Here is a 456,294-nt window from a genome sequence, read left to right as displayed (position 1 = left end):
GGCGGGAATCCAATTTGCGCGATCTGCCGACAAACTTGGATTCCCGCCTTCGCGGGAATGACGGTTTTTATGTCAACGACCGGTTTATGCCTTTTTGAGCTGCTCCCCGATCGGCAGCTTGCGCACCCGCTTCCCGGTAGCCGCAAACACCGCATTCGCCAGCGCCGGCGCAACCCCCGCCGTCCCCGGCTCGCCGATCCCGCCCGGCTCGTCGCGGCTGTTCACGATGTACACCTCCACCGCCGGCGCCTCGTTCATGCGCATCACCCGGTAATCGCCGAAGTTGGTCTGCTGCACCTTGCCGCCGTCCAGCGTGACCTGCCCCCACAGCGCCGCACTGGCGCCGAACACGATGCCGCCCTCCATTTGCGCCACGATGGTGTCCGGGTTGATGTTCTGGCCGCAATCCACGGCGCACACCACCCGGTGCACGCGCACGTCGCCATCGGCGCCGACCGAGACTTCCGCCACCTGCGCCATGTAGCTGCCGAAGGCGAACTGGGTCGACACCCCGCGTCCCATCTTGCGGCCGGCGATCGGGCGCAGCGGCTTGCCCCAGCCGGCCTTGTCCACCGCCAGGTTCAGCACCGCCAGCGTGCGCGGCGACTTTTGTAATAACGAACGCCGGAACGCGACCGGGTCGGTCTTGCTCGCATACGCCAGCTCGTCGATGAAGCTCTCGACCACGAACACGTTGTGGGTCGGCCCCACGCCGCGCCAGAACGCGGTGGCCAGGCCCGGCGGTTCATGGCGCACGTATTCCACGCGCATCGCGGGAATGCTGTACTGCAGGTCGGCCGCGCCTTCCACCGCATCCGGATCGACCCCGTTCTTGACCGCCGGCGGCGCGAAGCGCGCCATGATCGAAGACCCGGTCACGCGGTGGAACCACGCGACCGGCATGCCCTTGTCGTCGATCCGGGCCGACAGCCGGTCATAATAATAGGGGCGGTACATGTCGTGCTGCATGTCCTCCTCGCGCGTCCAGATGACTTTCAGCGGGCCCTTGGCCAGCTTGGCCAGCGCCACCGCCTGGATCACGTTGTCGACTTCGAGCCGGCGCCCGAAGCCGCCGCCGATATAAAAATTGTGCACCTGGACTTTCTCGACCGGCAGCCCGGCCACCTTGGCCGCCGCGCCCTGGGCCAGCGCCGGCACCTGGGTGCCGACCCACAGGTGGCACTCGCCGTTGCGCAGGTCGACCGTGCAATTCATCGGTTCCATGGTCGCGTGCGCCAGGAATGGCAGTTCGTAGACGGCGTCGATGCGGCGTCCATCCTGCTGCCCCAGCACCTTCAGCGCATCGCCATCGTTCCTGGCGACGGCGCCGGTGCCTTCCGACACCTTTGCCATGTCGGCCACGATGGATGCCGTGCTGACCTTGGCGTTGGCGCCGTCGTCGAAGCGCGGCGCGGCGGCGGCCAGGCCCTGTTTCGCGGCCCAGAAGTTGTCGGCGACGACCGCCACCGCACCTTCCAGGCGCAGCACCTGGCGCACGCCCTTGACGGCCATCGCCTTCTGCTCGTCCACCGCCGCCACCTTCCCGCCCAGCACCGGGGACGCGGCCACCGCCGCGATGCCCATGCCCGGCAGGCGCGCGTCGATGCCGAACTGCGCCGAACCGTCGGTCTTGGCGGCCGAGTCGAGGCGCTTCTGCGAGGTGCCGATCAGGGTGAAGTCGGCCGGGTTCTTGAGTGTCACGGTGGCCGGGAAGCTCAGCTTGGAGGCCGCCTCGGCCACTTCGCCGAAATGCACCGAGCGGTTCGACGCCTCGTGGCGGATGGTGCCGCCCACGACTTTCAGCTCGCCCGGGTCGACGTTCCAGTTCTTGGCGGCCGCCTGCACCAGCACCGTGCGCACCTTGGCGCCGACTTCGCGCAGCGGCTTCCAGGCGGCGCGTACCGAGGTCGAGCCGCCGGTCACCTGGCCGCCCAGCAGGGCGTCGGCGTACAGGCTGTTGTTGGCCGGCGCCTGTTCCAGCTTGACCTTGGTGAGGTCGGCGCCGAGTTCCTCGGCCAGCAACTGGGGCATCGAGGTGAAGGTGCCCTGCCCCATCTCCACCTTGTGGACGATCAGGGTGACGATGCCTGCGCGGTCGATGCGGATGAAGGCGTCGTGCGCCAGGCCCGGCGCATCGCCGCTGGCGGCGGTGGCGGCCTGGCCGACGGCTTTCTCGGGCGGGGCTTCCTTGCGGTCGCCTTCGGGTTTCTTTTCGCAGCCGAACAGCGAGAAGCCGAATACCAGGCCGCCGCCGGCGACGGCGCCGGCTTTCAACAGGCCACGGCGCGACGTCGACACCGGCGCTTTGTTCTGGGGTTCCTTGATCATGTGAGTTCCCCTTTATCAGGCAGCAGCGATCTTGATGGCCTTGCGGATCCGGCCATAGGTGCCGCAGCGGCAGATATTGCCCGCCATTGCATTGTCGATGTCGGCATCGTTCGGCTTCGGCGTCGCGTGCAGCAGCGCCGTGGCCGACATGATCTGGCCCGACTGGCAATACCCGCACTGCACCACGTCGATCTGGCGCCACGCCTGCTGCACCTTGGCGCCGACCGGATCGTTGCCGATCGCCTCGATGGTCGTGATCTTCTTGCCGGCCGCTGCCGACACCGGTGTCACGCAGGAACGGATCGCCTGGCCGTCCAGGTGCACGGTGCAGGCGCCGCACAGCGCGACGCCGCAGCCGAACTTGGTGCCGGTCAGGCCGAGCACGTCCCGCAAGGCCCACAGGATGGGCATGTCGTCGGGGACGTCGAGATTGGTGGTGGTGCCATTGACGTTCAGGGCAGGCATGGGGCGAGTCTCCTTGTCTATTAGATGACGCACGAATAATGAACAACGTGACAAGCATAACGCGCTTGCCGGAAGGCCGCTCGGCACTGTGGTTTTACTCACACGGACTGCATAAAAAACAGGCATTCTGACTTTTGGTGTATCCTAACGCCCATCGCAACAACGGCTTTACGCCAACTATGCCCGAGCACCCTTCTGACGTCCGCACGGACGGCAAAACCCACCGGTCGCTGTTTGAACGGCTGACCGCACTGATCTCCCCTGAGCCCGAAAATCGCGCCGAGCTGCTCGAAGTCCTGCACGACGCCCATGAACGCAACCTGATCGACGCCGACGCCCTCTCCATGATCGAGGGCGTGTTCCAGGTATCCGATTTGTCGGTACGCGACATCATGGTGCCGCGCTCGCAGATGGACGTCATCGACATCACCAAGCCGATCGAGGAATGGCTGCCCATCGTGCTGGAAACCGCGCACTCGCGCTTTCCGGCCATCGAGGGCGAGCGCGACAAGGTGGTCGGCATCCTGCTGGCCAAGGACCTGCTGCGCTACTACGCGGAAGAATCCTTCGACGTGCGCGACATGCTGCGCCCGGCGATCTTCATCCCGGAGTCGAAGCGCCTGAACGTGCTGCTGCGCGACTTTCGCGCCAATCACAACCACATGGCCATCGTCGTCGACGAATACAGCGGCGTGGCCGGCCTGATCACGATCGAGGACGTGCTGGAACAGATCGTCGGCGACATCGAGGACGAATACGACTTCGACGAGGAAGAAGACAACGTCCTCTCCATCAAGGAAGGCCAGTTCGGCCCGCGCTGGCGCGTCAAGGCGCTGACCGAGATCGACCAGTTCAACGAAGAGATCGGCGTCGACCTGCCGGAAGACGACGTCGACACCATCGGCGGCCTGGTCGCCAGCCACCTGGGCCGCATGCCGCACAAGGGCGAGGTGTTCGACCTCGAGAACCTGCGCTTCGAGGTGCTGCGTGCCGATGCGCGGCAGATTCACGTGCTGCTGGTCGAGAAGATTCCGGTATCGGAAGATGAGCACGACTAGACACCGGACACCGTTGCACACCACCCCGTCGCCCCTGCGGAGGCAGGGGCCCAAGTTGCAGGCATATCGCATCACTTGGGCCCCTGCCTCCGCAGGGGCGACGAGCTAACGACATTGGACCCACGCTTGATCCTGCGCCGCCCAACCAAGACTGCCACCGCCCCCGACCCTGCGCTGCGCGGCACCCGCCCCTCCCTCAAGGCCCTCGTTCTTGCCGCCATCGCCGGCGGCCTGAGCCTGTTCTCCTTCGAACCCTTCGGCTGGTGGCCATTGCAGTTCCTGGTGCTGGCCTGGCTGTTCTACCAGGTCGGCATGGGCAGCTCGGTCAGGCGCGCCACCTTCCTCGGCTGGGCCTTCGGCTTCGGCTGGTCGGTGGCCGGCATGCACTGGCTGTATATCGCGATCACCCGTTTCGGCGGCCTGCCGGCGGTGCTGGGCGCGATCGCGATCGCCCTCCTCGGCCTGTACATGGGCCTGTTCGGCGCCCTGGCGACGGGCCTGTCCACCTGGCTGCGCAAGCGCTGGTCGCTGCCGGTCCCCGCCTTCTTGCTGCTGGTGCTGCCCGTCCTGTGGGGCGTGTCGGAATGGATGCGCGGCTGGGTGTTCACCGGTTTTCCCTGGGCCGCATCCGGCTATGCGCACAACCTGGCGCCGCTGGCCGGCTTCGCGCCGCTGGTCGGCGTGTACGGCATCGGCGTGCTGGTGGCGCTGTGCGCGTCCTGCCTGGTGATGCTGACCCAGCGCCACAAGATGCCGGCGCTGGCGCTGTTCGGCGCGCTGCTGGTGGCCGGCGGCCTGCTGCGCCAGGTCGAATGGACGCACCCGAGCGGCCAGCCGATCACGGTGCGCCTGCTGCAGGGGAACATCCGCCAGGACGAGAAATTCGCCGCCGAATACCTGGGCGAGATCCTGGTGCGCTACCGCGACATGCTGACCGCCGCGCCGGCCGACCTGATCGCCGCGCCGGAAACCGCGATCCCGGTGTTCCCGCACCAGCTGCCGCCGGGCTACCTGGGCACCTTCAACGATTTCGCCGCGCGCACCGGCAGCTATTATTTGTTCGGCATTCCGCTGGCGAACAACGCCGCCGATTACGCCAACAGCGTGGCCGGCATCGGTCCGCAGGGCCAGGCCTACCGCTACGACAAGCACCACCTGGTGCCCTTCGGCGAATTCATCCCGACCGGCTTCCGCTGGTTCACCAACCTGATGCAGATCCCGCTGGGCGACTTCACGCGTGGGGCCGCGGTCCAGGCGCCGTTCCCAGTGAAGGACCAGCTGGTGCTGCCGAACGTCTGCTACGAAGACGTGTTCGGCGAAGAGATCGCCAAGCAGCTGCGCGATGCGCCGCGCCCGGCCACGCTGCTGCTGAACGTGTCGAACCTGGCCTGGTACGGCGAATCGGTGGCGATTCCGCAGCACCTGCAGATTTCGCGCATGCGTTCGCTGGAAACCGGCCGTCCGATGCTGCGCGCGACCAACAACGGCGCCACCGCCATCATCGACGGCCGCGGCAACGTGCAGCAGCAGATTCCGTACTACCGCCAGGACGTGCTGGCCGCGCGCGTGCAGGGCATGGCCGGCATGACGCCCTACATCCGCTTCGGCAACCTGCTGTTCCTGGGCCTGGGCGCGCTGGCCCTGGCCGGCGCCTGGCTGGCCGGACGGCGCCGGCGCCGGGCCGACGCATGAAACCGGACCGGCCCTGCCGAATAAAATCGTGGTTCGCGCCGCCGATTCACGATTCCATGTCGATCCCGCCTATAAAAACCGCTAAAATTGGTGTTTTAGCAAACTCACCGTGTTCGCGACCTGTGCGCGCGAAGCCTACAAGATGCTCACATTCCAACAAATCATCCTGACTCTGCAAACCTACTGGGACAAGCAGGGTTGCGCCCTGCTCCAGCCGTACGACATGGAAGTCGGCGCGGGCACCTTCCACACCGGCACCTTCCTGCGCGCGATCGGCCCGGAGCCGTGGCGCGCAGCCTACGTGCAGCCGTCGCGCCGCCCGAAGGACGGCCGCTACGGCGAAAACCCGAACCGCCTGCAGCACTATTACCAGTACCAGGTGGTCCTGAAGCCGGCCCCGGAAAACATCCTCGACCTCTACCTCGGATCGCTGGAAGCGCTGGGCCTTGACCTGAAGAAGAACGACGTGCGCTTCGTCGAGGACGACTGGGAAAGCCCGACCCTGGGCGCCTGGGGCCTGGGCTGGGAAGTCTGGCTGAACGGCATGGAAGTCACCCAGTTCACCTACTTCCAGCAGGTCGGCGGCCTCGATTGCAAGCCGGTGCTGGGCGAGATCACCTACGGCATCGAACGCCTGGCGATGTACCTGCAGGGCGTCGAAAACGTGTACGACCTGGTGTGGACCGAGTGGGAAGAAAACGGCGAGAAGAAGTCGCTGTCCTACGGCGACGTGTTCCACCAGAACGAGGTCGAACAATCGACCTACAACTTCGAGCACTCGAACACCGAACTGCTGTTCCAGGCCTTCGGCAACCACGAGAGCGAAGCCAAGCGCCTGATCGAACTGGCGCTGACGCTGCCGGCCTACGAGCAGATCATGAAGGCCTCGCACAGCTTCAACCTGCTGGACGCGCGCGGCGCGATCTCCGTCACCGAGCGCGCCGCCTACATCGGCCGCGTGCGCACGCTGTCGCGCCTGGTCGCCCAGGCTTATTACGACTCGCGCGAGAAGCTGGGCTTCCCGATGCTGCCCAAAACCGCCGCAGACGAAGCCAAAGCCGCCTAAGAACAGAATAGAACAACCATGAACCAGACCTTACTCGTCGAACTCCAGACTGAAGAACTGCCGCCGAAGGCGCTCGTGAAACTGGGCGCCGCCTTTGCGAACGGCATCGCCAACGGATTGAAAGCGCGCGGCTTCCTCGAAGACGACAGCGTCGTCAGCGCCTGGTCCACCCCGCGCCGCCTGGCGGTGTCGATCACCAGGGTGCGCGCCACCTCGCCGGACAAGACCATCCGCGAAAAAGTGCTGCCGGTGAGCGTCGCCCTGGACAAGGACGGCAACCCGACCGCTCCGCTGGCCAAGAAGCTGGCAGCGCTCGGTTTCCCCGACCTGCAGGTGGCCGACCTCGAACGCGCCCAGGACGGCAAGGCCGAGAGCTTCTTCTACACCCACACCGCTCCCGGCAGCGCCCTGGCGTCCGGCCTGCAGCCGGTGCTGGAAGAATCGGTGGCCAAGCTGCCGATCCCGAAGGTAATGAGCTATCAGCGGCCAAGCGGCGACACCGTGCAGTTCGTGCGCCCGGTGCACTCGCTGCTGGCGCTGCATGGCGCCGATGTGGTCCCGCTGTCGCTGCTCGGCCTGGCGGCCGGCCGCAGCACGCTCGGCCACCGCTTCCTGTCAGACGGCCAGTCCTTCGACGTGGCGGATGCCGATACCTATAACGATCTGCTGAAGACCCGCGGCAAGGTGGTCGCCTCCACCGAAGAACGCAAGGAAGCGATCCGCACCCAGCTGCTGGCGAAGGCCGGCGGCGACCAGGTCCTGATGCCGGAAGCGCTGCTCGACGAAGTGGCGGCGCTGGTCGAATGGCCGGTGGTCTACGAGTGCAAGTTCGAGGACGTGTTCCTGTCGGTACCGCAGGAATGCCTGATCCTGACCATGCAGACCAACCAGAAGTACTTTGCGCTGACCGACAGCGCCGGCAAGCTGCGTTCGCGCTTCCTGATCGTATCCAACCTGGAGACCGACGATCCGAGCGCCATCGTCGGCGGCAACGAGCGCGTGGTGCGTCCGCGCCTGTCGGACGCCAAGTTCTTCTTCGAGCAGGACAAGAAGAAGACCCTGGCTTCGCGCCTGCCGCAGCTGGCCAACGTGGTCTACCACAACAAGCTGGGCACCCAGCTTGAACGCACCCAGCGCGTCACCCGCCTGGCCGGCGCCATCGCGGCACGCCTCGGCTACGACGTGCAGCTGGCCGAACGCGGCGCCCAGCTGGCCAAGACCGACCTGCTGACCGACATGGTCGGCGAGTTCCCCGAGCTGCAGGGCATCATGGGCACCTACTATGCCCGCAACGACAACGAGCCGGAAGAAGTCGCGCTGGCCGCGTCCGAGCACTACCAGCCGCGCTTCTCGGGCGACGCCCTGCCCTCGACCAACACCGGCCTGGTGGTGGCGCTGGCCGATAAACTGGAAACCCTGGTCGGGATCTGGTCGATCGGCCTGCAGCCGACCGGCGAGAAGGATCCGTTCGCGCTGCGCCGCCATGCGCTCGGCGTGATGCGCATGCTGGTCGAGAAGCGCCTGCCGCTGGGCATCGCCGACCTGCTGCAGCAAGCCGCCGCCGTGTTCGAAGGCCAGGCCGGCTTCAAGGACCCTGCTAGGGAAGTGACCGCCTTCATGCTGGACCGCCTGCGCGGCCTGCTGCGCGACCGCGGCTTCTCGCCGAACGAGGTGGAAGCGGTGCTGGCGCAGAACCCGGACCGCGTCGACGACGTGGTGCAGCGCCTGGAAGCGGTGCAGGCCTTTGCCGCGCTGCCGGAAAGCGCATCGCTGGCCGCCGCCAACAAGCGCATCACCAACATCCTGAAAAAGAACGAGGAAGCGCTGGCACAGGCAAGCAGCGTCGATCCGGCCCTGCTGCAGGACGAAGCGGAAAAGACCCTGTTCGCCGCCGTCACGCGGGTGCAGCCGGAAGTCGATGCCGCCTTCGCAAGCGGCGACTTCGGCGGCACGCTCAAGACCCTGGCCCAGCTGCGCGATGCGGTCGACGCCTTCTTCAACGATGTGATGGTGATGGCCGAGGACGTGGCGCTGCGTAACAACCGCCTGGCCCTGCTGCAGCGCCTGCACGCGCTGATGAACCGCGTGGCCGACATTTCCAAGCTGGCGGCATAAGCCGGGACGCGCCATGAAGCTGATCATCCTCGACCGGGATGGGGTCATCAACCAGGACTCCCCCGATTTCATCAAGTCGCCGGCCGAGTGGATCCCGATCCCGGGATCGCTCGAGGCGATCGCGCGCCTGAACCAGGCCGGCTACCGCGTCGTCATCGCCTCGAACCAGTCGGGCATCGCGCGCGAACTGTTCGACATGACGACGCTGAACGCGATCCACCAGAAGATGCACGGGGCGGCGCAGCTGGTCGGCGCCGACATCGACGCCATCTTCTTCTGCCCGCACGCGGCGATCGACAACTGCGACTGCCGCAAGCCCAAGGCCGGGATGTTCGAGGAGATCAGCAAGCGCTTCAAGCTCAGCCTGAAAGGCGTGCCGACCGTCGGCGACTCGCTGCGCGACCTGCAGGCCGGCTTCATCAGCGGCTGCCTGCCCTACCTGGTATTGACGGGCAAGGGCGAAAAGACGCTGGAGACCGGCGGCCTGCCACCCGGGACGCAGGTCTTCCCCGACCTCGCCGCGATGGTTGCCGCGTTCCTGAAATCCCCCACGGCCAGCCAGGCCGGCTGAATCACCCTCTGTCGGAGACCGTTCTTGCGTACCGCCACCCTGTTTTTGCGCTCTTTGCTATTCACGATCATCATGGTGGCCGCCACCGTCGTCTGGGCCTGCGTGTGCTTCCTGGCCGCGCCCTTCCCATACAACACGCGCTTCTGGGTGACCTCGCGCTGGAACGTCTTCATCATCTGGTGCGCGCGCGTCATCTGCGGCATCCGCTACCAGTTCAAGGGCTACGACAACCTGCCGTCGGGCCCGACCGTCCTGCTGTCGAAGCACCAGTCGGCGTGGGAAACCATCTTCCTGCTGCCGAACATGACGCACCCGCTGGTGTTTGTCTTCAAGAAGGAAATCCTCTACATCCCGTTCTTTGGCTGGGCCATGGCGCTGCTGCGCATGATCCCGATCGACCGCAAGCGCGGCAAGCGCGCCTTCGCCGACGTGGTCCGCCACGGCAAGCGGCGCCTGGCCGACGGCCAGTGGATCATCATGTTCCCGGAAGGGACCCGCATCCCGGTCGGCGAGAAAGGCACCTACAAGAGCGGCGGCACGCGCCTGGCAATCGCGACAGGTGCAACTGTCGTGCCGATCGCGCATAATTCAGGTGAGTGCTGGCCGAAGGGCTCGTTCATCAAACGTCCGGGCCTGGTCACCGTCTCGATTGGCAAACCGATATCGCCTGAAAACCACACTCCCGACAGCCTGATGCAAGAGGTCGAAAATTGGATAGAATCGGAAATGCGCGTCATTTCGCCCCACGCCTACAAAGGTACCTGAACGAATTGGGCGCGCGGACCAAAGCACCATCTACATCGCAGCCCACCATGACCTCCCTGCAGCACGACCTCTTCGAGGCCCTCAAGCCGCCGGCCCCGCCGGCGGCGGCAACACCCGCTCCACAAAGCTATTCGCCGCCGGCCCCGCTGTTCAAGGCGCCACCCACGCCGACCCGCAGCCTGCCGGCGCCGCCGGTCGGCCCGAACGACCCGCCGCTGCAGAAGATCCAGCTCGGCTCCCACACCGTCCACTACGCGCTGCGCCGCTCGGCGCGCCGCTCGCACGGCTTCATGATCGACGACGACGGCCTGCGCGTGACCTCGCCGCGGCGTTCCAGCCATGCCGACATCGAGAGCGCGATCCGCGCCAAGCAGGGCTGGATCCTGACCAAGCTGTTCGAGCGTGGCGAACGGCGCGTCATGCGCGCCCAGCGCGCGCCGGTGGAATGGGTCGACGGCGCCTGCCTGCCCTACCTGGGCGGCGACATCACCCTGCGCCTGCAGGAAGCGGCGCGCAGCCACTGCGTGTTCGATGCCGAGGCACGCACCCTGAACGTCGGCGTGACGCCCGGCCTGTCCGAATGGCAGTTGCGCGAACGCGTCAAGCGCTGGTTCCAGGACGAGGCGCGGCGCCTGTTCGGCGAACGCCTCGACCTGTATGCGCCGCGCGTGGGCGTCACCTACAACGCGTATGCGATTTCCTCGGCCGGCACGCGCTGGGGCTCGTGCACGGTGGCCGGCAACATCCGTCTGAACTGGAAGCTGGTGCACTACCCGCTGGCGCTGCTCGACTACGTGGTGGTGCACGAACTGGCGCACCTGCGCGAAATGAACCACAGCCCGCGTTTCTGGGCCGTGGTCGGCGAGGTGTTCCCGGATTACGACGGCGCCAAGGCGGCGCTCAAGAAGCGGTCGATCGAGATGCCGGTGTTGTTTCCGGAGGAGTGAGCGCCTGATCCGCGCGCAGTGCGCGGATCAGGCGGCGCCGCGGAACTGCAGTTCGCCGGCGGCGCGCGCCGCGGCGATGACTTTCATGGCCTCGACCTCGGCTCCGCTCAGGCAGCGGAACGGGATCGGCAGCGTGCCGCGCTTGAGCACCATCATGAAGCCCTTCGAGTAGGTGCGGATGCGGCTCACGTCGTTCCAGTCGATCAGCGACACGCCTGTGTCGCTGGTGCGCACGATGCCGTGCTGGTCGATCGCGAATTCGTAGGTGCGGCGCCCGCGGCGCAGCAGGATGAAATGCAGCGCCGCCGACAGCGTGCTCTTGCTGCGCAGGTAGAAGCCGAGCGGCCAGCGGATGTGGCGGCGCCGGATCAGGTAACCGCCGTGCTCCCACATGAAACCCAGGTATTCGAACAGGGTATAACGGACCCAGAAATGCAGTTCCTGGGAGGCCGCCGGGGGATGCACGATCGGGATCGCCGCCGCCGGCATCGCATCGGCGCCGAGATCGGCGGCGTGCGGGTGTTCCATGAGCGCAGCGTCGGCTTCGGCGCCGCCGCCCCCTCGCGTGCGATGAGACCACAACATGTCCATCCCCTTTCGTTCTTTATACTAAAGGGTATGGTAGCAAAAGCTAGTCAATAAATCGTTGCAAGAGTTCAACAGTGCGCGCCGTTGCGCCACGATGTTTGCCTGCGAAAGACAGTGCCCGGGCACCCATGGCGGCACGGCGCGCATCGTCCTGCAGCAGTTCGGCGGCTTCGCGCAGCAAGGCATCGGCATCTGCCACGCGCAGGGCGCCGCCGGCGGCCACCGCTTCCTCGGTCGCCTGCAGGAAGTTGAAGGTGTGCTGGCCGACCAGCACCGGCTTGCCGAGGGCGCAGGCTTCGATCAGGTTCTGGCCGCCCAGCGGCAGCAGGCTGCCGCCGATGTAGGCGCAGTCGCAGGCCGCGTAATAGGCGAACATCTCGCCCATCGAGTCGCCCAGCAGTACATCAAACTGCGCTGCCTCGACCCGGTCCGGCAGGCTGGAGCGGCGCGCCAGGCGCAATCCCCGTTCTTCCACCAGGCGCGCCACGTCGTCGAAGCGCTGCGGATGGCGCGGCACCAGCAGGAGCAGCATGCCCTGGGGGCGCGCCGTGCGCAGGAAGGCGTCCAGGATCAGCGCTTCCTCGCCTTCGCGGGTGGAAGCGCACAGCAGCACCGGACGGCCGGCGAAGCGCGCGCGCAGCATGGCGCCGGTCTGCAGCGCGGCTTGCGGCGGCACCACGTCGAACTTGATGCTGCCGGTGACGGCGACGTCGGGAGTGCCAAGGGAGCGGATGCGCGCGGCGTCGGCCTCGGTCTGGGCCGCCGCCAGCGTGATCCCGCGCGCCGCTTCCATCATCAGGCCGCCAAAACGCCGGCCGCGCTCGAGCGAACGCTCGGACAGGCGCGCATTCACCAGCGCCACCGGAATGCCGTAGGCGCCGCAGGCCGCGATCAGGTTCGGCCACACCTCGGTCTCCATCAGGATGCAGATCCTGGGCGTGTAGTGATGCAGGAAACGGCCGACCATGAAGCCGGTGTCGTAGGGCAGATAGGACTGGATGACGCGCCCATGCTTCTTGAACAGGGCTTCGCCGGTAGCACGCCCGGTCGGCGTCATGTGGGTCAACAGGATGCGGCAGTCGGGCCAGCGCGCCAGCAGCATCTCGATCAGGGGCTCGGCGGCGCGGGTCTCGCCGACCGACACCGCGTGCACCATGATCGTCAGGCGCGCGCCTGCGTCATGCCTGGGCCTGCGTCCGTAGAAGCCGAGGCGTTCGCCCAGGTGCCGGCGGTAGCCCGGCTCCTTGCGCCCGCGCCACCACAGGCGGCCCAGTACCAGAGGCAGCGCCAGCCACCAGAGAATCGAATACAAAAGAGCGTAGAAAAAGTGCATGTCAAACCTGTTGCAATAATCCGCGCGCCGCGGCCACGACCTGCTCGACCGTCGGCGGCGCGCCGGTATCGCCGAGGTTGACGATGCGCGGCGACCAGTTGCCCTCGGTCTTCCAGCGCGGCGAATCGCAATAGATCTCGACCGTGGGACGGACAAAAGCGGCGGCGATGTGGGTCAGGCCGGTATCGACGCCGACCGCCAGCGCGGCGTGGCGTGCCAGTTCGACCGCATCCATCATCGACAGCTTCGGCAGCACGCGCGCGTTCGGCAGCGCCGCGGCCAGTGCCTCGGCTTCCTGCTGTTCACGCGGCGAACCCCAGGGCAGCAGAATGGGCAGCGGCGCCAATGCCCGGCCCAGCGCGATCCAGTGAGCGGACGCCCACTTCTTGGCATCGCGCGCGGTGCCGTGAAAGAAAACCGCGTAGTCGCCGGCCGGCATCCAGTCCGGACGCGTGCTGGTGGGAGGCGGGAGGCCGAAGTCGGGGGGCGAATCGACCGTGTAGCCGAGCGCGGCGGCCACCACCTGGCGCCCGCGCGCCACCGCGTGGGTACGCGGCTCGACCGCGATGCTGCGGGTGTGGAACACGCGCGAGATGCCTTCGTAGCCGGAATCCTCGGTGCCGTTGGCCAGGCCGATCTTCTGCCCGCCGGGCCGCACGCGCGCCGCGGCCATGATGATGCCGGTCTTGATCAGGCCCTGGGTATCGAACACGTAGTCGTACTGTTCGGCACGCAGGTCGCGGAAAAAGCCGCGCAGCTCGGCGCGCACGGCTGCGTCGCCGAGTCCCTTTTTCCAGCGCCGCAGGGCGAACGGAATGACCTTGCGCACCATCGGGTTCAGGCGCACCAGGCTGACGTAGCCCTCTTCCACCACCCAGTCGACCTGGGCGCCCGGGTGGTGGCGCAGGATGTCGGCCACCAGCGGCAGGTTATGCAGCACGTCGCCGAGCGACGACACCCGGACCAGCAGAATCTTCATTTTTAATGCGTCATCGTTGACAGGCCGGCGCGCGGCTTCAGAACGGCAGGTGGGCATCCGGCTTGGCGGCCAGGATCACGCGCGCGAATTCCTTCTGGATGCGGTCCAGCGCTTCCGGATTCTCGCCTTCGAAACGCAGCACCACCACCGGGGTGGTGTTGGAACCGCGCGCCAGCCCGAAGCCATCCGCATACTCGACGCGCAGGCCGTCGATGTCGACCACGCGCTCGGCGCCCGGGAATTCGGCGTTGGCGCGCAGCTTGTCGATCAGCGCGAAGTTCTCGCCTTCCTGCAGGTGCAGGTGCAGTTCGGGGGTGCTGGACGCCTGCGGCAGGCCGTTCAGCAGGCTCGAGGGATCGGCTTCGCGGGTCAGGATCTCGAGCAGGCGCGCGCCGGTGTACAGGCCGTCGTCGAAGCCGAACCAGCGGTCCTTCCAGAAAATATGCCCGCTCATCTCGCCGCCCAGCGGGGCACCTGTTTCCTTCAGCTTGGCCTTGACCAGCGAGTGCCCGGTCTTCCACATCAGCGGACGGCCGCCGTGCTCGGCGATCCACGGGCCGAGGTGGCGCGTGCATTTGACGTCGTACAGGATCTCGGCGCCCGGGTTGCGCGACAGGACATCGGCTGCGAACAGCATCATCTGGCGATCCGGGAAGATGATCTGGCCATCCTTGGTGACCACGCCCAGGCGGTCGCCGTCGCCGTCGAAGGCGAGGCCGATCTCGGCGTCGGACGTCTTGAGCTTCTCGATCAGGTCCTGCAGGTTTTCCGGGTGCGCCGGATCCGGATGGTGGTTCGGGAAGTGGCCGTCGACTTCGCAGAACATCTCGATCACCTCGCAGCCCATCGCGCGGAACAGGTCGCCCGCGAAGGCGCCGGCCACGCCGTTGCCGGCATCGACCGCGATCTTGATCGGACGCGCGATCTTGACGTCGCCGGCGATGCGCTGGATGTAGGCGTCGCGGATGTCGTGGGTCGAATATGCGCCTGCGCTGGCGGCTGGCGTGAAATCGTCGCGCTCGATTGCCCCGTACAGGTCCTGGATCGCGTCTCCATAGATCGCCTCGCCGGCCAGCACCATCTTGAAGCCGTTGTAGTCCGGCGGGTTGTGGCTGCCGGTGACCATGATGCCCGAACGCGCATCCAGCACGTTGGTGCCGAAGTAGACCATCGGGGTGGCGACCATGCCCAGGTCGATCACGTCGACGCCGGCGGCCTGCAGGCCCTCGGCCAGCGCCTTGGCCAGGCCCGGTCCGGACAGGCGGCCATCGCGGCCGATGACGACCTTGCGTTCTCCCTTTGCCAGCGCGGCGGCGCCGAATGCCTGGCCGATCTTGCGGGCGATCCCCTCGTCCAGCGTGCTGCCGATGACACCACGAATATCATAAGCCTTGAAAATCGTTTTCGAGAGAGGGACCATGGTTTACCTTGTGTTGAACAAGAGACAAAAACCGATATTGTAGCGGCAAGCCGGAACGATGGGAATTCCAGCAGTGTGCAGGGGGAAAGATGCGCGAATGCGCGGCGGGGAGAAATAATGGACTGCAGAATGGAAAGAAACCGCGGCGTAGGAATTTCCGCAAATACGCGGGAGTATTCCCACGATTGGAAACACTCCCGTTAAACAACGAATCAGATTCAGACGCGCAGTTTATCCAGCGATTTACCGCCTTCGACCCATTCCTTGACCCACTTCGGCTGGCGGCCACGGCCGGTCCACTGTTGCGAAGCATCGTCCGGATTACGGAAACGAACTGCGACCGAACCCGGGTTCGCCGTCGCTTTTGCGCCGCGGCCGGCGGTGCTGATCAGGTCTTTCGGCGACATGCCGACGCTTTGTGCGATCGCCAGGATCTGTTCGCGTGCCTTTTGCACTTCCTGCTGCTCGCGGGTTTTCATTTCCTTCTTGATCTGCTCCTGCAGGTTACGCAAATCGCCCAAGGACATATTAGACAGATCCATCGTCGTTCCTTATAAGTAGAGTTGAACCGAATTCATCGAATTATCACCAATTGTCGCAATATACTACAACTTCGATGTTTAATCAGTTTTTTTGTTCCAAATGAGCCAGCGTGGCGACTTGAATCGAACGATACGCGCATACAACCAGACGTAACTGATAATGAACAACAAACTGAAGAATATCAAAACTTCCGTATTCCGCCAGAACACGGTTGCCGGTATTACCGCGGTGAGCGAAAACAACCACAGGTAAGGCGAAGTGCGGGAATTCCGTTTCAGCAGTGCGCGCGCCTCCTTTGGACCAACAGTCCATTGCACAATCCGCCGAAAAATCAGGCTATGCAGATGTATTCCATCGGGTACTGCCGGGGATTTTCCTCTTACAAACATTCGGCGATAAGCGGAAAATATTGTTTCAAAAGCGGGATATATCAGCAGCAATGCCGCATACCAGGTGGACACCTGCGGATTGCGCATCACCAGCAGCAGCGCCAGTTCGCCCAGCATGAAGCCGATGAAGTAGGCGCCGCCGTCCCCCAGGAAGATCAGGCCGACCGGATAATTCCAGACCAGGAAACCGGCGGTCGCCCCTGCCACCGTCAATGCCGACACCAGAATGAACATGTCGCCCACTTGCCAGCCGACATAAGCGAGCGACACCAGCATGAAGATCGTCACCACGCTGGCCAGTCCGTTGAAGCCGTCGATGATATTCACTGCATTCGCGATCCCGGCCACTGCCAGTACCGTCAGCGGCAATACGATCCACAGCGAATCGAGCGGCCAGCTCGAGAACGGCATGTCGAGGCGGGCGATTTTCGCATCCAGTACCAGATATCCGAGCAGGGCCGCCAGCATGGTTAATACCAGGCGCCGCGATGCCCTCACTTTTCCCGTATAGTCTTCGACGATGCCGCCCATAAATGCAATCGACGCGCATACCAGCAGTGCCAGCAGCCAATAGCCGAGATCTGGAACGCGCCAGGCCGAAATCGCCGCACTGAGGGTCACTGCGAGGAATATCGGGAGTCCGCCGATACGCGCGACCGCATGCGCGTGCACTTTCTGCACGCCGCTGAAATTGCTGTCGAGTGCCGGACCGTGCAATGTCGAATGCCGGATGACCAGCAAGGTCAACAATGCGGACACGACAAAGCTGACGAGAAATGAAAACATTTATTATTTAATTACCCGCAAGGCAATGCACCGCGCCGAATCGGCGTCAAGGCCGTAACCGAGGAGTTTACGCGTGCCCTGCCCTGCCCCGATTGAGCAAGATCGGGTAATCCATGGCTGCACGCACGGGCCGAATCATTTAGTATCCAGCCATGAGAACCTATGTCATTGGCGACCTGCAGGGTTGCGCCCACGAAGCCGGCCTCTTGCTGGACCGGATTGCCGGCGATGCCACATCGCCGGAACAAGCACGTATCCTTTTTGTCGGGGATCTGATCAACCGCGGTCCGCAGTCACTGGCTGCGCTACGCCGCATGAAAGCCTTGTCGGAAGCGAGCGAGGGCCGCATCGACGCCCTGCTCGGCAATCACGACCTGCACCTGCTGGCTGTGGCTGCCGGCGTGCGCAAGGCGAGCCGCTCGGACACCCTGGACGAGATCCTGGCCGCGCCCGAACTCGACGAACTGGTCGGCTGGCTGCGCCGGCGGCCGATGGCGATGTTCGTCGATGCGCACCTGCTGGTGCACGCCGGCGTGCCGCCGCAATGGAGCGCGGCCCAGACGATGGCGCTGGCGGGCGAGGTCGAGGCCGTGCTGCGCAGCGACGGCTGGGTCGACTTCCTGCGCCAGATGTACGGCAACCAGCCCGACCGCTGGGACGATGGCCTGGAAGGCATCGAGCGCCTGCGCTGCATCGTCAACGCGCTGACGCGCATGCGCCTGTGCTGGCCGGACGGGCGCATGGACTTCGAGCACAAGGAAAGCGACAAAGGGCCGGAAGGCTCGGACCTGCAGCCCTGGTTCGACCTGCCCGAGCGTAAAACGGCCGACGTCACCGTGGTGTTCGGCCACTGGTCGGCAATGGGCGTGGTGCTGCGGCCGAACCTGGTCGGCCTGGACAGCGGCTGCGTATGGGGCGGAAAGCTGACGGCGGTGTGCCTGGACGACCGCTCGCTGCTGCAGGTGGATTGTCCGGAGTATCGGCCGCATAGCGGCAAGCACTAAAGCGGGTCGCAATACCCGCCTACTGCACCTCCACCGCCCCCAGCGCCTGCGCAATCGCCTCGCGCGCCTGCGCCGCCAGCTCGCGCCGGTGCGCGCCCTCCGATGCAATCGGCGCCAGGCAGCCCAGCCGCGCCACTACCGGCTCGCCCTGCAGGATGCGCAGGATGCTGTCGACGAAGGTCGTCTCGCCGGTGTAGTCGACCGCCGCATGCCAGCCGCCGCGCGCGTCGACGTAGGCCAGTGCGTATGGCTGCACCGGCACCCGGGCGTCGATCGCCGCTTCCAGCAGGTTGGCATGGAAGGGCAGCAGCTGCCCCTGGCTGGCGGTGGTCCCTTCGGGAAAGAAGGCGACGCGCTGGCCCTGGCCGAGCGCATCGACCAGGCCCTTGAAGATGTGGCGCAGATCTCTCCGGTTGCCGCGCGCGATGAAGACGGTGCCGGCCTGCGCCACCAGCCAGCCGAGCACCGGCCAGGCGCGGATCTCGGCCTTGGCCACGAAGCGGCAGGGATGCAGGGCATTGATGACGAAGATGTCGAGCCAGGAAATGTGGTTCGGCACGATCAGCGCGTGGGCCAGAGGCGCAGCGCCCGCCATGTGCTCGACGCGCACGCGGCAGATCGCCAGCAGGCGCGCCGACCAGCGCCGCACCAGGTGCTCGCGCAGGCGCGCGCCGGCCCACGGGAACACCAGGGCGCAGGTGGCTAGGCCCCGCAGCAGGTGAAAGACGAGGCGCGCCAGGCGCCATCCAAGCTGGATAGTCAAGGTAGTGAACGATGCGGGACACGCCGCGCAGGCCGCGGCGTGTCCGATTTTACCGCCGAATGTTTCAGGCAGGCCGGCGTTCGTACGCCACCTGGCCGGCCACCACGGTCGCCCGTACCTGCCCCGCCAGTTCGTAGCCGAGGAAAGGCGTGTGCTTGCCCTGGCTGGCCAGGCTCGATGCGGCCACGGTCCAGCGCGTGTCCGGATCGAACAGCACCACGTCGGCCGGCGCACCGACCGACAGGGTGCCGGCACCCAGGCCTGCGGTACGCGCCGCGTCGATCGTGATGCGCGAGATCGCGCGCGCCAGTGCAGCATCGTCGCCGCCCTGCTCGTGCGCCCACTTCAGCATCAGCGCCAGCAGCAGTTCGAGACCGGTGGCACCGGGCGAGGCTTCGGCGAACGGCAGCAGCTTTTCGTCGTCGTCGACCGGGGTGTGGTCCGAGCACACGGCATCCACGGTACCGTCCAGCACCGCGGCGCGGATCGCTTCGCGGTCGCGCTGGCTGCGCAGCGGCGGCGTCAGGCGCGCGTTGGCGTCGAAGAAACCGATGTCGGCGTCGGTCATGTGCAGGTGGTGCACGCCGACGTCGCAGGTGACCGGCAGGCCTTCCTTCTTGGCGGCGCGGATCAGCTCCAGCGCGGCGGCGGACGAGATGCGGCACAAGTGCACGCGCGCGCCGCTGGCGCGCATCAGTTCGAAGATCGTGTGCAGGGCGATGGTCTCGGACATCACCGGCACGCCGGACAGGCCCAGGCGCGAGGCCAGCGGACCGCTGTGGGCCACGCCGCCGCGGCCGATGTGCGGGTCCTGCGGGCGCAGCCAGACCGTGTAGCCGAAGGTTTTTGCGTACTGCATGGCGCGCAGCAGCACGGTGGTGTCCTCGATCGGATGCTCGGCCTGGGCGAAGCCGATGCAGCCGGCCTCGGTCAGCTCGGCCATTTCGGTCAGCGCGGTGCCCTTCAGGCCCATGGTCAGGGCGCCCAGCGGGTGCACGTTGGCCTGGTTCAGGTTGCGCGCGCGGTGCTTCAGCATCTCGACCAGGCCCGGCTCGTCCAGCACCGGGTCGGTGTCGGGCGGGCACACCAGCGTGGTCACGCCGCCCTGCATCGCGGCGCGCATTTCCGATTCCAGCGTGGCCTTGTATTCGTAGCCCGGTTCGCGCAGGCGCGCCGACAGGTCGACCAGGCCGGGCGCGACCACCAGGCCGGCGGCGTCGATGGTGCGCGCGGCCGTGAAGCCGTCCGGCGCGCTGCCGACAGCCACCACTTTACCGTCGCCGATGTACAGGTCCTGCACCGCGTCGATGCCGTTGGCCGGGTCGATCACGCGGCCGTTCTTGATGTGTAGATTCATGCTCATGCCCATGCTTATGCGTGCCCGCCTGCCAGAATGCTCATCACCGCCATCCTTGTGGCGATACCGAAGGTCACCTGCGGCAGGATCACCGCCTGCGATCCGTCCGCCACCTGCGAGTCGATCTCGACGCCGCGGTTCATCGGCCCCGGGTGCATCACGATCGCATCCGGCCTGGCCAGCGCCAGGCGCTCCGGCGTCAGGCCGTAGCTCTTGAAGTATTCCTGCGCCGACGGCAGCAGTGCGCCCGTCATGCGCTCGTTCTGCAGGCGCAGCATGATGATCACGTCGACGTCCTTCAGGCCTTCGTCGATGTCGGTGAACACGCGCACGCCCATCTGTTCCAGGCCGCCCGGCAGCAGCGTGTGCGGGCCGATCGCGCGCACTTCCGGCACGCCCAGCGTGGTCAGCGCGTGGATGTCCGAGCGCGCCACGCGGCTGTGCAGGATGTCGCCGACGATGGCCACGCGCAGGTTGGTGAAGTCCTTTTTATAGTGGCGGATGGTGTACATGTCGAGCAGGCCCTGGGTCGGGTGCGCATGGCGCCCGTCGCCGGCGTTCACCACGTGCACGTGGTTCTGCTTCGTGTCGTTCAGGTGCTTGGCGATCAGGTAGGGTGCGCCCGACTGCGCGTGGCGCACCACGAACATGTCGGCGTGCATGGCCGCCAGGTTGTCGATGGTGTCCAGCAGCGACTCGCCCTTCGAGGTCGACGAGGCCTGGATGTTCAGGTTGATGACGTCGGCCGACAGGCGCTTGGAGGCGATCTCGAAGGTGGTGCGGGTGCGGGTCGAGTTCTCGAAGAACAGGTTGAACACGCTCTTCCCGCGCATCAGCGGCACCTTCTTGACCTCGCGGTCGGAAATGCTCACGAAGCTCGATGCGGTGTCGAGGATGTGGTTGATGATGGCCTTGGGCAGGCCTTCGATGGTGAGCAGGTGCTGCAGCTCGCCGTTCTTGTTCAGTTGCGGGTTATGCATTGTCGTCTTCGATCGTGAGCGAGAGTTGACCCTGGGTGTCGCGTGTCAGCGACAGCGACTGGCCGGCGGCCAGCTGCGCGTGGGCGCCGACGAAATCGGCGGCGACCGGGAGTTCGCGGCCGCCGCGGTCGGCCAATGCACCGAGCATGATGCGCTGCGGGCGGCCGTAGTCGAACAGCACGTTGATCGCCGCGCGCACGGTGCGGCCGGTGTACAGGACGTCGTCGACCAGCAGGATGGTGGCGCCGTCGACGTTGAAGTCGATGCGGGTCGGCTTCACGTCCGGGTGCAGGCCTTTCCTGGCATAGTCGTCGCGGTAGAACGAGACGTCGATGAAGCCGAGGCGCTTTTCCAGGCCGAGGTCGGCAGCCAGGCGCTCGGCCAGCCAGGCACCGCCGGAGTGGATGCCGACGATGGCGGCGTCGGACACGCCGGCCAGGCCGGCGCGGACCGCGTCGAGCAGGGCGCGGTACAGCGCCTCGGCGTCGAACGCGTCAGCGTTAGAAGTTGGATTGGACATGGTCGTCAAAGTACTGTTGCAAAATGATGGCGGCGGCCTTGGCGTCGATGATCTCGCCACGTTTGGCCTGGATCACGGCCGACGAATAGCGTTCGTCGACCAGCTCGACAGGCAGGTTGAAACGGCCGTGCAGTTGGTTGGCGAAGCGGCGCGCACGCAGGGTCATGTCGTGCTCGGCGCCATCCGGATGGCGCGGCTCGCCGACCACCAGGCGCGCCGGGCGCCATTGTTCGATGAGCTCACCGATGACCTTGAAGCGGGTCGCATTGTCGATGGCCTTGATCACGGACAGGGGCTGCGCCTGTCCGGTGAGGGTATTGCCCATGGCAATACCGATGCGCTTGATGCCGAAGTCGAAGCCTAAAACGATATCAACCATTACCGGGACACGACTCCCTCAAGCATGGCCCGCCTCCGACGCGAGCATCAGCGGATCGATGCCCAGCAGCTTGATGGCGGCGTTGTAGCGTTCCTCGATCGGCAGGTCGAACAGCACATGGGCGTCGGCGCCCACGGTCAGCCAGCCGTTGCGCGCGATCTCCTCTTCCAGCTGCCCCGGACTCCAGCCGGCGTAGCCGATCGAGACCAGCATGCGCTGCGGACCGCTGCCGTTGGCGACGGCTTCGAGCACGTCGATCGAGGTGGTGAAGGCAACGTCGGGCGTGACGTTCAGCGACGACGAGTAGCGGCCGGACGGCGAATGCAGCACGAAGCCGCGGTCGTCCTGCACCGGGCCGCCGAACATGATCGGCTCGTCGACCACGCTCTCGCGCAGCCCGTCGGCGACCTTCAGGTCGATGCGGTCGAACAGGACCTCCATCGTCATGTCGGTGGGCTTGTTGATGACGACGCCGAGCACGCCCTTGTCGTTGTGTTCGCAAATATAGACGACGGTGCCGCCGAAGATCGGATCGCTCATCGACGGCATGGCGATCAGGAAATGATTAGCCAGGTTCAACTCGGGCTGCTTGACCTCCGGCTGAAGCGTACCTGTGCTTTCCTGGGACAAGCCAGGCATGATAAGAGGGTTGCCGACCTTACTTTTTTTCATGCTCATACTCTCTGTTGGCTCACTCTCTGTATTCGGAATTGCTGAAAACCCGCGATGCATGCATTGTCATGGGCGGTGATTCCAGAACCTCCTTTTACCGCAGTATGCACACTTCGAGCTTGGGCTTTTCGCTAGTTTACACTGATTTCCAGACGCAGCCTTTGGAAGCTGCATTTCCAGTCATTACTATTGAGTAATGGTAGACAGTAAAATGCCCTGCACATAAATCCGAACACAGAAGATGACTATGAGAAATTCATTGGTGTGGTTCCGGCGCGACCTGCGCCTGGACGACCATGCCGCACTGCATCACGCCCTGCTCTCCAGGCGCCGGGTGGTGGGCGTGTTCGTCTTCGATACCGACCTCCTGGACGGCTTGCCGGCCGACGACCGGCGCGTGCAATTTATCTACGACAGCGTGCGTGAACTCGACGACCGCCTGCGCACATCCGGAGGTTACCTCATCGTGCGGCGCGGGCGCGCCGCGCAGGAGATCGCCGCGCTTGCTGCCGAGCTCGATGTGGAATCGGTCTATGCCAACCACGATTACGAACCGCAGGCGATCGCGCGCGACCGCGCCGTGGCCGACGCGCTGCGCCAGGCCGGCCGCAGCCTGCAGACCTTCAAGGACCAGGTGATCTTCGAAAAGGACGAGGTGCTGACGCTGGCGGGCGGCCCCTACGCCGTGTTCACACCCTATAAAAATGCCTGGCTCAAGCGCCTGGCCGCCCAGCCCGAGGCGCTGGCGCCGTTCGCGACCCTGCCGCACCTGGCCGCGCTGGCGCCGCGCCCTCTGGGGCATGCGCTGCCTTCGCTGGAAGACCTCGGCTTCCGGCCCGGCGCCACGCCGATCGATGCACCCGGCATGGGCGGCGCCGAACGCACGCTGGCCGCGTTTTCCAATCGCCTGGCGCGCTACGACACCGAGCGCGACTTCCCGGCACGCGACGCCACCTCGCGCCTGTCGGTGCACCTGCGTTTCGGCACGCTGTCGATCCGCGCCCTGGTACGCATGCTGCGCGCGCGCATCGAGGACGGCAGCGGCGGCCCCGGGGCGCCGGTGTGGCTGTCGGAACTCATCTGGCGCGAGTTCTACATGATGATCCTGGCGCGCAATCCGCGCGTAACGACGCAGTCGTTCAAGCTGGCCTTCGATGCCGTGCGCTGGGATGAGGGCCCGCAGGCCGACGCCCTGTTCGCGGCCTGGTGCGAAGGCCGCACCGGCTATCCACTGGTGGACGCCGCCATGCTGCAGCTCAACCGCACCGGCTTCATGCACAACCGCCTGCGCATGGTGACGGCCAGCTTCCTGACGAAGGACCTCGGCATCGACTGGCGCCGCGGCGAGCGTTATTTCGCGCGCCAGCTGAACGACTACGAACTGTCCTCGAACAACGGCGGCTGGCAGTGGGCGGCCTCGACCGGCTGCGATGCGCAGCCGTGGTTCCGCATCTTCAACCCGGTGACGCAGTCGCGTCGCTTCGATGCGGACGGGGCGTTCATCAGGCAGTACCTGCCGCAGCTGGGCGGGCTGGAGGGGGCGGCAATTCACGCGCCGTGGCTGGCCAGGGCGGCGCTGCTGGAAAAGGCGGGGGTGGTGCTGGGACGGGATTATCCGCTGCCGGTCGTGGACCATGAGCAGGCGCGGGCGAAGACACTGGCGCGCTTCAAATTGTTGAAGCAAGAGTAACCGTCGCCCCTGCGCAGGCAGGGGTCCAAGTTGCCTGCATATGGATAACGCGCAAAACTTGGACCCCTGCCTTCGCAGGGGCGACGTTCAACTGCTACGGGCCGCCGCTTTATACCGCCGGCGCCGCCCGCCCCAGCAACCCCGCCATCGCCGCCAGCAGCACATCTTCCTGGAACGGCTTGCCGAAATACGCATCCACACCCAAATCGATCGCGTAGTTGCGGTGCTTGTCCGCGCTGCGCGAGGTGATCATGATGATCGGGATCGCATGGGTGGCCTCGTTGCCGCGCACGTGGCGGGTCAGGTCGAAGCCGTCCATGCGCGGCATTTCGATGTCGACCAGCATCAGGTCGGGACGCGTCTCCTGCATCTGTTCGAGCGCATCGACGCCGTCCTTGGCCAGCAGCACGCGGTAGCCCTCGCGCTCCAGCAGGCGCTGGGTCACGCGGCGCACGGTCAGCGAGTCGTCCACCACCATCACGGTCGGTAGATAAGGACCGTCCGAGGCGCTTGCCGCGGCCAGCGCTTCGGCCTGCGGCAGGCGCGTGCCCTGCCCGGCCAGCAGCACCGGATCGAGGATCAGCACGATCTCGCCGGAACCGAGCACGGTGGCGCCGGCGATGCCGGGCATGCGCGCCAGCTGCGGGCCGATGTTCTTGACCACCACTTCGCGGTTGCCCAGCACCTCGTCGACCTGCAGCGCCAGGCGCGCATTGCCGTTCTTGAGGATCAGCACCGGATACGAACGCTGGCCGCCGGCGCCGCCGGGTTCGCGCAGCAGTTCGGGCAGGTAGTGGAGCGGCACGTCCTCGCCGTGCACCTTGAGCGACCCCAGTTCGCGCGCTGCAGCGAGCTCGCTCTCGCGCACCTGCTGCAGCTGCTCGACCAGCACCGCCGGCAGCGCATGGGTGCGCGACCCGCTGGCGACCAGCACCACCTGGGTCGCGGCCAGCGTCAGCGGCAGGTGGATGGTGAAGGCGGCGCCGCGGCCGGCCGTGGTCTCGATCTCGACCCGGCCGCCCAGCGCGCGCGCTTCCGAGCGCACCACGTCCATGCCGACGCCGCGGCCGGCCAGTTCGGTCAGCGCATCGGCGGTCGAGAAGCCGGGTTCGAACACCAGTTCGGCGGCGTCCTGGTCGGAGATGACTTCGCCGGCCGCCAGCAGGCCGTTGGCCGCGGCCTTGGCGCGGATGCGCGCCAGGTCGAGGCCGGCGCCGTCGTCGGCCACGCGGATCACGACTTCGTTGCCCTGCTGGCTGGCCTGCACCAGCAATTCGCCGGTTTCTTCCTTGCCGGCCGCGACCCGCTCGGCGCGCGCCTCGATGCCGTGCACGATGGCGTTGCGCAGCAAGTGCTCGAAGGGCGCGGCCATGCGCTCCAGCACGCTGCGGTCGATCTCGACGGCGCCGCCGCGGATGTCCAGGTTGACCCGTTTATCCGTTTCCTTGGCGGTCTGGCGCGCCAGGCGGAACAGGCGTTCCGACAGGCTGGCGAAGGGCACCATGCGCGCCCGCATCAGGTCGCGCTGCAGCTCGCGCGTCAGGCGCGACTGCGCGGCCAGGTCCTCGACGGCGGCATCGACGGTGCGCGCCATGCTGTCGTGGAAGGACGAGACGTCGTTCACGCTCTCGGCCATCATGCGCGTGAGTTCCTGCAGGCGCGTGAAACGGTCGAATTCGAGCGGATCGAATTCGCGCTCGCCGGCGATCGACAGGCGCGACGCGATCTGCGACTCGGCCTGCATCTCGACTTCGCGCAGCTGCTGGCGCAGGCGCGCCAGGTTGTCGGTGAAGTCGGACAGCGCGGTCTTCAGCGTACCGACCTGGGTTTCCAGCTTGGAGCGCGTGATCGACACTTCGCCGGCCTGGTTCACCAGGCGGTCGAGGATGTCGGCGCGGACACGGACCAGCGGCGTGCGTGCAGGCTCGGCCTGATTTGCAGCCTGGTCCGCAGCCTGCTCCACGGCGGCGCCGGCGTCCGTGACCTCGGGCGCCGCTGCCGGCACCGGCTCGGGCGCGGCAGCGGGCTGCTGCAGCTGCTCGAACAGCAACTGCGCCTGGTCGTAGTTGGCCAGCAGTTCGTCGAAGGCGGCGGCGCTGGTGGTGCCGGCGTGCAGCATGTTCTCGATCTGGGTTTCCAGCGCATGCGTGTGCTGGCCCAGGCGCATCGCGCCGGCCATGCGGGCGCTGCCCTTGACCGTATGCAGCGCGCGCAGCAGGCCGTGCGCGGCGGCGGTGTCGAGCGGGTTCTGCTGCCAGCGGCGCAGGCCGTCGCCGATCTGCGGCAGCAGGTCGGTGGCTTCTTCCATGAACACCGGCAGCAGGTCCGGATCGAGTTCGTCGGCGAATACCGGCTCGGTGGCCAGCTCGCTGTCCAGCGCTGCCGTCCCGGGCGCTACCGGCTGCGCTTCGGATTCGGCTGCCGGTACAGGCGCGGGTTCCGCTGCCGCTGCAGGTTCCGGTTCCGGTTCTGCTTCTGGTTCCGGCTCCGGTTCCGCTTCCGGCTCCACCTGCGAAGGCACCTCGGCCGTTTCCTCCTCGGGAGGCAGCTCGGATACGGGCGCCGGTTCCGGCTGCGCCTGTTCCAGCGACGGCGCCGCGAACGGGTCGTCGAAATAGCTGTCGAACAGGTCGTCGACGGCGCTGACCGCCGGATCGGCCGGCTGGGCTTCCGGCTGGCGCGGCGCGCTCACGCTGGTCTCGGCCAGCGGCAGCGGTCCGCCGGGCAGCGGCGGGTCGGCCAGGATGCTTTCGTAGGTGGCGGCAAACAGCGCGTCCAGGCGCCCGGCCAGTTCGGCATCGGCATCGCCGAACACGGCGTCGGCCTTGCGCCGTCCCAGCTCGTCGCACAGGGCGTCCAGGCGCGCCAGCAGCTCCGGCTGCGGCGGCGCCAGTTCGCCCAGCGCGAACACCTGCAGCATGACGCGGATGCGCTCGACGCTTTCGCCCAGCAGCGCGTGCTGCTCGTCGCTCAGCGGCGGCGTCGCCATCTGCAGCACCGCTTCCAGCGCCAGCGCGATGTTTTGCAGGGCCGTGAAGCCGACGGTGGACGAGATGCCGCCCAGCGTGTGCGCGGCTGCCAGGGCCTGGCCCGACACCGCGCGCAGCGGCTCCGCGCGCCAGGCGGCAAAGTCGGCGTCGAGCGTCTCGACGATGCCGGCGGTCTCGTTCAGGTAGATGTTATACAGCGGCAGCGGGATCTCGAGCTCGCCGACGCGCTTGACGGTGTCCTCTTCCGGCACGGATGCCGGCTCGATGACCTCGGCTTCGGTTTCAACGCCGGCCTCGGCTTGCGCCGCCGCAGGCACTTCGGCAAACGCCCCACCCTCCTGCACGCGCACCGCGGCAGCCGCCAGCGTCTCGCCGCTGCGTGCCGAGCGGCCGCCGGCGGCCAGCTCGGCCACCCAGTCCGTCAGTTCGGACCGCGCATGTTCGAGCAGCGCCAGCAGGTCCGGCGTGGCGGCGCGCGCTTCGGCCAGCCACAGATTCATGGTCTTTTCGACGGCCGCCGCGCCGGTCGCGAACGCCTCCAGGCCGACCATGCGGCTGCTCCCCTTGAGCGTGTGGAAGGCGCGGCGCAGGCGCGTCAGCGTCTCCTGGTCGCCGGGTTGCGCGTGCGCGGCCGGCAAGGTCTCGCCGACCAGCGCCAGCACGTCCCCGGCCTCGGCGATGAAGATCTCGAGCAGCTCGGCTTCGATCGCATCTTCGGCCGATACCTCGGCAGGCACGGCGGCCGGCGCGACGGCCGGTTCGGCAAGCGCATCCTGCACCGGTTCCTGCACCGGTTCCTGCACCGGTTCCTGCACCGGCTCTGGCACCCGCTCTTGCACCGCCTCCTGCGCCTGCTCATCGAACGCCAGCTCGCGGAACAAACCCGCCGCCTCGTCGAAGCGGAAGCGCTTGCGCGCGGCATCGACGTTCTGCGCCAGCGCATCGGTAAAGAAGCCGAGCGCGCCGATGTTCTGGGCCAGGTTGTCGAGCGCGGCTGCGCGGGCTTCCGCACGCGGCGCGCCGGCAGCCAGCGCGCGCACGGCGTCGCGCACGTGCGCGAGCGCACGCATGGCCCCGTCCTGGTCGAGGATCGCCAGCGCGCCCTGCAACTGGTGCAGCAGCGGGTCGGCCTGCTCCAGCGCGGCCGTGCGCGCCGGGTTTTCATAGTATTCGTCGACCAGCTTTTCGACCTGGCGCAGGCCGGTGCGCATCTCGCCGGCCAGCACCGCCACCGTCTCGCCGTCGTGGTCGCGCGCCATGCCGCCCTGCCATTGCGGCAAATCGGGCGGCGTCTGGCCATTGGCCAGGGCCAGCAGGCGCTGGCCGACCGCTTCGGCATGCTGGCCGAAATCCTCGGGCAACTGGCGCACCTGGTCCAGGCCGTGTTCGACGAACAGCATCGCCTGCGCCATCTCCATCTGCAGCTGTTCGCTCGGTGCGCCGGCCACCGATTCGCTGGCGGCCTGGCCCAGTTCGCGCAGCAGCTGGGCCAGCGCGGGGGCGCCCAGCTTCTCGCTGGCGCCGGCCAGCTTGGACAGGGCGGCATCGAAGCCGTCTTCCTGCAGGTCGGCGCCGCCCTCGGCACTGACAATGCGGTCCAGGCCCTGCTTGGTCTCCGCCAGCGCCTCCTTGGCATCCTTCAGCGCAGCCGGGTCGATGCGGGCATAGCGCCGCTCCAGGTAATCCTGCGGCACCTGGCCCTCCAGGCGCCAGGCATCGCGCAGCAGGCGCGCATCCGGCGTCGGCTGCGGCGCCTGGGCCACGAAGAACAGGGCGTCGCGCAGCAACGCATCGGGCAGGCTGCTGTGCCCCTGCGTCATGCGGCGCAACTGCAGGTTGGCCTGGCCGAACAGCTGCTTGACGTAGAGGTCGCCCGCCACCTGCCCCTGCGCCACCAGGTCGGCGGCGGTCTGCAGTGCCAGCCAGAACGCGTGGGCGTGCGGGTCGGCCTGCACCCGCGTGACCGGCGCTAGGGCGTCGCGCATGGCGCCGGCCTGGCTGCGCTGGGTTTCCGGGTCGGTACTGCGCAGGAAGAACAGCAGTGCCTTTTCGAACTGGGCGCGGCTGGCCGCGTAGTCCGGCGCCGGTCCCGCCGTGCCGCCTGGCAGCAGCGCCGGCGCCAGGTCGAGCGCCAGCATCGCGCCCGGATGCACGCGTTCGGCGCCGAGCAGTTCCTGCAGCGCGCGGTAGTACGGGAACAGGCGCACCGGCTGCTGCCGGGCGCCTTGGAGCAGCTCTTCCAGGTATTCGACCAGCGCCCGGTAAGCCTCGCCCACCACCGCGGCGCGCTCCGCATCCAGCGCCAGCGAGCCGTCCTTGAAGCGGTCGAGCGCCTGTTCGGCGATGCCGGTCAGGTGCTCGACCCCATGCACGTCGACCATCTGCAGCGCGCCGTGCGCCTGGTGCAGGTGCGATTTCGCATGCAGCAGCAGGGTGGGCTGGGCTTCCGGGCTGCGTCCGGCCGCATCCTGCAGGGCCTTGGACGAACGCTCGAGGGCATCGCGGATTTCTCCCAATACCCAGGACAGGGGGCCGGTGTCGAAGTGCGGGGCGTGGACGGGCATCGGTTCGGTCATAAATCAGGTCGGGGTGGTCCTCAAGCGGCGACGCGGAAGCGCGACACCGAATTCTTCAGCTCCTGCGCAAGCTCGGCCAGTTGGCGGATCGACTGTGCGGTCTGCTGCGTGCCGCCCTGGGTGTGTTCGTTGACGGCCAGGATGTGCTGCATATTATGCGCCACTCCGTTGGCCGAGGTGGCCTGCTGGCCGGTCGCGACCGAAATTCCCTCGATCAGTTCGGCCAGGCGGTTGGACACGCGCGAGATGTCGGCCAGCGCGGCGCCGGCGGCGTCCGACAGGCGCGCACCCTCGACCACGCCCTGGGTCGACTTTTCCATAGCCGCCACGGCGTCGTGGGTGTCGGTCTGGATGGTGCGCACCAGGGCGCCGATCTGCTTGGCGGCGTCGCCCGAACGTTCGGCCAGGCGCTGCACCTCTTCCGCCACCACCGAGAAGCCGCGTCCGGCCTCGCCGGCCGATGCCGCCTGGATCGCCGCGTTCAGCGCCAGCACGTTGGTCTGTTCGGTGATGTCCGAGATCAGTTCGGTGATCTCGCCGATCTCCTGCGAGGATTCGCCCAGGCGCTTGATGCGCTTGGAGGTTTCCTGGATCTGCTCGCGGATCTCGCCCATGCCCTTGATCGCGTTCTGCACCGCCGTCGCGCCCTGCTCCGCCGCGGCCACCGACTGGCGCGCCACCTCGGCCGACTGCTGGGCCGAGCTCGACACCTCGGTGATCTGGCCGGCCATGCGCAGCACCGTCGACGAGGCTTCCTGGATCTCGCGCGACTGCTGGCCGGCCGCCACCAGCAGCTCGCCCGACACTTTATAGGCGTCGTCGGAAGCGGTATTCACCTTGCCGGCGGTGTCGATCACGCGCACCACCAGGCCGCGCAACTCCTCGACCGTGTAGTTGACCGAGTCGGCGATCGCGCCGGTGATGTCCTCGGACACGGTGGCGTGCACGGTCAGGTCGCCGTCCGCGACTTCCTGCAGTTCGTTCATCAGGCGCAGAATGGCGGCCTGGTTCTGGTCGTTGGTGGCCTTGGCTTCTTCTTCCTTGGCCTGGGCCAGCAGGCGCGAGGCTTCCGCTTCCTGGCGGCGGGCATCCGACGCGCGGGTGCGGTTGCGCGAGTCCTGCAGCATCACACGCGAGATGCTGCCGGCCATCGCCAGCGTGAAGATCGAGGAGGCGACCAGCAGCCAGAACCAGCCGCCGGTGCCCTTCTCGCCGCTGCGCAGCGCGGTCTGCAGCTCGGTGAGCTGGGCGCGCAGCGCTTCGTTGTCGCCGAAGATGGTCTGCTCGGCCGCCTTGGCCGCGGTCAGGTCTGCCAGGTGGTCGAGGAAGGACGCGACCACGCGCTGGCAGATGTCGAACTTCGCCTGCACCTCGGTCAGCTTGTCGCGCAGCTCGGCGTCGCGCAGCGCGACCAGGCCGAGCGACTCGTTGCCGTTCAGGAGGCCGTCGACGGTGACGCGGAAGGTGGTGGTGTCGCGGCCCATCTGGAACGCGGTCTCGGGGCTGATGCCGCCCGAGGTCAGGAATTCGCTGGCGCTGCGCGACAGGCGCTGGGTCAGCATCATCAGGCGCCCGAGGGCGGCCAGTTCGCGCGCGCTGCCGCCGCGGGCGGTGCGTTCGGTCAGGATCTGCTCGGTGAGCGCCAGCATTTCCGGCGTCAGGACGTCGAGCTGCTTCAGGTTCTTGTCGAAGTCGACCAGTTCCGGCTTCATCTTGAGGATGCTGGCGGCGGCCGTGGACGACACCGCCCACTTGGCACGCACCTTGGCCAGCTGGCGATTCAGGTCGCCGTCGGCGGCCGGGATCGTGTTGCCGTTGAACTCGCCGCCCTTGCCGAGCAGGTCGAGGTCGCGGCCCAGCGCCGCCCAGCTGTCCTGCAGCTGGACGAAGGCGTCGGGCACACCCTGCATCGCGGTCGGCGCCGCCTTGCCGAGGCGCTGCGAATGCATCAGCGCTTCGCCGGCGATCTGGGTCTGGCTGGCGGCCACCGCGCCGCTGCCCGCATTGCGCCACAGCGACAGCAGCGTGACCAGCACGCCGATGGTGAACGCCACCAGCAGGATGCGCAGCTGGCGCGGCAGCGACAGGTGGCCGATGAGCGGCAGGCGCAGCGCCTCGTCGGCACCGGCACCGTTCGCGCGGGCAGCCGCGGCGGCGCGCTGCTTGCGCCGGGTCAGGTTACCGAGCCGCAGGGCCGCATCGTCGGCGGAGCCGCCGGCCGGCACCGCCGTCTCGGGCGCCGCAGCCACGGCCGAAGCAGCCAGCGGCGTGCCGATGCCGAACTGGGTGTCGGGCGACGCCAGCACGGTGCTGCCGTCGCCCTTGTCCTTGGGCAGAAAATTCATCGAGAGTTTTGATGCGAATCCCATACCAGCTCCAGTCCAGAACCTGTCGTGTTGAGTGTTGTATGCCGGCTTACAGGCCGACTTGCAGGAAGCGCTCTTCGCGCACCAGTTCCGCCAGCGCCAGCGGCATCCAGTCGAGGCCATCGGCGTCGATCAGCCTGTCGCCTTCCGGATGCCGCACTTGTTCCATGTCGGCGGCATCGCGCAGCCCGACCACGCGCGTGGCCAGCAGGCCGCAGGGCACGCCCAGCGCCGGCGCCAGCGTGACGATACGGGCGGCGCCCGCCGGCGCGCTGGCCGGCGCCGCCGGCTGCCCCAGATAGGCCGCCAGGTCGACCACGCCGACCAGGTTGCCGCGGATGTTGGCCAGGCCCAGGTACCAGGGCTGGGTCAGCGGCACCCGGGTGAGCGCCGGCACCGGCACGATCTCTCCGGCTTCGAGCAGGTCCAGCAGGTAGCGCACGCCGCCGATCTCGACGCCCAGCTGGTTGGCGCGGGCGCCGCTGCTGGTGCGCGCGGCCTGCACGCGCTCGAGCAGCTGCTGCTGGTACTGGCGCAGGCGGGTACGGCGCGCCGCGGGGTCGGCGCTGCGGCTGGCGACGTCGATGCCGGCCATGGTCAGGCGCCGAGCGTGGCGATCCTGGCCAGCAGCTGGTCCGGATCGACCGGCTTGACGAAATAATCCTTGGCGCCCTGGCGCATGCCCCAGATGCGGTCGGTTTCCTGGTTCTTGCTGCTGCAGATGATGACCGGCACCGACGACAGTTCCGGATCGCGCGCGATCGAGCGCGTGACCTGGAAGCCGTTCGCGCCCGGCATGACGACGTCCATCAGGATCAGCTCCGGCCGTTCGGCCCGGATTTTATTCAGCGCGTCCTCGCCGTTGTCGGCGGTGGTCACGGCAAAGCCGTTGCGCACCAGGATGTCGGTGAGGTAGTAGCGTTCGGTCGGGGAATCGTCGACGATCAGGATCTTTTTAATGGCCACGATGGCTCCGGCATCAATGTTGGAGTGCTGTCTGCCGCTCAGGCGCCCGCGTGGTCGCGCACGGTGGCAAGCAGGCTGTCTTTGGAAAACGGTTTGGTGAGATAAGCCGACGAGCCGACCATGGCGCCGCGCGCGCGGTCGAACAGGCCATCCTTGGACGACAGCATCACCACCGGCGTCATCCGGAACCGGGCGCTCTTCTTGATCAGGGCGCAGGTCTGGTAACCGTCCAGGCGCGGCATCAGGATGTCGCAGAACACCAGCGCCGGGTGATGGTCGTTGATCTTGGCGAGGGCGTCGAAACCATCCTCGGCCAGCACCACCCGGTAGCCGGCCTGGGTCAGGAAAATCTCGGCGGAGCGACGGATCGTGTTGCTGTCGTCGATCACCATGATCGTCGGGCCTGTCGATTGGGTCGTCATATTTATTTCACTTCAGCATGAAACCGCACGATAGCATAGGGAATTGCCCTTGTGCGCGAAGTGTTGCTACGCGTCAACTCGACAGGAAACAAATCTTGCCGGCATGATGTCTAACCGGCCAGACTCGTTGATGAAATACTCAGATAAGTTGTAGATCGAAGAAGATCCGATCAGATCTCGGTCATTTCGAAATCGTCCTTGCGCGCCCCGCACTCCGGGCACGTCCAGTTCATGGGGACGTCGGCCCAGCGGGTGCCTGGGGCAATGCCATCTTCCGGGCTGCCTGCGGCTTCGTCGTAGACCCAGCCGCAGATCAGGCACATCCAGGTCTGGTAAGCCTGCGTTTCATTGCTCACGTTTGCTTCCTTCTATCTAGTAAAATGAGAGGTCAGGTATCTTAATCTACGCGCTGTGCAAAACCAACTGTCTCCTCTCATCCTCACGTTCGGGCCGGCAGACCCGGTCGGCGCGCTCGGCATCCAGTCGGATGTGGCCGCCTTCTCGATGCATGGTTGCCACGGACTGTCGGTGGTGACGGGCCTGCTGGTGGCCGATTCGGCACGCGTCGACGACATCCACCCGGTGGACTCGCCGACGGTCGCCGCGCAGGCGCGCATGCTGCTCGAAGACATGCCGATCGCCGCCATCAAGGTCGGCACCATGGCCACCCTGGAACAGATCGCCGCCATCGCCGAGATCGTCTCCGACTACGCCAACCTGCCGCTGATCCTCGATCCGTTCGCCTCGTCCCTGCCCGACTGCGGCATGCGCGACGACGACATCCTGACCCTGATCCACCAGTTGCTGGCACCGCAGGCGACGGTGATGATGCTGTCGCAGGCCGAACTGGCGCGCTTTGCCGACTGCTGGCGCGATCCGGCGTCCGAAGCGCCGCTGGAAGACGACGTGACCGAACTCACCGCCCTCGGCTGCCGCCACGTGCTGGTGACGGGCACCGGCGGCGGCGACGGCACCCGCATCAACAACCTGTACGACGGCGAAGGCCTGGTCGCCAGCCTGCCCTGGGGCCAGCACCTGCCCGGCCCCTTCGTCGGCGCCGGCAGCACCCTGTCGGCCGCGCTGGCGGCGCAGATGGCGCACGGCGTAGCCGCCGCCGACGCCGTGCGCGCCGCCCAGGACTACACCACCGGGGCCCTGGTCCATGCCTGCCGCTTCGGCATGGGCCGCCTGGTACCGAACAAGATCTATCGCATTGCCGGCGGCAACTGCTGAACCTTACCCACGACTTCCATGACCGACACGACTGCAACCACTTCCAAGAACGACACCCTGTTTGCCCGCGCCCAGCAAAGCACCCCGGGCGGCGTGAATTCCCCGGTCCGCGCCTTCCGCTCGGTCGGCGGCACCCCGCGCTTCATCACCCGCGCCGAAGGCCCGTACTTCTGGGACGCCGACGGCAAGCGCTACATCGACTACATCGGTTCCTGGGGTCCGGCCATCGTCGGCCACGCGCACCCGCAAGTGGTAAAGGCGGTGCAGGATGCGGCCGCCAACGGCCTGTCGTTCGGCGCCCCGACCGAGGGCGAGATCGAGATCGCCGAGGAAATCTGCCGCCTGGTGCCGTCGATCGAGCAGGTGCGCCTGGTCTCGTCGGGCACCGAAGCGACCATGAGCGCACTGCGCCTGGCGCGCGGCGCCACCGGCCGCGACAAGATCGTCAAGTTCGAAGGCTGCTACCACGGCCATGCCGACTCGCTGCTGGTGAAAGCGGGTTCCGGCCTGCTCACCTTCGGCAACCCGACCTCGGCCGGCGTGCCGGAAGACTTCGTCAAGCACACCCTGGTCCTCGACTACAACAACATCCCGCAGCTGGAAGACGCCTTCGAGTCGATGGGCGACACCATCGCCTGCGTGATCGTGGAAGCCGTGGCCGGCAACATGAACCTGATCCGCGCCACGCCGGAGTTCCTGCGCCGCATGCGCGAGCTGTGCACCGAATACGGCACCGTGCTGATCTTCGACGAAGTGATGTCGGGCTTCCGCGTCGGCCTCGGCGGCGCCCAGGAACTGTACGGCATCACCCCGGACCTGACCGCACTCGGCAAGGTCATCGGCGGCGGCCTGCCGGTGGCGGCCTTCGGCGGCCGTGCCGACCTGATGGAAAAGATGGCGCCGATCGGCCCGGTCTACCAGGCCGGCACCCTGTCCGGCAATCCGGTGGCGGTGGCGGCCGGCATGACCACCCTGAAGCTGGTGCAGCAGCCGGGCTTCTACGAGAAGCTGTCCGGCCAGGCCGTGAAGCTGGTCGAGGGCCTGACGGCCGCCGCGAAGGAAGCCGGCATCGACTTCTGCGCGGATGCCGTGGGCGGCATGTTCGGCATGTACTTCTCGACCCACGTCCCGGCCAGCTACGGCCAGATGATGGCCGGCGACAAGGACCGCTTCAACCGCTTCTTCCACGGCATGCTGGAAGAAGGCGTGTACTTCGCGCCGGCGATGTTCGAGGCGGGCTTCGTCTCGGCGGCGCATGACGATGCGATCATTGCCGAGACGGTGGAAGCGGCGCGCCGGGTGTTTGCGCGACTCGCTTAAGCCCGCGCCACGTAAACGTCACCCCTGCGAAGGCAGGGGCGACGTGTTCAAGGTACGGATCTCTCTTACGCCTCCCGCATCACCGCCTGCCGCTGGATCGCCGCCACCGCGCGCGACGCCCGCTTGCGCCACCAGATGATCACCCCGGTCACGCTCAGCATCGCCACCACCAGGCCCATCGCCGAAATCAGGATCCGCCCCGGCAGCCCGAGGATGCGGCCCGAATGCAGCGGGAACTGGGCCTGCACGAAGATGTCGGCGGCGGTGCCCTTCCACGGCTGGCGCTCGCCCAGCAGCTTGCCATTCACACCGTCGTAGTACAGCAGCGCCGGGCCGACGCCGCCCGTGCCGTGGTCGCCGCCCGGCTTGAAGAAGCTGATCATGTAGATGCCGAACTCCTGCGAATAATAGACTGCCCCGACCGGGTCGTCCCAACGGCGGCGCTGTCCTTCTGCGCCGGCGCGCGCGATGACCTCGGCCAGCGGGATGCGCGGCTCGATCAGGTGCTGCTTGTCCATCATCGGACGGGTGTCGAAAGGCGTCGGCGTGACTTTCGACACCTTGCTGATCACCGGATAGAAGACTTCGTTGTACAGGTTCAGCGAGAAGGCCGTAAAGGCGAGGATGAACAGCAGGATCCAGGTCCACAGGCTGAAGGCGCGGTGCAGGTCGAAATTCAGCTTGGCCGAACCGCCCTGCCAGCGCACTTTCCAGGCCGGCTGCCAGCGCTGCCACCACGATTTACCGCCGGCGCCTGGCTGCACGGCCAGCGCCGCCTTCTTGCGCCGCACCGGCAGCGTCAGGTAGAAGCCGACGAAGCTGTCGACCATCCAGATCATCGCGATGCCGCCCATCAGCCACCAGCCCCAGCGGTCGGTGCCCCACATCTCGGGGAGGTGCAGCGTGTAGTGCAGCTTGTAGAGGAAGGAGACGAAGGTTTCCTGGGTGATCGGCCAGACCGCGCCCCATTCGCGCTTGCCGAGTTCCGCGCCGCTGACCGGGTCGACGAAGACCTGGTTGAAGCCGGGCGTGGCCAGCTCTTTCGTGGCCGGATCGAAGCGCGGCGATACGCCCAGCGCCAGCGACTTGCCCGCTTCCGGTTGCAGCACGAGGTAGGACACGCGCACCTGCGGATGGCGCGCCTCGACCTGCTGCGCCAGGGCCAGCGCGGATTGCGGCGTGCCCGCGCTCTTCGCTTCCATCAGATGCGGGTTGAGCAGGTCGTCCAGCTCGTGGTCCCAGGAGATCACGGCGCCCGTGAGACCGCTGACGAACAGGAAGCCCGCGGTCAGGAGACCGAGGTAACGGTGGATCAGGGTCCAGAAGGCGCGCATGGGATCAGTCTCGGTTAGTCGTCAGAAACGGTAGCGCAGCGTCAGCGATGCACCGCGCGGCGCCTGGTAGTTCACGCCTTCATACGCGGCCGACAAGCCGAAGTGCTTCTTGTCGAGCAGGTTGTTGACGTTCAGCTGCGCCGACAGCTGCCGGCTGAACTCGTAGCGCGCCATCAGGTTGACCAGGGCGAAGGCTTCCTGCTCGACGCGGCCGCCGTTCGTGTTCGCCGGGGCGCCCGGCACGATGGTGTAGGTCTCGCCTTCCCAGTTCACGCCGCCGCCCACGCTCAGCTTGTCCCATGCGCCCGGCAGGCGGTAGGTGGTGAACACGCGCAGCAGGCGGCGCGGGTAGATGCTGTTGATGTCGGCGCCCGCGGCATCCTTGATGCGGTACTGGGTATAGCCGGCGCTGGCGCTCCAGCCCCTGGCCAGTTCGCCCGAGAGTTCGAACTCGAAGCCTTCGCTCTTGGCGCCTTCGGAGGCGACATAATAGGTTTCCGGGCCGAGCGGGCCGCCGCGGTCGATCTTGTCGACCGCCTGGGCCAGGTTGTTCTGCTTGACCTGGAACACCGCCAGCGAGCCGTTCACGCGGCCGTCGAGGAACTCGCCCTTGACGCCGGCTTCGTAGTTCTTGCCTTCGATCGGATCGAGCATGCGTCCCGCCAGGTCGAGGGCGTTCTGCGGCTGGAAGATGTCGGTGTAGCTGGCGTAGGCCGACCAGGTTTTATTGATGTCGTAGACCAGGCCGGCGTACGGCGTCACTTCATGGTCGTGCTTGATCCGGTAGTCCGGGGCGAAACCGCCGCTGCCGGAGCGCTCGTAGTCGGTGACGCGGGCGCCGACGATCAGCTTGAGCGGATCGGCCAGCGCGAAGCGGGCCACGCCGTACAGGGCTTCCTGCTCCGTGTGACGGTCCTGGTAGAACTGGCGCTCGCCCCAATTCGGTTCCGGGAAGGCTGCCGGGTTCCAGTTGTTGAAGTCGCCCGGGACCGGGAAGATGTCCGACGGCCGGTTGTCGGCAGTGAAGTCCTGCTTCATGCGCATGTAGCCGAAGGCAGCTTCGTGCCTGCGGCCACCCAGTTCGAAGGCGCCACCGGCGTGCAGGCCGATGTCTTCCTGGTCGGTATGGTTGATGTAGTTGGCCGGATAAGCACTCATGCCCAGGCCGGTCACGCGGTCGGGACGGCCCGACAGGTAGAGCAGGTAGGCATCGCCGTCGCGCTTGGCCTTGTTGTAGACGGCGTGGACCTTCCAGCCGTTGTCGAAGGTGTGCTGCAGGTCGACGAAGGCATTGCCGTAGGTGGTCGGCCAGCGGCTCCAGGCGGCGCTGGTGGTCTTCGAGACCTCCCAGTTGGTCGGGGTGCCGTCGCTGTACCAGTACGGCAGGCTGCCCCACATCGGACTCTGTGCGCGGCTCTCCTGGCGGCTGTAGCCGGCCTGCAGCAGCGTGCGCGGGGTCAGGTCGGCCGCCACCGTGGCGTACAGGGTGTTGCTGCGCAAGCCGCCGTAGTCGACCCAGCTGTCGCTGTCCGTGTACTCACCCACCACGCGTGCGCGCACGCTGCCCGATGCGTTCAGCGGCGTGGACACGTCGCCCATCACGCGGCGCTCGTTCCAGCTGCCGACGCCGGCTTCGATCCAGCCAGTCACCTGCTTGCTGTCGGCATGCTTGCGCACCAGGTTGATTGCCGCCGACGGGTTGCCGGCGCCGGTCATCAGGCCGGTGGCGCCGCGCACGACTTCGACGCGGTCGTAGATCGCCAGGCTGGACGCGACTTCGCCGCCGCTCCATTGCTGTTCGTAGGTGGTCGGCAGGCCGTCGATCTGCAGGTTGTCGATCTCGAAGCCGCGCGCCGTGAACTGGCCGCGGTTGGTTTCATACTGGTTGACCGAGACGCCGGTGGTGTTGTTGACGACGTCGGTCACGGTCTGCATGCGCTGGTCTTCGATGCGCTGCAGCGTCACCACCGATACCGATTGCGGGGTCTCGCGCAGCGACAGGTCCAGCGGCGTGGCGGTGCGGGCCGAACCGGCGGTGTACGAATTCGCGCTGCGCTGGGCGGTCACCTGGACCTGCTGGATGGGGGTATCTGCGTCCTGGGCAGCCTGGGCCTGCGCAAGCAGCGGCATGGTGGCGCCCATCAGTACGGCGAGTCGGTTGAGCTTCAGACGCCGGGCGGCGGACGCTTGCATTTTCATCGGTATCCCATCAGTTGAGCAGAAAGAAATGATCCGCTGACGCTGTGGGCAACGGAATCTAAGTGCGAATGATAATGATTCTCATTTTAAAGTCAACTAAAAGATAGTGAACATGCTATTTGAAGAAGATTTTGCTGAAACAGTAACGGCTGAAGTTACTTCAGCCAGCCGCGATGCCGGAAATACAGGAAAGGCGCAATCGCACTCACGATCATCAGGCTGAGCGACCAGCCATAGCCCATCTTCCAGTGCAGCTCCGGCAGGAACTCGAAGTTCATGCCGTAGATACTGGCAATCAGGGTCGGCGGCAGGAAGGCGACCGAGGCCACCGAGAAGATCTTGATGATCTTGTTCTGGTTGATGTTGATGAAGCCGACGGTGGCGTCCATCAGGAAGTTGATCTTGTCGAACAGGAAGGAGGTGTGGCCGTCCAGCGATTCGATGTCGCGCAGGATCTGGCGCGCTTCCTCGAACTGGTCGCCGTTCAGCAACCGGCCGCGCATCAGGAAGCTGACCGCGCGCCGCGTATCCATCATGTTGCGGCGGATGCGGCCGTTCAAGTCTTCCTCGTGCGCGATCGCATTCAGCGCGGCGGCCGCGTCCTGGTCGGTGAATTCCTTCTGCAGCACGCGCTGGCTGACCTCTTCCAGGCTCTCGTAGATACCCTCGAGCGCATCGGCCGAGTACTCGGCGTCGGTCGCGTACAGGTCGAGCAGCACGTCCATGTAATCCTCGATCGAGCCGGGCCGCGAACGCGCGCGCAGGCGCACCAGGCGGAACACCGGGAGTTCGTCGTTATGGACCGAAAACAGGATTTTCTTGGCCAGGATGAAAGCGACGGTGACGATACGCGACGGGCCGTCTTCTTCCTCGCGCAGGAAGTCGGTGCGCAGGTGCAGGTCGCCGTTTTCGCCTTCGTAGTAGCGCGCCGACGCCTCGATGTCGGACACTTCGTCCTCGCCCGGCAAGACCACGTCATAGGTCGCCTTGACCCAGGCGCGCTCGGCATCCGTGGGATCGGTGAGATCGACCCACACGGGCGCCGCATTCTCCAGATCGGCGCGGGAAGCGATGGGTACCTGGTTCAGTCGGCCATTTTGTAGGACGAATACGTTGATCATGCGCTGCTTTCTCGGCCGGGATTCGGAAACAGCGCAAGTGTACCCGTAAGCCCTGAGCCCGGCCACCCCGCCGGCAAGAATTTTGCCCATGAGCGCCTGCAAACCTTCAGGGCAAGGGATGCGGCCCGCCGACGCAGCGTCGAAGACAGTACGCTAGTACCGCGAGACGGTGCAACGCCGCCCTGGAGGCTTACAGGCGGTCATGGCAGGTCGGCGGCGTTCATGCGGCGCTGAATGATGGCGCTGCGGCGGGCCAGGTAATTGGTCTGGCGGTGGGCGTCGTAGTAGCGCGGGTTGGGCAGCATCACGGCCAGGCGGGCGGCCTGGGCCGGGCTCAGGCCAGCGGCCGGCGCGCGGTAATAGTGGCGTGCGGCGGCTTCGGCGCCGAACACGCCGCGCCCGAACTCGACCACGTTCAGGTAGATCTCGAGGATGCGCTGCTTGCTCATCACCGCTTCCAGCATGTAGGCGATCACCAGTTCCTGGCCCTTGCGCAGGTAGTTGCGCGAGCCGGACAGAAACAGGTTCTTCGCCAGCTGCTGCGTGATGGTCGAGCCGCCGCCGACCACTTTATGGCGCTTGTTGTTGCGTTCGTAGGCCTTTTCCAGCGCGTCCCAGTCGACCCCGTCGTGCTCGGCGAAATTCGCGTCTTCGGAGGCGATCACGGCGCGTTTGAGGTTGTTCGAGATGCGCGCGTACGGCACCCACACCTGTTCCAGCCTGGCGTTCGGATTGGTTTCGCGCAGCGCCGACAGCTGGGTGCGCATCATGCTGGTCGACGACGGATTGAACTGGGTCCACCAGCAGATCATCAGGAAGAAGTACAACTGCACCAGTACCACCGCCAGCACCGGCCCGATGACCAGCCATTTCAGCCAGCGCCGGCCGCCGGAGTGGCGGCCTCCGGTTTTCGAACGCGCGCCGGCGGCGCCCATCTTCAGCGCGGTGCTCATAAGGCGGCGCGCAGTTGCACCAGCACCGGCATGGTTTCCGGCCGCACGCCGCGCCACAGCGTGAACGCCTCCGCGGCCTGCTCGACCAGCATCCCGAGGCCGTCGCGCACCGCAGCGCCATGCAGGGCCGCGAATTCCATGAACTGGCTCGGTTCCTTGCCGTACATGATGTCGACCGCCAGCGTGTCCGGTCCGAAGCTGGCTGCCGGTACCGGCGGCATGTCCGCCGCCAGGCTGGCCGAGGTCGCGTTGACGACCACGTCGAACACGCCGTCGATGGCGTCCATGCCGACCGCGCTCACCTGCCCCGGGTGGGACGCGTGCGCGGCAAACTGCGCCACCAGCGCATCGGCCGTGGCGCGGGTGCGGTTGGCGATCACGATCGCGGCCGGGCCCTGCTCCAGGAACGGCAGCACGATGCCGCGCGCCGCGCCGCCGGCCCCCAGCAGCAGCACGCGCTTGCCGGCCAGCGCCACATCGGCATTGCGCACGATGTCGGCCACCAGGCCCGGGCCGTCGGTGTTGTCGCCGACGATCTCGCCGTCCTCGAAGCGCAGCGTATTGACGGCGCCGGCCAGGCGCGCGCGCTCGGACAGGCGGGTGGCGATGGCCGCCGCCTCCAGCTTGAAAGGCACGGTGACGTTGGCGCCGCGATAGCCTTCGGCGACCAGGCGCCGCACCGTGCCGGCGAAACCGTCGAGCGGCGCCAGGCAGCGTTCGTACACCAGGTCCTGGCCGGTCGTGGCCGCGAACGCGGCGTGAATCTCGGGCGATTTGCTGTGGGCGATCGGGTTACCGATCACACAATAGCGATCGGCTGAATACTGGTCTGTCATCTCATCACTCTCCGCGCAGTTCGGCCTGCAGCTTTTCTTCCCGGGTAAATTTGAAACGGGTGATCACGATCCACAGGTCGTCCTTGTCGGACGAGCGCATGTTGGCCGGGAACTTCCCGAACGGCGCCGCGCGCCGCACGATGGCCAGCGCGGCCTTGTCCAGCGCCGGGTTGCCGGAACTGCGCTCGATGCGCGGCCCACCCTCTTTTTCGTAGACGCTGCCGTCCTGGAACACCGGAATGTAGACCACCAGCTCGCCATACAGCTTGCTGCCGTTCTGCTGCGGGAAATTCAGGGTACCGACCTCCTCCACGCGCTTTTGCATCGCCTTGTAGTACATGGCGTAGCCGACTTCCTGGGTGCTGGGGCTGATGAAGGTCTTTTTCGGACGCTTGTTCTCGTCCGAGATGCGCTGCGTGATCTCGGCCGACATGCGCGCGATGGCCTTGCTGGTGTCGACGTTGTCGGCGCCGTTGCGGTTCGGGTCGGGCCGGACCTGCTCCGCGACCGGGGCGCTGGCGTAGTTCGAGGGCCGTACCTGGCTCATGACGTTCTTCTGCTGCTGCTCGAGTTCGGCGATGCGGCGCTGCAGGGCCTTGATGCTGTCGCCGTTCTCGATGCGCTTCAGGTCGGGCAGCGGCGACTGCGCGCGCCCGGCGTCGGCATTGCCGCCGCCATCCAGGTTGGCCTGGGCCAGCGCCTCGGCCTTGAGCGGCGCGCGCTGGTGCTTGGCGTTGACCAGGATGACTTCGAGCCCCGGATCGGCCGGCTGCAGCCGGAACGCATCCGGCGCGGCGAAACGGACCGCCAGCAGGGCCGCATGCGCCAGCACCGAAACGGCGACGGCGATCATCAGGGGACGTTGTTGTCGGGAGTACTTCACGCGCTGCGGGGAGGGACGGTTGGAGTCAGGGAATGATCCATTCTACCGTGCGCGAGCGGGAGTTTGCGAGTGTTGCGGGAAAGTATCGGTGCGCGGGGTTGCAAGGTGGGCACATCGTGCCCACCCCACGACGATCAGGCAGCCGCCTGCGGCGCCTGCGGCTCGGCCGTCACGTCGGTCTGCGTCTCCGGATCGACCACGGTCACCGCGCCTTCGGCCTCGGCACCTTCCACCGCCGCCGCCTCGCCGCTGTCGGCGCCCTCTTCCTCATCCTCGAGTGCCAGTTCTTCCGACGGCGCCACGGCCGCCACTTCCAGCAGGCGCGCTTCCAGCGACAGGTCGACCTCGTCCCAGCGCACGATGTCCAGCCGCACCTGGGCGCCGCGTGCCACCTGCTGCATGCCCGGCAGGCGGATCACCAGCGGGATGTCGACCAGGCGCAGCACCTCGTCCTTCAGCACCACAGCGTCGACCTGCTTCGCCTGTTCCTGGCCCAGCCAGCGCAGGCACCAGTAACGCTCCATGTTCTGCTGGAAGTCGTTGTAGGCGCCGTAGGCGGCGTCGAAGCTCGAGACGATCGCGAACAGGGTCGCGTCGCGGTGCTTGAACGGGGCCACCAGCGGCGCGGTCACGCCGTTGGCCGCGCAGGCCAGGATCTGCCACTGGTTGACCAGGTCGGTGTAGCGGCGCAGCGGCGAAGTGCTCCAGGCGTACTGGTCGACGCCCAGGCCCTGGTGCGGCGCCGCGTGGGTCACCATGCGCACCTGGATCTTGGCGTTCCAGCCGCCGGCGCCCGGACCCTGCGAACGGTAGATGCCGGGCACGCCCGAGTCGTGCAGCAGCTTGCCCCAGGTGCTGTTGGCGAAGATCATCAGCTCGGCCACGATCTTGTCCAGCGGCGCCCCGCGCTTGCGGCGCACGATGGTGACCACGTCGTCCTCGACGTAGAAATTGAAGTCGACGCGATTCGCCTGTTCCGGCTTGAGGCCGAAGGCTTCGCGTTTCTTCATGCGGCCGGCTTCCAGCTGCAGCGCCCACTGCCACAGCAGGCCGAGTTCGCTCTTGTGCGGATATTCGCCCTCGCCGCTGGCGAGCGTCTCTTCGTTGACCAGTTCGTCGAGGTCGTTGTGGCGCAGGTTGCTCTTCATCGGCACCCGCTCGGCGCGCGTGGTGGTCGAGAGAACGGTCCAGGTGGTCGGATCCAGCACGGCGTACAGCGACAGCGCCGGGCAATCCTTGCCCTCGGCCAGCGTGAATGCGTTCACCACCTCATCCGGCAGCATGGTGATCTTATCGCCCGGCATGTAAACGGTCGACATGCGCGCGCGCGCGATCTTGTCGATGGCGTCGTCCGGACGGATGCCCAGGCCCGGCGCCGCGATGTGGATGCCGACGCGCACGGTGCCGTCGTCCAGCGTCTCGACCGAGAAGGCATCGTCGATCTCGGTGGTGGTCACATCGTCGATCGAGAATGCGGCGACGTTCGCCAGCGGCAGATCCGCAGGTGCCGAAGGCACCTCGACCGGCGGGAAACCGGCGCCGCGCGGGAAGTGCTCGAACAGGAAGCGCCCCATGTGCAGCTCCTTGGCCGAGGCGATGCCCTTGGTCGCCAGCATCAAGCGCGGCTGGGTGGTCTGCAGTTCGGTGGCGGCGGTGTCCAGTGCCTTGTATTCGATGCTGTTCTTGTCCGGCTTGAACAGCAGTTGCTGGACCAGCGGCTGCATCGCTTCCGGCAGGCGGCCGGCCTTGAGTTCCTCGACATAGGACGCCTGCACGATGGCCTGCTGCTTCTTCTTTTCGATGCCGGCCAGCGCGGCGCGCAGCGATTGCTCGGGCGCGCCCTTGTAGCGGCCGCGGCCCTTTTTATAGAAATAGATGGGCGAACCATGCAGGGCCAGCACCAAGCCGGCCGCTTCGGCGGGCAGCGGCGCATGGCCGAAGTACTCGGCGCCCAGCTCGGCAAAGCCGAATTCCTCGTCGCCGGCAACTTCCCACAGGAATTCGAGGTCGACGTCCGCCGCGATTGCCTTGGCCTGTTCCAGCAGCGTGGCCGGGTCCGGCTTCTCGAACTGCAGCAGCACGTCGCGCGCCTTGACCTTGGTGCGTTTCCCGCTCGGCATCTCGACCTGGTAAGCCTCGCCGGCCTGCGACAGCACGGTGCCGACCTTGAAATCGCCGGACTCTTCGAAAAATACGTTCATAATCTATTTCAGGTTCATGTTGGTTGCGGCCGGCGCCAGGTCCAGTACCGCGGGCAAGAATACCTCGGTGACCAGCAGCAGGCCTTGACGGCGGCGGTAGACGCAGCGCCGGGCATAATAAGTCGCATCCGGATCCGCCTGCGCATTGTCCGCCTCCGGGCCAAGCGCCGCGCGCACGCGCGCCAGCAGCGGGTGGCCCGGCCGGATCCGGGCAAATTCGAGCCGGCCACGCCGGACCAGCGGATCGTAAAACAGCGTGGTGCCGAGCGAGCGCTCGCCCAGCGCCGAAAACAGCGGCCAGTCGTGCGCCGTGGCGTCCAGCGGCACCACCGTGTGGCCGTACACCGCCGGGCGGCCGTCGCAGCGCAGCAGCACCTCGCGCTCCCATACGCGCTGCCGGCGCGCCAGGCCGAGTGCGCCGGCCTCGTCCGCCAGGCAGAGCGCACCCGCCTGGCGCACTTTCTGCACGCGAAAAGCGCGGCTGTGCGCCACCAGGCGTGCGGTCAGCGAACCGGGCGTGGTCAGCCAGGCGCGCATCGCCATCGGTGCGCGCACGCCCCCGGGATGCGCCAGCCAGCGGGCCTGGCGCAGCGATGGTGTTCTCAAGTCACCCTCACGCCGGCGCTGCCGTCATGCAGAATGCCAGCACCTCGTCGACATATTGCTCGAATTCCGATACGGCGTGATCGCTGCCCTGGATCACATGCTGGTGCGCCCCGGCGTAATGGGCGACCATGTCGCGATAATCCAGCACTTCGTCGCCGGTCGCCGCCAGCAGGAAGTAACGCTCCGGACGCGTGATCCGGTCCACTTTCAGCGCGGCCAGCTCGTCGATGTAGGCGCGCTTGAACTCGAACGGTTCATCCGAATGCCAGGCGGTGGTCACGCCGACGTGCTTGTCCAGGTCTTTCAGCGGATCGACCGCCGGGTTCACCAGCGCCGCGCGGCAGCCGAAGCGCTCGGCCAGCCAGGTCGCATAAAAGCCGCCGAGCGAGGAACCGATGACGGCGATCCCGTCAGGTCCCTTGTCGGCATGGCGTTCGGCCAGCGTCAGCACCAGGTCCATCGCCGCTTTCGGCGAAGCCGGCAGTTGCGGGCAGATCAGTTCATGCGCGCGCCCCAGCTCGGCCATGCGCCCATGCACCACGCGCGCCTTGTACGAGCGCGGCGACGAGCGGAAGCCGTGCAGATACAGGATATGCGGCCGCCCGCTCATGCCGCCAGGCTTTCCAGCAGTTTCTGGTGCACGCCGCCGAAGCCGCCGTTGCTCATTACCAGGATATGGTCGCCCGGCTGGGCCGCCTGGACGATCGCCTGCACCATATAGTCGATCTGGTCGAAGCTGTGGGCGATGTTGCCCAGCGGTTTCAGGGCGTCGGCCAGCGACCAGCCCAGCGCCTGCTGGCTGCCGAAGCCGAACACCAGGTCGGCATCCTTCAGGCTGCCCGGCAGCGCATCCTTCATGGCGCCCAGTTTCATGGTGTTCGAGCGCGGTTCGAGCACGGCCAGGATGCGGCCATTGGTACCAATCTTCTGGCGCAGGCCGCCCACCGTCGTCGCGATCGCGGTCGGATGGTGGGCGAAGTCGTCGTACACCGTCACGCCGTTCACCACGCCACGCACTTCCATGCGCCGCTTGACGTTCTGGAAACGCGACAGCGATTCGATCGCCTGCGCGGGCGGCACGCCGACGTGGCGCGCGGCGGCGATCGCGGCCAGCGCATTGGTGCGGTTGTGGTGGCCGCTCAGGTCCCAGTGCACGGTGCCCTGCACTTCTTTATTGAAGATGACATCGAAGCTGGCGCCGCCCGGATGCTCGACCAGGCTCCAGTCCACGCCCTCGGCCACGCCGAAGGCTTCCTTCTCGCTCCAGCAGCCGCGCTTGAGCACGCGGCCGATCGAGGCTTCGTCGCCGTTCACGACCAGGCGGCCCACGCCGGGCACGGTGCGTACCAGGTGGTGGAACTGGGTCTCGATGGCGCCGATGTCCGGGAAGATGTCGGCGTGGTCGTATTCCAGGTTGTTCAAGACCGCGGTCTTGGCGTGGTAATGCACGAACTTGGAGCGCTTGTCGAAGAAGGCGGTGTCGTATTCGTCGGCTTCGATCACGAAGAAGTCCGAGTCCTTGTCACCCTGCAGGCGCGCCGAGACGCCGAAGTTCATCGGCACGCCGCCGATCAGGAAACCCGGCGCATAGCCGGCATCTTCCAGGATCCAGGCCAGCATCGAGGTGGTCGTGGTCTTGCCGTGGGTACCGGCCACCGCCAGCACCCATTTATTACGCAGGATATGCTCACCGATCCACTGCGGGCCAGATACATAAGGCAGGCCGCGGTTCAGGATTTCCTCGATCAGCGGATTGCCGCGCGTCATCACGTTTCCGACCACATACAGATCCGGTTCCAGCGCGACCTGTTCCGGGCCATATCCCTGGATCAGCTCGATGCCCTGGGCTTCGAGCTGGGTACTCATCGGGGGATAGACGTTGGCGTCGCAGCCGGTGACACGGTGGCCGGCTTCCTTGGCCAGGACAGCCAGCCCACCCATGAAGGTGCCGCAGATGCCGAGAATATGGATGTGCATGGTGGTCGAAAAAGATGCAGGGAAATAAAGGAATACGCGATTTTACCCGACGCGATGCCATTTTCCGTTCAAGAGTATGATCTGAGACATGATGCCGAATTCAAATGATGACCTCCAACAGTTGCGAACCCGCATCGCTGCGACGGCCGCACGCATGATCGCCCAGGATGGCGCCGACTACGCCACCGCCAAGGCCAAGGCCGCGCGCCAGGTGCTGGGGGTCGACCGCCCCGCCCCGAATTATTTGCCCGACAATCTACAAGTCGAAGACGAGGTGCGCCGCTACCAGTCCCTGTTCCAGGGGCCGGCGCAGGCGGCACGCCTGAAGCATCTGCGCGGCGCCGCGCTCGAAGTGATGGAAGCGCTGGCCGAGTTCCGGCCCTACCTCACCGGCGCGGTCCTGAACGGCACCGCCGGCGAACATGACGACATCCACCTGCAATTGTTCGCAGACAGCGCCAAGGAAGTCGAGATCTGGCTGCTGAACCGGAACGTCGATATCGACATCTCGGAAACCCCGCACTTCAAGGGCGGCCGCCACGATCCGGTTGAAACGGTGAGTTTCATGTGGCATAAGGAACCGGTCCACGCCGAACTGTATGACATGAACGATTTGCGCGGCGCCCTGAAACCGCGTGCCGACGGCCGCCTGCAGCGCGTCGACCTGGCGGGCCTGCGCGCCCTGATGATGACTGACGAAACCCTGGAGCAAGATGAATAAGAAGGTCAACAAGCCGCGCCTGGCCGCCTACCTGATCGTGGCCGCCGCATTTACCACCCTCGGCGCGATCGCCGCCGTCAAGCAGGATACCAAGGCCGCGGCCGGCGCCGCCGCAGGCAATTCCGGTGCCGCCCTGTATGCGCAGTCGCTGAACGACCTGTCCGGCAAGCCGCAATCGCTGGCGCAATGGAAAGGCAAGCCGCTGCTGGTGAATTTCTGGGCATCCTGGTGCGCGCCCTGTGTGCAGGAGATGCCGGAACTGTCGGCGCTGGCGGCCAAGGACGGCGGCAAGCGCTTCCATGTGATCGGCATCGGCATCGATTCGCCCAGCAACCTCGTCCAGTTCACGCAAAAGACCAAGGTGGCCTATCCGCTGTACGTGGGCGGGATGGGGGCGACCGACCTGGCGCGCGGCCTCGGGAATACGGCCGGCGGCCTGCCCTATACGGTGCTGATCGGCGCCGACGGCAAGGTGATCAAGACCTACCTGGGCAAGCTGAAGTTCGACCAGTTGCGTGCCGATCTGGCCAGGCTGTAGGCGGCCCGACGCATTCGCGAACGGTCGTTCACTTCCCTTCGCACTTCCTTATATCGCTTGCCAACACGTAATGTTGGCGGCAAAATGCCTGTCTTTCGGGCAAATAGACGGTTCATCATGGCGAAAAAGCTCCTGCTGCTCAATGGCCCCAACCTGAATTTGCTGGGGACGCGTGAGCCTGCGGTGTACGGTGCCACTACCCTGGCCGACATCGAACAGGCCGCGACGAGCCAGGCAGCGGCGGCGGGCGCAAGCATTGCCTGCTTCCAGAGCAACCATGAAGGCGCGCTGATCGACCGCATCCATGCCGCCAGGCAGGAAGCGGTCGACGCCATCGTCATCAACCCGGGCGGGCTGACGCATACCAGCGTGGCCTTGCGCGATGCGCTGGCCGCGGTGGAGATTCCGTTCGTGGAAGTGCACCTGTCTAATATTTATAAGCGTGAGGAGTTTCGGCACCATTCGTTTTTGTCCGCGATTGCGCAAGGCACGATTTGCGGACTGGGCGCTGATGGATATCGCTTTGCCATCGACTTTGCACTCAAAGAGCGTTAATCTACGTCAACTTCACGCATTCCGTGCGGATTTGCGAGCAGTTCCGCACCGCATCCTCATAAACATATAATTCCAGGGGTTTCACATGGATCTAAGAAAACTCAAGACATTGATCGACCTCGTCGCCGAATCGGATATCGCTGAACTCGAAGTGACCGAAGGCGAAAGCAAGGTTCGCATCGTCAAGTCCTCGGCAATCCCGCAGAATCAGATGGTCATGGTGCCGCCGCAAGGCGTCCAGCAATTCCAGGCGCCGGCAGTCCAGGGCGCCGCAGCCCCGGCACCTGCAGCAGCCGAGCCGGCCGCAGCCCCGGCAGAAACCGGCCATGTCGTGAAGTCGCCGATGGTCGGCACCTTCTACCGCTCGTCGTCCCCGGGCGCGCCGGCCTTCGTCGAAGTCGGCGCCAATGTGAAGGAAGGCGATACCCTGTGCATCATCGAAGCGATGAAGCTCCTCAACGAAATCGATGCCGACCTCTCCGGCACCATCACCAAGATCCTGGTGGAAAACGGCCAGCCCGTCGAATTCGGCCAGCCGCTGTTCGTGATCGGCTAAGACCCATTATCGTCAACGGACCGAAGTCCGGAGCCTTTCGCAAGGAAGCCTCCGGACTTCTGCCCTCCGCCCTTCCGATTCAGTTGTCTCCGGCCATCTACCGGCACTCACAGAAACATCGAACTTACCATGTTTGAAAAAATCCTCATCGCCAATCGTGGTGAAATCGCTCTGCGTATCCAGCGCGCCTGCCGTGAAATGGGCATCAAGACCGTCGTCGTGCACTCGGAAGCCGACAAGGATGCCAAGTACGTCAAACTGGCCGACGAGTCGGTCTGCATCGGCCCGGCGCAATCTGCGAAAAGCTACCTGAGCATGCCGGCGATCATCAGCGCGGCCGAAGTCACCGACGCCGAAGCGATCCACCCGGGTTATGGCTTCCTGTCGGAAAACGCCGACTTCGCCGAGCGCGTCGAGAAATCGGGCTTCGTGTTCATCGGCCCGCGTCCGGAATCGATCCGCCTGATGGGCGACAAGGTCTCGGCCAAGCAGGCCATGATCAAGGCCGGCGTGCCGTGCGTGCCGGGTTCGGATGGCGCCCTGCCCGACGATCCGAAGGAAATCATCCAGACCGCGCGCAAGATCGGCTATCCGGTCATCATCAAGGCGGCCGGCGGCGGCGGCGGACGCGGCATGCGCGTCGTGCACACCGAAGCGGCCCTGCTGAACGCCGTGGCAATGACCAAGACCGAAGCCGGCACCGCCTTCGGCAATCCGGAAGTCTATATGGAGAAGTACCTGGAAAATCCGCGCCACGTGGAAATCCAGGTGCTGGCCGACGAGCACAAGCAGGCCGTCTGGCTGGGCGAGCGCGACTGCTCGATGCAGCGCCGCCACCAGAAGGTGATCGAGGAAGCGCCGGCACCGGGCATCCCGCGCAAGCTGATCGAGAAGATCGGCGACCGCTGCGCCGAAGCCTGCCGCAAGATCGGCTACCGCGGCGCCGGCACCTTCGAATTCCTGTACGAGAACGGCGAGTTCTACTTCATCGAGATGAACACGCGCGTGCAGGTCGAACACCCGGTCACCGAAATGATCACCGGCATCGACATCGTGCAGGAACAGATCCGCATCGCCTGCGGCGAGCGCCTGCGCTTCCGCCAGCGCGACATCATGCTGTCGGGCCACGCGATCGAGTGCCGCATCAACGCCGAAGATCCGTTCAAGTTCACCCCGTCGCCGGGCCGCATCACCGGCTGGCATCCGCCGGGCGGTCCCGGCATCCGCGTCGATTCGCATGCCTACGCAGGCTATTATGTGCCGCCGCACTACGATTCGATGGTCGGCAAGGTCATCGCCTACGGCGCCACCCGCGAGCAGGCGATCCGCCGCATGCAGATCGCGTTGTCGGAGATGGTGGTCGAGGGTATCCTGACGAATATCCCGCTGCACCGCGAACTGATGGTCGACGCCCGCTTCATGGAAGGCGGCACCAACATCCATTATCTGGAACAGAAACTGGCCCACAAGCCGGACCTGCCGAAGGACGTGGCGATCGGTGCCAAATCGGAAAGCAAGGTTGAACAATGAGCTGGACTGAAGTCGTCATCGAAATCGCCCGCGAGCACGCCGAGGCCCTGTCGGACGCCCTGATGGAAGCGGGCGCGCTGTCGGTCTCGGTGGAAGACGCCGACGAAGGTACCGAAGACGAGAAGCCGCTGTTCGGCGAACCCGGCATGGTGCCGGAACAGGCGGCATGGGACCACAGCCGCGTGGTGGCCCTGACCGACGAGGTCGACGACCAGGCCACCATCGTGGCCGAGGCGGCGCGCGCCATCGGCCTCGAGCAGTTGCCGGACTTTTCGGTGCGCTCGGTGGCGGACGCCGACTGGGTGCGCCTGACCCAATCGCAGTTCGCGCCTATCCACATCGGCAAGAACATCTGGGTCGTGCCGAGCTGGCACGAAGCCCCGGACCCGAACGGCCTGATCCTGGAAGTCGACCCGGGCCTGGCCTTCGGCACCGGCAGCCACCCGACCACCCGCCTGTGCATGGAGTGGCTGGAAGCGCATCCGGCACCGGGCAAGTCGGTGCTGGACTACGGCTGCGGTTCCGGCATCCTGGCGATGGTCGCCAAGAAGCTCGGCGCGGCCGACGTGGCCGGCGTCGACATCGACCCGCAGGCGATCGAATCGGCCAAGCTAAATGCCGAACGCAACGGCTGCGCCATCGACTTTTACGTGCCGGACGATTTCGGCGCTTCCGAGCGCAAGGACAGCCGCTTCGACATCGTGGTGGCCAACATCCTGTCGAGCCCATTGAAACTGATGGCGCCGATGCTGTCCGGCCGCGTGGCCGAAGGCGGTTCGCTGATCCTGTCGGGCGTGCTGGCGCGCCAGGCCGAGGAAGTGGCCGCCGCCTACGCACCTTTCATCAAGCTGGGCGTCTGGGCCGAGCACGACGGCTGGGTCGCCCTGCACGGGCAGCTCGGCTTGGAGTCCGCACCGCCGTCGCGCGCCGCCGATCACGGCGAGTGACCGCATGGCGCTCGCGACCCAGTGCCCGTTTTGCCAGACCAGGTTCCGGGTCGCCTCGGACCAGCTCAAGCTCCGCGGCGGCATCGTCCGCTGCGGCGCCTGCCAGCGCATCTTTGACGGCAGCGCGCACCTGATCGACCTGGATGCGCCGAAGCCGGCCGCCGGTCCCGAGATGCCGCCGCCGGCGCCTGCCGCCGAGGTGGCGGCGCCCTCCCCCGCAGCTTCCCCGCAAGCAGAACGAGACAGCAGCGCCGACGTCACGGCGCAGCCGGTCCATACCCTCGATTTCACCAGTACCTTCGATCCGCCCGGCATCCTGCCCGAGACAGCGCCGGATGCAGCGGCTGCGCCCGCCGTGCAGGATCCCGAGCCGCCGCATGGCGATATGCTGGCGCATGCCGTCGAGGCGAGCGCCGGCGGGCAGGTGGATGCCGATCTGCCCCCGGGCCAGGCGATGGCAGGAACGCCAGAGGCCGAAGCGCAGCCGCAAGACCCGGAACCGCCGCACGGCGACGTGCTGGCCCACGCGGTCGAAGAAGCCGGGGCCGGCCCGGTGGTGGATGTCGACCTGCCCCCGCCGGATGACGAAGTGCCCGGGCCGGAAGCCGTTGAACCGCAGCCGCAGCCCCAGCCCCAGCCCCAGCCGCAGGACCCCGAGCCGCCACATGGCGATGTGCTGGCGCATGCGGTGGAAGAAGCCGGCGCCGTCGAGGCGGAGGCTGACGTACGGCCAGCCGCAACCGAACCGGCACCGTCCCAACCGCAGGATCCCGAACCACCGCACGGCGACGTGCTCGCGCATGCCGTCGATACGCTGACGTTCGCGCCGCAAGGCAGGATCGAGCCGCGCATCGAACCGTGGGCCGAACCACGGCGCGAACCGCGCCTGGCGCCCGAGAACAATGCGCCGGCGGCCACCCCGCCCGAACCCGTGGCGCCCGCAGCGATCGACACGCCGGCCGCGCCCGCCGCGTCCGTACCGCCACCGTCGTTCGCGCCGCCGGGCCGCATCGAACCCAGCTTCGACCTGCCGGTGGACGAGGAACTGGTAGCCCAGCCGCTGCCCGGCGACGAGACGGCGTTCCCGCCCGATGTTGCGCGGCATGGCGCGCCGCAGCATGCCGCCGCCCTCCCGGACGAGAGCGCGCCGCCGCCTCCGCTGCCGCTGCGCGCCTCGGCCGGCACCGATCCGCAGGAACCATCGCCGGCCGCCGTGGCGGCACCGCGCTCGGCGCGCGCCAAGGCGCTCGATGCCCGCGCGCGGCGCACCAAGCTGACCCCGACCCGGATCGAAGCGCCGCGCCTGCGCGTGCCGGAAAGCGACGAGCCGGAATTCGTCAAGCGCAGCCGCAAGCAGGAGCAGTCGGGGCGCACCCGCCGCATCGCGATGGCCATCGGCGCCGTCGTGCTGCTGCTGGTGCTGGCGGCCCAGCTCGTGCTGAATTTCCGCAACGTGCTGGCGGCGCGCTATCCGGGCGCGCGGCCCGCATTGGGCGCCGCCTGTGCCCTGCTCGGCTGCCGCGTCGAATTGCCGACCCAGATCGACAATCTCGCCATCGAGAACGGCGAATTGACGACGCTCGGCCCGGACACGTATTCGCTCAACACACTGTTACGCAACCAGGGTAATCTCGTGCAGGCCTGGCCGAGCATCGAACTCGAGCTGACCGACGCCAACGACAAGGCCGTGCTGCGCCGCGTGTTCGCCCCCGGCGAGTATCTGCCGCAAAACGGCGCTGCCGCGGCCAGCGGCTTCGGCCCGCGCTCGGAACAGCCAATCAAGCTGCATTTCGCGCTGGCCGACCTGAAGCCCTCCAGCTACCACATTTTCATCTTCTATCCTTAAGGTTTCACATGACTAAGACTTCGCTGATCTGCGGCTCGATCGCCTTCGACAAGATCATGCAATACCATGGCCGCTTCGGCGAAACCCTGCTGGCCGACCAGCTGCACCGCGTGAACGTCTCCTTCCTGGTGCCGACCCTGCGCACCGAATACGGCGGCTGCGCAGTCAACATCGCCTACAACCTCAACATGCTGGGCGGCGAGCCGCTGATCATGGGCACCATCGGCCAGGATGGCGGCGACTACCTCGACCGCATGGAAAAGCAGGGCCTGGCGACCAACGCCATCCGCACCATCGGCGACGCCTACACCGCCCAGTGCTTCGTCACCGCCGACCTGGACAACAACCAGATCAACGCCTTCCACCCGGGCGCGATGCAGTTCTCGCACGAGAACAGCCTGGCCGATTACCTGCCGCTGCGCGTGGCGATCATCGCCCCGGACGGCCGCGACGGCATGATCAAGCATGCGCGCGACTGTGCCGAGCGCGGCGTGCCCTTCATCTTCGATCCGGGCCAGCAGCTGCCGATGTTCAACGGCGAAGAACTGCTGACCTTCATCGGGCAAGCCGCCTACCTGGCCTGCAACGACTACGAATTCGAGATGGTGACGGACCGCACCGGCCTGACCCTGCACGACATCGCGTCGCGCCTGGATGCGCTGATCGTCACCCGCGGCGAAAAGGGCTCAAGCATCTACGCCGGCGGCGAGCACCACGTCATCCCGGCGGTCACGGCCAGCGCCGTGGTCGACCCGACCGGCTGCGGCGACGCCTATCGTGCCGGCCTGCTGTACGGCATCGCCAACGACCTCGACTGGCCAACCACCGGCCGCATCGCCAGCCTGCTCGGCTCGATCAAGATCGCGCACCAGGGCGGCCAGAACCACAGCTTCACGGCCCAGGAGATCGCCGACAAGTTCGAGGCGGCGTTCGGCTACCGTTACTGATCGCGGCGCACGCCATCCGTCAATAAATAAGGGCCCAGGTCCGGCTTGCATGCCGGGCCTGGGCCCTTGGTGTTTCTACTGCCGGTGCCGACGTCGCCTTACATCATGACGAAAGCCTGGCCGAAGCCCTGGCGCAGCAGGTACTGGATGATCTGCAGCAGGACCACCGCCACCAGCACGGTGATGTCGAGGCCGCCGAGCGGCGGAATCACGCGGCGCAGGGGCCGCAGCAGCGGATCGGTGAGCGCGCGCACGAAGGGTGCCAGCGGCGCGTGCGGATTGATCCAGCTGAAGATGACTTCGATGATCAACAGGCCCATGAAACCGTAGATGATCCAGTTCAGGATCCGGTACAAGGCATACAGGAACACCTGCTGCCCGGTCCAGCCGGCCAGCAGCATGACGGCACTCGCGACCAGCACCACCAGGAAGGCGCCGATCAGGCTGGCCCAGTCGTAACCGCCCATGCCCGGCACGACGCGGCGCAGCGGGCGTACCAGCCAGTCGCTCAGGGTGAAGATGAACTGCCCGATCGAGGCAGGTGGGCGGACCCGGATGACCTGCATCCAGAAACGCAGCAGCAGGACGCCGCCGAGGACACCGGCCACGGTATCGACGATCAACTGAAGAATGGGCAGCACAAAGACTCCTTAAAAAAAAACCGCTGTGTGAACTTCACACAGCGGTATTTTGCCTGATCCAGACGTGGAACGGCAGCTGTTACGGACGGCTGCTGGTCGGGAAAGGCCATGCGGCTGCCGGCGTGAGGACCGATTTGGCGGCCGGCTGGGCGCCGTCCTTGGTCTCCTGCTTTGCGTCCTGCTTGGTGTCCGACTTGGTTTCCGTTGCCGCTTCGGCTTTGGTTTCCGCTTTGCTGTCAGCCGAGGTGTCCGCTTTCGCTTCAGGCTTGGCTTCGGCCTTCGGCGCGGCGGCTTTTTTTGCTGCCGGCTTTTTCGCGGCCGGAGCCGATGCTTTCTTTGCTGCGGCTGGCGCTACCGGTGCCGTCGACGCGGTCGATGCCGCGGCTTCCGGCTTGGCGGCAGCCTGCTTCACTGCCGGCTTGGTGTCGGCGGTTTTGGTGGCTGCGGTCTTGGCCGGGGTCTTGGCTGCGGCGGTCTTGGTTGCTGCGGTCTTGGTTGCGGCAGCTTTCACCGGTGCGTTGGTGGCAGCGGTCTTGGTTGCGGCAGTCTTGGTTGCAGCAGTCTTGGCCGGGGCAGCAGTGGCCTTGGTTGCGGCAGTTTTAGTTGCAGCAGTCTTGGCCGGTGCTTTGGACGCAGCAGTCTTGGTTGCAGCAGTCTTGGCCGGTGCAGCAGTAGTCTTGGTTGCGGCAGTCTTACTTGCAGCAGTCTTGGCCGGTGCTTTAGCAGCGGTGGACTTGGTTGCAGCAGCTTTAGCCGGTGCTTTGGCAGCAGTGGACTTGGTTGCAGCAGCTTTGGTCGCGGTCTTGGCGGCGGTCTTGGTTGCAGCAGTCTTGGCCGGCGCTTTCGAAGCAGTGGTCTTGGTTGCAGCAGCTTTGGTCGCAGTCTTGGCGGCGGTCTTGGTTGCAGCAGTCTTGGCCGGTGCTTTTGCAGCAGTGGTCTTGGTTGCAGCAGCTTTGGTCGCGGTCTTGGCAGCGGTCTTGGTTGCAGCAGCTTTAGCCGGAGCTTTGGAAGCAGTGGTCTTGGTCGCAGCAGCTTTGGTCGCGGTCTTGGCAGCGGTCTTGGTTGCAGCAGCTTTAGCCGGAGCTTTGGAAGCAGTGGTCTTGGTTGCAGCAGCTTTGGTCGCGGTCTTGGTGGCGGTCTTGGTTGCAGCAGTCTTGGCGCCCGTCTTCGCCACTGGCGAAGCCGAGCCCTTGGAAGCGGCGGTCTTCGTTGCAGCAGCTTTGGTCGCGGTCTTGGCGGCGGTCTTGGTTGCAGCAGCTTTAGCCGGTGCTTTGGAAGCAGCGGTCTTGGTTGCAGCAGCCTTGGCCGGTGCTTTGGAAGCAGCGGTCTTGGTTGCAGCAGTCTTGGCCGGTGCTTTGGCAGCAGCGGTCTTGGTTGCAGCAGCTTTGGCCGGTGCTTTGGCAGCGGTGGTCTTGGTTGCAGCAGCTTTTGCCGGTGCTTTGGCAGCGGTGGTCTTGGTTGCAGCAGTTTTGGCCGGTGCTTTGGCAGCAGCGGTTTTGGTTGCGGCAGTTTTGGTGGCCGGCGCCTTGGTTGCAGCGGCTTTCTTTGCTGCAGGTTTTGCGGCGGCTTTTACTGCCGGCTTGGCTTCCGGCTTGGTTGCCGATTTAGCCGCTGCTTTTTTAGCGGCCGGTTTTTCTGCAGCGGCAGCTTTTGCTGCCGGCTTTGCTGCGGCTTTCTTGGTGGCTGTTGCCATTTTAAGTTCTCCTTCTCTGCGATGAGAAAATACGCTACAAGGTTTGAACCCGTCCAACCCGGTCTGCTTGGTCGGGCGAATTATTCATCGGCGCACACAGGGTGTCTGCGTCAATGAATCCGGCACCAGCTGAACTGCTGCAACTCCTCAAGTCTGCAGCGCTTCAGCTATCGTCGTCGCCGACGACCGAAACGACTGAAGTCCGACGGTTCACTACGCCATTCACATCGCTGCCATGAAGCGCGCGAAAAGAAAAAGCCGCCATGCCCGAAACTTATTCAGGCAATGCGGCTTGTTCTTTTCGCTAAGCTCACGCGCATACTGAATGAATCAGCGTCCCATTTTCGATCGGTCTGTTTCCCGCTTAACGCCCTTAAAACAGGCGTGTTCACGTTTTGACAAATTCAATCACGTAAGGTACATGAAAACCTTGTCAGTGCGCAACCCGCGCACAGTATTTTTCATGCCTTTGCATATGGGGGATCCCGTAATATCAATCCTTTTAGATCGATCAACGCGATAACGTTTGATTCCTTCTTCGTTCTGCTCCGTTCGAAAAAAACAAGCGCGCCAACTGCGTCGCTGTTACTGCCATCGTTTCTAGTGCTGTGACTCCCCTATTACTGCAATTGCATAAGGCCTTTATATACAGGCTTCATTTATCGCCGCCGCCGACCTGCAGCAAATCCATCTTGCTCAACCAGACGAGTCCGCGCAGCAGCGTCGGGCGGTCGCACGGTCCCAATGTGTCGAGCAGTTCATCGACCTGCATCGGCTGCGATTCGATCGATCCGAAGATCAGGCCGAACTCTTCCAGCGTCGGCAGCGACGCCGCCGCGAAGCGGTTGATCGCCAGTTCGCGGTACTGGCGCAGCAGCGCCAGCGATGCATCCGGCGCGAGCGTCACCAGCGAGGCCGGCGTGATCTGCGCGCTCGGATACGACGCGAACAGCGCGAACGGATCCTGCCGGTCCGGCACCACTTGCGGCAGCGGCGGCACCAGGGCCGCATCGGCACGGCGCCGCTCATCGAGCTCGCTCCACAAGGCGCGGTAGCGCGCGAACACCACCGCCCAATCGAATTCCTGCAGCGCGCGCAGGCGCCCGCTTTCGCCCAGCCGGCGGCGCAGGTCCGCATCGCCAATCAGCCGGGCATAGGCCTGCGCGAGCTGCGCGCCGTCCACCGCCACCGCCTGGCTGGTATGACCGCAATACATGTCGTAGCTGTCGACGCCATCGTCGTAACGCTGCGCGAGATCAAGCCCGGCGCCCGCTCCAGGCATCAAGGTCGGGATGCGATAGCCATCGACGCCGTCCCGCACCGTGTCGCGATAGCCGTTCCAGTCGCTGACCACGCACGGCAAGCGGGCCGCCATCGCTTCCAGCGCGGCCAGGCCGAAGCTGTCCTGGACGCTGTCGGCGAGCGAGGTGAAGACGTCGGCGGCGGCCCAGGCATCCTGCCGCTTGTCCGCCTCGCGCTCGTCCAACAGCACCAGCCGGATCGAAGGACAGAGCGCGGCGGCCGCTTCGTGAAAGGCCTGCGGCACCGCATCGCCGGCAAACGCGCCGCACAGGATCAGGTGTACGCGCCGGTCCGGCTGCCCGCCCTGCCGCACCTGCTGCTGCGCGCGTTCGAGCGCACTGAACATCTGCTGCGGATGCGCGCCGGCCTGGAACGACAGGCGGCCGGCGCACAGGAAGGCGACGTCGCCGTCGCCGATCTCGAGCATGCGGCGGGCGGCGCTGCGCCGACCGCCATCGATGTCCAGGTCGGCGCAATGCACGCCGAGCGGAATCAGCGGCAGCTGCGGCAACTCGAAACGCTGGGCGCCGAGGCGCGCACGGAGATAGTCGGCCTGGCGTTCCAGGATCTGGCGCGCGCTGTCGCGCACCACGCGCGAGGGGCAGATCACCGCGTCCCAGCTGCGCACCGGCGCTGCCAGCAGGCCGGCGAGCGCACTCATCCCCGCATGGCTGGCGGTGCTGTGGGCAAGCCCGCACAGGCTGTAGCGGCGCTCGCCGATGCCGAGGCGGCGCCAGGCCAGGCGCTCGATGCCGGGCGCGGGGTGGTACAGGGTGCCGTAGTGGCCGATGTCCTGCGGCCGGCCATGCGCGATGCGCTCGACCTGGCCCTGGTAGCCATGTGCGCGCAGCAGGCTCTCGCATGCCTTGGCGTGCGCTTCGCCATCGCTGAAGCAGCCGACCCGTTCGAGCGCCGCGCTTTGCGCCACCGCACGCAGCAGGCCGGCGCCGGCAGCTTGCCGCTCCATCGGCTTGTGCCCGCCGGACGCGTAAGCGTCGGGGACGTAGTGCAGGGCAAAGCGGTCCGTCATGTGTTCTCCAGCGCCGTATCTGAACTTGAGCGCATCATAGCCGCACTATCGGGCTTATGGCGCGAGGCACGCATCCATCGTGCGCATGCGTCGCGGCGGTGCTTGCGGCGACCCTCGCGGACCATGACCCCTCACCGTTTTCTGAAGCGCCTCCACGCAGCCGCCCTGGTCGGCATCGCACTCGCCCTGCCCGTCCAGGCGCAGACCACGCGCGGACCGGCCACACCGGAAGAAGCCGCGCACGTCGCGCAGATTGCAAGCGCGTCCGACAAGGACCCGGTCGCCCTCGCCGGCCTCGAAGGCGTGCTGCGCGCCTACGAGAACATGCTGCCCACCCATCGCGGGATCCGATCCGCGGAGCTGGACGCGGCGCTCGCCGCGCGCGACAGGGGCACGCTGGCACAGTTCGTCGCCGCCCTGCCGCCGATGCCGCGCCGCTGATCGGACCCGGCCATGATGCGAACCTTACTGGCGCTTCTGTTGGCCTGCATGCTGTACGCCGCGGCCGCGCCGCAAAGGCCGCCCACACCCGCACCCATGTCGACGGCGACACCCGAATCGCGCCTGATCGACGACATCGGCAGCCACGCCGAACTGATGCCCAACCTCGAGCGGCTGTGCGACGACATTGGCGCCCGCCTCACCGGCTCGCCGGGCGAGGAGCAGGGCCTGCTGGGCAGCCGCGCCTACAAGGCGGCGCACCGCGGCGAGCTGGATCGGATCCAGGCCGTGCTGGTGCAGGACACCGGCAGCGGGCGCGTGACCGGCTTTCCCGACATGCGCAACGACGCCTGGTAGGCGGCGCTGGCGAAGCCCGTGGCCCTGGCCACCGCCGTGGTGGCGTGGGGGCTGGCGAATGGGGAGCGCCTGCCGCATGGGGAGGCAGCGACGGCGAAGTAAACGCCCGGACCGGCTTATCCAAATAAAAAAGGCCGGATCCTTGTTCAGGATCCAGCCTTTCCTTATCCGGCTGACGCTACGCGAACCGGAATCAGTCCCAGTTCAGCGCACCGCCGGTCTGGTACTCGGTCACGCGCGTCTCGAAGAAGTTACGCTCCTTCTTCAGGTCGATCATCTCGCTCATCCACGGGAACGGGTTCTCTTCGTTCGGGAACAGCGGATCGAGGCCGATCTGGACCGCACGGCGGTTGGCGATGAAGCGCAGGTAGCCCTTGAACATCGCTGCGTTCAGGCCCAGCACGCCGCGCGGCATGGTGTCTTCGGCGTAGCGGTATTCCAGCTCGACGGCCTGCAGGAACAGCTGCTTCATGTCTTCGCGGAACTCGGCGGTCCACAACTGCGGGTTTTCCATCTTGATCGTGTTGATCAGGTCGATACCGAAGTTGCAGTGCATCGACTCGTCGCGCAGGATGTACTGGTACTGCTCGGCGGCGCCGGTCATTTTATTTTGACGACCGAGCGCCAGGATCTGGGTGAAGCCGACGTAGAAGAACAGGCCTTCCATCAGGCAGGCGAACACGATGATCGACTTCAGCAGCTTCTGGTCGTTTTCCAGGGTGCCGGTCTTGAATTCCGGATCGTTGATGACTTCGATGAACGGGATCAGGAACTGGTCCTTGTCGCGGATCGACGGGATCTCGTTGTAGGCGTTGAAGATTTCCTTCTCGTCCAGGCCCAGCGATTCCACGATGTACTGGTAGGCGTGGGTGTGGATCGCTTCCTCGAACGCCTGGCGCAGCAGGTACTGGCGGCATTCCGGCGCCGTGATGTGGCGGTAGGTGCCCAGCACGATGTTGTTGGCGGCCAGCGAGTCGGCGGTCACGAAGAAGCCGAGGTTGCGCTTGACGATGCGGCGCTCGTCTTCGGTCAGGCCGTTCGGGTTCTTCCACAGCTCGATGTCGCGCTGCATGTTGACTTCCTGCGGCATCCAGTGGTTGGCGCAGCCGGCCAGGTACTTGTCCCAGGCCCATTTGTACTTGAACGGGACCAGCTGGTTGACGTCGGTCTTGCCGTTGATGATGCGCTTGTCGTCGGCGTTCACGCGCTTGGCGACGTCGGCGGAGCTTACTTCGGCGGTGGCTGCGGGGGCCGGCGCGGCGGCCGGTTCATCGTCCCAGGAGAGAGCCATGATGAGTTCCTTCTATTGTTTGCTTAAAAACGTCGCTCCCGCGGAGGCGGGAGCCCAAGTTTGGTGGTTTGCCACGAACTTGGATCCCCGCCTTCGCGGGGATGACGGATCATAATTTACTGGCAGGCTTCGCACTCGTCGAAACCGGCATCGCCCGGACGCAGGTAGCACGCGGCGCCTTCGACGATATCCGCCGATGCTGCCGGCGCCGCGACTGGAGCCGCTGCCGCTGCTGCCGGGGCCGCCGACAGGCCGCCATCCACCGGCACCGCATTCAGCGCGCCGGTACGGGTGGTCGACTTCTCCATGTGCGTCGCCGCAATGGTACGCAGGTAGTAGGTCGTCTTCAGGCCGCGCAGCCAGGCCAGTTTATAGGTTTCGTCCAGCTTCTTGCCCGAGGCGCCGGCCATGTAGATGTTCAGCGACTGGGCCTGGTCGATCCACTTCTGGCGGCGCGAGGCGGCTTCCACCAGCCACTTCGGCTCGACTTCGAAGGCGGTCGCGTAGATGTCGCGCAGGTCTTGCGGGACGCGGTCGATGCGCGACAGCGAGCCGTCGAAGTATTTCAGGTCGTTGATCATGACCTCGTCCCACAGGCCGCGCGCCTTCAGGTCGCGCACCAGGTAGGAATTGATCTCGGTGAATTCGCCCGACAGGTTCGACTTCACGTACAGGTTCTGGAAGGTCGGCTCGATGCAGGCCGACACGCCGATGATGTTCGAGATCGTCGCGGTCGGGGCGATCGCCACGCAGTTCGAGTTACGCATGCCGAATTGCTTCACGCGGCTGCGGATCAGGCTCCAGTCCATGGTCTCGGAGGTGTCCTGCTCGAGGTAGCCGCCGCGCTCTTCCGCCAGCAGCTTGATCGAATCCTGCGGCAGGATGCCACGGCTCCACAGCGAACCTTCGTACGACTCGTAACGGCCGCGTTCCTCGGCCAGCTCGGTCGACGCCAGGTAGGCGTAGTAGCAGACGGCTTCCATCGAGCGGTCGGCGAACTCCACGGCCTTGTCCGAGGCGAACGGCACGCGCATCATGTGCAGGCAGTCCTGGAAGCCCATGATGCCCATGCCGACCGGACGGTGGCGCAGGTTCGAGTTGCGGGCCTTGTCGACGGCGTAGTAGTTGATGTCGATCACGTTGTCCAGCATGCGCATCGCGGTGCGGATGGTCTTCTGCAGCTTGACCGCATCCAGGCCGTCGCCCTTCATGTGTGCCGGCAGGTTGACCGAACCCAGGTTGCAGACGGCGATCTCGTCGGCGTTGGTGTTCAGCGTGATCTCGGTGCACAGGTTGGACGAGTGCACCACGCCCACGTGCTGCTGCGGCGAGCGGATGTTGCACGGGTCCTTGAAGGTGATCCACGGGTGGCCGGTCTCGAACAGCATCGACAGCATCTTGCGCCACAGGTCGAGCGCTTCGACTTTCTTGTACACGGTCATTTCGCCGCGCGCCGCCTTGGCTTCATAGCCCAGGTAGGCTTCCTCGAAGGCCTTGCCGACCTTGTCGTGCAGGTCCGGCACTTCCGACGGCGAGAACAGGCTCCACGCGCCCTTTTCCATCACGCGCTTCATGAACAGGTCCGGAATCCAGTTCGCGGTGTTCATGTCGTGGGTGCGGCGGCGGTCGTCGCCGGTGTTCTTGCGCAGGTCGAGGAATTCCTCGATGTCCAGGTGCCAGGTTTCCAGGTAGCCGCAGACCGCGCCCTTGCGCTTGCCGCCCTGGTTGACTGCCACGGCGGTGTCGTTCGCCACTTTCAGGAACGGGACCACGCCTTGCGACTTGCCGTTGGTGCCCTTGATGCGCGAACCCATCGCACGGACCGGGGTCCAGTCGTTGCCCAGGCCGCCTGCGAACTTCGACAGCAGCGCGTTTTCCTTGATGCCGTCGTAGATGCCTTCCAGGTCGTCGCTGATGGTGGTCAGGTAGCACGACGACAGCTGCGAGCGGCGGGTGCCCGAGTTGAACAGGGTCGGGGTCGAGCTCATGAAGTCGAAGCTCGACAGCAGGTTGTAGAACTCGATCGCGCGCGCTTCGCGGTTTTCCTCGCGCAGGGCCAGGCCCATGGCGACGCGCATGTAGAAGGCCTGCGGCATCTCGATGCGGGTTTCGCGGATGTGCAGGAAGTAGCGGTCGTACAGGGTCTGCAGGCCGATGTAGCCGAACTGCAGGTCACGGTCGGCGACGATCGCCTTGGCCAGCTTCTGCAGGTCGAACTTGCCCAGCTCTTCGTCGAGCAGCTCGGCGTCGATGCCCTTGGCGATGTATTGCGGGAAGTAGGTGACGTATTCCGCGGCAGCGCCGGCTTGCGGCACTTCGTGGCCGAACACTTCCTTGCGGATGGTGTGCAGCAGGATGCGTGCGGTGACCTGGCTGTAGGCCGGGTCTTTTTCCATCAGTGCGCGGGCCGCCAGGATGGCCGACTTGTGCAGCTCTTCGACCGGCACGCCGTCGTACAGGTTCTTGACGGTTTCGGCCAGGATGGCGTCGGCGTCGACGTGCTTTTCGAGGCCGGCGCAGGCGGCGTTGATCAGACTCGCCACTTCGTTCATGTCCAGCGCGCGGCGCACGCCGCCGTCGACCACGGTAAATTGCTGCACAGCGACCTGGGCACCGCCCGACGCTTCCTTGGCGGCGCGGCGCTCGTCCATGCGCTTGGCACGGTACAGCACGTATTCGCGCGCGACGTCATGCTCGCCCGAGCGCATCAGCGACAATTCCACCTGGTCCTGCACGTCTTCGATATGGAAGGTGCCGCCGTTCGGCTGGCGGCGCACCAGCGCCCCGACCGCGTTGGTGGTCAGCTCGCCGACCAGCGCGCGGATGCGTGCCGATTCACGGCCGCTCTCGCCGTTCACGGCGAGGAACGCCTTGGTCAGCGCAACCTCGATCTTGTTCGGCTCGAACGGCACCACGGCGCCGTTGCGGCGGATGATGCGGTAATCGCCCTTGGCGACCAGCTCGGCGGCACTGCTGCCGGCCGTCGTTGCGACGTTGGGATTGATGGAAATGGCCGAAGATGTTTGCATTGGGGCTCCCGATGCCAACCCATTAATGTTGGCAACCTAGTAACTTTTTGAGAATGGTGAACGGGGACGCATGATTGGAAAACGCTCGTTGCGCCCCTGCTCCTACTGTTCTGCTTGCTGGCGCCGACCACTAGATATAGTGATGGACCGGCGTTAGAACCTAATTGTAGTCGATATTAAGCGAGCTCATGAGATTTGCTCGGCGGATTTTTTTCTAGTGCCGAGCTTGACATTTGCTAAAGCCCGATCAATGAAGCCTCCGCCTGATAGCAAGCACTAACATCCCGTTTTAAGGGCGCAACCGTGGTGCGCTTCATGCACCAGCCATGCCCGGGACCGCTCGCATGCTGCGATGGCGAAAAGGCAACAGCATCTGCCTAACGCATGAGCACGATCAAGGTTCCGGCGCGTTGATGTTCAGTTTCTGCATCTGGTAACGCAGCTGGCGCACGCTGATGCCGAGCAGGCTGGCGGCCTGGGTGCGGTTGAACTGGGTCTGGGTCAGCGCGCGCAGGATGATGTCGCGCTCGACCTGGTTCAGGTAATCCGGCAGGTTGCTGGGCAGCTCGCCGGCGCCGAGCGTGGCTGCCGGTTCCGGTGCCGCGATGCCGGCCGTACTGCCCGCAGGTGCCGCCTGGACGGCATCGGCCGCCGGCACAGGATTCACCGCAGCTGCTGCGGCCGGACTCCCCGCAAGCGGCGCACCGGGCGCGGCCGGTGTGGCCGCCTCCCCCACGCGCGCACCCTTCAGCAGCAGATCGCCGGCCTCGATCACGCCATCGTCGGCAAACGCCAGCGCCCGTTCCAGCACGTTTTCCAGCTCGCGCACATTGCCGGGGAAGGCATAGCCCTGCAGCGCCGCCAGCACGCCCTCCCCCAGGCGCGCGCCGCCGGGACCGGCCAGCCGCGCCAGCACGGCGTCGACCAGCAGGGGCAGGTCGTCGAGGCGCTCGCGCAGCGGCGGCAGCGTCAGTTCGATCACGTTCAGGCGGTAGAACAGGTCCTGGCGGAACTGGCCGTTCTCGACCAGCTTCGCCAGATCCTTGTGGGTGGCGCTGATGATGCGCACGTCGACCGCTTCCTCCGCGGTGGCGCCGATCTTGCGTACGCGCCGCTCCTGGATCGCGCGCAGCAGTTTCACCTGCATCGCCAGCGGCAGGTCGGCCACTTCGTCCAGCATCAGGGTGCCGCCGTTGGCGGCCTGGAAGAAGCCGTCGCGCTCGTCGCTGGCGCCGGTGAAGGCGCCCTTGCGGTAGCCGAAGAACTCGGCCTCCATCAGCGCTTCCGGGATCGCGCCGCAGTTCACCGCCACGAAAGGTTTATTTGCACGCGCGCTCTGCGCGTGGATCTCGCGCGCGGCCAGTTCCTTGCCGCTGCCCGACTCGCCGTTGATGGCGATCGGTGCCTGCGAGCGCGCCAGGCGCCCGATCTGGGCGCGCAGCGCCTGCATCGCCTGCGACTGGCCGATCAGGCGCGACGTTCCCTGTTCCGTGCCTTGTGCCAGGCCCTGCCCCGCCGGCTTCGCGCTGCCGCCGTCGGACAGCTTCAGGGCCGAGCGCACCATCGTGCGCAGGTCGTCCAGCACCACCGGCTTGGACACGTAGTCGAAGGCACCCGCCTTCAGCGCCACCACCGCGTTCTCGGCGCTGCCGTAGGCGGTGATCACGGCGATCGGCGTGCTGCGGTAACTGGCCGCCACTTCGCGCACCAGTTCCAGTCCGAGTCCGTCCGGCAGGCGCATGTCGGTCAGCACCAGCGCATAGGTGGCCGCGGCCAGCAGCGAACGCGCTTCGCGCACGGTGGCGGCGCTGTCCACGTCCAGGCCCATCTTGAGCAGGGTGATCTCGAGCAGTTCGCGGAGATCCGCCTCGTCGTCGACCACCAAAATCCGCGGTGCACTCATGCTTTGTTCCCAGACTCTCTAATATATATACGGCGGTCTACGCGGACGCCCCGAAGGTGATCACGAAGCGGCCGCCCGGCGCGCCGCCGGCACTGTCGTCGGCCCGGTATTCGTAGTCGAGCATGGCGCCGTTGTTCAGGCACAGCTCGCGCGCCAGGTACAGGCCCAGGCCGGTCCCCTTGCTGGACGTAGTATAGAAGGGCTCGAACAGGTGGGCACGCACTTCCGGCGTGATGCCGGGGCCGTCGTCCTGCACGTGCAGCTCGACCCGGCCGGTGGCGTCCAGCACCGGGAACACCCGGATGCTGGCCGCGGCGCCGCTGGCATAGCGGATGGCGTTGCCGAGCAGGTTGACCAGCACTTCGCGCAGGTGCAGGCTGTCGAAGCGCACGCTCCTGCCGCCGCTGTCGCCTGTGCCGGCCGCGCCAATCCACACCATGTCGGCGGCCAGCTTTTGCGTTTCCGTGAATTCGGCGCGCAGCTCGGCCAGAAAGGCATCCAGGGCCACCGGCGTGCCGTTCGGCTGCACCTTGCGCGACAGTTTCAGGATGTCCTCGACCATGCGGTTCACGCGCACCACGTTGTCGTTGACGATGCGCAGCAGGCGCTTCTCGGCCGGCCCGTGCAGGTCTTCGGCCAGCAGCGAGGTCGCGTGGCCGATCGCCGACAGCGGATTCCTGACCTCGTGGGCGATGCTGGCCGTAAGCCGGCCCATCGACGCCAGCTTCAGCTGCTGCGCCTGGTTTTCGATGGCACTGACGTCCCGCATGAAGATCACGCTGCGCTCGACCGCGCCGTCGGCGGCGCCGTCCGCCGTGCCGACGCTGGCGAAGCGCAGCTTCAGGTGCACCGGCTGGTCGAGGCGGCCGCGTACCGCGCCGTCCAGTTCGTGCCAGCGCTTGATGGTCACGAAATCGGGCGGCGCCATGCCGTCGCCGCCGCCCTGGGCGAGCCAGGTCTCGAAGCTGTGCGCCACCGGTTCCAGCGCCGCCACCTCGGCCAGGCGGAAACCTGTCAAGCCCTCTCCTTCACCGGTATCGAGCTCGAGCCCGAGCATGCGGCGCGCCGCCGGATTGCCGGCAAAGACGAAGCCGTCGCGCCCCAGCACCAGGATGCCGTCGTCGACGTCGTCGACCACGATGCGGTAGATCGCCTGCTGGATGCGCAGGTCGGCGCCGCGCTGCGCGGCCAGCTCTTCCTGGCGGATCAGCTTGGCGGCCAGCCGGTTCACCACCAGCACCAGCGCGAAGAAGGCGGCGCCGCTCATCCCGGCCTGCATCAGCGGCGGATCGTTGAAATGCAGGATCTGCCAGACGCTGTCGCCGAGCACGAACAGGGTCGCCAGCGCCGCCGAGAACAGCGCCATCAGCAGCGGCGCCAGGATCGCGGCGCCGGCCAGCGGGAACAGGTACAGCAGACCGAAGCCGCTGGCCATGCCGCCGGCGGCCAGGTAGAGCAGCGAAATGAAGCCGATGTCGGCCAGCACCTGTGCGCTCAGCTGCAGCAGGAAGCGGCGCCGGCGGAAGCGCGCCAGCCAGGCGAACAGCAGCGCGCCGGCGACGTAGATGACGCAGGTCTCGCCATAGCCGCTGCCGGCCAGGCGCGCGCGCCCGACGTCGAAGCTGAGGTACAGCAGCAGCACCACCGTGATCACGATGCGGGTCACGGTGAAGGTCTGCAGCGAGCGCCAGAAGGTCGCCCGCGATCCGGCGGAGATGGTCGGCCAGCGCGCCATGCAGCCGCTTAGCCGGCCTTGTGCAGGGACGTCTGGTGCGCGTGCGCCGGACTGCAATAGTCGCGCCCGTCCACCCGCACCGCTTCCGACGACGGGAAATACACGCCGCAGGCGGCGCAGCAGGACATGCGCTCGGCGTTGTCGGGGACGCGGCGGGCGTCCTGCGGCCGCCCCTGGTTACGGTTGGGAGCGGCTCCAGGAGCAAAACCTTCCCGGTACGGCGCCATCATCGCGCGCACCTTGCTGCGCACGGCCCAGATCACCAGGATGGCGACTGCGATCCAGACGATCAGTCGCATCATATGAACCCCCTGTGTAAAACGACTTCAAAGACAAAACGGCTGCCGACGTAGGCCAGCGCCAGCGTGGCGAAGCCGGCCAGCGTGAAGCGCAGCGCGGTCTTGCCGCGCCAGCCGCGCCAGCGGCGTCCGGCCAGCAGCGACGCGAACAGCAGCCAGGACAGCAGCGCGAACACGTTCTTGTGGTCCCAGCGCAGCGCCTTGCCGAACAGCTGTTCGGAGAACACGATCCCCGACAGCACGGTCAGGCTGAGCAGGATGAAACCGATCGAGATCATCCGGAACAGCAGCTTTTCCATGGTCAGCAGGGCCGGCAGCTGGTCGATGGCGACGCCCAGGAAGCCGGGCTTGGCGCTGCGGGTGTGCAGGCGCGCCTCCTGCAGCGCCATCAGCACCGCGTGGAAGGCGGCGATGGTGAGCGTGCTGTAGGCCATCACGGCGACCACGACGTGCCAGACGGCGGGCGACTCGGCCTGCACCGGCATCAGCGTGCCCGGGAACAGCGGCGGCAGCACCGCGGCGACGGCCGCGAACGGCATCACCATGCGGCGCAGGCCGTCCAGCGCGAAATTGCGGTTCTCGAGCCAGTAGGCGGCGACCGAGACCCACAGCGCCGCCGACAGCATGAAAGCGAAGCCGACGCGCAGCGTGCCGTTCGACACCGTGTCCGGCAGCAGCGCCGCGCCATGCAGCGCCCAGGCCACGGCCGTCACGCCCGAAATGGCGGCGCCCCGCTTCGACGGCAGCAGGGCGCATACCGCGTACAGGATGGCAGCGGCAATGAATAAGGTGGTTTGCATAGGGGCGAGTCTACACCATCCCGGCAGCGGGGGGATGGGTTGCCAGAAGGGAAAGCTAGTCGACGGCGGCGCTTCTGATCTCCGCCTCATGATGCCGCTGCTGCTCCTCCATCACCAGTTGCCCCAGCTCGCGCTTGAGCGCATTGAATTCCGGCGCGCTCGGGTCGCGCATGCGCGGCAGTTCGACCAGCAGGTCGCGCTTGACCGTGCCCGGCCGGTAGGTCATCACCACGATGCGGTCGGCCAGGTAGATCGCTTCCTCGATGCTGTGGGTGACGAAGATCACGGTCTTCTTCAACTCGGCCCACAGGCGCAGCAGCTCGTCCTGCAGGTTGCGCCGGGTCAGCGCATCCAGCGCGCCGAAGGGTTCGTCCATCAGCATGATCGGCGAATCCAGCGCCAGCACGCGCGCGATGGCGACGCGCTGGCGCATGCCGCCCGACAGGTCCTTCGGATAGCGCTTGGCAAAGTCTTCCAGCGACAGCAGGCGCAGCAAGCCGGCCACGCGGTCGCTGATGCGGGGCCGTTTCATGCCCTTGATCTCGAGTCCGAAGCCGACGTTCTGCTCCACCGTCATCCACGGGAACAGCGCATATTCCTGGAACACCATGCCGCGCTCGGGGCCCGGTCCGGCCACCGGCACGCCGTCGGCCAGGATGCTGCCGCTGGTCGGCGGCGCGAAGCCGGCGATCGCGTTCAGCAGCGTCGACTTGCCGCAGCCGGAGGGGCCGAGCAGGCACACGAACTGGCCGCGCGGGACGGCGAGGCTGATGTCCTGCAGCGCCACCATCCGGCGGCCCTCGCTGTCGAACACCTTGCCGACCCGGTCGACGACGATATGAGGTTTCACATCGGATGCGTTCACGTCAGTGCTCCAGGCCGCGGTGCCAGCGCAGCAGGTAGTTGTTCAGTTTATTCATCCCGGCGTCGATCGCCAGGCCCAGGATGCCGATCGTGATCATCCCGGCGATGATCTTGTCGGACCAGAAGTACTCGCGCGCCTCGAGGATGCGAAAACCGAGGCCGTTGTTCACCGCGATCATCTCGGACACGATCACCACGATGAAGGCGGTGCCGATGCCGATCCGCATGCCGGTCAGGATGTAGGGCACGGCCGCCGGCAGGATCACGCGCAGGAACAGGGTCGGACCGCCGGCCCCGAGGTTGCGCGCGGCGCGCAGGTAGATGCCGTCGACCTGGCGCACCCCGGCGATGGTGTTCATCAGCACCGGGAAGAAGGCGCCGAGCGCGATCAGGAAGATCGCCGGCGGGTTGCCGAGCCCGAACCACAGGATCGACAGCGGGATGTAGGCGATCGGCGGGATCGGCCGCAGCAGCTGTACCAGGGGATTCATCCAGGCGTAGACGATGCGGCTGGCGCCCATGGCGAGGCCGAGCGGCAGCGCCAGCCCGGCGCCGACCGCGAAGCCGACCACTACCCGGTACAGGCTGCCCAGCGAATCGTGAATTAACTCACCGGAAAACAGCCACCCCAGCCGCCCGCTGCCGGCATTGCCGGCGCTGTAGGCGGCGAAGTCCTGCAGCGGCAGCAGATAGGCCACCCACTTGCGCCACACCTGCAGCGGCGACGGCAGGATGTTCTCGTTGACCCATCCCTGCACCGCCACCCACTGCCAGATCGCGATCGCGGCAATCGGCACCACCAGGCCGACCGCGATGTCCTGTCCTTTGCGTTTCATGATTATTTGACGTTCAGGCTTTTCTTGGCGGCGTCCAGCAGGTCGGTCTTGACCCACTCCCTGGCCTGCGGCGGACTGGCCATGCGCCCGACCCCGGTGGCGGCCATGATGTCGGTGGTGACCTGGATGTGCTGCGGCGTGATGTCGTAGGTGAACATCGAGTTGCCGATCGCGTCCTGGTAGTCGTCCTGCGTGATCTGGCCCTTGAACACGGTCTCGCGCACGTATTTCTCGGCCAGCGCCGGGTCGCGCAGGAAGGTACTGGTGGCCTGCACGAAGCAGCGCATGAACTTCTCGGCCACCGGGCGGTGCGTGGTGTAGAACTTCTCGGTCATCACCATGGTGCGCACCGGCTCCCCGATCGGCGTGTCGTAGGGCTTGATCACCTCGACGCCGAAGCCCTTGTTGATCGCCTGCGAGGACTGGGGTTCGGACTGCATCATGGCGTCGATGTTCTTGCCCAGCAGCGCCTGGTTCAGGTCGGCGTAGGCCAGGAATACCAGCTGCACGTCCTTGCCCGGCGCCGGCGCGGCGCTCAGCCCGGCCTTCAGCAGTTCGGCCATCAGCAGCACTTCCTGGATGCCGCCGCGCGTGACGCCGACCTTCTTGCCCTTCAGGTCGCGCACGCTCCTGATATTGGTGCCCTGGCCGGCGACCAGGCGCGCGCCGCCCTTGGCGAAGCCGGCCACCACGTAGATCGGGGCGCCGCCGGCGCGGCCGGAAATCGCCGCCTCGGAGGCGGTGGTCCCGACGTCCAGTTCGCCGGCGATGATCGCCTGCATCACGTCCAGGCCCTTGGCAAACACGCGCTCCTCGACCTTGATGCCGCACTTCGGTGCGATCTCCTTGATGTACGACACCGCGCCATAGTGCGCGAACTTCAGGTTGCCGAGGCGGACCACCTCCTGCGCCTGCACGCTGCCGGCGGCCAGCGCGAGCGCCGCGGCAGCGAGGATGGTCTTGCCGAACACGTTTGCCTTCATTGCCTGTCTCTCCGTAATGGTTTTACTTCGATACCTGCCGATTGACTTCGATACGTGCCGCGGTGTTGCGATGACGCTGGTGTATGTACGTACAGTACAGGCTATACCGCCGAGCAATATTTTGTCAAACCGTGAAATCAATGTTTAGCAAGTATCAAACAAGGCACTTGACTCGACCGCTTGAAAAGCGCCGGACCGCAGCCTTGTCCTGCAAAAAGATGGCCCGACATGCGGTAAAATGGGCGTTTGCCCGTACGCGCTCACACATCCATATTAGGTAAGAAGGTAGAACATGCTGGATAACTTAACCCAACGCCTTGCCAAGGTCGTCAAGACGATGCGCGGCGAGGCGCGCCTGACCGAAGCCAACACCGCCGAGATGCTGCGCGAAGTGCGCCTGGCCCTGCTCGAGGCCGACGTGGCGCTGCCGGCAGTCCGCGAATTCATCGCCAAGGTCAAGGAAAAGGCGCTGGGCGAAGAGGTCATCGGTTCGCTGTCGCCGGGCCAGGCCCTGGTCGGCGTGGTGCAGAAGGAACTGGCGGCCCTGATGGGCGCCGACCTCGGCCCCGAGGCGTCGCAGCTCTCGTTCGCGCAGCAGCCGCCGGCGATCATCCTGATGGCCGGCCTGCAGGGTGTGGGTAAAACCACCACCACCGGCAAACTGGCCAAGTACCTCAAGGAGCAGAAGAAGAAGGTGCTGACGGTGTCGGCCGACGTCTATCGTCCGGCCGCAATCGCGCAGCTGGAGTCGGTCACCAAGCAGGTCGGTGCCGACTTCTTCCCGTCCACCGCCAGCGACAAGCCGGTCGACATCGCCCTGAATGCGCTGGACTGGGCGAAAAAGCACTACCACGACGTTCTGATCATCGACACCGCCGGCCGCCTGGCGATCGACGAAGCGATGATGCAGGAGATCGCCGCGGTGCACGCGGCCGTCAAGCCGATCGAGACCCTGTTCGTGGTCGACGCCATGGTCGGCCAGGATGCGATCAACACCGCGAAAGCCTTCAACGACGCCCTGCCCCTGACCGGCGTGATCCTGACCAAGCTCGATGGCGACTCGCGCGGCGGTGCGGCGCTGTCGGTGCGCCACGTGACCGGCAAGCCGATCAAGTTCGCCGGCGTCTCGGAAAAGCTGGACGGCCTGGAAGCCTTCGATCCGGCCCGTATGGCGAACCGCGTGCTGGGCATGGGCGACATCCTGGCGCTGGTCGAAGAAGCGCGCAAGGGCGTGGACATGCAGGCCGCGGCCGACATGGCCAACAAGATCAAGTCGGGCGGTAAGTTCGACATGAACGACTTCAAGGCCCAGCTGACCCAGATGAAGAAGATGGGCGGCATGGCCGGCCTGCTGGATAAACTCCCGGCCCAGTTCCAGCAGGCCGCCAGCGGCGCCAACATGGACCAGGCCGAGAAGCAGGTGCGCCGCATGTGCGGCATCATCGATTCGATGACGCCGCTGGAGCGCGCCAAGCCGGACCTGATCAAGGCCAACCGCAAGCGCCGCATCGCCGCCGGCGCCGGCGTGCAGGTGCAGGAAGTGAACCGCATGCTGAACCAGTACGAGCAGATGAACACGATGATGAAGAAGCTCAAGGGTGGCGGCCTGATGAAGATGATGCGCGGGATGAAGGGCATGATGCCCGGTATGCGCTGATCCTCCTTCGGCGCCCCGAAGCGGGGTAGTAAGCGGGGTCCGTAAAAAAGCCGTGCAAAGTCAGCTTTGCACGGCTTTTTTATACCCGAAAAGGCGCGTTTTTCACTCTAAGGCGAGGTCGGTAACACATCCTGCCATTTTCATGCTTGTTAGAGTGAAAAAATTTCGAAAAAGACTTGCACGAACACTAAAACCCTACCAATATAAGCCGTGCGATCAATAGCGCAATTATCCATGTGTTCCGATTAGGAGGCTCGAAGATGGCAACAGCCAAAAAAACCACCGCAGCGCCTGCAAAGAAGGCGGCCGCGAAGCCGGCTGCAGCGGCGAAGCCGGCAGCTAAAAAGGCAGCAGCCCCTGCCAAAGCAGCAGCACCAAAAACGACTGCCGCGGCAGCCAAGAAGCCGGCCGCTGCGCGCAAGCCGAACGCCGCCTTCATGAAGGAAATGACCCCGTCGGCAACGCTGGCCGAAGTCGTCGGCACCAAACCGCTGCCGCGCACCGAAGTGACCAAGAAAGTCTGGGAATACATCAAGAAGCAAGACCTGCAGGATGCCGCAAACCGTCGCATGATCAATGCCGACGACAAGCTGAAAGCCGTCTTCGGCGGCAAGGCCCAGGTCTCGATGTTCGAAATGACCAAGCTGATCTCGGATCACCTCAAATAAAAAGATGCAGGCTGTGCCCCAGCCAAGATACGAAAAAGCCCCGGTTTGCCGGGGCTTTTTGCTTTTGGACCGTTTGGGACCGCCGCGCCGGTCAGCGCGACGCGACCGCGCGCGAGATGCTCTCTTCCGGCTTGAGCTCCCAGTTCTTCCACGCCGCCAGCACCGCATTCGGATACTCCGGCCGTCCGCGGCTGCCGTTGTAGCGGCCCAGCGCCAGGTACAGGTTGCCGCCTTCCATGTCGATGTACATGCGCAGGATCGAGCAGCCGTAGCGCAGGTTGGTCTGCATGTCGAACAGCGCGCGCCGGTTGGCATCGCCGATCACCTTGGTCCAGAACGGCATCACCTGCATGTAGCCGCGCGCGCCGGCGATCGACACCGCGTACTTGCGGTAGGCCGATTCGACCTGGATCAGGCCCATCACCATGGCCGGATCGAGGCCGGCACGGGTCGACTCGTACCAGGCGGCTTCGAGGAACTCGCGGCGCACCTGCTCGTCCGGCAGGCGGCGCTTGAGGCGCGCCGAGGTGGCGTCGAACCACTGCTGGTAGCGCAGGCGCGCCGCCTCGTCACGGAACACCGGTTTCGGCGGACGGCTGTCGCTGATGGCACGCTCGAGCGCCAGCCGGACCGAATCGGCCATCGCTTCTTCCTTCTGGTTGCCGGCCATGGCCTGCCCGCCGCTCAGCAGCGAAGCGGCAAACAATGCGGCACCCAACCCGGCCGCGAGGTGGCGAGAAAAAACCGGACGCATCACTTGGCCAGCTTGTCCTTGATGAAGCCGACCATGCCGGCGGCGGCGACGGCGGTCGCCTCGGCATCGCGGCGGCCCTGGTATTCCAGGTTGCCTTCCTTGAGGCCGCGCTCGCCGATCACCACGCGGTGCGGCACGCCCAGCAGCTCCCAGTCGGCGAACATGGCGCCCGGACGCAGGCCGCGGTCGTCGACGATGACGTCGACGCCGGCTGCCTGCAGTTCGGCGTACAGGCGGTCGGTTTCCGCCTTGACCAGTTCGCTGCGGTCATAGCCCATCGGGCACAGCACCAGCTCGAACGGCGCGATCGCGTCCGGCCAGACGATGCCCTTGTCGTCGAAGTTCTGCTCGATCGCGGCGCCCAGGATGCGCGTCACGCCGATGCCGTAGCAGCCCATCTGCATCGGTGCCGGCTGGCCCTTCTCGTCCAGGTAGACGGCGTTCATCGCGGCCGAATACGCGGTACCGAGCTGGAATACGTGGCCCACTTCGATGCCGCGCTCGATCGCCAGCACGCCCTTGCCGTCCGGCGAGGCGTCGCCCTCGACCACGTTGCGCAGGTCGGCGACGACCGGCTCGGCGACGTCGCGGCCCCAGTTGGCGCCCGTCAGGTGGTATTCGGCTTCGTTGGCGCCGCACACGAAATCGGCCATGTTGGCGACGGTACGGTCGGCCAAGATGTTGACCGGCTGCTTGGTGTTGATCGGACCGAGGTAGCCCGGCACGCTGCCGTAGGCTTCCAGGATCTCGGCTTCGCTGGCGAAGCGGAAGTCCTTCAGGCCCGGGACTTTCGAGACCTTGACTTCGTTCAGCTCATGGTCGCCGCGCAGCAGCAGCAGCCAGTTTTCCTTGGCCTGCTTGCCGTCGACGTCTTTTTCGACGGTCAGCGCGATCGACTTCACGGTCTTGTCCAGGCCGATGCCGAGCAGCTTGGCGACCTGTTCGCACTTGGTGGTGTTCGGGGTCGAGACCTTGGCGAGTTCCTGGGTGGCGGCGGCGCGCTCGCCGGTGAGGGCCAGGGCTTCGGCCGCTTCCATGTTGGCCGCGTAATCCGAGGTCGGGCAGTAAACCAGCGCGTCTTCGCCTGTGCTGGCGATCACGTGGAATTCGTGCGAACCGGTGCCGCCGATGGCGCCGTTGTCGGCCGCCACCGCGCGGAACTTCAGGCCGAAGCGGGTGAAGATGCGGACGTAGGCGTCGAACATGGTCTGGTAGGACAGCTGCATGCCGGCGACGTCGCGGTCGAAGGAATAGGCATCCTTCATCGTGAACTCGCGGCCGCGCATCAGGCCGAAGCGCGGACGGCGCTCGTCGCGGAACTTGGTCTGGATGTGATAGAAGTTCAGGGGCAGCTGGCGATAGCTCTTGATCTCGCTGCGCACGACATCGGTGACGACTTCTTCCGAGGTCGGCTGGATCGCGAAGTCGCGGCCATGGCGATCCTTGACGCGCATCAGCTCAGGCCCCATCTTGTCCCAGCGGCCAGTCTCTTGCCACAGTTCGGCAGGCTGTACCACAGGCATCAGCAACTCGATTGCGCCGGCTTTATTCATCTCTTCGCGGATGATGGCCTCGACTTTGCGAATGATGCGCAGGCCCACCGGCATGTAGGTATAGATGCCGGAGCCCAGGCGCTTGATCATCCCGGCACGCATCATCAGCTTGTGGCTGACGATCTCGGCGTCGGAAGGCGCTTCTTTGAGAGTTGAAATAAAAAATCGTGAGGCACGCATATCGATGAATTCTTTTTAAAAAGAGAGGGTTATAATCGACCTTAATTTTAAAGGATTAGCTGGCCGATGCATCCAATCTTTATACAAATGGGTCCGAAACAAGTGGTGCTTGGCGTTCTTCCTGTGCTTGAGAACGACACAGATGCCTGAAGGTTCACGGATTTGTAAGTAAAAATTTAAGAGCGAGGCTGGCAGAAAGTTTCGAGGTGAATCATGCTCGATCGTGAAGGGTTTCGCCCCAACGTCGGCATCATCCTGCTGAACGCCAACAACGAGGTGTGGTGGGGCAAGCGGGTGCGCGAGCACTCATGGCAATTTCCACAAGGGGGTATCAAATACGGCGAGACGCCGGAACAGGCGATGTACCGCGAGCTCGAGGAAGAAATCGGCCTGCGCCAGGAGCACGTCAAGATCGTGGGCCGCACCCGCGACTGGCTGCGCTACGAAGTGCCGGACCATTTCATCAAGCGCGAGGTGCGCGGCCATTACCGCGGCCAGAAGCAGATCTGGTTCCTGCTGCGCATGGTGGCCCGCGACAATGACGTCAACCTGCGCCTGACGGATCATCCGGAGTTCGACGCCTGGCGCTGGCACAACTACTGGGTGCCGCTGGACGTGGTCATCGAGTTCAAGCGCGACGTCTACCAGCGCGCATTGCAGGAACTGTCGCGCTTCCTGACCTGGCCTTCGGGTGGACAGGGCGAGCGGCGCCACAGTTCGCGTTACCTGCGCCAGCCGCATGCGTCGCGTTCGCAGGGCCAGCCCGGCAATCAGCAGAGCAAGCCGGCCGCGAACCCCAGCAGCAAGGCAGTGGTGGCGGCCAGCAAGGCGATCGCCGATGCCTCCAGCAGCGCCAAACTGGTGCTGGCGCGTGACAAAGAGTGAGAATCCGCTACCGAAAGTAGCGTAGACGCAACACTAAAAAAGGCAAGTCCCGCCGATCGCCGGCGGACTTGCTTTTTTTTATATATTGATTGATTTGTCTATAAGGTTGCGCAGTAGAATCATCGGCACCGTGATTCGACGTGTCGACCGATGAGACCGCTTTACCATCTGCGCGCGCTGGCGTCTGCCTGCGCCCTGCTGCCGCTCGCCGGCCATGCCATGGCGGATAGTGCGGCCTGCGTACCCGCCGAGGTGGCATCGGTACCGATCCGCTACGCCGGCGCCGACCTGGCGCCCGCCATCGGCGGCGCCATCAACGGCAAGCCGGCGACCATGCTGGTCGATACCGGCGCATCCATGATCCACCTGACGCTGAACGGCGCCAACCGCCACGGGCTGGCGCTGCAGCCCACGCCGCGCCGCGTGCATGGCGTCGGCGGCACCTCCGCAATCTACATGGCGGAAGTGCGCGACTTCGCGGCGGGCCCGGCGCGCGCCGCACGGCGCCAGGCGCTCGACGTCATCGCCGAGTCGGACACGACCCCGGCCTTCGATGCCATCGTCGGCGCGCCTTTCCTGCTGCAGATGGACCTGGAATTCGACCTCGGCGCCAAGCGCATGCGCTTCCTGCAGGCGCGCGACTGCGGCCAGGCGCCGCTCGCCTTCTGGCAGGAATACACCGTCGCCGTCCCGTTCGAGGGCGGCACGGAACGCAATCCGAAGCCGCATTTCACGGTCATGGTCAACGGCCACGCGCTGGATGCGATCGTCGACACCGGCGCCTTCCGCACCGTGATGTCGCGCGCGGCCGCCCGGCGTGCCGGCATCGACGTCGAGGCGCCCGGCGCCGCTACAGGCGTCAAACGCCTGGGCGATGCCGGCGGCATCGGGCCGGACCGTGCACCGCACTGGAGCGCCGTGTTCAAGACGGTGGCGATCGGCAGCGAAACCATCCGCGACGCGGAACTCGGCATCATCGATGCGCGCAGCAGCATGGACGCCGACCTGCTGCTGGGCCGCGATTTCCTGCGCACCCACCGCGTGCTGTTCGCAATGAGCCAGCGCAAGCTCTACTTCGCCCGGACCGGCGGCGGCAGCTTCGGTCCGGCCACCGGACTGGCGCCCTGGATCCTCGCCGAAGCCGAACAGGGCAACCCCGACGTCCAGTACGCGCTGGCGCTGATGTACCGCGACGGCCGCGGCGTGGCGCGCGATCCGGCCCTGGCCCGGGCCTGGCTCGACAAGGCCGCCGCCGGCGGCGAACCGCATGCCGGGCTGCAGGCCGGACGCCGGCTGGTGCGGGCCGGCCAGCTCGACGACGGCATCCGCGCCATGCGCGCCGCGCTCGACCGGCTGCCGGCCGACCGCTTCGGGCCGCTGTGGCTGTACCTGGCCCGGGTGCGCAACGGCGTGCCGGGCCTGGGCAAGCGCGAACTCGAGGACAGCCTGGCGCTGCAGGGCAAGGAAGACTGGCCGCGCCCGATCGCCGACTTCTACCTCGGCAGACTGGACGAAGCCGGCCTGCTCGCCGCCGCCGGCAGCGACACGCCCGCCGCGCGCAGCCGCAGCTGCCAGGCCACGACGTATATGGCGGAATGGCACGACGCGCGCGGCGACAAGGCGCGCGCCGATGCGCTCGAGGCCGCCGCCCGCACCCATTGCACCACCCCGGCATCTGCCGCAACGAACAAGGACACATCGACCCGATGAAGACGCTTCACCTCATGCGCGGCCTCGGCGCAGCCGCCCTGCCCCTCCTGCTGCTGCCGCAACCGGCCCAGGCCCAGGACCCGTCAGCCTCCAGGTGCAACTACGCCGAAATCGCACAACTACCGCTGCGCTACGCCGGCACCGCGCTGCAGCCGGCCGTGGCCGGCGTGATCGACGGCGTCCCCGCCGTGATGTTGGTCGATACCGGCGCCGATGCGAATTACCTGACCATGACCGCCACCCTGAAGCGCGACCTGCCGCTGCGCGTGACGCTGAACAGTGTCCACGGCATCAGCGGCAAATCGCGCCTGTACACGGCGCGCCTGAAGGATTTCTCGGTCGGCACGATCAGCAGTTCAGGCAGGAAGGAACTGTCCGTCATCAAGTCGATGGCGTCCACCCCGGGCTTCGACGCGATCGTCGGCGCGCCCTTCCTGCTGCAGGCCGACTTCGAAATCGACCTGCGCGCCAAGCAGATCAAATTCTTCCGCGGGCAGGATTGCGACCACACGCCGCTCAACTACTGGGAAGAGCCGGCGACCGACGTGCCGTTCGCACAGACGCGCGAGCACGATGCGAATCCGCATTTCAAGGTGCTCATCAACGGCAAGGAAGTCGATGCCATGATCGACACCGGTGCCTCGACCAGTTCCCTGTCGCTGGCGGCGGCCACGCGTATCGGCATCGACGTCAAGGCGCCCGATGCGCGCCTGCTCGGCAATACCGGCGGCGTCGGCGTGAAGCGCGTTCCGCACTGGAGCGTCCCGGTCCAGTCGCTGGAGATCGGCACGGAAAAGGTCGGCAACGTGCGGCTCGGCGTCATCGATTCGCAGTCGGAATACACCGTCGACCTGTTGCTGGGCCAGGACTTTTTGCGCGCCCACCACGTGCTGTTCGCCATGAGCCAGAAGAAGCTGTACGTGGCCTACATCGGCGGCGATATCTTCGGCCATCCGGCCGGCATCGAGCCGTGGGTGCGCGCCGAAGCCGAAGGCGGCAATGCCGACGCGCAGTTCGTGCTGGCGCAGGCCTACCTGCACGGCCGAGGGGTGGCGCAGGACGCGCGCCAGTACCGGACCTGGCTGGACAAGGCGGTGGCGCAGGATCATCCCCAGGCCAAGCTGATCCTGGGACGCCAGTCCTACACCGAAGGCAAGTATGCGCAGGCGATCCCGCTGCTGCGCGCGGCGCTCGCCAAGATGCCCGACGAGCGCATCGCCCCGCTGTGGCTGTACAACGCGCGGGTGGCCAACGGCGAGGCCGAGCTGGCTGCGCGCGAACTCGAGACCGCCTTCAAGACCCAAGACTATGACGACTGGCCGGCGCCGGTGGTGCGTTTCTACCTCGGCAAGGAAAGCGCCGCACAGGCGCTGGCGGAAACCGCCCAGGGGTCGCCGTCGGCCTACCGCGACAGTTGCACCAGCACCGCCCTGCTGGCCGACTGGTACGAGGCGCGCGGCGACAAGGCGCAGGCCGCACCGCTGAACGCGGACCTGCGCGCGCGTTGCGGCGCCGGTCCGGACGCGCCGCAGAAAGCCGCCAAATTGTAAGACCGGCGCCGCGGCAGCGGCGCGGGAGCGGGCGCGCTACAATGGCGCCCTTCCCGTCCGTTTTCCAACGTCCCCATCATGTTCACCCCCTCCTCCAATGACGTGCGCCGCTTTTTCTGCGAGGCGTACCGCAAGCGCCGTGCCGGCGAGATCCTGACCCCGATGGATGCGATCGCCGCCGACTGGATCGACCACCACCCGGAATACCACGACGCGCTCGGCGACGCCGACGAAGCCGTGGCGCGCGACTATTCGGTCGAAGGCGGCCAGCCGAATCCCTTCCTGCACCTGTCGATGCACCTGTCGATCACCGAGCAGGTCTCGATCGACCAGCCGCGCGGCATCCGCGCCGCCTTCGAGGGCCTGGCCGCGCGCATCGGCGAGCACGACGCCCACCACCAGATCATGGAGTGCCTGGGCGAGATGATCTGGTCGGCGCAGCGCCACAACACCCAGCCGGATACCGAGGCCTACGTGGAGTGCGTGCGCAAGCGCATCCGCTGAAAAAAATCCCCCGGCCGGCATGCGGCGGGGGATGTTTCGTTGCCGGCGTACTTATTTGCGTACCTACTTGCGAACTACAAGCGGCCCCGGCAGGCTTTGCAGGTAGACCGAGATGTCGGCCATGTCCTGGTCCGACAGCGGCTGCGCCATGCCGGCCATGATCGGGTTGTTGCGCCCGCTGATGCTCTTGTTGCCGCGTTTGTACGAGCGCAGCGCATGCGCCAGGTAGTCGGCGTGCTGGCCGGCCAGCTTCGGATAGCTGGGGTCGATCGGGGTCTTGTAGTCGGCGCCGTGGCAGGACGCGCAATTGTATTTCTTGGCCAGTTCGGCGCCGCGCGAGATGTCGGCGGCAGCGAGGACGGACGTGGAAACGGCGCAGCACACCAGCGCCAGCAAGAGTTTGTTCATGGCGTCCCCGTTTATTTGTTCGGCGTGGCCGCGCTCTGCTGCGAGTAATAGGCAGCGATGTCGGCGATGTCCTGGTCCGACAGCACCTTCGCGGTCGGCGTCATTTGCGGATGCTGGCGGTCGCCCTTTTTATAGGCTTGCAGCGCGGCTTCGATGTACCTGGCGGACTGGCCGCCGATCATGGGTACCTGGTAGACCTCGGGGAAGGCGGTCTTGTAGTCGGGGATGCCGTGGCAGCCGATGCATTGTTCGATCTTGTTGGGGGCCGCTTTCGGATTGCCGACGATATCGGCGGCGCCCGCTGCGCTGCCGAGGGAACCGAGCGCGCCGAGCACAAGTACAGCTGACAATTTTTTCATGGTTGGGCAATCGTAAGGTTGGATCGAATACCGCACTGCACAAAAACATAGCATTTGTACTACGACTTGCCGATTCTATATGAGAACCATGGCTCAGTCTACAAAGCAACACGGCCGCTCCCGGCCGGGATCTGGCATATACTCGATGGCATTCCCACATCATTGCCAACCGCGCCGACCACGCCCATGCCAGCCTCCCCACGCTTCGAAGGCAGCGACAACTACGTCGCCACCGATGACCTGAAACTGGCGGTGAACGCCGCCCTCACCCTGGCCCGCCCGCTGCTGATCAAGGGCGAACCCGGCACCGGCAAGACCATGCTGGCCGAGGAAGTCGCCGCCGCGCTGGGCATGCCGCTGCTGCAATGGCATATCAAGTCGACCACCAAGGCGCAGCAGGGCCTGTACGAGTACGACGCGGTCTCGCGCCTGCGCGACTCGCAGCTGGGCGACGAGCGCGTGCGCGACATCCACAACTACATCGTCAAGGGCGTGCTATGGCAAGCCTTTACGGCGCCCGCACCGGTGGTGCTGCTGATCGACGAGATCGACAAGGCCGACATCGAATTCCCGAACGACCTGCTGCGCGAACTCGACCGCATGGAATTCTTCGTCTACGAAACGCGCGAGATGGTGGTGGCGAAGCATCGGCCGCTGGTGATCATCACGTCCAACAACGAGAAGGAATTGCCGGACGCCTTTTTGCGCCGCTGCTTCTTCCATTACATCAAATTCCCCGACCGCGACACGATGGCCGAGATCGTGAAGGTGCACTACCCGCACCTGAAGCAGGAACTGCTGGCCGCCGCCCTGCACAGCTTCTACGAGCTGCGCGAGGTCGCGGGCCTCAAGAAAAAGCCGTCGACCTCGGAATTCCTCGACTGGCTCAAGCTGCTGCTGGCCGAAGACATCCCGGCGGAAGCGCTGCGCAGCCAGGATGCGCGCACGGTGGTGCCGCCGCTGCACGGGGCACTGCTGAAGAACGAGCAGGACGTGCACCTGTTCGAGCGCCTGGTGGCGATGGCGAGGCACAACCGATGATCCGCGTCGATCCGGTGACCCTCGAATTCCGCGGCATCCGCCTGGAACCGCTGGCCCTGCACCACGTGGACGGCCTGCGCACCGCGGCCTCCGACGGTGAACTGTGGAAGCTGCGCATCACCTCGGTACCGGAACCGCACACCACCGAAGACTACATCCGCGCCGCCCTGGCCATGCCCGACCGCCTCGCCTTCGCGGTGGTCGATGCCGCCACGGATGCGGTCATCGGCTCCACCAGCTACCACGACATCCTGCCGGCCGTCGACCGCGTCGAGATCGGCTATACCTGGTACGCGCGCAGCCGCCAGCGCACCCACGTGAACACCAGCTGCAAGCTGCTGCTGTTGTCGCATGCCTTCGATACGCTGGGCTGCGCCGTGGTCGGCCTGCGCACCGACAATTTCAACTACGCCTCGCAGGCCGCGATCGAGCGCCTGGGCGCCAAGAAGGATGGCGTGATCCGCCACCACGGCCTGCGCCGCGACGGCACCGTGCGCGACACCGTCATGTACAGCATCCTGCGCGGCGAATGGCCGGAGGTGAAGACCCACCTGCACTACCTGCTGGAGCAGTACGCCGGAGGCCATTGAGATGCTGATCGACTTCTTCTTCACCCTGCGCGACGCCAAGGTGCCGGTCACGATCAAGGAATTCCTGACCCTGCTCGAGGCGCTGGACAAGAACGTGATCGCGCCCTCGCTCGACGCGTTCTACTATCTTGCGCGCCTGACGCTGGTGAAGGACGAAGCCCATTTCGACAAGTTCGACAAGGCGTTCGGCGCCTACTTCAAGGGCATCGACACGGTGTTCGACACCAAAGCGGATATCCCCCTGGACTGGCTGATCAAGCGCCTGGAACGCGAGCTGACGCCGGAACAGAAGGCGGAGCTGCAAAAACTCGGCTACGACAAGCTGATGGCGCGCCTGCAGGAACTGCTGAAGGAACAGAAGGAACGCCACGAGGGCGGCAGCAAATGGATCGGCACCGGCGGCACTTCGCCCTTCGGCAACGGCGGCACCAATCCGGAAGGCATCCGCATTGGCGGGCAAGGCGGCAAGCGCAGCGCGGTAAAAGTGTGGGACCAGCGTTCCTACCGCGACTACGATGGCGAACGCGAACTCGGCACGCGCAACATCAAGGTGGCCCTGCGCCGCCTGCGCCGCTTCGCACGCCAGGGCGCGGCCGAGGAGCTGGCGCTGGACGACACCATCCGCTCGACCGCCAACAACGCCGGCTGGCTCGACATCAAGATGCAGCCCGAGCGCCGCAACCGCATCAAGGTGCTGATGCTGCTCGACGTCGGCGGCACCATGGACGACCACATCGAGCGCACCGAAGAACTGTTCTCGGCGGCCCAGTCCGAGTTCAAGCACATGGAATTCTTCTACTTCCACAACTGCGTCTACGACCACCTGTGGAAGCACAACCGGCGCCGCCACGCGGAGCGCTTCCCGACCTGGGACGTGCTGCGCACCTACCCGCCGGACACGCGCCTGATCTTCGTGGGCGACGCCACCATGAGTCCGTACGAGATCCTGGCCCCGGGCGGCTCGGTCGAGTACAACAACGAGGAAGCGGGCGCCGAGTGGCTGGCGCGCTTCGTCAACGCCTTCCCGAAATTCGCCTGGCTCAATCCCGAGCCGGAAAACCTGTGGCCGTACCGCCAGTCGATCGCGATCATCCGCCAAATCATGGGCAACCGCATGTTCCCGGTGACGATCGACGGCCTCGAGCGCGCGATGCGGCTGTTGAGCAAGTGAACTTCACATGGTGCGCGAGCGGATCGCCGAGCGCACCACCAGCAGGCCGACGATATCGATCCACAGGTGCACCAGGATCGCCGCGATCAGGCCGACGTACTGGAAGATCAGGCCCAGCACCACGCTGCTGCCGAACACCCCGGCCGCCTGCACCAGCGACGCCCGGTCCAGCTTGCGGAAGCGGTACACCGGCACGTGCGTCACCAGGAACAGCAGCGATACGATCCACACCCCGAGCAGCGGCTGCAGCGCCGCGCGGAACAGCATTTCCTCGCCGATGGCGGCAGCCAGCGCCATCCACAACGGGTTGAAGCCGGCCAGGTCGAGACGCGCATAGGTCGCGATGGTCCTGGCCGTCGACTCGGACGAGGCGCCCAGCCGGTACAGGCCATACGAGACGGCCGCCGCCAGCAGCGCCAGGCCCTGGCCGATCACCAGCTGCCACATCGGCGCCGCGGGACGCGTGAAGACGGCCAGCGGCGCGTCCTGCGTGAACCAGATGATGGCTGCGGCGATCAGGCACATCACCAGGCAGGTCAGCACCTGCGCGCTCAGGCGGATCGGCGGGCGTGCCGCTGCGGGTGGCTTGGGGAGATCGGACGATGGGGGTGGAGTCATGGCAGGGGTGCGCGTGGCGCTGTTTGGTATCGGCCAGCATTCTATCGTGCGCGCGAGGCCGTCTTGTAGAATCGGTGTACATACAGGAGCTTTCATGCCTGACCTGCTGGCCATCCTGACCCCGCTTGCCTGGCCTGTCGCGATCACCCTCGCCTGGCTGGCCGGCGAATTCGGGCAGCGCTGGACCGGCCTGCCGCGCATCAGCTTCTATGGCTTGGTCGGCTTCCTGCTCGCCGCGCCCCAGCTGGGCGCGCTGCCGCCGCCGGATGCGGGCGCCGTGCTGCTGCTGGCCGACCTCGCCTTCGGCCTCATCCTGTTCGAGCTCGGCTACCGCATCAACCTGCGCTGGCTGCGCACCAACCCGTGGATCGGCGTGGCCGGCCTGGCCGAGGCCGGGCTGACCTTCATTGCCGTCTGGCTGATCGCCATCGCGTTCGCCACGCCGGCGATCGATGCGCTGATGCTGGCCTCGCTGGCAATGGCGACCTCGCCGGCCACCGTGGTCCGCGTGATCAATGAGCAGCGCAGTTCCGGCCAGGTGACCGAACGCGCGCTGCACCTGTGCGCGCTGAACTGCGTGCTGGCCGTGTTCGCCTTCAATGCCAGCGTCGGCCTGTGGATCTTCCGCACCTCGGAAGACATCGGCGACGCACTGTGGAACAGCCTGGTGCTGCTCGGCGTCTCGGCCTTTACGGGTGCGGTATTCGGCATCGTGGTGCCGGGTGTGCTGCACCTGCTCGGCAAGCTCACCCAGGATGCGACCGTAGCATATGCGCTGGCCGTGATCCTGCTGGTGGCGATCGCCCATGCGCTCGGCCTGTCGCCGGTGGTGGCGGCGCTGGCCTTCGGCTTGAGCGCGCGCCACCGCCGCGTCGCCTTCAGCCAGGCGCAGCGCAACTTCGGCGCGCTGGGCGCGCTGTTGACCGTGGTGCTGTTCGTGTTCGCCGCCTCCACCCTCGACTGGCGCAAAGTCTGGGCCGGCGGCGCGCTGGCACTGGCGCTGGTGCTGGCGCGCCTGCTGACCAAGACCGCCGGGGTGACGGCCTTCGCCCGCCTGTCCGGCACCTCGTGGCGCAAGGGCGCGCTGACCGGCCTTGCGCTGGCGCCGCTGTCGGTGTTCGCGATCCTGATGATCGAGCATGCGCGCCATGCCGGCGTGCAGGTGGTCGAAGACCTGCGCGCGGTGGCCGCGGTGACCATGCTGCTCGAAGTGTTCGGCCCCCTCATCCTGCAGCGCGCGCTGGTGTGGGCGCACGAAGCGCCGGAGCTGCGCCATGCCCCTTGAATCGTTCACGGCTTCCAGGCCGCTGACCTTCGGCGTCGAGCTGGAACTGCAGCTGGTCAGCCTGTCCGACTTCGACCTGACCCCGGCCAGCGTCGACTTGCTGCACCTGCTGAAGAGAAAACCCTTCCCCGGCAACGTCGTGCCCGAGATCACCGAGAGCATGATCGAGATTAACTCCAGCGTCCACGCCGGCTATCCGGCGCTGCTGGCCGAACTGAAAGCGATCCGCGATACCCTGGTCGCCGCCAGCGACGTGCTGAACATCGGCATCGCCGGCGGCGGCACCCACCCGTTCCAGCAGTGGGCCGAGCAGCGCATCTCGGCGAAACCGCGCTACCAGGAACTGTCGGCCCTGTACGGCTACCTGGCCAAGCAGTTCACGGTGTTCGGCCAGCACGTGCACATCGGCTGCGCCGACGGCGACGACGCGCTCTACCTGCTGCATGCGCTCGGCCGCTACATCCCGCATTTCGTCGCGCTCTCGAGTTCATCGCCCTTCGTGCAGGGCTTCGATTCCGGCTTCGACTCGGCGCGCCTGAATGCCGTCATGGCTTTTCCGCTGAGCGGCCGCGCGCCCTTCGTGCTGCGCTGGGACGCGTTCGCGAACGTCTATTTCGCCAAGATGGAACGCACCGGCATCATCAAGAGCATGAAGGATTTTTATTGGGACCTGCGGCCGAAACCGGAATACGGCACGATCGAACTGCGCGTGTGCGACACGCCGCTCACGGTGGAGCGGGCCGCGGCGCTGGCGGGCTACCTGCAGGCGCTGTGCCGCCACCTCTTGCTGCGGCGCGACGGCGCCGCCGCGGACGACGCGCCGGCCGAGGACGACTACCTGGTCTACAACTATAACCGCTTCCAGGCCAGCCGCTTCGGCTTCGAGGGCGTGATCACGCATCCGAAAACCTACGAACAGCTGCCGCTGCGCGACGACATCCTGGCAACGCTCGCGCTGCTGGCGCCGCAGGCCGAGGTGCTGGACAGCCGCGAAGCGCTGGCCCACCTGGCGGCGGCCGTGGCGGACGGCAGCGACGCGTCCTGGCTGCGCGGGCAGTACGGGCGCGAGGGCAGTGCGGAAGGCATGGTGAATGCCGCGATCGGCCGCTTTCGCGAAGAGTGGCACATGCGCTGAGCGGGCCTGCATGCCGCAACCTCGCGCTCGCCTTCAGGCTACGGCCGCCAGCGCTTCCGCCTTGCGCGCACCCGGGCGCAGGATGCGTTCCAGCAGCGGCCGTTTGACGGACACTGGCGCCGGCAGCGCGCGGTCGACCAGGCCGGCCCACTGGGCGCTGAGCTGCTCGCAGGTCGCGCGCAGCACCGGGTCGGCGTCCGGCAGGCGCGCCAGCGCGACCAGGTGGCGCTCGATCACCGAGGCGAGCTTGATACAGGGCTCGTTGCGGTCGCGCGTCGTGTAATGCGACATCAGGTGCAGCACCGCCGCCACCAGCACCGCGTGCTGTGCAGAGCGCGAACCAGGGGCCGCGCCCGGCAGCTTCAGTTCGTCCGGCAAATCTCGATCCATTCCACCCTCCTCGATTGAACATCATCTCTTTATGAGAATGATTCTCATTCAAATTATGATGTGGGCCAGTGGGCAATGCAAGCGAAATTCGATTGCCGCCTGATCTCAGGAAGGCGGTATGTCCGCCAGCGTGTAGTACACCGGCTTGCCCAGCCGGCGCGCAGTCTCGACCATCAGCTCGGCTCCGCTCGACACCCCGGGAATGCGCAGCACCGCATCGCAGCGTGCCAGCAGGCGCTGCGCATGCGGGTGGAACACGGCGTCGAAGACGGCGTCGCCGGCACGCAGCGAACCGGCCAGGCGCGCCGTCGGCAGTGCCAGCCATTCGCCCAGCAGCGGCAGATGGCCGGCGCGGTGCAAGGGTTCGACACAGGCTTCCATCGCCGCGACGTTGCGTGCGATGCGGGCCGGATCGTCGCCGCTGCCGGAACGGTAGGGACCCGCGATCAGGATCATCAGGCCGGGCGGCACGAACAGGTGCTGTCGCGCGTACTGCAGCAGCATGATGGTCTTGCCGTCGACGATGCCGCTGCCGATCATGGCCAGCGCCACGTCGATGTCCAGTTCCAGCACTTCCAGGTTTTCGCCCTCCTCCGCCAGGCCGCCGCCGGCGCCGACGCGGTCGCGCGCCTCGTATTCGGCGACGAAGAAATGCAGGCGCTCGGTCACGCTGCCCGGACTCATGAAGGCGTCCCACAGGCGGCGCACCCCCTTCACCCGGTAGCCGGTCTCCTCTTCGACTTCGGCGCGGATGCGTTCCTCGGGCCGGGCACCGTCGAGCAGGCCGGCCGCCGCTTCGACCAGGAAGCCGTCGTGGCCGTTCACATAGGCCGGCAGGCGGAACTGGCGCGTCAGCACCACGGTCCGGCGCGCCAGGTTGTACAGCAGCAGGGTTGCGCCATTGCCGCGGTCGTAGGTTTCGCGCGTCTGTTCGACCCAGGCACCGTCGCCGCGGCGCAGGGCGAAGGTCGTTTTCTTGAGCATGCCCCAGTCGTCGGACAGCACCTGCACGTTCCGGATAGTTACCTGATCTTGCACGATCGACCTCCCGTTGTGAGTTTCGTGTAAACTATCGTGCAATATCGTGCAAGGTCAAGCACATCTTGGAAAGCACAGCATGCTGACGAGCCAGCGCAAACACTATCTGATGGAAGTCCTGCGGCGCGATGGCCAGATCGTCGCCACCCGCATCAGCAGCGAACTCGGCGTGTCGGAAGACACCATCCGCCGCGACCTGCGCGAGATGGCCAAGGAAGGCCTGCTGCAGCGGGTGCACGGCGGCGCCCTGCCGGCCAGCGCGGCGCTGGCCGATTTCGCGGCGCGCCAGCACATCGCGCCCGGCGACAAGGCCGCGATCGGCCGCGCCGCCGCCGCCATGGTGCAGCCAGGCCAGGTCGTGTGCGTGGACGGCGGCACTACCTGCACCCAGCTGGTCCGGGCCCTGCCGCGCACGCTGCGCGCCACGGTGGTCACCCACAGCCCGTCGATCGCGATGGAGTTGATGGAACGCCCCGAGATCGAAGTCATCCTGCTGGGCGGACGCCTGTTCCGCCACTCGGCGGTGGCGGTGGGGGCGGCGACCGTGGAAGCCATTGCCCAGATCCGGGCCGACACCTATTTCATGGGCGTGACCAGCGTACATCCGGACGAAGGCCTGTCGACCGGGGATTACGAAGAGGCCTGCGTCAAGCGCGCGCTGTGCCGGGCGGCGGCCGAGACCATCGTGCTGGCGTCGCCGGAAAAGCTGGCGACGGCATCGCCGTACCGGGTGGTGGGGATGTCCGAGATCAGCGGGATGGTGGTGGCGGGGGATACGGCGGAAGAGATGGTGCGTCCGTATCGGGAACGGGGGGTGGCGTTGACGTTTGCGACACCTTAAAGCCGCGTCTCCCGCGCCGCCCTCAAGAACTCATCCAGCACCGGTGTGCAATCCAGCAGGTCCCCGCCCCCGGCCCGGTGGAATTCCGGATGCCACTGCAAGCCCATCACGAAGGGCGCGCGCTGGTAGCGGATCGCCTCGACCACGCCGTCCGGGTCCGACATCGCCTCGATGTGGATATCGCGCCCCAGGTCCTTGACCGCCTGGTGGTGGATCGAGTTCACCACCGCACGCCCCTGCTTGGGAAAGATTTTCTTGAGCGAGGAGCCGTTCGGGAACACGATCGCATGGCGGTGCGCGTCGTAGAGTTCGTGTACGTGGGGATGGGCGTCCGGTAGGTCGGTGGCCACGTCCTGGTGCAGGGTGCCGCCGAAGGCGACATTGATCAACTGGCAGCCGCGGCAGATGCCGAGCACCGGTTTGCCGGCCTCGACGAATTCGTGCAGCAGTTCGAGTTCGTAGACGTCGCGCGCGCGGTCGCCGCTCCATTCGGGCCGGGTCGGGCTTTCCGAATAGGTCATCGGCGAGACGTCGGCGCCGCCCTGCAGCACCAGGCCGTCCAGGTGGCGCGCGTAGTGGCGCAGCGTGATGTTGCTGGGATGGAGCAGGCCAGTCGTGTTCACGGTCGGCACCATGAACACCAGCACGTCGCGCGACATCACCCATTGCGCGATCGACTCTTCCAGGTATTGCAGGTTCTTGCTGCGCAGGCCGGTGGCGCCGGGTTCCGGATGGTAGATGCGCGCCGAGACGCCGATGCGCAGCGTGCGCCGCATGAAGTCGCGATGGAAACGGTCGGTCAGCGCCCGCCAGCGCGAACGCAGCACGCGTCCGGCCAGGTTCAGCGGCGTATCGCCAGTGCGGAGGTAGCGCGATGATCCCCCCGTGGCGCGCCGATCCGGCACACGCGGCGGTCCGGAAGGTCCGTCCTGCGGCGGGCCGGCAGTATCGCGCTTCTCGATGTCTTCTGCCATGTTTCAACTATAGACCCGCCGCGGCTGCGTGGTACGTTTGTGCTGAAAAAAATGTCGAAATGTCATGATGATGCTGACTTAGCGTTGTCAATTGACACTTTGACCTTGCAAACTTGGCCTTGAAACGCAAGAATACTGTATCTATATACAGTACAAGTCGACATACCCCTTTCCAAATCGCGCGTTCCGATTGAAACTGCTGCCTTCGCGGTTTTTTGAAGCTCTATTTCCGCGCGACAAGATAGAATGCGCAAGCATTTGACTTAATCAAGATCCAGCATGGCCACCAAGAAAAACGCACCCGACTACAGCGAATCATCCATCCGCGTCCTGAAGGGACTCGAGCCCGTCAAGCAGCGCCCGGGCATGTACACCCGCACCGAGAATCCGCTGCACATCATCCAGGAAGTGATCGACAACGCCTCGGACGAAGCGCTCGGCGGCCACTGCAAGAACATCGCGGTGACGATGAACGGCGACGGCTCGATCACGGTCGAGGACGACGGCCGCGGCATCCCGGTCGGCATCCACCCGGAAGAAGGCGTGTCCACGGTCGAGATCGTGTTCACGCGCCTGCACGCGGGCGGCAAGTTCGACAAGGGAGCGGGCGGCGCCTACGCGTTCTCGGGCGGTCTGCACGGCGTCGGCGTGTCGGTCACCAATGCGCTGTCGAAGCGCCTGGAGATCACCGTCTGGCGCAAGGACGAGCAGGGTAACGGCATGCACCACCTGGCCTTCGAGGCCGGCGACGTGGTCGAGCCGCTCAGTTCCGGCCCTGCCGAGCGCGGCGGCAAGAAGAACGGTACCCGCGTCACCGCCTGGCCGGACGGCAAGTACTTCGATTCCCCGAACATCCCGATGGCCGAGCTGCAGCGCCTGCTGCGTTCGAAGGCCGTGCTGCTGCCGGGCGTCACCGTCACCCTCACCAACGGCAAGACCGGCGACGTCCAGACCTGGCGCTACGACGAAGGCCTGCGCGGCTACCTCACCGAAGCGCTGGCGCAGAATTCCGACGGCGAAACCCTGATCCCGCTGTTCGAAGGCGCGCAATTCGCTGGCGCCGGCGACGAAGGTTTTGCCGAAGGCGAAGGCGCGGCCTGGGTCGTGGCCTGGACCGAAGCCGGCGCCGTGGTGCGCGAATCCTACGTCAACCTGATCCCGACCCCGAGCGGCGGCACCCATGAATCCGGCCTGCGCGACGGTTTGTTCGGCGCCGTGAAGAGCTTCGTCGAGATGCACTCGCTGCTGCCGAAAGGCGTCAAATTGCTGCCCGAAGACGTGTTCGCGCGCGTCTCGTTCGTGCTCTCGGCCAAGGTGCTGGACCCGCAGTTCCAGGGCCAGACCAAGGAGCGCCTGAACTCGCGCGACGCCGTGAAACTGGTGTCGACCTTCACCCGTCCGCCGCTCGAACTGTGGCTGAACCAGCACGTCGAATACGGGCGCAAGCTGGCGGAACTGGTCATCAAGCAGGCCCAATCGCGCCTGCGTTCGCTGCAAAAGGTCGAAAAGAAAAAATCCTCGGGCGTGGCCGTCCTGCCGGGCAAGCTTACCGATTGCGAATCCAGCGACATCACCCGCAACGAACTGTTCCTGGTCGAGGGCGACTCGGCCGGCGGTTCCGCCAAGATGGGCCGCGACAAGGAATTCCAGGCCATCCTGCCGCTGCGCGGCAAGGTGCTGAACACCTGGGAAACCGACCGCGACCGCCTGTTCGCCAACAACGAGATCCACGACATCGCGGTGGCGATCGGCGTCGACCCGCACGGCCCGGACGACAATCCGGACATCTCCGGCCTGCGCTACGGCAAGATCTGCATCCTGTCCGATGCGGACGTCGACGGCTCGCACATCCAGGTCCTGTTGCTGACGCTGTTCTTCAAGCACTTCCCTGCCCTGTTCCGGAATGGCCACGTGTGCGTCGCCCGGCCGCCGCTGTACCGCGTCGACGTCCCGGCACGCGGCAAGAAGCCGATCCAGAAGCTGTACGCGCTGGACGACGGCGAACTGCTGGCGATCGAGGACAAGCTGAAGAAGGAAGGCCTGAAGGAAGGCGTATGGAGCATCTCGCGCTTCAAGGGCCTGGGCGAGATGAACGCCGAACAGCTGTGGGAAACCACGATGAATCCGGATACGCGGCGTCTGCTGCCGGTGGCCTTCGGCGACTACGGCCTGGCCGAATCGTCGGCGCGCTTCAACATGCTGATGGGTAAGGGCGAAGCGGCTGCGCGGCGGGCCTGGCTTGAAGAGCACGGTAACGAGACGGAAGCGGATATCTAATTTAGAGGAGAACTTGGGTCCCTGCCTTCGCAGGGACGACGTGCTCAAGGCATCAGCCGTAAAACCGTCGCCCCTGCGCAGGCAGGGGCCCAAGTCAGCGTGAGCAGCTAACAGCGCCTCCAGGAACGAACAAGCAAAAATGACCCAAGCAAACCTCTTCGAACAACAAAACCCACCCGCCGGCGGCGGTGACGGTGGCGACACCGAAACCCTGACCCTCTCCACCTTCGCCGAGCGCGCCTACCTGGACTACGCGGTCTCGGTCGTGAAAGGCCGCGCCCTGCCCGACGTGGCCGACGGCCAGAAGCCGGTGCAGCGCCGCATCCTGTACTCGATGAACGAACTGGGCCTGGGCCCGACCGCCAAGCCGCGCAAGTCCGCGACCGTGGTCGGCGACGTGCTCGGCAAGCTGCACCCGCACGGCGACCAGTCGGTCTACGACGCGCTGGTGCGCATGGCCCAGGACTTTTCGCTGCGCTACCCGCTGATCGACGGCCAAGGCAACTTCGGCTCGCGCGACGGCGACGGCGCGGCGGCGATGCGTTACACCGAAGCGCGCCTGACGCCGGTGTCGCGCCTGCTGCTCGACGAAATCGACATGGGCACCGTCGACTTCCAGCCGAACTACGACGGTTCGACCGACGAGCCGCGCACCCTGCCCGCGCGCCTGCCGATGCTGCTGCTGAACGGCGCGTCCGGCATCGCGGTCGGCATGGCCACCGAGATCCCGTCGCACAACCTGCGCGAAGTGGCGCAGGCGGCGGTGGCGATGATCCGCAACCCGAAGATCACCCACGCCGAGTTGATGACCGTGATCACCGGTCCGGACTACCCGGGCGGCGCCCAGATCATCACCCCGGCTTCCAACATCGCCGACATGTACGCCTCGGGCCGCGGCTCGATGAAGGTGCGCGCGCGCTGGAAGATCGAAGAGCTGGCGCGCGGTCAGTGGCAGGCGGTCGTCAACGAACTACCGCCGGGCGTATCAAGCCAGCGCGTGCTGGAAGAAATCGAAGAACTGACCAACCCGAAGATCAAGGTCGGCAAGAAGACCCTGCTGCCCGAGCAGCTGGCGCTGAAGCAGACCATCCTCGGCGCGCTGGACACGGTGCGCGACGAATCCGGCCGCGAGGCGCCGGTGCGCCTGGTGTTCGAGCCGAAGTCGAAGAACCTCGACCAGGGCGAGTTCATGCTGATGCTGCTGGCGCACACCTCGCTGGAAAGCTCGGCCCCGATCAACCTGGTGATGATCGGCGGCGACGGCCGCCCGCGCCAGAAGGGCCTGTCCGAGATCCTGCAGGAGTGGATCGACTACCGCTTCGTCACCGTCCGCCGCCGCACCGAATTCAGGCTGGGCAAGGTCAACGACCGCATCCATATCCTGGAAGGCCGCGAGACCGTCCTGCTGAACATCGACGAGGTCATCGCCATCATCCGCAATGCGGACGATCCGAAGGCGGCGCTGATCGAGCGTTTCCGCCTGTCCGAGCGCCAGGCCGAAGACATCCTCGAGATCCGCCTGCGCCAGCTGGCGCGCCTGGAAGCGATCAAGATCCAGCAGGAGCTGGCCGAGCTGCGCGGCGAAAAGGAAAAGCTCGAGGACATCCTGAACAACCCGTCCTCGATGAAGCGCCTGATCATCCGCGAGATCGAATCCGACGCCAAGCAGTACGGCGACGACCGGCGCACCCTGATCGAAGAGGCGCAGAAGGCCGTGGCCGAGCAGAAGATCGTCGACGAACCGGTGACCGTGATCGTTTCCGAAAAGGGCTGGGTGCGCGCGCGCACCGGCATCGGCCACGATCCTGCACAGTTCACCTTCAAGGCCGGCGACTCGCTCGGCTATGCCTTCGAATGCCGCACCGTCGACACCCTGCTGTGCATCGGCGACAACGGCAAGGCGTATTCGGTGCCGGTGGCGGCGCTGCCGGGGGCGCGCGGCGACGGCGTCCCGATCACCACGCTGGTCGATTTGTCGGGCGGCGGGCGCATCCTGTACTACTTCGCCGGCAATGCCGACACCCGCCTGCTGCTGGCCACCAGCGCCGGTTTCGGCTTCATCGCCAAGGCCGGCGACATGGTCACGCGCCTGAAAGGCGGCAAGTCCTTCATCACGCTGGACGACGGCGCCGTGCCGCTGGCCCCACGCGTGGTGAGCGACAATGCCGGCGCCATCGCCTGCCTGTCCGAGAAGGGCCGTGTGCTGGTGTTCGGCATCGACGAGATGAAGACGCTGACCAACGGCGGCCGCGGCGTCACGCTGATGGAGCTGGAGCCGAAGGAAACCCTGATCGCAGCCCAGCCGATCAGCCAGCGCGGCGTGAACGTGGTCGGCACCTGGGCCGGCGACAAGCCGCGTACGGTGGAACTGTTCGGCGTCGGCCTGGAGCCGCACTTCGGCAAGCGCGCCAAGAAGGGCAAGCCTTTGAGCGCCAAGCTGAAGGCCAAGGACCTGGCGATGCGGCAGACCGACGGCAGCTGATAAATGCGCAGGGTGGGCACGGGTGCCCACCCTGCGTAATTCGAAGCGCAAAAAAAACGGACCCGAAGGTCCGTTTTTTATTTCTGCACGTCGAATTACTTGGCAGCGTCCTTGTGCGCCTCAGCCATCGCTTCCGAGCGCTTCTCGGTTGCCTTGGCTTGTGCCTTGGCCTTGTCGGCGTTCGCGTCCACGATCTTCTTCTGGGCTTTTTCGTCGGCCTTGATCATGGTCTTCTGGGCGTCGTACTGGGCGTCGGCGATCTTTTTCTCGGCCTTGGCCGATGCCTTGGCCTTGTCTTCCGGATCGGCCTTCGCTACTTTTTCCTGAGCGTCAGCGATTTTCTTGTCGGCCTTGGACTGGGCCTTGGCTTTCTTTTCGCTGGCCTGGGTGCTGGCCTTGTGGATCTTTTCGTCCTGCTTGGCGACTTCCTTGGCTTCCTTCTGGTCGGCCTTGGCGATGTCCTTGTCGGCATCGGCGTTGCCGGTCGCGGTGACGCCGGCAGCGCCGCTCATGCCCGACTGCACCGCAGGGGCGGTTTGTGCGTAGACCGAAGTGGCGAACAGGCCGGCGATCAGGGTGGCGAGCAGTTTGTTCATGGTGTTTCTCCTTGTCGTTTATATATGGCAGGGCGACTTGCGCCTCGTTGTTTTTGTCTTGCTGTGTATCCAGAATAGGCTGCCGGCACCCCAGCTTCTGTTCGCCAGCACACACTGCCTTTTGGAAAAATGTTAAAGTTGTGACAAAAGTTTTCAGCGTGCGCCTGGCGCTGTCTTAACGGTTTTCTCCGGTGCCGCCGGCAGCACGTTCGGCCGATTTACGGACCGATTTTTCCTTGGCCTCGGCACGCTTCTCGAGACCCGCTTCGGCCGAGGTCTCGGTCTTCATGCGCGAACCGACCGGCTCCTTGACCTTGGTCGTGTTCGACTTGCGCACTTCCTTCTCGGCCTTGGTGCCGGCCTTGCCGCGGCCGCCGGTGGCCGGGGCATCGGCTGCAGTGCTGTTCGGTGCGGTGGTGTTGGTGGCCTGGGCATTCACGTTATCCGACTTGCCCGCGGCGACGCCGACCACCGACGTGCTTTTGCCGGTGACCTGGCCGGCCGCGTTGACGCCGGCCGCCTGCAAGCCGGTGGCGGCGTGCGCGGAACCGGTATTGGCGGTGCCGTCGGTGCGCAGGCCGGTGCCCGACACGCCCGAGGCGGTCGAGTTGTTGCCGCTCACGGCCTGGCCGATCGGCGCCGAGTTGGCGCTGCTGTGGCGCTGCGATTCGTGCTGCGGCTTGGCTTGCGGCTGGGTTTGGGTCTGGGCTTGGGCGGAGGCGGCCAGCAGGCCGGCGATCAGGGTAGCGACGATTTTATGCATGATAAATCCCGTTTCATATGGAGGAGATGGCTATATCCCGGCCGGTTTGTAGCCGGAATACTCTTGATCTGATTATGAAACTAGGATAGAAGGCAGCGCGCCGCCTATCTGTTCGGCAGCGCACCCCTGCGCGGTGTTGCCTGCAAGCCAGTTATTTAGCCGGACGCGCGTACAGGTCGATGATCTCGCTGATGCCGTCGCGGCACACCGGGCAGAATTGCTCGCTGCGGTCGAACATGATGCACTGCATGGCCGGGCGGTAGTAGCCGCTGGCCTCGTAGTTGGCGCCCTCGAAGGCGCCGATCGCGGTGCGGTAGCGCGCCGGCGCAAACAGTTCACGCGTGCGCGCCAGGTCTTCCCGGAACAGCGCGCTCATCTCGGACTCGGGACGGTTGGTGGCGCGCAGTGCGGCGCGGCGCTTCTGGTAGGCGCGCGAGGCGCTCTCGTAGTCGGCCTTGGGCCAGGGCGTCGGCAGCGGCGTGCCGGCCTGGACGTGCTGCTTCCACTTGAGCCGGGCCGGATCGCGCAGCGCGGTCACGTTCGGCTCCCACGGCTCCATGCGCGCCCCGCTCGACTGGTAAGCCACCGGCGAGGTGTAGTACTCGTCGGCCAGGCCGGCGAAATGATGGCCGAACTCGTGCACGAACAGGTACTCGGCCCACTCGTTGCCGGCCGCGGCCGTGCTGAACTGGCCGAAGATGCCGCCGCCGCCATAGGTGTCGTTGTTGACCAGGATCTCGATGAATTCGTAGGGCGCATATTGCGCGATGTCGCGCAGCGCCCGGTTATCCAGCGTCAGCACGTAGCGCTCGCTGCCGAAGATGTCGTAGCGCGTACCGAGCGCGGAGGCGTGGTGCACGCCGGTCGACGGCCGCGAAATGCCCGATTCCCGGGTCGGCACGGCCATCGCCCAGACGTTGAAATCGCGGGCGCGCTCCTTGAACGGCGACACCGCGAACAGATGGGCCGACAGGCGGCGCGCATCCGCTTCGAACTTCTGCATGTCGGCCTGCGTGTAGCCGTCGCCCAGGATCAGCAGATCGACCTTCTGCGGCGACGGGCCGTTGACCACGATCGGGATCGGCTGCGCCAGCGCGGGCGCCTGCTTGCGCACGACGTCCTGGCCATCGGCATCGACCTCGATGCTCCAGGCCACCGAGAACCCGTTGCGCTCGTCGCGCTTCAGGATGCGCACGCGCACCGGCTTGTCGAACTTGGGAAAGCGTACCGACTCGTGGAAGCCACGGCTGACCTTGTTCGCTTCCTCGGTGGTCTTCCACTCGCCGAAGACCGTCGAAAAGTCGCGCGAATACAGCAGGTCGCCGGTCTTCGCGTCCGCCACCTCGACCCGGTTGTTGCCGCGGTTGGTGTCGTCGAAGCGCTGCGACAGGTCGCCCGGCCAGGGCAGCGGCTCGATCAGCACCCGCTCGACGGCGTAGTGCTCGTCCAGCGCATTGCCGCTGTGGGTATAGTCGAGGCGGACGGTGGCGGGCTGCCGGGCGGCCTGGGCGGCCTGAGCGGCTTGGGCGCCGGGGCTGAGGCACAGCGCCAGCAGCGCGGCGGAGACGGTCGATCGGAGCGACATGGGCAGGGTCTTTCTGGCGGCTGAGGATGCCGGCATTGTACTGCCCAGCGCGCACGGCATTGGCCCCAGCGCAGCCTGACTATTTATATTGATACAGCGGGCGCCGGATCAGGATCGGCCGGATGTCGAGGCGCAGGTTGTAGATCGAATAGGCCTCGGTGGACGCCGACTGGTAGCCGACGCTGTCGCCGGCGCGCGTGAAGCGGAACTCGAAGCCGAGGTCGGGCTGCACGCCGCTCGGGCTGCCGAGGGTGATGCCGATGGCTTCCGGCTGGTCGCTGTCGATCAGCTTGCTCATCAGGTCGACCACCGTGCTGTTGCCGAGGATGTCGGCGCTGAACAGCGGCTCGCGGTAGTAGGGCCGCGACGCATCCAGCTTGCCGTCGGCCTTGTCTTCGGAGGGCGTGAAGGCGTGGGTATCGATGTTGAAGCGGTCTCCGTTGTCGAGGTAGCTGACGCGCACGTTGCTGACGTTGAAGGCGCCCTCGTGCACGGTGGCGTCGGCCAGGTCGAGCACCAGCGCGCCCTTGTAGCCGATCACTTCGACGTCGCGGTTGGGCAGCACCACCATGGCGCTGTCCTCGTCGATGCCGAGGCCGAGCTTGTAGCCCTTGGCCAGCATGGCCGGCAGCATGCGCGCGAAGCGGCCGCGCACCAGCAGGTGCTGGTCGATGAACACGTCCTTGCCGATGAAGCCGAGCCCGTCGGCGAGCTCCTGCCCTTCAGCCACGCCCAGCTTGAGGGTGGCCAGCACCGCGCGCGGGCGGCCGAACATGGTGCTGCTCATGATGGCGGCGCCGGCGCTGGAACCGGCGACCACGCCGCCGTTGCGGTACAGGTCCCACACGGCATCGAGGACGCGGGTGTGGCTGCCGTCCGCATGCAGCAGCGCGCGCGTAATGCGGCTCTGGTCGCCGCCGGCGAAGAACACACCGTTGGCGTTGCGCACCGCCTGCGCCAGCTCGGGATCGTCGGCCGCGGCCTGGTAATCGCTGCCGGCCAGCTTGACCGCCACCGGCACGAAGAAGGCGCGTGCGCCGTAGCGGTTGAAGACCTCGACCAGGCTGCGGCCCGAGCGCTCGGGATAGCCGGATGCGGAGGCGAACACGGCAATGCGCGCCCCCTTGCCGCCGGCCTGCTGGACGATGCGCTCCCATACCGCGCCGTTGGTGGGCCGCAGGTTGCCGCCGATGATGATCAGGGACCCCTTGGGCGGTGGCGCCTCGGCTGCCGGGGCGGGCCGGGCGCCGGCCGGCTGGGCGATGGCGCAGAGGGGAACGGCAAGGACGACGGACAGGACGGACAATACACGGACAACATGGCAAACGGCAGAGCGGAACATGAGATTCCTTCCCAACAAAGAGCGCAGACCGATGGATCGGGGCGGCGATCGCGGCCGGAGGGTGGTCCGGACCGGGATCAGCGCTTAGCGTAATTGTAGGGCAATGCAGCCGTGTTGACCGACATTCGACAAATATGTCTTGCGTTGCCGTATCAGGACAAATACAGCTTGGGCAGGAAGCGCTCCATGATGGTGTCGGGGCGCTTGGGGATGCAGAAGCCGAAGCGCTCGAACAGGCTGTGCGCATCGGTGGTATTGACCGTGAAGCGGCGCAAGCCCTGCAGGCTCGGGTGCTCGATGACCATGCGGATCAATTGCTTGGCATAGCCGTGGCCACGGAATTCCGGGATGACGAACACGTCTTCCAGATGGGCGATGGTGGCGTAGTCGGTCACGACGCGCGCGAACGCGATCTGGCGCCCATCGATGTAGCCGCCGAAGCACAGCGAATTCTCGATCGAGCTCTCGACCACACTCAGCGAAATGCCGATGGCCCAGGTCGAATGCTCGCTCAGGAAGCGATAGATCATCGGCACGTCGAGCCGCGTGCGGTCGGTGCTGACCTGGAAACTCGAGTCGTTAGTCGTTGAAATCATGGAACGCCACTTACCAACTCTGGTAAAAAAGCCAATTCTAGCGCCGATCCCCGAAAGGCCGGCCGAAACGCCCAATCGTGCGCGCCTGCCGGCCCCTGCCCAGCGTGCCGTCAAGGTTTCGGCAGGTAGCGCTCCGGCAGCGGCAGCTCCTTGTCCTCGGCCCGCCATACCAGGTTCACGATCCACCAGCGCTTGCCGTCGTGGGCCAGCTGGATGCTGTTGATGCCGCGCTGGAAAGGCTTGGCATCGCCGGCCGCGTGACGCGATTCGTAGGTGCTGAACACATGCGCGATCTGGCCGAAGGTCTCGGTGGTGCGCGCGGCCTCGCGCTCGAAGAAGCCCATCGTCGCAAAGGCTTTCGTGTTACGCCCGATATAGTCCTCGACCGTCATCGTGCGCATCACCACCTCGCCGTCGGGCCGGCGCGCGACCGCCATCAGCCGCCCTTCCGGCGCGAACAGCGAGCGCATGCGGTTCCAGTCGCGCGGCTTGCCGGCCTCGCCCGAGATCACGTCGTACAGGGCCGCGACGATGGCGTCGATGCTGGCGACGTCGGCGGCGCGGGCCTGGACCGCTGCCTGCATCTGCGTCTGCGTCTGCGTCTGCGGCTGGGCCTGCGCTGCAGCGGCCGGCGGCGCCACTGCTGCCGGGGTGGCCGGCGTGGCCGTCGCCTGTGCCTGCGCGACCGTGACCGCGCCCATCGTCCCCATCGCCACCATGGCTGCCACCGCAATCGTCCGCTTCATTCGAGTCTCCAAGTTGTCAATTAGATCAGGAGACCACATCATCCGGGATTTTGGCGCGGAAGTCATCGAACAATATGCGTGGGCAATATGCGCAGCCAATGCGGCAGCCGGCGCGGTGGCCATTGGCCGCCGTGCGGCGTGCACAGTTTATAATCAGGAAATCCAATCCGAGCAATCCAGTCAATACCCCCTCATTGCCTCACTTATTGCCTCATTCATCGCCTCCATCATGACTTCACAATTCGACAAAAAAGCGGAAGCCTGGTCGGCCCGCTTCTCCGAACCGGTCTCGGACCTGGTCAAGCGCTACACCGCCTCGGTCTTCTTCGACAAGCGCCTGGCCCTGTTCGACATCCAGGGTTCGCTCGCCCACGCCGAGATGCTGGCGGCACAAGGCATCATCAGCGCCGAGGACCGCGCCGAGATCGAGCGCGGCATGGCCCAGATCAAGGGCGAGATCGAAGCCGGCCAGTTCGAATGGCTGCTCGACCTCGAGGACGTGCACCTGAACATCGAAAAACGCCTGACCGAACTGGTCGGCGATGCCGGCAAGCGTCTGCACACCGGCCGCTCGCGCAATGACCAGGTGGCCACCGACATCCGCCTGTACATGCGCGCCGCCATCGACGACATCCTCGCCCTGCTGAAAGGCCTGCGCGGCGCCCTGACCGACCTGGCCGAGCAGCACGCCGGCACCATCATGCCGGGCTTTACGCACCTGCAGGTGGCGCAGCCGGTGACCTTCGGCCACCACCTGCTGGCCTATGTCGAGATGTTCGGCCGTGACGCCGAGCGCATGGCGGACACGCGCCGCCGCGTGAACCGCCTGCCGCTGGGTGCCGCCGCCCTGGCGGGCACCACCTTCCCGATCGACCGCCTGCGCGTGGCCAAGACGCTCGGCTTCGAAGACGTCAGCCACAACTCGCTCGATGCCGTGTCTGATCGCGATTTCGCGATCGAGTTCACGGCGGCCGCATCGGTCTTGATGATGCACATCTCGCGCATGTCGGAAGAGCTGGTGACGTGGATGAGCCCGCGTGTCGGCTTCATCGACATCGCCGACCGCTTCTGCACCGGCTCGTCGATCATGCCGCAAAAGAAGAACCCGGACGTGCCGGAACTGGCGCGCGGCAAGACCGGCCGCGTCTACGGCCACCTGATGGGCCTCCTGACCCTGATGAAGGGCCAGCCGCTGGCCTACAACAAGGACAACCAGGAAGACAAGGAACCGCTGTTCGACACCGTCGACACCGTGCTGGATACGCTGCGCATCTTCACCGACATGGCTGCCGGCATCACCGTCAAGGCGGACAACATGCGCGCCGCCGCCCTGCAAGGCTACGCCACCGCGACCGACCTGGCCGACTACCTGGTCAAGAAGGGCCTGCCCTTCCGCGACGCCCACGAAGCCGTTGCGCACGCGGTGCGTGCCTGCGACGACGCCGGCTGCGACCTGTCCGAGATGGCGCTGGAGCGCCTGCGCGAATTCTCGCCGCTGATCGAGCAGGACGTGTTCGCGGTGCTGACGCTGGAAGGTTCGGTGGCGGCGCGCGACCACGTCGGCGGCACCGCGCCGAACCAGGTAAGGCTGGCGATCGCGCGCGTGCGCAGCCAGCTCGGCGAATAAACGGCGCCGCACAAGCAGCCTGCTAATAAAAGGCCTGATAATAAATGACCTGGCTGCCCCCGCACAGTACCGGCCGAGGCCGGTACTGTGCGGGGGCGGCTTTTTTATACCTTCTTCATACCGTCAGAAGCGGTACACCGCGCCGACGTTGACGAAGCGGCCCACCGCGCCCGCCGAGTGCAGCGACAGGTTGTACGGATAGCCGCTGCCGTAGGTGCTGACGTCGGCCGGCGGCTGGCGGTTGAACATGTTGCGCACCGAGGCGTGCAGCGTCCACTGGCCGGTCATCTTGTAATTCACCGTCAGGTCGGTCTGCATGAAGGAACCGACCCGGCAGAAGTTCTGCGGCACGTTCCCGCTCGGGAACACGCCGTTCATCGCCGCGCCTTCCTCGCAGGTGGACTGGCCCTGGGTCGGGTCGGTCAGGTCGTAGCCTTTCACCCAGTGCAGCGTGGTGGTCGCTTCCCACGGGCCGCGCTCCAGGCCGAGCTCGAACTGGGCGCGGTCCTTCGGGTTGGCGGTGTCGGCGCCGATGCCGGCCGGGCCGTGGCCGCCGGCCAGTTCGTATTCCTGGCCGCCGATCGTCATCGTGTAGCTGAACGCGTGCGCATACTGGAAGTCGGCGCGCAGGCGGCCGTAGCTGCCCAGGTTCCAGCGGTAGCGGGTATCGAATTCGACGCCGCGGGTGCGCGTGCTGTTGGCGTTGATCGGCGTCGCCGGGTAGTAGGCGATGCGGCCGATGCTCGGGGTGCAGGTGACCGTGCCGCCGTTGCCGTCGGCGCAGTCGCTCGGCACCGGCGCGATGCGCACCGGGGTGCCGGCCAGCGGGCCGCCGACGATCTGGTCGCTGACGCGGATCTGGTACAGGTCCACCGTCGTGCTCCAGCCGCGCACCGGTTCCAGGATCAGGCCCAGCGTGGCCGACACCGAGTGCTCGGGCTTGAGGTCGGGATTGGTGGTGGTCAGGCCGATCAGCGACTCGTTGCAGGACGCGATCACGGTGCCCGCCGGATAGCGTCCGTCCGGCCGGTAGCCGCCCGCGCACAGCACCGGGTCGGCATTGCTGCCGACGCCGCCGGCGCTGGCCGAGTTGCCGTTTTCGGCCGGGCCCGGCGCGCGGAAGCCCTTGGCCAGCGTGCCGCGCAGCGCGAACACGGCGTTTGGCGTGAACTTGAAGGCCAGCTTCGGCGTGGTCGAATTGCCGGCCAGGCTGTAGCGGTCGTAGCGCACCGCGCCGTCGATTTCCAGGTTCTTGAGCACCGGCGCGGTGAATTCCGCATAGGCCGAGTTGACCGTCTCCGAGCCGAAGGCATAGGCGCCGTTGACGATGCCGTCCGCGTTCGGCGCGGCCGGCGCCGACAGCTTGGTGTGGAAGGCACTCAGGCCGGCGCTGACCTGCAGGTCGCCGCCGGCCAGCTTCATCAGCGAACGGCCGGCACGGGCTTCGGCGAAGTCGAGTTCCGAGGTGTCGAACGAACGCGGGGTGCGGAAGATCGTTTGCAGGTCGGCAGCGCTGTTGGCGCCGTAGATCAGGTAGGGATTGGCCGCTCGGTTCAGCGCCGCGTTCAGCGCCGGCGTGTTCAGGGCGCCGTGGTTCTTGCGTTCCAGGTTGTTGCGGGTGTAGCCGAGCGAGAAGGCCAGGTCCCAGTCGTGCCAGCTGCCGGTGAAGTCGGCCGCCAGGCGGTAGGCGCGCGAATCGGTGGTGATGTAGTGCTCGGGCGCGTCCGGGATCGGTCCGCGCACGATGGCCGGCACGCCGAACGGATTGCCCGGGTAGCCGGCCGGGATGCGGATCGCCGGGATCGCCGAATTCGGAATGTAGTGCGGCGCCACGCCCGACATCAGTTCGAGCTGGCTGCCGTACGAGGACGGGAAATTCGTGATGCCCTGGTTGAGGCGGACGCGGCTCTCGAACATCGACGCCTTGAGGTCGGCGCGCCAGTCGCCGCCCAGCTTCTGCGTGTAGCTGGCGAGGATGTTGACGTTCTCGGTCATGGGCTGGATCTGCTTGGTCGGATCGTCGTAGGCGCAGCCACCCGAGGCCACCTGGGCATAGCTGGCGCAGGCGGTCCCCGGGAAGAACGAGAAGGCGGCGCTGTTGTCGGCGCCGGCCACGCGCGGCACGTTCGGATTCAGCAGGTAGGGCGACAGGGTCAGCGGCGCCGTGTTCTGCGGCGTGAACACGCCGAGCGCCTTGTTGGCGCCGCCGAAGCGGCTCATGTCCAGCTCCTGCCAGATGCCCTTGCCCTTGCGCTGGGTGTAGTAGATCGGATCCTGGTGCCGGTATTCGAGGCTGATGTAGGCGTTGTGGCCGTCGGCGTCGAGGTCGCCGCGGCCGAAGGTCGCCGTGAAGTGCTCGGTCTTGCCGCCGCCCTCGGTGGCGATACCCTTCTCGGCCGACAGCGTGGTGCCGTTGAAGTTCTTCCTCAGGATCACGTTGACCACGCCGGCCATCGCATCCGAACCGTACACGGCCGAGGCGCCGTCCTTCAGGATCTCGATGCGCTCGACCGCTTCGAACGGAATGTTGGAGATGTCGACGAACGAGCGCGAACCGTCGTCGGCCAGCGGATACGAGGCCATGCGGTGGCCGTCGATCAGCACCAGGGTCGCGTTGTTGTTCAGGCCGCGCAAGGAGATGCCGCTGCCGCCCGCCGCGAAGCCGCCCGTGAAGTTCTGGCTCAGCGTGCCGGCGCCGTTCGCGGTCAGGTTCTGCAGCACTTCGCCGACCGAGGTATAGCCGGAATTGCGCAAGTCCTTGGCATTCAGCACCTGGACCGGGCTCGGCGTTTCGCCGTCGGCGCGGCGGATGTAGGAACCGGTGATCTCGACGCGCTGGACGCCACCCGCCGGCAGGCCGTCGGCTTGCGGCGCGGTCGGCCCCGGCTGCTGCTGGGCCATCGCGCCCGACACGAAGGCGGCGGAAAACGCGCCGGCCGCCACCAGGTGGCGGATTGCGCGCGGCAAGACTTTCATGTTGCTGGACATGTTCTCTCCTTGGGTGCCTGCTGTTGTGGTTGTGTTTGCAGTGGTCTTTTTTAATGTAGTAACGCGGAAAATCTTGTGTCAAACGAAATCTGGAAATTCGCTTCTGTTCACTTTCATGTAACGAAACAATGTTATTTGGCAAAAAATGAATTGACACGTGCTCATGCGGACGCCTAAGTTGGGATGAGTCCAAGGAGATCCGTCCATGTCCCGCATTCCATTCGCCCGCGCCGCGCTGTGGGCGTCGCTCGTCCTGACCTTCGATGCCGCTGCCGCGCCCGCTGCCGTTCCGGCCACCCCGCAAGCCCCGTTTTCCTTCGCCGCCGCGCCCGGCCACCTGCCCAAGAACGTGGTCCCGCTGGACTACCGGATCGCGATCGTGCCGGACGTGGCCAAGCGCACGCTGCGCGGCACCGGATCGATCGACCTGCGCTTCGACGAAGCGACCGACACCATCCAGTTCAACGCCATCGGGATGCAGTTCGCCAACGTGCGCCTGGACGGCAAGCCGGTGAAGGCGGTCAGCATCGACCCCAAGCGCGAGATCGTCACCGTGACGCTGGCGGCCAAGGCCGGGCCCGGGCGCCACGTGCTGAACCTGGCCTACGATGCCAGGATCGAGAGCGGCCCGCGCGGCCTGTTCGCCCAGCCCTTCCAGAAGCCGGACGGCAGCCGCGACATCCTGCTGTCGACCCAGTTCGAAGCCACCGATGCGCGCCGCATGTTTCCCTGCTGGGACGAGCCGGCCTTCCGCGCCCGTTTCGAGCTGACCGCGACCGTCCCGGCCGCATGGGCGGCGATCTCGAACATGCCGGTCAAGCGCCGCGTGGTCCACGGCGACCTGGCCACCACCACCTTCGAACGCTCGCCGTCGATGTCGTCCTACCTGGTCGAATTCACCGGCGGCGACATGGCCAGCATCGGCACCCGCGCCGGCGCCACCGCGATCAACGTCTGGGCCGTGCGCGGCCAGGAACAGAACGGCAAGCAGGCGCTCGAAGACGCGCGCACCATCCTGCTCGACTACAACGATTACTTCGGCGTGGCCTTCCCGCTGCCCAAGCTCGATGCGATCGCCGTGCCGGGCGGCTTCCAGGGGGCGATGGAAAACTGGGGCGCGATCACCTACAACGACCAGACCCTGCTGCTCACGCCCGCTTCCACCCTCGACAACCGCCAGCTGGTCTTCAGCATCTCGGCGCACGAGATGGCGCACCAGTGGTTTGGCGACCTGGTGACGATGGGCTGGTGGGACGACATCTGGCTCAACGAGAGCTTCGCTTCCTGGGCCGCCGCCAAGGAGACCGACAAGCGCAACCCGGCGTGGCGCGTGCGCGAAGCGGAAGACGCCGGCAAGGAAGCGGCGATGCGGGTCGACGCGCGCCTGGCTTCGCGCGCCGTGCACTACCCGGTCGAGAACGAACTCGAGCCGCAGAACAATGCCGATCCGCTGATCATCTACAACAAGGGCCAGGCCGTGCTGCGCATGCTCGAAGCCTATCTCGGCCCGGACCGCTTCCGCGATGGCATCCGCGCCTACATGAAGGCGCGCCAGTACGGGAATGCGACCAGCACCGACCTGTGGAATGCGCTGGGCGCGGCCAGCGGCCGCGACGTCGCCGGCCTGGCGCGCGACTGGATCGAACAGCCCGGCTTCCCGCTGGTCGCCGCCCGCGCCGAATGCGACGCCGCCGGCGCGCGCACGCTGACGCTGGCGCAGTCGCGCTTCCTGCTGCAGGGCGAGGCCCCGGCACAGCCGCGCTGGGCCGTGCCGCTGCGCATGCGCGTCGGCACCGCGGCGCCGCAATCGGTGCTGCTGGAAAAGGATGGCCAGCGTGTCGCCGCCGGCCGCTGCGACCAGCCGCTGTCGCTGAACGCGGACGCCGACGGTTTCTTCCGCGTCGCCTACGACGATGCCCTGCTGGCCCTGAACACGCGCCAGTTCGCGGCCCTGCCGGACGGCGACCGCATCGCCCTGCTGGACGACCAGTGGGCGCTGGTGGAAAGCGGCCGCCGGCCGCTGGACAGCTACCTGGCGCTGGCGCAGGCGATGGGCGACCGTCCCAACGAACGGGCCTGGAACCAGATCCTGGGCGCCCTCGACACCATCGAACGCGCCGAACGCGGCACATCCGGCCACGCCGCCTTCGTCGCCTGGGCACGCGGGCTGGTGAAGCCGGTCGCCGCCGGCATGGGCGCGGCCGGCGGAGCCCAGACCGCCGGTTTGCAGCGCCTGCAGCGCAACCTGGTGGCCCACCTGGGCGCCTGGGACGACCCGGACACGCTGGCCGATGCACGCCGCCGCTTCGACGCTTTCGTGCAAGACCGCGCCAGCCTGGCCCCGGACGAGCAGGCGGCGGTGCTGACCGTCGTCGCCCAGCACGCCGACGCCGCCACCTTCGACCAGCTGCACGCGATCGCGCGCGCGGCCAAGAACGAGACCGAGGTGCGCCGCTTCTACCCGATCCTGATGCGCGTGCGCGACCCGCAGCTGGCGGCCCGGGCGGCCGCGATCGCGCTCTCGCCCGAAATCCCGCCGCAGGCCGACGTGCTGCGCCTGAACCTGGTGCTGGCGCTGGCCGGCGAGCATCCGCAGCTGGCGTGGACCACCTTCACCGGCCAGCTCGACCGGCTGACCGCGGCCAACCCGGGCAACCGCCCGAACGTGCTGGCCAAGACCGTGCCCGAGGTGTTCTGGGCCGGCATCCCGGCGGCCACGCTGCAGGCCTGGGTCAAGGACCAGATCGACGCCGGCATGGCCGACACCCTGGCCGACAGCATGCAGACCGTGCGCTTCCGCCAGGACGAAAAAGCCCGCCTGGTCGAGGCGGCGGACCGGATCGCCGCGCGCCGCTCCTGATCCGCCCACGGGCGCCATCCGCTGCCGTCCGCCGCCGTCCGCGGCGAGCCGTTACAATCGGCTCGCCAGGACGCAAAGGACACCCCATGCAGCGCTACAGGAACAGCGGCGGCGACTCCGGCGTCGTCGCCTACGACATCGATGCCGGACAGATCATCGTCCAGTTCAGGAATGGCGAGCGCTACCTCTACACCGAGGACAGCGCCGGCGCCGCCAACATCGCCCGCATGCAGGCACTGGCCCAGGCCGGCCACGGCCTCGGCAGCTTCATCAGCCAGCACGTGCACGACCGCTACGTCCGCAAGATCAATTCCAGGAAACTCGACTGACCAGCATGCCCCACACCACCCAGACGCAACTCCCCGACCGCCATTTCTCCGCCTTCCTGTTCGACATGGACGGCACCATCCTCACCTCGATCAAGGCCGCCGAGCGCGTCTGGGGCGACTGGGCCGCCGGCCACGGCCTCGACGTCGCCGCCTTCCTGCCGACCATCCACGGCAAGCGCACCGAGGAAACCATCCGCGCGCTGGCGCTGCCCGGCGTCGACCCGGTGGCGGAAGCCGCGCGCATCACCCTGGCCGAGATCGAGGACGTGGCCGGCATCGAAGCGATCCGCGGCGCCGCCGACTTCCTCGCCAGCCTGCCGCCGCAGCGCTGGGCGATCGTCACCTCGGCGCCGCGCAAGCTGGCCGAGGCACGCATCGCCGCCGCCGGCCTGCCGACGCCGCAAGTACTGGTGGCCGCCGAAGACGTCGAACGCGGCAAGCCGGCACCCGATCCCTTCCTGCTGGGCGCGCGCAAGCTCGGCGTGGCAGCCGGCGATTGCCTGGTGTTCGAAGATACGCTGGCCGGGCTGCAATCGGCAGCGGCGGCCGGGATGGCGAGCGTGGTAGTCACCACGACGCATGCGCATCCGCTGGAGACGGACGTGGTGGCGGTGCTCGACTACGAGCAGCTGCGCGCCGTCACACTGCCGGAAGGCGGCCTGCGCCTGCAAGCCGCGGGCTGACGCGGCCTGCTCCGCCGTCCCGCAGCCGCGGGGCGGCGCCGGGCCGCAGCGGCATCGGAAGCAGATTCGGAAGCGTGATCAGTCGTGGCGGTACACGCGCGGCTTCAGGATTTCAGGATCGATGGCCAGCGGCTGCGCCGGAAAGCCCGACGCGGCTGCTGCCGCCTTTGGATACGGGGTGCCGTCGCGGTGCGTATATTGATCGGCGCTGTTGTCCCAGATCAGGTCGATGTCTGCATAGGTGACGCGGTCCTGGGGAATGCGCGACCCCACCACCAGGAACAGCGCCGTGCCCCAGCCCTTGTTGATCAGGTGATGGCCGTTCGGCCGCCCGGCCGGGAAGGCCGCGCAATCGCCGGCGCGCATCAGGGTCTCGCCCTCGTCCGTCACCAGGGTCAATTCGCCCGACACCACCGTGACGAATTCATCTTCGTGGGAATGCCAGTGGCGCTGCGACGACGCGGCGCCCGGCTGCAGTTCGACCAGGTTGACGCCGAACTGGCTCAGGCCGCCGGCCTCGCCCAGCGCCTGGCGGCTGCGTCCGTTGACGGCCTCGGCGAAGGGTTCGGGGTAATCGGTGCCGGTCAGCACGGGAATACTGCTCAAGTCTAGCCTGGACATGGGACGCTGCTCCTTGTTGATTGGACACGTGTTTCGACCCGACTAGGATAGCGCAACTGGCGGCCGGATCGCTGTTCCGGTGAGAATGTGCGCGCCCGATCGGGCGCCGAAGCTGCGCTTCCGGTGCAGGCGTTGAGCGCGCTCATCCTTTGTGGGTAGCGCGCGCAACGATTTTGCTCAGGCGCGCTTCTGCACCAGGGTCAGGATGTCGTAGCTGGCCACCAGTTCCTCGTTCTGGTTGGTCACCTGCACGTCCCACGCCACCACGCCCTGGCCGCGCCCCTGCTCGTCCGTGCGGTTGCGGTCGACCTTGCGCTTGCAGGTGAGACGGGCGCGGATGGTGTCGCCGATCGCCACCGGGGCCACGAAGCGCAGGTTGTCGAGGCCGTAATTGGCCAGCACCGGTCCCGGTGCCGGCGACACGAACAGCCCGGCGGCGGCCGACAGCACGAAGTAGCCGTGCGCGATGCGCTTGCCGAACTGCGTGTCCTTCGCCGCGATCTCGTCGAAGTGCATATAGAAATAGTCGCCCGAGACACCGCCGAAATTCACGATGTCGGCCTCGCTGACGGTGCGCCGGTGCGTCAGCAGCGAGTGGCCGATCTCGAGGTCCTCGAAATAACGGCGGAACGGATGCACCTCGGTTTCCTTGACCGCGCCGCCGCGCACGTATTCGCTGGTCACCGCGGTGAGCATGGTCGGCGAGCCCTGCACCGCGGCCCGCTGCAGGAAGTGCTTGACGGCACGGATGCCGCCCAGCTCTTCGCCGCCGCCGGCGCGGCCCGGGCCGCCGTGCTTCAGCTGCGGCAACGGCGAACCGTGGCCGGTGGAGTCGACCGCCGCCTCGCGCTCCAGGATATGCACGCGGCCGTGCGTGCTTGCCGCGATCGGCACCGCATGCGCCGCCAGTGCCGGGTCGCGCGTGACCAGCGTGGTCACCAGGCTGCCGCGGCCGCGCGCTGCCAGGTCGAGGGCTCCGTCGATGTCGCGGTAGCTCATCATGGTGCTGACCGGGCCGAAGGCTTCGATGTCGTGCACGGCATCGTTGACCATGGCGTTGCGGCACAGGATCAGCGTCGGCGCGAAGAAGGCGCCATTGGCGGCGCCCTCGCCCACCGGCTTGGCACCGTCGCGGCCGCTGAACAGGACTTCGTTGCCGCGCGCTAGCATTTCGACGCGCTCGCTGACGTCGCGGTGCTGCTCTTTCGACGCCAGCGCGCCCATGCGCACGCCCTCGACCTTCGGATTGCCGACCACGATCTTTGCCAGGCGCGCGCGCAGGCGTTCGCCGACGGCGTCGACGTGCCGCTCGGGCACGATCACGCGCCGGATCGCCGTGCACTTCTGGCCGGCCTTGCCGGTCATCTCGCGCGCGACTTCCTTCACGAACAAATCGAATTCCGGATCGTCGGGCGTGATGTCCGGCGCCAGGATGGCGGCGTTCAGCGAATCCGCCTCGGCCGTGAACGGCACGCCCTGGCGCAGCAGGTTGGTGTTGCTGCGCAATTTGACGGCGGTGTCGGCCGAGCCGGTGAAGGTGACGGCATCGAAGCCGCTCAAGCGGTCCAGCAGGTCGCCGGTGCCGCCGATGACCAGCTGCAGCGCGCCTTCCGGCACCAGGCCGGATTCCATCATCATCTTGACGACGGCGTGCGTGAGGTAGCTGGTGGCGGTGGCCGGCTTGGCGATGCAGGGCATGGCCGCGAGAAAAGTGGGCGCGAATTTTTCGAGCAGGCCCCAGATCGGAAAGTTGAAGGCGTTGATGTGCACCGCGACGCCGCCGCGCGGCACCAGGATGTGGGTGCCGGCAAAGCCGCCGCGCTTGCCGAGCGCCATGGCCGGGCCTTCGTGCAGCACGTTCGACGAGGGCAGCTCGCGTGAGCCCATGCTGGCATAGGCAAACAGGGTGCCGATGCCGCCTTCGACGTCGACCCAGCTGTCGGGACGGGTGGCGCCGGTCAGATGCGAGATCTCGTACAGCGCTTCCTTGCGCTCCATCAGGTACAGAGCCAGGGCTTTCAGGCGCTGGGCACGCTTCTGGAAGTCCAGCTGCATTAGGCTGCGGATGCCGGTCTGGCGGGCGTAGCTCAGGGCTTCGTCGAAATCGATTTGCTCAAGATGGGTGTGGAAGATCAGCTTGTCGTCGAGGGCGCTGTGCAGCGGGGTCTGGGCCTCGACGCCGTGCCAGCGGCCGGCGATGTGGCTTTGCAGGGTGGTGGGCATGTTTTGTCTCCTCCAGTTATTTTTTAGGCCGATGCGGCTCGTCGAACACCAGGCGCCGCCGGCCTTCTTCCACCTCGGTGAAGGCCTCCACCTCGCGCATCGTCTGCATCGAGCGCAGGTTCAGGTCGTGGTATTGCCGCGTCCCGTAACTCTTCCACGCCAGCTCCTCGTCCGTCACCGCGCGCATCACGCGCGCCGGGGCACCCAGCACCAGGCTGCGCGGCGGGATCAGCATGCCGGCCTTGACGAAGGCCGCCGCGCCGACGATGGATTCGGCACCGACCACGGCCTTGTCCATCACCACCGCATTCATGCCGACCATCGCATTGCGCCCGACGCGGCAGCCGTGCAGCACGGCGCCATGGCCGATGTGGCCATCCACCTCGACCACGGTGTCGTCTTCGGGAAAACCGTGCATCACGCAGGTGTCCTGCACGTTGGCGCCCTCTTCCAGGACCAGGCGGCCGAAGTCGCCGCGCAGCGAAGCCAGCGGGCCAACGTAGCAGCGCGCACCGACGATCACGTCGCCGATCAGCACCGCGGTGGGATGCACGTAGGCGCTCGGGTGGATCACCGGACGCAGGCCGTCGATTTCGTAGACTTTTACCATCGTCTCTCGGTCCCTCATTGTTTCGGGCGCTTGTCGAGCACGCGCCGCGCCTTGCCGGTCAGGGAACGTTCGATGCCCTGCGCCGGCAGCAGCTTGACGTTCGTGGTCACGCCGATATGGGTCTTGATGCGGTGCTGCAGGTCGCGTCCGACGGCGTCGGCCAGGTCCATCGGCACCTCGCCTTCGCGCAGTTCGCAGTGGACTTCGAGGGCGTCGAGATGGCCGTCGCGCGTGACCACCAGCTGGTAGTGCGGCGCCAGCGCCGGCATGCCGAGGATCAGTTCCTCGACCTGGCTCGGGAACACGTTGACGCCGCGGATGATCAGCATGTCGTCCGAGCGGCCGTTGATGCGGCCCATGCGCCGCATCGCACGCGCCGTCGGCGGCAGCAGGCGCGTCAGGTCGCGCGTGCGGTAGCGGATGATGGGCAGCGCTTCCTTGGTCAGCGAGGTGAACACCAGCTCCCCCTCGGCGCCGTCCGGCAGCACTTCGCCGGTGTCGGGGTCGATGATCTCCGGATAAAAATGGTCTTCCCAGATGACCGGGCCATCCTTGCTCTCGATGCACTCGCTGGCCACGCCCGGCCCCATCACTTCGGACAGGCCGTAGATGTCGACCGCATCGATGCCGGCACGCGCTTCGATCTCCCTGCGCAGCGCATCGGTCCAGGGTTCGGCGCCGAAGATGCCGACCTGCAGCGAAGACTTGGCCGGATCGATTCCCTGGCGCTGGAATTCCTCGACGATGTTCAGCATGTAGGAGGGCGTGACCATGATGATCGCGGGCTTGAAATCCTGGATCAGCTGCACCTGCTTCTCGGTCTGGCCGCCCGACATCGGGATCACGGTACAGCCCAGGCGCTCGGCGCCGTAGTGGGCGCCGAGGCCGCCGGTGAACAGGCCGTAGCCGTAGGCGACGTGGACCATGTCGCCGCGGCGCCCGCCGGCGGCGCGGATCGAGCGCGCCACCACGTTCGCCCAGGTATCGATGTCGTTCTGGGTATAGCCGACCACGGTCGGCTTGCCGGTGGTGCCGCTCGACGCGTGCACGCGCACCACCTGTTCACGCGGCACCGCAAACAGGCCGAACGGGTAGTTGTCGCGCAGCGTCTTCTTGTCGGTGAACGGGAATTTCGCCAGGTCGCCCAGCGACCTCAAGTCGTCGGGATGCACGCCGGCCTCGTCGAAGGCGCGGCGGTAGTGCGGCACGTTATCGTAGGCGTGCTTCAGGCTCCACTTCAGGCGTTCCAGTTGCAGGGCCTGCAATTCGTCGCGGCTGGCGCGCTCGATCGGTTCCAGTTCGCCGGTGTGCGGTGTACGTTGCACCATCTTTCAGTCTCCTTTTATTCCGTGCCGCCATGCGTGCCGAGGTCGGCCACCATGCCGCCCACGCGGTGCGATTTGCCGCGGAACAGCGCCAGCTTGCGCCCTTCCTGGTTGCTGACCACGATGTCGTAGACGCCGGTCTTGCCGGACAGCGCCTGCTCGACCGCTTCGGCCACCAGCACGTCGCCTTCGCGGCCGGGAGAGAGGTAGTCGATCGTGCAGCCGGCGCCGACCGTGTTGAAATTATGCGAATTGCAGGCAAAGGCGAACGCGCTGTCGGCCAGCATGAAGATGTAGCCGCCGTGGCAGGTGCCGTGGCCGTTCAGCATGTCGGCGCGCACCGGCATCGACATGCGCGCGTAGCCGGGCCGGATCGCGTCCAGCCTCATGCCCAGTGCCTGGCTGGCCGGATCGCGCTCGTACATGGTCTTGCCGGCCAGTTCGGCCAGTGCCTGCAGGTCGTTCATCGAGTCAAGCTGCATAGAATCGAGCAACTGAGAGTGCCCCCTCCGGATGGGCATACAGCTTGCGGCGCAGCAGCGGCGACACGCGGTAGCGGTCCTCGCCATAGATCGCCGCCAGGTTGGCCAGCACCGCCACGACGTGCTGCAGGCCGATCTGGCCGGCCCAGGCCAGCGGACCGCACGGATAATTGACGCCCTTCTGCATCGCGAGGTCCACCGCCTGGGCGCTGCACACGCCCTGGTTGACGGCATCAGCGGCCTCGTTGGTCAGCATCGCGACCGTGCGCATCACCGCCATGCCGGGCACGTCGTCCAGGCGCGTGACCGCAAAACCGGCCGCCTGGAACAGGCCGACTGCCGCCTGCCACGCGGCCTCGCTGCACTGGTCGGCGCGGGCCAGCGCGATGCGCGTGGCCTTGGTCGGGTCGAGCATCAGGTCGAACAGGATGGTGTCCGGGACGCCGTCGTCGAAGGCGCGCTGGGTGGCGCTGCGGCCGTCGGTCAGGAAGATGCTGGCGCCATGGACGTGGAAGGCCGGTGCCTCGCGGCCCTCGACACCATCGAGCAGGCCGGGATGGCTGACCGCGACGCCGGCCGCCGCCAGGCGCGCGTTGACCACATCGTGCAGCGCGTCGAACACCGGTTCGTGGAACTGGCGCACGCGGGTGACGCGCACCGTTTGCGGCCGCTGCGCCAGCGGTTCGGTTTTCGCTTCGATACGCGGTGCCTCGTCGCCGTAACGATAGAAGCCGCGTCCGGATTTGCGGCCGAGGAAGCCCGCATTCACCAGCTCCTGCTGCAGCACCGAAGGCGTGAAGCGCGGGTCGTTGAAATAGGCATTGAACACCGACTGGGTGACAGAAAAATTCACGTCGTGCCCGATCAGGTCCATCAGTTCGAACGGTCCCATGCGAAAGCCGCCGGCATCGCGCATCACGGCGTCCAGCGTGGCCGGGTCACCGGCCTGTTCGCCCAGCAGGCGCAGCGCCTCGGCATAGAACGGCCGCGCCACGCGGTTGACGATGAAGCCGGGCGTGGACGTCGCGTGCACCGGCTGCTTGCCCCAGCCGGCGGCGGTGGCGGCCACGGTGGCGGCGACGTCCTTGGCGGTGGCGACGCCGCTGATGACTTCGACCAGCGCCATCAACGGCACCGGATTGAAGAAATGCATGCCGACCAGGCGTTCGGGGCGCGCCAGCGGGGCGGCGATCGCCGTTACCGAGATCGACGAGGTGTTGGTGGCGAGAATGCAGTTGTCGCCGACGATGCCTTCCAGCTGCCGGAACAGCGTGCGCTTGACTTCCAGGTCTTCGACCACCGCTTCGACCACCAGCGCGGCATCCTTGAAATCCTGCAGCGAAGCGGCCGGCTGCAGGCGCTCGCGCGCAAGATCGGCCTCCGTGGCGCCCATGCGGCCTTTCTCGACCAGCTTCGCGAATACTGTGCCGATGTCGGCGATCGCCTTGGCGACCGCGTCCGGGCGGGCGTCGAACAGGCGCACCGTGTGCCCGGCGACGGCCGCCACCTGGGCGATGCCGGCGCCCATGGCGCCGCTGCCGGCCACGCCGACGATGCCGCTTTTATCCAGTGCCTGGGCCATGATCACTCTCCCCTGAATTGCGGCTGGCGCTTGTCGATGAAGGCGGCCACGCCTTCGCGGTAGTCGTGGCTGTAGCCCAGCTCGCGCATCATCGACGCTTCCAGCGCCAGCTGCTGCTCGAGCGTGTTGGTCGAGCTGACCAGCATGGCCTTCTTGGTATAGGCCAGGCCTTTCGTGGGCGCGGCGGCGAAGTGCTCGGCCATGGCCATCGCTTCCAGCATCAGCGCATCGTCGGGGACGCAGCGCCAGATCAGGCCCCATTCCTCGGCCTTTTCCGCCGGCAGGCGCTCGCCCAGCATGGCCAGGCCCATCGAGCGCGCCGGCCCGATCAGGCGTGGCAAGGCCCAGGTGCCGCCGGTGTCGGGGATCAGGCCCAGCTTGCTGAAGGCTTCGATGAAGCTGGCGGACTTCGCCGCCAGCACGATGTCGCAGGCCAGCGCCAGGTTGGCACCGGCGCCGGCAGCCACGCCGTTGACGGCGCAGATCACCGGCATCGGCAGCGTGCGCAGGGTCATGACCAGCGGGGCGTAGTATTTTTCGACGGATTCGCCGAGGTCGACGCCCGGCGCCCCCGGCTCGACCGCGCGGTCGTTCAGGTCCTGGCCGGCGCAAAAGCCGCGCCCGGCCCCGGTCAGCAGCAGCACGCGGACGGTCTTGTCGGCCTGCACCTGGTCGAGTGCGGCGCGCACTTCGCGGTGCATGGCCTGGGTAAAACTGTTCAGGCGGTCGGGGCGGTTGAGGGTGAGGACGGCGATGCCCTTGTCGATGTTGAACTGGATGGTTTCGTAGGTCATGAGAGTGTCTCCTCTGGTGACGTCTTTTTTCGGTTAGACGCTGCGATTATTTTTTTGTTTGCTCGTCGCCCCCGCGAAGGCGGGGGCCCAAGTTGCTCGAGCTGTCGCAACGCGTGCAACTTGGAGGGATAGCGCAGCTATCCCGCCTGCGCGGGGATGACGTGCTACAGCTAACGGTATTAGTAGTGATATGTTCGCTCACTCCGCCACATCGAAATCGACCACCACCTTGTCCGTCACCGGGAAACTCTGGCAGCTGAGCACGAACCCGCGCGCCACTTCGTAATCCTCGAGCGCGTAGTTGACGTCCATGTCCACCGTCCCCTCCACCACCTTGCAGCGGCAGGTCGAGCACACGCCGCCCTTGCAGGAATAGCGCATGTCGATCCCGGCGCGCAGGCCGGCGTCGAGCAGGGATTCCTTGTCCTTGTCCATCGTGAAGCTGGCGTGGCTGCCGTCCATGATCACGGTGACTTCGGTCAGGTGGGCCGTGCCGGCGCCGTAATGGGTGCGCGGCTCGCGCACCGCGCCGGCGGCAGCGGCGGCGAACAGTTCGATGCGGATGCGCTCCTTCGGCATGCCGGCTTCCTGCAGTGCGTTGGAGACGCCGTGCATCATGTCTTCCGGGCCGCAGACGAAGGCGTAGTCGACGTCTTCGACGCGCAGCCAGCGCTGGAACAGCTGGCGGCACTTGTCCTGGGTGATGCGGCCGTTGAACAGCTCGATGTCCTGCTGCTCGCGGCTCATCACGTAGACCAGGTTGAGCCGCTCCATATAACTATCCTTCAGCTCGGCCAGCTCGTCGCGGAAAATCACCGAGGACGAGGCGCGGTTGCCGTACAGGATGGTAAAGCGGCTGTGCGGCTCGGCCAGCAGCGTGGTCTTGACGATCGACAGGATCGGCGTGATGCCGCTGCCGGCGGCAAACGCGAGGTAGTGGCGGCGGCTCTCCGGTTCCAGCGGCAGGTTGAAGCGGCCTTCGGGCGGCATCACGTCCAGCGTCATGCCCGGCTTCAGGGCCTGGTTGGCCCAGGTCGAGAACAGGCCGCCGGCCACGCGCTTGATCGCCACCCGCAGCTGGTCGTCCTGCACCGCGGCGCAGATCGAATACGAACGGCGCACTTCCTCGCTGCCGATCATCGTGCGCAGGGTCAGGTGCTGGCCCTGGCGGTATTGGAAGGTCTCTTTCAGCTGCGGCGGCACGGCGAAGGTGACGGCGATCGCGTCGCGCGTTTCATGCTTGACCTGGGCCACGGTCAGGGGATGGAATGTGCTCATGTCAGTGACACTTGAAATAGTCGAAAGGCTCGCGGCAGTCGAGGCACTGGTACAGCGCCTTGCACGGGGTCGAGCCGAACTGGCTGGTGAGGCGGGTGTGGCTGGAGCCGCAGTGCGGGCAATCGACCTGCGGCTGCTGGATCGCATGGCGCTTGACACCCTTTGACAGCGCGCTGATGTCGATCACCTGCTGCCTGGGGGGCGCGATGCCGTAGCCGCTCAGCGCAGCCTTGCCGGCGGCGCTCATCCAGTCGGTGGTCCAGGCCGGCGACAACTGGGTGGCGATGCGCACGCGGGCCAGGCCGCGTGCGCGCAAGGCGGCTTCGACGTCTTCGGCAATCACCTGCATCGCCGGGCAGCCGGAATAGGTCGGGGTGATCGTCACCACGCAGGCACCGCTGTCGTCGATGCCGACGTCGCGCACGATGCCGAGATCCACCACCGAGATCACCGGGATCTCGGGATCGGGAACATCGGCGAGCCAGGCCCAGACCTGCTCGATGGCGACCGGCGGTGTGTCCACGCTCATCACCTCTACCATTCCGCGCCCGGATAGGCACGCTGCAGGAACTGCATCTCGGCCAGGATGTAGCCGAGCCGCTCGCCGTGCCGGCCCTGCTTGCCGCCGCGCTGCATGTAGGCATCCGGCGCCGGCATGCGCAAGGTCGCTTCGTCGAACACCTCGGCCACATGCTGCAGGAAGGCCGCGCGCAGCGCTTCCGGCGCCGGTGCGACACCTTGGGCCACCATCGCCCGGTCGACCTCGTCGTAGAGGAACATCTCGCCGGTATACGTCCACAGTTCGTCGACGGCGGCTTGCATCTTGGCATGGCTGAGCTCGGTGCCGTCGCCCAGGCGCACCACCAGGTCGCCGCTGCGGCGCAGGTGGTAAGTCACTTCCTTGATCGACTTTTCGGCGATCCCGGCGATGCGCGGGTCGCTCGATGCGAGCAGGCCGCGCATCAGGAAGTAGTGCCAGGTGTCGAAGAAGAACTGGCGCACCATGACCATCGCATAGTCGCCGTTCGGCTGCTCAAGCAGCAGGCAGTTGCGGAAGGCGCGCACGTCGCGCAGGTAGGCCAGGCGATCCTCGTCGCGGCCCTGCCCTTCGATCTCGGCGGCATAGCCGAGCCACATGCGCGTTTGCCCGAGCAGGTCGAGGGCGACGTTGGTCAGCGCCATGTCTTCTTCCAGCGCCGGTCCCTTGCCGCACAGTTGGGACAGTTGCTGGGACAGGATCAGGGCGTTGTCGCCCTGGCGCAGCAGATATTCAAACTTCGCTTGATGAGCGTCCATGGTCGATCCCACTGCAGACCTCACAGGTTTTTGACTTCTTCCGGCATCGGGAAGAAGGTCGGGTGGCGGTAGACCTTGCTGTTGGACGGCTCGAACAGCGCATCCTTGTCGGCCGGGCTGGAGGCGACGATGTCGGCCGCCTTGACGACCCAGATCGAGACGCCTTCGTTGCGGCGGGTGTAGACGTCGCGCGCGTTGTTGACCGCCATGGCGGCATCGGGGGCGTGCAGGCTGCCCACGTGTTTATGGGCGAGACCGTGCTGGCTGCGGATGAATACTTCCCACAGGGGCCATTCTTTGCTCATTGTTGTCTCCGTGTTTTGTGTGCGTTATCGGTAACGCATACCAACGTCGCCCCTGCGAAGGCAGGGGCCCAAGTTGCATAAGTGACCTGCGAAGAAATTGGGCCCCTGCCTTCGCAGGGGCGACGGGTCGGCTATTCTTATGCGGCGGCTTCCTTGGCCGCCTGCTTGTCCGCATGCGCCACCAGCGCCTCGCGGAACCACGCCCCGTCGTCCCACGCCTTGACGCGCGTGCGCAGGCGCTCGCGGTTGCACGGGCCGTTGCCCTTCAGGACGTCGTTGAACTCGGCCCAGTCGATCGCACCGAAGTCGTAGCTGCCGCGTGCCTCGTTCCATGTCAGATCCGGATCGGGGATCGTCAGGCCGAGGAATTCGGCTTGCGGCACGGTCTGGTCGACCATGCGCTGGCGCAGCTCGTCGTTGGAGAACAGCTTGATGCGCCACTTGCTCGACTGCGCGCTGTTGACCGATTCGGCGTCGGACGGGCCGAACATCATCAGCGAAGGCCACCACCAGCGGTTGAGGGCATCCTGGGCCATCGCCTTCTGCTCGGGCGTGCCTTGCGCCAGCTTCATCATGATGTCGTAGCCCTGGCGCGCGTGGAAGGATTCTTCCTTGCAGACGCGGATCATGGCGCGTGCATACGGGCCGTACGAGCAGCGGCACAGCGGGATCTGGTTGATGATGGCGGAGCCGTCGACCAGCCAGCCGATGGCGCCGATGTCGGCCCAGGTGAGGGTCGGGTAATTGAAGATGCTCGAATACTTGGCCTTGCCGGCGTGGAGGGCGTCGAGCAGTTCGTCGCGCGAGACGCCCAGCGTTTCGGCAGCGCTATATAAATAGAGGCCGTGGCCGGCTTCGTCCTGGATCTTGGCCAGCAGGATCGCCTTGCGCTCCAGCGTGGGCGCGCGCGTGACCCAGTTCCCTTCCGGGAGCTGGCCGACGATTTCCGAGTGCGCGTGCTGCGAAATCTGGCGCACCAGGGTCTTGCGATAGGCTTCCGGCATCCAGTCCTTGGGCTCGATGCGGATGCCGGCGTCGATACGGGCCTGGAATGCTTGTTCTTCGGCGCTCATGTCAGCGTCCGTCTGCACTTTCTTGAGGCCGGTTTCCACCATTTGGGCGTACATGCTGTCTCCCCTTGTCTCGTGTCTGAATCCATAATACGATACAAAAAATGCGATGTACACCAGAATTTTGAATCATATCGAAGTACAATAAACATGACCCAGCTCACCGGCAACCAGTGGATCGACCACTTCCTCAGCACCGATCCGCCGCGCTCGAAATCGCTGGTGATGACCATCTTCGGCGACGCCATCGCCCCGCACGGCACGCGCCTGTGGCTGGGCAGCCTGATCGAACTGGTGGCGCCGATGGGGGCGACCGAGCGCCTGGTGCGCACCAGCGTGTTCCGCCTGGTGCAGGAAGGCTGGCTGGTCGCCAGCCGCGAGGGACGGCGCAGTGCCTACGCCCTGCTGGAAGAGGCGCGGCCGCGCTTCGAGCGCGCCAACCGCCGCATCTACGCGCCACCCGGGCTCGACTGGGACGGCAGCTGGACCCTGCTGCTCGCCCCCAACGGCAGCATCACGGCCGAGCTGCGCGCGGCGGTGCGCAAGGAGCTGGAGTGGGAAGGTTTCGCCATGCTGGCGCCGGGGCTGCTGGTGCATCCGGCCTTCGATGCCGGCAGCCTGGCCGAGATCCTGAAACGCGTCGATGGCGAGGGCAGGATCTTCGTCTGCAACGCCACCGAACTGCCCGGCGTCGGGGCGCGCCCGCTCGGCGAACTGGTGCGCGAAGGCTGGGATTTGTCGGGCGTGGCGGCCAGCTACCGCCGCTTCATCGACGACTTCACGCCGCTGCTGGCGCTGTTGCAGTCTGGAGAAACCCCGGCACCGCAGGCCGCCTTCGTGATGCGCAGCCTGCTGATCCACGCCTATCGCCGGGTGCAGTTGCACGACCCGATGCTGCCGCTGGACCTGCTGCCGCAACCGTGGCCGGGCTCGGAAGCCTATGCGCTGGCACAGGCGATCTACCGCCAGGTGTGGGCGCCGGCGGAAGACCATCTGATGCAGGTGCTGCGGCGCGAGGATGCGGGCGCGCCGGACGCGGATGCGGTCTTCTATGCGCGCTTCGGCGGATTGCGCTAGCAGTCCACCCCGCCCGCATACTGCGCCGCCACCATCTGGCTGCGCAGCCGGTTCAGCCCCAGTTCGACGTCGAGTTCCGGCCAGTACAGGCAGGACTCGCCGATGCACTGCACGAGGCACAGCTGCGCCACCGTGGCGTGCTCGAACCAGGGGAACAGCGCAAACGGCACGTACAGTTCCTCATCGCGGCAGCGCAGCCAGAAACCGCGGCTGTCGATGCTGAGGATGGCCGTTTGCCTCGGACAAATCTCCAACATGTCGTCTCCTTCTTATTGACCCAGCATAGGCGCTGCGGCCGAGCAAGAAAGGTAGCAAAAGCATCACATCCGGACTTTGCGCCGCCGCAGACCCGCCGATAGCGCCGGAGAAAGGCGGTATCATGCAGCCCTCACCAGCCAACAACAACAGGACAGACCATGTCTATCAAGATCAGCAGCCAGTTCGACGCTGGCGCCATCGAGATCGTGAACGCCACCAGCGCCAGCGCCATCGACCTGAACATCCGCAAGGACTCGCACGCCGACATCATCCAGTGGTTCTACTTCCGCCTGCAGGGCGCGCAGGCCGAACCCTGCACGATCCGCCTGCTCAACGCCGGCCAGTCGGCCTACCCGAAGGGCTGGGAAGACTACAACGCCATGGCCAGCTATGACCGCATCAACTGGTTCCGCGTGCCGACCAGCTTCGACGGCCAGGTACTCACCATCGAGCACACCCCGGCCATGGACAGCGTTTACTACGCCTACTTCGAGCCGTACTCGTGGGAACGCCACCTGGAGCTGCTCGACCGCGCCCAGCTCTCGGAAAACGTGCGCATGGTCGACCTCGGCTCGACCGTCGACGGCCGCGACCTGAACATGCTGGTCATCGGCGAACCCGACGCCGGCAAGAAGAAGGTCTGGGTAATCGCACGCCAGCACCCGGGCGAGACGATGGCCGAGTGGTTCGTCGAAGGCATGCTCGACGCCCTGCTCGATCCGGCGCACCCGTTCGGACGGCAGCTGTTAAAAGAAAGCGTGTTCTACGTGGTGCCGAACATGAACCCGGACGGCTCGGTACGCGGCAACCTGCGCACCAACGCCGCCGGCGCCAACCTGAACCGCGAGTGGTATAACCCGACCATGGAGCGCAGTCCGGAAGTCTTCCTGGTGCGCCAGAAGATGCATGAAACCGGTGTCGACGTCTGCCTCGACGTCCACGGCGACGAGGGCCTGCCCTACGTGTTCGTGGCCGGCAGCGACGCCCTGCCCAACTTCACGCCGGAGCAGGCCGCGGCCGAAAAGGCCTTCGCCGAGAACTTCATGATCGCCAGCCCGGACTTCCAGACCGACTACGGCTACGAAAAAGTGCCGTTCACCGACGAAGTGCTGACCATGGGTTCGCCCTACATCACGCACGCCTTCGGCTGCCTGTCGCTGACGCTGGAACTGCCGTTCAAGGACAACGCCAACGACCCCGACCCGCAGGTCGGCTGGGATGGCGCGCGCAGCGCGCGCCTGGGCGCCGCCGTGCTGCAACCGGTGCTGCAGGCTCTGCGCGCACTCAAGTAACGCAAGGAACCGGCCCGCGCCCTGCCCTGTCAAACGGGGGAATCGACGGGGAGCGGGCATGGCACACACGGGCGGCAGGGTCTATCGGCCGGGCGACAGCCTGGAAGCGGGCGACCTGCCGCCCGCCGGGCTGGCGCTCGGCGACTCCTGGTTCTGGCACGGCGACCAGACCCTCCTGCACGCGCTGGCCACGCATCCGTCGGTGGCGCCCGAGCATGCGGTCATCCGCCTGCTCGGCTTCAACGGCGCGCGCCTGAACCAGTACATCGGCGACGGCATCTATGCCGACCTGCTGCGCACCCGCCTGAAACCGGATTTCCGCTTCAGCGAGTTCTATCTCGGCGGCGCCGCCAACGATGCCCTCGAATACGGCCTGGCCCTGCACGACGACTGCTCGACCGCCCTGGCGCCCGCCGATTGCCTCTCGCCCGAGCGGCTCGACCTGCTGCTGTACCACATCGATGAAGGCTTGAACGGCATCATCCGCACGATCCGCTGGGCCTACCGCAAGACCACCTGGCTGCAGCCGATCTTCCTCAACGGTTACGATTATCCGGTCCCCGACGGCCGCAGCTTTACCCATGCGCATGGCGGCTGGATCACGACGATGATGGACGAGGCCGGGGTCAACCCGGATCTGGCCTACCGCAAGGAAGTCATCCGGCGGCTGATGGATGCGATCAACGAACAGGTGCTGGCGGAATTCCACTCGCCGATCGAGCGCGTGTTCCACGTCGACAGCCGTGGGGTGCTGTCGAACGACGACGGCACCTACGCACAGGATTGGGACAATGAGCTGTACCCGAGCAGTGCAGGTTTCGGGAAGATCCTCGAACGGGCCTGGTTTCCGTTGCTCAGGCCGTTCGGGATCGTCCGGTGAACGCTGTTACAGGAAGGTAAACAGGTCTTCCTGGGACAGGCGCGACTTCGGCAGCTTGGCATTGAAGTCGCTGTCGGCGTGGTAGCCGAGGCTCAGCATCACCAGGCTCGACAGGCCCTGCTCGTGCAGGCCCAGTTCCGCGTCCAGCGCGCCCACGTCGATGCCTTCCATCGGCGTGCTGTCGACGCCCAGTGCCGCGGCAGCCAGCATGGCGTTGCCCAGCGCAATATACACCTGCTTCTCGTACCACTGCGGCAGGTCTTTGTAGGTGTAGCGGTGCAGGTTGGTGAAGTGCTTGCGGCTGTTGGCCGAATAGCCGCGGACGGTGTCGTCGGCGAAGCGGCCGTCGGCTTCTTCCTTGTCGAGGATGCGCTCCAGCTGAGCCGGCTCGGCCTCGACGCGGGTGCAGAACAGGATCACGTGCGAGGCGTCACGCACCTTGGCTTCGTTGAAGGCGTAGCCGCCCTGGACGCCCTTGGCCAGGCGTGCCTTGCCTTCCGGGGTACTGGCGACGATGAAGTGCCACGGTTGCGAGTTGACCGACGACGGGCTGTTGCGCACCACCTCGTAGATCTGCTGCATGATCTCTTCCGGCACCTGGCGGGCCGGATCGTAGGCTTTGGCGCTGTAGCGCTGCTGGGAGACTTTGACGATATCCATGGGGTTCCTTGTTATGTGGAATGCTTAGCCGCACATTATTGCAGGAACCTAAAATTCGCGTGCGAGCCGGTCCATTTTCGACCGGCTGCACGCCTGCCTGCCCTGGCTCAGGCAAAGCCGCCGTTGACGCGCACGACTTGCGAATTCACCCAGGCGCCGTCCGGACCGGCCAGGAAGGACACGGCCGCCGCGATCTCGTCCGGCTCGCCGATGCGTTCCAGCGGCGCCATTTTCCCGATCTGGGCGATCTGCTCATCCGACTTGCCGTTCAAGAACAGCTCGGTGCCGACCGGCCCCGGCGCGACGGCGTTCACCGTGATGCCGCGGCCGCGCAGCTCGTTGGCCAGCACGTGCACCAGGCCCTCGGTGCCGGCCTTGCTGGCAATGTAGGGACCATAGCCCGGGAAGGACTTGGCGATCACGCTGGTGGACAGGGCGATGATGCGCCCGCCTTCCTTCAGGTGCTGCGCGGCCTGGCCCAGCACCAGGAAGCTGCCGCGCAGGTTGGTGGCGATCACGCGGTCGAAGTCCTCGAGCTTGTCCGGACTGATTTGGGCCATCGGCATCACGCCGGCACTGTTGACCACGACGTCGATGCGCCCGAACGCCTGCTGCGCGGCCTCGAACAGGCGTGCCACGGCGTCGGCGTCGGCGACGTCGGCCTGCACGGCGAGCGCCTTGCGGCCCAGCGCTTCGACGGCCTGCGCCGTCTCCTGCGCCTTGGCGGCATTGCCCGCATAGTTGACGACGATGTCGAAACCGTCGCGCGCCAGGCGCAGTGCGATGGCGCGTCCGATGCCGCGCGAGGCGCCGGTCACCAGGGCCACGCCCTTGTATTCGATGGTCATGCTGTTCTCCTTGAATGGGTTGAAATGGATGCCGGTATTCTCATCGTTTCGAAACAGGAGATAAACTGGGCACACAGAACAACACTATTCAATATCCATCAATAATATGGACCGTCTCGATACCCTGCAACTGTTTACCCGCATCGTCGAGCAGAACAGGTTCAGCCGCGCCGCCGACCTGCTCGGCATTCCGCGCGCGACCGCCACCCACGCGATCAAGGCCCTCGAGACGCGGCTGGGCACGCGCCTGCTGGAACGCACCACGCGCCACGTCCGGCCGACCCTCGACGGACAGGCGTACTACGAGCGCTGCGTGCAGGTGCTGAGCGACCTGGACGATGCCGAGGCCGTGTTCCGCCAGGGCGCCTCCAGTCCGCGCGGGGTGCTGCGGGTCGACATGTCGGGCACCCATGCCACGCGGGTCGTGCTGCCGCGCATCGGTGAATTCCACACGCTGTATCCGGAGGTCGAATTGGTACTCAGCAGCGGCGACCGGCTGGTCGACCTGGTGCGTGAAGGGGTCGATTGCGTGATCCGGGCCGGTGCCCCGCGCGACCAGAGCCTGGTGGCACGGCGGCTGGCGCTGATGCCGCAGGCGATCGTGGCCAGCCCGGACTACCTGGCCGCCCACGGGACGCCGCGCCATCCCGACGAGTTGGCGGCGCACCAGGTGGTGGGGTTCTTTGCCAGTAGCGGCGGTCTGGATTACCCGCTCGAACTGGACGTCGATGGCGAGGCGCGCCGCTTCGACCTGCCGGGCTGGCTGTCGGTCAACGATGCGGAAAACTACGTGCTGGGCGCCTTGCGCGGCTGCGGCCTGATCCAGGTGCCGCGCTTCCATATCGAGCAGGAACTGGCCGACGGCCGCCTGGTCGAGGTGTTGAAGCAGTGGCGCAGCCCGGATTTCCCGCTGTCGGCGCTGTACCCGTACCGGCGCCAGCTGTCGCCGCGCCTGCGCGTGTTCGTCGACTGGATCGCGGGCCTGTACCGCGAACGCTTCGGCGCGCCGGCATGAAAAAAGGCAGCCGCGGCTGCCTTCATGGTGTCACTGAGCGTGGCTGGAATCAGTTGCCGGCCACTACCATCTTTTCGATCAGGATCGAACCGGTCGACTTATTGCCGCGCGTCAGCACGTCATTGCCGATACCCACGATCTGCTGGAACATTTCCTTCATGTTGCCGGCGATGGTGATCTCTTCCACCGGATACTGGATCACGCCATTCTCGACCCAGTAGCCCGAGGCGCCGCGCGAATAATCGCCGGTGACGTAGTTGGTGCCCTGCCCCATCAGTTCGGTGACCAGCAGGCCGGTGCCCATCTTGCGCAGCATGCCCTCGAAGTCGTCGGCGATTTTCGTTTCCTTCGACTTCATTTCGAGGTTGTGCGAGCCGCCGGCGTTGCCGGTGGTCTGCATGCCCAGCTTGCGCGCCGTGTATGAGGACAGGAAATAGCCCTGCAGTACGCCGTCGCTGACGACCTTGCGGGTCTGGGTGCGCACGCCTTCCTCGTCGAAGGGCGAGGAGCCGACGCCGCCGACCACGTGCGGGTCTTCGACGATGTTGATGTGCGAGGGGAAAATCGACTGACCCAGCGAATCGAGCAGGAAGCTCGACTTGCGGTACAGCGCGCCGCCCGAGGTGGCCTGGACGAAGGCGCCGAGCAGGCCCGCCGCCAGCGGCGCTTCGAACAGTACCGGGCAGGTGCGGGTATCGAGCTTACGCGCGTTCAGGCGTGCCAGTGCGCGCTCGGCGGCGTAGCGGCCGACTTTTTCCGGGTCGGCCAGCTTTTTCGGGTCGCGCGCGGAGGTGTACCAGTCGTCGCGCTGCATGGCGTTGCCGCGGCCGGCGATCGGCGCCACCGACAGCGTGTGGCGCGAGAACGGGTAGCCGGCGCAGAAACCGAGGCTGTTGGCGGCCACGAAGTGCGATTGCTGGACGTAAACGCTGGCACCTTCGCTGTTGGTGATGCGCTTGTCCACCGCAAAGGCGGCGTCTTCGCAGCTCTTGGCGATCTGCGCGGCTTCCTCGGCGCTGATGTCCCACGGGTAGCACAGGCGCAGGTCGCGCGGGTTGGTTTCCAGCAGCGCTTCGTCGGGCAGGCCGGCGGCCGGGTCTTCGGCGGTGAAGCGGGCGATGTTGTAGGCCGCTTCCACGGTCGCGCGCAGCGACTCGGTGGAGAAATCGGAGGTGTTGGCGTGGCCGCGGCGCTGGCCGCAGTACACCGAGACACCGATGCCCTTGTCCTTGTTCTGCTCGATGGTCTCGACCTGGCCTTTGCGCACCGTCACCGCCAGTCCGCTTCCCTCGCTGATCTCGACCGATGCGGCGCTGGCGCCCTGTTCCTTGGCGAATGCCAGCACGTCGCGTGCGAGCTGCTTTAGCTGATCCTGGGTGTGGGTGAAGACGGCGTCATTCATGTGCGTTTTTCGTAGCGAGCCCTAAAACAGTTATCATAGCAGCCGTTTACTGTTTTTACCGGCCGGCCGTGCGCCAGCTCATCTGAATATCATGCCAAATGCAAATCGCGGCGCCGTCGGCTTCCGCTCCGACGAGTTCGAACCGGAATACGAGCGCCCCTCCAAGTCGGAGCTCAAGCGTCAGAGCAACGAGTTGCAGAAACTCGGCGAACAACTGATCGATGCACCGCGCGACCGCGTCAAGCGCGTGGAGATGCCTGAGGACGTCAAGGAAGCCATCCTGGCATGCCAGACCATCACCAACCACGAAGGCCGCCGCCGCCAGCTGCAATTCGTGGGCAAGAAGATGCGTACCCTCGACGAGGAAGAAGTCGCCGTCATCCAGCGCGCCATCGAAAGCTGGAAAGGCGCCTCGAAAGCCGAAACCGCTGCCTTGCACGCGCTCGAGCGCCGCCGCGACAAGCTGCTGGCCGACGACAACGCCCTCACCCAGCTGCTCGCAGAGTACCCGGAACTGGACGTGCAGCAGCTGCGCACCCTGATCCGCAATGCGCGCAAGGAGCAGGCCGAAAACAAGCCGCCGAAAGCCTACCGCGAGATCTTCCAGATCCTGAAGGACGTCTCCAAGAAGAAGGCTGCGCCCGCGGCCGACGGCGACGACGAACACGAAGGCGACGACGATGAGTCTGACGAATAAAGTGGACGAGCTGCCGGCCGACCTCGTGATCGGCCTGGTCTCGGTGTCGGACCGCGCCAGCGGCGGCGTCTACGAAGACAAGGGCATCCCGGCGCTGCAGGTATGGCTGCAATCGGCCATCACAACGCCCTTCCGCGTCGAGACCCGCCTGATCCCCGACGACCGCGCCAGCATCGAACGGACGCTGGTCGAGCTGGTCGATACGGCGCGCTGCCACCTGGTCCTGACCACCGGCGGCACCGGCCCGGCGCGGCGCGACGTCACGCCGGAAGCGACGCTGGCCATCGGCACGAAAGAGATGCCGGGCTTCGGCGAGCAGATGCGCCAGATCAGCCTGCAGTTCGTGCCGACCGCGATCCTGTCGCGCCAGACCGCCGTCATCCGCGAAACCGAAGACCATGCTGCGCTGGTGATGAACCTGCCGGGCCAGCCGAAGTCGATCAAGGAAACGCTGGAAGGCTTGAAGGACGCCGACGGCAAGAGCATCGTCGGCGGCATCTTTGCCGCGGTCCCGTACTGCATCGACCTGATTGGCGGGCCGTACATGGAAACCAATCCGGACGTGTGCAAGGCCTTCCGGCCGAAATCGGCACTGCGTCCCGCTAATAAAGAATAAGGAAGCGCATGAGCGAGCTGCTGGAACACGTCACGATCGACACCGCCGACAATCCGGAAATCTCCGTCATCTGGCTGCACGGCCTGGGCGCCGACGGCAACGACTTCGTGCCGATCGTGCGCGAGCTGGACCTTTCCGGCCTGCCCGGCATCCGTTTCATCTTCCCGCATGCGCGCCGCATCCCGGTCACCGTCAACGGCGGCTACGTGATGCGCGCCTGGTACGACATCACCGGCGCGGAACTGGTGCGGCGCGAGGACGAGAACGGCCTGCGCGCCTCGCAGCTCGAAGTCGAAGCCTTCATCGCGCGCGAAAAGGCGCGCGGCGTGCCGGCCTCGCGCATCGTGCTGGCCGGCTTCTCGCAAGGCTGCGCGATGACCATCCAGGCCGGACTGCGCCACCCGGAAAAGCTGGCCGGCCTGCTGTGCCTGTCGGGCTACGTACCGCTGTCCGCCAAGCTGCCGACCGAGCGTAGCGACGTGGCCCTGACTACGCCGATTTTCATGGCGCACGGCCGCCACGACAACGTGGTGCCGTTCAACCGCGCCGAGATGTCGCGCGACCTGCTGGTCTCGATGGGTTGCCAGGTCGAGTGGCATGAATATGCGATGCAGCATACCGTCTGCCTCGAGGAAGTCCAGGCGATGTCGGCCTGGTTGAAGAAAGTGTTGGGGTAAGCAAAATGGCAAAGAAGGAAGAACTCGACGAAGAAACGATGGCACTGATTAACTGGTGCATCGAAGTCGAAAAGCATCTGGTCGCCGGCGGCGCTACCCAGGCCCAGGCGCAGGAACACATCGAGGAACACGTCGAGTGGTTCACCGACATGTTCTACGACGATCTCACCCCGGAACAAGCTGCAAAAGAGGCATTGGCGTAAAACCGGAGACCCGCCAGCGCCGCCTGGCGGGTTCAGCTACCATGCTCGGACATTCTCAACCATTGTCCAAGGAGCATGTGTGACCGCATCCGCAATCGACGTCCTGTTTCAACCGGCCCGCATCAAGGGGCTCGCGCTCAAGAACCGCATCGTGATGGCCCCGATGACGCGCAACTTCGCGCCGAACGGCGTGCCGAATGCCGCCATCGCCGAATACTACCGCCGCCGTGCCGCCGCGGATGTCGGCCTGATCCTGTCGGAAGGCACCACCATCGCCCGTCCGGCTTCGAAGAACCTGCCGCAGATCCCCGACTTCCATGACGCCGCGCTGGACGGCTGGAAGCAGGTCATCGACGCCGTCCACGGCGCCGGCGGCAAGATGGGTCCGCAGATCTGGCACGTCGGTGCCGTCCCCGGTCCGGGCACCGACTGGACGCCCGCCGGCGAGCCGGAAGGCCCGTCCGGCCTGGGTTCGCCCGGCAAGCCCTTCGGCGCCACCATGAGCGACGAAGACATCGCCGACACCATCGCTGCCTTCGCCGCGGCCGCGGCGGACGCGAAAGCCCTCGGCTTCGACACCTTCGAGATCCACGGCGCCCACGGCTACCTGATCGACCAGTTCTTCTGGGACGGCACCAACGAGCGCGGCGACCGCTGGGGCGGCGCCACCCTGCGCGAACGCAGCCGCTTCGCCGCCGAGGTGCTGAAGGCGATGCGCGCGGCCGTCGGCCCCGACTTCCCGATCATCCTGCGCGTCAGCCAGTGGAAGCAGCAGGACTACAAGGCGCGCCTGGCCACCACGCCGGACCAGATGACCGACTGGCTGCTGCCGCTGGTCGAAGCCGGCGCCGACGTCCTGCACTGCTCGCAGCGCCGCTTCTGGGAACCGGAATTCCCGGAACTCGACGGTGCCGACGGCCTGAACTTCGCCGGCTGGGCCAAGAAGCTGACCGGGGCCGCCACCATCAGCGTCGGCTCGGTCGGCCTGGACGGCGAATTCCTCGCCGCCTTCACCGGCAAGGGCGCGCAGACCGCCAGCCTGGATAAACTGGTGGCACGCATGGAACGCGATGAGTTCGACCTGATCGCGATCGGCCGTGCGCTGCTGTCGGACGCGCAATGGGCCAGCAAGGTCAAGGCGGGCGACCAGGCCGGGCTGAAGCCCTTCGAGGCGTCGGCGCTGGCGACGCTGGATTAAATCCCGCCGGGCGCAGGTCCGCACTTGGGCGAATGAGCCGCGGCCCATTCCGCGGCAGTTCTGACCGTTGCCTCGACCGGCTCGCCCTTCCCCGACGGATGCATGGCCGGGATACCGCCACGGTAGAGCGGCCCGTCGCCCAGCGCGAAGCGCAGTTCCGTCAACACCAGTAAAGATCCGTCGGCCAGCGGGTAGGTGTTGTTCAATGTCGACCGCCCGTCGGAAGTCTGGCCGAAGGTGTGCACCCGCTGTTCGCCGAGCAGCGCCACCAGCAGCATTTCGCCGGCGCTGGAGGTATCGCTGCCGACCACCACCGCCAGCGGCCCGTCGGTATACGGTGCCAGCGGATTGGCGCGGCCGCCCGCGTTGGCGCGCGCCATGCGTTCGAGTCCGGCGCGATCGACCACGGGAATGCGCTTGCCGTCGCGGTCCACCGCGTTCGCCTTATTGGCAGTGCCGAACAAGGGATACATCGCGATCAGGGGCGGCCAGGCGTTGCCGCCGTTTTGTTCGCTGAGGTCGACGACCAGGGCGCAGGCCTGCCTGATGTCGGGATGCGCATCGGCCTCGTCATAGAAACGCTTCACGTTCGCATCGATCATCTGCTGGCCGCCGCCCACGTTCGGCGGCGGCGTCCAGCGCAATACCTGCCGCGACTGGTTTGGACCAGCCGGAATGCAGACGGTCGCGTCATGTTGCGAGCCACGGTTGCGGACTGCATCTGCTGGTACTGCACCGGAGCGAATAGCAGCGAGTGCCCGTCCGCATCGAGGGTCGCGAGCAGCCTCCGGATACCGTCATGGACCGCCTCGCGGTCGGCCTGCGCAGCATCGCCATCGACCAGTGCCAGCAGCGCCGTCCTGGCCTGGGCGTATTCGGCCCGTCTGCGTGGATAAACGCCCTTGCTTTCGACCAGTTCGATCGTCTTGCCGGCGACCTCGCGCGCCAGCGGCAGCGGCATCGCCTCCGCGGCACTGGACGGCGAGATCGGGGTCAGCAGGATGGCGGCAAGCGATGCGGCCGACAGGGTACGGATCATCTGCGTCTCCATGGGGAGCAGACAGTGTGGCAAAAACCGCGGCGCGAAAATGCGCGCTTTGTCACGCGTCCGGCAGGGGCGCCGCTTCCGACGGCGGCGCCGCGGTCTGGGCGGTATTCATCACCATCGCCAAAAAAGTGTAATAACCGTTTACGCCCATCAGGTCGACCACGCCCTGCTCCCCGAACAGCGCCAGCGCATCGGCGTACACGCGGTCCGACACGCGCCTGGTGTACTGCAGTTCGGTGCAGAAGTCATACACGACGCTCTCGTCCACCAGCATCGCCTGCGGGCGTTGGCGCCGGGCGATGGCGTCGATGACGTCGGACGGCACGCCGACCTGGCGCGCGATCGGCGCGTGGATCGCCCATTCCACCTGCTGGTCCCATGCGCGGGCGGTGACCAGGATCGCCAGTTCGGAGAGTCTGACGCCAATCGCGCTGCGGTAGCGCAAATATTCGCCCAGGCGCTGCGCGTAGCCCATCAGTTCCGGACTGCGCAGCAGCGGCACGAAGGGCCCGTACAGGGCGCCGCGCGGGCCGTTGATGATGTCCTCGGCCGCGGCGCGCTGGGCGTCGGTCCAGTCCTGCGGCGGAATCGGTTTCAGGCGCTCGGTGGATGGAGGTGTCATGCGGAAATATTCGCATGCATTCCGGCAAAAATCAAAAGAATCCGCGGGCTTCGCGTTTATTGTCAATCGTCAACTTTTGGAGATGGAGACATGAGCCACATCCTGCACCGCAGCCTGCGCCAGACGCCGCCCCTGGCCGTCGGCGGCGACGGCATCTATCTGCGCGACAGCCAGGGCAATACCTATATCGATGCCAGCGGCGGCGCGGCCGTGTCCTCGCTCGGCCATGGCCACCCGGACATCATCGCCGCCATGCACCGCCAGATCGACCGTTGTGCCTACGCGCACACGGCCTTCTTCAGCACCGAAGTGGCAGAGCGCCTGGCCGACCGCCTGGTGGCGCGCGCGCCGGCCGGCATCGGCAGCGTGTACCTGGTGTCGGGCGGTTCGGAGGCGATGGAGACGGCGTTGAAACTGGCGCGCCAGTACTTCGTCGAAGCCGGCGAACTGAAACGTTCGCTGTTCATCGCGCGCCGCCAGAGCTATCACGGCAACACGCTGGGCGCGCTGGCGGTGGGCGGCAACGAGTGGCGCCGCAAGCCGTTCGCGCCGCTGCTGATGGACGTGCCGCGCGTCTCGCCCTGCTACGAATACCGTGGCCGTGCCGAGGGCCAGGGCGTCGACCAGTACACCGAGACGCTGCTGGACGAACTCGAAGCCGCGATCCTGCATGCCGGGCCGGAAAACGTGATCGGCTTCTGCGCCGAGACCGTGGTCGGCGCCACCGGCGGTGCGATTCCGCCGACGCCGGGCTACTTCCGCGGCGTGCGCAGGCTGTGCGACAAGTACGGCATCCTGTTCATCGCCGACGAGGTGATGTGCGGGATGGGACGCACCGGCACCATGTTCGCGATCGAGCAGGATGGCGTGGCACCCGACCTGATCGCGGTGGCCAAGGGTCTGGGCGCCGGCTACGCGCCGATCGGCGCGGTGCTGGCCAACGGCGCCATCGTCGAGCGCCTGCGCAGCGGCAGCGGCACCTTTTTGCACGGCCACACCTACATCGGCCACCCGGTGGCGGCGGCCGCGGCGCTGGCGGTGCAGGAAGTGATCGAACGCGACGATTTATTGGTGCAGGTGCAGAAGCGCGGCGCCACGCTGCGGCGCATGCTGGGCGCCGTGTTCGGCGACCACGAGCACGTCGGCGACATCCGCGGGCGCGGCCTGTTCGTCGGGCTGGAACTGGTACGCAACCGTTCGAGCAAGGAACCGTTCGCGCCGGCGCTGAAACTGCATGCGGCGGTCAAGCAGCAGGCGATGCAGCGCGGGTTGATGGTGTATCCGATGGGCGGCACCATCGATGGGCGGCAGGGCGACCACATCCTGCTGGCGCCGCCGTTCATCGTCAGCGCGCAGGAATTGACGGAGATCGTGACGCGGCTGAAGGAGGCAGTGGATGCGGCGGTGATGGAAGTATTGAAATCGTGATGCATGCATTGTCGCCACAGGCACCAACGTCGTCCCCGCGAAGGCGGGGACGACGGATTTGTTTCCCCTGATTAGGCCTTCGGAAACGCCACCACTTCCTGCTGCTGCTCGCCCAACCCGGCAATCCCCAGGCGCAGCTTGTCGCCCTTCTTCAGGAAACGCTGCGGCGACCGTCCGAATCCCACGCCCGGCGGCGTGCCGGTGCAGATGATGTCGCCAGGTTCCAGCGTCATGAAGCGCGACAGGTAGCTGACGATCTGGGCCACCGTGAAGATCATGTTCGCGGTGTTCCCGGTCTGCATGCGCTTGCCGTTCAGTTCCAGGTAGAGATCCAGGTCCTGCACGTCGAAGATCTCGTCCTTGGTCACCAGGAACGGGCCGACCGGGCCGAAGGTGTCGCATCCTTTACCCTTGTCCCACTGCGAACCCAGCTCGAACTGGAAGGCGCGCTCGGAGACGTCGTTGACCACGCAGTAGCCGGCCACGAACTTGAGCGCATCTTCTTCGCTGACGTATTGCGCGCGGGTGCCGATGACGACGCCCAGCTCGACTTCCCAGTCGGTCTTCTTCGACCCTTTCGGCAGCTGGATCGGGTCGTCCGGGCCGGACAGGCAGCTGGTCGCCTTCATGAACATGATCGGCTCTTTCGGGATCGGCGCGCCGACTTCGGCGGCGTGGTCCGAGTAATTCATGCCGATGCCGATGAATTTGCCGGTGCCCTTGACCGGCACGCCGAGGCGCGGGTTGCCGCGCACCAGCGGCAGGGTCTTCCAGTCGACCTTGGACAGTTTGCGCAGCGCCTTTTCGGACAGCACCGCGGCGTCGATGTCCCCGATCACGCCGGACAGGTCGCGCAGCCGGCCTTCCTCGTCGAACAGGCCGGGCTTTTCCTTACCGGGGCGACCGTAACGAACCAATCTCATAATCTTCCTTCTCGTTGAGCAAAGCGATTCCGCATTCTACCGGACGCCGCTCGAGGAAGGTTCGATGGCAATGCCGCAGCAGCCCGGGCAACTGCAGCGCCAGCAGCACGCCGAAGGCGATGCGGTAGGCGATGGCCGGTGCATGGCCTGCGCCATCTACCTGCCATAACCCGACTATCTGTCCGAAGCCGGCCTGCACCAGGAAGGCGCCGACGAAGATCAACAGGTTCAGGCAGGTGGCCGCGCGCCCGGTCAGCTCGCGCGGCAGGCTCTGGGCCACGATCGCGTATTCGATGCCGGTGATCGTGCCGACCAGCGTGAACAGCACGGACAGGGTCTGCAGGCTGGGCCGGTAGTTGCAAACGATCGCCAGCTGCACCAGCAGGAACAGCGCGACCCCGACCGCGGCTACGTCGATGGCGGCGATGCCGCGCCGTCCGGCCCATTCGGTAATCATGCCCACAGCGATCGCGCCGAAGATCACCGAGGCCATGCCGAGGTACAGCAGGTAGGCCACGGCGCTGTCGGGAAAGCGCGCCACGTCGGACAGCCAGCGCCCGATCCACAGGCCCTGGATGCCGAAGAACACCGCATGCGGAATCAGGACCAGCGAAATCGTGGTGCGGAAGGCCGGTGCGCGGTAGACGTCGAGCACCGAGCGCACGGTAGGCGCCCTGGCGCTGGCTGCAATCCGGTTGCGCGGCGTGACCAGCCAGATCAGCAGCCCGGAAAAGACGGTGAGGAATGCCAGCAGCATGAACAGTCCGCGCCAGTCGGTGTACTGCAGCAGCGAACGCACCGGCATCGTGCTGGATGCGGCGCCCAGGCCGCCCACCGCGATCAGGTAGCCCTGTACCGACGGCAGGCGCTTGGGCGCGATCCAGGTCGAAATCGCCTTCACCGCCGACATGAAGCAGCCGCCCAGGCCACAGCCGATGATGGCGCGTGCCAGCACCAGCTGGGTAAAACTGTGGCCGGTGGCGAACATCCAGGCACCGCCGGCCGCCAGCAGCATCAGCACCAGCTGCACCTTGCGCGGCCCGTAGCGGTCGAGCGCGATCCCGACCGGCAGCTGGACCAGCGCGAAGGCGAAGAAGAATGCACTGGTGAGCAGGCCGAGCTGCCCCGGCGTCAGCGCCAGCGCGCCGACCAGCTGCGGCGCCAGCACCGCGTTCACGTTGCGCAGCAGGGAGGACAGGTAGTGGCCCAGCGCGAACGGCAGGAACACGTAGAAAAAAACCGCCACGCCGGAGAGGCGTGGCGTGTTCTGGTCGGCATCCATGGGATGGCGTCGTCGGCGGTCGATCAGGCGTGCTCAGGCCGCATCGGGCTGGCTGTCGCTGGCGCGGCGGTCGCGCATGGACTCGTGCGGCTGGATCGGGATCACGCGCCCGGCCGGCCCGTGCAGCGCGGCCTCGCCCGATTCGTCGCCCTCGAAGAAGAACTTCTTGCGGCCGAAGGCGGGTTTCAGGTGATCCAGCCAGGTCGCATCCGGATCGTACTTGGCGAAGAAAGGCTTGCGCACCCATTCCGGATTGCGCGCCTGCAGGAACTGCAGCGCGAACAGCTTTTCGCCGTTGATGGTGACCACGCCGTCGATCACGACCTTGCCCGGGAAGGCGCTCATCGACGGTCCGCGCACGGTGCGCGACAGGCCCGACACCATGCTGTATGCCGACTGGAAGATCTCGTGCGCGCGCGCCAGCGGCAGCGCGAAATAGTCGCTCGGGCCGGTGTCGCGCTCGACGAACATGTAGTACGGGATCGCGCCCAGGCGCACGCCGGTGGTCCACAGCTCGGCCCAGCTGGCCGGATCTTCGTTGATGTGGCGGATCAGCGGACCCTGCATGCGCAGCGTGGCGCCGGTGCCGACGATGCGCTTCACCGCCTGCTGGGCGATGTTGTTGCGCAGTTCGACCGCGTGGTTGTAATGGCCCATGATCGCCAGGTTCTTGCCCGACTTGACCACCTTCTCGAACAGGCGCAGCAGGTCGTCGCTGTCCTTGTCCGAGACGTAGCGCTGCGGCCAGTAGGCGACCGACTTGGTGCCGATGCGGATGTTCTGGATATGGGCCAGCTCCGGGGCCAGCAGCGGTTCGATGAATTCGGCCAGCGAGCGGGTGTTCATGATCATCGGGTCGCCGCCGGTGATCAGGACGTCGGTCACGTCCGGATGCGTGGCCAGGTAGGAGACCAGCTCGGTGCATTCGCGCGCATCGAACTTCATGTCGTCCATGCCGACGAACTGCGGCCAGCGGAAGCAGAAGGTGCAGTAGGCGTGGCAGGTCTGGCCGGCGCTGGGGAAGAACAGCACGGTTTCCTTGTACAGGTGCTGATACAATGCGTCTCTTATGAAAGCTTATTCTTATTCTCGCTACAGTTCGGATGCCCAGAAGCATGGCACATCCATCGACCGTCAACAGACGCTTGCTCGCAAGTGGTGTAAGGACAATGGTATCGATCTGTCAGACCGTGTGTTTGCAGACGAAGCAGTTTCTGGATTCCATGGGGACAACGTACGGACTGGTGCGCTTGGTGAGTTCATCGCTGCTCGGGAATCAGGGGAGATTGAACCGGGGAGCATCCTGATTCTGGAGCATTTGGACCGCTTAACCCGGCTAAAGCCCATGCAAGCAGTTTCACTACTGTCGAGCATCACGGAACTGGATATAACCGTCGTAACGTTGCGCCCCGAAATGAAGTTTACGAAGGAGTGGGACACGATGCAACTCTTGCAGGCTGTACTGCATCTGGACAATGCTCACAAGGAGAGCGCCCGTAAGAGTGACCTTGGGAAGATCGAATGGGGTAAGCGGTTTGCTCGTGCAAGGCAATCAGGGCATCACATTGGCAAGCGTGTTAGCAACTGGCTTGATCTGGGCGAGGATGGCAAGTACCACTTGAACGGGCATGCCGATGCTGTACGCGAAATCTTCCGGCTGTGCCTTGAAGGGCTGGGCAGTACGGCAATCTCGCAGGCGCTTAATGCGAAGGGTTATAAAACTTTCAACAAAGGTGGGCGCTGGGGCACTACGGCTGTCCTTACGATTCTTCAGAACCGAGCGGCCATCGGGGAACTTGCACCTAAGGACGGTGGGGAGCCGATACCAAACTACTTTCCTGCTGTGGTAGATCAGGATACGTTCGATTCCGCCAAAAGCATCATCAAGGCCCGGCAAACTGGGAAGATACCTAAACAGTCGGCAGAGTTCAATGTATGGGGCAAGTTGGTGTTCTGCGGAGCGTGTGGAAGCGCCATGCATATCATCCAGCGTACGAAGTTCCGTTACCTGATGTGTGCGAATCGTCGCTACGGTAGCTGCGAAGGCTCTAAGAATGTTCGGCTCGATGAGAGCGAAGATGTATTGATGGCTCTCCTTATGCAACTGGACGCGATTAGTCTGGTCATGCCGGACCCGGACAAGCTTCATCGGGAGCTGACAGCGGCGGAAGGACGCCTGATAACCGAACGGGAGAAACTAGCGGTTTGGGCTGGAAAGCTGGCGTTTCATCCCGAGTCTGAAACTTTCGCCAATTTCGTACTCCAGAGCGAAGCACGCATTAAAACACTGAAGGCCGAGGTAGAACGCCTGACGGCAGACCTGACGGGCGGTCAGAAGCTGAACTGGTCGGAGATTCGAGCCAGGATCGACTTGACCGACAAGAACACACGGAGACGAATCAATGCCTTCTTACATCGGCTTCATGTGCAGGTTCGCATTGCTGAAGGCTATCTGGTGATCCAGGGCGACGAAGGCCGAGCGATATTCGCTGTCTCAAAGGGGAAGATCGGGCATACCACGCTGCATGCCGACAAGGGCATATTCCCGAACCTGATGCAGACGAATGCGATGGCTCTGGGCGTCAAGAATCGACTCGTCAAGCATGGGATGGGTTATAGCGGCAAGCTGACCGTGCCGAATGGCAGGGGAACACGTAGGACGACGAAAGGCGAGACTAGAGCCGTACAGCCAGCGAAGCCAGTAGACACCGGGCCAGCAACGCCGTATGACACGATGCTACCGGATGAAGCGTACGATTTACTTGATGAGCACGGAAAGCCGATCTTCTCGCCAGACACGTACCGGGACGAATATAGCATCCCCGGCGAGAACGGCAAGTTCTCGCAGTACACTGACGAAGATCAAGTACTTCATGCACCGGATGACTGATTTAGCAGAGAGCAGTGAGAGCACCGAGGAAGCCGTAAATACGAAATAGTGTTGCTAATGTGCCAATGGCACTTTAACTATATAGTGCCGTAGGCACAGAACATAGTATTACTAATATTAATACTTCCTATTGACTTCCCCTTACAGGGAAGTCTTTCTTTAATATAATATTGCTTTTATATAATATTATATACCCTCACTCGCCTGCGGCTCGTTCGGGCTATAGCTTACACCACGAATTTCCGTTTGTCAATGGTTTGTGCTTTCCGCACATTCAATGGTATGTCGCCAATGGCGAAATTTTCGAAAAGGAATTTTTCGGAAGTGCCTTCCTGCTTCGCACCGTCGCCCAGGTTTGGGAATATCAGCGGGAGCGGGCTGGTTGCTTAACCTGTCCCGGTGGCGTTTCGGATGGGTCGCCAGAGCGCCAGAAATATCGGTAGACGGCTCGTAGAGAGCCGGGAGGGGTAGGAGTCATCTACACTGGAAAAAGGCTCAGAACGGCTCTAATCGCGTCTGGAGCGCGTGTCTCGCTGGAATTGGTGTAAGGCTGGAGCTAGCCAGAGAGCAGGAGGGCTTGGGAAGGCGGTTTATAGGCCGCTGGAGCGCTTTAGTGGTGTTGAGCAGCACAATGTAGCCTGATTAGGCTCGGAGGCCGTAGAAGCCTCCTATTCGCGTCCAAGCCCATGTACAACGCTTAACTGCTTTCATTGTAAATTACGCGGCAGTGAACGGGGAGTCCGTAAATACTAGGTCAAAATTCTTCGAAATTTCGAAGGCTGTGCCCGGCCCAGGGACTCTCAGAAAGCCAGTTTCGTAATCATACTCAAGCACGTGAAACAAGTTGCCGTATTGTTCGCCTGCGATTTGGTGGAGTCGGAGATTTGGTTGCGCTTCTGCTTCAGCACGCGACATATTTTCGGAGAATGCAAAACGGTTGGGATCGATCAGCTCAATGAAACCGAACTGGAAAAGCTCGATCACCCAATAGGCAACTGACACCATCAAGGCCCGCCGAAGGTCAACCGATTCACCGGAGAGCAACTTTAGCCAAAGCAGCTTTTGCGTACCATGGTACTCGCCTGAAGAATCCCTGTAGATGCAGTAAGCGGCACGGGGCTGCGCTTTCTCCAAGCGGTCAATCTTGCGCCCAGGTCGTGAGACAGTTTCGTGTTTGTAGGCAATCGCAAAATCGCATACGTATTCGTAAGCAGGACACTCACGCCATGTACTCTCACGGTAGTGATAGTCTCTGCGGAATAATAACGTCTTCAATGGCTGTGGGATTTCCAGCATCACCCTCTCAGGCAGGCTGTTGAGAATCCCTGCCAGACGAGCAGCTATAGCGACATCGGTTCCGTGATCAATGTCACGGTTCGAAGAGTTGGCACGAAAATCGTCCAAAGCGGGTAGCAATTGAGTAACGAAAAATCGTCGGATGCTCATACATTCTCCGTAACGTTGTCAGAGAATCATAACGCGACTGTACGGCGGCAGTCGAAGATATTCGTGGTTATGCTGCCGGTACTACTTTCGCGCTCATGCTCTCTTCCTTGGAACGCCATCTGGACCGAATTCCCAGACCGTACAGCTTCGCCGTAGGTCGCCCACTTTCAGCAGCATGTCCCTATGGTTTGTCACGATACGGGGTTCGATATGACCGTCTGTAACAAGCCGCATGGTAGTGTTCTGGAACGCCAGAGCATTGTTGACACCAAACGCAATCCGGTACTCCTTCTGCTTTTCGTAGTCCCTTGTTTTGGACATTGCAATCCTGTCAGGGAAGGCCCATTCGATCCCTACGTTGTCGCCAGCGTTGTAATACGTAACTGGCCTGTGCAGCAGAGTTTCATTCTTGATCGAGGGTCGGCGCTTCAAGGCGGAGCGTATGCCAGCGAGTAACCTGATGGGATCATGGATTTCGATACAGGTCGTAGTCCCGAAGTCATGCGCAAGGTCTGCTGATAACTCGGTGCTAAGGCATAGCACGAAGATGTCTTCGGTTCGGGCGTTTGATTCAAGCGAGCCGTTGAAAATGTGCGTCTGGCCGCTCTCCACCATCGTAAGGGGAAGTCCTCCCGCCTTTTGATGCAATCGCGTCCCTTCGTACCTGTCGCCCCTTACCTGTTGCTCTTCGTAGTCTTTGTAGTATGCAAGCGTACGAAACAGTATTTCGCCACGCCGTATAAAACCGTCAACGTACTTTTCGGGTGTGTACTTGTAGATGGGCGACATGCAAGCTCCAAATGAGCAACAAGGATTGTTGCCCAGCTATTGTATTCCTTGGAGTGTTGCTGCGGCTGAAGCCGTCGAGACACTTTGAACGGCAGGCCAGGATCGCTGTAGCGGCCTTCCTGTCGTGTCTGGTGCTTACTTGACGATGGAGAGCACCGTAGCACGGCTTACGCCGTAGTCGCGTGCCAGACTGCTAACCGATGCGTTGTTAGCGTATTCGTTCTTCATCTTCTCTTGCTGCTCTGGCGTGGTCTTTGACTTACGGCCCAGGGTCTTACCCTCTGCCTTTGCCCGTTCCAGTCCGGCATGGGTACGCTCTACCAACAGATCACGCTCCATTTCAGCAACAGCGGCCAGCATCTTCAGCATAAGCTTACCGGCTGGGCTAGTAAGGTCCAACTTACCGAGCTGGAGAACGACCACTTCAATCTTGCGACCTGCCAGCATCTTGATAGTCGCTCCTATGTCCTGAGCATCGCGGCCCAAGCGGTCCAGCTTCGTTACAACCAGCTTCTCACCGTCACGCATCTGGCCGAGCATCTTAGCGAACTGCGGACGTTGCATAGCAGACATCTTGCCCGACACGCCTTCGTCAGCGTACCAGTACTCGACGGTGTAGCCGGATGCTTCAATCTCAATCCGTTGGTTCTCAGTCGTTTGTTCCTTGGTGCTGACACGACCGTAAGCGAATGTTGCCATGTCTGTGATACTCCCCTGTTGGTAATGGGTGTTAGAATATAGTGACATGTTGGAAATTGCAACCCCTATTTTTCTGACAGTGCTAACGGCTGTGTTTCCTATGTGTTGGAAAACGGTCGATTGCTAACACTTTGCGCTGCTTGCCGCTTCCACTGTTAGTGTCATACTGCTGTATGTTCATACAGCATCAATTTCCATAGTACAATCCAGTTCATATAGTTGTGTAAGTATCCGTTACGCACTGTGGTACTATCCGTAGTGTCGTAATCGATATGGGCTACTATATCTAGTAATAGCGTTTCCCCGGATGGTGCTTGCCTTCCGGTAACTGCTGCGTCACGCAACGCGGCCTGTTATTAAGGAGCTAACAATGCATTTCGAAATCTACGAACAGAAACAAAACGGCTTGCTCGCTGCTGCTGGCGGCAGTGGAGATTACCGCTGGCGTCTGCGTGCTGACAATGACCGGATCATTGCGGACAGTGGTGAGGGTTATCGGAACAAGAGTGACTGCCTGCACGGAATCAACTTGGTCAAAGGGACCACGGCTGCAACTTCGGTTGTCGATTCCACGTTACGCAATGCCTTGGCGGGCCTTCTCGGAACGCTCAATCAGAGGTAGTTGGCATTACGGCCCTGAGCATGTTGCAGCGGGGCCGTTTTCATTCGTAATCGTTAGTGAGGAACCGTATGGCAATCAACGCAAATCAAATTTTTGAACAGGTCAAGGGAGCAATTGCGGCGCTAGAAAAGCTGCCAGCGAAAGAGCGTGAAGTGAAGCCGTCTTCCACTTTCGCCCGCAACTACAACAACCTGCTTGCTCTGGCAAAGGAGGCAATGCCCGAAGTAGACGAGCGACGCTGGCCCCCTACCGTCGAAGAGATGGTGTGCGATGCTCGCTATACTGAGATTCATGCGTTCTTGGAGCAGCTCAGAGTCATCTTGCAAGAAGGGTACGACTACGGGTTGTAGGATCGTATCCGAATAAGTCCGTTGGCTGACTGTTGCGGCGGTGTGGGGTAGTTAATTGGACAATCCAAAGAACTTAGTTACCCGGCCCATCATCAATGGGGAAGCCGGGATTGCTTCTTACCGATGCGGGACAACTCGGCTACCACTGTAGCTGGGTTGCCCTTCGTTGATGCTGTCGGCTGTGGTTTCGTTGCTGCGGCTGGCTTGGGAGCGGCTACAGGCGTCACAGACGCTTTCATATCCGGCTTGCCCCACGCCCAGCTATCCTGAACCTTCGTGGCTGGCTGGGTTGCTGCTGTCGAATGGCTAAGTTCCCGTTCAGGAAAATTGCTCTGTGCCTTCGGCGTGCGTTTTAGTGAATCCTTCATGTTGCGTGTGTCCTTTCGGTTTGTTTGCGACGGGCCAGAGATGGGCATAAATGCAGGGCATACTGTCTGCTAATTTCTTTATCGACTTCAGCCAGATTGATTGGCGGTGGCATTGGGTGACTGTCGGCATAGCCGTAGAAGCAGAATGTGCTATCAAGGTCATTCCGAACCTGCCAGATTGATTTCATGATGCCATTGGCTTTCAGGTACTCTTGAATCTGGCCCAGGTGCATACGAGCACCAATGGCTTTCTCGTACAGTCCTGCTACGAAATTGAATCCTGCTGGCGTAAGCTGGTGCATAGCGTCTCCTTCGTTTGTTTTTTCCTGCCCGGTAATCAACCGGGGCATGGGGAGGGTTTTATCCTGTTTAGGATAATTGGTACTTTCCAAATTACTCTGTCCGTCTGCTGCTGGGTTTTTCATAACTTTATGAGAAACTACTTTTACACTTTCCAGTGGAATAATCTCTTCTGTCGCTGCTGGGAGAGCAGCGGGAAGGGAATCAAGGGTGGGCTTTGTCTCTCTGTTGGTGCTGGCTGTATAAACCTGCCCTTCCACTCCATTCTTACTCCGTACTTTCGTAAGGTAGGAAATCCAGAGCAAGCAATCATCCAGCACTGGTCCTGCTTTCTTCGGTACGTAGGCGTAATTGACTTGTTTTCCTGCTACGTGGTGCATTGAGTCTTGCGGTGGAGCGATCTTGAAGGCCAGACCAAGCTTTCCCGTCATTTCAGTGAACCAGTGATTTTTCCTGTAATGGATAATGGTATCGGGGTGAGCATCCTTTGCTTCGATCAATAGGAATACATGCTTATGAAACCTTTTGAGCTTGTCCCGTTCATAGCATGCCTTGTATCGGCATGGCATTCCATTGGTTCGAAGTTGCTTACACAGTAGCTCTACAGCCTTGCGGTACACTCTACGATCTTCCGATCCGGTTAGGACGATATGGTACAGTCTGCCATTGGTGTATGGGTGATTCAGTAGCATGTCCTTATGCTTACGGAAATTCACAGGGCTATGGTTTCCACCATTTGCAAGGTGAATGATTGTCTCTGTCTTCTTTGTCATTAATACTCCTTACTTCCTACTGCTACATATACTTGTCTTTAATCAAATCTGTTTTCGATGCGATGAATCGAGTATTTCCCCTATGGCGGATGGATGGAGATTAACAATTCCATCCATTTTCTACATTCATCGTAAGTTCTTGATTTTAAACATTATTTCTGTTTCTATCTTGCTCGCGTTGTTTCTGTAACTCGGCGAGTGTTTCCCTGTCTGGAGTTGCTTTCTGGTGGATCAGATTTTCAATTACGCGTGATCCACTTACGCCTTGCGTTATCGAAAGCTTACGTAGCTTGTTCCATGTATGCGGGTGCAAATAAACAAACTGCCTGTCGAGTACGCTCCCATCATCGAAGGTAAGACGCTTACGGGTTGTACCGGCTACCGGAGTTAATTTCTGTTTCATTTGGATTCCTTGTCATTAACGCAAAGCGCAGGACGAACTAATCCCGCACCCTGATTTGCGGGTGTAGATTGATCGAACTGCGTTTATGCGGATTTTTTGTTACGGTGCCAGAATTGGCAAGAAGCGCTCCACCAGGGAGGCTGGATGGATTTACTTCAGTTCAGCTTTGCCAGCTCTGCGGCTGCTGCTTGCTTCAATGCTGCGATTTGCTTTTCAAGCGCTTTGGTAGCGTCGGCTACTTCCTTTTCCAGCCTCGCTCGTTTTTCGTCTTCCAGCATGCGCTTAGCGGCTGCTTCGATATCGCGTTTGCGCTGTGCAGCTTCTTCGCGTTGGCTACGTTCGATAGATTCTGTAGCAGTCTTGATAATGTGCGCTTTTGGATTTCCAAGGTGCATCGTGAAGAATGCAAAGCCGTTCATAATCTCGATTAGCCCTTCCGAGAACACGTACCCTTCGCGTGCATGTACTACAGCCTCATCCAGCGCTACATTTACTGGAGCCGAGATTGTTAGAGCGAATGGTTTTGGTGTTACGGCTTGCATCACTGGTGCTGCTGGTGTTTCTACTGGTGCTTCTGTTGTTTTCGTTGCCATGATTTAATTCCTTTAGTTTGTTGAATGAATGTCGTTGCTGCGTAAGTACGACGATACCCGGTGCTTTGTCCAGGGAAGTCCTGAAGGCGTTGTCAGGTGCTGCGAGTTCAGATGCTCGGAAATTGTCTGTAGGGTGCTGTACGGAAGAAGTACAGCAATCACGGCATTTACTGCCCGAAAATACTCATCTGATTTGGACTTACCGCCAAACGTGCGCTTGATTGGTGTCGAAATGGACATACGTGTTTAATCCTCCTATTTACGGATCGAATTTGTTTTATGGGATTGGTAAAACAGACAGGGAAATTGGAGCGGTGCACATTTCCCTACATATGTTCACATTATACTATAGGTGTCGCCAAATTGCAACTTTACGATCACAGAATTCTCTATAACGCAATATGTATTTGTAGAGTGTTTAATCTAAAATGCCATTTCGCTATTACTGCAAAAATTTTAAGCAGTTCATAGGGAGTCTGGCTGAATTTCGGGCCGGATTTCTGCATTTTTCCTGCGTAAAAAGAAGGAACGAACGATTGCCAGCTTAGCAATCTGACAGTGCTGGGAAGGGAGGATTTCGGAGAGGGAAGCTAAGGCTGTCTGTATGCATATGTTGGTAACTCATCATCCGAACGTCCTATAAGCTCTTGGATCACTTCGTCGTCGATACCGTATTCCTTTAGGAAACAAGCAACATAGTCAACACTGTGAGCTTGTCGCAAGACAATTGCTGCCGCAAGTACAGCAGTCATCGATACAGCAGGTTTGAGGTAGGTAGCCATGCGTTGAGTATGCTGACCTCACACGAACGTAGCTTTGCGAAAGATCAAACTTCATTGAAAATTTAAGAGACGTTTTACACCAGCACAAGTACTTGTGCTGCAGGCCCTTGAGCGGCGCATCGTTGACGCGCGGGACGTTGTGCGTCATCTGGCCGGCCGGGTGCGGGTTCATGCGCATGCGGATGTCGCGCACCAGCTTGGCAATGGCCGCATCGTCCTTTTTATACAGCACCAGGTCGCGCAGCTGTTCGTATTCGCGCGCCGGCAGCATGTCGCGGTGCGGAAAGGTCAGGCGATAGATCGGATCGTCGGGAACGTTGTTCCAGTCGATCAACTGCTCCATTACATATTCATTGGTGCGGAAAGGCAGTACATGGGACACGACCTGGACCGCTTCCTGCAAGTCCGGGCTCATCCATTGCCATTGGCGGGCATTTGCGATCGACTGACGGGTATACGGCTTGAACTTGGCGGGCGTCGCTTCAGTGCTCACGGGCATTCTCCAAAGAGAGATGGAAAGGAATAATGGTTGACTTAAGGAATTTAAATTGCCAACAGGAACCGATACTAGGGTTCCAGCGCCAGCCAAGAGTTGCAACCAATCAACTTGTAACCGACCTTTCTCGCCAACCTCCACGTGCAATGCGAAAGATCAGCGTTGTATTTGGAACGTCGCGCCGGGACGGTGTTGCGCCAGCACAAGCCTGCGGCAGGACCTGCAGCGTAGAGTAGTCATGCCAATAGGAAACATTCAGTCCGAGCACATTCTTGAAAGGAAGCACTCATGACCTTCTCGCTGAAGCTGACCGCAACCGCAATCGCCCTGTGCCTGGCCAGTGGTGCCGCCCTCGCCAACGAACCATCCGAAAAGGACGCCATCGCCATGGCCGAACGTGGCGCCGCCCTGATCAAGTCCAAAGGCAAGGACGAGATGATGAAACGGATCAACGCCAAGGATCCGGATTTCGTCCAGGGCTCGCTGTACGTCGACCTGCGCGACGTCAAGACCGGCATCGTGCTGGCCCACCCCTACAACCCGTCGATCGTGGGCAAGGACCTGACCGACGTGCCCGATGCCAACGGCAAGAAATACCGCCGCGAGATCATCGAACTGGCCGCCGCCAAGGGCAAGGGCTGGGTCGACTACCAGTACAAGAATCCGACCACCGGCAAGATCGAGCCGAAGACGACCTACATCCTGCTGGTCGACGGCGTCGTGCTCGAGGCCGGCCTGTACAAGAAGTGATGCATGGGACCGCGGCATCGACGCCGCGGCAACACGACGATGGGCGGCGTGCACGCCGCCCTTTTCATTAGGGCGCCAGACGACCGCCCTTTTTTAGCTGGAGCGAACATGCTGAACAAATTACGGATCGGTCCGAAGCTGCTGCTGGCGCCGGGCCTGGTGCTGTTGCTGCTGCTGCTGCTGGCGGGCGCCGCCTGGTATGGCATGGTGCGCCAGAATGGATCGCTGGAAAACATGGTGCAGGTGCGCGCGGCGCGCCTGAAGAGCGTGGCCGACGTGGCGGGCGACGCCAAGTACGTGCACGCGAATGCCTATCAGCTGCTGGCCTGGGTCAACGGCAGCTTTGCCAAGGCCAGGCTGGACGCCCTGATCGCCGACATCGGCAGCCGCCACGCGGCGCTGAAAGCCCAGCTCGACGCATTGGCACAGGTCGGCAGCGCGGCCGAGCGCAAGCCGATCGATACCTCGCTGGCGGCGCTGGCGGCCTACCGCAAGGCGGTGCAGGAGACCATCGAAATGGCCCAGGTCGACCAGTCGATCGCCACCAATTCGATGCAGAAGGCGGAAAAGGATTTCGTGATCCTGAACCAGCAGCTGGCCCAGCTGGCGGCCCTGGAAAAGACGCTGAGCGAGGAAGCCTACGCCGCCGCGCGCGAGGAATTCCACAACCTCGAGACCAGCATGATCGTGCTGGTGGTGCTGTCGATCGCGGTGTCGCTGGCGGTGACGATGCGCCTGCGCAGCGTCATGCTGCGCGATATCGGCGCGATCTCGAGCGTGGTGCGCGAAATGGCCGACGGCAAGCTGACCGGCAGCGCCGCCAGCGACGGACGCGACGAGATCGCCGACACCTCGCGCGCGCTCGACCAGACCATCTCGAACCTGAACCGCACGCTGCGCAGCGTGCTCGGCTCGGTGCGCTCGATCGACACCGCGTCCAAGGAAATCGCCAGCGGCAACCTCGACCTCTCGACCCGCACCGAGATGCAGGCCGGCTCGCTGCAGCAAACCGCCAGCGCGATGGAAACGCTGACCACGGCGGTCAAGGACAACGCCAGCAACGCGCGCCTGGCCACCGAACTGGCGGCGGAAGCGGCACGCCTGGCGTCCAGCGGCGGCGAGTCGGTCGGGCGCGCGGTGGCGACCATGGAATCGATCCGCGCCAGCTCGCGCAAGATCGTCGACATCATCGGCGTCATCGACGGCATTTCGTTCCAGACCAATATCCTGGCCCTGAACGCGGCGGTGGAAGCGGCGCGTGCCGGCGAACAGGGACGCGGCTTCGCCGTGGTGGCGTCGGAGGTGCGCACCCTGGCCCAGCGCTCGGCCTCGGCGGCCAAGGAGATCAAGGCCCTGATCGCGGATTCGGTGGCGATCATCGACAACGGCAGCACCTCGGTCAACGAAGCCGGATCGAGCATGGATAGCGTGGTGGCCTCGGTGCAGCAGGTGAACGACATCATCAACCGCATCAGCGTGGCCAGCAACGAGCAGGCCGAGGGCATCGCCGAAGTGAATCTCGCCGTCGGCCAGATGGACGACATGACCCAGCAGAACGCGGCGCTGGTAGAACAGGCCGCGGCGGCGGCGGCCAGCCTGCACGAGCAGACCGTCAACCTGGCGCGCGCGGTGTCGGTGTTCGAGATCGAAGGCAAGGCGCAGCCGCAAGCCGGCAACGACGACGCCGATGAGATCCAGCCGGTGCAGGGCGAGCGCCGTGCGCCGCACAGCGCCATGCGCGGCGCCCGTCCCGCTCTCGAGCACCGTGTCGCCGAGAGCCGCCCGCAACAGGCGCGCCGGCGAGCCTAGTCGCAAACGGCCTGACCATGTAAACACCGTCGCCCCTGCGCAGGCAGGGGTCCAAGTTTTCGGCACAGCATCGAACTTGGGCCCCTGCCTTCGCAGGGGCGACGGCTTTTAAGCTAACGTTCCAGCCTCAGCGGAACGGCTTGCTGACGTAACGCGACCCGGCCAATCCAAACCGCCACGGCACGTCGACCGCCTTCGAAATGCCGATGCGCGGACCGCTCACCACCTCGATTCCTTCCGGCGCCGCCTGCAGTTCGAATGGCGGTGCGGCGATCGACTGGCCGTTCAGCGCGCGCGTCACGCCCAGCGCCTGGCACAGCTTGCCCGGTCCGGAACACAGCAGCCATGCATCCGTCGTGCCGCGGCGCTCGCGCATCGCCTCCAGGCCGGCCACCGGCTCGAGCGCGCGGATCAGCACCCCGGCGCCATGCCCTTCTTCGCGGCAGACGAAATTCAGGCACCAGTGGATGCCGTAGGAACGGTAGACGTAGGCATGGGCGGGCGGGCCGAACATCGCGGCATTGCGCTCGGTCGGACCGGAATAACTGTGCGAGGCCGGATCTTCGCCGTCGTAGGCTTCGGTCTCGACGATGCGTCCGCCGACGCCGTTGACCAGCACCGTGACGCCGATCAGCTGGCGCGCCACGCGGTGAGACGGTGCTAGAAAATCGATACCGGCGAGAATATGGGGCGACATGTATGCATCTTACAACGGTCCCGTTTGCCGGGTCGCACCGTCTGCACATCGCTCTCGACAGAGGACATTTTTGACGATTTCACATCAAATAAGTAAATGCATTGCTGCAACTTTTACGGCACTGGTGTACAGTGATGCGCTTCGCACTTATTTCCGTGCAGCACTATATTCCCCTGATCATGAGTACAGCAACCGCCCTGGCACGTCCCAGCGCCGCCGAGGATCCGGTCGACGCGCTGATCAAGTCGATCCGCATCCCGCCGCGTCCCAGCCTGCTGGCCGAGCTGCAGCGCGAACTGGCGTCGCCCGATCCCAGCCCGGAAACGGTCGGCCGCATCGTGGCCAGCGACGTCGGCATGTCGGGCGCCCTCCTCAAATTGGCCAATTCGGCCGTGTACGGCGGCCGCAAGGCCAAGTCGATCGAGCAGGCCATCCTGTTCCTCGGCATTAACCAGGTCGCTGCCCTGATGACCGGCCTGCTGGCGCGCCGCGCGATCCCCGCCAACAGCGCCGCCCTGGCCAGTTTCTGGGACGTCTCGACCCGGCGCGCGCAGGCGATGGTGTTCCTGTCGCGCCGCCTGCGCATCGGCGAACAGGACGTGGCCCACACCTTCGGCCTGTTCTGCGACACCGGGGTGCCGCTGCTGATGGAACGCTTTGCCGACTACGGCGCCACCTACGCCGAAGCGGCGCTGGATGCCGAGCGCCCCTTCACCGCGCTCGAGGACGAGCGCCACGCCACCTCGCACGCGGCGGTCGGCTGCCTGCTGGCGCGTACCTGGGGCCTGTCCGGCGACATCGGCTGGGCCATCCTGCACCACCACGACTACACGGTGCTGGACGACGCCGACAGCCCGGCCACGGTGCGCTCGATGGTCGCGCTGTCGCTGCTGGCCGAAGGCGCGATCAGCTCATACCAGGGCCACGGCGAATCGCTCGAATGGAACAAGGGCGGCGCGCGCGCGATGGCCTATCTCGGCATGTCGGAGGACGAAAAGGAAGAGCTGCTGGACGAGCTGGTCGAAGCCTTCCACGACGAGTAAACGCCCACGCGGCATATTTACATCCTTCGTGCGGCGGCGGATACTTCGACCAGACAGATCGAAGATCGCCGCGCGGAGGAGACATGAAGCGCCTGTTCCAGCCTTTGCGGCTGTTGCCGCTGTGGGTGGCCATGCTGACCGGCTGCGCCAGCCCGCCTCCGCCCGCCCCGCCGCCGTCGCTGTTCCTGGACGCGGCCTTTGCCCCGCCCTCCGAAACCATCGGCGCCGCCGACCTGTTCACCCTCAGCCCGGCCATGCAGGCCTACGTGCGCAGTCCAGCGTTCACGGCCCTGCTGCGCACGCGCGGCCGCGAGCGCGGCCTGCTGGACGCCCTGTACCGCCAGCAGGACCTGAAGCTCGACTACGACGCCAACGCGACCCGCCCCGCCGCCGGCACCTATGCCGCGCGTGCCGGCAACTGCCTGTCGCTGGTGATCATGACGGCCGCCTTCGCGCGCGAACTCGGACTGACGGTGCGCTATCAGGCAGTCGACGTGGAAGATGCCTGGCGCCGCGAAGGGACGCTGTACCTGGTGGCGGCCCACGTCAACATCGCCCTCGGCCACCGCAAGCCGCGCAACCTGCTGTACGACGACAAGGCCGCCCAGGAACTGGTGGTCGACTTCCTGCCGCCGCCCGACGCCGCGCGCCTGCGTACGCGTCCGCTCGACGAAGGCGAACTGGTCGCCCTGTTCCTCAACAACCGCGCCGCCGAGACCCTGGTGCAAGGCCGCATCGACGACGCCTACTGGTGGGCACGCGCCGCGGTGCACGCCAATCCGGCCAGCGCCACCGCCTACAACACCCTGGGCGTGATCTACCAGCATCATGGCCAGTTGCCGCTGGCCGAACGCGCCTACCGCGCCGCGCTCGGACGCGATCCAGACAACCTGGTGGCGATGCAGAACCTGTGGCCGCTGCTGGCCCGGCTCGGGCGTCCGGACGAAGCGCAGGCGCTGGCGCAGCGCGTGGCCGGGATCCGGCCGCCGCCCCTATAAACGTAAAAAGGGCCGGGTCCCTTGCGGAACCCGGCCCTCTTCGATCTCGGATCAGGGCGCTGCGTGATGCCGGATCAACGGCGGCGCTGCTGTGGACGTGAGCCGGTCGGTGCCGGGCCGCGCGTCTCGATGTGGCGGAAGGTGATACGGCCCTTGTTCAGGTCGTACGGCGACATTTCCAGCGTGACGCGGTCGCCCGCAATGATACGGATATGGTTCTTCTTCATGCGGCCCGAGGTGTACGCCACCAGTTGATGGCCGTTCTCCAGGTCGACACGGAAACGCATCTCCGGCAGCACTTCAGTCACCTTGCCACTCATTTCGATCAGTTCTTCTTTACTCATGTCATGTCCTTTATATATGAACGACTCTTTCCGTGACTGATGATGCGAAATCAACGATCGGCAATGCATCGACCGGCGAAGCGCGAACACCGCACCGCCGTCGGACAGGCTGCCAGTCTGCCTGGTCAAGAATGGGAAAAGTCGGGAAACGCAGCGCGTATGCAGCTGGCGCGTTGCGAACTGGGGGATGCATCCAATATGGGGGCGTTGCGCCAGATTAAAAGAGGGAGCCTCACTCTTTGGTCCGGCAGCAAGCCAACACCATCATTCTACACGACAACGGACATCTCCACAGGGAAGGCCCAAATTCTGCCCAAAGTAATGGAACCGACAATACGCGAAAAAAAAGCGCGGCGAGTGCTTGTCTATACAAAAACAGCTCTTGTATAGTGATGCCCAAATTTTTACCCGGAATACATATATGTCCATCAAAACACTTGGTGCCGCACTCGCTGCAACCCTCCTGCTCGCCGGCTGTGCGACCCACGTGCCGCTGACCAGCGAACAGATCGGACGCATTTCTGCCAACACCCCGGCCACCGACCTGAACGCGATCCTGGGCAAGGCCACCGTGGCTGCCAGATACGACGTCGACGCCGACGGCCAGAACTACCACGTGCGCCGGCTGGCGCTGAAAACCGGCACGCGCATGAAGAAAGTCACGGTTTGTACCAAGACCTGCAACCTGGTCGACAGGCCGGTCGCCGTCACCACCCACTACCTGCTGATCCAGGAAATGCCGTCGCAGAAACTGCTGGGCTGGGGCACAGCCGATGAGCTGAGCAAGAACCCGGACAGCCGCATTGCGTCGATCATGCCGAAGCTCCGCCTGGCGGACACCGCAGGCGTGCCGGCGGCGCCGTCGCGCTAAACGGCGTCCGCCTCCGCCTCCACCAGGCGCCGCCACACGGCCATTTTCTGTTCGAAGCTCAAGGCCATGTGCGCCGGCGACGACGACGGCAGCACCACGGTGCGGTAGCCGGCCTCCTCGAACTGGCCGGCAAACTTGCCCGACGCCTGCCCATTGAACCCGACCGTCTGCAGCTCCGGGCACAGCCGGTGCAGGCGCTCGAAATCGTTGGCGGCCGGGTTGCGGATCGCGGCATCCAGGCTGCCTTCGCGTTCGCAGGCGGCCAGCACGTCCCACAGCCCGATGCGGTGCGCCAGCAGGCGCGGCAGGCGCGCGGCGTAGGGCAAGCCATACAGATCTTCACCGACCAGGGCGCCGACCAGTTTCCAGAACTGGTTACGCGGATGGGCGTAATACTGCTGGGCGGCGAGCGAGGCGGCGCCGGGGAAGCTGCCCAGGATCAGGATGCGGGTATCGGGCGCGATGACGGGCGCCAGGCCGGTGAGCAGAGGAGCGGACATGGCCGCATCATAGTCCAGAAACGAAAAACGGGGCATCTGCTCCGTTCGTCGCCCGATGCCGGGGGCGTGGCCCCGGCCCTGTTTTTCATTGCTTCTTGTTGCGGCGGCGGCGGAGGAAGCCCAGGCCGGCCAGGCCCAGGCCCAGCAGCGCGAGCGAACCCGGTTCCGGCACCTTGGCCGATGCGCCCGAGCCGGCGTCGGCGCTGGTGCTTGTGCTGGTGCTTGTGCTGGTGCTTGTGCTGGTGCCGGTGCTGACCGTGGACGGCGCCACCGGGCTGCTGCTGACCGTCGCGGTGGTCACCGGCGCGGTCGAGATCGGCGTCGTCGACGGCATCAGCGTGCCGGCCACGGTAAAGCTCACATAGTCCAGACCGCCTACCGTCGGGTAGGCGTCGACGTCGGCGCCATTCTGCCAGGAGATCGTCAGCAGCTTGTCGGCGGACAGCGAGGCCCATTGCTGGTCGCTGAGCGTGAAGGAACCGCTCAGCGTGTAGTCGTAATCCCTATAGTTTTCCGTGACCGCGTAGCCGCTGCCGCCGGCACTGCTCCATCGCGCGCCCTGATAGCCATCCACGTAGAAATTGAAATATTCGTCATCGCAGATATTGTAGTTGCCACCGAAATCGCCCTTGGCGGTGACCGATATCGTTACGCCGGTGTACTTGTTGCCGTCGAGGGCGAAGGTCTTGCTGAAGCCTTGGGCGGTGCCGGTGATCGAAGTCGTATTCGAAGCAATGACCGTGGCCTGCGCGGCGTTGGCGAAGAAGGCGGCGGCGACAGCAAAAGCGGCGAGGAGTTGTTTGCGCATCTTGAATCCTTAAGTCGTTAAGGTTGTTATACATCATTCTTAATTTACTTAAAGCAATTTAGATGCCAGAAGGAAAAATCAGCGATTTTTCAATGCCTTACGCATTTGGTCTTTCGATTTTACCGTTTAACTGTAAAATTTCTCGACAATAAAAAAATAGTTTTACGCTAAGAAAAATTGATCGTCAAATTTACGATCATAGGTGAAACTTCGCATATTGATATCAAACTGATCAATATGACTAATTTGACGCCTGTAAGATTTTTCGACAAAACGAAAAAAACGGCAGTCCACGCTCAGCGCGAACTGCCGCAAAGGGCAGAACAAACCTGTCTTCAGAACGCGATCAGCGACGCGCCTGGGCCATCCCATCTACCTGCCCGCCCGCAGGCGTGCCGTCCCAGCCGCCGCCCAGCGCCCGGATCAGCGCCACCGTCGTCACGGCACGGTCGCCGCGCAGCTGCACGGCGCTGCGCTCCACCGCCGCCTGGTTGCGCTGGGCGTCCAGCAGTTCCAGGTAGCTGCCGCGGCCGGCGTCGTAGAGCTTCTGCGCCAGGTCGGAGGAACGGCGCGCGGACACCAGCGCCTGCTCGGTCTCGTAGCTCTGCCCTGCCAGGATGCGCAGGCCGGCCAGGTTGTCCTCGACTTCGGCAAAGGCGGTCAGCACGCTCTGGCGGTAGGCGCCGACCGCCTCGTCCAGCGCGGCTTCGCTGCGTGCCACGTTGTTGCGGTTGCGGCCGCCGTCGATCAAGGGCATCGACAGCGCCGCGCCCAGCAGCCAGGAGCGGCTGCTCCACTTGAACACGTCGCCGACGGTACCGGCCACGCCGCCGCCGTTGGCGCCGATGCTCAGCGCCGGGAACATGGCCGAACGCGCCACGCCGATGCGGGCATTGGCCGCCTCCATCGTGCGCTGGGCGCTGGCGATGTCGGGCCGCCGTTCCAGCAGGCTCGAGGGCAGCCCGGCCGGGATCAGCGGCAGCCCGGCCGCGTCTTCCAGCGGACTGGCCGGCGCCGTGAACACCGAGGCCGGCTTGCCCAGCAGGACCGCCAGCGCGTGTTCGGCCGTGGTGCGCTGGCGCTGCAGCCCAATCGCTTCGGCGCGCGACGTCGCCAGTTCGGTACGGGCGCGCGCCAGGTCGAATTCGCCGATGTCGCCGAGCTCGAAGCGGCGCCCCGTCACACGCACGCTTTCCTCGCGCAGCCGCACCGTGCGCTCCACCGTCGCCAGTTCGGCGTCGAGAGCACGCAGGCGGAAGTAAGTCTGGGCCACGTCGGCCTGCAGCGACAGCAGCACCGAGCGGTAGGTCGCTTCCACCGCGCCGGCATCGCCGCGCGCCGCCGCCACGTTGGCCGACACCCGCCCGAACAGGTCGATTTCGTAGCTGGCCGACAGCCGCGCCGAATAGCTGTTGAACGGGGCCACCGGCGTGCCCGGCGCCTGCAGGGCTTCCTGCGGCGACAGGCGGGTGCGCTGGGCACCGGCGTCCACGCCGATCTGCGGGATGCGGTCGGCCTCGGCGATGCCGGCAATCGCACGCGCCTGGCGCACGCGCGCCGCGGCCACCGTCAGGCTCTGGTTGTTGGCCGCCGCTTCGGCGACCAGCGCATCCAGCGACGGATCGTGGAACACGCGCCACCATTCGCCGCGCGGCTGGGCTTCGGCCGGCTGGCCGATCTTCCAGGTGGTGCCGTCGGGCGCGGTGCGGGTTGCCGGCGCCTGCGCTTCCTTGAAGGTGGGCACCGCGGCGATCTCCGGCTGCTTGAATGCCGGCGTCGAGCAGGCGGCCAGCAGCAGCGCCGCGAACAAGGGAGGCAAACCCTTTGCAATCATGGTTTTCATATCAGTGGTTTCCTTCCAGTGCAGGGCCGTGCTCGGTGCCGGGAACGGCAGCCGTCTTGTGCGAAGGCCGCTCGAAACGCTTGGCCAGGGTACGCAGCAGCACGTAGAACACCGGCGTCAGGAACAGGCCGAAGAAGGTCACGCCCAGCATGCCGGCGAACACGGCGACACCCATTGCGTGGCGCATCTCGGCGCCGGCGCCGTGCGAGAACACCAGCGGCACCACGCCCATGATGAAGGCGATCGAGGTCATCAGGATCGGACGCAAACGCAGGCGGCAGGCTTCCAGCGCGGCGGCGACGATGCTGCGGCCGTGGTGTTCCAGCTCGACCGCGAATTCCACGATCAGGATCGCGTTCTTCGAGGCCAGGCCGACCAGCACGAACAGCGCGATCTGGGTGAACACGTTGTTGTCGCCGCCGGTCAGCTTCACGCCGACGAGGGCGCACAGGATCGACATCGGCACGATCAGGATCACGGCCAGCGGCAGCGTCCAGCTTTCGTACTGGGCAGCCAGCACCAGGAACACCAGCAGCACGCACAGCGGGAACACGAAGATCATGGTGTTACCCGACAGGATGTCCTGGTAGGTCAGGTCGGTCCATTCGTAGGCGATCCCCTTCGGCAGCACGTCGCGCGCGATTTCCTCCATCGCCGCCTGGGCCTGGCCCGACGAGACACCTGGGGCCGGGCCGCCGTTCATCTCGGCGGCGACGTAGTTGTTGTAGCGCTGCACGCGGTCCGGGCCGTAGGTATCCTTGACCGTCATGAGCGAGGACAGCGGGATCATCTCGCCCTTGTCGTTGCGGACCTTCAGCTGGGCGATCTGCTCGCGCTGCGAACGGAACGGCGCATCGGCCTGCACCCGCACCTGGTAGGTACGGCCGAACTGGTTGAAGTCGTTCACGTACAGCGAACCGAGGTTGATCTGCAAGGTCTGGTTGATCTCGGCCAGCGGTACGCCCAGCTGCTTGGCTTTTACGCGGTCGACGTCGGCGAACAGCTGCGGCACGTTGATCTGGTAGCCCGAGAACACGCCGGCCAGGCGTTTATCGGTCGCGGCCTTGGCCATGAAGGCCTGCACCGCCTTGTTCAGTTCATCGTAGCCGAGGTTGCCGCGGTCTTCGATCATCATCTTGAAGCCGCCGGTGGTGCCGAGGCCGTTGACCGGCGGCGGCGGCAGCACCATCACGAACGCATCCTCGATGGCGCCCATGCGCTTGTTGATCTCCGCCGCGATGGCTTCGGCGCTCTGGTCCTTGCCGCGCTGGTCGAAGGGTTTCAGGGTGACGAAGGCGATACCGGCATTCGGCGCATTGGTGAAGCCGTTGATCGACAGGCCGGGGAAGGCGACCGACGATTCCACGCCCGGGATGCCGCGGGCGGCATCCGACATCCTGCGAATCACGTCATCGGTGCGCTCCAGCGAGGCGGCGTCCGGCAACTGGGCGAAGCCGATCAGGTAAGCCTTGTCCTGGGCCGGCACGAAGCCCGGCGGCACCGCCTTGAACATGAAGATGCCGGCGATCGTCAGCAGCGCATACACGCCCAGCGACGCGCTCTTGCGCTTCAGGACGCCCTGCACGCCCGCTTCGTAGCGGTGGGCCGAGCTGTTGAAGAAGCGGTTGAAGCCCTTGAAGAAGCGGCCGAACACGGCGTCCATACCGCGCGTCAGCCAGTCCTTTTTCGCACCGTGCGGTTTCAGGAGCACGGCCGACAGCGCCGGCGCCAGGGTCAGGGACAGGAAGGCCGAGATCACGGTCGAGATGGCGATGGTCAGCGCGAACTGGCGGTAGAACTGGCCGGTCAGGCCCGACACGAAGGCGATCGGCACGAACACGGCGCACAGCACCAGCGCGATCGCGATGATCGGACCGGACACTTCCTTCATCGCCTGCACGGTGGCGTCGTGCGGGTTCAGGCCGTTCTCGATGTTGCGCTCGACGTTTTCCACCACCACGATGGCGTCGTCGACCACGATACCGATCGCCAGCACCAGGCCGAACAGCGACAGGGTATTGATCGAGAAGCCGAAGGCCAGCATCACGGCGAAAGTACCGACCACCGACACCGGCACCGCCAGCAGCGGAATCACGGACGCGCGCCAGGTCTGCAGGAACACGATCACGACGATCGCCACCAGCACGATCGCTTCGATCAGCGTATGCAGCACCGAGTTGATCGACTCGCGCACGAACTGGGTCGGGTCGTACACGATGCTGTAGGTCATCCCCTGCGGGAAGTCCTTCGACAGTTCTTCCATCTTGGCACGCACGTCGGTCGACAGTTGCAGTGCATTCGCGGTCGGCGACTGGAACAGCGGGATCGCCACCGCCGACTTGTTGTCGAGCAGCGAGCGCAGCGCGTAGGAGTTCGAGCCCATTTCCAGGCGCGCGACGTCCTTCAGCAGGGTGGTGGCGCCATCCGTGTTGGTCTTGACCACGATGTTGCCGAATTCCTCGACGCTGGCCAGGCGGCCCTGGGTGTTCACGGTCAGCTGGAACTCGGCGCCCTTGGACGGACCCTGGCCGACCACGCCGGCCGCGACCTGCACGTTCTGTTCGCGGATGGCGTTGACGACGTCGCTCGCGGTCAGGTTGCGTCCGGCCACCTTCTGCGGATCGAGCCAGACCCGCATCGCGTAGTCGCCCGAGCCGAACAGCTGGACGTCGCCCATGCCCGGGATGCGGGCCAGCTGGTCCTTGACGTTCAGCGTGGCGTAGTTGCGCAGGTACAGGTCGTCATAGCGGCCGTCCGGCGAATTCAGGTGCACCACCATCGTGATGTTGGGCGAGCTCTTGACGGTGGTGACGCCGATCTGGCGCACCTCTTCCGGCAGGCGCGGCAGCGCGCGCTGGACGCGGTTCTGCACCGCCGTCTCGGCCTGCTCGACGTTGGTGCCGATCTTGAAGGTCACGGTCAGCTGCAGCGCGCCGTCCGAGGTGTTCTGCGAGGTCATGTAGAGCATGCCCTCGACGCCGATGATCTCCTGCTCGATCGGGGTGGCGACCGTCTCGGCGATGACCTTCGGGTTGGCGCCCGGGTACTGGGCGCGCACCACGATCGACGGCGGCACGACCTCGGGGTATTCCGAGATCGGCAGCTGGAAGATCGAGATCAGGCCGGCCACGAACACGATGACGGACAAGACCGCCGCAAAGATCGGCTTGTCGACGAAAAAGCGTGAAATATTCATTTTATTGTTCCTTACTTGGTCTCTGCCATGGCGATCCTGGCGCCGTCCTTCGCCGCTGGCGCACCGGTACTGGCCACCATCGGCACGGTCTGCGCCGTGATCGGGGCGCCCGGACGCACCCGCTGCAGGCCGTTGACGACGATCTTCTCGCCCGGCTTCAGGCCGCTGCGTACCACGCGCAGGCCATCGATGACCGGGCCCAGGGTGACTGCGCGGTACTCGGCTTTGCCGTCCTTGTCGACCACGAACACGAACTTGCGGCTCTGGTCGGTGCCGACGGCGCGGTCGGTGATCAGCAGTGCGTTTTTCGGGCTGCCGCCGCCGATCTGCACGCGCGCGAACAGGCCCGGCGCCATGCCGCGGTCCTTGTTGTCGAAGGTGGCGCGCATGCGCACGCTGCCGGTGCGGCTGTCGAGCTGGTTGTCGACGAATTCGAGCTTGCCCTCGTGCGGGAAGCCTTCTTCGCCGGCCAGCCCGACGTTCACCGCCACGGCGCGGCCGGCATGCGCATCCTTGCTGACGCGCAGATAGGTTTCCTCGTCGCCGTCGAAGCTGGCGTAGATGCGATCCAGCGACACCACCGAGGTCAGCACGTTCGAGGCATCGACCAGGTTGCCGAGGGTGATCTCGGCCTTCGAGACGCGGCCGTCGATCGGCGAGACGACGCGGGTATAGGACAGGTTCAGGCGCGCGGTCTGGGCCTGGGCATCGAAGGCGCGCGCGGTGGCGTCGAGTTCCTTCAGGCCGGATGCGCGCTCGTCGTATTCGCGCTGGGCGATGGCTTTATCGCCCAGCAGGCGCTCGGCGCGGGCCAGTTCGACGCGCGCCAGTTCGGTCTTGGCGCGTGCGGACTTGGCGGCGGCGTCGGCGCGGTCGGCTTCGGCCTGGTAGGGACGCGCGTCGATCACGAACAGCACATCGCCTTTTTTGACTTCGGCGCCCGGCTTGAAGTTGACGGCGGTGATGAAGCCGGACACGCGCGGACGGATCTCGACGCGCTCGACCGCTTCCAGCCGGCCCGAGAATTCCTGGGTTTCGGCGACCTGCTTTTCGATCACGGCGGCGGCCGACACCGGCGGACCGCCGGCAGCAGCCTGGGCCGGCGGCGCATCGGCCTTGCCGGTGGCATCGGAGCAGCCGGCGATCAGGATGGCCACGCCGGCCGCCCCGAGCGCCAGCACCAGCGGTCGTGCCGCTGTCTTCAATTGATGCATCGTTTTCATGTTGCCCTCTCGTTTTTGGAAAATTATTAATAACTTGTTAATGCTTGGACGAAAGCAGTCCTTTCCGGGCTTTTGCAGGAAAAGACAGGTCTCCGCTGCCCCGTTTGCCGGGGCAGCTTGTTATGGTTTATTTATTGAAAAACGCTGATCTGTGGGATCAACAGCCGGCAGGAAGCTTGTCCTGGTCGAGTCCGGCAATGAAGTTGGCGATTTCGCTCAAGGCATGTGCCTGGCAGGCACATTCGTTACGCGCATTCGGTTCCTGCAGGCGCGCTGCAGACATGCGCCGGACCGTGGCCGGCACCCCTGCATCGATCAGTTTCTTGCCATAGGCTTCGGCCTCGTCGCGCAAGGGGTCGTCCTCGGCCGACAGGATCAGGGCCGGCGGCAGGTTCTTCATGCGGCTCGACTGCAGCGGCGAGGCATACGGGTGGCTGCGGTCAGCCGGATGCGGCAGGTAGCCGCGGTAGGCGGCGGCGCACTCGTTGACGACCTTGGCGGCGCCGACGCCGGTCGGCATCTCGCGCATCGAGCAGGTGGACAGGCCGGGATCGAGCATCGGCATGACCAGGATCTGGCCCGCTACCTGCGGGGCGCCGCGGTCGCGCGCCATCAGGCTGCTGACGGCGGCCAGGTTGGCGCCGGCTTCGATGCCGGCCACCAGCAGGCGCTTGCCGTTCCAGCCCAGCTTGGCCTTGTTCTTCCGGGCCCACATCAGTACCGCATGCGCATCCTCGACCGCCGCCGGGAAGGGTTTCACGGGTGCCAGCGTATAGGTGGAAGCCAGCACGATCGGGGCGTTGCCGGCTTCGGCCAGATGGCGCAGGAAGTTGTCGGAATGATCGAGGTCGCCGTCGACGAAGCCGCCGCCGTGGAAGAACACCACCAGCACCTCGCGCTTGCCCTCGCGCGCCGCCTTGTACAGGCGCGCGGCCAGCGGCCCTTCGAAGCCGTCCACTTCCAGCTCGCGCACGACCAGGGTATCGTCGCGCAGGCGTTCGATCGCCGGGTGCAGCGCGATCATCGCGCCCCCCCGACGGCGAACAGGGCCTGGTAGCCGCGCGCCTCGGCGCCGGCGCCATGGACATACGCGTCGCTGAGGACCAGCACGGCCATGAGCACCACGCCCAGGATCAGCGCCACGGCGGGGCCGATACTCTCGAGATGAATTTTCATGACCTGCTCCTTTTTTATGGTGACCGTAACGAGACTATAGACTTCAACTAGAATCTGATAAATAGAGCAATCGCGAATCCATTATTCAGATTCCTGAACAATCGCTACAGATGAGGTCGGTCGATGAACAAATTGCAGGCAATGGAAGTCTTCGTGCAGGTGGTCGATGCCGGCAGCTTCACGCGCGCGGCCGAGATGCTGCAACTACCCAAGGCCACGGTATCGACGCTGGTGCAGTCGCTCGAGACGGCGCTGTCGGCCAAGCTGCTGCACCGGACCACGCGCATGGTGACGGTGACCACCGACGGCGCCGCCTACTATGAACGCTGCATCCGCATCCTGTCCGACGTGCGCGACGCCGAGGAATCGCTGTCGCGCACCCGCCTGTCGCCCAGCGGCCGGCTGCGCGTGGACATGGCCACCGGGCTGGCCAGCGAAATCCTGATCCCGGCCCTGCCCGCCTTCTTCGAGCGCTATCCCGACATCCTGATGGAGCTGGGCAGCACCGACCGCCCAGTCGACCTGATCGAGGAAGGCGTCGATTGCGCGATCCGCGGCGGCGACCTGTTCGACGACAACCTGATCGCGCGCCGCGTCGGCGTGATCAACTTCGTCACCGCGGCCTCGCCCGACTACATCGCGCGCCACGGCATGCCGCGCCATCCGCGCGACCTCGACCGCCACCGCTGCGTCAACTATTTCTCGGCCAAGACCGGCAAGACCTACGACTGGGACTTCCACCGCGGCGACGAAACCATCGAGATTCCGATGCCGGGCGTGATCGCGCTCAACGATTCGAATGGCTACGTGCGCGCCGGCCTTGCCGGCCTCGGCATCATCCAGATGGCTGATTACCTGCTGGAGAAGCACGTGGCCAGCGGCGGCCTGGTGCGGGTGCTGGGCGACTGGGCCAGCAAGCCGCTGCCGGTGCACATCGTGTATCCGCAGAACCGCCACATGTCGGCCAAGGTGCGCGTGTTCGTCGAGTGGGTGGCGGAGCTGTTTGCGCGCCATCCGCACATGCAGATCGGGGCCGTGCCGCGGCTGGAGCCGGTAAGCGACGCGGAGGCGGTGACGGCGTGATCTGCGGGTGTAGAATCTTTCTCACTAATAAGAGAACACTCAGCAGGAGACAGCCATGGCCCAGCCGCGCCCGATCGACGTGCTGCTCGCGCAGTACGCCGACAGCCACCGCAACCCGACCAACGAACTGATCCACTTCGTGTGCGTGCCCCTGATCGTGTTCACGCTGCTGGGGATCCTGTGGAGCATCCACCCGCTGCTGGCCTGGATGGCCGGGCTGGCCGCGCTCGCCTACTACGGCCGGCTGTCGATGCCGTTTGCGGTCGGCATGCTGGCGCTGTTCCTGCTCATGATGAGCCTGTTGTCGCTGATGCCGCCGCTGACGGTGCTGCCGCTGTCGATCGCCATTTTCGTGGTGGCATGGATCGGCCAGTTCATCGGCCACAAGATCGAAGGCAAGAAACCCTCGTTCCTGGACGATGTGCGTTTCCTGCTGATCGGGCCGCTGTTCGTGCTGGGTTTTCTCTACCGGCGGCTTAATCTGGCATATTGAGCCTGACCGATTGATCCAGCTCGCATAAGCGAGCACTGCATTGCGCGCCGGCTCTTGTGAAAAGCGTAATCTGACATCATCTGCTGAACACAATGAATTGATCGGAGCACATCATGAACCGCCGCGCGCTTACTCTCCCCTTCGCCCTCGCTTTTGCCGGCATCCTGGCCGGCTGCGCCACCCCGCCCGAATCGGGCAGCGTGTACAGCGCCTACCAGACCCAGAACGAACAGACGGTCCGCCTGGGCACCGTCGAATCGGTCCGCAACGTCACCATCGCCAATCCGGACAGCGGTACCGGCACCGTCGCCGGCGCCGCCCTCGGCGGCCTGGGCGGCTCGCAGATCGGCAGCGGCAACGGCTCGGCCGCGGTCGGCATCCTCGGTGCCGTGGCCGGCGGCATCATCGGCAACCGCCTCGAAAACAAGGCCAACAACCGCCCCGGCTTCGAGATCACCGTGCGCCTCGAGAATGGCGAACTGCGTTCGGTGACGCAGCTGGCCGACGAGATGTTCCGCCCAGGCGAACGGGTGCGCCTGCTGAGCAACGGCTATACGACGCGCGTGACGCACTGAGTGTAGCGCCCGGCGCCGTCCTGTCGCGTGCGCAGGACGGCGCCGTAATCGATGCCCCATGGATATCACGAAAGCACGTATACTTTCGCGATGCCATCCTACGTCCTCTTCACCATTGCGTCCCTGATCTGGGGCTCCACCTTCTGGGCCATCACACTGCAACTGGGGGAGGTCCCGCCCGCGGTCTCGGTCGTCTACCGGTTTGCCCTGGCATCAGGCACGCTGTTCGCCTGGTGCCTGCTGCGCGGCGACAGGCTGCGCCTGCCCTGGCGCGTCCAGCGCTGGACCCTGCTGCAAGGCTTCTTCACGTTCGGCCTGTCTTATGTGTGTACCTACAACGCCGAGCAGTTCGTGGTGTCGGCGCTGGTGGCGGTGCTGTTTGCGCTGATGGTGTTCTGGACGCCGATCTGCGCCCGCCTCGCCTTCGGCACCCCGATCGCGCACCGTACCTGGGGCGCCGGCGTGGCCGCGATCGCCGGCGTGTCCCTGCTGTTCTGGCATTCGATCGAGAGCGCGCTGCATGACATCAGCCAGGGCGGCCAGGGGCACTTCATCCTCGGGCTGGTACTGGGCATCGGCGCCTCGATCGCCAGCTCGGCCGGCAGCATCGTGGTCGGCAAGGTGCGCGAACAATCGAACAACCTGATGCTGACCACCGGCTGGTCGATGTTCTGGGGCACCTGCATGGTGGCCATCTGGTGCCTGGCGACCGGCCAGGAATTCATCATCCCGCGCGCGCCGAGCTACGTGCTGGGCTTGCTGCACCTGTCGATCTTCGGCTCGGTGGTCGCCTTCATCTGCTACTTCACGCTGATCAACCGCATCGGCTCGAACAAGGCCGTCTACATCGGCGTGATCACGCCGGTGATCTCGGTGCTGCTGTCGATCAAGCTCGAACACTACCGCCCTGGCCCGGTCGAATGGCTGGGCATGGCGGTCTGCCTGGGCAGCGTCGCCTGGGCCCTGCGCGCACCCGCAGCCAAACCCGTGCTCCACAGTGAAACCGAAGTCCAACTGAACAATCCAATCGAAACGCCATGACTGCATCCACCATCACCGCCAGCTTCGCCATCCGCCCCGCCACCCCGGCCGACGTCGTCCCCATCCATTCGATGATCATGGAACTGGCCGTGTTCGAGAAACTCGAGCACATGGTGGTCAGCAGCGAAGCCCTGCTGCACGACGGCCTGTTCGGTGCGCGTCCGGGCGCCGAGGCGATCGTTGCCGAAGCCGATGGCGAGGTGGTCGGCTTTGCCCTGTTCTTCCACAATTTCTCGACCTTCCTGACGCGCCGCGGCCTGTACCTGGAAGACCTGTACGTGCGCCAGGCCCACCGCGGCAAGGGCTACGGCAGCCGCCTGCTGAAGCACTTGGCGCGCATCGCGGTCGAGCGCGAATGCGGCCGCTTCGAGTGGTCGGTGCTGGACTGGAACACGCCCGCCATCGATTTCTACAAGAGCATGGGCGCCGAGCTGCTGCCCGACTGGCGCATCTGCCGCGTGACCGGCGCACCGCTGACGGCGCTGGCGCAGGACTGAGCGCTTCTCCAAAGAAAAAACCCACGGGCTGCTCGCAGCGCCGTGGGTAACCCATTCGTCAGGATGGGGAGGGGAGACTTGAATCCAACGGCCCCCAATATAAGCCCCGGCCTACCCGCTCAGGGCGTTCCTTACAAATGCTTACCTCGGTAACAGAACACTAAGATTAGTCAAGCGTCTTCTGCTTGCGCACGCTTGAGTGATCACAAATACAACAACGCGCCGTGCATGAGAATGGGTCTTCCAAACGAGGGATCACCATGAAAACGAGCGCCAGACTCAGCTTTAAACCCGGCTTCAAACCCCACGCCCCTGCACGGCCGCATCATGGGGCCGCCGAATGGATCTACCGGTCGTGCCTGCGGATCTGGTTGCGTTATCGGCTCGACGCCTGCACGCGCTGCCTGCACACGATCGCGGCGCAACGCGCCAACGACTTCCAGGCCGAGCGTCTGCTGCACCGGGACATCTCCGCGATGCGTTCGCGGCTGCAATCGCTGTAGCGTGCCTCCGTTCCGTGCCGGGTTTCAGCGGCTTCTGCGCCGTGCCAGCAGGCGTTCGATTGTCTCGAAGCCGGCCTGGGTCAGCAGCGCCAGCAAGGCCGCCGGAATGGCGCCGGCCAGCAGCATGTCGTTGTCGTTCAGCGCCAGCCCGGTCGTGATGCGTTCGCCGAAGCCGCCGGCGCCAATGAAGGCGGCGATCGTGGCCGTGCCCACGCTCATCACTGCCGCCGTCTTGACGCCCGCCAGGATCACCGGCGCCGCCAGCGGCAGTTCGACGGCGAGCAGGGCCTGCGTCCGCGTCAGGCCCAGCGCCAGCGCCGCCGTGCGCAAGCCGGCCGGCACTTGCAGCAGGCCGGTGCAGGTATTGCGCACGATCGGCAGCAGCGCATAGGCGCACAGCGCCACCAGCGCCGGCACCGTGCCGATGCGGCCGAGCAGCGGAATCAATATCGCCAGCAGGGCCAGCGAAGGCACGGTCTGCAGCATGCCGGCCAGCGCCAGCACCACCTGGCGCAAACGCGGCACCAGCGCCGCCAGGATGCCGAGCGGGACGCCGGCCAGGCTGCCGAGCAGCACGGCGGCGCCCACCAGCAGCAGGTGCTGGCGCGCCAGCGTGGCGAAGCCGTTGCCGAAGGTTTTGGCGAGCAGGCCGTCGCGTCGAACGCCGGCGCCTGCCGGAGCGCTTGTGTCATGGGTAGCGTGGACGGGTTTCCCGTCCACGCGTTCAATGCCCGCGTGCTTCGCGATCCAGTCCTTGGCGATCGCCGCAAAGCTTGCGCCGTCCAGTTCCGCCGCCGCATTCATCCCGATCATGGCATCTGCTGAAATGCGCCCTTCCAGCGCACCGATGGCACGCCAGGCTGCCGGAAAACGCCGCGGCAGGTCGAGGCGGTACAGCAGCACCGCGTCGTAGCGCGGAAAGTAGTGCAGGTCGTCGTCCAGCACGCGCAGGCCGTACTGGCGGATCTTGGCGTCGGTCGAGTAGATGTCGGTGATGTCGATCTGGCGCTGCGCCAGCGCTTCGTAGGCGATGCCGTGGTCGAGGCCGCGCGGCGTCTGCGGCAGGCCGTAGCGCCGCGCCAAGCCCGGCCAGCCATCGGCGCGGCCCAGGAATTCATGCGACAGGCCGATGTGCAGGTCCGGCCGGCGCGCCAGGTCGGACAGGCGCGCGATGCCGGGACCGCCCGCATCGCGGCCGCGCATGGCCAGTGCATAGCCATTCGAAAAACCGAGCGGCACGGCGACGCCCAGGCCGAGCGGCTGCAGCGCCGCGCGCATCTGGTCGATCGTGGTCGGCTGCGGATTCTTGAGGATCTCGAGGTCGATGGTGCCGAGGTATTCCGGGTACACATCGATGTCGCCCGAACGCAGCGCCGCCAGCACGATGGCGGTGTTGCCGAGGCCCTGGCGGTGCTCGGCGGGACCGGCCGTGGCGGCGGTTCGGGTGAGGATCTCGCCCAGGATATAGGACTCGGTGAAACGCTTGGAGCCGACCCGCAGCACGTCCGCGGCGCCTGCCGGGGTCAGGAAAAGCAGGCCGGTCCAGGCCAGCACCAGCAGGGCAACGCGACGCATACGAGCTCCATCGATCGAGCGCTCAAGCATACCCGATCATGGTGTCCGGCGCCCGCGGCACGCCGCCGTGGACCACCAGCCGGCATGGCCGCGCGCCCAGCGCATACGCCAGGTCCGACGGCCGCGCCACGTCCCACAGCGCCAGGTCGGCGCGCATGCCCGGCGCCAGCGTGCCGATGTCGCTGCGGCCCAGGGCGCGCGCCGCGTGCACGGTGCAGCCGCGCAGCGCTTCCAGGGGCGTCATGCGCCACAGCGTGCAGGCCAGGTTCATCGCCAGCAGCAGGGAGGTCAGCGGCGAGGTGCCGGGATTGCAGTCGGTGGCCAGCGCCAGCGGCACACCGGCGGCGCGCAGCGCGTCCAGCGGCGGCATGCGCGCTTCGTTCGCAAATTCGCGCAGGAAGTAATAAGCGCCCGGCAGCAGCACCGCCACCGTACCCGCACGCGCCATCGCCGCCACGCCCGCGGGCGACAGGTATTCCAGATGGTCGGCCGACAGCCCGCCGTAATCCGCTACCAGCGCCGCCCCATCCTGGTCCGACAGCTGCTCGGCATGCAGCTTGACCGGCAGGCCGAGCCGGCGCGCGGCGGCGAACACGCGCGCCGTCTGCGCGTGCGTAAAACCGATGCGCTCGCAAAAGGCGTCGACCGCATCGACCAGGCCTTCGGCCGCCAGCGCCGGCAGCATGCGCTCGCAGACTTCGTCGATGTAGGCGTCGGCACGGCCGGCAAATTCGGGCGGCAGCGCGTGCGCGCCGAGGAAAGTGGTGTGCACGCTCACCGGCAGCACCGTGCCGATGCGACGCGCCACGCGCAGCATCTTCGCTTCATCAAGCAGGCTCAAGCCGTAGCCGGACTTGATCTCGAGCGTGGTCACGCCCTCGGCCAGCAGGGTGCGGATGCGCGGCAGGCTCTGGTGCAATAACGCGTCTTCGGAAACGGCGCGGGTGGCGCGCACGGTAGACAGGATGCCACCGCCCGCGCGCGCGATGTCTTCGTAGCTGGCGCCGTTCAGGCGCGCTTCCCACTCGCCGCCGCGCTCGCCGGCGTGGACGATGTGGGTGTGGCAGTCGACCAGCCCCGGCGTCATCCAGGCGCCGCCGCAGTCGTGGATGGCGGCCGCCGGCGGCGCGTCGCGGCGCGCGCCGAGCCAGGCGATGCGGTCGCCGCATACCGCCAGCGCGGCATCCTGCACGTCGCCAACCCCGTCCACCATCGTGGCCAGGCGCACGTTGGTGAACAGCAGGTCGGCGGCTTCCGTCACCATGGCTCAGTCGTCATAGTGGCCGTCTTCGTTGTCGAGGTCGTCCTCGTCGTCGTAGTAATGGATGTCGACGATGAAGATCGTGCCCTGCCCTGCGTCCAGCTTCCAGACCGTTCCCTGGTCGAGCAGCATGGCGTCATAGCGCACCATGGCGATGCGCTCGTCCTCGCTGCTCAATTCCAGGCTCTCGCCCTCGGCCAGGAACAGCACGGTCACCGGGGCGCGCGCGACGAAGGTCGAGGGGCCGTCCAGGCGGCGCCGGCCGAAGCTGTGGTAGCAGCGGTCGGTGCGCGTCATCGCGTTGAAGTCGGTGGTGGTGCCGCGATTCAGCTTGGCGCTGACGCGCGCATCGCCTTCGAAGCTGACCACCGGTTCGGCCGCCGACACCAGGGCCGGCTCGCCGTCGATGTCGAGCGTCACGCCATGGCCTTCGACCAGGGCCAGCGTACGGTCGACGCCGGGAAAGACCGAGAACGGGCCGTCGGCACCGATGGTGGCCAGGCTCACGCGCCAGTCGAAGTCGGTGAAGCCGGCGTCCTGCGGGAACACGGCAATCTCGGTCGTGCTGCCGGCGCCGTTTTTCCACGGGACCGGCGACAAGCCTGCAAACGGAATCAGCATCGTCATTGCATTACCTCAGCAAAATTATCTCGACGTCTTTAGTCCAACGTCAGCGCGGGATCGAACTGCAGTGATTAAACCCCAGGCCTTACGATTCGCGCAACTGGCGCAATGCAGTCTTGTAATGGGCGGCAATGGCGTCCTGGGCTGGATGGCGGCCGTTGCGCACGGTCCAGCGGCCGCCGGCCAGCACGTCGCGCACCAGGTTGTCGTTGCCGCAGAACAAGAAGCGGCCGAGCACATCCCCGGGCGCGGCGCCGTCGAGATTCGGATGCGCGCCGTCCAGCACCAGCAAATCGGCGCGGCGGCCGGGTGCCAGCAGGCCCAGGCGGCGTCCGCTGGCCTGGGCGCCGCCGAGCAAGGCGCCCTGCCACAGGCCGGCCGCGACGTCGCGCCGGCCGGGGCCGGCCACGATGTTGCGCCGCCCGTGCTGCAGGCGCTGGCCATATTCGAGCCAGCGCAATTCCTCGACCGGACTCTGGGACACATGGCTGTCGCTGCCGATGCCGAAGCGTCCGCCGGCTGCGAGGTAGGGCGCCAGCGGGAACAGGCCGTCGCCCAGGTTGGCCTCGGTGGTCGGACACAGGCCGGCCACGGCGCCACTCAGGGCCAGCGCCGCCACCTCCCCTTCCGACAAATGGGTCGCATGCACCAGGCACCAGCGCGCGTCGATCTCGGCCTGATCGAGCAGCCATTCGACCGGACGGCGCCCGCTGGCGTCCAGGCACTGCTGCACTTCGAGTGCCTGTTCGGCGATGTGGATGTGCAGCGGCCGGCCGGCGGGCAGTGCCCGCGCCAGTTCGTTCAGCTGGCCGGGCGCGACCGCGCGCAGCGAATGCGGCGCGGCGCCGACTTCCAGCTGCGGGCTGCGCAGGCCGTCGAGCGCCTCGGCGATGCGCAGCACCAGCGCCGGGTCGCTGCGGAAGCGCCGCTGTTCGGGTTGCAAGGGCGCTTCCCCGAAGCCGGCGTAGGCATACATCACCGGCAGCAGCGTCAGGCCGATGCCGGCAGCGCCTGCCGCGGCGGCGATGCGGCGCGCCGTCTCGGCCGGATCGGCGTAGGCGGCGCCGTTTGTGTCGCGGTGCAGGTAATGGAATTCGCAGACGGTGGTATAGCCGTGGCGCAGGCATTCCACGTACAGCTGCGCCGCCACCGCCTCCACCTGTTCGGGCGTGATGCGGTTGGCGAAGCGGTACATCAGGTCGCGCCAGGTCCAGAAGCTGTCGGGGTCGCCGTTTCCAGACCCGCCCGCCCGCTCGGTCAGGCCGCCGAGTGCGCGCTGGAAGGCGTGCGAGTGCAGGTTGATCATGCCGGGCAGGACGTAATCCGCCTGCGCGCTACCCGCCGCGGCGACGGCATCCGGCTCGACCCGCACCAGGTCGCCGGCGCCATCCCACGCGATCAGCACGTCGCGCCGCCAGCCATCGGCCAGCAGCGCATGGCGGGCAAACAGCGCGGCACCTGGCCGGTTCACATGCGGACCCATTCCAGCGCCGTTCCCATCAGTTCGCGCAGCAGCGGCTGGACCCGGGCCGCCGCTTCGGGACGGTAATCGAAAGGCGGCGCTTCATCCATGTACAGGCACTGGCACATCTCGAGCTGGATCGCGTGTACGCCGCGCGCCGGGTCGCCGTAGCGGCGCGTGATGTGGCCGCCCTTGAAGCGGCCGTTGAAGACGAAGGAGAAGCGGTCCTGGACCGCGGCGACCTGCATGATCGCGCCCTGCAGCTGCAGCGAGCAGGACGTGCCGTCGGCGCTGCCGAAGTTCAGGTCCGGCAGGCGGCCCTCGAAGAAGCGCGGCACCCTCGATGCGATCGAATGCGCATCCCACAGCACCACGCGCCCGTGCAGCGCCAGCAGGCGCTCGAGTTCCGCCTGCAGCTGGCGATGATAGGGCTGCCAGTAGCGCGCCAGGCGGCGCGCAACTTCGATGGCGTCCGGCTCGTGGCCGGGCAGGTACAGGCGCTCGCGCGCAAAGGTGTCGACCGGGCACAGGCCGGTGGTGTCCTGGCCCGGATACAGGTTGCTGTCTTCCGGCGGGCGGTTCAGGTCGATCAGGTAGCGCGACCAGCGTGCCGCCAGCACCGATATCCCCAACTCTCCGGCAAAGTCGTACAGCTTGCCGAGGTGCCAGTCGGTATCGGCGCGCGCCGCGGCGCTGGGCGCGTAGTGGCCGGCCAGCTCGTCCGGGAGGTCGGTACCGCCGTGGGGAATCGACAGCAGCATCGGCGTCGACCCCGGTGTGAACCTGAAATCCATCGCAGCCCCTCCCTCTCAGTCGGTATGCAGTGCGGCGAACAGGTCCTTGCATGCGGCCGACAGTTCGCCTTCCATCACCATCCTGCGCGCCGCCTCGATGTCGGGCGCAAAGAAGCGGTCTTCGTCGAATGGTGCTACGCGCCGGCGCAGCGCGGCGTGCACGTGCTCGAGATGATCCGAGCTGGCCAGCGGCCGGTGGAACTCGATGCCCTGCGCCGCCGCCAGCAGCTCGATGCCGACGATGACGCCGGTATTCTGCGCCATCTGGCCGAGGCGGCGCGCGGCGAAGGTCGCCATGCTGACATGGTCTTCCTGGTTGGCCGAGGTCGGCAAGCTGTCGACACTGGCAGGATGGGCCAGCGACTTGTTTTCCGAGGCCAGCGCGGCAGCGGTGACGTGGGCGATCATGAAGCCGGAATTCACGCCCGGCTCGCGCACCAGGAAGGGCGGCAGGCCGGACAGGGTGGCGTCGATCAGCAGCGCGATGCGGCGTTCGGCTAGCGCGCCGATTTCGGCGATGGCGAGGGCCAGCGTGTCGGCGGCAAAGGCGACCGGCTCGGCGTGGAAGTTGCCGCCCGAGATGATGGCGGGGATGCCGTCCTCCAGGAACACCAGGGGGTTGTCGGTAACGGCATTCGATTCGATGAGCAGGGTGCGCCCGGCCTGGGCAATCAGGTCCATCACGGCGCCCATTACCTGCGGCTGGCAGCGCAGGCTGTACGGGTCCTGCACGCGCTCGTCGCCGACCAGGTGAGAGGCGCGGATCGCGCTGCCGGCCACCAGTGCGCGGTAGATCCTGGCCGCCGCGATCTGGCCCGGCTGGCCGCGCACGGCGTGCACGCGCGGATCGAACGGGGCGTCGCTGCCGCGTGCGGCGTCGAGCGACAGGCTGCCCGTCACCATGCCCGCCTCGAGCAGGCGCTCGGCCAGGAACAGGCCGTGCAGGGCCAGGGCCGTGGAAACCTGGGTGCCGTTGATCAGTGCCAGGCCCTCCTTGGCCGCCAGCACCACCGGTTCGATGCCGGCGGCGGCCAACGCCTCGCGCGCCTCGATCAATGCCCCATGCATGCGCACCTGGCCCACGCCCAGCATGGCCAGCGTCATGTGGGCCAGCGGCGCCAGGTCGCCCGATGCGCCGACCGAACCCTGCGCCGGAATCGCGGGCATGATGCCGGCGTTGTACAGGGCGATGAGCGTGTCGACGATCAGCGGGCGCACCCCCGAAAAGCCGCGCGCCAGGCTGCCGATCTTGGTCAGCAGGATCAGCCGCACCACCTCGTCCTGCAGCAGTTCGCCGGTGCCGACCGCGTGCGACAGGATCAGGTTGCGCTGCAGCTGTTCGAGCTGTTCGTGCGGAATGTGGCGCTTGGCCAGGATGCCGAAGCCGGTGTTGATGCCGTAGGCCGGGTCGCCCTTGGCGACGATCGCCTGCACGGCGGCGGCCGAGGCTTCGATGGCGGCGTAGGCTTGCGCTGCCAGCGTGAGCGGGCCGTGCGCCTGCCAGGCTGCGCGCAGCTCGGACAGCCTCAGGGCGCCGGGTTGGAGGGTCAGGTGCTGGGGTGTTTCGTGATTCATGACTTATTTAATCATCGGTAATGTCAGGCCGTACTTTTTGGCGGTCTCGATGGCGAGTTCGTAGCCGGCATCGGCGTGGCGCATCACGCCCGAGGCGCAATCGTTCACCAGCACCCGCGCCAGGCGCTTGTCGGCGGCAGCGCTGCCGTCGGCCACGATGACGACGCCGGCATGCTGCGAATAGCCCATGCCGACGCCGCCGCCGTGGTGCAGCGACACCCAGGTGGCGCCGCCGGCGGTGTTCAGCATTGCGTTCAGCAGCGGCCAGTCGGACACGGCATCGCTGCCGTCAAGCATGGCTTCGGTCTCGCGGTTCGGGCTGGCGACGGAACCGGTATCGAGGTGGTCGCGCCCGATCACGACCGGTGCTTTCAGCTCCCCGGTGCGCACCATCTCGTTGAAGGCCAGGCCGGCCAGGTGGCGCTCGCCCAGGCCGAGCCAGCAGATGCGCGCCGGCAGGCCCTGGAAGGCGATGCGCTCGCGCGCCATGTCGAGCCAGCGGTGCACGCGCGCGTGCTGCGGGAACAGCGCCTTGATCCTGGCGTCGGTCTTATGGATGTCCTCGGGGTCGCCGGACAGCGCCACCCAGCGGAACGGCCCCCTGCCCTCGCAGAACTGCGGGCGGATATAGGCTGGCACGAAGCCGGGAAAATCGAAGGCTTCGCGCACGCCCTGGTCGAGCGCGACCTGGCGGATGTTGTTGCCGTAGTCGACCGCCTGCGCACCCAGCGCCTTGAAGTCGAGGATGGCGCGCACGTGCGTCGCGCAGGCTTGTGCAGCAGCCTGCTTCAAGGCTGCGTGCTGGCTTGGGTCCTGCTGGGTGGCCTGCCACTGCGCGAGCGTCCAGCCGAGCGGCAGGTAGCCGTGGACCAGGTCGTGGGCCGAGGTCTGGTCGGTGACCAGGTCCGGCACCAGGCCGCCGCCCTGCGCGCGCCGCACCAGTTCCGGCAGCACCTCGGCGGCGTTGCCGAGCAGGCCGATTGAGACGGCTTCCCTTCTCGCCTTGTGCACGGCGACCATGGCCAGCGCCTCGTCGATGTCGCGCGCCTGCTTGTCGAGGTAGCGCGTGCGCAGGCGAAAATCGATGCTGCTCTGGCGGCACTCGACGGTCAGCGAGACCGCGCCGGCGAAGCTGGCCGCCAGCGGCTGGGCGCCGCCCATGCCGCCCAGTCCGGCCGTCAGGATCCACCTGCCTGCCATGTCGCCGCCGAAGTGCTGGCGCCCGGCTTCGGCAAAGGTTTCGTAGGTGCCCTGCACGATGCCCTGGGTGCCGATGTAGATCCAGCTGCCGGCCGTCATCTGGCCGTACATGAACAGGCCCTTGCGATCGAGTTCGTCGAAGTGTTCCCAGGTGGCCCACTTCGGCACCAGGTTGGAATTGGCGAGCAGGACGCGCGGGGCATCGGGGTGGGTCTGGAACACGCCGACCGGCTTGCCGGACTGGATCAACAGGGTCTGGTCGTCTTCCAGTTCGCGCAGCGAGGCCAGGATCCGGTCGTAGCAGGCCCAGTCGCGCGCGGCGCGGCCGATGCCGCCGTAGACCACCAGGTGCTGCGGATTCTCGGCGACTTCCGCATCCAGGTTGTTTTGCAACATGCGATAAGCCGCTTCGGTCAGCCAGCTCTTGCAATGCAGCTGGCTGCCGCGCGGGGCCTGGATCGTACGCGACGGATCGAAACGCGGGTCCTGCAGCGGCGCGGCTTGGCTCATGGCGGCTCCTCGGAATGTCCAGAGCAGTCTAGGTTGTCTATACAACACCGTCAATCCATATTTGCAAGCCGCTGGCTGCTTATTTGCGGTAGACCTGGCGGCCGGCGACCCAGGTTTCCAGCACGCCAGTTTTATGGATGTCGTAGGGCGTCATCTTGAACAGGTCGCGGTCGATCACGATGAAATCGGCGTACTTGCCGACTTCGAGCGAACCCTGGTTCTGTTCCTGGTGACCGGCCCAGGCTGCATCCAGCGTGAAGCAGCGGAAGGCTTCCTTCAGCGACATCTCCTGCTCCGGATACCAGCCGGCGATCGGATTGCCGCCGGCATCCTGGCGCGTGACGGCGGCGTGGATGCCGTAGAACGGGTTCGGCGCCTCGACCGGGAAGTCGGAACCGCAGGCAATGCGCGAGCCCTGCTGCAGGAAAGTGCGCCAGGCATACGCGCCCTTGATGCGCTCGGGGCCGACGCGGGTCTCGGCCATGTTCTTGTCCGAGGTCGCGTGGGTCGGCTGCATCGACGGCACGATGCCGATGGTCTTGAACCTTGGGATGTCGTCGAGCGTGACGATCTGGGCGTGCTCGATGCGGTTGCGCTGCGCTTCGGTGTGGTTGGCCTTGATCTCCTTGGCGAAGGCGTCGAGGATCTGGCGGTTGCCGGCGTCGCCGATCGCGTGCACGTTGACCTGGTAGCCCTTCTTCATGGCCTTGCCGATCATGGTGTCGATCTCTTCGTTCGAGTGGAACAGCAGGCCGTGCGAGTGCGGGTCGTCGCTGTACGGGGCCAGCAGTGCGGCGCCGCGGCTGCCCAGGGCGCCGTCGGCGTACAGCTTCACCGCACGCAGGAAGTACATGTCCTTGCCGTAGCTGTTCAGCGGGCCATTCTTGGCCAGCTGGTCGAAATCGGGGCCGGTGCCGCCGATCATGGCGTAGATGCGCGCGGTGAGCTTGCCCTGGTCGGCGAAGCTGCGGTACAGCTTGTCCTGGCTTACCGTGATGCCGGCATCGTGGGCACTGGTGAGGCCGACGCTGGCCATCTTCTGCAGCGACTTCTCGAGCATCGTGCGGCCTTCCGCCTCGGTCGGCTGCGGCAGCACCTTCAGCATCAATTCCTTGGCGGCGTCGACCAGCACGCCGGTGGCATGGCCATCGGCATCGCGGACGATCCTGCCGCCGGCCGGGTCCGGCGTTTTATCGGTGATGCCGGCCAGCGCCAGCGCGCGGCTGTTGGCCCAGCCGGCATGGCCGTCGACGCGTTCGAACCACACCGGGCGGTTGCTGACGAGGGTGTCGAGTTCCTTCGCGGTCGGGAAGCGCCCCAGCTTCCAGTTTTCCTGGTTCCAGCCACGGCCGCGCAGCCAGCCCTGGCCCGGGTTGGCACGCGCGTACTCGGCGATCGCGGCCTGCGCCTGCTGCAGCGAGGTGGTGCCGGAGAGGTCGAGCTGGGTCAGCATCTCGCCCAGGCCGAACACGTGGCCGTGCGCGTCGATCAGGCCCGGCAGCACGGTGCGTCCTGCCATGTCGACGTGCTTTGCCTTCGGCGCCCTGGCCGCCACCTCCTTGGCCGTGCCGACCGCGGTGATGCGGCCATTGTCGTCGAAGGCCATCGATGCGAACTGGACGATGTCCCCTTTCGCGTTCAGCGTGTAGCCGTTGGCGTTGTCGATCACGGTGTCGGCGTGGGCCGCGGACAAGGCGCCGCATGCGGCCAGGACAAACAGGGAACACTGCAGGGGAAGCTGGCGCAGGCGCATCGTTGACTCTCTCCATACTTGAAGGTGGCGGACCCGGCTGTGGATCCGAAGCAAGCTTCAGAGTGTATAGAAATTTGCGCAATGGTCAAACCATGACTGGCCGCTTCCGTCAGGGCTTCTCGTCCCGCTCCAGGTCCAGCAGCGCCCGCTTGCGTTCGATCCCCCAGCGGTAGCCGGAGAGCGCGCCATCGTTGCGCACCACGCGGTGGCAGGGGATGGCGATGGCGACCGGGTTGGCGGCGCAGGCACCGGCGACGGCGCGGGCCGCTTTCGGCATGCCGAGGCGTTCGGCCAGTTCGGCGTAGCTGACGGTCTGGCCGGACGGGATCTGGCGCAGCGCCTGCCAGACGCGCTGCTGGAAGGCGGTGCCGCGCACGTCCAGCGGCAGGTCTAGACCGATGCGCGGGGCTTCCACGAAGGACACTACCTGCGCCACGGTGCGCTCGAAGCCGGGTTCGGCGCCGACCAGGTCGGCGTTCGGAAACCGTTCCTGCAAGTCGTGCAGCAGCGCTTCGGGGTCGTCGCCCAGCAGGATCGCGCAGATGCCCTTGCCGGTGGCCGCGACCAGCAACGCGCCCAGCGAGCAGGCGGCCACCGCGAACCGGATCGCTTCGCCGCTGCCGCCGGCACGGTAGCGGCGCGGCGTCATGCCCAGCACGCCGTTCGAGGCGGCGTAGAAGCGGCCGCTGGACTGGAAGCCGGCGTCGTAGGCGGCCGCGGTGACGGTGGGCGCCTGCGCCAGTTCGCGTTGCAGGCGCTCGGCCCGGCGCGCCGCGGCATAGGCCTTGGGCGTGATGCCGGTATGGGCCTTGAACACGCGGTGGAAATAAAAGCGGCTCATGCCGCAGGCGCGGGCCAGGGTGTCCAGGTCGGGTTCGTCGATGGCGGCGTCGATCAGGCGGCAGGCGCGGGCCACGATGGCGGCCTGGCGCTCGGCCAGCGGCGGATCGAGCGGGCGGCAGCGCAGGCAGGGCCGGAAGCCGGCCGCTTCGGCTTCCAGGCTGCTGGCGTGGAAGGCGACGTTGGCGCGGCGCGGCGTGCGTGACGGGCACGAGGGCCGGCAGTACACCCCGGTACTGCGCACCGAATAATAGAACTGGCCGTCGGCCGCGTGCGAGCGGGCGCAGACCGCGGCCCAGCGCGCGTCGTCGCCCGCAATCATCTCCTGCTGTGTGTTCATGTCTGCCTCCCCCCGATAAGGATACGAATGCGCGATATGAATGCGCATACCTGCATGGTACGCAGCCGCGCCGCGCCCGGCACCCCGGCTCTTGCTTTCAAATCCGCGATGCTAGAATGCGCCCTGACTAGAACGTAGACCGGGCAACGGCCCGGCTCCCGGAGAAACCAGTTTGGACGGACAGACCGCGCAAGACACTATGCCACTGGGCACGCCACCTGGCATTCCCATTTTCCAGCGTATCAAGGATTACCTGCTTGGCGAAATCGCCTCGGGCCGCTGGAAGGAAGGCGACCTGGTGCCGTCCGAGCAGGCCCTGGTGCGCCAGTTCGGCGTGTCGCGCATGACCGTCAACCGCGCCGTGCGCGAGCTCACCGCCGAACAGGTGCTGACCCGGCGCCAGGGGTCGGGCACGTATGTCGCGCCGCAAAAATACCAGGCCACGCTGGTCGAGATCCGCAACATCGCCGACGAAGTGCGTGCGCGCGGCCACGTCCACGCCAGCCGTCCGCGCCTGCTGGAAAGCGGCGCGGCGAGCGAGGCGCTGGCGGCGCGCTTCGGCGTGGCGGCCGGTGCGCCGCTGTTCCACTCGCTGATCGTGCACGAGGAAAACGGCCGCCCGATCCAGGTCGAGGACCGCTGGGTCAACCCGGCCTGCGCCCCCGCCTACCTGCAGCAGGACTATACGCGCATCACGCCCAACGAGCACCTGATGGTGGCGGCGCCGCTGCAGGGCGCCACCTACAGCATCGAGGCGCTGCCGGCGCCGCGCGAGGTGGCCGAGATGCTGGCCATCGCCCCCGGCACTGCCTGCCTGGTGCTGAAGCGCCAGACCAGCTCGAACGGCTTGGTGGCGTCGGTGGTGACGATGTGGCATCCAGGCGATTTGTACAAGTTCACGGGCAGTGTCGGTTGAAACAGTGTCAGGCACGCCACGCCTGCAAAAAAAGCTGACGGCAGATCACACACGGGGCTTGTCGGTACGCGATAATGCCTCATCTTCCGTTGCGATACCGGGGCCCGGCGGCGTGTTAGGTTTTTGTACAAAGCTCACGAACACGTTTCAGGAAAATAGGTTATTATTTCAGCCAATCCCCGCCTGACGTCCTCTTGCAGATCTTCCACTGTTTGAAAAGTGCACACACTGCCTCCACCATTGTGTTGCCGAACCAAGTCTGACAAGTACGGGAACCGGCTGACGCTTGTCGACAACCGACAGCGGCAATGACCCATTCAGGCGCGAACCTATAACTGAGTGACCTACCTCTCCTTGAGGAAAACATGAGCGAAAACATCAAACACATCAGCGATGCATCTTTCGAAACCGACGTGCTCAAGTCCGAGCGCCCGGTCCTGGTCGACTTCTGGGCCGAGTGGTGCGGTCCTTGCAAGATGATCGCCCCGATCCTGGAAGAAGTCGCAAAAGAATATGACGGCAAGCTGCTGATCGCGAAGATGGATGTCGACGCGAACCAGGCCGTGCCGGCCAAGTTCGGCATCCGCGGCATCCCGACCCTGATCCTGTTCAAGAACGGCGTCGCGGCCGCACAGAAGGTTGGCGCCCTGGCCAAGGGCCAGCTGACGGCCTTCATCGACAGCAACATCTGATACCATAGGCGGCGGCAGCGCGCCCGCGCGGCCGCCCTTTCTTCAGCACGGGAAGGCGATCGACTCCGATGCCCCCTAATTATTAACCCACGCAGTTCCCTCCCCTACCTTTACTTTCCCGTCACGGGACACCCGACACATGCACTTATCTGAACTGAAGGCAATGCACGTCTCCGCCCTTCTGGAGATGGCGATCAGCCTGGATATCGACAACGCAGCCCGCCTGCGCAAACAAGAACTGATGTTCGCGATCCTCAAGAAACGCGCGAAACAAGGCGAGCAGATTTTCGGCGACGGCGCGCTCGAGGTATTGCCGGACGGTTTCGGTTTCCTGCGCTCCCCGGATGCGAGCTACATGGCATCGACCGACGACATCTACATCTCGCCGTCGCAGATCCGGCGCTTCAACCTGCATACGGGTGACTCGATCGAAGGGGAAGTGCGTACGCCGAAGGACGGCGAACGCTACTTCGCACTGGTCAAGGTGGACAAGGTGAACGGCGAGTCGCCGGAAGCCTCGAAGCACCGCATCCTGTTCGAAAACCTGACGCCGCTGCACCCGAACGAGCCGCTGCGCCTGGAACGCGACATGAACGGCGCCGAAAACATCACCGGCCGCATCGTCGACCTGATCTCGCCGATCGGCAAGGGCCAGCGCGGCCTGCTGGTGGCGTCGCCGAAATCCGGCAAGTCGGTCATGCTGCAGCACATCGCCCACGCGATCACCGCCAACCACCGCGACTGCACCCTGATCGTCCTGCTGATCGACGAGCGTCCGGAAGAAGTGACCGAGATGCAGCGTTCGGTGCGCGGCGAAGTGGTCGCCTCGACCTTCGACGAGCCGGCCACCCGCCACGTGCAGGTCGCCGAGATGGTGCTGGAAAAAGCCAAGCGCCTGGTCGAAATGAAGAAGGACGTCGTGATCCTGCTGGACTCGATCACCCGCCTGGCACGCGCCTACAACACCGTGATCCCGGCCTCGGGCAAGGTCCTGACCGGCGGTGTCGACGCCAACGCGCTGCAGCGTCCAAAGCGTTTCTTCGGCGCCGCCCGTAACGTCGAGGAAGGCGGCTCGCTGACCATCGTCGCGACCGCGCTGATCGAGACCGGTTCGCGCATGGACGACGTGATCTACGAAGAATTCAAGGGTACCGGCAACATGGAGGTGCACCTGGAGCGCCGCCTGGCCGAGAAGCGCGTCTACCCGGCGATCAACCTGAACAAGTCGGGCACCCGCCGCGAAGAACTGCTGATCAAGCCGGACCAGCTGCAGAAGATCTGGATCCTGCGCAAGCTGCTGTACTCGATGGACGAGATCGAGGCGATGGAGTTCATCCTCGACAAGATGCGCGCGACCAAGAACAACGTCGAATTCTTCGACCTGATGCGTCGCGGCGGCTGATCCGGCCTGCCGGATCGACGGGCTCGTGCCCGCATGGAAAAGGCGAGGCGACTCGCCTTTTCTGCTTTTTGCGCTACGATATATACATGTCAAGGCTCGGGGCGGTCCAGCCCGGAAAATCCGCGTTGAGATTATCCAGGAGAGCCCAATGACTTCCGATGAATTGCATGATGTCCCCGCCCAGCGCGCCAACGGTTTGCTCGACCGGCGCCTGACGGTCCTCGAAACCCGTTTCGACACGACACTCACCATGCTGCCCAACAAAGCCGATCTGTCGGACCTGAAAGCCGAACTGAAAGCCGACATCCACGGCGAAGCGGCCCACCTCAGCAAATGGATGGCGGCCACCGCCATCACGATGGTCATCGGCTTCGGCGGCATGATCCTGACCGTGCTGTCGCGCCTGCCGCACGCCTGAAGCACCCATTGTGCCGCACCTGCGGCAGTGGTTGCCTCCGGGACGCTGCTGGCTTATAATCGCCGGTTCAGTACCCAACCCTGGCAAGTGATCGGCAATCGGGTCGAGAAGCAGTAGGACCGACGAAGTGCCTTTTGGCTACCAACTTAACCGAGGCAAAACCATGAAAACCAATACCCATCCGGATTACCGCGAAGTCGTCTTCCACGATCTGTCGTGCGATTTCAAATTCATCACCCGCTCGACCATCAACACCCGCGAAACCATCGATTTCGAAGGCAAGCAATACCCGCTGGTCAAGATCGAGGTGTCGGCTGAATCGCACCCGTTCTTCACCGGTAAGCACAAGATCGTCGACACCGCTGGCCGCGTCGAGAAGTTCCGCCAGAAGTTCGGTTCGGTCGGCTCCAAGACTTCGGTCGCCAACGGCTAAGTCGCCGAGGCTCGACTACCCGGGAAGCCTGCGGGCTTTCCAAAAGGAAGCCAGCCGGCTTCCTTTTTTTTTGCCCTCGACAAACCTTGCTGCCGCCCGCACCGGTTTTTCGAGGTGCCCTATACTACGCCACAACAATAATTCAACGCACCACGCAGCGTGCGCAGCTTATCGATGAAACCAGTCCGCCTCCCCGCCGCCGCCACCCTTGCGCTGCCACGATGGGCCCTGTATGCACTTGGCCTGTTGTACATCCTGCCGGGCCTGATCGGGCGCGATCCGTGGAAGGACGATGCCGGCAGCTTCGGCATCATGTGGACCATGGCCCATGGCGGTATCCAGGACTGGCTGCTGCCCAATATCGCCGGCCTGCCGGCACCCGAGGAAGGACCACTGGCGTTCTGGCTGGGAGCGCTCTGCATCAAGCTGTTCGGCTGGCTGGTCGGCGACGTGCTGGGTGCGCGCGTCTCGACGGCCGGCGTGTTCGTGCTGGGCACGGTCTCGCTGTGGCATGCCGCCTTCCACCTGGGCCGGCGCGCCGAAGCCCAGCCGCTGCGCCTGGCCTTCGGCGGCCAGCCCGAGCCAGACGACTACGGCCGCACCCTGGCCGATACCGCGGTCCTGATCTACATCGGCTGCCTTGGCCTGCTGCTGCACAGCCATGAAACGCTGGCCGTGACCCTGCAGGGTTCGCTGGTCGCCTGGTTCCTGTTCCGCTCGGTCCGCTACATCGAAGACGCCACCCCGCGCAACGCGGTGCTGGTCGGCGTCGCCCTAGGCTTGCAGACCCTGACGCGCGGCTTCGCGTCGCCGCTGGTCCTGCTGGCGGCGCTGTTCCTGTGCATGCGCGTCCTCAAGCTGCCGTCGGCGCACACCCTGCGCCACTTCGGCCAGGCCGCCGGCACCGCCGTGCTGATATCGCTGGTCTGGATCGTGCCGGCGGCGCTGGCCAAGCCGTACGGCCTGTCCCCGGTCGGCGACTGGCTGAGCTGGAACGCCAATCAGCTCAGCCTGCCTGACTGGACCGCGCTGAAAGCCTTCGTGCGCGTCGGCGTCTGGTACTGCTGGCCGGCCTGGCCGTTCGCCGCCTGGGCCGCGTGGGCCTGGCGCCGCCAGCACGGCCTGATGCACATCATCCTGCCGACCTGGTTCGTGGGCGCGCTGGTGCTGCTGCTGCTGTGCGACCCGGTCTCGGAAAACGGCGACCTGCTCAAGCTGCTGCCGCCGATGGCGCTGATGGCCGCCTTCGGCCTGCCGACCATGAAGCGCGGCGCGATCAATGCGATCGACTGGTTCTCGGTGATGGTGCTGACCCTGCTGGGCGCCCTGGTGTGGCTGTTCTGGATCGCCAAGCTGACCGGCGTGCCGGCCCAGCTCGCGAAAAACGCACTCAAGCTGGTGCCCGGCTTCCATCCGGAATTCGGCATCGTCGCCTTCCTGGTGGCGGCCGCGGCAACGCTCGGCTGGATCTTCCTGGTCAACTGGCGCCTGTCGCGCCAGCCCTCGGTGCTGTGGCGCGCGGTGGTGCTGTCGTCCGGCGGCCTGATCCTGCTGTGGGTGCTGTTGATGACACTGTTCCTGCCGGACCTGAACTATGCGCGCAGCTACGCCAGCGTAGCCCAGCAGCTCGCCGCGCGCCTGCCGGCCGACGCCGGCTGCATCGACGCCAACGTCGGTCCGGCCCAGCGCGCATCGCTCGCCTACTTCGGCCACCTGCCCTTCGCCCGCGTCGGGCAGGACCGCTGCGAATTCCTGCTGGTGCAGGACAGTAGCGGGCGCCGCGCCGGGCAAACCGGCCCGGTGGAACGCGCCCTGGCGGAAGGCCGGGTGATGCAGCACGGCGACGGCGTCTGGGGCGGGCGCGACGTGATGCAGGACTTCCGTCCGCGCGACTGGACCCTGCTGTGGGAAGGCCGCCGCCCATCGGACCGCGACGAACGCTTCCGCCTGTACCAGCGCACGCACTGAGCGAGCTTGCCGCCAAAAGACCACCCTTACGCCGGGTGGTTTTTTTATGCCCGAGGCCGGCACCGCCCATTGCCGGAATGGACAGGCGGCCTCGCTCTATATTGCCTAAAAGCATTTTATCCAAGGAAAAGCCTCGCTTGAGAAAGATCAATTCTCCTTCGGAGCGGGTGTTCAAAAATGGCGTTACGGCATACAGCATGTGCCGTCCCAGCCAAGGAGCCCATCATGAAAAGCGTAACGTTTTCCGATATCGAGCACGCCCGCGATCGCGCGCGTTTCCTGCCCAGCCTGTGGTCGATGCGTGGCCGGACGGTAGCCGCGATGACGCTGGCGCTCGGCCTGCCGGCCCTGATGATGGCCTTTCATTTGCTGGATCCGGATGCGCCGCTCGGCTACATCGTGGTGCCGGTGCTGCTCGGCGGCCTGCTGCCGATGATGCACGTGCTGCCGGGCCGGCTGCAGGTCAAGACCCGCTTCGAAGCCTGGCACCTGGTCGGCACGCTCGACGATGCCCTGGACAAGCTCGGCTACACCCAGGCCGGCCGCGCACCCGGCACCGTGCACTACCGCGCCCGCGCCGAGCGCTGGCCGCAATGGCAGCACAAGGAAATCACCGTGACCGTGCGCGACCATGCGCTCGAAGTCACCGGCCCGATCGCTGCCCTGCGGGAGCTGCGCCAGCAGATGGATTGCTGATGCAGCATCTGCCTGGCGCACGGGACTGGTCAGTTTGCCATGGCGTGTGCTAAGATGCGCGCCTGCGCTTGCAGCCTCTGTGGCGGAATTGGTAGACGCACTTGACTCAAAATCAAGCGCCGTAAGGCGTGCCGGTTCGATTCCGGCCGGAGGCACCATCAGCAGGTCTTTGACGGTCCAAGATCGTCCAAAAAGACCTCCTTCCCTAGGGAGAGCCCCTCCCAGTTGTCCATTTGTGTCCATAGCGGTACGATAGAAGCTGACAAAAATACCGTCATTTTTGACGGTACTTATTGATAAGCTCAAACGAGATACCGTCACGGAGGCAATCATGCCGCTCACTGACACGTTCGTTCGGCAAGTAAAGCCAATCAAGCCAGGCGGCGACAAGTACGCCGACGGCGGCGGGATGTACCTGCTGGTTAAATTGACGGGAAAATATTGGCGGATGGATTATCGCCACCTCGGCGTCCGCAAGACACTCGCGCTCGGGATCTACCCTGCCATCTCACTTGCCAAGGCTCGAAAACGACGCGACGAGGCGCGCGAATTGATCGCCGAAGGAATAGACCCATCCACCGCCAAACGCGAGAAGAAGCAGCTCCAGGCCGCTGCTGCAGCCAACACCTTTGAAGTTGTCGCACGAGTGTGGCTGAACAAGACGGCGGCAGATCGCGCGGCAAGCACGCATGAAAAGCTGACCACCTGGCTGGAGAAGGACGTCTTCCCATACATTGGCAATATGCCGATTTCAACCCTTACCCCCCGTGACGTACTTCTCGCCGTGCAAAAAATGGAAGTCCGCGGTGCGATTGAGTCTGCACACAAGGTGAAGCAACTTTGTGGCCAGGTGTTCCGCTTCGCAGTAGCAAGCGGATTAGCTGAGCGCGACGTAACAGCGGATCTGAAGGGCGCCCTCGTCGCAATTCCGAAGAAATATTACGCGGCCATCACCGAACCGCAACAGGTCGCTCAGTTGCTTCGCTCGATTGACACCTATAACGGACATGCATACGCGGTCGCTGCACTCAAGCTGTCTCCCCTGCTATTCGTGCGTCCAGGCGAACTGAGAGCGGCAGAGTGGACGGAGTTTGACTTGGATGCCGCAGAGTGGCGTATCCCCGCGCACAAGATGAAAATGAAGATCGAGCACCTGGTGCCATTAGCGACCCAGGCGGTTGCCATCTTGCGAGACCTGCATCGGCTAACGGGGGAAACGAAGTACGTTTTCCCAAGCCTTCGCAGCTTCGATAGGTGCATGAGCGAAAACACGATCAATGCTGCGCTTCGGGGTATGGGATACAGCAAGGAAGTCATGACCGCGCACGGCTTTCGGGCGACGGCGCGAACCATCATGGACGAGGTTTTGGGCGAGCGTGTCGACTTGATCGAACACCAATTGGCGCACGCGGTCAGAGATGCAAACGGACGGGCCTACAATCGCACGGCGCATCTACCCGCCCGCAGAGAGATGATGCAGCGCTGGGCGGATTACCTAGATAAATTACGTAGGGGTGCCGAGATTGTTCCGTTGCGGCACCCATATTAATGACGCCACGGTGACGATTTAGCCAATATGCTGCCCAGCAGTTTAAGCTGGGACTATCGATGGCAAAACGTAATCGGCCGGGTTTACTTCGGGTCGGTTATCGTTCCTTCGACTGAGACCGCAAGCGGCAATAACAATAATGCTGGCGCAAAGAAAAGTAAGCCGATGCCAACGATTACGGTGCCGAAAAAAAAGCCGAGCCACGCAATTTCAGCAGCGACAGCAGCACATAGAAGACCTAGACCACACAGCAAAAAGACCAAACCAACCAATTTATCCATATGCGGATTCATTATCAGAGGGGATGAGTAAGGCCAACAATGCCATGAAAGATGTTTTTTGCCTAATCCGTCAGCGCCGGTAAAGCCTTTCGACGACCTGGTAGACGGGTACCGTCAACTTATCTGCCTGGCTTTTCGCCATGGTCCATACTTGGGTTGCGGTCGGAATTTTGTCCGCATACTGACACACTGCGTGTGTGTCGAGTGGTGCTTCTTGGTGCTCGACCACCAGGTCGTTCAACGTGCGAGAAAGCTCGCAATCGGATTTGATATCAACTGCAGTCCCTGCTACCAGCGTAGCAACCCCGACGTATGGTGCGGCCCGAAGAGGCAGTTCGGTGATGAGCTCCCCAGCATGTACTGCCAGATTCCGGGATATCCGGTCTGCCACGGTCTTGACTACCTTTGCGCGTCTGACCGAGATAGCCTTTAGCGCGTCCCGGTCTTTTTCAAGTGCGATGTGTTTCTCTCGCAGGCCAGTGTGCTCTGCCTGCAGTGTTCTTAGGTGGTTGTCTGCCTCGACCTTTTGCGCTTTCGCGGTGCTGTTTTCACGCTGTAGCTTGTTAACGGCGGACTCCAGCTCTTTTTTACGCTCTGCAAGAATGCGGTTCTCCCTAGACAGGTCCTCAGCCGTTTGCACAGCGTTGGTTGATGCAGGGCGGGGCCTGCGTCCCATGATCGAATGAATAGAATCTTCGATCGCCGCCTTGATGGCTGACACACGGCTGTCCTGCCCAGGCAACCGGACCGGTTCGCTTAGTAGCGTTACAATATTTGTAATGACGAGTGCACTAGCAAGAATCCAAGGTAACACTGCACCACGCAGCCATACGGGCGCGCGTTCTTGTTGTGTTGTACTGTCTGTCGGTCGTGGCTGAGAGTCCATGTTCGTGAATTCCCTGCATGTAAAAAATGCAATATAGCGCAGCGGCTGGCCCTCTCGCTACTTTTTTCGCACTGACCACACTAAATAATTAGCGAAGCGCTCGAGCGAAGCAATATGGTCCCCTCGGAAGGAGAAAACCCAGCCAGTTTGCTCGCGAGATCTTATCGTTGACGCGGGTGCGCAGGTGGTGGTTTGAACGATGGCCTACTTTACTAACAAGGGCTGCCATTGTGCCCGACGGTGGGACACTTCATGCGCCGCGTAATAACACATTTGAAAGGGCTGAATCGCTTTTAGGCAATTGCACTGTCTACCTTAAAGCGAGGACGCTAGCCTAACTCTTTAGAACGCCGAACAAAACCTCTTACTTGCTCTAGCAGCAACAATCTCGTAGACTGAGCCGACGTTACGGCAAGCGAATGTTTGATAGCAGTCCACGAGGCCATCGCCAGAGACCAGCGCCTATGAATTGCCTCTTCGCCCACTGCCGTGGTAGCGTTCAAGGATTTTGGCCGATGACTTAACACTTGTGGAGAAAGTTTTTTGGGATTCCCAATCGCGAAGATGACTTGCACGAGTTGCAAGCGAACGGAACCAGGGGTCATGTATTCGAGACCGCGTAGATACCAGCTTGACAGCGAGACCCAACTTCCGATGCAGTACCACACGGGATGGTGTTTCGATTGCGACGGCGTGCGAAACATAGAGAATCTCTCGCCTGACATTACAATAAACGCAATACGGCGAGCGGCTACTACGCTCAAATCCGCTACTGCGAAGCGCAGATGGTTTAGGACCGGGTGGGATTGCCAGTCTTCTCATTGGCTGGACCAGGGACACAAATTTGTGCGGGAGTTCCATACCGAAGACTGGCATACGCTGGGAAGCGAACTCGACGAACAGGCAAACCGTTTAGTGTTTCTTTCACAGCGATCGGTTCCGGCCCGGTGCCTGGAATGCTTCGGATATAATATCGCCGAACTTACGAGATTCGCTGGTGGTGACAGAACAGAAATGATACATCCAGGATGCGGCGGACACTTTATCCTTGAGATACAAGGAAGCATGCATTTGGCGCCTCCGACGACCAAGCTTATACACTTTTCGGATGGGACGTTTTCGCACGAAGAAGCGTATGAAGCCCCTAGCCTGTATAGCGCTGGAAGACTCGACTGACCTTAAACAGGTGCGCCAAACCAGTTCTTCGCAACAGTTTTAAAGCCTGAAGACCTTTGAATGGAACCAATAAAATACAACGAATGCCTTTCAGACATCTTTACAATGCACGGAGAATTGAGAAATTAATCGCGACGGGCGAGGGTACGCAATTCGCTCGAATGTTGCGGAGTGCGCAAAAGGCGGGCAGTTCACGCCAGCTTCCCTAAGGACGCGGCCAAGCTGCATGCCTGCGAACAGGTTGCCGCCGGGGGAATTGAGAAACACGTCAGCGCCGTCATTGCCAGTTTGCTTTAGCGCTTTTGCGACGCGGGCCGGCGCGTCAGAGTCAATCTCACCGCTCAGAATGATATTCCACGTCCTATCCTGGTTCAGCAATTTATACCAATCCGGCGGCTCGACACGGACAGACAGCTTATCCGCTTGGACCGTAGAGGAGAAAGCGAGGGCGGCGGCTGCCAAAATAATTCGATTTATCTTCTTTTGATAACTCAAGATAAGTTCCCTGCCTATACCCATGAATTAACGACACGCAAACATAACTGTCGAGGCTCGCCAGCGCATGGCCGGTCATGGCCGGTTGCTGACGTACCTGGACGGCAGCTACCGACCTATTGTGTTGAAAAACTCGGATCTAGTGCCGCTTGGAAATAAAAGATCGGTAGCTCGACTGTTCAGAACGGCCACCATGGCAAAAACGCGGGTCACTTGGACTGTCAACGCCACTGGAAATTCGCCGTAAAAGTTGCCGTCCGACTTTTTCAACACAATAGACCCGAACTTCGCGGCCTGCCTTTGTACGCTTATATACGAGGAAGCATTGCTAACCATACTCGCGTTCGGGGTAGAATCGGTTCCAGTTCCTGCACAGACCCATCTTCTTAAGTACCACTACCCAATAGAAGCGAGAGGCTATGCTGTTCCACAATGCCGCTACTTAAATGCTAGTGTTTGGAATCTCTTGGGGTACTATCTGGCAGCTGATCTCTTTGAGCCTTTAACTTAACGTTAAGCTCGTCGAGCCGCTTCATGTACCCGTCGAAGCACGCATCCACCGTTGCCTTGTCTTCTTTGTTAAGGGGGGCTGAGAATCTCATGATGTGCGGGGCATCACCTGGATAACGCAGGTCGAATTGTGTACGGGCACCCTTGGCTATGTCAGCAATAAGCGAGAGGGTACGGTCGAACTCAACTAACGCAATTAGTTTCGCAGGCATCTTTTTATCTCGCACCAACTTGATCGGGACCAATGGCTTTGCGTCTGCCTCTCTCGTAATCCAGAAACTTTCCGGCGCAGGGCCGGACGGTTTAGGAAGGCTGATCTTGCCCGCTAAAACACTCTGCCATTGAGAAATGCTTAATCTTAAGCGCCCGCCTTGAATAACGCCGTAAGTGTCTTCAGGGCTAACAGCCAGAACTAATGTGTACTGATCCGCATGTGTCTGCCTGTCGTCGACCACTTTTATTTGAATGCCACACCCTTGGATACCGTCTGCACCACGACTTACATACGGTTTGGTTTCGGCATCCCGAGCCTGCCGCACAACTTGCGCAGTGGCAAGCGGGTAGATGAAGAGGGTAACGACGGCTATCGCGCGAATACCGACGGAAGCGGATCTTTCGGTAAAATACTTCTTCAAAAATTTTCCTAATTAGAATTCATCAAGCGCTAACGGCGTTCCCAAGCCAAGCCCGGCCGCTTGGGTGAGCATAGCAGGTTGCCGAAATTAAAAAAATCACTGATTGTTGCGACTGGCCGCAACCGACCCAAATGGCAGTTGCTGCTGCGGCCATTGCGAAATCAAAAGGCAAAACCTAAATGGCATGATGGCCAGTTGCATGGCGAGGTGCTCTGTTCGGCCTCCGCCGCCTGTCTGTCGCGCATCGTTAAACTGGCGATTGAGACGTTCGGGGTTGTGCCTGAACATTCTGAACGGCCGAGATCGACCGAGAGCAGACCTGCACAGCCCTAGAGTGAGAGGCGCCAGCACCTGAAAGACGAAAGCCAATAGGCTTGGGCTTAGACCTGCCCTTTACAATTCATATCTTGCTGGAAACTAACCAGTTCGTGAATGCGCGCATACCTCGGGTCGTACACCCATTCGTTGTCAAAAAAACTTTTCAGGCGCTGGGTCATGTAGCAGTCGCCGACAACGAGCGAATGAAACCTGTTTCCATGGCCCCGTCTGCCGTCGATGCGCGCGAGGGTGCGTTCAGGCAAGGCTGACATAATGAAGTCTGAGATAACGAGAAGATCGGCGTTCCTATATGCCTCCTCTTCCATTTTGTCCAGGGCATGTTCAAGCGCCGGCGCAACATCGGTACCACCGTGAAACGACATCTGCAGGAAACGCAGCACCGCCTCAAGTCCCACATCCGCGCCCAACTCAAGCACATCTATTCCGGTCGAGAAATTGATCAAATAGCAGGGACGCTTCTGTTCCCTCGACTTTGCTGCGAGAAATAGTGTCACTGCTTTCGCGACAGTCTCGGGCGTGCCGTTCATCGAACCGCTGGTGTCGACACAGATCATCATTGGACCGTGCTGTTCGGCTTCCTGAATACGCCGCTCTTCTTCCGTCTCGACATGCCTATGGATGCGCTGAATGCCCTGCATGTCGAAGCACATCAGGCCCGACTCGACATACTTCAGGTCAAACAGCAGCGCCGTGTCTGGGTCCGCAAGCAACGCAAGTTCTGAGGGCAGTACATGCTCAATATCTCTCCCCAGCCGGATGCCGACAATTTCCTCGCGGGAACTGATATCGGGCACGTGTATGCTAGTCGGAACGACGGATGCCACCCGTTCGATTCTCTCCGACAAATCGATTTGCCGCATTTTCCCCAGCAGGTCGCATAGGGATCGGATCCCCTTGTCCTCCGCAAGATACGTTGCCCAGCGCTTAAACTGCTCGATATTCTGGGGCGTTAAACTTCCTTTGGACAAGTCAAGCAGGATGCCGGTGTCCAGTCCAAGCTCATGTAGCTGGTCCCGCAGCTTCTGTAACAGCTCGAGGAGTCTGTCGAGTTGCTCCATGAGAGCCGCGCGGCGCGACGCGATTTCCTGTAACTCCCATTCGGCGCGGACGCCATCGAGCTGTTTCCGCCACTCGGCAAGTAACAGTCGGGCGCCAATGAACGTTTCTTCAGCCGGTTTCCAGCGGCTCGCCGTCCGATGTTTGCCGGTACCGAACTGGCCTCTCCAGAAGCTTTCGTTGGCGGGGCGCCCGATCGCCCTAGAGAACGACAAGTAATCGTCGACCGCCTGGTCTAAATCACTCTTCGGAACGTCCAGGGAGTGCAACTCAGTCTGCCAATGCAGTAGCTTTCGCTCGTGAGACAGCAGGGGGAACTCTGCGCCCAGCGCGGATTTGGTCGCTCGCTCCCATTCCACCATTTGTTCGCTCACGTGGCGCCGGACCGCGGGCGACGCGTCCAGCACCGAAGCGTAGGAAGCTCCAATGGCGGCACTTACTTCCTGCGATGCGCTGTCGACCGGGCTCAGCGGCATAGTGCTTCGAGCCGTTCACAGTCCTTGATGCGCAGTTTCAGGCTTTCTCTCTGTTCCAAGATACCGGAGATCGCCAGCCTCGTTTTCTCGACGGGGACAAACACGGAATCAAGCTGCGATTCAAGGTTAGCGCACCGCGCTGTAACCTTTCGCAAGATCGAAGCAAGATCTGCCTTGATGCCCGAGAGCGACGTCGCCATCGACTTCACAAGTCGGTTGTTGACATTGCCTTTCCTGTCGCCCTTGTGAAACAGGATATCCGGTGTATACGTTCGCGTTTCCGCTTTATAAGTCCGCGTTATATCGCTACGACGTTCCGTAAGGTTGCATGTCCCCTGTCCGTCAAATAAGCACGTGATTTCTTGAATCTCATTGCCGGATCTGTCCAAAGGGTGAAAGCTAGCCAGCGATTTCATGTATTTATAGGGCAGGAACACCGCGACATCCCCGCTTTGGCGTCGCGCATAATAAAAACTGTCAGACAGGATCAGCCGAAAGACTTCTTCGCCATCCGCTTTCTTTTCTGTTTTGTACACGTCCGCGGAATAGAACAGCTCATTGTTGATCTCACGGTCAAGCGATTCCTTTTTTTGGTCGATCTCGGCGAGGCTGTAGCCGCTATCGAACCCCACTGACTTCACTGCATCGGCCACAATCGTCATCACCGCTTGATGATTGTCCCGATGGGTCCAGATGCAGTGCTCCAGCAGCAGTGCATCGCTGTGATTGGTTTCGGTTCGCCCGTTGAAGAAGGCCGCCGCCTTCATCAACAAAGCCGCCCGTTGCCAGCGCCGGTCCGACACGTACACACCAATTTCATCCAATCGTTGCGCGAGCTGTTCGCGAACCAGATGAACGATGGTTAGGGTTTCGGGCGACAAGGTCACCGTGTAGATTTTCTCAAGCCAGGCATGCCACTCTTCGGACCGAACCTGGAGTGCGGCGGAAACGTCGACGTCCGACCGGCTGGGTCTGCTGTTCAACAGCCGCTCGAAATGTTGCGGCTGACTGATCGGCGCCACCATCAGGCGAACGATAAAGCGGTCGTACAGCGCTTCCAGTCCCTGATTAATGTCCGGTGTTTCGTTGGACGCGGAGATCAGTGCTCTCAACGGAGCTTCCTCGACGTTCTCGCCATTTTTGAAAATGCGCTCATTGATCAGCGTGAGCAGAGTGTTCAGAATTGCGGGACTCGCTTTCCAAATTTCGTCCAGGAACGCGAAATCCGCTTTCGGGAGATATGAGTCCGTCTTACGTATATAACGATCCTCCTTCAAAGCCTTGATCGACACCGGCCCGAACACTTCTTCGGGCGTGCTGAAACGGTTCATCAGGTATTCGAAATAGACCGGCCGCTGAAATGCGCAGGCGACCCGCCTTGAAATGAGGCTTTTCGCCGTTCCGGGAGGACCGTACAGGAACGTATTCTGCCCGCACAGCGCAGCCAGCAGTGCAACGGCGATGGTCTCTTCCCGCTCGTACATTCCTTGCGAGATAGTTTTGACCAGATCCTGAACTCGATTCCTAATCGAGGATGCTGCCTGAGCTTTGGTGCGTTGCACGGGTTTCTCAATTCGCTTTAAAGAATGGTAAACGTACGCATTTTCTCATGCGGCATTAACGTAATGCAACAAAATGCGCTGTCGCGCCCATCGTCGGGTGGTTTAGTTGTCCTAGTACGGCAGGACAAGGGCGGGACGACGTCTAGCGCACTGACGAGAACGGCTTGCTGGGGCGTAACGGTTACCGACAGCGATCGCCCGCCCGCGCGACAGGCGGACCACACGCTGCCTGCTCGGCCCGACTCGTTGATGAATCGATCCCCGCATTGGCATCGTCTGCTTGTGCAACGCGAAAAAATGAATAGTGTTGTCGTGCCAACTAAGCTCTTCAAAGTGCCCAATCATCGCCTGCAGTAATTTTCGCAGAGATTACGGGGACCTAGACGTAGTGCAGCAAGCTCATCGCCATAGACGAACCGAAACCGCGGGGCTTACGTCCGCTGCTGGCCGATTTTGTTGAAAAACTCGGCCAAGTTTACGGCCGGACAAAAATCCTGTCAGGCTCGACTTACCAGAACCGCCGCTATTGAACGATCTCAAAGTGGTTGGACGTTTGAGACCACCAAAAATTGTTGCCGTTCGACTTTTTCAACACAATAGGCCGATAGCTGACCGTCGGTATGGCTCAATGTACGAGCTTGTTGCCATGATGGCAAGTAACAAGTTTTTTAGGCGCTTTAAGCCACGCTCTTTGGAAGACGCACGAGGCCGTAGAACTGGGCACGCTGCAATGGGTTTCTTGGTTCAACCATCACCGCTTGGTAGAACCGCTCGGCTATATACCGCCAGCCGAAGCTGAGGCAAACTATTACAAGCAGTTGAGCGGTCAAGCCAGCCCGGCCTGACTCACACTAACCGGCCTCCGCAAAAGCCGGGGCGATTCACAACCTACCAAAGGCATCTATGTCAACTTATAAAGGTACTATCGAGGTCGAAGCGGTAGACATCCCTACCATGGCACGAATGTCAGACGATGAGTATCAGGAATTCCTTGAAACTCATGGACTGTTCTGGATTGATCATCATGACATTTTAAGATCTACTGCAGCCGAGTATCCGCTTGCCACGCGCAAGTCTCAGCTCGACATCCTCATCGCCGCTTTACAGCAATGTCGTGACAGGATGCGTGAGGACAACCCTTATTAACAAGGCTGTGCACTGGCTACCAGCCATCCGTCTTGGCTAAAGTCGCCCGGTTCGATCTGAAGATGATAGGGATTTGGTTGTGTGCGTAGTCCTGCAGGGAGGAGAAGTCTTCGCCGACAAAGCGAAATATGACGAGGCACGCGACTACGGCATCCTGCGGTGCAGGAATGGCTTTAAGCTTGGCTGGACTGAGCCGCCCAAACAAGCATTGTAGTGTGCATCGAATGTCCCTTGCAGCGCTGGGTTGCCTCGGCGTTGGTGGAAGCCGAATAGTGTGGAGTCAGGGGACCAGCGATACTTCTTCCAGGCGCGGGACACAGCCAGCATGCTCTTGCCAGCGCCTGGCGGGCAAATCAGCAAGGCCGAATGCATGCCGGCAGCGGCCACTTCCAATGCGCGTTTGACATGCTGCTGCCCTTTTACATCGGGAAAATCGGGGTACACCCGGCGCCTCCGCCGCATGCTTGCTGCAATGGCGCTGCAGCCGGCAGTCGTCGTCGAGTGCCGTGAAATGCGAGCACACCGTAGTAGGGTGCGCGTGAGGTACATTGCGGCATCGGCGACCAAGGCCGCTTCATCGTCGCTGGCGTGGGGCAGAATGAAGGAGCCGGGCGCACCGATGCGCAGCGGTGCATCGCGAACCAGGTTGCCGGCCTGAAAGAGTAACACTCTGTCACACGCGACTGCACCGACCCAGAACGGACGTTAGTTAATCACGTAATCTTATCTAGGTGGGAGGGCGGGTCCAGCGCTTGGACGTCATTTGTGATGAATGACAATGACGTGGGATTGGGGGTTTTTCCATTGAGCCAAGAGGAAACGGTATTGCTGCCAACCCCGACTGCTTTTGCTGCATCCTTGATACAGCCGTACACAACTCCGGTGGACAGATCAATCACCTTCTTGGCTGCAGGGTGATTGCCACGGGAAACCTTCTCGGTGAAAGACTTTGACCGCTTCCTGCCACGAAGCGGGTTGCTTGGACCGGACATAAACCGGGAATGCCGGGCTACCTGCTCTGGAGATGGCACGTATCCTTGGCGCGCCTTCGAAATGGCTTTCTTATGTTCCGGTGTAAATTCATTGGACCGGCCCTCCCCCACGAAGCGCATGACAGTGGCACTGGTGCCGTGTTTCTTGTCTTTCACCATCCGGTTGTAGAGCGTCTTCATCGGCATGCCAATTGCTTTGGCGGCCAAGGTGACGCTGGCATAAATTTCGCCGGTTTCGAAATTCATAACCTTGCGAGACATTTTGCTTTGCTCGCCGGTGCGGCCAAACATGGGGTTAGCTTCGCCGAATTTAGTGGCGCGAATTCTATCCTTCCACCATTCTGGCAACTTCTTGCCGCGTAAGTTCTTGTCGCTGTTTTTCATCGACTCGGATTTCTTGCGCCGTGTCTCCTCAGACAGCTTCTTACCCCAGTTAATGTGCTTTTCACCCGAATTGGCTTCACGAAGCTTCTGCTTGGTTGCCTCACTTGGGGTGAGGCCACTAAGTCCATCGCCACCTAAGGTCAAGTTGCACAAGGTGCCACCGTCGTATCGCCTACGATAAAGGGCGATGAGCTCCCGCTCCATGGCGAAGCAGTCTTCTTCGGCAAAGAATTCAGCAATAATTTCGACTTGGTAGTTCGCCTTGGCGACAATGCGCGACCAGAGAGCACTTCTGCGCTTCTTTTCGTAAGCGCGTTGGTACTGGTGCTTCTGACTTTTCGTCCCCTTACCTACATAAAAGACGTCGCCAGTGTCGAGGCGGCGATGCAAGTAGATATAGTAGGTGACGCGGTAGTACGGCATATAACCTCTTCTCACCTATTTACAACGACCGCTTCTGGCCGATTGCAGACGGTCGGGCCAGCATAGCATGTTGCTGAGTTGGAAAATCTAGCGAAGTGTCACGAACGTCTGCAACCGACCCAAAGCGGACACTGCAATCTGTCGGTGTACACGGGCAATGCGGCATTGATCTGTTGGCCCGCGGCGCCGGCACGCATTACGTTGCGTCTCCGCGTAATCGGTCATTAGCGGTAGCCATCGTTGCCTATTTCCCGCAACGCTTCGGCAGCTGCGCGCCTGATGTCTCGTGAGAAGAACGTCGAACGACTGATCGATGCCAACAACGCCGCGACGCTGGTGAGCGTTTCCGCGCGCTTTGTAGTGCCGAAACGGCCGTAGATCCACGCATCATCGGCAAGACCACGCGCCTCGCCGTCTCCTGGTCCATGTTCCTGCATCATGCCAGCCCGGTTCAACAGGAGATGGCAGGCCCAGGTCGCAATCTTACCCAGACGACGGCGATCGAGATCAGGAAGGGTTTCCTTAAGTACATTGAAAACGAGCGGCTTGACAGCGGCTAGACGGTCTTGTGGGTCAATGTGCGGTTCTAGCAGCATGCCAGGATCGATGGAAAAAGATGAAAACGACGAACGGTCGGATATAGTCTCCAGTGCAGGCATTTCACGGTTGCGATCTGCCCATCGCATCGCCGCCGCAGTGAGATCGTCCTGCGAAATGAGAGTCGCTTGTGCCCATTGTTCCTCAAACCATGCGGCGACCCGCCGATGGTCGGACGTGCTAGGAGTGACAAAATAGCCCGCTTCAATAGTGCCGCTGGCGTCAGCTCCCTCGGCGCCAAGACCATTAGTGGACATGTTCGCAGACGAAATTACCGCACCAGCCGAGCCGACCACAACTTTAGCGTGCAGGCCTGCAAGTTGAAGAACGACAGTATTGTCCCGGTCGAGCAATGACGCGATGACGGCCGGGTTGCACATGCCGGAGGCGAGGTCGCAGATGATTCGGCATGCACCCCGTAGCTTAAAGTCGGCCCCAGCTCCCCAAAACGCAACCGCGAAGCGTACCGGTTGCACGACTTCCTGGTCGACCAGAAGTTGGACCTGCGCGGCAATCGCGCGGCCGGATTCCAAGAACATAGTTATGCCTCAGCAGTTGTATTAGACGGAAATTGACCAGGAAATTGTATCGTTCGCGGCATTAAATGTGGGAAATTCAGCCTGCTACATGACGTTTTGAGAACGCTTTATTGCTGCACACCTAACCGTCCGCCAGCTCCATATATGCGGGAAGTGCTAATCAATACGCAGTGTGCGACAAACGGCGCTTCAGGCGGCGTTATCGCGCCCGTATTGATTGAGCACCATGTCAACTAAACGCCCAGAAGGCAATGGAAGACCGTTGACTGGGCTTTTCACCACCGGCCAATCGCGCTCGGCATACCATTCGGAAAGCGCGATAACGTTTTTGCCGGTCAGCTTGGGACCTACTCTTCTATCGATCCTGCCTTCAGATTGCAACTGTTTGATACCAGCCACGAAATAGCGGTCGTACCCGGGAACGTTGTGTGTCAGGCCGAGAATGACCTTACTGAGAAGTGTTCCGGTCGGTGTCACATTAACTTTTTGTAAGACCGTCGCAATCCGGTGGAATATGTTATCGAGCACCACCGCATCGACCGTAGCAAGTTCGTGGAACTGCAGGTGGGCGATCGTGTTCAATATTCCCGTCTTAGAATGCAGCAGTTCGGTCACGAGATCCTTGAAGAAAACGATGTTCGTTTCCTTCAACTTGCTGCTTCCTCTGAACATGCCCCAATGGGCGAGATACGAGGATAGCCACAGAGCAGTATCCGTAATTGCGTCGTGGTCACAGACCATGCCCGCAGGTTTGTCAAAACTCTGGGTGTAGGCGAAGAGGTGATCAAAGCAGAGAACTCCACGATACTTGAATGCCACATCATTACTGTTCCCGTTCATGTGCTTCTCGATAAGGTAGGCGATCTCGAAGTTCCGTTCTTTTGACGACATATTTTTCTCTGTTGGGATTTCTTTACCGACCCATTGCAGACGTGATATGGGCCAAAGTGTCGAAGTATTCTTTCAATCTTGTGCCTCGACGGTTCAAACAGTACTTCTAACGTCCGCTCTTGGTCCGATTCCGGCCGGTCGCGTCAGCTAACATGTTGCCGAGCTGAAAAGATATCCGACTGTCGTGATCGCCTGCTGTCGATGGAATTACCGGCCCTCGTCGCAGCGCTACTTCCTGCTGCACTTAACCATCGGATACGGTCACGAGTTCCCGCTAGGGCTTATAGGCCGGCGTAACTGTTGCTAATTACGCTAAGCCGTCCGAATTGCAGACCAATCGGGATCTATGGGGGCCGCAGGAATGGATCGAACCGCCGGGCCGGTTCATGGCGTCCTCTCATCAGACGCGGGACGCGACGCTGGTCATATCGCCAGGCGCTAGCTCGACGGTGTAGTGGCCGCCTTCCGCCTTCGTGAGCACCAGCAAATCGTAGGTCTTCAGCATGTCCGCGAGGCCCGAGTAGCCGTACACGGCCGGTGAGAAGGCGGGGTCGGTACGCTTCAGGTACTGGCCCAACGCCGACAAATGCACCTGGCCATCGGCGGTCGGCCCAGCTAGAAGCGCCACCGCATCGACCACAAACCTGGGCCGGCGCTTGATAACGGTTTTCTTGCAGGAACCGGCAACTGGCGAGGGCGGCCGCAAGTCCGGAGAATGGTCCGGTTCCATATGGGCGTGCGCCCATTCGAAGAACTGGTCACTGGCATTCCTTAGGGCCGCTGGCGTCTTCGCCTCGCCAACGATCGATACGGTCGCGCCACGCTCACGCAGTTTCCTGCACAGATAAGCAAAGTCTGAATCGCTGGTGACAAGGCAAAACCGGTCGATGCGGCCGTCGAACATCGCTTCCAGGGCATCGAGTCCGAGAGCGATGTCGGACGTGTTTTTACCGGCAGCGTATTGGAATTGCAAACAGGGCGTGAACGCCTTTTCGACCAGCGCTTCCTGCCAGGTCTTGGCGAGCGTCGTGTGGTTGCCATAGCCGCGGCGCAGAACGATCCGGCCAAACTGCGACGCGATCTTCAATGCATAGTCCAGTATTTCCGGACTGGTGTTGTCGCAGTCGACAAACACCGCGACGCGCGGTTCGACAGCATTTTGCGTGGTGCCCATGGCGGTACCTGATCAGTAAAAAAGCCCATGATACTAGTGTAGCGGGCGCTACCTAAGCAACGTCAATAGTAGTTCTTCACGTACAAAGAATAGCAAGCTTAGAGGCGGCTTCTGGCCGAACCCGGCCGTTGGATCCAGCATAGCATCCTGTCAATTTGGAAAAGTCACTAACTGTCACGACCCGCAGTGTCCGACATTGTGGAATCGCCCTGCCACCCTGATTGAACTTTGCGTAGGTGCCAGCGCCGACTCGCCACCGGGCTTAAGGTCGACGCTCCCTAAGTAGGCGCACATTTTGGTGTGCCAGCGCGATGTATCGCTTCGATATAAACGATGAGTTTCATTGATCCAGTCGAGGAAAAATCGAAAGCCGATCAGTATCCTGTCTTGGCGTAATCGACTCGCAGAGTCGGGCAGGATAGGTGAAGTAGGCCCACACGCGACGCGTGTGGGCCTACTTCACCTATCCTTATTCGCACTTCGTGCTCAACGGGAATCCTGCTCTGCGAGGCCAGCCGGCTGGCGCCGTCCACAAGCGAGGTGAACGATGGAAAATAACCGCACGCGGAGGAACAGCCCTCCCGTCAAGGTGTATTGCCTGCCGGACGAGCGCGCACAGCTACAGGCAAATGCAGTGGCTGCCCACAGGAGCCTGTCGACCTACCTTCTGACTGTAGGGCTAGGTTATGAGGTGCGGGGCATACTGGACCATCAGTGCGTCGAGGAGCTCATCCGCATCAATGGCGACCTCGGCCGCCTGGGTGGGCTGCTCAAGCTGTGGTTGACCAACGACGAGCGTACTGCAGCCTTCGGCGAATCGACCATCCGTGCGCTCCTGAGGAAGACTGAAGCAGTGCAGGACGAGCTGCGTGCAGTAATCCGTTCCGTGGTAATTCCGCAAGCAGAGCGTCAAGAGCTTTAGCGGCTAAAACTCTGGGCTAATCATGATCGCCAAACATATTCCGATGCACATAGTGAAGAAGAGCGGCTTCGCCAGCCTCGTGCGGTACTTGACGGATACACAGGGCAAGCAGGAACGAACAGGCGACGTCCGGCTGACCAACTGCATTTCGGACGATGTCGAACTCGCGATGCTGGAGGTCCTGAACACACAGGCGATGAACACGAGGTCCCTGGCGGACAAGACCTATCACCTGATCGTCAGCTTCCGCGACGGCGAGGAACCGGACGCTTCTACCCTGGCGTCAATCGAGGAGCGCATCTGCGACACCCTTGGCTTCATCGGTCACCAGCGGGTCAGCGTGGTGCACCACGATACCGACAACAGGCACCTGCACATTGCCATCAACAAGATCCATCCGGCGCGCTACACGATCCACGAGCCCTTCCACGCTTACCGGACACTCGCCCGGGCGTGCGGCACGATCGAGGATGAATTCGGCCTACGCAAGGACAACCACATGCCACGCAAGGTCGGCGCAGAGAACCGTGCAACCGACATGGAGCACCATGTCGGCATCGAAAGCTTGCTCGGATGGATCCAGCGCGGCTGCAAGGCGCAGATGCAGCAGGCGCAATCGTGGGAGCAGCTGCACGCTGTCCTGTCCACGAACGGGCTACATTTGCATCCGCGTGCCAATGGCCTCGTGATCACCGCCCAGGACGGGACCACAATCAAGGCCAGCTCGGTGGGGCGCGACTTTTCAAAGCCCAAACTGGAACAGCGATTCGGTCCCTTCCAATCCGCACTGGAAAAAGAGGCCACGCTGAAGCCTCAACGACGGTATGAGAAAAAACCGCTCGGACTGCGTCCAGATACGGCGAAGCTCTATGCTCAGTACCGGGCCGCGCAAGCGCAGGTAGCGACCACTCGCGCACGTGAACGGGAACGTGTGCGTGCGCGCAAAGAGCAGCGGATCGAGGCAGCGATGCGCCACGTGCGCCTGAAGCGCGCCGCACTGAAGCTCGCCCAAATGCCGCGCAACGCCAAGAAGATGATGTACCGCGCACTCGCCAGCGTACTGCGTGACGAGATCTCGGAGATCAAGCGCGAGTCCAAACAGGAGTACATCAGCATCAGCCAGAAGTGCCGTCGGCGCCAGTGGTCTGACTGGCTTCGCCATCAGGCGGGAACGGGCAACGCAGACGCACTTGCCGCACTTCGCCGGCATAAGCCAACGCGCGACGTAGATCGCGATGGCATCAGCGGTGCTGCGCAATGCCATCCGCCCGTTTCTGGTCACCGCCGCGATAGCGTGACCAAACAGGGAACGATCATCTACCGGGTCGGCGCAAGTGCGGTCAGGGATGAGGGGGACTCGCTCCGGGTCTCGCGCGGTGCGGAGCTGGAAGCGATGCATGTGGCCCTGCGAATGGCACACGAGCGGTTCGGCAAAAGGATCACCGTCACGGGCTCTGAGGGGTTCAAGGAGCAGATGGTCATCGCGGCCGCTGTCGCAAACCTGCCCATTGTGTTCGGCGATCCGGTGCTTGAACAACGCCGTCTGAAGCTCGCCAAACCGGCCACGACACGCGAAAATCCGATCCACAACCATGGTACACGCCCGCCTGCACCACGCGCCAATGAAGAAGTTGGACCGATAAACACTCGGCACATCCGCGCGCCGAATCCGAGTGTGCCGCAGAAAAGGAAAAGTGCGATAGATGGTCGCAGTCGCAGATGACTCAAACCACGCGTAGTAGCATTAGTACGCTGAGACACCAAGGCAGCTGACAACGACGAACAGGGATGCCTGTTTGCACTTGCTGCCCCAGCAGCGCCACTTCTCGGTATTTTTGTCGGTATCGCTGGGCTTCCGTTCGGCAAGACGCGCTATCCATGCGGGCTGCGACGTACAATTCGATTCCGGCCGGAGCACCACCAGCAAGATTCAAGCAATTCAGAGAAGTTCATCGAACCCGCGCCACTCACCATGAGACCGCGGGTTTTTTGTTGCTCCGCGCCGGGCTACCCCTGCTGGAACGGCCGCGCATCCACCGGAATATCGATCACGAACGTGGTGCCTGCATGCGCATCGCTGTACACGACCGCGCTGCCGCCATGGCTCTGCGCCACGCTGCGCACGTAAGGCAGGCCCAGGCCCCAGCTGGAGGTGGTGGAGGCGCCGGCATCGCTGGAGCGTACGAATTGCTGGAAGATCGCGTCCAACTCGCCCGCCGGGATCGGCTTGCCCTGGTTGCGCACCGACAGGATGGCGCGGCCGTTGCTCTCGGCGACGCTGACGTCGATCGGGGTGCCGGCATCGCCGTATTTCTGGGCATTGTTCAGCAGGTTTTCCAGTGCGCGCTCGAGCGCCGCATCGCTCCACCAGCCCTTGACGCTGCTTCCGGTCAGGCGCACGTCGGCGCCCTGGTATTCGCGTGCGCGGTCGGTGACGCTGCGCGCCAGCGCCATCAGGTCGAACTCGGTGAGCGTCAGCGCCAGGCGGTCGCCGGACTGGATCGACAACGCATCCAGCAGTTCCTTCAGCATCGTGCCCATGCGCTCGCCGTTCTTGACGATGCGCTGGGCCCACTGCGCGATCTCGGGCGAGGGATTCAGGCGCAGGATCAGGTTGGCGCCCAGCACCATGTTCGAGGCCGGCTGGCGCAGGTCGTGCGCCAGTGCGCCGGCGAAGCGTTCGCGCAGCGAATCGGTCGCCGTGACGAAGGAACGCACGCTTTCGCGCACTGCGCTGTCGATGGTCAGGTGCAGCGTGCGCCGCTCCGGCGCAGTCAGGATGACATCGTGGGCGTCGAGCACATCGAATACGACACTGCGGAACATCTGAAACTCGGCCAGGATGCCTTCGGCATCGAAGTCGGACAGGTTGGCGCGTTCGATCCCGTGCTCCTCGCCGATCGAGGTCACGTCGATGCCGTCGCGTTCGAAATACGCCGGCGACAGCACCGAGCACAGGCGCTCGTACAGCACCGGCATGGTGTCGATCAGGACCGGGTGGCTCAGTTGGCGGGCGCTGGCCAGGTTGGCGCGCACCTGGGTTTCCCAGGAGTGCAGCACGGTCTCGCGCAGCGCCAGCATGCGGTACGAACTGAGTGACAAATCGTCGGTGGGGATCAGGTGCGGATTCACGGCCATCTCGGTAATGGGAGCAAGTTGCCAATGTTACACAAGGCGCGTGCGCCGGGTCGCACGCTGTGTATCCGCAACTCAGCGCCTGGCCGTCTGCCCAGCTTGGCTGTCGTACTTGCGGCGGATGCGCCCTGCCGTACCGTCACGCTCCATCGCTTCCAGCGCGGCATTCATCCCGGCCACCAGCCGGTCCGGCACGGCACGGTTGCAGGCCAGGTAAGCCTGGATGCGATTGAACACCAGCACCGGCACCACCTTGTCCGTATAGCCCAGGCGTGCCAGCGTCTGGCGGCTGTTCAGGCCCAGGCTGGCGGCCCACAGGTCGATGCGGCCCATTAGCAGCTTGCGCGGGTTGGTCTGGTCGTCCGACCCCGGGTCGACGTCGAAACCGCGTGCGCGCAGAAACTGGTCGCGCGCATCGCCATGGTAGGTGCCGATGCGGTAAAGACGCGCGTCTTCGAGGCTGCGCAGCTTGAACTTGCGGTCGGCGCGCGCCATCAGCACCCAGTCGGCCGTCGCAATCGGGCCGGCCCACTTGAACTGGCGCTCGCGTTCGGGGGTGCGGGTGGTGGCGTAGACACAGGCGTCGGGACGTTCGAGCGCGGCCGTATAGGCGCGCTTCCAGGGCAGCAGGTCGATGGTGTAATCGATGGCGGCACGGCGCATGACTTCGCGCACCATGTCGCTGCCGATATCGGCCGCCGGCTCGCCTGCGCGCGGCGCGTAAGTCGGGGGTTCGGTGGCGAGGTAAAGTCGAGGTGGGGTCTGCGCCCGGGCCGGGGCACCCGTCAGATTCCAGAATACAACCGTCAACAAGGCCGTAACAATCTTGGTTTTCATGGCGTCGCGTGCTGGAGCAGGCACCGGCGGTTGCCTGTTCAACTAGCATAACAGCAAGGCGGAGCCAACCACAATGCATGCTACCAGTACAACTTTGTGGCGTCACGGTGGCATGCATGCCACACCTTTCCTTATCGGGTATCGTTTTTACTGAATTTTTTTATTTGGAACAACTTTCCTCACGGAAAAAGTGACATACTTGCGTCTGCACGATAGTTTCCATGAATCAATTCTGGTACCCATAATCCATGCTGTCCATATTTACACTGCCTGACGATCCATCCCTGCTCAGCTACGGTTTCTACACACCGAAGCTGGTGATCCTGTCAGTGCTGGTCGCGATCTTCGCTTCCTGGATGGGGCTGCTGATCGCCGGCCAGGCCGTGGCCAACCGGGCCCAGCGCTGGATCGTGCTCGGCACCGGCAGCCTGGCGCTGGGTACCGGGGTGTGGGCCATGCACTTCATCGGCATGCTCGCCTTCGACCTGTGCACCGACGTCGACTACGCGCCGATCCCGACCATCATCTCGGGCCTGCCCAGCATCGGCGCCTCGTTCGTTGCGCTGTGGCTGATCGCGCGCGAACGCCTGGGCGGCTGGAACCTGCTGGCAGGCGGCGTGGCGGTCGGTGCCGGCATCGGCGCCATGCACTACGCCGGCATGGCAGGCATGCAGATGGGCCTCGAGCTGCGCTACGACCCGCTGATGTTCGGTCTGTCGATCGTGGTGGCGGTGGTGCTGGCGACGCTGGCGCTGTGGGTGCGCTTCGGCCTGTCCCACGTGACGCGCCTGAAGGAAGCGCATCGCCTGCTGCTGGCGGGGGTGGTAATGGGCTTTGCCATCGCCGGCATGCACTATACCGGCATGGAAGCCGCCCGCTTCGTCGGCCGTGCGACGCTGAGCGCACAGAAAGCTGCCGGCAGTACCTATCTGGCGCTGTGGATCAGCATCATCACGGTGGCCTTCACCTTCGTCGTGCTGGGCTTGAACGGCCTGCTGCGCTACCGCCAGCTGTTCCGCGAACTGTCGCGCAGCGAAGCCTGGATGCGCGCCCTGCTCACCACCACCGTGGACGGCGTGGTCACGGTCGACCGCGCCGGCACGATCCAGGAATTTAACGCTTCGGCCGAGCGCATCTACGGCTGGAAGCGCGAGGAGATCCTCGGCAAGAACATCCGCCTCCTGATCGGCAACGAAGAAGCGTCGGAACGGGGCGGCCTGCTGCGCACCCTGGCCAGCGGCGAGATCAGCGACGGCGCCCGCAGCGCCGACGTCACAGGCCTGCGCAAGGACGGCAGCATCGTGCCGATCCGGCGCGCGGTCGGCCATGCGCGCCTCGGCGAGCAGGAACTGTTCGTCTGCTTCATCACCGACATCACCGAACGGCGCGAGATGGAACAGGCGCTGCGCGCCAGCGAGCAGCAGTTCCGTTCGCTGATCGGCAACATCCCCGGCATCTCCTACCGCAGCCTGCTGCAGGGCGAGCATCCGATGCTGTTCATCAGCGACGCCGTCGAACGCGTCACCGGCTACCCGGCCACCGACTTCATCGGCGCCCCGGCGCGCCGCAGCTTCGGCAACCTGATCCACGCCGCCGACCGCGTACGCGTGTCCGAGACCATCGCCGGCGCGCTGCGCGACAACCGTCCCTACCTGGTGGAGTACCGCCTGCTGCACGCCGACGGCAGCACCCGCTGGCTGTGGGAAAACGGCACCAGCGTGCGCAACGACGCCGGGGAACCGTACTGGCTGGACGGCGTCATCCTCGACATCACCGAGCGCCGCCAGATGGAAGAAGCGCTGCGCGACGCCAAGGAGAACGCCGAGCAGGCCGCCGCCGCGCGCGCCAGTTTCGTGGCCAACATGAGCCACGAGATCCGCACCCCGATGAATTCGATCCTCGGCTTCACCGACGTGCTGCTCGACAGCGAACTGGCGGCCGACCAGCGGCGCCACCTGGATACCATCCGCAGCGCCGGCCGCGCCCTGCTGCGCCTGCTGAACGAGATCCTCGATACCGCCAAGCTGGAAAAAGGCGCGGTCGAACTCGAGCAGAACGACTACAACCTGCTGTCGCTGATCGACGAATTGTCCTCGACCCTGGCCGCGAATGCGCGCGCCAAGGGGCTGCACGTCGACATCCACTACGATCCGGCACTGCCGACCTGCCTGCGCGGCGACGAGCTGCGCGTGCGCCAGGTGCTGACCAACCTGCTCGACAACGCCATCAAGTTCACCCAGCAGGGCAGCGTGACCCTGCACGTCGAACTGGACGACGGCCAGCTGCATTTCTCGGTGAAGGACACCGGCATCGGCATCGCGCCAGAGCGCCTGGCCGCGATCTTCGAACCGTTCACCCAGGCCGACGCCTCGATGACGCGCCGCTTCGGCGGCACCGGCCTCGGCACCACCATCAGCAAGCAGCTGGTGGAGCTGATGGGCGGCCGCATCTGGGCCGAGAGCCAGCCGGGCCAGGGCACCACCTTCCACGTGATGCTGCCGCTGGTGCTGGCGCGCTTCGCGCCACAGCAGCCACGCGTGCGCACCGCCGCCGCCCTGCCGCCGCTGCGCGTGCTGGTGGCCGACGACGTGCCGCAGAACCTGGAACTGCTGCAGCTCCTGATGGCGCGCCGCGGCCACACCATGACGGCTGCCAGCGACGGCGCGGAAGTGGTCGACCTGGCCGCGCGCGAGTCCTTCGACCTGATCCTGATGGACTTCCAGATGCCGACCATCGACGGCCTCGCGGCCACCCGCCTGATCCGCGCCCAGGCCGAAGCCGCAGGCCGCCAGCGGGTGCCGATCATCGCCATGACCGCCAGCGTGCTGCCCGCGCACCGCACTGCCAGCGTCGAGGCCGGGATGGATGGCTTTGCATCGAAGCCGGTCGACTGGTTCGCGCTGTCGCACGAGATCGCGCGCGTGCTCGGCCTGGCGTCCACCCAGCCCGCCGACGACCTGCCGGCGCGCGAGCGCGAGGTGCTGAACCGCCACGCCGGCCTGCGCCGCTGGAGCGGCAAGCAGACCGCCTACGACGAAGCGCTGGCCCATTTCGACAGCCAGCACGCCGGCCTGGCGCAGGCGCTGTCGGCCCAGGCCGCCGCCGCCGACTACTGCACGCTGCGCATGCTGGCCCACAAGGTGCGCGGCGTGGCCGGCAATCTCGGCCTGGAACTGCTCGCCGACACCCTGGGCAACCTCGAAGGCATGGTGGACGGCGACAGCGGCAAGGTGTTCCCGGGCGCCGAATCCAGGCTGCAGGACACGCTGCGCGAGCTGTGCGCCCAACTGGACCGTGCCCTGGAAGCGATCCGCGCCGCCCTGCCCACGCCGGCACAGGTCCAGGCGCCGGCCAAGCCGGCCCAAGGCGTACGCCCGACGGTCGACCTGGAACGTGCCCGCCGCGCCGGCACCTCGCTGCGCGAGGCATTGCGCCGCGGCGGTCTGGAAGATACCTCGCTGGCCGGCCTGGCGGCGGCGCTCACCGGCCATCCGCTGGCCGCCCGCGTGGCGCAAGTGCACGCGGCGCTGTCCGACTTCGACTTTGAACTGGCCCTGCAGCAGCTCGACGCCGTGCTGGAGGTCCTCGACGAATCCGTACCGGAGATCCACTCATGACCAACCGCCACCTGCCGCTGATCCTGGCGGTCGACGACGAAGCCAGCAACCTGCAGTTGCTGCGCCAGATTTTGCAGGACCATTACCGCCTGCGTTTCGCCAAGGACGGCACCCGCGCGCTCGAACTGGCGCGTGAAGAATGTCCCAACCTGATCCTGCTCGACGTCATGATGCCGGGCATGAGCGGCTACGAAGTGTGCGCCGCGCTCAAGGCCGACCCGGCGCTGGCATCGATCCCGGTGATCTTCGTGACCGCCCTGAACGATACCGACGACGAGCTGGAAGGCTTCGAGGCCGGCGCGGTCGACTACATCACCAAGCCGATCAGCCCGCCGATCGTGCGCGCGCGCGTGCGCAACCACCTGTCGCTGGTGCGCACGGAAGAATTGCGCGCGTCGCGCCTGGAAATCGTCCAGCGCCTCGGCCTGGCTGCCGAGTACAAGGACAACGAGACCGGCCTGCACGTGATCCGCATGAGCCATTTCGCGCGCATCCTGGGCCTGGCCGCCGGCATGACCGAAACCGAAGCCGACGACCTGCTGCACGCGGCGCCGATGCACGACGTCGGCAAGATCGGCATCCCCGACCGCATCCTGCAGAAACCGGGGCCTCTCGACCCGGAAGAATGGAAGGTCATGCAGAGCCACGCCCTGATCGGCGCCGAGATCATCGGCGAACACGACGGCGGCATGCTGGCGCTGGCACGCAACATCGCACTCTCGCACCACGAAAAGTGGGACGGCAGCGGCTACCCGTACGGCCTGGCCGGCGAAGCCATCCCGCTCGAGGGCCGCATCTGCGCGGTAGCCGACGTGTTCGACGCGCTGACCTCGGTGCGTCCGTACAAGAAGGCCTGGACCGAAGAGGAAGCGATCAAGCTGCTGGTCGACCAGAAGGGCAAGCATTTCGATCCGGCGCTGGTCGATCTGTTCATCGCGCAGATGCCGGCGATCCGCGCGATCCGCCAGCGCTGGGCCGAGCAGGAACCCGAGCCGGTGCCGCAAAAAGCCGCCGCCTGAACCACGCATGCAGGCGCCCAGGCCTGCCTCATCCCGCCGCGGCAGGCGCCAGCACCACCGGCGCCCCGCGTGCCGCCACCTCGCGGTACAGCGCCGCGTATCCCTCCGCCATCTGCGCCGACGTGAACAGCCGCCAATAACGTTCCTCGGCGCGCCGTCCCATCGCGCGCGCCATTTGCGGGTCGTCCCACAAGGCCTGCAGCGCCGCCCGCAGCGCCGCCGGATCCGATGGCGGCACCACCAGCCCGCTTTCGCCGTGCACGTTGATATAACTGGTGCCGGTGCCGATCTCGCTCGAAATCATCGGCTTGCCGAACATCGCCCCCTCCAGCAGCGAGATGCCGAAGGCTTCCGAACGCAGGTGGGAAGGAAATGCCACCGCATAGCACAGCTGCAGCAGCGCCACCTTGTCGGCCTCGTCCAGGGCGCCGGCAAAGGTCACGTTGTCCAGCCCGAGCCGGGCGGCATGCGCCTTGAGTTCGCGTTCGATCGGCCCGGCGCCGGCGATCACTACCGGATAGGGTGTGCCGGCAACCGCATCGAGCAGGATGTGCAGCCCCTTGTAATAGCGCAGCACGCCGACGAACAGGAAGAACTTCGGCCCGACACGGGCACGCCACTGCGCCATGCGCACCGCGTCCGGCTCGGGATAGGTGCCGCGGTCCAGGCCGAAGGCAATCACCCGGGTCTTGTCGCGGTAGCGGCCCAGCACGGCCGAGGTGGCCAGGTAGTTGGGCGAGGTGGCGACGATGGCGTCGACGCTGCCGAGGAAACGGTGCATCAGCGGCCGGTACAGGCGCAGCAGGGCTTGCTGGCGCACGATGTCGGAATGGTAGGTCACCACGGCCGGCTTGCCGGTGCGCGCCGCGAAATGCGCGACGTCCATGAAGGGCCACGGAAAATGGTAATGCACCACGTCGGCATCCTGCGCCAGGCGCGCCAGGCGGCCGATGGCGCGCAGCGAGACCGCATTCGAGGCCAGCTCGAAGTCGAGCGGCACCCGCTGCACGGTGTGGCCCTCCACCGCCAGCGGCGCATTGCGGCCGTCGCGCGACAGCGACAGCACCTCGCTGGCGATGCCGAGCCGCGCGGTGCCGACGCACATCTGGCGGATGGCCTGCTCGATCCCGCCGACCGAATCCGGAAAGTAGGTCTTGTAGAAGTGCAGGACACGCATGGCAGGCCATCACAGGAGGCGGCGGTACACGGCGGCAGTCTGGCGCGCCGTCGCGTGCCAGGTCAGTTGTGCGGCGCGCGCACGGCCGGCCGCGATGCAACGCGCCCGCAGCCGCGGCTGGCGCACCAGGGCCAGCAGGGCGTCGGCGATGGCGCCGGTGTCGAGCGGATCGGCCTCGACGGCGGCGCCGGCCGTCACTTCCGGCAGCGCGGTCGTGTTGGCCGCGACCACCGGCACGCCCGCAGCAAAGGCTTCCACCACCGGGATGCCGAACCCTTCGTACAGCGACGGGAACGCGAACACGGCGGCGCCGGCATACACGTGGCGCAGCCGGGCCGGATCGTCGAGCCGGTTCAGCCATACCACGGCGGCGCCGTTGCGCCGGGCCGCCGCCAGGCGCAGCAGCAGCCCTTCGGCGCGGGCGCCGGCACGGCCGACGATGACCAGCTGGCGTGCGGCGCGCACCGCTGCCGGCAGCGCCAGATAGGCATCCAGCAAGCGTTCTAGGTTCTTGCGCGGCTGCAGCGTGCCGACAAATAGGAAATAGCCTGGGCGCAAGCCGTTGGCGGCCAGCGTCGCCGCCACCGCCGCGGCCGGCGGCGCCTCCAGCCAGGCCTCGTCGACGCCGCACGGCACCACCGTGATGCGGCGCGCATCGACGCCGAAGCTCGCGACCAGTTCTTCGACGGCAAAGTGCGACAGCGCGATCACGTGGTCGGCCTTTTGCGCCGCCTTGCGCTGCAGCCAGTTTTTCAGGCTGCGCAGGCGCGGGTTGCACCATTCGGGATGCGTGAGCGGCAGCGCATCGTGCAGGCTGGCGACCACCGGACAATTCATGCGCACCACGCGGTAGTCGGTTACGTGGAATATGTCGGCCGGCACGTGCACGCGGTGGCGCTCGGGCATCAGCAGGTCGGACAGCGAGGCGCGCTCGAAGGACCGGGCCAGCGGTTGCCCGGCACTGAGCACGGCGCGCCCGCGCGCACGCGGCCAGGAAAACGGCAGCACGTCGCAGCCGGCCCGCGGCAGATGGCGCAGCAGGGCGCGTGTATAGACGCCGATGCCGTCCATGTGGCCGCCGTGAAGCGCCGGCTCGATCATGGTGGTGCCGAGGCCGATGCGGGGCAGCATGGTCAGCTTTCGTACATCCAGCGCAGCGTGTCGGCCAGTGGAACCGGCGCCAGCGCGCCGATGGTGGCGGCCAGCCTGGTGTTGTCGCCGGCCAGCGTCAGCACCTCGTTGGCACGCACCAAGGCCGGATTCACACGCACCTCGATGCGGTAGCCGGCAATCTCTTCCATCATGCGCAGTACGCTCTCCAGCGAATGCGAGCGTCCCGAACACACATTGAAGACCTGGCCGGCGGGCGCCGCCGCCAGCAGCCGGCGATAACTGCCGGCCACCATGCGCACGTCGGAAAAGTCGCGCGCGATCGCCAGGTTGCCGAGTTCGATGCAGAGTGCCCCGCGGCGAAAATGCGACACGATCTTGGGCAGCAGGAAGCTGTCGCTCTGGCCGACGCCGGTGTAGTTGAACGGACGCGCGATCACGATCGGCAACCTGTCCATCCACAGGCTGGCCATGTATTCCATCGCCAGCTTGCTGACCGCGTAGTCGTTGGCCGGCCTCGGCGCCACGCTTTCGTCGATCAGCCCGGCCTGGGCATTGCCGTAGATGTTGGCGGACGAGGCCAGCAGTACGCTGGACGGCGGATGCGGGCTGGCCGCCAGGGCTTCCAGCAGGTTGCGGGTGGCGGCCACGTTGACGCGGTAGATCTGCTCGGCGTCCCCGTGCGCCACGCAGGCGATGCCGGCCAGGTGCACGGCCACGTCCGGACGGACCTGCTCGACCACGCCGGCCACCGCCGCGCGCTCGAGCAGGTCGGCTGGAAAGATATCGGTGGCAAAGACATCGGCGCTGAAGACCTCATCGGCACCACCTGGCAGCACGGTGCCGAACACGCGGTAGCCGGCCGCAGCCAGTTCGCGCGCCAGGTAGCTGCCGGTAAAGCCGCGCAGCCCGGTGATCAGGGCGCGCCGGCCCTCCCCTTCGCGCGGACCGGCGGCGCGTGCCGCCTCGACGGTGGCGCGTACCGCTTCGGCGCTGGCCATGCGTTTCATGTCAGAACCCGTGGCCGCGTTCGTTGCGGCGCAGGTCGGCCTCGACCATCATGCGGCACAGCGCCTCGAGCGTGGTGCCGGCCTTCCAGCCGAGCTCGCGCTGCGCCTTGGACGGGTCGCCGATCAGCAGGTCGACCTCGGCCGGGCGGTAAAACTTCGGCGACACCCGCACCAGCAGCTTGCCGGTTTCGGCGCAATGGCCGGTTTCGGCATCGCCCTGCCCCTGCCATTCGAGATGGATGCCGGCGGCGCGGAAGGCCATCGCCACGAACTCGCGCACGGTCTCGGCGCGGCGGGTGGCCAGCACGAAGGTATCCGGCGCCGGGGCCTGGAGGATGCGCCACATGCCGTCGACATAGTCGCGCGCATAGCCCCAGTCGCGCCGGGCGTCCAGGTTGCCCAGTTCGAGCACGTCGAGCCGGTTGAGCACGATCCGGGCCACCGCATCGGTGATCTTGCGGGTGACGAATTCGCGCCCGCGCAGCGGCGACTCGTGGTTGAACAGGATGCCGGAGCTGGCAAAGAGGCCGTAGGCCTCGCGATAATTCACCGTCATCCAGTGCGCATACAGCTTGGCGGCACCGTAGGGGCTGCGCGGATAGAAGGGCGTGTTCTCGGCCTGCGGCACGGCCTGCACCTTGCCGAACATTTCGGAGGTGGAGGCCTGGTAGAAGCGCGCTTCGGGGTGGACGATGCGGATAGCTTCCAGCAGGTTGACCGCGCCGATGCCGGTAATGGCGGCGGTGGCGACCGGCTGGTCGAAGGACACGCCGACGAAACTCTGCGCCGCCAGGTTGTAGACTTCGTCGGGCCGGGTCGACTCGAGCAGGCGGATGCTGGAAGCGGGATCGGTCAGGTCATACTCGGCCAGCGCCAGGTTCGGGTGGCCGGCGATGCCGAGTTCCTCGATGCGCCAGAAATTGACCGAACTGGAACGGCGGAAGGTGCCGGTTACGGCATACCCTTTTGCCAGCAGCAGTTCGGCCAGGTAGGCCCCGTCCTGACCGGTGATCCCGGTGACCAGCGCTTTTTTTGAGGTATGCATGTCGAGCCGATTCCAGGTAAGAAATCATGCAATACTTGCAATATTCGATATGCGTATTATCGGGGAAAAGCAGAGCTGAAAGCCTGCGATCGGCTCATCCTTAGGAGTAGCTCAAGCTTTAGTCCGGTTGCATTAACTGCTGGGAACTTAATCGCCGTGAGCTGATCCATAAGGCGAAAAAAAACCGCAGGCCTCGACCTGCGGTTTGTGTCATCACACTGGAAAACGATCAGCGCTGCGACACCGCATCCACCACGCACAGCGCGGTCATGTTGACGATGCGGCGCACGGTCGCCGACGGCGTCAGGATGTGCACCGGACGCGCGCAGCCCAGCAGCACCGGACCGACCGCGATGCCGTTGCCGGCCGCCGTCTTGAGGATGTTGTAGGCGATGTTGGCCGACTCGATGTTCGGCATCACCAGCAGGTTGGCGTCGCCGGTCAGTGTCGACTGCGGCATGATCTTGGCGCGCAGCTTCGAGTCCAGCGCGGCGTCGCCGTGCATCTCGCCGTCGATTTCCAGGCCGGGCGCCTTCTGCTGCACCAGCGCCAGCGTTTCGCGCATCTTGCAGGCCGATTCGCTGTTCGAGGTGCCGAAGTTCGAGTGCGACAGCAGCGCCGCGCGCGGCGTGATGCCGAAGCGTTCCAGTTCCTCGGCCGCCATGATGGTGATCTCGGCCAGCTGCTCCGCGTTCGGGTTCTCGTTGACGTGGGTATCGACCATCGCCAGCTGGCGCTCCTGGGTGATGACCAGGTTCATCGCCGCATACACGTTGGCGCCGGCACGGCGGCCCAGCACCTTGTCGATGAATTCCAGGTGCGCCTGGGTGGTGCCGTAGGTACCGCAGATCATGCCGTCGGCATCGCCCTTGTGGACCATCATGGCGCCGATCAGGGTATGGCGGCGGCGCATCGCCAGCTTGGCCATGTCCTGGGTCACGCCCTTGCGCATCACCATCTGGTGGTAGGTCTGCCAGTAGTCGCGGTAGCGCTCGTCGAAGTCGGGGTTGATGACGTCGAAGTGCTCGCCCAGCTTGAGGCGCAGGCCGAACTTCACGATGCGCTGTTCCAGCACCGCCGGACGGCCGACCAGGATCGGGCGCGCCAGCTTCTCGTCGACCACCACCTGCACCGCGCGCAGCACGCGTTCGTCCTCGCCTTCGGCGTAGACGATGCGCTTGAGTTCCGGCGGCGTGGTCTTGGCGACCTGGAACATCGGCTTCATGAAGCTGCCGCTGCGGTACACGAACTGCTGCAGGCTTTCGGCGTAGGCGGCCAGGTCGGTGATCGGACGGGTGGCGACGCCGCCATCCATCGCGGCCTTGGCCACGGCCGGCGCAATATGGGTCAGCAGGCGCGGATCGAAAGGCATCGGGATCAGGTATTCCGGCCCGAACGACAGGTTCGAGATGCCGTAGGCCGAGGCCACGATGTCCGACTGCTCGGCGTGGGCCAGGTCGGCGATCGCGTGCACCACGGCGATTTCCATCTCGCGCGTGATGGTGGTCGCGCCGCAGTCCAGCGCGCCGCGGAACATGTAGGGGAAGCACAGCACGTTGTTGACCTGGTTCGGGTAGTCCGAACGGCCGGTCGCGATGATCGCGTCGCTGCGCACGGCCTTGGCGTCTTCCGGCAGGATTTCCGGATTCGGGTTGGCCAGCGCCAGGATCAGCGGGCTCGGTGCCATGCTGGCGACCATGTCCTGCTTCAGCACGCCGCCGGCGGACAGGCCGAGGAAGATGTCGGCGCCCGGGATGACCTCGGCCAGGGTGCGGTGCGGGGTGTCCTGGGCAAAGCGTTCCTTGTCCGGGTCCATCAGCTCGGTGCGGCCCTTGTAGACCACGCCGGCCAGGTCGGTGACGAAGATGTTCTCGAGCGGGAAGCCGAGGTCGAGCAGCAGCTCGAGGCAGGCCAGCGCCGCCGCGCCCGCGCCCGACACCACCAGTTTGCATTGCTTGAGATCCTTGCCGACCACCTTCAGGCCGTTCAGGATGGCGGCGCCGACGATGATCGCGGTACCGTGCTGGTCGTCGTGGAAGACCGGGATCTTCATGCGCTCGCGCAGCTTGCGCTCGATGTAGAAGCACTCGGGCGCCTTGATGTCTTCCAGGTTGACGCCGCCGAAGGTCGGTTCGAGCGCGGCGATCACGTCGATCAGCTTGTCCGGGTCGGTCTCGGCGATCTCGATGTCGAACACGTCGATGCCGGCGAACTTCTTGAACAGCACGCCTTTGCCTTCCATCACCGGCTTGGATGCCAGCGGGCCGATATTGCCCAGGCCGAGCACCGCGGTGCCGTTGGAAATGACGGCGACCAGGTTGCCGCGCGCGGTGTATTTATAGGAGTTGGCCGGATCCTTGACGATTTCCTCGCAAGGCGCGGCGACGCCGGGCGAATAGGCCAGGGCCAGGTCACGCTGGTTCAGCAGCGCCTTGGTAGGCATGACGGCGATTTTGCCGGGGGTGGGAATCTGGTGATATTCGAGCGCTGCAGCCCGCAGTTGTTGGCGTAATTCTTCTTTCTTATCGATTGACGCATCCATGCTTCGCTGGCCTTCTTTGCTGACTGGGGGCTTACGATTTTAGCAGAGTGGTTCGGGGTGCCGTCTACGTATTTTTACCGACAGCCATGCGCCATGCATGAGCGGCCTTGCCGGCGCCATCTTTTCAGCTGCGCGCGGCCTTCAGGAACAGGTCGTGTGCCGGTGCGAAGCCGCTGTGCAGGGCCAGGTAGGCCGCACCCCACACCTTGGCGTCGGGTCCGGTTTCACCCGCCAGTACCCGCGGCGGCTGCACGCCGCGCCAGTCGTAGTACCGCAGCGCCGCATCGACTTCGCGCAGCAGCGCGTCCAGCAAGGGGCGCGCCACGACACCGTCGATGATGACGCCTTCCAGGTCCAGCACGCAGGCCGCGCCGCCGATGGCGAACGCGATCGCGTCCGCGGCGCGCGCGATCCAGGCGCGCGTGAGCGCCTCCCTGGGGGCCTGCAGCATGCAGGGGTCGGTCAGCGCGACCGGCGCCAGGCCGGCCTGCGCGCACATCTTTTCCAGCGTGACCAGCGAGGCCTCCTCCAGCAACTGGCCGGCCCCGGCGCGGCGCCCGGCCAGTCCGAGCGGCATCGAGCCCACCGCCCCCGCATTGCCGTGGCGTCCGCCATGCGGCTGGCCGTCGATCACCAGGCCGCCGCCGACCAGCACGTCGATGAAGATGTACAGGTAGTTTTCCAGTGCGCGTCCGCGTCCGGCCACCAGTTCGGCGACGCAGGCCGCCGCAGTGTCCTTGGCAAATTCCACCGGCAAGGGCGTCATGGCCTGCAGGCGCGCGCGCATGTCGACGTGCGCCCAGGCGTCGGCGCTGCCAGGTGCCGTGCCCAGCAGCTCCTGCCAGCCTTCGAGCGTGAGCGGCGCGGCCAGGCCGATGCCGGCCAGGCGGCGCGCACCCTCCTCGCCCAGGAAGGCATGGATGTCCTCGAGCTGGCGCGCGATCAGGGCAAACACCGCCTCCACGTCCGGCGCCGCATACGGTGTGCTGGCATGCCAGCGCTGGGCCCCGACGAAGTCGAGCAGCAGCACGTCCAGGCTGCGCCGTCCCAGCCGCACGCCCACGAAAAACGCGGCATCGGGACGCAGGGCGATCGGACGAGAAGGCTGGCCGACCTTGCCGCGCAGCGACTCCAGGCGCATCACCATGTCCTCCTCCAGCAGGCGGTCGACGATCACCGACACCGTTTGCGTGCTGAGATGGGTCAGGCGCGCCAGCTCGGCCTTGGGAAGCGGCCCATGCAGGCGCAGCGCCTGCAGCAGGACGCGCTCGTTGTGTTCGCGCATGCCGACCTGGTTCGATCCGAGCGTACGCGGACCGTCGATGTCCGTTTCCCTGGCGCTGCCGCCTGGAGTTTGAAAATAGTACGACATTGCACGAACTTGAAAGAAGGTTGAACGAAGATCGCAGCCGGCTACTGTACGCCGATTTGACTAAATAAATCAATTTGATTTATTATTTATCCTTCCCCGGCGCCGGCGAGGCAAGAATCACCGCTCTGACCGCACCGTGCCGCTTGTCCAAAAGCATGTAATGAGAAAGGGGCCGACATGCAATTTTCGATAGACCTGATGGGCTACGTGGCTGCGTTCTGCACCACCGCCGCCTTCATTCCGCAAGTGGTGCTCGTGTGGCGCCAGCGTTCCGCCAAAGGCATTTCCCTGGCGATGTACCTGTCCTTCTGCTTCGGTGTTTTCCTGTGGCTGTGCTACGGCATCATCATCCAGGCCTGGCCCCTGGCCATCAACAATGGCATCACGCTCGCACTCGCTTCCAGCGTGCTGGTCATGAAATGGCGCTTCGACCGCGTGCCGCCGGCAAGCAAGCCGGAACAGACAAGGAGCGTCCATGCGTGATACCGCCGATACAGCCCTGTCCGACGCCTTCCTGCGCCGGCCGCCGCGCGATACGCGCGCCACGCTGCCGCGCTACGACCGCAGCCGGATCAAGGCCGGCATCGCCCATATCGGCGTCGGCAATTTCCACCGCGTGCACCAGGCGCTCTACATCGAGCGCTGCCTGCACCTGCCCGGCCATGAAGACTGGGGCATCGTGGGCATCGGCCTGGGCGACAGTGCCTCGGCCCGCGCCAAGGCGGATGCCTACGCGCGCCAGGACGGCCTGTATTCGGTCACGGAATTCGCCGCCGACGGCACTGCCGCGACGCGCGTGGTCGGCGCCATGGTCGATTACCTGCACGCCCCGCGCGATCCCGGCGCCGTCCTCGACCTGCTGGCCAGCCCGGCGATCCGCATCGTCTCGCTGACCATCACCGAAGGCGGCTACAACATCGACGAGACCAGCGGCGCATTCCGCCTCGACGATCCCGACGTCGCCGCCGACCTCGCCTGCGCACGGACCGGCGAGCTGCCGCGCACGGCATTCGGCCTGATCGTGGCCGCCCTGGCGCTGCGCCGCGCGGCCGGCCTGCCCGCCTTCACCGTCATGTCCTGCGACAATTTACGCAGCAACGGCGACACCGCGCGCCATGCCGTGCTGTCGTACGCCTACACGCTCGACACCGCGCTGGCGGCCTGGATCGACACCCACGCCGCCTTCCCGAACAGCATGGTCGACCGCATCGCGCCGGGCGTCTCGGACCAGCAGCGCAAGCGCGTCGCCGCGATCCTGCAGGCCGAGGATGCGCAACCGGCGGTGGCCGAACCCTTCACCCAATGGGTGCTGGAAGACCGCTTCAGCGCCGGCCGTCCCGACCTGGCGGCCGCCGGCGCCGTGTTCAGCGACGAAGTCCATGCCCACGAAGCCGTGAAAGGACGCATGCTGAATGCATCGCACATGCTGCTGGCCTATCCGGCCCTGCAGTGCGGCTACCGCACGGTGCCTGAAGCGATGCACGACCCGCTGCTGCGGCGCCTGCTCGGCAGTTTCATGGAGCGCGACGTAATCCCCTACCTGTCGCTGCCGCGCGGCGTTTCGGCCCACGCCTACAAGGAAACCCTGCTGAAGCGCTTCGCCAACCCGGCCGTGGCCGACCAGCTGCTGCGCATCGCCCACGACGGCGCCGCCAAGATCCCGGTGTTCCATTCGCAGACGATCGCGAACCTGCTGGCACAAGGCGCCGACCTGTCGCGCGCGGCCCTGCTGCTGGCCTGCTTCCGGCTGTACCTGATGGGACGCGACGGCAATGGCGCTCCGCTGGCGGTGGACGAGCCCCACTTCGGCGAGGCCGACCTTGCACTGCTCGACCCGAACGATCCCCTGACGCTGCTCGACACCAGTCCGTTCGCGGCACTGGCGCTGGGCGACCACCCGGGCTTCGTCGATGCCTACCTGCGCATCGCGGACATGATCGACAGCGCCGGCATCCGCATCGCGCTGGCGGGCGTGCTGCCGTCGGGGTTCCGCACGGCGGCGTAAGCGGGCAGGCCCGATTACAATCGGGGCATGCTCTCCGAATTCGATCTCATCAAGCAGTATTTCCAGCGCGCCCGGCCCGCATCGGACCGCACCGTCCTCGGCATCGGCGACGACTGCGCCCTGCTCGCGCCCTCCCCCGGCAAGCTGCTGGCCGTCTCGTCCGACATGCTGGTCGAGGACCGTCACTTCTTTGCCGGCGCCGACCCCTTCCGGCTCGGTCACAAATCGCTGGCGGTGAACCTGTCCGACCTGGCGGCGATGGGCGCCGTGCCGCTCGGCTTCACGCTGGCGCTGGCGCTGCCGGCGGCCGACCCGGCCTGGCTCGACGGCTTTTCGCGCGGGCTGTTCGCGCTGGCCGACGCCCACGGCTGCGAGCTGGTCGGCGGCGACACCACCAAGGGGCCACTCAACATCTGCATCACCATCTTCGGCGAACTGGCGCCCGGCCAGGCGCTGCGGCGCGATGCCGCCTGCGTCGGCGACGACATCTGGATTTCCGGCACGCTGGGCGATGCACGGCTGGCGCTGGCCGGCTGCCTCGGCGAGATCGCGCTGGATGCCGATGCCCAGGCGCAGGCGGCAACGCGCCTGCACGCGCCGACGCCGCGCGTGGCGCTGGGCCGGCTGCTGGCCGAAGGGCGGCTGGCGCATGCCGCGCTCGACATCTCGGACGGTCTGGTGGGCGACCTCGGGCATATCCTGGCGGCCTCGAAGGTGGGTGCGCTGCTGGACGTGGATGCCCTGCCGGCCGGGCCGGTGCTGGCACGGCAGGCGCCCGGCTTGCGGCGCCGTTTCACGGCAGCCGGCGGCGACGATTACGAGCTGTGCTTCACGGCGCCGGCGGCCAACCGGGAGGCGATAGTGGCCGCCGGCGCGCAGTGCGGGACGGCGGTGACGCGGGTCGGCCGGATCGAGGCCGCGCCCGGCTTGCGCCTGGCCGATGGCGCCGGCCTACCGTTGAACATGACGCTGCAGGGCTGGGACCATTTCACCGATAGTTGAACGCGTGGACGGCAAAGCCGACTAGCCGTCCGCGTCCACCCTACGCCGCCTCGTCGTTGCGCGGCTTCTTGCGGTCGTCGTAGGGCCCGTGCGTCAGCCAGTATTCGCGGAACGCCAGCCGCACATTGTCGCGCAGCTCGGCATCGTGCCACGGCTTCGTATAAAAGCGGTAGATCGCGCCGCGGTTGATCGAGTCGAGCACGGTCTCGACGCCCGTGTCACCCGACAGGATGATGCGGATCGTGTCCGGGTACATCTCCTTCACCTTGCTCAGGAACTCGGTGCCGTTCATCACCGGCATGCGCTGGTCGCACAGGATCACCTGCACCGGATGCATCGCCAGCAAATCGAAGGCCTCGGCCGGCGAGGCCGCCGTCAGCACCCGGTAGTTATCGCGCCGGAACAGGCGGTGCAGCGACTGCAGCACGTTGACGTCGTCGTCCACCACCAGCAGCGTCTGCATGTTGCGGTCGTCCGCCGCCGGGCGGCTCGGCTGGGCGCGGTTTTCCAGCACCAGCTTCGCCAGCTCGGCAGGCGGCAGCGCGCGCGCGAAGTGGAAGCCCTGGATCTCGTCGCAGCGGTGGCGCCGCAGCAGCGCCATCTGGGCGCGCGACTCCACCCCTTCCGCGATCACCTGCATGTGCAGGCTGTGCGCCATGCTGATGATGGCCAGCGCGATCGCCGCGTCGTCCGGGTTGGTCGTGATGTCGCGCACGAAGGCGATGTCGATCTTCAGCTTGTCGATCGGGAAGCGCTTCAGGTAGGCCAGGCTCGAATAGCCGGTGCCGAAATCGTCGATCGCGATGCGGATGCCCAGCGCCTTCAGGCTGCCCAGCACCTGGATCGTGTGCTCGGCATTGCTCATCAGCGCGCTCTCGGTCAGCTCCAGTTCGAGCGATCCCGGATCGACGTCGTGGCGCGCCAGGGCGTTGCGGATGTCGCCTTCCAGGTCGCCCTCGACGAACTGGCGGCTGGAGACGTTGACCGCCACCCGCACGTCGCGCACGCCCTGCGCATTCCAGGCCGCGATCTGGCGGCAGGCCTCGTCGATGATCCAGGCGCCGACGCGCACCACCATGCCGGTGTCTTCCATGACCGGCACGAATTCGGCCGGGTAGACCAGGCCGAAGCCGGGACGGCGCCAGCGCAGCAGTGCCTCGACCCCGCTGATGCGGCCGGTGTTGAGATCGAGCTTGGGCTGGTAATGCAGCTCGAACTGCGCGCCGTCCAGCGCGCCGCGCAGGGCCAGCTCGAGGTCGAGCCGCGCCAGCACCTGCACGTTCATGCCGGATGTGAAGAAGCGGAAGCCGTCGCGGCCCGCTTCCTTGGCGCGCACCATGGCGACGTCGGCATATTTCACCAGGGTGCCGGGATCGACGGCATCGTCCGGGTACATCGCGATGCCGATGCTGGCGGTGAGCAGGGCCTGCTTGCCGTGCAGGTCGAAGGGCGTGCGCAGCACTTCGCGCACGTCGTTGGCGACCGCCACCGCTTCTTCGCCGTTCTGCTCGCGCGTCATGGTGAGAATCAGCGCGAACTCGTCGCCGCCGAGGCGGCCGACGCTGTCGCGCAGGCGGATGCTGCGCACCAGGCGGGTACTGAACTGGCGCAGCAATTCGTCGCCCAGCGCCGGCCCCAATGAATCGTTGATGATCTTGAAGCGGTCGAGCGTGATGAACAGCACCGCGATGCGCCAGCTCTTGTCCTGCGCCAGTTCGATCGCGTCGCGCAGGGTCTGGAAGAACAGCGTCCGGTTGGGCAGGCCGGTCAGGCTGTCGTAGTTCGACATGTGCTTCAGGCGCTGGGCGGCGTGGATACGCTCGCTGATGTCGCGTGCCACCGCGATCAGCATGCGCATGCCGTCCAGCTGCTGCAGCTTCCAGCTGATCTCGACCGGCACCGCGCCCTGCCCGTCCGAGCGCAGCAATTCGGTCTCGACGATGTCGTGCTCGCGCGGCGCCGAGGCCGGGTCGGCATAGCGCTCGAGCTGGGCCCGTTCGGCCAGGCCCAGCGCCACCGGTTCGATGCGCAGCAGCGCCTCGCGCGAAAAGCCGAGCATGCGGCAGGCGCCGTCGCTGACGTCGATCATCGACATGTGGTGGGCATCGACCAGGAAGATGGCGTCGGCAGTGGCGTCCATCGCGCCGCGGAAGCGCTGCAGCTCGCCGGTGCGTTCGCGTACCTTGCGTTCCAGCCGCGCGCCGTGCTCGCGCGACTCGCGGTGCAGCAGGCGCACTTCGAGCAGGTTGCGGATGCGCGTCATGACCTCGACCGTGTCGAAGGGCTTGCCGATGAAGTCGCGCGCGCCGGCTTCCAGCGCCGCCAGCTTTTTATCCGGTTCGGCCGTCACCACCAGTACCGGCAGCCACGACTCGCGCTCCATCGGCTTGAGCGCTTCCATCACCTGGAAGCCGTCCATGTGCGGCATCTGCAGGTCGAGGATGATCAGGTCGTAGCCGTGCTGCAGGTGCAGGGTCGCCACCTGGCGCGGGTCGGTGGTGCTCGACACCTGCTCGTAGCCGGTGGTCTTGAGCAGGAATTCGAGCAGCTGCACGTTGACCGGCTCGTCGTCGACGATCAGGATGCGCGCGCGGCGGATGTCGGATTGCGAAATCATGAAACGGTCCTCGTCACATCGATGCGGGTGCGGCGCTGGGCCAGCACGCCGTCGATGGCCTCGTTGAATTTGCCGATCTCGATCGGTTTGGTCAGGTAACGGTCGAACCCGGCGGCCAGGCCGCGCTCGACGTCGTGCGGCATGGCGTTGGCGGTCAGCGCGATCACCGGAATGGCGCGCGTGGCCGGGTCGCGCCGCAGCTGTGCCAGCACCTCGAAACCGCTCATGCCAGGCAGGTTCAGGTCCATCAGGATCACCTCCGGAGGCTGGCTGCGCGCCAGCGACAGGCCGACATGGCCGTCCGGCGCCGACAGCAGGCGCAGGTCGGGGCGGAAGCGCACGATTTCCTGCACCAGCTTCAGGTTGGCCGGATTATCCTCGATATACAGCAGCAGGTGGGGTGCGCCGTCCGCCTGCGGCGGCGCCGCGCCGGCCGGCGCGCCCTGCTGCGCCCCTTCCTCGGGCTGCGCCGGCGCCGGCGCAGCCGCCGGCTGCAGGCCCAGCTCGATCCAGAACACGCTGCCCACGCCCGGGCTGCTGGTGACGCCGATCTCGCCGCCCATCAGCTCGACCAGGCGGCGCGTGACGACCAGGCCGATGCCGGTGCCTTCCTGGGTGCCGCCTTCCTGGCCCAGCCGGTTGAAGGGCTGGAACAGCGCCGCCACCTGGCCCGGATCCAGGCCCATGCCGGTATCGCGCACCGACAGGCGCAGGCGCTGCGGCCCGGCATCGATACAGTCGAGCACCACCGCCCCGCCGTCCCGATTGTACTTGACCGCGTTCGACAACAGGTTCAATAGTACCTGCTTGAGGCGGGTACGGTCGGCGCGTAGCTGGACGTCGAGGCAGCCGTCCGGGAACAGCACGCGGATGCCGCGCTTCGCTGCCAGCGGCTCGATCATGGTGCGGCATTCGGCCAGCATGTCGCCCAGCCCGACCGCTTCCATCGACAGCGTCAGCGCGCCCGCCTCGACCTTCGCCAGGTCGAGGATCTCGTTGATCAGGGTGAGCAGGTGGCGCCCGGACTTCAGGATATGGTTCGAGAACTCCAGCTTCTGCTCCGGCGTGGTCGGCATCGCATTCGAGGACAGGATCTGGGCAAAGCCGAGGATCGCGTTCAGCGGGGTGCGCAATTCATGGCTCATCGCCGACAAGAAGGCCGACTTGGCCTGGTTGGCGGCGCGCGCTTCCTCGATCGCCAGCTCGAGTTCGGAATTGGCCAATTCCAGCTGCATGGTGCGCTCGTGCACGCGCCCCTCGAGCTGCTCGTTCAGGCGCATCACTTCCTGGCGCGCGCGGGCGCGTTCCTGGGCTTCGCGCGCGATTTCGCGGTTCGAACTTTCCAGCGCGCGGGTACGCAGTTCGATCTCGGCCAGCATCGCATTGAAGGAGTCGACCAGGTCGGCCGCCTCGTCCTCGCTGATGCGCGGCGCGCGCCGCGAATAGTCGCGCGTCGCCACCACCTCGCGCGCGATACTGGTGATGGCGTCGATCGGCGTGGTGATGGTGTGGCCGAGGCGGCGCACCAGCAGCCACGCGGTCAGCAGCGCCAGCAGGGTGACCAGGGCCGCGATCAACAGATAGTCGCGCATGCGCTCGACCAGCAGGTTTTCGGAACGCAGGTAGACGGTGCCGAGCACCTCGCCGTTTTCCCGGATCGGCGTGTACAGCACCAGGTCGCCGCCCTCCTTGCCGCGGCCTTCCTTGCGCGGCGCAGGCGGGAAGACGGCGCGCTCGCCCGGCGCCACATACCAGGCGAACAGGCTGCCCTGCTCGTCGTACAGTGCGGCGGCGCGCAGCGAAGGCCGGGTGCGCAGCAGCGCCAGGTTTTCGCGGGCCAGGCGCGGGTCGTCGAAGGCCAGCGCGGCCGAGGTCATGTGCCCGACCAGCTCGGCCTGGGTCGCCATGTCGTTCTGCAGCGAACGCTGGTAGCTGCGCAGGTCGTAGGCCACCACGGTGCCGACCGACACCACCAGTGCGGCAAGCGTGGTCGACATCACGATCGTGACCAGCTTTTCGCGGATCGAGCGGCGCCGGAGCATGGGGGATGTCAATGCGGAACCAATGAGTGGTGAATGTGGAACAATGGTAGCGCGGACGAGGCCGGCCGGCGAGCAGGATAGCAGCCCGGCCCGCGAGAATGTCGCACGGCATGCCATGCGGATCGGGCAAGGCATGGCTTGCGGTTAATATTTTAGCGCCGTGCGCCGGCCAGGCGCGCTAGAATGAACCACGAATGCAGCGATGGAGAAATGACGTGACGAACGATATTCTTGACCTGGCCGCACGCGTCGGCCGCGCCCTCGAAGCCAAGGGCCTCCTGCTGGCAACCGCCGAGTCCTGCACCGGCGGCGGCGTGGCCCAGGCGATCACCGAGATCCCCGGCTCGACCGGCTGGTTCGAACGCGGCTTCGTGACCTATTCGAACGCCTCCAAGAGCGAGATGCTGGACGTGCCCGGCGCCCTGATCGCGCAGGTCGGCTCGGTCAGCGAGGAAGTCGCCGGCGCCATGGCCCAGGGCGCGGTCGCCAACAGCAATGCCGACATCGCCGTCTCGACCACCGGCATCGCCGGCCCCACCGGCGCGGTGCCCGGCAAGCCGGTCGGCACGGTCTGCTTCGGCTGGTCGAAGGGCGACACCACCCATACCGAACGCCTGGTGTTCCAGGGCGACCGCCAGGCGGTGCGCGAACAGACCGTGGCGCACGCGCTGGCGGGGCTGCTCAAGTTCATCGAGTAAGGGATGCCGGTTTTATCGGCTGCGGCTGCGGCATTGGCGTTGTCTGCCGCTGCATTGGCGCCATCTGGCGCCTACGCAGCGGCGGACAACGCCAATGCGGTTTTTCCTCCCCTTACAATCTATGCGGTGGGCGACATCGCCCGCTGCGCCTACCCCGACCCGAAGTACTCGGCCGCGGCCGATACCGCGGCCACCGTCGCCGCGGGGCTGGCCGCCGATCCGCAATCGGTGGTGCTGACGCTGGGCGACCATACCTACCCGGTCGGCGCCGCCAAGGAGTTCCGCGACTGCTACGCGCCGACCTGGGGCCGCTTCAAGGACCGCACCTGGCCGGCGCCCGGCAACCACGAGTACTACACGCCCAAGGCGGCGCCCTACTTCGCCTATTTCGGCGCGCGCGCCGGACGCGGCTACTACAGCCTCGACCTCGGCGGCTGGCACCTGATCTCGCTCGACAGCAACCTCGACCCGGTCAAGCAGGCGCCCGAGCACGCGGCCCAGCTGGCCTGGCTGCGCGCCGACCTGGCCGCGCACCCGGCGCGCTGCACGCTGGCCTTCTGGCACCATCCGCTGTACAGCTCCGGCGGCCATGGCAACGTCGCGGTCATGCGCGACGCCTGGGAGCTGCTGCAGCAGGCCGGCGCCGAACTGGTGCTGTCCGGCCACGACCACGACTACGAACGCTTCGCGCCGCAGGACGCGCGCGGCCACAAGGATGCGCGCGGCATGCGCCAGTTCGTGGTCGGCACCGGCGGCGCCTACCCGACGCCGTTCCTGCTGACCGTCAAGAACAGCGAGGTGCGCGACGCCAGCCGCACCGGCGTGCTGCGCCTGCGCCTGCGCGCCGACGGCTACGACTGGGAGTTCGTCGAATCGGCCCGCGTCACCACGCTGGGGGTGCCGCCGCCGGACCGCGGCAGCGAATCGTGTCACTGAGTTGCTACTGAGTTGCCACCGACCGGAGCCGCCATGAAACCGCGCCTGCCCTGCCTGTTCCCACTCCTGCTGGCGCTGGCCGGCCTGCCGGCGGCAGCGCAGGCGCCCCAGGGATCGCCCGCGGCTGCCGACGCCACCCTGCCGCGCATCGCCTTCGACAAGACCGTGCTGCCCAACGGCCTCGAAGTGATCCTGGTCGAAGACCACCGCCTGCCCATCGTCGCCGTCAACATCTGGTACCACGTCGGTCCGGCCAACGAGGCGCCCGGCCTGACCGGCTTCGCCCACCTGTTCGAGCACATGATGTTCGCCGCCACCCGCCACATCCCGCGCGGCGAGGCCGACCGCCTGCTGGAAGGCGCCGGCGCCACCGACAGCAACGGCAGCACCGACTACGACCGCACCAATTACTTCGACACCGTGCCCTCGAACCAGCTCGAGCTGGCGCTGTGGGTGCATGCCGACCGCATGGGCTACCTGCTCGACGTGCTGGACCAGACGGCGCTGACGAACCAGCAGGACGTGGTGCGCAACGAGCGCCGCCAGAGCGTCGAGAACCGGCCCTACGGCATCGTCGAGGAAGCGATGAACCATGCGCTGTTCCCGCAGACCCACCCGTACTACGCCTCGGTGATCGGTTCGCACGCTGACATCCAGAACGCGAAACTGAAGGACGTGCGCGATTTCTTCAAGCGCTACTACGGCCCCAACAACGCCAGCATCGTGATTGCCGGCGACATCGACAAGGCCAGGGCACATGCGCTGGTGGCGAAGTACTTCGGCAGTTTCAGGCGCAGTGCGCCGGTGGCCATACCCAAGGTAGCCACGCCGCCGATCACGCGCGAACGCCGCATCACGGTGGCCGACCGCATCGAACTGCCGCGCGTGTACATGGCCTGGCTGACGCCGCCGGTCTACCAGCCGGGCGACGCCGAGCTGGCGGTCGCCGGCCAGATCCTGGCCGGCGGCAAGGCCGGACGCCTGTATAAAAGCCTTGTCTACGAACGCCAGATCGCGCAGGACGTGGCGGCTTCGCAGAATTCGTATGCGCTCACTTCCACCTTCATGATCGACGCCACCGCGCGTCCCGGCATCGACGGCGCCCAGCTGGAAGGCGCGATCGATGCCGAACTGAAGGCGCTGCGCGACGTCGGCCCGTCCGACGCCGAAGTCGAACGCGCCCGCAACACCATCGAGACGGCGATGCTGACCTCGATCGAAAAACTGGGCGGCGCCGGCCTCGCCAACCAGCTGAACCAGTACAACCAGTACACCGGCGATCCCGGCTACCTGACGCGCGACCTGGAGCGCCTGCGCCGCGTCAGCGCGGCCGACGTGCGGCGCGTGGCCCAGGCCTGGCTGCAGCCGAATGCGCGCGTGGTGGTGACGGGCGTGCCGGGTACGCCGGACTTCGGGCCCGACGTTCCGACGCCCAAGCCATCAACCAAGCCGGCAGCGAAGGCGGCCAGGGCGAAAGCCGTCGCCGGCATCAACAGGGACGAAGCCTGGCGCCGCTCGCCGCCAAAGGCCGGCCCGGCGCCCGCCTTCACGCTGCCGGGCGGCGAAGCGTTCAAGCTGCCCAACGGCTTGACCGTCATCCACCACTACAACCCGGCGCTGCCGCTGGTGGCGGCCGAGCTGGTGGTCAAGAGCGGCTCGGACGCCAATCCGGACGGCCACCCGGGCCTGGCCGGCTTTACCGCCCAGCTGCTGCAGGAAGGTACCGCGACCCGCAGCGCGCCGCGTATCGCCGACGAGATCGCGCAGCTGGGCGCCTTCCTCGGCAGCGACAGCACGGCGGATGCATCGACGGTGTCGCTGCTGTCGCTGCGCTCGACGTTTGGCGCGGCCCTCGACGTGATGGCCGACGTGGTCCAGCATCCGGCCTTTCCGACCGCCGAAGTGGAACGCCAGCGCGCTGCGCGCCTGGGCGAACTGACACGCCAGCGCGACGACCCGGCGCGGGTGGCGGCAGTGGCGGCAGCGGGCGCGCTGTACGGCCCGCGCCATCCCTACGGCTACGGCCAGCTCGGCACCGAACCGGCAATCCGCGCCACCACCCGCGACGAGCTGGCCGGCTTCTGGCGCCGCCATTACGTACCCTCCAACGCGGCGCTGATCGTCTCGGGGGCGGTCACGCGCGACGAGTTGCAGGCCCTGGCGACCGCCCGCTTCGGTGCCTGGCCGCGCGCCGCCGCCACCGCGCCCGATACCGGCCAGCCTGGCGGCAGCAAGGCGCGCCTGGTCGTCGTCGACAAGCCGGGTGCGCCGCAGACCGCGCTGCGCGTCACCCTGCTTGCCACCAGCCGCAAGACGCCGGACTATCCGGCCTTGCAGGTCATGAACGCGGCGCTGGGCGGCCTGTTCTCGAGCCGCATCAACCTCAACCTGCGCGAAGACAAGGGCTACAGCTACGGCGTGTTCTCGGGATTGCGCTACAGCCGTACGCCGGGCCCGTTCACGATCGCCGGCAGCGTGCGCACCGACGTCACCGGCGCCTCGGTGGCGGAAATCTTCAAGGAAGTGCGCGGCGTGCGCGAGCAGCCGCTGCCGGCCGCCGAACTGGCCGGCGCACGCGACTCGCAGGTGTATTCGCTGCCGGGCCAGTTCGAAACCAACAGCGGCATCGGCGCCAGCCTGGCCGAAACCTATGTGTTCGACCTGCCGCTCGACTACTGGCGCAGCCTGCCGGACCAGTTGCGCCGGGTGACGGCGGCGCAGGTGCAGGCGGTGGCCGACAAATACCTGCCACCGGAGCGGATGAAGGTGATCGCCGTGGGTGACCGCGCGAAGATCCTGCCGCAGCTGCAGCCGCTGGGCCTCGGGCAGCCGGAACTGCGCGACGCCGATGGGCAATTACCGTAGGGTGGGCGGCTCCGCCGCCCACCTACCCGTACCCGACACACCAACATGTAAAGCTTGCTCTGCCTGCCCGTCTGCGCTTAACATGTGAACACCTCTTCAAACGTTAAGCATGAGCATTCCACACGACACCGACAACGCGGTCGACGAGCTCGCCGATCTGTTTCACCTGCTGGGCGACCCGACCCGCCTGCGCATCGTGCTCGCCTGCCTGGCGCAGCCGACCGCCGTGGGCGACATCGCCGCCACCCTGAACCTGTCCAGCTCACTGGTCAGCCACCACCTGCGACTGCTGCGCGCCGCCCGCATCGTCAAGGCCGAGCGCCAGGGCAAGCAGGTCTTTTATGCGGCCGCCGATGCCCACATCAGCGGCTTGCTCGCCAACATGTTCGAACACATCGCAGAACCTACAGGACCCGACGCATGAGCCAACACCACGATCACAGCCATGACCACGATCATGGCCATGGCTTCGGCCATCATCACAGCCACACGCCCCCGGCCGATGCCGGCCGCGCCTTCGTGCTGGCGATCGGCCTGAACGCCGCCTTCGTCGCGATCGAGTTCGTCTACGGCTTCATCGCCAACTCGACCGCGCTGATGGCCGACGCCGGCCACAACCTGTCCGACGTGCTCGGGCTGATCCTGGCCTGGGGCGCCGCGCTGCTGACCAGGAGCGCGCCGACGCGCCGCTTCACCTACGGCCTGCGCGGCAGCTCGATCCTGGCGGCCCTGCTCAACGCCCTGCTGCTGATGGTGGCCTGCGGCGCGATCGCTTGGGAAGCCGTGCTGCGCTTCGCCCACCCCGAGCCGGTGGCCGGCACCACGGTGTCGATCGTGGCCGGCATCGGCGTCCTGATCAACGGCTTTTCGGCCTGGCTGTTCATGTCCGGCAGCAAGGACGACATCAACGTGCGCGGCGCCTACCTGCACATGGCGGCCGATGCCGCGCTGTCGCTGGGCGTGGTGGTGGCGGGCCTGGTGGTGATGTACACAGGCTGGGCCTGGCTCGACCCGGCGGTCAGCCTGGTGATCGTGGTCATCATCGTGGCCGGCACCTGGTCGCTGATGAAGGAATCGGTGCAGATGGCGCTGGCGGGCGTGCCGGCCAACGTCGATGCCGGCAAGGTCAATGCCTTCCTGGCAGCGCAAGCGGGCGTGACCGGGGTGCACGACGTCCACATCTGGGCGATGAGCACCACCGAGACGGCGCTAACGGCGCACCTGGTGATGCCGGGCGGTTATCCGGGCGATGCGACGATCGACGGCATCGTCGCGCAGCTGCGCGAGGACTTTTCGATTCATCACTGCACGCTGCAGGTCGAGCAGGGGACGACCAGGCATGCAGGATGTGCGCTGCGCGAGACGCATGGCGAGCACGATCATGATCATGACCACGATCACGATCATGCTCACGCACACTAATTAGTAAGGTAAATGCCGCGTTACCAGTAAGTGGACGGGTTTCCCGTCCACCCTACGCGATTACAAACCGCTTCAATCAGCCTGCCAGGTTGGCAAACAGCGCAGTACTCAGGTAGCGCTCCCCGAACGACGGAATGATCGTCACGATCACCTTGCCCGCGTTTTCCGGCCGTTTGGCCACCTCGACGGCCGCCCACAGCGCTGCGCCGGACGAGATGCCGACCAGCAGCCCCTCCTCGCGTGCCGCCGCGCGGGCGGTCTCGAAGGCGGCGTCGTTGCTCACCGTAATGACTTCGTCGTAGGCGTGGGTATTCAGGACCTGCGGCACGAAACCGGCGCCAATGCCCTGGATCGGGTGCGGCCCCTTGGTGCCCTTGGACAGCATCGGCGACGCTTCCGGCTCGACCGCAACGACGCGGAAGCCGGGCTTGCGCGCCTTGATCACTTCGGCCACGCCGGTGATGGTGCCGCCGGTGCCGACGCCGGCCACCAGGATGTCGACCTTGCCGTCGGTGTCGCGCCAGATTTCCTCGGCGGTGGTGCGGCGGTGCACCTCGGGGTTGGCGGGATTGTTGAACTGCTGCGGCATGAAGCAGTTGGGGTCGGCGGCCACGATTTCCTCGGCGCGGCGGATCGCGCCCAGCATGCCTTCGGGACCGGGCGTCAGCACCAGTTCGGCACCGTAGGCACGCAGCAGCATGCGCCGCTCGTTGCTCATGGTTTCCGGCATGACGAGGCGGCAGCGGTAGCCGCGCGCTGCGCACACCATGGCCAGCGCGATGCCGGTATTGCCGCTGGTCGGTTCGACGATGATGGTGTCCGGGCCGATCTTGCCGGCCTGCTCGGCCGCCTCGATCATGGCCCAGCCGATCCGGTCCTTCACGCTGTGGGCCGGATTGTAGAACTCGAGCTTGGCCAATATATCGGCAACTGCGTCAGCACCGCCCCCCCGGCCGAGGCGCCGGATCCTTACCAGCGGGGTATTGCCGATCAATTCAGTGACGTCGTTTGCAATGCGCATAGCCGTACTCCCCACCAGTAATGATTGGACTTATTTGACGTCGAGCAGTTCCACGTCGAAGATCAGGTCGGTATCCGGCGGAATCGAGCCGCCCGGCGCGCCGCGCTTGCCGTAGGCCAGGTCGCTCGGGATGATCAGGGTGCGCTTGCCGCCGACCTTCATGCCGACCACGCCCTGGTCCCAGCCCTTGATGACCTGGCGCGCGCCGACCTGGAATTCCAGCGGGGTGCGGCCCGGATTGAGCGAGGAGTCGAACTTGCGGCCGCGCTGCTTGGCGGCCAGCGGACGGTAGAACCAGCCGGTGTAGTTGACCACCGCGGTGTTGCCGACCACGAGTTCCTTGCCGGTACCGACCTTGACGTCGATGCTCTGGATTTGCGGGCCCTGCTCGGCCGGCGTGTCGGTGGTCTGCTGGGTGCTGCCCGGGGTGGCGGCAGCCGCCTGGCCGGCGGCGGATGGGGTCGAGTCCTGGGCACTGGCGGCCGCGGCCGCCAGGAACAGACTCAGGAAAGCGATACGACGAATCATGGTGCCTCTTTCAAGAATCAGTAAAAACTGATCCTATGATAACAAGGCCTCTTCCAGTTGCACAGCATCGCCTGTCTCGACGATCGCCTCGACCGACGCCGGCGCGGCCACAGGCTTGACCACGGCCGCGTTCGCCTCCTCCGCCATCTTGCGCAGCATGTGACCGGCCGCCACCATGCCGAAGGTCGCGGTCACGACCATGCTCGAACCGAAGCCCGCGCAGTTCAGGCCGGTGATGCTGTTCGGATCGATCGCGCAGGCATCGCCCGCTTCCGGATAGCGCAGCGGTTCCATCGAGAACACGGCGTCGATGTGATACTTGTTCTTTTCACCCTTGGCGAAACCGTAGCGCGAACGCAAAACCTTGCGCACTTTTTTCAGCAGCGGTTCCTGCTCGGTACGGGCCAGGTCGCGCACCTCGATCTTGGTCGGATCGATCTGGCCGCCGGCGCCGCCGATCACGACCAGCGGAATCGCGTGTTCGCTGCAATACGCGATCAGCGCGGCCTTGGCCTTGACGCTGTCGATCGCATCCACGACGTAGTCGAAACGCGCCGTATCGACGCGCGTACTGCCGATCATCTGCGGAATGTTGTCCGGATCGATGAAGTCCTCGACCAGCTCGACTTCGCAATACGGATTGATCAGGGCGATGCGCTGCTTCAGGGCCTCGATCTTGGGCATGCCGATCGTCGTCGACAGCGCCTGGATCTGGCGGTTGATGTTCGATTCGGCCACGTTGTCGAGGTCGATCAGCGTCAGGCGGCCGACCGCGCTGCGTGCCAGCGCCTCGACGATCCAGGAGCCGACGCCGCCGACGCCGACCACGCAAACGTGCGCCGCACGGAAGCGTTCCAGTGCACGCTCGCCATACAGACGGGCAATGCCGCCGAAGCGGCGACCAAAGTCGACCTCGTCTTCGAAAGTCGATTCGATGAAGGAAGTGGTATTGGGTGTCATAGCCCGCCATTTTACCGGACGCAAGCGCGCTCCTTGCTCTAAAATAACTTTCAGTCAATCAAATTTTCGCGACATATTCTCGTGTCCGCAACAGCCACCATGACCCAGCTCCATCCCGACCCCGCTCCCGATTTCGACCAGCCGGTTGCCGTCCTCAAGCATTGCCACGGACGCATCCGCAAGCAGCTTTCGACCCTGGAACAATTGCTCACGCATCTGCCACAGCATGGCGCCGATGAACAGGCACGCCAGGCGGCGCAGGCGGTGCTGAAGTACTTCGAAAAGGCCGCCCACCTGCACCACGACGACGAGGAACAGGACCTGATCCCGATGCTGCGCGCGGTGGCGCAGGGCGAGGATGCCGCCACGCTGCAGGCGCTGGCGCCGGCCATCCTGCAGGACCACAAGGACATGGACGCCATGTGGCAAGACCTGCACGAGCAATTGACCGCGATCGCCGACGGCAGCGGCACGCAGCTGTCGGCCAGCACCGTGCAGCGCTTCAGCCAGCGCTACCTGAGCCACATGGAGCGCGAGGAAAGCACGATGGCGCCGATGGCCGTGCGCCTGTTCAGCCCGGAACAGATGGCGCAGCTGGGCCAGGCCATGCGCCAGCGCCGCGGCATCGATGGCGCCGGCGCCAACGCGGCCACCGCCTCGGCCTGCGAACCGGTGTCGAAAGCCATCGGCGAGCGCGTGGCCGACCTGCGCAAGGATTACGGCCAGGCCAGCCTCGACGAGAACGGCGTGGATGCCGATCCCATCCTGCAGTTCACGCGCTGGTTCGAGGAAGCGCTGAAGGCCGAAGTGAACGAGCCGAATGCGATGAGCGTGGCGACCGTCGGTGCCGACGGGCGGCCGAGTTCGCGCATCGTGCTGGTCAAGCAGTTCGACGCGCGCGGCTTCACCTGGTACACGAACTACGACAGCCAGAAAGGCAAAGAGCTCTCCAGCAAACCTTTTGCATGTCTGTTATTCTTTTGGAGTGAACTTGAACGGCAGGTGCGGATCGAAGGAACTGTCGAGCGCACCTCAGCCGAGGAAAGCGATAAGTACTTCAATAGCCGGCCACTGAAGAGCCGGTTGTCGGCGATTGCGTCGGAGCAAAGCGCGCCAATTGCCAGCCGCGCCGCACTCGAGCACAACTACGAGGAGACGGCGCGCCAGTATGGCGAAGCGCCGCCGCGGCCATCCAACTGGGGCGGGTTTCGATTGGTGCCGGAACGGATCGAGTTCTGGCAGGGGCGGCGTTCACGCTTCCACGACCGCATCGTGTATACGCGGCAGGAAGATGGCAGCTGGACGCGGCAACGATTGCAACCGTAAGCCGGCCCTGACCCAAGCACATGGCCGGCGCAGCCGGAGGAATGTGCGTGTTCGACCAGATCAAGTTATCCGCCTGGACCAGAGGCGTCCGTGAAAAGTTCAACCTGCCCTTGCGCGTGGAGTTGTGGAATGGGGACCATATCGACCTCTCGCCCGACAAACCGCCGCGCGTAAAGATCCGCGTCCCCAGCCCGGGCGGGCTGCGCTACCTGCTCTCGCCCTCGCTCGACCGCCTGGGCGAAGCCTACGTCGAGGGTGCGCTCGAGATCGAAGGGCATGCGGCCGACATGATCCAGGTCGGCAATGCACTGGCCGAATCGACCGGCAAGCCGGCGCGCACGCCCAACCGCGTGGCCAGCGCCGCGCTGCGTCTGGTGTCGCCGCACACGCGCGAAAAGGATGCGGAAGCGATCCGCTACCACTACGACGTCTCGAACGAGTTCTACAGCCAGTTCCTCGATCCGGCCATGGTGTATTCCTGTGCCTACTTCGAAAACGGCGACGAGGACCTGGCCACGGCCCAGGTCAAGAAGATCGACCACATCCTCACCAAGATCGGCGTGCAGCCGGGCCACACCCTGCTCGACATCGGCTGCGGCTGGGGGGCGCTGGTGATCCGCGCGGCGCAGAAATTCGGCGCCCGCTGCGTCGGCGTCACGCTGTCGGAAAAACAGTTCGAACTGGCGCGCGAACGGGTGGCGCAGGCGGGACTGCAGGACCGCATCGAGATCCGGCTGCAGGATTACCGCGACGTCGGTGGCGAGTTCGACCGTATTACCAGCGTCGGCATGTTCGAGCACGTCGGCGTGCAGCACCTGGCGGAATACTTCGGCCGCGTCGACAAGCTGCTGGCGCCGGGCGGCGTGGTGATGAACCACGGCATCACGACCAGCGACATCGAACAGCGCTCCAGTCCCTACGGCGGCGGCGACTTCATCGACAAATACGTGTTCCCGCACGGCGAACTGGCCCACCTCTCGACCGTGATCCGCACCATGCAGGAAGGCGGCCTGGAAGTGCGCGACGTGGAAAACCTGCGCCGCCACTACGCCCGCACCTGCGCGCTGTGGGCCGAGAATTTCGAGCGCAACGCCGAACGCATCCGCCAGATCGCGGAGCCCAGGACCTTCCGCATCTGGCACGTCTACCTGGCCGGCTGCGCGTATGCGTTTGCGCACGACTGGATCAGCTTGTACCAGATCGTGTGCGGCAAGGCGGGACAGGATCCGGCGCAGATGCCGTGGTCGCGGCGGTATATGTATCAATAAGCGTTAACGCCAATACGTCGTTCCGGGCAGTGCCCGAAACGACTCCCCGCGAAGGCGGGGACGACGGGTCACTTCAAGCGCTCCGTGAACATCGTCCGGAACTTTGCCACCTTCGGCGCCACCACGAACGCGCAATAGCCCTGCAGCGGATGCTGGGCAAAATAATTCTGGTGATAGTCCTCGGCCTTGTACCACTGCTGCTGCGGCAACAGCTGGGTCACGAGCGGTGCGTCCCACACCGAGGCCATCTCGGCCATCACCTGGCGCGCCGTCGCTTCCTGCTCTGGCGAGGTGGTAAAGATCACCGAACGGTACTGGGTCCCGACGTCGTTGCCCTGCCGGTTCAGCGTGGTCGGGTCATGGATCGTGAAGAAGATTTCCAGGATGTCGCGGTAGCTGATCACATTCGGATCGAATTCCAGGCGAATCACTTCCGCATGGCCAGTGGTGCCGGCGCACACCTGTTCATACGTGGGATGCGGGATGTCGCCGCCCATGTAGCCGGACTCGACACGCGTCACGCCGCGCGCTTCCAGGTACACCGCCTCGGTGCACCAGAAGCAGCCGCCGCCCAGGATGGCCACTTCAGTGGCTGACTGCTGGCTCATACGAACTCCTCGACAACAAAAGGTTTTTCATGGTTTCACTGTAATCGAAACTATAACCCCGTGGCGGCCGTCCATGAAGCCGACCCCGAGTGAAGCGTGTCAGAGTGTTATTGGTGGCATAATGCGCAAATGAACACCAGATCTCCCCGCGCCACCGAGCGCGGCTTCGATTCCGCGCATTTTCGCCAGGCCCTGTCCCAGTTCGCCACCGGCGTCACCGTGATCACGACGCGCCTGGCCGACGGCAGCTACCGCGGCCTGACCGCCAGTTCGTTCAATTCGGTGTCGCTGGAGCCGCCGCTGGTGCTGTGGAGCCTGTCGAACGGGGCCAACAGCCTGCCCATCTTCAGCGGCAACTCGCACTACGTGATCAACGTGCTGTCAGCCGGCCAGGAAGAGCTGGCGCGCCTGTTTTCCCGGCGCGGCACCGATCCCTTCGACAGCGCCGAGTTCGAACTGTCGCGCACCGGCCAGCCGATATTAAAAGGCGTCAGCGCCTGGTTCGAATGTCACAACCGCAGCCGCTACCCGGAAGGCGACCACGTGATCTTCGTCGGCGAAGTCGAGGATTGCGCGGTGCAGCCGCAGCCGGCGCTGATCTTCCATGGCGGAAAATTCGGCAGTACCTGAGCTAACGCCCAGCTGAAAAACGAAAATGCCTGTCGCAGTTTGACAAGCACCCTCCTGTCCAGATTTCTATAATGACCAGGCACCGCGGCGGCGCAGACCGCCCACCGATCATTCAAGCATCTTCTGAGACAGGATAGTCATGACCCGTTCCGATTCGCCCCGCAAGGCCCAGTTCCACTGGGATGACCCGCTGCTGCTGAACCAGCAGCTGAACGACGAGGAGCGCATGGTGCGCGACGCCGCCGCGGCCTACTGCCAGGACAAGCTGCAGCCGCGCATCCTGGAAGCCTTCCGCCACGAAGCCATGGACACGTCGATCTTCCGCGAGATGGGAGAACTGGGCTTGCTCGGCCCGACCATCCCCGAACAGTACGGCGGCCCCGGCCTGGATTACGTCAGCTACGGCCTGATCGCGCGCGAAGTCGAGCGCGTCGATTCCGGCTACCGCTCGATGATGAGTGTGCAATCGTCGCTGGTGATGGTGCCGATCTATGAATTCGGCAACGAAGCGACCAGGCAGAAATACCTGCCGAAACTGGCCACCGGCGAATGGATCGGCTGCTTCGGCCTGACCGAGCCGAACCACGGCTCCGATCCGGGTTCGATGGTCACGCGCGCGCGCAAGGTCGACGGCGGCTATTCGCTGAGCGGCTCGAAAATGTGGATCACCAATTCCCCGGTGGCCGACGTGTTCGTGGTCTGGGCCAAGGACGACGAGGGCGCGATCCGCGGCTTCGTGCTGGAAAAGGGTTTCAAGGGCTTGTCGGCGCCGGCCATCCACGGCAAGTTCGGCCTGCGTGCCTCGATCACCGGCGAGATCGTCATGGACGAGGTGTTCTGCCCCGAAGAAAACGCCTTCCCGGACGTGCGCGGCCTGAAAGGTCCGTTCACCTGCCTGAATTCGGCCCGCTACGGCATCGCCTGGGGCGCACTCGGCGCCGCGGAAGCCTGCTGGCACATCGCGCGCCAGTACGTCATCGACCGCCAGCAGTTCGGCAAGCCGCTCGCCGCCAACCAGCTGGTGCAGAAGAAGCTGGCCGACATGCAGACCGAGATCATCCTCGGCCTGCAGGGCTGCCTGCGCCTGGGCCGCATGAAGGACGAAGGCACGGCGGCCGTGGAAATCACGTCGATCATGAAGCGCAATTCCTGCGGCAAGGCGCTGGACGTGGCGCGCCTGGCGCGCGACATGCTGGGCGGGAACGGCATCTCGGACGAGTTCGGGATCATCCGCCACATGGTCAACCTGGAAGTGGTGAATACCTATGAAGGCACGCACGACATCCACGCGCTGATCCTGGGGCGGGCGCAGACGGGGATCGCGGCGTTCTGATCGCGGTCTTCTTCGGCCCATGAAAAAACCCGCCGAAGCGGGTTTTTTCATGGCTGTCCTCGAGGCGCTGGAGCAGGCTCAGAACTTGTAGCCCACCGACACGATGAAGGAGTCCGGATCCAGCTTCATGTGCTGGGTCTGGTTGGTCGAGAAATGCACGTCGGTGCGCAGCTTGGTCTTGATGTACGACGCGTTCAGGAACCACTTTTCGTTGACGTTGAACTGGGCGCCGATCTGGCCCGACACGGTCAGTTTGTCGTCGATCTTGAAGGTGGTGGGTACGCCGCCGCCCGGATTGGTCAGCGCGGTCATGCGGAACGAACCGGTTTCCTTCTGGAACATGGCGTAGGTGACGCCCAGGCCGACGTACGGACGGAAGCGTGCGTTCGGCTCGAAGAAGCGGTATTGCAGCAGGGCGACAGCCGGCAACGCCTTGACCGAACCCAGTTCACCACCGGCTGCAATCGCGCCGGCGCCATAGATCTTGTGCTTGTACGGGGTGCCGACGGCGGTCTCGACCGAGATGTTGTCGGTCAGGCCGTAAGTGATGACGGCGATCGGCTGGGTATCCTTGCCGACGTCGCCGATCGAGTTCGGCAGTGCCGGTGCGGAAATGGCGCCGCTTTCGACTTTCGGCTTGAGCTGGTTGGCACCGAGCGACACGGTGAACTGGCCCTTCGATTGCGCCGCGGCGCTACCGGCCAGGGCCAGGGCGCCCGCAGCGACCAGCAGTTTCACGACGTTGGTACGAATTTTCATGGAATCTCCTGTTTCTTATGATGTACGGCCCGCCCACCGGACGGGCCTGTCGTGAATCAGATCCAGCCCTTGCCGCTCATCTGCAGCAGGATGTAGCGCGCGATCAGGGCGTACTCGAACGGGGTCGGGTGCACGCCGTCGGCGAACATGTAGTGGCTGACGTCGCCGCTGATCAGGTTGTTCTTGGTGCAGACCAGCGAAGAGCTCAGCGGATTCTTGGTGACGTCGCTTACGACGCAAGCCGTGTCCTTGGTGTTGGTCAGGCCGTACGGGGCCGGGTTGACGGCCTGGTCGTGGCTGACGGTGGCCAGGTCGACGTACAGGATCTTGGCGTCGTCGCCGAGGCCGGCCTTCAGCTGGGCATTGAAGGTCGAGACCATGGTGGCGACCAGCTTCTGGGTGTCGGCCGACTGTGCCAGCACCGACGGCGCGATCGAGACGTCCGGCAGGTTGTTCACGACCACGTAGGTGGCGCCCTTGGCGACGATCTGGGTCTTGACCAGCACAGCCAGTTCGGCGCCGGCGGTACCGAGGGCCGTGACCACATCCTTGCTATGGTCGGCCGAGTATTGCAGGCCGGCGCTGGTGGCGGCGGTGCCGGCGGTGGCGCCGATCGTGGCCTGGTTGGCAACGGCAGTCGGGTGACCTGCCCGTGCAGCGGCACCGATCGCGGCTGCGATGATGGTTTGCGGGGTACTGCCGGCCGCGGCGGCGGCTTGGCCGGCCGCGTTCTTGACGATGTCCGCGCCGTTGGCTGCAGGGATACCCGGTGCCAGCTGGGTCACCAGGCTGGTGATCAGCGCGACGCCGCCGGCGGCGGTCGCACCCGCCGACAGCTCGCCCAACTGTTCCAGCACATCGTTACCGCCGGCTGTCACGACGACCAGTTCGGTGCCGCTGAATTTGCCGCCGGCCTTGGCCAGGTGATTGGCGATCTGGGTCACGACAGGCACCGTCGTAGCGCCCAGCACCACAGGCGCGTTGGCTGCCGAGAGCGCGCGGTTGCCCGGGCCGATCGGATTGGTCACGCGGGCGCCGCCTTGGGCGTAGTTGAAGCAGTTGGCGTTCATCACGACCGGCACCGAGAAATTCAGCGCCGGATTGGTCGACGAGGTGCCCTGCAGGCCAGTCTGTGCGGCGCACGGCGCCGGCAAGCCGAGCTGGGCAGCGAGCACGGCGGTGAAGTTCTTGCCGGTCAGTTCAGGATTGACGGAAGTGATGTCGCCATTGATGGTGTACTGCCCGCCGCCCTGTGCCGCGACGCCGCCGACAGCATAAGAGCCGACGTCGGACAGGCTGTCGCCGAACGCGACCTGCTGGCTGAACTTGGTCTTCGGCGTCTGGTCGCCGGGGCGCGGATCGGTGCCGCCACAAGCGGTGAGGACGGCTGCGGTCAGCAGCGCGAGCGCAAATGAGGTCTTACGCATTTTGTCTCCTAAGTTGATTTTTTCTCTAAAACGAACGCCCGTGCTATTCGTATTTCGATAACTATGCCAGTGTTCAGACCGGTTGTATAGAAAAATGGTTTCCCGGCCATACATGAGATACAACAACAATCCGCAGGCCGTCAGCGATCACTCCGGCAGCGCCGGCGATTATATCAACGCTGCTGGGCTTGCGATATCGAATCTTGCTTTGCATCATCGTGCGAGTTGCGCCTGAAAATAATCACGGGTGGCGGCCATGCAGAACGGCGCCACCAGCCCGGCGTGATAGCTCGACGCGACCGAACTGCTGCCGGACGCCGCCCGCAGGATCGCCTTGGCTGCCACGAAGCCGGCCTTGGCCGTACGGAAGGGGTCGTTCAGGCTGGGCGTGTCGTCGATGTCGAGCTCGGTAATCCGGCTGCCGTGGGCCTGGAAGTAGGCACTCGCACTCGTCGTATTGAAGTAAGGAACGGTCGGGTCGTCGTGGCCGCCGCACAACAGTGTTGGCGCCGCCGGCGTGTAGCTGCGCAGATCGTTCCGTACCAGCCACTTGCGCAGCATGTGTTCCGGTGCGCAGGCCAGCGGCGTGGCACTGCCGGCCTCGCACGGATGGGTGGCGAGGTCGGCCAGGTAGCCGGCGCGGTAGTCGCTGCGGATCAGGTTGTTCGCGCCGAAATACCCGGTGTAGCCGGCGGCCGGCGGCAGCGAGTCGGCGGCGAACAGTGCGCTGGCCGGCAGCTTGCCCTGGCTGACGAGGTCGCTGCTGCCGAGCGTGCCCGGCACCAGGTCGGTAATCGTGCCGGCATATTGCGCTTCGTAGATGTCGGCCGGCGTGCGGTACAGCGCGCCGCTGGCGTGCTGGCCGGCGTTGATGATCATCGGCACGATCACGGTGGCGCCGTTGCGCGGCGCACCGCCGAACAGCTCGTCGCCGAAGCGGCTGATCGCATACGGGCCGGACATGCCGGACGCCGCCGTCAGCGTGAATTCGCCGCCGCCCTGCTCCTGCATCGCGCGCTGGGTCGCCAGCGCCACGTAGCCGCCCTGCGAGTAACCGCTCACCAGCAGCTTGCCGGAATCGCGCACGCCGATCGCATTGAAACTGCCGCGCGCCGCGCGCAGGGCATCGATCATGTCGGCCGACTGCGCCACCCGGTCGAGGTAGGGGTGATAGCCGAGCGCGGAGCCGCCGTAGCCGGTGTAGTTGGGCGCCACCACGATGAAGCCCTGGGCGGCGAACACGGCCGCGACCAGGCGCGCCTCGGTATTGTTGCCGATGTCCGCCATGTCGTAGGACTTTTGCAGCGAAGTGCCGTGCGCATACAGCAGCACCGGCCGCGAATTGCTGCACGAGGCGCCGCCGCCGGACGGCACGAAGATGGCCGTGCTGGCATCGGTCGCCTCGCCGGCGCCGCCGACGGTGTTGTAGCGCAGCCGGTAGATCGACACCGAACACTGCGGCTGGCCGGCCACGGCCAGGGTGCCGGTCTGTTCGGATTCGAGGAAGCCGGCCAGCACCCCGGGCGACAGCGTGGTCAGCGCATTGCCCGCGGCGGAGACCGGGACCGCGGCGGCCTGGGCCACCAGGCTGCCGCGGGTGGCGCCGGGCAGCGGATCGGGATTCGGGACGCCGGTCGGGGTGCCGCCGGTAGTGGTGCCGCCGCTGCAGGCGGCAAGCAGGATGCCCAGGCCGAGGGTGAGGCCCAGGGTAGTCACGGAACGCATGAATTTTTCGGATAAACGGTCAAAGCGACGAGCAGCGATAACGCACGCTTATATGGTTACCGCGACGTGCTTGGGCTAACAACGGAATTGGCTGACACTGGCAGCAAAAAAATTGCACGGTGGATACTCAGCAGTACGCCAAGCATGCACCGTGCATCGATTTTTGAACAGTATTGCCCTGGATTAAAACGCCGGAGTGTTGTTTATCAGCCCGTGCACGATGCCGCTCGACCCGTGCGCCGCGCGGCGCAGGCGGTCGTTGACGCCGAGCCAGGCGCCCTCTTGCGGCGGTGCTTCGACCAGGATCAGGTCGGCACCGGTCCCGTCCATCGCGCGCAGCGCCGCGTACAGGGCGTGGGCGAAGCCTTCCGGGGTGGCCGGCAACTGCACGGCGGCATGTACCGCCGGCATCGCCGAATAATGAATGAGCGCGACCTTGCGGCCGGCACCGGCCAGGCGTGCCAGCGTATCGGCCAGCGCGGCGCTGTCCTGCATCGCTACCGGCGTGTGCGGCGCGTAATGCGATTCGAGGGTGCCGGAGGCGCGCGGTGCCGCGGCGTCCGGACGCGCCGGCAGCCGGTCGATCACGGCGGCGATCGCCTCGGCGCTGATGTGGCCGGGACGCAGCAGCACCGGACCATGGGTGGCCAGGCGCGACAGGTCGACGATCGTCGATTCGATGCCGACCTCGCTCTGGCCGCCGTCCAGCACGGCTGCCAGGCGCTGGTCGTCGCCGAACTCGTCGCGCACGTGCTGGGCCGTGGTCGGGCTGACATGGCCGAATTTGTTGGCCGACGGCGCCGCCACCCCGCCCTTGCCATTCTTGAACGCTTGCAGCAGCGCGATCGCCACCGGGTGCGACGGGCAGCGGATGCCGACCGTGTCCTGGCCGCCGGACACCGCATCCGGGATGTTCGGCGCGCGCTTCAGGATCATGGTCAGCGGGCCCGGCCAGAAGGCGTCGGCCAGCTGGCGTGCTTCCGGTGGCACGTCGGTGGTCCAGTAATCGAGCGAAGCGCCGGGCGCCACGTGCACGATCACCGGGTGATCCTGGGGCCGGCCCTTGGCCGCGTAGATCGATGCCACCGCGGCCGGGTTCTCGGCATCGGCGCCGAGGCCGTACACGGTTTCGGTCGGAAACGCGACCAGCTGGCCGGCGTCGAGCGCGGCCGCGGCTTGCATGATGACGGGGTCGTGCATATCGGTCACAGCGCGGGTCACAGCGGAATATCCAGGATGGCGCAGGCCGCTTCCAGTTGCGCCTGCGCCTCGGCCAGCGTCGGCGCGACAAAGGTCACGTGGCCCATCTTGCGGCCGCGGCGCGGATCGTCCTTGCCGTACAGGTGCAGGTTGGCGCCGGGCAGCGCCAGCACCTGGTCCCAGGCCGGCTGGCGCGGCGTGTCGGTGTCGCCGTTGAACCAGACGTCACCCAGGATGTTCAGCATCACGGCCGGCGAGTGCTGGCGACAATCGCCCAGCGGCAAGCGCGCCATCGCCCTCACCTGCTGCGCGAACTGGCTCGTCACGCAGGCGTCCATCGTGTAGTGGCCGCTGTTGTGCGGACGCGGCGCCATCTCGTTGACGACCAGCGAACCGTCGTTCAGCACGAAGAATTCGATGCACAGCACGCCGACGTAACCGAGCTCGGCCACGATGGCGCGCGCCGCCGCCTGCGCCTTGCGCGCGCAGTCGTCGGCCACGTTCGGACCCGGCACGGTGGTGGTGAACAGGATGCCGTCGCGGTGCACGTTCTCGGCGATCGGGTACACGCTAGATGCGCCATCGGCGCCGCGCGCCGTCAACACCGAGATTTCATAGGCCAGCGGCAGCATCTTCTCGAGCAGGCAAGTCACCTGCCCCATCGATTCAAAGGCTGCGCGCACGTCTTCGCGCGAGCGCACGCGCACCTGGCCCTTGCCGTCGTAGCCCATGCGCACGGTTTTCAGAATGCCGGGCAACAGCTCGTCGCCGATGGCGTCGATGTCCTCCAGGCAGGCGATCACCTTGTGCGGCGCCGGCATCACGCCCGACTTCGGCGCGCAGTCGACAAAGAAGGTCTTTTCGGCGATGCGGTCCTGGGCCACCGACACGCCGTGGGCGTTCGGTGCCACGAACACGCTGCCGGCCAGGCGCGACAGGCTGCCGGCCGGTACGTTTTCGAATTCGGTGGTGACGGCCAGGCATTGCGCCGCCAGCGCGTCCAGGCCGGCCGCATCTTCATAGCCGGCCTCGACCAGGCGCTCGGCGACCTGCCCTGCCGGACAATCGGCGGACGGCTCCAGCACGGCGACGCGGTAACCCATGGCTTGCGCGGCCTGGGCGAACATGCGGCCGAGCTGGCCGCCACCCATCACGCCCAGCCAGGTCGGCGGGTTGGCGGTGGGCAGGAAAACAGGATCACTCATTATTCGGAAGGAAGAATCATGGCCTTGGCGGCGGCGGTCTGCTGGGCGCGGAATTCGTCGAGCTTGGCAGCCAGGGCATCGTCGACGGTGGCGATGATGGCGATCGCGGTCAGCGCGGCATTCGCGGCGCCGGCTTCGCCGATGGCGAAGGTCGACACCGGCACGCCCTTCGGCATCTGCACGATCGACAGCAGCGAATCCTCGCCGCGCAGGTATTTCGACGGCACCGGCACGCCGAGTACCGGCACGATGGTCTTGGCAGCCACCATGCCCGGCAGGTGGGCAGCCCCACCGGCACCGGCGATGATGGCGCGCAAGCCGCGCGCACGCGCACTTTCGGCATACGCAAACATTTCGTCCGGCATGCGGTGCGCCGAGATCACCTGCGCTTCATACGGCACGCCGAACTGCTTGAGCATGTTGACTGCGTGCTGCATCACGTCCCAGTCGGAGCTGGAACCCATGATCACGCCGACCAGGGGCTTGGTTTGATCCGTCATCGTTCAGGCCTTCAGCTTGTCGCCGGTCAGGCGTTCGATGGCTTCGAAGTACTTGGCCTGGGTTTTTTCGATGACGTCCTGCGGCAGCGGCGGGGCCGGCGGGGTCTTCTTCCACTCGGTCAGGGTTTCCAGGTAGTCGCGCACGAACTGCTTGTCGAAGGACGGCGGCGACATGTCCGGTGCGTACGAATCGGCCGGCCAGAAGCGCGACGAGTCCGCGGTCAGCACTTCGTCCATCAGGTGCATCACGCCGTTCTCGTCGAGACCGAATTCGAACTTGGTGTCGGCGATGATGATGCCGCGCGTGGCCGCGTACTCGGCCGCGGTCTTGTACAGCTGGATGCTGATGTCGCGCATCTTGGCGGCCAGTTCGGCGCCGATGCGTTGCTCCATCTCGGCAAAGCTGATGTTTTCGTCGTGCTCGCCGAGGTCGGCCTTGGCGGCCGGCGTGAACAGCGGCTCGGGCAGCTTGTCGGCCTGGCGCAGCCCCTTCGGCAATTCGATGCCGCAGACGCTGCCGGTGGCCTGGTAATCCTTCCAGCCCGAACCGATGATGTAGCCGCGCACTACGGCTTCCACCAGGATCGGCTTCAGGCGCTTGGCGACCACGGCGCGGCCCTTGACCTGGTCCACTTCCTCGGGCGCCACCACCGATTCCGGCGCCACGCCGGTCAGGTGGTTCGGCACGATGTGGCCGAGCTTCTCGAACCAGAAGTCGCTCATCTGGTTCAGCACCATGCCCTTGCCCGGGATCGGTTCGTTCATGACGACGTCGAAGGCCGACAGGCGGTCGGTGGTGACGATCAGGATCTTGTCGTCGCCGACAGCATAGTTGTCGCGGACCTTGCCGTGGCCGAGCAATGGCAGGGAGGAAATCGTGGACTGGTAAAGGCTTTTCATAGAGGGCGTGTCTTGATAAAGCGAAACCGGCAACAGTGCCGGTAGAGTGGGCAATGGCTGGGCTCAGCCGGTGCCAAAGCGATATTTTACGTCATTCTGCTATTGCCGCTGCATTAAGCGCCGTCGCCCCTGCGAAGGCAGGGGCGACGGTTTTACGGCTAACGGTTATTACTACTGTACCGTTATTGCGCTATTTACTGAACAATCTGCGCCAGCTCACCAGCCTTGTAACGCTCAGCCATCTTATCCAGCGGAATCGGCTTGATCTTCGCCGCCATGCCCTCGCAGCCGAAGGCGATGTAGCGTGCCTTGCAGATCTGGGTTGCCGCTTCGCGTGCCGGCTTCAGGTAGTCGCGCGGGTCGAACTTCGACGGGTTCTGGAACAGGTACTGGCGGATCGCAGCGGTCATCGCCAGGCGGATGTCGGTGTCGATGTTGACCTTGCGCACGCCGTACTTGATGCCTTCCTGGATCTCTTCGACCGGCACGCCGTAGGTTTCCTTCATGTCGCCGCCGAATTCGCGGATGATCGCCAGCAGGTCCTGCGGCACCGACGACGAACCATGCATCACCAGGTGGGTATTCGGGATACGCGCGTGGATTTCCTTGATGCGGTCGATGGCCAGGATGTCGCCGGTCGGCTTGCGGGTGAATTTATAGGCGCCGTGCGAGGTGCCGATGGCGATGGCCAGCGCGTCGCACTGGGTGCGCGCCACGAAGTCGGCAGCTTGCGCGACGTCGGTCAGCAGTTCTTCGCGGGTCATGATGCGGTCCGCGCCGTGGCCGTCTTCCTTGTCGCCCTTCATGGTTTCCAGCGAACCGAGCACGCCCAGTTCGGCTTCGACGGTCACGCCGATCGAGTGCGCGAACTTCACGACCTCTTTCGACACTTCGACGTTGTATTCGTACGAAGCGACCGACTTGCCGTCGGCTTCCAGCGAGCCGTCCATCATGACCGACGAGAAGCCCGAACGGATCGCCGCCATGCAGACCGCCGGCGACTGGCCGTGGTCCTGGTGCATCACGACCGGGATGTGCGGGTAGGCTTCGACGGCGGCGTCGATCAGGTGGCGCAGGAAAGCTTCGCCGGCATATTTGCGGGCGCCGGCCGAAGCCTGCATGATGACCGGGCTACCGGTCTGGTCGGCGGCAGCCATGATGGCCTGCACCTGCTCCAGGTTGTTGACGTTGAATGCCGGCAGCGCATAGCCGTGTTCGGCGGCGTGATCCAGCAATTGACGCATTGATACGAGTGCCATTGTTTAGCTCCATACAATAAAAAAAACCGGTACGGAAGCCTGTGAAACCCTGCTGCGCATGCCCGCCGTCACTCGTCCGGCAGGCACGCGGACCACGCTAAGGTTTTACGAGGATTCCTTCAAAAAATTCTCTGCATCGCCCACGCGCACGATCTTGAGTGCGTTGGTGCCGCCGGCCTGGCCCATCGGCGAGCCCCAGGTCACAACGATCAGGTCGCCCTTGCGTACGACACCTTCGCGCATCAGCAGTTCCTCGGCCTTGCGCAGCACCGCGTGGCTGCCGCCTTCCTGCAGCAGGTGGAATGCTTGCACGTTACGGTACAGCGACGCCTTGCGCTGCGTTGTCTGCGACGGCGTCAGTGCGTAGATCGGGGTGTCGATCGAATGGCGGCTCATCCACAGCGCGGTCGAGCCCGACTCGGTCAGCGCCACGATCGCCTTCACGCGCAGGTGGTGCGCGGTGAACAGGGTGCCGTAGGCGATCGACTGGTCGATGCGGGTGAACTGCACGTTCAGGAAGTCGGCTTCCAGCTTGTTGTACTCGGAACGCTCGGCTTCGACGCAGATCGCCGACATCATCTCGACGGTTTCGATCGGGTACTTGCCCGATGCGGTCTCGGCCGAGGTCATGACGGCGTCGGTGCCGTCCAGCACGGCGTTGGCCACGTCCGACACTTCGGCGCGGGTCGGGACCGCGTTGACGATCATCGACTCCATCATCTGGGTCGCGGTGATCGCCAGCTTGTTCGATTCGCGTGCCATGCGGATCATGCGCTTCTGCAGCGCCGGCACGGCCGCGTTGCCGACTTCGACCGCCAGGTCGCCGCGGGCGACCATGATGCCGTCGGAGGCGTCCAGGATTTCCTGCAGCACAGGAATCGCTTCGGCGCGCTCGATCTTGGCGATCATCATCGGCTTGTGGTTGAACGGCTCGCCGGCGATGTTGGCCAGCTGGCGCGCCATCTCCATGTCGGTCGCGCTCTTCGGGAAGGAAATGGCGAGATAGTCGGCCTGGAAGCTCATCGCGGTCTTGATGTCTTCCATGTCCTTCGAGGTCAGCGCCGGCGCGGTCAGGCCGCCGCCCTGGCGGTTAATACCTTTATTGTTGGACAGTTCGCCGCCAACCTTGACAGTGGTATAGATCTCGCTGCCGACGACGCGGTCGACGATCAGCACGATCAGGCCGTCGTTCAGCAGCAGGCGGTCGCCCGGCTTGACGTCGCGCGGCAGCGCCTTGTAGTCGAGGCCGACGCGTTCCTGGTTGCCCAGCTCGCCGTTATCGCCCCACTTGGCGTCCAGGATGAATGCATCCCCGTTGTTCAGGTTGATCTTGCCGTTTTCGAACTTGCCGACGCGGATCTTCGGACCCTGCATGTCGGCCATGATGGCGACTTCGCGGCCGCATTCGGCGGCGGCACGGCGTACCAGGGCAGCCCGGTCGATATGGTCCTGCGCTTTTCCGTGCGAGAAATTCAGGCGCACGACGTCGACGCCCGCCCGGATCATTTTGACGAGAATATCGAAGTCGGTCGAAGCAGGGCCGATGGTTGCTACGATCTTGGTGCCACGGTACATGGATTGTCCTTGAACTAAGTAAAAGCGCAGCCTGTTGGGCTGCGCTGGGGTCTCTTTTATTGTTTGCTGCGTTGCAGCAGGATCTCGACTGCCGGAAGCGTCTTACCTTCGAGGAACTCGAGGAAGGCGCCGCCGCCGGTCGAGATATAGCCGATTTTGTCGGCAATATTATATTTTGCGATGGCAGCCAGGGTATCGCCGCCGCCCGCGATCGAGAAGCCCTTCGACGCGGCGATCGCGTTGGCCAGCGTCCTGGTGCCTTCGGCGAACTGGTCGAACTCGAACACGCCGACCGGGCCGTTCCAGACGATGGTGCCGGCTTGCCCGATCTGTTCGGCGAGCTGGGCTGCGGTTTTCGGACCGATGTCCAGGATCATGTCGTCGTCCGCGACGTCGGCCACGTCTTTGACGGTGGCGGCGGCGGTCGGCGAGAATTCCTTGGCGCATACGACGTCGACCGGGATCGGCACGGTGGCGCCGCGCGCGGCCATCTTGTCGATGATGGCCTTGGCTTCACCGACCAGGTCGGCTTCCATCAGCGACTTGCCGACGTTCAGGCCGACGGCCTTCATGAAGGTGTTGGCGATGCCGCCGCCGACGATCAGGTTGTCGACCTTGTCGGCCAAACTCTGCAGGATGGTCAGCTTGCTCGACACTTTCGAGCCGGCGACGATCGCCAGCAGCGGACGCTGCGGCGCGCCCAGCGCCTTGCCCAGCGCATCCAGTTCGGCCGCCAGCAGCGGACCGGCCGCCACCACGGGCGCGAATTTCGCGATGCCGTGGGTGGTGGCTTCGGCGCGGTGCGCGGTGCCGAAGGCGTCGTTGACGTAGATGTCGCACAGCTTGGCCATCTTCTGGGCCAGCTCGTCCGCATTCTTTTTCTCACCCTTGTTCACGCGGCAGTTTTCCAGCAGCACGACCTGGCCCGGCGCCACGTCCACGCCGTCGACCCAGTTCTGCTTCAGCTCGACCGGCTGGCCGAGCAGCTCGGACAGGCGCTTGGCGACCGGCGCCAGGCTGTCTTCCGGCTTGAATTCGCCCTCGGTCGGACGGCCCAGGTGGGAAGTCACCATCACGGCCGCACCGGCATCAAGCGCAGCGCGGATCGCGGGAACCGAAGCGCGCACGCGCGTGTCTTCAGTGATGTTGCCGGCGTCATCCTGCGGCACGTTCAGGTCGGCGCGGATGAAGACGCGCTTAGCCTTAAGCGCATCTTGGTCGATCAGGTCTTGCAGACGGGTGAAATTCAGAACGGCCATGGTGAGTCGTATTGAGATGGATGAAAAAACGTTATTCTACATTAGAGGGTGTTTTCAAAAACATGAGAAACACGCAACAGAGTGAACACCAGCATCCCAAATACAATTGTCTGCAACATATTACGCCGCCACAGATAAAAGCCAAGCGCGGCGATGCCGGCCAGCAGCTTTGGATTGGCGGGCGTGAGCAGCACCTCGCCACCTGGCCCCAGCACCAGGTCGGGGCCGATGACGGCTGCCAGCGCGCAGGTCGGGGCATAGCGCAGCATCGCCTGCACCCGCGGCGGAATCGTCACACGGTGGCCGACCACCCAGAATGCGCTGCGGGTCAGCGCCGTGGCCACGCCCAGCACGCCGATGACGACCCAGATTTCCCAGTCAGCCATGCTGCCTCCCGCGGCTCGTGGCAGCTTCGAAGGCCATCGCGCTGGCCATGCCGGCCACCACCGCTGCCAGCAGGCCCAGCTTGTACGGGAAGCCATGGGTCAGCACGCCCACCGTGCCGGCCACCAGCACGCCGCACAAGGCAGCGCTGTTGATGACCAGCGGGATCATCACGCACAGGATGGCCAGGGTGCCGGCAAAGCCGAGCTGCCACTCGGTCGGGATGGTGCTGCCCAGGAAGATGCCGATCAGCGAACCCGCCTGCCAGGAACACCAGTTCGGCACCAGCAGGCCTTGCAGAAAGGAGAGTTTGCCGGGGGCCCGTGCCGGTTCCGGATAGCGCTGCAGGAACAGGGCAATCGACACGTCGCCCGAGATATAGCCGTAGAACACGCGCTGGCGCAGCGGCAGGTGCGCGAAATGGGGGCCGAGCAAGGCGGAAAAGATCACGAAGCGCAGGTTGACCACCAGCGCGGTGGCAAAGATGACCCAGACCGGGGCGCCGGCGGCGATCAGCGGCAGCGAGGCCAGCTGGGCCGAGCCGGCGAAGGCGACCAGGGTCATTGCACTCGCCTGCCACACGCTCAAGCCGCTCTTCACCATCGCCACGCCGACCACCATGCCCCAGGCGGCGATACCGAGCAGGGTCGGCAGGCCGGTGCGGACGCCGTCGCGCCAGCTGTCGGGATAATGCCGGTCCCAGGCGTCGAGCTGCTGGCCGGGGTGCGGATGCGCCTCGTTCATGTCGCGCAGCTGCAACGTGGATGGGGGTAAAGCTGGGCAGGCGAAGCGGAACGGGCCATCAAACGGTGCGGGAAGTCGGCGCGACAATATTATCGGCTTGCCATTCTACAGAAGCATTCCAGCATGCACTATGAATCCGTTAGAATCGTGGTTTTAGTGATCATGCTCCCGGAGAGAAAATGAACGATAAGACCATCGCTGCGGTTCAATTAGAAGCCAAGGACCTGCCGGCCTACTGCCCGAACCCGGCCATGCCGCTGTGGTCGTCCCACCCGCGCGTCTTCCTGGATTTCGACCACGACGGCAACGCCAAGTGCCCGTACTGCGGTACCCAGTATCGCCTGGCACCGGGCACCACGCTGGGCCACCACTAATATAAGTACATCGTGGCCCGGGGTGACACCGCTTATTGCGCGGACTGCAGCGAGCTCCTCCATTACCGCGCACCGGCATGGCTGCCCGGCGGGCACCTGCAGACGATCTACCCGGCCACCGCCATCAGGAAACCCGCGGTCGCGTTCCGGCGCGAGCGCTGGGACACGCCCTGCGGCCAGGATTTCATCGACGTCGACCTGATCGACGGCGAGCCCGGCGCGCCCTGCGTGATGCTGTTCCACGGCCTCGAAGGCTCATCGAACAGCCATTACGCGCGCGCCCTGATGGCCTTGGTAAAGGCGCGCGGCTGGCATGGCGCGATCCCGCATTTTCGCGGCTGTTCGGGCGAAGCCAACCTGGCGCCGCGCTTCTACCACTCGGGCGACGCCCAGGAACTCGACTGGATCATCCGCCGCCTGCGCCCGCGCTACCCCGGTCCGTTCTACGTTGCCGGCGTATCATTGGGCGGCAACGCCCTGCTGCGCTGGCTGGGCGAGCAGCAGCAGGGCGCCGGCATCGTCGACGCCGCCGTCAGCGTCTCCGCCCCGCTCGACCTGGCGGCCGGCGGCGCCGCCCTGTCGCGCGGCTTCAACCGCCTCTATACGCGCATGTTCCTGCAAACGCTCAAGCCCAAGGCGCTGGCCAAGCTGGAACGCTATCCCGGCCTGTTCGACCGCGACAAACTGCTCGCCGCGACCGACCTGTACAGCTTCGACAACGTCGTCACCGCGCCCCTGCACGGCTACCGCGACACCGACGACTACTGGCACCGCGCCAGCGCCAAGCACGTATTGCACGACATCACCGTCCCGACGCTGATACTGAACGCGCGCAACGATCCCTTCATGCCGGGACAGTTCCTGCCGACCAGCGCATCGAAAGCGGTCACCCTCCAGTACACCGAGACCGGCGGCCACGTCGGCTTTCCGACCGGCCCCTTCCCCGGGCGCATCGACTGGCTGGCACGGCGCATCCTGCACTTCTTCGACGGGTCGCGGGCCGGCCGCGATGCGCGCGCCGGTGCCCCCGCAACTGTGCGAAGCTCCATCCATGGATGACATTGTTCTGCAAGCGATGGCCAAATGGCCAAACGTGCCCCACTGCTATGGCTGGCTGGCACTCGATGCCCGCGGCACCTGGCGCATGCGCGACGAGGCCGCCCAGCGTGCCGACGCGCCGGGCGACAAGCTGACCAACAGCGCGCTGGTCGGCTTCATCAACCGCAACTACCTGTCCGACGAGCGCGGCTGCTGGTATTTCCAGAACGGACCGCAGCGCGTCTACGTGAACCTCGAAGCGACGCCTTTCATTGCGCGCACCGACCCGCAGCAGGGCTTGGTGCTGCAGACCGGGCAAGCCATCGGCGCGATCGACCAGGCTTTCATGACCGACGCCGGCGCCATCGTCGTGCAGGCCGGCGACGTGCTGGCACAGCTCGACGACCGCGATGTGGCGCAGATGCTGCAAATGATGACGCTGGATGGCCGCCCGGTGGCGGACGATGCCCTGCTGGGCTGGCTGGAAGGCGCGGAGGGCAAGCTGGCGCTGCGCTGGCAGGATCGCGACGTGGCGGTCGCGCGGCTGGCGGCGCAGGAAGCAGCGCAGCGTTTCGGCTACGTGCAGCGCCCCGACAAGCTGACGGGCGCCACTGCGAAATAATTTCACAGCGGCAGCCTCATCGACATTTTATTTCACTTCTTTTGAAACCATAAGGGATCGCCGAGCCGCATCGGCTCCTTGCGGCTCGGGAAACCCGAATCGCCCAGTCCGTTGCCCTTGCCGTCACCATTGCTGGTTTCGATCTTGAGGCGCGGGCCGGCGTCCAGCTTGTCGCGGGCGCTGCCGTCGGCGGCAAAGCCTTCGCCGCGGTCTTTCTTTTCCTGCTTCTCGTCCTTCTGCTTCTGCTGCAGCTCGCGTTCGCGCGCGTCGATCACGGCCTGGTCGTAGAAGGACACGTCCTTGGCCTTGCGCGCCATGTTCAGCTGGTCGACGGCGGCCGGCGTCGCACCGGTCAGCACATACGATTCGGCCAGCGCCATGTGCTGCAGCGCGATCTTGCCCTGCGCCGCATAGGTCTTGGCGAGCTGGTTGTACAGCTTGGGTTCCTCGCGGTACTCGCGCACCTGGTCGCGCAGGAATTGCGCCGCCTGGTCCAGCTTGCCGGCCGCAATCATGGTCTCGGCATACTGGCGCGCCAGCGCGCGCGACAGCGGGAACTTCTGGTGCGCCTGCTCGGCCTCGCGCATCGCCTCGGCCAGCATCTCGGGCGGCTGGCCCGGCGCCATCTTGATCTCGATGTCGAGCCCGGTGAACATCGCCGAACCGTCGGAGCCGGGACGCTCGACCGACAGGACACCGGGACGCGGACGCATCGACCCCTTTGCCTTGTCGAGCCAGTTCTGGGCGGCCTTCAGGTCGCCCTGCTTCAGTGCCAGGAAGGCCATGCCGTACATGCCGGCGGTCTGGTGCTGGGTGTTCTGCTCGGCCATCTGGGCCTCGAAGGTGCTGCGCGCCTCGTCGCGTCCGCTCTGGCTCTCGTCCTGCAGCACGCGCGCCCGCGCCCGCACCAGGTGGAAGTCGATGCTGTCCGGACGGAGGTGGCCCGGCTTCGGCGCCTCGCGGATGCGCGACTGGATATCGGCGATGCGCTCGCCGGTCAGCGGGTGGCTGCTCAGCCAGGCCGGGGCCTCGCCGTACAGCCGCGTTGTGCCCTGCAGGCGCTTGAAGAATGCCACCATGCCCGAGGTGTCGTAGCCGGCCGCGCGCATGGTCTGGAAGCCGACGCGGTCGGCCTCGCGTTCGGCATCGCGGCTGAAGTTCAGCTGGCGCTGGATGGCCAGGCCCTGCCCGCCCATCATGACGCCCATGGCGGCGTCGGCCCCGCCGCCGGCCTTGCCGACCAGCGCCGCCAGGATCAGCGCCGCCAGCGGCAGCAGCGCATCCTGCTTCTGCTGCCCCAGCATGCGCGCGATGTGACGCTGCGATACGTGCCCGATCTCGTGCGACAGTACCGAGGCCAGCTCGGACTCGTTCTGCGCCACGATCAGCAATTGCGAATGCACGGCGATGAACCCGCCGGGCAGCGCGAACGCATTGATCATCGGATCGCGCACGGCAAAGAAGAAGAAATCGGCATTCGTCTCGCCGCGCGTCCCGGGCGCCGTCAGCACCAGGTTCATGCCGAAATTGTTCAGGAACTCGAGGATCGGATCGTCATCCAGGTAATCGCGGTCGCGCCGGATGTCGTTCATGATCTCCTCGCCCAGGCGCCGTTCGAGCACCGGCGACAGGTCCGCGCGCGCGCTATCGCCCAGCGTCGGCAGGCCGATGGAATCGTTGGCGCGCAGCACCGGTGTGGTGGGCGCCGCCGAGGCGGAGGCAATGGCTAGGGCGCCGGCCGTGCACAGGCTGGCGGCGGTCAGGAGACGCCGCCACGCACCTGCGCTGCGCTGCCGGTGCCGTGATGAAAGCGGCAACATGGCTGGATTCGGGTTCGGTTTCACGATGCTATGATACCGCCATCTTCGGCCCCTGTACGGCCGAGCCCCTACTTTGTTACCGCATCCAGACAGCTGCAACCACGATGACCGATTCCACCTCCCCCCTCACCCACTTCGACGCCACCGGCCAGGCCCACATGGTCGACGTCGGCGCCAAGAACGAAACCCACCGCATCGCCGTCGCCGCCGGCACCATCCGCATGAAGCCGGAAACCCTGGCGCTGGTGACCTCGGGCACGGCCAAGAAGGGCGACGTGCTCGGCATCGCGCGCATCGCGGCGATCATGGGGGCGAAGCGGACCAGCGACCTGGTGCCCTTGTGCCATCCACTGGCGATCACCCGGGTGGCGGTGGATTTCGAGGTGGATGCTGCGGCGAATGCCGTTCACTGCCGGGCGCAGGTGGAGACCGTCGGCAAGACTGGGGTGGAGATGGAGGCTTTGACTGCCGTGCAGGTGGGCTTGCTGACTATTTATGACATGTGCAAGGCGGCGGATCGCGGGATGGTGATGACCAATGTGCGGGTGCTGGAAAAGCACGGCGGCAAGAGCGGGGATTGGACCGCCGAGGTATAACGTCGTTTTTGTACAGTGATAGCGCCGCCGCCATGGGTTGCGGCGGCGGTCGCTGTCAAACCGACATCAACTTTCGGAGCGGATCGTGTTCCGCATGATTCCCACCCCGGTGATCTCGGTCTCGATCACATCCCCATGCTTCAGGAACTCCGGCGGCTTGCGCGCAAACCCGACGCCCGACGGCGTCCCGGTCGCAATGATGTCCCCCGCTTCCAGCGTCAACCCGCGCGACAACTCCGCAATAATCCGCGGAATCTTGAAATACATCTGCTTGTAGCTCGCATTCTGTTTCTCGACCCCGTTGATGCGGCAGATCACACGGATATCGTCGAGTTTCACCCCGGCTGACGTCACGATCCAGGGCCCCATCGGCCCGTGCCCATCCAGGCTCTTCCCCTTGAACCACTGTCCGCCATGCAGCTTCTGCTGCGCCTCGCGCACCGTGGTGTCGTTGTAGGGCGCATAGCCGAACACGTAATCCATCGCCTGCGCTTCGCTGATATTGCGGCCGGTCTGGCCGATGATCACGGCCAGCTCCGCTTCCCAGTCGGTGGTATTCGAATAGCCGGGGTCGTGCGGGATCGGGTCGAACGGCCCGTTCATCGTGTGCGTGCCCTTGGTGAAGAACACCGGGTGCTCCGGGAGCTTTTCCGCCGACTTGTCGAAGCGGGCCGCCTTGCCTTCTTCGAAGTGGTCGAGGTAATTCCAGCCGACGCAGTAGATGTTGCGGTCGGGGCGTGGAATCGGCGACATGAAACGGGCGCCCTCGACCGGCAGCAGCGAGGACGGTGTTTTCATCGCGGCGTCCACCACCGCGCGCACCTGCTCGAGGCCGGCGTTGCCGCTCTTGATCAGCGCCAGCATCGACGCCGCATCGAACGGCAGCGCCCGCTTCTGGCGGCGCGCTTCCGCCTGCAGGTCGATCATCTTGCCGTTGTCGAGCACGGCGACCACGATCGGGGCGCCGCCGGATGGCAGGGTGCAGGTAGCGAGGCGCATGCCGATCTTGCCGGACAAGGGCGGCACGGCGAGCTTGGATGCGGAGGAAGGCGAAGAAGACTGGGCTTGTGCCGCCGGCTGGGCGGTGGCGAGAAGGCCGCCTACGGCAGAGGCGGCGCTGGCTTTCAACAGGTTACGGCGATGGCTATCCACGACTTGGTCTCCTGGCTATTATGATAAAAGCACATGCATGACCATTCTAGCGACCGGGATTCCTGGCAGAGCGGGCCGTTACAAAAAAATTAAGACGCCAGCGGGCGCACCCGTGGCGTCGGTACATCCCGACCTTCAGCGCGTGCTGCGCTTGCTCCCCATCCACATGTCGGTGATCGCCTGCCCCATCAGGCCGGCCGCCTTCTGGTTCGCGTCCATCAGGCGTTCCATCGATTTCTGCTGCATCGTCATCGCATTCTTCGCCAGCGCGTCGGCACACGACTGCGAGGCGTTGATGATCGCGCGCAGCGTGTGTTCCTGGATGATGTTGGCCGAGCTGAGCACCCATTGCTGGGCGCTGGCCTGCATGGCGTCGCGGTAGACGTTGGCGGCGCCGCTCCAGGCGTCGAAGAGGGGCGCGGGCATGGAGGGCGTAAAGGCCATGGCCGGGCTCATGTTTGTCGTCAGCATCATCATGTCGTGCTCCTTCAAGGTCAGCGATCGAATGAAACAACGGATTTGTGCAGCGCACCATCCCAGTGTACGCCCGAGTAGGCGCTTGGTTTGATTTCACGCGCAGTTTTGTGTTGTAGGATAGCCAAATTCAACTCGACAGGAGCCGCCATGCCTTCATCGATCCGCGGTTGGCTGGCGATTGCTTGCCTCCTTCTGGGGCCGTTTGCCACCTTTCCAGCGAATGCGGCCATGGACAAGGCCCCGCGTTGCACGCCTGCGCCAGGCAGCTCGCCGCTCCAGCTTGCCAAGCTGGAGAGAGATATACGTGCAAACGATGGCCTGCTTCGCGCGTTGACGGCTCGCCAAGGTGACCCCGTACGCTGTACCGGCAGCGTTACCGGACCTGCAGGCGACAACGCGCGCTGGCTCGAATTCGCCTGGGCCGACCAGTCGCGCCTGAAGTATGCGTGGCTGCAGCCAGAAACCTTGATCGTGGAATACATCAATCCGCACGGCCTGGCACACGCCGATGACGTCGAGGCTGTCTTCCGTGACAATGCGAACGAAAGCGGCATGGCCATCGACTGGAAAACGCCGCACGAGACCCGCGAAAGCAATGCGCGCGTCGTGGAGTACCGCGACCCGGTCCTGAACGGCTTCATGCGCCTGCGCTACGACCGGCAACGACGGCTGGTCGCAGTATGGCTCAGCCTTGCGCTCTGACACTTATTTGCCTGTTAAATACTTTTTGACAATTAAGAAGTAAATTGTTGTAAAAATCCGTCGCTTTCCTTCATCCGGTCCCCGTGCATCTTAGAATATTTCCCTACATCAATTAATATTCAACGGAATCAACAATACTGACGACGGACGGCAGCCGAGCTTTCGCTGCGCCCGTCCAGTTCAATACCCTGCTTGGAGAATGCACCCATGTTCCGCAACCTGAAGGTTGGTACACGACTGATCCTGTGTTTCCTCGGCGTCGCCCTGCTGGGCGCCATCGTCGCCGGCATCGGGATCCATAACATGGACCAGATGAATGACCGTGCCCGCCGCTTGTATCAGGACGAGCTGCTCGGTCTGTCGTACGTGAAAGAAGCAAACATCAACCTGGTCTACATCAATCGTGCCGTGCGCGGCGGTATGCTGGCCGCCACCCAGGAGCGCCGCGATACGTCGCTGGCGAACGTTGCGGTATTCAAGAAGGCCGTGCTGGACAACCTCGACAAGGCCCGTCCGCTGTTCACGACCGAAGACGGCAAGCGCCTGTTCGCCCAGGTCGACAACGAACTGCGCAACTATGACAGCGTGATCGACGAACAGATCAAGAAGACCAGGGCCGAACCGCTGCAGGAACAGCGCGATTCCGTCGGCTACATGTTCGGCACCTTCATGCCGCGCTCCACCGCCATCGACAACAAGATGGACGAGCTGACCAAGGCCAAGGAAGAACTGGCAAGCCAGGCGAACCAGGAAAACAAGGAAGCCTATGTACGCGGCCGCAGCACGATGCTGGTGCTGGTGCTGCTCTCGCTCGGCGCCGGCGTCGCCCTCGGCGTGCTGATCACCCGCAGCCTGACGCGCCAGCTGGGCGGCGAACCGGCCTACGCCGCGGAAGTGGCCAGCCGCATCGCCGCCGGCGATCTCTCGACACCGGTCGACCTGCGCAGCGGCGACACCGGCAGCCTGCTGTTCGCGATGCAGACCATGCGCGACCGGCTGGCCACCATCGTCAGCCAGGTGCGCGGCGGTACCGATGCGATCGGTTCGGCGTCGAGCCAGATCGCGTCCGGCAACCTCGACCTGTCCTCGCGCACCGAGGAACAGGCCAGCTCGCTGGAAGAAACCGCGTCCTCGATGGAAGAACTGACCTCGACCGTGAAGCAGAACGCCGACAATGCCCGCCAGGCGAATGCGCTGGCCATGACCGCCTCGTCGGTCGCCGGCAAGGGCGGCGAGGTGGTGGCGCAGGTGGTCGAGACCATGGGGTCGATCAAGACCTCATCCTCGAAGGTGGTCGAGATCATCTCGGTGATCGACGGCATCGCTTTCCAGACCAATATCCTGGCGCTGAATGCCGCCGTGGAAGCGGCGCGCGCTGGCGAGCAGGGCCGCGGTTTCGCGGTCGTCGCCGGCGAAGTGCGCACGCTGGCCCAGCGTTCGGCGGCGGCCGCCAAGGAAATCAAGGCGCTGATCGACGATTCGGTCGACAAGGTCGAAAGCGGCAGCAAGCTGGTCGACCAGGCCGGCAGCACCATGCACGAAGTGGTCGGCAGCATCCAGCGCGTGGCCGACATCATGTCCGAGATCACTGCCGCCAGCCAGGAACAGACCGCCGGCATCGAGCAGATCAACCAGGCGATCAGCCAGATGGACAACGTCACCCAGCAGAACGCCAGCCTGGTCGAGGAAGCGGCGGCCGCTTCCGAGGCGCTGCAGGAACAGGCCGGCAAGCTGGCCGAGCTGGTCAGCGTGTTCCGCATCGACGGCGTGCAAGGCCGGGTGGAACCGGTGGCGGCGCCGGCAGTGCCTGCGAAGGCCGCGGTCGCGGTGGCCAAGCCGGCGCCCGCGGCGCCGCGCCGGCCGGCGCTGGACAAGCCGAAGGCGGTGCCCGCCACCGCCCGCGCCGTACCGAAGCCGGCGAAAGCCGCCGTCCCGGCCGGCGAAGGCGATTGGGAAGAGTTCTGATTCCCGTCCCGTCTCACGACACCAGGCGCGCCCTTGCGGCGCGCCTGTTCTTTTTCCGGCTTGCCCTTCTCCCCTTTCTGCGTGGTAAATTGCTGCCTTTCCACATCAGCAGATAGGATGAAGCAGGCATGAAATACCATTTGCCAGCACTGGCCGCGGCAAGCTTCGCCGCCGCAGTCACCGCCACCGCCAGCGCCGCCCCGCGCGGCTTCACGGTCGAAGACCTGGTCGCGATGGAGCGCGTCGGCGCCCCGGCCGTGTCGCCGGACGGCGCGCGCGTCGTCTACACGGTGCGCAGCACCGACCTCGCCAAGAACAAGGGCCACACCGATTTGTACATGGTCGACCTGCGCACGCCCGGCGCGGCGCCGCAGCGCCTGACGGGAGATGCCGCCAGCAGCACCGATCCGGAATGGTCGGCTGCGGGCGACGCGATCTATTTCCTGTCGAGCCGTTCCGGTTCGTCGCAGGTGTGGCGCATTGCTGCCGGCGCCAACGGTGGCGCCGCCACCAAGGTGACCGACCTGCCGCTCGACGTCGACGCCTTCCGCGTCTCGCCCAGCGGCGACCGCCTGGCGCTGAGCATGGCGGTGTTCCGCAATTGCGCCGACCTGGCCTGCACCAAGGCACGCATGGAGGCACGCGAGAAGGACAAGTCGACCGGGAAAGTGTACGACCGCCTGTTCGTGCGCCACTGGGACACCTGGGCCGACGGCCGCAACGCCGTGCTGTACTCGGTACCGCTGGATCGATCCGGCAAGGCCGGCGCGGCCGCCACGGCAGTCTCCCTGTCCGGTTCGCTGGACGGCGACGTGCCCTCGAAACCGTTTGGCGACCGCGAGGAATTCCGCTTCAGCCCGGACGGCAAGAACGTCGTGTTTTCGGTGCGCATCGCCGGCAAGACCGAAGCCTGGTCGACCAACTTCGACCTGTACACGGTGCCGGCCGCCGGCGGCCAGGCGCCGCGCAACCTCACCGCCGACAATCCGGCCTGGGACACGAAGGGCGTGTTCGCGCCGGACGGCCGCACCCTGGCCTGGCTGGCGATGGCCCGCCCGGGCTTCGAAGCCGACCGCTACCAGATCATGCTGCTCGACGTCGCCAGCGGCAAAAAGCGCAAGCTGGCCGCCGACTGGGACCGATCGCCGGGCACGCTGCAATGGGCGCAGGACGGCAAGTCGCTGGTGGTGGACGCCGAAGACATCGGCCAGCACCGCCTGTTCAGCATCGACGCCGCCAGCGGCAAGGTCACGCCGCTGACCGGCCAGGGTTCAATCGGCGCCTTCGACCTGCGCGGCGGCACCCTCGCCTACACCCAGGCCAACCTGTCTGCCGGTGCGCAATTGTTTTCGATGAAGCTCGGCGCCGCTATCCAGCCAACCCAGCTGACCGCGCTGAACACCGAGCGCCTGGCCGACGTGCGCTGGGGCGAGGCCGAGCAGTTCTCGTTCAAGGGCGCGAACGGCGATACCGTCCATGGCTACGTGATGAAGCCGTGGAACTATGAAGCCGGTAAAAAATACCCGGTCGCCTTCCTGGTGCATGGCGGTCCGCAGGGCAGCTTCGGCAACGGCTGGAGCTACCGCTGGAATCCGCAGACCTATGCCGGCGCCGGCTATGCCGCGGTATTCATCGACTTCCACGGCTCGACCGGCTACGGCCAGAAGTTCACCGACGCCATCAGCGGCGACTGGGGCGGCAAGCCGCTCGAAGACCTGCAGAAGGGCCTGGCCGCGGCGGTCGCCAAGTATCCGTGGCTGGACCGCTCGCGCGCCTGCGCGCTGGGCGCTTCCTACGGCGGCTACATGATGAACTGGATCGAGGGCAACTGGTCCGATGGCTTCAAGTGCATCGTCAACCACGACGGCGTGTTCGATACCCGCGGCATGGCCTACGCGACCGAGGAACAATGGTTCACCGACTGGGAAAACGGCGGTCCCTATTTCACCTTCCCGGAAAAGCACGAACGCTTCAACCCGGTCCTGCACGTGAACAAGTGGAAGACGCCGATGCTGGTCGTGCAGGGCGACCTCGACTTCCGCATCCCGACCGCCCAGGGCCTGTCGACCTTCACGGCGCTGCAACGCCGCGGCATCGACAGCAAACTGCTGGTGTTCCCGGACGAAAACCACTGGGTGCTCAAGCCGGCCAACTCGCTGCTGTGGCACCACACCGTGATCGACTGGCTCGATCACTATCTGAAGCAATGATTTTTGAACGCTAGTATTGCTTGAAGACTCATGCCCGCAGCGATGCGGGCATTTTTTTGCTGTGGTCTTGATAATTTCCAATAGCCAATCTTGCTCTGTTATCATTTCGGGCTTTGCGATTAGCGCCCTCAAGAGCCGACATGCACAGCGATCCCGCCGTTCACGAAATGAAGCCCCAGGAATTCGTCTTCGAGGCGATGAACCTGCAGGTGGGCGTGCGCTTGCAGTTCATTACCTACCGGCGTCTGAAGCCGGTGCAGTATTTCTCGACGCTGATCGGCTACATCAAGGATGACTACCTGATCGTCAAGATGCCGATGGAAAATGGCGCACCGATCGGCCTGGTCGAAGGCGAGCGCGTCACGATCCGCGTGTTTTCGGGGGTGAACGTGTGCTCGTTCGCCTGCACGGTCGAGCGCATCTTCGGCCGTCCCCTGCTCTACGTGCACCTGTCCTTCCCGACCTCGATCCAGGGCACCTCGCTGCGCACGGCGATGCGGGTGAAGGTCGACCTGCCGGCCCGGATCACTGCTGCCACGGGGGACGCCACGGCGCTCGAATGCACGCTGGCGAACATCAGCGTCAGCGGCGCCCGCATCGAGACGCACCACAGCCTGGTACAGGACATCGGCGAGATGCTGCTCGAATTCACGCTGGCGCCGCCGCCCGAGCACCATCCGGTCAGTGTGCGGGCGCGCGCCGCGATCCGCAACATCAATGCCGTGCGGGTCGAACCGGGCGAGGCGGACGTGTTTGCCTACGGCCTGCAATTCATCGACCTCGATCCGAATCACTTCATGCTGCTGCAGAACCTGACCTATGAGGCGCTGCTGGCGGACCGGCACAAGATCGTCTGAGCTTCAAAAGAAGCCGGCCAGCCACAGGCGCGGCCATTTCACATCCTGGTTCAGGGCCGCCACCTCGGGACGCCATGGCTCGTTGCGGTAGCGCGCCTGCATGTCGGGCCAGACCACGAGGGCAAGGCACAGCGCCGCGCCGGCGACGAGCAAGCCAAGCCCGGCCGCCTGGATGCGTGCGGGTCCGGCGTTGCCGTGGATGCGCCCGGCGCGTCCCCGGCACCAGCCGATCGCGCATCCCAGGTAGAGGACGACCGCGAGCTGGCTCTGCGGCATCACGAACAGGCCCGACACCAGGCCATCGACCAGGATCGCGGCGGCGCCGGCAATCAGGGCACTGCAGATGGCCTGGTCGAGGCGCGCGTCCTGTTGCAGCTTGCTGCCGGCACGCAGCAGGGTCTTGCCGGCGAGTGCCAGGGCGGTACACAGGCACAGCAGTGCGGGGATGCCCCATTCGCTGGCGATCTGCATGATCCAGTCATGCGGATGGGCCCCGGTGTGCAGGTCGCCGGCGTTGTGCGCGAAGTGCATCGGTCCGACGCCCAGCCATGGATGCGCCAGGATCAGTTCGGTGGCGCGGCGCCACAGCACCAGGCGATTCGACGCGGGATCGGCCGCTGTGCGTTCGATCATGGAGGCAAAGGCACCGAAAGGGGCGCCGCCGCTCAGTAGCGGGATGGCGACCAGGAACACGGCATACCCGAGCAGGCCGAGCGCTGCCGACATCGCGACCGTCCTGAGGTAAGGGATGGCCAGGCGCCGCTGCAGCAGCGCCACGGCGATGCAGCCGGCCGCCATGCCCACCATCGTGCCCCGTCCGGCGACGGCGAACAAGGCCATCCACCAATAGGCGGTCAGGGACCACCACAGCCAGTGCAGCCGCGATGCGCGCGGCGTGATACAGCACAGCAGGATCAACAGCGGCAGGATCGGCGTTTGCGTGTGGTTGAAAAAGCGGACGTTGCTGAAACCATTGATGAAGTCGGCGACTTCGAGGGGGGCGCCGGCCGCCAGCCCGGTGACGTAGACGACCCAGAACTTCAGGGAGTGCAAGGCGCAGACCGCGCCGACGGCCTGCAGCAGCCGCAGCAGCACGGCATGGCCGCCGAGTTCGATCTCGCGTGCGATCTGCAGGGCAAACACGTACAGCAGGAAGAAGATCGACACTTCGAACAGGGCGCGCGCGGTCGAAAAGGCTTGCAGGCTGCCTACCACACCCAGCAGGAAAAAGACGCCAAGGAGCTTGTCGCCCCGTGACTGGAACACGGGAACTGGGCAAGCACCGGGAACCAGCTGCCTGATGATCGCCGCGGTTGCCACCACAGTCAGCACCGCCACTTCGAGCAGGCGCTGACGGTCATGTCCCGTTGTGACCAGGAAGTTGCTGAACAGCGCTACACACATCAGGAGGCAAAAAGGTGAGGCGGCTGATGTGGATATTGTTCGCATGACCCGTCTTGTCCTGATGTGGGTTGAAGACTTTGCTCTGTTACGAACCGGTTTCGTCGGCACCGGCAGCAGCCAGGCAGCCATTCGGGCGGTATTTGGCGTCAAGGGCGCTGACGCAGTAATAGGTGCCCCGGGTAGTACGGTAGATTGCGATGATCGGTGCGCTGCCCAGACGGCCGGGGTTGGCAATGGTACAGGTCAGGACTGCAGTGTTGGCGCCGGGCATGGCAGCAGTAATGCTGCTGCAGGTGCCGGTCGAGCTTGGCAAGCCTGCCTTCTGGCGGTATTCGTCGGCCGTGCTTGCCGTGCCTTCGATCACGGCCAGTTCATAGCCTGTCTTGCCGGGTGCGATGTCGGCGAGCGCTGCGGTGGCTTTCGATTTCGCAACGTAATCCTGATAGGCCGGGATGGCGACGGCTGCCAGGATGCCGATGATCGCGACGACGATCATCAGTTCGATGAGCGTAAAGCCGCCTTCAGCGTGCTTGGACTGGTAATTTGACTTCAGCATGGCTTTTCTCCGGTCTGGATGCGCTGCAGGATGGACTTGAGTGGCTGTCTGTGCGTCCTCACATGCAAGGGTCGTGCCAGTTATTTCCAAAAGGAAAATTCGTCTAGCCTTCATGGGCACCCTTTCCAAGCCACCGACCTCCTCGAGAGGGGGACAATTTTCAGCAGTCAGGATGGCGAATTTTGCACGCTTGACGAACGGTACTGACAATTCATGTTCTTCACGCAAAAAAAGAGACCGCCGTGGCGGTCTCTTTTAGCAGGGCTAACTCAGGTATCGATTAGCTGCCAGCGGTTTCGGCGCAGCCGGTCGGACGGTATTTCTGGTCGATTGCGGTCACGCAGCTGTACTTGCCTTCGGCGCTGCGGTACAGGGCGATGGTCGATGCGGCGCCCAGGCGGCCCGGGTTGTTGATGGCGCAGGTGATGACTGCAGCAGCGGCGCCGGTGGTGACCGGGGTAGCGACAGTGATGCTCGAGCAGTTACCGGTGCTGGCCGACAGGCCGGTCTTGGCCTTGTAGTCATCGGCGGTCATCGTTGCAGTGCCTTCGACAGCAGCCATTTCGTAGCCGGTCTTGCCGCCGGTGATGTCGGCCAGTGCTGCAGTGGCTTTCGACTTGGCGATGTAGTCCTGGTAAGCCGGGATGGCGACAGCTGCCAGGATACCGATGATCGCGACAACGATCATCAGTTCGATCAGGGTAAAGCCGCCTTCGGCCTTCTTGACAATTTTCGGTGCTTTCATGATTTGCTTCTCCAGGGATGGGGTACTGCGTTCAAAGGGTGGGTACTGCTTATCCGGTACTGCTTGCTTCTGACCTGTATATTGCAAGCCGCGTGCCAGCTTGTTTCCGTACGGAATTGATAGCATCCTGATATGAAAACCCTTGTTTTTGGCCCAAAATCCTTGCCGCATGACAATTTTTGTCACCTTGGACCGAACAAATTTTGTCAGTCGGACGAAATTCGCAGGCACGCGCCAAAAAATGTCACCCTCCCCGGCTGGCTGCCATGCCAGGCACGACAAATAAAAAGGGGAGCCGCAGCTCCCCTCTTATAGTTAGGCCCGGTTACCCGGGCCCGGCCGTGAACGGTCGATTACAGCATCGCTTTCAGCAGGCGAGCCATTTCCGACGGGTTCTTGGTGACCTTGATACCGCAGGCTTCCATGATTTCCAGCTTGGCTTGCGCGGTGTCGGCGCCGCCCGAGATCAGCGCGCCGGCGTGGCCCATGCGCTTGCCCGGCGGCGCGGTGACGCCGGCGATGAAGCCGACAACCGGCTTCTTCATGTTGTCCTTGATCCACTCAGCAGCGTTCGCCTCGTCCGGGCCGCCGATCTCGCCGATCATGATGACGGCATCGGTATCCGGATCGTCGTTGAACATCTTCATGATGTCGATGTGCTTCAGACCGTTGATCGGGTCGCCGCCGATGCCGACTGCCGACGATTGGCCCAGGCCCAGCGCGGTCAGCTGGCCGACTGCTTCATAGGTCAGGGTACCCGAACGCGACACGACGCCGATGCGGCCCTTCTTGTGGATGTGACCCGGCATGATGCCGATCTTGATTTCGTCCGGGGTGATCAGACCTGGGCAGTTCGGGCCCAGCAGCAGGGTCTTCGAACCGGCCTTGGCCATGCGATCCTTGACTTCCATCATGTCACGGACCGGGATGCCTTCGGTGATGCAGATTGCCAGGTCCAGCTCGGCTTCGACAGCTTCCCAGATCGCGGCGGCAGCACCTGCCGGCGGCACGTAGATCACCGACACGTTGGCGCCGGTTTCTTTCTTGGCTTCAGAGACGTTGGCGAAAATCGGGATGCCTTCGAAGTCTTCGCCGGCTTTCTTCGGGTTCACGCCGGCGACGAAGGCTTCGCGGCCGTTCGCGTAATCGCGGCACATGCGGGTGTGGAACTGGCCCGTCTTGCCGGTAATGCCCTGGGTGACTACTTTGGTGTCTTTGTTGATCAGAATCGACATTTTGTTTCCTTCGCGAATTAAGCTTGGCCAGCGGCAGCGGCGACGACTTGCTTCGCTGCGTCTTCCATGGTGTCGGCCGAGATGATCGGCAGGCCGGAGTCGGCCAGCATCTTCTTGCCCAGGTCTTCGTTGGTGCCCTTCATGCGGACGACCAGCGGCACTTGCAGCGACACGGCCTTGGATGCGGTGATCACGCCTTCGGCGATCACGTCGCAGCGCATGATGCCGCCGAAGATGTTGACCAGGATGGCTTTCAGGCCCGGGTTCTTCAGCATGATCTTGAATGCTTCGGTGACTTTCTCAGCCGTCGCACCGCCGCCCACGTCCAGGAAGTTGGCCGGCTCGCCGCCGAACAGCTTGATGGTGTCCATGGTGGCCATGGCCAGGCCGGCGCCGTTCACCAGGCAGCCGATGTTGCCGTCCAGCGAGATGTAAGCCAGGTCGAATTTCGATGCTTCGACTTCGGCCGGATCTTCTTCGTCCAGGTCGCGGTAGGCGACGATTTCCGGGTGGCGGAACAGGGCGTTCGAGTCGAAGTTGAACTTGGCGTCCAGGGCGACGACCTTGCCGTCGCCGGTCAGGATCAGCGGGTTGATTTCGGCCAGCGAAGCGTCGGTGTCCCAGTACGCCTGGTACAGGCCTTTCAGGTTGGCGCGGGCGGCTTCGATCGAGCCTTCCGGCACGCCGATCTTGCGTGCGATGTCGTCAGCGTCTGCGTCCTGCAGGCCGGCTTTCGGGTCGATCGCGATGCTGTGGATTTTTTCCGGGTTGCTGTGTGCGACTTCTTCGATGTCCATGCCGCCTTCCGACGAGGCCATCAGCACGACTTTCTGGGTGACGCGGTCGGTGACCATCGACACGTACAGTTCTTTCTTGATGTCGGCGCCTTCTTCGATCAGCAGGCGACGCACTTTCTGGCCTTCCGCACCGGTCTGGTGGGTGATCAGCTGCATGCCCAGGATCTGGTTCGCGTATTCGCGCACTTGGTCCAGCGACTTGGCGACTTTCACGCCGCCGCCCTTGCCGCGGCCGCCAGCATGGATCTGGGCCTTGACTACCCAAACCGGACCGCCCAGCTCTTCAGCTGCCTTGACAGCGCCGTCGACCGAGTCGCACGGAATGCCGCGCGGAACGGTCACTCCGAACTTTCGGAGGATCTCTTTGCCCTGATACTCATGGATTTTCATGCTGGCTTCCCTTCTTCTGTTACTGATTTAAATGCGGTTGAACAAATAAAAACGGCGAACACTTCGAATACTAACCCGGCACCGCCTTCAGGACCCAGCGCGGATAATACTGTTCGACGGCGGGGCCGTCGAGGCGCAGGGCGTGGCAGCGGTCCAGTTCATACGGCCGTTCGGAGGCATCGCCATCCGTGCGGCTTGCCATCGCGTCATCGGCGAAGGCCTGGATTGCCGCAGTGGGCAGGACTTGCGCGAGTTCGGTCAGGTGGGTACAGCCGAGAACCCCGGACAGGCGATCCTTCAGATGCAAACGAAAATGTTTCAGCAGCGATAAGCCGATCAGCTTCTTGTAGGCGGGAGCGATGGTGTCGCAAAAACCGGGGTAAGGAACGGCGTCGGACGCGGCTTCGGCGTCGATGACATTCATGTCGCGGTCGATGGTCACGCGCAATTTGAGGTCATGCACAGGCAAGCCGCCCACACGGGTACCGGACGGCAACACGATGTCGTGTGTCTTGGTGTCGCGGATGCAGGCGTCGAGGTCCCACAAGCCATCGTCGCGCGCAAACGCTTCGACAGTGATGGCGCGCGTGTGCCGGAGCTTACGCGGAGCGGGTGAAGACAGGGGCATAAAACCAATGCCGGAATGCGGCGATAAAAAGTATGCAGCCGGTGTGCCTGATGCACGTTGCCGCAGCTTCTACGGCAACAACCGCTCTTGCGGCGCTGCTTAAACCATGAAAGTTTAGCACAGCGCGCCAGCATGTGCACTGGATTGACAGGCGGGCAAGGAATTTAATGGAGATAAGAGAGGGAGGCGTGCACATGCACGGAAGCGCCAGCGTGCAGCGTCATTCCGCCGTTGAGGAGGCGTTCCCGCTGCTGGCGGAACGCCGACGGATGGCGCTGTACGCTGGCACCTCGGTCATGCATGAAGGGTATGATCGAAATATGCCGAGCGAATAACGGCACAACGGAGCGTGACATGGCCGATACCGGCTGCCGGCTGTGCTTACTCGTACTCGTCCTCGTCCGCTCCGCCCTGCATGGCGGCGCGCACGGCATTCTGGGAAAAACCGCGCTGCAGCAGGAAACGCATCTGCTTGCTGCGCGCGGCCGCATCTTCGGCGACGGTGCCGAATTTGCGGCGCCACACTTCTTTGGCGCGCGCCAGTTCGGTCGACGCCAGTTCGGATTTCAGTTCAGCCAAGTCGTCTCCTTTGACACCATGTTGCTGTAGTTCGGAGATCACCCGGCTGTTGCCGTAGCGGCCGGCACGACGGTGCACCAGCGATTCGGCAAAGCGTTCCTGCGACAGCCAATTGTTCTTTTCGAGGAAGTCGAGCAACGCCTCGACGTCGTCGCCTTCCTCGGCATAGCGGGCCAGCTTGCGTCCCAGCTCGAGCCGGCTGTGCTCGCGCATCGAAAGATACTTCAATGCGCGCCCTTTCAGGCTGAGCTGCTGACGCACCATCGAGGACGATTACTCGTCGTCGCCAACCGCGGCGACTGCCGGCGCAGCATCGCCAGGAGCAGCCGGCGGCAGTTCACGCACGCCCAGTGCAGCGCGGACCTTGTTTTCGATCTCGCGTGCCAGTTGCGGACGATCTTTCAGGAACTGACGTGCATTGTCCTTGCCCTGGCCGATACGTTCGCCGCCGTAGCTGTACCACGAACCCGACTTCTCGACGATCTTGTTGTCCACGCCCAGGTCGATGATCTCGCCTTCGCGCGAAGTGCCTTCGCCATACAGGATGTCGAAGTGCGCTTCCTTGAACGGCGGCGCGATCTTGTTCTTGACGACCTTGACCTTGGTTTCGTTACCGATCACCTCGTCGCCCGACTTGATCGAACCGGTACGGCGGATGTCCATGCGCACGGAGGCGTAGAACTTCAGCGCGTTACCGCCGGTCGTGGTTTCCGGGCTGCCGAACATGACGCCGATCTTCATACGGATCTGGTTAATGAAGATCACCAGGGTATTGGTACGGTTGATCGAGCCGGTCAGCTTGCGCAGCGCCTGCGACATCAGACGGGCTTGCAGGCCCGGCAGCGAGTCGCCCATGTCGCCTTCGATCTCGGCGCGCGGGGTCAGTGCCGCCACCGAGTCGATGACCACCAGGTCGACGCTGCCCGAGCGCACCAGCGCATCGGTGATTTCCAGGGCTTGCTCACCGGTATCCGGCTGCGAGATCAGCAGTTCGTCCAGCTTGATGCCCAGCTTTTGCGCGTAGGTCACGTCGAGCGCATGCTCGGCGTCGATGAAGGCGCAGGTGCCACCCAGTTTTTGCATCTGGGCGATGGTTTGCAGGGTCAGCGTGGTCTTACCCGACGATTCCGGACCGTAGATCTCGACGATACGGCCGCGTGGCAGGCCACCGACGCCGAGCGCGATGTCCAGGCCCAGCGAGCCGGTGGACACGGTTTGCACTTCCTCGACCGGCGTATTGGTATCCATACGCATGACCGAGCCTTTGCCGAATTGCTTTTCAATCTGCGCGAGGGCAGCTGCCAGCGCTTTGCCCTTCTCGGCTGCGTTTACTGCGGATTTTTTGTCGTCCATAACTTTCTTTCTGTCCTTGAGTGAACCAAGATAGGGGCCGCTCGCGCGTTTTCAATAGCGAGTACTGTATAAAATCCCAGTGGTTTTGGCAAGCGATATTTACCTGGCCTTGACCGATTCGACATGTTGCGAAACTTCACACACAATATGTGCGTAAGCTGGGTCCAACGACGAAATCAGGGGGTGTCACATGCGTATTTTACTAGCGGAAGACGACAGCGTGCTCGCGGACGGGCTGACGCGTTCGCTGCGCCAGTCCGGCTACGCGATCGACTGCGTCAAGAACGGCCAGGATGCCGATACCGCGCTGTCCACCCAGGAGTTCGACCTCCTGATCCTCGACCTCGGCCTGCCGCGCCTGTCCGGCATGGACGTGCTGCGCCGCCTGCGCGCGCGCGGCTCGCTGCTGCCCGTGCTGATCCTCACCGCGGCCGATTCGATCGAGCAGCGCGTCGGCGGCCTCGACGCCGGCGCCGACGACTACATGCCCAAACCCTTTGCCCTGTCGGAACTCGAGGCGCGGGTGCGCGCCCTCACCCGGCGCGGCCAGGGCGGCGGCTCCACCGTCATCCGCCACGGTCCGCTGGTGTACGACCAGGTCGGGCGCAGCGCCTACCTCAACGACCAGATGCTCGACCTGTCGGCGCGCGAACTCGGCCTGCTCGAGATCCTGCTGTCGCGCACCGGGCGCCTGGTGTCCAAGGAACAGCTGGTCGACCACCTGTGCGAATGGGGCGAGGAAGTCTCCAACAACGCGATCGAGGTCTACGTGCACCGCCTGCGCAAGAAAATCGAGACCGGCGGCGTGCGCATCGCCACCGTGCGCGGCCTCGGCTACTGCCTCGAGCGCCATGCCGACAGCGCGCGCAAGGCGTCCGACGACGCCGCGGCCGCCCACGCCGGCAAGTGAAGCGGCCGCGGCTCCTGCGCGCCGGGGCAGCCGGCGCACTGCCCGAGAAGCCGGCCCGGCATGCGCTGCCCGGTGCGATGGCGGATGCGCCCTACGTCCCGCCCCACCCCGAGCCCGAGGAAAGCATCCAGCATTCGCTGTTCGGCGAGATCCTCGACTGGATGCTGGCGCCGCTGCTGCTGCTGTGGCCGATGAGCATCGCCATTACCTATCTGGTGGCGAAGTCGATCGCCAACCAGCCCTTCGACCATGCGCTGGAAGACAGCGTCACGGTGCTGGCCCAGCAGGTCAAGGAAGTGGATGGCAAGATCGTGGCGCGCCTGCCCGGCAGCGCGCGCGACATCCTGCGCGCCGACGACGTCGACAGCATCTATTTCCAGGTGACCGGCCCGCGCGGGGAGGTGGTCGACGGCGACCGCGACCTGCCGCTGCCGCTGGGCGAGGAGCCCGAGCGCAGCGGCCGCGTCCACTTCCGCAACGAAAGCCTGCACGGCACCCCGGTGCGCGTGGCCTATGCCTGGATCAACCTGCAGCCGCTGGCGCAACCGAAACCGACCCTGGCGCTGGTGCAGGTCGCCGAAACCCTCGACAAGCGCGCCCAGCTCGCCAACGAGATCATCAAGGGCGTGATCCTGCCCCAGTTCATCATCCTGCCGGTGATCCTGGCCCTCGTGTGGTTTGCCCTCTCCCGCGGGCTTTCGCCGCTGGCCCAGCTGCAGGAACGCATCCGTGCACGCCCGCCGGACGACCTGTCGCCGATCGATTCGCGCCAGGTACCAGAAGAGATCTCGCCGCTGGTCGGTTCGCTGAACGACATGCTGGCGCGCCTGGCGCACACGATCGACGCCCAGAAGCGTTTCATCGCCGACGCCGCGCACCAGATGAAGACGCCGCTGGCCGGCATGCGCATGCAGTCCGAGCTGGCGCTGCGCCAGGTCGATCCCGGCGAGATCCACCGTTCGCTCGAGCAGCTGGCCAAGAGTTCGGAATCGGCGACGCGCCTGGTGAACCAGCTGCTGGCGCTGGCGCGCGCCGAAAACCAGCCGCATGCCGGCGTGGCACTGGAGCCGCTCGACCTCGGCGTGCTGGCGCGCGAGGTGGTGCTGGACTGGGTGCCGGCCTCGTTCGCGCAGGAGATCGACCTCGGCTACGAGGCGCCCGACGAGCCGCTGGAAATCGCCGGCAATCCGCTGATGCTGCGCGAGCTGCTGTCGAACCTGATCGACAATGCGCTGCGCTACACGCCTTCCGGCAGCGGCGGCAGCGTCACCGTGCGCGTGCGCGCCAGCGCCGGCCAGGCGCTGCTGGAAGTCGAGGATACCGGGCCCGGCATCGCGCCCGGCGAGCGCCCGCGCGTGTTCGAGCGCTTCTACCGCATCCTCGGCTCGAGTGCGCCCGGTTCCGGCCTGGGCCTGGCCATCGTGCGCGAGATCGCCCAGCAGCACGGCGCCGACATCGAGATCTTCAACAACCCGCGCAGCACGCACAAGAAATTCCCGGGCAGCCTGTTCCGGCTGACCTTCCCGCCTCCCGAACTTCCCGCACCCGATGCCGATTGAATCCACCGCCATGCCCATTCCTCCGCCTTCCGATCCGGACCGCTCCGCCGCGCGCGCCCGGGTCGCCGCAGCACGGGCGCAGCATTGGGCACGCACGCAGCGCCTGACCGCCGTCCTGCTCGGCCTGTGGCTGGCGACCTGGTTCGGTACCGTGTTCTTCGCGCGCGACCTGGCGCACCTGTCGGTGTTCGGCTGGCCGCTCTCGTTCTACCTGGCGGCGCAGGGCAGCTCGCTGATCTACCTGGCGGTCATCGGCGCCTATGCATGGCGCATGCGCGTGCTCGACCGCCGCTTTGCGCGCCTGCTGGCGGAGGCCGCATGAGCGGAACCAACACGGACGGCAAACGCTATTTCCGCCGCCTGTCGCGCTACTACCTGTGGTTCACGGCCTGCCTGGCGCTGTTCCTGGCGGCGCTCGGCATCCTCGAGCGCGAAGGCATGCCGCGCCAGTGGATCGGCCACCTGTACATGTTCGGCACCATCGTGCTGTATGCCACCATCGGCGTGGTGGCGCGCACCTCCAACGTGTCCGAGTACTACGTGGCCGGGCGGCGGGTGCCGGCGCTGTTCAACGGCATGGCGACGGCGGCCGACTGGATCTCGGCGGCCAGCTTCATCAGCCTGGCCGGCACCCTGTACCTGCACGGCTTCGACGCCCTCGCCTACGTGATGGGCTGGACCGGCGGCTATTGCCTGGTGGCGCTCCTGATCGCGCCCTACCTGCGCAAGTTTGCCCAGTACACGATCCCGGACTTCCTGGCGGCACGCTACGGCGGCAACGGCGACGGGCGCGGCACCACGGTACGGGCGATGGCGGTCGGCGCCACCATCATCGTGTCGTTCACCTACGTGGTGGCGCAGATCTACGCGGTCGGCCTGATCGCCTCGCGCTTCACCGGCGTCGATTTCTCGGTCGGCATCTTCCTCGGCCTGGCCAGCATCCTGGTGTGCTCGTTCCTGGGCGGGATGCGCGCCATCACCTGGACCCAGGTGGCGCAGTACATCATCATCCTGGTCGCCTTCCTGATTCCGACCATGTGGCTGTCGGCCAAGTTCGCCGGCAACCCGGTGCCGCAGGTGGCCTACGGTTCGGTCCTGCCCAAGCTGGCCCAGCGCGAAGCCCAGCTGGCGCTCGATCCGCGCGAGCAGCAGGTGCGCGCCGCCTTCCGCGCGCGCGCCGACGAATACGCGGCCCGGATCAGGGGCTTGCCGCATTCATGGGAAGCGGGCAAGGTCGAGGCCCAGCGCCGCCTGGACGTGGCGCGCAGCCGCAATGCGCCGCTGGGCGAGATCCGCACCGCCGAGCGCGAACTGCTGTCCTACCCCCGCACGGCCGACGAGGCTGCGCGCCTGTGGACCGAGGAACGCGCCGCCAACCTGGCGCGCGCCCAGCCGCCCGAGCCGCACGCCGATCCCTTCCCCGGCAAGACGCCGGAGGAATCGGACATCCGCCGCAACAACTTCCTGGCCCTGGTGTTCTGCCTGATGTTCGGCACCGCCGCCCTGCCCCACCTGCTGATGCGCGCCTACACCACGCCCTCGGTGAACGAGACCAGGGTGTCGGTGTTCTGGGCCCTGTTCTTCATCCTGCTGATCTACCTCACCATGCCGGCGCTGGCGGTACTGGCCAAGTACGATATCTATACCTCGCTGGTCGGCACCGATTTTTCCAAGCTGCCGACCTGGGTCTCGTACTGGGCCAACGTGGACAAGGCCAACCCGCTGATCAGCATCGCCGACGTCAACGGCGACGGCATCGTGCAGCTGGCCGAGATCGCGATCGACGGCGACGTGCTGACCCTGGCCACGCCGGAAATCGGCGGCCTGCCCTACGTGATTTCCGGGCTGGTGGCGGCCGGCGGGCTGGCGGCGGCGCTGTCCACCGCCGACGGCCTGCTGCTGGCGATCTCGAACGCGCTGTCGCACGACATCTATTTCAAGATCGTCGACCCGGGCGCCTCGACCCAGAAGCGGGTCACGATCTCGAAACTGCTGCTGCTGGCGGTCGCCTTCATCGCCGCCTACGTCGCTTCCCAGAAGCCGGCCGACATCCTGTCACTGGTGGGCGCGGCCTTCTCGCTGGCCGGCTCGACGCTGTTCCCGGCGCTGGTGGCGGGCGTGTTCTGGAAACGGGCCACCCACCAGGGCGCGATCGCCGGCATGAGCGGCGGTTTCCTGGTCTGCGTGTACTACATGCTGCACACCAACCCGATCCTGGGCGGCAGCGCCGACGCCGCCTGGTTCCATATCGCGCCGATTTCGGCCGGGGTGTTCGGGGTGCCGGCCGGGCTGGCGGTGCTGGTGATCGCCAGCCTCCTGAGCCGGCCGCCGTCGAACGCGAGTGTGGGACTGGTCGAGCATATCCGCGCACCCGAATGAAGATCATCTTGCCAAGGAAAGCCATGCCATTGTCGAATGCCATCCTGCGTCGCGGGGCAGCGCTGGCCCTCTGCCTCGCCCTGCCGTTCTGCCCCCCTGCCGAAGCCGCGCCGGATGGCGCCGCCCCGCCCGCGCTGTCCAGCTTCTTCGACAATGCCAGCTTCGGCGGCGCCATCCTGTCGCCCAGCGGCCGCTACCTGGCGGCGCGCACCAGCGGCGCCGGCCAGCGCCTGATGCTGGCGGTGATCGACCTGCAGGACAACAAGCTCAAGGTGGTCGCCGCCTACAGCGACGCCGACATCGGCCGCGTGGTCTGGGTCAACGACGAGCGTCTCGCCTTCGACGTGACCGACCGCGCCACCGCGCCGGGCGAGGAAAACCTGGGCGCCGGCCTGTACGCGGTCAACCGCGACGGCTCCGGCCTGCGCCAGCTGGCCACCCGCCGCGGCGAGGCCTTCGTGAGCGAAATCCAGAGCCGGGCCAAGCGCCCGCTGCTGCCCTGGCATACCTTCCTGATGCACGGGGCCGGCGCCCAGGATTCCGACGCGCTGTACGTGACCAGCCCGGTATTCGACACCCGCGGCGAAGTGCGCACCGTCGACCTGCTGCGCCTGGACACGCTGAGCGGCAGGACCACCACGGTGGCGCCGCCGGGGCCGGTGCGCAGCTGGATGCTCGACCACGAGGGCAAGCCGCGCCTCGCCATCGGCCAGCACGACGGCATCACCACCGTCCACTACCTGGACCCGGCCGACGACCGCTGGCGCACCCTGGCCAGCTACAGCGCCTACACCGGCGGCGCGGGCGCCTTTTCCCCGCTCGGCTTCGGTCCGGACGGCACGCTGTACGTGACCGCGCGCGGCGGCAAGGACAAGCTGGCGCTGTACGCCTTCGATTACGCCACCGGCAAGATCAAGCCGGAACCGCTGGTCGAAACCGCCGGCTACGACTTTGCCGGCCGCCTGCTCACCCGGCGCGGCAAGCTGCTGGGCGTGCGCTACGAAACCGATGCCGAGGGCACCGCCTGGTTCGATCCGGCGATGCAGGCGCTGCAGGACAAGATCGACAAGCTGCTGCCGTCGACCATCGACTCGGTGTCGATGCCGGCCGCGCCCGATGCGCAGTGGGCGCTGGTGCGCGCCTATTCGGATGTCCAGCCTCCCACTTACCTGCTGTACAACCTGCAGACCGGGAAGCTGGACCGGCTCGGCACGGCGCACCCCGCGATCGACAGCCGCCGCATGGGCCGCCAGGAAGTGCTGCACTACAAGGCGCGCGACGGCCTCGACATCCCGGCCCTGCTGACCCGTCCGGCCGGCGCCGCCAAGGATGCCAGACTGCCGCTGGTGGTGCTGGTGCATGGCGGCCCGTACGTGCGCGGCAGCACCTGGGGCTGGGATCCGGAATCGCAATTCCTCGCGTCGCGCGGCTATGCGGTGCTGGAGCCGTCGTTCCGCGGCACCACCGGCTTCGGCGCCAGGCACTTCACGGCCGGCTGGAAGCAATGGGGCCTGGCGATGCAGGACGACATCGCCGACGGCGCGCGCTGGGCGATCGCGCAAGGCATCGCCGACCCCAGGCGCATCTGCATCGCCGGCGCCAGCTACGGCGGCTACGCGACCCTGATGGGCCTGGCCCGCGATCCGGAGCTGTACCGCTGCGGGGTGGACTGGGCCGGCGTGACCGACATCGGGCTGCTGTACAACGGCCACTGGGGCCTGCAGTCGAACGTGTCGGAAGAATGGCGGCAGTACGGGATGCCGGAACTGATCGGCGACCCGGTCAAGGATGCCGCCCAGTTCGCCGCCACCTCGCCGATCCGCCAGGCGGCGCGCATCCGCCAGCCGCTGCTGCTGGCCTACGGCGGCGCCGACCTGCGCGTGCCGCTGTACCACGGCCGCCAGTTCTACGACGCGGTCAAGCAGACCAACAGGCAGGTCGACTGGATCGAATACCCGGACGAAGGCCACGGCTGGAGCCTGTCGAAGGACCGCATCGACTTCTGGGGCCGGGTCGAAAAATTTCTCGACAGGAACATCGGCAAGGACGCGGCGATGCCGTGACGGCCCCATGAAAAACGGGCGCCGCAGCGCCCGTCTTCTTGTTTATTACCAGCGCGGCATCAGGCCACGATGGTCTGCGCTTCGCCGTCGGCGCGGGCGCGGATCTCGCCGATGCGGTAGACGGTCTCGCCGGCCGCCTGCAGCTGCGCCATGGCGGCGTCGGCATTCTCCTTCGACACGATCACGGTCATGCCGATGCCGCAGTTGAACACGCGGTGCATCTCGGCGTCGGCCACGCCGCCGTGCTGCTGCAGCCACTGGAACAGCGGCGGCATGGTCCACGATTGACTATCCAGCACGGCGGTCAGGCCATCCTGCAGCACGCGCGGGATGTTCTCGACCAGGCCGCCGCCGGTGATGTGCACCAGGCCCTTCACTTCCATGGCCCCCATCAGCGCCAGCAGCGGCTTCACGTAGAGGCGGGTCGGCGCCATCAGCACGTCGGCCAGCTTGCGGCCGTGGAAGTCGGCTTCCAGGTCGGGCTTGGCGACCTGGATGATCTTGCGCACCAGCGAGTAGCCGTTCGAGTGGATGCCCGACGAGGCCAGGCCCAGCACCACGTCGCCGGGGACGATCTTGCTGCCGTCGATGATCTGCGACTTCTCGACCGCGCCGACGGCGAAGCCGGCCAGGTCGTATTCGCCGTCCGGGTACATGCCCGGCATCTCGGCGGTCTCGCCGCCCAGCAGCGCGCAGCCCGACTCTTCGCAGCCGCGGGCGATGCCCGATACCACGGCGGTGGCGGTGGCCACGTCCAGCTTGCCGCAGGCAAAGTAATCGAGGAAGAACAGCGGCTCGGCGCCCTGTACCAGAATATCGTTGACGCTCATCGCGACCAGGTCGATGCCGACCGTGTCGTGGCGGTTCAGCTCGAAAGCGAGCTTCAGCTTGGTGCCGACGCCGTCGGTACCGGAGACCAGGACCGGCTCCTTGAACTTCTTGCTGATCTCGAACAGGCCGCCGAAACCGCCGATACCACCGAGCACGCCTTCGCGCATGGTGCGCTTGGCAAGGGGCTTGATCGCTTCGACCAGGGCGTCGCCGGCATCGATATCGACACCGGCATCGCGGTAGGAGAGAGAAACATTAGATGGTTGGCTCATGGTATTTGGCAGCGGAGGCGGTAAAATAGATAGCGGTAGATCAACTGAACGCACCCGCGTCACTGCCGGGAACGGCCAACTGGTCAATCCGCTATTTTAGCAAACCGGCTTGACCCCGACGTCATTAACAAGAACAAAATGCCTTTTCCCCCTCAGCCCGGATGAAATGCAAGCCATGAAACAGCTGGTGCTCGATTTAGGCGCCGCCGAGCCGGCGCAGAGCCTCGACACCTTCCAGATAGGCGCAAATGCCGAAATGGCGCACTTGATGCACCAGTTCGCGCAACGCGCCTCGCGCGAGCATTTCTGCTACCTGTGGGGTGAAACCGGCGCCGGCAAGACCCATATCCTGCAGGGCCTGGCCGCCACCAGGGGATCGCGCTACATCCCCGCCGACGCCGATCCGGACGCCTTCGTGCACGCCCCGGGCGTGACCCTGTACCTGGTGGACGATATCGACCAGCTCACGCCCGAACGCCAGATCGACGCCTTCGCCCTGTACAACCAGGTACGCGAGCACGGTACCTACATGGTGTGCGCCGGGCCGCTGCCGCCGGCGGTGCTGCCGGTGCGCGAAGACCTGCGCACGCGCATGGGATGGGGCCTGGTCTACCAGATCCACGACCTGTCCGACGACGAAAAGATCGCCGCCCTCACCCAGGCTGCCGAGGCGCGCGGTTTGACGCTGTCGGCCAGCGTGTTACCCTATTTGCTGTCGCATTTCAAGCGCGACATGCGTTCCCTGTCGACCATGCTGGACGCGCTCGACCACTATTCGCTCGAGACCCAGCGTCCGGTCACGCTGCCCCTGCTGCGTGATCTTTTGCACCAGGGAAACCAGCACACCGAATCCAAAGAATGAATACACTCGCGCTGTTTGACCTCGACCACACCCTGCTGCCGATCGATTCCGACTACGAATGGGGCCAGTTCCTGGTACGCCATGGCGTCGTCGATGCCGTCGACTACCAGCGCCGCAACGACGCCTTTTTTGCCCAGTACCAGGCCGGCACCCTGAACCCGGTGGAATACCTGGAGTTCGCCCTCGGCACCCTGGCCGGCTTCGCGCCCGCCACCCTGCAGCGCCTGCAGGCCGACTACATGGCGGAAGTGATCCGGCCGGCAATTAAACCAGCCGCCACCGCCCTGCTGCAGCAGCACCACGACGCCGGCGACCTGGTGGCGATCATCACCGCCACCAACGCCTTCATCACGGCGCCGATCGCGCAGGCACTCGGCATCGAGCACCTGATCGCGGCGCAGCCGGAACTGGACGCGCAAGGCCACCCGACCGGCCGCCTGGCGGGCACGCCGACCCAGGGCGAGGGCAAGGTGACCCACATGCACGCCTGGCTGGACGGCCTGGGCCGCCCGTTCGACGGCTTCGAGCGCAGCTATTTCTACAGCGATTCGCACAACGATATCCCGCTGCTGTCCGTCGTCTCGCATCCGGTGGCGACCAACCCGAGCGCCAAACTGGCCCAACACGCAACCGCCCTCGGCTGGCCTTTACTCCATTTGTTCAATGATTAAAAAATTCATCCGTAAGATCCTTGGTGTGAAAGACGAGCGCGACCCCACCCAGCCCGACATCCTCGGCCCGGACGAGCACGGCATCGACCCGAAGCTGGTGTCGCCGAACGCGATCCGCGTGACCCAGACGCTGCAGGAAGCCGGCTACAAAGCCTTCGTGGTCGGCGGCGCCGTGCGCGACCTGCTGCTCGGCGTGAAGCCGAAAGACTTCGACATCGCCACCGACGCCACCCCGGAAGAAGTGAAAAAGCTGTTCCGGCGCGCCTTCATCATCGGCCGCCGCTTCCAGATCGTGCACGTGATGTTCGGCCAGGAACTGCTGGAAGTGACCACCTTCCGTGGCAACGCCGCCGTCAGCGCGCCGAAGGACGAGCATGGCCGCGTCCTGCGCGACAACAATTTCGGTCCGCAGCACGAGGATGCCGAGCGGCGCGACTTCACCATCAACGCCATGTACTACGACCCGGCCACCCAGGCCGTGCTGGACTACCATGGCGGCATCGCCGACATCCGCGACAAGGTCCTGCGCATCATCGGCCAGCCGGAAGCGCGCTACCGTGAAGACCCGGTGCGCATGCTGCGCGTGGTGCGCTTCGCCGCCAAGCTGCAGTTCACGATCGAGCCGGCCACGCGCGCGCCGATTCCGGTGATGGCGCCGCTGATCGACAACGTGCCGGCGGCGCGCGTCTTCGACGAAATGCTCAAGCTGCTGCTGTCCGGCCACGCGCTGGCCTGCCTGAAGGAGCTGCGCTCGTCGGGCCTGCACCATGGCCTGCTGCCGCTGCTGGACGTGGTGCTGGAACAGCCGATCGGCATGAAGTTCGTCACGCTGGCCCTGGAATCCACGGACGCGCGCGTGAAAGCCGGCAAGGGCGTGTCGCCGGGCTTCCTGTTCGCGTCGCTGCTGTGGCACCAGGTGCTGGAAAAGTGGAACGCCTACCGCAGCGCCGGCGAGGCGCCGATCCCGGCCCTGCACCTGGCCGCCGACGACGTGCTCGACAACCAGACCGAGAACCTGGCCCTGCAGCGCCGCATCGCCACCGACATGCGCGACATCTGGGCCATGCAGCCGCGCTTCGAGCGCCGCAACGGCAAGAACCCGTACAAGCTGCTGGAACACCCGCGCTTCCGCGCCGGCTTCGATTTCCTGCTGCTGCGCTGCGAATCGGGCGAACTCGACGCCGAACTGGGCAACTGGTGGGCGACCTTCTACGGCGGCGACGTCGCCGAGCGCGAACGCCTGGTGAATGCGGCGCGCGAACCGGCGGCCGGTGGCGCCGCCGCCAAGAAGCGTCCGCGCCGCCGCGGTCCGCGCAAGACCGGCGACGAAGCCGGCGGCGCCGACAGCGGCGCGCCATCGGGTGCGGCCGGCGCCGCGGGAGAAGACTGATGCTGGCCTGGATCGGTATCGGCGCCAACCTGGGCGACGCGCGCGCCAACGTGCTCGATGCGATCGAGCGCCTGGCGCTGGTCTGCGGCGTGCGCATGGTGCGCGCTTCGTCGCTGTACCGCACGGCGCCGATCGATTCCTCGGGTGACGACTACGTCAACGCGGTCGCCGCCATCGAGACCGAACTCGCGCCACACGCGCTGCTGGTGGCCCTGCACGGCATCGAACAGGCGCACGGGCGCGAGCGGCCCTACCGCAACGCCCCGCGCACGCTCGACCTCGACCTGCTGTTGTATGGCGATGTCACCGTCAACGACGCGCCGACGCTGGTGGTGCCGCATCCGCGCATGCACGAGCGCGCGTTCGTGCTGGTGCCGCTGGCCGAACTGGCGCGCGACCTCGCGCCCGAACTGCGCATTCCCGGGCACGGCCCCCTGGCCACGCTGCTGCTCGGCGTGGCCGGCCAGGCCATCGAGCGGCTGCCGCCGGCTCAGCCGAGCGACACCGCGTAAAGGCAGGGCAGCAGCGCCAGCGGCATCACGATCGCGCCGACTTTCAGGAACTGCAGGAAGCCGACTTCGATCCCTTCGCGGCGCAGCACGGTGAGCCAGAGGACGGTCGCCAGCGAGCCGGTGACCGACAGGTTGGGACCGAGATTGATGCCGATGAGCGTTGCGGCGGTCACGTTCGGCGCCGCGTGGCTGGCCGCCATGGTGGCGCCGGCGATCAGCCCGGCGGGCAGGTTGTTGGCGATGTTCGATACCAGCGCGGTAGCAATCCCGGCCGCCCACGGACTCCACTGGGGCGCCGTGGCGTGCAGCTGTTCCAGCATGCGCGCCAGGGCGTCGGCGACACCGATCTTGGTCAGCGCCGCGACCAGCACGAACAAGCCCGCGACCAGCGGCAGCACCGACCACGACATCTCCTGCGCCGCGCGCAGCGCCGCCGGGCGGGCGCGCAGGAACACGAGCGCAAAGGTAGCCAGGCCCGCCGCAAAGCTGGGCCAGCCCAGGTCGAGCCCGCGGCTCGAAGCCACCAGCAGCAGCACGGCCATCAGCCCGATCCCGAAAGCCACGATTTTGGCGTCGCGCGACAGCGCCGGGACCGCGGCGTCCTCGTTCAGGCGCTGGTCCAGGTCGGCGCGCTGGGTCCAGTACAGGGCGGCGAAGGTGACGCCGATGGCGATGGCGGACGGCAGCAGAAACAGCCTGAACCAGTCCAGGAGCGCCGGCATCCGGCTCGCATACACCACCAGGTTGGCGGGATTCGAGACCGGCAGGACGAAGCTCGCCGCATTCGCAATCAGGGCGCAGGCGAACAGGTGCGGCAGCGGACGTTCGAGCCTGGCCGCCCGCGCCGCCGCCAGCACGGCGGGCGTCAGCACGACCGCAGTGGCATCGTTGGACATGAAGGTGGTGACCACGATGCCGACCGCGTACACGATGCAGAACAGCCGGCTGGCCGATCCTCTGGCCCAGCCCACCGCGTGCGCCGCGATCCAGTCGAACAGGCCGGTGATGCGCGCCATCTCGGCAATCAGCATCATCCCGATCAGGAACAGGTAGACGTCGGTGCCCTGCCCGACCGCGTGCGCAAGCTCGCCGGGCGCCACCTGGCCGGTGAGCAGCAGCAGCAGCGCCCCCAGCACGGCCCACCAGGCTTCGGCGACACGGAATGGCCGGACCAGCACGCCGGCAGTGGACAAAAAGGCGATCGGCAATACCACTGACGGAGAGAGCGGGAGCTGTAACATCGGGATGGCCTGAGTTGGGGTAAGGCATTGTACAGACCCCAGGCAGGAATCCCGTCTTGGCATTACACTACGCCGTCGGTCGATAGCCGACGGCTTTTTTACGATTTACAAAGGAAGAACGATGAGCGGATATTTGCAGGGCAAGGACATGGCGGCGCCGGGCCAGGAACAGGGCGTGCCAGCCCCCGTGGCGGCCCCGGCGCAACCGGTGCAGAAGGCAGTGACGATTCCGTCGCTGCGGGCGATGCGCGCGGCCGGCCAGAAGATTGCCATGCTCACCTGCTACGATGCCAGCTTCGCTTCGCTGATGGACCGCTGCGGCGTCGAGATCCTCTTGATCGGCGACTCGCTCGGCATGGTCTGCGCCGGCTACGACTCGACCCTGCCGGTGACGGTGGCCGACGTCGCCTACCACACCGCGTCGGTGAAGCGCGGCACCAAGAATGCGCTGGTGCTGGCCGACCTCCCCTTCGGCAGCTACGGCACCAAGGAGCAGGCCTACGACAGCTGCGCGACCCTGATGCGCGCCGGCGCCCAGATGATCAAGATCGAAGGCGGCGCCTGGCTGGCCGAGACCGTGCGCTTCCTGGTCGAGCGCGGCATCCCGGTGTGCGCCCACATCGGCCTGACCCCGCAGTTCGTGCACCAGCTGGGCGGTTATAAAGTGCAGGGCAAGACCAGCGAAGGCGCCGACCAGCTCAAGCTCGACGCCCGGGCCCTGCAGGATGCCGGCGCGGCCATCGTGCTGCTGGAAGCGGTACCGGCGGCGCTGGGCAAGGAAGTCACCGAGATGCTGCAGGTGCCGACCATCGGCATCGGCGCCGGTCCCGACTGCTCGGGCCAGGTGCTGGTGATGCACGACCTGCTCGGCGTCTTCCCGGGCCGCAAGGCACGCTTCGTGAAGAACTTCATGGACGGCCAGCCCAGCATCGACGCCGCGGTCACGGCGTATGTCACGGCGGTCAAGGACGGCAGCTTCCCGGCGCCGGAACACTGCTTCTGAGTAGATAAAGGGTGATGTGATGGACGCCAGACCCGACACCGCCCGCCTGTTCCTGGCCCTGTGGCCTGATCCTGCCGTGCGCGAGGCCCTGCGCGCCTGGCGCGACGCCTGGACCTGGCCGCGCGGGGCGTCGCCGGTGCACACCGACAAGCTGCACGTGACGCTGCACTTCCTGGGCGACCTGCCGACTGCACGCCTGGCGGCGTTAGCGGACGGTTTCGCGGTGCCGTTTTCGCCGTTTGCGCTGCGCTTCGAGCGCGGGGCATTGTGGCATAACGGGATTGCCGTGCTGGAGCCTTCGGAAGAGCCGCCCGGCTTGCTCGACCTGCACGCGCGGCTGTCGCAGGCGCTGGTCGGGCTGGGACTGCAGCCGGAAGCGCGCACCTATCGGCCACACGTGACCATGGCCCGGCGCGCGAAAGGTGCCGAGGTGCCGGCCGGCGGTCCGGCGGTCCACTGGCAGGTCGACCGTTACGTGCTGGTGGAATCGCGCGGCGGCAGCTACACCGTGCTGCGCGACTACCTCATCCCATCCGTTTGACGATCCCCGCATTCGCGGCGATCACGAGTCCCGACAGCGACAACAGCCCCAGCGCCACCGCGATATTCGTGTGCGCCGCGATCGAGCCGAGCAGCGGGGGCGCCATCAGCAGGCCGGCATAACCGAGGGTCGCCACCGTCGCCAGGCCGCCGCCGGCCGACATCCCGGGCATGCGCGCCGCCGCCGCGAAGATCAGGGGCACCACGTTGGCCGCGCTCACGCCGATCAGCGCAAAGCCCAGCGCCGACAGCGCAAAGTTGGTGCTCAGTACCGCCAGCAGCAGCCCGCCGAACATCCCCAGTCCCCCGAACACCATCAGGCGCGATGCGCCGAAGCGCAGCACCAGGCGGTCGCCGGCGAAGCGGCAGGCCGCCATCGCCACCGAAAACGCGGAATAGCCCAGTGCCGCCGATGCCGGTTCGGCGCGGGTGCGCTCGGTCAGCAGCAAGGCGCTCCAGTCGACCAGCGCTCCCTCCACCGCGAAGCACAGCAAGCCGAGCAGGCCGAGGAACAAGGCCGGTCCGCGCGGCAGAGCGAAGTGGCTATGGCCGGCAGCACCCTGCGGCGGCACCCTGAATACGAAGCGGGCGGCCAGCGCCACCGCCAGCGCGATGATCACGCCGGCCGCCAGCGCGCCGCGGCCGTCGCCCCAGCCGGCACCGATCACCAGGCCGCCGAGCGCCGCCCCGAGCAGGCCGCCCAGGCTGAAGAAGCCGTGGAACGACGACATCGTCGGCACCCCGCGCGCGGCTTCGACTTCGGCTGCATTCGCATTCATCGATACGTCCAGCACCCCGTTGCTGGCACCGAACGCGAACGCCGCCACGAACAGCGCGGTGACGCCGTCGACGTTCATCAGCAAGGCGCTGGTGAGTGCGAACAGCCAGGCGCTGCCCAGCGCTACCGGGCGCGTGCCCCAGCGTCCGGACAGCCAGCCGGACAGCGGCATGGCGGCGATCGCGCCGCCGGCGATGGTCAGCAGCAGGAAGCCGAGCACGCCGGTATCGATGCCGGCGCGCGCCTGCACCACCGGCACGTGGGCCGCCCACAGGCCGATGCCGGCGCCGTTCAGCAGGAAGATGGCGGAAATGGCCCAGCGTGCGGCGTTCACGCCTTGCGCGGCCTGCATATTGTCGACCGGCTTCATGGGCGGACCTTTCCAGCGAGTTTGATTTCGGGCGCACCTTCGGTGCCGCGCAGGCGTTCCAGCAGCGCGGGCGCGGCATCGGCTTCCAGCACCAGCTGGTCGACCTGCTGCAGCGGCCCGATCAGGAAAGGACCCGCCGCTTCCAGGCGTTCGTTGAGGACGGCAACCACGCGCCGGCTGCCGGCCGCCAGCATCGCCGCCTTCAACGCGGCTTCCTCGGCATCACTGGCACCGAGGCCGCGTTCGGCCTCGAGGCTGCAGACGCCGACCACGGCCAGGTCCACGCGCAGGCGGCCGATCTCGGCCACCGTGTGGGCGCCCAGCACCGCACCGGCATAGGCCGAATACTGGCCGCCCAGCAGCATCACGCGGGTCTGGCGCAATTCGCCCAGCGCCAGCGCGATCTGCGGGCTGTTGGTCACGATGGCCGCGGCCAGCCCGTCCGGCAACGCGCGCGCAAAGGCCAGGTTGGTAGTGCCGGCGTCGACCAGCACGGTGTCGCCGGGGCGCACGCACTCCACCAGCGCCTGGGCCAGCAGGTGCTTGCGCGCAGCGTCGCTGTCCTGGCGCTGGCCGAAGCTCGGCTCGGCGCCCCCGCGCCGCATGGCGCCGCCATGGACCCGGCGCAGCAGGCCGGCCGCGTCGAGCTCGCGCAAGTCGCGCCGGATCGTGTCTTCCGACGTATTGAAACGCTGTGCCAGCTCGGCTGCCAATACCTTGCCCTGCTGCTGCACCGTGTCGATGATGTGTTGCCGCCGTTCTTCCGCTAGTTGCATGTGCTCGCCTCCTTTGCACATGACTGTAACGGTTTATTCACGAACATGCAAATACATGCACAAACATGCACCCAATGACATTCAGACGAGCAGCATCAGGTGCTCGCGCTCCCACGAACTGATCACCCGCGAAAACGTCGCGAATTCCAGTTCCTTCACTTCGCAATAGGCTTCCACGAACAGCGGCCCCAGCATTTCGGCCAGCGCCGGACAGCCGCGCAGCTGGAAGATGGCGTCTTCCAGATTGCGCGGCAGCTGGCCGTGCACGTGTTCGGCACTTTCCGACGTCGGCGCCGATGGGGATAAGCCTTCCACCATGCCCAGCCAGCCGCAGGCCAGCGTTGCCGCCATCGCCAGGTACGGATTCACGTCGACGCCGGGCACGCGGTTTTCGACGCGGCGGTTGGCCGGATCGGAATTCGGGATGCGGATGCCGCAGGTGCGGTTGTCATAGCCCCAGTGGACATTGGTCGGCGCCGACTCGAAGCGCGACAGGCGGCGGAACGAATTGACGTGCGGTGCGAACAGCAGGGTCGCGGGCGGCACGTATTTCTCGAGTCCGCCGATGAAGCGGTGGAACAGTTCGCTTTCGCTGCCGTCCGGGTTGGAAAAGATATTGGCGCCGGTAACACGGTCGACCACGCTCTGGTGCACGTGCATTGCGCTGCCGGGCTCGGTTTCCATGGGCTTGGCCATGAAGGTGGCAAAGATGCCGTGGCGCAGCGCCGTCTCGCGCACGGCGCGCTTGAACAGGAACACGCGGTCAGCCAGTTCCAACGCATTGCCGTGAGTAAAATTGATTTCCATCTGGCCGGCGCCGGCTTCGTGGATCAGCGTCTCGACGCCCAGCTCGTGCTGCTTGCAGAAGGCGGTCAGCTCGAGGAAGATCGGGTCGAAATCGTTGACGGCGTCGATCGAGTAGGACTGGCGTCCCTGCTCGGTGAAACCGCTGCGCCCGGTCGGCGGACTCAGCGGTTCGTGCGGGTTGGTATTACGCGCGACCAAATAAAACTCCATCTCGGGCGCCACCACCGGCGTCCAGCCGCGCCCGCTGTAGCGCGCCAGCACGCGCCGCAGCACCGAGCGCGGCGCCAGCTCGATCAGGTGGCCGTCGAACTGGCGGCAATCGTGGATCACCAGCGCCACCCGTTCGGTGGCCCAGGGCACGACGCGCAGCGTGGCTTCGTCCGGCACGCAGACCATATCGGGATCGGTGGCGCCGACGTAGGGCGTGTTGTTGGGCTGGTCGCCGTGGACCGTGTTCAACAGCACGCTCTTGGGCAGGCGCATGTGTTCGCCGGCCAGGAACAGGTCTTTGGGTAATATTTTGCCGCGCGCGATGCCGGTCATGTCGGCAATCACGCACTCGACTTCGTGGATGTTATGTTCGCGCAAGAACTCGCGCATGGCGGGGCTGACCGTGGCGCTCATCGCTATCCTGTAGGCCTGGCTTCGGTCCGGATCACTATACACGCGTACGATGCCGCGCGTTTCCGTGTTTCGGTGATTCGTTGCCGGCTTTCCGCAGTTGGCGTCATCGATCGCCCATGGACGCCGATCTGCGGCATACTTTCCAAAATGGAATCTACACACGCCCACCCCATCCCGACTGCCCGCATGTGGCGCTTTTATGTCAGCGGCTGGGTCATTTACCTGATCCTGATCACCTTTGCCACGCAACTGGAAAACCTCCAGCATGCCCGCTTCGACTGGCACTCCGCCTCCGATGTCCTGTGGAGCGCGCCGCAGGGCCTGCTGCTGGCCCTGACCTGGCCGCTGGGCGGCTGGATGGAGCGCAGGAAGCTGTCGCCGCTGGCCGTGTTCCTGTGCCACGCGTCCTGTGCCCTGGTGTATGGCTTCCTCGAATACCTGATGCTGTGGATGCTGTTCGGCCTCAACCAGCCTGCGATCCGCTATATCTGGCCGACGCTGTACTTCATCATGACCTACGTCGTCATCGCCGCCGTGTTCCACACCGTGCGCACGAACGCTGCCGCGCGGCGCCAGGCGGCGGCGGTCCAGCAGGCCCACAGCCTGCTGCTGGCGTCGGAACTGAACGCGCTGCGCAACAAGCTCAATCCGCACTTCCTGTTCAATACCCTGCACTCGATCATCGCCCTGACGCGCAAGAACCCGGACGCCGCCGAGGCGGCGCTTTTCCAGTTTTCCGACATGCTGCGCTATGTGCTGGACACCGAAAAGAGCGGCAGCGACCGCGTGACCCTGGACGACGAACTGCGCTTTACGCGCGACTACCTGGAACTGGAAAGCCTGCGCCTGGGCCAGCGCCTGAAGGTCGAGTGGGAACTCGACGACGCCGCCGGCGCCCTGCCGCTGCCGGCGCTGTCGCTGCAGCCGCTGGTCGAGAACAGCATCAAGCACGCCTTCAATCCGCACAGCCGGCCCGGCACGCTCTCGATCCGCACCCGCATCGACGACGCCGGCCGGCGCCTGGCGCTGACCGTGGGCGACGACGGTCCCGGCGCCGACGTCGACGCGGTGCGCCGCTCGAACGGCCTCGGCATCCGCACCGTGGAGCGGCGCCTGCAGCTGGAATACGGCGCCCGGAGCGGCCTGGCGATCGAGACCGCGCCCGGCGCCGGCTTCGTGGTGACCATGTCGATCCCGCTTGCGGCTGCCTGAAGGAGAAAATCAATGGACATCAAGACTGTATTCATCGCCGAAGACGAACCGCTGGCACGCGAGGTGCTGCGTGACGCCATCTACGGCCACGCCGGCCTGCGCCTGGTCGGCGAAGCGGCCGACGGCGCCGCCGCGCTGGCCCAGATCAACGCGCTGCGGCCCGACGTCGTCTTCATGGACATCCAGATGCCCGAGATGACCGGCCTGGAAGTGCTGAAGCGCCTGACCTGCACGCCGCACATCGTGTTCACCACTGCCTACGACCAGTACGCGGTGACGGCCTTCGAACTGCACGCGGTCGACTACCTGTTGAAACCTTTTACGCGCGCCCGCTTCGATGCCGCCGTGGCGCGCGTGCTCGACCTGGAGCCGGCGCAGCCGGCACCCGACGCCATGGGCGAGGCGCTGGCCCAGGCCGTGCAGCGCGCGCCCGGCCGGCTCGAGCGCATCCTGGTGCGCGACCGCGGCCGCATCTTCCCGCTGTCGATGAACGAGATCGAATACATGAAGGCGGATTCGAAGTACACGGCGATCGCCGCGCGCGGGCAGACTTTCCTGGTGCGGATCGGGATCTCGGAGCTGGAAGCCCAGCTCGATCCGGCGCGCTTCATCCGCATCCACCGCTCGGCGCTGGTGAACCTGGATTTCGTCGACTCGATGAAGGCGGACGAGCAGTCGCAATTGCTGATCCAGATGCGGGATGGGACGAGCTTGACGGCGAGCCGGGAGGCGTCGAAGGTGTTGCGGGAGATGGCGATTTAAAGAACAAATTCGCTCCAACCGGCATTTTCTGCCGCTATAATCGCGAATTTTTCCACCTAGAATTTCCCCTCGCCCGGAGCCCACCCCACTGTGAACACCATCCTGATTACATCCGTCGTGATCTACCTGCTGGGGACCCTCGGCCTGGGCGTCTGGGCCGGCTCGCGGATCAAGAATACCGCCGACTTCGCCGTCGCCGGCCGCAGCCTGCCGCTGGTGATGGTGATCACCACCACCTTCGCCACCTGGTTCGGCGCCGAAACCGTGATGGGTATTCCGGCCCGGTTCGTGCAGGGCGGCCTGAACGGGCTGGTCGAAGACCCGTTCGGGGCCGGCGCCTGCCTGATCCTGGTCGGCCTGTTCTTCGCCGCGCGCCTCTATAAACTGAACCTGCTGACCATCGGCGACTACTACCGCGCGCGCTACGGCAAGGGCATCGAGGTGTTCTGCTCGGCCGCCATCATCCTGTCCTACCTGGGCTGGGTGGCGGCGCAGATCACGGCGCTGGGCCTGGTGTTCTCGGTGCTGACCGGCGGCGCCATGTCCGAGACCGCCGGCATGATCGTCGGCACCCTGGCCGTGCTGATCTACGTGGTGGTGGGCGGCTTCCTGGCGGTGGCCATTACCGACTTCATCCAGATGATCGTGCTGGTGGTGGGCATGTCCATCATCGCCGTGTTCTCGTCCGAACTGGCCGGCGGCACCGGCGCCGTCCTGCACATGGTGCAGCAGAAGGACCTGTGGAACTTCCTGCCGCAGGCCAAATTCACCGACATCGCCTTCTTCGTCGGCGCGGCCGTGACCATGATGCTGGGCTCGATCCCGCAGCAGGACGTGTTCCAGCGCGTGATGTCGGCCAAGGACGCGCCGACTGCGCGTGCCGGTGCCGTGATCGGCGGCGCCAGCTACATCCTGTTCGCCTTCGTGCCGATGTTCATCGTCGCCTGCGCCGTGATCGTGATGGGCAACGAGGCGATGGAACTGGCCAAGAACGACTACCAGCGCGTGCTGCCGACCTTCGTGATGTCGAAGATGCCCTTGATCATGCAGATCCTGTTCTTCGGCGCCCTGCTGTCCGCCATCAAGAGCACCTCGTCGGCGACCCTGCTGGCGCCGTCGACCAGCTTCACCGAAAACATCCTCAAGAACCTGCGCCCGGGCATGAGCGACCGCCAGCAGCTGTTCGCGATGCGCGTGACCATCGTGGTGTTCGCGGTGCTGGTGCTGAGCTATGCGATCGCGATGAAGGGCACCTCGATCTACGAACTGGTGTCCTCGGCCTACCAGGTGACCCTGGTCGGCGCCTTCGTGCCGCTGGTGATGGGCCTGTACTGGAAGCGCGCCACGACCCAGGGCGCGATCCTGTCGATCGCGGCCGGCATCCTGACCTGGATCGTGTTCTTCCCGCAGATCTCGTCGCTGGGCGAGGCGTTTCCGGGACAGCTGGCGGGCTTGCTGGCGGGGTTTGCCGGGATGATCGTGGGCTCGCTGGCGCCCCAGGTGCTGAAGAACCGGCACGAGCCGCACAAGACGGCGGTCAGCGCCTGATATAAAAGGCCCCGGTTGATCCGGGGCCTTTTTGCCACTATCCCATCCATCCCCGCATCGCCACATCCGCCAGCGTCAAATCCAGGCAATACCGGATCCGCCCCACCATCTCATCGATCTCCGCGCATGTGATCACCAGCGGCGGCGCCACGATCATCCGGTCCCCCACCGCCCGCATGATCACGCCGTTGTCGAACATGTGCCCGCGGCACAGCATCCCCACCCCCAGCTCGCGCGCAAACGGCTCGCAGTCGTGCACCGTCGCGCCCTTGCGCCGCACCAGGTTCAGGCCGGCGGCCATGCCCATGCTCTCGGCATGTCCGACCAGCGGGTGCGAGGCCAACGCGCCGAACGCCGCCTTCAGGTAAGGTCCGGTCTCCTGCGCCACCTTGTCGATCACGCCTTCCTCGGCCAGGATGCGCAGGTTTTCCAGCGCCGCCGCGCACGCCACCGGGTGGCCGGAATAGGTGAAGCCGTGGTTGAAGTCGCCGCCCTTCTCGACCAGGGCGTCGGCCACGCGGTCGCTCACCAGCACCCCGCCCAGCGGCACGTAGCCCGAGGTCACGCCCTTGGCAAACGGGATCAGGTCCGGCCGCATGCCCATCAGTTCGCAGCCGAACCAGGCGCCCAGGCGGCCGAAGCCGCAGATCACCTCGTCCGAGATCAGCAGGATGCCGTAGCGGTCGCAGATGCGCTGGATTTCCGGCCAGTAGGTGCGCGGCGGGATGATCACGCCGCCCGCGCCCTGCACCGGTTCGCCGATGAAGGCGGCCACGTGTTCCGGACCGAGTTCGAGGATTTTCTCTTCCAGCCAGCGCGCCGCCTTCAGGCCGAACTCCGCTTCGCTCATGCCGCGCCCGAGTTCCGCGAAATGCGGCTGCTCGATGTGGTGGATGCCGGGGATCGGCAAGGCGCCCTGCGCATGCATGCCGGCCATGCCGCCGAGCGAGGCCCCGGCGATGGTGCTGCCGTGGTAGGCATTGCGGCGGCTGATGATGGCTTGTCTCTGCGGCTGGCCCATCAGCTGCCAGTAGCGCCACGCCATGCGCACCGCGGTGTCGTTGGCTTCGGAGCCGGAACTGGTGAAGAACACGTGCCGGAAGTGTTCCGGCGCCAGCACGGCCAGGCGCGCCGCCAGCCGCACCGCCGGCACGTTGGTGGTGTTGAAGAAGCTGTTATAGAAGGGCAGCGCCGTCATCTGGCGCGCCGCCGCGTCGACGATGCTGGCGCGGCCGTAGCCGACGTTCACGCACCACAGGCCTGACATGCCGTCGATGATCCTGTGGCCCTCCGAGTCCCATACATAAATGCCGTCGCCGCGCACCATCACGCGCGTGCCCTGGCTGCGCAGCGCGCCGTGGTCGGTGAACGGATGCAGGTAGTGCGCGGCGTCGAGGCGCTGCAGTTCAGCGGTCTCGAAACCGGGCGTATCACGGATCAGGACATCATCCGCCTCCAGGTCCGGCGCATGCACGCCGGCCACCATGCTGTCGATTGCCATGATTGACTCCCATTGTGGTCAGGTACTCAAACATGGAGCAGCAGGTGCTCGCGTTCCCACGAGCTGATCACCGTCATGAACTCCTGGTGCTCGAGTTCCTTGACCGCGGAATAGACATCGACAAAGCGGTCGCCCAGCACGTCGCGCAGGCGGTCTTCGCGGCGCAGCAGGGTCAGGGCTTCGGACAGGCCCTGCGGCAGCTCGACCGGCAGCTTGTAGGCGCTGCCCTCGACCATCGGGGTTGGCTCCAGCCGTTCCTGCATGCCGAGGTAGCCGCAGGCCAGGGTCACCGCCAGCGCCAGGTAGGGGTTGGCATCGGCACCGATCACGCGGTTCTCGACGCGCCGGTCCTGCGAACCGGACACCGGCACGCGCAGGCCGACGGTGCGGTTGTCGACGCCCCATTGCAGGTTGATCGGGGCCGCCGTGCGGCGCACGATGCGGCGGTAGGAATTCACATAAGGGGCGACGATCGCCATCGCCGGCGCCATGTACTTCTGCAGGCCGCCGATATACCAGCGGAACAGGTCGGACGGGGCGCCTTCCGCATTGCTGAAGATGTTCTTGCCGGTCTCGCCGTCGACCACGCTCTGGTGCACGTGCATCGCCGAGCCGGGTTCGCCGGCCATCGGCTTGGCCATGAAGGTGGCATACATGTCGTGCTTGAGCGCCGCCTCGCGCAGCGTGCGCTTGAAGAAGAACACCTTGTCGGCCAGGCCCAGCGGCTCGCCGTGCTGGAAGTTGATTTCCATCTGGCCGGCGCCGATCTCGTGGATCAGGGTGTCGACGTCCAGGCCCATCATGTCGCAGTAGTCGTAGATGTCCTCGAACAGCGGGTCGAACTCGTTGACGGCGTCGATCGAGTACACCTGGCGGCTGGTCTCGGAACGGCCGCTGCGGCCGACCGGCGCGGCCAGCGGCAAATCGGGGTCGACGTTCTTGGCGGTCAGGTAGAACTCGAGTTCCGGCGCCACCACCGGCTTCCAGCCCTTCTGCTCGTACAGTTTCAGGACGCGGCGCAGCACGCTGCGCGGGGCGAAGTCGACCAGCTTGCCGTCGGCGAAATAGCAGTCGTGGATCACCTGCGCGGTCGGGTCGACGGCCCACGGCACCATCGTGATCGTGCCGGGGTCGGCCTTCAGGATCATGTCGCGGTCGGTGGTGGAGATGGCGCGGTCGAAGGCGTCGTCGTCTTCCGGCGAGTTGCCGGTGACGGTCATGCCCAGCACGATTTCCGGCAGGCGCATGCCGCGGTCTTCGGTGAATTTAACGCGTGGAAGGATCTTTCCACGCGCGACCCCGGTCAAGTCGGGGACCAGGCATTCGATTTCGGTGACCCGTTTTGCATTGAGCCACTCGTCCATGTCGTTGTATGAAAAATTGTCGCGGATTGCCATGATTGTTCCTCGTTCGTCGATGAAAAGCAGGCGCGCGCAATAGGTACGCAAAAGCGTGCGCGGCCTGCGTGGATGCGGGCGCAGGAACGGGGAGCTATGGGACGGAGTTTTTCCACTCGTGGGCCGCCCATGTGGCATGGGCGACTACGGGCATTTCCGGTTCCGTTTGGTTCGTTCGTGGTACTCGCGGCAGGCGTTGCCGAAAGCGCCGAACATCTTCATCGAATGGGGGTTGTGGACGATGCGCCACTCCGGGTGCCACTGCACGGCCAGCGTGAAGGCCGGCGCATCCTTGACGGAAAACGCTTCGACCAGGCCATCCTCGGCAGTCGCTTCGACGACCAGGCCGGGGGCCAGCTCGTTCACGCCCTGCCCGTGCAGCGAATTCACCGGAATCTCGGACGCACCCAGAATACCGTGCAGCATGCCGCCCTCGACCAGCCTGACCTTGTGCGCATCGCCGTATTGCTCGTCCATGCCCAGTTCCGGATTCTCGCGGTGGTCGAAGTGGCCAGGCACCGACTGCACCGCCTGGTGCAGGCTGCCGCCCAGCGCCACGTTCATCTCCTGGAAGCCGCGGCAGATCGCGATGATCGGAATGCCACGCGCCACTGCCGCGCGGATCAGCGGCAGCGTGGTCTCGTCGCGCGCCGGGTCCTGCGGCAGCGACGGGTCCAGGACTTCTTCGGAGTAATAGCTTGGATGCACGTTCGACGCCGAACCGGTCAGCATGATGCCGTCGCACAGCTCGAGCATGGTGTCGAGGTCGAGCGACGCTCCCAGCGACGGCAGGATCATGGGGGCGCAATCGGCGCCGAGGACGACGGCGTCGACATATTTATGCTGGGCCGCGTGGTACGGATGTTCTCCGAAATCGCGGGTACAAGCCGGGACGATAACGATCGGGCGCATGGTCTCTACCTTTCAGTGAGGCGCACACGAACCATCATACTGCAAACCGATCCGGGTGCGGGTAGCCGTTGTTACAGATCAATAAAAACACGTATACACCTGTACGCGTTCTACTATCTGCTGTGAGAAAGGTTTCTGTGGTTGGAAACCGATAGCAAAAGTTTATCGTTAATGTTCGAAGGATGCCAACACAAACAGCGAGGATCGGGAAAGTTGATGCAAGTTAAGGTCGTTCCCGCCTCCGCGGGAACGACGCGCATGCGCCTGAACCGGGAACACTGCAGTCGTCAAATCTGCTTCTTCAACGCCGCCACCGCCGCCTCCAGCACAGTGTCCCGGTCCGCCTGGACATCCAGCACCGTCGGCGCCACCTTCAAGCTCGGCTGGATCCCCTTCCCCACCCACTTGCGCCCGTCCGGATAGGTATCGGCCTTGGTGCAGATCCGCGCGATGCCGCCGCCCGGCAGGCGCAGGAACAGCGGCATGCCGGTGCTGCCGCCAGTGGCCTCGCCGGCGATGATGCCGCGCCCCATGGCGTCGAAGGCGACGCTGAAATCCTCGGCTGCCGAATAGGTCGCGCTCGAGATCAGGACGGCGACCGGCTTGCGGTAGGCGTGCGCGGCGTCGTTCGGCCAGGCCGGCGCGGGCTCGCCGTAGTTCGGCATCGTGTGCTGCCAGGCGCGGTAGCTCGGGCGGTAGTCGCGGGTTTCCCAGCGGCTGGTCTGGAAGGGCTGGCCGGCGAGCGTGGCGAGGACGCGGTAACCCACGTTGGAGCTGCCGCCGCTGTTGTTGCGCAGGTCGATCACCAGCGCCGACGAGGCGGCGATGCGGTCGAAAGCGGCCAGGAAGGCGTCGGCCGCGCGGTCGTCACCGAAGCTGTTCAGGGCGACGTAGGCGACGTTGCCCGGCAGCGTCTTGAACACGAACGGTGGCGTGTCCGGCACCGCCTTGTCGTACGTCTCCAGGGTCAAGCGGCGCAGGGTGGTCTCGAAGTTCTTGCCGGCGGCAGTGCGGAAACGCACGCGCGGCGCCACGTCGACCGGCCCGGACAGGAAGCTGTAGGTATAGATGCGGCGCTCCAGGTCCTGTGGCGTCGAGGCGCTGGCATACGGCGCCAGCTCGCGCATGGCGTATTCCGTCACCGGCTGGCCATCGACCTCGAGCACCTCGGTGCCCGGCACGATGCCCCTGGCCTGCAGCGCCGGGTCGAACACCTTGCGCACCAGCACCCGCCCTTCGACCAGGTGGGTCGAGAGCAACGGCTTGGCCATCATCGTGTTACGAAGTTGCGGCCCCGGATAGACGTTGGTATGGCCATCCTGCAGGCGCGCGCACAAGGCCATCAGCACCTTGTAGTACTCGGCGGTGGAGCGGGTGGCGCGCACCTTCGGCAGGTATTCCAGGTACAGGCGGTCCCAGTCGATCGCCTTCAGGGTGTCGACGTAAACGAAGTTGTACTTTACCTCCGACCAGAATTTCGACAGGCCGGCGACCTTCTCGTCCTCGCTCAGGTTCTCGGTATAGGGCGAGGCCAGCGCGTCCGAGTCGTACAGCTTCGACTCGATCTGCTGCCGCTGGCGCAGCTGGGCCAGCAGCGCCCCGAAGCGCGCATCGCCGCGCAGCGCAGCAAAGGCATTGTCGGCGGCGGTGCCGTCGGCATCGAGGTAGCCGGCATCGATCGCCTGGCGCAACCCGGCCAGCGCCTTGTCGCCATTCCCACCGAGGGCGTCGTAGCCGGCGGCGCCGGCCAGCAGGCCCGGGTTGGTGCGGTCCATCTCGAAAGCCTGGCGCAGCAGCTGGGCGGCGCGCCCGTAATCCTTGCCCTGCGCTGCCTGCTGGGCAGCACTCTCCAGCGCGTCGGTCGACTGGGCGGCGACGGCAAGCGGCAGGGTAAGCGCCAGTGCGGCGAGCGCGGCCAGGACAGGGGGACGTGCCATTGCGAATCCTTTCAGGTCGTTATCGAATGTGTTCATGCTAGGCAAACCCGGCTTCCGCGCCCAGCCATATGCGACAGAATGCACGCTTTGCATGCCAAAATGCAATCAGCGTGGATGATCCGTACGGATACTGGACAGCACCGGCCCGATTTTGTGCAGCGTGCTATCTTTGACTTCCCAAACGAACAAGGTCGTGGCCATGAACAGCCCGCCGACCATTGACGAGGATCCCATGCTGAACCTGAAAGACCCTTCCCTGCTGCGCCAGCAGGCATATATCGACGGCGAATGGTGCGATGCCGTCGAAGGCAAGACCGTCGACGTCATCAACCCCGCCACCGGTGAAGCGCTCGGCACCGTGCCCCACATGGGGACGCAGGAGACCCGGCGCGCCATCGAAGCCGCGAATGCCGCCTGGCCGGCCTGGCGCAAGACAACCGCGCGCGAACGCGCCCGGATCCTGCGCACCTGGCATGACTTGATGATGGAAAACGCCGACGACCTGGCGGCCATCATGACCGCCGAGCAAGGCAAACCGCTGGCCGAATCCAAGGGCGAGGTCGGCTATGCCGCGGCGTTCTTCGAGTGGTTCGGCGAGCAGGCCAAGCGCATCGAAGGCGACGTGCTGGAATCGCCTTCGCGCGGCAGCCGCATCATCGTCACCAAGGAACCGATCGGCGTGTGCGCCGCGATCACCCCGTGGAACTTCCCGGCTGCGATGATCACCCGCAAGGTCGCGCCGGCCCTGGCGGCCGGCTGCCCGATTGTGCTGAAGCCGGCCGAACTGACGCCCTATTCCGCGCTGGCGCTGGCGGTACTGGCCGAGCGCGCCGGCGTGCCGAAAGGCGTGTTCTCGATCGTGATCGGCGACTCGCACGCCATCGGCGCCGAAATGTGCGCCAATCCGATCGTCCGCAAGCTCAGCTTCACCGGCTCGACCGCGGTGGGGCGTACCCTGATGCAGCAGTGCGCACCGACGGTGAAGAAGCTGTCGCTGGAACTGGGCGGCAATGCCTCCTTCATCGTGTTCGACGATGCCGACCTGGATGCCGCCGTCGAAGGCGCCATGGCCTCGAAGTACCGCAACATGGGCCAGACCTGCGTCTGCGCCAACCGCTTCTATGTGCAGGACAGCGTGTACGACGCCTTCGCGCAGAAGTTCGCGGCGGCGGTCGCCAAGCTGAAGGTCGGCAACGGCGCCGAACCCGACGTGACCCAGGGTCCGCTGATCAACGACAAGGCGGTCGACAAGGTCGAGCATCACATTGCCGATGCGCTGGGCAAAGGCGCGCGCCTGCTGTTGGGCGGCAAGCGCCATGCGCTCGGCCACAGCTTCTTCGAGCCGACCGTGCTGGCCGACGTGACATCGGAAATGATCATCGCGGAAGAGGAAAGCTTCGGTCCGGTGGCGCCGCTGTTCCGCTTCAAGACCGAGGACGATGCGATCGCCCAGGCCAACGCCACCGAATTCGGCCTCGCCTCCTATTTCTACTCGCGCGACGTCGGCCGCGTGTTCCGCGTCGCCGAGCAGATCGAGACCGGCATGGTGGGCATCAATACTGGCCTGATTTCGAACGAGGTCGCGCCCTTCGGCGGCGTCAAGCAGTCGGGCCTGGGGCGCGAGGGGTCGAAGTACGGGATGGACGATTACCTGGTCATCAAGTATCTCTGCCTCGGCGGCCTGGAATAGGACAGCCGCGCCATGCGCCGCGATCCTTTCGCACTGGTGCGCGACGCGCCGCTGTTCGTGGTGCCGCGCATGCTCGACCAGCTGCGCGGCTACCGCGCGGGCGCCAAGCTGGCCGGCTTGCCGGGACCGAATCCATCGGCGCAACGCGAACGGCTGGCGGCCGAGCTTGATGGCCTGGCCGAGCGCCTGCTCGCGGGGATCGAGGCGCATCCGACCAAGTTCTGGGTGCTGAAGCAGTTCCAGCGTTCGCTGGAAGCGGTGCGGGAAGAGGATGCCGGGGCGCGCGAGCATGTCGGCGAGGAACTGGAGCGGCTGCTGGCGATCCTCGGCATCGACAGCACGGATGGCGTATTGACCCATTACCTGGGCGGACTGTAGCCGGGTATTTACAGGCGTAGCGCATGTTGCCCTGATTAAACAAATATGACATTTTTGATTGTCATATTCGCTTGCCCTCACTAGAATGACTGATAACGCTGAGCAACTTTCTCAGCGTATCCTTTTGCCGCGCCCCTACCCTGCCCGGCACTTCCACAACGCAGACCTCCATTCTCAAACACAGCGTCCCTGCATGTCGCCGGGATGCCTGCATCGATTGATTTCGCCTTGGTCAGGACAAGGCCGATACAGGTTTTGCGAACGTGGTCCCGCAACCAATTTCGTCAAAATAGACCTGTTATGAAACTGAACAATATGAAGATCGGGCAACGTCTCGCGCTGGGCTTTGGCCTGGTCCTGGCGCTGCTGCTGATCATTGCCGCGACCGGCCTCAAGAACATGGACGAACTCGACGCTTCGATCAACAAGATCGTCAACGGGAACAATGTTCGCATCGACAGCGCGTCCAGTATGCGCGACGCCCAGCGCCGGCTGGCCATCGCCGTCCGCGACATCATCCTGACGAACGACGAAGCGGAAATGGAAAGCTTCGACAAGACCGTGGAAGCCGCTTCGCGCGACTACGACGCGGCCGCGGCAAGGCTCGACGGCGCCGTCAAGTTTACGGATACGCGCGCGCTGCTGGGCAAGATCGGCGATGCGCGTGCGGCGGCGTTACCGTTGATTGCCAAGGTCCAGCAACTGGGCCGCGCAAACAGGAACGAGGAAAGCGCGCGCCTCATGCAGACTGCGGCGGTGCCGGCGCTCAAGGCCTGGAACCAGGCCATCAACAAGATGATCGAATTGCAGGCGGCACGCAACAAGGCCGACCTGGAAGCCGGCGCGCTGCGCTACCGCAGTGCGCGCCTGGTGATGTTCGCTGTGGTGACGCTGGCGCTCGTGCTTGCGGTCGCCATCGGTGTCGTCATCACGCGCTCGATCACCCGTCCGCTGCGCCAGGCGGTGGACGTCGCCAAGACGGTCGCCGCGGGCGACCTGACCAGCCGCATCGAGGTCGACACGACCGACGAAACCGGCGAACTGCTGGCGGCGCTGAAGGACATGAACATGTCCCTGCTGACCATCGTCGGCCAGGTCCGCAGCGGCACCGAGACCATTGCCACCGCCTCGAACGAAATCGCGCACGGCAACCTCGACCTCTCGAGCCGCACTGAACAGCAGGCCGGTGCACTGGAAGAGACCGCTTCGTCGATGGAAGAATTGACCGCGACCGTCAAGCAGAACGCCGACAACGCACGCCAGGCCAATCAGTTGGCGCTGGCGGCATCCGGTGTCGCGACGCGTGGCGGCACCGTGGTCGCCGACGTCGTGAAGACGATGGACTCGATCAAGGAATCGTCGGCCCGGATCGCCGACATCATCGGCGTCATCGACAGCATTGCCTTCCAGACCAATATCCTGGCACTGAATGCCGCGGTCGAGGCGGCGCGGGCGGGCGAACAGGGCCGCGGTTTTGCCGTCGTGGCGTCCGAAGTGCGCACCCTCGCGCAACGCTCCGCCGGCGCGGCCAAGGAGATCAAGGACTTGATCGGCGAATCGGTCGAGAAAGTCGGGGCCGGCAGCCGCCTGGTGCAAGAGGCCGGCACGACCATGGAAGCGATCGTCGCCAGCGTACGCAGTGTCACCGATATCATGGCCGAGATCACGGCTGCGAGTCACGAGCAGGAAGCCGGTATCGAGCAGATCAACCAGGCGGTCGGCGAGATGGACTCGGTTACCCAGCAGAATGCGGCGCTGGTGGAGGAAGCCGCCGCCGCCGCGCAGTCGCTGCAGGAACAGTCGGGCCAGCTGGAACGCCTCGTCAGCACCTTCCGTCTTGCCGGCGGCACGCCGGCGACCGCCCCTGCCCGGATGCCGCTGCAGGCGTCACGGCCGCGCCTGGCGGCGGCGTGAGGCAGGGTCCGATCAACGTTTGTATTCGTGGTACTTGCGCGCATCGCCGCGCACCTGGTCGGCCGGGTACTTGGCGCGGTTGAGCACCATTTTTTCCTCGACCGCGGCCAGCAGGTCGACATCGAGCTTGTCGGCCAGGCGCACCAGGTAGACCAGCACGTCGGCCATCTCGTGCTTTACCTCGGCCAGTTTGTCGGGGCCGAGTTCCTCGATCCGGCCGTGCTGCAGCCACTGGAAGTGTTCCAGCAGCTCGGCCGCTTCCACGCTCAAGGCCGACGCCAGGTTCTTGGGCGAATGAAACTGGTCCCAGTCGCGCTCGTCCACGAACCGGCGCACGATGTCGCGCAGCTGTTGCAGTTCGCCAATTGCCGGATCATTTGCCATAATCGTGCTCCAGTACCAGATTTCCGGACTATCCCGGGAGCGCCATGATACACGGCCAAGGCTGCGACATGGCTTGATAACGCTACCAGGCACACCACCACTGCTGACACGATGAACAAACCACAGACCACGCGCAACCGCGCCAGCGGCCGCGTCACGCTGACCGAGGTCGCTGCCAGGGCCGGCGTCGGGACCATGACGGCGTCGCGCGCGATCAACCAGCCCGAGCTGGTGTCGCAGGCGCTGCGCGCGCGCGTCGAACAGGCCGTGGCCGAGCTCGGTTACGTGCCCAACCGCGCCGCCCGCGCGCTCGCCTCGGCGCAGTCGAAGGTGATCGTGGTGCTGGTCCCCTCGCTGTCGAACGCCGTGTTCACCGCCGTGCTGGCCGGCATCCAGGATGCGCTGGAAACCGACGGCTACCAGATCCTGATCGGCAATACGCGCTACTCGGATGCCGAGGAAGAGAAACTGCTCGGCATTTATCTGCAGTCGAATCCGGACGGCATCCTGCTGTCCGGCCTGACGCACAGCAAGCGCGTGATGGACATCCTCGCGTCATCGAAATTGCCGGTGGTGTCGATGATGGACCTGGCGAGTTCGCCCGACGCCCTGTCGGTCGGCTTTTCCCAGTCCCAGGCCGGCTACACGATGACCCGCTACCTGCTCGACAAAGGCTACCAGCGCATCGGCTTCATGGGCGCCCAGCGCGACGAGCGCACGCTGAAACGGGCGGAAGGCTATCGCCGCGCACTGCGCGAAGCCGGGTGCTACGATCCCCGGCTCGAGACCATGGTCGCCGATCCGTCGACGGTTGCCCTCGGCGCCGAACTGCTGGGCCGCATGCTGTCGGTGGCGCCCGAGTGCGATGCGATCTTCTGCTGCAACGACGACCTTGCACAGGGCGCCATCTTCCAGTGCCAGCGGCGCGGGATCGCGGTTCCCGGCCAGTTGGCGATCTGCGGCTTCAACGACCTGCCGGTGTCGGCCTGGATGAACCCGTCGGTCACCACCATCGCCACCCCGCGCTACCGGGTCGGCTTCGAGGCCGCCCAGTTGCTGCGTGCCGTGATCCACGGCGACCGGCCCGCCGTCACCCGTATCGATCTCGGCTTCACGCTGATGGCGCGCGAGAGCGCCTGACCTCTCTTCCGGCCTTTTCCCGAAGGCCGCGGCTTACCCATGCTGCATAGCAGCATGGAATCTCCTTTACAAACCCATCCATCGGCGTAGACTCGCCACCAATCTGATAGCGCTACCAAATTTATCATCACTTATCATAATCCGACTATGCACACCAAGCTTCCATCTCCTTCCGCCGTGCCGGCCCGCTGGATCGTCATGGGCGTATCCGGCTGCGGCAAGAGCGAAGTCGGCCAACGGCTGGCGCAGGCGCTGGGCGTGTCCTTCCTCGAAGGCGATGCCTACCACAGCGCATCGAACGTGGCCAAGATGGCCGCCGGCACCCCGCTCGACGACCACGACCGCGCCGGCTGGCTGGCCACGCTGCAGGTGGAGATCGCTGCGGCGCGGGCGCGCGAGGAAGGCCTGGTGCTGGCCTGTTCGGCGCTCAAGCGCCGCTACCGCGACCTGCTGCGCGCCGCCGACCCGCACCTGCGCTTCGTCCACCTGAGCGGGCCGCGCGACCTGATCGCCGAGCGCATGCGGGCCCGCACCGCCCACTACATGCCGGCTTCGCTGCTCGACAGCCAGCTGCGCGACCTCGAACCCCTGCAAGACGATGAAGCCGGCCTGTTGTTCGACATCGGCAAGCCCCTTCCGGTACTCACCGAAGAAATCCTGCAATCCGAGGGTCGCTAGAACCCATTCCCACAAACCACAGGAGACACAGACATGGCAATTACAAGCAAACAAGGCATTCCACGGCGCCGCTGGGGCATCGGCGCGCTGCTCGGCGCAGGCGTCCTGATCAACTATATCGACCGCATCGGCCTGTCGGTCGCGGCGCCCCAGATCAAGGAGATGTTCAACCTGAGCGCAGTCGAACTGGGCTTGCTGTTTTCCGCCTTCGCCTGGTCTTATTCACTGCTGCAGATCCCGGTCGGGATGGTGCTGGACCGCTTCGGCCCGACCCGGGTCGGACGCTGGGGTGCCTTCCTGTGGGGGGTGGCATCGGTGATCACCGCGTGCTCGAGCGGTTTCGCAGGCATCCTGGTGGCGCGCATCATCCTGGGGGTAGCCGAGGCCCCGGCCTTCCCGGTCAGCGCCAAGGCCACCGGTTACTGGTTCCCGCGCCACGAACGTGGCCTGGCCACCGCGATCTTCGATGCCGCCGCCAAGTTCTCGAACGTGATCGGCGTGCCGCTGGTGGCGATCACGGTGGTGAGCTTCGGCTGGCGCTGGGGCTTCGCGCTCACTGCCGCGCTGAGCTTCGGCTACTTCATCGCGTTCACCCTGCTGTACCGCGATCCGAGCGCCGACAAGCGCCTGTCGAAAGCCGAATACCACTACATCCAGCGCGGCGGTGCCGCCCCCGAAGGCCCGGCCGACGCCGGTGCCGTCAACATGCTGGGCTACCTGCTCACCAAATCCAAGGTGTGGGGCCTGACGATCGGCTTCGCCGCCTACGGCTACACCTTTTATCTGTTCCTGACCTGGCTGCCCGGCTACCTGGTCGAGTCGATGCACATGAGCATCCTGCAATCGGCCGGCTACGCCGCCATCCCCTGGGCCTTCGCCACCCTGACCGACCTGTTCGTCGGCGGCTGGCTGATCGACCACCTGGTCTCGCGCGGCAAGGACGAATCGAAGGTCCGCAAGACCGTGCTGGTGGTCGGGATGACCTTCGGCCTGGCGGTGTTCGGCGCTACCCAGACCACCGATCCCGCCTGGGCCATCTTCTGGATCTCGATCGCGCTCGGCGGCCTGGCCTCGGCGGCGCCGGTCAGCTGGTCGCTGCCGTCGCTGATCGCGCCGAAGGGCGGCGCCGGCACCATCGGCGGCATCATGAACCTGGCCAACAACCTGATGGGCGCGGCCGCACCGATCGTCACCGGCATGATCGTCGGCGCCACCTCCTCGTTCACCAACGCGTTCTTCGTCGCCGGCGTCATCCTCGTGATCGGCATCGTCTGCTTCGTGTTCGTGCTCGGGAAAATCGAGCCGATCCCCGATCCGGAATCCGCCGCCGCCGCCGCGCCGGTCACGGTTGCCTGAAGGGACGGATGATGCAAGCATCGATTTCCCTGCTGCGCGGCGCGCTGCTGTGCAGTGCAATGCTGTGCAGCGGCACCGCGCTGGCCGACGGTGCGGTCACGTTCTATGGCGTGGTGGATGTCGGCGTGTCGGTCGACGGTGGCGGCATGGGCGGCACCTCGACCCGCGTGACCAGCGGCATGGCGACCCAGAGCCGCTGGGGCTTGCGCGGCGTCGAAGACCTGGGCGGGAACATGGCCGCATTCTTCGTGCTCGAAGGCGGCATCCACGCCGACAACGGCACCTCGACCCAGAACAACACGCTGTTCGGGCGCACCTCGATAGTGGGACTGCGCGGCAGCTTCGGTTCAGTGAGCGTCGGCCTGCAGGATACGCCGCTGTTCACCACGCTGAACGTAGTGGTCGATCCGCTGCGCAACGGCGTGGTCCGTTCGAACAACCTGATGCCGCCGACCGGCTTCCGGGCCGCCAATTCGGTGCTGTACCGCAGTCCCGACTTCAATGGTTTCAGCGGCGACCTGATGGTGGCGGCCGGCGAGGTCGCCGGCGACCCTGCCGCCGGGCGCGCCATCGGCGGCTCGTTCGGCTACAGCCGCGGCCCGGTCGCTGCCCGCATCGCCTACCACCGCAAGAACAATGACGCTCCCGGCCTGTCCGGCACCGATCCCGCGCGCAACCTGCTGTTGGGAGCAAACTACGATGTCGGGATCGCGCGTGCCCACGTCGGGTATGAAGTCAGCAAGGGCCGCAACAGCGCGCCGCTGAACAACGGCGTGGCGGTGTTCGGCGGCGCGGCGCCGGTCGCGTCGACCGACAGCCGCGCCCTGCTGCTGGGTGTCTGGGTGCCGCTCGGGGTCAGCACGGTGGTGCTGAGCTATGTGCGGATGGACGACCGCAGCGACCTCGACCAGGACGCGCGGCAGCTGGGTGCTGCCTATATGTTTGCGTTTTCCAAACGCAGCGATGTGTATGCTTCCTACGGCGTGATCCGCAACCGCAACGGCGCCGCCTACACGGAAGGCAACAGCGAAGAGCCCGGCACGGGCAAGCGCCAGTTCGCGGTGGGTCTGCGCCACCGCTTCTGACGTCTTCGCCGTCTTATTGGGCTTGGCCGTCGAGGTAACCCTGCAGCACTGCCTGCAGCTTCGGCTCGATCTCTGCCTGGTCGCTGATCGTGATGCCGAGGTCGCGCAGCAGGCCGTCATGCACGCCGTAGACCCAGCTGTGGATGGTCAGCGGCTGGCCGCGTTCCCAGGCGTCGCGCACGACGGTGGATTGGGCGATGTTGATGACCTGCTCGGCCACGTTCAGTTCGACCAGGCGGTCGGCGGCCGCCTTGCCGGCCACGTTGCCCAGGTATTTGCCGTGCTTTTCGCGCACGTCGCGCACGTGACCGAGCCAGTTGTCAGCCAGGCCGACGCGGGTGTAGTTGAGGGCGGCGCCCACGCCCGAGCAGCCATAGTGGCCGCACAGGATGATGTGCTTGACCTTCAGCACGTCGACCGCGAACTGGATCACGCTCAGGGCGTTCAGGTCGGAGTGCGCCACGACGTTGGCGATGTTACGGTGCACGAACAGTTCACCTGGCGCCATCCCGAGCAGTTCGTTGGCGGGCACGCGGCTGTCCGAGCAGCCGATCCACAGGTATTCAGGCGCCTGCTGCGAGGCCAGGTCCGAGAAAAAGCCCGGATCTTCTTCCACCCTTGCTGCCGCCCATTTGCGGTTGCGTTCGAACAGGTCGGCGGCGGTGAGGCCGGTTGGGGTTTTTGCCATAATAAACTCCTATCTTGATACGGATGCGGATGCGAGCACGGCCATTGTGCTTGCGAAAACAGAACAATGTTAAAGCTGTGAATACAGAAATATACACTTGAACATTGTCTTTACGGAAGCGTGTGACGGAACCCACCGCAACCGGCCAGGTGGGAACGACGTTTTACGTAAAAAAAACCGCCGAAGGTTTTCACCATTCAGCGGCTCATGGACCTCTGGTCCGCGGACCTCTTACTCGAAGAAGTCCTTCACTTTATCCATCCAGCCCTTGCTTTGCGGGCTGTGCTTGGCGCCGCCGTCGATGGTCAGGCGCTCGAACTCCTTGAGCAGGTCTTTCTGCTTGTCGGTCAGTTTGACCGGGGTCTCGACCACCACGTGGCAGAACAGGTCGCCCGAGTATCCCGAACGCACGCCCTTGATGCCCTTGCCCTTCAGGCGGAAGGTCTTGCCGGTCTGGGTGCCTTCGGGGATGGTGAAGGACACCTTGCCGCCCAGGGTCGGTACCTCGATCTCGCCGCCCAGCGCCGCCTTCACGAAGGAAATCGGCATCTCGCAGTGCAGGTCGTCGCCTTCGCGCTGGAACACTTCGTGCGGCTTGATGTGGATCTCGACGTACAGGTCGCCCGGCGGCCCGCCGTTGGTGCCCGGTTCGCCGTTGCCCGACGAGCGGATGCGCATGCCGTTGTCGATACCGGCCGGGATCTTCACTTCCAGCGTCTTGTTGCGCTTGATGCGTCCGGCGCCGCCGCAGGCCGCGCACGGTTCCGGGATGATCTTGCCGCTGCCGTGGCACTTCGGGCAGGTCTGCTGGATCGAGAAGAAGCCCTGCTGCATGCGCACCTGACCGTGGCCGGCGCAGGTCGAGCAGGTGACCGGCTGGGTGCCCGGCTTGGCGCCGCTGCCGTGGCAGGTGTCGCACTTGTCCCAGCTCGGCACGCGGATCGTGGTGTCGAAGCCGGCGGCTGCCTGCTCCAGCGTGATCTCGAGGTTGTAGCGCAGGTCGGCGCCGCGGTAGACCTGGGGTCCGCCGCCGCGGCCGCCACGGGCGCCGCCGCCGAAGATATCGCCGAAGATGTCGCCGAAGGCATCGCCGAAACCGCCCGCGCCGAAGCCGCCGCCGCCCATGCCGTTCGGATCGACGCCGGCGTGACCGTAGCGGTCATAGGCCTCGCGCTTCTCCGGATTGCTCAGCATTTCGTAAGCTTCCTTGACCTCCTTGAACTTCTCTTCCGCTTCCTTGTTGTCCGGATTGCGGTCAGGATGGTATTTCATCGCAAGCTTGCGATACGACTTCTTGATGTCTTCTTCCGAAGCACCCTTGGCGACCCCGAGGATCTCGTAAAAATCACGCTTTGCCATTTGTCGGCACCTTGCTGTTATTTACTCAACTATCTATGCAAAAAAACCGAGCCGGGCACCCCTGGGGTCGCATCGGCTCGGCGGGGTCAATCAGTCCGGGGGACTGATTGACAAGACGTCCACCCTACCATTACTTGGCGTCTTTGACTTCCTTGAAGTCGGCGTCGACGACGTCGTCGTCCTGCTTGGCGCCAGCGCCGGCACCGGCGTCAGCACCCGGCTGGCCACCCGCGGCACCGCCCTGCTGGGCCTGCATGTCGGCGTACATCTTCTCGCCCAGCTTCTGCGAAGCGGTCGACAGCGCGGCAACCTTGGCATCGATGTCGGCCTTGTCGCCCGACTTGATCGAGGCTTCCAGGTCGGTGATCGCAGCTTCGATCTTTTCCTTCTCGCCGCCTTCCAGCTTGTCGCCGTACTCGGTCAGCGACTTGCGGGTCGAGTGGACCAGCGCGTCGGCCTGGTTGCGCGACTCGGCCAGTTCCTTGACCTTCTTGTCTTCTTCCGCGTTCAGCTCGGCGTCCTTCACCATCTTCTGGATCTCGTCTTCCGACAGACCCGAGTTGGCCTTGATGGTGATCTTGTTTTCCTTGCCGGTGGCCTTGTCTTTCGCGCCGACGTGCAGGATGCCGTTGGCGTCGATGTCGAAGGTCACTTCGATCTGCGGGGTGCCGCGTGCTGCCGGCGGGATGCCTTCCAGGTTGAATTCACCCAGGCCCTTGTTGCCGGCGGCGATTTCACGCTCGCCCTGGTACACCTTGATGGTCACGGCCGGCTGGTTGTCGTCGGCGGTCGAGAACACCTGCGAGAACTTGGTCGGGATCGTGGTGTTCTTCTGGATCATCTTGGTCATCACGCCGCCCAGGGTTTCGATACCCAGCGACAGCGGGGTCACGTCCAGCAGCAGCAGGTCCTTGCGCTCGCCCGACAGGACCGAACCCTGGATGGCGGCGCCGACAGCGACAGCCTCGTCCGGGTTGACGTCCTTGCGCGGATCCTTGCCGAAGAACTCCTTCACTTTTTCCTGCACCTTCGGCATACGGGTCATGCCGCCGACCAGGATGATGTCGTCGATGTCCGAAACCTTGACGCCGGCATCCTTGATGGCGATGCGGCACGGCTCGATGGTCTTGGCGATCAGTTCCTCGACCAGCGCTTCCAGCTTGGCGCGGGTGATCTTCAGGTTCAGGTGGACCGGGGCGCCGTTGGCCATCGCGATGTACGGCTCGTTGATCTCGGTCTGCTGCGACGACGACAGTTCGATCTTCGCGCGCTCGGCCGAGGCCTTGATGCGCTGCAGGGCGATCGGGTCTTTCGACAGGTCGAGGCCGTTGATTTTCTTGAACTCGTCGATGATGTAGTCGATGACGCGCTGGTCGAAGTCTTCGCCGCCCAGGAAGGTGTCGCCGTTGGTCGACAGCACTTCGAACTGCTTTTCGCCTTCGACGTCGGCGATCTCGATGATCGACACGTCGAAGGTGCCGCCGCCGAGGTCATACACGGCGATCTTGCGGTCGCCCTTGTCGGTCTTGTCCAGGCCGAATGCCAGCGCAGCCGCGGTCGGCTCGTTGATGATGCGCTTGACGTCCAGGCCGGCGATGCGGCCGGCATCCTTGGTTGCCTGGCGCTGCGAGTCGTTGAAGTAGGCCGGCACGGTGATCACGGCTTCGGTCACTTCTTCGCCGAGGTAGTCTTCGGCGGTCTTCTTCATCTTGCGCAGGACTTCGGCCGACACCTGCTGTGCCGCCAGTTTCTTGTCGCGCACGCCGATCCAGGCGTCGCCATTGTCGGCCTTGACGATCGCGTACGGCATCAGGCCGATGTCCTTCTGGACTTCTTTCTCGTCGAATTTACGGCCGATCAGACGCTTGACGGCGAACAGGGTGTTCTTCGGGTTGGTGACCGCCTGGCGTTTCGCCGGCGCGCCAACCAGGATCTCGCCATCTTCCTGATAAGCGATGATCGAAGGCGTAGTACGGGCGCCTTCCGCATTCTCGATAACCTTCGGCTGGCCGTTCTCCATGATGGCTACGCAGGAGTTGGTCGTGCCCAGGTCGATACCGATAATTCTGCCCATAATATTTTCCTTTTTAGTACTCAGTTTTCAGATGTGTCGAATATAGGGAAATAACGCTTGCTTTCAAGAGCTTGTTCAGCTCCTGTGCAACATTTATTTCGGCGCCGCAGCAGTCACGATGGCCGGACGCAGCAGGCGGTCGGCGATCATGTAGCCCTTCTGCAGCACGGTAACCACGGTGCCCGCTTCCTGTTCGGACGGGACCACGGCGACGGCCTGGTGCTTGTTCGGGTCGAGCTTGTCGCCCGCCTGCGGCATCACTTCGACCAGACGATTCTTTTCGAATGCAGTGGTGAGCTGCTTGAGGGTCATCTCGACGCCTTCCTTGATGGAGTCCACCGTCGGCGCTTCGACTTTCAGTGCCATCTCGAGGCTGTCACGCACCGGCACCATGGCTTCGGCAAAGCTCTCGATCGCGAATTTATGCGCCTTGCTCACGTCTTCCTGGGCACGGCGGCGGATGTTTTCGCCATCGGCCTTGGCACGCATGAACGCATCGTGCATCTCGGCCAGCTTGGCTTCGGTAGCGCTCAGCTGTTCTTCGAGGCTGGGCTCCGCGGAAGGCGCGGCCTGGGTTGCCTGAGCGGCTGCGTCGGCGTCCGGTTGGTTGCTCACGTCTTGGTTTTCTTGGTCTTGCATCGAAAAAACTCCTGGAATCAAGGACTTGGCTGATTGTTAGTGAATGACTGCTGGTCACGCTGGCACCCATATGAGGCAATCTCCTACATTTTCAAGGGGAATTGCGCGATTCACATCGTGGCGTGCTTGTCGTTATTTGTTACAAGATTTACCAGGCAGCAGAATCCTTCATCAGCTTTCCGTTCTACCATGTTTCCTAGACACATTAATCCTGCATCATATGGCCGCCGGGCGGCGTGGAACCATGGGGGACAATCATGAGATTGCATCTGATAAGCGGCGCCGTCGTGATCTACACCCTGCTGGCGATGGCAGTGATCTGCCTGGCCGAGCTTGGATCGGCGCCACAAAACGTGCCATTCTAACAGCTTGTCGAGGCAATGGCCTTATTCGTGGGCACGGCGCACCCACGATCAAGGCCATGCATCCGTTGCCGCTCAGGCGCCCAGCGTGTGCGCGTACTCGCGCCCGATCTGGGCATCGCGCTTCTGCGTCGCCTGCTGCGCCGGCGTGAGGATGGTCGGCCAGCCGATCAGGTGCTGTTCGGCGACTTCGGCTAGCCCGGTGATCCAGTCCGGGCTGTCGTTCAGGCAGGGAATGTAGTGGTATTCCTGGCCGCCGTTCGATTCGAAATCGTGGCGCACTTCCATATTGATCTCTTCCAGCGTCTCCAGGCAGTCGCTGGTAAAGCCCGGGCACATGACGTCCAGGCGGCGCACGCCGTCGCGCGCCAGCTGCTGCACGGTCGGCGCCGTATAGGGCTGCAGCCACTCGGCGCGGCCGAAGCGCGACTGGAAGGTGACCAGGTACTGGTCCGGCCCCAGGCCCAGGCGCGCCGCCAGCAGGCGCGCGGTCTTGTGGCATTCGCAGTGATAATGGTCGCCCAGCTGCAGGGTACGCTTGGGCACGCCATGGAAACTCATCAGCAGTTTCTCGCCGCGGCCATGCGCTTCCCAATAGGCTTCCACCGATTTGGCCAGCGCCTCGATATAGCCCTCGTGGTCGTGGTAGTTGCGTACCAGGCGCAGCTCGGGGACATTGCGCACCTGCTTGTAGTGATCGAACACGGCATCCCACACCGAGGCCGTGGTCGTGCCCGAATACTGCGGGTAGGCCGGCAGCACCACGATGCGCTCGCAGCCGCGCGCCTTCAGATCCTCCAGCACGTCCGCCAGCGCAGGCGAGCCGTAGCGCATCGCCATCGCCACTTCCACGTCCTGGTGGCCGCGCGTGGCCAGCATCTTCTGCAGCAGCGTGGCCTGGCGTTCCGTGTACACCTTGAGCGGCGAGCCTTCGCGCATCCAGATGGTCTCGTACTTCTTGGCCGAGGCGCCGGAGCGGAACGGCAGGATCGCCAGGTGCAGGATCAGCTTCCACACGGCGCGCGGGATCTCGACCACGCGCGGATCGGACAGGAATTGCTTCAGGTAGCGGCGCACCGCCTTGCGGGTGGGCGCATCGGGCGTGCCGAGGTTGACGAGCACGATGGCGTGCTTGGCGATGGTGCCGTGCTGGTGGGATGGTTCTTTACGAAAAGGCATGGATCGGACGTGGATGCTGGGGAATGCCATTATAAATTGGCATTGCATAACGGCCGATTAGATATTTACGATCGATGCGATAGCCACTGTGGGTAAGCAGCCTGCGTCGCCCCTGCGAAGGCAGGGACGACGACGTTCAGGACGCGAGCAACTCGCGCGCATGCTTGCGCGTCGTCTCGGTGATCTCGATCCCGCCCAGCATGCGCGCCACCTCTTCCACGCGCGCCTTGGTGTCCAGCACGTCGATGCGCGACACGGTCTTGCCGCCGTCGACAGTGCCCTTGGCCACCTGGAAATGCTGGTTGGCCTGGCTCGCCACCTGCGGTAGGTGGGTCACGCACAGTACCTGGCGGCTCTGGCCGAGGCGCTTCAGCAGGCGTCCGACGACTTCCGCGACGCCGCCGCCGATACCAGTGTCGACCTCGTCGAAGATCAGGGTCGGCACCGTGGTCGCGTTGGCGGTGATCACGGAAATGGCCAGAGAGATACGCGCCAGTTCGCCGCCCGAGGCGACTTTCGCCAGCGGACGCGGCACCACGCCGGCGTGGCCGGCCACCAGGAATTCGACCTGTTCCAGGCCGTAGGCCGCCGGTTCGCACGGATTCAGCCCGACCACGAAGCGGCCGCCGCTCATCGACAGTTCCTGCATCGCTTCCGACACCTGCGACGACAGGCGCTGGGCCGCTTGCGCGCGCGTGGCCGACAGCGTGCGCGCCGCCTCCATGTACACGCCCCTGGCTTTTTCTTCCTGGCGGCGCAGGCCTTCGACGTCGCTGGCGTCGGCCAGCTGCTTCAGCTTGGCCTTCAGCTGGGCGTGCTCTTCCGGCAGGTCCTCGGGCGTGACGCGGAACTTGCGCGCGGTGCTGTGGATCGCATCCATGCGCGCGTCGACCTGGGCCAGGCGCTCGGGGTCGAGTTCGACCTTGTCGACGTAATTGTTCAAGGCGTACACGGCTTCCTGCAACTGGATGCGCGCCGGCTCCATGCAGTCGAGCACGGCCTGCAGGCCGGCATCGACGTCGACCAGCTTGGTCAGCTTCTGGTTCAGCGAGGACAGCTGCGACAGGATCGGCTGCTCGGATTCGGAGATCGCGTTCAGCGCTTCCTGCGCGCCTTCGATCAGGCTGGCGGCATGCGACAGGCGGCTGTGTTCATTGGAGATCTCGACCCATTCGCCCGGCTTGACCGCGAGTTTATCCAGCTCGCCGACCTGCCACTCGAGGCGCTCGCGTTCCAGCAGCACGTTCTTGGCATTGGTTTCGTATTCCTCGCGCTGGCGCGCCAGCGCCCGCCACGCTTTGTAGGTGCTGGCGACCAGTTGCACCTGGGCGCTGGCGATCGGATCGCGCACCGCCACCTGGTTGTCGAGCAGCGCGCGCTGGGCATCCCCCTTGAGCAGCGACTGGTGCGCGTGCTGGCCGTGGATGTCGACCAGCAGTTCGCCCAGCTCGCGCAGCTGGCTGGCGGTGGCGGCGCTGCCGTTGATGTAGGCCTTGGAGCGGCCGGCATTGTCGATCACGCGGCGCAGCAGCGCGCCGCCCTCCTCGACCCTGAATTCGTTCTGCTCGAGCCAGCTGCTGGCGGCCGGCGTCAGGGCGAAGTCGGCGCTGATGTCGGCCTTGGCCGCGCCTTCGCGCACCATGCTCGCGTCTCCGCGCCCGCCGAGCGCCAGCTGCAGCGCGTCGATCAGGATGGACTTGCCGGCGCCGGTCTCGCCGGTGAATACCGAAAAGCCATTCGAGAACTCGAGCTCGATCGTGTCGACGATGACGAAGTCGCGGATGGAAAGTAGACGCAACATGAAAGAACGTGTCTCCAGGGAGTTGGATCGGATTATTTGAGCTTGCCGTCGCTGGACGGGTATTCGTTCCAGTGCAGCTTTTCGCGCAGCGTGTGGTAGTAGCTCCACCCTTCCGGATGCAGGAAGGTGATGGTGTTCGGCGAGCGCGAAATCATGATCTGGTCGCCGTGCTGCAGGCTCGTAAACGTCTGCATGTCGAAGTTGACGCTGATGTCGCGCCCGTTGACGATTTCGACCACGATGTCGCTGGTGTCCGGCACCACGATCGGGCGGTTGGACAGCGCGTGCGGCGCGATCGGCACCAGCACGATGCCGGCCAGCGTCGGATGCAGCAGCGGGCCGCCGGCCGACAGCGCGTAGGCGGTGGAGCCGGTCGGCGTGGAAATGATCAGGCCGTCCGAGCGCTGGTTGTACATGAAGGCGCCATCCACCGTGACCTTGAGTTCGGCCATGCCGGCGCCGGTGCCGCGCGCCACCACCACGTCGTTGACCGCGACCGAGCAATGGATTTGCACGCCGTCGCGCACCACACGCGCCTCCAGCAGCGTGCGCTCCTCGGCCTTGGCCTTGCCGCTCAGGATCTCGCCGAGCGCGGGCAGCATGCGCTCGATCGGGATGTCGGTGATGAAGCCCAGGCGGCCCTGGTTGATGCCGATGAGGGGAATCTTGTAACCCGCCAGGCGGCGCGCGATGCCGAGCATGGTGCCGTCGCCGCCGATCACGATGACGGCGCAGGCCTGCGCGCCGAATTCTTCCACCGTCATGGCGTCCACGCCGGGCACTTCCACGTAGCTGGCGGTATCGGCTTCGAGCACGGGACGATAACCGCCGTCGCGCAGGAAGTCGACGATGGCCCGCACCGGCTCGTCGATGCCGGCGGTATTTTGCCGTACGACCAGCGCGATGGTTTGTTGCGATTCAGGCGGTACGGGCATACGGTTCTCGGCAGCAGGTGGTAGAGACACAGAAGATTAACCGATTCGTTCGGCTTCTGCTATATCGCAACTCAGCCATCACTGTACAAAAGCACAGTATAGTTGGGCGAACCGGATTCCGGCAAGGGCGTCCGTCGTTCAGTGCAAGACGCCGAATACCACTGCGCCGAGAATCGCCAGGCCGATGGTCAGCTGGTGCAACAGTATCAGCACCAGCCAGCGCAGCGCGGTGAGCTTGCGCGAGCCGCCATACACCTTGCGCATCGCGGCCGGCAGATAAAACGCCAGCCACATCCACAGCAGGAAGGTGACCAGGCCAAAGCCATCCGGTATCAGCACCATCAGGGTCATCGCCAGGAAAGCGAACGCGTTGGTGTGCAGTGCGAACAGCAGGTGCTCACCATAGCGCCGCCCGGAACCCAGGTACAGTACCTTCAGGTACAGCGCGAAGAACGGCATCATGAAGAAGATCGCATAGGGCGCGTAGTGATAGAACGACTCGATCAGCAGCGCGCCTTTTTCTTCAAACGGCAGCTCGCCGAAATATTCGATCCTGTCGGCGATATGCGCATTGTGGGGCTTCACCCACGCGCTCGCACGCCGCGCCACCTCGCCGACCTCGCCCGGATTGTCTTCCTTGAGCACGGCGTCGGTCTTGCTGGCGTGCACGGCGCCGGGCGGGACGGCAGCCTCTGCGGCCGTCTTTTCCCGGCCCTGCCCGGCGCCGCCCTTCGCCTGCGCGGCAACCGCCGGCGCACCATGCTGCGGTCTCTCTTCTCCACGCAATTTGACGTCATGCATGGAAAACTTCAAGACCGCGAAAAAGATCAGGCTGAATGTCAGGTACATCCGCAAGGGCTGCACGTAAGGAACGCGCCGTCCATTGATGTATTCCAGAGTCAGGCGTCCTGGGCGGAACAATAACACGCCCAGCGACTTCCAAAGCTTGCCTTCGAGTGCCACGTAGTGGCCGATGAACTCGTGCATGAACTCGCGCGCGCTGGGCGGATGGAGCACGGTTTCCTGGCCACACTGGTGGCAGAAATGCCCGGAGACGGTGGCGCCGCAATTCGGGCAATTGCTGGCGGCGTGGTGCAGGTCGAGTTCGCTGTTCACGGTCATTCCGGTCATGGCACACGAAAACGACATGTTATCCAGTTAATTGCAAAAAAGCATCATTTAAGTGGCATTTTGAACAAATGCCAACGAAGCCAGCCGAGGAGACGCAGCCTCGGCGTTTTTTCACACCATGTGTATCGCATTCAATTGCGCGACCGGTTTTGGTGGCGGGCGTTAGGATTTAAGCAATCTGATTGTATCCAAGGAGATTGCCATGCCGCAGGAAGAAAAAGACCGTGTCGTGAACACGGATCGCAAGATCGAGGAACAGAGCTACAAGCGCGAGCCGCACGAGCGCGACGAGTCGCCGGATGGCCAGAGCATCAAGCCGCGCGGCATCATCGCCCAGGCTGCCGCCGACATCGAGCAGGGCTTGGTCGACACCGAAAACTACGAAGGCCGCGGCACGCCCGGCCTGGAACAGGCGGTCCAGCCGAAGCCGGACGCCACCGGGCAGGCCACGCCGCTGGAAGGCCGCCACCGCGACATGCGCGACCACGATTCGGTGGAACCGGTCGACAAGGGGCAAAACCGATGAGCGCACGGGTGCTGGCGCTTGCTGTGCTGGGGGCCATGAGCGTGCATGCGCTCGCCCAGCAATATGCGCCCGGCTTCGGTCCCGATCCACAGCTGCCGGCGCCGCAAAAATCGCTGATCCCGACCATGAACATCGCCCCGGCCGACCCCTGGCCCCAGGGCACCCGGCCGACGCCGGCAGCCGGCCTGGCAGTCACCGCCTATGGCACGGGTCTCGACCATCCGCGCTGGCTGTACGTGCTGCCGAACGGCGACGTGCTGGTGGCCGAGAGCAACAAGCCGGCCAACGCACCCAAGGAAGATGGCATCAAGGCCAAGGTGCAGGGCATGGTCATGAAAAAAGCCGGTGCCGGGGTCGAATCGCCCAACCGCATCATCCTGCTGCGCGGCATCGGCGCCAACGGGACCGCGGCTACCAAGACGACCTTTGCCCAGAACCTGAATTCGCCGTTCGGCATGACGCTGGTCGGCAGCGACCTGTACATCGCGAATGCGGACGCCCTGTGGCGCTTCCCGTATAAAACCGGCGAAACCACCCTCTCCGGCAAGGGCACGAAAGTGATGGACCTGCCGGCGGGCATCAACCACCACTGGACCAAGAACGTGGCCGCGTCCCCCGACGGCAAGAAGCTGTACGTCACGGTCGGCTCCAACAGCAACGTCGCCGAGAACGGCATGGAGATCGAACAGGGCCGCGCCGCGATCTGGGAGTACGACATCGCCAGCGGCAAGAGCCGCATCTACGCCAGCGGCTTGCGCAACCCGAACGGGATGGACTTCGAACCGCAGACCAAGATGCTCTGGACCGCCGTCAACGAACGCGACGAGATCGGCAACGACCTGGTGCCGGACTACATGACCTCGGTGAAGGACGGCGGCTTCTACGGCTGGCCGTACAGCTACTACGGCCAGCACGTCGACGACCGCGTCAAGCCGCAAAAGCCGGACATGGTGGCCAAGGCCATTCCGCCCGACTATGCGCTGGGCGCACACACGGCCTCGCTGGGCCTGGCGTTCTACAACGCCAGCCTGCTGCCGCAATTCAAGAACGGCGCCCTGATCGGCCAGCACGGTTCCTGGAACCGCAAGCCGCACGCCGGCTACAAGCTGATCTTCGTGCCTTTCAATAACGGCAAGCCGAGCGGCCCGCCCCAGGACGTGCTGACCGGCTTCCTGAGCAAGGACGGCAAGGCTTACGGCCGTCCGGTCGGGGTCGCAATCGACAAGCAGGGCGCGGTCCTGCTGGCCGATGACGTCGGCAACATGGTCTGGCGGATCACGCCGGCAACCAAATAACCCAATCACCATCAGGAGAAACAAACATCATGACGATCAAGCGCAAAGGCAGCGCCGCCTGGAGTGGCGGCCTCAAGGATGGCAAGGGTTCGGTATCGACCCAGAGCGGCGTACTGAACCAGCAGCAATACGGCTTCAATACCCGTTTCGAAGACGGCCCGGGCACCAATCCGGAAGAACTGCTGGGCGCGGCGCACGCCGGCTGCTTCACCATGGCACTGTCGGGCCAGCTGGGCGCGGCCGGCATGACCGCGCAAAAGCTGGAAACCACGGCCACCGTGTCGCTGGACAAGGTCGGCGACAGCTTCGCCATCACCGCGGTGCACCTGGACCTGGTCGCCGTGATCCCGGGCGCCGATGAAGCGGCGTTCCAGGAAGCGGCGCGCAAGGCCAAGGAAGGCTGCCCGGTGTCCAAGCTGTTCAACACCGACATCACCCTCGACGCCAAGCTGCAGAACTGAGTTGGCGCAGGGGTCAGAGCCCGGTTCTTCTTTTGGCGCTCTGACCCCGTTGTTCCGACGCGGCGCCAATCAGGAGCCCGCCTGCAGGAATTCGCCCAAGCGCATAAAATCCCAGCTTTCCGTTACCAACACCAAGGACCACAATGCGCCTCCTGCACACCATGTTACGCGTCGGCGACCTGCAGCGCTCCATCGACTTCTACACCAACGTACTGGGCATGAAGCTGCTGCGCACCAGCGAAAACCCCGAATACAAGTACACCCTGGCCTTCGTCGGCTACGGCAACAATCCGGACCATGCCGAACTCGAGCTGACCTACAACTGGGGCACCGACAAGTACGAGATGGGCACGGCCTACGGCCACATCGCCCTGTCGACCGAGGACATCTACAAGACCTGCGAGCAGGTGCGTGCCGCCGGCGGCAACATCAGCCGCGAGCCGGGTCCGGTCAAGGGCGGCAGCACCGTGATCGCCTTCATCACCGACCCGGACGGTTACAAGGTCGAACTGATCGAACGCGCCGACAATGCCGGCGGTGGCGGCCTGAGCAACTAAGCTCACGCAGGCTCGGCCGAGCCAAAATCAGCCGGCCCCGGCAGCGTTTTGCGGGGCCTGCTACAATCGTTTGGTCTGCTGCAAGGCAGACACCCATAAATACGTCTTCGGGGCGGGGTGCGATTCCCCACCGGCGGTATGGCCATCATGGCCGAGCCCGCGAGCGCCTGTAGTTTCATACAGGGTCAGCAGATCTGGTGAGAAGCCAGGGCCGACGGTATAGTCCGGATGAAAGAAGATGTAGCGTCATTACGCACCCGCGTGCCGCCACGGCATGCAGGAACGCGCCGTTTCGCTTTGCCCTGATGCGTTTTTCGCCAAGAAACGTACGCCCTGGCGTACGTCACAAACCCATTGCGAGGAGCGTCTCAATGACCATCAATACCTTTACCCTTCAGAGCAACGACCTGGACGGCCGCATTGCCGCCGCCATCGAAGCGACCCAGGCCGGCATCCCGGTCATCCTGCTCGACGATTTCGACCGTGAAAACGAAGCCGACCTGATCGTCGCTGCCGAAAAGCTGACCGTCGAGACCATGGCCGTCATGATCCGCGAATGCAGCGGCATCGTCTGCCTGTGCCTGACCGCCGACACCGTGCGCGCGCTCGAGCTGCCGCCGATGGCTGCCGAAAACGGCAGCAAGTACGGCACCCCGTTCACGGTGTCGATCGAGGCGCGCGAAGGCGTCACTACCGGTGTCTCGGCGCTTGACCGCGTGACCACGATCCGCGCCGCGATCGCGCCGGATGCCAAGCCGTCCGACCTGGTGCGCCCGGGCCACGTGTTCCCGCTGCGCGCCAACCCGGCCGGCGTGCTGGGCCGCAAGGGCCATACCGAGGGTTCCGTCGACCTGTCGATCATGGCCGGCCTGCAGCCGTCGGCCGTGCTGTGCGAGCTGATGAACGAAGACGGCACCATGATGCGCGGCGAAGCGATCGAACGCTTTGCGCGCGAGCGCGGCTATCCGATCCTGACGATCGCCGAGATGATCGAGTGGCGCCAGCGTGAGGAACGCGCGGCGGCTTGAAAGCCATCACCGCTCGAACCGTCGCCCCTGCCTTCGCAGGGGCGACGGTTTCAAGGCCAACAAAAAACGGCGCACGTAGCGCCGTTTTTCATGCAATGCGCCCAAGCATCAAGGCTGCTGCAACAAGGCATTGATCGGCTGCAGGTCATCCTCGCGCAGCGATCCTGCCGCCGCCTTCAGGCGCAGGCCGGACAGGATGGTATTGTAGCGCGCCCGGGCCAGGTCGGTCTGGGTCTGGTACAGCTGGCGCTGCGCATTCAGCACGTCGATGTTGATGCGCACGCCCACCTGGTAGCCCAGCTTGTTCGATTCGAGCGCCGAGTTGCTCGACACTTCCGCCGCTTCCAGCGCCTTGACCTGGGCCAGGCCGGTGTTCACGCCGAGGAAGGACTGGCGCGCCGTCAGCGCCGCGTTGCGGCGGTTCGCCTCGAGGTCGTTGCGGGCCTTGTCTTCCAGCGCGATCGATTCGCGCACCTGGCTGGTGACGGCGAAACCGTTGAAGATCGGGATGTTGTACTGGATACCGATCGAATTGGTGGTGTTCTTGTAGGGCTGGATGGTGCGGGTGGCATCGGTGTGGCTGGAGGCCACCGTCAGGTCCAGCGTCGGATAATGCCCGGCGCGGCGGCGCGAGATTTCGCGCTTGGCCACTTCGACCGACAGCTCGGCCGCCGTCACCGCGTAATTCTGGTTTTCGGCCGCCGACACCCACTGGTCGACGTTGATCGGTTCCGGCGCCTTCAGGGTCACGCCGGGACGCAGCGTGGCCAGCGCCGCCGGCGGCGTGCCGATGATCGCCTGGAGTGCGGTCTTCTTGTTTTCCAGGTCGTTGACGGCGGCCAGTTCCTGCGACACCACCAGGTCGTAGGCGGCCTGGGCTTCGTGGGTATCGGTGATGGTCTGGGTGCCGACTTCGAAGTTGCGCTTGGCCGAGGCCAGCTGCTCGGTGGTCGCGACCTTCTGGGCGCGGGTCGAGGCCAGCGTGTCCTGGGCGGCCAGCACGTCGAAGTAGGCCTGGGCCACGCGCGTGATCAGGTCCTGCTGGGCCTGGGCAAACTGCGCTTCGGTGATGGATTGCTGCAGCTTGCTCTGTTCATAGGTCTGCCACAGGTCCCAGCGGAACAGCGGCTGCTGCAGCGCGATCGTGTAGTCCTTGACGGTGCCGTAGGCATCGGTGCCACCGGAGACGCCCGTGGGGACGCCGTTCGGGTCGGTGATGACCTGGCCGATGCGGGACGAGTTATCGCTCTTGGAACGGGTGATGCCTCCGCTGATGCCGACCGTCGGCAGCAATCCCGCACGCCCCTGCACGCTGCGTTCGCGTCCCGCGGCCGCGGAGGCGCGGGCGCTGGCATAGGTGGCGTCGTTCGCCAGTGCCTGCTGGTACACCTGGAGCAGGTCGGCTGCGCCGGCATCCAGCGTGAAGAACGCGCCAGCCAGCAGCACGGCGATAAGGGGTTTCTGCATTGCCATCTCCACAGGAGTCATCAAAAGTTTTGGAATCAGGCCGTCAATACTTCGCCATCGAAGGATCGACCTGCACTGCCCAGGCGTGTATCCCGCCCGTTAAATTCGTTACGTTGCTGAAGCCGTTACGCTCCAGGAAAGCTGCCACCTGCATGCTGCGCGCGCCGTGATGGCACACGCAGACGATCTCGCGGTCGTCATCCAGTTCGGTCACCCGGATCGGAATCAGATTCATGGGGATCTGGGTCGAGCCTTCGATGTGACAGGTCTCGACTTCCCAGTTTTCCCGCACGTCGAGCAGCAGCGGTTTGGGGCGCGATGGGTCGGCCAGCCAGGTGGCCAACTCGGGTGCGGTAATGTGCTGCATCGTTATTCCTCCTGTCCGTTCAGAACTGGAAATGCGACGGCACCGGGGCGCCGGCCAGGTAGCGGATGTTGGTCTCGAACACCTTGACCGGGTTCCACGACGCTTCGCCGGTGCGGGTGATGATGCTGAATTCCATGACCGGCGGCTGGCCGGTGATGGCGGCGATGCGGCCACCCACTTTCACCTGCTTCAGGATCGCTTCCGGCAGCACTTCCAGCGCACCCGAGATCACGATCACGTCGTACGGTGCGCCCTTGTCCCAACCCAGCGCGCCATTGCCCTCTTCCACCGTCACGTTCTGAATACCGGCCCTGGCCAGGTTCTTCTGGGCCAGCACGCGGTTGTCCGGATTGATTTCCACGCTCGTCACCTTGGCGGCGCGGTGCGCCAGCAATGCTGCCATGTAGCCCGAACCGGTGCCGATTTCCAGCACGGTTTCATGCTTCTTGACGTTCAGTTCCTGCAGGATGCGCGCTTCGAACTTGGGCGCCAGCATCACGTCGCCACCCGGCAGCGGGATCTCTACGTCGGCGAAGGCCAGGTTCTGGTACGCGGCCGGCACGAATTGTTCGCGCTTGACCACGTGCAGCAGGTCGAGGATCTCGGTGTCCAGCACGTTCCAGGGACGGATCTGCTGTTCGATCATGTTGAAGCGGGCTTGTTCGATATTCATCTTGATACTCGGTGGTAAAAGAAATAATCCGATATTTTATCGTTGAACGGCTTCAGCAAGCATATCTTAACGACATGCCTGCCTGGACCAGCGGAAATTGCGACAGTCTGCAGTTTGGCGGGGTTGAAACGCAAGAACGGCGGCGTCCCGGCGTGGCACCGGCGCTCACGCGGCGCTTGGGCCGGCGGCGGCCCCGGTCGCCTGCGGCAGCAGGCCGTGCAGCGCCATGTCGAGGAAAGTGTCGAGGAAGGCCAGCGGTTCGAGTTCGGCACGCGGGCAGGGGCCGACCGAATGCTTCCAGGTGATCAGCATCAGCATCGGCGCGGTCAGGACTTGCGTCATCAGTTTCACGTCGATGGGACGGAATTCGCCGCGCGCCACGCCGCGTTCGAGCATGCCCGTCATCGCCGCGGTGCCGCGGTTGATGACTTCATCCTGATAGAACTTGGCCAGTTCGGGGAAATTGTCGGCCTCGGCGGTGACCAGCTTGACGATGCCGGAGGCCTTGGTCGCGCCCACCCGCTGCCACCAGTTGTGGATCAGGTGGCGCAGCAGGTCGGCGCTGTGGCCGTCGAATTCGGCCACCGACACCTCGGCCTCGCCGATGGCCGGCACGATGCTGCTGCGGACCACGGCCTTGAACAGCTCTTCCTTGTTCTCGTAATACAGGTAAAGCGTGCCCTTGGAAACGCCGGCGCGGCGTGCGACGTCTTCCAGGCGCGTGGCGGCGTAGCCACGCTCGACGAACAGGTCGATCGCTGCCTCCAGCAACTCCTGGGGCCGCGCTTCTTTACGGCGCTCCCAGCGTGGCTTGGTGTCAAAAGGGCATGGCATGCTTCTGTCCGACAACTAACTGTTGAGTCAGCAAATATAGACCCGGGTCCGGGGGGAGTCAAGGACATCGATGGCCGGCAGTAGTATACTGGCACGCTGCCCAACGCCTGTGTGTATCGCAATTACTTCGCCTGCATGACTTCCCTGCCCGACTTCTCCGGCTGCCGCCCCGGCTGCGGCGCCTGTTGCACTGCCCCGTCGATCAGTTCGCCGATTCCCGGCATGCCGAACGGCAAGCCAGCCGGTGTGCGCTGCGTACAACTGGACGAAAGCAACGGCTGCCGTATTTTCGGGCAGCCGGGCCGGCCCCGCGTGTGCGCCAGCCTGCAGCCGTCGCAGGAGATGTGCGGCGCGTCACGCGAGCAAGCCATGTTTTATTTGTCCGAGCTCGAGCGCCTCACTGCCTGAAGGTCCTTGCTTCAAATAAAAATGTCCCCACCTGTGGCGGGTTACTCGACGGCAGTTGCATTGCTCATGGTAAGCTTGCGCCCCGCGCAGCATCCCTTCCGCGTCCGACTCCCCAACCTTACCTGACTTAGCAAAACTTCATGGACATCATTCTCGCTATCAAAGCGATCATCATGGGCCTCGTCGAGGGCTTTACCGAATTCCTGCCGATTTCATCCACGGGTCACCTGATCCTGGCCGGCAGCCTGCTCGATTTCACCACCGAGAAGGCCAAGGTGTTCGATATCGCCATCCAGGCCGGGGCGATCCTGGCGGTGATGTGGGAGTACCGCGCGCGTATCGCGGCCGTGCTTGGCGGCCTGGGCTCGGACCCGCGCCAGCAGAAATTCATGGTCAACCTGATCGTCGCTTTCCTGCCGGCGGCGGCGCTCGGCTTCCTGTTCGCCAAGGCGATCAAGGCCCACTTGTTCGCTCCGGTGCCGGTGGCGCTGGCCTTCATCATCGGCGCGCTGGTCATCCTGTGGGCCGAACGCCGCCACAAGATGCTGCCGGGGTCGCACCGTATCGCTACCGTCGACGACATGACCATGCTGGACGCGCTGAAGGTCGGCTGCGCCCAGTGCTTCGCCCTGATTCCGGGCACCAGCCGTTCCGGCGCGACCATCATCGGCGGCATGCTGTTCGGCCTGTCGCGCAAGGCCGCCACCGAATTCTCGTTCTTCCTGGCGATCCCGACCCTGCTGGCGGCGACCGTGTACTCGGTGTTCAAGGCGCGCCACGAGCTGTCGGCGGCCGACCTGCCGCTGTTCGGCATCGGCGGCCTGGCCGCTTTCGTTTCGGCCTTCCTATGCGTGCGCTGGCTGTTGCGCTTCATCAGCTCGCACGACTTCACGGGCTTCGCCTGGTACCGTATCGTGTTCGGCATCGTCGTCCTCGTCACCGCGCATTTCGGCTGGGTGGTCTGGGCCGACTAATATAAATACATCTTGAGCAGGACGATTCGAACATCATGACGAGCGACATCCAAGAACGCGCGCTGCACGTGCTGGAAACGGTATTCGGCTACCCCGCGTTCCGCGGGCAGCAGGCCGATATCGTCGAGCACGTGGCCAGCGGCGGCGATGCGCTGGTCCTGATGCCGACCGGCGGCGGCAAGTCGCTGTGCTACCAGATTCCGGCGCTGCTGCGCGACGGCGTCGGCGTGGTCGTCTCGCCGCTCATCGCGCTGATGCAGGACCAGGTCGACGCGCTGGCCGAAGTCGGCGTGCGCGCCGCCTTCCTGAACTCGACCCAGACCTTCGAAGAAACGCTGCGCATCGAGCGCATGGTGCGCACAGGCGAACTCGACCTGGTCTACGTGGCGCCCGAGCGCCTCATGACACAGCGCTGCCTCGACCTGTTCGAGGACTCGCACATCTCGCTGTTCGCGATCGACGAGGCGCACTGCGTGTCGCAATGGGGGCACGATTTCCGGCCCGAGTACATCCGCCTGTCGATCCTGCACGAGCGCTTCCCGCAGGTGCCGCGCATCGCCCTGACCGCGACCGCGGACCAGATGACGCGCGCCGAGATCGCCCAGCGCCTGCAGCTGGAAGAGGCGCGCCAGTTCGTGTCCTCGTTCGACCGCCCGAACATCCGTTATTCGATCGTCGAAAAGACCAACGGCCGCAAGCAGCTGATCGATTTCATCAGCACCGAGCATCCGGGCGACTGCGGCATCGTCTATTGCCTGTCCCGTAAAAAGGTCGAGGAGACCGCCGACTTCCTCAACGAAAACGGCATCCGCGCCCTGCCCTACCACGCCGGCATGGACTACGCCGTGCGCGCCGCCAACCAGGCCCAGTTCCTGCGCGAAGAGAACATCGTGATGGTGGCGACCATCGCCTTCGGCATGGGTATCGACAAGCCGGACGTGCGCTTCGTCTGCCACCTCGACCTGCCCAAATCCCTCGAAGGCTATTACCAGGAAACCGGGCGTGCCGGCCGTGACGGCATGCCGTCGAACGCCTGGATGGCCTACGGCCTGCAGGACGTGGTGCTGCAGCGCCGGATGATCGACGAATCCGACGCCGACGAGAATTTCAAGCGCGTGCTGTCGTCCAAGCTGGATGCGATGCTGGGCCTGTGCGAAACGCTGAGCTGCCGGCGCATGCGCATGCTGGAGTATTTCGGCGAGCGTTCCGGCCCCTGCGGCAACTGCGATACCTGCCTGCTGCCGCCGACCTCGTTCGACGCCACGGTGCCGGTGCAGAAGCTGCTGTCGGCCATCTACCGCTGCGACCAGCGCTTTGCCGCCGGCCACATCATCGACGTGCTGCGCGGCGTCGAATCCGAGCGCATCACCCAGTGGCACCACGACAAATTGTCGGTGTACGGCGTCGGCGCCGACCGCGGCGAGCAGGAATGGCGCGCCATCGTGCGCCAGGTGATCGCGCTCGGCCTGGTCACGGTCGACCACGATGCCTACAGTTCGCTCAAGCTCACCGAAGCCGCGCGCCCGGTGCTGAAGGGCGAACGCAAGGTCGAGCTGCGCCAGTACCAGAAACCGGTCAAGCAGAAGCGCGCCGCGCCGACCCGCGGCTATGCCGAGATGGACCTGTCGTCCTCGGAGCAGGCGATCTTCGAGAAACTGCGCTGGTGGCGCATGGAAACCGCGCGCGCGCACAACGTGGCGGCCTTCATCATCTTCGGCGACGCCACCCTGCGCGAGATCTGCAAGGCCAAGCCGACCTCGCTGGACGAATTGCGCGGGGTGTCGGGCGTGGGCGCCAAGAAGCTGGCCTCGTATGGCGACGAAATCGTCGCCATCATCGCCGAGATGGTCTGAGGTTTACTTCTTCTCGAACACCAGGTCCCACACGCCGTGGCCCAGCTTGATGCCGCGGTTTTCGAACTTGGTCAGCGGACGGTAGGCCGGCTGCGGCGCATAGCCTTCGGCGGTGTTCTTCAGCTGCGGCTCGGCGCCCAGTACTTCCAGCATCTGGACCGCGTAGTCTTCCCAGTCGGTGGCGCAGTGGAGGTAGCCGCCGGCCTGCAGCTTGCTGCACAACAGCTTGACGAAGTCCGGCTGGATCAGGCGGCGCTTGTTGTGGCGCGCCTTGTGCCACGGGTCCGGGAAGAAGATGTGGACGCCGGCCAGCGAGCCGTCGGCGATCATGTTGTTCAGCACCTCCACCGCGTCGTGCTGGATCAGGCGCAGGTTGGTGATGCCCTCTTCGCCGATCAGTTTCAGCAGGCTGCCGACGCCGGGCGTGTGCACTTCGACGCCGATGAAATCCTTGTCCGGCATCACTTTGGCGATGTGGGCGGTGGTGCCGCCCATGCCGAAGCCGATCTCCAGGATCAGCGGCGCAGTGCGGCCGAAAGGTGCGTGGAAATCGAACTGTTCCTTGCGGTACTCGATCAGGAATTGCGGCCCGAACGCCTCGAGCGCGCGCGCCTGCCCGGTCGACAGGCGTCCGGCCCGCGTGACGAAACTGCGGATGCGGTGCTCGGTCGGGTCGTAGAGCATCGGACGGCCTTGGCTGTTGGTGGGCGTATCTGCGGACATGGGATCAATGATGTGGGAAGAAAAACGGGCGCCATTATACCCCGCGCCGCGTGCCGGTCTTCTCCGACATAATGGCGGATTCACCACAGGAGATGCGCCCATGCGCCAGCAGTCCCACCCGATCGCCACCGAAGACAACGTCGCCAGCTTCCAGCTCACGTCCTTCCATTTCGGCAGCGCCGCAGGGGAGCAGAGGCAGGGTAAAAAGGTCTACATCCAGGCCTCGCTGCACGCCGACGAGGTGCCGGCGATGCTGGTGGCGCACGTGCTCAGGCGCGAACTCGAGCGTCTGGACGGCGAAGGCCGCGTCAAGGGCGAGATCATCCTGGTGCCGGCCGCGAATCCGATCGGGCTGTCGCAAGTGGTCCACAACACGCCGTTCGGCCGCTACGACCTGGCCAACGGCATCAATTTCAATCGGTCCTACAAACACGTCGCCGCCGATCTCAAGACCGAGCTGGCGGGCCGGCTGGGCGCGGACGCCGCCGCCAACGTGGCCCTGATCCGCGCGCACGCGCGTCACTCGGTCGCTGCCTGGGACACCGACAACCCGACCCAGGACCTCAAGAAGACCCTGCTCGGGATGGCGATCGACGCCGACGTCATGCTCGACCTGCACTGCGATAACGAAGCGGTGCTGCACCTGTACACCGGCACGCCGCTGGCGGACGCGGTCAAGCCGCTGGCCGCATTGATGGGCGCGCACGCGACCCTGCTGGCGCGCGAATCCGGCGGCGAACCCTTCGACGAAGCCTGCAGCCGCCTGTGGTGGGACCTGGCCGCGGCTTTCCCGGAAGCCGCCATCCCGATGGCCTGCATCGGCGTGACGGTGGAGCTGCGCGGCGAGAGGGACGTGCGCTACGACCTGGCCGAACAGGATGCGCGCGCCCTGCTGCAGTTCCTGGCGCGCCAGGGGGTGCTCGACATCGAACCCGAACCGCTGCCTGCACTGATCGCCGAGCCGACCCCGCTGGAAGGCGTGGAACCGATCGCGGCGCCGCATGCGGGCGTGCTGGTGTTCCTCAAGAAGCTGGGCGAGCGGCTGCAGGCGGGCGATGCGGTGGCCGATATCGTGAACCCGGTCAGCGGGCAGGTGACGACCTTGCGCTGCACGCAGTCGGGAGTCTTGTTTGCGTGTACGGCGCACCGGCACCTGCTGCGCGGGATGCATGTGTGCAAGGTGGCGGGGGATGTCGCGAACCGGACCGGGAATCTGCTGGGGCAATAATAGCTTGCGCTAGAAAACGACACGCGGCATTTGAACGTCGCCCCTGCGAAGGCAGGGGCCCAAGTTGCACGCATCCTCGTTACACGCGCTGTTGGCAGGTGACGAACTTGGGTCCCTGCCTGCGCAGGGACGACGGGCTGAGGGCGCGGGCCATAATGGCACACACGAACCTCAAGCCGCCAGCGCATCCTCGAATAAATACCGTCTCGCCAGCAGCGGCCCGATCGCCTCCGCCGCCATCGGCCGCGCCACCAGGTAGCCCTGCACCTCGTTGCACCCCAGCGCCCGCAGGATCTGCAGCTGCTCGCGGGTCTCGACGCCTTCCGCCACCACTTCCATGCCGAGCGCATGGGCCATCGACACGATCGCCTGGAAGAACACCTGCCCTTCCTTCGAGCGTCCCAGCTCGGCGGTGAAGGAGCGGTCGACCTTCAGCACGTCCATCTTCATGCGCTGCAGCTGCGACAGCGACGAGTAGCCGGTGCCGAAGTCGTCGACGTGCAGCTTGATGCCGAGCGCGCGGATCGCCGCCAGTTCGGCCAGGATCTCTTCTTGGTCGCCCATCATGGCCGATTCCGTGATCTCGACTTCCAGCAGGCCGGGCGCCACGCCATGGCGCAGCAGGGCGTCGGCCAGCTCGCGCTGCACGCCGCCGCGCAGGAACTGCTTGGGCGAGACGTTGATCGATACCGGCACCGCGAATCCGCTCCCCTGCGGCCCCTGGCCGCGCCAGGCTGCCAGCTGGGCGCAGGCGAGGTCGATCACGATGGCGCCGATCGGCACGATCAGGCCGCTCGCTTCGGCCAGCGGAATGAATTCGTCGGGACGGATCATGCCCAGCTGCGGGTGCTCCCAGCGCAGCAGCGCTTCCATGCTCAGCAGGCGGCCGCTGCGGGTGTCGACGCGCGGCTGGTAGTGCAGCACGAACTGTTTTTTCTCGATCGCTTCCAGCAGGCGCTGGCGCAGCTGGGCGCGCGTCTTGAGGCTGCTCGATTGCGACGGATCGAAGAAACGGTACTGGCCCTTGCCCTCGTTCTTGCCGGCATACATGGCGATGTCGCTGTGGCGGATCAGGGTGGCGGCGTCGCTGCCGTCGCGCGGGAACACGCTGATGCCGACCGAGGCGCCGATCATGTGCTGCTCTTCCGCGATCGTGAACGGCTTGCCGAAGGCCTGGATGATGCGCGCGGCGACCGCCGCCACCTGGTGCTCGCTGTCGAAGGGGCTGAGCAGCACGATGAACTCGTCGCCGCCGAAGCGCGCCACCCGGTCGCTCGGACGCAGCTGGGTCAGCAAACGCGTCGCCGCGGCCTTCAGCAGGCGGTCGCCGACTGCGTGGCCGTGCGAATCGTTGACCTGCTTGAATTCGTCGAGGTCGATGAACAGCAGCGCCGCTTCCTGGTTGTTGGCCTTGGCATGCGCCAGCGCCGGCGGCACGAAGTTCAGGAACCAGTGGCGATTCGGCAGGCCGGTCAGGCTGTCCTCGTTGGCCAGGCGCGCCAGCTGCGCTTCGTGTTCCTTGCGCTGGCTGATGTCCTGCAGCGTGACGGCGAGGCCGTCGCCGACCCGCACCAGGCGCCGGTGGCCCCAGCGGATGTTGAGCCGGTTATCGTCGGGCATGCGCCGGTCTTCCTGATGAAAACCGGCCGTCATCGCCTGGCGATAGTTGGCGATCAGCTCGCGCGCATCGACGCCGCGGTCGACCTGGGACACCAGGCTGCCGACCAGTTCCTCGCGCGTCATGCTGTAGAAGAAGGCGCCGCGCTCGTTGCAGTCGACGATGCGGAAGTCGACCATCTGGCCCTTGCGGTCGCGCACCGGGGCGACCATGTAGAAGCCGTCGTTGCCGCTCTCGGTGGCAGTGCGGTAGGCGCGCTGCACCGCATCCTGCTCGCGCGCGCGGGCGGCCGCGCGCAGCGACAGGATGGTCGCGACCGCGGCCAGTGCCAGCAGGACGATGCTGGCCACCAGCGTCTGGTTGCGGCTGTCGATCCAGTAGGCCTCGGCGCCGGCCAGCGCCGCCTCGTGCGACAGCGCCACCAGTGCGACCAGAGGATAAGCACCCGAGCGGCGCCAGCCCAGCACGCGCGCGCGTCCGTCGGCAAAGCCGCCCGCCCCCTGCACACCGTCGACCAGCTGGACGCCGCGCGCCACCGGCCAGCGGTCGGCATTCGCCGGCAGCAGCGACCCGGCGCGGTGGGTGCGCACTGCGCCGTCGCCGTCCTGCTCGATGCGCAGGCCGTTGTCGATGCCGACCAGGGCCAGCAGGCTGCCCGGCCCCAGCGTCGGCGCGCTGACGAAGGAAGTGAAATAGGCGGCATCGACCGCCATCAGCAGCACGCCGTCGAATTCGTCGTCGGCGTTGTCGAGGCGGCGGCTGAACAGGATCGTGCCCTGCGCCCCTTCCAGTTCGGGCGGCGGCGTGCCGATGCGCAGCGCGGTCGAATTGCTGTCGCGGTGCTGGAGGAAGAAGCGCGCACCGGACAGGTCGGCGGCGCGCCCGAGGGGGCGGCTGGACGAGCGGATGCTGCCGTCGCGCCCGACCACGCCGACGTTGACGAAGGCGGCGTCGGTGAACATGCCGTCGCGCCGCATGTCCTCGATCAGCGCCCGGCTGTGCGCGTGCTCCCAGCTGTGCTTGAGCTGCATCGTGATCTGGTCCATCTGCGCGACCGAGCGGGTGATGTACTGCTCGTAGGCTTCGGCATAGGCGTCGGCTTGCTTGACCGCCTGGTCGAAAGCACGCTGCTGCTCGGCCTGCGCGCGCAGCACGGCCGCGCCCCACAGCACGAGGCAGGCCAGCAGCGCCAGCGCCGGCCACAGCAGGGCCAGGAAGCGGTGGGTACGCGGAGCGGTGTGCGCGCGGGACGGGTGCATGCGATCTCTACACTTAGTTTCTGACTAAAAACGAAGTGTAAGAGCCGCGCGTTACCGGCTGATGACGTGGCGCCTTGCTTCCACCTGGGCCAGCACCTCGTTGACCTGGTTCAGGTCCGCTGGCTTGACCAGGTGATGGTCAAACCCGGCCTGCTCGGCTTCTTCGCGGTCCTGGTGCTGGCCGTAGCCGGTCAGCGCCACCAGCGTCGCGCCGGCATTTTCGGGCTGGCTGCGCAGGCGGCGCGCCAGTTCGTAGCCGTCCATGTCGGGCAGGCCGATGTCGAGCAGCAGCACGTCCGGCCGCTCCGCGCGCGCCCGCGCCAGCGCGCCGCCGGCGTCGTACTCGACGCTCACCGCATGGCCCTGCACCTCGAGCAGCGCGGCCAGCATCTGGGCGGCGTCGACGTTGTCGTCGACCACCATCACGCGCAGGTGGCCGGCATCCACCTGCCCCGCCGTGCCGGCAGCGGCCGGCTGGCGTGCTGGCGGCGCCGCCAGGCACGGCAGGCACAGCGAGAACTGGCTGCCCTGCCCGATGCCGGCGCTGCGGGCGTGGACGGTGCCGCCATGCAGCGCGATCAGGCTTTTCACCAGCGCCAGCCCGATTCCGAGGCCGCCCTGCGAACGGTCCGGCGTGCGTTCGGCCTGGGTGAACAGGTCGAAGATGTAGGGCAGCACTTCGGGGGCGATGCCGACCCCGCTGTCGCTGACCGTCACGGTCACCCGGCCTTGGTCGGCGTCGACCGCCACGTCCAGCACGATGCGCCCGCCCGGCGCCGTGTACTTGGCGGCATTGTTGAGGATGTTCGAGATCACCTGCACCAGGCGCGTGCGGTCGCCCAATACGTGGGCCGGCTGGCCGGACATCTGCAGGGTCAGCGCATGGCGGCGCGCGTCGATCAGGGGCCGCACCTGCTCCACCGCCGCGGCCACGATCACGTTCAGGTCGAGCTCATCCTTTTCCAGCGTGACCAGCCCGCGGGTGACGCGCGAGACGTCCAGCAGGTCGTTCACCAGGTCGGTCATGTGGGCCGCCTGGCGCGCGATGATCTCGCTGGCGTTGCTCACGCTTTTCGGGTCGTGGCGGCCGAGCTTGAGCAGCTGGGCCGCGGTCATGATCGGCGCCAGCGGGTTGCGCAGTTCGTGCGCCAGCATGGCCAGGAACTGGTCTTTCTGGCGGTTGGCGGCGCGCAGCTCGTCCTCGATCAGCTTGCGCGCCGTGACGTCGCTGCCCTCGACGAAGATGCCGGACACGGCACCGTTGGCATCGCGGATCGGCTGGTAGACGAAGTCGAGGTAGCGCTGTTCCAGTGGCCCCTCCGGCTCGCGCTGCAGTCGCAGCGGCAAGGCATGGCCGACGAAGGGTTCGCCGGTACTGTACACGCGGTCCAGCAGCTCGAAGAAGCCCTGCCCCGCCACCTCCGGCAGCGCCTCGCGCGCGCTTTTTCCGATGATGTGGCGGTGGCCGACCAGCTGCAGGTAGGACTGGTTGGTCAGCTCGAACACGTGCTCGGGTCCGCGCAGCACGGCCATGATGCCGGGCGCCTGCTCGAACAGGGTGCGGAAGCGCTCGTTCTCTTCCTCGCGGTATTTTTCGGCCAGCACCTGCTCGGTGACCTCGACGCAGGCGCAGTACATGCCGGCGATGCGGCCGCTCTCGTCGCGCACCGGCGAATACGAAAAGGTGAACCAGGTCGGCTCGTCGTAGCCGTGGCGGTTCATCTCGAGGTACAGGCGGTCGGCGTAGGTGGCCTCGCCGGCCAGCGCGCGCTCGATCAGCGGGTGGATGTCGTCCCAGATCTCGGACCAGATATCGTAAAAGCGCCGCCCCAGCGCCTGCGGATGCTTTTCGCCCAGCACGTCGCGGTAGGAATCGTTGTACAGGAAGGCCAGTTCCGGGCCCCAGGCGACGAACATCGGGAACTTGGAGTTCAGCATCAGCCCGACCACCGTGCGCAAGGCCTGCGGCCAGTCGCGCGGATGCCCCAGCGGCGACGTCGACCAGTCGTGCGCCCGCATCATCGCCCCGACCTCGCCGCCGCCGCTCAGGAACATGAGCGCGCCGGAGACGCAATCGATCTTGTCTTGCGGGTCGTCGGGTGGTCGGGTTCGTTGGTCGTCGTCGGGCATGGTCGATACGGAAGCAGTGACGGCTTCAGTTTGCCATAAGGTCAAGACAGGGGGCGCGCGGGCGGAACTGGCTGAACGGGGTAAACGGCAGGAAAAATGGAGCGGGTGAAGGGAATCGAACCCTCGTCTTAAGCTTGGGAAGCTTCGGCTCTACCATTGAGCTACACCCGCGTCAGCAGCATTTTACGCGGCTTCGCCTGCTATTGACAACCTGACAGTGTAGCCGTGCGAAGGGCGGCACTACCAACGACACCGCAGAAAAATTACTCAAGGTAACTAACTGTGCTTAAAAGCAACAAAAACAATTATTTTCGCAATGAAACGAAAAATTATCAGATTGCCTTGATATGTTGCAATATAATAATTTACGTATCCTTGTAGAAATTAACCACTTTGAGGCCAGCATGAAATTCAACGACTTCCGCGTTCTTGCTTTTACCTTTGCCGTAGCAGCGACCTCCGGGCTGGCACAAGCCGGGCAGATTTCCTTCAATGATAGCAACTGCCAGGGTACCACTGTATCCAGTGCAATCACGTGTTCGGCAAGTTCGGCCGGCGTGAATTACGGTGCGACCGTGTCGGCCTGGTCGGCCGCCGGCACCGGTAAATTCGGCAACGCCTCGATGGTCTATTACGACAACTCCGGCCTTGGCATCTCCTCCCCGTGGGAGTCCACCACCAGCCCGGAGCATGCGATCGACAATAATGGCGCCACCGAGGCGCTCCTGATCAGTTTTGGCACGAACAACGTGGCACTGAACCAGCTGTCGCTCGGCTGGGCCTACAACGATGCCGACGTCAGCATCCTGCGTTATACCGGCACCCAGGCGCCGGTGCTCGGCAACAGCACGGTCGCCAACCTGACCGACACTGCCGGCTGGGAGTGGGTAGGCGACTATGCCAACCTGAGCACCAGCAGCGCCTTGAGCTTCAATAGCGGCGACAAGGCCGCTTCCTGGTGGCTCGTCAGCGCCTACAACTCGGCCTATTCGGGTGTCGCGCATTCGAGCTACTTCGGTGACGGCAACGATTACTTCAAGGTCTCCGGCTTTGGCGGCAACGTCATCGTCCAGGCTCCGACCCCGACTCCGACCCCGACGCCTGCTCCTACCCCGACGCCGACCCCGGGCACGAAGGTACCGGAACCCGGCACCTTTGCCCTGTTCGGCATTGCCTTGCTGGGTTGCGTTGCGGCGCGACGCAAGTCGAAAGCCAAGTAAGACACACCGCGCTCTGCGGATGCGCATCGAAGCGAAGTCACGGCCGTGACTTCGCTTTTTTTTTGGCCGCATGACCTTGCTCTAATATATTCGTTTGAAATAGGCGGTATGGACTCATATAGTAAGCACTCATCCATATCACTTTTTCAAGACCATACCCATGGCGAATTTCGACATCTCCGGCATCGTGCAGTGCTTGCATGACGCCCGCCAGCAATGGCGCCAGGCGCACCGCCCTGCCACAGGCGAGGTGCGCGGCATCGAATTTCCATCGCGCGATGCCCTGGCCGCCATCGTCGGACAACTGAAGGGCGTACTGTTCCCGATGCGCCTGGGGCCGACCGGCCTGCGCCAGGAGAGCGAAGAATTCCATGTCGCGCATGCGCTCGACTCGGCCCTGCATGCGCTGCTGCGCCAGGTCGAAATCGAGCTCAAGTACAGCGCGGCGCTACAGCAGTGCACCGGCGCCGACAGCGCCGGCCAGGCACTCGCCGTCACGCAAGCCTTCGGCGCTGCCCTGCCCGGCATCCGGATGATGCTCGACAGCGACGTGCTGGCCGCCTACCAGGGCGACCCGGCCGCGCGCAGCGTCGACGAAGTGCTGCTGTGCTATCCGGGCATCCTGGCGATGATCCATCACCGCCTGGCGCATTGCCTGTATCAACTCGGCCTGCCGCTGCTGGCACGCATCGTCGGCGAACTGGCGCATGCGGAAACCGGGATCGACATCCATCCGGGCGCGACCATCGGCGCCGGCTTCTTCATGGACCACGGCACCGGCATCGTGATCGGCGAAACCGCCGTCATCGGCCAGCACGTGCGCCTGTACCAGGCCGTCACGCTGGGCGCCAAGCGCTTTACCACGCTGGCCGACGGCTCGCTGCAGAAAGGCCAGCCGCGCCATCCGGTGGTCGAAGACGACGTGGTCATCTATGCCGGCGCCACCGTGCTCGGCCGCATCACGATCGGCAAGGGCGCAGTCATCGGCGGCAACGTCTGGGTGACCCACGACGTGGCGCCGGGCGCGCGCGTGGCCCAGGCCGCAGCGCGCGAGGATGGCGTCAACGGCCATGCCGACCCCGCCTAGGTAGCCGCGCGCTCCGGCGCCGCCTTATTTGGGGCTGTCGACCGTATAGCCCTTGGCCCTCAGCGCGCCCAGGTAGCCCCTCGGGTCGAACACGTCCTTCATCTCGAGCACGGCAAAGGTCGACGCGTATTCCGCCATCGCCTTTTCGGCGGCTTCCAGCCAGGTCGCGCGCAGGCGCTCGTGGATCGAGCGGAATTCCGGACTGGTCTGCCCGGCGGCGCTGCTGCCCAGGATTGCCTCGTCGCAGGCTTGCGCTTGCGTCGTGTAGTCGAGGCCTTCGATCTCGGCGATGTTGCCGTCGGCCCAGGCACTGGCGCGCTGCTGGAGGGCGCCGAGGTCCTGTTCCAGGCTGTCGAGCGTCCTCGCAAGGCAGGCCGCGTCGTTCAGCTGCGTCTTCTTGAATGCCGTGAGCGCCTGGCCCACGTTGTCCAGCTCCAGTTCGAAACCGGACTGCAGCACCTTGACCTTGTTGGCCTTGGCGATCTGGAAGATGCGTTCGCGCACGATGCTGCCGTTCACCAGGCCGGACTTGTCGCGCCCGGCGGCCTGCAGGCGTTGCGCCGCGAAGAGCGGCCGCAGGCGTTCCACGTCCTCGTTGTCGCCGATGTACCGGTCCTTCAATAGCGTCCAGTGCGCGTAGACCTCGGCCGGCAGCACGTCCTGCAGCGTGGCGCCGTCCGGGTTCTTCTGGATGCCGATCAGGCGCGGCAGTTGCGGCAGCAGGCGCAAGCCCTTGAAGAAGCCGACGTGCGCCGATGCCGACGGCGGCGCCAGCAGCACCTGCGACTGCGACAGCAAGTGCTCGACCCGGCTGGCATCCCATTCCATGTTCCTGGGCAGCGGCGAGTACACGCCGAACACCCACATGACGTGGTTGCCCTTCGAGACTTTCCAGACCCCGGGACCGGGGCGGCGCCCAGACACGACGATCTGGGCTGGCGCCGCCTGCAAGTCCTGCAATTCCGGGGACGCGCCCTCGGCCTGGGGTGCGGCGGCCGGCGGCGTGGCCGGGTCGGACGCGGTCTGGGCCAGCGCCGGGAGCGCCAGCACGCCCAGCATCAGTACGCATGCAATGCCCCGGCGCCTCATTTCGGACTCTCGACCGTATAGCCCTTTTCCTGCAGCAGGGACAGGTAGCTCTTCGGCCCGAGAATGTCGCTCATCGCCAGCATCGCAAACGTCGCCTTGTTCTTTTCCAGCGCACTGTCGACTGCTTTCAGCCAGGCCGCGCGGCGGCGCTCGGGCAGGTCCTGCATCTGCGGATTATTCCTGGCAAAGGAGCCGTTGAACACCGCACTGTTGCAGGCATCCTCGCGTTCGGCATAGTCGAGGTTGCGGATCTCGGCGATATTGCCGTTGGCCCAGGCATTGCCGCGTGCGCGCATCGCATCGATGTCGGATTCGAAGCGCTCCAGGGTCTTGACGAAGCAGGCCGTGTCTTCGATCTGCGACTGCTTGAATTCCTTCAGCGCGCGGCGCGGGTTGTCGATCGCGATGTGGACGCTGGCATTGGTCAATTTGACGTCGTTCTTTTTTGCGATCTTCTCGATCTGCTTGCGTACCTCGTAGGACTTGGCGAGACCGGTCTTTTTCAGGCCGGCTTCCATCAATTCGTCCGCAGCGAACAGCGGACGATAACGCTCGACGTCGTCGTCGTTGCCGATGTACTTGCTCTTGAGCGCCTGCCAGCGTACGTAGACGTCGGCCGGCAGCATCTCATGCAGCGTGGCGCCGTCCGGGTTCTTCTTCATGCCGATCATCGACGGCAGCGCGGCCAGGGTACCGAAAAAGCTGTCGGTGCCGACCGAGACGCCCGGTGGCGTCAACACTTCCTGCGACTGCGCCACCAGGCGTTCGACGCGCCCGGCATCCCATTCCATCTTGTGCGGCAGCGGCGAATACAGGCCGAATACCCACATCACGTGCTCGCCTTTGGACACCTTCCACAGCCCGGGACCGGGACGCTTGCCGGACACCAGGATCTGGGCGGCGACCGTCTCCGGCGCCGCTTCGCCGGCAGCTTGCTGCACCGGCACGGCAGCGGGCGGTGCGGCGGGTGCAGGTTCGGGCTGGGTCTGGGCAAGGACAGGCAGCGTCAGGCAAGTCAGGACCAGCGCGCAGGCAGTGCGTTTGTTCATCGGCATCCCTTTTATGATTGGTGTCGCTAGAGATTAGCTAGTGGACACCAAATGGGATATTGACGCAACAAAATATTACATATTTGACATGCATATACGCCGTATGAAAGCTGCACATATGCATGTAAACACGAAGATTATTCCGGCGCCGGCGCGTCGATCGGCCGCTCCAGCAGCTCATGCGCCAGCTTGAGGCCCGCCACCATGGTCGAAAACGCTTCATGCTTGGCATCCTCGCCCGGCACGCGCAGCACATACGACGGGTGATAGGTCGTGACGACCCAGCGTCCGTCCACCTTCATCGGCTTGCCGAGCGAATTTTTGAGGGTGACGTTGGCACTGCGCAGTACCGATTTCAGCGCGGTGGCGCCGAGCGCCACGATGACGGTCGGCTTGACCTGTGCCAGTTCCTTGTCCAGCCAGTAGTGGCAGGCCTCGACTTCGCGCTGGGCCGGCGTCTTGTGCAAGCGGCGCTTGCCGCGCGGCTCCCACTTGAAATGCTTGACGGCGTTGGTGACGTAGATCGTGTCGCGGTCGACGCCGGCCGCCTCGCACACCTGGTCGAGCAGCTTGCCGGCCGGGCCGACGAAGGGGTGGCCGGCCAGGTCTTCCTGGTCGCCCGGCTGCTCGCCGACGAACATGATGGGCGCGTGTTGCGGGCCTTCCCCGGGCACGGCCTGGGTCGCGAACTGCCACAGCTCGCAGCGCCGGCATTCGTCGAGCTTGGTCGGCTGCTGGCGTTCGGGCTGGGCATCCGCCGGCGCGATCGGGATCGTCGTCCCCTTGCGCTGGCCGACGGCCTGGGCCTGGCCGATCTTGCGCGCACCCATGGCGGCTTCGCTGATCATATGCGGCACGATTTTTCCCTCCGGTAGGTTCTTCCAGCGGTCCGAGGTGATGTGCTGCTGCATCACCGCGGTGTTCAGGCGCGCCGGATTGAAGATGCTGCGGTAATAGGTCAGCCACAGGGCTTCGCCGCCGTCCTTGTCCGATTGGTCGAGGTCTTCGGCCCGGCCGACCAGCGGGCCGGTGTTGTGCAGCGTATGGCCGTCCCACAGCACGCTGGCCTCGGGCGTGGCGATCATCCAGCTGACCTTGCCCATGCGGCTGACGAAATGTTCGGCCACCTGCGGCAGCACGTCGTGGCGCGGTTCATACCAGGCAACGAAGCGCGGCGGGCCGGCATCGACCGGGCGTTCGCGGAAACGGATGTAGGCATGCATATCGTGTTCCTCGCGCCGGACCGCCTTCACCATCGCATTCAGGCGGGCGCCGTCTTCGTCGGCCGGCGACTGCACGTCGTGCTCGCCCTGCTGCCAGCGCCACATCACCCGGTACAGGAAGGCCCAGCGGTCGGCCACGCGGCAGCAGGCGGCGGATTGCAGCATTTCCATCAGCGAGCGCGGCACGTGGGGTGGGTTTTTCGCAGGTACGGATGCCGTGAACGCAGCAGGCGCCTCGGCCGCGGCCGCCGCGCTCGAGAACAGATCGCCACCGGCCTGCGGCGAACTCCAGGTGATCGCCTCGGGCGGCACACCCCAGACCAGCAGGTCGCGCGCCGCCTCGCGCCATTCCGCAAAGGTTTCGACCAGCAGCGGCTGGCCGGCCTGCACGTGCAGGACCGCTGCTGGGAGCGCTGGCGTCGGCGCGCTCATGCGGCCTGTATTTCCGGAAACAGGTTCATCTGCTCGGGGGCGTCCGCCATGTTACGCCTGAGCAGTTCGGACGACACGGCACCCTGCGCCGGCTTGTAGTCTGCGGTGACGACGAAGGGCGCCAGCTTTTTCAGGCTGCAGCGCAGGCGCGACAGGTCTTCCCAGCGGATGCGGCGCAGCCGGCGCAGGTCGATCAGGCGCTTGGCCGAGCGCAGCCCGATGCCGGGGATGCGCGCGATCATGGTTTCGTCGGCGCGGTTCAGGTCCATCGGGAAGTGCTCGCGGTTGGCCAGCGCCCAGGCCAGCTTGGGGTCGATGTCGAGCGCCAGGTTGCCGCTCTGCGGCATCAGTTCGCCGGCGGTAAAACCATAGCCGCGCAGTAAAAAGTCGGCCTGGTACAGGCGGTGCTCGCGCAGCAGCGGCGGCGGCGCGGAGGGCACGCTGGACGGGCTTTGCGGGATCGGGCTGAAGGCCGAGTAATACACGCGCTTGAGTTTATAGCTGCCGTACAGGGTCTGGGCCGTGTTCAGGATGGTGTGGTCGTCGCTGGCGTCGGCGCCGACGATCATCTGGGTGCTCTGGCCGGCCGGCGCGAACACCGGCGCCTTGGGGTGGTCGTCCTTTTCGTCGAGCTTGGTGCGGATCGAGCCCATCGCCAGCTTGATCGTGTGCACGCTCTTTTCCGGGGCCAGCTTCTGCACGCTGTCCTGGGTCGGCAGCTCGATGTTGACCGATAGCCGGTCGGCGTACTTGCCGGCCAGTTCGATCAGGCGCGGGTCGGCATCCGGGATCGTCTTCAAATGGATGTAGCCGCGGAATTTATGGTCCACCCTCAGGCGACGCGCGACTTCCACCAGCTGCTCCATCGTGTAGTCGCTGGACTGGATGATGCCGGAACTCAGGAACAAGCCGTCGATGTAATTGCGCAGGTAAAAATCCTGGGTCAGCTTGACCACTTCGTCGACGTTGAAGCGGGCGCGCGGCACGTTCGAGCTGCGCCGGTTGACGCAGTACTGGCAATCGTAGATGCAGAAGTTGGTCAGCAGGATCTTGAGCAGCGAGACGCAACGCCCGTCCGGCGTATAGCTGTGGCAGATGCCCATGCCGTTGGTGGCGCCAAGGCCATCCTTGTCGACGGAATCGCGCTTGGGCGCGCCGCTGCTGGCGCAGGACGCGTCGTACTTGGCGGCATCGGCCAGGATTTCCAGCTTGTTTTTGAGTTCCATCTTGGCAGGAATACTGTATGGATGTACAGTATACCGCAGTTCATTAGCGAAGCGCCGTGCGCGAACGCACCCATGTCGTATTTATGAGCCGGCAGTGGCAGGCTCCAGACACATCTCCGGGAAATCATGAAATATCTGACAAAAAAACGTTGGGCAAGCGTTCGCAGCGGACAAGCCGAGAGCGATGCCACGAGCTGGGGGAAGGCCTTGCGCGCCTACCGTGAGCAGCTGGAAACCCTGCGCGGCACCCTGCCCGAGCACGTGTTTGCCTTCTTCGACCGTGCCGACATCCACGACGGCGAGCTGCTGCACCTGGATATCCGCGACGGCAGCCGGCCAGCGCCGCTGGAACAGCTGCCGCGCCCGTGGATCGTGCCCGGCGACCATCCGGTGCGGGTCGAGCTGGCCATCATGGATACCTACGACCGCAGGATCTGGGGATTGCGCTACAGCGCGATCCGCCGCATCCTGGTCGATTTTCCTTCCGGTAAACCGCTGTTCTACCAGGACGGCGACGGCTTCGGCGACGTCGCCTGCCACGAGCTGAGCGCCTGCGGCGAAGGCTTCCTGCGCCATGAAATCCTGTTTGCCACCGGGGCCACGATCCTGATCGAGTTCAAGGACGTCGAGGTGCACAGCCGCCTGCGCCAGCCGGAAGCGGCGCCGGCTTAAGCGGGAAAACCTTGGCGCAGGAAGCGCCGGAGCGACAGCAGGCCCGCATAGTGGCCGCTGACCCAGAGCGTGTTGCCGTCCATCGCCAGGTGCACGGCCTGCTGGTCCCAGCGCAGCAGCTGCGGCAGGCGCTTGCGGCAGACCCACAGGCCGGTTTCGGTGTCGCTCGGCTGGAAGCCCAGCAGCGGCAGGCGCGCCTCGAGGGCGGCCAGGGCCTGGGCCCGGCCCGGCCCCTTGACGCCGAAGCGGGCCGGGCGCGCCAGGTAGACCGAGGGCAGCGCGCCGCCGAAGGCGCCGGCCACCGCCGGAATGCCGATCACGTGGGCATGCCAAACCGCCTGGGCCAGCGCGCCGATGCCGACCAGCGGCACCAGCACACATAACAAGTAACTCTGCAGCTGCGCGGCCGAACGGAACGGCCAGAAGCGCCGCGGTCCGGTTTCCAGCAGGCGCAGTCTGGTCAATTCGATCTTCACGTCAGGCGCTTCCGACCAGGGTACCGGCCTGCGCCAGCATTGCCGGCGACATGCGCGCGGCGACGCGCTGCAGATAGCGCGCGGCCGGCGCCAGCCCGGCGGCGCCGGCGCGGTGCAGCCAGGCATAGGCTTCGACCGGGTCCGGCGGCACGCCCTGCCCGGCCGCGTACATCACGCCGAGGTTGAACTGGGCGCGCGCGTGGCCCTGGCGCGCCGCGCACAGGTACCAGAAATGCGCCGCCTCGTAGTCGCGCGCCACCCCGTGCGCGCTGTCGTAGCGCAGGCCGAGCGCGAACTGGGCCTGCGCATGGCCCTGCTCGGCCGCCTTGCGGTACCAGTCGCCGGCCTGGCGCGGGTCGACGCTGCCGCTGTCGTCGCGGTCCAGCAGCTGGCCCAGCATGTACTGGGCCGGCGCGTAATCCTGGTCGGCCGCCTTGCGGCACCAGTACAGGGCCTGCTGCAGGTCGGCCGCGGCGCCGCTGCCGCTCGGTTGCCCACTCAGTTGCCCACTCTCGTAGCGCAGCGCCAGGTCGAACTGGGCGCGCAGGTGACCCTGTTCGGCGGCGCGGCGGGTCCAGTCGGCGGCCGCGGCGGCATCCTGGGACACGCCCAGGCCGGCGGCGTACAACAGCCCGAGGTGGTATTGCGCGCCCGCGAATCCCTGCTCGGCGGCCTGGCGGTACCAGTGCGCGGCCTGGGCGTGATCCTGGTCGACGCCCAGGCCGTTCTCGTAGCGCAGGCCGAGGTTGTCCTGGGCGCCGGCGTGGCCCTGTTCGGCCGCCTTGCGGAACCAGTGCAGCGCCTGCACCGGATCTGGTTGGAGGTTGTGGCCGTGACCGTTGTCGTGGATCAGCGCCAGGTTGAATTGCGAGCTGGCGTGGCCCTGTGCGGCGGCGCGGCCATACCACTCGATGGCTTTGGCGCCGTCCTGCGGCAGGTCCTGGCCTTTGTCGTAGCGCAGGCCGAGGTTGAACTGGGCCGGCGCATAACCCTGCTCGGCGGCCTGGCGCAGCCAGTGGACGGCTTGCTGCGCATCGCGCGGCAGTCCCTGGCCGCTGTCATGGCGCAGGGCGAGATTGAACTGCGAGCGCGCGTAGCCCTGTTCGGCGGCGCGGCGGTACCAGGCCAGCGCCTGGGCCAGGTCCTGGGGCACGCCCTTGCCGCCCTCGTACATCATGCCGAGGTTGTGCTGGGCGCCGGCGTCGCCCTGCTCGGCCGCCTGCGCGAACCAGTGCAGCGCCTGCTGCACGTCGGCGACGACGCCCTGGCCCTTCACATACAGCCAGCCCAGGTTGTACTGGGCCGGTCCGTACCCTTGCTCGGCGGCCTGGCGGTACCAGTACACGGCCTGCACCAGGTCCTGGGTGACGCCCGGTTCCGGTCCCCACCCGCGCTGGTACAGCACCCCGAGGTTGTACTGGGCCTGTTCCAGTCCGCTGCTGGCCGCCATGCGGTACCAGGCCACCGCCAGTTCCTCGTTGCGCGGCACGCCCTGGCCGTTGACGTACATGAAGCCCAGGCTGTGCTGGGCGGTAGCGATGCCGCGCTCGGCCAGCCCCTTGACCCGCAGGAATTCAGCGGTGTGGCGGCTGTCGTCCATCAGGCCGGAAAGGCCAGCATGCCGGGTACGCCGCTCGGCACGCCCTGGGCGCGCAGCACGTCGATGAAGCGGCCCAGGGGCATCGGGCGGTAGTACAGGTAGCCCTGCATCGTCAGGCAGCCGTTGGCGCGCAGGTAGCGTGCCTGGGCATCGGTCTCGACGCCTTCGGCGATCAGGTTCAGGCCCAGCCCGCGCGCGATCGAGATGATCGCCAGCACCACCGGATAGTGCCCGTGCTCGTCGTGGATCTCCTTGACGAAGGACTGGTCGATCTTGATGGTGTGGACCGGGAACCGGTGCAGGTAGGCCAGCGACGAGTAGCCGGTGCCGAAATCGTCGATCGCCACCGACACGCCGAGCTGGCCCAGTTTGTTCAGCTGCTCGATCGCATGCTGCGGGTTGCGGATGCAGATGTTCTCGGTGATCTCGACCTCGATCTGGCCCGGCGCGATCCCGTGGCGCAGCAGCGCGCCGCGCATCTTCTCGAAGAACTCGCCGCGGTCGAGGTATTGCGGCGACAGGTTCAGCGACAGCTTGATCTGGCTGCCGCCAAGGCTGTTCCACTGCAGCATGTCGCGGCACAGGGCAACGATCATCCAGTCCGAGATCGGCAGCATCAGGCCGTTTTCTTCGGCGAAGGGCAGGAACTCGCCCGGCGACACCACCCCGCGGGTCGGGTGGTTCCAGCGCATCAGCGCCTCGGCGCCGATGATGCGGCCGCTGATGGCGTCGATCTGCGGCTGGTAATACATCTCCAGTTCCTCGTTCTCGAGCGCCTTGCGCAGGCTCTGCTCGAGCGCGATCTTCTGGTGCGACACGTCCTGCATCGACGGGTCGTAGAAGGCGTGGCCGTTCTTGCCCTGCCCTTTTACCTGGTACATCGCGATGTCGGCGTGGCGCAGCAGCTCGTCGATCGATTCGCCGTGGCCCGGATAGATGGCGATGCCGATCGAGGCCGAGATGTGGACTTCGTGGCCGTCCAGGTCGAACGGCAGGTGCAGGCAGTCGAGGAATTTATCGGCCACCTGGCGCGCGTCGTCGCGGTCGCGCAGCTCGGGCAGCACGATGGTGAATTCGTCGCCGCCCTGGCGCGCCAGCGTGTCGCCCTTGCGCAGGCACTCCTTCAGGCGCCCCGCCACCTGCTGCAGCAGCTCGTCGCCCTTGACGTGGCCGAGGGTGTCGTTGACCAGCTTGAAGCGGTCGAGGTCGATGAACATCACCGCCAGTTCGGTCTGCTTGCGCTTGGCCTGGATCACGGCCAGGCCGAGCCGGTCCTTGAACAGGATGCGGTTCGGCAGGTCGGTCAGGATGTCGTGGTAGGCCTGGTACGAGATCACCTCTTCCGCGCGCTTGCGGTCGGTGATGTCGCGCGCCACGCCGTAGGTGCCGAAGAATTCGAGCTTCCTGACTTCCTGGTCGGGCACGTGCATGCCGATCGCGTTCAGCGAGATCGTCATCAGGGTGTTGTTGAAGGTGCGCTCGTGGGTGGTGTTGGCGTGGCACTTCAGGCGCAGCTCGACGTTGCGCGAGGCGCGTTCGTCGACGCGGCGCTCGTTGAACACGTAGCGGGCGCGCTCCAGGTCCTCGTCGTGCACCAGGATCGAGTAATGCTGGCCGATCAGCTCGTCGCGCCGGTAGCCCAGCAGCTGGTAGGCGCGGTCGTTGATGAAGGTGAAGCGGCCTTCGTGGTTCAGCGTGTAGATGATGTCGGGCGAGGAGTCCACCAGGTAGCGGTACATCTTCTCCGAGTTTTCCAGCTGGTTCGCCATGAACGCGTTCGACTGCGCCAGGCGGCGCTGCTCCAGCGCGTTGGCGACCGTCTTCAGCAGCTCTTCGCGGCTGTAGGGCTTGCGCAGGTAGTCGTAGGCGCCGCGCTTCAGGGCGCCGATCGCCGCATCGATCCCGACCTCGCCGCTCATCACGATGACATCGGCGTCGATGCCCTTCTCGTTGATGAAATCCATGATCTGGTGGCCGCCGATGTCGGGCAGGCGCAGGTCGAGCAGCACCAGGTCGAAGCGCGTCTTCGACAGGTGTGCCAGGGCTTCGCCGCCGGTGGCGGCAGTCGAAAGCTGATAGCCGCGGCCCTGCAGCAGTTCGTACAGGGACGTGAGCAGGCGCGGTTCGTCATCGACCAGCAGGAGTCTGGGCTGGTCCATCAGGCCGGATGCAGCGTTGCCGTCGGCGTTGACCGGAAACGGCAAGGATGCGGGGGCGCTGGCTGAGAATGGATTCATTGTTGCCTTATACGGATCCGAGCGCGCGCGCCGGCAATGTGGCCGGGGCGCTGGCGCCGGCATGCGCCGGCAGCAGGATTTCAAAACTGGTGCCGGTGGCGCCGCTGCGGCAGGCGATATGCCCGTTCAGCTGCTTGACCAGGCTGTGCACGATCGACAGGCCGAGACCGTGGTGCGGCCCGGGCTTCGTGCTCTTGACGGCGGCGAACAGGTTGGCCAGCACCTCGCGCGGCAGGCCCGGGCCGGTGTCGGCAACGACCAGCTCGACGTACAGGCTGCGCTCGCGGTTGACATGGCCGCGGTTGGCGATCTCGATGCGGCCGCCGCCGGCGCTCAAGGCCTCGATCGCGTTCTTGACGAGGTTGACCAGGATTTGCTTGATCGCGTCCGGATCGCCTGCGACGCGGCTGTCCTGGCCGGCCATGCCGACCACGATCTCGACGTTGGACGGCACGAAGTCGGTGGTGCGGAACAGACGCAGCACGTCGTCGACCACCTTCGCCACGTCGGCGCCGCGGCTGCCGTCGAAGGCGCCGTTCACCATCGGATCGGTCTCGGTCAGGCTGTTGACCAGCTGGCCGACGCGGTCGATCTCGTCATGCAGCACCGACAGCTCGCCGCCGACCGGCTCCTGGCGTTCCAGCTTGCTGTCCAGGACCGACAGGTAATTCTTGATGATGGCCAGCGGGTTGTTGACTTCGTGGACCACGCGCCGCGAGGCTTCGCGGTATTCCTCGGCCACGTTGGCCAGCTGGCGGCGCGCCTGGCCGCGCGCCTGGATCGCTTTCTCGAGCGCGCTTGCTGCCTGGTTGCCGAACGACTGCAGGAAGCGCTCGCGCTTCTGGCAGGACGGCAGCTGCCAGCTGGCGACGCCGCCGACCAGCACGCCCAGGCAGCGCCCGCCGGCGACCAGCGGCACGCACACCATCGATTCGGCGCCGAGCATGCGCAGCAGCTGCTCTTCCGGCAGGCCGAGCGGACGGTCGCGGCGCACGAAGGCCAGCTTGCGCTCCAGCGCCGCCTGGGCCACGGCGCCGCCCTTGGCCAGCGACACCGCGAATTCGGCGATGCGCTGCTGGCTGCCGATCGCTGCCCCGACCAGCGCCTGGCCGGTCGGGTTTTCCAGCAGCACCAGCGCATTCTCGAAATCGAACAGGATGCGCGCCGAGCGGGTCATCGATTCCAGCAGCCCGGTTTCGCCGTGTCCGCTTTTATCGCCATCCTGCTGCTGGCGTGTGAAGACCTGGCCGATTTCCGAGACCAGCACCAGGTTGCGCACCTCTTCGTTCAGGCGCTGCTGCACCGGGTCGCCCGGCGGCGGCGGCGCGTAGGCCGGCGGCGCCGGGACGTCGTCGGCGCCGGCCAGGTCGATGCCGAGGTGGATCGCCGACTTCTCGACCTGGCGCGTGGCCCCGGCCAGCATGGCGTCGGCATCCTCCGGGTTCAGTCCGCACAGCTTGCAGGCGTCGATCACCTGCGCGATGTCGTCGGCGTGGTAGGCCAGCACGTGGGCGGTGCGCAGGATGCGGATCAGGGGGTGCGCGGCTTCCAGGCGCTCGCTCGGCTCGTGGTGGTACAGCACCGAATCGGCCAGGAAGGAATCCAGCTGCCAGCGCTCGATCAGCCAGGCGCCGGCTTCGGTATGGGTGATCTGCAGCGTGCGCTGCTCGACCGCGCACAGGTCTTCGTCGTCGTGCGCCAGGAAGTTATAGGCGTATTCCTTGGGCGCCGTGGCCAGCAGCGCCAGGCGGCCGACATTGTGCAGCAGGCCGGCCAGGTAGGCTTCCTCGGACTGGGCATAGCCGATACGGCGCGCGATCTCGCGCGCCAGCACCGCCGTCGTCAGCGAATGCTTCCAGAAGCCGCGCAGGTCGGTGGCGCCGGAATTCGGGAAGCTGTTGAAGGTCTGGAACACCGAATCGCCGATCACCAGGATCTTGATCATGTCGGTGCCGAGCGCCATCATCGACTGCTCGAGGCTGACCTGGCGACCGCCGCGGTGATAAGCCGAGCTGTTGGCAACGCCCAGGATCTTGCCCGTCATGCCCGCATCGGTGGCGACCAGCGCCGCCAGCTCCGCCATGCCCAGGTCGTCCGCCTGCAAATGGGCGAGCAACTTGATGAGAATCTGGGGCATGGCCGGCAATCGTGCGATCAGCAAACGATTGCGTATGTCCTGGTCTGATTGTATTGAGTCAAGCACGGCCGCCACAGTCTTGGGAAAGTGGCAGCCGGTCAGGGACAACCGCCACGAGGTATCTTATTTCTAATCTTTTGAAAAGAGCAATGTTTTAGGCTCTGTTCTCATAATGAAAACGGGTCTTAGCATATATACATTTCTGGCCGGGAACAACAGTTTCTAACAAAAGTGATGTGTTTTAGAGTCACAACTTGACCAGAACGTATAGATATTGAACAGAGAATGATCGCATACCTGTATGACAGGTCTGCGATCTTTGTGCAAGCCGCTCATGCCAATCCGTTGCGCCGGCGGTAATGGCGCGACACCATCCAGCACGCCAGCGAGGCCAGCGCAAAGGCTGCCTGACCAAGCGCCATCGCCAGCACCGAATGGGTCAGCGCCGGCGCCACGATGCCGGCCACGATCGCCCCCATCAGCGTGGTCAGGAACGATTGGCAGGAAGCCGCGGTGCCGCGGATGTGCGGGAACAGGTCGAGCGCCAGCAGGGTCGCGCTGGGGTTGATGACCGAACTGCCGAAGTTATAGAAGAACATCGGCAGCACGGTCCACGGCAGTGCCGGCGGGAAGAACCCGTGATAGCTCACGCTGAAGGTCACCGCGGCCAGCATGAAGGCATAGCCGATCCCGATCTGGCGCGAGAAATGCATCTTGCCGGCCAGCCGGTTGGCTGCCAGCGCACCCAGGAAGATGCCGCCCACGGCCGGCACGAACAGCCAGGCGAAGTCCGACGGCCCCAGGTGCAGGTGCACCGGCAGCAGCACCGGCGCGCCCGAGATGAACAGGAACATGCCGCCGAAGTTGAAGGCGGTGACGCCCGACTTCATCTGGAATTGCACCGAACTGAAGATGTCCCAGTAACTCCTGGCCAGGAAGCGCGGATTGAAGGGCTGGCGCTGCTCTTTCGGCACGGTTTCCGGCAGGTGCTGCCAGCACACCCACCACAGGCCCAGGCTGAACACCAGCAGGCCGAGGAAGATGGCGCGCCAGTCGAACAGGGTGACCACCCAGCCGCCCAGCACCGGCGCGATCGCCGGCGCGATCGAGAAGATCATCGTCACCATCGACAGCAGGCGCGCGGCCGGCGCATCCGAATACAGGTCGCGGATGATGGCGCGCCCGACCACCACCCCGGCACCGGCCGAGATGCCTTGCATGATGCGGAAGATCCACAGGTAATGCACCGAATGCGCGGACGCGCAGCCGAGCGTGCCGACCGCGAACACGACCAGGCCGACCAGGATCACGTTACGGCGCCCGAAGGCGTCCGACAGCGCGCCGTGCCACAGCGACATGACGGCAAAGGCCAGCATGTAGGCGGTCAGCGTCTGCTGGACTTCGATCGAGGTCGCGTGCAGGCTGTCCTGGATCGCCGGGAAGGCCGGCAGGTAGGCGTCGACCGAGAACGGTCCCAGCATCGCCAGCGCGGCCAGCAGTGCGGCCAGGCCGCCGGCCGACAGCATCGTGACCTTGTGCGGCGCGGGCAGCGGTACCGGGGTGACGGGATCCTTCGGCAGGTTGTCGGGTTCTGGTTCGGGCAGCATGGTTATTGTTGTGCGGGTTTGGCGTCCGGTTTTGCCCCGTCGCGGCGGTTGAAGCCGGCGACCATGTCGAAGCGGAACAGGCGGCATTCGAGCGCGCCGTTGAAGAACGGGGTCTTGCGCGATTCCTTCAGGCGCAGCATCTTGGGCACCCCCAGGTCGGCCGTGAACAGGTACACGGTCCAGCCGGCGAAGCGCTGCTTCAGGGTGCTCGACAGCTGCTGGTAGAAGCCGACCGCCATCTCGTCCTGCGGGATGGTGGAATCGCCGCGCACGCCGATACGCTCGCCGTAGGGCGGGTTGGTGACCACCAGGCCCGGGGTGGCGGTCGGTGGCTGCACCTGCTGCGCCTCGATCTGCTTGAGCGGCACCTCGAACAGGACGCCGGCCGCGCGCAGGTTATGGCGCGTCATCGCCACCATGTCGCCCGAGATGTCGGAGCCGAAGATGGTCGGCTCGCTTGGGAGCGGGTTCGGCTTGATCGAGGCCTTCATGTCCTGCCAGGCCTGGCGGTCGAAGTTGGCGAACTGCTCGAAGGCGAAGCGGCGGCGCGCGCCCGGCGGAATGCCCTGCACCATCTGGGCGGCCTCGATCAGGATCGTGCCGGAACCGCACATCGGGTCGAACAGCGGCACGCCCGGCTTCCAGCCGGCCACGCGCAGCAGGCCTGCGGCCAGGTTCTCGCGCAGCGGCGCGTCGCCGGTCTCTTCGCGCCAGCCGCGCTTGAACAGCGCCTCGCCCGAGGTGTCCAGGTAGATCGTGAAGTTGCGCGCGTCGAGGAAGCCGACGATGCGCATGTCCGGCGTGCGCGTGTCGACCGACGGCCGCTTGCCGAACTGGTCGCGGAAGCGGTCGCACACGGCGTCCTTGATCTTCAGCGTCGTGAATTCCAGGCTTTTCAGCGGCGACTTGATGGCGGTGAGGTCGACGCGGATGGTGTGGTCGACACTGAACCAGTCTTCCCAGGTCTGCTCGAGCACCAGGTCGTAGATGTCGTTCTCGTTGCTGTAGGTTTTATTTGCCATGCGCATCAGCACGCGCGAGGCGATGCGCGAATGCAGGTTGAGGCGGTAGGCGTCGAGCATGTCGCCCGAGCAGTGGACGCCGCCGGGGACCTGGTTGTGGACCTTCAGGGTCTTGCTGTTGGTCGTCTGTGCGATCTCGGCGAGTTCGTCGGCGAGGGCTTGTTCCATGCCGCGTGGGCAGGGGCAGAAATAGGAAGTCATCGGGGGAACCTTTTGTCCGTTGTTTACAAAATAGAAGCGGCCGGGATCAGGATCCGGCCGCCGGAAAATCCCGTCGCCCCTGCGCAGGCAGGGGCGACGTTTTAAAGCTGGCGCTTAGAACGGCTTGACCACGACCAGAATCACAATCGCAATCAGCAGCAAAACCGGCACTTCATTGAACACGCGGAACCACTTGTGGCTGCGCGTGTTCACGCCGCGCTCGAACTTTTTCAGCAGCGATCCGCACGCGTGATGGTAGCCGATCACCAGGATCACCAGCGCCAGTTTCGCATGCAGCCAGCCGCCGCGGATGCCGTAGCCCAGCCATAGCCAGAGGCCCAGCAGCAGCGCCGGCACCGCCAGCATCGTGGTGAAGCGGAACAGGCGGCGGGCCATGCCGAGCAGGCGCTCGAGTGCCGCCGGATTGGTTTCCTGGGCCAGGTTCACGTAGATGCGCGGCAGGTAGAACAGGCCGGCAAACCAGGAGGCGATGAAGATGATGTGGAAGGCTTTGATCCAGAGGTAGGCCATGCAGCGCTTTCTTGTTAGTTACGAATCTCGCCGTGGCCAAAGACCACATATTTGAGTGAGGTCAGCCCTTCCAGCCCGACCGGCCCGCGCGCATGCAGCTTGTCGTTCGAGATCCCGATCTCGGCGCCCAGGCCGTACTCGAAACCGTCGGCGAAGCGGGTCGAGGCGTTCACCATCACCGAGGCCGAATCGACTTCGCGCAGGAAGCGCATGGCGTCGCTGTAGTCTTCGGTGACGATGGCGTCGGTGTGCTTCGACGACCAGGTGTTGATATGCTCGATCGCGGCGTCGATGCCGTCGACGATCTTCACCGCCAGGATCGGCGCCAGGTATTCGGTGCGCCAGTCCTCGTCCGTGGCCGGCGCCAGGTGCGGATAGCCCTGCAGGATGGCCAGCGCTTCCGGGTCGGCGCGCAGCTCGACCTCTTTGGTCGCATACAGGTCGGCCAGCTGCGGCAGCACCGTGGGGGCGATGGCGCGCGCCACCAGCAGCGTCTCCATCGTGTTGCAGGTGCCGTAGCGGTGGGTCTTGGCGTTCATGGCGATCGGCAGCGCCTTGGCGAGATCGGCCTTGGCGTCGATGTAGACGTGGCAGATGCCGTCCAGGTGCTTGATCATCGGGACCGTCGACTCTTTCATGAGGCGCTCGATCAGGCCCTTGCCGCCGCGCGGGACGATCACGTCGACGTACTCCGGCATCGTGATCAGGGCGCCGACGGCGGCGCGGTCGACCGTGTCCACCACCTGCACGCCGTGCTCGGGCAGGCCGGCGCCGCGCAGGCCCTCGGCCACCAGCGCGGCCAGCGCGCGGTTGCAGTGGATCGCTTCGGAACCGCCGCGCAGGATGGCGGCATTGCCGCTCTTGATGCACAGGCCGGCCGCATCCACGGTCACGTTCGGGCGCGCCTCGTAGATGATGCCGATCACGCCCAGCGGCACGCGCATCTGGCCGACCTGGATGCCGCTCGGGCGGAATTTCATGCCGCTGATTTCGCCGATCGGGTCCGGCAGCGCGACGATCTGGCGCAGGCCGTCGACCATGGTGGCGATCGCCTTGCTCGACAACGCCAGACGGTCGAGCAGGGCCGGCGCCAGGCCGTTGGCACGGGCGGCCTCGAGGTCGCGCGCGTTGGCTTCGACCAGGGCCGGCGCGTCGCGTTCGATGGCGGCGGCGATCAGGAGCAGGGCCTGGTTGCGGGTGGCGCTGTCGGCGCGGGCCATGGCGCGCGAGGCGCTTCTCGCCTGACCGCCGATGGTGTGCATGTATTCAGTGATGTTCATTGTGCAGTCCGATTTATTTCACGAAGCGACCCGCAGCGCCAGCTGCAGCATCGCATCCCACGCATCGCCCGCGAACTGCTTCGCGCGCAAGCCCTTGACCATCTTGTCGACCTGGGCCGCCTGCTGCAGCGCCGCTTCCAGGGTCGGCAGCGAAATCCGGCGCAGCGCCGGCTCCATCATCCGTTCGCGCGGACCCCAGATGCGGTATTCCTTCAGCAGCGCACCGAGCGGCCGGCCCTGCGCCATGCCGGCTTTCAATTTTAGCAGCGTGCGGATTTCCTCGGACACCGCCCACAGCACCAGCGGCAGCGCCTCGCCCTCGCCTTTCAGGCCTTCCAGCATGCGTACCAGGCGTGCCGGATCGCCGGCCAGCATCGCTTCGGACAGCTTGAACACGTCGTAGCGCGCCACGTTCAGCACCGCGTCGTGCACCTGTTCATAGGTCAGCTTGCCCGGCTCGTACAGCAGGCCCAGCTTCTGGATTTCCTGGTGCGCCGCCAGCAGGTTGCCTTCTACGCGATCCGCGATGAAATCGAGACCGTGGCGGTCGGTGCCCTGCCCCTGGCTGCTCAAGCGCATGCCGATCCAGTTCGGCAGCTGGGCGCGTTCGACGTTCGGGATCTCGATGTAGACCGCGGCCTGCTGCAGCTGCGCCACCCAGGCTGCCTTGGCCGTCTGCCAGTCGAGCTTGGGCAGCGTGATCAGGGTCAGGTTGTCCGGGTTCAGGTCCTTCGCGTAGTTCTGCAGCGCCGCGCTGCCGTCCTTGCCCGGCTTGCCGCCGGGGATGCGCAGCTCGATCAGCTTCTTGTCGCCGAACAGGGACATTTCCTGGTTGGCGGCCAGCAGCTCGCCCCACTTGAAGCTGCGCTCGACGGTGAGCACGTCGCGCTCGGAAAAGCCCTGCGCGCGCGCCTTGGCGCGGATCTTGTCCGCCGCTTCCAGCGCCAGCAGGTGCTCGTCGCTGGTGATCACGTACAGGGGCGCGAGCCCCTTGGCGAGGTGCCCGTCGAGCGCCTCAGGCCGAAGTTGCATGGGGTTTCCTCTTACGTCGCCGGCTTCATTGCCGCCAGGCGGCGCATGATCTGTTGTACCAGGTCGGCCTGCATGTCGCGGTACAGCAGCGCTTCTTCGGATTCCTTGGCCAGCACCTGGGTTTCGTCGAAGGCCATGTTCCGGCGCAGCGAGATCTCGGCCGGCGCCATCAGCTCGACGCCTTTCGGGTCGCGCACCGTGAAAGACAACGTGTAGGTCAGCAGGTATTCGCGCACGCGGCCCAGGCTGTTCAGCGACAGGATCTGCTTGCCGCGGTTCTCGCTCAGCACCACCAGCTGGGCCTCGGCCGCGGTGGCCGAGTCGGCGATGGCCACGTTGCCCGCGCGCAGGTTGCGCTTGAGTTCCGTGCCCAGCGCCGAGTTGTCCGGGAAGCCGATGTAGATGCTGCGGAAGGGCATCGTGTAGCTGCCGTTCGAACCGCGCAGCTGGAAGCCGCAGCCCGGCAGGGCGACTGCCACCGCCATGGCTGCAGCCGCGCGCAGCACCATCCTTCTTTTGGAGGAGGAGATGGTCATCGCTTACACCACGATGTTGATCAGTTTGCCGGGGACGACGATGACCTTCTTCGGCGTGCCTTCGACGAACTTCTGCACCGCTTCCGACGCCAGGGCGGCGGCTTCGATGGCAGCCTTGTCGGCATCCTTGGCGACCTTGACCGAGCCGCGCAGCTTGCCGTTCACCTGGATCATCATCTCGATTTCCGACTGTTCCAGCGCGCTCGGGTCGACCGCCGGCCACTGCACGTCGAGGATGTCGCCGTACTTGGCGGCATAGCCGAGTTCCGTCCACAGCGCGTGGGTGATGTGCGGCGCCACCGGGTTGAGCATGCGCAGGAAGATCGACAGGCCTTCGGCGATCACGGCGTCGCTGGCGGCGCCTTCCGCCAGCTTGGCCGACTCCAGGGTATTCAGCATCTTCATGCAGGCCGACACCACGGTGTTGTACTGGATGCGCTTCAGGTCGTAGTCGGCCTGCTGCAGCACTTTATGGACTTCGCGGCGCAGCATCTTCTGGGCGTCGTCCAGGGAACCCTGCTGCTGGGCGGCCAGGCTTGCGGCGACGCGTTCGCGCTGGGCGTAGGCAAAGGCCCAGACGCGGCGCAGGAAGCGGCTCGCGCCTTCCACGCCCGATTCCGACCATTCCAGCGTCTGCTCCGGCGGCGCCGCGAACATGGTGAACAGGCGCGCGGTGTCGGCGCCGTACTGCTCGATCTGGGCCTGCGGGTCGATGCCGTTGTTCTTCGACTTCGACATCTTTTCGGTACCGCCGATGATGACCGGAGCGCCGTCGGCTTTCAGTGCGGCGGCCTGCGGACGGCCGCGGTCGTCGAACACCAGGTCGACGTCGGCCGGGTTGAACCAGATCTTCTTGCCCGCTGCATCTTCGCGGTAGTAGGTCTCGTTCAGCACCATGCCTTGCGTGAGCAGGTTGACGAAGGGCTCGTCGAATTTCACCAGGCCGAAGTCGCGCATCACCTTGGTCCAGAAGCGCGCGTACAGCAGGTGCAGCACGGCGTGCTCGATGCCGCCGATGTACTGGTCCATCGGCATCCAGTAATCGTTGCGGGCCGGGTCGACCATCGCGTCGTTCGAACCCGGCGAGGTATAGCGCATGTAGTACCAGGACGAGTCGATGAAGGTGTCCATCGTATCCGTCTCGCGGCGCGCCGGCTTGCCGCAGCACGGGCAGTCGACCTTCAGGAAGGCTTCGTGCTTCTTCAGCGGGTTGCCGCTGCCGTCCGGGACGCAGTCTTCCGGCAGCACCACCGGCAGGTCCTTTTCAGGTACCGGCACGGTGCCGCAGGACTCGCAGTGGATCATCGGGATCGGCGTGCCCCAGTAGCGCTGGCGCGAGATGCCCCAGTCGCGCAGGCGGAAGGTGACCTTCTTGTCGCCCAGGCCCTTCTCGGCCAGGTCGCCCGACACCGCGTTGACGGCGGCGATGTAGTCCAGGCCGTCGTAGTGGCCCGAGTTGACGATGACGCCGCGTTCCTTGTCGCCGTACCACTCCTGCCAGCCGTCCAGCGAGAAGGTCTCGCCCTCGACGGCGACCACCTGCTTGATCGGCAGGTCGTACTTCTTGGCGAACGCGAAGTCGCGCTCGTCGTGGGCCGGCACGCCCATCACGGCGCCGTCGCCGTAGGTCATCAGCACATAGTTGCCGACCCAGACCGGCACTTCCTCGCCGGTGATCGGATGGATGACGGTCAGGCCGGTCGGCATGCCCTTCTTTTCCATGGTCGCCATGTCGGCTTCGATCACGGAACCCTGCTTGCACTCGGCGATGAAGGCCTGCAGTTCCGGATTGTTCTTGGCGGCCTGGGCCGCCAGCGGGTGCTCGGCGGCGACCGCGCAGAAGGTCACGCCCATGATGGTGTCGGCGCGGGTGGTGAAGACGTACAGCTTGCCGTCGTTGATCGGCTCACCGGCATCGTCGGTGATCACGTGCGGGAAGGCGAAGCGCACACCGGTGGACTTGCCGATCCAGTTGGCCTGCATGATGCGCACGCGCTCCGGCCAGCCCGGCAGCTTGTTGTCGACGTAGTCCAGCAGCTCTTCGGCGTAGTCGGTGATGCGCACGTAGTACATCGGGATTTCGCGTTTCTCGATCGGCGCGCCCGAACGCCAGCCCTTGCCGTCCACCACCTGCTCGTTGGCGAGCACGGTCTGGTCGACCGGGTCCCAGTTCACGGTGCCGGTCTTCTGGTAGATGATGCCCTTCTCGAGCATCTTGAGGAACATCCACTGGTTCCACTTGTAGTATTCCGGCTTGCAGGCGGTCATCTCGCGCGACCAGTCGATCGCCAGGCCCATCGACTCCATCTGGCTGCGCATGTGGGCGATGTTCGAATAGGTCCACTCCGCCGGGGGCACGTTGTTGGCCATCGCCGCATTCTCGGCGGGCATGCCGAAGGCGTCCCAGCCCATCGGCATCAGCACGTTGTAGCCGTTCATCCGCAGGTAGCGGTACATCACGTCGTTGATCGTATAGTTGCGCACGTGACCCATGTGCAGCTTGCCCGACGGGTAAGGCAGCATCGAGCAGGCGTAATACTTGCCTTTTGGGAAACGTGGGTCGTGTTCGACCGCTTTATAGGCGTCGATCGACTTCCAGTAGGCCTGGGCGGCCTGTTCGACTTCGGCTGGACTATATTTATCTTGCATGATGTTCTGCGGACTGAATGGAGGTGAGCAGAACATTATACCGGCACATACGTCCACCGGGATGGGTGGCGGGAGCTAGCGCAGTTCGAGTTCCAGTGCCGGCTTCTCGCCGTAGTCTTCGTAACGCTCGTTGATGCCGATGATGCAGAACGCCATCTCTTCCAGCACGTCCTCGGCCCGTTCCCTCAGGGCTTCCGAGTGGGTGACCACGATGTGCAGGGTTTCGTCCGGCTTGAGGCGGATGCTGCTCATGCCGTCTTCGTCGCGCAGGTAGCTGAGGCAGTCGACCCAGGAATCCATGGTGTGCGGATACGAGTCCGGGAAACCGAAGGCGCGGGCGCTCTCGCGGTGGAAGCTTTCTGCGTCGGTGATGGCGGCGCCGTTCAGTTCGACGGTGGGCATGGGGGTCTCCTCTGGGGAATAACTTGGAACAGATGCGACGGCGGTGGTGGGCGAACGATCGCTCAATAAAACGCCCGCCGTCCCGGTCAGTATGCCAGCAGATCGCCGGGCAAGCCGTCCAGTTCGGCGGGCGTCGCGCGCGGGGCGCGTCAGGGGGTCAGGCTTTCAGGCCCAGTCACTTCAGACCGAGCACATCCTGCATGTCGTAGTAGCCGGTCGGCTTGTCGGCCAGGAAGCGCGCGGCGCGCAGCGAGCCCTGGGCGTAGCTGACGCGGCTGCTCGACTTGTGGCTGATCTCGATGCGCTCGCCGGTGCCGGCGAACAGCACCGTGTGGTCGCCGACGATGTCGCCGCCGCGCACGGTGGCGAAGCCGATGGTCGACGGGTCGCGCTCGCCGGTCACGCCTTCGCGGCCGTAGACGGCACATTCCTTCAGGTCGCGGCCGAGCGCGTCGGCGATCACTTCGCCCATCTTGAGCGCGGTGCCGGACGGGGCGTCGACCTTGTGGCGGTGGTGGGCTTCGATGATCTCGATGTCGTAGCCTTCCGCGAAGTTTTTCGCGGCCATTTCCAGCAATTTGAGCGTGACGTTCACGCCGATGCTCATGTTCGGCGCGAACACGACCGCGGTCTTTTCGGCGGCGGCGCGGATCGCGGCCTTGCCTGCATCATCGAAACCGGTGGTACCGATGATGACCTTGATGCCCTTCTCGGCGCAGACTTCGAGGTGGCGCAGCGTGCCTTCCGGGCGGGTGAAATCGATCAGGTAATCGGCGCCGTCCAGGCCCTTGTCCAGGTCCGACTGGATGACCACGCCGGTCAGTTGTCCCGAAAAGGCGCCGGCGTCCGACCCGATGAAGGGCGAGCCCTCGCGGTCGAGTGCGCCGGACAGCGTGGCATCGGGTGCGGCGGCGATGGCTTCGATCAGCATGCGGCCCATGCGGCCGCTGGCACCGGCCACTGCGATGTTCAGTTGGGTCATGCTTTTACTCTCCTTTTGCTGCTTTTTCCTGCTTGCGCTTGATTTCGTCGATGTCTTCTTCCGCGCTCTTCTGCTCCCACTTCGAGATGCCGATCAGGCGATTGATGTAGTCGCGCTCGCTCGGCAGGTTGCCACCGTCGAAGTGGTCGACCTTGTCATCCTTGAAATACACGGTCACGCGGCTGGTGGTCAGCTCGCCGTTGCCGCGCGCCAGGTAAAACGGGTAATCCCAGCGGTCGCGGTGGAAGGCGTCGGTCAGCAGCGGCGTGCCGAGCACGAACTTGACCTGGTCGCGGGTCTGGCCGGGCTTCAGTTGCTTGATCATTTCTTCGGACACGAAGTTGCCTTGCTGGATGTCCGGACGGTAGGGCGAGAATACCCACAGGAATTTCTGCAGCTTGGTGACGCGGGTGGTCTGGGCACCGGAGTTTGCGGCTGCCGCAGACTTGTCGGCGTCGGCGGCGACCGCGGTGGCTGCGGTGCTCACCGGCGCTGCCGCCTTGGTCTGGTTACGCCAGGATGCGCAACCCGACAGCAGCAACGCCGTGCAGGCGACACCTGCCACGAGCGCCGGGCGCACGTGGAAACGATGGAAAACGGCATTCTTGATGCGCATATCTAATCCCAAAACAAGTGAGCGAGAGCTCGTAAACCAGCCCTGAATGATCGAGCGAGCGCTCGAAAAACGCTATATCATAAAGCACTCCGCCCATATCCGAGTAACAAAACATGAGCAACAACCCAACCGACCTGAAGGCCAGCGGCCTGAAAGCGACTTTGCCGCGCCTGAAAATCCTCGAAATTTTCCAGAACAGCGCGGTCCGGCACCTGACGGCGGAAGACGTCTACAAAACCCTGCTGAACGAAAACATGGATGTCGGCCTGGCAACTGTTTATCGCGTCCTGACCCAGTTCGAGCAGGCCGGACTTCTCAACCGCAACCACTTCGAAACCGGCAAGGCGATCTACGAACTGAACGCCGGCTCGCACCACGACCACCTCGTCTGTCTAGACTGCGGCCACGTGGAAGAGTTCTACGACGAGGAAATCGAATCGCGCCAGCAAAAGATTGCGCTGGAGCGCGGTTTCAAGATTACCGAACACGCGCTGGCCATCTATGGCAATTGCGTGAAGACGGATTGCCCGCACCGGCACTGACATAACCGGCAACAAAATAGAGGGCAAAAAACCACCTGCGGGTGGTTTTTTTATGCCGCATGCGGTCAGGAACTGCTGAGCGCGTTCGACAGCAGCTTGGCCGTGATGTCCACGATCGGAATCACCCGCTCGTAGGCCATCCGGGTCGGCCCGATCACCCCGAGCGTGCCGACGATCTTGCCGTTGACCTCGTAGGGCGCGGTCACCACGCTCATCTCGTCCATCGGCACCAGCTTGGATTCGCCGCCGATGAAGATCTGCACGCCGCCGGCCTTGCTGGACACGTCCAGCAACTGCATCAGCCCGGTCTTCTGCTCGAACATCTCGAACATCTGGCGCAGCGAGCTCATGTTGGATGAGAGATCGGTCACCGACAGCAGGTTGCGCTCGCCGGCGATGACCATGTCGTCGCCTTCCTGCATCGCTTCGCTGCCGGCCTCGACCGCCGTTTGCATCAGCTGTCCCATGTCGTCGCGCAACTGGCGCAGTTCGCCGGTGAGGCGGCCACGCACCTGGTCGAAGGTCAGGCCGGCGAAATTCTGGTTCAGGTAATTGGCCGATTGCGTCAACTGCGCCGGCGAATAATCGACGTCGGTCAGCAGCAGGCGGTTCTGGACGTCGCCGCGCGGGTCGACGATGACGAGCAGGATGCGTTTTTCCGACAAGCGCAGGAATTCGATCTGCTGGAAGGTCGACTCGCGCCGCGGGCTCTGCACCACGCCGGCGAACTGCGACAAGGACGACAGCATCTGCGCCGCATTGGCGATGACCTTTTGCGGCTGGTGTGCCGGCAGGCGCATGCCGGCCTCGACCGCGTTCTCGTCGATCTGGCGCACGGTCAACAGAGTATCCACGAACAGGCGGTAGCCGCGCGGCGTGGGCACGCGCCCGGCCGAGGTGTGCGGGCTGGCCACATAGCCCATCTCTTCGAGGTCGGCCATGATGTTGCGGATCGTGGCCGGTGACAGGTCCAGCCCGGAGATCTTCGACAGTGCGCGCGAACCGACCGGCTGGCCATCGGCGATGTAGCGCTCGACCAGGGCTTTCAGCAGGGTTTGGGCACGATTATCGAGTTGCATAATTTAAAACGAAGCGGAGGAAATCCGCGCTTGCAGGTCATCGCGGTACGTTATTCAGATGTCATTATGCCCGTTCGCATGCCGGGCGTGCAGTGATCGCGGCCTTATTTAATGTGCGCGTGTTCCTGCTCGAGCCAGGCCAGCAGCTCGTCGAAATCGCGCACGATCGCATCGGGCACCACCTCGTGTTCCAGGTGACGGGTCGAACCGGTGCGGTTCATCCAGACCGCGCGCAGGCCGGCGCGCTGGGCGCCCTGGACGTCGAGCAGCACGTCGTCGCCGACGTACACCGCATCCTCGGGCGCCACGCCGAGCAGCCGGCAGGCTTCCAGGAAGATCGCCGCATCCGGCTTGGCCACACCCAGCTCATGCGCCGCCACCGAGACCTTGAAATGATGCGACAGGCCGATCGCTTTCAAGTCCGCATTGCCGTTCGAGATCGAGCCGACCAGCAATTTGTCTTGCAAACGCAACAGGCCCGGCAGCACGTCCTCGTAGGGGGTGACAGCGTTGCGGGCGGCAAAAAAGTGCAGCATCGCCAGTTCCACCTTGGCGGCATCCTCGCCCGCTTCCTGGAACGCGGCGTGCAGGCCGGCGCGGCGCAGCTTGCCCAGGTCGAGGTGGAATTCCGGCTGTTGCGCCAGCAGTTGCAGGCGCGCCTGGCGCAGGCCATCGATGGTGAAGCGCTCGGCCACGCGCGGCGCGTGCTCGCGCAGCCAGGCGAACAGGCTTTCCTCGGCCTGCACGATCACGGGAGAGATCGGCCACAGGGTGTCGTCCAGGTCGAACAGGATGGCCTTCGGCCAGGCACAGGGGCTTGTCATGTTGAAACGCCAGGGTAGCAGGATGGATGCAGGGAGCATGAAGACGAGGCGGGTCCAGCATAGCGATGGCCGCTGTGAAATGCAACGGTGCTGCACGGTGTCAAGTGTTGGTTACACCGTGATACAAAGGTAATGCGTGGCAAATGGCGACCCGGATTGGCAAATGCACTAAAATGATGGGCATTTTTCTACTCAGCGGTGCCGGCAGTCTTTCTCGCGCGCCACATCCTGTCCATTTTGGAGAAGTTATGAAGAGTTCGATCCTGCGTGCCGGCGTTGCGCTGGCATGCGCACTGGGCCTGGCCGCATGCGGCGGCGGGGATGGCGATTTGCTGTTGCAAGGCACGATTTACAGCGGCGTCACCGCGGACGGCCGCCTTGCCGCCCTGACCAAGGACGGCCTGGTCCTGACCAACAACGGCGGCGACGACCTGGCCATCTCGGCCGGTGCCACCAGCTTCCAGTTCAAGCGCGCAGTCTCGACGGACGACGAATTCAACATCGAGGTCAAGGCAAAGCCATCGAACATCGATACGTGCATCATTTCCAATGGCAAGGCACGTGCCAACTACTACACGATCGCCCAGGTCGGCATCACGTGCTACGTCAAGACACACAAGTTTGCGATCCAGATCGCGGGCCTGACCACGAACGGCCTGGTGGTTGTCAACGGTAGCGACCGCAAGGACGTGCCGGCCAACGCCACCAGCCTGAAAATGGATGATGTTTACGAAGACGGCGCCTACGGCGTTACGGTCCTGCAGCAACCGAGCGGCCAGACCTGCAGTGTCGAAAACGGCTCGGGCACCATGGGTTCGACCGATACCGACAACAACAAGGTTGTGGTCCGGTGCAGCTGATACGCCGCGCTTAATTACTCTGGAGAGAAATACATGAAGTTTTCCTTTGCGCGTGGCGCGCTAGCTTTGATGGCAACGCTGACGCTGGCATCCTGCGGTGGCGGCAAGGCCACCTTCCCGATCAACGTCTCGGTCTCTGGCGTGTCCTACGACGGCCTGGTCCTGACCACCAATGGCCAGGACCTCCCCATCCACTACACTGGCGATCCCACGAAGCCTGCAACGATCGATGCCGTTTTCCCGAACGGGATCGAGTACGGCGAGATCTACACCGTGGTTCCGAAGACCGTGACCACCACCGGTAGCGACGGCAAGACCGTTACCACGGCGCAGTACCCGAAACACCAGACTTGCACGCCGGCGACCGGTTACCCGATCGGCCTGCCGATCACCGGCACTGCGGGCCAGCTGGCGAAGATCCAGATCAATTATGTCTGCTCGATCAACGCCTATCCGTTGACCGGCACGGTGAAAGGCCTCCGCGGCACCGGCCTGACCCTGGCCAACGGCAGCAATGTGGCGCCGGTTTCGGTACCACCGGACCTGGACGCCACCACCAAGGCGCCGACGGGCAAGGATGTCGCGCTGGTGATGACTCCGGTAACGTTCAACGCTACCTACGGCGTGACCGTGCTGACCCAGCCGACCAATCCCACCCAGACTTGCGTAGTCACTGGCGGTGCCAACGGCACCGGTGCAGGCACCATGGACCAGGCTGCAGAGGATGCACCGGTTCAAGGCGTCAATAATCTGGTAGTGACCTGCAGCTGATAACCGCCTGATGGGAATCGAGGAGATATGAAACCAGCTTATATCAAATATTCCAAACAAAAATTGGACTGATATGCTGTGATGCAGCATACTGCATCTGTCTCCTCCAACTCTCCTCAGAAAGAATTGGATTTAAGCCCGCCCTCAAAAGCGGGCTTTTTTTTCGCCGGTGCGTCTCAGTCGGCGCTGCCCAGGCGCTTGGCGGTGACCTTGACCACGGCCATCTGCTGGCCTTCGATCGCCACCTGGGCGTTGTAGCGGGCATGCGCGGCCGGGATGGCGGCGCTGGCGTAGCTGGTGACGCCGGCCAGGAAGGCGGCTGCCAGGAAAATCGCTTCCATGTTCTTGAGGACGTTCATTTTGCGCTCCTTCAGTGTCGGTTCAGGTTCTGGACTGTGTTTCGTCTTTCGATGGAGTCACTGTAGGCGCGTGCGCGCCGGCGTGCCATCGGACTGCGACGGACGGTCGAAAACGTGGAGTGAAGGGGGTAAAAGAAGGGAAAATCGGGATGCTGCGATGCAGCAGAGGAGCCTGTTGACGCCAGGCGCCCGCAAAGGCGCCCGGCCAGGAGGGGGCGGAACTTATATCAGGCGACCGGCTTGAGCAGATTTGCCAGTCCCACGTACTGTTCCAGCCCCACCGCTTCCGGACGCGCGCCCGGATCGATGCCGACCTCGATCAGTTGCTGCTCGGTGAACATCCCCGCCACGCAGTTGCGGATCACCTTGCGCCGCTGCGAGAAGGCCTTGGCCACCACCGCTTCCAGCGTGGCGGCGTCGGCCGGCAGCTGGCGCCGGGTCGGGACCATGCGCACGATGGCGGAGTCGACCCGCGGCGGCGGGTCGAAGGCGGTCGGCGGCACCACGAACAGCATCGCCATGTCGTAGCGCCATTGCAGCATCACCGACAGGCGGCTGTAGGCCTTGGTGCCGGGCTCGGCCACCATGCGCTCGACCACTTCCTTCTGCAGCATGAAATGCTGGTCTTCGACCAGGTGCGCGAACTCGGCCAGGTGGAACAGCAGCGGGCTCGAGATGTTGTACGGCAGGTTGCCGACCACGCGCAGCTTCTTGCCTTCCGGGACCGGAATGCTGCCGAAGTCGAATTTCAGGGCGTCGCCGGAATTGACCGTCAGGCGCTCGCGCGGATAGGCTTTTTCCAGGCGCGCGACCAGGTCGCGGTCGAGTTCGACCACGTGCATGTGGTCGAGCTCCTTCAGAAGCAGCGCGGTCATCGCGGCCAGGCCGGGGCCGATCTCGACCATGGTGTCGCCCTGGCGCGGGCCGATCGCGTCGATGATGTCGTTGAGGACGTGGTCGTCGGTCAGGAAGTTCTGGCCGAAGCGCTTGCGGGCTACGTGTTTCATGAGTTTCTTATTTGTTGTTCTGTGCATGCACCATGGTCAGGGCGACGCGAATCGCCTCCTCCATGCTGCCGCAATCGGCCAGGCTAAGGCCCCGGGCGGCGAGGTCGAGCGCAGTGCCGTGGTCGACCGAGGTCCGGATCAGGGGCAGGCCGAGGGTGATGTTGACGCCGCGCCCGAAGGTGGCGTGCTTGAGCACCGGCAGGCCCTGGTCGTGGTACATGGCCAGCACCGCGTCGGCGTCGCGCAGGTACTTGGGCTGGAACAGGGTGTCGGCCGGATACGGGCCGCGGGCGTCGATGCCGCGCGCGCGCGCCGCCTCGAGCACCGGCTCGATCACGTCGATCTCTTCGCGGCCCAGGTAGCCGTTTTCGCCGGCATGCGGATTCAGGCCGGTGACCAGGATGCGCGGCGCTGCCAGGCCGAACTTGGCGACCAGGTCGGCGTGCAGGATGTCCAGCACCTGCATCAGGCTGTCTTGCGTGAGCGCCGCCGGCACGTCCTTCAGGGGCAGGTGGGTGGTGGCCAGCGCCACCCGGAGGTAGGGCTCATCACCGCCAGGCGAACCGGCCAGCATCATGACGACCTTGGGCGTGCCGGTCTTGTCGGCCAGGTATTCCGTGTGGCCGGAAAAGGCGATGCCGGCATCGTTGATGGTGCTCTTCTGCAGCGGCGCAGTGACAATGGCGTCGAACCACCCTGCTCCCACGCCCTCGATGGCAAGGTCGAGCGTGGCCAGCACCGCACGGCCGTTGCGGGCGTCGAGCTGGCCCGGCACCACGTGGGCGTCGAGCGGCACGTCGATCACCGGGATCACGTCCGGCCCGAAATGCGGCAGGCCGCTGTGGCGCAGCGCCAGCGTCGAGATCGCCGACAGGCGGATCGCCGGATCGATCAGGCTGGCCGTGAGCGAGAGGAACGCGGCGTCGCCGACCAGCACGCAGCGGGCCTGGTGGCGCAGCGCCCAGGCGGCGCGGATCGAGATTTCCGGGCCGATGCCGGCCGGTTCGCCGACCGTGAGCGCCAGCGAAGGACGCGATGCTGGCGTAGCCATGCGCTTACTTATCCTCGCGGAACTCGACGTAGGCGCGGTCGCGCACCTGGCGTGCCCAGTCTTCCAGCGCTTCGCCGCGCTTGCGCTCGGTCAGCACCTGGCGTGCGGCGGTACGCTCGCGGTCCTTGGCGGTGTTCTGGGTCTTGCGCTCGATAACTTGCACGATGTGCAGGCCGAACGGCGACTTGACCACATCCGACACCTGGCCCGGCTGCAGCGCATCCATGGCGGCCGTGAGTTCCGGCACGGTGTCTTCCGGCTCCAGCCAGCCCATGTCGCCGCCCTTGGCCGCCGAGCTGTCCTGGGAGAACTGGCGCGCCAGGTCTTCCATGGTTGCCTGCTTGCTGTCGATTTTCGCCTTGTACTCGGCCAGGCGCTTGCGGGCATCGGCTTCGGTCAGGGTCGGCGTCACTTTCAGCATGATGTGGCGGGCATGGGTTTGCGTGACCGCGGCCGGGCCCTGGGCCTGCTGCGCGGCCGCCTGCTTGCGCACGTCGTTCAATTTCAGGATCAGGAAGCCGAAGTTGGCGCGGATGACCTGGGTCGACTGGCCCGGCTTCAGCTTGCGCAGTTCGTTGGAGATCGGGGTCGGCAGGCTGGCCGGGTCGCGCCAGCCGATCGCGCCGCCCTTCAGCGCGTCCGGCGCGTCGGAATAGGTGGCGGCCATCTTGGCGAAATCGGCGCCGGTGCGCAGCTGGCGCGCGACTTCGTCGGCGCGTGCCTTGCGGGCGGCGATCTGTTCCGGCGAGGCGTTTTCCGGGATACGCACCATGATCTGGGCGATGTCCATCTCGACGCGATCGGCGGCGGCGGCCTTTTCGGCGGCCAGGTAGGTATCGATTTCCGCTTCCGACACCTGGATCTTGCTGTCGACCTCGTGGTCGGTCAGGCGGCTCATCATGATCTCGTTACGGATCTGCTCGCGGAAGGCGGCATAGCTCATGCCTTCCTTTTCCGCCTGGTTGCGCAGTTCCTGCACGCTCATCTTCTGGCTTTCGGCGATGCGGCCGATGGCGCGGTCGAGTTCGGTATCGGACACGCGCACGCCCATTTCCTTGGCCAGCTGCAGCTGGGCGCGTTCGCTGATCATCGCTTCCACGGCCTGGCGGCGCAGGTCGTCCGGCGCCGGCAGCTGCATGTTGGCGGCACGCGCGCGCTGGGTGTATTCGTTGATGCGGCGGTCGACTTCGCGATTGGTGATGACTTCGTCGTTGACGATCACGTAGACCGAGTCGATCACGTTGGCGTTGCTGGCCGCCGGCGGCAGGAAACCGGTCGAGGGCTTGGCGGCGGGTGCGGCGGCGGCGGCCGGTTTGGCAGCAGGCTTGGCGGCCTGGGCCAGGACATCGTTGGCCGCGATGGCGCACAGCAGGGCTGCCGCCAGCTTGATTTGGGTGGTACGCATAGTCAGGGAAGCACTCATTCAGGGTTCTAGTTGTCCATAGCCCCGTTCAGGGGCGGCCTACGTTGGAGTTCAGCCGGGTGTAGCCCGGAATGCTCTTTTTGAACGTCTCGAGCGGATTGTTGCCCAGGCCGAGACCCGACAGGCCGCTCAGCTCGAGCTGGAAGAAGACCGGCGTCGACGTCGTCTGGGCCGCGGTCACGAAGCGCTGGGCACCGACGCGGAACACCCAGCAGTCGGCCTTGTACTCGAGCCCGATGAGGCTCTCGAGCAGTTTGCGGTCGCGCATCGAATAGCTGACCCGGGTGACGCCGTACCAGCGGTCCGACAGCGGCCACTGGCCCGACACATCGACGTTGCGGAAGCCGCTGGAGGTGGTGACGGTGTCGCGCTGGTAACGGTACTCGGCATTGAGCACCTTCATCGGCGCCGGACTCCACTGCGCGCCGTAGTTCATGCTGTACAGGCTGCGTGCCTGCGCATCGTATTGTACGCCGCTGTCGAAGCTCCAGGACTCGGAAATGCGGCCGGAAGCGGCCAGCAGCGCGTCCGAACGGGTCACGTTCGGCTTTTCGGTCGGATCCAGGCGCACGCGCGGATCGCTGAAATAGTAGCGGTTGCCGACCACCAGGCGCAGGCGCTCGATGCCGCTCGACTCGATGAAGCGCGACACCAGGGCCGCGGTCAGCTGGTTGGCATCCGACACCTTGTCGGCGCCGACGAAGCGGTTTTCGGTGAACAGCTGGGCGTAGTTGAAGCCGGCGACAGCGGTATCGAAGTTCGGGATGGCGCTCTGGTCCTTGTACGGCGTGCGCACGTAGAACAGGCGCGGCTCCAGCGTCTGGGTGGACGCGCGGCCGAACAGCGAGGCTTCGCGCTCGAACACCAGGCCGCTGTCCAGCGACACCGTCGGCAGCACGCGCGAGATGTTGTTGCGGTTGTTGCCGCCGGCGTCGAAGTTGTTCTCGAGGCTGTACTTGGTCGCGTGCATCAGCAGCCTGGGCGTGAAGAACCAGCCCGGGCGCACGATCGGATAGCTGACCGAACCGACCAGGTTGGCGCGGTTGCCCTGCACCGTGGTGTCGGTCGGATGCGAGAAGCGCACCGCCTCGGCATCCAGCGACCAGTCGAAGCCGCCCAGCACGTCGTAGCGGCCGGTGTGGAAGTTCACCTGCGGCAGGCGGTCGTACGGACGCGGCACGGTCAGCGCCGGGTTGGTGCGCGAGGCCGGGTCCTGCAGCACCTGGTAGCTCTGCACGCGCGTGGTCAGGCTCCAGTACTGGCCGAAGTAATCGGTGCGCAGTTCGCGCAGCAGCTGGCGCTCGGCGCTGGCCGCCACGGTGCGCGAAAAGTCGGACGGGTATTCGTTGTCGGACGCGCCGTGCGCATTCCAGCCGAAGGTCCAGCCCGGCGCCAGCACCTGGCTGTGCAGGGTGTCGATCCACCAGCGGTCGCGGTGCGCCAGGCGGTCGTTCGGCAGGAACTCGAGGTGGGTCTCGCCGTTGTACATGCCGGCCGCGGTCTCGCCGAGGTAGCGCCCGGTCGCGCCCATCTGCAGGCCGCGTTCGACGATGTAGCGCGGGAACACGGTCAGGTCGCGGTTGGGAGCGATGTTGAAGTAATACGGGACCATCACCTCGGCCGAACCGTTGGCGCCGGAACCGAAGCCGACGGTCGGCGGCAGCCAGCCCGAGCGGCGCGCACCGGACAGCGAGAACGACAGCGCCGGGGTGCCGAGGATGGGCACGTCCTTGAAATAGACCACGGTCTTGCCGGCGGTGCCGATGTCGCGGCCCTGGTCCAGGCGCAGCGAGCTCGATTTCAGGTACCAGGCCGGATTCGGCCCTTCGCAGGTGCTGTAGGTGCCGTCCACCACCACCGCCTGGTCTTCGCCCAGGAAATCGATGCGCTGGGCGGTGCCTTGCGCATTGTTCAGGTGCAGGTGGTAGGCCGGATTGCGCACCCAGCCCTTGCCGGTTTCGAGGTTCAGCTGCAGGGCGTCGCCCTTGTAGCGGTCGCCGAAGCGCCACATGTTGATGTTGCCCTCCGCCGTGACCTCGTCTTCGACGCGCCGGTAGCAGGCGGTGTCGGCGGTGATGCCGGTGGCGCCGCGCGTGATCTCGACGTTGCGGTACAGGTTCAGTTCGCGGTCCGGACGGCCGGTGAATTCCTCGGCCATCATGGTGACTGGCAGATTTTGCTCATCGGCACGGGAAGTCGCGGCAGCCGGCGCCTGCGTGGAGGCAGGGGCGGCAGGCCGCGCGAAGGCCGAGGCGACGGCGGGCGCCGTTTGCGCGTGCAGCGGCCCCGTGGCCACGGAGACGAGTGCAGACAAGGCGACGGCGCGCCGTGGCGGGAAAGGTAGGGCCGAGATCCAGCTCATGAAAGGTCGCGTTGCACCATGGAGGGCGATTTTTGCTAATGAATTCCTTATTATATGGGAATATCCGCGCCGGGGTCGCAAAAACGCCTGAGCGCGATGCCGCTTGCGGCCAGCCCCTGCGCTCGCAAGTCCTTGATTTTAAAAGACCCGTCGAGCCTCACCGGATACAAATGTTACAACCGGCAAGATTAGATGCGCCTGGCAATGGTAATCCGGCTGCATGAATTGACCGGACTCAAAGATAACGCATCGACAACGGCGACGGCGTACGCATCCGGCGGGCGCGGTTCGCGATTGCCATGCTCTAGAGCATGCTCTAAACTTCAACGTTACAATCCAGCCCCTGTGCGCGCCAAACGCTGCGCGGCACCGTGCTCACTTTCTGCTCAATCCTCACCGACCGGATCACCGGGACGCTTCATGTCTTCTCTGCCCTCCACCTCTCCCTCGACCCCTGACAAAGATGCCCGGCTGGCCCAGCTGACCGCCTGGCTCGGCACCCTGGACCTGGTCGACACCGGGAGCCTGCGCCCTGCCTCGTCCGATGCCAGCTTCCGCCGCTACTTCCGCCTCGACGTCGTGCCGGCGCTGCAGGACAAGCTCGGCGCTACCCTGGTCGCCATGGATGCCCCGCCCGAGCGCGAAAACGTGCCGGCCTTCATCCACGTCGCTGGCCTGCTGTTCGACGCCGGCGTCACCGTGCCGGCAATCGTCGCGCGCGACGTCGACAACGGCTTCCTGCTGCTGTCCGACCTCGGCACTACCACCTACCTGCAGCGCCTCGACGTCGACAATGCATCCTTCATGTACTCGGACGCGGTCGACGCCCTGATCAAGTTCCAGCTCGCCAGCGAGCCGGGCGTGCTGCCGGAATTCGACCGTGCCTTCGTGCTGCGCGAAATGAACCTGTTCCCGGAATGGTTCATCGGGCGCCACCTGAACGCCACCCTGAACGACATCCAGCAGGCGCAGCTGGATAAGGTGTTCGAGGCCATTACCGCCAACGTGCTGGCCCAGCAGCAGGTGTTCATGCACCGCGATTTCCACTCGCGCAACCTGATGTTCCTCGACCAGGGCAACCCGGGCGTGCTGGATTTCCAGGACGCCGTGTACGGTCCGGTCACCTACGACCTGGCTTCGCTGCTGCGCGACGCCTACATCCAGTGGGACGAGGAATTCGTGCTGGACTGGGTGGTGCGCTACTGGCAGAGCGCAAAGCAGGCCGGCCTGCCGGTCAATCCGGACATCGACGCCTTCTACCGCGACTTCGAATACATGGCCCTGCAGCGCCACCTGAAGATCCTCGGCCTGTTCTGCCGCCTGAACTACCGCGACGGCAAGAACGTCTACATGGGCGACCTGCCGACCGTGATGGACTACGTGCGCAAGACCGCCAACCGCTACACCGAACTGAAACCGCTGGCCCGCCTGCTCGACACGCTCGAGGACAAGGGTCCGCAGGTCGGCTACACCTTCTGAGGGCACCACCAGCATGAAAGCCATGATCTTCGCCGCCGGCCGCGGCGAGCGGATGCGCCCGCTGACCGACACGCTCCCGAAACCGCTGGTCAAGGTGCGCGGCAAGCCCCTGATCGTCTACCACGTGCTGAACCTGGTGCGCGCCGGGATCACCGACATCGTGATCAACCACTCGCACCTCGGCCACATGATCGAGGAAGCGCTGGGCGACGGCAGCCGCTACGGCGCGCGCATCGCGTATTCGCACGAGCCGGCGCCGCTGGAAACCGCCGGCGGCATCGCCAACGCCCTGCACCTGCTGGGCGACGAGCCGTTCATCGCGCTGTCGGGCGACATCTACGCGCCCTACTTCGACTTCGAGCAGTGCAAGGACGCATTGAAGGACATCGACGCCGTCGGCCAGCCCTACCCGCTCGACAAGCGCGACATCGCCTGGCTGTACCTGACGCCGAACCCGTGGCACAACCCGCAAGGCGACTTCGGCATGACCATGTACACGCTGTCCAACGAGGGCACGCCGAAGTGGAACTTCGCCAACATCGGCGTCTACCGGCCCGAGATGTTCGAGGGGATCAAGCCGGGCGAATTCGCCAAGCTCGGCCCTTTGATGCGCAAGTACATCGACCTGGGACGCGTCGGCGGCGAACTGTACGACGGCCAGTGGGTCAACGTGGGTACCATGCAGCAGTTGGAAGAGCTGAACGCTCCTTTATCGACCCGGACCAAAAAATGACCGTTTACGCAGCACGCCGTGCGCGCCTGGCCGCGCAGATGCAGCCGGGTGCGGTGGCCGTGCTGCCGACCGCACCCGAAGTCGCGCGCAACAGCGACAGCGACTACCCCTACCGCCACGACAGCTATTTCTATTACCTGACCGGTTTCACCGAACCGGAAAGCGTGCTGGTGCTGGTGGCCCCTTCCGGCGACGCGCCGGCGCGTTCCATCCTGTTCTGCCGCGAGAAAAACCTGGAACGCGAGATCTGGGACGGCTACCGCTACGGCCCGGAAGCCGCGCGCGCCGCATTCGGCGTCGACGAAGCCTGGCCGATAGACGCCCTGGACGCGCAGATGGCCAAACTGCTCGCCAACGTGCCCGTCCTGTATTACGCGGTGGGCGCGAGCGGCACGCTGGACGCGCAGGTGACCGGCTGGATCAAGGCCGTGCGCGCACAATCGCGCAGCGGCGTCACCGCACCGGCCGGCTTCCAGCACCTGCTGCCGCTGCTGGACGAGATGCGCCTGGTGAAGGACGACGAGGAACAGGCGGTCATGCTGCGCGCCGGCCTGATCTCGGGCCAGGCGCATGCGCGCGCGATGCGCGCCGCCCGCCCCGGCATGGCCGAGTACGAACTGGAAGCCGAACTGCTGTACGAATTCCGCCGCAACGGCGCCCAGTTCCCGGCCTACACCTCGATCGTCGCTTCCGGTCCGAACGCCTGCGTGCTGCACTACAACGCCAACGACCGGCGCATGCAGGACGGCGAACTGGTGCTGATCGACGCCGGCTGCGAGCTGGATGGCTACGCATCCGACATTACCCGCACCTTCCCGGTGAATGGCCGCTTCACCCAGCCGCAGCGCGCCCTGTACGAACTGGTGCTGGCGGCGCAGGACGCGGCATTTGCCGCGATCGCGCCCGGCCAGCCCTACAGCGCCTTCCACGAGGCGGCGCTGCACGTGCTGACCGCGGGCATGCTGGACCTCGGCCTGATCGACCGCACGCGCTACGCCAACGCCGAGGATGCGATCGCCGACAAAGCCCACCTGCCCTTCTACATGCACGGCACCGGCCACTGGCTGGGCATGGACGTGCACGACGTCGGCAGCTACCGCGACCTGGCGGCGCCCGGCAAGCCGTCGCGCCCGCTGGTCCCCGGCATGACGCTGACCGTGGAACCGGGCATCTACGTGCGTCCGGGCGAAGGCGTGCCCGAACAATTCTGGAACATCGGCATCCGCATCGAGGATGACGTGGTCGTGACCGCGGATGGGTATCGCATCCTGACCGGCGCCGCGCCCAAGACGGTGGCCGAGATCGAAGCGCTGGTTGGCAAAGGACAGGCATGACGGATGACGTGAAAATGGATTTTGACGTGGCGATCTGCGGCGCCGGCCCGGTGGGCATGGCGCTGGCGGCGCTGATGGCGGCGCGCGGCGTCGCCGGCGAGCGCATCGCGCTGATCGACGGCAAGTCGCTGGGCCAGGCGATCTCGGACCCGCGCTCGATCGCGCTGGCCTGGGGCAGCCGCCTGCTGCTGCAGGACGTCGGCGCCTGGCCCGGCATGGCGTCGTCGGCCACGGCCATCCACGAGATCCACGTGTCGCGCCGCGGCCACCTGGGCCGCAGCATGATGGACCGCAGCGAACATGGCCTGGAAGCGCTGGGCTACGTGGCGCGCTACGGCGACGTGGTCGATGCGCTGTCGCGCGCCTGCGAGCGCGCCGGCGTGCAGGTGCTGCGGCCGCTGCGCGTGGCCGCGCTCGACGAGCGCCCGGATGGCGTGGTGCTGCAGCTGGACGATGGCCGGGCATTGCACGCGAAGGTAGCGGTGCAGGCCGAGGGCGGCGTGTTCGGCGAGCAGGCCGCGGCGGCACGCTCGCACGATTACGGCCAGACCGCGGTGATCGCGCGCGTGTCCGCCAGCGCGCCGATCCCGCACCGCGCCTTCGAACGCTTTACCGACGAAGGCCCGCTGGCGCTGCTGCCGCAGGACGGCGCGGATGGGCACCAGTACGCGCTGGTGTGGTGCGTGCGGCCGGAACGCGCGCAGCAGCTGCTCGACCTCGGCGCCGACGACTTCCTGCGCGCGCTGGGCCAGGCCTTCGGCGAACGGCTCGGCAGCTTTACCCGGGTGTCGGAGCGTGCGGCCTTCCCGCTCGGGCTGAACGCGGACCCGCGCGCGACCGCGCGCACGGTGGCGATCGGGAATGCGGCCCAGACCCTGCATCCGGTGGCGGGCCAGGGCTTGAACCTGGGCCTGCGCGATGCGGCCGTGCTGGCGAGATTGCTGGCACGTTCCTTGAGCGACGATGGCGGCCATTCCGCGATCGCGCAATTCACCGCGGCGCGCGAACGCGACCGCGGCATGGTGATCCGCGCCACCGATACCATGGCGCGGGTGTTTGCCGACACCGGGCCGCAGCAAGCACTGTTCGGGCTGGCGCTGGCGGTCCTGGACACGGTCAGGCCGGCGCGCATGCTGCTGGCCGAGTTCATGATGTTCGGGCGGCGCTGAACCGCCACACATTTATTCGACGGCCTTCACCATCGACTCGATCACCTTCTTGGCATCGCCGAACACCATCATCGTGTTCGGCTGATAGAACAGGTCGTTGTCCAGCCCCGCATACCCCGACGCCATCGAGCGCTTGTTGACGATGATGCTTCGGGCTTTGTAGGCTTCCAGGATCGGCATCCCGGCGATCGGCGATTTCGGGTCCTTGGCCGCCGGGTTCACCACGTCGTTCGCGCCCAGCACCAGCACCACGTCGGTCTGGCCGAATTCGCCGTTGATGTCTTCCATTTCCGCCACCTGGTCGTAGGGCACCTCGGCTTCGGCCAGCAGCACGTTCATGTGGCCCGGCATGCGCCCGGCCACCGGGTGGATCGCGTAGCGCACGGTCACGCCGTGTTCGGTGAGTTTGTCGACCAGTTCCTTCACCGTGTGCTGGGCGCGCGCCACCGCCAGACCGTAGCCGGGCACGATGATCACGCTTTCCGCGTTCTGCAGGATGAAGGCGGCGTCTTCGGCCGAGCCGGATTTGACCGGGCGCTGTTCCTGCGCCCCGCCGCCGCCGCCGCTCGCCGCTTCGCCGCCGAAGCCGCCCAGGATTACGTTGAAGAAGGAGCGGTTCATCGCCTTGCACATGATGTACGACAGGATCGCGCCGCTCGAGCCCACCAGCGAACCGGCGATGATCAGCATCGAATTGTTCAGCGAGAAGCCGATGCCGGCCGCCGCCCAGCCGGAGTAGGAATTCAGCATCGACACCACTACCGGCATGTCGGCGCCGCCGATCGGGATGATGATCAGCACGCCCAGCACGAAGGCCAGTGCGGCCATGATGATGAACGGCGTCCACGCCGGCGTCGCGCCAGCCGAGAAGCAGAACATCAGTCCCAGTGCGACGATGGCGATGGCCACCAGCAGGTTGATGATGTGCTGGCCCGGATAGCGCACCGGCGCGCCCTGGAACAAACGGAACTTGTATTTGCCGGCCAGCTTGCCGAAGGCGATCACGGAACCGGAAAACGTCACCGCACCGACGAAGGTGCCGATGAAGAGTTCGAGCCGGTTACCGAAGGGCAGCGCCGCACCGCGCGCCGCGATGTTGAAGGCCCAGGGTTCGGACACGGCGGCGATCGCGATGCATACCGCGGCCAGGCCGATCAGCGAGTGCATGGCCGCCACCAGTTCCGGCATCTTGGTCATCTCGACCCGGCGCGCCGCTACCGCGCCGATCGCGCCGCCGACCACCACGCCCAGCAGCACCAGTCCGAAACCCATGCCGCCGCTGTTCAGCTGCTCCCTGAGCTTGAGCATCAGCGCGATCGTGGTCACGACCGCGATCGCCATCCCGCTCATGCCGAACACGTTGCCGACGCGCGCCGTCGACGGCGACGACAAGCCCTTCAACGCCTGGATGAAGCACACCGAGGCCACCAGGTAGAACAGGGTGACCATGTTCATGCTGATCGCATTCATGCCGCCTCCCTGGCCTTGGCGGCATCCGGAACGCCGGCACCGGCACCGGCCTTGGCGGCCGTTTTCGGTTCCTTCTTCTTGAACATTTCCAGCATGCGCTGGGTGACCAGGAAGCCGCCGAACACGTTCACCGCCGCCAGCGCCACGGCCAGCGTGCCGGCGATCTGCCCGGTGAGGCCCTCGGTGAGTCCGGCCGCCAGCATGGCGCCGACGATGATGATGGCCGACACCGCGTTCGTCACCGCCATCAGCGGCGTGTGCAGCGCGGGGGTGACGGTCCAGACCACGTGGTAGCCGACGTAGATCGCCAGCACGAAGATGATCAGGTTGATGATCGTGTGACTGATTTCCATGAGCGTCTCCTCATCTTATTTATGTGACTACTTGTGCAATCACTTGCCTGCTTACTTACGCAACACTTGGCCATCCAGGCAAACCAGCACCGCGTTCACGATCTCGTCGGCGCGGTCGATGATCAGCTTGCCCTCTTTATCGATGATCAGTTTCAGGAAATCGAGCACGTTGCGCGCATACAGCGCCGAGGCGTCGGCCGCCACCAGCGCCGGCAGGTTCGGCTCGCCGATCAGGGTCACGCCGTGCTTGATCACGGTCTTGCCGAGTTCCGTCAGCGGGCAGTTGCCGCCCTGCTCGATCGCCATGTCGACGATCACCGAGCCCGGCTTCATGGCGCGCACGGTGTCCTCGGCAATCAGCACCGGCGCCTTGCGGCCCGGGATCAACGCGGTGGTGATGATGATGTCGGCCAGCTTGGCGCGCTCGTGCACCAGTTCGCCCTGCCGCCGCATCCAGTCGGCCGGCATCGGGCGCGCATAGCCGCCGGCCCCTTGCGCGATCTCGCGTTCCTCGTCGGTGGCGAAGGGTACGTCGATGAACTTGGCGCCGAGCGATTCCACCTGCTCCTTGACCGGCGGGCGCACGTCCGACGCCTCGATCACGGCGCCGAGGCGCTTGGCCGTCGCGATCGCCTGCAGGCCGGCCACGCCGACACCCATGATCAGCACCCGCGCCGCCTTGACCGTGCCGGCCGCCGTCATCAGCATCGGCATGAAGCGGCCGTAGGCGTTGGCGGCCATGATGACGGCCTTGTAGCCGGCGATGTTGGCTTGCGACGACAGCACGTCCATCGACTGCGCGCGCGTGATGCGCGGCGCCGCCTCCAGCGCAAAGGCGGTCAGGCGGCGTTCGGCCATCGCGGCCAGGCCGTCGGCATCGAAGGGATTCAGCATGCCGACCAGCGCCGCGCCGGGCTGCATCAGCGCGCGTTCCTCGGCGACCGGGGGCCTCACCTTGAGTACCAGGTCCGCTTGCAGCGCATCGGCGGCGGTGCCGATGCGGGCGCCGGCAGCCACGTAGGCATCGTCGGTAATGGAAGCATGCAGGCCGGCGCCGGATTCCACGATGAGCTCGTGGCTGGCGGACAGCTTCTTGATGGTTTCGGGCGTGGCGGCAACGCGCGTTTCGCCCGGTCTGGATTCTGCCGGAACACCAATCTTCACGATTCCCTCGCAAAATTGATAAACTGTCTACAATCTAGCACGTTCCCAACGCGGAATTCATAGTAAATACTTATTCGTAGTTTTTCGTAAACAGCTCGACTGTTTTGCAACACAACCTGATACATGCCTAGGCATGTCATCTTATTTTTTGTATCAGATCAACGTTTGAAACCGACAGAACCTGTTGCATTGCAGCGTGCGGCCGAGCAACGCCTGTTCCATCAAGGTAGAATGTCGGCTCATTTCCAAGGACGCGCATGACACATACCTTCAGACCGTCAGTCACCGTCGCCGCGATCATCGAACGCGATGGCCGCTTCCTGGTGATCGAGGAAGAAACCAGCGACGGCATCCGCCTGAACCAGCCGGCCGGCCACCTCGACCCCCACGAATCGCTCGAGCAGGCGGTGGTGCGCGAGGCGCTGGAAGAAACGGCGCACGAGTTCTTCCCGGAAGCCCTGGTCGGCATGTACATGTCGCGCTACCACTCGAAGTCGCGCAACACCGACGTGACCTACCTGCGCTTCACCTTCTGCGGCAAGCCCGGCAGGCAGTTCGACCAGCCGCTCGACCACGGCATCCTGCGCACCCTGTGGATGACGCGCGACGAGCTGGCGGCCTGCCAGGAGCGCCACCGCAGCCCGACCGTGCTGAAATGCGTGGACGATTACCTGGCCGGCAAGCGCACGCCCCTGGAACTGCTGTACACCGACCAGACGGTCTTCGAGGGCGGGCTGTCGACCGAACCTGACGTAACGTAAAGAGTAAACAAAGATGAGCAAGAAAAAAGTCGTGATCGGGATGTCGGGCGGCGTCGACTCCTCGGTCGCGGCGTGGATGTTGAAAGAACAGGGCTACGAAGTCATCGGCCTGTTCATGAAGAACTGGGAAGACGACGACGATTCCGAATACTGCTCGACGCGCCAGGACTGGATCGACGCGGCCAGCGTGGCCGACGTGGTCGGCGTCGATATCGAGGCAGTCAACTTCGCCGCCGAATACAAGGACCGCGTGTTCGCCGAATTCCTGCGCGAGTACCAGGCCGGCCGTACGCCGAATCCGGACGTGCTGTGCAACGCCGAGATCAAGTTCAAGGCCTTCCTCGACCATGCAATGAAGCTGGGCGCCGACCTGATCGCGACCGGCCACTATGCGCGCGTGCGTCAGAACGGTGACAAGTTCGAGCTGTTGAAAGCGCTGGATGCGACCAAGGACCAGAGCTACTTCCTGCACCGCCTGAACCAGGCGCAGCTGTCGAAGTCGCTGTTCCCGCTGGGCGAGATCGCCAAGACGGAAGTGCGCAAGATCGCCGAAAAGCTGCAGCTGCCGAATGCGGCGAAAAAGGATTCGACCGGCATCTGCTTCATCGGCGAGCGTCCGTTCCGCGAATTCCTGGGCCGCTACCTGCAGCACAAGCCGGGTCCGATCAAGCTGGACAACGGCCAGACCGTGGGCGAGCACGTCGGCCTGTCCTTTTATACCCTGGGACAGCGGAAGGGCATCGGCATCGGCGGCCTGAAGTCGCACAAGAATGCCGACGGTACGGGCGAGCCGTGGTTCGTGGCGCGAAAAGACATCGCCAACAACACGCTGTACATCGTGCAGGGCCATGACCACCCGTGGCTGCTGTCGGGCGAACTGGGTGCCGGCCAGGCCAGCTGGATCGCCGGCGAGCCGCCGGCGCCGCGTGCCTTGTCGGCCAAGACCCGTTATCGCCAGGCCGACGTCGCCTGCACGGTCATGCCGGAAGGTGCGGACCGCTTCGCACTGACCTTCACCGATCCGCAATGGGCGGTGACGCCGGGCCAGTCGGCCGTGCTGTACGACGGCGACGTCTGCCTGGGCGGCGGCATCATCGATTCGGCATCGGCCGCTTGAGGCCTGCTGCGGGGCCGGCTGTTGTTACGGCCCCGCAATGTTCTACATTTTTGCGCACTCTTGTCTTTTCTCCATCGAACTCGGCGTAAAAATGCCGTAACCTCCTTATATATTGCCGCTAGGAAAAATTCAAGGAGGTTCCATGGCTGAAGATATCAACAACACCAATGAAGTGCTGTCGTTCCGGTTGGGCGGCGAAGAATACGCCATCAGCATCCTGAAGGTGCAGGAAATCCGCGGCTACGACGCCGTCACCCGCATCGCCAGCGCGCCCGAGTACCTGAAAGGCGTGATCAACCTGCGCGGCATCATCGTCCCGATCGTCGACATGCGCATCAAGTTCAACGTCGGCCAGGCGACCTATGACGCGTTCACCGTCGTCATCGTCCTGAACATCAACGGCCACACCATCGGCATGGTGGTCGACAGCGTGTCCGACGTCGTGACCCTGACCCCGGACCAGATCAAGCCGGCGCCGGACCTGGGTGCCAGCGTGTCGTCGGATTACCTGCAGGGCCTGGGTACGGTGGGCGAGCGCATGCTGATCCTGCTGGACATCGATCGCCTGCTGGGTTCGGAAGAGATGGGCTTGCTGGCGGCGGCGCGTTCGGCTGCCTGAAACATGACGGGCGCCTGAAAAGCGCCCGTAGCGTGTAAACGTCGTCCCTGCGCAGGCAGGGACCCAAGTTGGATGCGCAGCGTTAGCGCCTATGAAACTTGGGTCCCTGCCTTCGCAGGGACGACGTATTTAAGGGTTCAGGTCAAGCGACGTTTGCGACGTCGCTCCGTCCAGCCAGCCAGTCCACGAACGCCCCCGGCGCCAGCGGCTTCGCATACCAGTACCCCTGCGCCTCGTCGCACGCGACGCCTTTCAGCACACCGGCCACCTCGGCCGTCTCCACGCCCTCGGCCACCACGCGGTGCCCCAGGTCGTGCGACAGCTTGATCATCGCCGATACCAGCGAACGCTTGCGCTCGTCGCCCTCGATGCCGCGCACGAAGCTCTGGTCGATCTTGACCACCTGCGCCGGCAGGCTTTGCAGGTAGGCCAGGCTGCTGTAGCCGGTGCCGAAGTCGTCGATCGCCATGTGCACGCCGGCAGCGTGCAGGTCGCGCATCGTGGCTTCGGCCACCTTCGGGTTCTTCATCAGCGCGCTTTCCGTGATTTCCAGTGCCAGGCTGGATGCCGGCAGGCCATGGCTGCGCAGGTTGTCGACGATGCGCGTGCAGAAGTCCGGTTCCAGCAGGTTGACGGCCGAGACGTTCACCGCCAGCTCCAGTTCCAGCCCGTCGGCACGCCATGCCGCCAGTTGCCGCATCGCGCAGCGCAATACCCAGTCGGTGGTGGCGCGCACCATCGAGGTCCGTTCGATGATCGGGATGAATTCGCCCGGCGAGACGTCGCCGAACTCCGGGTGGGTCCAGCGCAGCAGTGCCTCGGCGCCGATGCAGGCGCCGCTGACGAGGTCGACCTTGGGCTGGAACACCAGCCGCAGCTGGCTGTCCGCATCGGCACCGGCGGCGCCGTCCAATGCGGCCCCGAACGCGTTGATCAGCCAGAAGCTGCGCCGGTACAGCGCATCCTGCTCCTGCGAGAACACGGACACGCCGCGGTCCTGGTCGAACGCGTGCTGGGCGGCCGAATGGAGGTTGCGCAGCAGTTCGGCCGAGCCGGTCACGCCGATGGTGAACGGCGCCACGCCGATGCGTGCGGTGGTCACGAAGCGCGAGGTGACGGATGCGGCGCGCTGCACCAGCCAGGTTTCCATCTCCGCGCAGACGACATCGATGTCGGTGCCGGGCGCCGTGATGAAGGCGAATTCGGTCGGGGTCACGTGGTACACGGTACTGCCCGCACCGATGGTCTCGGCCAGCATGCGCACCGCTTCGCCGACCACTTCGTCGAGCCAGGTGGCGCCCATCGCGCGCAACGCGCTGCTGAGCTGTTCGGGACTGGCCAGGTTGAGCAGGCCGGCCACGCGCCGTTCGCCGGCCGGGCGGTCCTGGGTCAGGTCATTGAAGTCGTCGACGAACTGGGTGCGGTTGGGCAGCCCGCTGGCCGGATCGATCCGCCCCAGCGCATGCTGCAGCTCGATCTGCGCCATCACCATCGCGGCCATGTCACGCAGGGCCGCGCACTCGGCTTCGGTCACGTCGCGCGGCTCGGTGCCGAGCACGCACATCGAACCGAGGCAGTAGCCGTCGTTGGTAAGCAACGGCGCGCCTGCATAGAAGCGCACGCCGGCGCCGGCCAGCGGACTGTCGGCATAGAAGCTGTCGGCCTGCAGGTCGTTCACGACCACCATCTGCCCGCTTTCGGCAATGCGTGAGCAGGGCGCCTTCAGGCGCGGCAGCGATTCCTGCACGATGCCGACGCGCGACTTGAACCACTGGCGGTCGACGTCGGTGAGAGAGACGGCGGCCAGCGGCAGCCCGAACAGGCGCGACGCCATGCGCGTGATGCGGTCGAACGAAACGTTCGGTGGCGTGTCCAGAAGGTTCAGCCGCTGCAGGGCCTCGAGGCGGCTGGCTTCGGTGGCTGGATTGGAAGGAGATAGGCTCATGGCGTACTGTGGTGACATCGATCTGTTTGGCCCACCCGATTGTGCTCAGGTTATTTCCAAACGTCAACTAGTAGTTCCAATCGTGCACGCCTTTGTGCAATTCAGGCCAGTGCCAGCACCTCTTCCCGGCGCTCGGCAAACCACTGTGCGAATGCCTGCGGCGGCATCGGCCGCGCATACAGGTAGCCCTGGGCTTCGTCGCAGCCCACGCGTTCCAGCACGCGCATCACTTCCGGCGTTTCGACCCCTTCGGCCACCACGCGGTGCCCGAGGTCGTGCGCCAGCTTGATCATGGCCGAGACCAGCGAACGCTTGCGTTCGTCGCTCTCGATGCCGCGGATGAAGCCCTGGTCGATCTTGACCACTTGCACCGGCAGGCTTTGCAGATAGGTCAGGCTGCTGTAGCCGGTGCCGAAATCGTCGATCGCCAGGCGCACGCCGGCCGCGTGCAGCGCGCGCAGCGTGGCTTGCGCCACCTTCGGGTTCTGCATCAGGGCACTTTCCGTGATTTCCAGCGACAGGCTGGAGGGCGGCAGTCCGTGGCGGCGCAGGCCATCGATCACGCGGACGCAGAAGTCCGGCTCCAGCAGGTTGACCGCCGAGACGTTCACCGCCAGTTCCAGCTCCAGCCCTTCGATGCGCCACTCGGCCAGCTGGACCATGGCGGTTTCCAGCACCCAGTTGGTGACCGCGCGCACCATCGAGGTCCGCTCGATGATGGGAATGAATTCGCCCGGCGAGACGTCGCCGAATTCCGGATGGGTCCAGCGCAGCAGCGCTTCGGCGCCGATGCAGGCGCCGGTGGCGAGATTGATCTTCGGCTGGAACACCAGGCGCAGCTGGCCGTCGCGGCCGGGAATCGCGCCGTCCAGCGTGGCGCCGAACTCGTTGACCAGCCAGAATCGGCGCTGGTAGAGCGCATCCTGCTCCTGCGAGAACATGGAGACGCCGCATTCCTGGTCGAGGCCATGCTGCACGGCCGAATGCAGGTTGCGCAACAGGTCGGCATAGCCGGTGACGCCGACCGTGAACGGCGCCACGCCGATGCGCGCGGTGGTCACGAAGCGCGAGGTCAGCGAGGCAGCGCGGCGGCGCAGCCAGTTTTCGAGTCCGACGCAGAACTCGACCGGGTCGGTGCCGGGCCTGGCCACGAACACGAATTCGGTCGGCGAGATGTGATACACGGTGCTGTCCAGGCCGATGGTGGACTTCAGCATGCGCACCGCTTCGCCCACCACTTCGTCGAGGTAGCTCGGACCCATCGCGCGCAGCGCGTTGCTGAGCTGTTCCGGGCTGGCCAGGTTGACCAGCGCCGCCAGTCGTTCCTCGCCCTGCTGGCGGTCGGCCGTCATGTCCTGGAAGTCGTCGACGAACTGGTTGCGGTTGGGCAGGCCGCTGAACGGATCGACCCGGCCCAGCGCATGGCGCAGTTCGATCTGGGCCATCACCATTGCCGCCAGGTCGCGCAGGGCTTCGCGTTCGGGCTCGGTGATCGCGCGCGGCTCGGTCCCGAGCACGCACATCGCGCCCAGGCAATAGCCGTCCTGGGTGAGCAGCGGCGCGCCCGCATAGAAACGGATGCCGGATTCGGCCAGGATGCTGTCGCGGTAGTGGCAGTCCAGCAACAGGTCGGGAATGACCAGCATGTCACCCTGATCCGCCACCTGGCCGCACGGCGCCTTCATGCGCGGGATCGTATCGTGCTCGACGCCCACGCGCGACTTGAACCACTGGCGGTCGCTGTCCGTCAACGACACTGCCGCGATCGGCAGATTGAACATCTGGGCCGCCATGCGCGTGATACGGTCGAAGGCTTCGCTGGGCGGGGTATCCAGCAGATTCAGCTTGCGCAGCGCTTCGAGCCGGCTTGCCTCGCAATGCGGGCGGTGTAGAGGTAGATTCATGACGACCCGGACAGGGTAATTGACGGATTTGATTAAATAATTGAATTTGAGTGAATTTTGCCCATATAATTTCCGTTAGTCAACCCCAGTTTGTTATTCACCGTCATGTTTAACGTGCGATCACTAAAACAACAGATAGGATGATGGCAAGCACAATCAAATTCATCAATTTAATTGACGGAAATAGTTGATTTGCGGTAAAATATATTTACTTACATGTTCTAGTTCATCATGCATTCCCTTGCACACGACAACACCGAAGACCCCGTGTTGACGACTGCCGCAGCCGCACGGCTGCTGGGCGTCGCCGTCAGTACCACCCAGCTGTGGCTCGAAAGCGGCGCCCTGCCCTCCTGGAAAACACCGGGCGGCCACCGCCGCGTCAGGCTCAGCGCCGTCCTCAAGCTGCTCGAAGACCGTGCCCGCGAACGCCAGGGTGGCGTGCGTTCGGGACCTTTGAAATCCGTTCCGGCCCCGGTCGCAGCGGTGCCGGTCCCGGCCGCAGCGGCACCGCGTCCCCATCCGCTGCCGCTGGACGAGCCGGCGCGCCTGGCCGCGGTCGAGGCCAGCGGGCTGATCGATTCGCCGTCGGAAGACGTGTTCGACCGCCTGACCTGGCTCGCCACCCAGGTGACCGAATGTCCGATCGCGCTGATCACCGTGCTGGGCGAGCATCGCCAGTGGTTCAAGTCGCACATCGGCGTGGATTTCACCGAGACGCCGCGCGGCTGGGCGTTCTGCAACCACGCGATCGTGCAGGACGAACCCTTGATGGTGGAAGATGCGCAAAGCGATACGCGCTTCGCCGACAACCCGCTGGTCACCGGCAGCGCGGGCATCCGCTTCTATGGCGGCGTGACGTTGCGCGACGGCAGCGGCCAGCCGCTCGGTACCCTGTGCGTGCTGGACCGCGAACCGCGGCGCCTGCGCGACCGCGAACTCAAGGCGCTGGAAGAATTGGCGACGATTGCCTCGGAAGAGCTGGCACGCAGGACTTGATCCGATAGCACGTTCGTCAGGTCGCCTGGTGCTTCTTGACGATCGAAATAATCGTATTGCGCACCGTGCGCAGCACGGTGTCGGCCTTGAACGGCTTGACGATGAAGCCGTGCACGCCGCGCGCCAGCGCGGCCTGGATTGCCGCCGCATCCAGCGTACCCGACACCATGAACACCAGCGTCTTGGGCAGGTTCGCGCGCAGCTGCTCGACGATGTCGCTGCCGTCCTCGACCTGCTCGCGCGCGATGCAGACGAAGTGGGGGCGGTGCTTGAGCGCGAGCGCATAGGCAAGCGCGCTGGTGTGGCCCTGGCCGGCCACCTCGTAGCCGCCGTCGGTCAGCACGGTGTTGAGCAGGCCGCGCGACACCGCACTGGCGTCGATGATAATCGCCTTGAGCATGTGATTCCTTTCAGTGTGCGTCGTAGGCCAGCATCTTCCAGGTCACGCCCAGCCGCACGTCGGTCTTCAGTTGCACCAGCCGGCGCGACAGCGCCAGGATCTCGCGCCCGGCGCGCAGGCGTTCGCCGAGCGGCGTCTTGAGGATGCCGGCGCCGGCCATGACGGCATCCAGGTCGCCGTAGGCATTCAGCAGGCGTGCCGCGGTCTTCATGCCGACCTTGTCGACCCCGGGCACGCCGTCGGTCGGATCGCCCATCAGCGCCAGCAGGTCGAGCATGCGCTCGGGCGCGACGCCGAAGCGCGCGCGCACCCAGGCATCGTCGTGCCACTCGCCCTTGAAATGATCCCACACCAGGGCGCCGTCCGCTATCAGGCAGTGCAAGTCCTTGTCGGTGGTGGCGACGATCGCCTCGCCGCGCCCTTCCGCCAGCCAGCGCGTGACGCCGGTGGCGATCACGTCGTCGGCTTCCACTTCCGGGATCGTCACCACGTGCAGGCCGACCTCGCGCAGGCGCTGGTGGAAGCCCGGCAGCGCATCGCGCAGGTAGGACGGCATCGGCGCCCTGCCCTCGCGGTAGCGCGGGTACAGCGCATGGCGCCAGTTATTGCCGCCGTAGTCGAAGGCGGCCAGCACATGGGTCGGCGCATGCGCCTCCAGCACGTTGCGGAACGAGGACAGCGCATGGCGCAGCGCGATGCTGGCCTTCAGGTCCGAGTCCGGCTCCGGACTGGCCTCGTACACGCGGCGCACGATGTTCAGGCCGTCAATGGCGAGCAGCTTGGCCATGTCGGGGTGATGTTCCTTGCTTATGACTATATTTATTTGACGAAATCGTACTTGCCGCCGCGTTCGAGCGCCTGGCGGTAGGCCGGGCGCGCATGGATGCGTTCGAGGAAGGCGACCAGGTTCGGATAGCGTCCATCCAGCCCGCCACGCGCCGCGGCCGCTTCCAGCGGGAAGCTCATCTGGATGTCGGCCGCCGAGAACTGGCTGCCGGCGAACCAGGTGCGCTTGCCCAGCTCCGCTTCCAGGTAGCCGAGGTGGCGGTCGATCTGCGGCTGGACGAAGGTACCCAGCACCTTGCCGGCGATGCCGCGCGCGATCGGGCGCACGAAGAACGGTGCCGGGCCGTTCGCCACGCGGTCGAACACCAGCTTGAGCAGCAGCGGCGGCATCATCGATCCCTCGGCGTAGTGCAGGAAGTAGGTGTACAGCAGGCGCTCGGGCGTGCCCGGCGCCGGCGCCAGGGCCGAACCTTCCGCGCCCACGCCGTGGCGTTCGATCAGGTACTCGACGATGGCGCCCGATTCGGCCACCACAGTGTCACCATCGCTGATCACCGGCGACTTGCCCAGCGGATGCACGGCACGCAGCTCGGGCGGCGCCAGCATCGTCTTCGGGTCGCGCTGGTATTTTTTGATCTCGTAGGCCAGGCCGAGTTCCTCCAGCAGCCACAGGATGCGCTGGGAGCGGGAGTTGTTCAGGTGGTGGACGATGATCATGGTCAATTCCAGCTCGGAAAATGGCGCTAGCTTAGCACTGTTGTGCAAATACCCAAAGACATCAGCAAATCTGACAATTTATATTGTGAACAAGCAACTTGTTGTTATACTTGCCTATTCTCCCTGATAGATCGTCAATTTCGGTTCAATTACCCTTGAACTGCCGATAACTTGCGCCCCTACCCTCCGCCATGTTCCTATCCCGACTCAACATCTCGCAAAAACTGGGTCTGCTGACCCTGATCACCGGCATCGGCATCCTGGCCGTCGCTGCCGTCTTCCTGCTCTCCGAACGCCGCCTGATCGAAGAAGAGCGCGGCCGCACCGTGCGCCAGGCCGTCGAAGTCGCCAGCGGCGTGGTGACACGCTACCAGCAGCTCGCCGCCAGCGGCGCCATGCCCGAAGCCCAGGCCAAACGCGAGGCGCTGGACGCGCTGCGCGGCCTGCGCTACGACGGCCAGGAGTACTTCTGGGTCAACGACATGCAGCCGCGCATGCTCATGCACCCGATCTCGCCCAAGCTGCAGGGCCAGGACCTGAGCGCCAAGGCCGATCCCAACGGCCTGCACCTGTTCGTGGCCATGGTCGACCTGGTACGTGCCCAGGGCGGCGGCTTCCTGTCGTACATGTGGCCGAAACCGGGCAACGAGGCGCCGGTGCCCAAGCTGTCCTACGTGAAAGGCGTACCCGAGTGGGGCTGGGTGCTCGGCTCCGGTGTCTACATGGATGCGCTGGACGCCGTGTTCTGGCCGCGCGTGTGGATGTTCTCGGGTGCGGCGCTGCTGCTGTCCGGCGTGCTGATGCTGGTCGGCCACCTGATCTCGCGCAGCATCCGCGGGCCGCTGTCGAGTGCCGTGCGCCTGGCGGGCCAGGTCGCGGCGGGCGACCTGACCACCGCGATCGAGGCGCATGGCGACGACGAAACGGCGCGCCTGCTGCGCGCGCTGCGCGACATGAACGACAGCCTGTCCGGCATCGTCGGCGAAGTCGACAACGGCATCCGCACCATCGCCAGCGCTTCCAGCCAGATCGCCAGCGGCAACCAGGACCTGTCCAGCCGCACCGAGGAGCAGGCCGGCTCGCTCGAAGAGACCGCGGCCACGCTGGAACAGCTGACCGGCGCGGTCCAGCAGAACGCCGGCAATGCGCGTCATGCCAGCGGCCTGGCCTCGGAAGCGGCGGCAGTGGCCCAGCGCGGCGGCACCGTGGTCGAGCAGGTGGTCAGCACCATGGATGCGATCGACGCTTCGGCGCGCCGCATCGCCGACATCATCGGCGTGATCGACGGCATCGCTTTCCAGACCAATATCCTGGCCCTGAACGCGGCGGTGGAAGCGGCGCGCGCCGGCGAACAGGGGCGCGGCTTCGCCGTGGTGGCATCCGAGGTGCGCAGCCTGGCGCAGCGCTCGGCCACCGCCGCGAAGGAAGTGCGCACCCTGATCGACGATTCGGTGGCCAAGGTCGGCGCCGGCGCCAAGCTGGTGACCGAGGCCGGCGGCACGATGCGCGAGATCGTCGCCAGCGTCACCCGCGTCAACGACATCATCGGCGAGATCGCCAACGCCGGCGAACAGCAGCAGGCCGGCATTGCCCAGGTCAACCAGGCGATCGCCGAGATGGACAACGCGACCCAGCAGAATGCGGCGCTGGTCGAGGAAGCCGCGGCGGCGGCGGCGTCGATGAACGAGCAGGCGCGCCACCTGGGCGAGGTGTTCAGCGTGTTCAAGGTGCACGGCGCCGAGGTGCAGGGCAAGCGTCCGCGCACGCTGCTGCCGGCCTGACGCTTCGGCCCGGGCGCCCCTGACGGGGGGCCGATCACAGGCGCGGATTGCAGGCGATCTTCAGCTTCGGTACTATGCTTCGATGCAACTTTTAACCAGGTTGCAGCTTGCCCAACCGTCCTGGAGATCCCTGATGCCGCGCCTGTTGTCCCTGTCCGCCCTTTCCCTTGCTTTGTTCACCCTCCACGGCGCCACCCCGGCCCAGACGGCGCCGATGGCGCCCGACATCCCCAGCGCAAAATTCTCCACGACGGTCCCGAACGCCGACTACGTCAAGCAGGAGTTCATGATCCCGATGCGCGACGGCGTCAAGCTGTACACCGTGGTCGTGATCCCCAAACAGGCAACGGCGGGCGCGGCCAAGGCGCCGATCATGCTGACCCGTACCCCGTACAACGCGGCGCGCCGCGCCGGCCGCATGAAGAGTCCGCACATCAGCTCGATCCTGGGCGACGGCGACGATGCCTTCATCGAGAACGGCTACATCCGCGTGTTCCAGGACGTGCGCGGCAAGTACGGCTCCGAAGGCGACTACGTGATGACGCGCCCGGTGCGCGGCCCGCTCAACAACACGCAAGTCGACCACGTCACCGATGCATACGACACCATCGACTGGCTGGTGAAAAACATCCCGCAGTCGAACGGCAAGGTCGGCATGGTCGGGTCCTCGTACGAAGGTTTTACCGTGCTGATGGCGCTGGCCGAGCCGCACCCGGCCCTGAAGGCGGCAGTGCCGATGAGTCCCATGGTCGACGGCTGGCGCGGCGACGACTGGTTCCACAACGGCGCCTTCCGCAATCCGAACCTGTCGTACATCGCCAGCCAGAACTCGGCGCGCGGCGAAGGCCAGCAGATCGTCACCGGCACCTGGGACGACTACGACGCCTTCTTGCGCGCCGGCTCGACCGCCGACTTTGCGCACATGTACGGCGTCGACCAGCTGAACTTCACGAAAAAACTGTTCGAGCATCCGGCCTACGACAGCTTCTGGCAGGAGCAGGCGCTCGACCGCATCCTGGCCAAGCGCCCGTTGACGGTGCCGACCATGACCGTGGTCGGACGCTGGGACCAGGAAGACATCTACGGCGCCTACGCCACCTATGCCGCGGTGGAGCCGAAGGATACGCAGAACAAGCTGAATTCGCTGGTGGTGGGCCCATGGCGCCACAGCGGCGTGAACTACGAGGGCTCGTCGCTCGGCGCCCTGAAATTCACCGGCGACACCGCCCAGCAATTCCGGCGCGAGGTCATGCTGCCCTTCTTTAACCAGTACCTGAAGGATGGCGCGCCGGCCTTCGACACGCCGCCGGTATGGTCGTACCAGACCGGCGTCAACCGCTGGCGCCGCCTCGATGGGTGGCCGCTGGCACAGGCGTCCACGCCGCTGTACCTGAAGGCCGGCTACGGACTCGGGTTCGAGAAAGGTGACGCCAAGGCCGCCGCCTACGACGAATACGTGTCCGACCCGGCCAAGCCGGTGCCCTTCGTGCCGCGTCCGGTGCGCATGGGCGAAGGCACGGTGTGGAAGCCGTGGCTGGTCACCGACCAGCGTTCCTACTCGGACCGTCCGGACGTGCTGACCTACGTGACCGCACCGCTCACCGCGCCGCTGCAGCTGGCCGGCCAGCCGATGGTCAACCTGTTCGCCTCGACCAGCGGCACCGACAGCGACTGGGTCGTGAAACTGATCGACGTCTACCCGGACGAAGTCGCGGCCCAGCCGGAACTGGGCGGCTACCAGCTGCCGATCGCGATGGACATCTTCCGCGGCCGCTACCGCCAGGGCCTGGACAAGCCGGCCGCGATCCCGGCCAACAAGGCCGAGCGCTACCGCTTCGCGCTGCCGAACGTCGACCACGTGTTCCTGCCGGGCCACCGCATCATGGTGCAGATCCAGTCGAGCTGGTTCCCGCTGTACGACCGCAACCCGCAGACCTTCGTGCCGAACATCTTCCATGCCAAGCCGGGCGACTACCGCAAGGCCAACCAGCGCGTCTACCACGCGCCGGGCATGGACAGCGCGATCGAGTTGCCGGTCGTGAACGCGGCACGCTGATCCAGGCCGCTCGAGCGGGCACGGTTCGGCAGCGCACCGAGCCGTGACGGCCCGCCCCCTAAGATCGGGGGATGGCAATCCACATCGGCATCTCGGGCTGGCGCTACGTGCCGTGGCGCGGCGTGTTCTATCCAGCGGGCCTGGTCCAGGCGCGCGAGCTGGACTACGCCTCGCGCTTCCTCCCCACCATCGAGATCAACGGTTCCTTTTATTCGCTGCAGCGGCCCGCGAGCTACGCGGCCTGGTACGCGGCCACGCCGCCGGGCTTCGTGTTCGCGGTCAAGGGCAACCGTTTCATCACCCACATGCTCAAGCTGCGCGGCATCGAAACGCCGCTGGCCAACGTGCTGGCTTCGGGCATGCTGGCGCTGCGCGAAAAACTCGGCCCGATCCTGTGGCAGTTCCCGCCGCAGCTGCGCTTCGAGCCGGACAAGATCGAATCCTTCCTGCGCCTGCTCCCGCGCGATACCGGCGAGGCACTGGCGCTGGCGCGCGGGCACGACGACAAGATGATCGGCCGCGAATGGCTCGAGATCGACGCCGTGCGCCCGCTGCGCCACGCGATCGAGATCCGCCACGACAGCTTCCGCGACGACGCCTTCATCGCCCTGCTGCGCAAATATAACGTGGCACTGGTGGTGGCCGACACCGCCGGCAAGTTCCCCAACGACGAAGACGTGACCGCCGACTTCATGTACATCCGGCTGCACGGCGAGCACGAGCTGTATGCGAGCGGCTACGAGGACGATTCGCTGGCGCGCTGGGCGGAGAAGATCCGCTTGTGGAGCGAGGGAAAGCAGCCGCCGGATGCGCGGCTGGTTTCACAGGCGGCGCCGCCGGCGGCGCCGAGCCGCGATGTGTACTGCTACTTCGACAACGACATCAAGGTGCGGGCGCCGTTCGATGCGCGGCGTTTGATGGCCCTGCTGGATCTGGCGTGGCCGGATGATCCGCCGCCACCTTGAACGTGACGGTGAACACGCTGCCGTGCCCGAGGCCGTCGCTGTGCACGGTCACCGTGCCGCCATGCAAGGTCATGATGGTTTTCACCAGGGCCAGGCCGATGCCCAGGCCACCCTGGGCCCGGTCCGGCGACCGCTGGGCCTGCGTGAACAGGTCGAATACATGCGGCAGCAGCTGGGCGTCGATGCCGACGCCGTCGTCACGCACGCTGATCGTCACCGCCGCCGCCGCGTGCCCGACCAGCAGCGCGATGCGGCCGCCGTTCGGCGTGTATTTCGCCGCATTGTTGAGCAGGTTGACCACGACCTGCACCAGCCGATGCGGATCGCCGAGAATGCGCGCCCCGCCGGCGTCGCCTTCGACCGTCAGCGCATGGCCGCGCGCTTCGATCATGGGCCGCGACTGCTCGACGGCATTCGCCACGATCGTCATCGGGTCGAGCACGGACGTATCGAGCTGGACCAGGCCCCGGGTCACGCGCGAGACGTCCAGCAAGTCGTCGACCAGCGACGTCATGTGCCGCACCTGGCGGCTGATGACGTCGCTCGCCCGGCGTACCCGTTCTTCGTTGGCGGTGCCGATCCTGAGCATGTCGGCCGCAGCCGAAATCGGCGCCAGCGGATTGCGCAGTTCATGGGCCAGCATGGCCAGGAATTCGTCCTTGCGCCGGTCCTGCTCCTGCAGGGAACCGTAGAGCCGCGCATTCTCGAAGCCGTTCGAGGCGATCGAGGCGAGCTGCACGAGGATGGCCTCGTCTTCTTCGGTGAACTCGCCTTCGATCTTGTCCGAGGCCTGGATCAGGCCGATGTTGCGGCCGGCACGGTCGATCAGGGGAACGGCCAGCCAGCCGCGCATCGGCGGATGGGCGTGGGCATGGCTGCCGAACCCCTTCCACGCCGGATGCGCTTCCAGCTGCGCCTGGGTAAAGCGCATGACCTGGTTGGTGCGGCAGACCTCGGCATAGATGCCGCTGCCGTCGGTCTTGACCGCATAGTCGCGGAACGCGGCGTATTTGTCGGACAGCGAGACCGCGGTAATGCCTTGCGCCCAGCTGTCGCTTTCGGTCAGCGACACCACCGCCTGGTGCACGTCGAGGATGTCGCGCACCTCGTCCACCAGCGCGTTGGCGATGCCGTCGCTGGCCAGTGCCGTATGCAGGGTGCGCGAAGCCTGCGCCACCTTGGCCAGCAGCGCGGCATTGCGCTTTTCGCGCTGCAGCCGCTGGACGACCTCCGCCTGCGCCATGACCTTCTCGTGGATATCGGTATTCGCGCCGATCCATTCGCGGATCGCGCCGTCGGCGCCGAACAGCGGCACGCCTTTCACGGCCATCCAGCGGTAGCTGCCGTCGGGGCGGCGCACGCGGTATTCGGTCTCGAACACGGAGCGCGCGGCCACGCAGGCTGCCCACAGCGTCCTGGTTTTCTCGCGGTCGTCGGGATGCACCGCATCCAGCCACCCGAATTCCTTCCACTCCTCGTAAGTCTGGCCGGTAAACGCACGCCACGACGGCGAATCCTCCTCGACGCGGCCATCGGGGGTGTTGGTCCAGACGATCTGCGAGGTTGCCATGACCAGCGAGCGGAAGCGTTCTTCGCGCATGCGCAGGGCGGCTTCCGTCTCGACGCGCTCGGTGATGTCCTCGTGCATCAGCATGACTTCGAGAATATTCCCGGCAGGGTCCTTCACTGCATGCGCCTGGGCCGTGACCCAGCGTACCGGTCCGGCACCGCCGAACGCCGCCACGTCATAGCGGACGGCAGGCAGCCGCACCGACTCGCCGGCAAACGCACGCCGCAGCAGCGCCGCGATGCCGTTGTCGATCAGCTGGGGATCCGTGAGGACGTTGTACTCGCCGATGACGTAGTCCCAGAGCGCGGCGCCTTCGTGGATCTGCCATAGATCCTTCCACGCCTTGTTGACGCGCAGCGTGCGCCCGTCCGGTGCCAGTATCTGGATGCTGACCGGCGCCTGGTCGAACAATTCCCGGAACCGGATGTCGGGACTGGCCGGGTGTGCGGTGCTGGGCAAGGGCGCAGGTTCGGAGGGCATGGTTTCAGGAAGGTGAACGAAGGGCAACATCATGTCACAGTTTCACCAACTGCGCCCGGCCTCGCCTCGGACCGCGGGGCCGCCGTTCAGCGCTTGACGTGCAGCTGGATGACCTTGCGGCCCTTCGCATCGGTTGCCGGCAGCGGCTCGGTCTCGCAGCTGCCGCAGGTATCGCAGCCGCTGCCGCAGCTGCCATCCTTGTCCAGCCACTTGGCCACCCGGCCGTTGCCCTGGCCGCGGTCGCGCAGCTTGTAGACCAGCTTGCGGCGCCAGGCGACCGGCAGGTACTTGCCGCCGGCATAGAGCGCGGCGAGCAGCACGATGACGGCGACGACAAGGTACTGGACCATGCTTAACTCACCAGCGCCCGCGCGGCGTGGAAGGTGATGAACGACGCCGCATACGCCAGCGCGAACATGTAGCCCGCCATCAGGAAGGCATAGCGCGAGCTGCCGGTTTCGCGGCGCACCACCGACAGGGTCGACAGGCATTGCGGCGCAAACACGTACCAGGCCAGCAGCGACAGCGCGGTCGGCAGGCTCCAGGACGCAGCGATCAGCGGTGCCAGCGAGCCGGCCACGTCGTCGCCGGCGGCGGACAGCGCGTACACCGTGCCGAGCGCGCCCACGGCGACTTCGCGCGCGGCCATGCCCGGCACCAGCGCGATGCAGATCTGCCACCCGAAGCCGATCGGCTCGAAGATCACGGCCAGCGCGCGGCCCAGCATGCCGGCGATGCTGTAGTAGATCGGCGGGTGGGTCGCCCCTTCCGGCGCGCCCGGGAAGCTGGACAGGAACCAGACCAGGATCATCAGCGTCAGGATGATGGTACCGACGCGCATCAGGAAGATCTTGGCGCGTTCCCACAGGCCCAGCGCCAGGTTCTGCAGGTGCGGCCAGTGGTAGGCCGGCAGTTCCATCATCAGCGGATGCTGGCCCTTGGCCCCCATGCTGCGCTTGAAGAACCAGGCCACCGCCATCGCGCTGACGATGCCGGCCGCGTACAGGATGAACAGCACCAGGCCCTGCAGGTTGATGCGGGCGCCCAGCTCGCGGTGCGGGATGAAGGCGGCGATGATCAGCGCATACACCGGCAGGCGCGCCGAGCAGGTCATCAGCGGCGCGATCATGATCGTCACCAGGCGGTCGCGCGGGTTCTGGATGGTGCGCGCCGCCATCACGCCGGGAATCGCGCAGGCGAACGAGGACAGCAGCGGAATGAAGGCGCGCCCGGACAGCCCGACGCCGCCCATCAGGCGGTCGAGCAGGAAGGCGGCGCGCGGCAGGTAGCCGCAGTCCTCGAGGATCAGGATGAAGAAGAACAGGATCAGGATCTGCGGCAGGAACACCAGCACGCTGCCGACGCCGCCGAAGATGCCTTCGACGATCAGGCTGCGCAGCGGGCCGTCGGCCATGCTGGCACCGACCCAGGTACCGAGGCCCTCGACGCCGCTCTTGATCAGGTCCATCGGCACCGCGGCCCAGCTGAACACGGCCTGGAACACCAGGAACATCAGCACCGCCAGGATCACCGGCCCGGCGACCGGATGCAGGACCACGCGGTCGATCGCCTCGCTCAGGTTGCCGGTGTCCTTGTCGAAGCTGACGGCGGCGTCGATGATGCGGCGCACCTCGCGCTGGGTCTGCTCGACCGGGACCGCGTCGATCGCCTGCAGCGGCTGCGGCTGGACGCGGTGGTCGAACGACATCGTATCGAGTGCCGCCAGCAGCGCCTTTTCGCCGCCGGCCTGCACCGCCACGGTTTCCACCACCGGCATGCCCAGTTCTTTGGACAGACGTGCGCTGTCGATCTCGATGCCGCGCTTCTTGGCGACGTCGACCATGTTCAGGGCCAGCACCATCGGCAGCCCAAGGCGCTGGATTTCCAGCACCAGGCGCAGGTTCAGGCGCAGGTTGGTGGCGTTGACGACGCAGACGACGGCGTCCGGCGCCTGTTCGCCGGCGCGCAGGCCGGCCACCACGTCGCGCGTGATCGCTTCATCGGGGGTGTGGGCCGACAGGCTGTAGGCGCCGGGCAGGTCGAGCACGCGCAGCGGCTTGCCGCCGGGCAGCGTGAAATGGCCTTCCTTGCGCTCGATGGTGACGCCGGCGTAGTTCGCGACCTTCTGGCGCGAGCCGGTGAGGCGGTTGAACAGTGCGGTCTTGCCGCAGTTCGGATTACCCAGCAGGGCGATGACGGGCGTCCTGGTGGCCGCCCGGACCTGCTGTTCTACTGCTCCCATTATGTATGTTCCATTTATTCCGGCTGGATCGAGATCAGCGCTGCCTCGAAGCGGCGCAGGGCGAAGGTGGACTGGCCGACCTTGACCGCCAGCGGCCCGCCGGGCAGGCCGCCTTTCAGCATGCGGATGCGTTCACCCGGGACGAAACCGAGTTCCATCAGGCGGCGCGAGACGTCCGCACCGGAAGCGTCCGCGAGCGAACCCGGCGCGAGAGTGATGACGGTGGCGCTCTGGCCGGCCTTCAGGGCGTCGAGCGTGGTCAGGGTGGGTGCAAGAGTCATGATTCGCTTCCAGTGGTGAGACGTAGCGCTGATGAGACAGATATGTGCATCATAAACCTAAATGCGAATTATTTCTATTTGCGCTTTGTCTACTTCGGTTCACCCAGCGTTGGATATGCATGTGCGCGCAACAAAAACGCTTGCATTCACTACTTAACTTCTGGAGAATACAAACCCGAATGAGAATGATTCGCATTATAGGTCAGACAACGCTGGCCTGCTGCGAGACTCCGAAACGGAACCGAAACCATGATCGTCTGCGTCTGCAACAACATCTCCGACCGTGAAATCCGCCAGGCCGTCGACCTCGGCCTGACCTCGATGGCCGACCTGTACAAGGAACTCGGCGTCGGCACCTGCTGCGGCAAGTGCGTCAGCTATGCCCGCGAAGTCATGAACGAACACCTCGACAGCAAGACCACCGTCACCGAACTGCGCCGCACCCCTGCCGGCGGCATGGTGGCATAAACACACTAAATAACAGCGTCTAACAAAACCTTCAGGGCAAGGCGCAGCGTCGAAGACAGTACGTTAGTACGGCGAGACGATGCAACGCCGTCCTGGAGGTTTTGTTAGGCGCTGCAATATTGCATCGCACATATCGATGCTTATTCCGGCCGGGTTGCGCCGGTCTTGGTAGTATGTGATATCCATAGCAGCCAAGCCGCGAGTCTTATGCCTGTTATCCCGTTCCGCTCACCAAGAACGCCTTTCAAGGTCGAGCCCCCGCCCACACCCACGCGCCGTGCCATCGTCCTCAAGTGGCTGCGCAAGATGCACGGCTGGATCGGCCTCTGGGGCGCCGTGCTTGGCCTGCTGTTCGGCGGCACCGGCATCCTCCTCAACCACCGCGCCGTACTGAAAATTCCCGCCGCCCAGGTCCAGGAAAGCACGGTGCAGGTGCCGCTGCCCACGCCGGCGCCGGCCACCCCGCAGGCGCTGGCCGCCTGGCTGAAATCCTCGCTCAAGCTGGAACCGGATGCACGCCGCGTGCTGGCCGAACCGGCGCGTCCAGTGGCCTGGGGCGACCAATCCGTGGTGCAGCCGCCACGCTGGAGCGCCAGCTTCGCGTCGCCGTCCGGCAACGTGCAAGCCGAGTACTGGGTCGGCAACAGTTACGTGACCCTCAAGCGCAGCGACAACAACGTCTTCGCTACCCTCACCAGCCTGCACAAGGGCGTCGGCATGGGCGTGGGCTGGATCCTGCTGGTCGATACGCTGGCCGGCTCGATCATCCTGCTGTCGCTGTCGGGCGTGGTGCTGTGGGCACTGACCAACCGCCGGCGCACGATCGGCGTGGCGATCGGGGTGGTGTCGCTGCTGGCGGCCGGCGGACTGGCGCTGACGGCGCTGTAAACACCGGCCCAAAAGCCCGGCCCGGTTTGCTATGATGCTGCCATCACTCACCGTAAAGGCACTCCATGAAGGGCGATCCCAACATCATCCGGCTGCTGAACGCGCAGCTGACCAACGAGCTGACCGCAGTCAACCAGTACTTCCTGCATGCGCGCATGTACAAGCACTGGGGTTTCACCAAGCTCGGCAAGAAGGAATACGACGAATCGATCGGCGAAATGAAACACGCCGACCGCCTGATCGACCGTATCCTGATGCTCGACGGCCTGCCCAACCTGCAGGCGCTGCACAAGCTGCTGATCGGCGAATCGGCCCAGGAAATGCTGGAATGCGATCTCAAGCTGGAGCGTGCGGCGCAGATCACGGTCAAGGAAGGCATCGCCGCCGCCGAGGTCGCGCATGACTACGTGTCGCGCGACCTGCTGCTGGATATCCTCGAGGATACCGAAGAGCATATCGAATGGCTGGAGACGCAGCTGGACCTGATCGTCAAGGTGGGGATTCAGAATTATCTGCAGTCGCAGATCGGCGAAGTGTAAGACTTTTAGCTGGCCTAAAGACCGTCGCCCCTGCGCAGGCAGGGGCGACGTTTTTACGTTGGCGGAGCAAACAGGCTGCGTGCTTACACGGCGCTCACGCCGCCCGCCAGCCAGCGCCGCGCCCACTTGTCATAGAAACCCATATCCTGCGGCACCGCCCCGGTCACCGCACAGATCGCCCCGGCGAACTCGTTCGCCCGCGCCAGCGTCAGTTCCAACGGCCAGCCGCGCGCCCGTCCCAGCAGGAAAATCGCCGAGAAGGCATCGCCCGCCCCCACCGTATCGATGACGTAGGGCGGCACCGGGTTGTCGCGGTTGGCGACCAGGCTGCCGTCGCTGCCGAACCAGACCGAGCCGCGGTGGCCCAGGGTCACGATCAGGGCTTCCAGTGCAAACCGGTCCATCATGGCGCGGCAGGCTGCGTGCACTTCCTCGGTCGACATCGGGGTATCGTCCGGCGCGATCTGGAAGTACCAGTGGAACAGCGCCTGCAGTTCTTCCTCGTTGACCTTGACGATGTCGGCCGCCTGCAGCGCGGCGCCGACGATCGCTTCGTCGGCCTGGCCCTGGAACAGGTTGAGGTCGAGGAAGCGCTTGGCCTGCGGCGCGGCCGCCAGCACGGCCGCCAGGGCCTGGCGCGAGCGCTCGCCGCGCTGGGCCAGGGTACCGAAGTACACGATGTCCGTATTCGTGCCGGCCACGGCGGCGGCGGCCGCCTCGGGATCTATGAAGTCGTAGGCCTGGCGCGGCAGGAGGACGCTGCGCGCAGACGAGCCCACCCGCGCCGCCGTCCGCTCGACGGCGACCCGGCCGGTCTCTTCCATCGTATCGACCTGCAGCCCGGTTTCCGGCATCACGAAGCGTTCGAACTCCGCGCGCACGGCCGCGCCGTTGCGGTCGTCGCCGATGCGCGTGATCAGCAGCGGCGGCGCCATGAAGGCCGCCAGGTGGCGCGCCAGGTTGAACGGGGCGCCCCCCAGCCCGGAGGCGTCCGTGCCATCCTCAACCAGCACCTCGCCGAACACTATCGCCATCCCGCTCCAAGTCCGCATACACGTCTTCCGTTCGCTCGATTGCACCGCCGGCATTGTAGCGCACCAGCCGGACCGCCATCGCGGCGCAGACCAGCAGCACACCCGCCAGGCGGATCACGTTTTCGGGATTGCCGCCCAGCCAGCTGTGATAGTACAACGGCAGCGTGAAGATCTGGATGATCATCGGGATCACGATGAACATGTTGAAGATGCCCATGTAGACGCCGGTGCGTTCCGGCGGCAGGCTGGACGCCAGGATCACGTAGGGATTACCCATGATGCTGGCCCACGCCAGGCCGATGCCGACCATCGGCACCAGCAGCAGCACCGGTGAATCGATGTGCGGGATGGCCAGCATGCCGGCGCCGGCCAGCGCCAGGCACACGCTGTGCACGACGTGCGGACCGTGGCGGCGCGCGAACGGCACCAGCGCAAACGCGGCCAGGAAGGCGACGAAGTTGTAGAACGCGCCGATCTGGCCGTTCAGCAGGCCGGCGTCGCGGAAGCCCGGGGAAGCGGCATCGCTTGTGCCGAACAGCGTGCGCGCCAGCGACAGCGTGATGAACTGCCAGTAGCAGAACATCGCGTACCACTGGAACAGCTTGACCAGCGCCAGCTGCTTCATCGTGGGCGGCATGTCGCGCAGCGCCGCGCCGATCTCGGCCAGCGTGTGGCGCCAGCCGGCCGGCGCAGCGCGCATTGCCGCCAGCGTCTCGGCCGGCAACGGGTCCTCGGGCGTCGTGCGCACCGACCACAGGACCGACACCAGCGAACAGACGGCGCCGATGAGGAAGGCGGCCACGACGACCTGCGGGATGTGGCTGCCGTTGACGGCATCCTTGTCCATCCCGATCCACACCAGCAGCGATGGGGTCAGGTAGGCCAGCGTCTGGCCCAGTCCCGTGAAGGCGCTCTGCGTCAGGAAGCCGAGCGAATGCTGGCTGGCCGGCAGCTTGTCGCTGACGTAGGCGCGGTAGGGTTCCATCGTGACGTTGTTGGCCGAGTCGAGGATCCACAGCAGGCTGGCCGCCATCCACAGCGTCGGGCTGTACGGCATCAGGAGCAGGCCGATGCTGCACAGGATGGCGCCGATCAGGAAATACGGGGTACGGCGCCCCCAGCGGCTGACGGTGCGGTCGCTCATGGCGCCGATCAGCGGCTGCACCAGCAGGCCGGTGACGGGGCCGGCCAGCCACAGGTAGGGCAGGCTCGCCTCGTCGGCGCCGAGATACTTGTAGATCGGGCTCATGCTGCTCTGCTGCAGCCCGAAGCTGAACTGGATGCCGAAGAATCCGATGTTCATGTTGACGATCTGCCAGAACGTCATGCGCGGCTTGAGCGGGGACATCGGTTCTCCTCAGGCGTGGAACCAGCGTTCGATGAAGGGACGATAGAAAGCCGTGTCGGCCGGCACCGCGCCGACGATGCCGCAGACGGCACCGGCGAATTCGTTGGCGCGGGCCAGCGTGAGGTCGAGCGGCCAGCCGCATGCTCGGCCCAGCAGGAACACGGCGGAAAAGGCGTCGCCGGCACCCACCGTGTCCGCCAGTTGGGGCGGCCGCGCCGGCAGCGGCGTGACGTGGTAGGCGCCGTCGGCGCCGAAATACACGGCGCCGCGCGGTCCCAGCGTCACGATCAGGCCGGTCAGCTTGAACACGCGCAGCAGGATCGCGCACGCGCGCCGCACCTCGGCACTGTCCATGTCGTCGGTAGTCAGGCGCGTGTGCGTGTACCAGCCGAACAAATCCAGCAACTCCTCTTCGTTGACCTTGACGATGTCGGCCGCATGCAATGACGCGAACACGCACCGTTCGGTCACGTGCCCGGCGCGCACGTTGAGGTCCAGGTAATGGCAGGCGGTGTCCGCCGCCAGCAGCCCGGTCAAGGCGAGGCGCGACTGCGGCTCACGCTGGGCCAGGGTGCCGAAATACAGCGTTCCGGGCGCGGCCGCGGCCAGGGCGGCCATGGCCGGTCCGGCTTCGATCGCATCGTAGGCCTGGTGCGGCAGGATCGTGAAACGGTGGTCGCCGCCCTTGCCGTCGGTGCAGCGTTCGACGCTCACGACGCCGGTCGGCAGCGCGCCATCCACCTGCAGCCCGGCCATGGACAGGCCGAAGCGCTCGAACTCGGCGCGCATGCGGACGCCGTTCTCGTCCTGCCCGATGCGGGTCAGCATCAAGGCCTCCTGGCCCAGCGCCGCCAGGTGGCGCGCCACGTTGAAGGGGGCGCCGCCCAGGACCTGGCGGTCGCCGAAATCGTCGACCAGCGCCTCGCCGAACACGGCGATCGCGGCCTGCTTCGGATGTGTCATCGCGCTTCCTCCATGGTGTCGCCCAGGTGCCGGCCGCTGCGCCGGTCCAGCCAGGCCTGGTCCCATGGCTCGAGCGCCAGCGTGCCGGCGCCGCCGAGCGCCTGCAGGTCGACCACCAGCGTGCGTGCCGAAAAATTGAACAGGGCCAGGACATGCTCGCCGCGCGCCAGCGCCAGCAGCGCCGGGTCGGCGGCGTCCAGCGCCGTGCACGGCACGCCCGCGGCCAGGTCCGGCAACTGCCGGCGCAGGCGGATCAGGCGGCGCAGGCCGGCATGGGCGCGCCCGGTCGGGCTGGCCAGGTCGTGGCGCTGCGCCGCGCGCGCCTCGTCGAACGGCGCGCGCTGGATCCAGCGGCTGTCGTGCGCGCGCGCCGGGTCGTCGCGGTAAGCGTGGTCGTTCGGCATGGCCAGTTCGTCGCCCATGTACAGCACCGGCAGGCCGCCGAAGCACAGCGCCAGGCCATGCACGAGCAGCAGGCGGCGCAGCGCGAGTTCGATGGCCTGGTCCGACGTGGCCGCCTCCAGGCCGCTCAGGGCGGCTGCGGTGCCGTTGGTGGCAAGGCCGCCCTGGAATCCGACGCCGTCGGCATAGCCGGCGCCGTCGTTATAAAAGTGCGCGACCCCGGCCAGGCGCTCGAGGCTGCCCGCCTCGGCCAGCAGGTGCTTCCAGCCGATGTCGTCATGGCAGCGCACATAGGTCAGCCAGCTTGCGCCCGGCGGCAGCGGCGGCGTGGCGGCAGCCACCGCGCGCACCAGGCTCGCATCCTGCTCGGCCAGCGCGGCCCAGCCGGCCGTCATCAGGGTACTGTGGTAGGCCAGGTGGCATTCGGGCGCGTCGGCACTGCCGAAATAGCCGGGCAGCTCGCGCGTCGGCACGATCGCCTCGGCCTTCAGCAGCACGCCGGGGGCGGCGATGTCGACCAGGGCGCGCAGCGCCTGCAGCAGCAGGTGCGCCTCGGGCTGGTTCATGCAGTCGGTGCCGAGGCGCTTCCACAAAAAGGCGGTGGAATCGAGGCGGAACACTTCGATGCCGCGGTTGGCCAGGCGCAGCATGGCCGTCGCCACCGCCGCGAACACCGCCGGGTTGGCGTAGTTCAGGTCCCACTGGAACGGATAGAAGGTGCTCCACACCCAGCCGCCCATGGCCGGCACGTGGGTGAAGTTGCCGGGCGCCGCCTCGGGGAACACCTGGCCCAGGGTACGCTCGTAGGCCGCGGCCGCGTCGCGGTCCAGCACATGGAAAAAGTCACGCAGGCCGGGGTCGCCGGCGGCCGCGCCCTGCGCCCACGGATGATCGTCCGCCACGTGGTTCAGGATCATGTCGGCACACAGGCTGATACCCGCCTCGCGCAGCCGCGCCGTCAGGTCTTCCAGGTCGGCCATGCTGCCCAGGCGCGGATCGACTTCGTCGAAACTGGCGACCGCGAAGCCGCCGTCGCTCTCGCCGGCGCGCGGGCGCAGGAAGGGCAGCAGGTGCAGGTAGGTCACCCCCAGTTCGCGCAGGTGCGGGATACGCGCCGCCGCGCCGCGCAGGTTGCCGCCGAAACGGTCGGCGTAGGCACTGTAGCCGAGCATGTCCGGGGAACAGAACCAGTCCGGGCGGTCTTCGCGGGTGGCGTCGAGCGCCTGCAGCGTGGCCGGGCGCGCCGCCATCAGTTGCCCGACCTCGGCCATCAGGCCGTCGAACCAGGCGGCGTGGCCGGGCAGATGGCCGTACAGCCGTTGCAGGCGGTCGCCGAGCACGGCCTGGCGGCGCGCGAAACGCTGCTGCGCAGCGGCGTGCTGGTGCGCGGGTAATGCGTCGAGCAGTCGACGCAAGGAAGTGGACATCATCAAGGGTCTCGAAAAAATCGGTAGGGACGGACCACGCCGGCGCCGCGCGCCGGCAGGACCCGGTACATCAGAACGCGTACTTGACGCTGGCCTTCACGGCGCGGCCCGTGATCGAACGCGCGGCGTGGCCGTCGCTCTCGATCTCGGTGTAGCCGATCCGGTTGAACAGGTTGTTGGCGCTCAGCGCCAGCTGCACCTTCGGGGTCAGCTGGTAGTTGAGGAAAGCGTGCACGACGGTGTAGCCGGGCAGGACCAGGGTGTTGGCGTCGTCGCCCCAGCTCTTGCCGGTACCGACGACGGCCAGGCCGAAGCTGGCCGGACCGAGGTCGTAGCCCGGCGTCAGCTGGTAGACGGTGCGCGCCTGGCGCCGCGGCGTGTGGCCGATGACGGCTTCGCCGCCGGGTGCCGTGGCCGTGATCTCGGCGTCGGTCAGGGTCAGGCCGCCGTTGACGTGGAAGTCGCCGGCGCGCCACGCCGCTTCCAGTTCCACGCCCTTGGCCTCGTAGCTGTTGGCGGTCGACAGCTGGGTCGTGGCCTCGTAGTTGGTTTCGCGGGTGCGGGCGCGGAACAGCGTCACGAAGGTGCTCAGGCCGCCGCTGCGCCATTTCACGCCGCCTTCCAGCTGCTTGACGGTGTTGATGCTGACCGGTGCGCTGCCGTCCAGCGGCGCGCCGAACAGGATGCGGTCGGCATTGAAGGCGACGCCTTCGCTGGTGCGCGCGAACAGCGCCAGCGCGGGGGTGATGCGCCAGTTGCCGCCCACCGAATACGAGGTGTGGCCGATGTCGTAGTCGACGCGCTGCGCGGTGGCGGGCACGTAGGCCGCGGCGCCGGTGGCGATATTCGCGCTGCCGCCGGCGTGCTGGCGGTCGCGGCGCACGCTGGCGTCGAGGTTGACGGCGCCCTGCTCCCAGCCGATGTTGGCGTACGGCGAATTGGTCCTGTAGTCGACGTCGACGGCACGCGAGCAGCAGGCGCCGAAGGCCGGGCCGACGTAGCCGGGGGTCGTGCTCGCCGTGCGCAGCAGGGCCGGCTGGTCGCCGCTGGCCTGCATCAGGTACTGGTTGAAGTTCCAGGTCAGGCCCAGCTTCTGCAGCGAGCTGTACCAGCCGGCGGTCAGGTTCAGCTTGGCGCCGCCGTCGATGCGGAAGGTCTTGGTCAGGCGCGCGTCGTTGAGGGTATTGCCGGCGTCGTCGATCGAGGTATTGAAGACCACGGCATTGAATGCCCGGCCGTTGTAGGCCTGGCCGGTACGCGGCCCGGTGGCGAAGGTGTAGCTGCCGACCGTGCCGCTGTCGGCCGGGAACACGCCGATGAAGCGGCCGCTGTTGTTCGCCTTGCGGAAGCGGTCGGTCACGGTCCAGCCGTTGCCCAGGTCGAACGATCCCTCCAGGCCGAGCGCATTGCTCTTGACCGACAGCCCCTCGTTGACGTCGCTCGCGACCTGGCCGTTGCCCTTGGTCAGGGACAGGTCCTTGACCCAGTACGGCGAATAGAAGGACGCGGTGCGCGGATCGATGCCGGCGATCTCGGCGATATGGCCGTTGCTGACCGTGACCGGCACCGGCAGCGCCGTCGGGCTGCGGTCGTCGAGGTGCTTGAGCGAGACGCGCACCCAGCCGCCATCGAACTCGTGGGTGAAATTGGCGCGCAGCTGGCCGCCGCGCTCCTGCTTGACGCCGGTGTCGCGGATGCCCTCGCCATAGCGGTAGAAACCGCCGACGAAGAAGCGGTCGCGGTTCGAGACCGGTGCGCCGTAGTTGAAATCGACGCGTGTGCTGTCGTAGTCCAGACCGCGCGACAGGCCGATGCTGCCGCCCGCTTCCTTGCCGTCCCTGGCGATGAAATTGATGATGCCGCCGGGCGAGTTGGTGGCCAGGGTCGAGGCCGAGCCACCGCGCACGACCTCGACATGGTCGAGGGTGCCGTCGATCTTGACGAAGCTGTCGGGGGTGGTGAAGTTGATGTCGCCGAACTGCAGCACCGGCAGCCCGTCTTCCTGGATCTGCACGTAACGTGCGCCGCCGGCGGAGATCGGCACGCCGCGCACGGTGATGTTGGCATTGCCTTCGCCGCCCGACGATTCCGAACGCACGCCCGGGATCGCGCGCAGCACGTCGGCGGCGCTGGTCGGGGCGAGATTCTGGATCGCATCGGCTTCCAGCGTGCTGACCGAGACGCTCGATTTCATCTTGCTCGAGCCGACCGGCGTGCCGGTCACGACGATGCGCTCCATCTTCAGGCCATCGGTCGCCTGCGCAGCGGCTGGAACGGTTTCCTGGGCGTGCGCCGCACTCAGGTGCAGCAAGGCCAGCGCCACGGCGTGTGCCGTGTGCTTCATTCGAACTTCCATGTCTCCTCCGGTTTTATTGTTCGCCATTCGGCGTTATCGGCGCCGCATCGGCACGCAGCCATTATTTCCTGAAATTTAGTTAATTGCAATCGATTGCAATCGTGTTGCGAAAACGACTCACATGCCCGGCATGCAGGCGAATCGACGCCAAAGTGCAAAATTTCACCAGCAGCTTGCAAACGTTTTCAATCGAAGCGGCAACACGGGTAGCGGCGACAGCGGCGCCGGCGCTTCAGGCGCTGGTGCGGACGATCAGTTCGGTCGGCAGCAGGACCGAGGGGGCGGGTTTGCCGTCGAGGCAGGAGAGCAGCGCGTCCACCAGGGCGCGTGCGGCGACGTCGCGCGGCTGGCGCACCGTCGTCAGGGGCGGATGAAAATAGCTGGCGAGTTCGATATCGTCGTAGCCGACCACGGCCACGTCGGACGGTACCTTGCGGCCCTGCGCGCGCAGGCCGTGGATGGCGCGCATGGCAAGCAGGTCGCTGGCGGCGAACAGTCCGTCATACATGGCGCCACGGCGCGCCAGTTCCTCGACCGCCTCGCCGCCGCTCTCGGGCAGGAAGGAAGCGGCGACGTGCAGTTGCGGATCCGGTTCGAGGCCTTGCGCGGCCAGCGCGGCCGCGTAGCCGCGGTGGCGCAGCGCGACCTCGGGCAGCGTGATGTCGCCGAGGAAGGCGATACGGCGCCGGCCCTGCGCCAGCAGGCGTTCGGTCGCCAGGCGGCCGCCGGCCAGGTTGTCGCCGCCGACCGTGGTGTACAGCTGCTGCGGCAACTGGGCGCCCCACACCACGAACGGAACGCCGCGCGCGGCGATGCGGTTGAGCTCTTCGTGATGGCGGCCCTGGCCGATCAGGACCACACCGATGACACGGCCGGCGTCGAACGGCGCGGCCGCCGCGTCGACCTGGTCGGCATCGACGCGCGAGACCAGGATGTCGAAGCCCTGCTCGCTGAACGCATCGGCCAGGTTGCCCAGCATCGACAGGAAGAACGGATCGGACAGTTGCTGGCGGGTCGCCTGCTCGATCGGAATGACGACGGCCACGGTGCGGTTCTGCTGCAGCCGCAGGTTTTGCGCGCCGATGTTGATCACGTAGTTCAGCGAGCGCGCCAGGTCGAGGATGCGGTCGCGCGTCTCCTGGTTGACCAGGGGACTCTGGTTCAGCGCACGCGAGACGGTCGACGTCGACACGCCGGCCAGGCGCGCGATGTCGGCCATTTGCAAGCGCCGGGACGTCGACGTCGACATGGCGTGCTCAGCGCGGAACGGTATCCTTGAACGACGCGCGTTCGGACAGCTTGTCGAACAGGCGCGCCAGGTTCGGGTAGTCGCCGCGCCAGTCGATCTCGGGGAAGCGCAGGGACAGCCAGCCCAGCACGCAGCCGACGGCGACGTCGGCCAGCGTGTAATGGATGCCCATGCAGAACGGCTGCTCGCCCAGGTTCTCGGACATGACGCGCAGGCCGTTGCGGACCTTGCCCTGCTGGCGATCGATCCAGGCCTGGCTCTGCAGCTCGGGCGGGCGCTGGGTGCGTTCCAGGTAGGCCAGCACGGCGGCGTCGCCGACGCCGTCGGCCAGCGCTTCCCAGACCTTGACGTTGGCGCGGTCGCGGCTGTTGGCGGGCAGCAGCTTGCAGACCGGGGTCAGGGTGTCGAGGTATTCGGCGATCACGCGCGAATCGTACATGGCGCTGCCCTCTTCCATGACCAGGCAGGGCACCTTGCCGAGCGGGTTGGAGGCCGAGATCCTGGTATCGCTCGACCACACGTTTTCGAGCTCGAACACGTAGTCGAGCTTCTTCTCTGCCAACACGACGCGCACCTTGCGCACATAGGGACTGGTGACAGAACCGATGAGTTTCATAAATGCTCAGATTAGGGTAGTGGCAGACAGTATAGAGCATCGGACTTACCCCGGTCGAGCGGACGGCAACTCCTTGCAACGCCTGCCAAAATGCGACTTGACAAACGCGGGCCGGTGGTAAAATCGCGGTCTTTGCCATCTAAGCGCCGCCTCGGGCGCCTGCCTGCCATGACCACTACCCCACCCTACTCCACCCTGTCGGCCCTGTCCCCGCTGGACGGCCGCTATGCCGCCAAGACCGACAAGCTGCGCCCGATCCTGTCGGAGGCCGGCTTCATGCACCACCGCGTGAAGGTGGAGATCGCCTGGCTGCAGGCGCTGGCCCAGGCCGGCTTCGCCGAACTGAAGCCGTTCTCGCCCGAAGCAATCGCGCTGCTGGACAAGCTGGCCGCCGGGTTCTCGGAAGCCGACGCCGCCCGCATCAAGGAAATCGAAGCGGTCACCAACCACGACGTCAAGGCGGTCGAGTACTGGCTGAAGGAACAGGTCAAGGATGTGCCGGAACTGGTCGCGGCCAGCGAATTCATCCACTTCGCCTGCACCTCGGAAGACATCAACAACACCTCGCACGGCATGATGCTGAAGGCGGCGCGCGACGGCGTGATCCTGCCGTCGCTGCAAGCGGTGATCGCCAAGCTGACCGAGATCGCGCACGCCAACGCCGACCTGCCGATGCTGTCGCGCACTCACGGTCAGACCGCCAGCCCGACCACCCTCGGCAAGGAATTCGCCAACGTGGTCGCGCGCCTGCAGCGCGCCGTCAAGCGCATCGCCGACGTCGAGATCCTCGGCAAGATGAACGGTGCGGTCGGCAACTACAACGCCCACCTGTCCGCGTATCCGTCGTTCGACTGGCCGGCCTTCTCGAAGAATGTGATCGAGCAGCGCCTCGGCCTCACCTTCAATCCGTACACCATCCAGATCGAACCGCACGACTACATGGCCGAGCTGTTCGACGCGATTTCCCGCACCAACACCATCCTGCTCGACCTGAACCGCGACATCTGGACCTACGTCTCGCTGGGCTACTTCAAGCAGAAGCTGAAGGCCGGCGAAATCGGCTCGTCGACCATGCCGCACAAGGTCAACCCGATCGACTTCGAGAACTCGGAAGGCAACCTGGGCCTGGCCAATTCGGTGCTGCGCCACATGGCCGACAAGCTGCCGGTGTCGCGCATGCAGCGCGACCTGACCGACTCCACGGTCCTGCGCAACATCGGCGTCGGCTTCGGCTACGCGCTGCTGGCCTACGACAGCTGCTTGCGCGGCCTGAACAAGCTGGAAGTGAACCCGCAGCGCCTGGCGGCCGACCTGGACGCCAACTGGGAAGTGCTGGCCGAGCCGGTGCAGACCGTGATGCGCCGCTACGGCATCGAGAACCCCTACGAACAGCTGAAGGAACTCACGCGCGGCAAGGGCATCACCCGCGAAGCGCTGCAGGAGTTCATTGGCGGTCTGGCGGTGCCGCAGGAAGCCAAGGAACTGATGCTGGGAATGACGCCGGCGAACTACATCGGCCTGGCGGCGCAGCTGGCTAAAGCAATCTAAGCGTTAAATCAAGCACGTCGCCCCTGCGCAGGCAGGGGCGACGGTTTACCCCTACCTCTGCCACACCAGCCGCACCCCCACGGTCCGCGGCACCTCCGTCCTGATCGGCACCGACCCATACTCGGCATGCCCGCCATTCAGGTTGGTCCCGATCACCGACATTTCTACCCCCGGCGCAATCCGCCAGCCGAAGCGCGCGTCGAGCGCGGTATAGGCATCGACCGCCGGCCGGGTCGCGCCGACGTGGCGCAGCGCCACTTCCAGCTCGCGCGCGGCGTCGATGGTCCAGCTCGAGCGCAGCTGCGCCGTATAGGCCGGATCGAAGCCGGCGGCCAGCGTGCTGACCGTGTCGCGGCTGCCCGGCTTCAGGCTGAATGCCTCGTGCAGCGCGGTGGCGCCCGCCGACAGGCGCCAGCTGTCGCCGAGCTGCAGGCTGCCCCAGGCTTCGATGCCGTGCGAGTGCCCCTGCATGCCGTTGCCGAACATGATCTGGCTGCCGTCTGCCGACACCTCCTGCGTGCGCAGGTGGTCATACAGGTTGCGGAAGGCAGTCACCGACCACGACATGGCCTGCCCGGCCTGGCCGCGGTAGCCGAGCTCGAACACGCGCGCGACTTCGGCGCGTATCTGGCTGGCGCCGGCCAGCAGGTAGGGCGGTGCGCCGGGAACGTAGGTGTCGGCGTCCAGGCGCGACGGCGCGCGCACGGTGCGCGAGGCGCCGGCCCACAACGAATGCAGCGGCGTCGCATGCCAGGACAGGCGCAGCGTCGGCAGGAACTCGGCGCCGGTGTAGGGGTTGCGCTCGTAGCGCGCACCTGCGGTCAGGCGCAGGTCCTGGCGCAGCGCGATCTCGTCCTGGGCGAACAGGCTGGCCCAGGCCTGGCGGTCCTCGGCCGGCAAAAAGGCGACGAAGCGGGTGTTGTCGACATGGTCGCGGTCGTAGCGGTATTCCCCGCCCCAGACGATCGTGTGCGCGCCGAGCGGCGCCAGCGCATGCTGGAACTGGATGTCGGCGATGTCGACCGAGTCGGTGAAGGTCGGCCGCACCTTGCGGTAACGGGTGTCGTAATACGCCTGCACGGCCACGCTGGCGCCGTCGTCGAGCGCGCGTTCCCAGCGTCCGCTCAGGTTGGCGCCGTGGGTGTCGATGTCGCCCAGGCCCATCCCCGCCCCGGGCGCCGCGATCACGCCGGGCGCCGGCTGGCCCTGGCGCCCGCGCCAGGCGTTGGCGATCACGTCCCAGCGGTCGGCACCGCGGCGCCAGTCGGCGCGCAGGCCGACCTGGCCCTGGGTCCAGTCGTCGTCGAGCGGCCCGCCGGCGGCCAGTTCGCCGTGGCCGATGCCGAACACCTTGCCGTAGACGCGCCAGTTGCGCGGGCCGCTGCCGCTGTCGCTGCCACCGCCGTGGCGGAAGGCCAGCTGCGCGCCGTCCTCGTCCGTGCGCAGCATAGCCAGCTCGCCGCGGGTATCGCGTGCGGCGCGGGTGGTGATGTTGATCACGCCGTTGACCGCATTCACGCCCCACAGGGTGCCGCCCGGACCGCTGATGACCTCGATACGCTCGACGTCTTCCAGCATCACGTCCGGCTCGTCCCAGAACACCCCCGAGAACAGCGGCGAATACACCGAGCGGCCGTCGATCATGACCAGCAGCTTGTTGGCCGGACTGTTGCCGGTGCCGTTCATGCCGCGCGCCGAAATGAAGTAGTTGGCATTGCTGCTGCGCGCCACCTGCAGGTTGGGCGCCAGGCGCAATACCTCGGGCAGGCTGCGCGCGCCCGAGCGGCGGATGTCGTCGGCCGTGATCAGGAACACCGAGGCCGGCGCATCCTGAAGGCGTTCGGGACGGCGCGATACCGAGGTGATGTCGATGTTCGCCAGTTCCTCGATCGAGAGGTCGGCGAAGTCGGCGGGCGAGCGCGGTTTGCCGTCGTCATCGGCGGTCTGGGCGTGCGCAGGGAGCAGCACGAGTGCCGCCAGGGCGATGGTGAGCGATGGGACAAGCCTGCTCATGCGTAATCAATCGAAACTATCATACTTACAATTATCTTTTATAAATTTGATGCGTCAACATTTTACCTTCCTCAGCCCGGTTTCTTTAGCATAAATGCAACACATCGTGAAGAAATGAAATTCAAGCACACGATGTGGCAGCGATTGTCCCGCTGACTGAACAATGTTATCCGTTCATCTGTCTTCCAAGCAAAAGATGGAACGGTTACAGTCTCGCTATCCGCAATGAGTCAGCACAGCAATATTGTTTGATAAGATCTGTGCCGATGCGTATTGACGACCATTCACCGGGGCCCATCATGCAGCGCTACACCACGACCGCTATTGCGCTCCACTGGCTGATCGCCGTACTGATCGTCGGCGCGTTCACGCTGGGCCTGGTCATGACCGACATCCCCGGTCTTACCCCGACCAAGCTGCGCTATTATTCCTGGCACAAATGGGCGGGCGTGAGCGTGATGCTGCTGGCCGTGCTGCGCCTGTTGTGGCGCCTGCGGCACCGTCCGCCGGCGTTGCCGGCGTCGATGCCGGCCTGGCAGCGGGGCGCGGCGCATGGCCTGCACCACCTGCTGTACGTGTTCATTTTTGCCGTGCCGCTGTCCGGCTATTTTTATTCGCTGGCGGCCGGCGTCCCGGTCGTCTGGTTCGGCCTGGTCAAGCTGCCGGTATTCATCGCCAAGGACCCGGCGCTGGCCGCGACGCTGAAGGGCGTCCACTACTGGCTCAACATGGCGATGGCCGCGCTGGTCGCCCTGCACGTGCTGGCCGCGCTGAAGCATGCCGTCGTCGACCGCGACGGCACCCTGCGCCGCATGCTGCCCGGCCGTTCAACCTGAGGAGACACCATGACACTTCGCGCCACCCTTGCCGCCGTATTTGCCGTGACCACGCTGGCGGCCGCCGCCGCTCCCCTGAAAACCGACGTCGCACGCAGCAGCGTCTCGGCCGTATTCAAGCAGATGGATGCGGCGGTCGAGTCGAAGTTCACCCGTTTCAATGCCCAGATCGATTACGATGCCGCGCACCCGGACAAGGCGAGCGCGCGGGTCGACATCGATACCGCCAGCCTCGACATCGGCTCGCCCGAGTACAACAAGGAAATCGCCAAGAAAGAGTGGTTCAATTCGGCCCAGTTCCCGAAAGCCAGCTTCGTGTCGACGGCCATCAAACCGGCCGCCGCGGGCAAGCTCAACGTCAGCGGCAAGCTGACCATCAAGGGCCGCACCCAGGACGTCAGTTTCCCGCTCAGCGTGAAACCGGAAGGCGGCAGGCAGGTCTTCGAAGGCCAACTGCCGATCAAGCGCCTCGCCTTCAATATCGGCGAAGGCGAATGGAAGGACACCGGCATCGTCGCCGATGAAGTCGTGATCAAGTTCCGCGTCGCCGCGGCGCAGTAAACGTAGTATCCATTCAAACCAAGAGGAAAACACATGAAAATCAAGCACATCGCCCTGGCCCTGCTGGCCGCCGCCAGCACCACCGCCGCCTTCGCCGCCGCCGACACCTACAAAGTCGACCCGACCCACACCTACCCGAGCTTCGAAGCCGACCACTTCGGTGGCCTGTCGGTCTGGCGCGGCAAGTTCAACAAGACCGAAGGCAACATCGTCTACGACAAGGCTGCCAAGACCGGCACCATCGACATCACCATCGACACCAACAGCATCGACTTCGGCAACGACGCGCTGAACGCGCACGCCAAGAAGGACGAACTGTTCGACACCACCAAGTTCCCGACCGCGACCTACAAGGGCAAGCTGGTGTTCAAGGGCGACGCCCCGGCCACCGTCGACGGCCAGCTGACGCTGCACGGCGTGACCAAGCCGGTCACCCTGACCGTCAACAAGTTCAAGTGCATGATCAACCCGATGACCAAGAAGGAAGTCTGCGGCGCCGACGCCTCGGGCAGCTTCAAGCGCAGCGATTTCGGCGTGAGCTACGGCGAAGCCTACGGCTTCAACATGGACGTCAAGCTGGCGATCCAGGTGGAAGCGGTCAAGCAGTAATCGTCCGCGCGTTGCGTGCACAAAAAAGCCCTGGGGCCTTGCGGCCCCGGGGCTTTTTTTCTTACCTTATTGCGTCAGGCATCAATCAGATGCCGTTGTGGTTGGAATCACCCGGAATCGCGCGCTCGACCTTTTCCCAGGCCGCGCGGCTGGCCGACTTGGCTTGCGGCCAGGTCAGACGCGAGTTGCCCTTGACGCGATCCCACTCGTCGGCGAAGTGCGGCTCGGCCGTGTCGTAGTTGGGGAAGCGGCGCGCATTGTTGTAGCCCAGTGCATAGGCCGGCGCGTAGTCGTCGTAGGTGTAGCCCGGGGTGTAGCCGGACGCGGTCTGGTAGTTGTTGCGCCAGTAGGCGTCTTCCTCGGTCGGGTTGACCAGGTGGCCTGCACCCTTGCCCAGCAAGCCGCCGGCAACGCCGCCGATGGCTGCGCCGGCTGCCATGCCGATCGGGCCGCCCACTGCGCCCAGGGCCGCGCCGGCTGCAGCGCCGCCGCCGGTGCCGACGCCGCCGGCCAGGTTGTGCTCATGCAGCTCGTCGCCCGCTTTCGGGTTCACGACTTCGCCCGCGCCCTTGCCGGCCATGCTGCCGGCGATGCCGCCTGCAACCGCACCGGCCACGGCGCCGATCGGGCCGCCTGCGGCGCCGATCGAGGCACCCGCGATGGCGCCGGCACCGGCACCGGTACCCTGGGCCAGGTTGTGTTCATTCAGACGGTCGTCCGACTTCGGGTTCACGACTTCGCCCGCACCGCGGCCGGCTGCGCCGCCGGCCAGGCCGCCGATCGCGGCACCCGCTGCCATGCCGATCGGGCCGCCGATCGCACCGGCTGCCGCACCCATGGCCGCGCCGGCGCCTGCGCCGACGCCTTTGGCCAGGTGGTGTTCACCCAGGTCGTCGCCCGATTTCGGGTTCACGACTTCACCGGCACCCTTGCCGGCAATACCGCCGGCGATGCCGCCGATGGCTGCACCGGCCACGGTGCCGATCGGACCGGCAGCCGAGCCGATCGCTGCGCCGGTGGCGGCGCCTGCCAGCGCGCCGACGCCGGTGCCGATCACGTGCGAACCGCCGTTGTCGGTGAACGAACGCTGGATGTGCTCGACGTCGTCATCCGAGCGCGGGGTCACGCCCATCAGGATGCCGCCCTGGTTGATGCCTTCTTCATAGTGCTTGACGCGTTCTTCCGGGATGCCGGCGCCGATCAGCGCGCCGATCAGGCCACCGGTGATGCCGCCGGCGCCGGCGCCGGCCAGGGCCGCTGCCAGCGGACCGGCGACGACCAGGCCCGCACCCGGGATCACCAGGCTGGTGCCGATTGCAGCCACGCCGGCCAGCACGGCGCCGATGGTGCCGCCGATACCGGCACCGGCAGCGGCGCCTTCGGCGGCCTTGCTGCCCAGTTCGGTTTCGGTGTCATTGAAGTGGGTTTGGCGCGTGGTATCCGACATCATCAGGTTGACGTCGTCCTTGCCGTAGCCGCGGGAAGACAGCGAGCTGTAGGCGCGTTCTGCGCTGGCGCGGTCGGGGAACAGGCCGGTAACCATGCGGTTCTGTTTTTGGTCGTTGGTATCGAACATGCTCATGATGAGTCCTTTCAAAGGTCAGTGTGCTTGAGTGCACGCCAGGTATGACTACTTGTGTGGTGTTGCGAAGTGGAGCCACGATATTCCTGCACAGCTGTAGCGTTCTGTTCGTTCACGCACTCTATTTAGACATTCCGGTATTCGGCCTGGCAGGCTTTAAAGAAAGGCGTTTAAGAACGCACATCCGGTTTGCGCGTCTAACGTTCGTTGCCGCACCGACCTCGTGGTGTTCCCATCATTAGACTTTGTTCATGGCCTCGGCAATCAATTGGCCTGAAGTATGTTTTCCACTTTGAGGAGGAATCGTCATGTTGTTCATTATCTGGATCGTCGTGGGTGGTATTCTCGGCTGGCTCGCCAGCATGGTCATGAAAACGGACGCTGAACAAGGCATGATTCTTAATGTCGTGGTCGGTATCGTCGGCGCCTTCCTGGGCGGCTGGCTGCTTTCGCCGCTGTTCGGCTCGGGCACCATCAATTCCGATGACTTCAGCGTGTCCTCGCTGCTGGTCTCGTTCCTGGGCGCAGTCATCCTGCTGGCCATCGTGAACCTGCTGCGTCGCGGCCGCGTTCGCTAATCCTATGCAGCACCCCTGAAAACCAACGCTCACCCAGCGTTGGTTTTTTTACGTCTACACCCAAAATATTTATGCGCGTCAAGAGACCCATCGTATCCCTGATTTCCATCGTGGCCACCCTCGTCGCGGGCCTGCTCGTGCTGAATTTCATGCCGAGCGAAAAGAAGATCGATACCCAGCTGACGCGCCAGTACGACACCAACGATCCCCAGTTCCGGCGCTCGCTCGGCGTGCTGCTGGGACCGCCCATCATCGAGGGCAACAAGGCCGAAGTACTGCTCAACGGCGACCAGATCTTCCCGTCCATGCTGAAGGCGATCCGCGAAGCCCAGCACTCGATCAATTTCGAAACCTATATCTACTGGTCCGGCAGCATCGGCAAGGAATTCACCGATGCCCTGGCCGAACGCGCGCGCGCCGGCGTCAAAGTACACGTACTGCTCGACTGGATCGGCAGCATCAAGATCGACGACGCCTCGATGGAAGAAATGCGCAAGGCCGGCGTGGAACTGCACCGTTACCACAAGCCGGTCTGGTGGAAGCTGACGCGCCTGAACAACCGCACCCACCGCAAGCTCTTGATCACCGACGGCCGCGTCGGCTTTACCGGCGGCGTCGGTATCGCCGACAAATGGCGCGGCAACGGCCAGGACGAAGATCACTGGCGTGACACCCATTTCCGTGTGGAAGGCCCAGTCGTCGGGCAAATGCAGGCCGTGTTCGGCGACAACTGGACCAAGGCCACCGGCGTCGTGCTCGACGGCCCGGATTACTACCCGGCGCTGCCGCCGCAGGGTTCGATGGCGGCCCAGATGTTCTCCAGCTCGCCCACCGGCGGCAGCGAAAGCATGCACCTGATGTACCTGATGGCGATCACCGCCGCGCGCCACACGATCCACCTGTCGAATGCCTATTTCGTGCCGGACGACCTGACCGTGCAGGCGCTGGTCGCCGCCGCCAGGCGCGGGGTCGAGGTGCGCATCATCACGCCCGGAAAAATCATCGATTCCGACGTCGTACGCGCCGCCTCGCGCGAGCGCTGGGGCGACCTGTTGAAGGCCGGCATCAAGATTGCCGAGTACCAGCCGACCATGTATCACGTGAAATCGCTGACCGTCGATTCGCTGCTGGTGTCGGTCGGCTCGACCAACTTCGACAACCGTTCGTTCAGCCTGAACGACGAGGCCAACCTGAACGTGCTCGACCCCGACTTCGCCAAGCAGCAGGAAGCCGTGTTCGACGACGACTGGAAGCGCGCGCGCCCGGTCACGCTGCAGCAATGGGAGAACCGTCCGTGGACCGACAAGCTGTCCGGCGAAATCGCCGCGCTGGTCGGCGCGCAGCTGTAAGCCCGTAAAAATCACGAAAAGTAACGGTTGACGTTCGTCCATCGCTTTATGGATACTGTGGCGGCTCTTTCCGAGCCAAAAGATCACATCCCATAAGACACGGACGCCATGAAAAAATCGCTTCTTTCGCTCGCCATCCTCACCAGCTTCGCCGCACAAGCGGACGAAGGCATGTGGATGCCGCAGCAGCTGCCACAAGTAGCCAAGCAACTCAAAGCCGCCGGCCTGAAACTCGATCCGGCGAGCCTGACCAAACTGACCGAATTCCCGATGGGCGCGGTGGTGAGCCTGGGCGGCTGCTCGGCGTCCTTCGTCTCGCCGCAAGGCCTGGTCATCACCAACCACCACTGCGTGTACAACAGCGTCGCCGTCAACTCGACGCCGCAGCGCGACCTGCTGGCGGGCGGCTTCCTGGCCAAGACCCTGGCCGAAGAACTGCCGGCCGCGCCGGGCAGCCGCATCTTCGTGACCGAGGCGGTCGAGAACGTCAGCAACCGGATCGTCACCGCGGACGTGGCGAAACTGACGGGCAAGGCGCGCGTGGAAGCGATGGAAAAGAACCAGAAGGCGCTGGTGGCCGAGTGCGAGAAGGACGCCGGCTACCGCTGCACCGTGGCCAGCTTCTACGGCGGCCTCGAGTTCTACCGCATCAAGCAGCTGGAAATCCGCGACGTGCGCCTGGTGCACGCGCCGCCGTCCGGCGTCGGTAAATTCGGCGGCGACACCGACAACTGGATGTGGCCGCGCCACACCGGCGACTACGGCTTTTATCGCGCCTACGTGAGCCGCGACGGCAAGGCCGCCGATTTCTCGAAGGACAACGTCCCCTACCAGCCGAAGCACGTGCTGAAGATCGCTAGGGAAGGCGTCAAGGAAGGCGACTTCATCATGGCGCTGGGCTACCCGGGCCGCACCAACCGCCACCGCCTGCCGTCGGAAGTCGCGTTCACCTTCGACTGGAACTACCCGGCCTTCGTGAAAGCCTCGGGCGAGACCCTGGCCGTGATCGACCGCGAGACCAAAAACGACGCCGCCGCCCGGCTGAAATACGCGGGCCAGATCGCCAGCGTCAACAATTACTACAAAAACCGCAAGGGCATGATCGCCAGCTACGAAGGCAGCGACATCCTGGCGCGCAAGACCGCCGAGCACAATGCGCTGAAAGCCTGGGTCAATGGCAACGCCGCGCGCAAGGCCGAATTCGGCGCCGACATCGACGCCGTCGAAAAGCTGATCGCCGAGCGCGATGCCGCTACCAAGCGCGACTTCTTCCTGAGCTACTCGACCCCGCGCTTCCTGAACTCGGCACGCACGCTGTACCGCCTGGCCAACGAGCGCACCAAGCCGGATGTCGAGCGCAAGTCGGGCTACCAGGAGCGCGACCTGCCGCGCCTGAACGCCGCCGTCACCGGCCAGGACCGGACCTACGTCGAAGCCGTCGACAAGGCGCTGGTGCTGAACTTCCTCAAACAATACAGCGCCCAGCCGGCAAGCGAGCACAACGTCGCATTCGACAACGCGCTCGGCATCAAGCCGGGCATGGATGAGGCCGCACTGAAGGCCGCGCTGGACAGGATCTACGCCGGTTCCCAGCTGCAGAACAAGGACGTCCGTACCGCGTGGCTGGGCAAGTCGCCGGCGGAGTTCCAGGCCAGCAACGACAGCTTCATCAAGGCGGCCGTCGCCCTGTACGACGCCGACCGCAAGGAAGAAGCGCAAGAGGAAGAGCTCGGCGGTAATATCCAGAAAGCCTATGCAAGCTACATGAAGGCGAAAATTGCCTACATGAACAGCAAAGGCCAGGCCGTCTACCCGGACGCCAACTCGACCCTGCGCGTCACCTTCGGCAACATCAAGGGCCGCGACTACGGCGCCGACGGCACCGGTTCCTGGACCGCGTTCACCACCGTCAAAGGCGTGGTCGCCAAGCACACCGGCGAAGGCGAATTCAACGCGCCGGAAAAGCAGCTGGCGGCGATTCGCGCCAGGGACTTCGGCCGCTACGCCGATCCCAAACTGAAGACCGTGCCGGTCGACTACCTGGCGACACTGGACATTACCGGCGGCAACTCAGGTTCGGCGGCGCTGAACGCGAAGGGCGAACTGATCGGCCTGGCCTTCGACGGCACCCTGGATTCGATCATTTCGGACTGGGATTTCAACAAGGCGGCCACGCGCGATATCCAGGTCGATATCCGCTATATCCTGTGGAACATGGAGAAGGTCGACCATGCCGATAACCTGCTGAAGGAAATGCATGCGCTGTAATTGAACACTTTCGTTGTATGATCGAAAAAGCCACGTCCGCAAGGACGTGGCTTTTTTCCATTAAGCCGCTGTGCCGCTCAACCAAGGAAAACACAATGGGCATGACCCTGACCCTCTACAGCATCGGCGAACAGCACGCCGATGCGATCATCGCCAACCCGCCACTTGCCTGGAAAGTGCTTGCCTATGACGATCCCGAGTGGGCCGAAGAAACCATGGCAAACGCCGGTGTATCCACCAATGAAGCGGCAAGCTTGCAACTGGACGAGGGGGACGTCGCCGAGACGGACCTGGACAAGGCGTGGCACGGCATCCACTACCTGCTGACCGGCACCGCTTGGGGTGGCGAGGCGCCGTACAACTTCCTGCTGGAGGGCGGGGTCCTGCTGGGCGACGAGGATGACACGTCGGAGCCGGCACCACGCCTGTTGCGCAAGGACGAGGTTGAGGCCATCCACCACGCGCTGGCCGCACTGACTGCCGATACCCTGCGCGAGCGTTTCGACCCGGAAGCGATGCAGAAGCTGGATATCTATCCGAATATCTGGGACCGCGGAGAAGAAGAGCTCGATTACTGCCTGCATTACTTCGGCGAACTGCAGGATTTCATGGAAAATGCAGCACGCCATCAGCGCGCGATCCTGATTTTCATCGGCTGAGTGCTACTCCCTTAGCCTTAACGCTCGTCAAGTGATTCCACGTACAGCGGCAGACACCGGCCCGGCGTCACCATGACCAGCACTTCTCAATCATTCAGGGTTCATATGTCGAACGCAGGACCGTTTTTGACTTACTGGCAGTCTGGCTACGAAGGTGCCGACCATATCAACCATGACAGCATCCGTCTGGACATGAACAATGCCAACGGCCATCAGCAGCGCGCCCTGGAAGATTACCGGCTCCTGAAACAGTTCGGCATCCGTACGGTCCGCGAATCGATTGGATGGCGCCTGGTCGAACAGGATGGCCAATTCGATTTTTCCATCATCGAAGCCCGGGTGCAGGCGGCGCAGGAACTGGGCATCCAGATCTGCTGGACCCTGCTGCACTATGGCTGGCCCGAGGACCTGGATGTCTATGGCGATGAATTCGTGCCGCGCTTCGTACGCTATTGCCGCGCGGTGGCCGAATTCCTGAAACCCTTCGGCGGTCCCGCCCCGGTGTTCTCGCCGGTGAACGAAATTTCTTTCACCAGCTGGGGCATGTCGGTGGGCATGTTCCGCCACTCGAACATGGCATACGAGCACGCCAGGCGCGATGCCAAGCGGCAATTGGTGAAGGCGGCCATCGCCGGCTGCGACGCCATCTGGGACATCATCCCGGGCGCCCGCATGCTGCATTGCGACCCGCTGGTGCACATCATCGCCCACGACAACGATCCCGCCTCCCACCTGCATGCCGAGGCCATGCGCGAAGCGCAGTTCGAAGCCTTCGACATGCTGGCCGGCCGCCGCGATCCGGAACTCGGCGGCGCGCCGCGCTATCTGGATTTGATGGGCGTGAATTACTACGATACGAACCAGTGGGAAGCCGCCACCGGCCACCGGCTGTGGTGGCATCTCGACGATGCGCGCCGCAAGCCGCTGTACCAGATGCTGGTGGAGGTACATGAACGGTATGGCCGCCCCGTGCTGCTCGCGGAAACCGGCCATGTCGGCAGCGGCCGCGGCATCTGGATACGCGAAGTCGCCGAACAGGCCATGATGGCGCGCCACCGCGGCGCCGACATTGCCGGGATTTGCCTGTACCCGGGCATCGACCGGCCGGACTGGGTCAATCCGGACTACTGGCATCACAGCGGCATGTGGGACGTGGTGGCGCAAGCGGACGATCCGCAGGCGCGCGTCCTGGCGCCGGCCTACGCCCAGGGATTACGGCAGGCGCAGGCGCTGACCGAACACTTTTCGGATGCAGCGGCGATGCCCACCATCGTGGTGTTGTCCCACCTCCGCTGGCACGGCGCCAACACGCGGCCGCGCCACATACTCGGCAATATCGCGCGTCATTACAACGTCGTTTACATCGAGGAACCGGTTGCCGGCGCCGCCATCGACTATACGGAGATCAGCCATCCGGCACCGCGGGTCAGCGTCTACCGGCACCATACGTCAGGTACCGGCGAGGTCTCGTGGGCACTGGCCGAGCCCTTCGTGCTCGACCTGGTCAAGCAGCACGCGCACCCCATCGTCTGGCTGACGACGCCGATGGCGCTGCCGCTGGCGAAAGCGCTGGACCCGGGCCTGGTCGTGTACGACGCCATGACCGATCCTGCCGCGTCGGGCAATAGCGCGCAGCATTGGCCCGAGCGCGAAGCGGCCGTGCTGGCTGCCGCCGACCTCGTGTTCACCGGCAGTCCCGGCCTGCGCGACACCAAGGCCAGGAAGCATCAACAAGTCCATTATTTCGCCAACAGCGTCGACACGCTCCATTTCGAGCCGGCGCTGGACCGCAGCAACGGCCACCCCCTGCAGGCGGCGATCGGCGGCCCGCGCCTGGGCTTCTACGGCACGCTCGACGAGCATATCGACGGCGACCTGATTGCCGCCGTCGCGGATGCGCATCCGGAATGGCAGATCGTGCTGGTCGGTCCTGTCGTGCACCGTACGGAAGCCAGCCTGCCGCAACGCGCCAATATCCATTATCCGGGACCGCACACCTACCAGGCCTGGCCGCAGTTCCTGGTCGGATGGGATGTCTGCCTGATGCCCTACCTGACGGATCCCTCGCAGCCGCCGGCCAATCCGGCCAATGTCCTGGAATACATGGCGGCAGAACGGCCCGTGGTCAGCACGGCGATCCGCGACATGGGGGCGCTGTACGGCGAGGTCGTGGCAGTGGCCCGCGATGAGCACGCATTCATCGCCGCCTGCGAGGCTGCGCTCGCATCCTCGCAGGCGGAGCAGGACGCGCTGGCGCACAAGATGCGCGAGCTTGTCAGGCGGACGTCATGGATCGCCATGACGGACGACATGCATGCCCTGATCGCTTTGACACAACAGCGCCTGTCCGTGGCCGGCATGGCTGCGTAAGGCCGCCCAGCCGCGCCCGCGTCAGGCGCGGTTGCCCGTGCAGACCTGCCGGATCTGCGCCACCACCCGCTGCGCGCGCGCCGACAGCGGCCATTCGGCCCGGTGAATCAGCCATAACTGATCGACGACGGATGCCTCGCCGGCGACGACGCGGATCGCTTCCTGGCGCGCGAACGCCAGCCGCGCATGACGCGGCAACACCGTAAAACCCAGGCCGCGCGCCACCGGTTCCAGGATCAGGCCGATCTGGTTGATGAAGCCGTGGACCGGCAGCGCCCGCACGCCCGGATTGCCGGGAAACCAGCGGCTGAGCAGGCGCGTGGCCATCGCCTGGCCGTCGGGGTGGCCGATGAAGCCCAGGCGAGATAAATCGTCCCAGCCGGCCACCTGCGCGCCGGCGGGCACGATCAGTTCCAGCGGTTCCTCGATGAAGGGTTCGAACGCCAGCCGCGGATCGTCGGGTTTCAGGGTCACCAGGCCCAGCTCGTAGCTGCTCTGCAGCACGGCGTCGCGTGCTTCCGGGTCGGGCGCGAAGCGGTGCCGGATCACCAGTCCCGGATGCGCCTGCTGCAGGTCGAGCAGGATCGGATACAGGGCCAGGCCGATGCTGCCCGGCGTGATCAGGCTGACTTCGCCGGCGTCGGCCTCGGCATCGCTCAGGCGGGCGTGCAGCTGGCGTTCGGCCCCCTCCAGCTGGCCGCAGTAGTCGAGCAGTGCCCTGCCCGCCGGCGTCAGTTCGATCTGGCGCGGACGGCGGATCAGCAGCTGGCCGAGCGCTTCCTCGAGGTGGGCGATGTGCTGGCTCACCGCAGCCTGGGTCAGTGCGAGACGCTCGGCCGCGCGCGTAAAACTGCCGGTGTCGACGAGTGCAATGAAGCTGCGCAGCCATTGTGGATTCAGCATAAGCAGATTTTATGGAATCTATTAACTGGCATTAGTTTACATTATCGGCGGCGCGCCCTACGCTATCAGGATCGAACACGCCGCCGGATTGCGCTCTTTGGCCCTCGCCAGCAAGCTCGGCGCAATCCTTCTATACTTACCGGCCCGCCGCGGCGCAGACCGCGGCTTGACCTGTAATCCTCAATACGAAAGCTCAGTTACCTTCCATGTCAGCCCTGTTTACCCCCTTCAAGCTCAAAGACGTCACCCTCCGCAACCGTATCGCCGTCCCGCCGATGTGCCAGTACTCCGCCAACGACGGCTTCGTCAACGAATGGCACCAGGTCCACTACGCCGGCATCGCCCGCGGCGGCGCCGGCCTGGTGATCGTCGAAGCGACCGCCGTGTCGCCGGAAGGCCGCATCACCCCGGGTTGCGCCGGCCTGTGGAACGACGCCCAAGTCGAAGGCATGGCCAACATCGCCACCCGTATCAAGGCCGCCGGTGCCGTTCCCGGCATCCAGATCGGCCACGCCGGCCGCAAGGCCAGCGCCAACCGTCCGTGGGAAGGCGACGACCACATCCCGTCGGAAGACGCGTACGGCTGGGACACCATCGCCCCTTCGGCGATCGCCTACGGCCACGGCCTGCCGAAAGTCCCGAAAGAGATGACGCTGGACGACATCGCACGCGTGAAAGCCGACTTCGTGGCCGCCGCCAAGCGCGCGCTGGACGCCGGTTTCGAATGGCTGGAACTGCACTTTGCCCACGGCTACCTGGCCCAGAGCTTCTTCTCGAAGCACTCCAACAAGCGCACCGACCAGTACGGCGGCGACCTGGCCGGCCGTAGCCGTTTCCTGCTCGAGACCCTCGAAGCCGTGCGTGAAGTGTGGCCGAAGAACCTGCCGCTGACCGCCCGTTTCGGCGTCCTCGAATACGACGGCAACGACGAAGAAACCCTGGCCGAATCGATCGAACTGGTGCGCCAGATGCGCGAGCGCGGCCTGGACATGCTGAGCGTCAGCGTCGGCTTCACCATCGCCGAGACCAACATCCCCTGGGGTCCGGCCTTCCTGGGCGACATCGCCAAGCGCGTGCGCAACGAAGCCGGCCTGCCGGTCGCATCGGCCTGGGGCTTCGACGGCCCGCAACTGGCGGAAAATGCCGTCGCCAACGAGCAGCTGGACCTGGTGATGGTCGGCCGCGCGCACCTGGCCGATCCGCACTACCCGCTGCAGGCCGCCAAGGAACTCGGCGTGGACAAGCCGACCTGGGTCCTGCCGGCGCCGTACGCGCACTGGCTGGAACGCTACCGCATGGCGCGCTGATCCGGCGATCGCCTAAGGGGTGACATAAGGGGTGACAGCGCGGCCGTTCACGATCGGCTCGCCGCGGTCGCCCGGCTTGAACGGCGCCGCCAGCGGGTCCATCGGCTCGATGTTGCCGGCGCCGTCGAAGGTCATCCGTGCCAGCGCCGTCTGGCGCTGGTAGCCGCCGCCCTGCGGCAGCGCGTGGCGGTGGTAGGCCACGTACCAGCGGTCGGTGCCCGGCACATTCACCACGCTGTGGTGGGCAGTGCCCACCGCGGCACCGTGCTTCTGCAGCACGATGAAGTGATTGTCGGGCGAACGCACCGGCCCCAGCGGCGAATCGGCCAAACCCCAGCCGACCCGGTAATCCGGGCTCCTGGCATCGTCGATCGACCACATGAAGTAGTACCTCCCCCCACGCTTGAACACCACGATTCCCTCGCGGAACTGGGTCAAAGGGATGCCGGCCGGCGGCCCGTCCAGCGTCACCATGTCGGGCTTCAGCCTGACCACATTCGCGATTTTTCCGTTGCCGTAATAAAGATAAGCCTGGCCATCGTCGTCGATGAACGGATACGGATCGATGGTATTGGTCTGCACCCCGCTGCCCTTCTCGATCAGCGGCTTGCCCAGCGCATCCTTGAACGGACCGAGCGGGCTGCGTGCCGTGGCCACGCCGATGCGCTGGCCCGCGCAAAAGTAGAAATAGTATTGTCCGTTGCGGGCGATCGCATCCGGCGCCCAGGCTTCGATATTGGCCCACTTCAGGTCGTGGGCCACGTCCAGCACCATCTTTTCCTTCTTCCAGTCGACCAGGTTCCTGGAACTCCACACCGAAAAGTCGGTGGTCTGCCAGTCCGGCTTGTCCGAGGTCGGGTACACATAATACGTGTCGCCGAATACGCGGATCGACGGATCGGCCGTGAAGCCTTCCAGGATCGGCGGCGGCACCGGCTGCGGCGTGGCCGGTTTACCGTCCGCTTGGGCCGTCTCCAGATTCTTCGCCAGCCAGGGCGGCACCCACAGGACGGTGCCGTGGCGCTGGCCCTGCACCACTTTCACATCGAGCGAGACATCGGTCCAGCGCTTCCAGTCGGCGGTCTCGTAGACACCGTAATGGCCGGCCGAGTAAAAATCGACGAACAGGCGGGTCGTGTCGCCCTGGCGCAGCAGCGTCGGTCCTTCGGCGCGCTGGCCCTGCACCAGCGGCTGCGGCATCAAGGTGTACGGCCCCAGCACATCGTCGGCCACGGCCCAGCGCAGCGCGCCCCAGATCTTCTGCTGCTGCCGGTCGCCTTCCTTGAACACGGCGATCCATTGCTTGCCGACCTTGTTCAGCGTGGTGTCGATGTGGTCGAAGCCGGGGTCGAGCAGCAGCTGCGGCTTGCTGAAGCGCTGGAAATCGCGGGTGGTCACGTAATAGGTGCGGTGGTTCATCCGCTCGCTCGACGCCGTCTGCGGGAAGCGGCCCTCGATGTCGGACGACCAGGTGATCACGTACTGGCCGCCGGCGTCGTCGTACACGGTTTCCGGCGCCCAGGCGGTCCGGGTGCCCGGCACGTCCTCGAACAGCGGCAGGTATTTCTGTTCCGACCAGTTGACCAGGTCGGTGGACGAGGCGTAGCCGATGCCCTTGTCCTTCCAGCCGGTGGTCCAGACCAGGCGGAAGATGCCGTCCGGGCCGCGCAGCAGGTGCGGGTCGCGCATCAAGCCGCTGCCGAGGCCGGGTTTCAGGAAGATGCGGTCGAGGTCACGCCAGGTCTTGCCGTCGTCGCTGACGGCCAGGTGCAGGCCGTCGCCGCTGCCGCGGAAGGAAGTCATCAGCCAGGCGTCGGCCTGCCACTTGGGACGGGCCGCCTGCGGCTTGGCGGTGGTCGAGGCGCTGGATGGTATGGGCTGGGCGCAGGCCCCGCCGGACAGGCACAGCACGGGCACGGCGAGCGCCGTCAGGAACTGCAACAAGCTGGGCATGCTTCCTCCATGTGGATGGCGGAAGCATTATAGAAGCGGCACATCGGGCTGAGGGAGCGCAAGGGCGATCGCTCAGCCGGTTGATCAATGCGTCAGCTCGCCCTGGGAGGCAGTGCTGCGGTTCATGCGGCTGTTGCGGATGCCGTAGGCGAAATAGGTCAGGATCGCGATCGTCATCCAGATGCCGAATACGGTATAGGTCACACCCGACAGGTTCAGCACCAGATACAGGCAGGCTGCAATCGACAGGCCCGGCACCAGGTAGGGACCGAAAGGCACGCGAAACCCCTTGCGGCCGGTTTCGCCCTGCTTGTGGCGGATCACCGGCACAGCGATCGACACCACCATGAAGGCGACCAGCGTGCCCATGCTCACCATGTCCCACAGGAAGGTGGCGTCGACCAGGCCGGCGACGACGCCGACGACCAGGCACACGATCAGCGTGTTCGACACCGGCGACTGGGTGCGCGGGTTCACGGTCTGGAAGGTCTTCGGAATCAGGCCATCCTTGGCGATCGCGTACAGGATGCGCGTCTGGCCGTAGATCGTCACCAGGGTCACCGAGAACACCGAAATCACGGCGCCGCCCGACAGCACCAGCGCCGGCCAGGCTTTACCGGTCACGTTCTGCAGGATCACGGCGAGACCCGCTTCCTGGCCGGCGAACAGGTGGGCCGGCTGGGCGCCCATCGCGGCCACCGCCACCAGCATGTAGAACACGGTGACGACGATCAGCGCCGCCAGGATGCCGAGCGGGACGTCGCGCGTCGGGTTGCGGGTTTCCTCGCCGGCGGTGGCGATGGTATCGATGCCGATGAAGGAGAAGAACACGGTGCCCGCCGCCGCCGCGACGCCGGCCATGCCGCCAGGACCGTGTTTGTCCGCGGCCGCGTAGAACGGGTGGAAGTTGTTGATGTCGAAGCCGGTCAGCGCGATCGCCGCGAAGAACACCAGAATCGCCAGCTTGATCACGACCATGATCGCGTTCGTGGTCGCCGATTCCTTGGTGCCGCGCACGAGCAGTGTGCAGCACAGCAGCACCAGCAGGATGGGCGGCAGGTTGATATGGCCGGCGTGGAATTCCATGCCGTTCTTGCCGGAGACGATCATCGGCGAACGCAGCATCTCCGGGATATCCCAGCCGATCGCATTGTGCAGGAAGTTGTTCAGGTAATCGGACCAGCCGATGGCGGTCGCGCTGGCCGCGAGCCCGTACTCGAGCAACAGGCAGGCCGCCACCACGAAGGCGGCGAACTCGCCGACCGTGGCGTAGGCGAACGAGTAGGACGAGCCGGAGGCCGGCACGCGGTTGGCCAGTTCGGCGTAGCACAGCGCGGTCAGGCCGGCCGTGATCGCCGCAAACAGGAAGGACAGGATAACCGCCGGGCCGGCTTTCGGCACCGCCTCGACCATCGTGAAGAAAATACCGGTGCCGATGGTGGCGCCGACGCCGATCATGGTCAGCGGGAACAGGCCCAGGCTGCGGCCCAGACCGCCACCATGGCCAGGGGCGCCGTCGGCCGCCCGTTCGGCTGATTTGGTTCGTAACAGCTTCTGGGCCAATGTCTGCTTCACGGCGTGTCCTCTGGTCGCACTAATATATCTAGACAAGTTGACGTGCACGTCAACGCAAAGTCGCGATTATATGGCTATCTGCGATGCAAGAAAAAAATAGTTTCGGCAAATGTGCATTTGTAATGCAGGTTTAGGTAGAATCAAACCGTTTCCAACGAGCCCATCACGATGCGCCTGACACGATTTTCCGATATTGGCTTGCGCGTGCTGGTCTACCTGGAGCGCGCGGAAGACGCCGCCATTGCCCGCACCCAGCCGGTGACGGTGGCCGAGATCGCGACCCAGTTTGCCATCCCGCACAACCACCTCGTGAAAGTGGTTGCCGAGCTGGCAAAGATCGGCTGGGTCAAATCGACGCGTGGACGCAACGGCGGCCTGCGCCTGGCGGCCGACCCGGACACGCTGACCATCGGCCAGGTGCTGCGCAGGCTGGAAGGCGACGAGAACGACCTGGCCGACTGCGAAGGCACGGATTGCGCGCTGAAGATGGATTGCCAGCTGCGCGGCATGCTGCGCGCCGGCATGCGCGCCTTCTACGAAGCGATGGACCGCTACACGCTGTCCCAGGTCACGTCCGGCTCGACCGGCGAGCAGGTGATCAGGATGCACCGCATGTTCTGGGCTGGAAACGATGGCACGCCCCCGGCGGCCCCTGGCTGAGCCAGGTTGCTCGAAAGTAAGCGCTCGCCGTGCGGGCGTTTTTTTGAACTTTAAAGATGCATTTCAAATGCATATTAAGGATAGACCATGATCTCCGAAGCTTCCCGTCCCTATATCGACGCCAGCATCCCGGTCCTGCGCGAGCACGGCCTGGCGATCACCAGCCTGTTCTACGCGAACATGCTGGGCGCGCACCCCGAACTGACCCGCATCTTCAACATGGGCAACCAGGCGCGCGGGGCGCAGCAGCAATCGCTGGCGTCGGCGGTGTTCGCGTATGCGGCCAACATCGGCTCGCCGGAAGCCCTGGGTCCCGTGGTCCAGCGCATCGTGCACAAGCACGTCTCGGTCGGCATCCGCGCCGAGCACTACCCGATCGTCGGCAAGCACCTGCTGGAAGCGATCGCCGCCACGCTCGGCGACGCCGCCACCCCTGCCCTGCTGGACGCCTGGAAGGAAGCCTATACCTCGCTGGCCAGGCTGCTGATCGCCGCCGAAGCGGAGCTGTACAGCAGCGCCGGCATCGAACCGGGCGCGACCCGCCCGATGCGCGTGACGGAGGTCGTGCGCGAAAGCGCCAACGTGCTGTCGATCCGGTTCGAACCGGCGGACGGCAAGCCGCTGGCGGATTTCAAGCCGGGCCAGTACGTCAGCGTCGCGGTCGATTTCGCGGATGGCCGCCGCCAGCTGCGCCAGTACAGCCTGTCGGATCGTCCCGGTGTCGGCAGCTACCGGATCTCGGTGAAGCGCGAGGATGCCCTCACCGACACGCCGGGCGTCGCCACGCCGGCCGGCGAGATCTCGAACTGGCTGCACGCCAACGTGCAGGCGGGGACCATCCTGCAGGTGTCCCACCCCTTCGGCGAGTTCACGCCGGACACGGAAGGCGGCCAGCCGGTCGTGCTGCTGTCGGCCGGCGTCGGCATCACGCCGATGGTGTCGGCACTCAAGCGGATCGCCGAGGTGAATCCGCAGCGGCGCGTGATCTTCGCGCATGCGGCGCGCGATCCCGGCTCCCACGCGCTGGGCGCGGAAGTCGCTGCGCTGAAGGTGGCGATGCCGAATCTGTCGGTGCTGAATTTTTATGAGGACGTGCAGGGCGCGGCGGAGGCGGTCGAAGGCCGCATGGACGTGGCGCGGCTGCCGGCCTGGCCGCACGAGGAGGCCGACGTCTACCTGTGCGGCCCGCACAAGTTCATGCAGGCGCAGTGGCTGGCGCTGATCAATGCCGGCGTGCCGGTGGCGCGCCTGCATCGCGAGGTGTTCGGGCCGGAGCTGCTGGATCACCTGCTCTAGGCTGGCGACCGTTACCGAACCCGCTGTTCAATTCACCGAACCGTGATTAACGCTGGCCGAGTCGCGTATCGCCGAACAGGTTCTTGAACTCGTGCGGCTGCGAGCGCCAGTACTGCGGCGGCGCCGCCACCGACGCGCCCAGTTCGGCCGCCGCATGCCACGGCCAGCGCGGGTCGTACAGCATGGCGCGCGCCAGCGCCACCATGTCGGCCTGGCCGGTCTGGATGATGGTCTCGGCCTGCTTGGCTTCGGTGATCAGGCCCACGCCGACGGTCGGCATGGCGGTGGCCTGCTTGATGCGTGCCGCGAATTCGATCTGGTAGCCGGGACCGACCGGAATCTTCTGCTGCGGAGAGAGTCCCCCGCTCGACACGTGGATGAACTGGCAGCCCAGCTTTTCCAGTGCCTCGGCCAGCACGACGCTCTGCTCCACGTCCCAGCCGCCTTCGACCCAGTCGCTGGCCGAGATGCGCATGCCGACCACCATCTCCGGCGACACCGCCGCGCGGATCGCTTCGAACACCTCGAGCGGGAAGCGGATGCGGTTTTCGAGCGAACCGCCGTATTCGTCGGTGCGCCGGTTCGACAGCGGCGACAGGAACTGGTGCAGCAGGTAGCCGTGGGCACCGTGGATCTCGATCGCGTCCAGGCCGAGCGCATCGGCGCGGCGTGCCGCGGCGGCAAAGCTGTCCTTGATGCGCTGCAGGCCGGCGGCGTCGAGCGCCTCGGGCACGGTTTCGCCGTCGGCATGCGGGACGGCGGAGGGCGCCAGGGTCTGCCAGCCGTTGGCGTGGTCCGCCGGGATGTTGGCGCCGCCCAGCCACGGCACTTCGCTGGACGCCTTGCGGCCGGCGTGGCTCAGCTGGATGCCGACCTTGATCGGAGAATGCTTGCGGATCGCGTTGACGATCGGCTCCAGCGCGGCGGCGTGGTCGTCGGACCACAGCCCGAGGTCGCCGTAGGTGATGCGCCCTTCCGGCGTGACCGAGGTCGCCTCCAGGATCATGACCGCGGCGCCGGACAGCGCCAGATGGCCGAGGTGGATCATGTGCCAGTCGGTCGGCAGGCCGTCTTCGGCGGAATATTGGCACATCGGCGCGATGGCGATGCGGTTGGCCAGTTCGAGCTGGCCAATCTTGATCGGAGAAAACAGTTTGCTCATGGGTAGACGCTCCCCTGGGGTTCAAAGAGAGCCAGTCTAGCGCGCACGATTGAAACGTGCTTTCTACTTGACCCGAACCACCATGATCCCGGCCCGCAAACCGACCCGCACGTCCGGGTTGGGAAACACCACGCACTCCTCGTCGTGCTGCACCGTGTACACGGTATCGCCATCGGTGGCGATGACATCGCCCTTTTTCAGGGGCGTGAAATTCTCGGTCTCGCGCCCGAAGCTCATCCTGAAATTGTCGGACAGCTTGGTGATCGACTGCGCGGTGTCGAACACCAGCGGCGCCTTTCCACCGGATTGCGGCACCCCGCGCAGCAATCCGGCCAGTGCATCGGCGGCTTCACTGAACTGCGACAGGTCGTTCTGCCCCAGCGTGCCGATGCGCCCCAGCTCCACCGTGCTGGCGGCGGCGCCGTGCTGCTCGGCGCTCCAGTAGCTGTAGGTGCCGGCCGATGCGGGATTCATGATGACGGCCTCGATACCGGCCAGGCCGAGCCAGGCAATCAGTTCGGTCCGCGCTTCTTCCGCGATCAGCTGCGGCACGATCGCGAACTTCGGGTAGCGCGAGCCGCGGATCGCGGTGTGCAGGTCGAGGTGCCAGCGGCGCGGCCCGGTACCCTCGAAAAAGTCGCGGGTGGCGGCGATGATGGTGTCGGCGCGCCCGGCTTCGAAAGTGCCGGCCAGGTCGCCGCGCTGCAGGCGGAACATGCGATTCAGGTCGGCGTCGATGAAACGCTTGCCGACCGCGATGGCGTCGATGCTGCCGACGCACAGCATCAGGTCCACCGCCAGCGCGTCCGGCGTGCGCGACAGGGCATTGAGCGCGTGCGCGGCCATTTCGATCGGCCCGGTCTCGTCGCCGTGCACGCCGACCGACAGCAGCACGCTTGGGCGCGTGGGATCGAGGACCGCCGATTTCACGCTCAGGATACCCTTGGCGGGCAGCCCGACCCTGAAACCGGCTTGCTGAAAGCGTGCCGCCACCTCGCCGAAATCGGCCCGGGCCAGCGCCCGGACCGCTTCCGGCAGCGTATTGAAAGACGCTGCGCTCATCGCTTACGCCGCCAGCCGTTCCGGGCTGCTGCCTTCCGACAGCGACCAGACGTCCAGCATCGCCTGTTCCAGGTCGGTCGGCTGGGCCTGGCCGCCCAGGCCCATCGCCGCGGTCAGCTCGTGCACTGCGGCCTGCATGTCGCCGCCCTGCTTGGCCCGTTCCAGCACCTGCAGCAGCATGCGCTGCTGGGTGCGGCGCAGGGCTTGCAGCGCGTAGTTGCGCAGCTGTTCCTGCGACTTGCTGGTGGCCGGCAGCTTCAGGCCGCGCTCCAGCACGTCGAGGCCGGCGGCGCCGCGCAGCAGCAGGCCGACGTGCAGGAACTCGGCCAGCGACAGGCCTTGCGGACGCTGCACCGAGACCGCGGCGAACAGGAAGGCAGCCAGCGCCTCCACCGTGTCGACCGCCTTCCAGGCTTGCGCAAACGAAGGCGGCAGGCCCGCATGGCTGTCGGCATCCAGCTTGGCCGGGACCAGCTGGCGCAGCTGTTCCGGGGTGGCGAACAGCTTGGACAGCTCGTCCATGCCGCCGGCGCCGGCCTGCTCCGCCGGCAGCGACAGCACGCCTTCGATCACGGTGCGCAGCATCACGCGGGTGCGGGCGTCGACCGCCTGCGAGACGTCGCGCGGCACGTTCAGGGCGTCGTTGTCGAGTGCCTCGAACACCGGCGCCAGGTGCAGCGCGGCCCAGGCCTGGCCCCAGGCTTTCACGACTTCCGCATCGTCGATGCGGTGCTCGAGCGCCAGGTCGCGCAGCATCAGCGGGCCGCAGCGGTTGACCGCTTCGTTGGCCAGCACGGTCGCCAGGATGGCGTTGGCCAGCGGGTGCGCCAGCGGATCGCGGGTGGCGACCAGCTGTTTCGGGAAGTACGGACGCAGGATGGTCTCGGCCCACGGCTGCGCCGTCAGCGGCAGGGCCGCCAGGGTGCGCTTGAAGCGGTTCTTGACGTTGGCGACCACCACCGCCAGTTCCGGCGTGGTGAGGCCCTGGCCGAGCGCCTTGCGGCGGGCAAGCTCGGTCTCGCTCGGCAGCTGTTCCAGCTCGCGCGAGACGGCACCCTCGGCTTCCAGGCTGGCGATCAGGGCCGCATAGCCGTCCACCACCGCGGGGCTGGACTGGGCCTGGGCTTCGCGCACCAGCAGGTGGGTCTGCAGCGTGTTGTCGCGCAGGACCAGGTGCTCGATGTCGCCGGTCATTTCGTTGAGGATGCGGTTGCGGTCCGCTTCCGGCAGCTGGCCGGCGTTGACTTCGGTGTCGAGCCAGATCTTGACGTTGACTTCGTGGTCCGAGCAATCCACGCCGGCCGAGTTGTCGATCGCATCGGTGAAGATGCGGCCGCCGGCCAGGGCGAATTCGATGCGGCCGGCCTGGGTCGCGCCCAGGTTGCCGCCTTCGGCCACGACCTTCACGCGCAGCTCGTTGCCGTTGACGCGGATGTTGTCGTTGGCGCGGTCCTTCACCTGCGCATGGGTCTCGGCCGACGACTTGATGTAGGTACCGATGCCGCCGTTGTAGAACAGGTCGACCGGCGCCAGCAGGATGCGGTGCATCAGCTCTTCCGGACTCAGGCTGGTTGCCTCGATGTCGAGGGCCGCGCGCACCTGCGGCGACAGCTCGATGTGGCGCGCGGTGCGCGGGAACACGCCGCCGCCTTCCGAGATCAGGTTCTTGTCATAGTCTTCCCACGAGGAACGCGGCAGCGCGAACATGCGCTGGCGTTCGTTGAAGGAGACGATGACGTCCGGGTTCGGGTCCAGGAAGATGTGGCGGTGGTCGAACGCCGCCAGCACTTTCAATTGGCGCGACAGCAGCACGCCGTTGCCGAACACGTCGCCCGACATGTCGCCCACGCCGACCATGGTCACCGGGGTGGTGTTCATGTCGTGGCCCATCTCGTAGAAGTGGCGCTTGACGGCCTCGAAGGCGCCCTTGGCCGTGATGCCCATCTTCTTGTGGTCGTAGCCGTTGGAGCCGCCCGAGGCAAAGGCGTCGCCCAGCCAGAAGCCGCGCGAGACGGCGATGCTGTTGGCGATGTCGGAGAAGGTCGCGGTGCCCTTGTCGGCGGCCACCACCAGGTACGGATCGTCCTGGTCGTAGCGCACGGTGTCGGAAGGCGGCACGATGTCGCCGCGCACGCGGTTGTCGGTCACTTCCAGCAGGCTGGCGATGAACAGGCGGTAGACGGCTTCGCCTTCCGCCGCCACCACCTCACGGGCGGCATCCTTCGGCATCTGCTTGCAGACGAAGCCGCCCTTGGAACCGGCCGGCACGATGACCGCGTTCTTGACCATCTGCGCCTTCACCAGGCCCAGCACCTCGGTGCGGTAGTCTTCCATGCGGTCCGACCAGCGCAGGCCGCCGCGGGCGACCGGACCGCCGCGCAGGTGCACGCCTTCGAAGCGGCGCGAGAACACGTAGATTTCGCGGAACGGACGCGGTTCCGGCACCAGCGCCAGGTTGCTGGTGTCGAACTTGAAGATGATTTTTTCACCGTCGTTCTGGAAGTAGTTGGTGCGTACCGTCGCCATCACCAGGTCGACCAGTGCCGCCATGATTTCCTCGGTATCGGCGTGGTTGACCGCGGCCAGGCCGGCTTTCAGCTCGGCCAGCTTGACGGCCGCGGCGTCGCGTTCCTCGGCGCTCAAGGCCGGGTTGAAGCGCTGGGTAAAACCGTCGACCAGCCCCTTGACCAGGCCGGCGCGCAGGCGCAGGGTTTCGGCCATGTAGCGGGTCGAGAACTTGCTGCCGGCCTGGCGCCAGTAGCTGATGTAGGCGCGGACCAGCTGCACTTCGCGCAGCGACAGGCCGCCTTCGATGGCCAGGCCGTTCAGGCGGCCGTCTTCGGCCGAATCGTTGAACAGGGCCGCGAACAGTTCCTCGGCGACGTCGGCGATGCCCGGCTGCGCCAGCTTGGCGGCGGATTCCGCGTCGACGATCAGGCTGGTGACGAAGTGGCGCGCACCGTCGTTGGTCGTGATGGCGAAGGCCTGCTCGCGGTCGATCGCGATGCCGGCGTTCTGCAGCGCCGGCAGGATGCGCGACAGCGAGGGCACGCTGCCGGTCGAGTACAGGCGGATCGACGCGCCACCGGCGGCCTGGCTCTCGATGCGCACCGACACGTGATCCGGCTGGCCGTTGTTCAGCAGCGCGCACAGGTCGCGGAAGGCGACTTCCGGATCGGTCGAGGCGACGTAGTTGACCGGCAGCGTCGGCATGATCTTGCGCAGCGCGTTGCGGGTCGGGACATCTTCGATGTCTTCGGTCAGCAGCGTGTAGCGGTCGTGCCAGCCGTCCAGCACCGACAGCAGCGGCTTCTGGATGTCGGTCTCGAGGTCGAGCGGATTGCGCGCGGCCTGGGCGATCAGGTAGACGCGGGCCAGCGGGCCGTCCGCCACCAGGGTCTGCGAGCGCACGTCGATCGCGCCCGAGCTGTCCTTCAGGGCCTGCGCCAGGGCGGCCACCACGGCGGCGCTGTAGCGCTCGCGCGGCAGGTAGACCAGCACGTTCAGGTGGCGCGCATACACGTCGCGCCGCGCAAAGACTTTCGCGCGCGGCTGCTTGTACAGCGAGACCACGGCGCTGCAGACCTGGGCCAGCCATTCCGGATCGGCTTCCAGCGCTTCGGTGCGCGGCAGCGATTCCAGGATCTCGATGAATTTCTCGGCGCGGAAGCCTTCCTGGCGCACGCCGGCGATGCCGAGCACCTTGGCCACGCGGCCGCGCGCGAACGGCAGGCGCGCCAGCGGGGTCGCGGTGGCGGCGCGGGTGAACAGGCCGACGAAGCAGTGCTCGCCGACGGTGTTGCCCTGGGTGTCGGTGGCGCGCACGCCGATGAAGTCGAGCGGCTGGTCGCGGTGCAGGGTGCCGGCCACGTCGGCCTTGACGATCGACAGCGTCTCTTCGCGGCGCGACAGGATCTCGAAGTCGCCCGGGATGTTCTTGAGGCAGGTGCCGTACACCGGGTGCGCCGTATCCTGCAGCACGCCGATGCGGCTCGGGATGTCGCGTTCCAGTTCGCGCACGCCCGGCTTGACGAAGTAATAAGCGTAGCCGAAGGGCTCGAAGCCTTCGTTCTTGGCCCACTCCAGGAAGGCGGCGACTTCCTGGCCCGAGGGCGTGCCCTGGTCGCTGGCGGCGGCGACGGCGGTCATGCGGTCGCGCATGGCGACGGCGTCGCGGTGCACCACGGCGGCGTCGCGCGCCACCATCTGCAGGCGCTCGACCAGCGCGTTCAGCTCGTCCGCCGGCAGGTCTTCGGCCAGCAGGCACAGCACATAGGATTCCAGCGGCGCGCCGGCTTCGCCGACGGCGGCGACGCTGCCGTTCGCATCGCGGCGGACCGGCAGCACGGCATTCATCACGCCAGAGGCGACCACGCGCTGGCGGCGCAGCGCCATCACGAAGGAATCGACCAGGTAGGGCATGTCCTCGTTCAGGATCAGCAGGGCGGTCGACATGCCGCAGCGCCCGTCGGTGTAGCGCATCCGGGCGATCTGGCAACCCGGCGTACTACGCTGCGACACCTGGGTGAAGCCATCCTGCAGGATGGCGGCCAGGCTGTCGGGAGCGACGCCGGCCAGGTCCTCGTCGTCGAGGGCGCCGAGCCAGGCGCTGATCAGCGCGCCGACCTGCCCGGCATCGCCTGCGGGGCTGTTTTCCGCACTTTTTTCGTTCACCAGGGCCAGCGTACGGGTACGCAGGTCCTGCGGCATGTCTTTGTTCATTTACATCTCCATTACGATTGTGTAGACCCGCACCGCTGCGGCTTGTGGCTGCGCGTTGCCGGGCTTTTATTCGAGCGGGGTTGTCCCGTCCAGATGCCAATTAAAACATGCCCCCATGCTGCCGGGGCGGTGCTGCTGAATCTCTTACGACAGGTCGTACAGGCCCGGCAAGCCGAGGATGCCTTCCAGCGCCTCCAGCGCCTGCGCGCACTCCAGCGCCAGCTGCGGGTCGGCCAGGTCCTTCGGCTCGAGGCGGTCGCGGTAGTGGCGCTCGACCCAGGGCACCAGGCGCGCATACAGGTCCTCGGTCATGATCACGCCCTGGTGCATGGCGGCCGCCTCGGCGTCGGTCAGGCTGACGCGCAGGCGCAGGCAGGCCGGCCCGCCGCCGTTGCGCATGCTCTGGCGCAGGTCGAATTCGATCAGCTCGTCGATCACGCCGCCGCCGCCGACCAGGCCGTCCAGGTAGCGCGCCACGCTGGCGTTCTCGCGGCATTCGTGCGGCACCACCAGCGCCATGCGGCCGTCCGGCTTGGACAGCAGCTGGCTGTTGAACAGGTAGCTCGCCACGGCGTCGGCCAGCGGCACCACGCCGCTGTCCACCCGCACCGCATGCAGGTCGGTGTCGACATTCGCCAGTGCGCGGCGCAAGGCATCCAGCGTGGCCGCTTCGTCGGCAAAGGCCTGCTCGTGGTAGAACAACACGTTGCCGTTGCCGACCGCGATCACGTCGTTGTGGAACACGCCCTGGTCGATCACGTCCGGGTTCTGCGAGGCGAACACGGTGCGCGCCGGGTCGAGGCCGTGCAGGCGCGCGATCGCCTGCGAGGCTTCCAGGGTCTGGCGTGCCGGGTATTTTTTCGGACTCGGTGCGGACGGGTCGAACTCGACGCGGCCATACACGAAGAACTCGACGCCGGCGGCGCCGTGGGCACTGGCAAAGCGCGTGTGGTTGGCGGCCCCCTCGTCACCGAAAGCGGGTGTGGAAGGCAGCGGATCGTGCACCACGAAGCGCTCTGGGTCGGCGAACAGCGCGCGCAGCGTGCGGGTCGACTGGATGTGTTCTTCCGCGCGGTGCAGCTTGTTGTTCAGGTTGGCGGCGGTGAAATGCACGCGGCCGTCCGCGCTGTCGGCGGAGGGGCTGACGGTGGCGGCATTGGCGGTCCACATCGGCGAGGCCGAATAGGCGCAGGCCAGGATCACCGGCGCTTCGCGCCAGGCGTGGGCCAGCACGTCGGCGTCGCTCCCGGAAAAGCCGAGCTGGCGCAGCAGGCGGAAGTTCGGACGCGCCTGCGGCGGCAGCACCGCCTGGGCGAAGCCGCGCGCGGCCAGTGCCCGCATCTTGGCCAGCCCCTGCAGGGCGGCCTGGCGCGGATTCGACGCGCTCTTGACGTTGTTGAAGGAGGCGACGTTGCCGAACGAGAGGCCGGCATAGTTGTGCGATGGGCCGACCAGGCCATCGAAGTTGAATTCGCGGGCGTTGTACATTAGAAGCTGAGTCCCGGGGAGAGTTTGGCCGGCATCTCGAGCGCGGCGTTTTCGATCGAGGCGACCGGGTAGGCGCAGTAATCGGCGGCGTAGTAGGCGCTCGGGCGGTGGTTGCCCGACTTGCCGACGCCGCCGAACGGGGCCGAGCTGGCCGCGCCGGTGGTCGGACGGTTCCAGTTGACCACGCCGGCGCGCGCCTTGACGGCGAAGCGCTTCCACAGGTCTTCGGACGGCGACAGCAGCGCCGCGGCCAGGCCGAACTGGGTGGCGTTGGCAGCTTTTATCGCGGTATCGAAGTCGCTCACGCGGATCACCTGCAGCAGCGGGCCGAACCACTCCTCGTCCGGGATGCCTTGCGCATCGGTGACGTCGACGATACCGGCGCTCACAAACCCGGCGTTCGGATCCGGCTGGCGCATGCGCAGCAGGACCTTGCCGCCCTTCTCCTCCATCATCGACTGCGCTTCGACCAGGCGCGCAGCCACTGCGCTCGAGACGACCGGGCCCATGAAGGGCTGCGGATCGGCGTTCGACGGCCCCACTGCCAGCTTGCCGGCCACCTCGACCAGGCGCTCGATGAAAGCCTGGCCTGCCGGCGTGTCCTGCACCACCAGGCGGCGCGCGCAGGTGCAGCGCTGGCCGGCCGAGATAAAGGCCGACATCACAGTGTGGTGCACGGCGGCGTCCACGTCCTTGTCGTTGCCACCGAGATCCCAGACGACGAGCGGGTTGTTGCCGCCCATTTCCAGCGCCAGCATCTTGCCCGGCTGGCCGCCGAACTGCTTGTGCAGCGCAGCGCCGGTCTGGCTGCTGCCGGTGAACAGCACGCCGTCGACGTCGGCCTGGCCCAGGGCGATGCCGGTATCGCGGCCGCCGTTGACCAGGTTTAGCACGCCCTGCGGCAGGCCGGCTTCGATCCAGAGTTCCACCGTGCGCACGGCCGTGCGCGGCGCGTATTCGCTGGGCTTGAACACCAGCGTGTTGCCGGCGATCAGGGCCGGCACGATGTGGCCGTTCGGCAGGTGGCCGGGGAAGTTGTACGGGCCGAACACGGCGAACACGCCGTGCGGACGATGGCGCAGCACGGCGTCGCCGTCGGCCACCTTGGCACTGGTTTCGCCGGTGCGCGCCGCGTGCGACTGGACCGAGATGTCGACCTTGTTGGCCATGGTCGTCACTTCGGTACGCGCTTCCCACAGCGGCTTGCCGACTTCCTCGGCGATGATCGCGGCCAGGTCATCGTTGTGCTCTTTCAGCAGGTCGCGGAAGCGCTGGCAGATCGCGATGCGCTCCTGCAGCGGGCGCAGCGCCCAGTCTTCGAAGGCGTCGTGCGCGGCCTGCACGGCGCGCGCCACGTCTTCGCTCGTGGACGCATTGCTGGTCCAGGTCCGGGCGCCGGTGGAAGGATCGACGGTGACCAGCTCGGGACCACTACCTGAGACCCATTCGCCGTTGATGTAGTTCGACAGATTAGCCATGTACGTTCTTCCTTACATTGAGTGACAGCGTGCGCACCGGGTCGCCCGCCTGGCAATGCAGCAGTTGCAGTTCGCGTGCCGACAGCGACACCTGGGTGCCGCCGGCGCAGGCTTGCGTCAGGATCATGCGGAAATCGTCGATGCGGGTGTTCGACACCAGCGTGACGTCGCATTCGCCTTCCGGCTGGCCTTCGTCGGCCACGGTCAGCACGCTGTCGCGCACCGCGCGCAGCTCGGTCACGCGGCCCTGCAGGACGGGGCCGGCATCGAAGATGTCGACGTAGCCTTCGTAGTGCATGCCCTCCTGCTCCAGCAGCCTGCGCGCCGGCTGGGTCGAGCGGTGCACCTGGCCGATGACTTGCTGGGCGTCGTCCGGCAGGTAGGCCACGTACAGGGGCTGGCGTGGCATCAGCTCGGCGATGAAGGACTTCTTGCCGATCGCGGTCAGGCCGTCGACGTGGTTGAAATCCATCTTGAAGAAATGGCGGCCCAGGCCTTCGTAGAACGGCGAGGTGCCGTCCTCGGCCTGGTAGCCGCGCATCTCGGCGATGATCTTTTCGGTGAACAGGTGCTGGAACTGGGCGATGAACAGGAAGCGGCTTTTCGACAGCCACTTGCCGTTCGAGCCGGTGCGGTATTCCGGCATCAGGAACAGCGAGCACAGCTCGGTCGACCCGGTGAGGTCGTTCGACAGGTACAGGGTGTCCATGCGCGTGAACACGTTCAGTTCGCGGCTGTGGTGCACCAGGGTGCCGATGCGGTAGTTGTAGAACGGTTCCGTGAGGCCGACCGCGGCCTTGATCGCACAGACGCCGGCCAGACGGCCGCCGGCGGTGTCTTCCATCACGAACATGTAGTCGCGTTCTTCCGGCGGAATGGTCTGGGCGAACGAGGCCACCGCGATGTTCACGCGTTCGCCCAGCATGGCACGGTCCGGCTTCAGGGTGGTCATTCCGCTGCCGACCTGGCGCGCCATCTCGATCAGGGGGTCGATGTCGTCCAGGGTGATTGCGCGTATTACGAGCATGGTTGGAGTTCCTTCAGATGCGCACGCAGATGACGTTGTCGCCCGGCGCCACGCCGAGCGCCTGCTGGGCCCAGGCCGGCAGGCACAGGGCATCGAAGCTTTCGGCCGGCGCGCAGGGCACGACGATGGCGCGGAAGTTGCGCTCGCTGCTGGCCACGGCGTAGGTGACCATCGTGTCCAGCTGGGCCGGCGCGGCGGGTCCGCGCGCCGGAGCCACCACGCGCCGCACCATGGCGCCCGAAAACGAGCGCAGCGCGTTCTTGTGGGCTTGCAGGATCGGGCCGCCGTCGAAGATGTCGATGTATTCGTCGGCCTCGAAGCCTTCTTCGGTGAGCAGGTCGAACGCCAGTTCGCCGTCCGGATGGATCTGGCCCATGGCCGCCTGCGCCGGTCCGGGCAGCAGCGGCACGTAGACCGGATAATGCGGCATCAGCTCGACGATCAGGGTGCGGTTGCGGGCACCGCCGATGGTGCGTTCGGCGTCCAGGAAATCCATCTTGAAGAACTTGCGTCCCAGGGCGTCCCAGAACGGCGACTGGCCTTCGTCGTCGGTGACGCCGGCCAGCGGCACGAAGAAACGGTCGCCGAAGCGGTGCGGCGCCAGCACCGCGTAGAGCAGCCTGGCGCGCGACAGCAGGGCCGCTTCCTGGCCGGCGCTGTCGCGGTGGCGGATGGTGAAGCCGGACAGCTGCGAATACGCGGTGAGTTCCGAGCACAGGGTCAGCGCGTGCACGCTGTGGCTGATGTTCAGGTCGCGCGAGACCTGCTGGATCACGTCGTTGCGGAAGGCGAAATACGTGCCGTTGGAGCCGGCCGAGGCGTGGATGGCGGCGGTGCCGACGAGTTCACGGGTCTCGATGTGCTCGAGCACGAACAGGTAGGTTTCTTCGCTGGGGATGTCGACGTGGGCCGCGAACGAGGCGCACGAGCGCTCGATCAGCGCCGCGATCTTCTCGCGCGTGCGCGGCAGGGTATGCACTCCCGGCATGGAGTCCGCGAGCAGGGCCTCGAGGGCGCCGGCATCCGCGGGTTCGACCGGACGGACAAGGTACATGGGGGCTCCCGAAAGCGCCTGGACTCGCGTCCAGGCAGGTGGCGATTTTTTTTAACCGGCCAGGAAAGCGTCGGCGGCCGCGCGCATGATGCGGTCGGCTTCCTCGATCTGGGCGTCGGACACGATCAGCGACGGCGCCAGGCGCACCACGTCGGGGCCCGCGATCAGCAGCATCAGGCCGAGCTTTTCGGCGACCTTGGTGTAGTCCTTGGAACGGCCTTTATAGGCGTCGGCCATCGGCAGGCCGATCAGCAGGCCCTTGCCGCGTGCCTTGCCGAACAGCTGCGGGTAGTCGGCGACCAGCTTGTCCAGGTTGGCGAACACCTTGGCCGAAGCGGCGCGCACGCGCTCGAGGAAGGCCGGCTGGTTGATCTGCTCGACCACCGCCAGTGCCACCGTGGTGGCCAGCGGGTTGCCGCCGTAGGTGGTGCCGTGCGAACCGACCGCAAAGTACTGGGCGATCTCGTTCGTGGTCAGCATGGCGCCGATCGGATAGCCGTTGCCCAGGGCCTTGGCCGAGGTCAGGATGTCCGGAGTCACGCCGGTGTTCATGTAGTCGTAGAAGGTGCCGGTGCGGCCGACGCCGGACTGCACTTCGTCGAACACCAGCAGGGCGCCGGTCTGGTCGCACAGCTCGCGCAGCGCTTTCAGGAAGGCCGGATCGCCCGGGATCACGCCACCCTCGCCCTGGATCGGTTCGACGATCACGGCGGCGACGTCGTCGGTGATCGCGGCGCGTGCCGACTCGATGTCGTTGTAGTTGATGTGGTCGATGCTCGGGGGCAGCGGCTCGAAGCCTTCGGTGTACTTCGACTGGCCGCCCACCGAGACGGTGAACAGGGTACGGCCGTGGAAGGACGAGTAGCACGACACGATGCGCGACTTGTGCGCGCCGAACTTGCCGTGGGCGTACTTGCGCGCTAGTTTCAGGGCGGCTTCGTTGGCTTCGGCGCCCGAGTTGGCGAAGAAGGCGCGTTCGGCGAAGGTGGCGTCGATCAGGGCCGAGGCCAGGCGCAGCACCGGCTCGTTGGTGTAGCCGTTACCGACGTGCCACAGCGTGTTGGCCTGGCGCGTCAGCGCTTCCACCACGACCGGGTTGCAGTGCCCGAGGCTGGAGACGGCGATGCCGGAGGTGAAGTCGAGGTAATGCTTGCCTTCCTGGTCCCACACGTCCAGGCCCGATGCGCGCACCGGCACCATCGCAGCCGGGGCGTAGGTCGGGACGAGGACCTCGTCGAAAGTCTGGCGCGTGACAGGCCGCGTGGTGACACCGGAATCGAGCTTGGCATTCATGACGTTGTTCCTCATCCAATTAAAGAGTCGCGCGAACTACAACAGCCGCGCCGAGCGTCCCATTATAGAAAGCCCATCCTTGCAGTTCTTTCCAATCTGCGACAGGCATTTTCATTTTTGGACGACGCCGCTATTCGCTCAGTTTGCGCTGGCGTTCTTCGCGGGGCGTATTGCCGAACAGGGCGCCGAAGGCGGTCGAGAAATGCGAGCCGGAGGAGAAGCCGCACATCAGGCCGACCTGCACGATCGAGGAGTTGGTGTCGCGCAGCAGCTGGCGCGCGCGTTTCAGGCGCAGTTCGAGGTAATAGCGCGACGGCAGGCTGCCGAGATATTGCTTGAACAGGCGTTCCAGCTGGCGCCGCGAGATGCCGACCAGTTGCGCGATCTCGTCGGTCGACAGCGGCTCCTCGATATTGGCCTCCATCAAGGTCACGGCCTCGGTCAGCTTCGGCTGCAGCGTGCCGAAACGCGCCTGCAAGGCCACCCGCTGGCGTTCTTCGGCGCCGCGCACGCGGTCGACGCACAGGATTTCCTTCACCTGGGCCTGGACCGTGGCGCCGAACAGGATGTCGACCAGGGTCAGGGCGAAGTCGAGGCTGGCGGCGCCGCCGCAGCAGGTCAGGCGCGCGCCGTCGATCTCGAACAGGTGCGGACTGAAGGTCGACTGGTCGGCGATGGCGTCGGCATCCGGGTAGAGCGACCACGGCAGCGCCGTGCGCGCGCCGTTCAGCACGCCCGTTTCAGCCAGCCACAGCACGCCGGCGCCGACGCCGCCCCAGCACGGCGCGCTGCGGCAGCGTTCAGCCAGCGCGCGCAGGTTGGCGGGGCGCAGGCCGGCTTCGGCTTCGTCGGCGACCAGCAGCACCAGTTGCCAGGGACGCAGCGATTCGCCGGCGAACTTGTCGGGACTGCGCACGTCGACGTGCAGGCGTTGCGGCCCTACCAGGCGGGCGGCCAGGCGCAGCGGCTGGATCAGGCCCGACCAGGTCAGCGAATCGGGCTCGCCGGCGTTCACCAGCAGCACGCGCAGCGGTGTCTCCTGCGCCAGGCGGGACAGTTCAGCGTGCTGCATTGACGTGGCTAAAACACATTACTCAGGGGCGAGCGCGGCGGCAGGCCGGCCCTCGGTATTCCATTGGCTGACTATCATACCGGAGATCAACAGGGCCGCTCCCAGCCAGCCGCGTCCGGTCATTGCTTCGCCCAACCAGAAAAAGCCGAAGAAGGCGGCGGCGCCCGGCTCGAAGGCGTAGATCACGGCCGCTTCGTTGGCACTGGTGCGTGCCTGGCCCCAGGCCTGCATCGAGATGATGGCGGCGGTGCAGACCACGCCGAGATAGGCGAAATTCGGCCAGTACTGCGCCAGCTGGCTGCCAATCGATTGCCAGTAGTTGACGCCGTCCTCGGCCGCGCCCAGGCCCAGCGGCACTTCGCGCGCCAGCCGCCACAGTGCGGCGCAGACGGCGACGGTGGCGATCTGGGCCGCGGTCACGCTCATCAGGCGCAGCGCCTGGCGCGTGCGGATTTCCATCACTTTCACATACACGCCGAAGCAGAGCGCGCCCAGCAGCGCGAGAGTGTCGCCGCGGCCCCAGGCGCCGCCATCCCAGCACAGCGCCGCCAGGCCGGCCAGCGCCAGCACCAGCGCGACCACGATGCGGCGCTCGGGCAGGCGTCCACCGAGCACGCCCAGCAGCGGCACCACGAGTACGTTCAGGCCGGTAATGAAGGCATTGCGGTTGGAGCTGGTCAGCGCCAGCCCTTCGACCTGGAACAAGTAGCAGAAAAACAACACCAAGCCCAGCACCACGCCGGACAGCAGATCCGGGCGCCGCGCGCGCCACAGGAAAGGCGCCAGGATCAAGGCTGCCAGCGCAAAGCGGACCAGGATGATCCACACTGGAGAAAACGTCGCGGTCAGGTCCTTCATGGCCGGGAAGGTCGTGCCCCAGACGAGGACGACGACAACGAGGGCGCATATGCCTCGCAGCTGCTGGTTCATGGTTGGGGCAATCGTGCCAGGTTGCAAGATCGGCTATGGTACCCGGCCAGCCGGCACCGTGGGATAAAAATGGATCGGCAGGCAAGATTGCCGCGGACGGCTATAATCCCGCCATATCGCCGCTCCATGCAAGGTCACCCGGAGCGGCTGCCCCTCAGAAACAACAAAGGACACCCCCGTGAAAACTGCCCTGCTCGACGGTAAAAAGCCGGCCCATTTCGACAAGCACATCATCGGCAACCTGCTGCTCGACGTCGCCACGCCCGACGAAGTGCGCGAAGAACAGATGCTGATCGGCGTGCGCAACGAAGCCGGCGAGATCTATCGCCTGATCGGCGCCACCAAGCTGAACAGCTTCATGAACGCGGTCGAGGAATTGTTCGACCTCGGCCTGGTCGACGAGCTGCAGGATACCGAAGAGCCGAAGGAAGGCTGCGACGCCATCTTCAGCGAACCTTGATGTCCAGATAATCATCGCCAGCGGGGCGCCTGCCCTGCTGCCGTGGTTCCCCGCATTTCCCGGCAAACCCAGCTGTTTATTGGCGGTATAATTTTCCAATGGACAGAACCGACGCCCTCAAGAGCATCGCCGCCCAGGTCGCACGCGGTGACCTCAGCTTCCCCACGAACGTCGCTGCAACGCTCAAGCTGCAGCACGCGCTCAACGACCCCGACTGCCATATCGACGACGCCGCACGCCTGGTGCAGACCGAGCCGCTGCTGGCTGCGCGCACGGTCGCGATCGCGAATGCGGCCGCCTACAACCGCAGCGGCCAGGACGTGACCAACGTGCGCGCCGCGGTGCAGCGGGTCGGCTTCCGCACCCTCGGCGCGCTGGCGGCGGCGGTGATCGTGCGCCAGCTCGCCAGCGGCATCACCGACGCCGGCCTGCGCGCCAAGGCCGACCAGCTGTGGCAGCACTCTGCCCACGTCGCCGCCCTGTCCCAGGTGATCGCCAAGCGCGTTTCCAACGTCGATCCGGAAACGGCGATGTTCGCCGGCATCGTGCATGAAGTCGGCGGTTTTTACGTGCTGTCGCGCGCGGCCGAGTTCCCCGGCCTGCTGGAAGGCGGCGCCGACGACTGGATCGAACACGGCGAAGTCGAGATCGGACGCGGCGTGCTGCTCAAGCTGGGCGTGCCGGCGCCGGTAATGGGCGCGATCGAAGCGCTGTGGAACGGCATGCGTGCGCTGCCGCCGGAAACCCTGGGCGATACCCTCCTGCTGGCCAACGACCTGTGCCCGGTGCCGTCACCGCTGCTGGAACGCCCCGGCGCCGCCGGCCTGCGCAGCGCCGCCACCATCGATTTCACGGTGGGTGAAGGCACGCTGGTCCGGATCCTCGAAGAGTCCGCGGAGGAAGTGCGCGGCCTGAGCGCTGCCCTGTCCTGACCGGCATGTCCTGACCGGCACGTCCTGACAGGCAAAAAAAAAACCCGCTACGGAAGCGGGTAAAGTCCAAAACTAGGGATGTCCTGAAAGAGACGAGTCCATATTAGTTCCGCTGTTATGCGCCCTCTGTGCGCTGCCTCACACTTGTTAAATTTTTTGACGTTCTTTTGATTCAGCGCGTAAAAATCGTATCTGGAGCAATGAGGCGGCAATAAGTTGCCAAACAAGCTGGACAAAAAAAAACCCGCTCCGATAACGGAACGGGTGAAGTCCAAAACTAGGGATGTCCTGAAAGAGACGAGCCAATGTTAAAACACGCTCGAGTACGCCTCTGTGCGTCATTTCACACAAAAAGATCTTTGTTCTCGTTCAAGCGGTTTGACGGCGGCGTGCCGCGATGCAGCCTGCAAGGCCGAGACCCAGCAGCGCGATACTGGCAGGCTCGGGCACTTCCACTGGAACGCCGTTATTCAGGTTGAAGAACTGCGGCGGGCTGTTGCTCAGCGTAGTGCCGGGCACATTGTAGGCAAACGATTTCTCGCCTGGGTTCACGCTTTCCAGCCCGTCGCCGAAGCCGGCCGATACCATCGCGGTGGTGCCGATATCGCCGTAGTACACACCGATCTGTCCGCTGCCGGCCGGGACGCTGAACTGGTCGGAACGCACGACGATCTGGAAGGTATTGCGCTGGTTATAGTTGACCGAGAAAATGCCGACTTTTTCCCAGGTGATGACCAGCTCCCCCGCGGTCGCCGCGTTGACATAGATGTTGGATGCGTCGTCGCCCCGTGTATCCAGGTCGGAGTACAAGGCAGCGATCATCGGAGACAGGGTCTGGGTATCCAGGGGCGCCGGCGTGAAGTTCGTACGAGGCGTCCCGAAGGTGACATATCCGTTCGAGCCGACGTACAGCGAACTGTAGCTTTTGCCGAAAAAGTTGATCGACTGGCCACTGCCCGAAAAACGCAAGGCGTCGCTTGCGCAATCGTCGCAGTTGCTGAGCGTGTCCAGCTGGGTGCCGTACGACGTGGTGTACAAGCTGGCGTGTGCCGGTGCCAAGGCGATCAGGCCAAGGCTTGCAGCAAACGCTGCCTGCAAAAACTTTTTCATCAGGAATCCCTAGTTGTTTTAGTGAAAAATTTATTGATGCAAGAAATGTGCCGACAATAAATTCTTTTTGGAATCAATAGACTAAATATGCTGTCGGAATACTTTGTAAGTTTTTCCGACAGGCATTTACAAAGCTTGCCCTACCAGCGCAACAATAAAAAACGCCACGGCAAGCGTGGCGTTTTCATTCGGCAGAAACTGGAGCGGTCGCTTACACGACGGCGCCGTCGGTTTCGTCGCGTTCCTTGACCGGCTTGATCAGGTCTTCGCGCTTCACGCCCAGCCACATGGCGATGGCCGCCGCCACGAACACCGACGAGTAGATACCGAACAGGATACCGATGGTCAGCGCGACGGCGAAGAAGTGCAGTGCCTGGCCGCCGAAGAACAGCATCGACAGCACCATCATCTCGGTACAGCCGTGGGTGATGATGGTACGCGAGATGGTGCTGGTGATCGCGTGGTCGATGACCTCGGTCACGCTCATCTTGCGCTGCTTGCGGAAGGTTTCGCGGATCCGGTCGAAGATCACGACCGATTCGTTGACCGAATAGCCCAGCACCGCCAGGATCGCCGCCAGCACGGTCAGCGAGAATTCCCACTGAAAGAAGGCGAAGAAGCCGAGGATGATCACCACGTCGTGCAGGTTGGCGATGATCGCCGCCACCGCGAACTTCCACTCGAAGCGCACGGCCAGATAGATCATCACGCCCACCACCACCATGATCAGCGCGTTCAGGCCGTTCTGGGCCAGCTCGTCGCCGACCTGGGAACCGACCGAATCCACGCGCTGCAGTTTCACGACTTCCGCGCCGGCCGCGTTGACGCAGCTGGTGCGGGTGATGTTCTCACCCTTGTCGGTGGTTTCCTGGATCTGCTTCGGGGTGCCGCTTTCCGATGCGCACAGGGCATTGAACACGGTCGCCGATGGCGCCACACCGGTGCTGTTCTTGGCCGGCGGCAAGCGCAGCATGATATCGCTGGCGGTGCCGAAGCTGGTCACCACCGGCTCGTAGTGCAGCTGTTCCAGGGTGTGGCGGATCTTGTCCTGATTGGCCGCGTGGTTGTAGCGCAGCTCCATCGTGGTGCCGCCGGTGAACTCGACCGAGTAGTTCAGGTTCTTGGTCAGCAGGAAGAACACCGCCGCGACGAAGGTCAGCGTCGAGATCACGTTGAAAATCAACGCGTGGCGCATGAACGGGATGTCCCGCTTGATCTTGAAAAATTCCATGATTGCTCTCGCTTACCTTATTTCTTCACGGCCGGCTTGGTGCCGGCGCTGGTGCCAGTCCCTGCGGTGGCGGTGGTGCCTGCGTTCCATACGGTACCGATCGCCAGCTTGCCCAGTTTCTTGCCGCGGCGGCCGTACCACAGGTTGACCACGCCGCGCGACAGGAACACTGCCGAGAACATCGAGGTCAGGATACCCAGGCAGTGCACGACCGCGAAGCCGCGCACCGCGCCCGAGCCGAACACCAGCAGTGCCAGGCCGACGATCAGGGTGGTGACGTTCGAGTCCAGGATGGTGGCCCAGGCGTGCTCGAAGCCGGCCGCGATCGCCGCCTGCGGGGTATTACCCGCACGCAGCTCTTCACGGATACGCTCGTTGATCAGCACGTTGGCGTCGATCGCCATACCCAGTGCCAGCGCGATTGCCGCGATACCTGGCAGGGTCAGGGTTGCCTGCAGCATCGACAGCAGGGCCAGCAGGAACAGCAGGTTGCAGGCCAGCGCGATCACGCTGAAGAAACCGAACAGCTGGTAGTAGATGATCATGAAGATCGCGATGGCGACAAAGCCCCACAGGGTCGAATGCAGGCCCTTGGAGATGTTCTCGGCACCCAGCTGCGGGCCGACCACGCGTTCCTCGACGAATTCCGTCGGTGCCGCCATGGCGCCGGCGCGCAGCAGCAGCGCGGTCTCGGCCGCCTTCTGCGGCGATTCCAGGCCGGTGATGCGGAAGCGCGAACCCAGTTCTTCCTGGATGTTCGGTGCCTGCAGCACGATGTACTTGTTCTTTTCCTTCAGCAGCACGGCCATGCGCTTGCCGACGCGCGGGCGGGTCGCTTCGCGCATCTTGCGGCCGCCGTCGCCGTTCAGGTCGATGCTGATGGCGGGACGCTGGTTTTCGTCGAAGCTGGCGCTGGCGCTGGCGATGTAGTCGCCGGTCAGCACCACATCCTTGTAGACCACGACCGGTGCGGCCGGGCCGTCCTTGAACAGCTCCGAATTCAGCGGAATCGCAGCGGAAAGTTCGGTACCCGGGGTGATCGAATCGTCGACCATGCGGAATTCCAGGGTCGCGGTGCGGCCGATGATGTCCTTCGCATGGGCCACGTCCTGCACGCCCGGCAACTGCACGATGATACGGTCCTTGCCCTGCTGCTGGATCACCGGCTCGGACACGCCCAGCTCGTTGATACGCTTGGACAGGGTCGAGATGTTCTGCTTGACGCCCTCTTCCACCACGCGCTGCAGCGCGTCCGGCTTCATGGTGACGAGCAGTTTCAGGTCGGTGCCATCGGCGGCTTCGGTGAACATCAGGTCGCTGTTCTGGTTGGCCAGCACGCTGCGCGCCTTGGCGCGGGTATCGGCGTCGCGGAACTTGATCTCGATGTTGTTGCCGACACGGTCGATGCCGGCGTGGCGCACGTTCTGGTCGCGCAGCTGGGAACGGGCCGCGGCCTGGATACCCTTGATGCGGGTTTCCTGGACCGCCTTGCCATCCACCTGCAGCAGGAAGTGCACGCCGCCGCGCAGGTCGAGGCCGAGGTTCATGGCCTTGGCGCCCAGCTTCTGCATCCAGACCGGGGTGTTCTTGACCAGGTTGACGGTCACGGTGTAGTCGGGGTCGGCCTGGTCGCGGTTGAGGTCACGCTCGAGCGCCAGCTTGGCCTTGAACTGGGCGTCGGTGCTGTTGAAGCGGGCCAGCACCGCGCTGGTGTCGCCGGCGCCTTCCAGGCTGACCTGTTCGGCAGGCACGCCGTCGCGCTTGAGCGTCTCGGCCACCTGGGTGACGGTGTCGCTGTTGACCCGGACGGTGGCCTTGCCGGTGGTGATCTGCAGTGCCGGCGAGTCGACGAAGTAGTTGGGCGAGGTGTACAACAAGCCCAGCAGTACTGCCACCAGGATCAGTATGTATTTCCAGAGGGGATAGCGATTCATGATGTTCCAGCGTTCAAGAATGGGCAGGTGCGCTCGATCGTCGACCGGCGCGGCCGGCTTACAGCGACTTCAGGGTGCCCTTCGGCAGCAGCGCGGTGACGGCGCTCTTCTGCACCACCATTTCGGTACCGGGAGCGACTTCGATGGTCACATAGCCTTCGCTGACCTTGGTCACGCGGCCGAGGACGCCACCGACGGTGATGACTTCGTCGTTCTTAGCCAACGCATCCATCATCGTGCGCAGTTCTTTCTGGCGCTTCTGTTGCGGGCGGATCATCAGGAAATACATGAGCACGAACAGGATGACGAACGGGCCGTACATGCCCAGGGTGCCCATGATGCCCGGATCGGCGGCGGCACCAGCGGTTTGCGCGTAAGCGTTGGAAATGAACACAAAGACTCCGATTCTAAGTATAAAAGGTAAAAATTAAGCGCTGTATTCTAGCACCCGTGGTTCGGCGCGGGCCATTACCATCATGTAGTAATGACATGCCTGATTGCAAGAGATTGCAAAAATTTAAACGCCACGGGCCCGATCCGCATTGAACTGCAAACGGAATTCATGGAAGCGATCCGCATCAATCGCGTCGCGGATTTCCTGCATCAGGTTCAAGTAATAGTGCAGGTTGTGGATCGTATTCAGGCGTGCCCCCAGGATTTCCTTCGAGCGGTGCAGGTGGTGCAAGTACGCTCGCGAAAAGTTCTTGCAGCAATAACAAGTGCAGGACTCGTCCAGCGGCGCCTGGTCATCCTTGTAGCGCGCATTCTTGATCTTGAGGTCGCCGAAGCGGGTGAACAGCCAGCCGTTGCGCGCATTCCGGGTCGGCATCACGCAGTCGAACATGTCGACGCCGTTGGCCACGCCGGCCACCAGGTCTTCCGGCGTGCCGACGCCCATCAGGTAGTGCGGCTTGTTTTCAGGCAGGCGCGGTCCGACGTGCTCGAGGATGCGCATCATGTCTTCCTTCGGCTCGCCGACCGACAGGCCGCCGATCGCCAGGCCCGGGAAGTCGATATCTTCCAGGCCGGCCAGCGATTCGTCGCGCAGGCGCTCGTACATGCCGCCCTGGACGATGCCGAACAGCGCGTTCGGGTTCTCGCCGGCCTTGAACTCGTTCATCGAGCGCTGGGCCCAGCGCAGCGACATGCGCATCGACTTGGCGGCTTCCTCGCTCGTGGCCGGACGGCCGTCGATTTCATACGGGGTGCATTCGTCGAACTGCATCACGATGTCGGAATTCAGCGAGCGCTGGATCTGCATCGAGATTTCCGGCGACAGGAACTGGCGCGAACCGTCGATCGGCGAGGCGAACTTGACGCCCTCTTCCGTGATCTTGCGCATCGCGCCCAGCGAAAACACCTGGAAGCCGCCGGAGTCGGTCAGGATCGGCTTGTCCCAGCCCATGAAGCCGTGCAGGCCGCCGAATTTGTCCAGCACCTGGGTGCCCGGGCGCAGCCACAGGTGGAAGGTGTTGCCGAGGATGATCTGCGAGCCGACTTCCTTCAATTCATTCGGATCCATCGCCTTGACCGAGCCGTAGGTGCCGACCGGCATGAAGATCGGGGTCTCGATGGTGCCGTGGTTCAGTTTTAAACGGCCGCGGCGGGCGTGCGACAGGCCGCTCGTGTCTTTCTTGAGGAGGGTAAATTCCAGCATGTAATTAAATAGTGTTGGTTGCGCGTGCCTGCGTGGTCAACAGCATGGCGTCGCCATAGCTGAAGAAGCGGTATTCGCTGGCGATCGCGTGCGCGTAGGCGGCGCGGATTTCGTCGTAGCCGGCAAAGGCCGAGACCAGCATCATCAGCGTCGACTTGGGCAGGTGGAAATTCGTGATCAGGCGGGTCACCGTCTTGAACAGGTAGCCCGGGGTGATGAACAGGCGGGTGTCGCCGCTGCCGGCCTGCAAGGCGCCGCTCTGCGACGCCGACTCCAGCGCGCGCAGCGAGGTCGTGCCGACCGCGACCACGTCGCGGCCCGCGGCCTGGGCGGCGGCTACCAGCTCCACGGTCTCCTGCGGGATCGTGTACCACTCGCTGTGCATGTTGTGCTCGGCCAGGTTTTCCACGCGCACCGGCTGGAAGGTGCCGGCGCCCACGTGCAGGGTGACGTAGGCGATGGTGACGCCCTTGGCGGCCACGCGGTCCAGCAGCGGCTGGTCGAAGTGCAGGCCGGCGGTCGGCGCGGCCACCGCGCCCGGCTCCTTGGAGTACACGGTCTGGTAGCGCTGCTCGTCGAAATCGTCGGCATCGTGCTCGATGTAGGGCGGCAGCGGCAGGCGGCCGTGGGCCTCGATCAGGTCGAACACGTCACCCTCGAAGTGAAGGGTAAAAAATTCGCCGGCGCGTTCGCCGACGCCGACCTCGAAGGCGTCGGCCAGGCGGATGCGGGTGCCCGGCTTGGGCGACTTGGAGGCCCGCACCTGCGCCAGCACCGTGCGCGGATCGAGCACGCGCTCGACCAGCACCTCGACCTGGCCGCCGGTGTCCTTCTGGCCGAAGAAGCGCGCCTTCAGCACGCGGGTATTGTTCATCACCAGCACGTCGCCGGCCTGCAGCTGGTCGACGATATCGGAAAAATGGCGGTCCGTGATGCGGTCGCCGTCCAGCTGCAGCAGGCGCGACGCGCTGCGGTCCGGCAGCGGCACCTGGGCGATGCGCTCGGGCGGCAGGTCAAAATCGAAATCGGAAAGGGAATACATTCTGCTCTTCTTTGGAATCATCGCTGCCCCCTTTACAATAGAGGCTCAAGCGTGTACGGCGAACCTTCTATTTTACCCCTGATTTCCGGCCGGAGGGCCGCCGACATGCATCAACAAGCCTTTTATGCCCGCCACCAAAGCCAAAGCCGCACCGACACCGGCAGCGAAAAACAT

General features: G+C 65.2%; 400 protein-coding genes, 2 tRNA genes, 4 pseudogenes and 1 riboswitch (1 of these 407 only partly in view). Of the genes and pseudogenes, 163 read left to right on the top strand and 243 right to left on the bottom strand.

Going from position 1 to position 456,294, the window contains the following annotated elements; all coding sequences use genetic code 11:
- Positions 1-84 precede the first annotated feature (84 nt).
- Together FBX97_RS12005 and FBX97_RS12000 are read right to left on the bottom strand one after the other, a co-directional pair.
- Positions 85-2,328, bottom strand: coding sequence for a xanthine dehydrogenase family protein molybdopterin-binding subunit (locus FBX97_RS12005; protein WP_141831877.1), 2,244 nt, complete (start codon positions 2,326-2,328; stop codon positions 85-87).
- 15 nt (positions 2,329-2,343) lie between these two features.
- Positions 2,344-2,793, bottom strand: coding sequence for a (2Fe-2S)-binding protein (locus FBX97_RS12000; RefSeq protein ID WP_141831875.1), 450 nt, complete (start codon positions 2,791-2,793; stop codon positions 2,344-2,346).
- Between the two features lie 179 nt (positions 2,794-2,972).
- On the opposite strand from FBX97_RS12000, the gene FBX97_RS11995 reads away from it, so the two are divergent.
- The 7 genes from FBX97_RS11995 to FBX97_RS11965 all read left to right on the top strand — a co-directional run bounded on the left by FBX97_RS11995 (position 2,973) and on the right by FBX97_RS11965 (position 11,007).
- Positions 2,973-3,851 (top strand): HlyC/CorC family transporter, encoded by an 879-nt coding sequence (locus FBX97_RS11995; protein ID WP_141831873.1) that lies wholly within the window; start codon positions 2,973-2,975, stop codon positions 3,849-3,851.
- 114 nt (positions 3,852-3,965) lie between these two features.
- Positions 3,966-5,543: an apolipoprotein N-acyltransferase gene (gene lnt, locus FBX97_RS11990; RefSeq protein WP_255517435.1), complete on the top strand. Its 1,578-nt coding sequence runs from the start codon at positions 3,966-3,968 to the stop codon at positions 5,541-5,543.
- 142 nt (positions 5,544-5,685) lie between these two features.
- The gene (gene glyQ / locus FBX97_RS11985) at positions 5,686-6,609 is read left to right on the top strand and encodes a glycine--tRNA ligase subunit alpha (RefSeq protein WP_141834366.1); all 924 of its coding nucleotides are present in this window, start codon (positions 5,686-5,688) and stop codon (positions 6,607-6,609) included.
- Positions 6,610-6,627: 18 nt separating this feature from the next.
- Positions 6,628-8,724: a glycine--tRNA ligase subunit beta gene (glyS, locus tag FBX97_RS11980; RefSeq protein ID WP_141831871.1), complete on the top strand. Its 2,097-nt coding sequence runs from the start codon at positions 6,628-6,630 to the stop codon at positions 8,722-8,724.
- Positions 8,725-8,737: 13 nt separating this feature from the next.
- The gene (gene gmhB, locus FBX97_RS11975; RefSeq protein WP_141831869.1) at positions 8,738-9,295 is read left to right on the top strand and encodes a D-glycero-beta-D-manno-heptose 1,7-bisphosphate 7-phosphatase; all 558 of its coding nucleotides are present in this window, start codon (positions 8,738-8,740) and stop codon (positions 9,293-9,295) included.
- Between the two features lie 24 nt (positions 9,296-9,319).
- Positions 9,320-10,060 carry a 1-acyl-sn-glycerol-3-phosphate acyltransferase gene (locus FBX97_RS11970; protein WP_141831867.1) on the top strand — a complete coding sequence of 247 codons (741 nt, stop codon included), beginning with the start codon at positions 9,320-9,322 and terminating at the stop codon, positions 10,058-10,060.
- 47 nt (positions 10,061-10,107) lie between these two features.
- Complete coding sequence (locus FBX97_RS11965) at positions 10,108-11,007, top strand: M48 family metallopeptidase (protein ID WP_141831865.1); 900 nt, start codon at positions 10,108-10,110, stop codon at positions 11,005-11,007.
- 27 nt (positions 11,008-11,034) lie between these two features.
- Here the strand turns inward: FBX97_RS11965 and FBX97_RS11960 are convergent, their stop codons facing one another.
- The 6 genes from FBX97_RS11960 to FBX97_RS11935 all read right to left on the bottom strand — a co-directional run bounded on the left by FBX97_RS11960 (position 11,035) and on the right by FBX97_RS11935 (position 17,045).
- The gene (locus FBX97_RS11960; RefSeq protein WP_255517434.1) at positions 11,035-11,592 is read right to left on the bottom strand and encodes a YcxB family protein; all 558 of its coding nucleotides are present in this window, start codon (positions 11,590-11,592) and stop codon (positions 11,035-11,037) included.
- A 46-nt stretch (positions 11,593-11,638) separates the two neighbouring features.
- Positions 11,639-12,928 (bottom strand): lipid IV(A) 3-deoxy-D-manno-octulosonic acid transferase, encoded by a 1,290-nt coding sequence (gene waaA / locus FBX97_RS11955; RefSeq protein ID WP_141831863.1) that lies wholly within the window; start codon positions 12,926-12,928, stop codon positions 11,639-11,641.
- Between the two features lies 1 nt (position 12,929).
- Complete coding sequence (gene waaC / locus FBX97_RS11950) at positions 12,930-13,907, bottom strand: lipopolysaccharide heptosyltransferase I (protein ID WP_141831861.1); 978 nt, start codon at positions 13,905-13,907, stop codon at positions 12,930-12,932.
- Positions 13,908-13,944: 37 nt separating this feature from the next.
- Positions 13,945-15,327, bottom strand: coding sequence for a phosphomannomutase/phosphoglucomutase (locus tag FBX97_RS11945; RefSeq protein ID WP_141831859.1), 1,383 nt, complete (start codon positions 15,325-15,327; stop codon positions 13,945-13,947).
- Between the two features lie 218 nt (positions 15,328-15,545).
- Positions 15,546-15,869, bottom strand: a complete 324-nt coding sequence (locus FBX97_RS11940) for an H-NS family nucleoid-associated regulatory protein (RefSeq protein WP_141831857.1) — start codon at positions 15,867-15,869, stop codon at positions 15,546-15,548.
- A 78-nt stretch (positions 15,870-15,947) separates the two neighbouring features.
- Positions 15,948-17,045 (bottom strand): glycosyltransferase, encoded by a 1,098-nt coding sequence (locus tag FBX97_RS11935; protein ID WP_141831856.1) that lies wholly within the window; start codon positions 17,043-17,045, stop codon positions 15,948-15,950.
- Between the two features lie 152 nt (positions 17,046-17,197).
- On the opposite strand from FBX97_RS11935, the gene FBX97_RS11930 reads away from it, so the two are divergent.
- Positions 17,198-18,049: a symmetrical bis(5'-nucleosyl)-tetraphosphatase gene (locus tag FBX97_RS11930; RefSeq protein ID WP_141831854.1), complete on the top strand. Its 852-nt coding sequence runs from the start codon at positions 17,198-17,200 to the stop codon at positions 18,047-18,049.
- Between the two features lie 19 nt (positions 18,050-18,068).
- Here FBX97_RS11930 and FBX97_RS11925 read toward each other — a convergent pair whose 3' ends face one another.
- From FBX97_RS11925 to FBX97_RS11900, 6 genes are all read right to left on the bottom strand, one after another.
- Positions 18,069-18,812, bottom strand: a complete 744-nt coding sequence (locus FBX97_RS11925) for a 1-acyl-sn-glycerol-3-phosphate acyltransferase (RefSeq protein WP_141831852.1) — start codon at positions 18,810-18,812, stop codon at positions 18,069-18,071.
- A gap of 64 nt (positions 18,813-18,876) precedes the next feature.
- Entirely contained in the window at positions 18,877-20,169 is a 1,293-nt protein-coding gene (locus FBX97_RS11920; protein ID WP_141834360.1) for a dihydroorotase, read from the bottom strand.
- Between the two features lie 14 nt (positions 20,170-20,183).
- The gene (locus FBX97_RS11915) at positions 20,184-21,149 is read right to left on the bottom strand and encodes an aspartate carbamoyltransferase catalytic subunit (protein ID WP_141831850.1); all 966 of its coding nucleotides are present in this window, start codon (positions 21,147-21,149) and stop codon (positions 20,184-20,186) included.
- Positions 21,142-21,669: a bifunctional pyr operon transcriptional regulator/uracil phosphoribosyltransferase PyrR gene (gene pyrR / locus FBX97_RS11910; RefSeq protein WP_141831848.1), complete on the bottom strand. Its 528-nt coding sequence runs from the start codon at positions 21,667-21,669 to the stop codon at positions 21,142-21,144. Before pyrR ends, FBX97_RS11915 begins: the two co-directional genes overlap by 8 nt.
- Positions 21,650-22,048 carry a Holliday junction resolvase RuvX gene (gene ruvX / locus FBX97_RS11905; protein WP_141831845.1) on the bottom strand — a complete coding sequence of 133 codons (399 nt, stop codon included), beginning with the start codon at positions 22,046-22,048 and terminating at the stop codon, positions 21,650-21,652. Before ruvX ends, pyrR begins: the two co-directional genes overlap by 20 nt.
- Positions 22,049-22,066: 18 nt before the next feature.
- Complete coding sequence (locus tag FBX97_RS11900) at positions 22,067-22,687, bottom strand: YqgE/AlgH family protein (RefSeq protein ID WP_255517522.1); 621 nt, start codon at positions 22,685-22,687, stop codon at positions 22,067-22,069.
- Between the two features lie 274 nt (positions 22,688-22,961).
- On the opposite strand from FBX97_RS11900, the gene FBX97_RS11895 reads away from it, so the two are divergent.
- Positions 22,962-24,410 carry a deoxyribodipyrimidine photo-lyase gene (locus FBX97_RS11895; RefSeq protein WP_141831841.1) on the top strand — a complete coding sequence of 483 codons (1,449 nt, stop codon included), beginning with the start codon at positions 22,962-22,964 and terminating at the stop codon, positions 24,408-24,410.
- A 109-nt stretch (positions 24,411-24,519) separates the two neighbouring features.
- On the opposite strand, the gene FBX97_RS11890 is transcribed toward FBX97_RS11895, so the two are convergent.
- From FBX97_RS11890 to FBX97_RS11865, 6 genes are all read right to left on the bottom strand, one after another.
- Positions 24,520-29,976, bottom strand: a complete 5,457-nt coding sequence (locus FBX97_RS11890; protein WP_141831839.1) for an Hpt domain-containing protein — start codon at positions 29,974-29,976, stop codon at positions 24,520-24,522.
- A gap of 20 nt (positions 29,977-29,996) precedes the next feature.
- Positions 29,997-32,345, bottom strand: coding sequence for a methyl-accepting chemotaxis protein (locus FBX97_RS11885; RefSeq protein WP_141831837.1), 2,349 nt, complete (start codon positions 32,343-32,345; stop codon positions 29,997-29,999).
- A 46-nt stretch (positions 32,346-32,391) separates the two neighbouring features.
- Positions 32,392-32,937, bottom strand: a complete 546-nt coding sequence (locus FBX97_RS11880; protein WP_141831835.1) for a chemotaxis protein CheW — start codon at positions 32,935-32,937, stop codon at positions 32,392-32,394.
- A 2-nt stretch (positions 32,938-32,939) separates the two neighbouring features.
- Entirely contained in the window at positions 32,940-33,308 is a 369-nt protein-coding gene (locus tag FBX97_RS11875) for a response regulator transcription factor (RefSeq protein ID WP_141831833.1), read from the bottom strand.
- A 38-nt stretch (positions 33,309-33,346) separates the two neighbouring features.
- A complete protein-coding gene (locus FBX97_RS11870) occupies positions 33,347-33,730 on the bottom strand; it encodes a PleD family two-component system response regulator (protein ID WP_141831831.1) in 384 nt (127 codons plus the stop codon).
- Positions 33,731-33,900: 170 nt separating this feature from the next.
- The gene (locus tag FBX97_RS11865; RefSeq protein WP_141834357.1) at positions 33,901-34,053 is read right to left on the bottom strand and encodes a rubredoxin; all 153 of its coding nucleotides are present in this window, start codon (positions 34,051-34,053) and stop codon (positions 33,901-33,903) included.
- 88 nt (positions 34,054-34,141) lie between these two features.
- Between FBX97_RS11865 and FBX97_RS11860 the strand changes: the two genes are divergently transcribed.
- Positions 34,142-34,963, top strand: coding sequence for a hydroxymethylpyrimidine/phosphomethylpyrimidine kinase (locus FBX97_RS11860; RefSeq protein ID WP_141831829.1), 822 nt, complete (start codon positions 34,142-34,144; stop codon positions 34,961-34,963).
- An 18-nt stretch (positions 34,964-34,981) separates the two neighbouring features.
- The gene (gene hemL / locus FBX97_RS11855; RefSeq protein WP_141831827.1) at positions 34,982-36,283 is read left to right on the top strand and encodes a glutamate-1-semialdehyde 2,1-aminomutase; all 1,302 of its coding nucleotides are present in this window, start codon (positions 34,982-34,984) and stop codon (positions 36,281-36,283) included.
- A gap of 65 nt (positions 36,284-36,348) precedes the next feature.
- Here the strand turns inward: hemL and FBX97_RS11850 are convergent, their stop codons facing one another.
- From FBX97_RS11850 to mpl, 10 genes are all read right to left on the bottom strand, one after another.
- Positions 36,349-37,617, bottom strand: a complete 1,269-nt coding sequence (locus tag FBX97_RS11850; protein WP_141831825.1) for a PepSY domain-containing protein — start codon at positions 37,615-37,617, stop codon at positions 36,349-36,351.
- Positions 37,618-37,638: 21 nt separating this feature from the next.
- Entirely contained in the window at positions 37,639-39,816 is a 2,178-nt protein-coding gene (locus FBX97_RS11845) for a TonB-dependent siderophore receptor (RefSeq protein ID WP_185748565.1), read from the bottom strand.
- A 155-nt stretch (positions 39,817-39,971) separates the two neighbouring features.
- Entirely contained in the window at positions 39,972-40,937 is a 966-nt protein-coding gene (gene corA, locus FBX97_RS11840; protein ID WP_141831823.1) for a magnesium/cobalt transporter CorA, read from the bottom strand.
- A 200-nt stretch (positions 40,938-41,137) separates the two neighbouring features.
- The gene (gene mtgA / locus FBX97_RS11835) at positions 41,138-41,872 is read right to left on the bottom strand and encodes a monofunctional biosynthetic peptidoglycan transglycosylase (protein ID WP_141834353.1); all 735 of its coding nucleotides are present in this window, start codon (positions 41,870-41,872) and stop codon (positions 41,138-41,140) included.
- A gap of 14 nt (positions 41,873-41,886) precedes the next feature.
- Complete coding sequence (gene aroE, locus FBX97_RS11830) at positions 41,887-42,726, bottom strand: shikimate dehydrogenase (RefSeq protein ID WP_141831821.1); 840 nt, start codon at positions 42,724-42,726, stop codon at positions 41,887-41,889.
- 4 nt (positions 42,727-42,730) lie between these two features.
- A complete protein-coding gene (locus tag FBX97_RS11825) occupies positions 42,731-43,579 on the bottom strand; it encodes a TonB family protein (RefSeq protein WP_141831819.1) in 849 nt (282 codons plus the stop codon).
- A gap of 164 nt (positions 43,580-43,743) precedes the next feature.
- Complete coding sequence (locus tag FBX97_RS11820) at positions 43,744-45,810, bottom strand: ribonuclease catalytic domain-containing protein (RefSeq protein ID WP_141831817.1); 2,067 nt, start codon at positions 45,808-45,810, stop codon at positions 43,744-43,746.
- Between the two features lie 3 nt (positions 45,811-45,813).
- Positions 45,814-46,416, bottom strand: coding sequence for a chorismate lyase (locus FBX97_RS11815; protein WP_255517433.1), 603 nt, complete (start codon positions 46,414-46,416; stop codon positions 45,814-45,816).
- A 7-nt stretch (positions 46,417-46,423) separates the two neighbouring features.
- A complete protein-coding gene (locus FBX97_RS11810; RefSeq protein ID WP_141831815.1) occupies positions 46,424-47,026 on the bottom strand; it encodes a YqiA/YcfP family alpha/beta fold hydrolase in 603 nt (200 codons plus the stop codon).
- Positions 47,023-48,393: a UDP-N-acetylmuramate:L-alanyl-gamma-D-glutamyl-meso-diaminopimelate ligase gene (mpl, locus tag FBX97_RS11805; protein ID WP_141831813.1), complete on the bottom strand. Its 1,371-nt coding sequence runs from the start codon at positions 48,391-48,393 to the stop codon at positions 47,023-47,025. The genes FBX97_RS11810 and mpl overlap by 4 nt, the downstream gene beginning before the upstream one ends.
- Before the next feature lie 88 nt (positions 48,394-48,481).
- Here mpl and FBX97_RS11800 point away from each other — a divergent pair, with 88 nt between their 5' ends.
- From FBX97_RS11800 to FBX97_RS11765, 8 genes are all read left to right on the top strand, one after another.
- On the top strand, positions 48,482-49,114 hold the full coding sequence (locus FBX97_RS11800; RefSeq protein WP_141831811.1) for a hypothetical protein: 633 nt from the start codon (positions 48,482-48,484) through the stop codon (positions 49,112-49,114).
- Complete coding sequence (locus FBX97_RS11795) at positions 49,107-49,652, top strand: TlpA disulfide reductase family protein (protein WP_141831809.1); 546 nt, start codon at positions 49,107-49,109, stop codon at positions 49,650-49,652. Before FBX97_RS11800 ends, FBX97_RS11795 begins: the two co-directional genes overlap by 8 nt.
- A 117-nt stretch (positions 49,653-49,769) precedes the next feature.
- Positions 49,770-50,207 (top strand): type II 3-dehydroquinate dehydratase, encoded by a 438-nt coding sequence (gene aroQ, locus FBX97_RS11790; RefSeq protein ID WP_141831807.1) that lies wholly within the window; start codon positions 49,770-49,772, stop codon positions 50,205-50,207.
- An 85-nt stretch (positions 50,208-50,292) separates the two neighbouring features.
- Entirely contained in the window at positions 50,293-50,763 is a 471-nt protein-coding gene (gene accB, locus FBX97_RS11785; protein ID WP_141831805.1) for an acetyl-CoA carboxylase biotin carboxyl carrier protein, read from the top strand.
- 129 nt (positions 50,764-50,892) lie between these two features.
- Positions 50,893-52,293, top strand: a complete 1,401-nt coding sequence (accC, locus tag FBX97_RS11780) for an acetyl-CoA carboxylase biotin carboxylase subunit (protein ID WP_141831803.1) — start codon at positions 50,893-50,895, stop codon at positions 52,291-52,293.
- Positions 52,290-53,240 (top strand): 50S ribosomal protein L11 methyltransferase, encoded by a 951-nt coding sequence (gene prmA / locus FBX97_RS11775; protein WP_141831800.1) that lies wholly within the window; start codon positions 52,290-52,292, stop codon positions 53,238-53,240. Before accC ends, prmA begins: the two co-directional genes overlap by 4 nt.
- A 4-nt stretch (positions 53,241-53,244) precedes the next feature.
- Complete coding sequence (locus tag FBX97_RS11770; protein WP_141831798.1) at positions 53,245-55,086, top strand: zinc-ribbon and DUF3426 domain-containing protein; 1,842 nt, start codon at positions 53,245-53,247, stop codon at positions 55,084-55,086.
- A gap of 8 nt (positions 55,087-55,094) precedes the next feature.
- A complete protein-coding gene (locus tag FBX97_RS11765) occupies positions 55,095-56,033 on the top strand; it encodes a carbohydrate kinase family protein (protein ID WP_141831796.1) in 939 nt (312 codons plus the stop codon).
- A gap of 98 nt (positions 56,034-56,131) precedes the next feature.
- Here the strand turns inward: FBX97_RS11765 and FBX97_RS11760 are convergent, their stop codons facing one another.
- From FBX97_RS11760 to FBX97_RS11750, 3 genes are all read right to left on the bottom strand, one after another.
- A complete protein-coding gene (locus tag FBX97_RS11760; RefSeq protein WP_255517432.1) occupies positions 56,132-56,674 on the bottom strand; it encodes a YggT family protein in 543 nt (180 codons plus the stop codon).
- 79 nt (positions 56,675-56,753) lie between these two features.
- Positions 56,754-58,424, bottom strand: a complete 1,671-nt coding sequence (locus tag FBX97_RS30470) for a hypothetical protein (protein WP_370457227.1) — start codon at positions 58,422-58,424, stop codon at positions 56,754-56,756.
- A gap of 598 nt (positions 58,425-59,022) precedes the next feature.
- Positions 59,023-60,699, bottom strand: a complete 1,677-nt coding sequence (locus FBX97_RS11750) for a glycosyltransferase family 4 protein (RefSeq protein WP_141831794.1) — start codon at positions 60,697-60,699, stop codon at positions 59,023-59,025.
- Positions 60,700-60,822: 123 nt separating this feature from the next.
- Here FBX97_RS11750 and FBX97_RS11745 point away from each other — a divergent pair, with 123 nt between their 5' ends.
- Complete coding sequence (locus tag FBX97_RS11745; protein ID WP_141831792.1) at positions 60,823-61,140, top strand: hypothetical protein; 318 nt, start codon at positions 60,823-60,825, stop codon at positions 61,138-61,140.
- 12 nt (positions 61,141-61,152) lie between these two features.
- The gene (locus tag FBX97_RS11740; RefSeq protein ID WP_141831790.1) at positions 61,153-61,497 is read left to right on the top strand and encodes a hypothetical protein; all 345 of its coding nucleotides are present in this window, start codon (positions 61,153-61,155) and stop codon (positions 61,495-61,497) included.
- 193 nt (positions 61,498-61,690) lie between these two features.
- On the opposite strand, the gene FBX97_RS11735 is transcribed toward FBX97_RS11740, so the two are convergent.
- From FBX97_RS11735 to FBX97_RS11695, 9 genes are all read right to left on the bottom strand, one after another.
- Entirely contained in the window at positions 61,691-62,788 is a 1,098-nt protein-coding gene (locus tag FBX97_RS11735) for a ribonucleotide-diphosphate reductase subunit beta (RefSeq protein ID WP_141831788.1), read from the bottom strand.
- Positions 62,789-62,904: 116 nt separating this feature from the next.
- Positions 62,905-65,817: a ribonucleoside-diphosphate reductase subunit alpha gene (locus tag FBX97_RS11730; RefSeq protein WP_141831786.1), complete on the bottom strand. Its 2,913-nt coding sequence runs from the start codon at positions 65,815-65,817 to the stop codon at positions 62,905-62,907.
- A gap of 394 nt (positions 65,818-66,211) precedes the next feature.
- The gene (locus FBX97_RS11725) at positions 66,212-67,720 is read right to left on the bottom strand and encodes a sigma-54 dependent transcriptional regulator (RefSeq protein ID WP_141831784.1); all 1,509 of its coding nucleotides are present in this window, start codon (positions 67,718-67,720) and stop codon (positions 66,212-66,214) included.
- Positions 67,721-67,757: 37 nt separating this feature from the next.
- Positions 67,758-69,455, bottom strand: a complete 1,698-nt coding sequence (locus FBX97_RS11720; protein WP_141831782.1) for a PAS domain-containing sensor histidine kinase — start codon at positions 69,453-69,455, stop codon at positions 67,758-67,760.
- Between the two features lie 8 nt (positions 69,456-69,463).
- Positions 69,464-69,757, bottom strand: coding sequence for a PP0621 family protein (locus FBX97_RS11715; RefSeq protein ID WP_141831780.1), 294 nt, complete (start codon positions 69,755-69,757; stop codon positions 69,464-69,466).
- Positions 69,754-70,554, bottom strand: coding sequence for an inner membrane protein YpjD (locus FBX97_RS11710; protein ID WP_141831778.1), 801 nt, complete (start codon positions 70,552-70,554; stop codon positions 69,754-69,756). The genes FBX97_RS11715 and FBX97_RS11710 overlap by 4 nt, the downstream gene beginning before the upstream one ends.
- A 55-nt stretch (positions 70,555-70,609) precedes the next feature.
- Positions 70,610-71,344, bottom strand: coding sequence for an ABC transporter ATP-binding protein (locus FBX97_RS11705; protein ID WP_141834341.1), 735 nt, complete (start codon positions 71,342-71,344; stop codon positions 70,610-70,612).
- Positions 71,345-71,420: 76 nt separating this feature from the next.
- A complete protein-coding gene (locus FBX97_RS11700; RefSeq protein WP_141831776.1) occupies positions 71,421-72,254 on the bottom strand; it encodes an ABC transporter permease in 834 nt (277 codons plus the stop codon).
- Positions 72,255-72,256: 2 nt separating this feature from the next.
- A complete protein-coding gene (locus tag FBX97_RS11695; RefSeq protein WP_141831774.1) occupies positions 72,257-73,237 on the bottom strand; it encodes an ABC transporter substrate-binding protein in 981 nt (326 codons plus the stop codon).
- Between the two features lie 292 nt (positions 73,238-73,529).
- On the opposite strand from FBX97_RS11695, the gene ffh reads away from it, so the two are divergent.
- Both ffh and FBX97_RS11685 read left to right on the top strand, forming a co-directional pair.
- Positions 73,530-74,894 carry a signal recognition particle protein gene (gene ffh, locus FBX97_RS11690; protein WP_141831772.1) on the top strand — a complete coding sequence of 455 codons (1,365 nt, stop codon included), beginning with the start codon at positions 73,530-73,532 and terminating at the stop codon, positions 74,892-74,894.
- Between the two features lie 260 nt (positions 74,895-75,154).
- Positions 75,155-75,562 carry an SWIB/MDM2 domain-containing protein gene (locus FBX97_RS11685; protein ID WP_141831770.1) on the top strand — a complete coding sequence of 136 codons (408 nt, stop codon included), beginning with the start codon at positions 75,155-75,157 and terminating at the stop codon, positions 75,560-75,562.
- A gap of 91 nt (positions 75,563-75,653) precedes the next feature.
- Here the strand turns inward: FBX97_RS11685 and FBX97_RS11680 are convergent, their stop codons facing one another.
- Both FBX97_RS11680 and FBX97_RS11675 read right to left on the bottom strand, forming a co-directional pair.
- Positions 75,654-76,316, bottom strand: a complete 663-nt coding sequence (locus tag FBX97_RS11680) for a lytic transglycosylase domain-containing protein (protein WP_141834338.1) — start codon at positions 76,314-76,316, stop codon at positions 75,654-75,656.
- Positions 76,316-78,049, bottom strand: a complete 1,734-nt coding sequence (locus FBX97_RS11675) for a proline--tRNA ligase (protein ID WP_141831768.1) — start codon at positions 78,047-78,049, stop codon at positions 76,316-76,318. Before FBX97_RS11675 ends, FBX97_RS11680 begins: the two co-directional genes overlap by 1 nt.
- A gap of 213 nt (positions 78,050-78,262) precedes the next feature.
- Between FBX97_RS11675 and FBX97_RS11670 the strand changes: the two genes are divergently transcribed.
- The 4 genes from FBX97_RS11670 to FBX97_RS11655 all read left to right on the top strand — a co-directional run bounded on the left by FBX97_RS11670 (position 78,263) and on the right by FBX97_RS11655 (position 82,698).
- Positions 78,263-78,934: an RNA pyrophosphohydrolase gene (locus FBX97_RS11670; protein ID WP_141831766.1), complete on the top strand. Its 672-nt coding sequence runs from the start codon at positions 78,263-78,265 to the stop codon at positions 78,932-78,934.
- Between the two features lie 150 nt (positions 78,935-79,084).
- The gene (locus FBX97_RS11665; RefSeq protein ID WP_141831764.1) at positions 79,085-80,644 is read left to right on the top strand and encodes a retroviral-like aspartic protease family protein; all 1,560 of its coding nucleotides are present in this window, start codon (positions 79,085-79,087) and stop codon (positions 80,642-80,644) included.
- Positions 80,641-82,194 carry an aspartyl protease family protein gene (locus tag FBX97_RS11660; protein ID WP_185748564.1) on the top strand — a complete coding sequence of 518 codons (1,554 nt, stop codon included), beginning with the start codon at positions 80,641-80,643 and terminating at the stop codon, positions 82,192-82,194. Before FBX97_RS11665 ends, FBX97_RS11660 begins: the two co-directional genes overlap by 4 nt.
- A 78-nt stretch (positions 82,195-82,272) precedes the next feature.
- Complete coding sequence (locus FBX97_RS11655; protein WP_141831760.1) at positions 82,273-82,698, top strand: DUF1841 family protein; 426 nt, start codon at positions 82,273-82,275, stop codon at positions 82,696-82,698.
- A gap of 63 nt (positions 82,699-82,761) precedes the next feature.
- Here the strand turns inward: FBX97_RS11655 and FBX97_RS11650 are convergent, their stop codons facing one another.
- Both FBX97_RS11650 and FBX97_RS11645 read right to left on the bottom strand, forming a co-directional pair.
- Positions 82,762-83,106 (bottom strand): cytochrome c, encoded by a 345-nt coding sequence (locus FBX97_RS11650; protein ID WP_141831758.1) that lies wholly within the window; start codon positions 83,104-83,106, stop codon positions 82,762-82,764.
- An 11-nt stretch (positions 83,107-83,117) separates the two neighbouring features.
- Positions 83,118-83,465 (bottom strand): cytochrome c, encoded by a 348-nt coding sequence (locus FBX97_RS11645; RefSeq protein WP_141831755.1) that lies wholly within the window; start codon positions 83,463-83,465, stop codon positions 83,118-83,120.
- A gap of 186 nt (positions 83,466-83,651) precedes the next feature.
- Between FBX97_RS11645 and FBX97_RS11640 the strand changes: the two genes are divergently transcribed.
- From FBX97_RS11640 to FBX97_RS11630, 3 genes are read left to right on the top strand one after another with little or no spacing between them, the layout of a single operon-like run.
- Positions 83,652-84,506, top strand: coding sequence for a MoxR family ATPase (locus FBX97_RS11640; protein ID WP_141831753.1), 855 nt, complete (start codon positions 83,652-83,654; stop codon positions 84,504-84,506).
- On the top strand, positions 84,503-85,096 hold the full coding sequence (locus FBX97_RS11635) for a GNAT family N-acetyltransferase (protein WP_141831751.1): 594 nt from the start codon (positions 84,503-84,505) through the stop codon (positions 85,094-85,096). Before FBX97_RS11640 ends, FBX97_RS11635 begins: the two co-directional genes overlap by 4 nt.
- Position 85,097: 1 nt before the next feature.
- Positions 85,098-86,267, top strand: a complete 1,170-nt coding sequence (locus FBX97_RS11630; RefSeq protein WP_141831749.1) for a VWA domain-containing protein — start codon at positions 85,098-85,100, stop codon at positions 86,265-86,267.
- 3 nt (positions 86,268-86,270) lie between these two features.
- Here FBX97_RS11630 and FBX97_RS11625 read toward each other — a convergent pair whose 3' ends face one another.
- The gene (locus tag FBX97_RS11625) at positions 86,271-86,885 is read right to left on the bottom strand and encodes a CPBP family intramembrane glutamic endopeptidase (protein WP_185748563.1); all 615 of its coding nucleotides are present in this window, start codon (positions 86,883-86,885) and stop codon (positions 86,271-86,273) included.
- A gap of 94 nt (positions 86,886-86,979) precedes the next feature.
- Between FBX97_RS11625 and FBX97_RS11620 the strand changes: the two genes are divergently transcribed.
- Positions 86,980-88,170: a cation:proton antiporter gene (locus FBX97_RS11620; protein WP_141831745.1), complete on the top strand. Its 1,191-nt coding sequence runs from the start codon at positions 86,980-86,982 to the stop codon at positions 88,168-88,170.
- The gene (locus tag FBX97_RS11615; RefSeq protein WP_141831743.1) at positions 88,160-89,305 is read left to right on the top strand and encodes a YbdK family carboxylate-amine ligase; all 1,146 of its coding nucleotides are present in this window, start codon (positions 88,160-88,162) and stop codon (positions 89,303-89,305) included. Before FBX97_RS11620 ends, FBX97_RS11615 begins: the two co-directional genes overlap by 11 nt.
- Positions 89,306-89,338: 33 nt before the next feature.
- On the opposite strand, the gene FBX97_RS11610 is transcribed toward FBX97_RS11615, so the two are convergent.
- Together FBX97_RS11610 and FBX97_RS30115 are read right to left on the bottom strand one after the other, a co-directional pair.
- Entirely contained in the window at positions 89,339-89,695 is a 357-nt protein-coding gene (locus FBX97_RS11610; protein WP_141831741.1) for a hypothetical protein, read from the bottom strand.
- A gap of 468 nt (positions 89,696-90,163) precedes the next feature.
- Positions 90,164-90,679: pseudogene (locus FBX97_RS30115) on the bottom strand (NUDIX domain-containing protein); the annotation flags it as partial.
- Between the two features lie 133 nt (positions 90,680-90,812).
- Between FBX97_RS30115 and FBX97_RS11600 the strand changes: the two are divergent.
- Positions 90,813-91,574 (top strand): DeoR/GlpR family DNA-binding transcription regulator, encoded by a 762-nt coding sequence (locus tag FBX97_RS11600; RefSeq protein WP_141831737.1) that lies wholly within the window; start codon positions 90,813-90,815, stop codon positions 91,572-91,574.
- Here the strand turns inward: FBX97_RS11600 and FBX97_RS11595 are convergent.
- Entirely contained in the window at positions 91,571-92,548 is a 978-nt protein-coding gene (locus FBX97_RS11595) for a gamma-glutamyl-gamma-aminobutyrate hydrolase family protein (RefSeq protein WP_141831735.1), read from the bottom strand. The two genes, FBX97_RS11600 and FBX97_RS11595, sit on opposite strands and share 4 nt — an antisense overlap.
- A gap of 279 nt (positions 92,549-92,827) precedes the next feature.
- Between FBX97_RS11595 and FBX97_RS11590 the strand changes: the two genes are divergently transcribed.
- On the top strand, positions 92,828-94,825 hold the full coding sequence (locus FBX97_RS11590) for a DNA topoisomerase IV subunit B (RefSeq protein ID WP_141831733.1): 1,998 nt from the start codon (positions 92,828-92,830) through the stop codon (positions 94,823-94,825).
- 139 nt (positions 94,826-94,964) lie between these two features.
- Positions 94,965-97,307 carry a DNA topoisomerase IV subunit A gene (parC, locus tag FBX97_RS11585; RefSeq protein ID WP_141831731.1) on the top strand — a complete coding sequence of 781 codons (2,343 nt, stop codon included), beginning with the start codon at positions 94,965-94,967 and terminating at the stop codon, positions 97,305-97,307.
- A gap of 95 nt (positions 97,308-97,402) precedes the next feature.
- On the opposite strand, the gene FBX97_RS11580 is transcribed toward parC, so the two are convergent.
- From FBX97_RS11580 to FBX97_RS11555, 6 genes are all read right to left on the bottom strand, one after another.
- Positions 97,403-97,903, bottom strand: a complete 501-nt coding sequence (locus tag FBX97_RS11580) for a hypothetical protein (protein ID WP_141831729.1) — start codon at positions 97,901-97,903, stop codon at positions 97,403-97,405.
- Positions 97,904-98,078: 175 nt separating this feature from the next.
- Entirely contained in the window at positions 98,079-98,666 is a 588-nt protein-coding gene (locus FBX97_RS11575; protein WP_141831727.1) for a hypothetical protein, read from the bottom strand.
- Between the two features lie 151 nt (positions 98,667-98,817).
- The gene (locus tag FBX97_RS11570) at positions 98,818-100,251 is read right to left on the bottom strand and encodes an IgA Peptidase M64 (RefSeq protein WP_141831725.1); all 1,434 of its coding nucleotides are present in this window, start codon (positions 100,249-100,251) and stop codon (positions 98,818-98,820) included.
- 79 nt (positions 100,252-100,330) lie between these two features.
- Positions 100,331-101,548: a cyanophycinase gene (locus tag FBX97_RS11565; RefSeq protein WP_370457269.1), complete on the bottom strand. Its 1,218-nt coding sequence runs from the start codon at positions 101,546-101,548 to the stop codon at positions 100,331-100,333.
- A 197-nt stretch (positions 101,549-101,745) separates the two neighbouring features.
- Complete coding sequence (locus tag FBX97_RS11560; protein WP_141831721.1) at positions 101,746-102,189, bottom strand: GNAT family N-acetyltransferase; 444 nt, start codon at positions 102,187-102,189, stop codon at positions 101,746-101,748.
- Between the two features lie 110 nt (positions 102,190-102,299).
- Positions 102,300-102,935, bottom strand: a complete 636-nt coding sequence (locus tag FBX97_RS11555; protein WP_255517430.1) for a hypothetical protein — start codon at positions 102,933-102,935, stop codon at positions 102,300-102,302.
- Positions 102,936-103,164: 229 nt separating this feature from the next.
- Here FBX97_RS11555 and argH point away from each other — a divergent pair, with 229 nt between their 5' ends.
- Entirely contained in the window at positions 103,165-104,562 is a 1,398-nt protein-coding gene (gene argH / locus FBX97_RS11550) for an argininosuccinate lyase (protein WP_141831719.1), read from the top strand.
- Positions 104,563-104,685: 123 nt separating this feature from the next.
- On the opposite strand, the gene FBX97_RS11545 is transcribed toward argH, so the two are convergent.
- Positions 104,686-107,550: a TonB-dependent siderophore receptor gene (locus tag FBX97_RS11545; RefSeq protein ID WP_141831717.1), complete on the bottom strand. Its 2,865-nt coding sequence runs from the start codon at positions 107,548-107,550 to the stop codon at positions 104,686-104,688.
- A 205-nt stretch (positions 107,551-107,755) separates the two neighbouring features.
- On the opposite strand from FBX97_RS11545, the gene FBX97_RS11540 reads away from it, so the two are divergent.
- From FBX97_RS11540 to FBX97_RS11530, 3 genes are all read left to right on the top strand, one after another.
- Complete coding sequence (locus tag FBX97_RS11540; RefSeq protein WP_141831715.1) at positions 107,756-110,410, top strand: M1 family metallopeptidase; 2,655 nt, start codon at positions 107,756-107,758, stop codon at positions 110,408-110,410.
- 86 nt (positions 110,411-110,496) lie between these two features.
- Positions 110,497-110,739: a hypothetical protein gene (locus FBX97_RS11535; protein ID WP_141831713.1), complete on the top strand. Its 243-nt coding sequence runs from the start codon at positions 110,497-110,499 to the stop codon at positions 110,737-110,739.
- Between the two features lie 5 nt (positions 110,740-110,744).
- Positions 110,745-111,422, top strand: a complete 678-nt coding sequence (locus FBX97_RS11530; RefSeq protein ID WP_141831711.1) for an HAD-IA family hydrolase — start codon at positions 110,745-110,747, stop codon at positions 111,420-111,422.
- A gap of 78 nt (positions 111,423-111,500) precedes the next feature.
- Here the strand turns inward: FBX97_RS11530 and FBX97_RS11525 are convergent, their stop codons facing one another.
- The 12 genes from FBX97_RS11525 to paaA all read right to left on the bottom strand — a co-directional run bounded on the left by FBX97_RS11525 (position 111,501) and on the right by paaA (position 123,065).
- The gene (locus FBX97_RS11525; RefSeq protein WP_141831709.1) at positions 111,501-112,043 is read right to left on the bottom strand and encodes a cupin domain-containing protein; all 543 of its coding nucleotides are present in this window, start codon (positions 112,041-112,043) and stop codon (positions 111,501-111,503) included.
- Positions 112,044-112,220: 177 nt separating this feature from the next.
- Entirely contained in the window at positions 112,221-114,266 is a 2,046-nt protein-coding gene (gene paaZ, locus FBX97_RS11520; RefSeq protein ID WP_141831707.1) for a phenylacetic acid degradation bifunctional protein PaaZ, read from the bottom strand.
- 16 nt (positions 114,267-114,282) lie between these two features.
- Positions 114,283-114,876 (bottom strand): phenylacetic acid degradation protein PaaY, encoded by a 594-nt coding sequence (paaY, locus tag FBX97_RS11515; RefSeq protein WP_141831705.1) that lies wholly within the window; start codon positions 114,874-114,876, stop codon positions 114,283-114,285.
- Between the two features lie 14 nt (positions 114,877-114,890).
- Positions 114,891-116,204, bottom strand: a complete 1,314-nt coding sequence (paaK, locus tag FBX97_RS11510) for a phenylacetate--CoA ligase PaaK (protein WP_141831703.1) — start codon at positions 116,202-116,204, stop codon at positions 114,891-114,893.
- Between the two features lie 14 nt (positions 116,205-116,218).
- Positions 116,219-116,668, bottom strand: a complete 450-nt coding sequence (paaI, locus tag FBX97_RS11505) for a hydroxyphenylacetyl-CoA thioesterase PaaI (RefSeq protein ID WP_255517429.1) — start codon at positions 116,666-116,668, stop codon at positions 116,219-116,221.
- Positions 116,669-116,672: 4 nt separating this feature from the next.
- Complete coding sequence (gene paaH, locus FBX97_RS11500; protein ID WP_141831698.1) at positions 116,673-118,265, bottom strand: 3-hydroxyacyl-CoA dehydrogenase PaaH; 1,593 nt, start codon at positions 118,263-118,265, stop codon at positions 116,673-116,675.
- A gap of 2 nt (positions 118,266-118,267) precedes the next feature.
- The gene (gene paaG / locus FBX97_RS11495) at positions 118,268-119,059 is read right to left on the bottom strand and encodes a 2-(1,2-epoxy-1,2-dihydrophenyl)acetyl-CoA isomerase PaaG (protein ID WP_141831696.1); all 792 of its coding nucleotides are present in this window, start codon (positions 119,057-119,059) and stop codon (positions 118,268-118,270) included.
- 198 nt (positions 119,060-119,257) lie between these two features.
- A complete protein-coding gene (gene paaE / locus FBX97_RS11490; protein WP_141831694.1) occupies positions 119,258-120,337 on the bottom strand; it encodes a 1,2-phenylacetyl-CoA epoxidase subunit PaaE in 1,080 nt (359 codons plus the stop codon).
- 1 nt (position 120,338) lies between these two features.
- Positions 120,339-120,866 (bottom strand): 1,2-phenylacetyl-CoA epoxidase subunit PaaD, encoded by a 528-nt coding sequence (gene paaD / locus FBX97_RS11485; protein WP_141831692.1) that lies wholly within the window; start codon positions 120,864-120,866, stop codon positions 120,339-120,341.
- A gap of 5 nt (positions 120,867-120,871) precedes the next feature.
- Positions 120,872-121,633 (bottom strand): 1,2-phenylacetyl-CoA epoxidase subunit PaaC, encoded by a 762-nt coding sequence (paaC, locus tag FBX97_RS11480; protein WP_141831690.1) that lies wholly within the window; start codon positions 121,631-121,633, stop codon positions 120,872-120,874.
- 20 nt (positions 121,634-121,653) lie between these two features.
- Positions 121,654-121,938 (bottom strand): 1,2-phenylacetyl-CoA epoxidase subunit PaaB, encoded by a 285-nt coding sequence (paaB, locus tag FBX97_RS11475; RefSeq protein WP_141831688.1) that lies wholly within the window; start codon positions 121,936-121,938, stop codon positions 121,654-121,656.
- A 137-nt stretch (positions 121,939-122,075) separates the two neighbouring features.
- A complete protein-coding gene (gene paaA, locus FBX97_RS11470; RefSeq protein ID WP_141831686.1) occupies positions 122,076-123,065 on the bottom strand; it encodes a 1,2-phenylacetyl-CoA epoxidase subunit PaaA in 990 nt (329 codons plus the stop codon).
- 93 nt (positions 123,066-123,158) lie between these two features.
- Between paaA and paaX the strand changes: the two genes are divergently transcribed.
- Positions 123,159-124,085 carry a phenylacetic acid degradation operon negative regulatory protein PaaX gene (gene paaX, locus FBX97_RS11465; protein ID WP_141831684.1) on the top strand — a complete coding sequence of 309 codons (927 nt, stop codon included), beginning with the start codon at positions 123,159-123,161 and terminating at the stop codon, positions 124,083-124,085.
- Here paaX and FBX97_RS11460 read toward each other — a convergent pair.
- A complete protein-coding gene (locus FBX97_RS11460) occupies positions 124,082-124,342 on the bottom strand; it encodes a DUF2442 domain-containing protein (protein WP_141831682.1) in 261 nt (86 codons plus the stop codon). The two genes, paaX and FBX97_RS11460, sit on opposite strands and share 4 nt — an antisense overlap.
- 159 nt (positions 124,343-124,501) lie before the next feature.
- Between FBX97_RS11460 and FBX97_RS11455 the strand changes: the two genes are divergently transcribed.
- Both FBX97_RS11455 and FBX97_RS11450 read left to right on the top strand, forming a co-directional pair.
- Complete coding sequence (locus FBX97_RS11455; RefSeq protein ID WP_141831680.1) at positions 124,502-125,635, top strand: carboxypeptidase family protein; 1,134 nt, start codon at positions 124,502-124,504, stop codon at positions 125,633-125,635.
- A 58-nt stretch (positions 125,636-125,693) separates the two neighbouring features.
- Positions 125,694-126,515 carry a hypothetical protein gene (locus FBX97_RS11450; protein WP_141831678.1) on the top strand — a complete coding sequence of 274 codons (822 nt, stop codon included), beginning with the start codon at positions 125,694-125,696 and terminating at the stop codon, positions 126,513-126,515.
- A gap of 6 nt (positions 126,516-126,521) precedes the next feature.
- On the opposite strand, the gene nfsB is transcribed toward FBX97_RS11450, so the two are convergent.
- On the bottom strand, positions 126,522-127,175 hold the full coding sequence (gene nfsB, locus FBX97_RS11445; protein ID WP_141831676.1) for an oxygen-insensitive NAD(P)H nitroreductase: 654 nt from the start codon (positions 127,173-127,175) through the stop codon (positions 126,522-126,524).
- 107 nt (positions 127,176-127,282) lie between these two features.
- Positions 127,283-128,023 (bottom strand): SDR family oxidoreductase, encoded by a 741-nt coding sequence (locus FBX97_RS11440; protein WP_141831674.1) that lies wholly within the window; start codon positions 128,021-128,023, stop codon positions 127,283-127,285.
- A 106-nt stretch (positions 128,024-128,129) separates the two neighbouring features.
- Between FBX97_RS11440 and FBX97_RS11435 the strand changes: the two genes are divergently transcribed.
- Positions 128,130-129,038 (top strand): LysR family transcriptional regulator, encoded by a 909-nt coding sequence (locus FBX97_RS11435; RefSeq protein WP_141831672.1) that lies wholly within the window; start codon positions 128,130-128,132, stop codon positions 129,036-129,038.
- 49 nt (positions 129,039-129,087) lie between these two features.
- Here the strand turns inward: FBX97_RS11435 and pmbA are convergent, their stop codons facing one another.
- The gene (gene pmbA, locus FBX97_RS11430; RefSeq protein WP_141831670.1) at positions 129,088-130,440 is read right to left on the bottom strand and encodes a metalloprotease PmbA; all 1,353 of its coding nucleotides are present in this window, start codon (positions 130,438-130,440) and stop codon (positions 129,088-129,090) included.
- Positions 130,441-130,531: 91 nt separating this feature from the next.
- Here pmbA and yjgA point away from each other — a divergent pair, with 91 nt between their 5' ends.
- The 5 genes from yjgA to FBX97_RS11405 all read left to right on the top strand — a co-directional run bounded on the left by yjgA (position 130,532) and on the right by FBX97_RS11405 (position 133,831).
- Entirely contained in the window at positions 130,532-131,137 is a 606-nt protein-coding gene (yjgA, locus tag FBX97_RS11425) for a ribosome biogenesis factor YjgA (protein WP_141831668.1), read from the top strand.
- On the top strand, positions 131,121-131,753 hold the full coding sequence (gene mog / locus FBX97_RS11420; protein ID WP_141831666.1) for a molybdopterin adenylyltransferase: 633 nt from the start codon (positions 131,121-131,123) through the stop codon (positions 131,751-131,753). The genes yjgA and mog overlap by 17 nt, the downstream gene beginning before the upstream one ends.
- Before the next feature lie 8 nt (positions 131,754-131,761).
- The gene (locus tag FBX97_RS11415; protein ID WP_141831664.1) at positions 131,762-132,430 is read left to right on the top strand and encodes an alpha/beta hydrolase; all 669 of its coding nucleotides are present in this window, start codon (positions 131,762-131,764) and stop codon (positions 132,428-132,430) included.
- A 5-nt stretch (positions 132,431-132,435) separates the two neighbouring features.
- Positions 132,436-132,633 (top strand): hypothetical protein, encoded by a 198-nt coding sequence (locus FBX97_RS11410; RefSeq protein WP_141831662.1) that lies wholly within the window; start codon positions 132,436-132,438, stop codon positions 132,631-132,633.
- Positions 132,634-132,712: 79 nt separating this feature from the next.
- Complete coding sequence (locus FBX97_RS11405) at positions 132,713-133,831, top strand: NADH:flavin oxidoreductase (RefSeq protein ID WP_141831660.1); 1,119 nt, start codon at positions 132,713-132,715, stop codon at positions 133,829-133,831.
- Here FBX97_RS11405 and FBX97_RS11400 read toward each other — a convergent pair.
- The 3 genes from FBX97_RS11400 to FBX97_RS11390 form a co-directional block, all read right to left on the bottom strand.
- A complete protein-coding gene (locus FBX97_RS11400; RefSeq protein ID WP_141831658.1) occupies positions 133,828-134,475 on the bottom strand; it encodes a S41 family peptidase in 648 nt (215 codons plus the stop codon). The two genes, FBX97_RS11405 and FBX97_RS11400, sit on opposite strands and share 4 nt — an antisense overlap.
- On the bottom strand, positions 134,430-134,870 hold the full coding sequence (locus FBX97_RS11395; protein ID WP_141831656.1) for a hypothetical protein: 441 nt from the start codon (positions 134,868-134,870) through the stop codon (positions 134,430-134,432). The genes FBX97_RS11400 and FBX97_RS11395 overlap by 46 nt, the downstream gene beginning before the upstream one ends.
- Positions 134,871-134,931: 61 nt before the next feature.
- On the bottom strand, positions 134,932-135,501 hold the full coding sequence (locus FBX97_RS11390; protein ID WP_141831654.1) for a carboxymuconolactone decarboxylase family protein: 570 nt from the start codon (positions 135,499-135,501) through the stop codon (positions 134,932-134,934).
- A 90-nt stretch (positions 135,502-135,591) separates the two neighbouring features.
- Between FBX97_RS11390 and FBX97_RS11385 the strand changes: the two genes are divergently transcribed.
- Positions 135,592-136,929, top strand: coding sequence for an aspartate aminotransferase family protein (locus tag FBX97_RS11385; protein WP_141831652.1), 1,338 nt, complete (start codon positions 135,592-135,594; stop codon positions 136,927-136,929).
- 71 nt (positions 136,930-137,000) lie between these two features.
- Here the strand turns inward: FBX97_RS11385 and FBX97_RS11380 are convergent, their stop codons facing one another.
- From FBX97_RS11380 to FBX97_RS11370, 3 genes and pseudogenes are all read right to left on the bottom strand, one after another.
- Positions 137,001-137,852 (bottom strand): fumarylacetoacetate hydrolase family protein, encoded by an 852-nt coding sequence (locus FBX97_RS11380; RefSeq protein WP_141831651.1) that lies wholly within the window; start codon positions 137,850-137,852, stop codon positions 137,001-137,003.
- The gene (locus FBX97_RS11375) at positions 137,821-139,134 is read right to left on the bottom strand and encodes an MFS transporter (RefSeq protein WP_141831649.1); all 1,314 of its coding nucleotides are present in this window, start codon (positions 139,132-139,134) and stop codon (positions 137,821-137,823) included. Before FBX97_RS11375 ends, FBX97_RS11380 begins: the two co-directional genes overlap by 32 nt.
- A 33-nt stretch (positions 139,135-139,167) precedes the next feature.
- Positions 139,168-140,187: pseudogene (locus tag FBX97_RS11370) on the bottom strand (KamA family radical SAM protein); the annotation flags it as partial.
- Positions 140,188-140,203: 16 nt separating this feature from the next.
- Here FBX97_RS11370 and FBX97_RS11365 point away from each other — a divergent pair.
- Positions 140,204-142,024, top strand: a complete 1,821-nt coding sequence (locus tag FBX97_RS11365) for a recombinase family protein (protein ID WP_141831647.1) — start codon at positions 140,204-140,206, stop codon at positions 142,022-142,024.
- A gap of 717 nt (positions 142,025-142,741) precedes the next feature.
- Here the strand turns inward: FBX97_RS11365 and FBX97_RS11360 are convergent.
- The 3 genes from FBX97_RS11360 to FBX97_RS11350 form a co-directional block, all read right to left on the bottom strand.
- Positions 142,742-143,470, bottom strand: coding sequence for a hypothetical protein (locus FBX97_RS11360; protein ID WP_141831645.1), 729 nt, complete (start codon positions 143,468-143,470; stop codon positions 142,742-142,744).
- A 93-nt stretch (positions 143,471-143,563) separates the two neighbouring features.
- Positions 143,564-144,259: a hypothetical protein gene (locus tag FBX97_RS11355; protein WP_141831643.1), complete on the bottom strand. Its 696-nt coding sequence runs from the start codon at positions 144,257-144,259 to the stop codon at positions 143,564-143,566.
- A 135-nt stretch (positions 144,260-144,394) separates the two neighbouring features.
- Positions 144,395-144,958, bottom strand: a complete 564-nt coding sequence (locus FBX97_RS11350) for a recombinase family protein (protein ID WP_141831641.1) — start codon at positions 144,956-144,958, stop codon at positions 144,395-144,397.
- 370 nt (positions 144,959-145,328) lie between these two features.
- On the opposite strand from FBX97_RS11350, the gene FBX97_RS11345 reads away from it, so the two are divergent.
- Both FBX97_RS11345 and FBX97_RS11340 read left to right on the top strand, forming a co-directional pair.
- Entirely contained in the window at positions 145,329-145,580 is a 252-nt protein-coding gene (locus FBX97_RS11345; RefSeq protein WP_141831639.1) for a DUF1508 domain-containing protein, read from the top strand.
- Positions 145,581-145,648: 68 nt separating this feature from the next.
- A complete protein-coding gene (locus tag FBX97_RS11340; RefSeq protein WP_141831638.1) occupies positions 145,649-145,930 on the top strand; it encodes a hypothetical protein in 282 nt (93 codons plus the stop codon).
- 364 nt (positions 145,931-146,294) lie between these two features.
- Here FBX97_RS11340 and FBX97_RS11335 read toward each other — a convergent pair whose 3' ends face one another.
- The 4 genes and pseudogenes from FBX97_RS11335 to FBX97_RS11320 form a co-directional block, all read right to left on the bottom strand.
- On the bottom strand, positions 146,295-147,371 hold the full coding sequence (locus FBX97_RS11335) for a hypothetical protein (protein ID WP_141831636.1): 1,077 nt from the start codon (positions 147,369-147,371) through the stop codon (positions 146,295-146,297).
- 145 nt (positions 147,372-147,516) lie between these two features.
- Positions 147,517-147,774: a hypothetical protein gene (locus FBX97_RS11330; RefSeq protein WP_141831634.1), complete on the bottom strand. Its 258-nt coding sequence runs from the start codon at positions 147,772-147,774 to the stop codon at positions 147,517-147,519.
- 155 nt (positions 147,775-147,929) lie between these two features.
- The gene (locus FBX97_RS11325; RefSeq protein WP_141831632.1) at positions 147,930-148,367 is read right to left on the bottom strand and encodes a hypothetical protein; all 438 of its coding nucleotides are present in this window, start codon (positions 148,365-148,367) and stop codon (positions 147,930-147,932) included.
- Positions 148,368-149,237: 870 nt separating this feature from the next.
- Positions 149,238-149,648 (bottom strand): annotated as a pseudogene (locus tag FBX97_RS11320) (lysine 2,3-aminomutase); the annotation flags it as partial.
- A 285-nt stretch (positions 149,649-149,933) separates the two neighbouring features.
- Between FBX97_RS11320 and FBX97_RS11315 the strand changes: the two are divergent.
- A complete protein-coding gene (locus FBX97_RS11315) occupies positions 149,934-150,395 on the top strand; it encodes a cache domain-containing protein (protein ID WP_255517428.1) in 462 nt (153 codons plus the stop codon).
- 108 nt (positions 150,396-150,503) lie between these two features.
- On the top strand, positions 150,504-152,204 hold the full coding sequence (locus FBX97_RS11310) for a methyl-accepting chemotaxis protein (RefSeq protein ID WP_141831630.1): 1,701 nt from the start codon (positions 150,504-150,506) through the stop codon (positions 152,202-152,204).
- 127 nt (positions 152,205-152,331) lie between these two features.
- Here FBX97_RS11310 and FBX97_RS11305 read toward each other — a convergent pair whose 3' ends face one another.
- Positions 152,332-152,901, bottom strand: a complete 570-nt coding sequence (locus FBX97_RS11305) for a DNA-3-methyladenine glycosylase (RefSeq protein WP_141831628.1) — start codon at positions 152,899-152,901, stop codon at positions 152,332-152,334.
- A gap of 179 nt (positions 152,902-153,080) precedes the next feature.
- On the opposite strand from FBX97_RS11305, the gene FBX97_RS11300 reads away from it, so the two are divergent.
- Both FBX97_RS11300 and FBX97_RS11295 read left to right on the top strand, forming a co-directional pair.
- Entirely contained in the window at positions 153,081-153,944 is an 864-nt protein-coding gene (locus FBX97_RS11300) for an HDOD domain-containing protein (protein ID WP_141831626.1), read from the top strand.
- Positions 153,945-154,027: 83 nt separating this feature from the next.
- Positions 154,028-154,942 carry a hypothetical protein gene (locus FBX97_RS11295; protein WP_141831624.1) on the top strand — a complete coding sequence of 305 codons (915 nt, stop codon included), beginning with the start codon at positions 154,028-154,030 and terminating at the stop codon, positions 154,940-154,942.
- A gap of 74 nt (positions 154,943-155,016) precedes the next feature.
- Here FBX97_RS11295 and infA read toward each other — a convergent pair whose 3' ends face one another.
- Positions 155,017-155,286 (bottom strand): translation initiation factor IF-1, encoded by a 270-nt coding sequence (gene infA, locus FBX97_RS11290; protein WP_141831622.1) that lies wholly within the window; start codon positions 155,284-155,286, stop codon positions 155,017-155,019.
- 421 nt (positions 155,287-155,707) lie between these two features.
- Here infA and FBX97_RS11285 point away from each other — a divergent pair, with 421 nt between their 5' ends.
- Positions 155,708-156,157 (top strand): hypothetical protein, encoded by a 450-nt coding sequence (locus FBX97_RS11285; RefSeq protein WP_141831620.1) that lies wholly within the window; start codon positions 155,708-155,710, stop codon positions 156,155-156,157.
- Here the strand turns inward: FBX97_RS11285 and FBX97_RS11280 are convergent.
- The 7 genes from FBX97_RS11280 to FBX97_RS29585 form a co-directional block, all read right to left on the bottom strand.
- A complete protein-coding gene (locus FBX97_RS11280) occupies positions 156,154-156,657 on the bottom strand; it encodes a DNA-deoxyinosine glycosylase (RefSeq protein WP_141831619.1) in 504 nt (167 codons plus the stop codon). The genes FBX97_RS11285 and FBX97_RS11280 overlap by 4 nt on opposite strands.
- 85 nt (positions 156,658-156,742) lie before the next feature.
- Positions 156,743-157,465 carry a PEP-CTERM sorting domain-containing protein gene (locus tag FBX97_RS29845; protein ID WP_221631796.1) on the bottom strand — a complete coding sequence of 241 codons (723 nt, stop codon included), beginning with the start codon at positions 157,463-157,465 and terminating at the stop codon, positions 156,743-156,745.
- A 346-nt stretch (positions 157,466-157,811) separates the two neighbouring features.
- Entirely contained in the window at positions 157,812-159,308 is a 1,497-nt protein-coding gene (locus FBX97_RS11270; RefSeq protein WP_141831618.1) for an efflux transporter outer membrane subunit, read from the bottom strand.
- 1 nt (position 159,309) lies between these two features.
- The gene (locus FBX97_RS11265) at positions 159,310-162,504 is read right to left on the bottom strand and encodes an efflux RND transporter permease subunit (RefSeq protein WP_141831617.1); all 3,195 of its coding nucleotides are present in this window, start codon (positions 162,502-162,504) and stop codon (positions 159,310-159,312) included.
- 11 nt (positions 162,505-162,515) lie between these two features.
- Positions 162,516-163,727, bottom strand: a complete 1,212-nt coding sequence (locus FBX97_RS11260; RefSeq protein WP_141831616.1) for an efflux RND transporter periplasmic adaptor subunit — start codon at positions 163,725-163,727, stop codon at positions 162,516-162,518.
- Positions 163,728-163,884: 157 nt separating this feature from the next.
- Positions 163,885-164,751: an alpha/beta hydrolase gene (locus FBX97_RS11255; RefSeq protein WP_141831615.1), complete on the bottom strand. Its 867-nt coding sequence runs from the start codon at positions 164,749-164,751 to the stop codon at positions 163,885-163,887.
- Positions 164,748-164,903, bottom strand: coding sequence for a hypothetical protein (locus FBX97_RS29585; protein ID WP_185748562.1), 156 nt, complete (start codon positions 164,901-164,903; stop codon positions 164,748-164,750). Before FBX97_RS29585 ends, FBX97_RS11255 begins: the two co-directional genes overlap by 4 nt.
- A gap of 123 nt (positions 164,904-165,026) precedes the next feature.
- Between FBX97_RS29585 and FBX97_RS11250 the strand changes: the two genes are divergently transcribed.
- The 6 genes from FBX97_RS11250 to FBX97_RS11225 all read left to right on the top strand — a co-directional run bounded on the left by FBX97_RS11250 (position 165,027) and on the right by FBX97_RS11225 (position 169,095).
- Positions 165,027-165,986, top strand: a complete 960-nt coding sequence (locus FBX97_RS11250) for a LysR family transcriptional regulator (protein WP_141831614.1) — start codon at positions 165,027-165,029, stop codon at positions 165,984-165,986.
- A 55-nt stretch (positions 165,987-166,041) separates the two neighbouring features.
- Positions 166,042-166,479 (top strand): DUF962 domain-containing protein, encoded by a 438-nt coding sequence (locus FBX97_RS11245; RefSeq protein WP_141831613.1) that lies wholly within the window; start codon positions 166,042-166,044, stop codon positions 166,477-166,479.
- Positions 166,480-166,592: 113 nt separating this feature from the next.
- The gene (locus FBX97_RS11240; protein WP_141831612.1) at positions 166,593-167,054 is read left to right on the top strand and encodes a glycine zipper 2TM domain-containing protein; all 462 of its coding nucleotides are present in this window, start codon (positions 166,593-166,595) and stop codon (positions 167,052-167,054) included.
- Between the two features lie 90 nt (positions 167,055-167,144).
- The gene (locus FBX97_RS11235; RefSeq protein WP_141831611.1) at positions 167,145-168,095 is read left to right on the top strand and encodes a DMT family transporter; all 951 of its coding nucleotides are present in this window, start codon (positions 167,145-167,147) and stop codon (positions 168,093-168,095) included.
- Entirely contained in the window at positions 168,092-168,592 is a 501-nt protein-coding gene (locus FBX97_RS11230) for a GNAT family N-acetyltransferase (protein WP_141831610.1), read from the top strand. The genes FBX97_RS11235 and FBX97_RS11230 overlap by 4 nt, the downstream gene beginning before the upstream one ends.
- Positions 168,593-168,852: 260 nt before the next feature.
- On the top strand, positions 168,853-169,095 hold the full coding sequence (locus FBX97_RS11225; protein WP_141831608.1) for a hypothetical protein: 243 nt from the start codon (positions 168,853-168,855) through the stop codon (positions 169,093-169,095).
- Positions 169,096-169,119: 24 nt separating this feature from the next.
- Here FBX97_RS11225 and FBX97_RS11220 read toward each other — a convergent pair whose 3' ends face one another.
- The 9 genes from FBX97_RS11220 to ada all read right to left on the bottom strand — a co-directional run bounded on the left by FBX97_RS11220 (position 169,120) and on the right by ada (position 181,029).
- A complete protein-coding gene (locus FBX97_RS11220; RefSeq protein WP_141831606.1) occupies positions 169,120-170,670 on the bottom strand; it encodes a glycine betaine ABC transporter substrate-binding protein in 1,551 nt (516 codons plus the stop codon).
- Positions 170,671-170,692: 22 nt separating this feature from the next.
- Positions 170,693-171,934, bottom strand: a complete 1,242-nt coding sequence (gene hutI / locus FBX97_RS11215) for an imidazolonepropionase (RefSeq protein ID WP_141831604.1) — start codon at positions 171,932-171,934, stop codon at positions 170,693-170,695.
- Between the two features lie 3 nt (positions 171,935-171,937).
- Positions 171,938-172,558, bottom strand: coding sequence for a HutD family protein (locus tag FBX97_RS11210; RefSeq protein WP_141831602.1), 621 nt, complete (start codon positions 172,556-172,558; stop codon positions 171,938-171,940).
- 82 nt (positions 172,559-172,640) lie between these two features.
- A complete protein-coding gene (locus tag FBX97_RS11205) occupies positions 172,641-174,026 on the bottom strand; it encodes a formimidoylglutamate deiminase (RefSeq protein ID WP_370457223.1) in 1,386 nt (461 codons plus the stop codon).
- Entirely contained in the window at positions 174,023-174,811 is a 789-nt protein-coding gene (gene hutG, locus FBX97_RS11200; protein WP_141831598.1) for an N-formylglutamate deformylase, read from the bottom strand. The genes FBX97_RS11205 and hutG overlap by 4 nt, the downstream gene beginning before the upstream one ends.
- A gap of 15 nt (positions 174,812-174,826) precedes the next feature.
- Positions 174,827-176,386, bottom strand: a complete 1,560-nt coding sequence (hutH, locus tag FBX97_RS11195; RefSeq protein ID WP_141831596.1) for a histidine ammonia-lyase — start codon at positions 176,384-176,386, stop codon at positions 174,827-174,829.
- Positions 176,387-176,389: 3 nt separating this feature from the next.
- Positions 176,390-178,096, bottom strand: a complete 1,707-nt coding sequence (gene hutU, locus FBX97_RS11190) for a urocanate hydratase (protein ID WP_141831593.1) — start codon at positions 178,094-178,096, stop codon at positions 176,390-176,392.
- Between the two features lie 79 nt (positions 178,097-178,175).
- Positions 178,176-179,849, bottom strand: a complete 1,674-nt coding sequence (locus FBX97_RS11185) for an amidohydrolase (protein ID WP_141831591.1) — start codon at positions 179,847-179,849, stop codon at positions 178,176-178,178.
- Between the two features lie 109 nt (positions 179,850-179,958).
- On the bottom strand, positions 179,959-181,029 hold the full coding sequence (gene ada, locus FBX97_RS11180) for a bifunctional DNA-binding transcriptional regulator/O6-methylguanine-DNA methyltransferase Ada (RefSeq protein ID WP_221631795.1): 1,071 nt from the start codon (positions 181,027-181,029) through the stop codon (positions 179,959-179,961).
- A gap of 199 nt (positions 181,030-181,228) precedes the next feature.
- Here ada and hutC point away from each other — a divergent pair, with 199 nt between their 5' ends.
- The 9 genes from hutC (at position 181,229) to FBX97_RS11135 (ending at position 189,103) form a co-directional block, all read left to right on the top strand.
- Complete coding sequence (hutC, locus tag FBX97_RS11175) at positions 181,229-181,945, top strand: histidine utilization repressor (protein ID WP_141831587.1); 717 nt, start codon at positions 181,229-181,231, stop codon at positions 181,943-181,945.
- A 365-nt stretch (positions 181,946-182,310) separates the two neighbouring features.
- On the top strand, positions 182,311-182,637 hold the full coding sequence (gene trxA, locus FBX97_RS11170; RefSeq protein WP_141831585.1) for a thioredoxin TrxA: 327 nt from the start codon (positions 182,311-182,313) through the stop codon (positions 182,635-182,637).
- Between the two features lie 139 nt (positions 182,638-182,776).
- The gene (gene rho, locus FBX97_RS11165; protein ID WP_141831583.1) at positions 182,777-184,039 is read left to right on the top strand and encodes a transcription termination factor Rho; all 1,263 of its coding nucleotides are present in this window, start codon (positions 182,777-182,779) and stop codon (positions 184,037-184,039) included.
- A gap of 148 nt (positions 184,040-184,187) precedes the next feature.
- Positions 184,188-184,457, top strand: coding sequence for a hypothetical protein (locus FBX97_RS11160; RefSeq protein WP_141831581.1), 270 nt, complete (start codon positions 184,188-184,190; stop codon positions 184,455-184,457).
- A 163-nt stretch (positions 184,458-184,620) separates the two neighbouring features.
- Positions 184,621-184,890, top strand: a complete 270-nt coding sequence (locus FBX97_RS11155; RefSeq protein WP_141831579.1) for a type B 50S ribosomal protein L31 — start codon at positions 184,621-184,623, stop codon at positions 184,888-184,890.
- Positions 184,891-185,064: 174 nt separating this feature from the next.
- Positions 185,065-186,858, top strand: coding sequence for a glycosyltransferase family 39 protein (locus FBX97_RS11150; protein ID WP_141831577.1), 1,794 nt, complete (start codon positions 185,065-185,067; stop codon positions 186,856-186,858).
- A gap of 225 nt (positions 186,859-187,083) precedes the next feature.
- Entirely contained in the window at positions 187,084-187,554 is a 471-nt protein-coding gene (locus FBX97_RS11145) for a hypothetical protein (protein WP_141831575.1), read from the top strand.
- 73 nt (positions 187,555-187,627) lie between these two features.
- A tRNA-Leu gene (locus FBX97_RS11140) sits at positions 187,628-187,712 on the top strand.
- 173 nt (positions 187,713-187,885) lie between these two features.
- The gene (locus FBX97_RS11135) at positions 187,886-189,103 is read left to right on the top strand and encodes an integrase arm-type DNA-binding domain-containing protein (protein ID WP_141831573.1); all 1,218 of its coding nucleotides are present in this window, start codon (positions 187,886-187,888) and stop codon (positions 189,101-189,103) included.
- An 83-nt stretch (positions 189,104-189,186) separates the two neighbouring features.
- Here FBX97_RS11135 and FBX97_RS11130 read toward each other — a convergent pair whose 3' ends face one another.
- The 6 genes from FBX97_RS11130 to FBX97_RS11105 form a co-directional block, all read right to left on the bottom strand.
- Positions 189,187-189,384, bottom strand: a complete 198-nt coding sequence (locus FBX97_RS11130; RefSeq protein WP_141831572.1) for a hypothetical protein — start codon at positions 189,382-189,384, stop codon at positions 189,187-189,189.
- A gap of 70 nt (positions 189,385-189,454) precedes the next feature.
- A complete protein-coding gene (locus FBX97_RS11125) occupies positions 189,455-190,105 on the bottom strand; it encodes a hypothetical protein (protein ID WP_141831570.1) in 651 nt (216 codons plus the stop codon).
- A 1,431-nt stretch (positions 190,106-191,536) separates the two neighbouring features.
- The gene (locus FBX97_RS11120) at positions 191,537-191,941 is read right to left on the bottom strand and encodes a hypothetical protein (protein ID WP_255517425.1); all 405 of its coding nucleotides are present in this window, start codon (positions 191,939-191,941) and stop codon (positions 191,537-191,539) included.
- Between the two features lie 449 nt (positions 191,942-192,390).
- Positions 192,391-193,086 (bottom strand): hypothetical protein, encoded by a 696-nt coding sequence (locus tag FBX97_RS11115; RefSeq protein WP_141831568.1) that lies wholly within the window; start codon positions 193,084-193,086, stop codon positions 192,391-192,393.
- Positions 193,087-193,466: 380 nt separating this feature from the next.
- Positions 193,467-194,957, bottom strand: a complete 1,491-nt coding sequence (locus FBX97_RS11110; protein WP_141831566.1) for a VWA domain-containing protein — start codon at positions 194,955-194,957, stop codon at positions 193,467-193,469.
- Positions 194,948-196,519, bottom strand: coding sequence for an AAA family ATPase (locus FBX97_RS11105; protein ID WP_221631793.1), 1,572 nt, complete (start codon positions 196,517-196,519; stop codon positions 194,948-194,950). The genes FBX97_RS11110 and FBX97_RS11105 overlap by 10 nt, the downstream gene beginning before the upstream one ends.
- Before the next feature lie 686 nt (positions 196,520-197,205).
- Here FBX97_RS11105 and FBX97_RS11100 point away from each other — a divergent pair.
- Positions 197,206-197,364, top strand: a pseudogene (locus FBX97_RS11100) (IS3 family transposase); the annotation flags it as partial.
- Between the two features lie 58 nt (positions 197,365-197,422).
- Entirely contained in the window at positions 197,423-197,665 is a 243-nt protein-coding gene (locus tag FBX97_RS11095) for a hypothetical protein (RefSeq protein WP_141831564.1), read from the top strand.
- Between the two features lie 144 nt (positions 197,666-197,809).
- On the opposite strand, the gene FBX97_RS11090 is transcribed toward FBX97_RS11095, so the two are convergent.
- The 5 genes from FBX97_RS11090 to FBX97_RS11070 all read right to left on the bottom strand — a co-directional run bounded on the left by FBX97_RS11090 (position 197,810) and on the right by FBX97_RS11070 (position 202,665).
- Positions 197,810-198,127 carry an ATP-binding protein gene (locus FBX97_RS11090; RefSeq protein ID WP_255517520.1) on the bottom strand — a complete coding sequence of 106 codons (318 nt, stop codon included), beginning with the start codon at positions 198,125-198,127 and terminating at the stop codon, positions 197,810-197,812.
- Between the two features lie 251 nt (positions 198,128-198,378).
- The gene (locus FBX97_RS11085) at positions 198,379-199,464 is read right to left on the bottom strand and encodes an NUMOD3 domain-containing DNA-binding protein (RefSeq protein ID WP_141831559.1); all 1,086 of its coding nucleotides are present in this window, start codon (positions 199,462-199,464) and stop codon (positions 198,379-198,381) included.
- Positions 199,465-199,688: 224 nt separating this feature from the next.
- Entirely contained in the window at positions 199,689-200,600 is a 912-nt protein-coding gene (locus FBX97_RS11080) for a phospholipase D family protein (protein WP_141831557.1), read from the bottom strand.
- Between the two features lie 189 nt (positions 200,601-200,789).
- Complete coding sequence (locus FBX97_RS11075) at positions 200,790-201,491, bottom strand: hypothetical protein (RefSeq protein WP_141831555.1); 702 nt, start codon at positions 201,489-201,491, stop codon at positions 200,790-200,792.
- 400 nt (positions 201,492-201,891) lie between these two features.
- A complete protein-coding gene (locus FBX97_RS11070) occupies positions 201,892-202,665 on the bottom strand; it encodes an NYN domain-containing protein (protein ID WP_141831554.1) in 774 nt (257 codons plus the stop codon).
- Between the two features lie 547 nt (positions 202,666-203,212).
- Here FBX97_RS11070 and traJ point away from each other — a divergent pair.
- Together traJ and traI are read left to right on the top strand one after the other, a co-directional pair.
- Positions 203,213-203,587, top strand: coding sequence for a conjugal transfer transcriptional regulator TraJ (gene traJ / locus FBX97_RS11065; protein WP_141831552.1), 375 nt, complete (start codon positions 203,213-203,215; stop codon positions 203,585-203,587).
- Positions 203,588-203,609: 22 nt separating this feature from the next.
- On the top strand, positions 203,610-205,310 hold the full coding sequence (gene traI, locus FBX97_RS11060) for a TraI/MobA(P) family conjugative relaxase (protein WP_141831550.1): 1,701 nt from the start codon (positions 203,610-203,612) through the stop codon (positions 205,308-205,310).
- Between the two features lie 284 nt (positions 205,311-205,594).
- Here traI and FBX97_RS11055 read toward each other — a convergent pair whose 3' ends face one another.
- Positions 205,595-206,719: a sensor histidine kinase KdpD gene (locus FBX97_RS11055; RefSeq protein ID WP_185748561.1), complete on the bottom strand. Its 1,125-nt coding sequence runs from the start codon at positions 206,717-206,719 to the stop codon at positions 205,595-205,597.
- Positions 206,720-206,797: 78 nt separating this feature from the next.
- Positions 206,798-207,559 carry an ABC transporter substrate-binding protein gene (locus tag FBX97_RS11050; RefSeq protein WP_141831546.1) on the bottom strand — a complete coding sequence of 254 codons (762 nt, stop codon included), beginning with the start codon at positions 207,557-207,559 and terminating at the stop codon, positions 206,798-206,800.
- A 248-nt stretch (positions 207,560-207,807) separates the two neighbouring features.
- On the opposite strand from FBX97_RS11050, the gene FBX97_RS11045 reads away from it, so the two are divergent.
- Together FBX97_RS11045 and FBX97_RS11040 are read left to right on the top strand one after the other, a co-directional pair.
- Positions 207,808-211,176: an MHYT domain-containing protein gene (locus FBX97_RS11045; RefSeq protein WP_141831544.1), complete on the top strand. Its 3,369-nt coding sequence runs from the start codon at positions 207,808-207,810 to the stop codon at positions 211,174-211,176.
- Positions 211,173-212,195: a two-component system response regulator gene (locus tag FBX97_RS11040; protein ID WP_141831542.1), complete on the top strand. Its 1,023-nt coding sequence runs from the start codon at positions 211,173-211,175 to the stop codon at positions 212,193-212,195. The genes FBX97_RS11045 and FBX97_RS11040 overlap by 4 nt, the downstream gene beginning before the upstream one ends.
- Before the next feature lie 28 nt (positions 212,196-212,223).
- On the opposite strand, the gene FBX97_RS11035 is transcribed toward FBX97_RS11040, so the two are convergent.
- The 6 genes from FBX97_RS11035 to FBX97_RS11010 form a co-directional block, all read right to left on the bottom strand.
- The gene (locus tag FBX97_RS11035) at positions 212,224-213,372 is read right to left on the bottom strand and encodes a glycosyltransferase family 4 protein (RefSeq protein WP_141831540.1); all 1,149 of its coding nucleotides are present in this window, start codon (positions 213,370-213,372) and stop codon (positions 212,224-212,226) included.
- Between the two features lie 9 nt (positions 213,373-213,381).
- Positions 213,382-214,503, bottom strand: a complete 1,122-nt coding sequence (locus FBX97_RS11030) for a glycosyltransferase family 1 protein (protein ID WP_255517424.1) — start codon at positions 214,501-214,503, stop codon at positions 213,382-213,384.
- Between the two features lie 2 nt (positions 214,504-214,505).
- Complete coding sequence (locus FBX97_RS11025; RefSeq protein WP_141834317.1) at positions 214,506-215,483, bottom strand: GDP-mannose 4,6-dehydratase; 978 nt, start codon at positions 215,481-215,483, stop codon at positions 214,506-214,508.
- Positions 215,484-215,493: 10 nt separating this feature from the next.
- Entirely contained in the window at positions 215,494-216,537 is a 1,044-nt protein-coding gene (gene gmd, locus FBX97_RS11020; protein WP_141831538.1) for a GDP-mannose 4,6-dehydratase, read from the bottom strand.
- Between the two features lie 229 nt (positions 216,538-216,766).
- Positions 216,767-219,079, bottom strand: a complete 2,313-nt coding sequence (locus FBX97_RS11015) for an NADP-dependent malic enzyme (RefSeq protein WP_141831536.1) — start codon at positions 219,077-219,079, stop codon at positions 216,767-216,769.
- 124 nt (positions 219,080-219,203) lie between these two features.
- Entirely contained in the window at positions 219,204-220,451 is a 1,248-nt protein-coding gene (locus FBX97_RS11010) for an ROK family transcriptional regulator (RefSeq protein WP_141831534.1), read from the bottom strand.
- Between the two features lie 177 nt (positions 220,452-220,628).
- Between FBX97_RS11010 and FBX97_RS11005 the strand changes: the two genes are divergently transcribed.
- Genes FBX97_RS11005 through thiL form a run of 3 tightly spaced genes read left to right on the top strand, consistent with a single transcriptional unit; the run spans position 220,629 to position 223,458 of the window.
- The gene (locus FBX97_RS11005) at positions 220,629-220,934 is read left to right on the top strand and encodes a SemiSWEET transporter (protein WP_141831532.1); all 306 of its coding nucleotides are present in this window, start codon (positions 220,629-220,631) and stop codon (positions 220,932-220,934) included.
- Positions 220,927-222,456, top strand: a complete 1,530-nt coding sequence (locus FBX97_RS11000) for a mannitol dehydrogenase family protein (protein ID WP_141831530.1) — start codon at positions 220,927-220,929, stop codon at positions 222,454-222,456. The genes FBX97_RS11005 and FBX97_RS11000 overlap by 8 nt, the downstream gene beginning before the upstream one ends.
- A 27-nt stretch (positions 222,457-222,483) precedes the next feature.
- Entirely contained in the window at positions 222,484-223,458 is a 975-nt protein-coding gene (thiL, locus tag FBX97_RS10995) for a thiamine-phosphate kinase (RefSeq protein WP_141831528.1), read from the top strand.
- A 40-nt stretch (positions 223,459-223,498) separates the two neighbouring features.
- On the opposite strand, the gene FBX97_RS10990 is transcribed toward thiL, so the two are convergent.
- Entirely contained in the window at positions 223,499-226,075 is a 2,577-nt protein-coding gene (locus FBX97_RS10990) for an EAL domain-containing protein (protein ID WP_141831526.1), read from the bottom strand.
- The gene (locus FBX97_RS10985; protein WP_141831524.1) at positions 226,072-228,117 is read right to left on the bottom strand and encodes an ATP-binding protein; all 2,046 of its coding nucleotides are present in this window, start codon (positions 228,115-228,117) and stop codon (positions 226,072-226,074) included. Before FBX97_RS10985 ends, FBX97_RS10990 begins: the two co-directional genes overlap by 4 nt.
- Positions 228,118-228,332: 215 nt before the next feature.
- On the opposite strand from FBX97_RS10985, the gene FBX97_RS10980 reads away from it, so the two are divergent.
- From FBX97_RS10980 to FBX97_RS10960, 5 genes are all read left to right on the top strand, one after another.
- Positions 228,333-228,815, top strand: a complete 483-nt coding sequence (locus tag FBX97_RS10980; RefSeq protein WP_255517423.1) for a CinA family protein — start codon at positions 228,333-228,335, stop codon at positions 228,813-228,815.
- Positions 228,816-228,941: 126 nt separating this feature from the next.
- Positions 228,942-229,751, top strand: a complete 810-nt coding sequence (locus FBX97_RS10975; RefSeq protein WP_255517422.1) for a metallophosphoesterase — start codon at positions 228,942-228,944, stop codon at positions 229,749-229,751.
- A gap of 33 nt (positions 229,752-229,784) precedes the next feature.
- Entirely contained in the window at positions 229,785-232,616 is a 2,832-nt protein-coding gene (locus tag FBX97_RS10970; protein WP_141831519.1) for a pitrilysin family protein, read from the top strand.
- A gap of 109 nt (positions 232,617-232,725) precedes the next feature.
- The gene (locus FBX97_RS10965) at positions 232,726-233,040 is read left to right on the top strand and encodes a helix-turn-helix transcriptional regulator (protein ID WP_141831518.1); all 315 of its coding nucleotides are present in this window, start codon (positions 232,726-232,728) and stop codon (positions 233,038-233,040) included.
- Positions 233,037-234,038, top strand: coding sequence for a cation diffusion facilitator family transporter (locus FBX97_RS10960; RefSeq protein WP_141831516.1), 1,002 nt, complete (start codon positions 233,037-233,039; stop codon positions 234,036-234,038). The genes FBX97_RS10965 and FBX97_RS10960 overlap by 4 nt, the downstream gene beginning before the upstream one ends.
- A gap of 76 nt (positions 234,039-234,114) precedes the next feature.
- Here FBX97_RS10960 and cysK read toward each other — a convergent pair whose 3' ends face one another.
- Genes cysK through tcdA form a run of 3 tightly spaced genes read right to left on the bottom strand, consistent with a single transcriptional unit; the run spans position 234,115 to position 236,547 of the window.
- Positions 234,115-235,059 carry a cysteine synthase A gene (gene cysK, locus FBX97_RS10955; RefSeq protein ID WP_141831514.1) on the bottom strand — a complete coding sequence of 315 codons (945 nt, stop codon included), beginning with the start codon at positions 235,057-235,059 and terminating at the stop codon, positions 234,115-234,117.
- Between the two features lie 30 nt (positions 235,060-235,089).
- Positions 235,090-235,587 (bottom strand): FKBP-type peptidyl-prolyl cis-trans isomerase, encoded by a 498-nt coding sequence (locus tag FBX97_RS10950; protein WP_141831512.1) that lies wholly within the window; start codon positions 235,585-235,587, stop codon positions 235,090-235,092.
- 33 nt (positions 235,588-235,620) lie between these two features.
- Complete coding sequence (gene tcdA, locus FBX97_RS10945) at positions 235,621-236,547, bottom strand: tRNA cyclic N6-threonylcarbamoyladenosine(37) synthase TcdA (protein WP_141831510.1); 927 nt, start codon at positions 236,545-236,547, stop codon at positions 235,621-235,623.
- 99 nt (positions 236,548-236,646) lie between these two features.
- On the opposite strand from tcdA, the gene pdxH reads away from it, so the two are divergent.
- Together pdxH and FBX97_RS10935 are read left to right on the top strand one after the other, a co-directional pair.
- Positions 236,647-237,873, top strand: coding sequence for a pyridoxamine 5'-phosphate oxidase (pdxH, locus tag FBX97_RS10940; RefSeq protein WP_141831508.1), 1,227 nt, complete (start codon positions 236,647-236,649; stop codon positions 237,871-237,873).
- Between the two features lie 47 nt (positions 237,874-237,920).
- A complete protein-coding gene (locus FBX97_RS10935; RefSeq protein WP_370457222.1) occupies positions 237,921-239,141 on the top strand; it encodes a class I SAM-dependent methyltransferase in 1,221 nt (406 codons plus the stop codon).
- Positions 239,142-239,209: 68 nt separating this feature from the next.
- Here FBX97_RS10935 and msrA read toward each other — a convergent pair whose 3' ends face one another.
- On the bottom strand, positions 239,210-239,749 hold the full coding sequence (gene msrA / locus FBX97_RS10930; protein WP_141831506.1) for a peptide-methionine (S)-S-oxide reductase MsrA: 540 nt from the start codon (positions 239,747-239,749) through the stop codon (positions 239,210-239,212).
- Between the two features lie 129 nt (positions 239,750-239,878).
- Here msrA and FBX97_RS10925 point away from each other — a divergent pair, with 129 nt between their 5' ends.
- Both FBX97_RS10925 and FBX97_RS10920 read left to right on the top strand, forming a co-directional pair.
- Positions 239,879-240,379, top strand: coding sequence for a flavin reductase family protein (locus FBX97_RS10925; protein ID WP_141831504.1), 501 nt, complete (start codon positions 239,879-239,881; stop codon positions 240,377-240,379).
- Positions 240,380-240,518: 139 nt separating this feature from the next.
- Positions 240,519-241,712: an acyl-CoA dehydrogenase gene (locus FBX97_RS10920; protein ID WP_141831502.1), complete on the top strand. Its 1,194-nt coding sequence runs from the start codon at positions 240,519-240,521 to the stop codon at positions 241,710-241,712.
- Between the two features lie 78 nt (positions 241,713-241,790).
- Here FBX97_RS10920 and FBX97_RS10915 read toward each other — a convergent pair whose 3' ends face one another.
- The 12 genes from FBX97_RS10915 to FBX97_RS10860 form a co-directional block, all read right to left on the bottom strand.
- Entirely contained in the window at positions 241,791-242,471 is a 681-nt protein-coding gene (locus FBX97_RS10915; protein WP_141831500.1) for an OmpW family protein, read from the bottom strand.
- A gap of 56 nt (positions 242,472-242,527) precedes the next feature.
- Positions 242,528-243,898 carry an SGNH/GDSL hydrolase family protein gene (locus FBX97_RS10910; RefSeq protein ID WP_141831498.1) on the bottom strand — a complete coding sequence of 457 codons (1,371 nt, stop codon included), beginning with the start codon at positions 243,896-243,898 and terminating at the stop codon, positions 242,528-242,530.
- 213 nt (positions 243,899-244,111) lie between these two features.
- Positions 244,112-245,623, bottom strand: coding sequence for a S9 family peptidase (locus tag FBX97_RS10905; RefSeq protein ID WP_141831496.1), 1,512 nt, complete (start codon positions 245,621-245,623; stop codon positions 244,112-244,114).
- 183 nt (positions 245,624-245,806) lie between these two features.
- Positions 245,807-246,823 carry an L-threonylcarbamoyladenylate synthase gene (locus tag FBX97_RS10900; RefSeq protein ID WP_141831494.1) on the bottom strand — a complete coding sequence of 339 codons (1,017 nt, stop codon included), beginning with the start codon at positions 246,821-246,823 and terminating at the stop codon, positions 245,807-245,809.
- Between the two features lie 17 nt (positions 246,824-246,840).
- Complete coding sequence (locus FBX97_RS10895) at positions 246,841-248,028, bottom strand: 5-(carboxyamino)imidazole ribonucleotide synthase (protein ID WP_141831492.1); 1,188 nt, start codon at positions 248,026-248,028, stop codon at positions 246,841-246,843.
- The gene (purE, locus tag FBX97_RS10890; protein ID WP_141831490.1) at positions 248,028-248,528 is read right to left on the bottom strand and encodes a 5-(carboxyamino)imidazole ribonucleotide mutase; all 501 of its coding nucleotides are present in this window, start codon (positions 248,526-248,528) and stop codon (positions 248,028-248,030) included. Before purE ends, FBX97_RS10895 begins: the two co-directional genes overlap by 1 nt.
- A gap of 3 nt (positions 248,529-248,531) precedes the next feature.
- On the bottom strand, positions 248,532-249,428 hold the full coding sequence (locus FBX97_RS10885) for a phosphoribosylaminoimidazolesuccinocarboxamide synthase (RefSeq protein ID WP_141831488.1): 897 nt from the start codon (positions 249,426-249,428) through the stop codon (positions 248,532-248,534).
- A gap of 194 nt (positions 249,429-249,622) precedes the next feature.
- A complete protein-coding gene (fba, locus tag FBX97_RS10880; protein ID WP_141831486.1) occupies positions 249,623-250,687 on the bottom strand; it encodes a class II fructose-bisphosphate aldolase in 1,065 nt (354 codons plus the stop codon).
- A 105-nt stretch (positions 250,688-250,792) separates the two neighbouring features.
- Entirely contained in the window at positions 250,793-252,262 is a 1,470-nt protein-coding gene (pyk, locus tag FBX97_RS10875) for a pyruvate kinase (protein WP_141831484.1), read from the bottom strand.
- 56 nt (positions 252,263-252,318) lie between these two features.
- Positions 252,319-253,521, bottom strand: a complete 1,203-nt coding sequence (locus tag FBX97_RS10870) for a phosphoglycerate kinase (protein ID WP_141831481.1) — start codon at positions 253,519-253,521, stop codon at positions 252,319-252,321.
- Between the two features lie 41 nt (positions 253,522-253,562).
- Positions 253,563-253,907, bottom strand: coding sequence for an AzlD domain-containing protein (locus FBX97_RS10865; RefSeq protein ID WP_141831479.1), 345 nt, complete (start codon positions 253,905-253,907; stop codon positions 253,563-253,565).
- Entirely contained in the window at positions 253,900-254,649 is a 750-nt protein-coding gene (locus FBX97_RS10860; protein WP_141831477.1) for an AzlC family ABC transporter permease, read from the bottom strand. Before FBX97_RS10860 ends, FBX97_RS10865 begins: the two co-directional genes overlap by 8 nt.
- A 179-nt stretch (positions 254,650-254,828) precedes the next feature.
- Between FBX97_RS10860 and FBX97_RS10855 the strand changes: the two genes are divergently transcribed.
- Genes FBX97_RS10855 through FBX97_RS10845 form a run of 3 tightly spaced genes read left to right on the top strand, consistent with a single transcriptional unit; the run spans position 254,829 to position 256,683 of the window.
- Positions 254,829-255,023, top strand: coding sequence for a zinc-finger domain-containing protein (locus tag FBX97_RS10855; protein WP_141831476.1), 195 nt, complete (start codon positions 254,829-254,831; stop codon positions 255,021-255,023).
- Positions 255,024-255,035: 12 nt separating this feature from the next.
- Entirely contained in the window at positions 255,036-256,082 is a 1,047-nt protein-coding gene (locus tag FBX97_RS10850; protein WP_141831474.1) for a YheT family hydrolase, read from the top strand.
- Positions 256,075-256,683 carry a DUF2946 family protein gene (locus FBX97_RS10845; protein ID WP_141831472.1) on the top strand — a complete coding sequence of 203 codons (609 nt, stop codon included), beginning with the start codon at positions 256,075-256,077 and terminating at the stop codon, positions 256,681-256,683. Before FBX97_RS10850 ends, FBX97_RS10845 begins: the two co-directional genes overlap by 8 nt.
- A gap of 32 nt (positions 256,684-256,715) precedes the next feature.
- Here FBX97_RS10845 and FBX97_RS10840 read toward each other — a convergent pair whose 3' ends face one another.
- On the bottom strand, positions 256,716-258,503 hold the full coding sequence (locus FBX97_RS10840) for a M48 family metalloprotease (RefSeq protein WP_141831470.1): 1,788 nt from the start codon (positions 258,501-258,503) through the stop codon (positions 256,716-256,718).
- Between the two features lie 104 nt (positions 258,504-258,607).
- On the opposite strand from FBX97_RS10840, the gene moaC reads away from it, so the two are divergent.
- Positions 258,608-259,099 carry a cyclic pyranopterin monophosphate synthase MoaC gene (moaC, locus tag FBX97_RS10835; RefSeq protein ID WP_141831468.1) on the top strand — a complete coding sequence of 164 codons (492 nt, stop codon included), beginning with the start codon at positions 258,608-258,610 and terminating at the stop codon, positions 259,097-259,099.
- 66 nt (positions 259,100-259,165) lie between these two features.
- On the opposite strand, the gene FBX97_RS10830 is transcribed toward moaC, so the two are convergent.
- Both FBX97_RS10830 and FBX97_RS10825 read right to left on the bottom strand, forming a co-directional pair.
- Complete coding sequence (locus tag FBX97_RS10830; RefSeq protein WP_141831466.1) at positions 259,166-260,251, bottom strand: fumarylacetoacetate hydrolase family protein; 1,086 nt, start codon at positions 260,249-260,251, stop codon at positions 259,166-259,168.
- A gap of 135 nt (positions 260,252-260,386) precedes the next feature.
- Positions 260,387-260,728 (bottom strand): hypothetical protein, encoded by a 342-nt coding sequence (locus FBX97_RS10825; RefSeq protein ID WP_141831464.1) that lies wholly within the window; start codon positions 260,726-260,728, stop codon positions 260,387-260,389.
- A gap of 147 nt (positions 260,729-260,875) precedes the next feature.
- Here FBX97_RS10825 and FBX97_RS10820 point away from each other — a divergent pair, with 147 nt between their 5' ends.
- The 4 genes from FBX97_RS10820 (at position 260,876) to FBX97_RS10805 (ending at position 266,462) form a co-directional block, all read left to right on the top strand.
- Positions 260,876-261,430 (top strand): hypothetical protein, encoded by a 555-nt coding sequence (locus FBX97_RS10820; protein ID WP_141831462.1) that lies wholly within the window; start codon positions 260,876-260,878, stop codon positions 261,428-261,430.
- A gap of 207 nt (positions 261,431-261,637) precedes the next feature.
- Positions 261,638-263,395 (top strand): methyl-accepting chemotaxis protein, encoded by a 1,758-nt coding sequence (locus FBX97_RS30390; RefSeq protein ID WP_141831460.1) that lies wholly within the window; start codon positions 261,638-261,640, stop codon positions 263,393-263,395.
- A gap of 128 nt (positions 263,396-263,523) precedes the next feature.
- Positions 263,524-265,605 carry a S9 family peptidase gene (locus tag FBX97_RS10810; protein ID WP_141831458.1) on the top strand — a complete coding sequence of 694 codons (2,082 nt, stop codon included), beginning with the start codon at positions 263,524-263,526 and terminating at the stop codon, positions 265,603-265,605.
- Positions 265,606-265,745: 140 nt separating this feature from the next.
- Positions 265,746-266,462: a flagellar brake protein gene (locus FBX97_RS10805; RefSeq protein ID WP_141831456.1), complete on the top strand. Its 717-nt coding sequence runs from the start codon at positions 265,746-265,748 to the stop codon at positions 266,460-266,462.
- Between the two features lie 3 nt (positions 266,463-266,465).
- Here FBX97_RS10805 and FBX97_RS10800 read toward each other — a convergent pair whose 3' ends face one another.
- From FBX97_RS10800 to recA, 8 genes are all read right to left on the bottom strand, one after another.
- Positions 266,466-267,728, bottom strand: coding sequence for an O-antigen ligase (locus FBX97_RS10800; RefSeq protein WP_185748560.1), 1,263 nt, complete (start codon positions 267,726-267,728; stop codon positions 266,466-266,468).
- 223 nt (positions 267,729-267,951) lie between these two features.
- The gene (locus FBX97_RS10795) at positions 267,952-268,422 is read right to left on the bottom strand and encodes a pilin (RefSeq protein WP_141831452.1); all 471 of its coding nucleotides are present in this window, start codon (positions 268,420-268,422) and stop codon (positions 267,952-267,954) included.
- 280 nt (positions 268,423-268,702) lie between these two features.
- Positions 268,703-269,167, bottom strand: coding sequence for a pilin (locus tag FBX97_RS10790; protein WP_141831450.1), 465 nt, complete (start codon positions 269,165-269,167; stop codon positions 268,703-268,705).
- Between the two features lie 353 nt (positions 269,168-269,520).
- A complete protein-coding gene (gene sucD, locus FBX97_RS10785; protein ID WP_141831448.1) occupies positions 269,521-270,402 on the bottom strand; it encodes a succinate--CoA ligase subunit alpha in 882 nt (293 codons plus the stop codon).
- A gap of 17 nt (positions 270,403-270,419) precedes the next feature.
- Positions 270,420-271,589, bottom strand: a complete 1,170-nt coding sequence (gene sucC, locus FBX97_RS10780) for an ADP-forming succinate--CoA ligase subunit beta (protein ID WP_141831446.1) — start codon at positions 271,587-271,589, stop codon at positions 270,420-270,422.
- Positions 271,590-271,659: 70 nt separating this feature from the next.
- Positions 271,660-272,217: a DUF2889 domain-containing protein gene (locus tag FBX97_RS10775; protein WP_141831444.1), complete on the bottom strand. Its 558-nt coding sequence runs from the start codon at positions 272,215-272,217 to the stop codon at positions 271,660-271,662.
- A 381-nt stretch (positions 272,218-272,598) separates the two neighbouring features.
- Positions 272,599-273,060, bottom strand: coding sequence for a recombination regulator RecX (recX, locus tag FBX97_RS10770; protein ID WP_141831442.1), 462 nt, complete (start codon positions 273,058-273,060; stop codon positions 272,599-272,601).
- A gap of 9 nt (positions 273,061-273,069) precedes the next feature.
- Positions 273,070-274,149 carry a recombinase RecA gene (gene recA / locus FBX97_RS10765; protein WP_141831440.1) on the bottom strand — a complete coding sequence of 360 codons (1,080 nt, stop codon included), beginning with the start codon at positions 274,147-274,149 and terminating at the stop codon, positions 273,070-273,072.
- 190 nt (positions 274,150-274,339) lie between these two features.
- Between recA and FBX97_RS10760 the strand changes: the two genes are divergently transcribed.
- The 5 genes from FBX97_RS10760 to FBX97_RS10740 all read left to right on the top strand — a co-directional run bounded on the left by FBX97_RS10760 (position 274,340) and on the right by FBX97_RS10740 (position 281,060).
- Entirely contained in the window at positions 274,340-275,059 is a 720-nt protein-coding gene (locus FBX97_RS10760) for a response regulator transcription factor (RefSeq protein WP_141831438.1), read from the top strand.
- Positions 275,060-275,136: 77 nt separating this feature from the next.
- Positions 275,137-276,618 (top strand): sensor histidine kinase, encoded by a 1,482-nt coding sequence (locus FBX97_RS10755; protein WP_141834311.1) that lies wholly within the window; start codon positions 275,137-275,139, stop codon positions 276,616-276,618.
- Positions 276,619-276,628: 10 nt separating this feature from the next.
- A complete protein-coding gene (locus tag FBX97_RS10750; protein ID WP_141831436.1) occupies positions 276,629-276,940 on the top strand; it encodes a DUF4212 domain-containing protein in 312 nt (103 codons plus the stop codon).
- A complete protein-coding gene (locus tag FBX97_RS10745; RefSeq protein WP_141831434.1) occupies positions 276,937-278,997 on the top strand; it encodes a sodium:solute symporter family protein in 2,061 nt (686 codons plus the stop codon). The genes FBX97_RS10750 and FBX97_RS10745 overlap by 4 nt, the downstream gene beginning before the upstream one ends.
- Positions 278,998-279,020: 23 nt before the next feature.
- Positions 279,021-281,060 (top strand): S9 family peptidase, encoded by a 2,040-nt coding sequence (locus FBX97_RS10740; protein ID WP_141831432.1) that lies wholly within the window; start codon positions 279,021-279,023, stop codon positions 281,058-281,060.
- A 59-nt stretch (positions 281,061-281,119) separates the two neighbouring features.
- Here FBX97_RS10740 and purM read toward each other — a convergent pair whose 3' ends face one another.
- Positions 281,120-282,163 (bottom strand): phosphoribosylformylglycinamidine cyclo-ligase, encoded by a 1,044-nt coding sequence (gene purM, locus FBX97_RS10735; protein WP_141831430.1) that lies wholly within the window; start codon positions 282,161-282,163, stop codon positions 281,120-281,122.
- Between the two features lie 175 nt (positions 282,164-282,338).
- Between purM and hda the strand changes: the two genes are divergently transcribed.
- The 4 genes from hda to folK are packed head-to-tail and all read left to right on the top strand — an operon-like array spanning position 282,339 to position 285,598.
- Positions 282,339-283,025, top strand: a complete 687-nt coding sequence (gene hda, locus FBX97_RS10730; protein WP_141834308.1) for a DnaA regulatory inactivator Hda — start codon at positions 282,339-282,341, stop codon at positions 283,023-283,025.
- A complete protein-coding gene (locus tag FBX97_RS10725) occupies positions 283,022-283,696 on the top strand; it encodes an HAD family phosphatase (protein ID WP_141831428.1) in 675 nt (224 codons plus the stop codon). The genes hda and FBX97_RS10725 overlap by 4 nt, the downstream gene beginning before the upstream one ends.
- Positions 283,689-285,086 (top strand): polynucleotide adenylyltransferase PcnB, encoded by a 1,398-nt coding sequence (pcnB, locus tag FBX97_RS10720; protein WP_141831426.1) that lies wholly within the window; start codon positions 283,689-283,691, stop codon positions 285,084-285,086. Before FBX97_RS10725 ends, pcnB begins: the two co-directional genes overlap by 8 nt.
- Entirely contained in the window at positions 285,086-285,598 is a 513-nt protein-coding gene (gene folK / locus FBX97_RS10715; protein WP_141831424.1) for a 2-amino-4-hydroxy-6-hydroxymethyldihydropteridine diphosphokinase, read from the top strand. Before pcnB ends, folK begins: the two co-directional genes overlap by 1 nt.
- Here folK and FBX97_RS10710 read toward each other — a convergent pair.
- Entirely contained in the window at positions 285,577-286,839 is a 1,263-nt protein-coding gene (locus tag FBX97_RS10710) for an arsenic transporter (RefSeq protein WP_141831422.1), read from the bottom strand. The two genes, folK and FBX97_RS10710, sit on opposite strands and share 22 nt — an antisense overlap.
- A 121-nt stretch (positions 286,840-286,960) precedes the next feature.
- On the opposite strand from FBX97_RS10710, the gene panB reads away from it, so the two are divergent.
- Together panB and thpR are read left to right on the top strand one after the other, a co-directional pair.
- Positions 286,961-287,842 (top strand): 3-methyl-2-oxobutanoate hydroxymethyltransferase, encoded by an 882-nt coding sequence (panB, locus tag FBX97_RS10705; RefSeq protein ID WP_185748559.1) that lies wholly within the window; start codon positions 286,961-286,963, stop codon positions 287,840-287,842.
- Between the two features lie 19 nt (positions 287,843-287,861).
- A complete protein-coding gene (gene thpR, locus FBX97_RS10700) occupies positions 287,862-288,383 on the top strand; it encodes an RNA 2',3'-cyclic phosphodiesterase (RefSeq protein ID WP_141831420.1) in 522 nt (173 codons plus the stop codon).
- Here the strand turns inward: thpR and FBX97_RS10695 are convergent.
- The 3 genes from FBX97_RS10695 to FBX97_RS10685 all read right to left on the bottom strand — a co-directional run bounded on the left by FBX97_RS10695 (position 288,367) and on the right by FBX97_RS10685 (position 291,737).
- The gene (locus FBX97_RS10695; RefSeq protein ID WP_141831418.1) at positions 288,367-289,530 is read right to left on the bottom strand and encodes an MFS transporter; all 1,164 of its coding nucleotides are present in this window, start codon (positions 289,528-289,530) and stop codon (positions 288,367-288,369) included. The two genes, thpR and FBX97_RS10695, sit on opposite strands and share 17 nt — an antisense overlap.
- The gene (locus FBX97_RS10690; protein WP_185748558.1) at positions 289,527-290,306 is read right to left on the bottom strand and encodes a DeoR/GlpR family DNA-binding transcription regulator; all 780 of its coding nucleotides are present in this window, start codon (positions 290,304-290,306) and stop codon (positions 289,527-289,529) included. Before FBX97_RS10690 ends, FBX97_RS10695 begins: the two co-directional genes overlap by 4 nt.
- Positions 290,307-290,387: 81 nt before the next feature.
- Positions 290,388-291,737: a glutamine synthetase family protein gene (locus tag FBX97_RS10685; protein WP_141831414.1), complete on the bottom strand. Its 1,350-nt coding sequence runs from the start codon at positions 291,735-291,737 to the stop codon at positions 290,388-290,390.
- Positions 291,738-291,923: 186 nt separating this feature from the next.
- Between FBX97_RS10685 and FBX97_RS10680 the strand changes: the two genes are divergently transcribed.
- The 3 genes from FBX97_RS10680 (at position 291,924) to FBX97_RS10670 (ending at position 295,259) form a co-directional block, all read left to right on the top strand.
- Entirely contained in the window at positions 291,924-292,949 is a 1,026-nt protein-coding gene (locus tag FBX97_RS10680) for a sensor histidine kinase (RefSeq protein WP_141831412.1), read from the top strand.
- A 12-nt stretch (positions 292,950-292,961) separates the two neighbouring features.
- On the top strand, positions 292,962-293,711 hold the full coding sequence (locus FBX97_RS10675; protein WP_141831410.1) for a LytTR family DNA-binding domain-containing protein: 750 nt from the start codon (positions 292,962-292,964) through the stop codon (positions 293,709-293,711).
- Between the two features lie 90 nt (positions 293,712-293,801).
- Positions 293,802-295,259 carry a sodium:solute symporter family protein gene (locus FBX97_RS10670; RefSeq protein WP_185748557.1) on the top strand — a complete coding sequence of 486 codons (1,458 nt, stop codon included), beginning with the start codon at positions 293,802-293,804 and terminating at the stop codon, positions 295,257-295,259.
- Between the two features lie 37 nt (positions 295,260-295,296).
- Here FBX97_RS10670 and FBX97_RS10665 read toward each other — a convergent pair whose 3' ends face one another.
- The 4 genes from FBX97_RS10665 to FBX97_RS10650 all read right to left on the bottom strand — a co-directional run bounded on the left by FBX97_RS10665 (position 295,297) and on the right by FBX97_RS10650 (position 301,006).
- Positions 295,297-296,760, bottom strand: coding sequence for an aspartate aminotransferase family protein (locus FBX97_RS10665; protein ID WP_255517421.1), 1,464 nt, complete (start codon positions 296,758-296,760; stop codon positions 295,297-295,299).
- A 26-nt stretch (positions 296,761-296,786) separates the two neighbouring features.
- On the bottom strand, positions 296,787-298,157 hold the full coding sequence (locus tag FBX97_RS10660; protein ID WP_141831408.1) for a glutamine synthetase family protein: 1,371 nt from the start codon (positions 298,155-298,157) through the stop codon (positions 296,787-296,789).
- A gap of 144 nt (positions 298,158-298,301) precedes the next feature.
- Complete coding sequence (locus FBX97_RS10655) at positions 298,302-299,069, bottom strand: gamma-glutamyl-gamma-aminobutyrate hydrolase family protein (protein WP_141831406.1); 768 nt, start codon at positions 299,067-299,069, stop codon at positions 298,302-298,304.
- A 287-nt stretch (positions 299,070-299,356) separates the two neighbouring features.
- Positions 299,357-301,006: a S41 family peptidase gene (locus FBX97_RS10650; protein ID WP_255517420.1), complete on the bottom strand. Its 1,650-nt coding sequence runs from the start codon at positions 301,004-301,006 to the stop codon at positions 299,357-299,359.
- A 232-nt stretch (positions 301,007-301,238) separates the two neighbouring features.
- Here FBX97_RS10650 and FBX97_RS10645 point away from each other — a divergent pair, with 232 nt between their 5' ends.
- From FBX97_RS10645 to FBX97_RS10635, 3 genes are all read left to right on the top strand, one after another.
- Positions 301,239-302,696, top strand: a complete 1,458-nt coding sequence (locus FBX97_RS10645) for an NAD-dependent succinate-semialdehyde dehydrogenase (RefSeq protein ID WP_141831404.1) — start codon at positions 301,239-301,241, stop codon at positions 302,694-302,696.
- Positions 302,697-302,708: 12 nt separating this feature from the next.
- Positions 302,709-303,074, top strand: a complete 366-nt coding sequence (locus tag FBX97_RS10640; RefSeq protein WP_141831402.1) for a DUF4844 domain-containing protein — start codon at positions 302,709-302,711, stop codon at positions 303,072-303,074.
- A 300-nt stretch (positions 303,075-303,374) separates the two neighbouring features.
- A complete protein-coding gene (locus tag FBX97_RS10635) occupies positions 303,375-304,988 on the top strand; it encodes a methyl-accepting chemotaxis protein (RefSeq protein ID WP_141831400.1) in 1,614 nt (537 codons plus the stop codon).
- Between the two features lie 12 nt (positions 304,989-305,000).
- Here the strand turns inward: FBX97_RS10635 and FBX97_RS10630 are convergent, their stop codons facing one another.
- Positions 305,001-305,372, bottom strand: coding sequence for a nucleotide pyrophosphohydrolase (locus FBX97_RS10630; protein WP_141831398.1), 372 nt, complete (start codon positions 305,370-305,372; stop codon positions 305,001-305,003).
- 111 nt (positions 305,373-305,483) lie between these two features.
- On the opposite strand from FBX97_RS10630, the gene FBX97_RS10625 reads away from it, so the two are divergent.
- The 4 genes from FBX97_RS10625 to FBX97_RS10610 all read left to right on the top strand — a co-directional run bounded on the left by FBX97_RS10625 (position 305,484) and on the right by FBX97_RS10610 (position 309,631).
- Positions 305,484-306,512, top strand: a complete 1,029-nt coding sequence (locus FBX97_RS10625) for a LacI family DNA-binding transcriptional regulator (RefSeq protein ID WP_141831396.1) — start codon at positions 305,484-305,486, stop codon at positions 306,510-306,512.
- A 147-nt stretch (positions 306,513-306,659) separates the two neighbouring features.
- Positions 306,660-307,190 (top strand): gluconokinase, encoded by a 531-nt coding sequence (locus FBX97_RS10620; RefSeq protein WP_255517419.1) that lies wholly within the window; start codon positions 306,660-306,662, stop codon positions 307,188-307,190.
- Between the two features lie 33 nt (positions 307,191-307,223).
- Positions 307,224-308,546 carry an MFS transporter gene (locus FBX97_RS10615; protein WP_141831394.1) on the top strand — a complete coding sequence of 441 codons (1,323 nt, stop codon included), beginning with the start codon at positions 307,224-307,226 and terminating at the stop codon, positions 308,544-308,546.
- 8 nt (positions 308,547-308,554) lie between these two features.
- On the top strand, positions 308,555-309,631 hold the full coding sequence (locus tag FBX97_RS10610; RefSeq protein ID WP_255517418.1) for a porin: 1,077 nt from the start codon (positions 308,555-308,557) through the stop codon (positions 309,629-309,631).
- A 13-nt stretch (positions 309,632-309,644) separates the two neighbouring features.
- Here FBX97_RS10610 and can read toward each other — a convergent pair whose 3' ends face one another.
- The 8 genes from can to FBX97_RS10570 all read right to left on the bottom strand — a co-directional run bounded on the left by can (position 309,645) and on the right by FBX97_RS10570 (position 319,799).
- Positions 309,645-310,319 (bottom strand): carbonate dehydratase, encoded by a 675-nt coding sequence (gene can, locus FBX97_RS10605; RefSeq protein ID WP_141831392.1) that lies wholly within the window; start codon positions 310,317-310,319, stop codon positions 309,645-309,647.
- A gap of 231 nt (positions 310,320-310,550) precedes the next feature.
- Positions 310,551-311,678 (bottom strand): molecular chaperone DnaJ, encoded by a 1,128-nt coding sequence (gene dnaJ / locus FBX97_RS10600; protein ID WP_141831390.1) that lies wholly within the window; start codon positions 311,676-311,678, stop codon positions 310,551-310,553.
- A 130-nt stretch (positions 311,679-311,808) separates the two neighbouring features.
- Positions 311,809-313,752 carry a molecular chaperone DnaK gene (dnaK, locus tag FBX97_RS10595; protein WP_141831388.1) on the bottom strand — a complete coding sequence of 648 codons (1,944 nt, stop codon included), beginning with the start codon at positions 313,750-313,752 and terminating at the stop codon, positions 311,809-311,811.
- Positions 313,753-313,845: 93 nt separating this feature from the next.
- Entirely contained in the window at positions 313,846-314,391 is a 546-nt protein-coding gene (gene grpE, locus FBX97_RS10590) for a nucleotide exchange factor GrpE (RefSeq protein ID WP_141831386.1), read from the bottom strand.
- Positions 314,392-314,828: 437 nt separating this feature from the next.
- Positions 314,829-315,932 carry a ferrochelatase gene (gene hemH, locus FBX97_RS10585; protein ID WP_141831385.1) on the bottom strand — a complete coding sequence of 368 codons (1,104 nt, stop codon included), beginning with the start codon at positions 315,930-315,932 and terminating at the stop codon, positions 314,829-314,831.
- 136 nt (positions 315,933-316,068) lie between these two features.
- The gene (gene recN, locus FBX97_RS10580; protein ID WP_141831383.1) at positions 316,069-317,733 is read right to left on the bottom strand and encodes a DNA repair protein RecN; all 1,665 of its coding nucleotides are present in this window, start codon (positions 317,731-317,733) and stop codon (positions 316,069-316,071) included.
- A 32-nt stretch (positions 317,734-317,765) separates the two neighbouring features.
- Positions 317,766-318,668, bottom strand: coding sequence for an NAD kinase (locus FBX97_RS10575; RefSeq protein WP_141831381.1), 903 nt, complete (start codon positions 318,666-318,668; stop codon positions 317,766-317,768).
- A 138-nt stretch (positions 318,669-318,806) separates the two neighbouring features.
- Entirely contained in the window at positions 318,807-319,799 is a 993-nt protein-coding gene (locus FBX97_RS10570; protein ID WP_255517417.1) for a DUF3667 domain-containing protein, read from the bottom strand.
- A 202-nt stretch (positions 319,800-320,001) separates the two neighbouring features.
- Here FBX97_RS10570 and FBX97_RS10565 point away from each other — a divergent pair, with 202 nt between their 5' ends.
- From FBX97_RS10565 to ribB, 5 genes are all read left to right on the top strand, one after another.
- A complete protein-coding gene (locus FBX97_RS10565) occupies positions 320,002-320,325 on the top strand; it encodes a hypothetical protein (protein WP_141831379.1) in 324 nt (107 codons plus the stop codon).
- Positions 320,322-321,620 carry a sorbosone dehydrogenase family protein gene (locus tag FBX97_RS10560; protein ID WP_141831377.1) on the top strand — a complete coding sequence of 433 codons (1,299 nt, stop codon included), beginning with the start codon at positions 320,322-320,324 and terminating at the stop codon, positions 321,618-321,620. Before FBX97_RS10565 ends, FBX97_RS10560 begins: the two co-directional genes overlap by 4 nt.
- Positions 321,621-321,649: 29 nt before the next feature.
- A complete protein-coding gene (locus tag FBX97_RS10555) occupies positions 321,650-322,081 on the top strand; it encodes an OsmC family protein (RefSeq protein WP_185748556.1) in 432 nt (143 codons plus the stop codon).
- A 143-nt stretch (positions 322,082-322,224) separates the two neighbouring features.
- Positions 322,225-322,638, top strand: a complete 414-nt coding sequence (gloA, locus tag FBX97_RS10550) for a lactoylglutathione lyase (protein ID WP_141831375.1) — start codon at positions 322,225-322,227, stop codon at positions 322,636-322,638.
- A gap of 99 nt (positions 322,639-322,737) precedes the next feature.
- Positions 322,738-322,882, top strand: a riboswitch (FMN riboswitch).
- A 127-nt stretch (positions 322,883-323,009) separates the two neighbouring features.
- Positions 323,010-323,666, top strand: a complete 657-nt coding sequence (gene ribB, locus FBX97_RS10545; RefSeq protein WP_141831373.1) for a 3,4-dihydroxy-2-butanone-4-phosphate synthase — start codon at positions 323,010-323,012, stop codon at positions 323,664-323,666.
- Positions 323,667-323,774: 108 nt separating this feature from the next.
- On the opposite strand, the gene FBX97_RS10540 is transcribed toward ribB, so the two are convergent.
- From FBX97_RS10540 to FBX97_RS10525, 4 genes are all read right to left on the bottom strand, one after another.
- The gene (locus FBX97_RS10540; RefSeq protein ID WP_141831371.1) at positions 323,775-325,133 is read right to left on the bottom strand and encodes a TolC family outer membrane protein; all 1,359 of its coding nucleotides are present in this window, start codon (positions 325,131-325,133) and stop codon (positions 323,775-323,777) included.
- A gap of 43 nt (positions 325,134-325,176) precedes the next feature.
- Positions 325,177-325,500, bottom strand: coding sequence for a rhodanese-like domain-containing protein (locus tag FBX97_RS10535; protein ID WP_141831368.1), 324 nt, complete (start codon positions 325,498-325,500; stop codon positions 325,177-325,179).
- Between the two features lie 19 nt (positions 325,501-325,519).
- Positions 325,520-326,173 carry a protein-L-isoaspartate O-methyltransferase gene (locus FBX97_RS10530; protein WP_141831366.1) on the bottom strand — a complete coding sequence of 218 codons (654 nt, stop codon included), beginning with the start codon at positions 326,171-326,173 and terminating at the stop codon, positions 325,520-325,522.
- A gap of 165 nt (positions 326,174-326,338) precedes the next feature.
- Positions 326,339-327,007, bottom strand: a complete 669-nt coding sequence (locus tag FBX97_RS10525) for a TetR/AcrR family transcriptional regulator (RefSeq protein ID WP_141831364.1) — start codon at positions 327,005-327,007, stop codon at positions 326,339-326,341.
- Between the two features lie 135 nt (positions 327,008-327,142).
- Between FBX97_RS10525 and FBX97_RS10520 the strand changes: the two genes are divergently transcribed.
- The 3 genes from FBX97_RS10520 (at position 327,143) to recQ (ending at position 330,242) form a co-directional block, all read left to right on the top strand.
- The gene (locus FBX97_RS10520; protein ID WP_141831362.1) at positions 327,143-327,415 is read left to right on the top strand and encodes a YkgJ family cysteine cluster protein; all 273 of its coding nucleotides are present in this window, start codon (positions 327,143-327,145) and stop codon (positions 327,413-327,415) included.
- A 140-nt stretch (positions 327,416-327,555) separates the two neighbouring features.
- Entirely contained in the window at positions 327,556-328,389 is an 834-nt protein-coding gene (locus FBX97_RS10515; protein WP_141831360.1) for an undecaprenyl-diphosphate phosphatase, read from the top strand.
- A gap of 35 nt (positions 328,390-328,424) precedes the next feature.
- Entirely contained in the window at positions 328,425-330,242 is a 1,818-nt protein-coding gene (recQ, locus tag FBX97_RS10510) for a DNA helicase RecQ (protein WP_141831357.1), read from the top strand.
- 3 nt (positions 330,243-330,245) lie between these two features.
- Here recQ and trmB read toward each other — a convergent pair whose 3' ends face one another.
- Positions 330,246-330,926 (bottom strand): tRNA (guanosine(46)-N7)-methyltransferase TrmB, encoded by a 681-nt coding sequence (trmB, locus tag FBX97_RS10505; RefSeq protein WP_141834281.1) that lies wholly within the window; start codon positions 330,924-330,926, stop codon positions 330,246-330,248.
- Between the two features lie 139 nt (positions 330,927-331,065).
- On the opposite strand from trmB, the gene FBX97_RS10500 reads away from it, so the two are divergent.
- Positions 331,066-332,193 carry a succinylglutamate desuccinylase/aspartoacylase family protein gene (locus FBX97_RS10500; RefSeq protein WP_141831355.1) on the top strand — a complete coding sequence of 376 codons (1,128 nt, stop codon included), beginning with the start codon at positions 331,066-331,068 and terminating at the stop codon, positions 332,191-332,193.
- A gap of 171 nt (positions 332,194-332,364) precedes the next feature.
- Here the strand turns inward: FBX97_RS10500 and FBX97_RS10495 are convergent, their stop codons facing one another.
- The 3 genes from FBX97_RS10495 to FBX97_RS10485 all read right to left on the bottom strand — a co-directional run bounded on the left by FBX97_RS10495 (position 332,365) and on the right by FBX97_RS10485 (position 337,371).
- A complete protein-coding gene (locus FBX97_RS10495) occupies positions 332,365-335,070 on the bottom strand; it encodes an EAL domain-containing protein (RefSeq protein WP_141831354.1) in 2,706 nt (901 codons plus the stop codon).
- A 51-nt stretch (positions 335,071-335,121) separates the two neighbouring features.
- A complete protein-coding gene (locus tag FBX97_RS10490; protein WP_141831352.1) occupies positions 335,122-337,200 on the bottom strand; it encodes a PAS domain-containing protein in 2,079 nt (692 codons plus the stop codon).
- Positions 337,201-337,297: 97 nt separating this feature from the next.
- Positions 337,298-337,371, bottom strand: a tRNA-Gly gene (locus tag FBX97_RS10485).
- A gap of 176 nt (positions 337,372-337,547) precedes the next feature.
- Here FBX97_RS10485 and xdp1 point away from each other — a divergent pair.
- Together xdp1 and epsC are read left to right on the top strand one after the other, a co-directional pair.
- Positions 337,548-338,420 (top strand): exosortase-dependent surface protein XDP1, encoded by an 873-nt coding sequence (gene xdp1 / locus FBX97_RS10480; RefSeq protein ID WP_370457220.1) that lies wholly within the window; start codon positions 337,548-337,550, stop codon positions 338,418-338,420.
- Between the two features lie 160 nt (positions 338,421-338,580).
- Positions 338,581-339,507, top strand: a complete 927-nt coding sequence (gene epsC, locus FBX97_RS10475; RefSeq protein ID WP_141831348.1) for a serine O-acetyltransferase EpsC — start codon at positions 338,581-338,583, stop codon at positions 339,505-339,507.
- 24 nt (positions 339,508-339,531) lie between these two features.
- On the opposite strand, the gene FBX97_RS10470 is transcribed toward epsC, so the two are convergent.
- The 4 genes from FBX97_RS10470 to FBX97_RS10455 form a co-directional block, all read right to left on the bottom strand.
- On the bottom strand, positions 339,532-340,596 hold the full coding sequence (locus tag FBX97_RS10470) for a TraB/GumN family protein (protein ID WP_255517416.1): 1,065 nt from the start codon (positions 340,594-340,596) through the stop codon (positions 339,532-339,534).
- On the bottom strand, positions 340,593-341,645 hold the full coding sequence (locus tag FBX97_RS10465; protein WP_185748555.1) for a TraB/GumN family protein: 1,053 nt from the start codon (positions 341,643-341,645) through the stop codon (positions 340,593-340,595). The genes FBX97_RS10470 and FBX97_RS10465 overlap by 4 nt, the downstream gene beginning before the upstream one ends.
- Before the next feature lie 137 nt (positions 341,646-341,782).
- A complete protein-coding gene (locus tag FBX97_RS10460; RefSeq protein ID WP_141831344.1) occupies positions 341,783-343,300 on the bottom strand; it encodes a UdgX family uracil-DNA binding protein in 1,518 nt (505 codons plus the stop codon).
- Entirely contained in the window at positions 343,297-344,526 is a 1,230-nt protein-coding gene (locus FBX97_RS10455; RefSeq protein ID WP_141831342.1) for a putative DNA modification/repair radical SAM protein, read from the bottom strand. Before FBX97_RS10455 ends, FBX97_RS10460 begins: the two co-directional genes overlap by 4 nt.
- Positions 344,527-344,733: 207 nt before the next feature.
- On the opposite strand from FBX97_RS10455, the gene FBX97_RS10450 reads away from it, so the two are divergent.
- Complete coding sequence (locus FBX97_RS10450; protein ID WP_141831340.1) at positions 344,734-345,198, top strand: hypothetical protein; 465 nt, start codon at positions 344,734-344,736, stop codon at positions 345,196-345,198.
- Here the strand turns inward: FBX97_RS10450 and FBX97_RS10445 are convergent.
- From FBX97_RS10445 to FBX97_RS10380, 14 genes are all read right to left on the bottom strand, one after another.
- Positions 345,195-345,674 carry a hypothetical protein gene (locus tag FBX97_RS10445; protein WP_141831338.1) on the bottom strand — a complete coding sequence of 160 codons (480 nt, stop codon included), beginning with the start codon at positions 345,672-345,674 and terminating at the stop codon, positions 345,195-345,197. The genes FBX97_RS10450 and FBX97_RS10445 overlap by 4 nt on opposite strands.
- Position 345,675: 1 nt before the next feature.
- The gene (locus FBX97_RS10440) at positions 345,676-347,274 is read right to left on the bottom strand and encodes a tetratricopeptide repeat protein (protein WP_141831336.1); all 1,599 of its coding nucleotides are present in this window, start codon (positions 347,272-347,274) and stop codon (positions 345,676-345,678) included.
- Positions 347,274-349,511 (bottom strand): bifunctional diguanylate cyclase/phosphodiesterase, encoded by a 2,238-nt coding sequence (locus FBX97_RS10435; RefSeq protein ID WP_141831334.1) that lies wholly within the window; start codon positions 349,509-349,511, stop codon positions 347,274-347,276. Before FBX97_RS10435 ends, FBX97_RS10440 begins: the two co-directional genes overlap by 1 nt.
- A 7-nt stretch (positions 349,512-349,518) precedes the next feature.
- Positions 349,519-351,648: an HDOD domain-containing protein gene (locus FBX97_RS10430; RefSeq protein ID WP_141831333.1), complete on the bottom strand. Its 2,130-nt coding sequence runs from the start codon at positions 351,646-351,648 to the stop codon at positions 349,519-349,521.
- Between the two features lie 332 nt (positions 351,649-351,980).
- The gene (locus FBX97_RS10425; protein WP_141831331.1) at positions 351,981-353,255 is read right to left on the bottom strand and encodes a multidrug effflux MFS transporter; all 1,275 of its coding nucleotides are present in this window, start codon (positions 353,253-353,255) and stop codon (positions 351,981-351,983) included.
- A gap of 2 nt (positions 353,256-353,257) precedes the next feature.
- Complete coding sequence (locus FBX97_RS10420) at positions 353,258-354,445, bottom strand: class I SAM-dependent RNA methyltransferase (RefSeq protein ID WP_141831329.1); 1,188 nt, start codon at positions 354,443-354,445, stop codon at positions 353,258-353,260.
- 147 nt (positions 354,446-354,592) lie between these two features.
- A complete protein-coding gene (locus FBX97_RS10415) occupies positions 354,593-355,009 on the bottom strand; it encodes a CopD family protein (RefSeq protein ID WP_141831328.1) in 417 nt (138 codons plus the stop codon).
- A gap of 14 nt (positions 355,010-355,023) precedes the next feature.
- Positions 355,024-356,289, bottom strand: a complete 1,266-nt coding sequence (locus FBX97_RS10410) for a glutamate-5-semialdehyde dehydrogenase (RefSeq protein WP_141831326.1) — start codon at positions 356,287-356,289, stop codon at positions 355,024-355,026.
- 18 nt (positions 356,290-356,307) lie between these two features.
- A complete protein-coding gene (gene holA / locus FBX97_RS10405) occupies positions 356,308-357,321 on the bottom strand; it encodes a DNA polymerase III subunit delta (protein ID WP_141831324.1) in 1,014 nt (337 codons plus the stop codon).
- 11 nt (positions 357,322-357,332) lie between these two features.
- Positions 357,333-357,857 (bottom strand): LPS assembly lipoprotein LptE, encoded by a 525-nt coding sequence (gene lptE / locus FBX97_RS10400; protein ID WP_141831322.1) that lies wholly within the window; start codon positions 357,855-357,857, stop codon positions 357,333-357,335.
- A gap of 3 nt (positions 357,858-357,860) precedes the next feature.
- Positions 357,861-360,506, bottom strand: coding sequence for a leucine--tRNA ligase (gene leuS, locus FBX97_RS10395; protein ID WP_141831319.1), 2,646 nt, complete (start codon positions 360,504-360,506; stop codon positions 357,861-357,863).
- A gap of 75 nt (positions 360,507-360,581) precedes the next feature.
- Positions 360,582-360,908, bottom strand: coding sequence for a barstar family protein (locus FBX97_RS10390; protein ID WP_141831317.1), 327 nt, complete (start codon positions 360,906-360,908; stop codon positions 360,582-360,584).
- A 175-nt stretch (positions 360,909-361,083) separates the two neighbouring features.
- Positions 361,084-361,890 carry a 4-hydroxy-tetrahydrodipicolinate reductase gene (dapB, locus tag FBX97_RS10385; protein WP_141831315.1) on the bottom strand — a complete coding sequence of 269 codons (807 nt, stop codon included), beginning with the start codon at positions 361,888-361,890 and terminating at the stop codon, positions 361,084-361,086.
- Positions 361,891-361,894: 4 nt separating this feature from the next.
- A complete protein-coding gene (locus FBX97_RS10380; RefSeq protein ID WP_141831313.1) occupies positions 361,895-362,506 on the bottom strand; it encodes an outer membrane protein assembly factor BamE in 612 nt (203 codons plus the stop codon).
- Between the two features lie 113 nt (positions 362,507-362,619).
- Between FBX97_RS10380 and fur the strand changes: the two genes are divergently transcribed.
- Positions 362,620-363,048, top strand: coding sequence for a ferric iron uptake transcriptional regulator (fur, locus tag FBX97_RS10375; RefSeq protein ID WP_141831311.1), 429 nt, complete (start codon positions 362,620-362,622; stop codon positions 363,046-363,048).
- A 65-nt stretch (positions 363,049-363,113) separates the two neighbouring features.
- Here the strand turns inward: fur and hrcA are convergent, their stop codons facing one another.
- Both hrcA and FBX97_RS10365 read right to left on the bottom strand, forming a co-directional pair.
- Complete coding sequence (gene hrcA / locus FBX97_RS10370) at positions 363,114-364,127, bottom strand: heat-inducible transcriptional repressor HrcA (protein ID WP_141831309.1); 1,014 nt, start codon at positions 364,125-364,127, stop codon at positions 363,114-363,116.
- Positions 364,128-364,231: 104 nt separating this feature from the next.
- Positions 364,232-364,951, bottom strand: coding sequence for an HAD family hydrolase (locus tag FBX97_RS10365; protein ID WP_255517414.1), 720 nt, complete (start codon positions 364,949-364,951; stop codon positions 364,232-364,234).
- 248 nt (positions 364,952-365,199) lie between these two features.
- Between FBX97_RS10365 and FBX97_RS10360 the strand changes: the two genes are divergently transcribed.
- Together FBX97_RS10360 and FBX97_RS10355 are read left to right on the top strand one after the other, a co-directional pair.
- Positions 365,200-365,811: a hypothetical protein gene (locus FBX97_RS10360; protein WP_141831306.1), complete on the top strand. Its 612-nt coding sequence runs from the start codon at positions 365,200-365,202 to the stop codon at positions 365,809-365,811.
- A 33-nt stretch (positions 365,812-365,844) separates the two neighbouring features.
- Positions 365,845-366,582 (top strand): hypothetical protein, encoded by a 738-nt coding sequence (locus FBX97_RS10355; protein ID WP_141831304.1) that lies wholly within the window; start codon positions 365,845-365,847, stop codon positions 366,580-366,582.
- Between the two features lie 176 nt (positions 366,583-366,758).
- Here FBX97_RS10355 and FBX97_RS10350 read toward each other — a convergent pair whose 3' ends face one another.
- The 5 genes from FBX97_RS10350 to FBX97_RS10330 all read right to left on the bottom strand — a co-directional run bounded on the left by FBX97_RS10350 (position 366,759) and on the right by FBX97_RS10330 (position 372,784).
- A complete protein-coding gene (locus tag FBX97_RS10350) occupies positions 366,759-366,941 on the bottom strand; it encodes a hypothetical protein (RefSeq protein WP_141831302.1) in 183 nt (60 codons plus the stop codon).
- Positions 366,942-367,168: 227 nt separating this feature from the next.
- A complete protein-coding gene (gene rsmA / locus FBX97_RS10345; RefSeq protein ID WP_141831300.1) occupies positions 367,169-367,948 on the bottom strand; it encodes a 16S rRNA (adenine(1518)-N(6)/adenine(1519)-N(6))-dimethyltransferase RsmA in 780 nt (259 codons plus the stop codon).
- A 7-nt stretch (positions 367,949-367,955) separates the two neighbouring features.
- A complete protein-coding gene (gene pdxA, locus FBX97_RS10340) occupies positions 367,956-368,999 on the bottom strand; it encodes a 4-hydroxythreonine-4-phosphate dehydrogenase PdxA (RefSeq protein ID WP_141831298.1) in 1,044 nt (347 codons plus the stop codon).
- A 4-nt stretch (positions 369,000-369,003) separates the two neighbouring features.
- Complete coding sequence (locus FBX97_RS10335) at positions 369,004-370,404, bottom strand: peptidylprolyl isomerase (protein ID WP_141831296.1); 1,401 nt, start codon at positions 370,402-370,404, stop codon at positions 369,004-369,006.
- Positions 370,405-370,450: 46 nt separating this feature from the next.
- Positions 370,451-372,784: an LPS-assembly protein LptD gene (locus FBX97_RS10330; protein WP_141831294.1), complete on the bottom strand. Its 2,334-nt coding sequence runs from the start codon at positions 372,782-372,784 to the stop codon at positions 370,451-370,453.
- A 420-nt stretch (positions 372,785-373,204) separates the two neighbouring features.
- Between FBX97_RS10330 and FBX97_RS10325 the strand changes: the two genes are divergently transcribed.
- From FBX97_RS10325 to FBX97_RS10310, 4 genes are read left to right on the top strand one after another with little or no spacing between them, the layout of a single operon-like run.
- Complete coding sequence (locus FBX97_RS10325; RefSeq protein ID WP_141831292.1) at positions 373,205-374,263, top strand: aminoglycoside phosphotransferase family protein; 1,059 nt, start codon at positions 373,205-373,207, stop codon at positions 374,261-374,263.
- 13 nt (positions 374,264-374,276) lie between these two features.
- A complete protein-coding gene (murU, locus tag FBX97_RS10320; protein WP_141831290.1) occupies positions 374,277-374,996 on the top strand; it encodes an N-acetylmuramate alpha-1-phosphate uridylyltransferase MurU in 720 nt (239 codons plus the stop codon).
- Positions 374,993-376,330, top strand: a complete 1,338-nt coding sequence (gene pepP, locus FBX97_RS10315; protein WP_141831288.1) for a Xaa-Pro aminopeptidase — start codon at positions 374,993-374,995, stop codon at positions 376,328-376,330. Before murU ends, pepP begins: the two co-directional genes overlap by 4 nt.
- A 14-nt stretch (positions 376,331-376,344) precedes the next feature.
- A complete protein-coding gene (locus tag FBX97_RS10310) occupies positions 376,345-377,499 on the top strand; it encodes an FAD-dependent monooxygenase (protein WP_255517517.1) in 1,155 nt (384 codons plus the stop codon).
- Between the two features lie 12 nt (positions 377,500-377,511).
- On the opposite strand, the gene FBX97_RS10305 is transcribed toward FBX97_RS10310, so the two are convergent.
- Genes FBX97_RS10305 through FBX97_RS10295 form a run of 3 tightly spaced genes read right to left on the bottom strand, consistent with a single transcriptional unit; the run spans position 377,512 to position 380,486 of the window.
- Complete coding sequence (locus tag FBX97_RS10305) at positions 377,512-378,969, bottom strand: NAD(P)(+) transhydrogenase (Re/Si-specific) subunit beta (RefSeq protein ID WP_141831285.1); 1,458 nt, start codon at positions 378,967-378,969, stop codon at positions 377,512-377,514.
- Complete coding sequence (locus FBX97_RS10300; RefSeq protein ID WP_141831283.1) at positions 378,966-379,322, bottom strand: NAD(P) transhydrogenase subunit alpha; 357 nt, start codon at positions 379,320-379,322, stop codon at positions 378,966-378,968. The genes FBX97_RS10305 and FBX97_RS10300 overlap by 4 nt, the downstream gene beginning before the upstream one ends.
- Before the next feature lie 51 nt (positions 379,323-379,373).
- On the bottom strand, positions 379,374-380,486 hold the full coding sequence (locus tag FBX97_RS10295; protein ID WP_141831281.1) for a Re/Si-specific NAD(P)(+) transhydrogenase subunit alpha: 1,113 nt from the start codon (positions 380,484-380,486) through the stop codon (positions 379,374-379,376).
- A 257-nt stretch (positions 380,487-380,743) separates the two neighbouring features.
- On the opposite strand from FBX97_RS10295, the gene FBX97_RS10290 reads away from it, so the two are divergent.
- The 3 genes from FBX97_RS10290 to FBX97_RS10280 all read left to right on the top strand — a co-directional run bounded on the left by FBX97_RS10290 (position 380,744) and on the right by FBX97_RS10280 (position 382,983).
- The gene (locus FBX97_RS10290) at positions 380,744-381,247 is read left to right on the top strand and encodes an NUDIX hydrolase (RefSeq protein ID WP_141831279.1); all 504 of its coding nucleotides are present in this window, start codon (positions 380,744-380,746) and stop codon (positions 381,245-381,247) included.
- Positions 381,248-381,260: 13 nt separating this feature from the next.
- Entirely contained in the window at positions 381,261-382,364 is a 1,104-nt protein-coding gene (mnmA, locus tag FBX97_RS10285; protein WP_141831277.1) for a tRNA 2-thiouridine(34) synthase MnmA, read from the top strand.
- 142 nt (positions 382,365-382,506) lie between these two features.
- The gene (locus tag FBX97_RS10280) at positions 382,507-382,983 is read left to right on the top strand and encodes a chemotaxis protein CheW (protein WP_141831275.1); all 477 of its coding nucleotides are present in this window, start codon (positions 382,507-382,509) and stop codon (positions 382,981-382,983) included.
- Between the two features lie 142 nt (positions 382,984-383,125).
- Here FBX97_RS10280 and FBX97_RS10275 read toward each other — a convergent pair whose 3' ends face one another.
- Together FBX97_RS10275 and FBX97_RS10270 are read right to left on the bottom strand one after the other, a co-directional pair.
- Positions 383,126-384,928 carry an EAL domain-containing protein gene (locus tag FBX97_RS10275; RefSeq protein ID WP_141831273.1) on the bottom strand — a complete coding sequence of 601 codons (1,803 nt, stop codon included), beginning with the start codon at positions 384,926-384,928 and terminating at the stop codon, positions 383,126-383,128.
- 101 nt (positions 384,929-385,029) lie between these two features.
- Positions 385,030-386,832: an EAL domain-containing protein gene (locus tag FBX97_RS10270; protein WP_141831270.1), complete on the bottom strand. Its 1,803-nt coding sequence runs from the start codon at positions 386,830-386,832 to the stop codon at positions 385,030-385,032.
- 231 nt (positions 386,833-387,063) lie between these two features.
- On the opposite strand from FBX97_RS10270, the gene FBX97_RS10265 reads away from it, so the two are divergent.
- Positions 387,064-387,831: a GAF domain-containing protein gene (locus FBX97_RS10265; protein ID WP_141831268.1), complete on the top strand. Its 768-nt coding sequence runs from the start codon at positions 387,064-387,066 to the stop codon at positions 387,829-387,831.
- Between the two features lie 16 nt (positions 387,832-387,847).
- Here FBX97_RS10265 and FBX97_RS10260 read toward each other — a convergent pair whose 3' ends face one another.
- The 3 genes from FBX97_RS10260 to FBX97_RS10250 are packed head-to-tail and all read right to left on the bottom strand — an operon-like array spanning position 387,848 to position 389,734.
- Positions 387,848-388,231, bottom strand: coding sequence for a response regulator (locus FBX97_RS10260; RefSeq protein ID WP_141831266.1), 384 nt, complete (start codon positions 388,229-388,231; stop codon positions 387,848-387,850).
- A 10-nt stretch (positions 388,232-388,241) separates the two neighbouring features.
- Positions 388,242-389,018: a 5'-3' exonuclease H3TH domain-containing protein gene (locus tag FBX97_RS10255; protein WP_141831264.1), complete on the bottom strand. Its 777-nt coding sequence runs from the start codon at positions 389,016-389,018 to the stop codon at positions 388,242-388,244.
- Between the two features lie 32 nt (positions 389,019-389,050).
- A complete protein-coding gene (locus FBX97_RS10250) occupies positions 389,051-389,734 on the bottom strand; it encodes a glutathione S-transferase (RefSeq protein WP_141831262.1) in 684 nt (227 codons plus the stop codon).
- Between the two features lie 191 nt (positions 389,735-389,925).
- On the opposite strand from FBX97_RS10250, the gene FBX97_RS30385 reads away from it, so the two are divergent.
- The 3 genes from FBX97_RS30385 (at position 389,926) to FBX97_RS10235 (ending at position 394,536) form a co-directional block, all read left to right on the top strand.
- The gene (locus FBX97_RS30385) at positions 389,926-391,515 is read left to right on the top strand and encodes a methyl-accepting chemotaxis protein (protein ID WP_141831260.1); all 1,590 of its coding nucleotides are present in this window, start codon (positions 389,926-389,928) and stop codon (positions 391,513-391,515) included.
- Positions 391,516-391,648: 133 nt separating this feature from the next.
- Positions 391,649-393,571: a CocE/NonD family hydrolase gene (locus tag FBX97_RS10240; protein ID WP_141831258.1), complete on the top strand. Its 1,923-nt coding sequence runs from the start codon at positions 391,649-391,651 to the stop codon at positions 393,569-393,571.
- Between the two features lie 71 nt (positions 393,572-393,642).
- Complete coding sequence (locus tag FBX97_RS10235) at positions 393,643-394,536, top strand: DUF72 domain-containing protein (protein ID WP_141831256.1); 894 nt, start codon at positions 393,643-393,645, stop codon at positions 394,534-394,536.
- Here FBX97_RS10235 and FBX97_RS10230 read toward each other — a convergent pair.
- From FBX97_RS10230 to FBX97_RS10215, 4 genes are all read right to left on the bottom strand, one after another.
- On the bottom strand, positions 394,454-396,586 hold the full coding sequence (locus tag FBX97_RS10230) for an ATP-binding protein (protein ID WP_185748554.1): 2,133 nt from the start codon (positions 396,584-396,586) through the stop codon (positions 394,454-394,456). The genes FBX97_RS10235 and FBX97_RS10230 overlap by 83 nt on opposite strands.
- Before the next feature lie 86 nt (positions 396,587-396,672).
- Entirely contained in the window at positions 396,673-396,936 is a 264-nt protein-coding gene (locus FBX97_RS10225; RefSeq protein WP_141831252.1) for a DUF6587 family protein, read from the bottom strand.
- 2 nt (positions 396,937-396,938) lie between these two features.
- Positions 396,939-398,828 (bottom strand): ferrous iron transporter B, encoded by a 1,890-nt coding sequence (locus FBX97_RS10220; protein WP_141831250.1) that lies wholly within the window; start codon positions 398,826-398,828, stop codon positions 396,939-396,941.
- 14 nt (positions 398,829-398,842) lie between these two features.
- A complete protein-coding gene (locus FBX97_RS10215; protein WP_141831248.1) occupies positions 398,843-399,109 on the bottom strand; it encodes a FeoA family protein in 267 nt (88 codons plus the stop codon).
- A 249-nt stretch (positions 399,110-399,358) separates the two neighbouring features.
- Between FBX97_RS10215 and FBX97_RS10210 the strand changes: the two genes are divergently transcribed.
- The 3 genes from FBX97_RS10210 (at position 399,359) to bfr (ending at position 401,004) form a co-directional block, all read left to right on the top strand.
- The gene (locus FBX97_RS10210; RefSeq protein WP_141831246.1) at positions 399,359-399,577 is read left to right on the top strand and encodes a bacterioferritin-associated ferredoxin; all 219 of its coding nucleotides are present in this window, start codon (positions 399,359-399,361) and stop codon (positions 399,575-399,577) included.
- Between the two features lie 207 nt (positions 399,578-399,784).
- Positions 399,785-400,465, top strand: a complete 681-nt coding sequence (locus tag FBX97_RS10205; RefSeq protein ID WP_141831244.1) for a PepSY-associated TM helix domain-containing protein — start codon at positions 399,785-399,787, stop codon at positions 400,463-400,465.
- Between the two features lie 65 nt (positions 400,466-400,530).
- Positions 400,531-401,004 (top strand): bacterioferritin, encoded by a 474-nt coding sequence (bfr, locus tag FBX97_RS10200; RefSeq protein ID WP_141831242.1) that lies wholly within the window; start codon positions 400,531-400,533, stop codon positions 401,002-401,004.
- Between the two features lie 83 nt (positions 401,005-401,087).
- Here the strand turns inward: bfr and FBX97_RS10195 are convergent, their stop codons facing one another.
- The 7 genes from FBX97_RS10195 to FBX97_RS10165 form a co-directional block, all read right to left on the bottom strand.
- Complete coding sequence (locus FBX97_RS10195) at positions 401,088-402,038, bottom strand: PfkB family carbohydrate kinase (protein WP_255517413.1); 951 nt, start codon at positions 402,036-402,038, stop codon at positions 401,088-401,090.
- A complete protein-coding gene (locus FBX97_RS10190) occupies positions 402,007-403,386 on the bottom strand; it encodes an MFS transporter (RefSeq protein ID WP_141831238.1) in 1,380 nt (459 codons plus the stop codon). The genes FBX97_RS10195 and FBX97_RS10190 overlap by 32 nt, the downstream gene beginning before the upstream one ends.
- A gap of 9 nt (positions 403,387-403,395) precedes the next feature.
- Positions 403,396-404,349, bottom strand: a complete 954-nt coding sequence (locus FBX97_RS10185) for a PfkB family carbohydrate kinase (RefSeq protein ID WP_141831236.1) — start codon at positions 404,347-404,349, stop codon at positions 403,396-403,398.
- The gene (locus FBX97_RS10180) at positions 404,346-406,181 is read right to left on the bottom strand and encodes an alpha-amylase family glycosyl hydrolase (protein ID WP_141831234.1); all 1,836 of its coding nucleotides are present in this window, start codon (positions 406,179-406,181) and stop codon (positions 404,346-404,348) included. The genes FBX97_RS10185 and FBX97_RS10180 overlap by 4 nt, the downstream gene beginning before the upstream one ends.
- A 67-nt stretch (positions 406,182-406,248) precedes the next feature.
- The gene (locus tag FBX97_RS10175) at positions 406,249-408,522 is read right to left on the bottom strand and encodes a TonB-dependent siderophore receptor (RefSeq protein ID WP_255517412.1); all 2,274 of its coding nucleotides are present in this window, start codon (positions 408,520-408,522) and stop codon (positions 406,249-406,251) included.
- A gap of 244 nt (positions 408,523-408,766) precedes the next feature.
- Positions 408,767-409,783, bottom strand: coding sequence for a LacI family DNA-binding transcriptional regulator (locus FBX97_RS10170; RefSeq protein WP_255517411.1), 1,017 nt, complete (start codon positions 409,781-409,783; stop codon positions 408,767-408,769).
- A 7-nt stretch (positions 409,784-409,790) separates the two neighbouring features.
- Entirely contained in the window at positions 409,791-410,399 is a 609-nt protein-coding gene (locus FBX97_RS10165; protein ID WP_141831230.1) for a glutathione S-transferase N-terminal domain-containing protein, read from the bottom strand.
- A gap of 168 nt (positions 410,400-410,567) precedes the next feature.
- Between FBX97_RS10165 and purB the strand changes: the two genes are divergently transcribed.
- Positions 410,568-411,947 (top strand): adenylosuccinate lyase, encoded by a 1,380-nt coding sequence (gene purB, locus FBX97_RS10160; protein ID WP_141831228.1) that lies wholly within the window; start codon positions 410,568-410,570, stop codon positions 411,945-411,947.
- A gap of 51 nt (positions 411,948-411,998) precedes the next feature.
- Here the strand turns inward: purB and FBX97_RS10155 are convergent, their stop codons facing one another.
- Positions 411,999-413,960 (bottom strand): TonB-dependent siderophore receptor, encoded by a 1,962-nt coding sequence (locus tag FBX97_RS10155; protein ID WP_141831226.1) that lies wholly within the window; start codon positions 413,958-413,960, stop codon positions 411,999-412,001.
- A gap of 299 nt (positions 413,961-414,259) precedes the next feature.
- On the opposite strand from FBX97_RS10155, the gene FBX97_RS10150 reads away from it, so the two are divergent.
- The 3 genes from FBX97_RS10150 to FBX97_RS10140 are packed head-to-tail and all read left to right on the top strand — an operon-like array spanning position 414,260 to position 415,966.
- Complete coding sequence (locus FBX97_RS10150; protein ID WP_141831224.1) at positions 414,260-414,796, top strand: cytochrome b; 537 nt, start codon at positions 414,260-414,262, stop codon at positions 414,794-414,796.
- A 9-nt stretch (positions 414,797-414,805) separates the two neighbouring features.
- On the top strand, positions 414,806-415,357 hold the full coding sequence (locus FBX97_RS10145; protein WP_141831222.1) for a YceI family protein: 552 nt from the start codon (positions 414,806-414,808) through the stop codon (positions 415,355-415,357).
- 33 nt (positions 415,358-415,390) lie between these two features.
- Entirely contained in the window at positions 415,391-415,966 is a 576-nt protein-coding gene (locus FBX97_RS10140; RefSeq protein ID WP_141831220.1) for a YceI family protein, read from the top strand.
- 85 nt (positions 415,967-416,051) lie between these two features.
- Here the strand turns inward: FBX97_RS10140 and FBX97_RS30080 are convergent, their stop codons facing one another.
- Positions 416,052-417,548, bottom strand: a complete 1,497-nt coding sequence (locus FBX97_RS30080; RefSeq protein WP_255517410.1) for a hypothetical protein — start codon at positions 417,546-417,548, stop codon at positions 416,052-416,054.
- 308 nt (positions 417,549-417,856) lie between these two features.
- On the opposite strand from FBX97_RS30080, the gene FBX97_RS10130 reads away from it, so the two are divergent.
- The 5 genes from FBX97_RS10130 (at position 417,857) to FBX97_RS10110 (ending at position 424,772) form a co-directional block, all read left to right on the top strand.
- Positions 417,857-418,126 carry a GlsB/YeaQ/YmgE family stress response membrane protein gene (locus tag FBX97_RS10130; RefSeq protein WP_020656446.1) on the top strand — a complete coding sequence of 90 codons (270 nt, stop codon included), beginning with the start codon at positions 417,857-417,859 and terminating at the stop codon, positions 418,124-418,126.
- A gap of 71 nt (positions 418,127-418,197) precedes the next feature.
- Entirely contained in the window at positions 418,198-419,475 is a 1,278-nt protein-coding gene (gene cls / locus FBX97_RS10125) for a cardiolipin synthase (protein ID WP_255517409.1), read from the top strand.
- Positions 419,476-419,583: 108 nt separating this feature from the next.
- Entirely contained in the window at positions 419,584-421,743 is a 2,160-nt protein-coding gene (locus tag FBX97_RS10120; RefSeq protein WP_141831219.1) for a S46 family peptidase, read from the top strand.
- A 95-nt stretch (positions 421,744-421,838) separates the two neighbouring features.
- The gene (locus tag FBX97_RS10115) at positions 421,839-422,402 is read left to right on the top strand and encodes a YfbM family protein (protein WP_185748553.1); all 564 of its coding nucleotides are present in this window, start codon (positions 421,839-421,841) and stop codon (positions 422,400-422,402) included.
- Positions 422,403-422,528: 126 nt separating this feature from the next.
- On the top strand, positions 422,529-424,772 hold the full coding sequence (locus FBX97_RS10110; protein WP_141831216.1) for a glycosyltransferase: 2,244 nt from the start codon (positions 422,529-422,531) through the stop codon (positions 424,770-424,772).
- A 21-nt stretch (positions 424,773-424,793) separates the two neighbouring features.
- Here FBX97_RS10110 and FBX97_RS10105 read toward each other — a convergent pair whose 3' ends face one another.
- Positions 424,794-425,675, bottom strand: coding sequence for a LysR family transcriptional regulator (locus FBX97_RS10105; RefSeq protein ID WP_141831214.1), 882 nt, complete (start codon positions 425,673-425,675; stop codon positions 424,794-424,796).
- A 206-nt stretch (positions 425,676-425,881) separates the two neighbouring features.
- On the opposite strand from FBX97_RS10105, the gene FBX97_RS10100 reads away from it, so the two are divergent.
- The gene (locus tag FBX97_RS10100) at positions 425,882-426,982 is read left to right on the top strand and encodes an NADH:flavin oxidoreductase/NADH oxidase (RefSeq protein WP_141831212.1); all 1,101 of its coding nucleotides are present in this window, start codon (positions 425,882-425,884) and stop codon (positions 426,980-426,982) included.
- Between the two features lie 12 nt (positions 426,983-426,994).
- Here FBX97_RS10100 and FBX97_RS10095 read toward each other — a convergent pair whose 3' ends face one another.
- Positions 426,995-428,935 carry a family 43 glycosylhydrolase gene (locus tag FBX97_RS10095; protein ID WP_141831210.1) on the bottom strand — a complete coding sequence of 647 codons (1,941 nt, stop codon included), beginning with the start codon at positions 428,933-428,935 and terminating at the stop codon, positions 426,995-426,997.
- Between the two features lie 84 nt (positions 428,936-429,019).
- Complete coding sequence (locus FBX97_RS10090) at positions 429,020-430,510, bottom strand: APC family permease (RefSeq protein ID WP_141831208.1); 1,491 nt, start codon at positions 430,508-430,510, stop codon at positions 429,020-429,022.
- A 168-nt stretch (positions 430,511-430,678) separates the two neighbouring features.
- Here FBX97_RS10090 and FBX97_RS10085 point away from each other — a divergent pair, with 168 nt between their 5' ends.
- A complete protein-coding gene (locus FBX97_RS10085) occupies positions 430,679-431,170 on the top strand; it encodes an Rrf2 family transcriptional regulator (protein WP_141831206.1) in 492 nt (163 codons plus the stop codon).
- A gap of 87 nt (positions 431,171-431,257) precedes the next feature.
- The gene (locus FBX97_RS10080) at positions 431,258-432,466 is read left to right on the top strand and encodes a globin domain-containing protein (protein WP_141831204.1); all 1,209 of its coding nucleotides are present in this window, start codon (positions 431,258-431,260) and stop codon (positions 432,464-432,466) included.
- A 46-nt stretch (positions 432,467-432,512) separates the two neighbouring features.
- Here the strand turns inward: FBX97_RS10080 and FBX97_RS10075 are convergent, their stop codons facing one another.
- From FBX97_RS10075 to FBX97_RS10030, 10 genes are all read right to left on the bottom strand, one after another.
- Positions 432,513-433,628 carry an NADH:flavin oxidoreductase/NADH oxidase gene (locus FBX97_RS10075; protein ID WP_141831202.1) on the bottom strand — a complete coding sequence of 372 codons (1,116 nt, stop codon included), beginning with the start codon at positions 433,626-433,628 and terminating at the stop codon, positions 432,513-432,515.
- A 63-nt stretch (positions 433,629-433,691) separates the two neighbouring features.
- A complete protein-coding gene (locus tag FBX97_RS10070) occupies positions 433,692-434,690 on the bottom strand; it encodes a succinylglutamate desuccinylase (protein WP_141831200.1) in 999 nt (332 codons plus the stop codon).
- A gap of 3 nt (positions 434,691-434,693) precedes the next feature.
- A complete protein-coding gene (locus tag FBX97_RS10065) occupies positions 434,694-439,412 on the bottom strand; it encodes an NAD-glutamate dehydrogenase domain-containing protein (protein WP_141831198.1) in 4,719 nt (1,572 codons plus the stop codon).
- Between the two features lie 144 nt (positions 439,413-439,556).
- Positions 439,557-440,900 (bottom strand): N-succinylarginine dihydrolase, encoded by a 1,344-nt coding sequence (gene astB, locus FBX97_RS10060; RefSeq protein WP_141831196.1) that lies wholly within the window; start codon positions 440,898-440,900, stop codon positions 439,557-439,559.
- The gene (gene astD, locus FBX97_RS10055) at positions 440,900-442,378 is read right to left on the bottom strand and encodes a succinylglutamate-semialdehyde dehydrogenase (RefSeq protein WP_141831194.1); all 1,479 of its coding nucleotides are present in this window, start codon (positions 442,376-442,378) and stop codon (positions 440,900-440,902) included. Before astD ends, astB begins: the two co-directional genes overlap by 1 nt.
- A complete protein-coding gene (astA, locus tag FBX97_RS10050) occupies positions 442,371-443,405 on the bottom strand; it encodes an arginine N-succinyltransferase (protein ID WP_141831192.1) in 1,035 nt (344 codons plus the stop codon). The genes astD and astA overlap by 8 nt, the downstream gene beginning before the upstream one ends.
- Positions 443,406-443,418: 13 nt before the next feature.
- Positions 443,419-444,459, bottom strand: a complete 1,041-nt coding sequence (locus tag FBX97_RS10045; protein ID WP_141831191.1) for an arginine N-succinyltransferase — start codon at positions 444,457-444,459, stop codon at positions 443,419-443,421.
- A 51-nt stretch (positions 444,460-444,510) separates the two neighbouring features.
- The gene (gene astC / locus FBX97_RS10040; protein WP_141831189.1) at positions 444,511-445,752 is read right to left on the bottom strand and encodes an acetylornithine/succinylornithine family transaminase; all 1,242 of its coding nucleotides are present in this window, start codon (positions 445,750-445,752) and stop codon (positions 444,511-444,513) included.
- A gap of 130 nt (positions 445,753-445,882) precedes the next feature.
- Complete coding sequence (locus FBX97_RS10035; protein WP_141831187.1) at positions 445,883-446,824, bottom strand: GlxA family transcriptional regulator; 942 nt, start codon at positions 446,822-446,824, stop codon at positions 445,883-445,885.
- An 18-nt stretch (positions 446,825-446,842) separates the two neighbouring features.
- The gene (locus FBX97_RS10030; protein ID WP_141831185.1) at positions 446,843-447,754 is read right to left on the bottom strand and encodes a DMT family transporter; all 912 of its coding nucleotides are present in this window, start codon (positions 447,752-447,754) and stop codon (positions 446,843-446,845) included.
- A gap of 178 nt (positions 447,755-447,932) precedes the next feature.
- Between FBX97_RS10030 and FBX97_RS10025 the strand changes: the two genes are divergently transcribed.
- Positions 447,933-448,214, top strand: coding sequence for a hypothetical protein (locus tag FBX97_RS10025; protein WP_141831183.1), 282 nt, complete (start codon positions 447,933-447,935; stop codon positions 448,212-448,214).
- A gap of 98 nt (positions 448,215-448,312) precedes the next feature.
- The gene (locus tag FBX97_RS10020; protein ID WP_141831181.1) at positions 448,313-449,146 is read left to right on the top strand and encodes an HDOD domain-containing protein; all 834 of its coding nucleotides are present in this window, start codon (positions 448,313-448,315) and stop codon (positions 449,144-449,146) included.
- A 369-nt stretch (positions 449,147-449,515) separates the two neighbouring features.
- Here the strand turns inward: FBX97_RS10020 and FBX97_RS10015 are convergent, their stop codons facing one another.
- The 6 genes from FBX97_RS10015 to queA all read right to left on the bottom strand — a co-directional run bounded on the left by FBX97_RS10015 (position 449,516) and on the right by queA (position 456,120).
- The gene (locus FBX97_RS10015) at positions 449,516-450,256 is read right to left on the bottom strand and encodes a nidogen-like domain-containing protein (RefSeq protein ID WP_141831179.1); all 741 of its coding nucleotides are present in this window, start codon (positions 450,254-450,256) and stop codon (positions 449,516-449,518) included.
- A 211-nt stretch (positions 450,257-450,467) separates the two neighbouring features.
- Positions 450,468-451,487 (bottom strand): protein translocase subunit SecF, encoded by a 1,020-nt coding sequence (secF, locus tag FBX97_RS10010; protein ID WP_141831178.1) that lies wholly within the window; start codon positions 451,485-451,487, stop codon positions 450,468-450,470.
- A 17-nt stretch (positions 451,488-451,504) separates the two neighbouring features.
- Positions 451,505-453,421 (bottom strand): protein translocase subunit SecD, encoded by a 1,917-nt coding sequence (secD, locus tag FBX97_RS10005; protein WP_141831176.1) that lies wholly within the window; start codon positions 453,419-453,421, stop codon positions 451,505-451,507.
- A 58-nt stretch (positions 453,422-453,479) separates the two neighbouring features.
- The gene (gene yajC, locus FBX97_RS10000; RefSeq protein ID WP_141831174.1) at positions 453,480-453,815 is read right to left on the bottom strand and encodes a preprotein translocase subunit YajC; all 336 of its coding nucleotides are present in this window, start codon (positions 453,813-453,815) and stop codon (positions 453,480-453,482) included.
- A 123-nt stretch (positions 453,816-453,938) separates the two neighbouring features.
- Positions 453,939-455,078, bottom strand: coding sequence for a tRNA guanosine(34) transglycosylase Tgt (tgt, locus tag FBX97_RS09995; protein ID WP_141831172.1), 1,140 nt, complete (start codon positions 455,076-455,078; stop codon positions 453,939-453,941).
- 4 nt (positions 455,079-455,082) lie between these two features.
- Complete coding sequence (gene queA / locus FBX97_RS09990; RefSeq protein WP_141831170.1) at positions 455,083-456,120, bottom strand: tRNA preQ1(34) S-adenosylmethionine ribosyltransferase-isomerase QueA; 1,038 nt, start codon at positions 456,118-456,120, stop codon at positions 455,083-455,085.
- Between the two features lie 124 nt (positions 456,121-456,244).
- Here queA and recG point away from each other — a divergent pair, with 124 nt between their 5' ends.
- Positions 456,245-456,294, top strand: the 5' end (the start) of a protein-coding gene (gene recG / locus FBX97_RS09985) for an ATP-dependent DNA helicase RecG (RefSeq protein ID WP_141831168.1). It continues 2,023 nt past the right edge of the window; only the first 50 of its 2,073 coding nucleotides appear in the window; the start codon lies at positions 456,245-456,247; its stop codon lies off the right edge, out of view.

This window comes from Herbaspirillum sp. SJZ107 (genome assembly GCF_006715485.1).
Taxonomy (GTDB): domain Bacteria; phylum Pseudomonadota; class Gammaproteobacteria; order Burkholderiales; family Burkholderiaceae_D; genus Telluria.
The sequence above is the reverse complement of the archived record's forward strand: the minus strand, read 5'-3'. Positions and strand labels throughout refer to the sequence as shown.

What these genes read in the sequence shown, in the direction of transcription:
- FBX97_RS12005 (WP_141831877.1), bottom strand. Translation starts at nt 2,328, where the DNA reads ATGATCAAGGAACCCCAGAACAAAGCGCCGGTGTCGACGTCGCGCCGT.
- FBX97_RS12000 (WP_141831875.1), bottom strand. Translation starts at nt 2,793, where the DNA reads ATGCCTGCCCTGAACGTCAATGGCACCACCACCAATCTCGACGTCCCC.
- FBX97_RS11995 (WP_141831873.1), top strand. Translation starts at nt 2,973, where the DNA reads ATGCCCGAGCACCCTTCTGACGTCCGCACGGACGGCAAAACCCACCGG.
- glyQ (WP_141834366.1), top strand. Translation starts at nt 5,686, where the DNA reads ATGCTCACATTCCAACAAATCATCCTGACTCTGCAAACCTACTGGGAC.
- glyS (WP_141831871.1), top strand. Translation starts at nt 6,628, where the DNA reads ATGAACCAGACCTTACTCGTCGAACTCCAGACTGAAGAACTGCCGCCG.
- gmhB (WP_141831869.1), top strand. Translation starts at nt 8,738, where the DNA reads ATGAAGCTGATCATCCTCGACCGGGATGGGGTCATCAACCAGGACTCC.
- FBX97_RS11965 (WP_141831865.1), top strand. Translation starts at nt 10,108, where the DNA reads ATGACCTCCCTGCAGCACGACCTCTTCGAGGCCCTCAAGCCGCCGGCC.
- FBX97_RS11960 (WP_255517434.1), bottom strand. Translation starts at nt 11,592, where the DNA reads ATGTTGTGGTCTCATCGCACGCGAGGGGGCGGCGGCGCCGAAGCCGAC.
- waaA (WP_141831863.1), bottom strand. Translation starts at nt 12,928, where the DNA reads ATGCACTTTTTCTACGCTCTTTTGTATTCGATTCTCTGGTGGCTGGCG.
- waaC (WP_141831861.1), bottom strand. Translation starts at nt 13,907, where the DNA reads ATGAAGATTCTGCTGGTCCGGGTGTCGTCGCTCGGCGACGTGCTGCAT.
- FBX97_RS11945 (WP_141831859.1), bottom strand. Translation starts at nt 15,327, where the DNA reads ATGGTCCCTCTCTCGAAAACGATTTTCAAGGCTTATGATATTCGTGGT.
- FBX97_RS11940 (WP_141831857.1), bottom strand. Translation starts at nt 15,869, where the DNA reads ATGGATCTGTCTAATATGTCCTTGGGCGATTTGCGTAACCTGCAGGAG.
- FBX97_RS11935 (WP_141831856.1), bottom strand. Translation starts at nt 17,045, where the DNA reads ATGTTTTCATTTCTCGTCAGCTTTGTCGTGTCCGCATTGTTGACCTTG.
- FBX97_RS11930 (WP_141831854.1), top strand. Translation starts at nt 17,198, where the DNA reads ATGAGAACCTATGTCATTGGCGACCTGCAGGGTTGCGCCCACGAAGCC.
- FBX97_RS11920 (WP_141834360.1), bottom strand. Translation starts at nt 20,169, where the DNA reads ATGAATCTACACATCAAGAACGGCCGCGTGATCGACCCGGCCAACGGC.
- FBX97_RS11915 (WP_141831850.1), bottom strand. Translation starts at nt 21,149, where the DNA reads ATGCATAACCCGCAACTGAACAAGAACGGCGAGCTGCAGCACCTGCTC.
- pyrR (WP_141831848.1), bottom strand. Translation starts at nt 21,669, where the DNA reads ATGTCCAATCCAACTTCTAACGCTGACGCGTTCGACGCCGAGGCGCTG.
- ruvX (WP_141831845.1), bottom strand. Translation starts at nt 22,048, where the DNA reads ATGGTTGATATCGTTTTAGGCTTCGACTTCGGCATCAAGCGCATCGGT.
- FBX97_RS11900 (WP_255517522.1), bottom strand. Translation starts at nt 22,687, where the DNA reads ATGCCTGGCTTGTCCCAGGAAAGCACAGGTACGCTTCAGCCGGAGGTC.
- FBX97_RS11895 (WP_141831841.1), top strand. Translation starts at nt 22,962, where the DNA reads ATGACTATGAGAAATTCATTGGTGTGGTTCCGGCGCGACCTGCGCCTG.
- FBX97_RS11890 (WP_141831839.1), bottom strand. Translation starts at nt 29,976, where the DNA reads ATGACCGAACCGATGCCCGTCCACGCCCCGCACTTCGACACCGGCCCC.
- FBX97_RS11885 (WP_141831837.1), bottom strand. Translation starts at nt 32,345, where the DNA reads ATGGGATTCGCATCAAAACTCTCGATGAATTTTCTGCCCAAGGACAAG.
- FBX97_RS11880 (WP_141831835.1), bottom strand. Translation starts at nt 32,937, where the DNA reads ATGGCCGGCATCGACGTCGCCAGCCGCAGCGCCGACCCCGCGGCGCGC.
- FBX97_RS11870 (WP_141831831.1), bottom strand. Translation starts at nt 33,730, where the DNA reads ATGACGACCCAATCGACAGGCCCGACGATCATGGTGATCGACGACAGC.
- FBX97_RS11865 (WP_141834357.1), bottom strand. Translation starts at nt 34,053, where the DNA reads ATGTGCCTGATCTGCGGCTGGGTCTACGACGAAGCCGCAGGCAGCCCG.
- hemL (WP_141831827.1), top strand. Translation starts at nt 34,982, where the DNA reads ATGACCGACACGACTGCAACCACTTCCAAGAACGACACCCTGTTTGCC.
- FBX97_RS11850 (WP_141831825.1), bottom strand. Translation starts at nt 37,617, where the DNA reads ATGCGCGCCTTCTGGACCCTGATCCACCGTTACCTCGGTCTCCTGACC.
- FBX97_RS11845 (WP_185748565.1), bottom strand. Translation starts at nt 39,816, where the DNA reads ATGAAAATGCAAGCGTCCGCCGCCCGGCGTCTGAAGCTCAACCGACTC.
- corA (WP_141831823.1), bottom strand. Translation starts at nt 40,937, where the DNA reads ATGATCAACGTATTCGTCCTACAAAATGGCCGACTGAACCAGGTACCC.
- mtgA (WP_141834353.1), bottom strand. Translation starts at nt 41,872, where the DNA reads ATGGGCGCCGCCGGCGCGCGTTCGAAAACCGGAGGCCGCCACTCCGGC.
- aroE (WP_141831821.1), bottom strand. Translation starts at nt 42,726, where the DNA reads ATGACAGACCAGTATTCAGCCGATCGCTATTGTGTGATCGGTAACCCG.
- FBX97_RS11825 (WP_141831819.1), bottom strand. Translation starts at nt 43,579, where the DNA reads ATGATCGCCGTCGCCGTTTCGGTGCTGGCGCATGCGGCCCTGCTGGCG.
- FBX97_RS11820 (WP_141831817.1), bottom strand. Translation starts at nt 45,810, where the DNA reads ATGAACGTATTTTTCGAAGAGTCCGGCGATTTCAAGGTCGGCACCGTG.
- FBX97_RS11810 (WP_141831815.1), bottom strand. Translation starts at nt 47,026, where the DNA reads ATGAGCGGGCGGCCGCATATCCTGTATCTGCACGGCTTCCGCTCGTCG.
- mpl (WP_141831813.1), bottom strand. Translation starts at nt 48,393, where the DNA reads ATGCACATCCATATTCTCGGCATCTGCGGCACCTTCATGGGTGGGCTG.
- FBX97_RS11800 (WP_141831811.1), top strand. Translation starts at nt 48,482, where the DNA reads ATGATGCCGAATTCAAATGATGACCTCCAACAGTTGCGAACCCGCATC.
- FBX97_RS11795 (WP_141831809.1), top strand. Translation starts at nt 49,107, where the DNA reads ATGAATAAGAAGGTCAACAAGCCGCGCCTGGCCGCCTACCTGATCGTG.
- aroQ (WP_141831807.1), top strand. Translation starts at nt 49,770, where the DNA reads ATGGCGAAAAAGCTCCTGCTGCTCAATGGCCCCAACCTGAATTTGCTG.
- accB (WP_141831805.1), top strand. Translation starts at nt 50,293, where the DNA reads ATGGATCTAAGAAAACTCAAGACATTGATCGACCTCGTCGCCGAATCG.
- accC (WP_141831803.1), top strand. Translation starts at nt 50,893, where the DNA reads ATGTTTGAAAAAATCCTCATCGCCAATCGTGGTGAAATCGCTCTGCGT.
- prmA (WP_141831800.1), top strand. Translation starts at nt 52,290, where the DNA reads ATGAGCTGGACTGAAGTCGTCATCGAAATCGCCCGCGAGCACGCCGAG.
- FBX97_RS11770 (WP_141831798.1), top strand. Translation starts at nt 53,245, where the DNA reads ATGGCGCTCGCGACCCAGTGCCCGTTTTGCCAGACCAGGTTCCGGGTC.
- FBX97_RS11765 (WP_141831796.1), top strand. Translation starts at nt 55,095, where the DNA reads ATGACTAAGACTTCGCTGATCTGCGGCTCGATCGCCTTCGACAAGATC.
- FBX97_RS11750 (WP_141831794.1), bottom strand. Translation starts at nt 60,699, where the DNA reads ATGACGGACCGCTTTGCCCTGCACTACGTCCCCGACGCTTACGCGTCC.
- FBX97_RS11745 (WP_141831792.1), top strand. Translation starts at nt 60,823, where the DNA reads ATGACCCCTCACCGTTTTCTGAAGCGCCTCCACGCAGCCGCCCTGGTC.
- FBX97_RS11740 (WP_141831790.1), top strand. Translation starts at nt 61,153, where the DNA reads ATGATGCGAACCTTACTGGCGCTTCTGTTGGCCTGCATGCTGTACGCC.
- FBX97_RS11735 (WP_141831788.1), bottom strand. Translation starts at nt 62,788, where the DNA reads ATGGCTCTCTCCTGGGACGATGAACCGGCCGCCGCGCCGGCCCCCGCA.
- FBX97_RS11730 (WP_141831786.1), bottom strand. Translation starts at nt 65,817, where the DNA reads ATGCAAACATCTTCGGCCATTTCCATCAATCCCAACGTCGCAACGACG.
- FBX97_RS11725 (WP_141831784.1), bottom strand. Translation starts at nt 67,720, where the DNA reads ATGAGTGCACCGCGGATTTTGGTGGTCGACGACGAGGCGGATCTCCGC.
- FBX97_RS11720 (WP_141831782.1), bottom strand. Translation starts at nt 69,455, where the DNA reads ATGGCGCGCTGGCCGACCATCTCCGCCGGATCGCGGGCGACCTTCTGG.
- FBX97_RS11715 (WP_141831780.1), bottom strand. Translation starts at nt 69,757, where the DNA reads ATGATGCGACTGATCGTCTGGATCGCAGTCGCCATCCTGGTGATCTGG.
- FBX97_RS11710 (WP_141831778.1), bottom strand. Translation starts at nt 70,554, where the DNA reads ATGCAAACCACCTTATTCATTGCCGCTGCCATCCTGTACGCGGTATGC.
- FBX97_RS11705 (WP_141834341.1), bottom strand. Translation starts at nt 71,344, where the DNA reads ATGGTGGCGCTGCAGGACATCAGCCTCGCCGTCCCGCGCGGCCAGTTC.
- FBX97_RS11700 (WP_141831776.1), bottom strand. Translation starts at nt 72,254, where the DNA reads ATGAAACGCAAAGGACAGGACATCGCGGTCGGCCTGGTGGTGCCGATT.
- FBX97_RS11695 (WP_141831774.1), bottom strand. Translation starts at nt 73,237, where the DNA reads ATGAAGGCAAACGTGTTCGGCAAGACCATCCTCGCTGCCGCGGCGCTC.
- ffh (WP_141831772.1), top strand. Translation starts at nt 73,530, where the DNA reads ATGCTGGATAACTTAACCCAACGCCTTGCCAAGGTCGTCAAGACGATG.
- FBX97_RS11685 (WP_141831770.1), top strand. Translation starts at nt 75,155, where the DNA reads ATGGCAACAGCCAAAAAAACCACCGCAGCGCCTGCAAAGAAGGCGGCC.
- FBX97_RS11680 (WP_141834338.1), bottom strand. Translation starts at nt 76,316, where the DNA reads ATGCGTCCGGTTTTTTCTCGCCACCTCGCGGCCGGGTTGGGTGCCGCA.
- FBX97_RS11675 (WP_141831768.1), bottom strand. Translation starts at nt 78,049, where the DNA reads ATGCGTGCCTCACGATTTTTTATTTCAACTCTCAAAGAAGCGCCTTCC.
- FBX97_RS11670 (WP_141831766.1), top strand. Translation starts at nt 78,263, where the DNA reads ATGCTCGATCGTGAAGGGTTTCGCCCCAACGTCGGCATCATCCTGCTG.
- FBX97_RS11665 (WP_141831764.1), top strand. Translation starts at nt 79,085, where the DNA reads ATGAGACCGCTTTACCATCTGCGCGCGCTGGCGTCTGCCTGCGCCCTG.
- FBX97_RS11660 (WP_185748564.1), top strand. Translation starts at nt 80,641, where the DNA reads ATGAAGACGCTTCACCTCATGCGCGGCCTCGGCGCAGCCGCCCTGCCC.
- FBX97_RS11655 (WP_141831760.1), top strand. Translation starts at nt 82,273, where the DNA reads ATGTTCACCCCCTCCTCCAATGACGTGCGCCGCTTTTTCTGCGAGGCG.
- FBX97_RS11650 (WP_141831758.1), bottom strand. Translation starts at nt 83,106, where the DNA reads ATGAACAAACTCTTGCTGGCGCTGGTGTGCTGCGCCGTTTCCACGTCC.
- FBX97_RS11645 (WP_141831755.1), bottom strand. Translation starts at nt 83,465, where the DNA reads ATGAAAAAATTGTCAGCTGTACTTGTGCTCGGCGCGCTCGGTTCCCTC.
- FBX97_RS11640 (WP_141831753.1), top strand. Translation starts at nt 83,652, where the DNA reads ATGCCAGCCTCCCCACGCTTCGAAGGCAGCGACAACTACGTCGCCACC.
- FBX97_RS11635 (WP_141831751.1), top strand. Translation starts at nt 84,503, where the DNA reads ATGATCCGCGTCGATCCGGTGACCCTCGAATTCCGCGGCATCCGCCTG.
- FBX97_RS11630 (WP_141831749.1), top strand. Translation starts at nt 85,098, where the DNA reads ATGCTGATCGACTTCTTCTTCACCCTGCGCGACGCCAAGGTGCCGGTC.
- FBX97_RS11625 (WP_185748563.1), bottom strand. Translation starts at nt 86,885, where the DNA reads ATGACTCCACCCCCATCGTCCGATCTCCCCAAGCCACCCGCAGCGGCA.
- FBX97_RS11620 (WP_141831745.1), top strand. Translation starts at nt 86,980, where the DNA reads ATGCCTGACCTGCTGGCCATCCTGACCCCGCTTGCCTGGCCTGTCGCG.
- FBX97_RS11615 (WP_141831743.1), top strand. Translation starts at nt 88,160, where the DNA reads ATGCCCCTTGAATCGTTCACGGCTTCCAGGCCGCTGACCTTCGGCGTC.
- FBX97_RS11610 (WP_141831741.1), bottom strand. Translation starts at nt 89,695, where the DNA reads ATGGATCGAGATTTGCCGGACGAACTGAAGCTGCCGGGCGCGGCCCCT.
- FBX97_RS11600 (WP_141831737.1), top strand. Translation starts at nt 90,813, where the DNA reads ATGCTGACGAGCCAGCGCAAACACTATCTGATGGAAGTCCTGCGGCGC.
- FBX97_RS11595 (WP_141831735.1), bottom strand. Translation starts at nt 92,548, where the DNA reads ATGGCAGAAGACATCGAGAAGCGCGATACTGCCGGCCCGCCGCAGGAC.
- FBX97_RS11590 (WP_141831733.1), top strand. Translation starts at nt 92,828, where the DNA reads ATGGCCACCAAGAAAAACGCACCCGACTACAGCGAATCATCCATCCGC.
- parC (WP_141831731.1), top strand. Translation starts at nt 94,965, where the DNA reads ATGACCCAAGCAAACCTCTTCGAACAACAAAACCCACCCGCCGGCGGC.
- FBX97_RS11580 (WP_141831729.1), bottom strand. Translation starts at nt 97,903, where the DNA reads ATGAACAAACTGCTCGCCACCCTGATCGCCGGCCTGTTCGCCACTTCG.
- FBX97_RS11575 (WP_141831727.1), bottom strand. Translation starts at nt 98,666, where the DNA reads ATGCATAAAATCGTCGCTACCCTGATCGCCGGCCTGCTGGCCGCCTCC.
- FBX97_RS11570 (WP_141831725.1), bottom strand. Translation starts at nt 100,251, where the DNA reads ATGTCGCTCCGATCGACCGTCTCCGCCGCGCTGCTGGCGCTGTGCCTC.
- FBX97_RS11560 (WP_141831721.1), bottom strand. Translation starts at nt 102,189, where the DNA reads ATGATTTCAACGACTAACGACTCGAGTTTCCAGGTCAGCACCGACCGC.
- FBX97_RS11555 (WP_255517430.1), bottom strand. Translation starts at nt 102,935, where the DNA reads ATGAAGCGGACGATTGCGGTGGCAGCCATGGTGGCGATGGGGACGATG.
- argH (WP_141831719.1), top strand. Translation starts at nt 103,165, where the DNA reads ATGACTTCACAATTCGACAAAAAAGCGGAAGCCTGGTCGGCCCGCTTC.
- FBX97_RS11545 (WP_141831717.1), bottom strand. Translation starts at nt 107,550, where the DNA reads ATGTCCAGCAACATGAAAGTCTTGCCGCGCGCAATCCGCCACCTGGTG.
- FBX97_RS11540 (WP_141831715.1), top strand. Translation starts at nt 107,756, where the DNA reads ATGTCCCGCATTCCATTCGCCCGCGCCGCGCTGTGGGCGTCGCTCGTC.
- FBX97_RS11535 (WP_141831713.1), top strand. Translation starts at nt 110,497, where the DNA reads ATGCAGCGCTACAGGAACAGCGGCGGCGACTCCGGCGTCGTCGCCTAC.
- FBX97_RS11530 (WP_141831711.1), top strand. Translation starts at nt 110,745, where the DNA reads ATGCCCCACACCACCCAGACGCAACTCCCCGACCGCCATTTCTCCGCC.
- FBX97_RS11525 (WP_141831709.1), bottom strand. Translation starts at nt 112,043, where the DNA reads ATGTCCAGGCTAGACTTGAGCAGTATTCCCGTGCTGACCGGCACCGAT.
- paaZ (WP_141831707.1), bottom strand. Translation starts at nt 114,266, where the DNA reads ATGCCCACCACCCTGCAAAGCCACATCGCCGGCCGCTGGCACGGCGTC.
- paaY (WP_141831705.1), bottom strand. Translation starts at nt 114,876, where the DNA reads ATGGTAAAAGTCTACGAAATCGACGGCCTGCGTCCGGTGATCCACCCG.
- paaK (WP_141831703.1), bottom strand. Translation starts at nt 116,204, where the DNA reads ATGGTGCAACGTACACCGCACACCGGCGAACTGGAACCGATCGAGCGC.
- paaI (WP_255517429.1), bottom strand. Translation starts at nt 116,668, where the DNA reads ATGAACGACCTGCAGGCACTGGCCGAACTGGCCGGCAAGACCATGTAC.
- paaH (WP_141831698.1), bottom strand. Translation starts at nt 118,265, where the DNA reads ATGGCCCAGGCACTGGATAAAAGCGGCATCGTCGGCGTGGCCGGCAGC.
- paaG (WP_141831696.1), bottom strand. Translation starts at nt 119,059, where the DNA reads ATGACCTACGAAACCATCCAGTTCAACATCGACAAGGGCATCGCCGTC.
- paaE (WP_141831694.1), bottom strand. Translation starts at nt 120,337, where the DNA reads ATGAGCACATTCCATCCCCTGACCGTGGCCCAGGTCAAGCATGAAACG.
- paaD (WP_141831692.1), bottom strand. Translation starts at nt 120,866, where the DNA reads ATGAGCGTGGACACACCGCCGGTCGCCATCGAGCAGGTCTGGGCCTGG.
- paaC (WP_141831690.1), bottom strand. Translation starts at nt 121,633, where the DNA reads ATGGACGCTCATCAAGCGAAGTTTGAATATCTGCTGCGCCAGGGCGAC.
- paaB (WP_141831688.1), bottom strand. Translation starts at nt 121,938, where the DNA reads ATGAGCAAAGAATGGCCCCTGTGGGAAGTATTCATCCGCAGCCAGCAC.
- paaA (WP_141831686.1), bottom strand. Translation starts at nt 123,065, where the DNA reads ATGTACGCCCAAATGGTGGAAACCGGCCTCAAGAAAGTGCAGACGGAC.
- paaX (WP_141831684.1), top strand. Translation starts at nt 123,159, where the DNA reads ATGACCCAGCTCACCGGCAACCAGTGGATCGACCACTTCCTCAGCACC.
- FBX97_RS11460 (WP_141831682.1), bottom strand. Translation starts at nt 124,342, where the DNA reads ATGTTGGAGATTTGTCCGAGGCAAACGGCCATCCTCAGCATCGACAGC.
- FBX97_RS11455 (WP_141831680.1), top strand. Translation starts at nt 124,502, where the DNA reads ATGTCTATCAAGATCAGCAGCCAGTTCGACGCTGGCGCCATCGAGATC.
- FBX97_RS11450 (WP_141831678.1), top strand. Translation starts at nt 125,694, where the DNA reads ATGGCACACACGGGCGGCAGGGTCTATCGGCCGGGCGACAGCCTGGAA.
- nfsB (WP_141831676.1), bottom strand. Translation starts at nt 127,175, where the DNA reads ATGGATATCGTCAAAGTCTCCCAGCAGCGCTACAGCGCCAAAGCCTAC.
- FBX97_RS11440 (WP_141831674.1), bottom strand. Translation starts at nt 128,023, where the DNA reads ATGACCATCGAATACAAGGGCGTGGCCCTGGTGACCGGCGCCTCGCGC.
- FBX97_RS11435 (WP_141831672.1), top strand. Translation starts at nt 128,130, where the DNA reads ATGGACCGTCTCGATACCCTGCAACTGTTTACCCGCATCGTCGAGCAG.
- pmbA (WP_141831670.1), bottom strand. Translation starts at nt 130,440, where the DNA reads ATGAATGACGCCGTCTTCACCCACACCCAGGATCAGCTAAAGCAGCTC.
- yjgA (WP_141831668.1), top strand. Translation starts at nt 130,532, where the DNA reads ATGCCAAATGCAAATCGCGGCGCCGTCGGCTTCCGCTCCGACGAGTTC.
- mog (WP_141831666.1), top strand. Translation starts at nt 131,121, where the DNA reads ATGAGTCTGACGAATAAAGTGGACGAGCTGCCGGCCGACCTCGTGATC.
- FBX97_RS11415 (WP_141831664.1), top strand. Translation starts at nt 131,762, where the DNA reads ATGAGCGAGCTGCTGGAACACGTCACGATCGACACCGCCGACAATCCG.
- FBX97_RS11410 (WP_141831662.1), top strand. Translation starts at nt 132,436, where the DNA reads ATGGCAAAGAAGGAAGAACTCGACGAAGAAACGATGGCACTGATTAAC.
- FBX97_RS11395 (WP_141831656.1), bottom strand. Translation starts at nt 134,870, where the DNA reads ATGATCCGTACCCTGTCGGCCGCATCGCTTGCCGCCATCCTGCTGACC.
- FBX97_RS11390 (WP_141831654.1), bottom strand. Translation starts at nt 135,501, where the DNA reads ATGACACCTCCATCCACCGAGCGCCTGAAACCGATTCCGCCGCAGGAC.
- FBX97_RS11385 (WP_141831652.1), top strand. Translation starts at nt 135,592, where the DNA reads ATGAGCCACATCCTGCACCGCAGCCTGCGCCAGACGCCGCCCCTGGCC.
- FBX97_RS11380 (WP_141831651.1), bottom strand. Translation starts at nt 137,852, where the DNA reads ATGAGATTGGTTCGTTACGGTCGCCCCGGTAAGGAAAAGCCCGGCCTG.
- FBX97_RS11375 (WP_141831649.1), bottom strand. Translation starts at nt 139,134, where the DNA reads ATGGATGCCGACCAGAACACGCCACGCCTCTCCGGCGTGGCGGTTTTT.
- FBX97_RS11365 (WP_141831647.1), top strand. Translation starts at nt 140,204, where the DNA reads ATGAAAGCTTATTCTTATTCTCGCTACAGTTCGGATGCCCAGAAGCAT.
- FBX97_RS11360 (WP_141831645.1), bottom strand. Translation starts at nt 143,470, where the DNA reads ATGAGCATCCGACGATTTTTCGTTACTCAATTGCTACCCGCTTTGGAC.
- FBX97_RS11355 (WP_141831643.1), bottom strand. Translation starts at nt 144,259, where the DNA reads ATGTCGCCCATCTACAAGTACACACCCGAAAAGTACGTTGACGGTTTT.
- FBX97_RS11350 (WP_141831641.1), bottom strand. Translation starts at nt 144,958, where the DNA reads ATGGCAACATTCGCTTACGGTCGTGTCAGCACCAAGGAACAAACGACT.
- FBX97_RS11345 (WP_141831639.1), top strand. Translation starts at nt 145,329, where the DNA reads ATGCATTTCGAAATCTACGAACAGAAACAAAACGGCTTGCTCGCTGCT.
- FBX97_RS11340 (WP_141831638.1), top strand. Translation starts at nt 145,649, where the DNA reads ATGGCAATCAACGCAAATCAAATTTTTGAACAGGTCAAGGGAGCAATT.
- FBX97_RS11335 (WP_141831636.1), bottom strand. Translation starts at nt 147,371, where the DNA reads ATGACAAAGAAGACAGAGACAATCATTCACCTTGCAAATGGTGGAAAC.
- FBX97_RS11330 (WP_141831634.1), bottom strand. Translation starts at nt 147,774, where the DNA reads ATGAAACAGAAATTAACTCCGGTAGCCGGTACAACCCGTAAGCGTCTT.
- FBX97_RS11325 (WP_141831632.1), bottom strand. Translation starts at nt 148,367, where the DNA reads ATGGCAACGAAAACAACAGAAGCACCAGTAGAAACACCAGCAGCACCA.
- FBX97_RS11315 (WP_255517428.1), top strand. Translation starts at nt 149,934, where the DNA reads ATGACCTTCTCGCTGAAGCTGACCGCAACCGCAATCGCCCTGTGCCTG.
- FBX97_RS11310 (WP_141831630.1), top strand. Translation starts at nt 150,504, where the DNA reads ATGCTGAACAAATTACGGATCGGTCCGAAGCTGCTGCTGGCGCCGGGC.
- FBX97_RS11305 (WP_141831628.1), bottom strand. Translation starts at nt 152,901, where the DNA reads ATGTCGCCCCATATTCTCGCCGGTATCGATTTTCTAGCACCGTCTCAC.
- FBX97_RS11300 (WP_141831626.1), top strand. Translation starts at nt 153,081, where the DNA reads ATGAGTACAGCAACCGCCCTGGCACGTCCCAGCGCCGCCGAGGATCCG.
- FBX97_RS11295 (WP_141831624.1), top strand. Translation starts at nt 154,028, where the DNA reads ATGAAGCGCCTGTTCCAGCCTTTGCGGCTGTTGCCGCTGTGGGTGGCC.
- infA (WP_141831622.1), bottom strand. Translation starts at nt 155,286, where the DNA reads ATGAGTAAAGAAGAACTGATCGAAATGAGTGGCAAGGTGACTGAAGTG.
- FBX97_RS11285 (WP_141831620.1), top strand. Translation starts at nt 155,708, where the DNA reads ATGTCCATCAAAACACTTGGTGCCGCACTCGCTGCAACCCTCCTGCTC.
- FBX97_RS11280 (WP_141831619.1), bottom strand. Translation starts at nt 156,657, where the DNA reads ATGTCCGCTCCTCTGCTCACCGGCCTGGCGCCCGTCATCGCGCCCGAT.
- FBX97_RS29845 (WP_221631796.1), bottom strand. Translation starts at nt 157,465, where the DNA reads ATGCGCAAACAACTCCTCGCCGCTTTTGCTGTCGCCGCCGCCTTCTTC.
- FBX97_RS11270 (WP_141831618.1), bottom strand. Translation starts at nt 159,308, where the DNA reads ATGAAAACCATGATTGCAAAGGGTTTGCCTCCCTTGTTCGCGGCGCTG.
- FBX97_RS11265 (WP_141831617.1), bottom strand. Translation starts at nt 162,504, where the DNA reads ATGAATATTTCACGCTTTTTCGTCGACAAGCCGATCTTTGCGGCGGTC.
- FBX97_RS11260 (WP_141831616.1), bottom strand. Translation starts at nt 163,727, where the DNA reads ATGAAAACGATGCATCAATTGAAGACAGCGGCACGACCGCTGGTGCTG.
- FBX97_RS11255 (WP_141831615.1), bottom strand. Translation starts at nt 164,751, where the DNA reads ATGATCGCGCTGCACCCGGCGATCGAACGCCTGCGCGACGATACCCTG.
- FBX97_RS29585 (WP_185748562.1), bottom strand. Translation starts at nt 164,903, where the DNA reads ATGAAAATTCATCTCGAGAGTATCGGCCCCGCCGTGGCGCTGATCCTG.
- FBX97_RS11250 (WP_141831614.1), top strand. Translation starts at nt 165,027, where the DNA reads ATGAACAAATTGCAGGCAATGGAAGTCTTCGTGCAGGTGGTCGATGCC.
- FBX97_RS11245 (WP_141831613.1), top strand. Translation starts at nt 166,042, where the DNA reads ATGGCCCAGCCGCGCCCGATCGACGTGCTGCTCGCGCAGTACGCCGAC.
- FBX97_RS11240 (WP_141831612.1), top strand. Translation starts at nt 166,593, where the DNA reads ATGAACCGCCGCGCGCTTACTCTCCCCTTCGCCCTCGCTTTTGCCGGC.
- FBX97_RS11235 (WP_141831611.1), top strand. Translation starts at nt 167,145, where the DNA reads ATGCCATCCTACGTCCTCTTCACCATTGCGTCCCTGATCTGGGGCTCC.
- FBX97_RS11230 (WP_141831610.1), top strand. Translation starts at nt 168,092, where the DNA reads ATGACTGCATCCACCATCACCGCCAGCTTCGCCATCCGCCCCGCCACC.
- FBX97_RS11225 (WP_141831608.1), top strand. Translation starts at nt 168,853, where the DNA reads ATGAAAACGAGCGCCAGACTCAGCTTTAAACCCGGCTTCAAACCCCAC.
- FBX97_RS11220 (WP_141831606.1), bottom strand. Translation starts at nt 170,670, where the DNA reads ATGCGTCGCGTTGCCCTGCTGGTGCTGGCCTGGACCGGCCTGCTTTTC.
- hutI (WP_141831604.1), bottom strand. Translation starts at nt 171,934, where the DNA reads ATGGTGACGGAAGCCGCCGACCTGCTGTTCACCAACGTGCGCCTGGCC.
- FBX97_RS11210 (WP_141831602.1), bottom strand. Translation starts at nt 172,558, where the DNA reads ATGACGATGCTGATTCCGTTTGCAGGCTTGTCGCCGGTCCCGTGGAAA.
- hutG (WP_141831598.1), bottom strand. Translation starts at nt 174,811, where the DNA reads ATGGATTTCAGGTTCACACCGGGGTCGACGCCGATGCTGCTGTCGATT.
- hutH (WP_141831596.1), bottom strand. Translation starts at nt 176,386, where the DNA reads ATGAATCACGAAACACCCCAGCACCTGACCCTCCAACCCGGCGCCCTG.
- hutU (WP_141831593.1), bottom strand. Translation starts at nt 178,096, where the DNA reads ATGAGCCAAGCCGCGCCGCTGCAGGACCCGCGTTTCGATCCGTCGCGT.
- FBX97_RS11185 (WP_141831591.1), bottom strand. Translation starts at nt 179,849, where the DNA reads ATGCGCCTGCGCCAGCTTCCCCTGCAGTGTTCCCTGTTTGTCCTGGCC.
- ada (WP_221631795.1), bottom strand. Translation starts at nt 181,029, where the DNA reads ATGAACACACAGCAGGAGATGATTGCGGGCGACGACGCGCGCTGGGCC.
- hutC (WP_141831587.1), top strand. Translation starts at nt 181,229, where the DNA reads ATGCCACTGGGCACGCCACCTGGCATTCCCATTTTCCAGCGTATCAAG.
- trxA (WP_141831585.1), top strand. Translation starts at nt 182,311, where the DNA reads ATGAGCGAAAACATCAAACACATCAGCGATGCATCTTTCGAAACCGAC.
- rho (WP_141831583.1), top strand. Translation starts at nt 182,777, where the DNA reads ATGCACTTATCTGAACTGAAGGCAATGCACGTCTCCGCCCTTCTGGAG.
- FBX97_RS11160 (WP_141831581.1), top strand. Translation starts at nt 184,188, where the DNA reads ATGACTTCCGATGAATTGCATGATGTCCCCGCCCAGCGCGCCAACGGT.
- FBX97_RS11155 (WP_141831579.1), top strand. Translation starts at nt 184,621, where the DNA reads ATGAAAACCAATACCCATCCGGATTACCGCGAAGTCGTCTTCCACGAT.
- FBX97_RS11150 (WP_141831577.1), top strand. Translation starts at nt 185,065, where the DNA reads ATGAAACCAGTCCGCCTCCCCGCCGCCGCCACCCTTGCGCTGCCACGA.
- FBX97_RS11145 (WP_141831575.1), top strand. Translation starts at nt 187,084, where the DNA reads ATGAAAAGCGTAACGTTTTCCGATATCGAGCACGCCCGCGATCGCGCG.
- FBX97_RS11135 (WP_141831573.1), top strand. Translation starts at nt 187,886, where the DNA reads ATGCCGCTCACTGACACGTTCGTTCGGCAAGTAAAGCCAATCAAGCCA.
- FBX97_RS11130 (WP_141831572.1), bottom strand. Translation starts at nt 189,384, where the DNA reads ATGGATAAATTGGTTGGTTTGGTCTTTTTGCTGTGTGGTCTAGGTCTT.
- FBX97_RS11110 (WP_141831566.1), bottom strand. Translation starts at nt 194,957, where the DNA reads ATGCCGCTGAGCCCGGTCGACAGCGCATCGCAGGAAGTAAGTGCCGCC.
- FBX97_RS11095 (WP_141831564.1), top strand. Translation starts at nt 197,423, where the DNA reads ATGTCAACTTATAAAGGTACTATCGAGGTCGAAGCGGTAGACATCCCT.
- FBX97_RS11090 (WP_255517520.1), bottom strand. Translation starts at nt 198,127, where the DNA reads ATGCGGCGGAGGCGCCGGGTGTACCCCGATTTTCCCGATGTAAAAGGG.
- FBX97_RS11085 (WP_141831559.1), bottom strand. Translation starts at nt 199,464, where the DNA reads ATGCCGTACTACCGCGTCACCTACTATATCTACTTGCATCGCCGCCTC.
- FBX97_RS11080 (WP_141831557.1), bottom strand. Translation starts at nt 200,600, where the DNA reads ATGTTCTTGGAATCCGGCCGCGCGATTGCCGCGCAGGTCCAACTTCTG.
- FBX97_RS11075 (WP_141831555.1), bottom strand. Translation starts at nt 201,491, where the DNA reads ATGTCGTCAAAAGAACGGAACTTCGAGATCGCCTACCTTATCGAGAAG.
- FBX97_RS11070 (WP_141831554.1), bottom strand. Translation starts at nt 202,665, where the DNA reads ATGGGCACCACGCAAAATGCTGTCGAACCGCGCGTCGCGGTGTTTGTC.
- traJ (WP_141831552.1), top strand. Translation starts at nt 203,213, where the DNA reads ATGGAAAATAACCGCACGCGGAGGAACAGCCCTCCCGTCAAGGTGTAT.
- traI (WP_141831550.1), top strand. Translation starts at nt 203,610, where the DNA reads ATGATCGCCAAACATATTCCGATGCACATAGTGAAGAAGAGCGGCTTC.
- FBX97_RS11050 (WP_141831546.1), bottom strand. Translation starts at nt 207,559, where the DNA reads ATGAAAACCAAGATTGTTACGGCCTTGTTGACGGTTGTATTCTGGAAT.
- FBX97_RS11045 (WP_141831544.1), top strand. Translation starts at nt 207,808, where the DNA reads ATGCTGTCCATATTTACACTGCCTGACGATCCATCCCTGCTCAGCTAC.
- FBX97_RS11040 (WP_141831542.1), top strand. Translation starts at nt 211,173, where the DNA reads ATGACCAACCGCCACCTGCCGCTGATCCTGGCGGTCGACGACGAAGCC.
- FBX97_RS11035 (WP_141831540.1), bottom strand. Translation starts at nt 213,372, where the DNA reads ATGCGTGTCCTGCACTTCTACAAGACCTACTTTCCGGATTCGGTCGGC.
- FBX97_RS11030 (WP_255517424.1), bottom strand. Translation starts at nt 214,503, where the DNA reads ATGCTGCCCCGCATCGGCCTCGGCACCACCATGATCGAGCCGGCGCTT.
- FBX97_RS11025 (WP_141834317.1), bottom strand. Translation starts at nt 215,483, where the DNA reads ATGGCCAGCGCCGAAGCGGTACGCGCCACCGTCGAGGCGGCACGCGCC.
- gmd (WP_141831538.1), bottom strand. Translation starts at nt 216,537, where the DNA reads ATGCATACCTCAAAAAAAGCGCTGGTCACCGGGATCACCGGTCAGGAC.
- FBX97_RS11015 (WP_141831536.1), bottom strand. Translation starts at nt 219,079, where the DNA reads ATGGATGCGTCAATCGATAAGAAAGAAGAATTACGCCAACAACTGCGG.
- FBX97_RS11010 (WP_141831534.1), bottom strand. Translation starts at nt 220,451, where the DNA reads ATGTCGTACTATTTTCAAACTCCAGGCGGCAGCGCCAGGGAAACGGAC.
- FBX97_RS11005 (WP_141831532.1), top strand. Translation starts at nt 220,629, where the DNA reads ATGCAATTTTCGATAGACCTGATGGGCTACGTGGCTGCGTTCTGCACC.
- FBX97_RS11000 (WP_141831530.1), top strand. Translation starts at nt 220,927, where the DNA reads ATGCGTGATACCGCCGATACAGCCCTGTCCGACGCCTTCCTGCGCCGG.
- thiL (WP_141831528.1), top strand. Translation starts at nt 222,484, where the DNA reads ATGCTCTCCGAATTCGATCTCATCAAGCAGTATTTCCAGCGCGCCCGG.
- FBX97_RS10990 (WP_141831526.1), bottom strand. Translation starts at nt 226,075, where the DNA reads ATGATTTCGCAATCCGACATCCGCCGCGCGCGCATCCTGATCGTCGAC.
- FBX97_RS10985 (WP_141831524.1), bottom strand. Translation starts at nt 228,117, where the DNA reads ATGCTCCGGCGCCGCTCGATCCGCGAAAAGCTGGTCACGATCGTGATG.
- FBX97_RS10970 (WP_141831519.1), top strand. Translation starts at nt 229,785, where the DNA reads ATGAAACCGCGCCTGCCCTGCCTGTTCCCACTCCTGCTGGCGCTGGCC.
- FBX97_RS10965 (WP_141831518.1), top strand. Translation starts at nt 232,726, where the DNA reads ATGAGCATTCCACACGACACCGACAACGCGGTCGACGAGCTCGCCGAT.
- FBX97_RS10960 (WP_141831516.1), top strand. Translation starts at nt 233,037, where the DNA reads ATGAGCCAACACCACGATCACAGCCATGACCACGATCATGGCCATGGC.
- cysK (WP_141831514.1), bottom strand. Translation starts at nt 235,059, where the DNA reads ATGCGCATTGCAAACGACGTCACTGAATTGATCGGCAATACCCCGCTG.
- FBX97_RS10950 (WP_141831512.1), bottom strand. Translation starts at nt 235,587, where the DNA reads ATGATTCGTCGTATCGCTTTCCTGAGTCTGTTCCTGGCGGCCGCGGCC.
- tcdA (WP_141831510.1), bottom strand. Translation starts at nt 236,547, where the DNA reads ATGACACCCAATACCACTTCCTTCATCGAATCGACTTTCGAAGACGAG.
- pdxH (WP_141831508.1), top strand. Translation starts at nt 236,647, where the DNA reads ATGACCCAGCTCCATCCCGACCCCGCTCCCGATTTCGACCAGCCGGTT.
- msrA (WP_141831506.1), bottom strand. Translation starts at nt 239,749, where the DNA reads ATGAGCCAGCAGTCAGCCACTGAAGTGGCCATCCTGGGCGGCGGCTGC.
- FBX97_RS10925 (WP_141831504.1), top strand. Translation starts at nt 239,879, where the DNA reads ATGAACACCAGATCTCCCCGCGCCACCGAGCGCGGCTTCGATTCCGCG.
- FBX97_RS10920 (WP_141831502.1), top strand. Translation starts at nt 240,519, where the DNA reads ATGACCCGTTCCGATTCGCCCCGCAAGGCCCAGTTCCACTGGGATGAC.
- FBX97_RS10915 (WP_141831500.1), bottom strand. Translation starts at nt 242,471, where the DNA reads ATGAAAATTCGTACCAACGTCGTGAAACTGCTGGTCGCTGCGGGCGCC.
- FBX97_RS10910 (WP_141831498.1), bottom strand. Translation starts at nt 243,898, where the DNA reads ATGCGTAAGACCTCATTTGCGCTCGCGCTGCTGACCGCAGCCGTCCTC.
- FBX97_RS10905 (WP_141831496.1), bottom strand. Translation starts at nt 245,623, where the DNA reads ATGCGTTCCGTGACTACCCTGGGCCTCACCCTCGGCCTGGGCATCCTG.
- FBX97_RS10900 (WP_141831494.1), bottom strand. Translation starts at nt 246,823, where the DNA reads ATGCACGACCCCGTCATCATGCAAGCCGCGGCCGCGCTCGACGCCGGC.
- FBX97_RS10895 (WP_141831492.1), bottom strand. Translation starts at nt 248,028, where the DNA reads ATGAGTGATCCTGTTTTCCTGCCCACCGCCAACCCGCCGACCTGGCTG.
- purE (WP_141831490.1), bottom strand. Translation starts at nt 248,528, where the DNA reads ATGACGGATCAAACCAAGCCCCTGGTCGGCGTGATCATGGGTTCCAGC.
- FBX97_RS10885 (WP_141831488.1), bottom strand. Translation starts at nt 249,428, where the DNA reads ATGAAAAGCCTTTACCAGTCCACGATTTCCTCCCTGCCATTGCTCGGC.
- fba (WP_141831486.1), bottom strand. Translation starts at nt 250,687, where the DNA reads ATGGCACTCGTATCAATGCGTCAATTGCTGGATCACGCCGCCGAACAC.
- pyk (WP_141831484.1), bottom strand. Translation starts at nt 252,262, where the DNA reads ATGTACCGTGGCACCAAGATCGTAGCAACCATCGGCCCTGCTTCGACC.
- FBX97_RS10870 (WP_141831481.1), bottom strand. Translation starts at nt 253,521, where the DNA reads ATGGCCGTTCTGAATTTCACCCGTCTGCAAGACCTGATCGACCAAGAT.
- FBX97_RS10865 (WP_141831479.1), bottom strand. Translation starts at nt 253,907, where the DNA reads ATGGCTGACTGGGAAATCTGGGTCGTCATCGGCGTGCTGGGCGTGGCC.
- FBX97_RS10860 (WP_141831477.1), bottom strand. Translation starts at nt 254,649, where the DNA reads ATGAACGAGGCGCATCCGCACCCCGGCCAGCAGCTCGACGCCTGGGAC.
- FBX97_RS10855 (WP_141831476.1), top strand. Translation starts at nt 254,829, where the DNA reads ATGAACGATAAGACCATCGCTGCGGTTCAATTAGAAGCCAAGGACCTG.
- FBX97_RS10845 (WP_141831472.1), top strand. Translation starts at nt 256,075, where the DNA reads ATGGATGACATTGTTCTGCAAGCGATGGCCAAATGGCCAAACGTGCCC.
- FBX97_RS10840 (WP_141831470.1), bottom strand. Translation starts at nt 258,503, where the DNA reads ATGTTGCCGCTTTCATCACGGCACCGGCAGCGCAGCGCAGGTGCGTGG.
- moaC (WP_141831468.1), top strand. Translation starts at nt 258,608, where the DNA reads ATGACCGATTCCACCTCCCCCCTCACCCACTTCGACGCCACCGGCCAG.
- FBX97_RS10825 (WP_141831464.1), bottom strand. Translation starts at nt 260,728, where the DNA reads ATGATGATGCTGACGACAAACATGAGCCCGGCCATGGCCTTTACGCCC.
- FBX97_RS10820 (WP_141831462.1), top strand. Translation starts at nt 260,876, where the DNA reads ATGCCTTCATCGATCCGCGGTTGGCTGGCGATTGCTTGCCTCCTTCTG.
- FBX97_RS30390 (WP_141831460.1), top strand. Translation starts at nt 261,638, where the DNA reads ATGTTCCGCAACCTGAAGGTTGGTACACGACTGATCCTGTGTTTCCTC.
- FBX97_RS10810 (WP_141831458.1), top strand. Translation starts at nt 263,524, where the DNA reads ATGAAATACCATTTGCCAGCACTGGCCGCGGCAAGCTTCGCCGCCGCA.
- FBX97_RS10805 (WP_141831456.1), top strand. Translation starts at nt 265,746, where the DNA reads ATGCACAGCGATCCCGCCGTTCACGAAATGAAGCCCCAGGAATTCGTC.
- FBX97_RS10795 (WP_141831452.1), bottom strand. Translation starts at nt 268,422, where the DNA reads ATGCTGAAGTCAAATTACCAGTCCAAGCACGCTGAAGGCGGCTTTACG.
- FBX97_RS10790 (WP_141831450.1), bottom strand. Translation starts at nt 269,167, where the DNA reads ATGAAAGCACCGAAAATTGTCAAGAAGGCCGAAGGCGGCTTTACCCTG.
- sucD (WP_141831448.1), bottom strand. Translation starts at nt 270,402, where the DNA reads ATGTCGATTCTGATCAACAAAGACACCAAAGTAGTCACCCAGGGCATT.
- sucC (WP_141831446.1), bottom strand. Translation starts at nt 271,589, where the DNA reads ATGAAAATCCATGAGTATCAGGGCAAAGAGATCCTCCGAAAGTTCGGA.
- FBX97_RS10775 (WP_141831444.1), bottom strand. Translation starts at nt 272,217, where the DNA reads ATGCCCCTGTCTTCACCCGCTCCGCGTAAGCTCCGGCACACGCGCGCC.
- recX (WP_141831442.1), bottom strand. Translation starts at nt 273,060, where the DNA reads ATGGTGCGTCAGCAGCTCAGCCTGAAAGGGCGCGCATTGAAGTATCTT.
- recA (WP_141831440.1), bottom strand. Translation starts at nt 274,149, where the DNA reads ATGGACGACAAAAAATCCGCAGTAAACGCAGCCGAGAAGGGCAAAGCG.
- FBX97_RS10760 (WP_141831438.1), top strand. Translation starts at nt 274,340, where the DNA reads ATGCGTATTTTACTAGCGGAAGACGACAGCGTGCTCGCGGACGGGCTG.
- FBX97_RS10755 (WP_141834311.1), top strand. Translation starts at nt 275,137, where the DNA reads ATGGCGGATGCGCCCTACGTCCCGCCCCACCCCGAGCCCGAGGAAAGC.
- FBX97_RS10750 (WP_141831436.1), top strand. Translation starts at nt 276,629, where the DNA reads ATGCCCATTCCTCCGCCTTCCGATCCGGACCGCTCCGCCGCGCGCGCC.
- FBX97_RS10745 (WP_141831434.1), top strand. Translation starts at nt 276,937, where the DNA reads ATGAGCGGAACCAACACGGACGGCAAACGCTATTTCCGCCGCCTGTCG.
- FBX97_RS10740 (WP_141831432.1), top strand. Translation starts at nt 279,021, where the DNA reads ATGCCATTGTCGAATGCCATCCTGCGTCGCGGGGCAGCGCTGGCCCTC.
- purM (WP_141831430.1), bottom strand. Translation starts at nt 282,163, where the DNA reads ATGAGCCAACCATCTAATGTTTCTCTCTCCTACCGCGATGCCGGTGTC.
- hda (WP_141834308.1), top strand. Translation starts at nt 282,339, where the DNA reads ATGAAACAGCTGGTGCTCGATTTAGGCGCCGCCGAGCCGGCGCAGAGC.
- FBX97_RS10725 (WP_141831428.1), top strand. Translation starts at nt 283,022, where the DNA reads ATGAATACACTCGCGCTGTTTGACCTCGACCACACCCTGCTGCCGATC.
- pcnB (WP_141831426.1), top strand. Translation starts at nt 283,689, where the DNA reads ATGATTAAAAAATTCATCCGTAAGATCCTTGGTGTGAAAGACGAGCGC.
- folK (WP_141831424.1), top strand. Translation starts at nt 285,086, where the DNA reads ATGCTGGCCTGGATCGGTATCGGCGCCAACCTGGGCGACGCGCGCGCC.
- FBX97_RS10710 (WP_141831422.1), bottom strand. Translation starts at nt 286,839, where the DNA reads ATGTTACAGCTCCCGCTCTCTCCGTCAGTGGTATTGCCGATCGCCTTT.
- panB (WP_185748559.1), top strand. Translation starts at nt 286,961, where the DNA reads ATGAGCGGATATTTGCAGGGCAAGGACATGGCGGCGCCGGGCCAGGAA.
- thpR (WP_141831420.1), top strand. Translation starts at nt 287,862, where the DNA reads ATGGACGCCAGACCCGACACCGCCCGCCTGTTCCTGGCCCTGTGGCCT.
- FBX97_RS10695 (WP_141831418.1), bottom strand. Translation starts at nt 289,530, where the DNA reads ATGAAGCCGGTCGACAATATGCAGGCCGCGCAAGGCGTGAACGCCGCA.
- FBX97_RS10690 (WP_185748558.1), bottom strand. Translation starts at nt 290,306, where the DNA reads ATGCAACTAGCGGAAGAACGGCGGCAACACATCATCGACACGGTGCAG.
- FBX97_RS10685 (WP_141831414.1), bottom strand. Translation starts at nt 291,737, where the DNA reads ATGAGCGCCACGGTCAGCCCCGCCATGCGCGAGTTCTTGCGCGAACAT.
- FBX97_RS10680 (WP_141831412.1), top strand. Translation starts at nt 291,924, where the DNA reads ATGTGGCGCTTTTATGTCAGCGGCTGGGTCATTTACCTGATCCTGATC.
- FBX97_RS10675 (WP_141831410.1), top strand. Translation starts at nt 292,962, where the DNA reads ATGGACATCAAGACTGTATTCATCGCCGAAGACGAACCGCTGGCACGC.
- FBX97_RS10665 (WP_255517421.1), bottom strand. Translation starts at nt 296,760, where the DNA reads ATGGCAATCGACAGCATGGTGGCCGGCGTGCATGCGCCGGACCTGGAG.
- FBX97_RS10660 (WP_141831408.1), bottom strand. Translation starts at nt 298,157, where the DNA reads ATGGCAATCCGCGACAATTTTTCATACAACGACATGGACGAGTGGCTC.
- FBX97_RS10655 (WP_141831406.1), bottom strand. Translation starts at nt 299,069, where the DNA reads ATGCGCCCGATCGTTATCGTCCCGGCTTGTACCCGCGATTTCGGAGAA.
- FBX97_RS10650 (WP_255517420.1), bottom strand. Translation starts at nt 301,006, where the DNA reads ATGGCACGTCCCCCTGTCCTGGCCGCGCTCGCCGCACTGGCGCTTACC.
- FBX97_RS10645 (WP_141831404.1), top strand. Translation starts at nt 301,239, where the DNA reads ATGCTGAACCTGAAAGACCCTTCCCTGCTGCGCCAGCAGGCATATATC.
- FBX97_RS10640 (WP_141831402.1), top strand. Translation starts at nt 302,709, where the DNA reads ATGCGCCGCGATCCTTTCGCACTGGTGCGCGACGCGCCGCTGTTCGTG.
- FBX97_RS10635 (WP_141831400.1), top strand. Translation starts at nt 303,375, where the DNA reads ATGAAACTGAACAATATGAAGATCGGGCAACGTCTCGCGCTGGGCTTT.
- FBX97_RS10630 (WP_141831398.1), bottom strand. Translation starts at nt 305,372, where the DNA reads ATGGCAAATGATCCGGCAATTGGCGAACTGCAACAGCTGCGCGACATC.
- FBX97_RS10625 (WP_141831396.1), top strand. Translation starts at nt 305,484, where the DNA reads ATGAACAAACCACAGACCACGCGCAACCGCGCCAGCGGCCGCGTCACG.
- FBX97_RS10620 (WP_255517419.1), top strand. Translation starts at nt 306,660, where the DNA reads ATGCACACCAAGCTTCCATCTCCTTCCGCCGTGCCGGCCCGCTGGATC.
- FBX97_RS10615 (WP_141831394.1), top strand. Translation starts at nt 307,224, where the DNA reads ATGGCAATTACAAGCAAACAAGGCATTCCACGGCGCCGCTGGGGCATC.
- FBX97_RS10610 (WP_255517418.1), top strand. Translation starts at nt 308,555, where the DNA reads ATGATGCAAGCATCGATTTCCCTGCTGCGCGGCGCGCTGCTGTGCAGT.
- can (WP_141831392.1), bottom strand. Translation starts at nt 310,319, where the DNA reads ATGGCAAAAACCCCAACCGGCCTCACCGCCGCCGACCTGTTCGAACGC.
- dnaJ (WP_141831390.1), bottom strand. Translation starts at nt 311,678, where the DNA reads ATGGCAAAGCGTGATTTTTACGAGATCCTCGGGGTCGCCAAGGGTGCT.
- dnaK (WP_141831388.1), bottom strand. Translation starts at nt 313,752, where the DNA reads ATGGGCAGAATTATCGGTATCGACCTGGGCACGACCAACTCCTGCGTA.
- grpE (WP_141831386.1), bottom strand. Translation starts at nt 314,391, where the DNA reads ATGCAAGACCAAGAAAACCAAGACGTGAGCAACCAACCGGACGCCGAC.
- hemH (WP_141831385.1), bottom strand. Translation starts at nt 315,932, where the DNA reads ATGCCTTTTCGTAAAGAACCATCCCACCAGCACGGCACCATCGCCAAG.
- recN (WP_141831383.1), bottom strand. Translation starts at nt 317,733, where the DNA reads ATGTTGCGTCTACTTTCCATCCGCGACTTCGTCATCGTCGACACGATC.
- FBX97_RS10575 (WP_141831381.1), bottom strand. Translation starts at nt 318,668, where the DNA reads ATGCCCGTACCGCCTGAATCGCAACAAACCATCGCGCTGGTCGTACGG.
- FBX97_RS10570 (WP_255517417.1), bottom strand. Translation starts at nt 319,799, where the DNA reads ATGACCGGAATGACCGTGAACAGCGAACTCGACCTGCACCACGCCGCC.
- FBX97_RS10565 (WP_141831379.1), top strand. Translation starts at nt 320,002, where the DNA reads ATGCCGCAGGAAGAAAAAGACCGTGTCGTGAACACGGATCGCAAGATC.
- FBX97_RS10560 (WP_141831377.1), top strand. Translation starts at nt 320,322, where the DNA reads ATGAGCGCACGGGTGCTGGCGCTTGCTGTGCTGGGGGCCATGAGCGTG.
- FBX97_RS10555 (WP_185748556.1), top strand. Translation starts at nt 321,650, where the DNA reads ATGACGATCAAGCGCAAAGGCAGCGCCGCCTGGAGTGGCGGCCTCAAG.
- gloA (WP_141831375.1), top strand. Translation starts at nt 322,225, where the DNA reads ATGCGCCTCCTGCACACCATGTTACGCGTCGGCGACCTGCAGCGCTCC.
- ribB (WP_141831373.1), top strand. Translation starts at nt 323,010, where the DNA reads ATGACCATCAATACCTTTACCCTTCAGAGCAACGACCTGGACGGCCGC.
- FBX97_RS10540 (WP_141831371.1), bottom strand. Translation starts at nt 325,133, where the DNA reads ATGCAGAAACCCCTTATCGCCGTGCTGCTGGCTGGCGCGTTCTTCACG.
- FBX97_RS10535 (WP_141831368.1), bottom strand. Translation starts at nt 325,500, where the DNA reads ATGCAGCACATTACCGCACCCGAGTTGGCCACCTGGCTGGCCGACCCA.
- FBX97_RS10530 (WP_141831366.1), bottom strand. Translation starts at nt 326,173, where the DNA reads ATGAATATCGAACAAGCCCGCTTCAACATGATCGAACAGCAGATCCGT.
- FBX97_RS10525 (WP_141831364.1), bottom strand. Translation starts at nt 327,007, where the DNA reads ATGCCATGCCCTTTTGACACCAAGCCACGCTGGGAGCGCCGTAAAGAA.
- FBX97_RS10520 (WP_141831362.1), top strand. Translation starts at nt 327,143, where the DNA reads ATGACTTCCCTGCCCGACTTCTCCGGCTGCCGCCCCGGCTGCGGCGCC.
- FBX97_RS10515 (WP_141831360.1), top strand. Translation starts at nt 327,556, where the DNA reads ATGGACATCATTCTCGCTATCAAAGCGATCATCATGGGCCTCGTCGAG.
- recQ (WP_141831357.1), top strand. Translation starts at nt 328,425, where the DNA reads ATGACGAGCGACATCCAAGAACGCGCGCTGCACGTGCTGGAAACGGTA.
- trmB (WP_141834281.1), bottom strand. Translation starts at nt 330,926, where the DNA reads ATGCTCTACGACCCGACCGAGCACCGCATCCGCAGTTTCGTCACGCGG.
- FBX97_RS10500 (WP_141831355.1), top strand. Translation starts at nt 331,066, where the DNA reads ATGCGCCAGCAGTCCCACCCGATCGCCACCGAAGACAACGTCGCCAGC.
- FBX97_RS10495 (WP_141831354.1), bottom strand. Translation starts at nt 335,070, where the DNA reads ATGCACCCGTCCCGCGCGCACACCGCTCCGCGTACCCACCGCTTCCTG.
- FBX97_RS10490 (WP_141831352.1), bottom strand. Translation starts at nt 337,200, where the DNA reads ATGCCCGACGACGACCAACGAACCCGACCACCCGACGACCCGCAAGAC.
- xdp1 (WP_370457220.1), top strand. Translation starts at nt 337,548, where the DNA reads ATGTTGCAATATAATAATTTACGTATCCTTGTAGAAATTAACCACTTT.
- epsC (WP_141831348.1), top strand. Translation starts at nt 338,581, where the DNA reads ATGGCGAATTTCGACATCTCCGGCATCGTGCAGTGCTTGCATGACGCC.
- FBX97_RS10470 (WP_255517416.1), bottom strand. Translation starts at nt 340,596, where the DNA reads ATGAGGCGCCGGGGCATTGCATGCGTACTGATGCTGGGCGTGCTGGCG.
- FBX97_RS10465 (WP_185748555.1), bottom strand. Translation starts at nt 341,645, where the DNA reads ATGAACAAACGCACTGCCTGCGCGCTGGTCCTGACTTGCCTGACGCTG.
- FBX97_RS10460 (WP_141831344.1), bottom strand. Translation starts at nt 343,300, where the DNA reads ATGAGCGCGCCGACGCCAGCGCTCCCAGCAGCGGTCCTGCACGTGCAG.
- FBX97_RS10455 (WP_141831342.1), bottom strand. Translation starts at nt 344,526, where the DNA reads ATGGAACTCAAAAACAAGCTGGAAATCCTGGCCGATGCCGCCAAGTAC.
- FBX97_RS10440 (WP_141831336.1), bottom strand. Translation starts at nt 347,274, where the DNA reads ATGGACGACAGCCGCCACACCGCTGAATTCCTGCGGGTCAAGGGGCTG.
- FBX97_RS10435 (WP_141831334.1), bottom strand. Translation starts at nt 349,511, where the DNA reads ATGAATCCATTCTCAGCCAGCGCCCCCGCATCCTTGCCGTTTCCGGTC.
- FBX97_RS10430 (WP_141831333.1), bottom strand. Translation starts at nt 351,648, where the DNA reads ATGCCCCAGATTCTCATCAAGTTGCTCGCCCATTTGCAGGCGGACGAC.
- FBX97_RS10425 (WP_141831331.1), bottom strand. Translation starts at nt 353,255, where the DNA reads ATGCTGCCCGAACCAGAACCCGACAACCTGCCGAAGGATCCCGTCACC.
- FBX97_RS10420 (WP_141831329.1), bottom strand. Translation starts at nt 354,445, where the DNA reads ATGGAACAAGCCCTCGCCGACGAACTCGCCGAGATCGCACAGACGACC.
- FBX97_RS10415 (WP_141831328.1), bottom strand. Translation starts at nt 355,009, where the DNA reads ATGGCCTACCTCTGGATCAAAGCCTTCCACATCATCTTCATCGCCTCC.
- FBX97_RS10410 (WP_141831326.1), bottom strand. Translation starts at nt 356,289, where the DNA reads ATGAACATCACTGAATACATGCACACCATCGGCGGTCAGGCGAGAAGC.
- holA (WP_141831324.1), bottom strand. Translation starts at nt 357,321, where the DNA reads ATGCAACTTCGGCCTGAGGCGCTCGACGGGCACCTCGCCAAGGGGCTC.
- lptE (WP_141831322.1), bottom strand. Translation starts at nt 357,857, where the DNA reads ATGACCATCTCCTCCTCCAAAAGAAGGATGGTGCTGCGCGCGGCTGCA.
- leuS (WP_141831319.1), bottom strand. Translation starts at nt 360,506, where the DNA reads ATGCAAGATAAATATAGTCCAGCCGAAGTCGAACAGGCCGCCCAGGCC.
- FBX97_RS10390 (WP_141831317.1), bottom strand. Translation starts at nt 360,908, where the DNA reads ATGCCCACCGTCGAACTGAACGGCGCCGCCATCACCGACGCAGAAAGC.
- dapB (WP_141831315.1), bottom strand. Translation starts at nt 361,890, where the DNA reads ATGACCCAACTGAACATCGCAGTGGCCGGTGCCAGCGGCCGCATGGGC.
- FBX97_RS10380 (WP_141831313.1), bottom strand. Translation starts at nt 362,506, where the DNA reads ATGCGCATCAAGAATGCCGTTTTCCATCGTTTCCACGTGCGCCCGGCG.
- fur (WP_141831311.1), top strand. Translation starts at nt 362,620, where the DNA reads ATGAGCAACAACCCAACCGACCTGAAGGCCAGCGGCCTGAAAGCGACT.
- hrcA (WP_141831309.1), bottom strand. Translation starts at nt 364,127, where the DNA reads ATGCAACTCGATAATCGTGCCCAAACCCTGCTGAAAGCCCTGGTCGAG.
- FBX97_RS10365 (WP_255517414.1), bottom strand. Translation starts at nt 364,951, where the DNA reads ATGACAAGCCCCTGTGCCTGGCCGAAGGCCATCCTGTTCGACCTGGAC.
- FBX97_RS10360 (WP_141831306.1), top strand. Translation starts at nt 365,200, where the DNA reads ATGAAGAGTTCGATCCTGCGTGCCGGCGTTGCGCTGGCATGCGCACTG.
- FBX97_RS10355 (WP_141831304.1), top strand. Translation starts at nt 365,845, where the DNA reads ATGAAGTTTTCCTTTGCGCGTGGCGCGCTAGCTTTGATGGCAACGCTG.
- FBX97_RS10350 (WP_141831302.1), bottom strand. Translation starts at nt 366,941, where the DNA reads ATGAACGTCCTCAAGAACATGGAAGCGATTTTCCTGGCAGCCGCCTTC.
- rsmA (WP_141831300.1), bottom strand. Translation starts at nt 367,948, where the DNA reads ATGAAACACGTAGCCCGCAAGCGCTTCGGCCAGAACTTCCTGACCGAC.
- pdxA (WP_141831298.1), bottom strand. Translation starts at nt 368,999, where the DNA reads ATGGCTACGCCAGCATCGCGTCCTTCGCTGGCGCTCACGGTCGGCGAA.
- FBX97_RS10335 (WP_141831296.1), bottom strand. Translation starts at nt 370,404, where the DNA reads ATGCGTACCACCCAAATCAAGCTGGCGGCAGCCCTGCTGTGCGCCATC.
- FBX97_RS10330 (WP_141831294.1), bottom strand. Translation starts at nt 372,784, where the DNA reads ATGAGCTGGATCTCGGCCCTACCTTTCCCGCCACGGCGCGCCGTCGCC.
- FBX97_RS10325 (WP_141831292.1), top strand. Translation starts at nt 373,205, where the DNA reads ATGTCTTCTCTGCCCTCCACCTCTCCCTCGACCCCTGACAAAGATGCC.
- murU (WP_141831290.1), top strand. Translation starts at nt 374,277, where the DNA reads ATGAAAGCCATGATCTTCGCCGCCGGCCGCGGCGAGCGGATGCGCCCG.
- pepP (WP_141831288.1), top strand. Translation starts at nt 374,993, where the DNA reads ATGACCGTTTACGCAGCACGCCGTGCGCGCCTGGCCGCGCAGATGCAG.
- FBX97_RS10310 (WP_255517517.1), top strand. Translation starts at nt 376,345, where the DNA reads ATGGATTTTGACGTGGCGATCTGCGGCGCCGGCCCGGTGGGCATGGCG.
- FBX97_RS10305 (WP_141831285.1), bottom strand. Translation starts at nt 378,969, where the DNA reads ATGAATGCGATCAGCATGAACATGGTCACCCTGTTCTACCTGGTGGCC.
- FBX97_RS10300 (WP_141831283.1), bottom strand. Translation starts at nt 379,322, where the DNA reads ATGGAAATCAGTCACACGATCATCAACCTGATCATCTTCGTGCTGGCG.
- FBX97_RS10290 (WP_141831279.1), top strand. Translation starts at nt 380,744, where the DNA reads ATGACACATACCTTCAGACCGTCAGTCACCGTCGCCGCGATCATCGAA.
- mnmA (WP_141831277.1), top strand. Translation starts at nt 381,261, where the DNA reads ATGAGCAAGAAAAAAGTCGTGATCGGGATGTCGGGCGGCGTCGACTCC.
- FBX97_RS10280 (WP_141831275.1), top strand. Translation starts at nt 382,507, where the DNA reads ATGGCTGAAGATATCAACAACACCAATGAAGTGCTGTCGTTCCGGTTG.
- FBX97_RS10275 (WP_141831273.1), bottom strand. Translation starts at nt 384,928, where the DNA reads ATGAGCCTATCTCCTTCCAATCCAGCCACCGAAGCCAGCCGCCTCGAG.
- FBX97_RS10270 (WP_141831270.1), bottom strand. Translation starts at nt 386,832, where the DNA reads ATGAATCTACCTCTACACCGCCCGCATTGCGAGGCAAGCCGGCTCGAA.
- FBX97_RS10265 (WP_141831268.1), top strand. Translation starts at nt 387,064, where the DNA reads ATGCATTCCCTTGCACACGACAACACCGAAGACCCCGTGTTGACGACT.
- FBX97_RS10260 (WP_141831266.1), bottom strand. Translation starts at nt 388,231, where the DNA reads ATGCTCAAGGCGATTATCATCGACGCCAGTGCGGTGTCGCGCGGCCTG.
- FBX97_RS10255 (WP_141831264.1), bottom strand. Translation starts at nt 389,018, where the DNA reads ATGGCCAAGCTGCTCGCCATTGACGGCCTGAACATCGTGCGCCGCGTG.
- FBX97_RS10250 (WP_141831262.1), bottom strand. Translation starts at nt 389,734, where the DNA reads ATGATCATCGTCCACCACCTGAACAACTCCCGCTCCCAGCGCATCCTG.
- FBX97_RS30385 (WP_141831260.1), top strand. Translation starts at nt 389,926, where the DNA reads ATGTTCCTATCCCGACTCAACATCTCGCAAAAACTGGGTCTGCTGACC.
- FBX97_RS10240 (WP_141831258.1), top strand. Translation starts at nt 391,649, where the DNA reads ATGCCGCGCCTGTTGTCCCTGTCCGCCCTTTCCCTTGCTTTGTTCACC.
- FBX97_RS10235 (WP_141831256.1), top strand. Translation starts at nt 393,643, where the DNA reads ATGGCAATCCACATCGGCATCTCGGGCTGGCGCTACGTGCCGTGGCGC.
- FBX97_RS10230 (WP_185748554.1), bottom strand. Translation starts at nt 396,586, where the DNA reads ATGCCCTCCGAACCTGCGCCCTTGCCCAGCACCGCACACCCGGCCAGT.
- FBX97_RS10225 (WP_141831252.1), bottom strand. Translation starts at nt 396,936, where the DNA reads ATGGTCCAGTACCTTGTCGTCGCCGTCATCGTGCTGCTCGCCGCGCTC.
- FBX97_RS10220 (WP_141831250.1), bottom strand. Translation starts at nt 398,828, where the DNA reads ATGGGAGCAGTAGAACAGCAGGTCCGGGCGGCCACCAGGACGCCCGTC.
- FBX97_RS10215 (WP_141831248.1), bottom strand. Translation starts at nt 399,109, where the DNA reads ATGACTCTTGCACCCACCCTGACCACGCTCGACGCCCTGAAGGCCGGC.
- FBX97_RS10210 (WP_141831246.1), top strand. Translation starts at nt 399,359, where the DNA reads ATGATCGTCTGCGTCTGCAACAACATCTCCGACCGTGAAATCCGCCAG.
- FBX97_RS10205 (WP_141831244.1), top strand. Translation starts at nt 399,785, where the DNA reads ATGCCTGTTATCCCGTTCCGCTCACCAAGAACGCCTTTCAAGGTCGAG.
- bfr (WP_141831242.1), top strand. Translation starts at nt 400,531, where the DNA reads ATGAAGGGCGATCCCAACATCATCCGGCTGCTGAACGCGCAGCTGACC.
- FBX97_RS10195 (WP_255517413.1), bottom strand. Translation starts at nt 402,038, where the DNA reads ATGGCGATAGTGTTCGGCGAGGTGCTGGTTGAGGATGGCACGGACGCC.
- FBX97_RS10190 (WP_141831238.1), bottom strand. Translation starts at nt 403,386, where the DNA reads ATGTCCCCGCTCAAGCCGCGCATGACGTTCTGGCAGATCGTCAACATG.
- FBX97_RS10185 (WP_141831236.1), bottom strand. Translation starts at nt 404,349, where the DNA reads ATGACACATCCGAAGCAGGCCGCGATCGCCGTGTTCGGCGAGGCGCTG.
- FBX97_RS10180 (WP_141831234.1), bottom strand. Translation starts at nt 406,181, where the DNA reads ATGATGTCCACTTCCTTGCGTCGACTGCTCGACGCATTACCCGCGCAC.
- FBX97_RS10175 (WP_255517412.1), bottom strand. Translation starts at nt 408,522, where the DNA reads ATGAAGCACACGGCACACGCCGTGGCGCTGGCCTTGCTGCACCTGAGT.
- FBX97_RS10170 (WP_255517411.1), bottom strand. Translation starts at nt 409,783, where the DNA reads ATGTCGACGTCGACGTCCCGGCGCTTGCAAATGGCCGACATCGCGCGC.
- FBX97_RS10165 (WP_141831230.1), bottom strand. Translation starts at nt 410,399, where the DNA reads ATGAAACTCATCGGTTCTGTCACCAGTCCCTATGTGCGCAAGGTGCGC.
- purB (WP_141831228.1), top strand. Translation starts at nt 410,568, where the DNA reads ATGACCACTACCCCACCCTACTCCACCCTGTCGGCCCTGTCCCCGCTG.
- FBX97_RS10155 (WP_141831226.1), bottom strand. Translation starts at nt 413,960, where the DNA reads ATGAGCAGGCTTGTCCCATCGCTCACCATCGCCCTGGCGGCACTCGTG.
- FBX97_RS10150 (WP_141831224.1), top strand. Translation starts at nt 414,260, where the DNA reads ATGCAGCGCTACACCACGACCGCTATTGCGCTCCACTGGCTGATCGCC.
- FBX97_RS10145 (WP_141831222.1), top strand. Translation starts at nt 414,806, where the DNA reads ATGACACTTCGCGCCACCCTTGCCGCCGTATTTGCCGTGACCACGCTG.
- FBX97_RS10140 (WP_141831220.1), top strand. Translation starts at nt 415,391, where the DNA reads ATGAAAATCAAGCACATCGCCCTGGCCCTGCTGGCCGCCGCCAGCACC.
- FBX97_RS30080 (WP_255517410.1), bottom strand. Translation starts at nt 417,548, where the DNA reads ATGAGCATGTTCGATACCAACGACCAAAAACAGAACCGCATGGTTACC.
- FBX97_RS10130 (WP_020656446.1), top strand. Translation starts at nt 417,857, where the DNA reads ATGTTGTTCATTATCTGGATCGTCGTGGGTGGTATTCTCGGCTGGCTC.
- cls (WP_255517409.1), top strand. Translation starts at nt 418,198, where the DNA reads ATGCGCGTCAAGAGACCCATCGTATCCCTGATTTCCATCGTGGCCACC.
- FBX97_RS10120 (WP_141831219.1), top strand. Translation starts at nt 419,584, where the DNA reads ATGAAAAAATCGCTTCTTTCGCTCGCCATCCTCACCAGCTTCGCCGCA.
- FBX97_RS10115 (WP_185748553.1), top strand. Translation starts at nt 421,839, where the DNA reads ATGGGCATGACCCTGACCCTCTACAGCATCGGCGAACAGCACGCCGAT.
- FBX97_RS10105 (WP_141831214.1), bottom strand. Translation starts at nt 425,675, where the DNA reads ATGCTGAATCCACAATGGCTGCGCAGCTTCATTGCACTCGTCGACACC.
- FBX97_RS10100 (WP_141831212.1), top strand. Translation starts at nt 425,882, where the DNA reads ATGTCAGCCCTGTTTACCCCCTTCAAGCTCAAAGACGTCACCCTCCGC.
- FBX97_RS10095 (WP_141831210.1), bottom strand. Translation starts at nt 428,935, where the DNA reads ATGCCCAGCTTGTTGCAGTTCCTGACGGCGCTCGCCGTGCCCGTGCTG.
- FBX97_RS10085 (WP_141831206.1), top strand. Translation starts at nt 430,679, where the DNA reads ATGCGCCTGACACGATTTTCCGATATTGGCTTGCGCGTGCTGGTCTAC.
- FBX97_RS10080 (WP_141831204.1), top strand. Translation starts at nt 431,258, where the DNA reads ATGATCTCCGAAGCTTCCCGTCCCTATATCGACGCCAGCATCCCGGTC.
- FBX97_RS10075 (WP_141831202.1), bottom strand. Translation starts at nt 433,628, where the DNA reads ATGAGCAAACTGTTTTCTCCGATCAAGATTGGCCAGCTCGAACTGGCC.
- FBX97_RS10070 (WP_141831200.1), bottom strand. Translation starts at nt 434,690, where the DNA reads ATGAGCGCAGCGTCTTTCAATACGCTGCCGGAAGCGGTCCGGGCGCTG.
- FBX97_RS10065 (WP_141831198.1), bottom strand. Translation starts at nt 439,412, where the DNA reads ATGAACAAAGACATGCCGCAGGACCTGCGTACCCGTACGCTGGCCCTG.
- astB (WP_141831196.1), bottom strand. Translation starts at nt 440,900, where the DNA reads ATGTACAACGCCCGCGAATTCAACTTCGATGGCCTGGTCGGCCCATCG.
- astD (WP_141831194.1), bottom strand. Translation starts at nt 442,378, where the DNA reads ATGGCTAATCTGTCGAACTACATCAACGGCGAATGGGTCTCAGGTAGT.
- astA (WP_141831192.1), bottom strand. Translation starts at nt 443,405, where the DNA reads ATGCTCGTAATACGCGCAATCACCCTGGACGACATCGACCCCCTGATC.
- FBX97_RS10045 (WP_141831191.1), bottom strand. Translation starts at nt 444,459, where the DNA reads ATGTACCTTGTCCGTCCGGTCGAACCCGCGGATGCCGGCGCCCTCGAG.
- astC (WP_141831189.1), bottom strand. Translation starts at nt 445,752, where the DNA reads ATGAATGCCAAGCTCGATTCCGGTGTCACCACGCGGCCTGTCACGCGC.
- FBX97_RS10035 (WP_141831187.1), bottom strand. Translation starts at nt 446,824, where the DNA reads ATGCAGCACGCTGAACTGTCCCGCCTGGCGCAGGAGACACCGCTGCGC.
- FBX97_RS10030 (WP_141831185.1), bottom strand. Translation starts at nt 447,754, where the DNA reads ATGAACCAGCAGCTGCGAGGCATATGCGCCCTCGTTGTCGTCGTCCTC.
- FBX97_RS10020 (WP_141831181.1), top strand. Translation starts at nt 448,313, where the DNA reads ATGGACAGAACCGACGCCCTCAAGAGCATCGCCGCCCAGGTCGCACGC.
- FBX97_RS10015 (WP_141831179.1), bottom strand. Translation starts at nt 450,256, where the DNA reads ATGAAAAAGTTTTTGCAGGCAGCGTTTGCTGCAAGCCTTGGCCTGATC.
- secF (WP_141831178.1), bottom strand. Translation starts at nt 451,487, where the DNA reads ATGGAATTTTTCAAGATCAAGCGGGACATCCCGTTCATGCGCCACGCG.
- secD (WP_141831176.1), bottom strand. Translation starts at nt 453,421, where the DNA reads ATGAATCGCTATCCCCTCTGGAAATACATACTGATCCTGGTGGCAGTA.
- tgt (WP_141831172.1), bottom strand. Translation starts at nt 455,078, where the DNA reads ATGCTGGAATTTACCCTCCTCAAGAAAGACACGAGCGGCCTGTCGCAC.
- queA (WP_141831170.1), bottom strand. Translation starts at nt 456,120, where the DNA reads ATGTATTCCCTTTCCGATTTCGATTTTGACCTGCCGCCCGAGCGCATC.